324 protein-coding genes, 3 tRNA genes and 1 pseudogene (2 of these 328 cut by a window edge) are annotated in these 461,373 nt (G+C 42.2%); 82 read left to right on the top strand and 246 right to left on the bottom strand.

Annotated elements, in window-relative coordinates; translation table 11 throughout:
• The 3 genes from F1644_RS14300 to F1644_RS14290 form a co-directional block, all read left to right on the top strand.
• A protein-coding gene (locus tag F1644_RS14300; protein WP_118303366.1) for an ABC transporter ATP-binding protein crosses the window boundary here: on the top strand, positions 1 to 228 show its 3' end. Its footprint begins 528 nt before the window's first position; 228 of the gene's 756 nt are visible here — the last part of the coding sequence; the start codon falls outside the window, past its left edge; its stop codon occupies positions 226 to 228.
• 97 nt (positions 229 to 325) lie between these two features.
• Entirely contained in the window at positions 326 to 1,876 is a 1,551-nt protein-coding gene (locus tag F1644_RS14295; RefSeq protein WP_118303364.1) for an ATP-binding protein, read from the top strand.
• 91 nt (positions 1,877 to 1,967) lie between these two features.
• Positions 1,968 to 3,518, top strand: a complete 1,551-nt coding sequence (locus F1644_RS14290) for an ATP-binding protein (protein WP_118303362.1) — start codon at positions 1,968 to 1,970, stop codon at positions 3,516 to 3,518.
• Positions 3,519 to 3,598: 80 nt separating this feature from the next.
• Here F1644_RS14290 and F1644_RS14285 read toward each other — a convergent pair whose 3' ends face one another.
• From F1644_RS14285 to F1644_RS14275, 3 genes are all read right to left on the bottom strand, one after another.
• A complete protein-coding gene (locus F1644_RS14285; protein WP_087419573.1) occupies positions 3,599 to 4,267 on the bottom strand; it encodes a potassium channel family protein in 669 nt (222 codons plus the stop codon).
• Positions 4,268 to 4,335: 68 nt separating this feature from the next.
• Positions 4,336 to 6,150: a TrkH family potassium uptake protein gene (locus F1644_RS14280; RefSeq protein ID WP_118303360.1), complete on the bottom strand. Its 1,815-nt coding sequence runs from the start codon at positions 6,148 to 6,150 to the stop codon at positions 4,336 to 4,338.
• 210 nt (positions 6,151 to 6,360) lie between these two features.
• Positions 6,361 to 6,729, bottom strand: coding sequence for a DMT family protein (locus F1644_RS14275; RefSeq protein WP_118303358.1), 369 nt, complete (start codon positions 6,727 to 6,729; stop codon positions 6,361 to 6,363).
• 108 nt (positions 6,730 to 6,837) lie between these two features.
• Between F1644_RS14275 and F1644_RS14270 the strand changes: the two genes are divergently transcribed.
• Complete coding sequence (locus F1644_RS14270) at positions 6,838 to 7,674, top strand: AAA family ATPase (RefSeq protein WP_118303356.1); 837 nt, start codon at positions 6,838 to 6,840, stop codon at positions 7,672 to 7,674.
• A gap of 100 nt (positions 7,675 to 7,774) precedes the next feature.
• Positions 7,775 to 8,731, top strand: coding sequence for a DUF4435 domain-containing protein (locus F1644_RS14265; RefSeq protein ID WP_189021491.1), 957 nt, complete (start codon positions 7,775 to 7,777; stop codon positions 8,729 to 8,731).
• Here the strand turns inward: F1644_RS14265 and F1644_RS14260 are convergent.
• A complete protein-coding gene (locus tag F1644_RS14260) occupies positions 8,728 to 9,996 on the bottom strand; it encodes a carboxypeptidase-like regulatory domain-containing protein (RefSeq protein WP_118303354.1) in 1,269 nt (422 codons plus the stop codon). The two genes, F1644_RS14265 and F1644_RS14260, sit on opposite strands and share 4 nt — an antisense overlap.
• Positions 9,983 to 10,561 carry an RNA polymerase sigma factor gene (locus F1644_RS14255; protein WP_229782389.1) on the bottom strand — a complete coding sequence of 193 codons (579 nt, stop codon included), beginning with the start codon at positions 10,559 to 10,561 and terminating at the stop codon, positions 9,983 to 9,985. Before F1644_RS14255 ends, F1644_RS14260 begins: the two co-directional genes overlap by 14 nt.
• A gap of 114 nt (positions 10,562 to 10,675) precedes the next feature.
• Here F1644_RS14255 and F1644_RS14250 point away from each other — a divergent pair, with 114 nt between their 5' ends.
• Positions 10,676 to 12,517 carry a vWA domain-containing protein gene (locus F1644_RS14250; RefSeq protein WP_118303352.1) on the top strand — a complete coding sequence of 614 codons (1,842 nt, stop codon included), beginning with the start codon at positions 10,676 to 10,678 and terminating at the stop codon, positions 12,515 to 12,517.
• 56 nt (positions 12,518 to 12,573) lie between these two features.
• Here F1644_RS14250 and F1644_RS14245 read toward each other — a convergent pair whose 3' ends face one another.
• The 20 genes from F1644_RS14245 to aroB form a co-directional block, all read right to left on the bottom strand.
• Positions 12,574 to 13,263, bottom strand: coding sequence for a DUF4163 domain-containing protein (locus F1644_RS14245; RefSeq protein ID WP_118303350.1), 690 nt, complete (start codon positions 13,261 to 13,263; stop codon positions 12,574 to 12,576).
• A 71-nt stretch (positions 13,264 to 13,334) separates the two neighbouring features.
• Positions 13,335 to 14,633 carry a thioredoxin family protein gene (locus F1644_RS14240; protein WP_118303348.1) on the bottom strand — a complete coding sequence of 433 codons (1,299 nt, stop codon included), beginning with the start codon at positions 14,631 to 14,633 and terminating at the stop codon, positions 13,335 to 13,337.
• A complete protein-coding gene (locus F1644_RS14235; protein ID WP_087419566.1) occupies positions 14,633 to 15,064 on the bottom strand; it encodes a hypothetical protein in 432 nt (143 codons plus the stop codon). The genes F1644_RS14240 and F1644_RS14235 overlap by 1 nt, the downstream gene beginning before the upstream one ends.
• 27 nt (positions 15,065 to 15,091) lie before the next feature.
• Positions 15,092 to 15,715: a fasciclin domain-containing protein gene (locus tag F1644_RS14230; RefSeq protein WP_118303346.1), complete on the bottom strand. Its 624-nt coding sequence runs from the start codon at positions 15,713 to 15,715 to the stop codon at positions 15,092 to 15,094.
• A 6-nt stretch (positions 15,716 to 15,721) separates the two neighbouring features.
• Positions 15,722 to 17,251, bottom strand: a complete 1,530-nt coding sequence (locus F1644_RS14225; protein WP_118303344.1) for a RagB/SusD family nutrient uptake outer membrane protein — start codon at positions 17,249 to 17,251, stop codon at positions 15,722 to 15,724.
• A gap of 2 nt (positions 17,252 to 17,253) precedes the next feature.
• The gene (locus F1644_RS14220; protein WP_229782388.1) at positions 17,254 to 20,718 is read right to left on the bottom strand and encodes a SusC/RagA family TonB-linked outer membrane protein; all 3,465 of its coding nucleotides are present in this window, start codon (positions 20,716 to 20,718) and stop codon (positions 17,254 to 17,256) included.
• Between the two features lie 166 nt (positions 20,719 to 20,884).
• Positions 20,885 to 22,048 (bottom strand): FecR family protein, encoded by a 1,164-nt coding sequence (locus tag F1644_RS14215; protein ID WP_118303340.1) that lies wholly within the window; start codon positions 22,046 to 22,048, stop codon positions 20,885 to 20,887.
• Positions 22,049 to 22,166: 118 nt separating this feature from the next.
• Positions 22,167 to 22,703 (bottom strand): RNA polymerase sigma factor, encoded by a 537-nt coding sequence (locus F1644_RS14210; protein WP_087419561.1) that lies wholly within the window; start codon positions 22,701 to 22,703, stop codon positions 22,167 to 22,169.
• Positions 22,704 to 22,812: 109 nt separating this feature from the next.
• Positions 22,813 to 23,496, bottom strand: a complete 684-nt coding sequence (locus F1644_RS14205) for a DUF4163 domain-containing protein (protein WP_118303338.1) — start codon at positions 23,494 to 23,496, stop codon at positions 22,813 to 22,815.
• Between the two features lie 287 nt (positions 23,497 to 23,783).
• Complete coding sequence (locus tag F1644_RS14200) at positions 23,784 to 26,591, bottom strand: M16 family metallopeptidase (protein ID WP_118303336.1); 2,808 nt, start codon at positions 26,589 to 26,591, stop codon at positions 23,784 to 23,786.
• Between the two features lie 5 nt (positions 26,592 to 26,596).
• Positions 26,597 to 27,895 (bottom strand): thioredoxin family protein, encoded by a 1,299-nt coding sequence (locus F1644_RS14195; protein ID WP_158571802.1) that lies wholly within the window; start codon positions 27,893 to 27,895, stop codon positions 26,597 to 26,599.
• A gap of 5 nt (positions 27,896 to 27,900) precedes the next feature.
• On the bottom strand, positions 27,901 to 28,341 hold the full coding sequence (locus tag F1644_RS14190) for a hypothetical protein (protein ID WP_118303332.1): 441 nt from the start codon (positions 28,339 to 28,341) through the stop codon (positions 27,901 to 27,903).
• Positions 28,342 to 28,360: 19 nt separating this feature from the next.
• Positions 28,361 to 29,011 (bottom strand): fasciclin domain-containing protein, encoded by a 651-nt coding sequence (locus tag F1644_RS14185; RefSeq protein WP_118303330.1) that lies wholly within the window; start codon positions 29,009 to 29,011, stop codon positions 28,361 to 28,363.
• Between the two features lie 10 nt (positions 29,012 to 29,021).
• The gene (locus F1644_RS14180; RefSeq protein ID WP_118303328.1) at positions 29,022 to 30,653 is read right to left on the bottom strand and encodes a RagB/SusD family nutrient uptake outer membrane protein; all 1,632 of its coding nucleotides are present in this window, start codon (positions 30,651 to 30,653) and stop codon (positions 29,022 to 29,024) included.
• 2 nt (positions 30,654 to 30,655) lie between these two features.
• Positions 30,656 to 34,159, bottom strand: a complete 3,504-nt coding sequence (locus tag F1644_RS14175; protein ID WP_317147131.1) for a SusC/RagA family TonB-linked outer membrane protein — start codon at positions 34,157 to 34,159, stop codon at positions 30,656 to 30,658.
• A gap of 97 nt (positions 34,160 to 34,256) precedes the next feature.
• Entirely contained in the window at positions 34,257 to 35,408 is a 1,152-nt protein-coding gene (locus F1644_RS14170; protein ID WP_118303324.1) for a FecR domain-containing protein, read from the bottom strand.
• A 473-nt stretch (positions 35,409 to 35,881) separates the two neighbouring features.
• Complete coding sequence (locus F1644_RS14165; RefSeq protein WP_158571800.1) at positions 35,882 to 36,457, bottom strand: RNA polymerase sigma factor; 576 nt, start codon at positions 36,455 to 36,457, stop codon at positions 35,882 to 35,884.
• A gap of 81 nt (positions 36,458 to 36,538) precedes the next feature.
• Positions 36,539 to 38,131 carry an aspartate:alanine exchanger family transporter gene (locus tag F1644_RS14160; RefSeq protein ID WP_118303320.1) on the bottom strand — a complete coding sequence of 531 codons (1,593 nt, stop codon included), beginning with the start codon at positions 38,129 to 38,131 and terminating at the stop codon, positions 36,539 to 36,541.
• Positions 38,132 to 38,185: 54 nt separating this feature from the next.
• Positions 38,186 to 39,394, bottom strand: coding sequence for a 3-phosphoshikimate 1-carboxyvinyltransferase (locus tag F1644_RS14155; protein WP_118303318.1), 1,209 nt, complete (start codon positions 39,392 to 39,394; stop codon positions 38,186 to 38,188).
• Between the two features lie 15 nt (positions 39,395 to 39,409).
• Entirely contained in the window at positions 39,410 to 40,441 is a 1,032-nt protein-coding gene (gene aroB / locus F1644_RS14150) for a 3-dehydroquinate synthase (RefSeq protein WP_118303316.1), read from the bottom strand.
• 275 nt (positions 40,442 to 40,716) lie between these two features.
• Between aroB and dprA the strand changes: the two genes are divergently transcribed.
• The 3 genes from dprA (at position 40,717) to F1644_RS14135 (ending at position 44,901) form a co-directional block, all read left to right on the top strand.
• The gene (gene dprA / locus F1644_RS14145) at positions 40,717 to 41,829 is read left to right on the top strand and encodes a DNA-processing protein DprA (protein WP_118303314.1); all 1,113 of its coding nucleotides are present in this window, start codon (positions 40,717 to 40,719) and stop codon (positions 41,827 to 41,829) included.
• 193 nt (positions 41,830 to 42,022) lie between these two features.
• On the top strand, positions 42,023 to 43,357 hold the full coding sequence (gene gdhA, locus F1644_RS14140; protein ID WP_087419545.1) for an NADP-specific glutamate dehydrogenase: 1,335 nt from the start codon (positions 42,023 to 42,025) through the stop codon (positions 43,355 to 43,357).
• 158 nt (positions 43,358 to 43,515) lie between these two features.
• Positions 43,516 to 44,901 (top strand): MATE family efflux transporter, encoded by a 1,386-nt coding sequence (locus tag F1644_RS14135; protein ID WP_118303312.1) that lies wholly within the window; start codon positions 43,516 to 43,518, stop codon positions 44,899 to 44,901.
• A gap of 90 nt (positions 44,902 to 44,991) precedes the next feature.
• Here the strand turns inward: F1644_RS14135 and F1644_RS14130 are convergent, their stop codons facing one another.
• The 16 genes from F1644_RS14130 to F1644_RS14055 form a co-directional block, all read right to left on the bottom strand.
• Positions 44,992 to 46,167 carry a TlpA disulfide reductase family protein gene (locus tag F1644_RS14130; protein WP_158571799.1) on the bottom strand — a complete coding sequence of 392 codons (1,176 nt, stop codon included), beginning with the start codon at positions 46,165 to 46,167 and terminating at the stop codon, positions 44,992 to 44,994.
• Positions 46,154 to 48,166: a TlpA family protein disulfide reductase gene (locus tag F1644_RS14125; RefSeq protein WP_168044201.1), complete on the bottom strand. Its 2,013-nt coding sequence runs from the start codon at positions 48,164 to 48,166 to the stop codon at positions 46,154 to 46,156. The genes F1644_RS14130 and F1644_RS14125 overlap by 14 nt, the downstream gene beginning before the upstream one ends.
• Before the next feature lie 32 nt (positions 48,167 to 48,198).
• Positions 48,199 to 49,107: a hypothetical protein gene (locus F1644_RS14120; RefSeq protein ID WP_118303306.1), complete on the bottom strand. Its 909-nt coding sequence runs from the start codon at positions 49,105 to 49,107 to the stop codon at positions 48,199 to 48,201.
• 17 nt (positions 49,108 to 49,124) lie between these two features.
• Positions 49,125 to 50,594 carry a RagB/SusD family nutrient uptake outer membrane protein gene (locus F1644_RS14115; RefSeq protein ID WP_158571798.1) on the bottom strand — a complete coding sequence of 490 codons (1,470 nt, stop codon included), beginning with the start codon at positions 50,592 to 50,594 and terminating at the stop codon, positions 49,125 to 49,127.
• 23 nt (positions 50,595 to 50,617) lie between these two features.
• A complete protein-coding gene (locus F1644_RS14110) occupies positions 50,618 to 50,992 on the bottom strand; it encodes a hypothetical protein (protein WP_147344429.1) in 375 nt (124 codons plus the stop codon).
• Positions 50,911 to 54,150, bottom strand: a complete 3,240-nt coding sequence (locus F1644_RS14105; protein WP_158571797.1) for a SusC/RagA family TonB-linked outer membrane protein — start codon at positions 54,148 to 54,150, stop codon at positions 50,911 to 50,913. Before F1644_RS14105 ends, F1644_RS14110 begins: the two co-directional genes overlap by 82 nt.
• 167 nt (positions 54,151 to 54,317) lie before the next feature.
• Positions 54,318 to 55,499 carry a FecR family protein gene (locus tag F1644_RS14100; RefSeq protein ID WP_118303297.1) on the bottom strand — a complete coding sequence of 394 codons (1,182 nt, stop codon included), beginning with the start codon at positions 55,497 to 55,499 and terminating at the stop codon, positions 54,318 to 54,320.
• Between the two features lie 82 nt (positions 55,500 to 55,581).
• On the bottom strand, positions 55,582 to 56,154 hold the full coding sequence (locus tag F1644_RS14095) for an RNA polymerase sigma-70 factor (protein ID WP_118303295.1): 573 nt from the start codon (positions 56,152 to 56,154) through the stop codon (positions 55,582 to 55,584).
• Between the two features lie 128 nt (positions 56,155 to 56,282).
• Complete coding sequence (locus tag F1644_RS14090) at positions 56,283 to 58,643, bottom strand: Gldg family protein (RefSeq protein ID WP_118303293.1); 2,361 nt, start codon at positions 58,641 to 58,643, stop codon at positions 56,283 to 56,285.
• Between the two features lie 24 nt (positions 58,644 to 58,667).
• A complete protein-coding gene (locus F1644_RS14085) occupies positions 58,668 to 59,588 on the bottom strand; it encodes an ABC transporter ATP-binding protein (protein ID WP_118303291.1) in 921 nt (306 codons plus the stop codon).
• Between the two features lie 23 nt (positions 59,589 to 59,611).
• On the bottom strand, positions 59,612 to 61,270 hold the full coding sequence (locus tag F1644_RS14080) for a PKD-like family lipoprotein (RefSeq protein ID WP_118303289.1): 1,659 nt from the start codon (positions 61,268 to 61,270) through the stop codon (positions 59,612 to 59,614).
• A 19-nt stretch (positions 61,271 to 61,289) separates the two neighbouring features.
• Entirely contained in the window at positions 61,290 to 62,057 is a 768-nt protein-coding gene (locus tag F1644_RS14075) for a DUF4843 domain-containing protein (protein ID WP_158571796.1), read from the bottom strand.
• A 29-nt stretch (positions 62,058 to 62,086) separates the two neighbouring features.
• A complete protein-coding gene (locus tag F1644_RS14070; RefSeq protein WP_118303285.1) occupies positions 62,087 to 63,637 on the bottom strand; it encodes a RagB/SusD family nutrient uptake outer membrane protein in 1,551 nt (516 codons plus the stop codon).
• A gap of 13 nt (positions 63,638 to 63,650) precedes the next feature.
• The gene (locus F1644_RS14065) at positions 63,651 to 66,980 is read right to left on the bottom strand and encodes a SusC/RagA family TonB-linked outer membrane protein (protein ID WP_229782387.1); all 3,330 of its coding nucleotides are present in this window, start codon (positions 66,978 to 66,980) and stop codon (positions 63,651 to 63,653) included.
• A gap of 147 nt (positions 66,981 to 67,127) precedes the next feature.
• Positions 67,128 to 68,327 carry a FecR family protein gene (locus tag F1644_RS14060; protein WP_158571795.1) on the bottom strand — a complete coding sequence of 400 codons (1,200 nt, stop codon included), beginning with the start codon at positions 68,325 to 68,327 and terminating at the stop codon, positions 67,128 to 67,130.
• Positions 68,328 to 68,515: 188 nt separating this feature from the next.
• Positions 68,516 to 69,058 (bottom strand): RNA polymerase sigma factor, encoded by a 543-nt coding sequence (locus F1644_RS14055; protein ID WP_118303279.1) that lies wholly within the window; start codon positions 69,056 to 69,058, stop codon positions 68,516 to 68,518.
• A 517-nt stretch (positions 69,059 to 69,575) separates the two neighbouring features.
• On the opposite strand from F1644_RS14055, the gene F1644_RS14050 reads away from it, so the two are divergent.
• The 12 genes from F1644_RS14050 (at position 69,576) to F1644_RS13995 (ending at position 79,215) form a co-directional block, all read left to right on the top strand.
• On the top strand, positions 69,576 to 70,361 hold the full coding sequence (locus F1644_RS14050) for a TatD family hydrolase (protein ID WP_118303277.1): 786 nt from the start codon (positions 69,576 to 69,578) through the stop codon (positions 70,359 to 70,361).
• An 84-nt stretch (positions 70,362 to 70,445) separates the two neighbouring features.
• A complete protein-coding gene (locus F1644_RS14045; protein WP_118303275.1) occupies positions 70,446 to 71,486 on the top strand; it encodes an asparaginase in 1,041 nt (346 codons plus the stop codon).
• A 128-nt stretch (positions 71,487 to 71,614) separates the two neighbouring features.
• On the top strand, positions 71,615 to 72,424 hold the full coding sequence (locus tag F1644_RS14040) for a MotA/TolQ/ExbB proton channel family protein (RefSeq protein WP_027200550.1): 810 nt from the start codon (positions 71,615 to 71,617) through the stop codon (positions 72,422 to 72,424).
• Between the two features lie 3 nt (positions 72,425 to 72,427).
• Positions 72,428 to 72,874, top strand: a complete 447-nt coding sequence (locus tag F1644_RS14035) for a hypothetical protein (RefSeq protein ID WP_118303273.1) — start codon at positions 72,428 to 72,430, stop codon at positions 72,872 to 72,874.
• 26 nt (positions 72,875 to 72,900) lie between these two features.
• Positions 72,901 to 73,485 (top strand): ExbD/TolR family protein, encoded by a 585-nt coding sequence (locus F1644_RS14030; protein WP_118303271.1) that lies wholly within the window; start codon positions 72,901 to 72,903, stop codon positions 73,483 to 73,485.
• Entirely contained in the window at positions 73,485 to 73,952 is a 468-nt protein-coding gene (locus F1644_RS14025) for an ExbD/TolR family protein (RefSeq protein WP_118303269.1), read from the top strand. Before F1644_RS14030 ends, F1644_RS14025 begins: the two co-directional genes overlap by 1 nt.
• An 80-nt stretch (positions 73,953 to 74,032) precedes the next feature.
• Positions 74,033 to 74,107 (top strand) — tRNA-Arg (locus tag F1644_RS14020).
• Between the two features lie 130 nt (positions 74,108 to 74,237).
• A complete protein-coding gene (locus F1644_RS14015; RefSeq protein WP_118303266.1) occupies positions 74,238 to 74,825 on the top strand; it encodes an ORF6N domain-containing protein in 588 nt (195 codons plus the stop codon).
• Positions 74,826 to 74,842: 17 nt separating this feature from the next.
• Positions 74,843 to 75,439: an ORF6N domain-containing protein gene (locus tag F1644_RS14010; protein ID WP_087419528.1), complete on the top strand. Its 597-nt coding sequence runs from the start codon at positions 74,843 to 74,845 to the stop codon at positions 75,437 to 75,439.
• Positions 75,440 to 75,456: 17 nt separating this feature from the next.
• Positions 75,457 to 76,053, top strand: coding sequence for an ORF6N domain-containing protein (locus tag F1644_RS14005; RefSeq protein ID WP_118303264.1), 597 nt, complete (start codon positions 75,457 to 75,459; stop codon positions 76,051 to 76,053).
• A gap of 4 nt (positions 76,054 to 76,057) precedes the next feature.
• Positions 76,058 to 76,648: a type 1 glutamine amidotransferase family protein gene (locus F1644_RS14000; protein WP_118303676.1), complete on the top strand. Its 591-nt coding sequence runs from the start codon at positions 76,058 to 76,060 to the stop codon at positions 76,646 to 76,648.
• Positions 76,649 to 76,734: 86 nt separating this feature from the next.
• On the top strand, positions 76,735 to 79,215 hold the full coding sequence (locus F1644_RS13995; protein ID WP_118303262.1) for an ATP-binding protein: 2,481 nt from the start codon (positions 76,735 to 76,737) through the stop codon (positions 79,213 to 79,215).
• A gap of 14 nt (positions 79,216 to 79,229) precedes the next feature.
• Here F1644_RS13995 and F1644_RS13990 read toward each other — a convergent pair whose 3' ends face one another.
• The 8 genes from F1644_RS13990 to F1644_RS13955 form a co-directional block, all read right to left on the bottom strand.
• Positions 79,230 to 80,564 carry a sigma-54-dependent transcriptional regulator gene (locus F1644_RS13990; RefSeq protein ID WP_118303260.1) on the bottom strand — a complete coding sequence of 445 codons (1,335 nt, stop codon included), beginning with the start codon at positions 80,562 to 80,564 and terminating at the stop codon, positions 79,230 to 79,232.
• Between the two features lie 485 nt (positions 80,565 to 81,049).
• The gene (gene argH / locus F1644_RS13985; protein WP_118303258.1) at positions 81,050 to 82,393 is read right to left on the bottom strand and encodes an argininosuccinate lyase; all 1,344 of its coding nucleotides are present in this window, start codon (positions 82,391 to 82,393) and stop codon (positions 81,050 to 81,052) included.
• Between the two features lie 292 nt (positions 82,394 to 82,685).
• Positions 82,686 to 83,732, bottom strand: a complete 1,047-nt coding sequence (locus tag F1644_RS13980) for a M20 family metallo-hydrolase (RefSeq protein ID WP_118303256.1) — start codon at positions 83,730 to 83,732, stop codon at positions 82,686 to 82,688.
• Positions 83,711 to 84,508 (bottom strand): acetylglutamate kinase, encoded by a 798-nt coding sequence (gene argB, locus F1644_RS13975; protein ID WP_118303254.1) that lies wholly within the window; start codon positions 84,506 to 84,508, stop codon positions 83,711 to 83,713. Before argB ends, F1644_RS13980 begins: the two co-directional genes overlap by 22 nt.
• Positions 84,509 to 84,511: 3 nt before the next feature.
• Positions 84,512 to 85,630 carry an aspartate aminotransferase family protein gene (locus tag F1644_RS13970; RefSeq protein ID WP_118303252.1) on the bottom strand — a complete coding sequence of 373 codons (1,119 nt, stop codon included), beginning with the start codon at positions 85,628 to 85,630 and terminating at the stop codon, positions 84,512 to 84,514.
• An 11-nt stretch (positions 85,631 to 85,641) separates the two neighbouring features.
• A complete protein-coding gene (argC, locus tag F1644_RS13965) occupies positions 85,642 to 86,604 on the bottom strand; it encodes an N-acetyl-gamma-glutamyl-phosphate reductase (RefSeq protein ID WP_118303250.1) in 963 nt (320 codons plus the stop codon).
• A complete protein-coding gene (locus F1644_RS13960; protein ID WP_118303248.1) occupies positions 86,601 to 87,803 on the bottom strand; it encodes an argininosuccinate synthase in 1,203 nt (400 codons plus the stop codon). Before F1644_RS13960 ends, argC begins: the two co-directional genes overlap by 4 nt.
• A 16-nt stretch (positions 87,804 to 87,819) precedes the next feature.
• Positions 87,820 to 88,497, bottom strand: a complete 678-nt coding sequence (locus F1644_RS13955) for a GNAT family N-acetyltransferase (protein WP_308424597.1) — start codon at positions 88,495 to 88,497, stop codon at positions 87,820 to 87,822.
• A 405-nt stretch (positions 88,498 to 88,902) separates the two neighbouring features.
• Between F1644_RS13955 and F1644_RS13950 the strand changes: the two genes are divergently transcribed.
• A complete protein-coding gene (locus F1644_RS13950; RefSeq protein ID WP_118303244.1) occupies positions 88,903 to 90,267 on the top strand; it encodes a S41 family peptidase in 1,365 nt (454 codons plus the stop codon).
• A gap of 395 nt (positions 90,268 to 90,662) precedes the next feature.
• On the opposite strand, the gene lepB is transcribed toward F1644_RS13950, so the two are convergent.
• The 22 genes from lepB to F1644_RS13840 form a co-directional block, all read right to left on the bottom strand.
• Positions 90,663 to 91,709 carry a signal peptidase I gene (gene lepB / locus F1644_RS13945; protein WP_118303242.1) on the bottom strand — a complete coding sequence of 349 codons (1,047 nt, stop codon included), beginning with the start codon at positions 91,707 to 91,709 and terminating at the stop codon, positions 90,663 to 90,665.
• Positions 91,710 to 91,797: 88 nt separating this feature from the next.
• Positions 91,798 to 92,517 carry a head GIN domain-containing protein gene (locus tag F1644_RS13940; RefSeq protein ID WP_118303240.1) on the bottom strand — a complete coding sequence of 240 codons (720 nt, stop codon included), beginning with the start codon at positions 92,515 to 92,517 and terminating at the stop codon, positions 91,798 to 91,800.
• Positions 92,518 to 92,824: 307 nt separating this feature from the next.
• On the bottom strand, positions 92,825 to 94,237 hold the full coding sequence (locus F1644_RS13935) for a TolC family protein (RefSeq protein WP_118303238.1): 1,413 nt from the start codon (positions 94,235 to 94,237) through the stop codon (positions 92,825 to 92,827).
• A 118-nt stretch (positions 94,238 to 94,355) separates the two neighbouring features.
• The gene (locus F1644_RS13930; RefSeq protein WP_118303236.1) at positions 94,356 to 97,478 is read right to left on the bottom strand and encodes an efflux RND transporter permease subunit; all 3,123 of its coding nucleotides are present in this window, start codon (positions 97,476 to 97,478) and stop codon (positions 94,356 to 94,358) included.
• 70 nt (positions 97,479 to 97,548) lie between these two features.
• Positions 97,549 to 98,628, bottom strand: a complete 1,080-nt coding sequence (locus F1644_RS13925) for an efflux RND transporter periplasmic adaptor subunit (protein WP_118303234.1) — start codon at positions 98,626 to 98,628, stop codon at positions 97,549 to 97,551.
• 61 nt (positions 98,629 to 98,689) lie between these two features.
• The gene (locus tag F1644_RS13920) at positions 98,690 to 102,181 is read right to left on the bottom strand and encodes an ABC transporter permease/M1 family aminopeptidase (protein ID WP_118303232.1); all 3,492 of its coding nucleotides are present in this window, start codon (positions 102,179 to 102,181) and stop codon (positions 98,690 to 98,692) included.
• A gap of 315 nt (positions 102,182 to 102,496) precedes the next feature.
• A complete protein-coding gene (locus F1644_RS13915) occupies positions 102,497 to 104,056 on the bottom strand; it encodes a PKD-like family lipoprotein (RefSeq protein ID WP_118303230.1) in 1,560 nt (519 codons plus the stop codon).
• An 11-nt stretch (positions 104,057 to 104,067) separates the two neighbouring features.
• Complete coding sequence (locus tag F1644_RS13910) at positions 104,068 to 104,847, bottom strand: DUF4843 domain-containing protein (protein WP_158571794.1); 780 nt, start codon at positions 104,845 to 104,847, stop codon at positions 104,068 to 104,070.
• A 30-nt stretch (positions 104,848 to 104,877) separates the two neighbouring features.
• On the bottom strand, positions 104,878 to 106,284 hold the full coding sequence (locus F1644_RS13905) for a RagB/SusD family nutrient uptake outer membrane protein (RefSeq protein ID WP_158571793.1): 1,407 nt from the start codon (positions 106,282 to 106,284) through the stop codon (positions 104,878 to 104,880).
• Positions 106,285 to 106,303: 19 nt separating this feature from the next.
• Positions 106,304 to 109,702 (bottom strand): SusC/RagA family TonB-linked outer membrane protein, encoded by a 3,399-nt coding sequence (locus tag F1644_RS13900; protein WP_118303224.1) that lies wholly within the window; start codon positions 109,700 to 109,702, stop codon positions 106,304 to 106,306.
• 39 nt (positions 109,703 to 109,741) lie between these two features.
• Positions 109,742 to 110,941, bottom strand: a complete 1,200-nt coding sequence (locus F1644_RS13895) for a FecR family protein (protein WP_118303222.1) — start codon at positions 110,939 to 110,941, stop codon at positions 109,742 to 109,744.
• 71 nt (positions 110,942 to 111,012) lie between these two features.
• On the bottom strand, positions 111,013 to 111,600 hold the full coding sequence (locus F1644_RS13890) for an RNA polymerase sigma factor (RefSeq protein ID WP_118303674.1): 588 nt from the start codon (positions 111,598 to 111,600) through the stop codon (positions 111,013 to 111,015).
• A 137-nt stretch (positions 111,601 to 111,737) separates the two neighbouring features.
• On the bottom strand, positions 111,738 to 113,150 hold the full coding sequence (locus tag F1644_RS13885) for a TolC family protein (RefSeq protein WP_118303220.1): 1,413 nt from the start codon (positions 113,148 to 113,150) through the stop codon (positions 111,738 to 111,740).
• A gap of 9 nt (positions 113,151 to 113,159) precedes the next feature.
• Positions 113,160 to 116,288, bottom strand: a complete 3,129-nt coding sequence (locus tag F1644_RS13880; protein WP_118303672.1) for an efflux RND transporter permease subunit — start codon at positions 116,286 to 116,288, stop codon at positions 113,160 to 113,162.
• 86 nt (positions 116,289 to 116,374) lie between these two features.
• Positions 116,375 to 117,439 (bottom strand): efflux RND transporter periplasmic adaptor subunit, encoded by a 1,065-nt coding sequence (locus tag F1644_RS13875; protein ID WP_229782386.1) that lies wholly within the window; start codon positions 117,437 to 117,439, stop codon positions 116,375 to 116,377.
• Positions 117,440 to 117,457: 18 nt separating this feature from the next.
• On the bottom strand, positions 117,458 to 118,633 hold the full coding sequence (locus F1644_RS13870) for an ABC transporter permease (protein ID WP_118303216.1): 1,176 nt from the start codon (positions 118,631 to 118,633) through the stop codon (positions 117,458 to 117,460).
• Positions 118,634 to 118,872: 239 nt separating this feature from the next.
• Positions 118,873 to 120,045 carry an ABC transporter permease gene (locus tag F1644_RS13865; RefSeq protein ID WP_118303214.1) on the bottom strand — a complete coding sequence of 391 codons (1,173 nt, stop codon included), beginning with the start codon at positions 120,043 to 120,045 and terminating at the stop codon, positions 118,873 to 118,875.
• Between the two features lie 171 nt (positions 120,046 to 120,216).
• The gene (locus F1644_RS13860; protein WP_118303212.1) at positions 120,217 to 121,209 is read right to left on the bottom strand and encodes an HlyD family secretion protein; all 993 of its coding nucleotides are present in this window, start codon (positions 121,207 to 121,209) and stop codon (positions 120,217 to 120,219) included.
• Positions 121,210 to 121,395: 186 nt separating this feature from the next.
• Positions 121,396 to 122,847 carry a TolC family protein gene (locus F1644_RS13855; RefSeq protein WP_168044197.1) on the bottom strand — a complete coding sequence of 484 codons (1,452 nt, stop codon included), beginning with the start codon at positions 122,845 to 122,847 and terminating at the stop codon, positions 121,396 to 121,398.
• 75 nt (positions 122,848 to 122,922) lie between these two features.
• Positions 122,923 to 123,525 carry a TetR/AcrR family transcriptional regulator gene (locus F1644_RS13850; RefSeq protein ID WP_118303208.1) on the bottom strand — a complete coding sequence of 201 codons (603 nt, stop codon included), beginning with the start codon at positions 123,523 to 123,525 and terminating at the stop codon, positions 122,923 to 122,925.
• Entirely contained in the window at positions 123,522 to 124,121 is a 600-nt protein-coding gene (locus F1644_RS13845) for a TetR/AcrR family transcriptional regulator (RefSeq protein WP_118303206.1), read from the bottom strand. Before F1644_RS13845 ends, F1644_RS13850 begins: the two co-directional genes overlap by 4 nt.
• Positions 124,122 to 124,462: 341 nt before the next feature.
• Positions 124,463 to 125,674 (bottom strand): dicarboxylate/amino acid:cation symporter, encoded by a 1,212-nt coding sequence (locus tag F1644_RS13840; RefSeq protein WP_118303204.1) that lies wholly within the window; start codon positions 125,672 to 125,674, stop codon positions 124,463 to 124,465.
• 64 nt (positions 125,675 to 125,738) lie between these two features.
• On the opposite strand from F1644_RS13840, the gene F1644_RS13835 reads away from it, so the two are divergent.
• On the top strand, positions 125,739 to 126,659 hold the full coding sequence (locus F1644_RS13835; RefSeq protein ID WP_118303202.1) for a DMT family transporter: 921 nt from the start codon (positions 125,739 to 125,741) through the stop codon (positions 126,657 to 126,659).
• A gap of 17 nt (positions 126,660 to 126,676) precedes the next feature.
• Here F1644_RS13835 and F1644_RS13830 read toward each other — a convergent pair whose 3' ends face one another.
• The 15 genes from F1644_RS13830 to F1644_RS13760 form a co-directional block, all read right to left on the bottom strand.
• Complete coding sequence (locus F1644_RS13830) at positions 126,677 to 127,903, bottom strand: TonB family protein (RefSeq protein ID WP_118303200.1); 1,227 nt, start codon at positions 127,901 to 127,903, stop codon at positions 126,677 to 126,679.
• A 203-nt stretch (positions 127,904 to 128,106) separates the two neighbouring features.
• Positions 128,107 to 128,418: a chaperone modulator CbpM gene (locus F1644_RS13825; protein WP_087419485.1), complete on the bottom strand. Its 312-nt coding sequence runs from the start codon at positions 128,416 to 128,418 to the stop codon at positions 128,107 to 128,109.
• A gap of 11 nt (positions 128,419 to 128,429) precedes the next feature.
• Positions 128,430 to 129,341 carry a DnaJ C-terminal domain-containing protein gene (locus F1644_RS13820; protein ID WP_118303198.1) on the bottom strand — a complete coding sequence of 304 codons (912 nt, stop codon included), beginning with the start codon at positions 129,339 to 129,341 and terminating at the stop codon, positions 128,430 to 128,432.
• A 263-nt stretch (positions 129,342 to 129,604) separates the two neighbouring features.
• The gene (locus tag F1644_RS13815) at positions 129,605 to 130,882 is read right to left on the bottom strand and encodes a thioredoxin domain-containing protein (RefSeq protein WP_087419483.1); all 1,278 of its coding nucleotides are present in this window, start codon (positions 130,880 to 130,882) and stop codon (positions 129,605 to 129,607) included.
• A gap of 4 nt (positions 130,883 to 130,886) precedes the next feature.
• Positions 130,887 to 132,029 carry a pepsin/retropepsin-like aspartic protease family protein gene (locus F1644_RS13810; protein WP_209279508.1) on the bottom strand — a complete coding sequence of 381 codons (1,143 nt, stop codon included), beginning with the start codon at positions 132,027 to 132,029 and terminating at the stop codon, positions 130,887 to 130,889.
• A 17-nt stretch (positions 132,030 to 132,046) separates the two neighbouring features.
• Positions 132,047 to 133,750: a S8 family serine peptidase gene (locus tag F1644_RS13805; RefSeq protein ID WP_118303670.1), complete on the bottom strand. Its 1,704-nt coding sequence runs from the start codon at positions 133,748 to 133,750 to the stop codon at positions 132,047 to 132,049.
• Positions 133,751 to 133,777: 27 nt separating this feature from the next.
• Positions 133,778 to 134,548, bottom strand: a complete 771-nt coding sequence (locus tag F1644_RS13800) for a hypothetical protein (protein WP_168044195.1) — start codon at positions 134,546 to 134,548, stop codon at positions 133,778 to 133,780.
• Between the two features lie 149 nt (positions 134,549 to 134,697).
• Positions 134,698 to 135,987 carry an IS1380-like element IS612 family transposase gene (locus F1644_RS13795; protein WP_008766692.1) on the bottom strand — a complete coding sequence of 430 codons (1,290 nt, stop codon included), beginning with the start codon at positions 135,985 to 135,987 and terminating at the stop codon, positions 134,698 to 134,700.
• A gap of 68 nt (positions 135,988 to 136,055) precedes the next feature.
• Positions 136,056 to 137,234 carry an IS4 family transposase gene (locus F1644_RS13790; RefSeq protein WP_168044627.1) on the bottom strand — a complete coding sequence of 393 codons (1,179 nt, stop codon included), beginning with the start codon at positions 137,232 to 137,234 and terminating at the stop codon, positions 136,056 to 136,058.
• Between the two features lie 214 nt (positions 137,235 to 137,448).
• Complete coding sequence (locus F1644_RS13785) at positions 137,449 to 137,655, bottom strand: hypothetical protein (protein ID WP_168044466.1); 207 nt, start codon at positions 137,653 to 137,655, stop codon at positions 137,449 to 137,451.
• Positions 137,656 to 137,662: 7 nt separating this feature from the next.
• Positions 137,663 to 139,153, bottom strand: a complete 1,491-nt coding sequence (locus tag F1644_RS13780; protein ID WP_168044465.1) for a RagB/SusD family nutrient uptake outer membrane protein — start codon at positions 139,151 to 139,153, stop codon at positions 137,663 to 137,665.
• Positions 139,154 to 139,164: 11 nt separating this feature from the next.
• Complete coding sequence (locus tag F1644_RS13775) at positions 139,165 to 142,725, bottom strand: SusC/RagA family TonB-linked outer membrane protein (protein WP_229782367.1); 3,561 nt, start codon at positions 142,723 to 142,725, stop codon at positions 139,165 to 139,167.
• Positions 142,726 to 142,846: 121 nt separating this feature from the next.
• On the bottom strand, positions 142,847 to 144,025 hold the full coding sequence (locus F1644_RS13770; protein ID WP_087419479.1) for a FecR family protein: 1,179 nt from the start codon (positions 144,023 to 144,025) through the stop codon (positions 142,847 to 142,849).
• Between the two features lie 78 nt (positions 144,026 to 144,103).
• A complete protein-coding gene (locus F1644_RS13765) occupies positions 144,104 to 144,685 on the bottom strand; it encodes a sigma-70 family RNA polymerase sigma factor (protein WP_087419478.1) in 582 nt (193 codons plus the stop codon).
• 144 nt (positions 144,686 to 144,829) lie between these two features.
• Complete coding sequence (locus F1644_RS13760) at positions 144,830 to 145,708, bottom strand: energy transducer TonB (protein WP_158571792.1); 879 nt, start codon at positions 145,706 to 145,708, stop codon at positions 144,830 to 144,832.
• A 270-nt stretch (positions 145,709 to 145,978) separates the two neighbouring features.
• Between F1644_RS13760 and F1644_RS13755 the strand changes: the two genes are divergently transcribed.
• Complete coding sequence (locus F1644_RS13755; RefSeq protein ID WP_118303188.1) at positions 145,979 to 146,407, top strand: Hsp20/alpha crystallin family protein; 429 nt, start codon at positions 145,979 to 145,981, stop codon at positions 146,405 to 146,407.
• A gap of 57 nt (positions 146,408 to 146,464) precedes the next feature.
• On the opposite strand, the gene F1644_RS13750 is transcribed toward F1644_RS13755, so the two are convergent.
• The 47 genes from F1644_RS13750 to F1644_RS13520 all read right to left on the bottom strand — a co-directional run bounded on the left by F1644_RS13750 (position 146,465) and on the right by F1644_RS13520 (position 218,774).
• Entirely contained in the window at positions 146,465 to 147,766 is a 1,302-nt protein-coding gene (locus tag F1644_RS13750) for a thioredoxin family protein (protein WP_158571791.1), read from the bottom strand.
• Positions 147,767 to 147,790: 24 nt separating this feature from the next.
• On the bottom strand, positions 147,791 to 149,125 hold the full coding sequence (locus F1644_RS13745; RefSeq protein ID WP_118594241.1) for a thioredoxin family protein: 1,335 nt from the start codon (positions 149,123 to 149,125) through the stop codon (positions 147,791 to 147,793).
• Between the two features lie 66 nt (positions 149,126 to 149,191).
• Complete coding sequence (locus tag F1644_RS13740; RefSeq protein ID WP_147344428.1) at positions 149,192 to 150,592, bottom strand: hypothetical protein; 1,401 nt, start codon at positions 150,590 to 150,592, stop codon at positions 149,192 to 149,194.
• A gap of 7 nt (positions 150,593 to 150,599) precedes the next feature.
• Positions 150,600 to 151,622 (bottom strand): hypothetical protein, encoded by a 1,023-nt coding sequence (locus tag F1644_RS13735; protein ID WP_118303180.1) that lies wholly within the window; start codon positions 151,620 to 151,622, stop codon positions 150,600 to 150,602.
• Positions 151,623 to 151,633: 11 nt separating this feature from the next.
• Entirely contained in the window at positions 151,634 to 153,058 is a 1,425-nt protein-coding gene (locus F1644_RS13730; RefSeq protein WP_118303178.1) for a RagB/SusD family nutrient uptake outer membrane protein, read from the bottom strand.
• Positions 153,059 to 153,068: 10 nt separating this feature from the next.
• Entirely contained in the window at positions 153,069 to 156,647 is a 3,579-nt protein-coding gene (locus tag F1644_RS13725; protein ID WP_158571790.1) for a SusC/RagA family TonB-linked outer membrane protein, read from the bottom strand.
• A gap of 164 nt (positions 156,648 to 156,811) precedes the next feature.
• Entirely contained in the window at positions 156,812 to 157,993 is a 1,182-nt protein-coding gene (locus tag F1644_RS13720) for a FecR family protein (RefSeq protein WP_118303174.1), read from the bottom strand.
• 84 nt (positions 157,994 to 158,077) lie between these two features.
• Positions 158,078 to 158,602 (bottom strand): RNA polymerase sigma factor, encoded by a 525-nt coding sequence (locus F1644_RS13715; RefSeq protein WP_229782366.1) that lies wholly within the window; start codon positions 158,600 to 158,602, stop codon positions 158,078 to 158,080.
• A 162-nt stretch (positions 158,603 to 158,764) separates the two neighbouring features.
• Positions 158,765 to 160,414 carry a metallopeptidase TldD-related protein gene (locus tag F1644_RS13710; protein ID WP_118303668.1) on the bottom strand — a complete coding sequence of 550 codons (1,650 nt, stop codon included), beginning with the start codon at positions 160,412 to 160,414 and terminating at the stop codon, positions 158,765 to 158,767.
• 88 nt (positions 160,415 to 160,502) lie between these two features.
• On the bottom strand, positions 160,503 to 162,203 hold the full coding sequence (locus F1644_RS13705; RefSeq protein WP_118303170.1) for a TldD/PmbA family protein: 1,701 nt from the start codon (positions 162,201 to 162,203) through the stop codon (positions 160,503 to 160,505).
• A 353-nt stretch (positions 162,204 to 162,556) separates the two neighbouring features.
• Positions 162,557 to 164,854 (bottom strand): Gldg family protein, encoded by a 2,298-nt coding sequence (locus F1644_RS13700; RefSeq protein WP_118303168.1) that lies wholly within the window; start codon positions 164,852 to 164,854, stop codon positions 162,557 to 162,559.
• A 43-nt stretch (positions 164,855 to 164,897) separates the two neighbouring features.
• The gene (locus F1644_RS13695) at positions 164,898 to 165,824 is read right to left on the bottom strand and encodes an ABC transporter ATP-binding protein (protein WP_087419466.1); all 927 of its coding nucleotides are present in this window, start codon (positions 165,822 to 165,824) and stop codon (positions 164,898 to 164,900) included.
• A 37-nt stretch (positions 165,825 to 165,861) separates the two neighbouring features.
• Positions 165,862 to 168,177 carry a Gldg family protein gene (locus tag F1644_RS13690; protein ID WP_118303666.1) on the bottom strand — a complete coding sequence of 772 codons (2,316 nt, stop codon included), beginning with the start codon at positions 168,175 to 168,177 and terminating at the stop codon, positions 165,862 to 165,864.
• A 7-nt stretch (positions 168,178 to 168,184) separates the two neighbouring features.
• On the bottom strand, positions 168,185 to 169,114 hold the full coding sequence (locus F1644_RS13685; RefSeq protein WP_087419465.1) for an ABC transporter ATP-binding protein: 930 nt from the start codon (positions 169,112 to 169,114) through the stop codon (positions 168,185 to 168,187).
• Positions 169,115 to 169,252: 138 nt separating this feature from the next.
• On the bottom strand, positions 169,253 to 170,860 hold the full coding sequence (locus F1644_RS13680) for a PKD-like family lipoprotein (protein ID WP_118303166.1): 1,608 nt from the start codon (positions 170,858 to 170,860) through the stop codon (positions 169,253 to 169,255).
• An 18-nt stretch (positions 170,861 to 170,878) separates the two neighbouring features.
• Complete coding sequence (locus F1644_RS13675; protein WP_118303164.1) at positions 170,879 to 171,601, bottom strand: DUF4843 domain-containing protein; 723 nt, start codon at positions 171,599 to 171,601, stop codon at positions 170,879 to 170,881.
• Between the two features lie 13 nt (positions 171,602 to 171,614).
• Entirely contained in the window at positions 171,615 to 173,156 is a 1,542-nt protein-coding gene (locus F1644_RS13670; RefSeq protein ID WP_087419462.1) for a RagB/SusD family nutrient uptake outer membrane protein, read from the bottom strand.
• Positions 173,157 to 173,172: 16 nt separating this feature from the next.
• A complete protein-coding gene (locus tag F1644_RS13665) occupies positions 173,173 to 175,536 on the bottom strand; it encodes a SusC/RagA family TonB-linked outer membrane protein (RefSeq protein WP_317147130.1) in 2,364 nt (787 codons plus the stop codon).
• The gene (locus F1644_RS13660) at positions 175,533 to 176,561 is read right to left on the bottom strand and encodes a SusC/RagA family TonB-linked outer membrane protein (protein ID WP_317147129.1); all 1,029 of its coding nucleotides are present in this window, start codon (positions 176,559 to 176,561) and stop codon (positions 175,533 to 175,535) included. Before F1644_RS13660 ends, F1644_RS13665 begins: the two co-directional genes overlap by 4 nt.
• 165 nt (positions 176,562 to 176,726) lie before the next feature.
• Complete coding sequence (locus tag F1644_RS13655; protein WP_118303160.1) at positions 176,727 to 177,899, bottom strand: FecR family protein; 1,173 nt, start codon at positions 177,897 to 177,899, stop codon at positions 176,727 to 176,729.
• Positions 177,900 to 177,995: 96 nt separating this feature from the next.
• Positions 177,996 to 178,556, bottom strand: a complete 561-nt coding sequence (locus F1644_RS13650; protein WP_229782364.1) for an RNA polymerase sigma-70 factor — start codon at positions 178,554 to 178,556, stop codon at positions 177,996 to 177,998.
• Positions 178,557 to 178,727: 171 nt separating this feature from the next.
• On the bottom strand, positions 178,728 to 181,037 hold the full coding sequence (locus tag F1644_RS13645) for a Gldg family protein (RefSeq protein WP_118303156.1): 2,310 nt from the start codon (positions 181,035 to 181,037) through the stop codon (positions 178,728 to 178,730).
• A gap of 29 nt (positions 181,038 to 181,066) precedes the next feature.
• Complete coding sequence (locus tag F1644_RS13640; RefSeq protein ID WP_118303154.1) at positions 181,067 to 182,005, bottom strand: ABC transporter ATP-binding protein; 939 nt, start codon at positions 182,003 to 182,005, stop codon at positions 181,067 to 181,069.
• Positions 182,006 to 182,157: 152 nt separating this feature from the next.
• Complete coding sequence (locus F1644_RS13635) at positions 182,158 to 183,036, bottom strand: hypothetical protein (protein ID WP_118594240.1); 879 nt, start codon at positions 183,034 to 183,036, stop codon at positions 182,158 to 182,160.
• A 28-nt stretch (positions 183,037 to 183,064) separates the two neighbouring features.
• Positions 183,065 to 184,504: a RagB/SusD family nutrient uptake outer membrane protein gene (locus F1644_RS13630; protein ID WP_158571789.1), complete on the bottom strand. Its 1,440-nt coding sequence runs from the start codon at positions 184,502 to 184,504 to the stop codon at positions 183,065 to 183,067.
• Between the two features lie 27 nt (positions 184,505 to 184,531).
• Positions 184,532 to 188,116: a SusC/RagA family TonB-linked outer membrane protein gene (locus F1644_RS13625; protein ID WP_229782363.1), complete on the bottom strand. Its 3,585-nt coding sequence runs from the start codon at positions 188,114 to 188,116 to the stop codon at positions 184,532 to 184,534.
• Positions 188,117 to 188,201: 85 nt separating this feature from the next.
• Positions 188,202 to 189,371, bottom strand: a complete 1,170-nt coding sequence (locus tag F1644_RS13620; protein WP_168044464.1) for a FecR family protein — start codon at positions 189,369 to 189,371, stop codon at positions 188,202 to 188,204.
• A gap of 431 nt (positions 189,372 to 189,802) precedes the next feature.
• Complete coding sequence (locus tag F1644_RS13615) at positions 189,803 to 191,884, bottom strand: thioredoxin family protein (RefSeq protein WP_118303146.1); 2,082 nt, start codon at positions 191,882 to 191,884, stop codon at positions 189,803 to 189,805.
• Positions 191,885 to 191,908: 24 nt separating this feature from the next.
• Positions 191,909 to 193,009, bottom strand: a complete 1,101-nt coding sequence (locus F1644_RS13610) for a thioredoxin family protein (RefSeq protein WP_118303144.1) — start codon at positions 193,007 to 193,009, stop codon at positions 191,909 to 191,911.
• A gap of 127 nt (positions 193,010 to 193,136) precedes the next feature.
• Positions 193,137 to 194,033: a hypothetical protein gene (locus F1644_RS13605; RefSeq protein WP_118303142.1), complete on the bottom strand. Its 897-nt coding sequence runs from the start codon at positions 194,031 to 194,033 to the stop codon at positions 193,137 to 193,139.
• Between the two features lie 2 nt (positions 194,034 to 194,035).
• The gene (locus F1644_RS13600; RefSeq protein ID WP_118303140.1) at positions 194,036 to 195,619 is read right to left on the bottom strand and encodes a RagB/SusD family nutrient uptake outer membrane protein; all 1,584 of its coding nucleotides are present in this window, start codon (positions 195,617 to 195,619) and stop codon (positions 194,036 to 194,038) included.
• Positions 195,620 to 195,629: 10 nt separating this feature from the next.
• Complete coding sequence (locus F1644_RS13595; RefSeq protein WP_308424584.1) at positions 195,630 to 199,211, bottom strand: SusC/RagA family TonB-linked outer membrane protein; 3,582 nt, start codon at positions 199,209 to 199,211, stop codon at positions 195,630 to 195,632.
• Positions 199,212 to 199,360: 149 nt separating this feature from the next.
• A complete protein-coding gene (locus tag F1644_RS13590; protein ID WP_118303136.1) occupies positions 199,361 to 200,503 on the bottom strand; it encodes a FecR family protein in 1,143 nt (380 codons plus the stop codon).
• Positions 200,504 to 200,586: 83 nt separating this feature from the next.
• Complete coding sequence (locus F1644_RS13585; RefSeq protein WP_229782362.1) at positions 200,587 to 201,165, bottom strand: RNA polymerase sigma-70 factor; 579 nt, start codon at positions 201,163 to 201,165, stop codon at positions 200,587 to 200,589.
• Positions 201,166 to 201,211: 46 nt separating this feature from the next.
• Positions 201,212 to 201,778, bottom strand: coding sequence for an RNA polymerase sigma factor (locus tag F1644_RS13580; RefSeq protein WP_118303134.1), 567 nt, complete (start codon positions 201,776 to 201,778; stop codon positions 201,212 to 201,214).
• Between the two features lie 84 nt (positions 201,779 to 201,862).
• Positions 201,863 to 202,480: a class II aldolase/adducin family protein gene (locus F1644_RS13575; protein ID WP_118303662.1), complete on the bottom strand. Its 618-nt coding sequence runs from the start codon at positions 202,478 to 202,480 to the stop codon at positions 201,863 to 201,865.
• Between the two features lie 114 nt (positions 202,481 to 202,594).
• Positions 202,595 to 204,406 (bottom strand): TlpA family protein disulfide reductase, encoded by a 1,812-nt coding sequence (locus tag F1644_RS13570; RefSeq protein WP_229782361.1) that lies wholly within the window; start codon positions 204,404 to 204,406, stop codon positions 202,595 to 202,597.
• A gap of 19 nt (positions 204,407 to 204,425) precedes the next feature.
• Positions 204,426 to 205,334 (bottom strand): S1 family peptidase, encoded by a 909-nt coding sequence (locus tag F1644_RS13565; protein ID WP_118303132.1) that lies wholly within the window; start codon positions 205,332 to 205,334, stop codon positions 204,426 to 204,428.
• Between the two features lie 15 nt (positions 205,335 to 205,349).
• Complete coding sequence (locus F1644_RS13560) at positions 205,350 to 206,438, bottom strand: thioredoxin family protein (protein WP_118303130.1); 1,089 nt, start codon at positions 206,436 to 206,438, stop codon at positions 205,350 to 205,352.
• Positions 206,439 to 206,500: 62 nt separating this feature from the next.
• Positions 206,501 to 208,081, bottom strand: a complete 1,581-nt coding sequence (locus tag F1644_RS13555) for a hypothetical protein (RefSeq protein WP_147344427.1) — start codon at positions 208,079 to 208,081, stop codon at positions 206,501 to 206,503.
• Positions 208,082 to 208,098: 17 nt separating this feature from the next.
• Positions 208,099 to 208,920, bottom strand: a complete 822-nt coding sequence (locus tag F1644_RS13550; protein WP_087419442.1) for a DUF4843 domain-containing protein — start codon at positions 208,918 to 208,920, stop codon at positions 208,099 to 208,101.
• A gap of 12 nt (positions 208,921 to 208,932) precedes the next feature.
• Entirely contained in the window at positions 208,933 to 210,324 is a 1,392-nt protein-coding gene (locus F1644_RS13545; RefSeq protein WP_118303126.1) for a RagB/SusD family nutrient uptake outer membrane protein, read from the bottom strand.
• Between the two features lie 16 nt (positions 210,325 to 210,340).
• A complete protein-coding gene (locus F1644_RS13540; RefSeq protein WP_158581821.1) occupies positions 210,341 to 213,616 on the bottom strand; it encodes a SusC/RagA family TonB-linked outer membrane protein in 3,276 nt (1,091 codons plus the stop codon).
• A gap of 179 nt (positions 213,617 to 213,795) precedes the next feature.
• Entirely contained in the window at positions 213,796 to 214,965 is a 1,170-nt protein-coding gene (locus F1644_RS13535) for a FecR domain-containing protein (protein ID WP_118303124.1), read from the bottom strand.
• Positions 214,966 to 215,037: 72 nt separating this feature from the next.
• Positions 215,038 to 215,622 (bottom strand): RNA polymerase sigma factor, encoded by a 585-nt coding sequence (locus F1644_RS13530; RefSeq protein WP_087419438.1) that lies wholly within the window; start codon positions 215,620 to 215,622, stop codon positions 215,038 to 215,040.
• A 206-nt stretch (positions 215,623 to 215,828) separates the two neighbouring features.
• Positions 215,829 to 218,153: a PAS domain-containing sensor histidine kinase gene (locus F1644_RS13525; RefSeq protein WP_118303122.1), complete on the bottom strand. Its 2,325-nt coding sequence runs from the start codon at positions 218,151 to 218,153 to the stop codon at positions 215,829 to 215,831.
• Between the two features lie 144 nt (positions 218,154 to 218,297).
• On the bottom strand, positions 218,298 to 218,774 hold the full coding sequence (locus F1644_RS13520; RefSeq protein WP_087419436.1) for a Dps family protein: 477 nt from the start codon (positions 218,772 to 218,774) through the stop codon (positions 218,298 to 218,300).
• 281 nt (positions 218,775 to 219,055) lie between these two features.
• Between F1644_RS13520 and F1644_RS13515 the strand changes: the two genes are divergently transcribed.
• Positions 219,056 to 219,130, top strand: a tRNA-Val gene (locus tag F1644_RS13515).
• Between the two features lie 245 nt (positions 219,131 to 219,375).
• A pseudogene (locus F1644_RS22785) lies at positions 219,376 to 219,576 on the top strand (IS256 family transposase); the annotation flags it as partial.
• Positions 219,577 to 219,703: 127 nt separating this feature from the next.
• Here F1644_RS22785 and F1644_RS13505 read toward each other — a convergent pair.
• The 19 genes from F1644_RS13505 to F1644_RS13415 form a co-directional block, all read right to left on the bottom strand.
• The gene (locus F1644_RS13505; RefSeq protein WP_087419435.1) at positions 219,704 to 220,120 is read right to left on the bottom strand and encodes a lipocalin family protein; all 417 of its coding nucleotides are present in this window, start codon (positions 220,118 to 220,120) and stop codon (positions 219,704 to 219,706) included.
• 32 nt (positions 220,121 to 220,152) lie between these two features.
• Positions 220,153 to 222,843, bottom strand: a complete 2,691-nt coding sequence (locus tag F1644_RS13500; protein WP_118303120.1) for a S9 family peptidase — start codon at positions 222,841 to 222,843, stop codon at positions 220,153 to 220,155.
• A 185-nt stretch (positions 222,844 to 223,028) separates the two neighbouring features.
• Positions 223,029 to 225,347 (bottom strand): S9 family peptidase, encoded by a 2,319-nt coding sequence (locus F1644_RS13495; RefSeq protein ID WP_118303118.1) that lies wholly within the window; start codon positions 225,345 to 225,347, stop codon positions 223,029 to 223,031.
• A gap of 10 nt (positions 225,348 to 225,357) precedes the next feature.
• Positions 225,358 to 227,667, bottom strand: coding sequence for a S9 family peptidase (locus tag F1644_RS13490; RefSeq protein WP_118303116.1), 2,310 nt, complete (start codon positions 227,665 to 227,667; stop codon positions 225,358 to 225,360).
• A 1-nt stretch (position 227,668) separates the two neighbouring features.
• Positions 227,669 to 229,993, bottom strand: coding sequence for a S9 family peptidase (locus F1644_RS13485; protein ID WP_168044463.1), 2,325 nt, complete (start codon positions 229,991 to 229,993; stop codon positions 227,669 to 227,671).
• Between the two features lie 116 nt (positions 229,994 to 230,109).
• Entirely contained in the window at positions 230,110 to 231,738 is a 1,629-nt protein-coding gene (locus tag F1644_RS13480; RefSeq protein ID WP_087419430.1) for a PKD-like family lipoprotein, read from the bottom strand.
• 13 nt (positions 231,739 to 231,751) lie between these two features.
• Positions 231,752 to 232,513 carry a DUF4843 domain-containing protein gene (locus tag F1644_RS13475; protein ID WP_158572002.1) on the bottom strand — a complete coding sequence of 254 codons (762 nt, stop codon included), beginning with the start codon at positions 232,511 to 232,513 and terminating at the stop codon, positions 231,752 to 231,754.
• 5 nt (positions 232,514 to 232,518) lie between these two features.
• Positions 232,519 to 234,054 (bottom strand): RagB/SusD family nutrient uptake outer membrane protein, encoded by a 1,536-nt coding sequence (locus tag F1644_RS13470; RefSeq protein ID WP_118303112.1) that lies wholly within the window; start codon positions 234,052 to 234,054, stop codon positions 232,519 to 232,521.
• A gap of 12 nt (positions 234,055 to 234,066) precedes the next feature.
• The gene (locus tag F1644_RS13465) at positions 234,067 to 237,513 is read right to left on the bottom strand and encodes a SusC/RagA family TonB-linked outer membrane protein (RefSeq protein WP_373291421.1); all 3,447 of its coding nucleotides are present in this window, start codon (positions 237,511 to 237,513) and stop codon (positions 234,067 to 234,069) included.
• A gap of 107 nt (positions 237,514 to 237,620) precedes the next feature.
• Positions 237,621 to 238,805, bottom strand: coding sequence for a FecR family protein (locus tag F1644_RS13460; RefSeq protein WP_118303108.1), 1,185 nt, complete (start codon positions 238,803 to 238,805; stop codon positions 237,621 to 237,623).
• 75 nt (positions 238,806 to 238,880) lie between these two features.
• Complete coding sequence (locus F1644_RS13455) at positions 238,881 to 239,456, bottom strand: RNA polymerase sigma-70 factor (RefSeq protein WP_118303106.1); 576 nt, start codon at positions 239,454 to 239,456, stop codon at positions 238,881 to 238,883.
• 289 nt (positions 239,457 to 239,745) lie between these two features.
• Positions 239,746 to 240,129: a S46 family peptidase gene (locus F1644_RS13450; protein ID WP_118303104.1), complete on the bottom strand. Its 384-nt coding sequence runs from the start codon at positions 240,127 to 240,129 to the stop codon at positions 239,746 to 239,748.
• Between the two features lie 306 nt (positions 240,130 to 240,435).
• Complete coding sequence (locus tag F1644_RS13445) at positions 240,436 to 243,474, bottom strand: hypothetical protein (protein WP_118303102.1); 3,039 nt, start codon at positions 243,472 to 243,474, stop codon at positions 240,436 to 240,438.
• Between the two features lie 6 nt (positions 243,475 to 243,480).
• Complete coding sequence (gene fimD, locus F1644_RS13440; protein WP_118303100.1) at positions 243,481 to 245,766, bottom strand: fimbrial tip adhesin FimD; 2,286 nt, start codon at positions 245,764 to 245,766, stop codon at positions 243,481 to 243,483.
• 25 nt (positions 245,767 to 245,791) lie between these two features.
• Positions 245,792 to 247,276, bottom strand: coding sequence for a hypothetical protein (locus F1644_RS13435; RefSeq protein WP_118594337.1), 1,485 nt, complete (start codon positions 247,274 to 247,276; stop codon positions 245,792 to 245,794).
• 11 nt (positions 247,277 to 247,287) lie between these two features.
• A complete protein-coding gene (locus F1644_RS13430; RefSeq protein ID WP_118303096.1) occupies positions 247,288 to 248,160 on the bottom strand; it encodes a FimB/Mfa2 family fimbrial subunit in 873 nt (290 codons plus the stop codon).
• 102 nt (positions 248,161 to 248,262) lie between these two features.
• Positions 248,263 to 249,360: a hypothetical protein gene (locus tag F1644_RS13425; RefSeq protein ID WP_118303094.1), complete on the bottom strand. Its 1,098-nt coding sequence runs from the start codon at positions 249,358 to 249,360 to the stop codon at positions 248,263 to 248,265.
• Between the two features lie 55 nt (positions 249,361 to 249,415).
• Complete coding sequence (locus F1644_RS13420) at positions 249,416 to 250,693, bottom strand: OmpA family protein (protein ID WP_118303092.1); 1,278 nt, start codon at positions 250,691 to 250,693, stop codon at positions 249,416 to 249,418.
• An 11-nt stretch (positions 250,694 to 250,704) separates the two neighbouring features.
• Positions 250,705 to 251,289, bottom strand: a complete 585-nt coding sequence (locus F1644_RS13415) for a DUF3575 domain-containing protein (protein ID WP_118303090.1) — start codon at positions 251,287 to 251,289, stop codon at positions 250,705 to 250,707.
• A 383-nt stretch (positions 251,290 to 251,672) separates the two neighbouring features.
• Here F1644_RS13415 and F1644_RS13410 point away from each other — a divergent pair, with 383 nt between their 5' ends.
• Positions 251,673 to 252,338 (top strand): recombinase family protein, encoded by a 666-nt coding sequence (locus tag F1644_RS13410; RefSeq protein ID WP_118303088.1) that lies wholly within the window; start codon positions 251,673 to 251,675, stop codon positions 252,336 to 252,338.
• Between the two features lie 270 nt (positions 252,339 to 252,608).
• Here F1644_RS13410 and F1644_RS13405 read toward each other — a convergent pair whose 3' ends face one another.
• The 10 genes from F1644_RS13405 to F1644_RS13360 form a co-directional block, all read right to left on the bottom strand.
• Positions 252,609 to 253,700, bottom strand: a complete 1,092-nt coding sequence (locus tag F1644_RS13405) for a TlpA family protein disulfide reductase (RefSeq protein WP_118303086.1) — start codon at positions 253,698 to 253,700, stop codon at positions 252,609 to 252,611.
• 114 nt (positions 253,701 to 253,814) lie between these two features.
• Positions 253,815 to 256,229 (bottom strand): Gldg family protein, encoded by a 2,415-nt coding sequence (locus F1644_RS13400; RefSeq protein ID WP_118303084.1) that lies wholly within the window; start codon positions 256,227 to 256,229, stop codon positions 253,815 to 253,817.
• Positions 256,230 to 256,255: 26 nt separating this feature from the next.
• A complete protein-coding gene (locus tag F1644_RS13395) occupies positions 256,256 to 257,179 on the bottom strand; it encodes an ABC transporter ATP-binding protein (protein ID WP_118303082.1) in 924 nt (307 codons plus the stop codon).
• A 96-nt stretch (positions 257,180 to 257,275) separates the two neighbouring features.
• The gene (locus tag F1644_RS13390) at positions 257,276 to 258,265 is read right to left on the bottom strand and encodes a hypothetical protein (protein ID WP_147344491.1); all 990 of its coding nucleotides are present in this window, start codon (positions 258,263 to 258,265) and stop codon (positions 257,276 to 257,278) included.
• A 26-nt stretch (positions 258,266 to 258,291) separates the two neighbouring features.
• Positions 258,292 to 259,788: a RagB/SusD family nutrient uptake outer membrane protein gene (locus tag F1644_RS13385; protein WP_118303078.1), complete on the bottom strand. Its 1,497-nt coding sequence runs from the start codon at positions 259,786 to 259,788 to the stop codon at positions 258,292 to 258,294.
• 18 nt (positions 259,789 to 259,806) lie between these two features.
• Positions 259,807 to 263,328, bottom strand: coding sequence for a SusC/RagA family TonB-linked outer membrane protein (locus F1644_RS13380; RefSeq protein WP_229782360.1), 3,522 nt, complete (start codon positions 263,326 to 263,328; stop codon positions 259,807 to 259,809).
• A 133-nt stretch (positions 263,329 to 263,461) separates the two neighbouring features.
• Positions 263,462 to 264,640 carry a FecR family protein gene (locus F1644_RS13375; protein ID WP_118303074.1) on the bottom strand — a complete coding sequence of 393 codons (1,179 nt, stop codon included), beginning with the start codon at positions 264,638 to 264,640 and terminating at the stop codon, positions 263,462 to 263,464.
• Between the two features lie 71 nt (positions 264,641 to 264,711).
• Complete coding sequence (locus tag F1644_RS13370) at positions 264,712 to 265,281, bottom strand: RNA polymerase sigma factor (protein WP_087419409.1); 570 nt, start codon at positions 265,279 to 265,281, stop codon at positions 264,712 to 264,714.
• Positions 265,282 to 265,329: 48 nt separating this feature from the next.
• Entirely contained in the window at positions 265,330 to 265,605 is a 276-nt protein-coding gene (locus tag F1644_RS13365; RefSeq protein ID WP_118303072.1) for a hypothetical protein, read from the bottom strand.
• Positions 265,606 to 265,673: 68 nt separating this feature from the next.
• Positions 265,674 to 268,244, bottom strand: coding sequence for an RNA-binding domain-containing protein (locus F1644_RS13360; protein ID WP_168044462.1), 2,571 nt, complete (start codon positions 268,242 to 268,244; stop codon positions 265,674 to 265,676).
• A 277-nt stretch (positions 268,245 to 268,521) separates the two neighbouring features.
• Between F1644_RS13360 and F1644_RS13355 the strand changes: the two genes are divergently transcribed.
• Complete coding sequence (locus tag F1644_RS13355) at positions 268,522 to 268,959, top strand: N-acetyltransferase (RefSeq protein ID WP_118303068.1); 438 nt, start codon at positions 268,522 to 268,524, stop codon at positions 268,957 to 268,959.
• Here the strand turns inward: F1644_RS13355 and F1644_RS13350 are convergent.
• Positions 268,956 to 270,851: a TlpA family protein disulfide reductase gene (locus F1644_RS13350; RefSeq protein WP_158581817.1), complete on the bottom strand. Its 1,896-nt coding sequence runs from the start codon at positions 270,849 to 270,851 to the stop codon at positions 268,956 to 268,958. The genes F1644_RS13355 and F1644_RS13350 overlap by 4 nt on opposite strands.
• 103 nt (positions 270,852 to 270,954) lie before the next feature.
• Between F1644_RS13350 and rnhA the strand changes: the two genes are divergently transcribed.
• Together rnhA and F1644_RS13340 are read left to right on the top strand one after the other, a co-directional pair.
• Positions 270,955 to 271,443, top strand: a complete 489-nt coding sequence (gene rnhA / locus F1644_RS13345) for a ribonuclease HI (protein WP_118303064.1) — start codon at positions 270,955 to 270,957, stop codon at positions 271,441 to 271,443.
• A gap of 108 nt (positions 271,444 to 271,551) precedes the next feature.
• On the top strand, positions 271,552 to 272,520 hold the full coding sequence (locus F1644_RS13340; protein ID WP_118303062.1) for an NAD-dependent epimerase/dehydratase family protein: 969 nt from the start codon (positions 271,552 to 271,554) through the stop codon (positions 272,518 to 272,520).
• A gap of 52 nt (positions 272,521 to 272,572) precedes the next feature.
• Here the strand turns inward: F1644_RS13340 and F1644_RS13335 are convergent, their stop codons facing one another.
• Positions 272,573 to 273,568 (bottom strand): cyclophilin-like fold protein, encoded by a 996-nt coding sequence (locus tag F1644_RS13335; RefSeq protein ID WP_118303060.1) that lies wholly within the window; start codon positions 273,566 to 273,568, stop codon positions 272,573 to 272,575.
• A gap of 198 nt (positions 273,569 to 273,766) precedes the next feature.
• On the opposite strand from F1644_RS13335, the gene F1644_RS13330 reads away from it, so the two are divergent.
• Both F1644_RS13330 and rnr read left to right on the top strand, forming a co-directional pair.
• Positions 273,767 to 274,663, top strand: a complete 897-nt coding sequence (locus F1644_RS13330) for a helix-turn-helix domain-containing protein (RefSeq protein WP_118303058.1) — start codon at positions 273,767 to 273,769, stop codon at positions 274,661 to 274,663.
• Positions 274,664 to 275,186: 523 nt separating this feature from the next.
• Complete coding sequence (rnr, locus tag F1644_RS13325) at positions 275,187 to 277,505, top strand: ribonuclease R (protein WP_317147128.1); 2,319 nt, start codon at positions 275,187 to 275,189, stop codon at positions 277,503 to 277,505.
• Between the two features lie 13 nt (positions 277,506 to 277,518).
• On the opposite strand, the gene F1644_RS13320 is transcribed toward rnr, so the two are convergent.
• From F1644_RS13320 to F1644_RS13275, 10 genes are all read right to left on the bottom strand, one after another.
• Positions 277,519 to 278,763: an amidohydrolase family protein gene (locus F1644_RS13320; RefSeq protein ID WP_118303054.1), complete on the bottom strand. Its 1,245-nt coding sequence runs from the start codon at positions 278,761 to 278,763 to the stop codon at positions 277,519 to 277,521.
• On the bottom strand, positions 278,760 to 279,851 hold the full coding sequence (locus F1644_RS13315; protein ID WP_118303052.1) for a peroxiredoxin family protein: 1,092 nt from the start codon (positions 279,849 to 279,851) through the stop codon (positions 278,760 to 278,762). Before F1644_RS13315 ends, F1644_RS13320 begins: the two co-directional genes overlap by 4 nt.
• 96 nt (positions 279,852 to 279,947) lie before the next feature.
• Entirely contained in the window at positions 279,948 to 282,008 is a 2,061-nt protein-coding gene (locus tag F1644_RS13310; protein ID WP_158581816.1) for a leucine-rich repeat domain-containing protein, read from the bottom strand.
• 18 nt (positions 282,009 to 282,026) lie between these two features.
• Positions 282,027 to 283,526, bottom strand: coding sequence for a hypothetical protein (locus F1644_RS13305; protein WP_118303048.1), 1,500 nt, complete (start codon positions 283,524 to 283,526; stop codon positions 282,027 to 282,029).
• A gap of 17 nt (positions 283,527 to 283,543) precedes the next feature.
• Positions 283,544 to 284,308: a DUF4843 domain-containing protein gene (locus F1644_RS13300; protein ID WP_158581815.1), complete on the bottom strand. Its 765-nt coding sequence runs from the start codon at positions 284,306 to 284,308 to the stop codon at positions 283,544 to 283,546.
• Positions 284,309 to 284,321: 13 nt separating this feature from the next.
• On the bottom strand, positions 284,322 to 285,758 hold the full coding sequence (locus tag F1644_RS13295; protein ID WP_158581814.1) for a RagB/SusD family nutrient uptake outer membrane protein: 1,437 nt from the start codon (positions 285,756 to 285,758) through the stop codon (positions 284,322 to 284,324).
• Between the two features lie 12 nt (positions 285,759 to 285,770).
• A complete protein-coding gene (locus F1644_RS13290) occupies positions 285,771 to 289,058 on the bottom strand; it encodes a SusC/RagA family TonB-linked outer membrane protein (protein ID WP_158581813.1) in 3,288 nt (1,095 codons plus the stop codon).
• Positions 289,059 to 289,147: 89 nt separating this feature from the next.
• Complete coding sequence (locus F1644_RS13285; protein ID WP_118303040.1) at positions 289,148 to 290,284, bottom strand: FecR family protein; 1,137 nt, start codon at positions 290,282 to 290,284, stop codon at positions 289,148 to 289,150.
• 84 nt (positions 290,285 to 290,368) lie between these two features.
• On the bottom strand, positions 290,369 to 290,950 hold the full coding sequence (locus tag F1644_RS13280) for an RNA polymerase sigma-70 factor (RefSeq protein ID WP_118594325.1): 582 nt from the start codon (positions 290,948 to 290,950) through the stop codon (positions 290,369 to 290,371).
• A 268-nt stretch (positions 290,951 to 291,218) separates the two neighbouring features.
• Positions 291,219 to 291,491 carry a zinc ribbon domain-containing protein gene (locus tag F1644_RS13275; RefSeq protein ID WP_118303036.1) on the bottom strand — a complete coding sequence of 91 codons (273 nt, stop codon included), beginning with the start codon at positions 291,489 to 291,491 and terminating at the stop codon, positions 291,219 to 291,221.
• 117 nt (positions 291,492 to 291,608) lie between these two features.
• Between F1644_RS13275 and F1644_RS13270 the strand changes: the two genes are divergently transcribed.
• Positions 291,609 to 292,646, top strand: coding sequence for a linear amide C-N hydrolase (locus tag F1644_RS13270; protein ID WP_087419393.1), 1,038 nt, complete (start codon positions 291,609 to 291,611; stop codon positions 292,644 to 292,646).
• 57 nt (positions 292,647 to 292,703) lie between these two features.
• Here F1644_RS13270 and F1644_RS13265 read toward each other — a convergent pair whose 3' ends face one another.
• Positions 292,704 to 293,426 (bottom strand): MBL fold metallo-hydrolase, encoded by a 723-nt coding sequence (locus F1644_RS13265; protein WP_118303034.1) that lies wholly within the window; start codon positions 293,424 to 293,426, stop codon positions 292,704 to 292,706.
• Between the two features lie 87 nt (positions 293,427 to 293,513).
• A complete protein-coding gene (locus tag F1644_RS13260) occupies positions 293,514 to 294,476 on the bottom strand; it encodes a hypothetical protein (RefSeq protein ID WP_087419391.1) in 963 nt (320 codons plus the stop codon).
• Positions 294,477 to 295,224: 748 nt separating this feature from the next.
• Between F1644_RS13260 and F1644_RS13255 the strand changes: the two genes are divergently transcribed.
• On the top strand, positions 295,225 to 296,658 hold the full coding sequence (locus F1644_RS13255; RefSeq protein WP_087419390.1) for a carbon starvation CstA family protein: 1,434 nt from the start codon (positions 295,225 to 295,227) through the stop codon (positions 296,656 to 296,658).
• A 50-nt stretch (positions 296,659 to 296,708) separates the two neighbouring features.
• On the opposite strand, the gene F1644_RS13250 is transcribed toward F1644_RS13255, so the two are convergent.
• The 14 genes from F1644_RS13250 to F1644_RS13185 form a co-directional block, all read right to left on the bottom strand.
• Complete coding sequence (locus F1644_RS13250) at positions 296,709 to 297,932, bottom strand: thioredoxin family protein (RefSeq protein WP_118303032.1); 1,224 nt, start codon at positions 297,930 to 297,932, stop codon at positions 296,709 to 296,711.
• Positions 297,933 to 297,969: 37 nt separating this feature from the next.
• On the bottom strand, positions 297,970 to 298,464 hold the full coding sequence (locus tag F1644_RS13245) for an SRPBCC family protein (RefSeq protein WP_147344490.1): 495 nt from the start codon (positions 298,462 to 298,464) through the stop codon (positions 297,970 to 297,972).
• A 113-nt stretch (positions 298,465 to 298,577) separates the two neighbouring features.
• Positions 298,578 to 299,756, bottom strand: coding sequence for a TlpA disulfide reductase family protein (locus F1644_RS13240; RefSeq protein WP_158571999.1), 1,179 nt, complete (start codon positions 299,754 to 299,756; stop codon positions 298,578 to 298,580).
• Between the two features lie 33 nt (positions 299,757 to 299,789).
• Positions 299,790 to 301,673, bottom strand: a complete 1,884-nt coding sequence (locus F1644_RS13235) for a thioredoxin family protein (RefSeq protein ID WP_158581812.1) — start codon at positions 301,671 to 301,673, stop codon at positions 299,790 to 299,792.
• Between the two features lie 50 nt (positions 301,674 to 301,723).
• A complete protein-coding gene (locus F1644_RS13230; protein ID WP_118303026.1) occupies positions 301,724 to 303,271 on the bottom strand; it encodes a PKD-like family lipoprotein in 1,548 nt (515 codons plus the stop codon).
• A 52-nt stretch (positions 303,272 to 303,323) separates the two neighbouring features.
• Entirely contained in the window at positions 303,324 to 304,055 is a 732-nt protein-coding gene (locus tag F1644_RS13225; RefSeq protein ID WP_087419384.1) for a DUF4843 domain-containing protein, read from the bottom strand.
• Between the two features lie 17 nt (positions 304,056 to 304,072).
• A complete protein-coding gene (locus F1644_RS13220; protein ID WP_158571997.1) occupies positions 304,073 to 305,524 on the bottom strand; it encodes a RagB/SusD family nutrient uptake outer membrane protein in 1,452 nt (483 codons plus the stop codon).
• A gap of 26 nt (positions 305,525 to 305,550) precedes the next feature.
• Entirely contained in the window at positions 305,551 to 308,934 is a 3,384-nt protein-coding gene (locus tag F1644_RS13215) for a SusC/RagA family TonB-linked outer membrane protein (RefSeq protein WP_118303024.1), read from the bottom strand.
• Positions 308,935 to 309,113: 179 nt separating this feature from the next.
• Complete coding sequence (locus F1644_RS13210; RefSeq protein WP_158571995.1) at positions 309,114 to 310,241, bottom strand: FecR family protein; 1,128 nt, start codon at positions 310,239 to 310,241, stop codon at positions 309,114 to 309,116.
• Positions 310,242 to 310,698: 457 nt separating this feature from the next.
• Positions 310,699 to 311,250, bottom strand: a complete 552-nt coding sequence (locus tag F1644_RS13205; RefSeq protein ID WP_087419380.1) for an RNA polymerase sigma-70 factor — start codon at positions 311,248 to 311,250, stop codon at positions 310,699 to 310,701.
• Positions 311,251 to 311,402: 152 nt separating this feature from the next.
• Entirely contained in the window at positions 311,403 to 312,740 is a 1,338-nt protein-coding gene (locus F1644_RS13200) for a MutS-related protein (RefSeq protein WP_118303020.1), read from the bottom strand.
• Complete coding sequence (locus F1644_RS13195; protein WP_087419378.1) at positions 312,737 to 314,071, bottom strand: MutS-related protein; 1,335 nt, start codon at positions 314,069 to 314,071, stop codon at positions 312,737 to 312,739. Before F1644_RS13195 ends, F1644_RS13200 begins: the two co-directional genes overlap by 4 nt.
• Before the next feature lie 164 nt (positions 314,072 to 314,235).
• Positions 314,236 to 316,539 carry a Gldg family protein gene (locus F1644_RS13190; RefSeq protein WP_087419377.1) on the bottom strand — a complete coding sequence of 768 codons (2,304 nt, stop codon included), beginning with the start codon at positions 316,537 to 316,539 and terminating at the stop codon, positions 314,236 to 314,238.
• Positions 316,540 to 316,550: 11 nt separating this feature from the next.
• Positions 316,551 to 317,477 carry an ABC transporter ATP-binding protein gene (locus F1644_RS13185; protein WP_087419776.1) on the bottom strand — a complete coding sequence of 309 codons (927 nt, stop codon included), beginning with the start codon at positions 317,475 to 317,477 and terminating at the stop codon, positions 316,551 to 316,553.
• Positions 317,478 to 317,940: 463 nt separating this feature from the next.
• Between F1644_RS13185 and F1644_RS13180 the strand changes: the two genes are divergently transcribed.
• A complete protein-coding gene (locus F1644_RS13180) occupies positions 317,941 to 319,200 on the top strand; it encodes a M23 family metallopeptidase (protein ID WP_118303018.1) in 1,260 nt (419 codons plus the stop codon).
• Between the two features lie 133 nt (positions 319,201 to 319,333).
• Here the strand turns inward: F1644_RS13180 and F1644_RS13175 are convergent, their stop codons facing one another.
• Positions 319,334 to 321,460, bottom strand: a complete 2,127-nt coding sequence (locus F1644_RS13175; protein WP_118303016.1) for a toxin-antitoxin system YwqK family antitoxin — start codon at positions 321,458 to 321,460, stop codon at positions 319,334 to 319,336.
• Positions 321,461 to 321,629: 169 nt separating this feature from the next.
• Here F1644_RS13175 and F1644_RS13170 point away from each other — a divergent pair, with 169 nt between their 5' ends.
• A complete protein-coding gene (locus tag F1644_RS13170; protein WP_087419374.1) occupies positions 321,630 to 322,169 on the top strand; it encodes a chromate transporter in 540 nt (179 codons plus the stop codon).
• A gap of 56 nt (positions 322,170 to 322,225) precedes the next feature.
• The gene (locus F1644_RS13165; RefSeq protein ID WP_027200879.1) at positions 322,226 to 322,762 is read left to right on the top strand and encodes a chromate transporter; all 537 of its coding nucleotides are present in this window, start codon (positions 322,226 to 322,228) and stop codon (positions 322,760 to 322,762) included.
• Between the two features lie 94 nt (positions 322,763 to 322,856).
• On the opposite strand, the gene trxA is transcribed toward F1644_RS13165, so the two are convergent.
• From trxA to purN, 7 genes are all read right to left on the bottom strand, one after another.
• Positions 322,857 to 323,171, bottom strand: coding sequence for a thioredoxin (gene trxA / locus F1644_RS13160; protein WP_027200880.1), 315 nt, complete (start codon positions 323,169 to 323,171; stop codon positions 322,857 to 322,859).
• Positions 323,172 to 323,258: 87 nt separating this feature from the next.
• On the bottom strand, positions 323,259 to 326,924 hold the full coding sequence (gene dnaE, locus F1644_RS13155; protein WP_118303014.1) for a DNA polymerase III subunit alpha: 3,666 nt from the start codon (positions 326,922 to 326,924) through the stop codon (positions 323,259 to 323,261).
• Between the two features lie 141 nt (positions 326,925 to 327,065).
• On the bottom strand, positions 327,066 to 327,695 hold the full coding sequence (locus F1644_RS13150) for a PDDEXK nuclease domain-containing protein (protein ID WP_118303012.1): 630 nt from the start codon (positions 327,693 to 327,695) through the stop codon (positions 327,066 to 327,068).
• 128 nt (positions 327,696 to 327,823) lie between these two features.
• Positions 327,824 to 329,074 carry an acyloxyacyl hydrolase gene (locus tag F1644_RS13145; RefSeq protein ID WP_229782359.1) on the bottom strand — a complete coding sequence of 417 codons (1,251 nt, stop codon included), beginning with the start codon at positions 329,072 to 329,074 and terminating at the stop codon, positions 327,824 to 327,826.
• Between the two features lie 12 nt (positions 329,075 to 329,086).
• Positions 329,087 to 330,490 (bottom strand): MFS transporter, encoded by a 1,404-nt coding sequence (locus F1644_RS13140; protein WP_087419371.1) that lies wholly within the window; start codon positions 330,488 to 330,490, stop codon positions 329,087 to 329,089.
• 446 nt (positions 330,491 to 330,936) lie between these two features.
• A complete protein-coding gene (locus F1644_RS13135) occupies positions 330,937 to 334,161 on the bottom strand; it encodes a S41 family peptidase (RefSeq protein WP_168044461.1) in 3,225 nt (1,074 codons plus the stop codon).
• Between the two features lie 170 nt (positions 334,162 to 334,331).
• On the bottom strand, positions 334,332 to 334,904 hold the full coding sequence (purN, locus tag F1644_RS13130) for a phosphoribosylglycinamide formyltransferase (RefSeq protein WP_118303008.1): 573 nt from the start codon (positions 334,902 to 334,904) through the stop codon (positions 334,332 to 334,334).
• 171 nt (positions 334,905 to 335,075) lie between these two features.
• Between purN and F1644_RS13125 the strand changes: the two genes are divergently transcribed.
• Genes F1644_RS13125 through rnc form a run of 3 tightly spaced genes read left to right on the top strand, consistent with a single transcriptional unit; the run spans position 335,076 to position 337,336 of the window.
• The gene (locus F1644_RS13125) at positions 335,076 to 335,312 is read left to right on the top strand and encodes an acyl carrier protein (RefSeq protein ID WP_027200888.1); all 237 of its coding nucleotides are present in this window, start codon (positions 335,076 to 335,078) and stop codon (positions 335,310 to 335,312) included.
• Positions 335,313 to 335,327: 15 nt separating this feature from the next.
• Positions 335,328 to 336,572, top strand: coding sequence for a beta-ketoacyl-ACP synthase II (fabF, locus tag F1644_RS13120; RefSeq protein WP_087419369.1), 1,245 nt, complete (start codon positions 335,328 to 335,330; stop codon positions 336,570 to 336,572).
• A gap of 23 nt (positions 336,573 to 336,595) precedes the next feature.
• The gene (rnc, locus tag F1644_RS13115) at positions 336,596 to 337,336 is read left to right on the top strand and encodes a ribonuclease III (protein WP_027200890.1); all 741 of its coding nucleotides are present in this window, start codon (positions 336,596 to 336,598) and stop codon (positions 337,334 to 337,336) included.
• A 90-nt stretch (positions 337,337 to 337,426) separates the two neighbouring features.
• On the opposite strand, the gene efp is transcribed toward rnc, so the two are convergent.
• The 12 genes from efp to F1644_RS13055 all read right to left on the bottom strand — a co-directional run bounded on the left by efp (position 337,427) and on the right by F1644_RS13055 (position 352,220).
• Positions 337,427 to 337,996 (bottom strand): elongation factor P, encoded by a 570-nt coding sequence (efp, locus tag F1644_RS13110; protein ID WP_087419368.1) that lies wholly within the window; start codon positions 337,994 to 337,996, stop codon positions 337,427 to 337,429.
• A gap of 149 nt (positions 337,997 to 338,145) precedes the next feature.
• Positions 338,146 to 338,985 (bottom strand): BRO-N domain-containing protein, encoded by an 840-nt coding sequence (locus F1644_RS13105; RefSeq protein WP_118303006.1) that lies wholly within the window; start codon positions 338,983 to 338,985, stop codon positions 338,146 to 338,148.
• A 43-nt stretch (positions 338,986 to 339,028) separates the two neighbouring features.
• Positions 339,029 to 339,913, bottom strand: coding sequence for a class I SAM-dependent methyltransferase (locus F1644_RS13100; RefSeq protein ID WP_118303004.1), 885 nt, complete (start codon positions 339,911 to 339,913; stop codon positions 339,029 to 339,031).
• Between the two features lie 112 nt (positions 339,914 to 340,025).
• Positions 340,026 to 342,812 (bottom strand): M16 family metallopeptidase, encoded by a 2,787-nt coding sequence (locus F1644_RS13095; RefSeq protein ID WP_158571994.1) that lies wholly within the window; start codon positions 342,810 to 342,812, stop codon positions 340,026 to 340,028.
• A gap of 54 nt (positions 342,813 to 342,866) precedes the next feature.
• A complete protein-coding gene (locus F1644_RS13090; protein ID WP_118303000.1) occupies positions 342,867 to 343,283 on the bottom strand; it encodes a hypothetical protein in 417 nt (138 codons plus the stop codon).
• Positions 343,284 to 343,295: 12 nt separating this feature from the next.
• Entirely contained in the window at positions 343,296 to 343,895 is a 600-nt protein-coding gene (locus tag F1644_RS13085; RefSeq protein ID WP_118302998.1) for a fasciclin domain-containing protein, read from the bottom strand.
• A gap of 12 nt (positions 343,896 to 343,907) precedes the next feature.
• Positions 343,908 to 345,413, bottom strand: a complete 1,506-nt coding sequence (locus tag F1644_RS13080; protein ID WP_158571992.1) for a RagB/SusD family nutrient uptake outer membrane protein — start codon at positions 345,411 to 345,413, stop codon at positions 343,908 to 343,910.
• An 11-nt stretch (positions 345,414 to 345,424) separates the two neighbouring features.
• A complete protein-coding gene (locus F1644_RS13075; RefSeq protein ID WP_118302994.1) occupies positions 345,425 to 348,970 on the bottom strand; it encodes a TonB-dependent receptor in 3,546 nt (1,181 codons plus the stop codon).
• A gap of 75 nt (positions 348,971 to 349,045) precedes the next feature.
• Positions 349,046 to 350,212 (bottom strand): FecR family protein, encoded by a 1,167-nt coding sequence (locus F1644_RS13070; protein ID WP_118302992.1) that lies wholly within the window; start codon positions 350,210 to 350,212, stop codon positions 349,046 to 349,048.
• Positions 350,213 to 350,271: 59 nt separating this feature from the next.
• Positions 350,272 to 350,844 (bottom strand): RNA polymerase sigma-70 factor, encoded by a 573-nt coding sequence (locus F1644_RS13065; RefSeq protein ID WP_118302990.1) that lies wholly within the window; start codon positions 350,842 to 350,844, stop codon positions 350,272 to 350,274.
• Positions 350,845 to 350,881: 37 nt separating this feature from the next.
• Positions 350,882 to 351,568 carry a tRNA (adenosine(37)-N6)-threonylcarbamoyltransferase complex dimerization subunit type 1 TsaB gene (tsaB, locus tag F1644_RS13060; RefSeq protein ID WP_118303656.1) on the bottom strand — a complete coding sequence of 229 codons (687 nt, stop codon included), beginning with the start codon at positions 351,566 to 351,568 and terminating at the stop codon, positions 350,882 to 350,884.
• 76 nt (positions 351,569 to 351,644) lie between these two features.
• Positions 351,645 to 352,220, bottom strand: coding sequence for an L-threonylcarbamoyladenylate synthase (locus tag F1644_RS13055; RefSeq protein ID WP_087419358.1), 576 nt, complete (start codon positions 352,218 to 352,220; stop codon positions 351,645 to 351,647).
• A 179-nt stretch (positions 352,221 to 352,399) separates the two neighbouring features.
• On the opposite strand from F1644_RS13055, the gene F1644_RS13050 reads away from it, so the two are divergent.
• Both F1644_RS13050 and F1644_RS13045 read left to right on the top strand, forming a co-directional pair.
• Complete coding sequence (locus F1644_RS13050; RefSeq protein ID WP_118302988.1) at positions 352,400 to 353,641, top strand: AraC family transcriptional regulator; 1,242 nt, start codon at positions 352,400 to 352,402, stop codon at positions 353,639 to 353,641.
• Positions 353,642 to 353,777: 136 nt separating this feature from the next.
• Positions 353,778 to 354,656 carry a fimbrillin family protein gene (locus tag F1644_RS13045; RefSeq protein WP_118302986.1) on the top strand — a complete coding sequence of 293 codons (879 nt, stop codon included), beginning with the start codon at positions 353,778 to 353,780 and terminating at the stop codon, positions 354,654 to 354,656.
• Positions 354,657 to 354,770: 114 nt separating this feature from the next.
• Here F1644_RS13045 and F1644_RS13040 read toward each other — a convergent pair whose 3' ends face one another.
• Positions 354,771 to 355,667 (bottom strand): diaminopimelate dehydrogenase, encoded by an 897-nt coding sequence (locus F1644_RS13040; protein ID WP_118302984.1) that lies wholly within the window; start codon positions 355,665 to 355,667, stop codon positions 354,771 to 354,773.
• Between the two features lie 521 nt (positions 355,668 to 356,188).
• Between F1644_RS13040 and mutA the strand changes: the two genes are divergently transcribed.
• The 11 genes from mutA (at position 356,189) to F1644_RS12985 (ending at position 373,401) form a co-directional block, all read left to right on the top strand.
• Positions 356,189 to 358,069 (top strand): methylmalonyl-CoA mutase small subunit, encoded by a 1,881-nt coding sequence (mutA, locus tag F1644_RS13035; RefSeq protein WP_087419352.1) that lies wholly within the window; start codon positions 356,189 to 356,191, stop codon positions 358,067 to 358,069.
• 21 nt (positions 358,070 to 358,090) lie between these two features.
• Positions 358,091 to 360,247 (top strand): methylmalonyl-CoA mutase, encoded by a 2,157-nt coding sequence (scpA, locus tag F1644_RS13030; RefSeq protein WP_118302982.1) that lies wholly within the window; start codon positions 358,091 to 358,093, stop codon positions 360,245 to 360,247.
• A gap of 358 nt (positions 360,248 to 360,605) precedes the next feature.
• Positions 360,606 to 361,205 carry an RNA polymerase sigma-70 factor gene (locus F1644_RS13025; protein ID WP_118302980.1) on the top strand — a complete coding sequence of 200 codons (600 nt, stop codon included), beginning with the start codon at positions 360,606 to 360,608 and terminating at the stop codon, positions 361,203 to 361,205.
• 27 nt (positions 361,206 to 361,232) lie between these two features.
• Complete coding sequence (locus tag F1644_RS13020) at positions 361,233 to 362,393, top strand: FecR family protein (protein ID WP_118302978.1); 1,161 nt, start codon at positions 361,233 to 361,235, stop codon at positions 362,391 to 362,393.
• A gap of 115 nt (positions 362,394 to 362,508) precedes the next feature.
• Positions 362,509 to 365,955: a TonB-dependent receptor gene (locus F1644_RS13015; protein WP_118303654.1), complete on the top strand. Its 3,447-nt coding sequence runs from the start codon at positions 362,509 to 362,511 to the stop codon at positions 365,953 to 365,955.
• 18 nt (positions 365,956 to 365,973) lie between these two features.
• The gene (locus F1644_RS13010) at positions 365,974 to 367,932 is read left to right on the top strand and encodes a RagB/SusD family nutrient uptake outer membrane protein (RefSeq protein WP_087419348.1); all 1,959 of its coding nucleotides are present in this window, start codon (positions 365,974 to 365,976) and stop codon (positions 367,930 to 367,932) included.
• 29 nt (positions 367,933 to 367,961) lie between these two features.
• Positions 367,962 to 369,305 (top strand): DUF4959 domain-containing protein, encoded by a 1,344-nt coding sequence (locus F1644_RS13005; protein ID WP_087419347.1) that lies wholly within the window; start codon positions 367,962 to 367,964, stop codon positions 369,303 to 369,305.
• A 3-nt stretch (positions 369,306 to 369,308) separates the two neighbouring features.
• Positions 369,309 to 370,805, top strand: coding sequence for a DUF4998 domain-containing protein (locus F1644_RS13000; protein WP_168044460.1), 1,497 nt, complete (start codon positions 369,309 to 369,311; stop codon positions 370,803 to 370,805).
• Between the two features lie 118 nt (positions 370,806 to 370,923).
• On the top strand, positions 370,924 to 372,006 hold the full coding sequence (locus F1644_RS12995; protein WP_087419345.1) for a TlpA disulfide reductase family protein: 1,083 nt from the start codon (positions 370,924 to 370,926) through the stop codon (positions 372,004 to 372,006).
• 16 nt (positions 372,007 to 372,022) lie between these two features.
• The gene (locus F1644_RS12990; protein ID WP_118302974.1) at positions 372,023 to 372,748 is read left to right on the top strand and encodes a hypothetical protein; all 726 of its coding nucleotides are present in this window, start codon (positions 372,023 to 372,025) and stop codon (positions 372,746 to 372,748) included.
• Positions 372,745 to 373,401: a hypothetical protein gene (locus F1644_RS12985; protein ID WP_118594316.1), complete on the top strand. Its 657-nt coding sequence runs from the start codon at positions 372,745 to 372,747 to the stop codon at positions 373,399 to 373,401. The genes F1644_RS12990 and F1644_RS12985 overlap by 4 nt, the downstream gene beginning before the upstream one ends.
• Positions 373,402 to 373,505: 104 nt before the next feature.
• Here F1644_RS12985 and F1644_RS12980 read toward each other — a convergent pair whose 3' ends face one another.
• Positions 373,506 to 374,588, bottom strand: coding sequence for a glycosyltransferase family protein (locus tag F1644_RS12980; RefSeq protein ID WP_118302970.1), 1,083 nt, complete (start codon positions 374,586 to 374,588; stop codon positions 373,506 to 373,508).
• Positions 374,585 to 375,388, bottom strand: coding sequence for a UDP-2,3-diacylglucosamine diphosphatase (locus tag F1644_RS12975; protein WP_118302968.1), 804 nt, complete (start codon positions 375,386 to 375,388; stop codon positions 374,585 to 374,587). The genes F1644_RS12980 and F1644_RS12975 overlap by 4 nt, the downstream gene beginning before the upstream one ends.
• Positions 375,389 to 375,542: 154 nt before the next feature.
• On the opposite strand from F1644_RS12975, the gene F1644_RS12970 reads away from it, so the two are divergent.
• The 3 genes from F1644_RS12970 (at position 375,543) to F1644_RS12960 (ending at position 378,736) form a co-directional block, all read left to right on the top strand.
• Positions 375,543 to 376,706: a MalY/PatB family protein gene (locus F1644_RS12970; RefSeq protein ID WP_118302966.1), complete on the top strand. Its 1,164-nt coding sequence runs from the start codon at positions 375,543 to 375,545 to the stop codon at positions 376,704 to 376,706.
• A 469-nt stretch (positions 376,707 to 377,175) separates the two neighbouring features.
• A complete protein-coding gene (locus F1644_RS12965) occupies positions 377,176 to 378,012 on the top strand; it encodes an ATP-binding protein (protein WP_118302964.1) in 837 nt (278 codons plus the stop codon).
• A 103-nt stretch (positions 378,013 to 378,115) separates the two neighbouring features.
• Positions 378,116 to 378,736: a trimeric intracellular cation channel family protein gene (locus F1644_RS12960; RefSeq protein WP_118302962.1), complete on the top strand. Its 621-nt coding sequence runs from the start codon at positions 378,116 to 378,118 to the stop codon at positions 378,734 to 378,736.
• Positions 378,737 to 378,801: 65 nt separating this feature from the next.
• Here the strand turns inward: F1644_RS12960 and F1644_RS12955 are convergent, their stop codons facing one another.
• The 7 genes from F1644_RS12955 to F1644_RS12925 all read right to left on the bottom strand — a co-directional run bounded on the left by F1644_RS12955 (position 378,802) and on the right by F1644_RS12925 (position 389,358).
• The gene (locus tag F1644_RS12955) at positions 378,802 to 380,406 is read right to left on the bottom strand and encodes a PKD-like family lipoprotein (RefSeq protein WP_118302960.1); all 1,605 of its coding nucleotides are present in this window, start codon (positions 380,404 to 380,406) and stop codon (positions 378,802 to 378,804) included.
• A gap of 20 nt (positions 380,407 to 380,426) precedes the next feature.
• Entirely contained in the window at positions 380,427 to 381,182 is a 756-nt protein-coding gene (locus F1644_RS12950; protein ID WP_158571990.1) for a DUF4843 domain-containing protein, read from the bottom strand.
• Positions 381,183 to 381,195: 13 nt separating this feature from the next.
• A complete protein-coding gene (locus F1644_RS12945; RefSeq protein WP_158571988.1) occupies positions 381,196 to 382,614 on the bottom strand; it encodes a RagB/SusD family nutrient uptake outer membrane protein in 1,419 nt (472 codons plus the stop codon).
• Between the two features lie 18 nt (positions 382,615 to 382,632).
• Positions 382,633 to 385,920: a SusC/RagA family TonB-linked outer membrane protein gene (locus F1644_RS12940; protein WP_158571986.1), complete on the bottom strand. Its 3,288-nt coding sequence runs from the start codon at positions 385,918 to 385,920 to the stop codon at positions 382,633 to 382,635.
• 171 nt (positions 385,921 to 386,091) lie between these two features.
• Positions 386,092 to 387,249, bottom strand: coding sequence for a FecR family protein (locus tag F1644_RS12935; RefSeq protein ID WP_118302952.1), 1,158 nt, complete (start codon positions 387,247 to 387,249; stop codon positions 386,092 to 386,094).
• Between the two features lie 81 nt (positions 387,250 to 387,330).
• Positions 387,331 to 387,876 carry an RNA polymerase sigma-70 factor gene (locus tag F1644_RS12930; protein ID WP_158571984.1) on the bottom strand — a complete coding sequence of 182 codons (546 nt, stop codon included), beginning with the start codon at positions 387,874 to 387,876 and terminating at the stop codon, positions 387,331 to 387,333.
• Between the two features lie 117 nt (positions 387,877 to 387,993).
• Complete coding sequence (locus tag F1644_RS12925) at positions 387,994 to 389,358, bottom strand: MFS transporter (protein ID WP_118302948.1); 1,365 nt, start codon at positions 389,356 to 389,358, stop codon at positions 387,994 to 387,996.
• 142 nt (positions 389,359 to 389,500) lie between these two features.
• On the opposite strand from F1644_RS12925, the gene F1644_RS12920 reads away from it, so the two are divergent.
• From F1644_RS12920 to F1644_RS12830, 20 genes are all read left to right on the top strand, one after another.
• On the top strand, positions 389,501 to 390,643 hold the full coding sequence (locus tag F1644_RS12920; RefSeq protein WP_118302946.1) for a chorismate-binding protein: 1,143 nt from the start codon (positions 389,501 to 389,503) through the stop codon (positions 390,641 to 390,643).
• Positions 390,624 to 392,324: a 2-succinyl-5-enolpyruvyl-6-hydroxy-3-cyclohexene-1-carboxylic-acid synthase gene (gene menD / locus F1644_RS12915; protein ID WP_118302944.1), complete on the top strand. Its 1,701-nt coding sequence runs from the start codon at positions 390,624 to 390,626 to the stop codon at positions 392,322 to 392,324. Before F1644_RS12920 ends, menD begins: the two co-directional genes overlap by 20 nt.
• 403 nt (positions 392,325 to 392,727) lie before the next feature.
• Entirely contained in the window at positions 392,728 to 393,819 is a 1,092-nt protein-coding gene (locus F1644_RS12910) for a WG repeat-containing protein (protein WP_158571982.1), read from the top strand.
• Between the two features lie 11 nt (positions 393,820 to 393,830).
• Positions 393,831 to 394,322, top strand: a complete 492-nt coding sequence (locus F1644_RS12905; protein WP_118302938.1) for a CD225/dispanin family protein — start codon at positions 393,831 to 393,833, stop codon at positions 394,320 to 394,322.
• An 11-nt stretch (positions 394,323 to 394,333) separates the two neighbouring features.
• Entirely contained in the window at positions 394,334 to 394,744 is a 411-nt protein-coding gene (locus F1644_RS22745; RefSeq protein WP_118302936.1) for a DUF2752 domain-containing protein, read from the top strand.
• A 242-nt stretch (positions 394,745 to 394,986) separates the two neighbouring features.
• Positions 394,987 to 395,808, top strand: a complete 822-nt coding sequence (menB, locus tag F1644_RS12900) for a 1,4-dihydroxy-2-naphthoyl-CoA synthase (RefSeq protein ID WP_087419323.1) — start codon at positions 394,987 to 394,989, stop codon at positions 395,806 to 395,808.
• A 59-nt stretch (positions 395,809 to 395,867) separates the two neighbouring features.
• Complete coding sequence (locus tag F1644_RS12895) at positions 395,868 to 396,419, top strand: RNA polymerase sigma-70 factor (RefSeq protein ID WP_118302934.1); 552 nt, start codon at positions 395,868 to 395,870, stop codon at positions 396,417 to 396,419.
• 63 nt (positions 396,420 to 396,482) lie between these two features.
• The gene (locus F1644_RS12890) at positions 396,483 to 397,556 is read left to right on the top strand and encodes a FecR family protein (RefSeq protein ID WP_118302932.1); all 1,074 of its coding nucleotides are present in this window, start codon (positions 396,483 to 396,485) and stop codon (positions 397,554 to 397,556) included.
• Between the two features lie 316 nt (positions 397,557 to 397,872).
• On the top strand, positions 397,873 to 401,229 hold the full coding sequence (locus F1644_RS12885) for a SusC/RagA family TonB-linked outer membrane protein (protein ID WP_118302930.1): 3,357 nt from the start codon (positions 397,873 to 397,875) through the stop codon (positions 401,227 to 401,229).
• 11 nt (positions 401,230 to 401,240) lie between these two features.
• Complete coding sequence (locus F1644_RS12880; RefSeq protein WP_118302928.1) at positions 401,241 to 402,701, top strand: RagB/SusD family nutrient uptake outer membrane protein; 1,461 nt, start codon at positions 401,241 to 401,243, stop codon at positions 402,699 to 402,701.
• Positions 402,702 to 402,708: 7 nt separating this feature from the next.
• The gene (locus F1644_RS12875) at positions 402,709 to 403,458 is read left to right on the top strand and encodes a DUF4843 domain-containing protein (RefSeq protein ID WP_118302926.1); all 750 of its coding nucleotides are present in this window, start codon (positions 402,709 to 402,711) and stop codon (positions 403,456 to 403,458) included.
• Positions 403,459 to 403,478: 20 nt separating this feature from the next.
• On the top strand, positions 403,479 to 405,122 hold the full coding sequence (locus tag F1644_RS12870) for a PKD-like family lipoprotein (protein WP_087419317.1): 1,644 nt from the start codon (positions 403,479 to 403,481) through the stop codon (positions 405,120 to 405,122).
• A 2-nt stretch (positions 405,123 to 405,124) separates the two neighbouring features.
• The gene (locus F1644_RS12865) at positions 405,125 to 406,264 is read left to right on the top strand and encodes a TlpA disulfide reductase family protein (protein WP_168044459.1); all 1,140 of its coding nucleotides are present in this window, start codon (positions 405,125 to 405,127) and stop codon (positions 406,262 to 406,264) included.
• A gap of 17 nt (positions 406,265 to 406,281) precedes the next feature.
• Entirely contained in the window at positions 406,282 to 407,643 is a 1,362-nt protein-coding gene (locus F1644_RS12860) for a TlpA family protein disulfide reductase (protein ID WP_118302922.1), read from the top strand.
• Positions 407,644 to 407,726: 83 nt separating this feature from the next.
• A complete protein-coding gene (locus F1644_RS12855) occupies positions 407,727 to 408,785 on the top strand; it encodes an o-succinylbenzoate synthase (RefSeq protein WP_118302920.1) in 1,059 nt (352 codons plus the stop codon).
• A 5-nt stretch (positions 408,786 to 408,790) separates the two neighbouring features.
• Complete coding sequence (locus F1644_RS12850; RefSeq protein ID WP_118302918.1) at positions 408,791 to 409,816, top strand: AMP-binding protein; 1,026 nt, start codon at positions 408,791 to 408,793, stop codon at positions 409,814 to 409,816.
• Positions 409,817 to 409,873: 57 nt separating this feature from the next.
• Positions 409,874 to 410,788 (top strand): glutaminase, encoded by a 915-nt coding sequence (locus F1644_RS12845; protein ID WP_118302916.1) that lies wholly within the window; start codon positions 409,874 to 409,876, stop codon positions 410,786 to 410,788.
• Positions 410,789 to 410,851: 63 nt separating this feature from the next.
• Complete coding sequence (locus F1644_RS12840) at positions 410,852 to 412,114, top strand: FimB/Mfa2 family fimbrial subunit (protein ID WP_147344489.1); 1,263 nt, start codon at positions 410,852 to 410,854, stop codon at positions 412,112 to 412,114.
• 99 nt (positions 412,115 to 412,213) lie between these two features.
• A complete protein-coding gene (locus F1644_RS12835; RefSeq protein WP_087419310.1) occupies positions 412,214 to 412,930 on the top strand; it encodes a YebC/PmpR family DNA-binding transcriptional regulator in 717 nt (238 codons plus the stop codon).
• 73 nt (positions 412,931 to 413,003) lie between these two features.
• Positions 413,004 to 413,079: transfer RNA gene (locus F1644_RS12830), tRNA-Lys, on the top strand.
• Between the two features lie 375 nt (positions 413,080 to 413,454).
• Here F1644_RS12830 and F1644_RS12825 read toward each other — a convergent pair.
• Positions 413,455 to 414,600: an IS256 family transposase gene (locus F1644_RS12825; RefSeq protein ID WP_189021482.1), complete on the bottom strand. Its 1,146-nt coding sequence runs from the start codon at positions 414,598 to 414,600 to the stop codon at positions 413,455 to 413,457.
• A gap of 73 nt (positions 414,601 to 414,673) precedes the next feature.
• Between F1644_RS12825 and F1644_RS12820 the strand changes: the two genes are divergently transcribed.
• Complete coding sequence (locus F1644_RS12820; RefSeq protein ID WP_118302908.1) at positions 414,674 to 414,976, top strand: nucleotidyltransferase family protein; 303 nt, start codon at positions 414,674 to 414,676, stop codon at positions 414,974 to 414,976.
• Between the two features lie 512 nt (positions 414,977 to 415,488).
• Here F1644_RS12820 and F1644_RS12815 read toward each other — a convergent pair.
• Entirely contained in the window at positions 415,489 to 415,893 is a 405-nt protein-coding gene (locus F1644_RS12815) for an XRE family transcriptional regulator (RefSeq protein ID WP_118302906.1), read from the bottom strand.
• Positions 415,894 to 416,508: 615 nt separating this feature from the next.
• On the opposite strand from F1644_RS12815, the gene F1644_RS12810 reads away from it, so the two are divergent.
• From F1644_RS12810 to F1644_RS12795, 4 genes are read left to right on the top strand one after another with little or no spacing between them, the layout of a single operon-like run.
• Complete coding sequence (locus F1644_RS12810; protein WP_118302904.1) at positions 416,509 to 419,763, top strand: SusC/RagA family TonB-linked outer membrane protein; 3,255 nt, start codon at positions 416,509 to 416,511, stop codon at positions 419,761 to 419,763.
• Positions 419,764 to 419,770: 7 nt separating this feature from the next.
• On the top strand, positions 419,771 to 421,180 hold the full coding sequence (locus F1644_RS12805) for a RagB/SusD family nutrient uptake outer membrane protein (protein ID WP_118302902.1): 1,410 nt from the start codon (positions 419,771 to 419,773) through the stop codon (positions 421,178 to 421,180).
• An 11-nt stretch (positions 421,181 to 421,191) separates the two neighbouring features.
• Positions 421,192 to 422,133, top strand: a complete 942-nt coding sequence (locus tag F1644_RS12800; protein ID WP_118302900.1) for a hypothetical protein — start codon at positions 421,192 to 421,194, stop codon at positions 422,131 to 422,133.
• Between the two features lie 17 nt (positions 422,134 to 422,150).
• Positions 422,151 to 422,990 carry a TlpA family protein disulfide reductase gene (locus tag F1644_RS12795; RefSeq protein WP_118302898.1) on the top strand — a complete coding sequence of 280 codons (840 nt, stop codon included), beginning with the start codon at positions 422,151 to 422,153 and terminating at the stop codon, positions 422,988 to 422,990.
• Between the two features lie 50 nt (positions 422,991 to 423,040).
• Here F1644_RS12795 and F1644_RS12790 read toward each other — a convergent pair whose 3' ends face one another.
• A complete protein-coding gene (locus tag F1644_RS12790; protein WP_118302897.1) occupies positions 423,041 to 423,979 on the bottom strand; it encodes a DMT family transporter in 939 nt (312 codons plus the stop codon).
• Between the two features lie 180 nt (positions 423,980 to 424,159).
• On the opposite strand from F1644_RS12790, the gene F1644_RS12785 reads away from it, so the two are divergent.
• Entirely contained in the window at positions 424,160 to 427,390 is a 3,231-nt protein-coding gene (locus tag F1644_RS12785; protein ID WP_118302895.1) for a glycoside hydrolase family 2 TIM barrel-domain containing protein, read from the top strand.
• A 44-nt stretch (positions 427,391 to 427,434) separates the two neighbouring features.
• On the opposite strand, the gene F1644_RS12780 is transcribed toward F1644_RS12785, so the two are convergent.
• From F1644_RS12780 to carB, 23 genes are all read right to left on the bottom strand, one after another.
• Positions 427,435 to 427,665 (bottom strand): RNA polymerase sigma factor, encoded by a 231-nt coding sequence (locus F1644_RS12780; protein WP_087419294.1) that lies wholly within the window; start codon positions 427,663 to 427,665, stop codon positions 427,435 to 427,437.
• 269 nt (positions 427,666 to 427,934) lie between these two features.
• Positions 427,935 to 429,203 (bottom strand): thioredoxin family protein, encoded by a 1,269-nt coding sequence (locus F1644_RS12775; RefSeq protein WP_118302893.1) that lies wholly within the window; start codon positions 429,201 to 429,203, stop codon positions 427,935 to 427,937.
• A 20-nt stretch (positions 429,204 to 429,223) separates the two neighbouring features.
• On the bottom strand, positions 429,224 to 430,351 hold the full coding sequence (locus tag F1644_RS12770) for a retropepsin-like aspartic protease (protein ID WP_118303652.1): 1,128 nt from the start codon (positions 430,349 to 430,351) through the stop codon (positions 429,224 to 429,226).
• 31 nt (positions 430,352 to 430,382) lie between these two features.
• Positions 430,383 to 432,098 (bottom strand): S8 family serine peptidase, encoded by a 1,716-nt coding sequence (locus F1644_RS12765; protein WP_118302891.1) that lies wholly within the window; start codon positions 432,096 to 432,098, stop codon positions 430,383 to 430,385.
• A gap of 108 nt (positions 432,099 to 432,206) precedes the next feature.
• Positions 432,207 to 433,223, bottom strand: coding sequence for a peroxiredoxin family protein (locus F1644_RS12760; protein WP_118302889.1), 1,017 nt, complete (start codon positions 433,221 to 433,223; stop codon positions 432,207 to 432,209).
• 13 nt (positions 433,224 to 433,236) lie between these two features.
• Positions 433,237 to 434,214, bottom strand: coding sequence for a hypothetical protein (locus tag F1644_RS12755; protein ID WP_087419290.1), 978 nt, complete (start codon positions 434,212 to 434,214; stop codon positions 433,237 to 433,239).
• Between the two features lie 11 nt (positions 434,215 to 434,225).
• Positions 434,226 to 435,767 (bottom strand): RagB/SusD family nutrient uptake outer membrane protein, encoded by a 1,542-nt coding sequence (locus tag F1644_RS12750; protein ID WP_118594351.1) that lies wholly within the window; start codon positions 435,765 to 435,767, stop codon positions 434,226 to 434,228.
• A gap of 12 nt (positions 435,768 to 435,779) precedes the next feature.
• Positions 435,780 to 439,325 (bottom strand): SusC/RagA family TonB-linked outer membrane protein, encoded by a 3,546-nt coding sequence (locus F1644_RS12745; RefSeq protein WP_229782358.1) that lies wholly within the window; start codon positions 439,323 to 439,325, stop codon positions 435,780 to 435,782.
• Between the two features lie 149 nt (positions 439,326 to 439,474).
• Positions 439,475 to 440,644: a FecR family protein gene (locus F1644_RS12740; protein ID WP_118305196.1), complete on the bottom strand. Its 1,170-nt coding sequence runs from the start codon at positions 440,642 to 440,644 to the stop codon at positions 439,475 to 439,477.
• 85 nt (positions 440,645 to 440,729) lie between these two features.
• A complete protein-coding gene (locus F1644_RS12735; RefSeq protein ID WP_118305197.1) occupies positions 440,730 to 441,275 on the bottom strand; it encodes a sigma-70 family RNA polymerase sigma factor in 546 nt (181 codons plus the stop codon).
• 219 nt (positions 441,276 to 441,494) lie between these two features.
• Complete coding sequence (locus F1644_RS12730) at positions 441,495 to 443,834, bottom strand: Gldg family protein (RefSeq protein WP_118305198.1); 2,340 nt, start codon at positions 443,832 to 443,834, stop codon at positions 441,495 to 441,497.
• Positions 443,835 to 443,855: 21 nt separating this feature from the next.
• Complete coding sequence (locus F1644_RS12725; RefSeq protein WP_118305264.1) at positions 443,856 to 444,779, bottom strand: ABC transporter ATP-binding protein; 924 nt, start codon at positions 444,777 to 444,779, stop codon at positions 443,856 to 443,858.
• Positions 444,780 to 444,912: 133 nt separating this feature from the next.
• Positions 444,913 to 446,031 carry a hypothetical protein gene (locus F1644_RS12720; protein WP_118305199.1) on the bottom strand — a complete coding sequence of 373 codons (1,119 nt, stop codon included), beginning with the start codon at positions 446,029 to 446,031 and terminating at the stop codon, positions 444,913 to 444,915.
• Between the two features lie 22 nt (positions 446,032 to 446,053).
• On the bottom strand, positions 446,054 to 447,451 hold the full coding sequence (locus tag F1644_RS12715; protein ID WP_118305200.1) for a RagB/SusD family nutrient uptake outer membrane protein: 1,398 nt from the start codon (positions 447,449 to 447,451) through the stop codon (positions 446,054 to 446,056).
• Positions 447,452 to 447,467: 16 nt separating this feature from the next.
• Complete coding sequence (locus tag F1644_RS12710) at positions 447,468 to 450,944, bottom strand: SusC/RagA family TonB-linked outer membrane protein (protein ID WP_229782357.1); 3,477 nt, start codon at positions 450,942 to 450,944, stop codon at positions 447,468 to 447,470.
• 163 nt (positions 450,945 to 451,107) lie between these two features.
• Positions 451,108 to 452,274, bottom strand: a complete 1,167-nt coding sequence (locus F1644_RS12705) for a FecR family protein (protein ID WP_147344496.1) — start codon at positions 452,272 to 452,274, stop codon at positions 451,108 to 451,110.
• Positions 452,275 to 452,383: 109 nt separating this feature from the next.
• Positions 452,384 to 452,947: an RNA polymerase sigma-70 factor gene (locus F1644_RS12700; protein ID WP_118305202.1), complete on the bottom strand. Its 564-nt coding sequence runs from the start codon at positions 452,945 to 452,947 to the stop codon at positions 452,384 to 452,386.
• A gap of 108 nt (positions 452,948 to 453,055) precedes the next feature.
• Positions 453,056 to 454,186, bottom strand: a complete 1,131-nt coding sequence (locus F1644_RS12695) for an AAA family ATPase (RefSeq protein ID WP_118305203.1) — start codon at positions 454,184 to 454,186, stop codon at positions 453,056 to 453,058.
• 90 nt (positions 454,187 to 454,276) lie between these two features.
• On the bottom strand, positions 454,277 to 455,641 hold the full coding sequence (radA, locus tag F1644_RS12690; RefSeq protein ID WP_087419280.1) for a DNA repair protein RadA: 1,365 nt from the start codon (positions 455,639 to 455,641) through the stop codon (positions 454,277 to 454,279).
• Between the two features lie 198 nt (positions 455,642 to 455,839).
• Positions 455,840 to 458,173 (bottom strand): transglycosylase domain-containing protein, encoded by a 2,334-nt coding sequence (locus F1644_RS12685; protein WP_087419279.1) that lies wholly within the window; start codon positions 458,171 to 458,173, stop codon positions 455,840 to 455,842.
• A gap of 1,193 nt (positions 458,174 to 459,366) precedes the next feature.
• Positions 459,367 to 460,536, bottom strand: coding sequence for an ATP-binding protein (locus tag F1644_RS12680; protein ID WP_087419278.1), 1,170 nt, complete (start codon positions 460,534 to 460,536; stop codon positions 459,367 to 459,369).
• Between the two features lie 116 nt (positions 460,537 to 460,652).
• Positions 460,653 to 461,060, bottom strand: coding sequence for a hypothetical protein (locus tag F1644_RS12675; protein ID WP_118305205.1), 408 nt, complete (start codon positions 461,058 to 461,060; stop codon positions 460,653 to 460,655).
• Between the two features lie 216 nt (positions 461,061 to 461,276).
• Positions 461,277 to 461,373, bottom strand: partial view of a carbamoyl-phosphate synthase (glutamine-hydrolyzing) large subunit gene (carB, locus tag F1644_RS12670; RefSeq protein ID WP_118305206.1) — the final stretch only. It continues 3,119 nt past the right edge of the window; the window shows 97 of its 3,216 coding nt (coding positions 3,120–3,216); its start codon lies off the right edge, out of view — the gene reads right to left on this strand; its stop codon occupies positions 461,277 to 461,279.

The raw sequence follows: 461,373 nt of genomic DNA, 5'->3' as shown, positions 1-461,373 counted from the left end.
GGGGTTCTATTGCAAAGACTGGCTCACGAACAAAACAAATGCATTCTTTTTTCAACCCACGAACTGGATATTGCTCTCACGCTCTGCGATTCCATCGCCCTGATTGACCGTCCGCATTTGCATTACCTGCCCACGCGACAGATGATCAACAGCGGTCATATCGAACGCTTGTTCCGGAACGAAACCATCACGTTCGACCCGAAAGAATTACGTATTCGTGTCCGATGAAAGGCTGCTTAAGAGAGGCGTTAAACTTGTCGTTCATTTTCGATAATCATAGAAAATTGAGTATCTTTGTTCTATTATTATCCATAAACGAACGCATATGAGTGAGAAAATTTATCCCATAGGTATCCAGAATTTCGAGAAAATTCGAAAAGAAGGTTATTTCTATATTGACAAGACTGCCTTGATTTACCGACTGGTAAAAACGGGTAGTTATTACTTTCTCAGTCGCCCGCGTCGTTTTGGAAAGAGCTTGTTAATCTCCACGCTCGATGCCTATTTCCGGGGAGAAAAAGAATTGTTTAAAGGATTGGCAATAGAGAAACTGGAAAAAGATTGGGTGAAACGCCCGGTATTACATATAGACCTGAATATCGGGAAATACGATGCTCCCGACAGCCTGGACAAGATATTGAACGAGGCTCTAGTGAAGTGGGAAACGGTGTTTGGCACGGGTGCCGGGGAAAGCACTTTGGCGTTACGTTTCAAAGGTGTCGTGGAACGCGCCTACAAGCAATCCGGACAACGGGTTGCCATCCTTGTTGACGAGTACGACAAACCCCTGTTACAAGCTATTGGTGACGAGGATCTTCAACGGGAATACCGCAACACGCTGAAGCCTTTCTATGGTGTACTTAAAACCATGGACGGGTGTATCCAGTTTGCCATGCTCACGGGCGTGACTAAATTCGGGAAGGTAAGCGTGTTCAGTGACCTGAACAACCTGGAAGATCTTTCCATGTGGAACGAATATGTCACTCTTTGCGGTGTCAGCAATCAAGAAATACATGAAAATTTAGAAGAAGAATTACATGAATTTGCCAAGGCTCAAAGCATGACATACGATGAAGTCAACACGGAACTGGAAAAATGGTATGACGGGTATCACTTCACGCATAATTCTATCGGCATGTACAATCCGTTTAGTCTGCTAAGCGCATTCAAACGGAAAGATTTTAGCAATTACTGGTTCGAAACGGGCACACCTACCTATCTCGTGGAGTTGCTGAAACGCAATCATTATGACCTGGAACGCATGGCATCCGAAGAAACCAACTCAGACGTATTGAATAGCATTTACGGGGACGAACAGCCTATTCCCGTGATCTTCCAGAGTGGGTACCTCACGATAAAAGGCTATGATAAACGCTTTGGACTTTATCGCCTTGGATTCCCAAACAAAGAGGTGGAGGAAGGTTTTATCAATTTTCTGATGCCTTTTTACACCCGGTTCAACAAAATTGAGGCTCCATTTGAAATTCAAAAATTTGTCCACGAGATCGAGACAGGGCAACTGGATGCCTTTTTCAATAGATTGAAAAGTTTTCTGGCCGATACTCCTTACGAGCTGATCAGTGAACAAGAACGTCATTATCAAAACGTGCTTTTTATCATCTTCAAGCTGGTAGGTTTTTACACGGAAGTCGAGTATCACACTTCCGAGGGACGTGTGGATCTCGTGTTGAAAACTAACGATTACATTTACATCATGGAATTTAAACTGAATGGCAGTGCCGAAGAGGCCTTGCAACAAATCCATGACAAGCATTACGCTCAACCATTCCAATCAGATAAACGCAAGATATTTAAAATTGGCGTGAACTTCAGTTCGAAAACAAGGAATATCGAGAAATGGATCGTGGAGTCATAACCAGTATCTTTAATTTTTAAAACATAGCTATCTTCGATAATCATATAAAATTGAATATCTTTGTTCTATTATTATCCATAAACGAACGCACATGAGTGAGAAAATTTATCCTATAGGTATCCAGAATTTCGAGAAAATCCGGAAAGAAGGTTATGCTTACGTTGACAAAACCGCCTTGATTTACCGATTGGTGAAAAAAGGAAGTTATTACTTTCTCAGTCGCCCGCGTCGTTTTGGAAAGAGCCTGTTAATCTCCACGCTCGATGCCTATTTTCTCGGAAAAAAGGAGTTGTTTAACGGGTTGGCCATGGAAAAACTAGAGAAGGATTGGATTCGGCGGCCCGTGCTACACCTGGATCTCAATATTGGAAAATACGATGCCCCGGATAGCTTGGATAAAATACTCGAAGAGGCCATATCAAAATGGGAAGTACTTTACGGCACCGGAGTCGGAGAGTCTACCCTAGCCCTACGTTTCAAAGGAATCGTGGAACGAGCCTGCCAGCAATCCGGCCAACGAGTAGCCATTCTCGTTGACGAGTACGACAAACCCTTGTTACAAGCTATTGGAAACGAGAATCTTCAACGAGAATACCGTAACACGTTGAAACCTTTCTACGGAGTGCTCAAAACAATGGATGGTTGCATCCAATTCGCCATCTTAACCGGGGTAACCAAATTCGGGAAAGTCAGCGTGTTCAGTGATTTGAATAACCTGATAGACATTTCGATGGATGAACCTTTCATTTCCTTGTGCGGAATGACAGAGCAAGAAATTCATGACAATTTTGAAGAAGATTTGCACGAGTTAGCCGCTGCACAAAAGATGACCTACGAGGAAGTGGGAGCTGAATTGAAGAAGTATTACGATGGTTACCATTTTGTCGAAAATTCTGAAGGTATATACAATCCATTCAGCGTGCTGAATACATTTTTCAAGATGAAATTCGGTAGTTACTGGTTTGAAACGGGTACACCCACCTATCTCGTGGAGCTACTGAAACGCAATCATTACGATCTGGAACGGATGGCAACCGAAGAAACCAACTCAGACGTATTGAATAGTATTTACGGGGACGAACAGCCTATCCCCGTGATCTTCCAGAGCGGGTACCTCACGATAAAAGGCTATGACAAAGAATTCGGATTATATCGCCTAGGATTTCCAAACAAAGAAGTGGAGGAAGGTTTTATCAATTTCCTAATGCCTTTTTACACCCGGTTCAACAAGATAGAAGCTCCATTTGAAATACAAAAATTCGTTCGTGAAATACGTACAGGGCAACTGGATGCCTTTTTCAATAGATTGAAAAGTTTTCTGGCCGATACTCCTTACGAGCTGATCAGTGAACAGGAACGGCACTATCAAAACGTGCTTTTCATCATCTTCAAGCTGGTAGGTTTTTACACGGAAGTCGAGTATCACACTTCCGAGGGACGTGTGGATCTCGTGTTGAAAACCAACGATTACATTTACATCATGGAATTTAAACTGAATGGCAGTGCCGAAGAGGCCTTGCAACAAATCCATGACAAGCATTACGCTCAACCATTCCAATCAGATAAGCGCAAGATATTTAAAATTGGCGTGAACTTCAGTTCGAAAACAAGGAATATCGAGAAATGGATCGTGGAGTCATAACGCTCGGATTCATCCAGCCAAGAGACAATTCGAAGATAGATTTATTCCACAAATTGTCTCTTGACTATGACTCGCTTGAATCAAGCAATCTGGATTCCAAGTTTTCGGAAGCTCTTCGGGTGACCGAAAAGTACAAACACGTCCTTTTCGATAAAAACGGTATCATCGGATGGGTTATTCATCACCAATGATTTATCGATTTTGGCATCATAGCGTTTTAAGGCTATCAATTTTAACCCGAATTCTTCCTCGAATTTCGCATCACCTAATTTTCGCCCGATAAAACGAGGTGGAATTTCCCACTCGATAATCAAATGATCGTCATCAACAACATAGGAATCTATAGTTGTCCCCAACTCCACTTTTGTCGCGAAGAAATCGGCATACTCCCATTCCGGATTGATGGTCTCCGTGATTCCCATAGACTTTAGAATCACCTTATGCACTGGCGAAATGGCCCGGGCAACGATACGTTTCACACCAAATTGTTTCAATAGCGCAATCACGAACAGGGACGTTCCGAAATCTTTCCCGAACACCACAAACACCACGTCCACTTCGGTCAAAGGCAATGTTTGTAATGCCTGTTCATTTTTCACATCCAATGCCACGGTATTCGTGATGGAATCCTTGTATAAATTAATCTTACTGATGTCGGAATCCACTCCCAACACCTCGTTTCCCCGTTTAGTCAGACGTTGCGATAATGCAAGCCCAAAATTACCTAATCCAAATACGATACACTTCATAATAATTGAAAATTGAGAATTGAAAATTGAAAATGTGAGACGGAGCCTAATTTTCGATTTTCAATTGATTAAACGATTACAGTTTCATCCGGGTACGTGTAAAGTTTCACTTCCTGATGACGGATGAAACAAGCCAAAAGGGTGATTAAGCCTACACGCCCGACAAACATGGTGAGGGCAACGATCATTTTACTTGCCACACATAAATGAGGGGTCAAATCCAAAGTCAACCCCACCGTCCCCAAGGCTGAAACGATCTCAAAAACTGCTTGAGTCAGTGTTGCCTTCGGTTCCAGAATCACGATGACAAAAACTGCCAGGATGATCCACAGGATGGAGAGTATGATGATCGAATGCGCCCGGTTCACGTTCTCCCGAGTCAATTGACGATGTGCGATAACGACCCGATCGTTCCCCACGAGATTCGCCCATATATTTTTTAAAGCAATCACGAAGGTTGTCACCTTGATACCGCCCCCCGTGGACATCGGAGCCGCACCGATCCACATCAAGACAATCGTGAGAAAGATTGTCGGAACGTGCAACACGGACATATCCACGTTGTTAAAACCTGCCGTACGAGGGGTGACGGCCCCCATAAACGAAGTGGCAAATTTTCCAGTGAATGACATTCCGTCCAACACGTTATGATTTTCAAATATCCAGAACAAGGCTGTCCCCACGACAAGCAGGATTAAAGTGGTCGGTAACACGATTCGCGTTGTCGTACTCACGATACGAGGTTCGTGGATCACCTTGTAATTCATACCCAACAGACATTTGATCTTATTCCGAATACCATAATGCAGGAGTCGCCCGTAATTGAACAAAATCGGGAATCCAATGCCACCAAATATAATCAAAAAAGCCAAAATGACCTGCAAGCCATACAAATGCCTGATCAAAGGATCATAGAGATTGCCCGGCAACGTGGAGAACCCGGCATTACAGAAAGCCGAAACACCATGAAACAAGGCGAAAAAGAGTTTATTATCAATTCCCGCAACATCCTGCACTTGCATGTAGACGAGGTAAACACCAATTCCCTCGATGATAAACGTGGTCAGAATAATATACACGACCGTCCGGAAAATATCGCTCAAAGATGCCTCGTTCAACAGGTTTTTCATCATGAACTGATCGTGAAAGGAGGTCCCACTCAAAAATGACATGGCAAAAAAACTGGTAAAGGTCATCACCCCGATTCCCCCGACCTGAATCAGCATGAGCAGCACGACCTGCCCGGTCAACGTGAAAGTGGTACCGGTGTCAACGACCGTCAACCCGGTCACACACACGGCACTTGTCGAGGTAAACAAAGCGTCTGTGAAACTGATTCCCTCGTACGTGGCATTAGGCAAACCTAATAAGACAGCCCCGAATAAGATAATAAATAAAAAACTCGCGGCAAAAAGAACTTCCGCCTTTACCCGACTTCGCAAGACAACAAATATCTGTTTCGAGAGTTGTATGATACTCAATAGTAATACCACGCCATACATCAGAATCCGTTCGACTTTGAAAAGGAAGGGATTGGTTGCCTCGAAATCCAGCCGATCAAAATGTTTGGAAAACAAGGTCAAAGCAAACAGGAAAAGTAACACTAACACTTCTATCCAAAATCCTTTTTCCGCCCGCAGCAGCCTAAAATTAAACAAGAACCGTAACAAGCCAAGCACTACGAAAAGACGGACTATCGCTCGATAGGTGTAGTATATCTCATGAGAATAATCAGCCGGCATATCAAAGCCGAAACGATAAATGACTAAAATAATTGCGAGAAAAGAGGCTAGAAATAATAACACATTACTCACCAGTTCAACAATCTGTTTTACAGACTTATAAATCTTTCTCGCCCGATAGCGGAATTCCACTGAAAACATAACACCAACTTTTTTTAATAAATAACGTTAAGCGGTTACCGCAAGTTACATAAATCACAACAATTCTTCATTTCCCGATAATACCGGGAACTATTTTCAAGTTTAATTATTTTTTTGTTGTTTCCCGCCCAACCTCACTATTTATTTCAGACAATATTTCCAGCAACGAAAGATATGGGGCTGTCCCAAAAGACTATTTTTATAAATTTACTATTTCATAAATACAAAGTAAACTGCCAGCACCAAGCAAACACAAGCGGCCAAGTGATTCCACTGGAAGGTTACCCCTTTGAAGAACAGCATGGAGAAGATAATGAAAATAGTCAGCGTGATCACTTCCTGCACCACTTTTAACTGCATCAGGGAGAAAGGCCCCCCGTTTCCGATGAAACCCAAACGATTGGCCGGAACTTGGGCACAATATTCAAACAAGGCAATACCCCACGAAAACAGGATCACCCCGAAGAGAGGCCAGTTATCTATCCATTTCATTTCCTGCAATTTCAGATGGCCGTACCAGGCAAAAGTCATGAACACGTTTGAAACAATCAGTAATAATATCGCGTAAAGTCCTTGCATATTCTTTTATATTAATCCATGAAATGATTCGTAAAATCGACACAAAAGTATAAATTTTATTACCTTTGTTGATAACGATTTGGATAAACTTTATCAAGTAGCAGCAGTATGAAAGCGAACAAGATTCAGAAAATAGAGATCCGCAATATATGGGGAAAATATAATTTCCGGTGGGAAAATCTCAATCCCGACGTGAATATCCTAACAGGTATTAACGGTAGCGGGAAAACCACGTTCTTCAATATTATTGACGCCTTACTTTCGGCGGATATTAAACGCTTGAAATTGTACAACATCGAGGCAGAGGTCACTATTGACGACATCTTGATCAGTTTCCGGAAAGATAGTACCCTAGCATCTATAAGACAAAAGTTAGCCGGGGTGAACTATTTAAAGATAAGTACATTTGACGTACCTATCCGTGATCGTCGAAAAATGGGTAAAGAAGACAGTCCCTTGCTCAGCGAGTTAAAGGAAATCGTGTACAGCGTGGGCGAGAATAACAATTCGTTTTCTGATTACCGCCTTCGAGCCACGAATTTTCCGGATCAGGCGGAAAAGATCAACCGCAGGATTCGCAAATTTTACGACACGGTGAACCACCTGTTTGCCGGAACAGGGAAGACCATCGAGATTGACCCGATGACGAATCAATTGGTCTTCCGGGATGGCAATGAAATTATCCATCTTTACAAGCTATCGTCGGGGGAGAAACAATTATTAATTATTCTACTCCGCGTGTTCCTGATGGACGAGCAACCTTACATCCTGCTCATGGATGAACCGGAAATCTCGTTACATATCGAGTGGCAATACCGCCTTTTTGAAGAAATCCAAAAACTGAACCCGCATTGCCAAATCATTACCTCTACCCACTCCCCGAGCCTGTTCGGTGATGGCTGGGGGGACAAGTTGGTATTCATCGAAGACCTATTGATTCACTAACCTGATCAATTTTAAATTTATGATTTTAGATTCCAATCCAGCTTTTTTAATCGTAGATTGATGGTCTTTTTACATTTTCAATTCTCAATTCTCAATTGTTATGTTTTCTCCTCCCGTATCTAAAGAAAAATATTATTATCACGCAGCTAAACGTTTTATGATGGACGCCCAGCTCTTGCGTTGTAGGGCAGCTATTCACGTGGAAGATAAAGACGATATTGTTTTCTGGAGCAATATTTTCAAGCATTTCCGCCCGAATGACCGGTTTCATTTTATCGCGGGTTCCCGGAACGAACGAGGCCATGAAACCAGAGGCGTGACGCAATGCCTGAAATATGTCAAATATTTGAATCCGAAGTTTTTTATCTGCATAGACAGTGACTATCGCTATTTGTTGCAAGAACAAGGGATTGATGTAAAACATTACATTTTCCAGACCTATACCTACTCTTTCGAGAACCATCATTGCTATGACAAGGGGTTGAACGAGTTATGCTACCGGATCACAACCCTACCTAACAACGTGTTCGATTTTCACCAATTTCTGAAAGAGTATTCGAATATCGTGTACAAATTATTCCTGTGGCATCTATATTTCCTAGTGGCAGATACTAAACGATTCTCGATCGCCGATTTCAACGAACTGATTTCGTTTCAATGGCAACGTCGACCGGACATCCGCCAGAACGGACGCCACGAGTTAAACAAATTGAAAGGACGGATCGAACAAAAACTTGCCCAACTCCGGAAGAATTACCCAAAAGCGAACCTTTCCATTCTGGAGGAAAAATACCAAAAGATGGGGCTAACCCCGGACACCACGTATCTCTTTATCCGGGGGCATAATATTTATGATATGGTTTATATGCTAAACCGGGAAGTTTGTAAAAAGGTACTGAGGATCGCAAAAGATTCGTATTCCGGTTCACAACAACCGCCTCATGTCAACCTTTTCGGCTACCGGAACAGTATTGACGATCAATTGAAAAAGAATTTACATTTCGGGGCTTATCCCGCCATTCGCAAGATAGAGGAAGACGTTCATCTTCTATTCTAAGGTTTCCTCTCGGAAGGTAACACCTCCAAGATGGCTTTATGGGATTCGCCATTCTTTCCAATCGTGAAATGAATACTGGCTTGTATTCGCTTACCGGATGGCGTGTTCTCCCATTTAGGCCCCTCGGCCAACAATCGAATAACCTCTTTATTGCTCTCCTTCGAGAAACCATCCTCTATGCGGATTCGGCTGGGAACTTTCTTCTTGTTTAACTCGAACGAAAGTATTACAGACCCCATTTTATTCGAATCCAAGTCTGCTTTCGGATAGCGTAAAGCTTTTTCCATATATTGATTGAAATGGAGAATATCATCTTTAGATACCAACGTATCAAGTGCAACATTTTGTAGACTGGTTATAGCAGAAACTCCCCTTATCTTTATATTGGACATTTCCACCTCTTTCTTTTTTGCAACACCATAACCGGTAACAACAACCTCATTCATTTCTTCTGCGTCTTCTTCCATCTTCACTTGCAATTTGTCTCCCGCCTTAACCAAAATATGCTGAGATTTCATCCCGACAAAAGAAAAGGTAAGTAACCCCTCTGGTGTAGGAAGATCCAAACTAAAGTGGCCGTTGGCATCCGAGACTACCCCCATCGTCGAGCCGGAAAGGAGTACAGTCACTCCCGCTAAAGGATTACCCTTTCCATCCGTTATTATACCCGACACGTGATTATCGTTTACTTTCATTTTCCGGGTTGCCAGCCGGGAAGTATCTTCCATCTGAACACTTGCCAAAGAAATTTCCTGATCAGCAAGTTCCTCCATCACCATCTCCCGTACAGAATCCTTTTTTCTTACCGCCCTGTTATCCGAGCGTAACAACTGTTTTTTATCGCCCGGAGGCACTGTCAAAGAATCCGTTTTATCAAACAAATCTATTGTGCTTCCACTTTCAAGTGTCAGTATCGCTCTCTCTTTGGTTTTCACCGAATCAGATAATTGAGCAACTGCCATCACGGGTACATCAAAAGTTTTCTCTTGCCGGGTAAACCACCATGTCCCGCAAGCTAGCAAAATAGCAAACGAGGCTGCAATATACATCCATGTTCGTTTTTGTTTACGAGATGAACGGGAGCGCTCGTTCAACTGGCGTTCCAGACGAATCAGGCCATCAAGAGGATCACCGGGAGTCGAAGTCAACCCCTCCAATGCCTCGAACAAGAACGGATCGGACAAAGCCTCCCGCTCCATACGGTTAGCAGCCTTACCTTTCCGGTTGCCATGCAGGTATTCTTTTATGTCGTCAATCCGTTTCATTTGATGTTATTCCTTTACGTTCCAAACACAATTTCAAGTTCCGTTTCCCATTCTGGATAAAACTCTTTACCATTTTCGAAGAAAAACCCGTGCGTTCTTCCACTTCCTTGTACGAAAGTTCATTCAGGAAGAAATATTTCACGCTGACACGTTGTCTTTCAGGTAATCCCTCGATACATTCCCGCAACGATTTCTCTCGATTCTCCCTCTCGTTTACAACAGTAAGATGAAAATCATCGCAAAATTCCATAAAAGAATCGTCTAAAGAAACGGACAAATTTTTACTCCGTTTCCGAATTTCCATCAAGCAGTTATTGCGAATACAAGTATATAGCCAAGCTTTGAAGGATTGTATTTCCGTCTCTTTTACCTTCACAATCAATTCTTCGAATAGTTGCATAACGGCATCCTGCGCATCTTCCGGTCGCTTTAGATACTTTAAGGCTACCCCGTATACCAAGGGCATGTATCTTTTATAAGCCTCCACGAAATACGCCAAGTCACCGCTTTCACAATATCGTTTCAGCAGTTCCTCATCCGTTATATTTTCTTGACCCCGCTTCACTATTTATACATTGATTTTTACAAATATAAGAATTAAAAAAATTCTCTCTAAAGATTTATGGAATTTCTTTTCGTCTGTCATCTTAGGATAAAATTAATTTAAAAATAACAGCTTATGAAAACAAATAGCGTTTTAAAGAAATTAGCATGGGGATTAGTTATATTCATTGGATTCTCCAATGTCGTTTCAGCCCAAAAGATTCAAGTGAGTGGTAAGGTGATGCTTGCCGCAGATAGTTCAGTATTACCCGGGGTAACCGTCCTCATTAAAAACACAAATATAGGCGTAGTCACCAATTCACAGGGCAACTACACGATACAAGCAAATATAGGAGATACTTTACGTTTCAGTTTTATCGGGTTAGAAATTCTCTATATCCCGGTAAAAGAGACAAAATTAAACGTTTATCTGAATACAGATGACGAAACGGCAATCGTAGGCGAAACCATTGTTACCGGATACAGTGACACACATCGTGCAAGTGCCGTGCTTAAACTCCGTTCCGGGATGCCCGTAACGTTAGCTTCCGAGCAAAACACGGAAGAGTATAACGAATTCGCCACCAATCGCTTCCTGTTGGCATTGGATGAACCTCTTTCCACGTTCTCGATCGATGTGGACAACGCAGCTTATTCTAATGTACGACGTTTTATTAATCAAGGAACACTTCCTCCAGTCGATGCCATACGCACGGAAGAGTTCCTGAATTATTTCGCTTATGATTACCCCGCCCCACGAGGAAATGACCCGGTAAGTATCACCACCGAGGTTTCCTACGCCCCATGGAACACGCAGCACAAACTGGTACATATCGGGATCAAGGCAAAAGAAATTGCCACGGAAAACCTTCCGGCCTCGAATCTTGTATTCTTGATTGACGTATCCGGTTCCATGGATTTCTCCAACAAACTCCCGCTGTTGAAATCATCTTTGAAATTACTCGTGAAACAACTTCGTCCACAAGATCGAGTAGCGATTGTTACTTACGCAAACCAAACAAAAGAAGTACTTACCTCTACCCCGGGAAGTAATAAAGCCAAAATTCTGGCTGCCATCGATGGATTATATGCCAGTGGCGGTACTGCCGGTGGAGATGGAATCCAAAGAGCCTACCGGGTTGCCGAAAACAATTTCATTAAAGGGGGAAATAACCGCATTATCCTAGCCACAGACGGAGATTTTAACATCGGCATTTCTTCTCCCAAAGAACTAGAAAAAATGATTGAAACAAAACGGGCTACCGGTATATACCTGACGGTTTTAGGTTTCGGAATGGGAAATTATAAAGACAACCGGATGCAGGTTCTCGCAGAAAAAGGAAACGGGAATCATGCTTATATTGACAACCTGACGGAAGCGAAAAAAGTATTAGTAAACGAATTCGGAGGAACCCTTTTCACAGTTGCCAAAGACGTGAAGATTCAAGTGGAATTCAATCCGGCTAAAGTTCAAGCTTATCGTCTGATCGGTTACGAAAGCCGCCTGCTGGAAGCGAAAGACTTCAACGATGACACGAAAGATGCCGGAGAAATGGGAGCCGGACATAGCGTTACTGCCTTGTACGAAATCATCCCAGTCGGAGTTAAAAGCAATTTTGCTCCCACCATTGACCCGCTGAAATACCAGAAAACAGGAAAAGATGAAAAGAAAGCCTTAACGGATAGTCCGGAATTATTAACCGTGAAGCTTCGCTATAAACAACCGAACTCACATAAAAGTTCTAAAATGGAAGTAGCCGTTATCGACAAGGATACACCTATAAAAAAGAGTTCCGAAAATTTCCGTTTCTCTGCAGCTGTTGCCGGATTCGGGATGTTATTACAAAATTCGGATTATAAGAACGACTTTACATTCGATAACGTTATCGACCTCGCCAAACAAGCCACAAGCTATGATCCGGAAGGGTATCGAAAAGAATTTATCCGGCTGGTTGAAAGTGCTGCCTTACTAAAATGAACAAAACAAAATTGGCCGGAAAGCTTTCCGGCCAATTTTTATAAAGCAATATCACTTTATTTAATCAACAAATCGTTTTTCAATGCCGTCCGAGGAACAGCAACTTCAGCCACCCCACAAGCATAAGCACCCAGAACATATTGCCCATAAGTGAAACAAACCGAGGTTTTGTTAAAGTTAACGGCCGTCACATCTTTCAACGTGGGATCTGTCGTGAAACAACCTTCTGGATTCTTGAAATTCGCTTTCAACTGGGTATTAATCTGAGTCTCGTTAGTATAATTCAGAATCTCCTGATTCGTCAAGAATTTCTGATTCTGCACGTCATAATTGAAGGTATAGAAATTCGTTATTCCATGCGCACCGCCCGTGAAAGTGTAAACAATCAAGCGCACACTCACGTATTGGTCGTTTGCAATAAACACGCTATCCCCCACCTGCAACTCGTATATCCATGCAGGACGTTCTTCTCCCGATCCCTGCCATGCTTGGAAAAATTCATTCGCATCAGTCTTCAAGCTATCCTGCAAATCATTCACGAACTTCTCAATCTTCTTGTTCAAGACCTCGCAGCTCTTGTTCACGTTCGCATCAGCAGAGGAGAACATGGAACGATTTACCGTAATGTCCCAATTCTCAGAATTCGCCGTAACCTTTTCATTCTTCACGTTTAAATCCTGAACCTTCGGCTGGCATCCCATAAAAACGAATGCCATAAAAACAGCCATAATTAGTGTACTTTTCATTGTGTGTTTTGTTTTTTGTGTGTATTATACAAATGTATAAAATTTAAACACGACCTTGTACGAACTATTTATTATTTTTTCAACAAATCCAACTTCGCCAATTTTCTCTTCAAAGACATCTGAATACCCCTTTGAGTCATTTGATGTTCCAATTGCATAGACTCCATAAAAGCTTGATTATAACACTTTTTTGCCTCATCATATTTCCCTAACTCCCGCGAAGCATCTCCAAGCAAGACCATCAAATTTAGTTTATTCATCAACGGAACATTAGGAGTCTTCAACGCTTCAACAATCCATTGGGAAGCCTTCTCATGCCATTCATTCGAAATCTTACCTCCAGTAGCTTCATACAAAGTCTGTACGGCACTACCATAATCCACGTCATTAGCTTCTTTTCCTAATGCATGAATATATTCCTCTTGTAGATCCATATAGGCTTTAACATCTTTCTTATAATAAATCAAATATTCTCCCTCATACATATATCTGATTCGATCGTAAGGACTTACAGCACGCTCAGGCATCAAATCATAAGCCAACTTCAGATCACCATTCACGCGATCCAAGTATTTTTTATATTCCATTTTCCCCGCCCGAGCCAAACGTGACATTATTTTATTATTGTATTCCAACAAATAACCAGCCGGAGCATTGCCTACTTTCTCCTTATATTCTGCCAGATGATCGATCATCTTTTCCAAAAAAGGATCTTCCTGCCCGTCTATTTTGTGAAAAGTACGAATAATTCTAAAGTCATCCCTATTGACCATTTCTTCTATAGGCTTCTTATCAATATACTTCTTGTACAAATCCTCCACCCTAGTGATCCACTTTTGCTTATCCACGGCTTTCTCCTGTATCCCGACAAATCCCGGGGCTCTCTCCAACAACTTTTGTAATAAATTCAAATCTTTTGAATTAGATTTATATTTACTATACAACGCTTCAAAACTCATCTCTTCACCCGCAGCAACTCTACCGGCTACAATAAAATCGTCCACTCCCATTGTACCTGAAACAGAGGAAATTAATTTTCCATCAGCTTGCATAAATACCAATGTTGGCAATGAACTTACTTTGTATTTTCGAACATAAGTTTTATTGGTAGCGTCTTCCGTATTCACTTTAACACTAATGAATTTTTCATTATAGTACACGCCGACCTCATCTTTCGAAAATACTTCTTTTGCTAATTGTTTACATGGTCCACACCAGTCCGCATAGAAATCAACAAACACGAGTTTACCTTCTTTCTTAGCAACTTCCAAAGCCTGATCCAAAGAGCCTTCAAAAAAACGAATCCCTTGTCCAGACACGTTCCCTCCCAATAGGAAGAAACAAACGATACTAAAATATAACGCTTTCATTACTTTTCTTTCACAATAAATGTATACACATCTGTTAACACCGCACTATAATCTTCATTAGATAAATAAAGTGACACTACATATCTACCAACAGGTAGTTCCGTGTAAAGAGGCAATTCCATTCTTCCACCCCCACGCACTTTAAATTCTTTCAAGAAAATAGTTTCAGCCTCTACGGAAGGAGCTTTCACGCCCGACAATTTATAGCGTATAGGAGCCGTACCCAAAACGCCTTGTATGTTATCCGTCAACCACGGGATCTCCTTTTCAACCCGATTTTTATCATCAACATTTGTCATATCTAATTCTTTACGAATTATCAATGAATCAATTCCGTAACTCGCATTTTCTGTCTTTAAATACCCGATTTTAGTATCGTGACATCCAACAAAAAACAACACTCCGAATAAAAGTAAATATATCTGTTTCATCTTGGTAAAATTCACATATTACAACGATTAAAGCTCTCCTAAAGTATAATTCGGGTGCAGAGAATGTACTACCCCGGTTGTAGGCTCAATGTTACAAGAAGCAATGTCAATATCCACCAAAGTTCTCATCGAACGAATTTTGATGATTACGGCTCCCACATCAATTACTCCATTATAAGGTAATTGTTCCGTGTACACCCACATTTCATTCTTGTTATCTTCTCCGTACATTGTCATGCCTCCAGAAACACTCCCCATGTTAATCGTACCGCGAGGGATATCGTTTAGCATCGTTTTACCTTTTACCACATGAGCCATCACATATTTACGACACTCTTCCGGACTTAAATCTTTCAGACGTTTCGGAACTCCCGTTCCCCCTTCCAGCATCCACCGACGAATGGAATTATTCGTCGGTCCCCAAAAGGTAATCTCCTCGTATCCTTCCACTTCCCCGTTAAACAAATCCTGTAATCCAGCCCGGTCAATCATGATAATTAATGAATCCCAATTATAAGAATCCGAATGAAAATAATCATACATTGTCCCGTCAAATTTCCCGTTAGCTAATCCCGTATTATTCATATTGTAATCCGTTGTACAGGATACAATAGTTAACACTATACTAATTGCCAATAGTATCTTTTTCATATATCATTAATTTTCAAATTTAAACCAATACTGATTTTGTCTCAGAATATCATTCATTGTAAAAGCTTTCGTATGAATCGGTAGGTACAGTACTCCATCTTGAATATCTTGTTTCGTTAGCTCTGCATATACCGGATCTAACTCTATCAAGTAATTATTACGTACGACATCATAGTAACGATGTCCTTCATAGAGTAACTCTTTTTCACGCTCACGGAAAATCGCCATACGAATATCGCTTTCCCCTGCAGCCGGATATTCCGTTGCTTTAGCCCGACGACGGATCACATTTAAATCATCTTTAGCACGAGAATCATCCAGTTTAGCGTAACATTCTGCACGTAACAAATAAATGTCGGCCAAACGCCACATCACATAATCCGCTTTTACACTAATCATATTCACGGATCCCGTAACGGTTGTTTTATAATAACCTTCTCTCCATTTATACACGTAAGCATATCCGCCAGTAGTAGCCGTATTCACTCCTGCCATCGAATCCAATTTATAGAAAAAGCTATTACGACGTTCATCCTTTTCTTCGTACATTTCTTGGATACGGGAAGCTTTCACACAGTAAGAACGAGTTTTTACCGCCGCGGGGGTCGCTGTCGTGTTTACCGGCCAAGTGGTAAAAAAACGAGCCAACGATGTTGTCATCGGATAAGCAGAAGCGTACTCGTCAAATGCCAAAGAAAAAATATTTTCACTTCCATACCCACTCAAAGTATTAACACACAAACTTTCCACGGAAGTCTCCAAACTATATGCTCCAGCCCGCCCTTCAATCAACTCGGTAGCCCAATGAATAGACTCTTCATAAGCCTCCTTCGCATCATCATTCCAACCATATAAATCTATCATAGAACCTTTCCACGCATAGGCATGTGCAAGCAAAGCCGTGGCAGCCCCTTTACTCCCATATTGCTTTGTTGCTAAAGGCTTTCCACTTAAATCGACCAGATTCTCGTATTTCCCCAAAATTCCCTCAGCCAATTTCCCATTACGAATTGCCTCCGCCAAAACTTCTTCTGCCGTACTATTCCCCAGCATTGCTTGTGATTCACTATCCTTCGTAATCACGGCATTTCCCCAATCACGAGCTAAACAATAGTACATATATCCTTTAGCAAAATAGGCTTGCCCCAAATAGAAGTTCTTCCGATCCTCAGTCAAATCCCCTACTCGATGAATATTATCCAGAATTAAATTGGCAAAATGGATCACGTTATAATGTATATTCCAATTGGTTCCGACCCCATTAACCACAGCCGTCGGTAACAATTTTTTTACATCATTATTGGTAGCAGAAGACGTGTAATCATAAATTAATCCCATTTTTACATGCATATTCTCTGCCGCACCCAATGTTTTCATAAAACTATGCATCTGAGCATTTATAGCATTCAAATCTTCTTCACTTTTAAAGAAATTCGTAAAAGTGATTTCATTCTCCGGAGTAACATCTAACACACTATCACACGAGGAAAAAAACATTCCCCAAGCCATTATAACAAGTACGCATATCTTCTTCATGATTAAAAGTTTAAAGTTAAACCTAACGTGAATTTACGTGCCAAAGGATAATTTGAGAAATCATCAATTCCTCCCCTCGCCGGATTTACTGTTTCAGGATCCAAACCGGAATAGTTCGTCAACAAAAACAAGTTCTCTCCCGTCAGGAACAATCTAATCCCTTCTATATTCACCCTTTTCAGCCACTCTTTAGGTACATTATAACCTAACGTCAATTGTTTCAAGCGCAGATGATGAACATTCTCAATGTTTGAAGCATAACACCCATCGAACTGGCCCACGTACCCGTATGATCCCATAAGAGCGGGATAGTCAGCCTTATCTCCCGATTTTGTCCAAAACGTCGCATCTGCCACATTCGTAAACAAAGGTTTATCCTTATATCTCAAGGAAGTGTAACTAAGTGGTGTTGCGTACGCATTCATAATATGACGCCCGATACTATACGTGAACATCACATTCAAATCAAATCCTTTCCACGTAAGTTCACTCGCGATACCACCATGAGCAATGGGAAGAGCCGAATCCACGTACACCATATCGTCCTCATTGATCCTTCCGTTCCCATCCACGTCCTCGATCATTCTCAATCCCGGTACAAAAGGTTGGGTTGGTGATCCACTTGACAAGGGATTCTTATTTCCCCATCGGTCTACAAAAACCGGAATATCCTCTTCACTCTCGATAATTCCTAAGTCATTATAAGCGTATACACCATACACCGGACGTCCGATAACAACCGTACCCAAATCCATCCCCGTGTTAGATTTTTCAAAACGACTCCAGTTTCTGGAAATATTAAATCGAGCACGCCAAGTAAACGGACCATCTCGGAAAATATCAGCAAGAGCTTCTAATTCCAACCCCTCGTTAGAGATCTCTAGAACGTTTTGTAAAGCCTGCGTGTGGTAATAAACATTTCCGGGTAATTCTACTAACTGTAACAAAGAAGAAGAATATTTATAATAATAGTCCAATTTCAATTTTATCCGGTAATCAAACAAATCCACGTCCAAACCGATATCATATTGATCAGATTCCTCCCATGTCAGATCACTGGCTAACATGGTTGTCGGAACAACTCCCATCACACCCATAAAACTATTACTTGCCTTCAATGTTCCCTGAGCTAAATAAGGATCACGAAAAGCTTTTCCTTGTTTACCCCAAGAAGCCCGTATCTTTCCGTAACTCAACCACCAAAATCTATCCATAAAAGATTCTTCCGAGAAAGCCCATCCAACAGCGACAGAAGGAAATGTAGCCCAACGCACATTCTCTCCGAATACCGAAGAACCATCACGACGAATCGTAAATTCAGTCAAATATTTCTTGTTATAGTTATATGCCAAACGTCCAAAGTAACTCAACATAATAGATTCCTCGAAATCTGACTTATAATCTTTCATCGCGGTGGCAGTTCCGTTTATATCTATAATATCTTGAAAATCATCTGTCACGTAATGTAAGTCATCACTTGGAGCCCCTTTACCCGAACCACTCAAAGCATCAGAAGACTCCCGCGTATAGGCCAATCCCAACAAAACATCTATATTATGTATCTCATTAAAAGATTTATTATAACGAAGAAGATTCTCGTTCGTGAACATCGTGGAACTCCCGGTTTCTCCGGTTGACTTACTCAAATTATCTTGATTCAGATAACTCGGTTCAAACGCATTTTTCTTAGATTGAGAGAAGTCGATTCCTAAAGTTGTCGAGAAATCCAAGCCGGTAAGGATATTATAACTTAATCCCATATTCGCACGAACACGATAGGTATAATTCTTTTCTGACGTCTCGTTCAAACGTTTCAATACCTCATCCAACACAGAACCACTACCAGGAAGAAGGGAAGAATTTACTTTCGGGTCAACTGTCAATCCTTCGAAAGCTGTTGCTTGACTAAAAGAGGTATTGGCAGCACCCTTACTTCTATCCGTGTAAGCCAAATAAAGACGAGCATCCAATGTCAGTTTCTCTCTAGGAATAATTTTTAGGTTACTAATCATGTTCACACGAGAAAAATCACTACCCAACATAATTCCGCTCTCATCATACCATCCCAATCCAACCATATATTGGAAATTCTCGGTACCTCCAGATGCCTGCAAATTCGCATTCAGAATTTTACCTGTCCGGAAACTATGTTTCCACCAGTTCGTTGCATTATTATAAAATGGATTTAAACTATCATGCAAGATACGATCTCCATCAATAAACGAATCACTGATCTTTTTACCATTATTCCAAAAATAATCATACACGCCACCGGTTCCGTATACACTCTCGTAAGAATCAGGCAGGATATATCCGTAAGTTGCCCGATCCTGATAGCCAACCCGTCTTGCTCGTAATGCTTGAATATGAGCCAATCGCTCTCCATGCCCGATTACCTGATAAGGTGTTTTCGGAAGGATAGACCAAGATTGAGACACGTTAGCCGTAAACTTTCCTCGACCGGCACGTCCTTTTTTTGTTGTAATCAAAATAACTCCATTACTGGCACGGGAACCGTATAAAGCAGCAGAAGCAGCATCCTTCAACACTTCCACCGATTCAATCGTAGACGGGTCAATTTCGGCCAATGTATTCGTACCTGTTACCGGAGAGGTAAATGAATTTACCGGAACACCATCAATCACGTACAAAGGAGAATTATCCGTCATCCCGTTCATCAACGAGTTATAACCACGAATGGCAACCTGAGAACCACCACCACCAGGAGAACCGGAAATATTATTCACCTCAACTCCAGCCATATGCCCCTGTAATAAAGTCTCAAGACTGGCAGAAGGTAACTCGTCCAAATCCTCGGCTTTCACGGAAGAAACAGAACTGATTAATTCTCGTTTTTTACGCTCGCCATAAGCCACTACAGTCACCTCATCCAAATCGGAAACCTCTTCCTCCATAACCACATTTACCACATTCTCTTTGTCTAAGGCAACTTCTTTTGTCTTCATCCCGACGAACGAAAATACCAATACTTTCGTCGAAACAGGCACTTCCAACTTGTAAGAACCACTAACATCCGTCACAACTCCGATAGTCGTTCCCTTTATGTAGACAGAAACTCCCGGCAAGGTCATTTTCTGTTTATCAACGACCGTTCCAGATATGATTCTCTTTTTTTGTTCCGCTATTGACTGGGCAATCTCGTTAGCTGGTCTCTTTTTAATCACGACTACATTTTTCTCCAAAGAATAAGTATACTCGGTCTTCTGCAAGCAAACACTCATCACACTGTCAATCGACACATCTTTCACGTCTATCGTGATTTTCCCGATTTTATTCACCGCATCCATACTATATACGAACGTCATACCGCTTTGCTTCTCCACGGCAAGAATAATATCCAACATCGAAGCATTTTCCCGCTTCAATGTCAACTTCTCCCCCTGTGCAAACGTATTACTGAATACACCTCCACCTAAAACAAGGATCAGACACAAGCATAATTTCATGCACATTGTATTTTTTCCCCTTTTTTTATCGTGCAGGAGCCACGACCAAAAGTTTTTTTTCATAACTTTGAAGAATTAAATTGATTTTAATTTAAGCAAATGGGTTGCAGGAAATAATCACCACAAAATTTCCTCTACCCGTTTTTTATTTTACACACGCATAATATTAACTTCCACTCATTACAGTTAATATTCTTCCCTTAATGGAAAACTTCACTTCACCCGTCAATTCCAGTATCCTTAACAAAGAATCCACATGTTCGTATTTTTCCAATTTGAGACCGAACTGTTTATCTGCAATATCAGGATTCTGATAGAAAATATCGAAATCATACCAACGAGCCATTTCCTGTAAAATATCGTCCAAACGTTCGTTTTCAAAAACAAAAACCCGTTCCTTTCGCAAACGATAATTATCTCCATTAATTTTCCGGTAGGAAAAGTCTCCCGTATTCTTATGAAAAACAGCCTGCATATTCGGACGTAGTACATTATCTTTCACACTAACCACCCCTTCGACTAAGGAGGTTTCCACCACATCCATATCATCATAAGCTTTCACGTTAAAACTTGTCCCCAACACCTTTACATCAAGCGATGTCGTTTTCACGTAGAATGGACGAGAGGGATCATGATGCACTTCAAAATAAGCCTCCCCCGACAAGTATACCTCACGCTTATTTCCTTTAAAACGTGTTGGGAAACGAATCTCCGAATCTGCAAACATCCAGACGTCAGTCCCATCCGCCAATTTCAAATTATATTCTCCACCTCTCGGAACAATTATCCGATGATACTCAATTTTATCATCAATGATACTATCTATTCCGGAATAATTCAATCCTTGCCCTTCCTCCAAAGTTACCCCGAATTCATTTAATTTTTTTGCTATATTTCTAACCGTATCCAAATCCACAAACAGTCCTCCTGGCAATTCCAATATTGTTTTATGACTTTCGAAATAAGCATCCACGATATATTGCGGACGTTCTAACTCCTCCACACGACCAATATACCAAACAGAAGCAGCAACCATCAAAGGTAACATCAATATCGCAGCATACCAGAACACGTGGTAAATTTTCCCGTGTACCTTTCTTCCGGTTACTTTTCGAATTTTATCCCAACTTTTATTCGCATCAAATGATTCATAAATAGCCTGTTTATCTGCTATATTCTTTTGATCACTAATTTTTGTCAAAAGTTGAGTCCCGTCCGAAGATTCCTCCAAACTCTTTTCCAACTCCAACATCTCCGTATCCGAAAGATCTCCTTTCAAATACCGGGTAATTCTCTCCGCTAATTCTATTGACTTTCTATATTTTTCCATCTGTTTATTACCTTTCACATCTCTAATATGCAAAAAACAAACTTAGGGGTGACTCGAAAATCAATTATTTTTCAATTTTCACCATCATCCAACAACAAAACACTATAAATCAACGATATCAAAGATTCAATAGCATTAAGAACAGAACAAACAAATGTTGTAATTCTTCTCGCAAAAAAGCGTAGGCCTTCCTTTTTTGTGTTTTAACCGTGTTTACAGAAATATTTAATTTTTCAGCAATTTCTTCTTGCGAGTAACCCACCATACTCAATTCCACAACTCGCCTTCGTTCCGGAGGTAATTTATCAATTGCCGCTATGATTTCACGATGAACCTCTTCTTCTATAATTGCATTCAATGCCGACTCCGTATCATCTTCAATCCCGGGGTCCACGTCTTCACTTACCTTATGCTGCCGCAAATAAAAAAGAGCGTTATTGTACAATGATTTGTAAAGATAAGCTTTAAAATACACCATATCCGAATAAATTCCCCGCTTCTCCCAAAGATTTATAAATGTCTCCTGCACTACATCTTCCACCGCCCCATGATCCGAAATATAACGTTTAACAAAAGCACATGACGACTTAAAGAAACTGTCAAACAGCTTTTTAAATGCTCGCTCATCTCCCTTATTAAATTGGTACAATAACATATCACTCCATCAATTCAAGCCTGCAAGATATGACTTTTTTCAAAAATATCAATACAAAAAAAGAGCGATCCTTTCGGATCGCCCTCGTCTTCCCTACAATTCTCCCTATCTATTTCAACAATAAATCACCTTTCAATAACATACGGGGTACGGATATTTCCGCCGCTCCACAATAATGGGCCCCTAAAACCAGTGGATTATAAGTAAAGCAAATATCACCTCCCGAAAAGTTTATCGTGGTTATATTTGCCAACGTGGGAACTTCCGAGAAACAATTCTCCGGATTCTTGAAATTCCGTTGAATCTGCTTGTCAATCTCAGCGCTCTTGTCATAATTCAGAATACTCTCCGGACTCAAAAACTTCTTGTCCTTCAAGCTGTAATTGACCGCATAGTACTCCGTCAGCCCGTTAGCTCCTCCTGTCAACGTGTAAACCGCAAGGCGAACACTGATATAATGACGATCCGCCATGAACACGCTATCCTTAACATCCAATTCAAACGGGATCATCGGCTCTTCCTTCATCTCCCGTGCCTTTTGCAGGTACTCGTTCAATTGTGCCTTTAAATCATTTTGCAAGCTGTCAATCAACCGGGAAATCTCCCCGTTCACGGCCTTACATCCTTGTTCCACCTCGGCTTTTTGAGAGGTAAACACCGGATAGGCGATCGTAATATCAAACTCGTTGGTCTTGTGGGACAAAAAATCCTTCCCTATTTTTATCGTTGCCTCCTCACATCCCGTGAAAAACAACGCCAACAATGCCACGACAAAAGTATAATTCCTCATCATCTCCTTTTCTGTTTCAATTCTGAGGGTATATACGGAGGCTATATACAAAAGTTCGGGTTAAGACCTAAAAAAATAGGAGGGTGTGTCAAAAGTCATTTTATCCTCAAAAAACTCCTCCGTCACTTCGTGCCACCTCCTCTATAAACAGAGGAGGAGCTGGTGACTCTTCCCGAAGACAGGAAGTATTTCAACTCTCCCTCTGTTTATAGAGGGAGTACCCCGAAGGGGGGAGGGAGTTTGAAAAATGACTTTTGACACTCCTCCTTTCACAAGTCACACTCTCTACACTATTTTTCCCAATCGGATAGCGGGTTCGCCTCTTCCGACTTTATTACCCAGTCTCTTACTTTCACATTTTTCAAAAACTTCCGGGCTGCATTACGAACATCCTCGACCGTCATGCTTTCCAGCATCTTGTCAAAAGCCTTATGATTCGTGGCGTCCACCTTGCTTTCGGCATAAGTATTCAACACGTTCATCCAGTAGTCAATGCCGATATTCTCGCCCTGTTGATCCTGCATCCGCCGGATAGAGATCAGAATTGGCGACAATTCGCTCTCCAAGAAAAGCTCATCTTTACTTCTTTCCAACTCGTTATAAATGATCTCCTTCATCCGTTCCACCTTGTCCCGTTGCGTCTCGAAGCCCACCATTAAAGTGGCTTTACGATACGGGAAAGTCATGCAGTTAGCATCCACGTTAACACCATACGTCGCGCTCTCCTGCTCCCGAACGATCGCAAACAAGCGATTCCGTAACATCTGGCCCCAGATCGTCAAGGCCATTTGTTCCTTGTCGGAAAACTTGCCATCATTCTCCAGCATCAAGTTCACCATTCCCTTGTCTCCCGGCATAACCACCTTGAACTCGCGGGCAATCGTGTCGGTATCCACGTCGTAATTACGAATGATATATTCCTCCTTCTTCCCCTTGCGAGAAGGCAGCGAGCCGATATATTCACACGTCAGGCGGGCGGCCTCGTCCCGGTCAATATCACCCACGATGCAGAACGTAAACTCTTTCGCGTTCGAGAAACGTTCCCGATAAAGCGACTTCATCCGCTCGAAATTCATCTTGTCAAAATAAGCCGCTCCCCAATCTCGGTTACGATCGTCAATACGAGTCGTCAACTTCCGAATCGAATCCTGAACCAGATCCTGTGGGGTTTGACGACGATTCTCGTACATGTATTTAGCACGTTCCACGTACTTGTCAAACTGAGGTCTCTCGAAACGGGGTTCCTCGAACATCAGGTAATATAACTGGAACAACAACTCGGCATTGTCTGCTTTCGTACTACCAACAAAACCCTCCGTGTAATCACTCACCATCATGTTCAAACGAATCTGTTTACCCTGCACGAGATCCTTCAACGTGTTCAGGTCATACTTGTATAGTCCGGACTTCATTGCCAAAGCCTGCATCGCTGCCAGCGTCGGTAAATCCTCAGCATCCACCACGGAACGCCCGCCATGACTGCTACAAGCCATGGAGAAGAAACCATTCCCCTCTTCCACGTACTTGTAAAACACCCTAGCCCCGTTGGATAATGTCCATTCTTCCGCCTTGAACCGGTCCAGCTTTTTCACCTTCTTGATCGTTCCCCCTTGGAGTTTCAGGTCAAATCCTTCCGGGGTCTTCCGCTCGATCGTTTCCGGCTGAATGTCCTTTTCGGCCACCTTCGCCATGACATCAAGCGCCTGATCCTTGGTCAAATACTTGTAATCCTTGTCATTACCGGACACCACGATAATCCGGTTCGAATCCGTAGCCCACGAATGAATCCAAGTGTTCATATCTTCCGGCGTGATCTCCAGCAAAGCCTCTTTCAAAACGTCCAACTCCTCGCTCTGCTCCCGGAAAGGTAAACCACTCAAAAAATGCGACTGGAACACGCTCACGTAATACTGGTTACTCTCCTTCTCTGCGGCTCTCTCCATCTTTTGCAATTCCTGAAAAAGCGCTTCCTGTACCCGTTCCACTTCCATGTCCGAGAAACCGAACCGTCGAATCTCCTCCCATACCGTCCACACCTGTTCAAACGCCTCGGCATCTTTATCTTTATAAGGAACGATGTCTAGCGAGAAGCCATTGTAATTCCGCACGAAAGACCCGAACTCTGCCGATGCACTCAAAAACTTCTCTTGGTTGGCATTCACGATACGTGCCAGCCGTTGCCCCCAGATCGCATTAAAAATGCGAGCCTTAAACGAGTAAGATTTCCGTTCCAGTTCATCCAAACCATTCACCCGGCGCGCCCGTTGATGGAAAGAAATCATCTTCGAGCGGTTTTCCGGATCCAAAATCAACATGTAATCCAAATCCGCCCGGTCGGGGATCTCCACCTCGTACCGTTCCAGCGGGTTCACCCGTGCCGGGATCTGCCCGAACATCTCTTTCACCTTGCTCTCGTACTCCACCTCGTCAACATCCCCCACGATAATCACGCATTGCAAATCGGGACGATACCATTTGTGGTAAAATTCACGTAACACGTCGTACGGGAAACTTTTCAATAATTCCACCGTGCCAATCACGTTACGCCGGGCATACTTCGTGTGGTTATACACCACGGGAGCGCTCCCCTCTTGCAAACGTCGTCCCACGTTATAATGACTTCTCCACTCCTCGATAATCACGCCCCGCTCGTCATCAATATCCTTCTCTTTTAGTAAAATCTCGTTACACCAGTCCTTCACGATAAACATACACGTATCGACCAATCCCCCGTCAGCCGTGGGCACATCCTCGATATTATACACGGTTTGATTGATACCAGTCCGGGCGTTAAACGTGAAAATACCTTTTCCCCTCAAGTAAGGCATCACGCCTTCCGGGAAATGAGTCGTCCCATTAAAGGCCATGTGTTCCAGAAAATGCGCCAAACCGTTTTCATGATCCTCTTCCAGGATGGAACCCACGTTCTGCAACAGGTAAAAACTCACCCGTCCCGGCTCAGCCTTAGAATGTTTCACGTAATAAGTCAACCCGTTCTCCAACTTCCCGTAACGCAAACCCTCCATTCCTTCCTGCGCTGCCAAGGGGGCGAAAGTCGTGAAAAGAAATATCGTAATTGTAAATAATAATCCCCTCATACCTTTTATTTTGCTAATTCCAGCGCCTGCAACTTCCGCTTGATAATCATCTGGATTTGGGCCACCCGCATCTTGTTCTCAATCTGCAATGCCTCCATGTATCCTTGGTTATAAGCCTCTTTCGCTTTATCAAACTCTTTCAACGCCTTGTAAGTATCACCCAACATCGTCACGAAATTAATCCGGTCAATCAAACTCGTTCCCTCGTATTGCATCGCTTTCACCAGCCAATCCTTTACCTGTCCCAACTGCTCATTATTCAATTTTCCCTTACTCATGACGTACATATTCTGGGCAATCTCTCCGTAATCATTCGCCCCTACCTGATCTCCCAAAGCGGCAAGATACTTATTCATCAATTCCACGTAGGATGCCACATCTTTCTTGTAAGACAACAAATACATTCCGTCATAATAATATTTGAACTTCTCGTAAGGAGTCAATGCGCCCGTGGGCATGATGGCATAAGCAGCCTCCAGTTCCCCGTTAATTCTTTCCAAGTATTTTTTATACTCGTCCTTACCGGCTCTTGCCAATTCTCCAATAATATTATTATTGTACTCCACCAACAAAATCCCGGGAGCCTCGCCCAACTTGTTCATGTAAGTTTCCAAATTCTTCACCATGAATTCCATCACCGCATCATCCTTCACATTCTTCTTGTTAAACTTACTTACAATCTGGAAATCCTCTTTATTAATAAACTCCGGCCCCATCTTGGCTTTTGCGTACTCGTTGTACATCTTTTCAATTCGAACGATCCACTTTTGGGCTTCCATCCCTTGGAAACCACCCACGTACTCAGGTGCCTGTTTTAACACCAATTGCATATCGGCCAAATCTTTCTTGGATTTAGCCCGGTCATACAATTTCTCGAAGCTCAATTGTTCCCCGGTAGCCACCTTTGCAGAATTCAAAAAGTCAGCATTATCCCTAGCCCCGGCCAAACGAGATACCACGCTGGCATCCCCTTTGAAAAAGATCAAGGTCGGCAGAACCGTCACGCTAAACTTCTCAGCCGTTTCCTTTTGCCACCCCACTTTCTCCACGTCAATCTGCATACAGACAAAATGCTCGTTCATGTATTTTCCCACTTCCTCATCCGTGAAAATCTTTTCTGCCATCTGTTTACATGGCCCGCACCACGTGGCGTAGAAATCCACGAACACCAATTTCTTCTCCTGTTTGGCTTTTGCTAATGCTTCATCAAAAGTTCCTTCAAAAAACTTAATTCCTTGGCCTTGGCCAGATATACTCCACCCCATAAACAGGGTGAAGCATATCATCATCACATACTTTCTCATCACGATCATTCAATAATAAATGTAAATATATCAGGTAAAATAGCCGAGTGGCCTTCATTACTTACTTTAAGAGTTACCTTATAACGTCCTTTGGGTGCTGTCGGTCTCAATGGAACCTCCATCCGGCCATGCCCCCTCACAACAATCTCTTTCACAAATAAATCCGCATCTCCCCCCTCTGTAGCCTCCACACTTACGAACTCATACTGCAACGGTTCTGTTCCTAAAACGCCACTAATCGCATTAGTCACCCATGGAGAATTATTATCAATCCGGATCTGATCATTGGTTTTAGGATTCTCCTCTGCCGTCACTAATTTAGCCGGAATAGTCATCGTATTCGGAACATACTCTGCATCTTCAACCTTCAAAAAACCAATCTTGACATCATGACACCCCATCAATGCCAGCATGGATATAAATATAAATAGAATAAACTGTTTCATATCTTATCTTTATCAATGATTAAAACTGTCCCAAAGTAAACGCATACGCCAAGGAATGCACGATACCGTTTGTCGGCTCTATATCCGTTGAAGCCACGTCAATTTTATTATTCATGGACTTTCCACCTCTTACATACAGAACGACCGGTCCTGCCTTCGGAGTCTTCTCATAAGGTTCCTGAAAAGAATATACCCGAAACTTCGTCCCGCTGGCTGATGTAAATACCACTCCAGATTCTTCATCATCATCTGTGCCTCTTGGAATATCTTTCACCTCATACTTACCTTTCACGATATGACTCAATATCAACTGACGGCAATACTCCTCTCCTTCACCCTCAATAAACTCTTTCACGCTATGATACACATAAACCTTCTGCCAAGTAGGACTCCACGTGAATTTATCGTATATTTTCCGACGAATCGAGTGATTGGTCGGTCCGAAAAAGGTGATCTCTTCATATCCCGCTTTCTTCCCCGTGAAATACTCCTCTAACCCCAAGTAATCGATAAACATTAAAAGGGAATCCCAATTGTAAGAATCCGAATGTAAATACTCGTACATATTCCCCGGGAATTTTTTCTGAGCCAATCCTGTATCGACTGCATTATATTTCGTACAACCAACAAATGACGATACGAGTAATCCTAATAGTACTATTTGTTTCATATCTCTTTTTCTAATTTATATATTGTGCCCAATATGTATTTTGTCTTAACACACTATTATTCTTAAACGCGGAATCATGGATCGGGTAAAAAATAGCTCCCATTTTCACGTCTTCCAACGTCATCGATTTGAAAGTTGTCGGCTGCAAATACGTGTTGATATATTCCATCCCGTTTCGTACGACATCATAGAACCGATGTCCTTCCATCAGCAATTCACGTTCGCGCTCGTGGAAAATAGCATACTTCAACCCCTTCTCGTCCCCGCTACTGTTCGGGTAAGCCTTCGCATGATTATGACTTCTAATCTCGTTCAAATCAGCTTTTGCCAAACCTTCCTCACCCACTTTAGCGTAACACTCGGCACGTAACAGGTAGATTTCGGATAAACGCCAATAAGAATAATTGGACTTCATCGCTTTTAATTCCAATTGATTCGGGTTATAAGCATTTGCTTCATATACCCCTGTCCGCCATCTATACGGGAAAGCGTATCCCCCCGTGATCTCGTTGACTGCCTTCCGGACACTATCACGCTTATGCAGCCTTTGCTCCTCGGTATATTTATCTTCCGTGAACATCAGCTCTACCGTGTCCGTACTATAATAAGCATATCGATAAAAATAAGCTTGAGGACGTAAATCCGATTCATCGTACAATGATTTTATTGTTGAATAAGCAATCTTCTCATCCTTCAGATATTTATGATCACTCGCAGAATAGTCCAAACGCAAAGGATAACCGATATATCTCTTCCCGAACAAATAAACCGAGAAGATATACTCGTCCTGCATATCCAAGGTATATTCAAAGATCGACTCCGGGTTATTCGCCTCGTTATCAGAGAAAAGCTGACTTAACTTCTCCGGATCACGCACCAGCGTGTAACTTCCGGCCTCTCCATTTATCAGGTACCCGGCATACTCGATGGATTTATTATAACAATCCTTTGAATCGCCTTCAAGCTCGAGAAGATCGATCATACTCCCTTTCCACGCATAAGCATGAGCAAGCAGGGCACAAGCATTTCCTTTGCTACCAAATTGTTTGGAATTAATCACAGCACCCAGTCGATCCACCACAGCTTCTTGAACCGGCAACATTTTAAAAGCCCTCGTGGCATTAGCGATCACCGTATCCAAAACCTCCAACACCGGCTTCTTCCCGTAAGCTTCTGATGAAGAACTATTCCTAGTAATCGGCACCTCGCCATATTCACGACTCAAGTAAAAATAAGTCAACGCCTTTGCGAAATAAGCCTGAGCCCGGTAAAAATCCAACCGTTCCGGGGTAACATTCCCCTTGGCATTATGCATATTATCCAGTAGCACGTTGGCCAAGTATATTCCCCAGTAGCGTTCTGTCCAATCGGCGGAGCCGGTTCCATTACTTCCGACCACTTTTACTGGGTCCCATGCTTGCAGTAAAGAGGATGTCGTTTCCATAATGTCCCCCATACCGGCTTGTCCCCCGGCCCCTCCGACACGCCACACGTAACTTTGCATTTGATATAGAGTTATTTCCAGATCCTGTTCCGTCTTGTAAAAATTATCAAACGAAACTTCCGTTTCCGGCTCTACATCCAACAGGTTGTCACAAGAAGCAAACAACCCGATCAGTAAAATATAGAGTATTTTTTTCATAACTAAAATTTAAGCGTTAAACCTAATGTCACCTTCCTTGCGCTCGGGTAATTGTCCATTCGATCCAAACCGTCCAACACATCCACGTTCTCCGGATCCAAGCCGGAATAATTGCTCCACAAGAACAGGTTCTCTCCCGTGAAGAAAACACGCAATCCCTGCAAATGAATTCTTTTCGCCAAGGCCGCCGGAAGATTATATCCCAAAGTCAACTGTTTCAAACGCAGAAAATTCACTTTCTCAATATTGGAATCAATCAAACCATCGTATTGCCCGTAATTATCACTATAAACCGAGAATAATGCCGGATAATCCGCACTATCACCCGATTTTTCCCAGAAAGTAACATTCCGGTAATCCTCAAAAACAGCCTCCAATTTATTTGCCTTAAAATTCAATGCCCCTTTTCTAAAGATATTGATCATCTTTCGGCCTAAAGAATAATTAAACAACAGGTTCAAATCAAAACTTTTCCACTTGATTTCATGGGCGATACCTCCATAGGCTATAGGCAAGGTTGAACCGGCAAAATATCTATCATCGTCAGAAATAATTCCATCCCCATTCAAGTCATCAATCACGTTCATCCCTAACCGAGTAGGCTGCGCCATACCTCCGCAACCTAAGAATTTCGGGTTCCCTTTTGAATCATAATAAACCGGGACATCAGACTCGCTTTGAGCCATCCCTAGATTTCTATACACACATAACTCGTTGGCCGAACGTCCAATCACGAGTTTCTGGCTAACGTCCATTCCCGTATTTGTCTTTTCCAAACGATTCCTGTTCCGAGAAGCGTTAAAACGCATCCGCCATTTCACGGCCGTCTCGCGCAAGATGTCGAGTTGTGCCTCCAACTCGATTCCCTCGTTAGAAATCTCCAGTGCATTATCCCACAAATATTTGTGATAATAAACCGTTCCGGGCAGATCAACCTGCCACAACAAAGAACTCGTGTATTTATAATAGTAATCCATCTTCAATTTCAACCGGTAATCGAACAAGTCAACATCCAAACCAAGATCATATTGGTCGGATTTTTCCCAAGTCAAGTTCCGATTCTCCATTTGAGAAGGGACCAATCCGGCAACACCCAAGAAAGAATCCCCTTCACCGATGACTCCTTGCGCCAAATAAGGAGCTTTGAAAGTCTGTCCGGAAGTACCCCAAGAACCCCGAATCTTACCGTGACTCAACCACCAGAAATTCTTCATGAAAGCCTCATCCGAGAAATTCCATCCCAAAGCAACGGAAGGGAAGGTTGCCCAACGTACATCTTTACCGAAAACCGAAGAACCATCCCGACGTAAAGTAAATTCTATCAAATATTTTCGATCCAAGTTATAGGCCACTCGACCAAAATAACTGACCATCACTTTCTCCTCAAAATCTGAATTAAAAGCCTGCATCGCCTTCATCACCCCATTGATCTCTTTCAGGGTAGGCATCACCGAAGTCACGTAATGAATGTAGTCACTAGGAGCTCCCTTTCCGGAACCAACTAGACTATTCTTCGCTTCACGTGTGTAAGCAAAACCGAACAACCAATCAAAATTATGACGCTCCTTCAAACTAAAATTATAATGCAGCAACTCCTCTGTTTGAAGTAGCACGCTCCCTTGCATCTGCCCGTACGAAACGCTCAACCCATTATTAAAATCCATCGCACTGGGTTCAAAACGATTTGCCTGAGACTGGGAATAATCGATTCCTAACGAACCCGAAAAATCCAACCCCTCAAGAATTTTATAAGCCAAACGAATATTTGAACGGATATTAAAATTATACTTCTTTTCCGAAACATCATTCAAGTTCTGAAATATTTTATCATAAACCTCCCCTTCAGCACCCAGCAAAGTTGAGGTACTTTTAGGACTCACGGTCATTTGAGCAATATTGTGGCTTCCTAATCCCCCGGAAGCCATACTCATATCTGAATAAGAGAGAGCCAGACGAACGTCAAAAGTAAGATTCTTCCGCGGGATCAAATTCAAATTGGTAATCAAATTCGCACGAGAAAACTCAGAACCCACGTTGATACCTTTCTCGTTGTACCAACCAAGTCCGACCATGTATTTCACCCGTTCCGTTCCCCCGGAAGCCTGAAGGTTCGCATTCAATGTTTTCCCCGTATGGAAAGCATATTTCCACCAATTCGTGGAATTATTATAAAACGGGTTCAAACTATCTTGTAACGCCCTGTTTAACATAGGAGCATTAATCGCATTTGAAATACCATTTTTCCAGAAAAAATCATAATACCCTGTCGTTCCCATAGCCTCTTCCGGAGAATTAGGAACATGTGCTTGATTATTGGCATCAAAATAAGCCACCACCACGTGTTTGGCCGCCTCCAACCACCATTTCCGCTCCCCGTTTCCTTGAATTTGGAAAGGAGTTTCCGGGTACCACGTCCACGAATAGGAAGCATTTGCCTGGAAAGTAGCCTGCCCGGCCTTACCATGTTTCGTGGTAATCAAAATCACCCCGTTGCTAGCACGTGAACCGTATATTGCTGCCGACGCCGCATCCTTCAATACCTCCACCGACTCAATCGTCATCGGGTCAATTTCCGCCAACGTATTGGTACCTGTCAAGGGTGAGGTAAACGAATTAACCGGCACCCCATCCACCACGTACAACGGAGTATTATCACTGACACCATCTACCATTAAACTATTGTAACCGCGAATTGCAACTCGACTACCGCCACCACCGGGAGCACCGGACACGTTATTCACCTCGACTCCGGCCATGTGACCTTGCAGTAGGTTTTCCAAACTGGAAGAAGGAACTTCCTCCAAATCTTTTGCCTTCACGGATGACACGGAACTGATCAATTCCTTTTTATTACGTTCTCCATAAGCGATCACAGTAACTTCATCCAAGTCAGAGACCTCCTCCTTCAGCATCACGATCAGCTCATCGCCGGCCTTAAACGTTTTCACTTCTTGTTTGAAACCCACGAAAGAGAATATCAACTTACCTTTCGAAACAGGTAACGTCAAGGAAAACAACCCGGCTGCATCCGTGGAACATCCCACCGTGGTACTATCCAAACGAATGGTCACCCCGAGGAGCGGTTGTTTCTTTTCGTCGATCACCTTTCCCTTGATAACAAATTTCTTTACCTCCTTCTTTTCATCCTTAGCGACAGAGGGTTTTACAATAATAACATTCCCCTCAAACAAAAAATCCAAACCCGAAAAAGTACGTTTCAATAAAATTTCCACGGCCTCATCCTTGGCGGACACGGAAATGTTGTTAAACGAGACCAAATCGGCATCATTGTACACGAAAAACAAATTCGTCTCCTTCTGAATTTGTTTAAACAATTCCATCGCACCAACATTTTTCACGTCCAACGTCACCCGCTGTTCTTGCGAGAAACTACTGGCTGAAATCGTCATGCTGGTCATCGTCATCAAAATAAATAACAACCTCATGATTTTCAATAAATTCTTTTTACCATAGAAATAGTAAAAACTTTGTTTTTTTTCATACATTTGATTTTTGAATTAAAAAACTACTTGAGCAAACATTGTCGCATTTGTTCGCTCATATTGATTTAGATTCCGGGAAAGTAGCCGCTTTTCCGGAATTTTATTTTCGCACGATTATCACTCTACCTTTTATCTCGAACTGCACATGGGATGTCTTCTCGATCAGAGACAACAACCCATTGATTTCCTCGTAACGGGGCAAATACCCGCTAAACCGTTCGTTTCTTACCTCGTTATTCACAAAGAACACCTGAATATCATACCACAACGATAGTTCATCCAGTATCTCGCCTATACTCTTGTTCTCGAAATAATAATTTCCTCGCTGCCACGCCACGTAAGACATCACGTCAACATCCCGGACCGACACCCGCCCCGCGAGCTTGTTAAACACCGCTTGCTGGTTCGGTTTCAACATCACTTCCGCCAATCCCTTCGGTTTCACCGACACGGAACCTTCCACCAATGTCGTTTGAATCTGGTCATCCCGACGAGTGTTCACGTTAAACTGCGTTCCGTACACCTTCACCTCCATCCCGTTCGCCTCCACGATAAACGACCTAGTGGTATCCTTCGTCACCTCGAAATAAGCCTCTCCTTCCAACCGTACCCGTCTCTCCTTACCCGCAAACTTCACCGGGTAACGAATCTCCGTCGCCGCATTCACCCACACTTTCGTCCCATCGGCCAGCATGATCGTGTACTCTCCCCCTTTAGGAGTAATCAACCGATTCTGTAAATTAACACCCTTATTATCCAAAGAATCCACGTAAACCAACGCTTGATCATTCGTGTGAATCGTCACCCCGTCAATCTCTTTCAGTGTCATCCGGGAAGTATCAAGAGCAAGGACTTTCCCGTCATTCAACACCAACGTCGCTTTTCTCACGCCATGCTCGATAGGCCCGATACCGTAATCCACAACGTCCTCCACGGGCTGCCTTGTCCAAAGCAACATTCCCGCAATAATCGGTAATGTCAACATCGCCGCGTAACTCACCACCTTCAACCACACCCGTCGTCCCCGTCTCCGGTAGGCCTCGTCAACTCTCGTCTCGAAATCCCGTTTAAATTGCTTCTTTGCCTCCACGTCCAACTGGAAATTCTCCCGCCTCGCCACGAAACGTTTCATCTCCTCGTAGAGCTGCCGATGTCTTTCCGATTCATCCAGCCAAGCCTCCAAAACCAGCCTATCCTCCTCATCCAGTGAAGAAGTAAAGCTCCGTTTTATCAACCTCCAATCCATTTTCATAGTATTTTTCTAAAAATTTCGTCCCTATAACACGAAACCTTGAAAAATGTTTACAGGAGAAATGAAAAAATTTCAGAATTTTATCTTATCATTAAAATCAAACCTTCCATTCACGAGTGATACCGTTTTTTTTGAAACTCGATTATCCCCCGCAATTTCATAAATGTTGCGAACGAGATAAATCCAAACTAATGTAAAAAATCGTAATTATAATTTCATCATCCAGTTATCATATTGCGAGCCGCTCCCATTCCGCTCCCATTCCTCCCCTATCCCGCTCCTATAACAATAACAAATATTTGTATTACGATAGGATATATTAACATTCGGCTTGGTCTATAATAACAATTTAATTGTGACATGATAACCATACCCGGCAGAAGCTTCCCCCGAGATCTCGTTTTTCAAGGACAAAAACAGCTTACCCGGGTCACGCACATCACGACACGCGAATGGAGCCAATTTGAAACAGCCTATACATTTTCAAAACAAACCGTCAACATGAAAAGCACTAGCACGAAATCATAATCCGAGAAACAACGTTTCAACTTTTCCAACCCACGATGCAACTGTACCTTCACGGTATTCTCATTCATCCCCAACTGTTCGGAAATCTCGCTGTACTTGTACCCATGCACGAAACGAAGAAGGCACACTTCCCGACATTTTTCCGGTAACTCGTCCAGCACCTCCCGGATTTTCTCCAGAATCTCCTCCCGATCGATCATGTCCACGTTGTCCGAATAGACTGCCGCCTCGGCGTATAACGCCATGTTACGATCCTCGACTTTCGCGTCCCGCAGGTAATTGTAGCAACGATTACGCACGCTCGTGTAAAGATAGGCTTTCAGGGAACCTTGGTAATTTTTCAGAACCGATTTTTCATAGATCGCGATAAAGACCTCCTGCACAATATCATTGGCCACGTCTTCCCGAAAAACCATATTCAGGGCAAACGTAAACAACTTATCGAAATACCCGTCAAACAAATCTGAATAGGCTTTTCGATCATTCCGTCGTAATCTCTCTATTAATATTGATTCATCCAATTTTGCACTTATTTTGAACCATAGTGGGACAAAAATATTTTTTATTTTCCACTTATAAAAAGTATTCCTCGTAATTTATGTTCAAATTAACATACTTAATAGTTGAATACAGATAATTAGAAACACCATCGCTATCGGATAAACCGTTGCATAGGCCACGCTCGGGATGTTACTATCAGTCATGGAGTCAGCGGCTGCCAATCCCGGTGTACTCGTCATTCCTCCCGTGATCGTTCCCATCAGATCCAAAATATTGATCCGGAAACCATAGTACCCCACCAACAATGCCACGATCATCGGCAATAAGGTAATAGCAAAACCCACCCCGAACAGGGTTAACCCGCTATCCATGAAAGTTTGTACCAGATTTACGCCTGCCGAGGTCCCGACTTCCGCCAAAAATAGTAACAATCCTAATTGACGTAGCAATTGATTGGCCGGGCCGGACATAGACCACACGATAGGTCCAGTCTTACCAAGATAACCCAAAACCAAGGCCACGATCAGAATTCCTCCCGTCAATCCCGGAGAAAAGGTGAAACTATCGGAAAAAGAGATATTCACTTTTCCGAAAAGCACGCCCAACACGATACCCATTGCTATCGGGAAAAAATCGGTGTCCGACAAACGTTTCTTGTCATTCCCCAAAAGATTCAACACGTCCTTCATGCTCTCCTTCCGGGCTATTACCGTCAACTTATCACCAAAACGCAGAACCAAATCGGGACTCGGAGCCACATCAATACCGGAACGACGCACGCGGGTCACCGTGCAGTGATAATTCTGATGCAGGCTCAAACTACCCAAGCTCTTCCCGGCCACCTCTTTATTCGTCAACAGCACGTACTGCATATCAATGCTATCCCCCAATGGCAAATCCTGATTCATCTTTTCCCCGACCAGGATTTCTAACTGCCGCAACGCATTCGGGGAGCCTACCGCCTTGATCAAATCTCCCTCCCGCAACACGGATAGAGGAGTCGGGATCTCGGTCAGGTTATCGTGAACCAAACGGGAAATCACGGCCCCGGTCATGGTCCGGATTTGCAGATCCGCCAAGCTCTTGTCAAAAGCGTTTGGATTACTCACCCGGAAAACAGCCGTTTTGATCTCCGGGTATTGTTGTTGCTGCAAGGCTTCCAGTCGTTTCTCTTCCGCACGGATGTCCACGCGTAATATTTTAGGTAAAAGTTTCACGAACAGAATCACCCCGATCACCCCAAAAGGATAGGCAATCCCGTAAGCAATGGAAGAGGACGAGGAACCCGTGGCATCAATAGCGGCAGCCAAACCCGGTGTACTCGTCAACGCTCCCGCGATCAATCCCACGACACTCGGCGTATCAATGTCAAACAAATATTTAGAGGCGATTCCGGTCAGTGCTGCCGTGGCCACGATCAATAACGTGATAATTGCCAGCACTTTCCCTTTCGCTTTAAACGAGGTAAAAAATCCCGGTCCGGCCTGCATTCCGATCGTGAAAATAAATAGTACCAGCCCGAAATTTCCCAGTTCTTTCGGGATAATTACCCCGAAATGACCGAAAAGCAAGGCGATAAAAATGACCGCTGACACGTCCAGCGATATTCCTTTAAAATTAATTCGTCCCAGTATAAAACCTAGAGCAACAATTAAAAACAACGCGAAATAAGAAGATTGTAATAATGATTCCATAAATAAATAGATTCTGTGATTGCCGATTAAATGATTTCGTGATTAATCGGATGATTAAATCAATAATTTATCCAGCTGTTCCCAAAATGTAGGGAAAGACTTCGTCACCACCCCGGCATTGCGGATGACCAAACCGGGTAACTTCAACCCGACAGGAGCAAACGCCATTGCCATACGGTGATCTTGATAAGTATCTATTTCCAATGAAATCAACGTATTCCGTTCCCGATTCCATGACAACTCGCCATGCACGGGGACTTCCAGATCATACCCCAATTTATGTAACTCTCGAATCGAGGCGGCCACCCGGTCACACTCTTTAACATACAAAGTTTCCAAGCCGCGAATATGAAACGGAATATCTTTTAAACAACAAGTCACGATAAAAGTAAGAGCCAGATCGGGCATTTCCGTGAAATCCGCCTCGAATAAACCCGTGTTTTCACCGGCAACCCGCAAGAGAACACCCGATTCCCGCCATTCTGTTTGCACCCCTAATTGTTCCCACAATCTATATTGCAACGCATCCCCTTGCAAACTGTCTTTTTTCAAGTCCGAAATAAAGATTTCCCCCTGCCCGACAATAGAAAGCATCTCGTAGAAATAAGATGCTGCCGTCCAGTCGGATTCCACACGCAGGTTTACCGGGATGTACCCCTTCTCGGGAATAATAATCTTTTTCCCTTCAAAACGCACGTCTACCCCGAACAAGCGCATCATGCCGGCCGTCATCCGTATGTAAGCGGCAGAAACGATTCTTTCTTCCAAATCGAGCGTCAAGCCTCCCGGCAGCAAAGGGGTAATCATCATCAAGGCCGACACGTATTGACTACTCACGGACGCGTCTAACAACAGGGAACGCCCTCCTTGTAAAGGTGCGGAAGTAATCCATAAAGGCGGAAAACCCTCATCTCCCATGTAGGCGATACTCGCACCTAATTCCCGCAAAGCATCCACCAATACCTGCACGGGACGCTGTTTCATACGTTCCGAACCGGTTAATTCCCGGACCCCGCCTTTCAAGGCAAAATAAGCTGTCAAGAAACGCATGGCAGTTCCGGCATGTCCCACGTTGACCAACCTGTCGGAAGTGGACAGGGCCTCCCGCAACACCCGTGTATCATCGCTATCGGACAAGTTCTCCGGCACCGGGCATCCTGCCAAGGCACATAACACGAGCGCCCTGTTCGAGATACTCTTTGAAGCCGGTAAAACAGCCACACCTTCAATCTTCGTCTTGTCCCACGCGATAACTCGATCCATAATTCTACTCGTTATTTACACTTGGCTCAATGCCTCAACCACTAAATCTTTCGAACAATAATTATCCAATGAAAATTCCCCGATACCCGGGAGTAACGTGAAATTCACTCCCCGCCGTTCGTTTTTCTTATCATGCAACATCAATCCATACAAGGTATCAACATGCTCCATCAGAGGATAGTTCGGATAATATCGTTTGACAAAATTCCGGACTTCCAGGTAAATTTCTTCCGGAAAACCTTTTTCTTTGACGGACAGGTACAATTCGGCCACCAATCCCAATGCCACCGCCTCCCCGTGCAAGAGAGCCATTCCCCGCATGATAGACAAACTTTCAATGGCATGCCCGATCGTGTGCCCGAAATTCAACACTTTACGCAGTCCCTGTTCCCTGGGGTCCTGGGAAACGATTTCATCTTTTATCGTCACGGAACGCCGAATCAGCTCCAGAAAATCTTCCGGACTCGTTTCTTGATATTCCAAGCTCAACAACCGGGTCAAATACTCCCGGTCTGATAATAAACCATGCTTGATCATCTCCGCGAAACCGGACATTCGTTCCCGCACGGGTAAATGACTTAAAAAATGGACATCGATAATCACTTTTTCCGGGATAGAGAACGTGCCGATCTCGTTTTTCAAACCGTTGAAATTAAACCCAGTTTTACCGCCCAAAGATGCATCAACCTGCGCCAACAGTGTCGTGGGAACATTGATGCAACGCATCCCCCGCTTGAACGTGGAAGCCGCGAATCCTCCTAAATCCGTCACGACACCACCTCCCACGCACACGAGAATGGAAGATCGACGCGCCCCCCGTTTACTCAACATCATCCAAATCCGGCTGACGCTTTCAATCGACTTATACTCTTCCCCGCAATCCAGAACCGCCACGTGAGAGGGAATCCAATCCACCTTCTCAAACAAGCGATCACAAAAACCGACCGTGTGTTTATCCGCCACGATAAATAAATTCTCGTGCCTGATTCCGCCCAGCAATTCGGCAAGGACAATGCTGGCATCCGTGGTAAAAATGATACTTTCCATTCATCCTGTATTTCCGTACAAAATTAAACTATTTTAATCAGATGCCCAAAAGAGAAGAAGTTTATAAGGTTCGTAAGGTCTATAAAGTTCTTGGACTCCTGCGAGACCTTTGTCCACGGCAGCTTGAGTTGCCGATAGATTTTATCCGGAGGACTCCCGACACTTTATAAACCTTATAAACTTTACAAACCTTATGAACTCATTTTCTCCATTTCATTCGCTTTTTAAACTATAAAGGCGTATTTTTGTCACAAATCACATTTAAATATCGGCGTATGAATCATGAAAACTCGGTCCTGACAAGGGTTGCCATCACCATGGCACCCCGGCTTAACAATGCTCTTTTTGCCTCCTTGTTCCAACAATGTGGCGGAATTTCCGGCTTTTTCGAAGAAACAGATCAGAATATAGAGACTCTTTTCCGGGAAAATAACCTGACAAACATCCAACCCGAACGCTCCCGCTGGTTACAGATGGCAAAGCAGGAGTTGGACGTCATGGAAAAACATCATATCCGGGTATGCGGGATCGAAGATTCGAATTATCCCCGCCTTTTGAAGCATTGCGCGGATGCCCCACTCGTACTATTTTATAAGGGGATTCTGGATGACTCCGACTCGAAGAATATTGCCATTGTGGGAACCCGCAAAGCAACCGAAATGGGCAAGAAACGAGTAGACACGTTGCTCCATGAACTGGCCGAAACAGGTTACCACCCGAATATCATCAGTGGATTGGCTTACGGGATCGACATTACCGCCCACACGGCGTGCATACATTACGGTTTAAAAGCACAGGCCGTTCTCGGGCACGGCCTACACATGGTTTATCCCGCCTCACACAAAAATATGGCCGAAAAAATTCTGGAACAAGGAGGAGCTTTAATTTCAGAATTTCCGACTTGCGCACAGATTTTACCGACAAATTTCCTTCAACGCAATCGTATCGTGGCAGGCATGAGCGAGGCGATTCTTGTCGCCGAATCTCCCATAAAAGGAGGGGCCATGTCTACCGCCCGACAAGCCCTGTCATACAACCGGGAGGTGATGGCGATTCCTGGAAGACCGGAAGACCCGACCTTCGCCGGGTGTAACCTGTTGATCAAACAAAATATTGCCGCCTTGGTAGAAAACATCAAGGACCTGCTCCGGATTCTCAACTGGCCACCTCTCCCAACCGGCCCCTACCAGATGTCCCTGGATTTATTCCCCATAACAAATAATGAAGTATTACTCTTGGAGATTCTGTTAAAAAGGGGAGAACAAAATATCGATCAATTACATCAGCTTACACGCATACCCGTGCATGACCTCTCCGTACTTCTTTTAAAACTCGAACTGGAAGGTCACGTGATGCAACTCCCCGGTAATTGTTACACGCTCATTTAACAGGTTTTATTACAGATTCATAGCACTTCATGAATCGTGATTGAAATTTTAAACTATTATAACGTTTGCACCTACCAAAAAATAACTCGAAAAATTTTTGGAATCATAAACAAAAGCATACCTTTGAACCGAATTTTGATAATTCAAGTAAATGAAAATGTTTTTTTAAAGTTTTTACTTAAACAATATTCAAATGAAAGCAGAGATTAAAGAATTCATGGATGCCTTAAAGGCTAGAACCGTAGGTGAATCAGAATTCCACCAGGCAGTTCAAGAAGTGATTGAAACTGTATGGGATACCTATCAGGCAAACCCGAAATACAAGGCTAACAAGATCCTTGAGAAAATGGTAGAACCTGAGAGAGTAATCATGTTCAGAGTGCCCTGGATCGACGATAAAGGTGAAGTACAAATCAACCGTGGTTATAGAGTACAATTCAACAGTGCTATTGGACCGTACAAAGGAGGTTTGCGTTTCCACCCGTCAGTAACCCTTGGCGGTTTGAAATTCTTAGGTTTCGAACAAACTTTCAAAAACTCATTGACTACTCTTCCGATGGGTGGTGGTAAAGGAGGTTCTGACTTCAACCCGAAAGGAAAATCAGATAACGAAATCATGCGTTTCTGCCAAAGCTTCATGACTGAACTTTGCAAATATATCGGTGCTGATACTGACGTACCTGCTGGAGATATCGGTGTTGGTGGTCGTGAAATCGGTTTCTTGTTCGGACAATACAAGAGAATCCGCAACGAATTCGTTGGTGTATTAACTGGAAAGAACCGTGAATTCGGTGGTTCAAGAGTACGTCCGGAAGCTACTGGTTACGGTACCGTTTATTTCGCACAACACATGTTGGCTGAAAAAGGTGAGAAAATCGCTGGTAAAGTAGTTGCTCTTTCTGGTTTCGGTAACGTAGCTTGGGGTGCTGCTCAAAAATTAGTTCAATTAGGAGCTAAAGTTGTTACGATCTCTGGTCCTGACGGATACGTATATGACGAGAAAGGTCTTACTCAAGAAGGTGTAGACTACATGTTGGAATTGCGTGCTAGCAACAACGACGTTGTAGCTCCTTACGCAGAGAAATTCGGTGCTAAATTCTTCCCGAAAGCTAAACCTTGGGAAGTTAAATGTGACATCGCATTCCCTTGCGCTATCCAAAACGAGTTGAACGAAGACGACGCTAAGAAATTGGTTGCTAACGGTTGCCAAATGATCGTTGAAACGTCTAACATGGGTTGTACTGCAGAAGCAGTGAACTATGCTAACGCTCACATTACTTTCGCTCCGGGTAAAGCAGCTAACGCTGGTGGTGTTGCCGTTTCTGGTCTTGAAATGAGCCAAAACTCAATGAGATATAGCTGGACTGCTGAAGAAGTAGACGCTAAATTGTCTCAGATCATGAAAGACATCCACGATACTTGCGTTAAATTCGGTAAAGAAGGTAACAAGATCAACTATGTTAAGGGTGCTAACATCGGTGGCTTTATCAAAGTTGCTGAGGCTATGTGCGCTCAAGGACACTGCTAATAATATAGTAAGTCTATATAAAGAATCCGCCTCGTTTGGGGCGGATTTTTTTATTCCTCTCTATTACCCGATCAGTAAAATTGATAAAACAAAAAGTAATCCGTGTATGCTATTATCAGGTTGTTTCCTGTACTTTCGCGTCATGAAAATGTCAAAATATGCGTACTCATAATAAATCATCACAAGGTGCGGTCCGGATGGATATGCTGCATGGAAGTTTATTGAACAAGATTCTGTTGTTTTCTCTGCCATTAGCAGCAAGTAGCATCCTGCAGCAGTTATTCAACTCGGTAGATGTGGCCGTCGTGGGAAGATTTGCTAGCGATCAGGCTCTGGCAGCTGTGGGAAGCAACAGTTCGGTGATCAGCTTGATGATTAACCTGTTCGTGGGAATATCCGTCGGGGCAAATGTCGTGATCGCCAATTACATCGGACAAAAAGATGAACGGGGAATCAAAAATGCCATACACACGGTCTCCGTGATCGCACTGACAAGTGGGTGCCTACTACTCGTGGTAGGTTTACTCATAGCCCGCCCGATACTGGAAGCTATGGACACGCCCGATGATGTCATAGACCTGGCAGTTCTGTATCTTCGCATTTACTTCCTCGGAATGCCCTTCTTCATGGTATACAACTTCGGGGCAAGCATTCTCCGTAGCATGGGAGACACGAAACGCCCGCTTTATTGTCTTGTTGCTGCCGGGATCATCAATACCGTGCTAAACTTACTGCTGGTCATTGTCTTCAAGATGAGTGTTGCGGGCGTTGCTATTGGTACGGTCGTTGCCAATATGTTCAGCGCAGGCGTGATCATATACATCCTGCGACACGAACAAGGACCATTCAAGCTAGACTTCAAGCACCTCCGCATCAATCGTCCCGAATTACGAAAAGTTCTTCAGATCGGAGTCCCCGCAGGAATACAGGGGATGGTGTTTTCGATTGCCAACATTTTCATACAAGCAGCCGTCAACCGATTCGGCTCCGCAGCTATTGCCGGTTCTGCCGCCGCCCTCACGTACGAGTATTACTGTTATTTCGTGGTCAGTGCTTTCAGCCAAGCCGCGGTGACTTTCATCAGCCAAAATTACGGGGCTGGACAAATTGATCGCTGTAAAAGAATTTTCCGTCTGACGATGTTATTAAGTGTTGCCTGTTGCGGCTTGCTGAACGTGCTATTCGTCTGGCAAAAACACTTCGCCATCAGCTTTTTCACATCCAGTCCGGAAGTATTCCACTATGCAGCACTTCGCATGAATATCGTCTTATTGACACAGTGCCTTGCCTGCTCATACGAAATTGCCGGAGCTGCACTCCGGGGACTTGGCTATTCCATGCTACCGGCTATCCTCACCGTGTTCGGTACCTGTGTCTTACGATTACTATGGATATACCTTGTCTGTCCCTTATTGCCCAGTTTCGACGCTTTGATGGTCATCTATCCCATCTCGTGGATCGTGACGGGTGCTGCCGTTTTGGTCGCATACTACGTGGTACAGAAAAAGTTATTCCGGCCCAAGGAAATGCCAATTTTTACCTAACAAGGTAAATGTTTAGGGTTATAACCCGAAAAACTTTTCAAACAAAGATAGTTTTTCGGGGCATAACCCTAAATCATTTAAAAATGATTTCTATTTTTTAGAAAAATACTTCTCGATGATCTCTTCCAAAAGCGGACCATGCGGGTTGCGAGCAAGGATTTTACCGGATGCATCGATTAAAACCGTAAACGGTATCGCCTGTACCCCGTAATCAACACGGGAAACACTTTCCCAACCTTTCAATTCGGAAATCTGGATGCCTGCCGGCTGATGCTTATCCAAAGTTCCCTGCCATTTTTCCCGATCAGAATCAACGGACACGCCCACAATTTGTAATCCTTGATCTTTATACTTTTCCTGCAATCGCTTTAGCAGAGGAACCTCCTGGATGCAAGGGATACACCAAGATGCCCAGAAATCCAGTAAAATAAGTTGTTTCTTACCGACATAATCCGATAAACGAATCTCTTTCCCATCTATTGTTCGAGCCACAATCTCCCGATAGGGCATTCCCACGTTCGTGGCTTTCTGCGAATGCACAAAATAATCCTGTTTTTCCTGACGAGCCCGGATTAAAGCCTCGTATTGCTCCCGTATTTCCGGCCGAATAGTCGGATAAACCTCATCTACAAAAGCCTTGCTATACACATCTTTCCCGCAACAATGAAAGAAGAAGAACTCCCCGATTTCAGTACCCGCGTATTCTCGAATAAAGTTTTCTGATGCCGGAATGACATTCTCCTTGAAGATAGCACTACTTTTCAGATTATAGTAGTTATCTATCTCATTTTCCACACTTCCCGGCAAACGCTTCACGCTATCTCGTTCCTGCCATAAAAGTTGGCGTTGACGCACAGTTTCCCGCTTGGCCTCTCCTATCGTTGTCATGTACCGTTCATTTACAGGGGTTCCGGACACCATGATACCCAGCGTATCATATACCATCGTAATATCGCCGGGTTCAATCACCACGGCGATTGAGGCCATATCCGGGATCTTATAATCCACGCCATCAATTGTCAGCATATAGACGGTCGGTTCCTGCACCGTTCCGGCAAACTGAAATTTACCATCCTTGATTTTGACGCTATCCACTGGACTGGGTTTCTCCTCGGAGAAAAAGAACGTGGCAGGCGTAAGCTTAACCAGACATCCATCATAACGAGCCGGCAAACTCCCGGTAAGCGAATAGTGGTTCCCACTCCCGCAAGAAGAAAAAAGTCCTGCTGCTGCAAGCAACAGGACGATCAGATTATTTCTCAACATGATTTCCCTCCTCTTTAAGAATCTCGATAACATAAGAAATCTCATCCATCAAACCGCTGGGACTTCCACCGTACCCTTCCGCACGATAGCGGATATGCCCGTTTTTAAGGATGGCTTTTTGAGGAATACCCGATGTTCCGGGAAACATGGATTTATACACGACATTCCGGGAATTCTTTCCTTTCGGATTCGCATCATAAAGAACTTCCATGTTCCGGAAACCATTCTTCTTCCAAAGAGCATCTATTTTCTCACGGTTCGGTTCATCTTGCGTGATCACGAAATAGAACTTCACGGTCGGATCATTAGCATAAAGATCCACGGCCATCTGCATCCCATCTAAAGCAGCAATACAAGGCGCACACCACAAAGCCCAAAAATCAATCACCACGATTTCATCTTTTTTGAAACTAACAGATTTCACTTTCCCTCCCTGATGTGATTCCATGACAAAGGGCTCAAAAGGTATATCTATAATTTCTGCACGAAGTTTATTCTTGATTTTTTCAACCTCATGCCTCGGTTTCAGAGATGCAATCCATGCCTCGAATGTGGCAGGTTTCTCCTTCAAGGTAGCATAATGCTCTCTTAATTTGTCATAAATTACCGGGGTCATCTGTCCGGCACTTGCCGCACCTTTCATTGCTTCGAAAGCCTCAGTATGGTTTCCTAACTTTTCCAGACTCACGATGTATGCCTCATTTCCCGCCGGATAAGAGATATACCGTTGATCCTCATCAATCAAATTCATCACGTCCACAGCCTCTTGGTAACGACCGCATTTCTCGGCAACTTGAGCATGAACACAGATATAGTAATTCAACCACAAGCGGGCCAGTCCTTCAGCTTGCCGAGGAGAGGCTGCTACAGTTTGCGCATACGAACCGTCACCCACCTTAGCAATCATCTGATCGATGAATTTCTTTGAAATCTCGACATAGGTTTCCGGTGGCGTGGGAGTTTTCCGAATAGCAAACTCGACACCTTTTCGGAATACATCATTGATCATTACCATATCCATCTCGGGCAATATTTCTTCCAGTTTCTTGTAATTTCCCGATTTATAGTACCTCGTGGCCAGCTCACGATAAAAATTATTATACACGAATCCTCTAGGATTTGGATTTTTCCTCCACTCCTCTATCGGGAAATCTTTTCGAAACTGATCGGCAGCCGCAAAGTATTCCTCTTCAGGCAAAGTATTCAACTCGAAAGAGCGGTTAAAACGAGCCAAGCCCCCGTGCGGGAATAATTTGAGGATCACCTGATCGATACTATCCGCTTTCTCCTTATTTTTCAAATCAATTCGGTAAGTACTACTGATCTCCTCGTATTCATTCTCGGTCAAATCCGGTTGGCTTTCCATAACTTGCAACAAGTGCGCTATTCCGGGACGGCTGTTATCCCCATACATTTTTCGCAAAACTGATTTCATAGTCCCGAAAAAGTGGCGACCATATTGAGGATAATGTTTTGTCTCCTGATCCGTCCACATCATCGCGGCCTCGTTAGAAATCTCCTTGTAGTTCCCGGAAAAATAATTCCCGGTTTCCGATCCTAGCGAAGGCATCCGGAATACACCCCAAGCAAGGTATCTACCCGGCAAATAATCACCCGCACTATTCTGGGGGATAAACATAAACCCGTTATCGTTATTATTATCCGTTGAGTCCGGTTGCAAGGTAAACGTGGACTGGAATTTAAAAGCAATAAAAGCACAATTTTCCGGCATCTCGAAAGTTCCTTTCCAAATATCTCCTTCCTGCTTCAATTGCACATCGCCCATCTCCCAGTGATAAAAATTATACATATAAACAATCCCGACCAAATCGGATCTACCTTCTAATGGCCCTCCTTTCGGATTATATGTCAATTCCAAACTCTGACCGGCCACGGGTACTTCCGGATTTAAGGTCAAGCGGGACTCTTTTTGCTGGCCCAAAGCCATGTTAACCATGGCTAGGCAAGCAAAAAGAACATAAACAAATTTCTTTTTCATACTCTACAAACAATTATCTTTACAGTGATTTATTAAAAAGTCGTATTACCCATTTTCCGAAGATCAATACCAAATTCTTTCTTGTAGTAATCAATTAAAATATTCCATTTTTTCTGGATCAACTCGTATTCCGGGTTATTCAGGAACCAAGCTACTTCCTCATCCGTTTGGTTCCGTAAATGCAACATAAAAGATTTCAAATCGTTTTCTTTCGCTTGAGTCCACGGGTAATCCCCCCAATACCACTCTTCCTGCGCTCCGGAATAACTATTAAATGTCGGTAAAAATCCTCTCTTTCGATAAGCCTCCAAATTCTCACCATCTAACGGGAGAGCAGGTGCATTCTCGTAATCCGTATCTTCATAAAACTCATCCGGCACATTTAACAACCCCTGAGCAATATAATAATCCCACATCGCCCCCAATAGTTCGTTTTTCCTCGTCCTTTTAGTTACGGCATCCATAGTGGTCAGATCTTTATTCATCCCTCCAATAATGAGCGCATTACCATTTATGCGATAATTATAAAGAGTTTTACCCCAACCACGATCCCAATAAATTGAATCAGCCAGAAAGACCCGGTAGGGCATTCCTCCTTTTTTCAAAAATTCTTCCGGAAAAAACTGAAGCCAAATATCCTGAATATAATCAAGCATGGCATCCACATGACGGGGTTCACCCATGATAGCCCGATAGATTTGCGCTGCACCACCTGCTGCCGTCTGTGTCCAAAAAGCATCTTTCTCCGTGTAATTATAAAGCACGTAAGACGTATAGGTATCGAATATCTGCTGAATCCGATCGTTTGCCTCCTTCGAAGCGTCTCCCTGTGGTAGCACGTAATCCGGCAATATTTCGTCCGGCGCACCGATTTTCGTGTCTTCGCTACAAGAAATGCATGCAGCCCACAGGCAAGCTATAGCTAATAATATCTTTTTCATGATCTTCTATTTTACGTTTATTGAATCTCACCTTGTCTCGCTCCCATCTCCCGTGACGGATTCTGAACAAGAGCCCTGTTTTGCAATACGACACTGTTAGGAAACGGTAGTGTATACATGGGATCCCCCTGTTGCAGTACATATTCATACACCGCTCCTCCTTTTTCAGCCTTATACGTGTGTTTGATTTCCGGCATTCCTTGACGACGTAAATCAAACCAACGATGACCTTCAAAACAAAGTTCTTTTCGACGTTCCAACCGGATCTCATCCAGAAGTGCCTGACCACTCAGATTTACATCCGTGTAACCGATCACGCGGGTCTTCCGGAATGCATTCAATTCGGTCAACGCCAACCCTTCCTCTCCGGAAAGAGCGTAAGCTTCCATCCGGTTCAAAAACGCTTCTGCCGAACGGATAGATTGTCCTAACTCTGAACTACTCATTGGTTTTTTCAGGTATACCGTATTGTCATCACCCACAACTTGGAGCGCATAAGCCAAAAAACGTTGGTCATTCACCTGATCCCATAGAACCCGAAAAGCAGGTGCTGTCCCCGGTTGATATTCCCAATGATTCGCAACCGCACTCGGCCCGAAAAACCATTCAACCTCGGGATTATTGTAAGAAATCGGGGCATAACCATTATCTGTCAGGATAACATCCAAATTATTTACCATATTCAATAACCCGATTCCTTGCTTTTCTGCTTTCTCCACCTCGGCAATACACTCTTTATAATTCTCCATATACAGATAAACCCGGGAAAGCAGGATATGAATGGCAGGCTGATTGATCCGGAAATTCTTACGCATAATCGGAAGAGGATCCAGCAAACGGGCTGCCTCCAACAAATCTTTCAGAATCACCTCTTCATAAATATACCCCACGGTGGAACGTTCAATGTTCTTTTCCGTCAAATCGGAAATCAACCGAACCGGAACTCCTAAAGCGTCCTTATTATGGTTATAGGGTTCCCCATAAATATTAACCAATTGAAAATACAGTAACGCTCTTACAGCAAGAGCTTCAGCCTTCACCCGATCCCGATCGTCCTGTGTTCCTATGGCCTCATCAATATAATCCAACACGGCGTTACATCCCAATATTTTTGAATAGAACTGGGCGTACGTGGTAGAACTTGCCGTTTCATTGATCTCACTATCGTAACCATCATAATCAGCAAGAGTCGGTTGCCATGAATAGATCGGGAATTGGGTGATAGCATTTACCGTTTCCACAGTTCCCTCCGGACTCCACGGACTTGAATAAGTCAAAAAATGAGCACAATCATCATCCATCAAGGATAAGAAAGAAAAGTTCGGAGCCGACTCATCGGGATACCCCGTACCCAGCAATAGTTCTGAGAAGTCAGATGTTGTCTTCGGGATTACCTCACTTTGGGATTCTTCTTCTAAAAAATCTCCACAAGCCCCCAGCATAAACGATCCCATAATAGCTCCTAAAATAAATATCTTGTTTTTCATCATTCTAACAATTATCCGTTCAACTAAAAATTAAGAGTTAACGAGCAAGAAACTGTCCGACGTGCAGGCCAATTCGCTGTTTCAGGATCACGTCCTTCCCATGCCTTGTCAAAAGCAATAAAGAAAGGATTAGCAAGACTGGCGTTCACGGATGCCCGTCTAACCCCAATCTTATTTACCCAAGCGTCAGGTAAATCGTATTGTAAGGAAATTTGCCTGCACCGGATAAAATCGGTGTCTGCCACCCTCAAGTCAGATTGGTTATACATCGCATAAGGACTCATCGCAACATACCCTTCAACAGGCAACTGAATGTTTATTTCATTCGGATTTCCGGCAGGGATAGAAGGAATATTCGTGATTTTCTCGTCTCCCGGTTTACGCCAACGTTTAAACAAATAACGGGGTGCATTTTGTTCCGGTCTCGGAGCTCCCGCCGTGGCAAAGAAATCCGGAAGAAGGGCTTGACCCCAAATGACATAGCAAAACTAGCACGCAATACCAATCTCTTATACCGTAAAGAAGTATTGAGACCACCGGAAATGTCCGGCTCCATGCAACCAATTTTCACCAAATAATCCAAATCATTCTCCGTAACATCTATATCCATATTCTTGAATGTCGGTCTTCCATTAGCCGGATCCAGCCCGTTAAATGCAAACCCGTAAAAAGTTCCGTACTTTTCTCCACTAACAATCGCCGTCCCGTTAAGATAATCATCCCGGGTATTTTCCCGTTGATTATTCCGAACTGTATTTCTTACCTTACTCGTATTGAAAGAAAGAGACCAAGTGAAATCTTTCGTTCTAACCGGAGTAACACTGACAGCCAATTCATAACCGCTGTTTTTCATCGTCGTCCCATCAACATAAGCATTGGCAACACCATTTTCAATGGGCACTTCCCGGGAAGCCAACACGTGACTGATCTTATTATACCAGCTAAGCCCGGCACTCATTCTTCCTTGGAAGAAAGAAAAATCGACTCCCAAATTCCAGTCTTCGGTCTTCTCCCAACCGAGATCAGGATAAGGTAAGGATACCATCTTCAGCGTGTACTGTTGGAAATACTTATTCAATCCACCATCTTTCGCAATCAAATAAGGAGAAACTGACTCCACCGCATTTCCTCGCCAACCATAAGAAAACGAAATATCAAACATATCATACCACGAGGAAGCCCAAGCCATAAACGGTTCATTACCAATCCGCCATTTCACCCCGATTGATAAACTGGGATTAAATTTTTTATTTTCATCCTGACCGAAACGGTTAGAAGCATCCAAACGAGCATTGAAATTCATAATATAACGTTCTTTATAACCATACACGGCTGTAAAATACTCACTGACCGTGTTATTTTTCGTCGTCGTAATCGTTGTCCCAGCCCGCATTTCATCATGAAGATCCCTCGAATTTTTATGTAACCCGTTCGCAGCTGTTATTTCTGTCGGAACCGTGGCAAACTTCTCTCCCCGATAGTAAAGATAACCATACCGCAAACTCGCATTCCCCTCCTGAGTCACAGAATTGACTTGAAATCCCAAATTCAACGTGAGGCGATGATCCTCATTAAACATTTTATTATACACTAAACTACTTCTAAAAGAATAGTTTTTCGTCTGGGCATACTCCGATTGCAATAATCCCCCAAACGGCAGGACACTGGCATACTGTTCCGCCGAACTAGGCAAAATTTCTCCCACCTCGTAACCGCGAATCTGGGTTATGTAATGCGTGTTTTCCGTTGCCCATGACTTAATTTTATTCGTTGCAAGGGCATAAGATGCTGTTGTCTGAAATTCCAGATCTTTCAACAAATTCAACCGCAAATTCAAAGCTGCCTGCAAGTTCGTTCCATCTGTTTCCGTACCGGAATTATCTCGTTCATTCAATATGTTATAGTTATATGAAAACTTATTCGGGATAGAAAAACTCGTTGCCCCGGCTTTTTCGTGATAATACAGGGTTCCATCTTCATGATAAGCAGGAATATCCCGGGCTGTATTCATCGCATACTCGTAAGGACTTACCCCAAACGCAAAATCCTCCGTTTCCCGATAACTACCATTCAATTGCAAATCAATAATCAACCGCTTATCCAAACGGAAAGTGGTATTGGAACTAGCCGTCAACGTGGTCATGTCATTTCCTTTCGCTTCACCCCGAGTACTGTTGATTCCCACGGAAAAACGACTTGAAACTTTTTCCCCTTGAGCAGAGATACTGACATTATGGGCATGGCTGAAACTATTTCGGAACAAAATATCAAACCAATCGGTATTCATCCTCTCCATTTTCCGGTACTCTTGTTCAAATTGCAGCCGGGTAATCTCTTTCTTTTGTAGTTTCTGGATTAAACCAGCATAACCGATCGGTAAAACATTCTGATTGTAACTATCCCTATCTTCCCACAACTCTTGAGAGAATCTCATGTGTTCCTGAGAGTTCATCATATCATACATACGATAGCTGGGTTTCATTCCCACGCTGAAATTACCGCTATACGAAATGTTCAACCCATCGCCTTTAGCTTTCTTGGTCGTGATCACAATCACACCATTGGTTGCCCGTGTTCCATAAATCGCCGTGGCAGACGCATCCTTCAACACGGTAATCGTTTCTATATCCGCAGGATTAAGCCAAGAAATCGCATTGCTGGCCGTTTCCCGCAATCCATCCATTTCAGAAGAAAGAGGACTTGCATCATCCGGAATCGGGAGAGGATCGGATTGAATCACACCATCCACAACCCAAAGCGGCTCCTGATTTCCCAACAAGGTTGAGGTTCCACGGATACGGATCTTGGGAGAACCTCCCACTTTTCCGGTTTTGTTTATAACGGACATACCCGGAACCCATCCCTGCAACATCTGGTCAATAGTAGCCTCTCCGGCCACCTGTATGTCCTCTGCACGTATTTGTGTCACGGCCCCGACATAACTGCCGCGATCAATCGTGGCATAACCGGTAACAATCACATCCTCCAAAGTCTCCGCGTCTTCTTGCATAACCACGTTAATCGTATCTTTTCCGGTATATGCCACCTCCTGGGTTTTCATCCCGACAAAAGAGAAAAGCAACGCCAACTTCTCCGTCTTGGGAAGAGTCAAGGCGTATCGCCCGTTCCCGTCAGTCGCCGTACCGATAGTCAAACCTTTAACGATCACGGTTACACCCGGTAACGGAAGTTTCTTGTTATCTGTTACCTGACCGACAATCCGGATATCTTTCTTACTCTTATCATCTTCCACCTCATCCTTAGGTACGATCATGATAAGATCATTTTTAAATTTAAACGTTAAATCCGTATCCTTCAAAATACGATTCAACACCTCTTCCACGGTTTCATTCTCCACCCGTAACGACAACTTACCCAATTGTTTCGTTTGCTCCGGATTAAAGAGGAAACACCAATTCGTCTGTTTTTGAATTTCATCCAACAAAACTTTCACCGACACGTTCTTCAAATCAAGACTAACCCGCTCTTGTTGAGCAAACGAGCTAGCTGAAAGTGTCAACGTGAAAACACAGATAAACAAGAGACACAATTTCATAAGCATCAAAAGTTTTTTAACATACCCTCGATAAAATCGATGGCATAATTGTTTTTTTTCCATACATTTGTAAATTAGAACAGTTAAACTTTCAATACGTCACTCTCCAACAGCGACCTATTGATCTCATTAAAGTTCAACGGGAAGGCTCCAACCCTTTCCGTTTTTTATTTAGATACTATTATAGTTTTTCCGTTTATCGTAAAGTTTACTCCTACAACCTCCGTAATCGCATTCAGAATTTCAGATATATCATTATACCGTTTCATATACCCGGTAAATACCAGTTGTTTAGCGGATTCCGACTGAAAGAACACGTCAACATCATACCAAAGTGAAAGCGTGTTCAGAATCTGTTCCAAACTCTCGTTCTCAAAAGTAAAATACCCGTCTTTCCAAACCACGTACTGCCGCACATCCACTTCTTTCACCTCGAACGTTCCCGCATTCCGGTCAAAACTAGCCAATTCCCCCGGTTTCATCGTAATCTCCCCGGTCATTCCTCTTTTTTTGATCCCGACCTTACCGTCAACCAACACGGTATGAACTTTCCCCGGTTGATGCGTGTTCACGTTAAACTCCGTCCCATACACGCGGACCTGTACCTCCTCCGTCACCACGTAGAAAGGCCGATCCGAATCCTTCGTCACCTCAAAATAGGCCTCACCCGACAAACAAACCTTCCGCTCCTTTTCATCAAAGCGCACCGGATATTTCAGTTCCGAAGCAGAATTCAAGTAGACATTTGTCCCATCCGACAATTTTAACCGAAATTCTCCCCCGCGAGGAATCTTTAACGTGTTCATGGCTAACGTCACTTCTTGCACCGGAGCGCCTAAAGAATCATATTCCAAATTAGCTCCCCCTTGTTTGATCACCACCCCTTTCTCCACTTCTATCTCTCGCTGCCCCTGCACGCCATTTAACTCGTGAACGGTTTGATCGGCCGTGATCAATACCGCCCTCGGCCCCCCGGGAGTAATTCTGATCACACGTTCAGGTGCCATTGGAAGCATATCCTTTTCCCGATTCAAAAACAAAAAGCCCGCAACAACCGCCAACGGCAACACGATTACCGCCGCATATGTCAAAATTCTCCTGACATAGACACGCCTTTTCCTTTCCCGGGTAGTAGTTTTAAATTTTTGCCAAGCCACCTCGTCATTCAAGGAGCGAAAAAGAGAGCTTTCAGAAGAGATGCGAATTTCCTTCTTGATTTTTTCAAAAAGTACCTGATGCTCTTCCGAATCAAGCAACCATGCCTCCAGCTTCCCCCGTTCCTGTTCGGAGAGTTCTCCTGTCAAGGAATGTCGTATTAACTGGGCAATATTTTCATCGTATAGATCCATGATGTCTTCCTTATTTTACATCACATACAAGAAAAGGATCAAAAAGTAGCAAATAAAAACCTATTATTTTTCTTAAAAAAAATTACACCTCGTAGATATAGGTGTATAAAAGGAAGAGATTTCCCATTTTCTCTTTGAGAATATGAATCGCATTTTGCTTGTGAGACTTCACGGTCAACACGGAGATTCCCAGTATTTCAGCAATCTCATCATTCTTTTTCCCTTCCAAGTGCAATTCAAAAACCCTCTGACACTTTTCCGGCAACTCACGGACAGCCATATATAATTCCCGGTAAATTTCTTCCTGCATCAAGTTATAATCCCCTTCCGTTTCCTCCCCCGTGGTTTTCACGTAAGAAACATATCTATCCTCCACCTGTTTATGTTTCAAGTAATTGGTACACTTATTCTGTACCAACTCGTACAAATACGCTTTCAAACCTTGATAGGAATTATATATCTTTTTATTCTCCCACACGGTAATAAAAGTCTCCTGCACGATATCCTCCGCCGCATCCAACTGGTCGATTCGCCGCATGGCAAACAGCACGAGATAATTTCGAAATCTCGTGAATAAATCGTGAAAAGCCGCCTCTTCCTTTACATTTATACGATGAACAAAATCTTGCTCTGTACCATTCATTTTCACTACCATAGGATTTTTGACAAAGATAGGTTTTCGAAAATAAATAAACAAATCGATCCAATCATCCTATGATCATCTACAAAAAAATACCGACCGGAATATTATTTCCCGGTCGGTATATTCATACAATTTATTTCCTATCGTCCCCTTCTCCTTAACCAGATAAACAAGGAAAGGAAAAGCAGCAATCCCGGGAAACCGCCAAGTAAAGCATAATTAAGCACCTCAGCTCCCGTTTCCCCCACAAACAATTTACGGTCAATCGCATACGGGCGTCTCACGTCAATAGGCACCTCTCCATCCGAAAGCCAGAAGAAACCTCCTTGGATAAGCACGTAATTAGCTGTCCATAAGGGTGTACGAGTCCGGGTAAGCTCTCCATCACTCAAACAATCGGCATCCCCCAAAATCATAATTTTTTGTTCCCGCTCTCCCACCTTACGAGACAACGCCAAAGCTAACGGGTAAGATTTCTGAACCTCTCCGACTTCCGGGTTGAAGACAACTTCTTGATCAACAATCTCCGTGTTTTCCAACTCGTTCCAGCAAGTCGAATCCGACATAAATAACGGAATCACGTCAAACCCTTTATCCGTCGTGTATTCCAACCCAGTCGCAGTTGGCATTACAACCACGTAATTAGGTCTCATAAAACCAAAAGCATACGACAATTCTTCAGCCTCTTTCGTCGGTTGCGAAACAATTAAATCAATCGGATTCTTCGGGGCAACAAACCCGGCAAACGGTCCAAGATTGCGATTATCCTCTTTTTCTTGCTCCGGATCCTTCGGTTTTTCCGGCTGTATCAAAAATCCATCCACCAGTTTCACCCCGAACGGTTCCAACACCGGAGCCATCACACCTTGACGTCCGGGTTCCCCGATAATTACCAAATTACCTCCCCGGGCAACATATTTATCAAAATTCACTTTCTCCACATCCGTCATTGGCTCACGCATTTCGGCTATAACCAAAATATTAATCTCTGCCGGGATCTCTTTATCCAACGTGACATCTTTATAATCAAATCCCTGATTTACTAATGCCTGTCTCATCATCGGCAAATGAGTAAACATACAGTAATTGCGATCTCCCGGACGATCCGTTTCCCGTTCCCCGTGACCGGATAAGAAACCGATAGTAGGCAACGTCATCACCATTCGTTTCAAGGCAGCGGTAATTTCTGACTCTGACGGGAAAATCTGATAATCATCGTACAATCTCAAGAAAGTCTTTTCCCCGGATTCTCGTTCCAACAAACGTACACAGCGATTTCCTTCCGTGGTTCTCAAGTCTATTTTCGCACGAATTTGTTCTGGGGTCAAAATCTTTTTCGGGTTCAACTTCTCCATTTCTATCACCTTCTTCGCCTTTTCCTCATAGCTCATCCCCGGGAATGCCCGTTCCAGATAATCATTCTTAACCGTATCATAATAAAGCACGTACTTCATTTTGATCTCTGGCTTAAAACGGGTATATTGTTCAAAACGACGAATATCATCATTATAATTTTTCGGGAATCCCAGCCAGTTATATTGATCCAAAATATTCACATAAGTCGTGATCGTCAATCCCCCGTCCAATCGATTAATAATTTCTTGGCTGTTAGGAGTCAACGTGTTTGCTTCCGTGTGAGTCGCATCATAATAATATTTAAAAACAGGCCGGGAAGACATAAATGCCAAGACAACAGCCAATCCCCATACTCCGGCATATTTACCCAAAGACATCAACCAACCTACCTTTTGCCGTCTCCCTTGTAAACGAATAATCGTCATTAACAGGAAGAGCATCACGACAACCATGAAATAAAGCACATCTTCACTAGCAATCATTCCGAACATAAAGTTATCAGTACGTCCTGTCAGTCCAAACCAGTAAGTAATTTCCCGAACAAACGGTACTGATTGCCACATACCCTTCACGTAAGTCAATACAGCTAGCACGGCTAAGGTACCCACGGCCGCCACGATCTGGTAGGAAGTCAAACTAGACATAAACAGACCGATCGCCACGTAGGCACACAACAACAGGTAGACACCCAAAAGCCCAGCCAGAATAACCGGAATGTCCACATTCTCGATTGTGCATATTCCATAAATCGCATAAACCAATAACACCCCGACCAGAATCAACCCATACACCAGCATGGCACAATATTTACCCAGAATAATCTGTGCGTTCGTGATCGGTGAGGAATAAAGTAACTTGATCGAACCACTGCCCAACTCCCTACTCATCAATCCCATTGTCAACAAAGGAATATACAAATACAGATAAGACAGTACTGCCACAAACAATCCTCTTTGCCCGCCAAATATGGCCAAAGTCAGATTCATCCCTTTCCCGCCCATACTCTGCGACCGCACGATCTCCGAGATCGTTCCGGAAAACAACATTCCGGTTTGAAACGTGAATATAATCAAAATCAACCAAGCAATCGGGGAGTAAAATAAATCCCGCAATTCCGTTTTCGCTATCTTAAATATCGTTCTCATCTTTACTGCAAATAAAATTTAATACTATTTCTTGGACAACTCGGCAAAAATGGTATCCAACGAACTCTTTTCCTGTTGCAATTCTGTCAATTGCCATCCCCGGGTATAACTGGCTTCCACGATACTATTTATAGCCTCACGTGCATCCGAGAATTGAATCCGGAATCTAGGACCTCCCAATTCATCCACACGCACCACACCCGGAAGGGCCTGAATATCCGCCACCAAAGGAACGGTTCCCAAAGAAACAACCAGCGTGTTCGGTTGTATATAGTTATCAAATTCTTCTACAGTTCCGGAAAAAACCATACTCCCTTGTTCAATCATCCGGATATAGTCGCAAGTTGCCTGCACCTCCGTCAATATATGAGTAGAAAGAATTACGGTTCGTTCCTCCGCAATTTCCTTGATCAAGTGACGGATTTCCACGATCTGATTCGGGTCAAGACCATTCGTCGGCTCATCAAAAATCACCAATTCCGGATTATGAATAATCGCTTGGGCTATCCCCACACGTTGTTGGTAACCACCCGATAAATTATGAATCACCCGCTTGGCAAAATGACTAATGCCACAACGTACCATAACTTCCTGTACCGCTTTCTTCACTTCCCGATCCGGGATATGCCGTAATTCCGCACAATACTCCAGATATTCCTCCACGGTCAAATCCAGATGTAGCGGCGGCACTTGCGGCAAAAAGCCGATATGTCGTTTCGCTTCAACAGGATTCTTGCTGATACTGATTCCCTTTATATAAACATCCCCCTCTGTCTGTTTTAACACCCCGCACATGATATTCATGGTCGTGGATTTCCCGGCTCCATTGGAGCCGAGTAATCCATAAATACCATTCTTTGTAATTTCAAAATTAATATCCCGAATCGCCCATTGCACGCTGTAACGATGAGATAGATGCTCCACCTTAACAATTGATTCTTCCATACAATAATTTACTTTTCAATTTCTTAATAACGATCCCCTGAAGAATAACTACTTAATTCTTTCGCAGAAATGATTGTTTCACCCAGATCAAACTCCTCAAGTAATTCCGGATTCGCCTTCATCTCCTGCACATTATAGAACAGTAACTTCCCTTGCTCGGTTCCCACGATCAAATATTCGTAATCGAGATAAACAGTATAAGTCATATACGTTACCCGATCCGTGGCATCTTCCAGAGTAACAAAAGGATAATCTTGATTTTCCTGTTTATTTACATACCTGATTTCACTACCATTAGAATATAAGATATAATTCAACATGGTTCCGTTAACCTTGCCACTCGTCAGAATAACCGACTCTTTAGTCAACTTATTTCCTGGGAAAGCCACATCCTTATTTCCAGCATTATTGACAGTCTGTCCGGTTGTCTGATCAAGTGTATACACTCCCCAACGCGTATTTCCATCCTTATCGTTGTAAAAAACATTCATTTGATCATAGTAAGTAAACCAGCCTCCTCCCGAAACCGAACCCGCATAAGAAGCATGCAAGAACTCTATTCCTTCCGGGAAACTCCAAACCGGACACCACCCCTCGGTAGGCATACCCGCCGCAGGTTCCGTTGTCGCTAATTTAGATAACTGATATTCGGTTCCTCCCGGGAATCCGGGGAAAGGCCCCGGTTCTCCACTTCGATAAAAAAGGATTGTCAACATCCGATTATTGGCCTCATCGTAACAGGGAACATTACCAAACCCCCACCGAGGTTGACCAAATTTAGTAATCTTATATCCCTTTTCATCAGCGGCAAGCGGAATAGACATAAAATCTCCACCCAAATTATTCATTGACATTTGTCGCCTATACAAGGAGCCATCCTCCATTGCGATAAAACTATGTACCCCTGAAGTCGTCATGGACTCGTAACAATCCGTGCGATCAATCGGTTTAAAATTAGCGGGTAGCGAGGTAAAATCATCTTGTAATTCACTTACTTTCAACATATTCTCGCAATTAAACTCGTAACCAACTTGATCCGTGATTACCGTAACCGATCCTAAAGAACCGATATTCGTAGAGTAATTACTCATGGCCAATGCCAAAGGCGTTCCCGGAATATCCTGATTATAATTTTCGAAAAATAAATCTTCCAACAGCGTGAACTCAAGTTTTCTAGTTTCTTGATTTCTGGCACATTTCACGTAAGACAGCTTCGCATTCCCTCCTTTTTTAGACAATATTGCCCAATCTCCACTCGTGTTCGTGGGACTTATCGTGATATAAGCCCGAACCATATAAGCAATCCCGGATTCCTTTTCGATAATACTAAAAGTTCCATTTGTACCCGATTTAGAAAATTGGGTCATACCGATCTTTTCCATCAGTTCATAGGTATCAATATCGAAATCAGCTTCTTCACCTATGACCACACCATCCAATTTCCACTCGTAACGCACTTCTCCGGCTCGTTTCAAGGAATCTCCTTTCCAAGCAAAAAAGGGTGAGGCTCTGAATTTAGCCACTTCCCCGGCTCGACAGGTCACATTTATAACAGGTTCCCCATCACCTGTATTCCAGATCGGTTCATTCAAATCCTTATAATCATACGTCCCCTTGTCATCAAAACATCCTATCAAGGAAAAGATAACGAGACAACCGATAAACCAAATACTATATTTCATAATCCCAATTAATTAGCAATTAAACTTTCAATGTACTCAGAATTTCACGATACTCGTCTCCACGATCCGGATCATCCAGATGATCCAAAAGCCATTCTTTAAATTCCGTTACCAATTCGATCGCCCGAGCCGGATTTTCCTTGATCAATTCTCCGTTCAGTTCCCCGTTTGTATCCACCGTCTGCAAGAACAGCTTATACTTGGCATAAGAATAATCCCCCAACAAACTCCATTGTACCTCATAATCCCACCACTCAGGTTGCGCCTCGACCTCACTCCAAACGATCACCGCCCGACGACGTTCGTATTGTCCCAAATCCACCTCGGTTGACGGAACCAATTCCACAACCAACTGTACCCCTTCCGGTCCCAATTCTGCCAGTCGATCACTGTGAATTAATGTCAACTCTATCATATCCTTAATCTCTTTTGCCCCCTCTTCCACTGGTTTCCGATGAAAAACATAAGATTCTTCCAGTTTGTATTCTCCCGGCAATGCAGTTGTTCCCTCTTCAACCAATTTCAATCCAAAATTCAAGTCTGCATCCAACAATCGACCGGAAAGATTTACGACCAATTGAACCGTTATCGAAGACGTGTTCTCCGGGTAGAAAAAGAACGATGTTCTAGTGGTATCCGCCTCCTCCGTTCCCGGATAGAGAGCATTCATATAAAATTTATCAAAATAAATCTGATGTCTCCCGTGAAATGTTTCTATATCTTTCTCACTACAAGCGAAAAAAATACACGTCAAAGGAATCAATATAGCTAATAAACGAATTTTCATAACTTCCATTTTTCAACATTCTTAATTCTCTACTTCTGATCTACAGGTAAAGGCAAAGAAGCCTCTCCTCTTGACAATTTGTGCATCGTACCATTCAAGTTAAATGCCGCATCAAGACGCTTATACAAAAAGAATAATTGTCCTTCCGAGATCCACTCCCTGCGAGCATCACCGATTAGATCTGTCTGGAATTCCTCCCAACTACCTTGAACCGCCAATGGAGATAAATTACGGGCTCCCCGCACATCATTCAAAATACGATAAGCCTCTCCATAATTCCCCTCACGAGCATAACACTCGGCCATGATATATTGAATTTCCGTTAATCGAAGTACCGGAGAGATCTTCAAATGTTCGCTATCTTCCGGATTCCGGGAGTTCACAAACCACTTTCCGGAAATAGGCAAAACATCTTGTAGCATGAAAATCAAATTCTTTGAGCGAATATCCGTTTGCCACTCTTCCACTCCCCGGTTATTAAACAACTCCACTTGTTTGATCTTAAAATAATCAGGAGATACGGGCGAGCCATTATCATCAACCGTCGTCAATCTAAAATAACGTTGAATCTCGCTCTCCTTATAAGCTTTTTTATTGTAAGCGGCGAAGATCAAACTTGATTTCAATTTCAAATCCGTCCTTTGTTCAAAAGCCTCCACGTTCGTCCCGACATTTGTAATACCCGAGAAATCATCCTTGTAAAACAATGTTCCGGACGATTTTCCAAACTCCACAACTTCTTTGGCGCACGCTAACGCATCAGTCGTTTTCCCGGCATATTGATACACCCTAGCCAACAAAGCCGTAATCGAATAATAACTTAACCGATAACCTCTTCCCGCAAAAAAATCACCATACCCGAATTTAGCATCAAGATACTTAGCTTTAGACATACGTGCTGTTCCATTCTTACTAGCCATAATCCCCGCCGCAGTTGTATCGAAATCTGCAACCAAAGTTTTCGCCTTCACCAAATCGGCAATGACCTTATCCAAGAAAGGAGTGACCTGCATACTGGTAGCGTAAATATTGGGATAAGTATCCACGTAAGGCACATAGGTACCCTGATCATCGTTAATCAGAGCGGGAGCAAACAAACGTAACAAATCAAAATGCATCAATGCCCGGCAAGCATAAGCTTCACCCATAATCAAGGTCCGCTCTAACTCTCCTTCTTCAAACAGCTCAGGACTTGCCTTTTCTATATTTTGGATTAAATCATTCGCATTAGCAATCACCTTAAATCCTGAAGTCCATATATTATCAATGAAATCAACCAAACTGACATCATTGTACTTGAACTCGGATGCCTTGATATATAAATCAGTTGAAAACGATTCGTTTGCCAAATCGTATTGTTGAGACATACAATCCACCAATCCGAAAGAAAATTCACGCCCATACAACGCAGGACGCCCCATAGCTTGATACACGCCGTTCAACGCCGTTCGATACCCTTCGCCCGTACTGTACAACTGGTCAACAGTAACTTCCCCCTCTTGCTGAATATCCAGCCAGCTCTCGCAAGAGGTAAAAAACAACATGAAAATTGTCGCTAATACTATTGCATAATTTTTCATATAATTCCTTTTATCAGATTCCTATATTCAACGTGAAACTAAAACTGCGAGAGAAAGGATAACTTGTTCCTCTTTCCTCTTTTACCGTCGACCAACGACATATATCATTCATATTAAAGCGAAGGCCCAAACTTCTTAACCGCCATTTAGAGATTAACTCCCGACTAAAATCATACCCCAAAGAAAGACCGCTGAAATTAAAATAATCATAATCCTGCACGAACCGAGTAGTCACCTGCGTTTTAGTCTGATTTCCCATATCGTAGAAAGGAGCTATATCTCCCGGGTTCATCCAACGTTGAGTTAGCACTCTCCGGTCCACGTTACTTCCCCGAACATCCGCATTCTCAACTTTATTCAATAAAGTTTCATTATAAGATTGAGCCCCCCATTGATACATGAATGAAGCATTCAGATAGAACCCCTTATAAGCCACGTTCAACCCAACAGATCCTTGAGCATCCGGATTATTATCACCCACCACAACTTGGTCATTTGCATCCCAAGTATACGTCGGCAATCCGTTCTTCTTGATGAATCTTTCCCTACCATTTGCCGGATCAATGCCTTCTGAGCGTACCGCATACATCGCGGAAGTTGAGGCTCCTTCATAATAAAGGATAACGGGACTACTCAACACATCACTATATTGACCACCACCTTGATTCCATTCATTTAGAATTTTCTCGTTATACGCTTTTGTCTCTTCCCCTAATTTCGTGATCTTATTCTTATTCGCTCCCAAATTTGCATTCAATGTCACCATCCAGTCATTATTTCTAAATACCGTGGTATTCATGCTAATCTCAAATCCTTCATTTTTAATCGCACCGGAGTTTATATTATAAGTTTTAAAACCAGAGGAATGTCTCACGCTGATCTCATCAATCAAATCTTCCGTCTTTTTACAATAATAAGACGCATCCAGATAAATCAAATCATTCAACAAAGCAATCGTGAAACCGGCATCCACGGTATTCGTTTTCTCCCACGTCAACCGAGGATTTCCCAACGTGTTAAATTGCGCTCCCGCACCCGTGAAAAACCAACTATCCGTATTTATCTGGTAAGTCGTCGTGGCCATGCTAATCGGGAAATTAACATTACCCGTACTTCCATAAGTAGCTCTTATCTTCAAAGTACTAATCAACCAATTATCTTTCAAAAATTTGTAATTATGGAAATTTATTCCTCCCCCGACAGACCAGAACGGAGCCCAACGTTTATCCTTACCGAATTGTGACGAGGCATCAAAACGGAAAGAGGCATCAAACAGATAAATATCATCGTACGAATAATTTACAGATCCCAAGAAACCTATCAACCGGCTTTTGGAAGCGGACACCTGTGATTTATCGGGTTGATCCGCCGCAAATATCGGAGTATTCATCCCTCCAATACCGAATCCAACGAATTTTGCCTGTACTGTTTCACTTTCCGCCTCCTTCGCATTCATTCCCAATGTTGCATTAATAAAATGATGTTTTCCCACCGTTTTGTTATAATACAACATCGCATTCACATTCCAACTCCAACTGTCTCCGGTTGTCCGGTCAAGAGACCCTTTCTGTTCATCCGTTATGCCCGTTTGCTGAAAAATTGCATCTTTCGGGTCTTTAAATGTTTCCGTCTTACTTGTCGTTTTCGTGATACTGAATTGCCCCTTAAACTGGAAGTCATTCCAGAAATACATATTGATATTCAAATTATTCGTGATATCGTCAGACTTTCCTTTACCACTATAATTACCTAAATACTTAACAGCGTACAAGGGATTTACTGCCGTAAAACTTCCGGCCTTCAAATTTTGTAACAAATCCCCGTTCTCATCATGAATTGGGAGATAAGGTTTCATCGAGGCGTACGTACTGAAAGCTCCATAAGGAGAATCTTCCGTACTTGTCCGGTTATAGGTTATCGAGTTCATCATCTGCAACCAACGTTTCGGACGATAATCCAAAGTCAACCCCGCTCCCGTCCTTGAACGATAAGATCCCTTCATCACCCCGTTATTACTATCATAGTTCAAATCAAGACTATACCGGATGGTTTCCTCTCCCCCTTGCAAATTTAAACTATGTTTATGATTAAACACGTTACGCAAAGGCTTGCCTAGCCAATACGTATCAACCCCTCGCAGTATTTGCTGCATCCGTCCATTGTAGTCAATATCGGCCGTAGCCTGAGAATTTGGGTCGGTGTACAACCCGGCCCGCCGCTCAACCTCAAGCATCTCGGAGGCATTACACAAATTATAATCAGAAAGATCCGGGAAATCCCCACCCCCGGTAAAATTATAAGTAATCTGCATCTCACCCGGTTTCGGTGCGACAGTGGTCACTACCACGACCCCGTTCGCTGCCCGAGAGCCATATAATGCCGTGGCTGCCGCATCTTTAAGAATCGTCATACTCTCGATCCGGTTCATATCCATGTCATATATTTTCTCCACAGAAACCTCAAAACCATCCAAAATAAATACAGGCATATTGGGATTATCTTTCAGATTCGTTCTTTGATTGCGTCTCTGTTGTTCCACATCCAATCCCTTATTTACCGCAATACTTGACTCTCCCCGGATGTTAAATTCCGGCAAGGCATTCGGGTCCGATCCCCAAATATTATTTTCCTTAATCCGGAACGACGGATCGAAAGCCTGTAAAGCTGCAATTACATTTTTATTATTCACTTTCATCAACTGATCCCTCGTCACGGTTGTCGCATTTCCAGTAAAACTCTCCTTTCTCACATTCATATATCCCGTGACAACCACCTCATCCATTTTCACCTTGTCTTCTCTCATCACCACGTCAATGATATCCTTCCCGGTATACTTCACCTCCCGGGGTTCCATACCCACGAAAGAAAAAAGCAAGGTAATTCCTTTCATCTCCGGCAGTGTCAACGAGTAACGTCCCTCCGCATTCGTGGCAGTTCCAAGATTCGTTCCTTTTACCATAATTGTCACCCCCGGCAAAGGAGCTTTTTCCTCGTCCGTCACCTTACCGGCAATTCGAATTTCTTTCTTCTTCTCATCATCCAAAGGTTTCAGCACGATCACCTCATTTTGAAAAACATACGTCAAGCCAGTTCCTTTCAAACAGTCACTCAAAATCTTTTCCACCGTTGAGGCTTTTGCCTCAACATTCACTTTTCCCACCTTATCCAAATCTTCCTCGTGATACATGAAAACAAACGTGGTTTGTCGCTGAATCGCCCATAAAATATCCTTCAAATAGGCATTCTTCATAGAGATTGTAACCTGTTGCTCGTTCTGGGAATAAACCGTTCCGTGCGTGTTTATTATCCCTAGAAAAACAAATAAAAAAGTCCATTTCGACATAAGCCATAATTTTTGCAATTTCTCACGTTTGCACCTGAGAAACATTAGAAAATTTTCCATAAATTTGCTCTCCCAATTATTAGTTAATAATTATCTCAATGTTAACGAAGTAATTCCCGCAGGAAATGCTGGTACCATTTCCTGCCTTTATCTACCTCGTTGTATTTTCAGCACTTTCCCCTCTTTCGTTATTTTTATTTTACCGTTCAATTCAAAAATATTCAACAAGGGCTCTATCGTTTCGAGACGACTCATGTTAAAACCGAAATGCAAATCCTTGACACTCTCATCCTCGTACACGACAGTCATATCATACCATCGTTCCACCACTCGCATGATCTCTTCCAAACGAACATCCCGGAACCGGAACATACCATCCTTCCAAGCCGTATAATAATTCACGTCCACTTTCCTAACTTCCACGCCTCCGGATGTTTGATCCAACACCAACTGTTCATTAGGCCGTAATGTTCTTGCCTCTCCAATACACTTGCCAGAGATGGAAACTGCCCCTTCAACCAATGTTGTCGTGATCATATGTTCATCAGCATACGCCGTGACGTTAAACTTCGTTCCCAACACCGTAATCTCGTACGCCCCGGTCTTCACGATGAAAGGGACATCTTTGTTCTTAGTTACCTCGAAAAAAGCTTCTCCACACACCTCCACTTCCCGGCATTTTTCAGAAAAACGTTCCGGGAAACGCACCTTCGTCATGGAATTCAGATAAACAAGCGTTCCGTCACTCAACACTAATTGATACTCCCCTCCTTTCGGTACAATCACCTCGTTATATCTCAAAGAGTCCATCGGAGCCTGATTTCCTGTACTTTTATAAGAAAGAGTTTTTCCTTCGTTATTAATGACTGTATTTTCCCCACGCGATATCACCCCGGATTTCTCAACCAAATCAACTACCTCTCCCGAAGGTAATACCAGCTCCGCCCGGGTTCCTCCGGGTGTGATCGCATTCAGATCCGCCAAAGAGACGGTCTCCTCTCCCGAATGAAGAACGCCATAAACAGCAGCGCCCAAGGGGATCAACAAAACTGCCGCGTAACGTAAAAACACACGCCAGCGTATCGCTTTTTTCTCTGTTTTCTTTAATTTTTTCGAGTATCCCTGCCAACCGGAAACTTTATCAAAAGCCGTGAAATGTTTTTGTTTCGATTCCCACCCTTCCCGACTGACGATTCGGTCATACAACCGACGGTTTCGCCCTGAAGCCATTCGCCACTCATCCAATAATTGCAATTCTTCATCGGACAATTCTCCGGCCATCGATTTTGCGATCCAAGAAGCTAGCAAAAACGGGTCATCCATCAATTCCTTACTATTTTTGTCCATTCGTTCCATATAAATTTATTCGCCACGTAACTCAATATTCGTACATTATCAAGATTTAACACCATCGTATACCAAGTTTCTACGACACGTTATTTATCTTTCTACTATTACAACACGAAAAACAGAATTTATGGGGAACGAAAAATTCACTTTTTTGAAAGAAAAAAACGGAAAACAATAGAGATCAACTACTTATTTAGAAGAAAAATAAAAACCAGATAATAATATTCTCGCAAAATCTTACGCAATTTCTTGTACGCTATTTTCTTTAACGTATGCACGGAACTCTCGGCAATTCCCAGCTGTCCGGCAATCTCGCTATTTTTCAAGCCATCCATGGACAACAAAATCACTTGTCGGGTTTGGTGAGGTAAGGATTCCACGGCATTATAAAACATTCGATAGGCCTCTTCCTCCACCAGCGTCTCCGTGTAAAATTCAAGAGATTCAACCACGGAAAGATCCTCCCGCCTCAACTTGTTATCGCGTATATAATTCAAACAATCATTCCGCACCATGGTATAAAGGAAAGATTTCACCTTGAAATAATTATCAAACCCCTCCCGCTTGTTCCAGAATTTCACGAACCCTTCCTGAACAATATCGGCAGACAAGGCATCATCTTTCAAATAGGTGGACGCAAAAACGCACAAGGCTTGATAAAATTTATCAAACAAATTTTTAAATACTTGCTCGTCTATTCGCAACGAACTGTCGTTTTCCACGTCCATACAAATACTTTTGTTATTAAACACAAACCTAATGAAAAATATGACAAGCAGCAAACTCATGCCACAAAAAAAACTTGCCGTCTGCCTCTATACCCGTTCGTTCCCGGACATAAAACAATAAAGATAATATGATTATCATTAAGAAGCTTCGAAGAGATGGATGCCGCGACCCCGGAATAGGTGATGTATCCTTTATCCCAGGCCTTTACCGGGATATAATGGCCCCAAATTCTATTCTTGAGCGTGAATAGCCTCGTTATTAACCCCGTTGACGGGATATTCGAGTATGTTATTTTTGTTTTCCATCTGTTAAAATGGCGGCGATAATCGGGCGAGCATCGGGCGAGCATCGGGCGACAATCGGGCGATGGCGCCTAACAGCCTCCCAATAGTCGCCCTACCGCCATGTAACGGACATGAATAACCCCGAGAAAAAGGATGCTAAACACCCCTAGTTGCCAATCCATAAACAATTCACTACTTTCGCGACAAGAAGAATGACACTTATATCACAAATATGTTTATAGATACTCACTCACACATCTATGCCGAAGAGTTCGACAATGACAGGGAAGAAGTTATTCAACGGGCGTTAGCAGCCAACGTTCGACAGATTGTACTACCGGACATTGACAGCACAACCCGGCAAGCAATGTTATCACTGGCACAAGCCCACCCGGACATGATGTACCCCACGCTGGGAGTACACCCGACTTCCGTAAACGAATCCTACAAAACGGAAATGCAACTTTTCGAGAAATTATTAGGCCAAGAAACAATACACGGAATCGGAGAATGTGGAATTGATCTTTACTGGGATAAAACATTTTACAAGGAACAAATTATTGTCTTCGAACGACAATTAAACATCGCCAGGGAAATGGACTTGCCCGTCATCATCCATTCGAGAGACTCGCTAATAGAAATATTTACCGTGTTAAAAAGGCAACACTATAACATGAAAGGCATATTCCACTGTTTCCCCGGCACGGAAGAAGATGCCCGGCGGGCAATAGACTTAGGTTTTCTACTGGGGATCGGTGGTGTCGTTACCTTCAAAAAATCATCCATGGCAGAAGTCGTGGGGAGAATCGGGGCAGAACACCTTGTATTAGAAACGGATGCTCCCTATCTTGCCCCCGTTCCCTACCGGGGTAAACGCAATGAAAGTAGTTATATTCCGTGTATAGCCGCTAAAATTGCTGAAATTATAGGGATCGACATGAAAAAAGTCGAGGAAATAACAACGAATAATGCAATGAATTTATTTAATTTGCACGTCAGTAGTGCGAACTGTTCATAGAAAAGATACAGACAGGTAATTTACTGACGAAAAGTGCAGAGGGAGCTTAAAGCTTGTAATGTTTTAGTTTTTAACTTAGTGCGTATGACAAAACCCGTGTTAATTATATATACCGGAGGTACAATCGGGATGGTAAACGACCCTGAAACCGGGGCGTTATGCCCTTTCAATTTTGACCAGATCGCTTGCGAGGTTCCGGAAATCAAAGAATTTGGATTCACGATAGATAGTTACACCTTACCGGAAATCATAGATTCCTCGGATCTCCAACCACAATTGTGGAAAGACCTCTGTTCAATCATCCTGAAGAATTACGATGATTACCGGGGATTTGTTGTCCTGCATGGAACGGACACCATGGCCTACTCGGCCGCAGCCTTGAGTTTCATGTTAAATAACTTGACCAAACCCGTGATCTTTACCGGTTCCCAGCTACCTATCGGGAAAATCAGAACGGACGGGAAAGAAAACCTGATCGCGGCCATTGAAATAGCAGCCGCTTACGATCAAGAAAAGGCCATTGTTCCGGAAGTCTGCATCCTGTTCGGGGATAAACTATTCCGAGGAAACCGGACGACAAAAATAAATGCGGAAAGTTTTGATGCTTTCCAGTCATTCAACTACCCGGCATTGGCAAACATCGGGATACATATCCATTACGATTACAGTGCAATCGATTACACCCCGCGAACGGAACCCGTAAGTGCATTCTGTGACGTGGACACGAATATCGCCATATTGAAAATATTCCCGGGCATGAGACCGGAAGTGATTGATGCGGTAACAGGGATTCCCGGGTTAAAAGGAATCATACTGGAAACATACGGGTCAGGCAACGCTCCCACGAATAAAGTTTTTCTTAACAAGGTTAAGGAAGTACTATCAAAGGGAATTTTCGTGTATAACGTCACCCAATGTCAAGGCGGGAGTGTCGAGATGGGCAAGTATGAAACAAGTAGAGAGCTACTTAACGCTGGAGTCATCAGCGGTCACGACATTACCACGGAGGCCGCTGTATGTAAAATGATGTATGTACTGGGCAAATATAAAGACACTAACGAAATAAAAAAATATTTAAATAACGGCTTGAAGGGAGAAATATCCCCCAAATATATTGGATTTTAACATTTTTTTTATACCTTGGTGCCCGATTTTAACCGGTATGCGGTGTAAAACAAGAAAGAAACAGCTTAAACAGATATTATAGAGTTAAATTTTAATTATTAATAAACTAAAAATCAGTTAAATTGATCATGAGAAAATTATTTGCACTAATAGCAGTTTTAGGAATGCTTACTATTGGAGCATCATCTATGCTAATGGCTCAAGAGAATGAAACAACTCAAACAGAGACCACTGAAACTTATCAAGAAGAAGAGGAAACTACAGATCCTACCGTATTAGAAGACGAATCACAAATCGAAAGTACTTCTTTCCACGCTGCCTTGAAACAAAAATTCATCGAGGGAGGTGCCGCTTTCATGAGTTTCGTTATCTTGTGTTTGATCTTCGGTTTGGCTATCGCTATTGAAAGAGTTATCTATTTGAATTTGGCATCAACCAACACGAAAAAATTAATTGTAAGTGTTGAAGATGCATTAAACAACGGTGGAGTTGAAGCTGCAAAAGAAGTTTGCCGCAACACAAGAGGCCCCATTGCAAGTATTTTCTATCAAGGGTTATGCCGTTATGATCAAGGAATCGACATGGTTGAAAAATCAGTTGTATCATACGGTTCTGTTCAAATGGGACTTTTGGAAAAAGGAATGTCTTGGATTAGTTTGTTTATTGGATTGGCCCCGATGTTAGGATTCTTGGGAACTGTAATCGGTATGATCGACGCCTTCGATAAGATTCAAGCAGCAGGAGATATCCAACCGTCATTGGTGGCTGGAGGTATCAAGGTTGCATTGATCACGACCGTGGGTGGTTTGATCGTAGCCATGATTCTTCAAGTATTCTACAACTACTGTATTGCTAAGATTGAAAGTATTGTTAATGACATGGAAGACGCTTCCGTAACTTTATTAGACATTCTTGTCAAATACAATCAAAAACACTAAACCATGCAGAAAATAAACAAAATATTAAACATCATGACCATCGTAATGTTCGTCGTTACGATCGTGTTATTGGGGTTATTTTATTTTGGAGGCGAACTTCCAAACTCACAATATTCCACCCCGGTATACACGGAACAACTACTATGGTGGTCATATCTTTTATTTGGCGTTGCCATTGTTGCAGCGTTAATATTCCCGGTTGCTAGATTATTCACCAGACCAAAGGAAGCGATGAAGAGCTTTATTGCCCTTGCAGGGATCATTCTCCTCGTGTTAATCGCTTACTCGATGTCTGACGGAACTATCATGAATATTCCGGGATATAGCGGTGCGGACAACGTTCCGGGAACTTTAAAATTCACTGACACCATCCTAATCACGACTTATTTCTTGGGAATAGGAGCTATTGGTGCTATTGTTGTTACAGAAATTATTAGACGCGTTAGATAATTTTCCTGAAGGATAAAAAAGAGATTATGGCAAGAAAAAAAACACCAGAAATTAATGCCTCCTCCACCGCGGATATCGCATTTTTGCTGTTGACATTCTTCTTGATGACAACAACGATGGATGTGGATTCGGGATTATTCAGACGGTTACCACCGATGCCGCCACCAGATCAGGTGATTGCACCTCCTGTTGCCAAACGTAATATATTACAGGTATTGGTAAACAAGAACGATTTGTTGGCTGTGAACGGGGAACTGATGCAAATTGAGAACCTGAAGGAAAAGGCTAAAGAGTTTATTTTGAACCCGCAAAACAGAGAAGATTTACCGAGTAAAGTTGTTAAGGAAATTCCTTTCTTTGGACAAGCCGAAGTTTCAAGAGGAATTATCTCTCTTCAAAGTGACCGGGGAACTTCATACAAAATGTACATTGCCGTTCAAGATGAACTGACAGCAGCATATAATGAAATTAGGGATATGAAAGCCATGGAAAAATGGGGTAAGAAATATAGTGATCTTACAGAAGAACAAATGGATGCTGTGAGAAAACTTGTTCCTACCGCTATATCCGAGGCAGAACCTAAAAACATCGGGAAAGGAGGAAAGAGGTAATGGCTAAATTTAGAAAAGAAGGCGGAAAAGAGACCCCTGCAATTTCAACAGCGTCTCTACCGGACATTGTGTTCATGCTATTATTCTTCTTCATGGTTAGTACCACGATGCGAGAAGTTCTCGTGATGGTTGATAACGGTATGCCCGAAGCAAAAGAGATTAGCAAGCTAGAGAAAAAATCTTTGGTTAGTAATATCTTCATCGGAAAACCGAAAGACCAGTACGTGGCGACTTACGGAAGTGAACCTCGTATTCAGTTGAATGATAAGCTGGCAAACGTAAGTGAAATTAGTAGTTTCGTTGCCGCTGAACAAGAAACTCGTAAAGAGGAAGAACGAAACATGATCACGAATAACTTGAAAGTGGATCAGTTTACGAAAATGGGTATCGTAACCGACGTAAAACAAGAATTGCGTAAAGCGAATTCTTTACGTGTAAGCTACGCTACTCGTAAAAAAGTAAAATAGTTTATCTATTATACATTAAAAAAGGGAGCAATTTGCTCCCTTTTTTTAAAAATTTGATTAGCTTTGCACTCGGATAATATGGTCCCCTAGTTCAATGGATAGAATGAAGGATTCCGGTTCCTTTGATATGGGTTCGAGTCCCGTGGGGATCACCACTTTATCACATAACCCGCTAAAACACAAAACGTTATAGCGGGTTGTTTTTTATATAGCCAATATATAAGCCAAAACAACAAACTATTCTCGTTTTTCCCTACATTTGTATAGAACAACATAAGCGTAATTATGGCTAACTTGCAAATTATACAAAGTAAAATATATGAGATCAGGGGACAGAAAGTAATGTTAGATTTCGATCTGGCAGAGCTGTATAGTATTGAAACTAGGGTACTTAAACAAGCAGTCAGACGTAATTCAGCACGTTTTGAAGGAGAAGATTTCATGTTTGAACTTACCAAAGAAGAAATTTCAAGATCACAAATTGTGATCTTGAACAAAGGAAGAGGATCCAACATAAAATATACCCCTTTTGCTTTCACAGAATTAGGTGTAGCGATGCTTAGCAGTGTTCTTAATTCACCAACTGCCATCGAGATAAATAGGGGTATCATGCGAGCCTTTGTCGCAATGCGTCAATTAATACATATCTCTCCTGTTGATAATATCGGTGAACTAAAAAACGAATTAAAGGAACTAAAAGAATACATCGAAGATGTTTTTACCGACCAAAACGACATAAACGAAGACACTCGGATGCAACTCGAATTAATAAATCAAACCCTAGCGGAACTGCAGACAAAAGACCGGGGATTTAAGGAAAGAAAAAGAATCGGGTACAAACTACCGGGATGTGAAGAGGAGGAAAAGAAATAAACAACACGAGTGCAATTATGGACAATCTACAATTAATACAAAGCAAAATATACGAGATTAGGGGACAGAAGGTGATGTTAGACTTCGACCTAGCAGAAATGTACGGCGTCGAAACAAAACGCCTCAAAGAAGCCGTGAGGCGTAATATAGACAGGTTTGAAGGTGATGATTTTATGTTTGAGCTTACAAAAAAAGAAATAACCGAACTTTCAAGGACGCAATTTGCGACCTTGAACAAGGGACGTGGAAGCAATATAAAATATCTTCCTTTCGCTTTTACCGAACTCGGAGTAGCGATGCTTAGTAGCGTTTTGAACTCCAAGCCTGCGATAGAAATAAATAGGGGAATAATGCGGGCTTTCGTGGCAGTCCGGCAAATGCTGTCCAACCCCATAGAAAGCCGTGTTGAAAGGATCGAAACACAAGTAAAGGAACTCAAACAATACATGGAAGAGGTTCTAGTAGATCAAAATGACATCAATGATGATACCATGATGCAACTCGAATTAATAAATCAAACCTTAGCGGAACTGCAGACAAAAGACCGAGGATTTAAGGAAAGAAAAAGAATCGGGTACAAACTACCGGGATGTGAAGAGGAGGAAAAGAAATAAACGACACGAGTGCAATTATGGACAATCTGCAATTAATACAAAGCAAAATATACGAGATTAGGGGACAGAAGGTGATGTTGGATCGAGATTTGGCAGAGTTATACCAAGTCACAACAGGTAACTTGAACAAAGCTGTAAAGCGAAATCTCAAAAGATTTCCACCCGATTTCATGTTTCAGTTAACAGTAGAAGAGTGGGAAGCTTTAAGATTCCAAATTGGAATCTTAAAGAATGGTAGAGGGGAACACACGAAATATCTACCTTATGCATTCACGGAACAAGGGTTAGCGATGTTATCCGGAATTCTCAATAGTGATATAGCCATTAATGTAAATATCTCAATAATGCGAGCTTTTGTGGCTATTCGCCAAATGATCGCCAGCCCAAAAACAAATAAGATCGATGAACTCGAAAAACGAATGGATGCAATAGAAAACTATATCGAAGAAGTGTTTTCCGACTACAACGACATTAACGACGATACCCGGATGCAACTTGAATTAATAAACCAAACCTTGGCGGAATTACAAGGAAAAGACTGGGGAGGCAAGGAAAGAAAAAGAATCGGGTATAAGTTACCGGGATGCGAAGAAGATGATAAAACCAAATATTAAAAGAATGGATAAAAAAGAAGTAATTTTTGTACTACTAAACAATTTTGCAGACTGGGAAGGAGCTTATATCTCCACCTGCCTAAATATGGGTGTCAAACCGGGATGTCCGATTAAATACAAAGTGAAAACGTTGTCACTATCCAAAGAACCCATTACCTCGATAGGTGGATTCAGGGTTTTACCGGATTATGATATTAACGACCTGCCGGATGATCATGCAGGACTTATACTCATCGGCGGCATGAACTGGTTTTTGCCCGAGGCGAAACCCATCGCATCATTAGTGGAGAAGGCAATCGCAGAAAACAAACTGGTTGCCGGAATCTGTAATGCCTCCGTATATCTCGGAATGTATGGTTTCCTCAACCACGTAAAACATACAAGTAACACGCTGGATTACCTCAAGCAATATGCAGGTTCCCAGTACACGGGTGAAACTAATTATATAAACGATCAAGCCGTAAGAGACAATAACATAGTAACGGCTAACGGTAATGCCCCTTTGGAATTTTGCCGGGAGATTTTATATCAATTGGATGCCGCAACACCGGAAATTATAGAAGAGACTTATTCATTCTATAAAAACGAACTTTAAGGAGTAGCACACCAGCACGTCTAAAATAGTCAACCTTACTAATTGGTTGACTATTTTTTTATACATTTGCTATAAATCTGTTCGCTATGCAAAGACCTTTCAAATTTACCAAACTCAAACTCATCACGGGATATATCCTAATTCTCTTGTTAGGAGCAATTGCAATTGTCTTTATCTACAAACAGACCATTGCCTTAACCCAAAAAGGGAATGATGAAATCGTTATGCAACAAAAACTATTCATCATAAGTAACACACTCACCAAACTATACGAGGCAGAAAATACCGGAATCGCTTTTTCCCAAACGGGGACACAAAAGAATTTTGACACGTACATGAAATTGATAGAGGACATCAAGGACAACATGGATACCTTGAAAAATCTATCCATCAGCTCGGAACAAAACCTGCGAATAGACACGATAAACACACTTCTAGGTAAACGTATCGAGAATCTAAAAGACTTATATTATGTCAAAAAATATTATATACCCGAAGATTTCTACAACAAAACAATCGAAAAAATAGGTACGCTCAAAGATTCGGCAGATATCATCCCCGATCTCCGGGAAAAAATTATTACAGTCATTGACAGTAGCTATATCATCCGAGAAAGAAAAGGATTATTCCGAACAAAAAGAGATTCCATCCTAAAAGTCGACACGACCCTCCATCGCATCGTTGACACGCTCAGTATGGTCTCGACGAACAACAACACGGACACATTAATGAACGTGATTCGGGATTCATGGAGCCAGTACCAGCAGCAAAAGGAAGAGATCGACGCGGAAGTCTCCCGGCGAGAGGGAATCGTTATCCAGAGTGGTCAACACATCACGGAACGCCTCAAACGAGTACTGAAAGACCTTGAAAAAGAAGAACTCGAAAACACGATGATCCGCTTGGAACAACAGCAAATCACGACGCATCATCTCACCAGAACTATATCCTGGATCGCGATCATCGCTTGTGTGCTGGTGGTCTTCTTCGTCGTTCTTATTATCAATGACATCACGCAAAGTCAACGATACAGGCGGGAACTGGAAGCAGCAAAAACATACACGGAACGGTTACTACATAACCGGGAGAAACTCATGCTGACTGTCACTCACGACATAAAATCCCCTCTAAGCTCCATCATCGGGTACATTGAACTACTAAATAACACCCAACTGGAGGAGCGACAGCACTATTTTCTCAAAAACATGAAGGGGACAGCCGAACATATCCTGCATCTTGCCAACAACATGCTTGATTTCTCCAAATTGGAATCCAATAAAATGGAGATCAACACGGTCCCATATAACCCGGGACGCCTGTTACAGGAGACGGCGGATAGTTTCCTTCCCCTAGCGGCACAAAAGAGTCTGGAATTGAAAAGCGATATTAGCAATGCCCTGAACGGACTTTACCTCGGGGATTCCATGAAAGTTCGCCAAATCGTAGTGAATATCCTATCGAACGCCATAAAATACACCCGGGAAGGAAAGGTTTCTTTATCCGCCTTTATTTCCCCTACAAAAGACGACCAGTTTATCATTGTAATCAAAGACTCCGGGCCGGGAATGACGGAAGAGGAACAAGAACTGATATTTAAAGAATTCACCCGCCTAACCCCGCAACATAACAACGGGGCGGAAGGCACAGGTCTTGGCTTAACGATCACATTACAACTCGTTCATTTACTTGATGGGGAATTAACCCTCGAAAGTAAAAAAGGCGAGGGAAGTACCTTCACGGTTAAATTCCCGTTGATAAAGGCCACGGCACAGGAATCCCAACCGACAGAAACACCCTCTTCACCCCCGGTTAGGCATGAAGGGATGAAAGCCTTTATCGTCGATGATGACATTCTTCAATTGACCGTCACGACAGAATTACTCCGAAAAGCAGGCATCCAGTGTGACACGTGTACGCACCCTCAAGAGGCGCTATCCCGTTTGGAAAAAGGGAATTACAACATTGTTTTATCCGACATCCAGATGCCGGAAATGGACGGGTTCGAACTCGTGCAACAAATCCGTGAATCCCAAAACCAACAAATAAAAAGCCTTCCGGTAATTGCTCTGTCTGCCCGTGACGATATGCACGAAAAAGAGTATCAAGAAGCCGGCTTTTCAGCTTATCTAAATAAACCGTATACCCCGGAACAACTATATAGCAGGGTAAACGACCTGTTAGGATGTGCGATAGAAACCAAACAGCCGACAACACAAACCTCTGATAAAAACGCCCCTTACAATTTAGACATGATCATGGTCTTTGCCGACAATGACAAAGATGCCGCCAATCAAATTATCGGGTCTTTTATATCGGATTGCAAGACCAATTTCCAGCTATTAGCCCAACATCTGGAATCACACGAAACGGAACAGATTGCCAAGTTAGCACACAAAATGCTACCCATGTTCAAGCAACTAGCGATTAACGATGTCATTCCCTCGTTGCTTTTCCTGGAAAAAATGCCATTGGATACAGAGGAAAACAAAATAAGAGAGAGTATTGAAAAGATCCTGCAAGAAGGAAACAATGTTCTCCAATTACTGGAAAAAGAAACACGTCAATAATCTCTCAAAATATCTCATAAGTCCTCCAGACCGAAACTTTTCAATTTATTATACAATGTTTTCCTGTCTATCTGGAGCATACGGGCAGCCTCGCTCTTGTTGTTCCGGCATTTCTGCATGGCATCCTTGATCAGCTCGATTTCCATCTCCCGCCGTGTTGTAGATGTCTTTTCAGGCTCCACTGGTTTTTGCTCCAACTCCGGGGGCAAACAGGTCTTGGAGATCAAACTCCCCATACACAGCAACGTCGCCCGTTTCACGATATTACGCATTTCCCGCAAATTCCCCGGCCACGAGTAAGTTCTAAAAATACGCATCACCTCCTCATCAAACCCAGCCACTTGTTTCCCCAGCTCCTCGTTCGCCTTATCCAAGAAATGATTGGCAAAAATCAGAATATCCTCTTTTCTCTCCCGAAGGGGCAATGCCTGAATGGAAAATTCATTCAACCGATGATACAAATCCTCGCGGAAACGACCATTCGCAACGGCCTCTTTGAGATTCTCATTCGTGGCTGAAATAATACGAACATCAAAAGGAATATCAACATTCCCGCCCACGGGATGTACTTTACGCTCTTCAAGTGCGCGCAACAACTGGACTTGCACGTCATAAGGCAAATTACCAATCTCATCCAAGAAAATAGTCCCCCCCGATGCGGTCACGAAATACCCCTGTTTATCGGTAACGGCACCCGTGAAAGACCCCTTAATATGCCCGAAAAACTCACTCGCGGCAAGGTCTTTCGGTATTGCCCCGCAATCAACCGCCACGAAAGGCCCGTCCTTCCGGTTACTCATCGAGTGAATCAGGCGAGCGATATACTCTTTACCCGTACCACTCTCCCCGTTAATCAAGACCGTCATCGTGGTAGGTCCTACCAGATGAATATATTCATATTGCCGATCGGCACCTTCACTCACTCCTTTTATATAAGAAAAGCTCGTCGTTTTCGCTTTTGCAGGAACAGACTTGGCAACGGGCTCTGCCTCCAACTTCAAAGCTTCCTGCAACTTTTTAAGAATCTCATCCGGGATAACAGGCTTGGCCACGTAGTCAAAAGCCCCCAGTTTAATCGCCGTGACTGCGGTCTGTATATCGGCATACCCCGTCATCAGAAGCACCTGTGTTTCCGGTGTTTTCTCCTTGATCACCCGGAGCAAATCGATCCCATCCTTATCCGGCAAACGCAAATCCGTCAACACGAGATCAAACCCTGCTTTATCCAATTGCTTTACAGCGTCCTTGTAGGAAAAAGCAGTATCTACCTCAAATCCACGTTTTTCCAACCATTTTCTCAACATGATACAAAATGTTGTATCGTCATCCACGATTAAAATCTTTGCCATAAGTCGATTTATTTCTAACACGAAAATAGCCTTAATCGACTAAACAAAAAAGTTTTTAACGGAATTTAGGAAAAGAAAGCAGGTAACCCTCTAAAAAAGAGATACCTGCTAGAAACAAATGTAATAAATCTCCTCAAACCTCCAACTACACGAATAAAACTCCCGCTCTTACTAACGGATATTGACGTATATCCGTCGTGTTTATATTAATAATTGTCTATCATCAAGATGATTAGGTTCACTCTACTTCATTTCAGGTTCTGCTAAAAAATGCGGTAACAAAAGTCCCGAAATAGCCATTACGATAAAAAATATACAAATTCCCATAACCAATCAATTTTAATCATTCAACCATTTGCTTATAGTATAGAGAATTGTATGCCACCACAAAACAGAATATACAATTACAAAATAATCAACTACTTATACAGTAATCTTAATAAATAAGTATGTGGAAAGATGTGGAACAAGTGTGGAAAAAATCCCTATAATCTATTCCCCAACAGACCTTCTATCGCCTCACGAACCGTAGTAATGTCCCACTCAGATACTCTTTGCTCGAATTTATCTTTAATCTCCGTCAGGCAAAGATTACCCATACTTCCCTCGTGCGTATGATGAATTTCACGTACCCCATCTCGATAACTCCCCTCTTGAATTTGCATTCCGATTTCCCGGTAAGCCTCCCGAAACGGGATTCCGGCCATTACCCGTTCATTCACATCCTCCACGGAAAAAATATAAGTATAACGAGGATCGCGTAAAACATCCCGTTTCACTTCCATCTCCTGCAACACGAGATGAGCCATAAAAAGGGAATCGTTCAACTCTTGAAAAGCGGGTAAAAATAACTCCTTGGTCAATTGCATATCCCGAAAATACCCGGAAGTCAGGTTCGTACAGATCATGGCCATTTGCATGGGGAGCGATTGCAAGTGATTACATTTCGCCCGGATCAACTCGAATATATCCGGATTCTTCTTGTGTGGCATGATGCTGGACCCTGTCGTGTACTTATCCGGCAAACGTACAAAACCGAAATTACTACAAGCGAAAAGACAAACATCAGCAGCCAAACGTCCCAGAGTCGTCGCCACGGCAGCCAGCCCGAATAACACGTTCTTTTCCATCTTTCCTCTTTGCATCTGGGCATAAACCACGTTATAAGCCAAACTTGAAAATCCGAGCAAATCAGTCGTCATTTGCCGGTTCAAAGCAATCGACGAGCCATACCCCGCCCCAGAACCAAGAGGATTCGTGTTCACCATATCGTAAGCCGCCTTCAACGCCAACAAATCGTCTGCAAGCGATTCGGCATAAGCACCAAACCACAAGCCGAAAGAAGAAGGCATGGCCACCTGCAAATGCGTGTAACCGGGAATCAACACGTCTTTATTCTCCCCTGCCCGTCGTATCAACAAATCAAACAAACGTTCTATATGCTCCAACGTTTCGAATATCGCCTCCCGGGTAAATAACTTCAGATCAAGCAACACTTGATCATTCCGGGAACGTCCCGTGTGAATCTTTTTCCCCGCATCCCCACATTCCCGCACCAACAATAACTCGATTTGAGAATGCACGTCTTCAATTCCCTCTTCTATCACGAACTCGCCCCTTTCCACCATTCCGTGAATATCAACTAATGCCCGCTGCAAAGATTTATATTCCGCCTCGTTCACCAAGCCCACGGCATGCAACATTTTCAAATGAGCCAAATTCCCGATGACATCGGCCCCCGCCAGCATAACATCCAGTTCCCGGTCTTTCCCTATCGTAAATGATTCAGTAAAACCATCTATATCATATCCTTTATCCCAAAGCTTCATCCTATTTTAAATTTTAAATTCCAGCCGCACAAAGCCAACACCTTTTGATTTTCTACTTTTATCTTTTCAACTAGAGGGTGTGTCAAAAGGCATTTTATCCTCAAAAAACTCCTCCGTCACTTCGTGCCACCTCCTCTATAAACAGAGGAGGAGTTGGTGACTCTTACCAAAGAAAGGGAGTATTTCAACTCTCCCTCTGTTTATAGAGGGAGTACCCCGAAGGGGGGAGGGAGTTTGAAAAATGACTTTTGACACATTCTCTAGTTTTTAACTTTTAGCTTGTTTAAATCTATCATTCAACATATTGAATGATAGATTTAAACAATTCAATCCCCTCCCGTATCTCTTCCAAACGAATATATTCATTTGCCGTGTGCGACCGAGCGCTATCCCCGGGGCCTATTTTCAGTGAGGGGCATGGAATCACCGCCTGATTCGATGTCGTCGGGGAACCGTAAGGAGATAACCCCAACTCGATGCATCGTTTCACCATCGGGTGAGAAAGCGAGACGGAAGATGAGTTCAGTGAAAAAGAGCGAGGGATCATATCGCATTTCACGTGATCACGGATCGTATCAAATATTTCCTGGTTTGTGTAAAGTTCATTTACCCGTATATCCACTATGAAATGACAAGTTGCAGGAACCATGTTATGCAGGGTTCCCGCCTCGATCCCCGTTACGCTCATTTTCACCGGACCCAATAATTCCGAAATCTTTTCGAACCGATACGTACGAAACCAATGTATATCTTCCATTGCCTCATAAATGGCATTCACTCCTTCCTCCCTTGCGGCGTGTCCCGCTTTTCCCCGAGCGTAACCATCCAACACCATCAACCCCTTTTCCGCTATCGCCGGACACATTCCTGTAGGCTCTCCCACAAGGGCAAAATCAACCCGACCAAGCTCCGGAAACACGCTTTGAATCCCGCCACTCCCCGTGTTCTCCTCTTCCGCAGATGCCAAGAATATCAGATTACACGGTAAACTCCCGGATGCCAATTCAACAAAAACCGGCAGCATAGAGACAAGACTTCCCCCCGTGTCATTACTTCCCAAACCGAACAACTTTCCCTCCTTCACAACCGGCGTAAAAGGGTCACTGTCCCAAGTCCCGTTAGGACGCACGGTATCCAAGTGTGCATCGAGTAATAACGTGGGCTTCGCGTCATCGAAATTCTTTGAACGACTCCACACGTTATTACCTTTGCGATGCACGTCGAACCTATATCTTTTCAACACATCGGCAATCAAATCAGCCACCTTATCCTCTTCCTTACTGAAAGAAGGGATGGATATAATTTGTTTTAAAAGTTCTATTGCTCCACTCGCATCCATTGTTTTTCCAATATTATCCTAGTTCCCGCATCCGGTTGGCCCAAATCATCCGGATGAATCAACCGAACCGCCTGCACCCCGTTAGAAACAGATTTAAAAGCGTTATCCAACTTGGGGATCATGCCGGAATGAATCATCCCGCTTTGTTTATATTTTTCATACAAAGACGGAGTAAGACAAGGAATCACGGAACCTTCATCCCCGACATCCGTCAACACCCCCTTTTTATCAAAACAATAGATCAACTCCACGTCATAGCACATCCCCAGCGTCTCCGCCACCGCCGCCGCAATCCCGTCTGCATTCGAATTCAACAACACCCCTTTCCCGTCATGCGTGATCGGAGAAATAACAGGTACCACCCCGGCTTGTAACAATAATTCTAGCCCCCCCATACGCACCAGTCGGACATCCCCCACATATCCCCAATCAATACTCTGCCCTTCCCGCCGATCGGCTTGCACCAGATTCAGGTCGCACCCGGAAAGTCCACAAGCATTCACTCCCAAAGCCTGCAGACGAGCAACCAGCGTTTTGTTGATCCACCCGGCATAAACCATCACCGTGACTTCCAGAGTCTCCCGATCGGTCACCCGTCTCCCATCAATCATTTTGCGGGGAATCCCCAATCTTTCCGCGAACTGCCCGGCAAAAGTCCCACCACCATGCACAATAACGAAAGGGGAAGTCATCGATGCAAACTTCCGGCACAACCGATTCAACAGTCCCGCATCCTCGATCAAAGCACCCCCGATTTTTATGACTTTACATTTCATCTGTTAATTCATTACTTGTTTAAACCGAGCGACAAACTCATCAACTTCCTTTCGGGTAACACACAACGGGGGCAATAAACGCAAAGTATTCTTCCCGCTATTCCCCGTGATCACGTGTTGATTCGCCAGCAAACGACGACGGAAAATCGAATGAGGAATATCAATATCCACCCCAACCATCAATCCCTTTCCCCGAACTTCAATCACCCCGTTCAAAACTTTTAATCGCTCCATCAGATACCCACCGACACGATCGGCATTTTCCACCAGTTGCTCGTCCTTGATCACATCCAACACGGCAATCCCAGCCGCACAAGCCAAATGATTTCCCCCGAACGTCGTTCCCAACATCCCCTTCTCCGCCTTGATCGACCCGCAAATCAGCACTCCGGCAACCGGGAATCCGTTGCCCATTCCTTTCGCCACAGTGATCACGTCCGGCTCGATCCCCGCATGCTGATAGGCAAAGAATTTCCCGCTCCGCCCGTAGCCCGACTGGATTTCATCCAAAATCAATAACGTACCTGTCTGATCACAAACCTCACGAGCCACCCGCAGAAACTCTCCTGTCGGAATCCGGATTCCCCCAACACCTTGAATTCCCTCCACGATGACAGCCGCGTATTCCTCCCCGGACAACTCCCGTTTCAAAGCCTCCACGTCATTCAAATCGATAAATGTCACTTGATGTCCCCGGTTCCAAGGTGCCTGTATTGTCGGGTTATCCGTGATGGCAACGGCCCCGCTCGTACGCCCGTGAAAGGCAGCGTGCATGGCCAGTATTTTCGAACGCCCCGTAACAAAAGAAGACAGTTTCAAGGCATTCTCGTTAGCCTCAGCCCCACTGTTGCAAAGGAACAAATTATAATCCGTGCAACCGGAAAGCTCCCGTAATTTCCACTCCAACTCCTCCTGCAAATGATTCTTCACGGCATTTGAATAAAACCCGATACGATTCAATTGCCCCGTCACCAACTCCACGTAATGCGGATGCGAATGTCCGATTGAAATAACGGCGTGTCCCCCGTAAAAATCAAGGTATTTATTTCCATCACGGTCCCAGAAATAGGCTTTCTCCGCCTTGACCGGCTCTATATCCAATAAATTATAAACATCAAACATACTCGAATAAATTAAAAATAACTGGCTTTCAAACCCAAACCCATTGTTTCTTCCAGTCCGAACATCAGGTTCATATTCTGCACGGCCTGCCCGGATGCCCCCTTTAACAGGTTATCAATCACGGAAGTCACTAACACGTTACGATCCTGCCGTTCAATATGGACAAAACAATAATTCGTGTTCACCACCTGTTTCAAATAAATAGGTTCGTCACTCATCACCGTGAAAGGATGTCCCTCGTAACAAGCGGCATACATAGATCGGATTTCCGACAAATCCCGTTCACTCACGAAAACCACATTTACCATGATCCCCCGGGCATGACACCCACGCACCGGAACAAAAGCAATATCCGCCTGCACATCTTCATCCTGCCCGGACAACGTTTCCCGTATTTCAGCCAAATGCTGGTGAGAAAAAGCCTTGTAAACCGAAAGATTCTGCGCCCGATGGCTATAATGCGTCTCTTCCGTCGGTTTCTGTCCCGCACCCGTCGCCCCGGTAATCCCGAAGACCGACACGCGGGCAGGCAGCAAACCGTTCTTCGCCAACGGTAGCAACCCCAATTCTATTGCCGTCGCGAAACATCCCGGATTCGCCACGTGCCAAGCTCCTTGTATCCGCTCCCGATTCAGTTCCGGCAAACCATAAACAAAATCCCCGGCATTCGACTTTAACCGGAAATCATGACTCAAATCAATGATTCGCACGGATGCCGGAACTGGATGCCGTTCTAAAAATTGAGCCGACATCCCGTGTCCCATGCACAGGAAAAGAACATCAATACCCGTCAAATCCAAATCGGAAAACTTCAAATTCGTGTAAATCAAATCCCGATGAACTCGTCCGACAGGTTCTCCCCGGTGCGATTCACTTTGTAAATAACGTAATTCCACTTGCGGGTGAGAAATTAATACGCGGATCAATTCCCCCGCGGTGTAACCGGCAGCCCCGGCAATACCCACTCTGATCATAGCCCCTCCTCGCTCTTCTCGTTCACCGCGTGATAAACCCGCAAAGGCATCGACAACATCCGGGTAAAACCTTTCACATCCTCTGCCGTCCAAGCCTTGTTCTCCTCCCCGTAACAAGCAAACGTGGCATCCATCAGATCATGGTCTGACCGCACTCCCAACAATTCGAAACAATAGGGACGCATCCGAACCCGCACGTCACCCGAAACGTATCGTTGTGTATCTTTTAGGAAACTCTCGATATTCCGCATAACAGGTTCCCCGTACATGGCCTCGTGTAAAAACATCCCGTACCAGTTGGCCAGTTGTTCCTTCCAATACATCTGCCATTTCGTGAGTGTATGTTTTTCCAGTAATTCATGGGCTTTAATAATCATCAACGGAGCAGCCGCCTCGAAACCGACACGTCCTTTAATCCCCACAATCGTGTCCCCCACGTGGGTGTCACGCCCGATTGCCCAAGCAGAGGCCAAAGCCTCCACCCGGCGGATAGCCTCGATTTTATCCGTGTAACATTCACCGTTTACCCGGCACAACTCTCCCCGTTCAAACGACAAGATTAACTCCTCTTCGCCCTCCTTCTCCAAAGAAGAAGGATAAGCCTCTCCCGGAAGATATTCCCATGAATTCAATGTTTCTTTCCCTCCCACCGAGGTTCCCCAAAGTCCTTTGTTAATGGAATAAGCCATTTTGGACCAATCCCGCTCCACTCCTTTCGATTTCAAATAGGCAATTTCCTCTTCCCGGCTCAGTTTCAAATCACGAGTCGGGGTTATAATTTCCATTTCCGGGGCAAACACGGAAAAACAAAGATCAAAACGAACCTGGTCATTCCCGGCCCCCGTACTTCCATGAGCCAAGCCGTCCGCCCCGATCTCCTTCGCGTAACGAACGATAGCCAACGCTTGGAAAGTACGTTCGGAGCTGACCGACACCGGGTAAGTCTTGTTACGCAAAACATTCCCGAAAATCATGTATTTAATACATTTCTCGTAATATTCCCCCGTGACATCCAGCGTCACGTGTTTCTTCGCCCCCAAGGCATACGCCTTTTCCTCGATCCCGGCCAGCTCACCGGGGGTAAATCCCCCGGTATTCGCCAATGCCGTGTAAACCTCAAGCCCCATTTCCTCGCTCAGGTACTTGACACAGTAAGAGGTATCTAATCCCCCGCTATATGCTAAAACTACTTTTTTCATGAATATAAATTACAAGTTACAAATTTGCCGTATGCTTCATGGCAGAGCGAGAAACCGGTAACCCGCAAACCGCCAATGTGGACCCCACAACATGACGCAGATGCTTGAACAAAGGCAATGACCTCCCCCTAGCCACCTTTTTAGCCGCCGCCTGTTGTCTGGCCACGACCTCCGGATCATAAATCATCCCGGTACAAAGACACTTGGTCATGTTCGTCCGTTGCAATATGTCATAATTCACGCAAGACTTGCATCCGGCCCAAAACTCCTCGTCATCCGTGAGTTTGGCAAAAGTAACAGGCACGTAACCCAATGAAGTATTGATTCGCATCACCTGCTCACCAGTTGTCAAGCCGAAAAGCTTTGCTTGCGGGAATCGCCTTCGCGACAGATGAAAAGCAGCCTCCTTTATTTGTTTTGCTACTCCCAATCCCCGGTACGCCGGTACCACGATTAACCCGGAGTTTGCCACGAATTTCTGGTGACCCCATGATTCAATATAGCAGAAACCCACGAACTCCTCTCGATTCAGAGCGATAATTGCCTTTCCACTTCGGATTTTATCGGCAATATACTCGTTCGTTCTTCTGGCTATACCAGTACCTCTTGCTTTTGCAGCATGATCAATCGCATCGTTTATCGCTGTCACGTATGACAGGTGTTTCTCGGATGCAACTACAACTTCAATCTTCATCTTTTTACAATTTAATCTAAATCATTCAAATTCTTTTTGATTACTCATTGTGCATATTTATTTATTCACCGTGCAAATATATGCATTAATATGCGGCAAAAACAAATATTTTCTCATTTTTTTCACCGAAAGAAAAGAAAACGCCTTGACACCCACCACCAACAAACAATCAAACAATATATTACATGAAATAAAAACAACAAACAAAGTGCCACTCATTCCAAATACCACAAGCATTACACGAAGAAAACGTACTAATTTCACCATCTCTAAAACACGAAGAAAACGATCGAAACAGTCATATTGAATAAATATGCAATATCACCAAAAACTTTTTATTCAAAATCGCATACGGAAATCCATTAAAAATTCGTAATATTGTGGCTTACTATCAGACATAAACTTATGTATAGACTATTCTTCTTTTCGATTTTAGCAGGATTCCTATCAAGTTGTGAGGATTCACGCGGAGTAAGCCCTACTCCGGGCCCTTACTCGTATGTCCGGATTAACACGTTCACGAAAGACAAAATGACCGACCAATACTTTTGGGCGGATGAAGTCAAGGACAAAAACATTGATCCAGATAGTAACCCGGCGGAATATTTCGCTACCATGAAATACCCCGAGGACCAATGGTCACGTATCACGAGTTCTAAAGGTCTGGGAGAAATTGCCGACGCCTCCGGGTATGACGAAGGTTTTGGCTACAACTTGACTTTCTGGGAGAAAGAGGGCTACATATTCGCGGATGTCAATTTCGTTTACCCGAATTCTCCAGCAGCAAAAGCAGGACTAAAACGGGGAGACCTGATCACTCACATGGACGGGGAAAGGATCACGACGGAAAATTACACAAATTTGTACTACGCATCCCAGCTTTCCCTCGGTCTATCAAACGATGAAGTATCAGAACCGTACGAAACGAAAAAGCTGACCGCCCAAACATACACGATCGATCCGGTACTTGATTACGGGTTGATTCCCTTGGAGAACCAAACAATCGGGTACATGATCTACACGGATTTCGTGTTCCGCGGTAACACGTCGCTGGCACAACTGAACAACGTGTTCCAAACCTTAAAATCAGCCAATATTGACGAATTCATTCTAGATTTACGATATAATCAAGGCGGGTACATTTTTGCCGTGAAACAACTATGCTCACTCCTCGCCCCGGAAGAAGTCGTGGAAAACGAAGAACTGCTTATTCACAAAAGCTGGAATAAAGCATATCAGGAAAAATACGCCGATGATCCTGCCCGCTTAGAAGAACATTTTGACAAGACGGTACCCCTTGATTCCCGTCTAAACTTGAGACGCCTGTGGGTGATCACGAGTAAAGTGACGGCATCAGCCGCCGAAATGCTGATCAGTGCCTTATCCCCATACATGGAAGTAAACGTCGTTGGCGACATTACTATGGGGAAAAATATGGGTGGAATCATCTACACGCCTAACGACAAAGACTTACAGAACTGGAATATCATGTTGATCTCCACGGAATACAGAAACAGTCGGGGAGAATCCGTCAAAGGCGGCATACCCCCCATGTTCCCCATCTTGGAGCAATTTCACCATCAATACCAACTGGGAGATAAAGAAGAACCCTTGCTGGCTGCAACTCTTCAACTCATCACGCAGGATGCAATTGCCACCCCGGTCATGAATAGTCGGAGCAGCAGAAGTCTCGACACGGGAACCCCTCGCCGGATTATCCCAAAATTCGTGCAGGCAAAGTCCAGGCTATTACTAGGAATAGAAAACTAATTTACACGGGAGAGTCCTTAAAATTCAGTTCGCATTTGCAGGTAGCTCCCTATCCGCTTTTCACTTTTTACATTCAAAAATGCAGAGGTGAGATGAAAAATTTTTGTACCATCTAATGTAAAATAATGTTATCAATATATGATCAAATTGCCATTTCAGAGCGAGCCGCTCCCATTCCCCTCCCATTCCGCCCCTATTCCCCTCCTATCAAAATAACAAATAATTATACTTGTATAGTATATATTAACAAGAGGATAAGCGTATGATAACTATTTAATACCATTATTTTAACAGGATCAGGAAGGAACCCTATCCGGATACCGCTTTTGGGGGGACAAATCGTCACTTATCCACGCATTCCGGACGTGCGAAAAAACAGGACTCTCGCCCCCATACTAATCAACATGTAAAATCCTTGCCTCGATACAGCAAGAGGGAATCGGCCCAAGGAATCGGGAATCCAATGAATTGCCCCGGTTATCGCCCAACATGAAGTAATAATCCTTTTGAAAAACATAGGAAGTCAATTTATCCGGATCGGCAACACGTTCCGGTCCACGCAGCAAGGAACCGTATAACATCCGGTTCTCAGGGGTCAACTCGATTCTCATTCCCTTGTAAGGCAACTTGTAAGGCCCCCAATGCCGGAAACTCCATCCGCAGGAATCCGCGAGAAACACTTTCCGCCGGGCTTCCCCACGTTGACGGAACACAAGACTATCGACCACTCCTCCTTGACGAAGACGATCTAACATCGTTTTATCAAGCGACATATACACGGCATCTTCAGAAACCGAATAATCATCCGAATTCATCAACAATGACAACTCTTTACACGCCTCCCGGAATCTCATATAGTCCGAAAAATAAGCCATATAACGCAAACTCAACGTTTTGTCCTCCTCTCGCTCTTTCCCGTTAATGACTGCACGTCCCTCCTCCACGGAGACGACATCACCCGGCAAACCGATGCACCGCTCGATGTGAATCCGGGAGGAATCCACGGGAGCATAATACGCCAGAATATCATTTTTCTTGGGTTTCCAGAAACCAATCATTTTTATCCGGTCCTTCGCCGCGAACTTACCGGTACGGTATTTACTGGAACGCGTGAACATCGTGACCAAAGGCCATTCCTCCACAGCCGAAAGATAGATACCACCATACCGCCACTTCTCACCCCGCACGGTCACATTACTATTCAGTGCAGGTAACATCGATTTCGTGGGTACCAGATAGGTCTCGTAAAACATAAACTTTGCACTCAGGTACAAGAGTAGCACGAGAACCACCATGACTAAAGCGTAACGATCATACCGGGTATCAAAAATCAAAATACCCAGAATAACAAGCAACAGCACGGAAAGGAGCAGCCATAAATATTGAAAGAAAAGTACAGACAATATCAACAACACTCCTATCAATCGATCACGTTTATTCATTTGCTACAGTTTTTATCTTTACGGGCCGTACATGGCCAGCTACCCCTCGATGTAAAGGTATAAAAAACTGTACAAAATCGTATTTATCCTATCTCCTTTTTACCAAAGTTCCCCGCCCGGTCACGTTTTGTTTGGTAATCCGCGGGTTCCCGTCATAAATTAGAATGCCTGCCGAAGAAATCTCTGCCTCCAACTGCCCGGAAATGGAAACTTCTGCCTTGGCAGCCCCGCTAATCTCGGCATCACAATTTTTCACACGCAGCTCCCAACCCTTCAGCGTGGCAGCGGAAGACATTTCCAAATCAAACTGCTCCACCTCACCTTTAAGCTCTAGTCTCGCGGCACCGGATGCCTCCACGTCAACTTCACTTCCTTTCACCTCCAACTTCACGCTCCCCGCACCGGATGCCACGATTTCCAGTTTATTCACGGTAAAAGGCGAACTTCCTTCCAAACGCCCGGCAGCCGCCACGTTTATATCCGTGATAACAGGCATGGACACGGAAACATTCATTGCCGTATATCCTCGAATAATCACTTCCGGGTCAAGGAAGATATTCAATTGCCCGTTCTTTATCTCCGTTTTTATATAAGGAATAATATTATCATCCGCCTCCACGGTAATCCCTTCCGTTTTTCCTTGTGATATATACAAGGTGATCGACTGTTGAACGGAAACACGGGTAAACGGCTGATCCGCCTGACGATCATGCACCACAAGATACCCCGTTCCCTTGATTTTCTTCACCTCGGCAGAAACAGCCCCTGCCATCAACATCCCCAATAAAATCAAACCAATCCTTTTCATAATTAACAATTTACGATTTATAATTCATGATTAAAAAGCGTGGACCTCGCAGATGGAAATCTAAAATCTAAAATTTAAGGTAATTATATACAACTTTCCAGTCCATTAAGGTAATGCTTGTTTTCATTCTCAAACTCCTCCGTCACTTCGTGCCACCTCCTCTATAAACAGAGGAGGAGCTGGTGACTCTTCCCAAAAACAGGGAGTATTTCAACTCTCCCTCTGTTTATAGAGGGAGTACCCCGAAGGGGGGAGGGAGTTGGTTTACTGTAAATTCATATATAAGTTCCAAATTTAAAATCTAAAATTATTCGAGTTTTCCTATCGCCTTCAAGTATTCCGATTCACACAACTTCAAAGCGGCCTTCGCGTCCACCCATTCGCTCCAAGCCTGTTGCCATTGGGCCTGAGCCTCCAACAAGTTTGTCAGATTTTCCATTCCCACCTCATACTGATCCTCGGACACTCTCAGATTTTCCTTTGCCTGCTCCAAGGCGGATTCCGTCAAACGTATCCGGGTTTGGGCATCATTCAGTTTAAAGCGACTTCCGGCTATTTCCAGCCGCATCATCTCGCCCAATCGCTCTTTATTCAAGCGACTCATTTCTTCCTCGGCCTTCGCCACCCGAACTTTATTCCGTCCCTCTCCCCAGTTGAAAATAGGTATCGCCACGGACGCCATGGCACTAAAAGAACCGGAATTAGAATCATCACCGTTCAATTTCAAGCCACCGCCATAACCGTAACCCGCGGAAACACCCACTTGAGGCAGGAAATCGGCACGGGTCACGTTTATCTCCTTCCGTTTCATCTCCACCTGTTTCTCCAACATGTTATAATCCGGCCTTTGTTCCAGCCCGTCCGGCAACGCCAGCACACCGGGCGTTATCGTGGCCGATAGTGAATCGGTCAGTACCAATTCGGTATTCAAATCCAATCCCACCAAACGGCAAAGATTCATTTGAGCCAACTGCTTTCCATGTTCCGCTTGCTGTAGTTGTAACAAGGCATCATTATATTTCACCTGAGCTTTCAACACATCATTCAACGGGGCCATCCCCGCCTGCTGGGCATCTTCCAAGTTCTTCACCAACTCGTTCACCACCGACTTGTATTTCCGGGCAACCAACACCAATTCCTGTACCCGGACACATTGCCAGTAAGCCTGTTCCAACTCGACAAGCACTTCCGAACGATTCAACCGAATATTTTCCTCGGCAAGCTCTTCCCCAAATTTAGCCGCCTGATGTGCCGCCCGGATTTTTCCTCCCATAAACAAAGGTTGTTGCAATTGAACCGATGCCATATACACCCCTCTCAAAGAAAGCGTCAGAGGAATATCCGGTAGAAAAGCATATTCATGGAAGACCGGCTTCCCATCCGTCCCCATCACGGGTTTCCCGTCAGCACCGATGACAACATTGGGTTGCAATTTCCCGTCAGCATCAGGCACGTAAGTCGGTAAATATCCCCCGCTTAATTTGTATTCCTGCTTTTTCTGATGATACAGATAAAAGCCTGACGCAGAAAGTTTCGGCAAATAATTTGCCCCGTATTCTTTCTTGGTCCACACGGCCTTCTCTTTTTGCTTTTCCGCGATAGCCAATTGTTTGCTATATTCAAGAGCCATCTCCCTGCATTGCTTTAAATCCAACTGCCGCTGGGCTCGTAAAGGAGCAAAAGCCAATAACAACCCGATTGATAATATAATAAAACGCATAGTGTAAAAGTTTAAAGTTTAGAAAATTCTGTGATTGCTGATTCAATGATTCAATGATTTATGGAAATTCTGCCCCGTGAGTGGCAATCCATTAATCGGCAATCACGAAATCACAAAATCATTCGGCTTTGATTTTAAAGAACAGCGAATAGAACACCGGCAAGATCACCAAAGTAATCACCGTACCGATAAACAACCCGCCCATAATCGTCACGGCCAAGGCCCCGAACATATCGTCATTAATCAAGGGAATCATTCCCAGGATCGTGGTCATCGCTGCCAAGAAGACCGGACGCAAACGCGAGGAAGAAGCATCCAGAAGAGCCAGAAAACGATCTTTCCCCGATCGAATCTGTATATCCACTTCATCTACCAGTACCACCCCGTTTTTAATCATCATACCGACCAATCCCAAGGCCCCCACGATAGCCACGAACCCGAATTCTTTACCCGCCAGCAACATTCCCAAAACAACCCCGATAATCGCCAAGGGTAAACAAAGAATAATCATCAGCGGCTTTTTGAAGTCCTTGAACAAAGCGATCAGAATAGCCAGTACCAAAACAATTCCCAACGGAACGTTCTTAAACAAATACTGCTTGGATTGCGTGCTTGCCAGATACTCTCCCTGCCATTCCGTGGAATAACCGGGCGGGATGTTCAATTTCTCAATCTTGGGCAGCAAACTATTTCGCACGTCGTTTGCCGTGTAGCCGGGTGCGTTATTACACTGTGCCGATATAGAGCGTTGCCCGTTATATCGCCTGACCACCGGAACTTCCCACGAGGCGGTGATCCCGTTGGTCGCTTGGTTCAAAGGAGTAGAACCCACGACGGCCGTCATCACCTCATCCGTCGAAATCATTCCCATCATCAACTCCTTCACGGTTTCCAGACTCAACATATTCGTCGAAGGCACGAGGCTCCATACCGGAACATTATTCAAGCGCCCCGGACGTAACCCGTCTTTACCCATACTTTTAATATAAATCGGCAAATCATGCTCTCCCTCGTAATATGACCCGACAGGCAACCCGTCCGTGGTGGCCAGTAAAGCCAACCCGACATCCTCCCTGGAAAGGTTCGCCACGCGAGCTATCGGCTGATAATAATCCACGTTCAGCACGGGCGTCATCGGCCCCCAGTCATTCGTCACCAACATCGTCGTGGAATCCTCATTCATCAATTCCTCCACCTCCCCGCACAAACGTTTCAACACGGCCGGGTCCGGACCGGAAATCATAAATTGTACCGGATAATCCATATACATCAAATTATATTGTTTCATCCGAACGTATGCCTCCGGGTAATGCTCCGAAAGGTAAATCTGCAATGAATCAATATTCGCCTTTAAGGTCTCGGGAGAAGTGAAATCCACGATTAACTCCCCGTAACTTAAAGCGGGTTCTGCCACCGTTCGCACGAGATTATACCGGGAAGGAGTTCCTCCCAAACTGGTCGTAACGGCCGTAATTTCCGGACGGCTGGTTAAATATTCCTCGATAGAGGCCAGATCCCGTTTCACCGTCTGGGGATTCGTACCGTAAGGCATTTTATACTCTATATACAACTGATTATAGCTCAAATCAGGGAAAAATCCCTGTTGCACGAACCGGAACAGATAGATGCTGACAACCAGCAACAGGACGATCCCACCAATCACCCATACCCGGTGACGCACGGAAAACTGCAACGTATTCCGGAAAGCCTTGTACACCCGGGTATCGTACATTTTCGTCTCATCTTCCACCTCTCCCGGCTTTACCTTTAAGCCCCGGTCCGCCTGTATCGGGACATACGCCAGGGCAAGAATCCAGCTCAACCACAAGGACACGGCCAGAACGATAAACAAATCCCGAACATACTCTCCCGTGGTATCGGGAGATAAAAATATCGGCAAAAAAGTAAGAATCCCGATCGTGGTCGCTCCCAGCAAAGGCCAAGCCGTCTTCTTCGTGATATTCACCAAGGCTGCCGGCTTGGGAATCCCCTTCTTCAGGTCCACGAGAATCCCATCCGTGATCACGATCGCGTTATCCACCAGCATCCCCATCGCCACGATAAACGAGGCCAGCGAAACCCGTTGCAATGTTCCGTGCATCATGTACAGCACGAGTAACGAGCCCAACACGACGATCACCAGACCGGCCCCTATGATATACCCGCTCCGGAATCCCATGAAAAGCATGACCACCAAGATCACGATAACTACCGATTCGATCAGGTTCACCATGAAGACGTTAATGGCACTTTTCACCCGTGCCGGTTGAAAGAATACCTTTTGAAAATCAATCCCCGCCGGAATAATATCTTCTTTCAACTCGGCCAGTTTGGCATCCACCTTTTTCCCCAATTGAAGAATATTCCCTCCTTCCTCCATGGCAATCGAAATCGCTATTGCCGGCAAAGTATCATATAACAAACCTTCCCGTTCCGGTTTCACGTAACCCCTCGTGACACGAGCTACATCCGACAAGCGGATCTGATCCTGTTCGTGTCCCTTAATCAAAAGATTACGAATATCATCGATCTCCTTGTAAGCCCCGTTCACGTTCACCCGCACCCGTTTCTCCCCGCTATCGAAATAACCGGAGTAAACCGTTTTATTCTGCCCGTTCAGGGTCATGATTATTTCTGCCGGATGCACGCCCATGTTGGCCATCTTATCTTCCAGGAACTCGACGTTTATACAAGACTGACGTTCTCCATACACGTCCACACTGCTCACCCCGTCAATATCCAACACGGAACGACGAACTAGTTCCGCGTAATCCGACATTTCCTGATAGTCAAAACCATCGGACGTCATGGCATAAAACATCCCGTACACGTCCCCGAAGTCATCCATCACGATGGAAGGTTGGGCCCCATCCGGTAGCTGAGCTTGCGCTCCCATGACTTTCCGGCGTAAAATATCCCACTTCTGCTGCAACTCCGCCAAAGGAACCGTACTACTCAATTCTACCATAATCTCCGACACGTCATCCATCGAACGAGAGGAAACATGATCCAAGTCCCCCATCGAACGAATCGCCTTCTCCAATACATCCGTCACTTCCAACTCCACCTGATAGGCAGAAGCTCCCGGATAGGCCGTCACCACCATAGCCTGCTTCACGGTTATCGCCGGATCCTCCAACTTACTCATCGTGAAAAACGAGTATATCCCCCCAACAACCAAAACGAAAACAAAGAAGTAGACAAAAGCTCTATTCTTTAAAGCATATTCCGTAAAATTCATTGTATTTTGTTGCTTTGCAACGTTGCAAGTTGACCGGTTGCAAGTTGCAGGTTAATTTAGTTTTCAATATCTATAATAACTTGCCGACATTAGAAGAGGACACGGGAGGTAGTAAACGGACTTTTTGCCCTTCCTTCAAACCGTTCACCCCGGCAGAAACAATCCTTGTACCCGAGGCCAGATCCGATTCCACGATGACTTGCCCGTCTTTATCCAGTTCGATAACTTTCACGGGATTCATCCTCACGGTTGTTTGGGTTGTATCATACACCCACACGTATGATTGGTCCTCTTTTTGAAATAAAGAAGAGACCGGGATAATAGATAGTCCCTCCTGGCCCGGCTCGAAACGAATGGTCACGCTGACACTCATGCCTGCCGCCAGATTCAATTTCTCATCCGGTTTCATCCGGAAGCGCACCCGGAAAAGTTGATTATAATTTGCTTGTTGTGTTATATCCAGCAACTCCAAGGGAATCTTTACACCTGGAAAGACATCTGCCTCGCAATAAAACTCCTTAAAGCTCTCCCGGCGAATAAAATCACTGGACGGAATATCAATATTTACCTCGTAGTAATCATTATTAATCATCGACAACACGGGAGTCCCGGTATTCACGATCTCGTGAGCGTCAAAAAACTTCTTCTGGACATACCCGTCGAAAGGAGCCTTCAACTTCGTATCGTTCAACGCATTCAGATTCGCGTGATACAAAGAGGCAATCCGCTGCTTTGCCGCCACGGCCTTGTCGTAATCATTCACGGGAACACTTTTCCGGTGATACAACTCGATCACCCGATCCGATTCCTCCGTCACCTGCGTGTACTCCGCTTTTGTCGCCTCGTACTGCAATCTGTAATCTCTCGGATCAATCTCCGCCAACACTTTCCCTTTCTTCACGAACTCCCCCACTTCAGCGTTGAAACGTAGAATAGGTCCCGCCACCCGGAACGCCAACTGCACATCTGAAGCCGCCTTGATCTTCCCGGGATAGGTCGTACTACACTCCCCATCATACTTCTGCACCTCTGCCGTCTTCACCAATTGCGAAATCTCCAAGCCCGGAGTAGCCCTCCGACAAGACATCGCAACAAGCAAAACTCCCGAAACAGAAGTCCACTTCAATACCGAAAACACTGTCTTATTCATATATATAAACTTTTAAATCGAGTATATATACTCAAAAGGCCGTGTTAAAGTTTCTATAAAATCATTTATCCTCCATATAAACCCACTTGATCGCATCACCAAGAAGAACCTGATCCTTGTTTCCCCGATCCGTCAGCACGATTTTACATTCCCCGACAGGCAACTGGAATAACCCCAGAGAAACCCATCCCACATGCTCTTTAATATCAACAGAAACCTCCTGCTTTTCCCCACCGACATCCACGATATAATATTGCTTTACCTCTTCCGGTTCTGTTTCTGTAACAGAAACAGCCGAAACAGTAAAGATTCCACTTCCCCGGACACCTTTCTCCTGCTCTTCAATCCGATGGGCAAAAACCTTCGGGGGAATATACGCCAGAATCTCGTACTCGCCCTCACGTTCAACCCGGGCAGTCCATTCCATCTTCGCTTTACTCCCCTGTAACATGAAAGCATGAGTAAGCTTATTCAACCCGTATGCCTCAGAACTAATCATGTGCCTCGGAACAACTTCAACCCCTTCTCTTATCATGAGAGTTGAACCCATCTCGTATTTCGACTCACTCAAAGGAGAAATCAGATTTCGTAGCCGTTTCCGAGAAGAGGGCGAGATCAATTTAAAATTTTCATCCTCGTTATCCACGATAATCTCCCCGGGGGCCGGCATGAAATAAGAACGATCCAGATCTTTCACGTACTCGGTCGAATCCGTTGTTCTCGATATATTCGTCATCCCACGAACAAAAAACTTGATTGGAAGATTACTTGATACATTGGTAGTGAACGTCGATGTTATCCCTTTCATCACCACAGCTATCTGTTTGCCGGTTCCCGCTTCAATTAAAAAATTCCGGGTAACAACCTTCTCGCCTCGTTCGCTTTGTCTACGAGAACTTGTTCCTGAAAATATCATATCACGAGCCTCAAAAGAAACGACCCCATCAACATCGCTGTCATTGAAGACACTCACCGACACGAGAGACCGCCTGTTAGCCTGATCGCGTATAATGAAATCCCCCGAGAAAGAAAATTCAGAAAGACTACTCCCTTCATCTTCTGGGGAAGCGATATTTTCCACCTTAAAATCCCGTACAAAAAATACAGGGACCTTACGATTCTCGTACCATTTTGGCAAAACGTCCATCCAATCAACCCCGAACTCCTGAATAAACTCCCGGTTCATGTCATCAAACTCAACTTGCCGGAAACGATTTTCTCGAATGAACTTCGCCAAAAACGCCACAATCTGTTCCATGGGAACATCCTTCACACTCAACAAACGCAATAACTCACTCGTTCTCTCGTGTAAAAAAGTCGCCGTCTCATAAGGATTATCCAATCGATCACGAAAAAGATCACCCACGCTACGACCTGCAAAGCGTTCCACTTGATCCGTCTCCGAATAAGAGATAAAAAACATATTCGATTTCTTTAACGCATCTGTCAGTATGGAATTAATTGCCGGATATTCAGCAGAATGTAATGCCATAGTCTGTTCATAAAACATGGGACTAATCGTGTACAAATTACCTACACTAGTACTGGCAACCCCGCTACGCCACAAGAGAGAAGGCGAAACAACCGAATATAATAACAAACTTGCTTGGTTTACATTATAACGATATTCATTCAAAAACATCGAAGATAACGATCTAGTCAAATCACTACTGAGCATATCCTCCGTAGAACTATAAAAAGACGATATCTCGGGCATCATTCGCTTTCTAAAAGCGACCTCCGCCTTATAATCATTCCACATCCCGATCCCCCGTTCCGGCAGAAATAACATTCCGGGCTGGGCCATTTCACTTCCCCCTTTATTAGGACGGGCAAAACCGGAAAAAGAGACCGGAGTCTCCACCAAAGTCAATTGAGAATAAGGATACGTGATCCCCATCTGTTCCTCCACGTTATAACGGGCATCACGAATGATGGCTGGAATGGAATCACGAATTTCCTCGAATCCTCGCAAAAGCTTACCATGCCCCGCAAAAAGATAAAGTTCATATAATGTCGAATCAACTACAAGATCATACTTTTCAAAATTTCCGATACAAAGCCCCATCCCAGGCAAAGGAATATCTCCCGTAAAACAGACACGCCCTTCTTTCGTCTCCCGCTTTCCGGGAGCAATAACCGTTCGCCCATCTGTCGATGACACCTGTAACGAGTAGGAAGTAAAATCGGGCAAAACATCATACGGGGATGCCGGATTCACCGACGGTCGGGCTACCGGATACCAAAGACATTCCGGGGTAAGCACCGTGAAATCATCCCCGACAAAAGCAAACCGCTTTCCCGCGGTAGAACTATGCCCGGGAATGGGCTGCAATTGAAATAATTTATCAAAATCCACGTCCAAATAACACACCCGCTCATCAATTCCACCACTATACTCCACGGTTAATTCCACCTCCTCACCGGGTAGCAATTTCCGGGCAACCCGAATCACTTGATTCTCCCGTTCAAACGCCACGCCAGTCTCACCTTCTTTTATCGCAGACACCACCAAAGCAGGGTTCAGGTAAAGAATAATTTCCGATAATTCCTGATCCCCCTGATTTTTAACAAGAAGGGTACTCTTCCCGGACAGCACATTTCCCTTTTGCTCCACCTCCAAGGTATTCGAAACCACGTTTCCTTTCGGGAATTTTTGATATTTATTATAAGTTTCGGCATAAAGTTCCCGAATATTCTTCACGTTCTCCCGTGCCATGTAAACAACTCCCCCGAATAGAACCCCCAGCACCAAACAACCGACCGCCACGATCATCACCCGCTTTCGGTTCACCGGACGATTCGGCAAACGTTGAAACATCAACACGGCCAATCCAGCAAACCCCATTCCCACAAATAACCAGCAAACCCGCTGCATGAGATAAAGGGGCATTCCCGGATGTCCCGTCACTTCAGAAAAAGCATTCGGTAAAGACAACCCGAAGGGATCAAAAAGCCCTTCCCGCACCTTACCCAACTGAAACAGAAACACCCCGAATACCACCAAAAGAATCAATATACTAAGTCCCCGGTGACGAACCCATGTATGAATGAAGAAAGAGAAACCCAAGGCAAATACCAAAGCCGGAAAAATCATCGTGAACCAGTAAAAAGGATAGAGCCAGAAATTAAAAGGAGACTCACTCGCAAAAATATGCAACAACATCCCAATAACAAGAGAAATTCCCGCCATCGTCATAAAAGTCTTCGTGAATCCCAACATCATTCCCACCACGTAATCCGCATTACTCTCCGGACGATAGTAAACCGTGTCCATCGAATCCATCTTCCTCTCTTTCCCAAGAAAAGACCCTGCCAAAAAGATCAAGGGCACAATTTGTAAGATCGTGAACAGATAAGCATTTTCATGAGGAAGATAAGATGACAACGTCACCAATCCACTATTTACCCCATAAAAAATATTGGTCTGCGCCAAGACCTGATAAAGTATAACAATCAGAAAAAGTAATAACAAAAACAGCCGGAACATCCAACTTCTCAACAACAATCTCGAATTATAACAAGCAACGGTTTTTAAGTTATGAATGTCCATAGCACTGTATATTAAGTTATCAATAAAACGCCACACACGACTATACAATGATACGAATAATAAGAAAGAAATGCAAACAATGTTGAAAAAACAAAGAATAAAAAGGGGGCTGTCCAAAAAGCCACTTTAAAACTCCCTCCCCCCTTCGGGGTACTCCTTCTATAAACAGAGGGAGAGTTAAAATACTCCCTGTCTTCGGGATGAGTCACCAGCACCTCCTCTGTTTATAGAGGAGGTGGCACGAAGTGACGGAGGAGTTTTTCGAAATAAAATGACTTTTGGGACAGCCCCCTCCCTATACAACACTAACACGAACTATTGCATCGGTAATGCAAATCGAGCATATCCTTTACCAGCAGCAATGACAACAGGTTGTTTATTCGGCACCAATGTAGGAGAAAGACCGTCTCCCTCCAAAGGACAACTATACAATTTCCAACCGGAAGCGCTATTCGTTAATACGATCAAATTCGAAAAATCGCTTTCCTCTTCACCACTCTCTTCATTCTTCTTTAGTAATTCCGTTTGCTGTATAAAAGCAATTGTTTCCCCTACCGGGAACTCGTAAAAAAGTTCTTCCAACGATTCCCGATCCGACGCATTCTTCTGGTAATAAGACAATACATTACCTTTCGCAAAATAAATCGAATTATTCTGATGCGCACCATATACATCAGCATGGCAAATGCCTCGTTCTGAAGAAATCTCATCAAAATCCACGAAAGGATAGGATTGTCCATTAAAAGCAATATCCGCAAGATAGAATTTTTCCGGATCATTAATTCCCTTCATTAACGCCCAACCTTTTGTAACAGAACTAGCCCAAGTACGTTGTAACATACAAATTAAATCCTTATCCATATTGGAAGTCGATTCACCAACTTTACCACCATCTTCCGGCAAGAATTCCTCGACTTTGTCACTTTCAGAGCTTGATCCACCCATCACAAAACTTTTAGTTTCCCGACTAAAAAGCATTACATAAGTGTATGCATAAGCATGAAATAACATATCGGACGCCAACTCTCCAGGTCCTGTTTTACCGACACCAAATTTTCCTACATTACTAGACATTCCATAAAGTGAATGTAAACGCCCCGCATTTATCAGAACCATATCCCCGCCAGAGGCATCCATATTTTGAGGAGCCGCAACCGAAGGAACATTATAAAACTCCTCGTCAAAATTTTTGAACACAGACAAATTTCCCGGATTTAATGTTTTCATATCTTGTGTTGTCAAAATATGAAGAGCTTGCAAACTTTCTAAAACTGTAACGGTCCCATCCTCTGCCACCTCTTCATCCGTGTATCTACCATTCATGTACACTAATTTCACAGCCTCTCCCTTCATTCTTTCCCCTAATCTTTCTGTTAAAAGATTCTCCTGTACCGTACCATCCTCTTGAATAAAATCCATATCTGTCATTCCATTCTCATCCTCTAAAATAAACCATCCTTTGCTATACTCTGAGGTAACACGCATGAGGATTTTCTTTTGTACGGCAAGCCCCGTTTTTTTCTCCTTTGCCTCAAAAACCAATTGATATTGATTCCCCGCAGGATATTCCATCGTGAAAGATAAATCTTTAGTTGTTGCTAATGTATCCCTTTGAGGTATGAATCCGGAAGCATACAATTGATAAGTGTACCATGTAAACTGAAAATCATCCTCATTTTCAATTCCCGAAATTTTCGGCGTCAGCTCAATTTCCGAGAACAACATAAAAGAAGTATCTTTCGGTAATCCGTCAATTTCAAGCGGCAACACGCTGTTCGGATCTTGATAAGAATAATTTCCCTTATCATCATAACATGAAGTAGTGATCATCAAAATCAATACTCCTAATATCCATAGTTTATTTCTCATTCTCATAACATCAAACTTTATTTATCCAAAAATTTCACTAAAGTACCATCAGCCTCTCTCAATGGACGATCCTCATTCCGCTCGTCCGCATTATATTCCGCTAAAGCCTCGGCAGCCCGGCCCCGTAAATAGGTTTGATAAGCATAATCACTAATTCGATTCTCGAAATCAGTGAATCCGACATACCGCATAATAAACCACATTTTTTTTGCCCCCCAATCACCAAATATATATGAAAAAACACTATTCCATAATCTTGGTTTCGACGGCTTAGCAGTCATTTCCACCATAAAATGCGACAACGTATCCATTCCCACACTAAAATACTCGTTCGACTGAATCTCAATTTCCAAGCGCACACTATCTTTTTCTAACGATGGATCACGATAGAAAATCACGGGTAACATTCTCTTCACTTGCCCGGCAGCTATCGACACTTGTTCCTTCACCCGCTCATCATCAAAACCAATATAGTGCTTTCCCTCAACAGCTGCAAAAGGCTCCCCGACGTTCGTTTGCACGATCTTCATCGGACGCTCGTAGTCTGTTGGGAATCCCATAGTTCGGATATCAACCCAAACGGTATCCCACATTTGTGTATCCGGTAACACGAAAAAAGACCGTTTTACACTATCCGACTGCGTGTAAGAAGTTCTGGCCACGTTATCATACACGATCCCCTTGTAAAAATAGATTCGCGGATCATTTTCGTAACGTATTACATCCTGTTCGTCACAACTACCTAAAAACGAACTCAAAACCACAACCAACAATATAAATAACCTATATCTTTTCATCACATTCATTTTTTCAATTCAACCAATAATTTAATCAAACATCGTTTGACTCTGTGGAATCGGAATCAAATAACCGTCTTGTGGCACAGTAAACGATGAAGGCCAAGTAAATTTCTCATAATTCCAACGTTTGTACCAAAACCACATCTGCCCCTCTCCCCAAAACTCTTTCCTATACTCCTTCTCTAAGCGTGCTTTCAACTTTTCAGAATCTGCCACATCATCCACCCACGAAAGAGTCACGTTACGCGCAATCAAATACTGATAAAAATAAGGCTTTGCCACATCCTGACTGGCACTCTCTGTCAAGATCAAATACATCTCGGCTAATCTCAATACGGGTATCGTATTAGGTGACTCAAAATCACTCCCATCCATATATTTCAAAAAATAGTTAACCGTAATCCACCAGTAATCCGGACTCTGTTTACTCTGCCAATAACGATTGGTAACATTACGAATATCTCCCGTAATATTCTCGTAAGCCGTTTGTATATAATTAGTTGATTGAGTTAACAAAGGATCTGATCCACTAAAATAAGGTTCTATGATACTCTGGTGATTCTGGCTATGTACTCCAAAGAGATGCTCTTTCAACATCACCAACCCTCCTGAAGAAGAATAATCATTCTCGGTAGCTAACGCAAATTTTTTACTATCAATGACCTCTTGAGCATATTGGGCTGCTTTCGGAGCGTTTCCAATCCACCGATAGTAACGAGCTTTCGCTGCTTTCACCGCATAATAATTAAATCGATAACCTCTGTTTTTCTGCCATTCGTCAGTCGGATCTTCTTCTGCCATAATCGGATCTTCCTTCAAATATTGTTCTGCCTCATCCAAATCCTTAATAATCTTGGTAATCACCTCGCTATATGTCAGCGTCAGCAATTTATTCGGGTCCTTGGTCAACTCTTCCACGTAAGGGATGGCCAACTGATTAGCTGCCGTCTCTCCCGGGATGGGACCAAACATACGTAACAATTCCAAATGCAAGAAACCGCGTAATCCCAAAGCTTCCCCTTTGATCAATTCATAATTACCATTTTGAAAGAGATTCTGATCCTTATCCACCGTTTTCAAAATTTCATTCAAATGCGCAATACAAGTATAATAACCTTTCCATATCTTCTCAATTAAAGACTCCACATCCTTCTGTTTATAATCCCATCTTCCCAAATAATAGTCAACCAACGACCTACTACTCGAAGGAATCGTCCACGTACGAGCCAACATCTCCGGAAAATAAAAACTTGTATTACATCCATACAACGGAGCTAAAGACAATTGGATATAAACACCGGTTAAGGCGCTCTTATACCCATCCTCACTACTCAGCAACTCATCCTCTTTCATTTCCGTGCGAGGATTCACATCCAACCAGTTATTGCATCCCATAAGGGCAAACAAAAACACGCTCAAAATTATATTTCTCATGGTTATTCTCATTTATAAATTAAAAACGGGCTGTCAAAGACAACGAAAACTTCCGTGCAAAAGGATAAGCCAATCCGCGTTCTTGCTTCATCGAAGACAAGCGGAAGACATCCTCCATATATCCGGCAACAGACAAATATTTAAGTCCTAAATGACGCTTACACCATGCCTCGTCCATATCGTAGGTCAAAGAAATTGAACGACACTCCAATGTATTCTCATCCATCACAAAACGTGAAGAGGCCTTCGTTGATGAAAAATCCTGTACACCTTTAAACAATGCCGATTCTCCCGGAGTTTTCCAACGGTCATATAAAGCCCGACGATCCGTGTTATAATAAGGATAAATATTCTCCACCTTACTCACCAACGTGCTATTATACTGTTGCCCCCCGTAACGATAACCCAAAATTACATTCAATGTAAAATCTTTATACCGTACCATGGTATTCAAATTCCCCCAAATCTTCGGCTCTGCAACACCACAAGCAACCTTATCCTTTGCATCCCAATCATATGTTAACTGCCCATCCTGTTTCACAAAAATTTCCTGACCATTACTAGGATCGATACCCAAAGAACGAACAGCGAAAATTGTATTCATCGACTGTCCCTCCTTGTACAAGAAACTCGGATTAGCCTTTTCCTCTTTCATCAATTCGCTATTCAAAAAGTCCAATGAATTGGAAATCTTCTTTATCACATTCTTATTATGCGCCAGTGTACCACCAACAGACCACAAAATCTCTCGTTGTGTGTTCCGAATCAAATAAGCATTTAACACCAACTCCACCCCCTTATTCACCACCTTACCAACATTTGCCTTATACGTGTCAAAACCGGCAGAAGAAGGTAACGTAATGTCCGACAACAAATCATCTGTTTGCTTATGATAAACATCTGCATTCACGCGCACTCGTCCACCGAACAATTCCGTCTCAACACCAACATTCAACTGCTTTGTTGTCTGCCATCCCAAATCCGGATTTCCCAACGCCATCATATACACGCCATTCCATCCTTTATAGTAAATATTACCATAATCCTTAAACGTCGTCAACGCCTGATACGGATTGAATGCCTGCGACCCCGAACTACCATATGACAAACGTAACCGAGCAACATTTAGAATATTATTATTCCTCATAAATGCCTCGTTATGAATATTCCATCCCATACCGGCCGACCAAAATAAAGCATAACGCTTATCCGCACCAAATCGAGAAGAACCATCTATTTTTCCTGATAAATCTATAAAATACCGACGATCATATGTATAGTTGGCATTCAAAATACCTCCTAATCGACGGGCAAAGCTCTCGTTTCCATAAGGGGCTCCATCCTTTTCATAAGCACTCGCCATCCCTAAAAAATCCATCGTCGGGTTAGCAATCCCCTCCGCCTTAAAACGATACTCTTCTGACTTATCCTCTGCCACATTGTAGGACAACCCTACATACAACTGATGAACATCCTGAAATAATTTCGTGTAATTTAATGTTAATTCCGCATCATAATTTAATGACTCCACCGTACCATAAGTATATTCTCCTTTCCGGGAAGCATCCTTTTCCTCATATTCCAAATATTTCGTATGTTTAGCTGAGATATATTTATCTGATCGGTCATGTTGTTTAGACACACTGAATCGCCCCCGGAAAACAAAACCCGGCATGATTGTCCACTCCATGGCAAAATTATTACGTATCTGCGTGTACTTCTCCTCATCAATACTCGGCAAGTACGCATTCCACAGCGGATTATAAACTAAATTGGCAGAATTCAACGTTCCCATTGAACTATACACGTAATCCTCCAAAACCATCAACAAATTTCCCTCATCATCATAAGGCTTAAAATAAGAATTCACTTGCCCATACTCCGAAAAGTTACCATAAGGTGAATTTTTAGCCGTATTAAACGTCACCTGTAAATCATTTTGGAATCGGAATTGTTTATATTGATATGAAAAAAACATATTACCATTCAATGTATTACGTTCTGATCCTTTCATCGCTCCAGCAACATTATTGTATCCTAATCCCACGGAATAACGAAAATCCTCGGAGCCACCCTCCAATGATAAACTATGCCGATGCCCCACACCCGTCCGCACCGGATATTTCAGCCAATACGTATCCACCCCTCTCTCAACCTCCTTCAAACGCTTATTATATAAGTCAATAAGATCTTGTTCACTACTAGCATTTTCCGTTGAATACAATCCGGCAACTTTTTCAAACATCAACTTTTCCTGTGCATTCATCAAATTATAGGAAGTCAAATCCGGAGCCTCAATATTCAAACTTCCACGATAATATACAGTCAAACGCCCAGCTTCCGGCCGCTTTGTTGTGATCACAACCACGCCATTTGCACCGCGTGTTCCATACATCGCTGTTGCACTCGCATCTTTCAATAACGTGATACTCTCCACCCGGCTCTCGTCCAAATCCATCATCTGCTGTAACGAAATCTCAAAGCCATCCATGATAAACAACGGCAAATTCGGAGATATTTTATCATCTTGATTTTCTGATTGTAATTCTCGCATACTCACATCCATACTCGCCGTACCACGCACTGTAATATTAGGCAACCGATTCGGGTCTGATCCCATATTAATATCATCCACGATGTTAAAACTCGGATCAATATTCCGGATAGAAGTCAACACATTTCGATTCCCTACCATAGCTAAATCCTTTGCCGTAATCGTTGTCACGGCACCCGTGTAACTCTCTTTAGCCTTCTTGAAGATTCCCGTTACCACCACTTCGTCCACTTCCGTCACGTCATCTTTCATGACAACCTGCAAATCGGCCTCTCCTTTGTAAATAATCTCTTGAGTCTTCATACCCACAAAAGAGAAAACTACCACAATGTCATCCATAGCAGGGACTTCCATTTTAAAGACACCATCTGCATCCGAAAGCACACCGATCATTGTTCCTTTAAACAAGATATTCACACCCGGTATCGGTAAACCGTCTTCACCAACAACCTTTCCCTTTATAACACAGGTTTTCTGATTTTCTTGATTCACATTCTTCAGCGATGTAGGTTTTACAACCACAATATCACCCTGAATCTCAAACGTGTAAGGTTGATCTTTAAAGATTCTCTCCAAAGCCGTTTTTAACGGTAAATTCTCGAACTTGAGCGTCACGTTAGAACCTTTCTGAATTTCAATCTCACTGTAAATAAAATTTGTCCCGGTCTGTGTCTTGACCAATTTAAAAATTTCACGTAAAGGCATATCCTTCACGTCCAACGTTACGCTCTTGGTCTGCGCCGAAGCAAAATTCCACAAACCAAACAACATAAACACCCCCAATAGCAACACGTTTTTGTTAATTTCATGTCGCAAAACTGCTATTTTCAAGAAATGCAGTTTTTTTAATCGATTTTTTTTCATAAAATTGTACTTTAATTGTTTCGCTAAAAAGCAATGAAATTAATTACTTGAGCGGGAGATGTTCGCTGCATCTACCGCTCGTTTTATAATAATTGTTCGCCCTGATATTTTAAACCTGATATTTGTCGTTTTCTCGATAATCGACAACACTTCTTCCAACGACTGGTCACGCTTCACAACTCCCGTGAACGGGTGATTACTGAATTCCGTAGATTCATAAATAAACTGCACGTCATACCACCGGGATAATTGCCGGGTAATATCCGACAATGGACTCCGCTCATATTCGTATGTACCGGAAACCCAAGACGTGTAAATAGATACATCAACCTTTTGCTTTTCGAGTTTATTAGTAGCCCGATTCAACACGGACTGTTCCCCGGGTTTCAAGCGAACGCTCGATTGATCATTCCGAAACTCGACACTTCCCTCCACCAATGTAGTGATCACCTTCTGCTCATCCGGATAAGCGGTCAGGTTAAATCTCGTCCCTAACACCCGCACCTCATTTTCTCCAGTATACACGATAAACGGGTGTTTCTCGTCACGAGCCACCTCCAAATAGACCTCTCCTTTGACATAAATTTCTCTTTTTCCTCCGGAGAAATAATTCGGGAAACGCACCTCAGAGGCAGAATTTACCCACACCCGGGTTCCATCCGCTAACGTGAAATGATACTCTCCGCCAACAGGCACCGCAAGCGTATGATATTTCATCGGTTGATTCTCCGACTTACTCTGATCAAACCTTAATCCCTTCAAAGAATCGTTCACTAACACCAAACCATCCGACGTCACAATACGAGAGGAAGTGGAAGAAGTCAAATCTATCATCTTTCCATCCTCACTCTGTAAAATAGCCTTTACTCCACCGGGAGTAATACCCACCTGTGATACCAACGTCTCCGGCTGTTCCACTTGTCGGGTAAACGGAAAAACAAACATCAGCAATAACGCCACGGAAGCAGCAATCACGGAACCCACTGTCCAGAACAGCCACCGTCCTTTTCGAGATCGTCCAACCAAAGAACTGTCAAGACGTTGCCACGACTTCTGAAGGTCAATTTTTTCTTGCGCCTGCACGGATTTCAATATCTTCTCGGTCTCTCGAATCTCCCGGAACAAACGCATAGCCTCCGCATCGCTCTCCAATCTCTCACGAAGTAATTCGGCATCGGCAGAAGAAATCGTCCCGGCACTATATTCTGCAATTAATTCAAATATCGACTTATCTTTCATGTGTCATAAATTTCATACATATTCCCAAAATTTAAAAATGGGTGACACAAATCAGGAAGAAAAATTAAAATTTATTTTTTAGAAGAAAAGAAAGAAAGGAAAAGAAGACAAAATGTCTTACCATCAAGAGATTTACGCAACGCCTGAAGCGCTCTAGCGTAATATGTTTTCACCGTATTCACCGAAATCCCCATCTCCTCGGCAACCATCTTATAAGGTGTATTATTAAAAACAATTGCGGTAAGAACCTTCTTCGGATTAGCGGGTAAATCTTCAATGGCAGCATATAAATACTCCTTCATTTTCTCCAACTCCACCTCATTATCACGGGACATTTCCTCTAGAAAATCATCAACGTGTAACTCTATATCTACGAAATATGCTTTCCCCCGATCCCTCATAAACTGTAAAGATGCTTTACTCGCCGCCCCAAACAAATAAGCCCTCAAAGACCCCGAAAATTCCTGTCCCCGCTTATTATTCCACAAGGATATAAACACCGTCTGAACAATATCCTCCGCATCTTCCATCGAAATCAAATAACGCATAACATACGTACATAATGCTTGATAATAAGTATCAAACATCATCTTCATACATCTCTCGTCACCTGTTTCTAACAGTCGAATTATCGTTGACTCTTTTACATCGGGCACCATTAACATACCTTTACATGACACGGTAAAGTTAAAGCTATTCCCGTTATTTACAAAAACAAATCCCTCTTTCCGATTTTTAATTTCTGCCTTTAACCTTTGATTTATAAAATTTTACCTTCTATGCTCAAAATCAAAAATCAATTCAGCCGTCCAGTCGCCTTCAAGTATCTCGTCTCGCTCAATCGTAATTCCGCCTTCGCATCAATCCAATCACTCCACGCCTTTTGCCATTGTGCCTGAGCCTCCATGTAGTTCGTAATCGTCTCCATACCCACCTCGTACTGATTCTTGCTCACCCCCAGATTTTCTTCTGCCTGGCTCAACGATTTACGGGTCAGAATAACCCGTGTGTGACAATCCTCGATATTATAGCGAGCCCGTGCAATCTCCAAAAGCATCATTTGTGACATCTCCTCTTTTTTCAATCGACTCATCTCCTGCTCGGCCTTCATCGCTTTAATCTTTCCCCGGCCCTCACCCCAGTGATAAATAGGAATCTTCACGGAAGCCATGGCCGTAAAAGATGCCACGTCCTCCGTCTGCCCGTTCAGAGATATTCCCCCCGAAAATCCATAAGAGGCGGAAACTCCCACCTCCGGCAAAAAATCAGAACGGGTCAACGCCACCTGTTTCTCCTTCAATTCCACATCCTTCTCCAACAAATTATATTCGGGACGCTGTTGTAATCCCTCCCCAGCATTCAACACGCCTGGAGTCACCTCATCATACAAAGAATCACTCACCTGTATCGTCGAATAAAGATCAATCCCGATTACCCGGCAAAGATTCATCCCTGCCAAAGCCTTCCCGTTCTCCGCCTTTTGTAACATCAACTCGGCCTCGTTCAACTTTACCTGCGCCTTCAGCAAATCATTTCGAGAAGCCATCCCTGTTTCGTAAGCATCCGTCAAATTCCGCACTAACTCATTAACTACCGCCTTATACTTCTGGGCAGAAGTCACCAATTCCACCACCCGCAAGTATTGCCAATAAGCCTCGTCCGCCTCGGTAATCACCTCCGCACGGGTATACTGCTTATTCAATTCGGACATTTCCTTCCCAATCGTGGCCATACGATAAGCTGAACGAATCTTCCCACCCATATAAATCGGTTGTTCCAGCATCGCTCCCGCCGAATAAACCCCTCGCAACCCTAACTCCAGCTCAATATCAGGCATAAAAGCATATTGCGCCGAAAGAGGCCGACCATCCTTTCCCATTACTGGAAGTTTCGTCGCCGGATCAATATAAAGATTGTAAACCAACTCCCCGTTTGCATCCGGTACGAACGTCGGTAAATACCCCCCATCAATCGTGAACGAACTCTTCTTCTGCATATAAGCATACAACCCGGTAGCCGAAAGCTTGGGCAAAAAATTCGCACGATAAGCCTTTCGCTCAAATTCAGCCTTCTCCCCTTGTTTCGTGGCAATCGACATCTTCTTGCTACTTTCTAAAGCCATTTCCCGACATTTCTCCAAGTTCAAAGAAACCTGCGCTTTTACCGGAGAAATACCTAAAACCAATAATATTGTCAACAGACCTTTCATAATAATCCTCTAACTTATGCTATCACTTTTTTTCTCTTTAAAGAATATCGCGTACAACACGGGAATAAACACCAACGTGATCACCGTACCTACCAACAAGCCCCCCATAATCGTAACGGCCATCGAACCAAACATATCGTCACCCAGCAACGGAATCATCCCCAATATCGTCGTCAATGACGCCATCATCACCGGACGGAAACGAGAAGAAGAAGAATCCAGCAGAGCCTGCGTCTGATCTTTCCCGGAAGCAATCTGTAACCCGATCTCATCCAGTAGTACCACTCCGTTCTTAATCATCATCCCGACTAATCCCAACGCACCGACAATCGCCACGAAACCAAACTCTTTACCACTGATTAACATTCCCAGCACGATCCCGATTGCAGCCAAAGGTAAACAACAGAAAATAATAATCGGCTTGCGGAAATCCTTGAACAACATGATCAGTATCGCAATCATCAGAATAACCGCTAACGGAATATTCCCGAACAAATATTTCATGGACTCCCCGCTGGCCTTATGCTCTCCCAACCACTGCTTAGCGTAGCCCTCGGGCAAAGTAATCGTATCCACCTTCTCTACGATCAACGCACGGGCACTCTCCGCCGTGTACCCCAAAGCATTATTACATTGCGCCCGCATAGCCCTCTGCCCGTTATAACGTCGCACAACAGGATCTTCCCATTTCAAAGAAATACCTTTCGTGGCTTGATTCAACGGGATAGAACCTATACTTTGGGCCAGCAAATCCTCCCCGGACATCGTCCCCATCAACAACCCCTTCAACGACTCCTCGTTCAGAGCCGCCGTCGAAGGCAGCACACTCCAAACGGGAATATTATCCAGTGCTTCCACCTTCTCCCCCTCACTATTCACGCTCTTCATGTACAAAGGCTTTGCATGAACTCCCTCGTAGAAAGATCCCACAGGCATTCCATCCGTGGCTGCAAGCATTGACAAACCGACATCCGAACGGGAAAGTCCCACGGAACGGGCAATCGGCTGGTAGTAATCCACCATCAACGTGGGAGTCATCGGCTCCCAGTCATTCGTCACCAAAGTAATTGCGGGTTCGTCACGCATAATCTGTTCCGCTTTCTCCGTCAACTCTCTCAACACGGCCGGGTCCGGTCCCGTGAACATCAACTCAATCGGGTACTTCTTGTACATCAAATTATAACGTTTCATCCGCACGTAAGCATCCGGGTAATGAGCCGTCAAGTAATCCTGAATCTCGGTCATCGACGCCTTCAACTCTTCCGGGGTCGTGTAATCCACGATCAACTCCCCGTAACTCATCGTGGGCTCCGCGATAGAACGCACCAGATTATAACGGGCAGGAGTCCCGCCGACACTCGTCGTTACATGAGTCACTTCCGGACGACTCAACAAATAATCCTCTATACTTGCCAAATCCGACTCGACCCGTTCCACCCGGGTACCCTCCGGCATTTTAAATTCAATATACAACTGTGTGTAACTCAAATCCGGGAAGAAACCTTGCGGAATATAGCGGTACAAGAATGCAGTAACTGCCAATAAAACCACGACCACCCCGATTGCCATGGACTTGTGCCACAACATAAAAGAAAGAAATTGCCGGAACAACCGGTATATCTTACTATCATACAAATTCTCGTTCGCCTTCTTCGGTTTCACTTTCAACGAGTGATCCGCATGAATCGGGATATGCGTCAACGCCAACACCCAACTCAACAACAGGGATACCGCCAGCACGATAAACAAATCCCGCACGTACTCGCCCGTCGTATCCGGGGAAATAAAGATCGGGAAAAACGCCAAGATAGCAATCAATGTAGCCCCCAATAAAGGCATCGCCGTCTTCTTCGCTATATTCGTCAGTGCGGCCGGACGTTTCACGCCCCGCTCCAAATCAACCAGTATCCCGTCGACAATCACGATCGCATTATCCACCAGCATCCCCATGGCAACAATCAGCGACCCCAGCGAAACCCGTTGTAACGTTCCGTCAAAAAGATAAAGCACCACGAATGAGCCCAGTACGATAATCACCAGTCCGGTTCCGATAATCACCCCGCTCCGGAATCCCATGGTAAGCATCAGCACAAGAATCACGATTACCACCGATTCCAACAAGTTAACCATGAAAACATTAATGGCATCCCTCACCCGGTCTGGCTGAAAAAATACTTTCTGAAAATCCACGCCCACCGGAATCCGGGACTCTTTCAACTGCTGTAACTCCTGATCTACCTTCTCTCCCAAAGTAATGATATTCCCACCTTTTTCCATGGAAATTGCCAACCCGAAAGCCTGCTTGCCATCATACTTCATCCCGTTGCGGGCCGGGTCCTCATACCCTTCCGTGATGGACGCAATGTCCCGCAAACGTAACTGATCATCCTCGTGTCCCTGTATAATTAGATTCTTAATATCCTCGATCGACTTATAGCTATCATTAATAGCCACCCGCAAACGCTGATCCCCACTATTGAAATAACCAGGATACACGGTTTTATTCTGACTGTTCAACGTGGACAACACTTCCATCGGGTGAACCCCCAGATTTGCCATCTTATCCTGCATCATCTCGATATTGATACACGGGGTTCGGTTCCCATAGATCTCAACACGACGCACCCCCTCAATATCTTGCAACTCCCGTTTCACCAACTGGGCATAATCCAACAACTGCTCGTCACCCACCCCGTCGGTCGTTATGGCATAAAACATTCCATACACGTCCCCGAAATCATCCATCACCACGGAAGGACGCGCTCCATCCGGCATTTGGGCCTGTGCATTCGTCACCTTTCGACGCAGAATATCCCATTTCTGCTCCAACTCGTCCGGGCTCACAGTACTCTCCAACTCCACCGTGATCAATGACATATCCGCCATGGACTTGGATTCAATACTACCGATTGCCCCCATTGAACGAATCGACTTCTCCAATACATCCGTTACTTCCAACTCCACCTGATGAGCAGAAGCTCCGGGATACACCGTAACCACCATCGCCTGTTTTACCTTGATTTCCGGGTCTTCCAACTTGCTCATCGAATTAAAGGCAAAAATACCTCCAATCACCAGCACTGCAATAAAAAACTTTACCAGCGCCCTATTATTTAATGCATAATCCGCTAAATTCATCATATCAAATCCTTCGTAAGGTTACAGGTTCTAAATTCTCTCCGCGTAGCCTCGTGCGGCCGGAATCTAAAATTTAAAATCTAAAATTAAAGCAGTTTCCCTACATTTGTTTTAGAAACCGGTTTCAATAATTCCACGGACATACCTTCCTTCAAACTATGCACACCAGCAGATACAACGATCTCCCCGGCTGCCAATCCTTCGGAAACAATCAACTCACCTGTTTTCAACAACTTTTTCAACTGGATAACACGCCTGGTCACATTTTGAGCTTTCGGGTTATATACCCACACAGCAGATTCCCCGTTTTCTTCGAACATCGCAGACAACGGCACCACCGTCAACGCCTCCTCGTTCGGGTTATACTCGATCGTCACGTTTACGCTCATCCCTGCTGCAATATCCACTCCCGGCACGGGTTTCAGACGTAGACGCATCCGGTACAACTGATTCAAGTTCGCCTTCCGAGTAATTTCAATCAACTCTAACGGGAAAACTTGTCCCGGGAACACGTCAATCGTACAAGAAAACGACTTAAACAAATCTTGTCGTACAAAATCACTGGACGGAATATCAATATCCACGTCAAAATAATTACTATTAATCATAGACACCACGGGGTAACCGGCAGCTACCGTCTCGTGAGAATCATAATATTTTTTCTGAATATACCCGTCGAAAGGTGCTGTCAGACGAGTATCAGCCAAGGCGTTCTTATGGGCATCATACTTTGCCGTAATTTGCTTAACCCCAGCCACGGCCTTATCGTAGTCATTCACCGGAACGCTCCCCCGGTTATATAACTCGATGACCCTTCCGGCTTCCTCCTTCACTTGATTGTACTCCGCCTCTGTCGCTGAAAGTTGAATCTCGTAATCTCTCGGATCAATCTCGGCAATCAACTCTCCCTTCTTCACGAACGCCCCCACTTCCGGCAACACCGCCCGAATAGGTCCGGCCACTCGAAATGACAGCTTTACCTCTGAAGCCGCCTTGATCTTTCCCGGATAAATAATCGACAATTCCCCTTGGTAACTTTTCACCGTATCGGCCTGCACCGTAGCCTTACCGCGTTCCTGCTTTGTTTTAGAACTTCCACAGGCACACATCAATAAAATCAACCCAAGCAAAGAAAATACAACACCTTTCATCATTTTCCAATTTTATCACTAAACCATGTTAAATTTTAACTTTTTACACTCTCTTTTATACAACAAACATGCCACAATAAAATAAAACACCATCAATATACACAACCCCCAAAATTCAGGTAACACCTCTGACAACGTGGCACCTGTATTATTAATTTTCACGAAACCGTCAATCCCGAACGAGGAAGGAAACAACTTTCCAAACCACACCCAATATTCCGGTATTGCTGACTTCGGCCAAGAAATTCCGGAAATAAACATCAACGGCACAGACGTGAACACGAATATCAAGAAAGGCATTTCCCGTTCGCGACTAAAAAACGACATAGCAATAGCAAAAAAGGTACACGCCAGCAAAAACGGGAACAAAAACAACATCAGTTCCCCCCGTTCCCCCACCTGGGTCATCCCGAACAAACGAGGCACGATGAAAAACACCCAATAACTCATCACGAAATAAATAGGCAAATAAGCAAAAGCCTTCCCTAAAACTACCCGTGCCGGACGACGAAAATGCTTATTCGCAGGTAACAACAACCCTTTCCGACGTCGATCCCGCTCTGTCCCTGTAATCGTTCCCACTCCCAACAATAACGACTGCTGCACCACCAAAATCAACACCGCCGGGATCAAAAAAGAAGTGAAACCTCCTTGCGGATTAAACAACTTCACGTCTTGAATCCGTACGGGAGAAGACGCAATCTGTTCAGTGATCTCCGTGGCATACTCCATCCCCTGTACCTGTATATCCTTCCCCATCGCCAAAGAAACGTCCGTCCCGGCCGTCAACAAAGCCTTGTAATTCAGCAAAGCTCCCATATCGCAATAAAGAGATACGTGAGCCTGTTCCCCCCGGGCCACGTTCTTACTAAAATCAGAGGGGACCTCAAGAATCCCGTAAATATCTTTCTTATACATCAGCAACTTCGCCGCCTCCATATCCTCACAACGGGCCACCACGTCCACACTCGCCGTGGCATCCCAATTCCGGATAAACTCCCGGCTCAACGCTGACTTCGAATGATCCACCACCGCCACAGGCACTTCCCTCGCCACCTCATTACTATATATAAACGTGTAAACCACCGGGTACCCCAACATCAACGCCACGAAAAAAGTCAGCACGGCATGATCCCGAAACACCGCGTAAAACTCTCGTTTAAAAACATAATATATATCCGTCCAAAAACCCATTTCAATTTTAGATTTAATGATTTTTGATTTTAGATTAACCCCCTCTAATTCCCCCTTGAAAAGGAGGAGGACACGCTACATTGAAAACATTGTAGCAATTTCTTGCGTCCGTTTCTCCCCTTGTGTAAGGGGGAGTTAGAGGGGGTAGTCTTTTTCATTCTAAATTCTAAACTCTAAATTTCAAACTCATTCCAACCTGCAACCTGCCAACCTGTAACCCATAAATCGTTTTCAACGATTTATGGCAAATACTTAAACTCCAACAAATCCAACTTCAACTTCGGCAGGATAAAAATCGGCAAGAACAGATATACCATCAATGCCGCATAACTCTGCCAGGAAAATATCATCGGAATACCATTCAAAGCCTGATCCACGTATATCAAAAAATAGTGACGCATCTGGAACAAATTCGACCCGATCTGAGCCAGCTCCGGCATGGAACGCACCGGATAAGTAAAACCGCATATCGAAAATGACAACACGCCCCACAAAGCACACGCACTCAATGCGATCCTACTCCGACGAGTTATTCCCGTAACAAACAGGGCAAAACACTGAGAGGCAAGAATCATCAGTACCATAGCCAAAAACATCGGGAAAAATCCACTATTTAACGGGAAATGAGCATAACCATACAACATGGAAAGAGCAAGCATCCCCATCGCCGTGAAAATCAACGCCTGCGGAACAAGTTTCCCCATTAATGCCACGATAATAGAACCATTTCCTGCCTCCAACCACTCTCTTGAAGTCCTCCGCTTAATCTCCTCACTAATACTGTACACCGTGGTAAACATCACGAACATACACAAGAATGCAGGTAAAAGGAAATTCGCCAAATAGACAGCGTAACTCAACCACGGGTTATTCAACGGGTGCGTATCTAGTACGATCGGCATCAGCTTAGCGGCGAGCAACGGCCCGCCCTCTCCCTTCGCCAGCAATAACGTTTGTTGAACCGCTCCATTCGCTAAATTTGATTGCATCCGCATATCTTTATACAACAAAGAACCCGCCAGAAAATAAGTATCATTCGTGTAAAACGATAACACGGGCTCTCCCCCTGTCGATGCATCCCGCCGGAAGTCCGCCGGGATATAAAAAATCCCGTAAACATCCCCCCGCTGCAAAGCCTCTCGTGCCTCGCTAAAATTCGCCGTGCGCATCACCACGTCCGTCTGGGCAAACGTGTTCAACGAACGTACCAAAGAACGGGAAGTCGTGGTATTATCCTCATCCACCACGGCCACAGGCAACTTTTTCGGCAACCCGTCTTTCAACAAATCCATGAAAAACAGGAAACAGAACAAAGGTGCGAAGATCATCACAAACCAGTAGATCCGACGTTCTGCCAACATCCGGACCTCCCGTTTCATCAACACCCCCAAAGCCCTTATATTCTCACGCATAGATTAATTTTAGATTTATGATTCTAGATTTTAGATTGAACTCCCTCCCCCTTCGGGTACTCCCTCTATAAACAGAGGGAGAGCTAAGTTACTCACCGTCTTCGGGAAACACTTCATTCTAAATTTTAAACTCTACATTACTTTAAATTCTAAACTTTTAATTTTTAGCTTTTAGTTTTTAGCTCTTTTCAGCACGCTCATCCCCGGTCTCAACCCCTCCACCTTTTCCGTGGGAACAGCCTTCACCTCGAAAGTCTTCGTATCATACTGCCCGGTTGTCTTCGTTGCTCTCCAAGCAGCATAAGTACCCATATTCTTCATGTGAGTCACTTTCAACTGCACCTCCTTATTGTTCAAAGCGGGAATATACCCCGTGAACACGGTTCCCATCTTCAAGTCGCCCAATAAATCCTCTCGCACGTTAAAAACCACCCACATATCCTCCAAGTCCAGCACGTTCATCACGGGGGACCCCGTCCCCACCAACTCTCCCACCTTCGGATAACGTTCGGAAATCTCTCCCGAAATCGGTGAAATCAAAAATGTCTCCTTAATATAAGAACTAACTTCTTCCACGGCCCCCCTTGCCCGGTTCACCTGAGCCTCGGCCGCCAATTTATCTTCCTTCTCCGCCCCGTTCTTCGCCATCTCATACTGAGCCTTCGCTGCCTGCTCCGTGGCTAGCATCGCTTTATAATTGGCCTCGGCCTCATCACGTTTCTGTGCGGAAACCACATCATTTTCAAACAACTTCTGCACCCGGTCAAAAGACTTCTTTGCCACATCAAGAGCCGCCTGTGCTTTTTTCCACGTTTGGAAGGCCATCGCTTTCTGTTCCTCACGGGCTCCCTTCTGGGCCTTATCGCTCAATGCTTGGGCAGCCTCTTCCGCTGCCTGTGCCTGATTAAATTTTGCCATCACCTCCGGACTATCCAAAATCGCCACCGTATCTCCTTTCATCACCTGATCCCCCTCGTCCACTAAAAAACGCTCAATCCTCCCCGGAACCTTCCCGGAAATCCGTACTTCCGTGACCTCCGCCTCACCTTGAATCATCTCCGGCACCGGTTCCCAAAAAATAAACCCGAATATAGCAACCAAAAATACGATGATCACGATCCCTGTAAACATCAATACCTTCCCGCTTACTTTCTTTTCACTCATAACAATTAATTTAAAATTTAGAATTTAGAGTTTAAAACTTAAAATGGAAAACTACCCCCTCTAACTCCCCCTTACACAGGGGGAGGACACGCTACGTTGTTACATTGTGGCGGTTTCTCGCATCCGTTTCTCCCCCTTGGAAAGGGGGAGCTAGAGGGAATTAATCTTAAATCTAGTATCATAAATCTAAAATTCCAGTGTTCCATAAGCTCTCTCCAAATAAACCTTACACAACCGGGCCTCGATCTGCGTATCGATCAGCTCCGAATTCGCCGTCAACCAAGCCGTTTGCGCCTCTAGCACGTTCAGCACGGGTATCGTACCCTCCTTGAAACCCAAATTCGCGAACTTCAGATTTTCCTCCGCCCGTTCCAGATTCTTACGGGCCATCGCCAACTTCTTCGTCACCTCCTTCATCTTGAATTCCGACTGGCTCACCTGTAACTCGATCTGCTCCTTTGCCTCCTGCAACTTGTAATTCATCGCGTTAGTCTGGGCTTTCGCGTTACGCAAACTCTTGCGTGACGCTCCCCAATGGAATATCGGAGCTTTAATCCCGACACCCACACTCCACATGCCTTCGAACTTCGTGCTTACCCCGTCAAAGAAAGAAGGCGTGCTGCTCAAATAATTCGCCGTTAAAGCAATCGTCGGCAAATACTCGGATAAAGCTATCTTCTCCTTCTTTTTATATATATCCGTGGCCAGCTGTAAACTCGCCACCTCCGGACGTCGGCTATACACCCGTTCCAAACTCTCCGTCGGCACCTCCTCCACGTCCGTGTCTGCCACCTCCTCTTTCAACATCACGATCGTGTCTGTCGGTAAACCGCAAATCTGGTTCAACAACATCCGGGACAAACTCAACCCGTTGTCCACCTTCGTTTGGACCATCTCCCCCTCGTTCAGTTTCACCCGCACGGAAAGCACGTCCGCTTTGGTTGCTACCCCCGTCGTGTGCATCAACTCGACATCATGCACGAACTTCGTCAACGTCTCCACGTACTTATCCGCCAATTTCTTCCGGTTTACCAAGGAAACGATCTGCCAGTAAGCCTCGTCCGTCGAGAGAATCACGTTCTGCAACTCCTGCGACCGCTTGCTCTTTGCCAACTGCTCCGACAACCCGGCAATCTGATTATAAGCCCTGATCTTCCCTCCCATGTAAATCGGCTGGGTCAACCCGACCTGCACAATTCCTAAGTTTCGTTCGTCCACGGTCATCGCCTCCTTTGGCAACAGGGCGTAATCCTTCGGGACATACTGCCCGTTCACCATCACCGGCTTCCCATCCGCCCCCATCATCAACTGATCGGGACGAAACGTGAACTTCCCGTCCGAGCCAATCGACCCGACAGGTAAATGGGCATCATCCGACAACAAATTAATCTCTTTCTGGTTGCGCAAATACACGCCCACAGCGTCAATACTAGGCAAATACCTCGTGAAAGCCTCGGCTCTTTGCGCCTCACTTGCCTTCACGTCCTCATCTGCAATTTTCAGTTTCTTGTTGTTCTCTATCGCCAACCGCCGACAATCCTCCAAACTTAACACCCCCTGCGCATTCGACTGCAAGATAAAGCACAGTAGTACAACAATTAAACTTAATCCAGATTTACATTCCGTAATCCTCTTCATCACTTTCTCGTTTTTATATTCTAACTTCAAGTCTCTTCAAATTTATACTTTCCGGTATGTACTCCCGTAAAAACTTTATCGAGCTTTTACTAACGAATAAAGTTGTTCATACTGGTAACGCACCGATGATAAAGCATAAGAAATATCTTGATGCATAACAATGTAATTTATCAACCCAATGCTTATGTTCAGCAAATTCTTTGCCAAAATCGACGTGTCCACGTCATCTCTTATCTCCCTCTCTCGTTTTGCCTCTAAGATAACACCTTCCAACTTCGACATCCACGAGATTTTCGTGTCACTCACCATCTGTTTAAACTCCGGATACAGGGAAATCACCTCCACCATCAGCGATAGACACAAAATTTCGGGAATATCACTATCCAAACGTTTCGCCCCGTAATGACCGATACTTTCCAAGTTATGGATCGTCAGGTCAACAAACTCCCGCAACGAATGTACCCGGCTCATCTCCTCGGCCCGTCGGTTATTCAACATACGGTAATACCTCGTCACCCCCTCTTTCAAAACCTCCTCCTTGTTCAAGAAATGATAATAAAACGTCCCTTTCGTCATCCCCACGGCCTTCTCCAAGTCGGTAAGCGTAACCGCCTTGAATCCTTTTTTCAGGAACAACAAAAAAGCTGTCTCGATAATCGTGTCTCTCGTTCCGTTCATTTCTTTATCAACATATAATATTGTTCAAACTGCATCCGGGTATCTGAAAACATATATTGGAAATTCGCCTGTTCCAACTCGATATTCAACATACTACTCGACACGGACATCAAGTTACGCGCCAAAACCGAAGTATCCAATGTCGCCCGAATTTCCCCGCTTTGCTTAGCCTTCAAGATAGCACGCTCCCAGTTCGCCAACCGCCTCTTGGAAATCGTGTATATCCGCTCCCGGAACTCCGGAAAGATCGGGGCCACTTCCAGCACCAGCTGGAAAAACAAGACTTCCAGTATAAAACATCCGAAAACTCTCTGGGAAGCATCGGCACTCTCCTCTTTATTCTTGATCACGAGATCAATGTACTCCCGCAGAGAAGCCACTCGCTCCACATCCTCCCCACTCTCCTCCTTCATCACGCTGAAATACCGTTCCATCCCCGCCTCCAAAATCTCCTTCTTATCCTTGAAGTAATAATAAAAAGCGCCCTTGGTCAAGCCCGTGGCTTGCTCCAATGTTTTCAACGAACAGGCCTTATATCCCCTGTTCAAGAATTGCAGAAACGCCTTTTTTACTATTTCTTCCCGAGGTTCTGTCATAATAGCTCGCTTTGTGTCAGACAAAGATAAAGATAAAAACTGAATATCTTAAATTTAACATTTAGATTCACGCTACCACGTGAAACTATTGTCTTCAAACAACAGTTAATAACATGTAATCCCCACGATATAAATATATTTAGCAACAAATCATGATTACTAACGGATCAATTCTGCATATAATCATTTTAAAAAGCAATAAAAGAACTTATAAAACGCTATATATAACAGCGTTTTAATAGGGATTTAATAGCGTTCTAATAGCGCTTTACACGATAGTGATCCGGAAGTAATCATATATTCATTTTCATTTTATGTATTAAATCGAACTGAATACCAGATCATTCCACCACGACCACCTCTTCTAGTTCTTCCAGAGTCCCCGTGTGATTACTTTCCTTGTTGATCCGGTCCATAATCACGGCAATCGCACCATCTCCCGTCACGTTACAAGCCGTACCGAAACTATCCATCGCAATGTACAAGGCGATCATCAATCCCTGGGCCGTCTCGTCAAATCCCAGCATGGACTGCAATAACCCCAAAGCCGCCATGATCGCACCGCCCGGTACCCCCGGGGCCGCTACCATCGCAATTCCCAGCATGAAAATAAACCCGGCCATCACCCCGAAAGAAATCGGCATCCCCGACATCAACATGATCGCCATGGCACAAGCCACGATTTTCATCGTGCTACCCGACAAGTGTATCGTGGCACAAAGTGGAATCACGAAAGCTGCCAGTTCCCGATTAACACCATTTTTTATCGATTGCTCTAGTGTCACGGGAATCGTTGCCGCAGAAGACTGTGTTCCCAAAGCCGTCATATAAGCCGGTAACATATTCCGGAACAACCGGAACGGATTCTTCTTCGATACAATCCCGGCAATAAAGAATTGGATAAACAACAGAACTATCGTCAAGAAAAATATCATCACGATAATTTTCACAAACACGCCCAACACACCCGAAACCTGGCCGGAATTCGAGATATTCAGGAAAATACCGAAAATGTAAAGCGGTAACAAAGGAATAATCACCCCCGTGATCACCTTGTTGATAATATCCTTGAAATCCTCCATCGCTCCTTTCAACGTGGCCCCGTTGATAACCGACATACCCAAACCTAGCGTGAAAGCCAAAACCAAAGAAGTCATCACGTCCATCAAAGGGGGCATCATCACCGTGAAATAGGGAGCCAAAGGTTCCACCGCCGCTGTTTCCAGCGGTTGCAACTCGGCATCTTTCAATAGCCACGGATAACTCAAGTCACTGGCAAAGTAAGTGAAGAACCCCGAAAACAAGGTAAATCCATACGCCAGCAAAGCAGTTATCAACAACAACTTCCCGGCACCTTTACCCAAATCGGCAATGCCCGGGGCCACCAATCCAAGGATCAGCAGCGGGATGATAAAACCGAGGAAATTACTAAACAAACCATTTATCGTTAAGAAAATTCTTACCAGCCAACCGGGGAAGAAAAGTCCGCACGCTATACCCAAAGCAATCGCGATCACGATCTTTGGTAATAATCCTATCTTCTTTTTTTTCATACGCCCATCTATTTATATTAAAAATAACCTTACATTCGCATAACAATATAAGAATCATGAGCCTATGACAAAAGATAAATGGCATGGCCACATAGCCATCTTCGCCGCAAACATCCTCTTTGGAATAAATATTCCTATCGCCAAAACCTTAATGCCGGAGTGGATTGATCCTGTAGGCCTCACGTTCCTACGTATGTCATTCGGGGCACTCGCCTTTTGGGTGGTTTCCCTATTTACCTTAAACGAGAAAGTAAGTAAAAAAGATTTACTAATCCTGTTTTTTTGTGCTATTCTAGGTACAACTGTTAATCAACTCACATTCATTGAAGGACTTGGAATGACCTCCCCGATCGATGCCGGGTTGATCGTCACGATGAATCCCGTGATGGTGATGCTTATTTCAGCCCTGGTGCTAAAAGAACCCATTACTTCCAAGAAGGCAGGCGGGGTGCTGATCGGGGCGTGTGGGGCTCTGCTAATCATCTGGCAATCCTACACGATAAACCAGGGACACGGGGGGTCGTTGATGGGCAACCTGCTTTGTTTTATTAGCGTGGTGAGTTACGCAACCTATCTCGTGATTTCAAAACCGATCGCCCAGCGCTATTCCCCGGTAACCCTAATGAAATGGATGTTCCTGTTCTCAACGATCCTCATGCTCCCGTTCAGCATGAACGACGTGGTAAACGCGAAACTATTCTCGGCAGAAACTTCTCTAAGCGCTCTGGCCAGCCTTTTCTACGTGGTATTTTTCGCCACGTTCCTCGCTTACCTGTTCATCCCGATTGCCTTGAAACGCATCCGTCCCACGACAATCAGCATGTACAATTACGCTCAACCCCTGGTTGCAGCTACCCTAGCCATTCTCATGGGGCAGGATAAATTAACTTGGGATAAACCCGTCGCCGCCCTGTTGGTGTTCACGGGAGTCTATCTCGTGACGCAAAGTAAAGCCCGGGCAGACCTAGAGAAAGGAAATGAATAAATCCGATCATATATAAACTATTGAAGTTGGAAATTTATCGGAGCTGTATAATAAACAGCTACTTTCCGTTTATGGATAGGACATATCACCGGAGCGAAAGGCTGCAATCGGCGCATGACCCGCACAGATTCCGCATCCAAGCTCGGGTCCACGCTTTGGACCACGTGAACATCGGAGATACTCCCATCCGTGTTAATCAGAAAACCCACGATCACCTTCCCCTGAATGTTACGTTCCTGAGCAATTATCGGGTATTTCACTTCTCTCGCTATCCAGTTCTGTATTCCCCCGATTCCATGCAGAGAAACATTCAGATGATAAAAGCATTTACAGGAACAAGACTCATGACCATCAGGCTCATGGGAAATCATCTTCCCTTCCATCAAATCATGAAAATATAACAAGTGTTGTTCGGGATTCATGCATTCCCTTATTTTCGCCTCTTCCAAGATATTCAAATGAGCAAATAAGGGAGACAATTCCGCATATCTTTTAATCAAGTCTTTCTTCCCCATTCTTTTTATCAGTTTTTCTTGCTCAAGACGTTTCCATTTATACACGGCATCCAATTTTTTCTGCTGTTCTTTATCCAACTTGTATTCCCGGACAAAACTCGCAGGCACTCTCACGTTGTATGACGGGCTTATCCTATCAAGAGCCTGCTTGAAAGCACTTTCCCCACCCTTCAGGAATTGTTGTTTCTGTGCCACGTACATCTGTATGATTACCGGATCCGTCTCTTCCTGAATATTTTCCAAAGGGATCTTTCCTTCCCGATCCAACATAGTAATAAATTCATCATACGAATAAGATTCTGCCTCCGCACGTTCGATATTAAATGTCAAAGGACAAGTAAAACGGTAACGCACATTCTCCTCCTTGATTTTTGCCGGTTTCCAAGCAGGCATTTTGTTAAACACCCTTAACGCTTCCTCATTTAAAGACTCATGTATACCCCGTACAACCTGTACATTAGAAACTTTTCCATCCTTTTCCACAATAAAAGCGACAATCACTTTTCCCATGATACCGTTATCCCAAGCCACTTGAGGATATTGAACATTTTCACCTATCCACTGTATTATATCTCCTTTAAATTCAGGACCTTCATCCGCCACGACATAAACCGTCGTGTCGACATCCAACCGACCGGATGCGTTTAATACTCCTGCATTCAGGATACAACAAAATAGTATCACGTACAATTTATACCACGCCTTAGAGGCAATCTTAATTATTTCCATTTCTAGCACAATTTTAACATACAACCTGTATAAAAGTACGAATAAAATGGAATAATCACAATAATTTCTCCAAATAATAAAAACACAGCATTTTCACCCGCATACAATCATCTTGAAAAATATCGCTTATTTTCTTGTTTTTTCTTATTGGGGACAGACACAAAAGTAGTAAACTAAAAAATACTGTAATGCTTCATGAAGCATTACAGTATTTCTTCCAAATAGTTCGTTCGAAGTAATCGGACTTCTCGTCGCAGTTGCTTCAGTTCCTGTTGCATTTCGTGCATACGTCCCATCAACTCGTGGATAACACCGATTCCTTCCGTGTTGACAGATAAATCTTCATGCCACCGGACAAATCGTTCCAAGTCCTGTAATTGCGAACCAAGCAAGTAGCGTTCACCATCGACAACCTGAATATCAATTAGTCCATCTTCTTCCAGAGACACGATAAACAACGGATCCACGTGACTTTTCTGACAGTATTCCCTAACTATAATTAAATCTGTTTCCATAACTCTTCCCTTTAGCTAAGTTTTTGTAATTCCTGGAATAACTCTTTCTGTTTTTCCGTCAAATTTGTCGGAATCTCCACAGAATAAGTCACGATCAGATCACCGAACTTTCCTTCTTCCTTATAGACAGGAAAACCTTTTCCCTTCAACCTTACTTTCGCCCCGTTCTGTGTTCCGGGTTTTACCTTTAATTTCACTTTACCATTCATCGTATCCACCACCTGTTCTCCTCCTAAAACAGCCGAGTACAGGTTTAAAGGAGCCGTCACGTACAGATCGTTTCCTAAACGCTTGAATACGGGGTCTTCCGCAATCACGAATGTGATATACAAGTCTCCTGCGGGTCCCCCGTTTACACCGGGTCCGCCTTGTCCTTTCAATTTGATCGTTTGCCCATCAGCCACCCCGGCCGGAACAGTAATACGTATATTTTTACCATTTACAGACAACACCTGTTTGTGTGTCCGTGCGGCATCATGGAATGACAAATGCAATTCAGCATTATAATCCTGTCCTCGGAATGCGGCAGAACGTCCTCCACCCCGACGGGAACCGAATAACGACTCGAAGAAGTCCGAAAACTCGCCATCCCCACCCATTCCGGAGAACCCGCCTTCCGACGACCAATGAGCTCCACTCCCGAAACCTCCACCGCCTTGTTGTTGGTAACGCTGTTTCTGGGCCTCGAACTCGTCGGCATGTTTCCAGTTCTCTCCATATTGGTCATATTTCTTCCGTTTCTCCGGATCACCCAATACCTCGTTTGCCTCGTTAATCTCTTGAAAACGTTGCTTAGCATTCGGGTCGTCCGGATTCAAGTCCGGATGATACTTTCTGGCCAGTTTCTTAAAAGCCTTCTTGATATCATCCTGTGAAGCACTTTTATCAATCCCTAAAATCTTATAGTAATCTATATAGGCCATACTTTTACAATTTATACATTCTATAATATGTCAATACAAACTACGTACCAACCTGTGATATACGTTCAGAACTGACGCATTGTTACGACCGCACTGACAAAGTGACAAACAAAAAAGAGAACTTTTCCTAAGTCCCATTCGAGACGACTACCACTCCTCAACATCCCTTACAATCATCTAATCTCTCCCTCTACACAAGAGAGCAGTCTACACATACAAACAGGATTTTAGGACATTCAGTCCTCTTTTTATGATTTTCAATATCAATTTTTCTTTAATAACTGCTCTTGAATTATACTTTCAAAATTCTCTGGTCTAGCACCAACTTCAACTATCGGTTTTCCTCCAACCGGAATAAAAAAGAACGTAGGCAAAGCCTCTATATTATAGATCCGGCATAATTCTCTTTCTACATCTGCATTTACTTTATAAAAAATCACCTGATCCTTATATTGGGCTGCTAACTTTTCCATGAAAGGAACCATCTTCATACAAGGTCCACACCAAGATGCCCAGAAATCAATAACAACAGGCTTATCTCCTTTTAAAACAAAATCTCCCCCTTTTTTATAATCAAAAACATGCTCCAAAAAATATTCTCCTGTAATCGGATTCAACTTTCCGGATTCAACTTTCACATTCAAATCTTTGGGAATCAATTCATCTTCAATTTTCACCAGATCATAAGGTTGGAAGTACATTCTCGAACGACGTACATCAATTGATAATATTCCTTCCTTTAATAATCCTATCCCTAAAACGGAACGTTGCAAACTCTCATTTTCTGGAATAAGAACATTTTTCATCATATTCTTAACAAATAGACATTCATCTGCAACTTTTACTTGCTCAGTCTTTATCGGAGCCTCATATCCCAAATTAATATTCAACTCCTGCCCAGCCTTTTCCCCTGTAAATAAAGCAAAATCTTCCGAAGACATGGCAATGACATCTTCACACCATGAATCAAAGACAAAAGAATAATTTTTCCCATTAATCGTAACCGGACAAAGTAATGTTTCATCTGTTTCTAACACACAATCAGCACGATAATCCAACCTCATGTAAGGAGGGCGATAGGGGATTGAAGTTGTAATTTTCTGTCGTTTGCCATCTAACGTTATCGTTGTACCGCGAAACAAACGAGCGTTGATAGTGCCTGCTACTCCTAATTTTCTAAGATAAGGAGCATCTTTCAATACAAGTACAGGAAAACCATTCCTGAAAATATTATTTCCAAAAGAAATTTTATTTATTTTCATCGTTTTAATAACCTCTATTCCTCTAGTTTTTGTCACGTTAGATAATGATTTTTGTACCTCTTGATCGATTTTCAATTTTTCCACGTATTCGGGCAGAACGGCATTAGCCCCGTTAATATCTAAAACGAAATCTGCCTTTATGTCATTAACTAACAATTCCAATACAATTTTACCATCAACGGTACGATAATCAAGAACCTCTACCGATGTATTCTTAGACTGAGAAAACACGCTAAAGAACAAAAAAATACAACATATTAATACAAATATCTTCTTCATATCATTATTTCTTTTTATAACGAACTACTTTTTCACCTTGTTCAGTCTGTATGGTCATTTTTACAGATTTTTTTCCTTTTAATTCCGGAATCCCTTGTGTTATACTTTCACAGAAATCATAATTCCCTGTCTGTTTCCCATCGATTTTCAACACCTTATCTCCAATTGAAAGAATATCCCTCATCTTTCCCCATACGGCTGATACAACAAGATTTCCATCTTTTACACGCACTCTAAAATCCGGGAACCTCTGCCCCAAGTCATTCTCCTGTGTATACGCTTCAAAATAAAAACGATGACGAGAATAATCTATAGTAAGCTTCCCATAATCTAATAATTTCATCCCCAATAATGTATAAGGGGCATCTGAGGTTTCAGCAAACACATGACAGAAACGAGTTCCCGCAAATGAGACAAGAGGGAAATGAATTCGATGAATCACATTAGCTTTTGCAACACCTGCAACTCCAAGCCCTCCCTCTCCATAACCTTCTATAACATTCTCAAATGCACAAGAAGTAGATAAGCGTTCATAATCACTTGTTTTCAAACTGATGAACCCAGAACTTCCGGTATCAAATAATACCTTTATCCCATTTCCCAATCCTGCTTGCAATTCAATAATCGGCATCACTCCCTCCTCAACAAAAGAGACTGATTTACGTAAAGAAACATTTGTCTGTTTTTCTGCCGTCGTGATAGTAATTCTCTGTTGCTTAGAATCTATTTCCAAAATCATATTTGCCAACAGATCACTCCCAATCAATCCAACCACCCCAAAACAGTCAAAAGAAAAATGTCCCATTTGTAAAACAGGAATATCCTTAAAATTTATACCTTTATCAGAGGTTTCTAGACACCCTAATTCTACAACAGGATAAGTCACTGGCTGATTATTGGCGTCCTTTACTTGAATCTTTGTTACAATCTTCAATCCTAACTCTTGACATAAATCAGGAGACAGGGAAGTTTGTCCTCCCGTATCAAAAATAAAATTTTGTAACTTCCCATTCACGAACATTTCAATAATCATTTTCCCCCCAACAATTCGATAAGGGATAACAGATTTACCCTGTTGGCCCCAAGAAGCGTGAAGTCCAAAAGCTACAATTAAAAACAATATAAGCAATAATTTACGTTTCATCATCCTTATTTTCACATATTTTACTTGGCTATTCTTTCTGCCTCAACAAGAGCTTGATAGGCATTCACGATTCCTCCGCTCTGACATAGTTGCTCAAATAAGAAAAGATCTTCTGACATTTGACCATTTAATCGACAATTCTTTTGAACTTCCACACCTTTACGAGAAGAAACTGTTTTCAACAACACATCTCGAATTTGATTACCAGTTAATCGTGGATAATATGTTTTGATTAAAGCTGCAATGCCTGCAACCGTTGCCGCCGCTAAACAAGGTCCAGATGCAGACTTGTAAGTATCCCCTACATTAGGAGCAAAAACTTCCATTCCCGGAGCAAAAAGATCAATGCCTTGAACCCCATAATTTGATGCTATAGATGGATTACCAGCCTTATCCGACGAGGCAACAACCAGTAAATTAGTTAAATCCTTCCCTCCATCCATCCAACGATTCGGATAAAAAACGAGTTGAGACACATCAAAGGACAGATCCCACGTAGGAACAACAACTAATACCCCTTTACTTTCAGCATAACGTATCGCCTCAATCATCCATTGTTTCTGCTCTTTGGGATAAACTGTATTTTGTTCGCCTAACAATATGATATCCGCTTGATGATCGACAGCATAACGTATTGCCAATGCCATATCTTTCAAATAAGGTTCTCCACTCTCTGCCGAAACTACCAGATTCATAATTTGAGCATTTTCTGCTATCGGACTATTATGCCCCTCTACTCCACGTTTCCCAGCTATAATTCCCGCTACCATAGTATTAATTTCCGAATTCAAAGTTAATAAAACATTATTACCATATATTCTGTCGTTAATATCCATATAATTATCCCCGACAATCTCTTTACGCAAATCAGTTCCATTCTCTTTCAAAACTCGTTCATACCTTTCTTTCATTCTATTCTCAACCTTGTCGCTAAAGTAATAATTATATGTTCCCTCCCAAGCTTTCTCATCTCCTCTCTTCTGATTCATACTCCATGCCATCAGATATAACGCAATATCTCTTAGACTATCTCTCGGACTATTTTTATCAACACAAGCAACAAGATCTTCTACAGTAAATGATGTCTTTCCCGGATTCCTATCTTTCATTTGTTTGTCAAAGATCTGGACATATTCTCTAAGTACGTTAGCAAATAATAAACTCCCGTACTCAGAACATAATCGAGATGACGGCATCACGATATATTGATAATATTTGTACTCATCCATATCTGCCGGAGGATCTAACGCAACCCTTTTACCATCAACATATTTGAAATAATTTTTCCCATCAAAAAAATAAGAATCATATTTATCTTTCAAACGTAAAAATTCTCTATCGCCCTCTACCATCAACTTTTCCATCACCTGTCCATCTGCCGCCCCTAAAAAATTCCAACCATGCAAATCATCCACATACCCGTTTCTATCATTATCTTTTCCATCAGGTTTTTCTTTAGGATTCGTCCATATATTATTTTTCAAAGCTTCATGTTCCCAATCAATCCCCCCACCAATCAAAGCAACAATCGGCTTAGATTTTCCTTTCTTATCTTTCAAAAACTGATACGCTTTATTGATAGCTGCTCCGTATACTTGATCTGCCTCGAATGAACAATTATACCAATCTAAATCCTTTTGTTCTTTAACAGCACTTTTCTCTTCTGACTGGGCATAAACTACCCTTATCGTCAGCAATAAGCTAACGAAAAATAACCATTTCATTTTCATACTTGTGATATTTTTACAATACTAATTTAGCACCGGAAGGACAGCAATTTTTGTTATGTCCCACTCATAATTCTTTTTTAAATAGTTTACTACAAAATCATAATACTTGATAATTTTGGGATACTTATCTTCCGGATAAAGATTCAAAATTACATCTCGTTCATACCGGATAGCTAAGTACATGTAGTCTATAAAATTCCTTTGCATTGACGTATTACTAATACTTTTTAATGGAGCAATCGTGAAATTTTTGGGGCCCATTTGTCCGGGGAAACCTCTTGTTTTATAATAATTTATATCACTTTCAGACCCTGCCAAGTAAACAATTTGAGTCTCATAATCAAAATCATTCTCAAATTCTGAAGGAATAGCAATATTCCCTTTAGCAACAATCCTCTGCAAAATTTCCTTTAAAATAATTCCTCTTCTTTCCATATACTCTTCCGGAGTCTGTGGACGAACAATGCGGGTATAAAGTAGTCCCGGTACATCTCCTTCCAAGCAGAATGCCCAAAAATCCATACCATCATATTTCGTCGTACTTGGACTAGCTCCCAAAGGAGAATCAAGATACATATGATAAGCCAAGTAAATATATATTGGTAATACCCGATCTGTCAACTCCGGAATCAAAAAAGCAAACACATGATTCTTCATGAAATCCACGTAAAAAGCAGCTTGTTCATCATTCAAAGGAGAACCATGGACCGCTCCTCCACTAGATCCAACCCAAGAACGATCAAAATCTTCTTCTTCCAAATTTTTATATATCCTAAAATCCGCAACTATCATCCAATACACGATTAAGGGTAGATTTATGAGTCGTTAGTAGTAGCTTTCAGTAAAAAGCAACAGCACAACATCAATATGTAGCCAACATCCCCTTACCCCACGATGCGACTTGAGGTAATACGCAGATTCTAACCGGAAAGAAAGGATTCTTATCCGAATTCTGTTTTGAAGGGTTTTGCATAAGCGCGGTTCTCTGTGTAGATATTCAGCACGTATTGCCTTGCAGTCATGATCCACTTGGCAGGTACGGAGATGAATCTGAAGACAAAAGCCTTTATGCGACTCGTTTTCTTGAGCCCAAAAGCCTTGGTGTCAAGCCTGCTCATGATGGTCTTGTAGAAATTGTGTATCAATGCAGTAAGCAGAAGAAAGACAGTATTCTCCGCCATGAATGACTTGGGGAGCCTGCTCCAACCGAATCCGTTGTTCATGTCGTCAAAGATACGTTCCTTGCCGCCACGCAGATTGTAGAATTCAACAATGTCCCTTGTCGATGACTTGTAATCGTTGGTCAGAATACAACGGTAAGTGTATTCGCCTTCCCACAGGTCAAGGTCGCCACTGTTGCGTCTTTGTCTCTGGATGACAAGACGATAGCACTTGCCTTCCCATTTCTCAACGAGAATGGAATTGAGTTCGAACTGGATGCCGTTAATCTCCTCCGTCTTCCATCCTCTCAGAGCAAAGATGTCATTGTAGAGCGAACTGCATCGGTTGGCACGGATGTAGAAATGTTTGCAATGCTTCTCTATCTCACTGACGATTTCCTTCGAGCAGGAACCGCAGTCTGCCCTGAAGCGATTTACACGGATGTTCTGGGATTCCAGAAGAGCGAAGAATCTCTTATGGGTGTCTGCCTGATGAAAACGCACATTCGTGTTGCCATCGCTGTTCTCGATATAGACTATCTTGTCACCGATAACATATACGCCAGGCCTGTAGCCGAGGAACTTTTTGTAGGTCGGTTTTGCATCATACTTCTCCGTTTCAAGAAACTGATGGTCAAAGTCAACATCGTATTCCTCAATTTCCTTCAACTCGCCTGTAGAAACCAAAGCGTTTATAAGCAATGTGTTGAGTTTGTCTGCAGTATTGAAATCATAGGTCTTGCCTTGGTCGGAAGTATAGGAGATGTTTTCCTTTGTCAGTTCCTTGATGGCTCTGAGGATGGTATCAGAGCTGCATGTACGAAGGGTAGGATGATACGAGAGATGGCGCATCAGTTGTGACGTTACGTCTTCCACGCATGAGCCGCCACAGAAATAAACGCTCATCAGCGAACGGACTATCTCGCTGAACTGATATCCGATGATACTGCGGCATCTCTGACCCAGTGTTGAGTCGATAACGGGTGAAAGCATGGAGTCAAATTTCTCCATGATTGAAAAAATTCCTCCAAAAGGTGTGAGTTTCTCAGATTTTATTTGTACCTTTGCCATGCCTTGTTACGATTTTCGCTTGTTTTCTAATTGCAACATACTACTGGTGCGATAAAATCGCATTAGTTTTAAATATCATCAAATAACGAGAGTTCTTTGACATTTTGGTTTGAAATGATTGATGAGTCTAGCTTGGTTATCAACGACCGCAGGTCAGTCCTTTCCAACGCGGATATTCTAATCAGGGTAGCCACCTCGGTGATTGAATAAGGGCTGTTGCTGGCAACCTTTATTCTTACTACTGTCAGATACGATATGATGGCAGCCCAAAGATGGATTTTGACAGCATTTTCCGAATATCCCCACAGAGTTTTTACGGTAATGTTCTGTTTAATCCACTTGAAGAATACCTCTATATCCCATCGATGGCGGTACAAGTTGGATATTTCCAAGGCACTGACTTCAAAGTTATTGGATATAAAGTCCACAATAGTATCATTATCAGGGTCATAAACGCGGACAAATCTCATGGCTTCGGGATACAGCTTGCTTGAGTTATACCCCGTTACCCTTATACGGGAGTCTTCCAGTACGCCAGACTTGACATCGGAAATATCCATCTGCTCGACAGTCTCGAATTTCATGTTCTCTTTTGGACGTGATACCCAAAATGCCTGAGCCTGATGAAATCTGAAAAGTGCTTTAAAGTCAACATAGGCCTTATCCATCACGTAGAAAGCATAAGGCTCCGGTGCCAGTGCATCAAGCTCGTTGCTGTCATGCCACTTGCCGTCCGTGATATGGATATTGGCAGGTATGCTGCCTCTCAAATCCAACAGGGCGTGCATCTTGACAGCTCCTTTGCTGTATTTCCCCAAAGCCCACGTTGCAAGCCTTATACTGGTTGATATGGTCGTGGAATCAAGCGCATATATCACGTTATCAATGGTAATTTGAGACAGTTGGATATTTGAGAACATCGGTCTGACCGTGGCAATCAAATAAAGGCCCAGCCCCTCAAAAATGCGATAATCCCTGCTTTCGTTTGCACGAGACAATGAGGTATGGTTCACGGCCTTACGAAAACCGAGATGATAAAGCATCTTGTTATGGGCTTCGAGGCATAGACAAATATCCCTCAGAGAATCACATCCTGTCAACTGTCCGAAAAGCAGATGAAGGAGGTGATTGTAACTGCTGAGATTTTTGGTATGCCAATCTCCTTTATATTGCTTTACGAGTTTATCAAACTGATAACGCGGTATATACTCGACAACTTGGGAAAATACAAACTTGCCTTGATTCATAATCCTGATGTGTTGAAACTACAGGACTAATAAATCATTTTCAAATCAAAAAATCAATGAACGCTTATATTTGACTAAAAATTAATCGTTTAACTACAGTGGTGTGGTTTTTATCGCACCACTAATAATTGCAACACTAAGATAAGTGAAAAATCTGACACAGCAAAATCCTGGGCAACTTTTTGTTGCTCAGGAACTTATAAATTAATTTAAATCAAAGTGTTGCGGAATTAAGGTATATCAGATAAGTTTTAAACTTATCGGCTATTTCAACTAAATCTTGATCCCATGCATTATTACCTTCAGGAAATTCATAACGTAATTCCATTTCTAAAGGACGAGGAGTCAATGTTTCATCCTCATGACAAGAACTTAACAAAAACAACGCAAGTCCCACGAATATTGTACTTATAATTTTCATCTTACTATTAATATTTAGGATTACCTAATCGATTTTGAACTAACCCCGGATTACGATCCATTACTTCTTTAGAAATAGGTAATGTATAAGCAGCATCCTCTTTCTCCATTGTAAACCATTTTGCTGCCACACCTCCTTCTTTCCACACACGAGTAAAACTAGGCATTCCATAACGCCTCAAATCAAACCAACGATGCCCCTCGAAACAAAGTTCCCGACGACGTTCATTCCTTACAAACTCGAGTAATTCATCCCCGGATAATCCTGATTTATCTTTATACTTCTCTTCTGATATTCTTTTTTTCCGCAATTCATTTACCGCATTCAACGCAATCGTCGGATCTGTTTTAGCAGTTGCCTCTGCCAAAATCAAATAAGCTTCAGATAATCTCAGAGCCAACATAAATTTATCATCAGAAGGAATACTCTCTCCCAAGAACACGCATTTACTTACAGCCAAATAACACACGGGAGTATAACCGTATTCCGGTACGAGATAAAATTGTTTACGTAAATCACCTTCATCTTCATAATTATCAACTAATTCATCTGAAGCATTTATAAGTACCCAATGATCCTTCACACCATAATCACCCATCAAATCATGAGTAAACTTGAGAAGATCATTTCTTTTTCCAAACGCCCAAATTGTCTCCGGATTATCATAAGTTACGTAATTAGGGAACGTAACCCCATCATAAGAAATTGAGCGCAAATCATATAATACAAAATCCCAATCTTCAATCACGTTTTTAGCATATTTTGCTGCCTCTTCAAGATTGTTCATATAAAGATTCACCCGAGCTTTCAAAAGTTGAACAGCAGGTAATGTGATTCGGTAATTAGGCAAAAATTGTTTTTCATTGGGAAGCATCAAAAAATATTTTTCAGCCTCATCCAAATCCCTTACAATCTGGTCATATACCTCTCCGACAGTTTTCCGCTTATCATAACTGATACTCAAAGCACTGGTTAATTTTAGAGGGACCCCCAAAGCTTCTTTATTATAAGTATAAGGCTCTCCAAACAAGTTCACCAATTGCAGATAGTAAAAAGCTCTTAATGCCAACGCCTGAGCCTGTACGTGAGCTTTATCCTCTTCTGTTCCGGAAACTTCTTTAATATAATCCAATGCTGCATTCGCACCTAAGATCAAATTATAATAAGTCTCCCAAACCTTTTGATAATTACCAGCATCTTTCATCGTCATCTGTAAATCCGGATGCCATGAAAAAAGTTGCATAAAAGCCTCTCTCTGATTAACATTAACCTCTCCCCAAGTAACATTCTCATCTGTTATTTTCACATCATCATCTAAAATATTGTGAAAAACAAACAATGGATCGCTTGTAGAAGAAGGATAAGCTGATCCTAACAACATCTCGTCTAATGCAGATGCGTGTTTCGGAATATATTCATTCGGTGATTTAGGCTCTAAGAACTCCGAACAAGAGGATAACAGAAGAACAATTGCAAATATGAATATCTTTATTTTCATATCTTCTAAATTTAAAATCCAATATTAATACTAAAAGAATAATTCCGGGGCATAATACTATCCCCTAATTCAGGATCAAAACCATTGAAACGCTTGGAAGCAATTACGAAAAGGTTACTAACCGATGCATTTAAAGATAGATTTGACACCCCGAATTTCTTTGATATTTCCGGATTCATTCTCCATCCTAAGCTCAAATTACAACATCTCAAGAAAGAAGACTTCACGACCATTACATCCGAATTTTCCCACATCTCTATCATATTTTCCTGACCAGTTGGAACCTCCATCATATAATCTTTCCGAATTAAAGCAGGAATGTTAGTATATTCTTCATCTCCCGGTTTCATCCAACGTTTTACTAAATCTTTGGAAACATTCTTGGTTTCATTAGGTAAAAAGATCTTATTCTTAAAATCTTCATAAGGAGAGGGAAGGCGTTTGCGTCCTCCTAAAAGCAACGAGAACATTGTAGACAACGTAAAAGATTTATACCTAGCATTCAAATTCACCCCTCCAGTAAAATAAGGCTCTGTCGTCCCGGAATACACAAGGAAACTCGTCGGATCTCCATTATAAGGCTTATCTTCAGACACCTCTAACAAATTGAATTGAGGAGTACCGTTTTCATGGTTCAATCCAGCAAAACTATAGGACCAGAAAGCCCCTACAGGATAACCTTTTTTCATCACTTTTTCTGCATTACCCGACAGATATTCATACAAACCAGGTTCTCTAGAAGGACCGACTCCCGTTGTGTTCCAGTTCTTGGAAGAATTCACACTTACATTTAGTGCAAAATCCTTTGTTTTTACCGGAACAAAATTTACTGTAACTTCAGCACCTTTATTATAAATAATCCCTCCATTTATTTCCATTGAACTCAATCCGTTCTCGTAAGGTATCTCTTGGCCAATAATTGCATTGGAACGCCGGGTATAATATTCAAATACGACAGATACTTTTTGAAATAATTCCAAATCTACCCCAAAATTCCATGTCCGTGTTCGTTCCCATGACAAGTTTGGATTAGGGATTCGGGCAATCGAAGAAGAATATTCATTAAATACTCCAGCCACTCCTCCTTGATATAAAACCAAATCCGGACCAATATTTTGCAAAACATTTCCCTGAATACCATAAGTAGCTTTCAAATTCAATTGGGATAACCACCCAATCTGACTCTGCATAAACGGTTCCTCACTCACTCGCCAAGAAACACCAAAAGAATATTCAGGATCAAACCGATGATTCACATCCTGGCCGAAACGATTGGATGCTTCATGTCGAAAATTAGCATTCAACACGTAGCGATCCGAAAATGAATAGGCTAACGTTGCGAATAACGAAAAGAAATTATCAGTTTTTCCATAAATCTTGGCACTATTATTATATAAACGGTTAAATAATTCTCCCACGCCACTTTGCGTTTTTCCCCCAATAGGCTTAAAATCACTCCAAGCCGTAGGTGCAATTAATTTATTTCCACGACTCTTCACATATCCCCATAATGTATTGGAATGCTCCTCATTAATCGTTGAACGAACTTCTGTAGCAAGCATCATATTCAAGCGATGCCTTTCTGCAAATGTTTTTGAAATAAGTAATTGATTTTGGATATTATAAGTTTGCTGTATTGCATCTGACGTAAATACATCTCCACCGAAAGGCAAAAGTGCTGCTTTAAACCAAGGATCATCTGGTTCAACGCTATCAAAATCATATCCTCGATATTCATTTGCTACCGCATAAGTTTCCTCCTCTCGGAATGATTGTCGATTTTGATTAGAATAAGTATACCCTCCTGTAAACTGATACTTCAGCCAATCCAAAAGTTGCCATGACAAAATCAGATTTAAAGACAAACGATGATTCTTTACTTCCGAACCACTATGATCTAATTCATTTAAAATATTATAACTTAATGTTTCCGACTCGTTATTAAAACCATATGAACTCCGTCTTTTATAAAACAAACGTTCTCCATTCTCATCAAAAGCAGGTAATGCACGACTTGTTGACAACGCATAACTTAATGGATTAACACCAGAAGCATATCCCGCATTTTTCGAGATTGTCCCATTCATCCCGACATCAATTTTAATTCGATGCGGAAGTTGCATTCCGACAGAAATACTAGATGTTAAACGTTCCCCATCATTCTTCAATTCTTGACCATGATTATTATTATAACCCAAAGACACCCGATAACTCACTTTATCCGTTCCTCCAGATATACTAAGACTATGAGTTTGATTCAATGTCACCCGGGTTAACAAATCCAACCAATCTGTATTTACCATTTCTAATGCACTCTTACGACTCAAATATTCATCTTGATTAATGTCTCCATCAATATACATTTTCATCAAACCTTCGTAAGTATAAGGTTGTTTCAGAGGCTCTTCACCATATCGAGCTCCATAATTATATGCTTCTTCAGCGAACTGAATCCTTTCCTGTGAATTCATATAGTTGAACCGATCGTACGTGGGAGCCGGAGCATACGAGAAACTTCCGGAATAATTAATAGACATTCTTCCTGTTTTGCCTTTTTTCGTTGTTACCACAATAACCCCGTTTGAGGCCCTGGACCCATAAACAGCAGTTGCAGAAGCATCCTTTAATACTGTAATTGTTTCGATATCATTTGGGTTTAGCCAAGAGATTTGATTCCCTAAAATATTTTTTAAGTCATCTGCCATATTCGTCATCAAATCAATCGGAATCGGATCATCTTGAATAATACCGTCTACAACCCAAAGAGGATCCTGATTACCCAATAATGTTGCGGTTCCCCGAATTTTAATTTTAGGGCTTGCCCCAACCCGAGAACTCGTATTCATAATCATCATTCCTGCGACTTGACCTTGTAACATCTGGTCAATTGTTGAATAACTAGGAATCATCACATCATCAGCTTTTACCACAGTATAAGAACCGACCATATCTTTTCTATTTACCGTTTGGTAACCAGTACTCACGACGGTCACCTCTTCCATTTCATTTACCGCCTCTTTCATCACCACGTTAATCATAGCCTGACCGCTATATTTTACTTCAACAGTCTGCATCCCTACAAAAGAAAAAACAAGTACTAACTTATCTGGATTTGTTGTTGCAATCTCAAATTTCCCTTCAATATCAGTAGCAACTCCAACCTGAGTACCTTTTATCAAAACAGTTACCCCCGGCATAAAACTACCTCCCTCATCCTTCACAATTCCTTTTATCGTGTACTCTTTCAGCTGATTTAAAGAATCGGTTACATTTACTTTTAAGGGAAGAATTAAGATATAATCTTTCATCAACTTATAGGTCATTCCACTTCCCTCTAAGATTTTTGCCAGAAACGATTCCATCTCAACATCTTTAAAATTAGCAACAATTTCTTGAGATGTACTAAAGTTATTATCACTATAAATCACGATTTTATCTGTTTGGCGTTGAAATTCTGTTAACGCCTTTTTAATTGTCGTGTTTCCCAACTGCATTGTAATTCTCTGTTGAGAAAAACCATTTCCCAATGTCGAGACCACGAGAAATACACACATAAACAATGTCAATTTCATAATCATACAAATTTTCCACCACCTGTCTTTTTCAGACACAGGTTTGTGCTCTTGACTTTTTTTCATACATTTGTGTTATTAAGTTTTACTTTATTCACCTCTTCCCAAAAGGAGATGAATATCATCGGATGATGTTGGTCGCATTATCCGATTTTTTATTTATTCTAATTATATCATTTGTTACTGTAAAAGAAATATTTGTGACTTCCCCAATCATATTCAGGATATCTTGTACATTATCATATTTTCGAAATCCACCGGAATAAAGTACCTCCTTCAATATATCATCCCCAAATTCGTACTGGATATCGAACCAACGACTTAACTTTTTCATCAACAAGTCCAAAGGCAAAGCATCAAATCGGAATATACCATTCGTCCAAGCAATATAACTTTCAGCATTAACCTCTCGTACCAAAGTTTTCCCAGTTCGCCGGTCAAATACAAACTGTTCGTTAGGCACTAACCGATCATTAGAACCATCAACAGAAACCTTTACAGCGCCATTTACTAAAGTTACTTCTACCCGTTCTTCATCCTCATAGGCAGACACGTCAAATAACGTTCCCAACACCCGAACATCCGCTTCATTTGCATGTACAATAAACGGTTTCAATGAATCTTTTGCAACCTCAAAACAAGCACCTCCTGATAAAAAAACTTCCCGACTTTCTCCATTAAAATTAACTGGGAAGCGTAATCTTGATCCAGAATTTATAATCACCAGACTTCCATCTACCAGCCGCAAACGATACTCCCCGCCTTTAGGCACAATCAATTCATTATATACTTGTTCTTCTTGAGATTTTTCCAAACCTTCATCCCGGTACTCCAAATAAGCAGAATCAGAACAAATAATAGCACCTTTTTCCTCTATCATGTTCATTTTCGTGACACCTAATTCCTTCATCTCTCCCGTCGAAAGCACAAGCGTCGCCTGGCGGGGTTGCCACTTCGGCAAGGAAGCAACAGGAATAATTTCATCTTTCGAAGTAAAGAGCCATATCAATCCAATTACACATATTAAAGAAGCTGCAACAGAAGCACTTCTAACAATCCAACGTATCCTTCGTCTATTTCTTCGCCGCCCTTGAATTTGTTCCCAAGCGATCTGTTTCTTTATTCCTACTCGGGAATTAGCCCATTTTCCACTATACCACAAAGAGCAAAATTTCCGGCATATCTCCTTATTCTCCCCATTCTCCTCTAACCATGCTTCAAGTTTTTCCTGACCTAAGACGTCTAATTTAGACGCTAAGTCTTCCAAAATTAATTCATGTATATCTCCCGGTAACTTCATAATTACTTACTTTTACCAGTAAGACCTAAAAAAACAAAAAACGGGTAGGGTAAAATCGATTTTTTTGAAAAAATAATTCTAATGATTAGAAAACTTTCGTAGAAAATAAAATAAAACTTCTGGTCCCATTGAAGCCAAGCGTTCCCGTAAACGTTTTGTTCCCTCTTTTAAAGCAAACTTCACCGTGTTTATAGAAATTTTTAATTCCTCAGCAGCTTCTTTATACTTCAAACCCCGTAACATCACACGTTCCACTACTTGCCGGGTTCTTTCTGGCAGTAATTCTACCTCTTTCATTACAATATCCATTCGTTCCTCGTCAATATCCTCTACCACATCTACAGAGATATCTATCACTCCCAGTTCTTGAGAATTGCGTAATACATCTTTTTTCTGAAGAAAAGAAATTGCCCGATTCCTAACCGCTGAATAAAGATAAGAACCGAGAGTACTCGCTGTTACCTTCAACAAATAATCATCCTCCCACAGTTTGACAAAAAAATCTTGCACCAAATCCTCTGCTGCAGATCTATCTTTCAGAAATTCATCAGCAAATAACACCAATGGACGGTAATACCGGTCAAACAAACGCTGAATACCGATAGTCTTATCCTTCCTCATGGAAGCTAAAATATCCTGATCTGAAAAATACATCGTCATACCGACTACAAATATATTAATTCTCACTCATTATAATGTGATTTCTACTGAAATTTACCTTATAATCAACTAGAACAAATATCTCTAATAAAAAATGCCGGAACAATAAATGCCGGCATCTTTTATCAATTCTGCAATAATATACTATTGTTGCAAGATATAATTCTCAAAATACAATTTGAACCGATCTTTCAAAAGGTCTTTAATCTTTAGCATCTTGTCCATCTCGATCTTTCTCATCTCAAGCTCGGATTCAACGAAATGGCTGATGAACTGATCTGTTCCCAAACTTTCAATCAGTTGAATCTTCGTGTTAATCTCGTCCTCGTAGATTTTTGTCAACTCCTTCACGTCATTCTTTTTCAGCTTCAACACTTTCGTTTGAGCCTTCACGGTACTATCGATTTCACCCTTAATCGTCTGACTTTTCTCCAGCAACAATTTACGCAACGTGGCATCATCCCCCAATTGCTCCTTGAAAGCATTCACCCGGCGAGCCATATCTTCCAAACTCATCTTTTCCCCTTTCTTCAGTATTTCCTGCTCTTCCTCCAAATTTTTCAAATATTGCTCATAAGTCAACTCGGTCTCTTGTGGCGTATATTTAAACGTGATCGGTAACGTCTTCTCAAAACGCACAGCCTTTCCTCCCGACATAGCCGGTTTCCATTTCGGCATTCCGGAGATTACCCGAAGTGCTTCTGCATCCAAAAGCGGGTGAGCAGAACGAACTACTCGTACGTGAGACACGGCTCCATCTTTCTCTATCACAAAAGTCACGAACACCCGTCCATCAATTTGGTTGGCATACGCCTCTTCCGGATATTGCACGTTTTCCCCGATCCATTGATTCAAATTCCCGTTAAATTCCGGCTGAACTTCGGCAACTACCATTATTGTCGTATCTTCATCCATTAACCGCACGTCCATATCCCGTGCCATTACCGGGGTAGCCAGCCACCCCAAACCAAGCATACAACCCATAACAAGCGTTGCCTTAGCCCAATTGTAGTTTTTCTTCATACGATGTTTATTTGTCATTAAGTTACTCTATCCTCTTGCTAAAATAAGGTATAAAGCTACAATTATTATTAGAAATTTGAATATTTAATCTTGCTTTTTTCTCGTCATTAATTGACAGAAATACTGAAAATTTGACATAATATCAGTGACAAAAAGTCCTCAAAATCCATTGGCATGCGCTTTGCATTAACTATAATCGAATGCAGGTTCACAAAGAACTTGAATCCAATTAAATGATAATGTTGAATTTAAAGATAGGAGACTAAAATTATGATGCCTGTAAGAAGAACTCAAAATTGGTTACCAAGTATCTTTAATGATTTCTTTGATAACGAGTGGATGACAAGAGCAAACGCAACCGCACCCGCAATTAACGTGATCGAATCCGAAAAAGATTATAAAGTTGAAGTTGCAGCTCCGGGTATGACAAAAGAAGATTTCAACGTTCGCATAGACGAGGATAACAATCTAGTGATCTCCATGGAGAAAAAGAGCGAGAGTAAAGAGGAGCAAAAAGAACATCGCTACTTACGCCGGGAGTTCTCATACTCGAAATTCCAACAAACCATGATCTTACCAGATGACGTGGATAAAGAGAAAATCGCTGCCGGGGTTGAACACGGAGTTCTAACCATTGACTTGCCGAAACTATCTCTGGAAGAGATTAAAAAAGCAGAGAGAACCATTGAAATTAAATAAAGACAGGTAACCAATGAAAAAGGCGATCGAAGTTCGATCGCCTTTTTTATCATATTACTATTTCTTCTCCAATTTCATTTTATCTAATTCATTTCTAATCTTTTGGCCGAATTCATCATCAACAGCCAACTGACAAGCCTTTTCTTTTAATGCGATAGCTTCTTGTTTATCGCCATATAGATAAAGAATATCAGCATAAAAATTCATATTTTCCAATCGGTTAGGAAGAATGTCATAAGTTTGCTTAGCCCATCTTAAAACATCCTTTTTCTCAGCATCTTTATTTACATATTTCACATAATTCATAATAGTAGTAGCCATACTCCGACTATAACTCTCTGCAGAAGATATAATTTTACGATGTGGTTCAGCCTCTCTAATTTTCACCGCCTCAATATGACCATTTTGTATTTTTTTTAAATCTAAATTTTTAAAAAACAAATCAATTTTATTCCCCATGATTTCTTTATATTCCTCTCCCATTCTAGTCTCATCATAGAAACGAATCAAATAATCTTCTTTTTCCCCTTCACTCACACTTAAACCATCCTCTCGCGCTCTAGCAACAGCATTTTCAATAATCCGTATATCTTTTTTCTGAACAGCATAAGGATAAGAATGCATAAGCATCAAACGAGGGAAAAATTGAAAAACCTCTCGTATATCTTTACGCACATATAGTCTCCATTCTTCTGATTTCTCATTCTCTTGAATAATACGTTCTGCCTCTCCCCCATAAACAAGGAAATCTTTATAATCTTTTAAAAATTCGGCCATCTCTTTACTTGAAGGACGGATACTTTTCTGAATCTTCAAATACTGCTCAAAAACCTCATAAGAATCTCTAGAACCAACCTCTATCAACTTTTCTAAATACAATTTTAAAAACGCTTCATCATTTTTTTCTTGCTCATAACGCATAGCTAAACGAACAACATTATTCTCATCGTGTGACGTTTCTATCGCATATTTAGCTCCCTCCATAAATTTATCCAATGACATTGCACCCCCGAAGCGATATACTAATTTTCCATCTCCATCTAAAAAAAGATAATCCGGAATACCCTCTATACCATATTTTTCCTTTAAAATAGGCCCCTCTCCCTTTTCTATATCAATTTTAATCGAAATAAAATACTCCCCGAAATAATCTCCAACTACAGGTTGGTTCAAAACGGTTTCTGCCATTTTCTTACACGGCCCACACCAAGTAGCAAAAGCATCCACAAACACTAATTTATTCCCAGTTTTTGCTTGCTGCAAAGCTTCTTGAAAAGAGCCTTTTTGAAAATCAATTCCTTGTCCCCATGTCCAAAGAGACAGGCAAACTATACATCCTAATAAAAATACTTTTTTCATATCGATCATTTACATCATTCAACATCAAAATGTTCCTTGTTCCATGCTCTTCAATTCCTCCTCGATAATATACTTCAAGCGACGATTGTCCAAATCTTTAGAAACTAGAATGCCCTTTTTCAGCGCTATCGCCTCCTCTTTTTTTCCTTGGCGATAGAGCACCGTTGCTTCAAAATTCCGGATAGCACAATTTGTCGGCAAAAGTTTTTTCCCGTAATCGATCCAACGCCAAATATTTTTGTAGTCTTTCTTTTTCGCCCCATTCAATAAACGATTTCCCTCCTTAATAATGGCATTAATTTGACGATTTGCCTCAAAATCACGATAAACTTCTTTATACATCTCTTTATACATTCCTCCCTCTCCCGTGGAGTCAATCTCATGACACCGTCGAGCATGAAATGCTTTATCACATTCATGTACCTCATCAATGGTCTTACAAAGAATCATACTATCGATATAATTCACAGCCTCTTTTCGATATTCTTTTATATTGTCCTCTACTATAAGTAAATCCAAACGCAAATCTTCGAAGTTGACCATATATTCCTCCGGAAGGTTATGTGCAAACTGTATTACCCGCTTGAACAATTCTACATTTTTAGTATTTGTTGCAATTCCTCGGGTTGCAGAATACATCCGATACATCATGTCAACCAACACACCTTCCTCAAGTCTCGTAGCAATATCCATATACTCATCGTAATTCTCCGTAAAGACCTCTTCCACCTTGCCACCTAATAATAGATCCTTTTTATACTTCATAAGAAATTCCATCATTTCCACACTGGATTCTTCCATTTCCGTCTGCACTCTCAAATAATTTTCAACAGCTTCATATAAACGTTTCCCCATTTTTGACATTTGCTCTATGTAATGTTTCAAAAACTCCGGATCATGTTTTCTTTGTTGATACTCTTTTTCTAAATTAGAGTAATTATATGTCTTATCACCACTAATTGCCGTTTTTCCGGATTCGATTAACTGTAAAGGTTCTAATTTACCGATAGCTTTACTTATCACTTCGCCTTTTGAATCCAAAAAAAGTAGTGTCGGATAAGCTTGAACCTTGTATTTTATCGCCAATTCTTTTCCTTCTTTTTCTGCATCAATTTTACAACACACGAAGTTCTTATTGAAAAAATCTCCGACATCCGAACGATTAAAAACATTCATGGACATCCATTTACATGGACCACACCATTCCGTATAAAAATCAATGAAAATTAATTTCTTCTCCTGCTTGGCCCGCACTAGCGCCTCATCAAAACTCCCTTCGTGAAAACGAATACCCTGGGCATACGCTTCTCCAATCACTCCCGCAAACAGGAGTGTCAATAACAAAATAATTTTTCTCATACAATTTAACGATTTACTCTACAATACATTTTAGGAGTTGAGTCAAAACTGACTCAACTCATTTATTTATTCATAAGAAAAAACATACTCCGTATAACTCTCCCGTCCAAAGATATCCGGCTCTACACGACGTAATCTCACCACTTGGCCTATGTTATCCGTAAAACAAGCCAACTGTGTCTTTTCTTTCTCCGTTTCAGTCTCTATTGTTTTGGCAAATACATATTTATACAGGAACAATTCCGCCCAATAATTTTTCGTTCCGCATAGAACTGGAGGTAATTCCGGAAAATAAGTAGGTACTTGAATAGAGGTCATATCCACACAATGTTGTCTAGCTCCCCTAGAAACCCAATACTCAGCAAAGATTTTATTATCTCCTTTAAGATCATCCGCATAATAAATATCATCAACAGGAATAGCATTCGTCCCCTTGTAATAGGATTTCACGTTTCCGTCATTATACCATTCAGCTACTGTTATATCCGAACTTGGGTATCCCGGATCACAGATCCCACTTAATTGTTTGGTTCCGGACAAATAGGAGTATTCATTTATGCTTTCCCCATCATCACTTACATAAACAATACGGCTTACCATTCCCTCCTCTGTATATTCGAAATCATAACGAGCATAATATCCAACATCTACCAACTGTCCATTCACCATCTGTTTCCGATAGTTCGTACAAACCAAGCTATCCAACCTGTTCAGTTTATTATAATAGAATTCAATATCTGCTGCTAACCCTTTCTCCGAAGTTGATACGGTCACTTTGTGTGGCCGTTTTGCCTCTATCAATCGCAATTTCAAATCTTTAACACCAACTGTCCCTTTGTCATCTGTCAGTTCTATCCGCAAAGAATATTCTTCTCCCATTATCATATCGACATCGAATATATTTTTATATTTATACTCGTGTAAGGGTTCATCAAAAGTAGCTTCATCTACCACATTCCCCTCAAATAGCACTCGATAAGATCGAATCGTATTCAATCCTGTCTCAAACAACATTTTTATTTCAAACACAGGACTCACTAATCCTAAAACCTCTGATGTACCCACTAACTTTATTTCAGGAGCTGAATGCTTTAATACATTTAATGTAAATCCTTTATTATACGAACGCATATCTTTATCGACTACTTTTACGATATACAAGAGTGTTGTATCCACCTGAAGTCCTGTTAAATCTACTGGATATTCAAAAATGAAATTTTTCATTCCTCGATATTCTTCCGTAAACTCCTCCAACACTTCATAATTTCGTCCATTCAGCAATTGTATCCTTTCAATTCCATTCGGGGCCTCGACGTTCATTGAAATCGTATAAGTATCTATCGTATCCAAGCGAACCGTATCACGTGATGTTCTTGTGGTATCCAAACCCGGATCCGGGAATTCAGGTTCATCGCTACAAGCACAGAAAAGACTTAATGCCAATAATATATATAACAGACTTTTCATGATCTTACTATTTTTCATTATTCATAAACATTTCCAAATTCGGATTAATCCGTAATATATCTATACCCCATTTCTCGAATGTTTCAATAGCAATTAATAAACGTTCTTTAAATGTCTCAGAAGGTAAATAATAGGTTCGTAAATTGGCCTCTGTTTCAAAAAGCATTAGATTTAAGAAATTTCTAAAGTCTCGTTCTTTTGTTGGAAATAAATAATTACGACCAACCATTAAACGTGTAGTCAAAGCACCAGAACCATAAGCGGACGGAGATTTTTTCGTTAAAACCATCCCTAAATTAATATACCATTCTGGTTTATAATAATTTCGGTAACTACCTATTCCCACTGGCAATTCATCTTCCAACTCTGCTATAGAATCTATACTCACTCCATGCAAATGAGATACAGAAGAATAGAACGTTGCAGGTATTTCATCATACAAATTCCGTAAATTAATTACATAACAAATAAAATTATACAATTTTACATTTCGAGAATTCATCCAGTTTGTTTCACTATACCGCTCCATAGACTCTTTATTGAAAGCAAACATATAAGTTGCGAAAGGATTGCCAAAAGCCGTATAAGTTCCCGTTTCTGTATAATCAGACTCTCCAATAAAGGAATCTGGGGGCGCTGCAGAAAGGCTACTTACAATATCTGCAAGCAAGATTTTATGAGGCAATATTTTCCTAAAATCGTCATTCATGTAAGTCAACACCATCTCGTCCAATTTCTCCAATGCGTAATCTACGACCTCCATGGAATCCAGATGAATAATTTTAATATTCCCCCATTGAGATGTTGTTCCGGAAGGAGTCATTCCAAATTTAAAATCCAATGTATCATCGTAAGAATACAAAATATTTACATCATATTTCTCCTTAAATTCCTTTACCAAAGGTTTAGAAAGGTCCAATAGCTCCGGCAACCGATCTTCATCTGCCATGGAGGGAGTAAGGTCATCTTCTTCACAAGCCGTTATGCCCAAAATAATTGCTAATAAATATATAAATGTCCAATTTTTCATCTCAATCAAAATTAAGGTATTATAATGTCACTATCCGTTTCCGGTAATTTCTCATAACGCTCGTTATTGCGAATTAACGGGTTATTCTCCCTTTCTCTCATCGGGATGGGCAACGTATAATTCGGTTCATGAGGTAATAATGTATAAGTTTGTCGACCCAAAACATTTCCTGTCGCATCCGTCAGAGAAAATACATGTTTAATCGTGGGGCAATCAACCATTCGTCTCAAATCAAACCATCGATGATGTTCTTCAAAACACAATTCCTTACGACGCTCTACTAGAATAAAATTTAACAATTCAGTTTCTTCCGTTGGGATAATATACGAATTAGCCTTTTGATAACGAGTATTCAGTAATACTTTCATATCCTCTCTAGCTTTTTCTATCTCCCCGGATTGCACGTAAGCCTCTGCTCGATTTAAATAAGCTTCAGCCACCCTAAAATTACAAAAACCGATATTAGAAAAAGTACTCTCGTTTTTTCTCGAATAATATACGGTACCCACTTTACCATCAACACTAGTAAAGAAACTCTTCAAACGAGCATCCCCCGCATCATACAATTCTATCAATTCGGGATTTACTTGCCATCCCTTATCAAAGTTACTAGCATTTAATCCTCCATAAATACAGCCCGTATAAAGAATTTCGGGATTCTCCGTATGTATGTATAACCCCTCAATCGGACGGCTCAAAGCACCCTGAGCAATAGCATTTGTTGATGCCGTGATTGCTTTCTCCCACTTCTCTTGATAAAGATAAATCCGAGAAAATAGAAACTCACAAGCTCCTAGCGAGGGATGGAATTTACTTTTCGTAATACCACTTTCTTTCAGCAAACGAGATGCCTCGGTCAAATCTTTTTCAATTTGTTCATAACATTCGTACACAGTATTTCGACCGTATGTTTGCTCCACACCAATATTCAAACGCAAAGGAACTCCCAAATCTCCACGCATTGTAGCTTCATTATAAGGCACACCATACAGATTCAACAGATTAAAATAATGTAAAGCCCGTACAAAATAAGCTTCCCCTTTGATAAACATTTTTTCTACATCCGTTCCCTCAGCCTCCTCTATTAACTCTAGAACATAGTTAGCAATCGCTATATTCTTATACATTTTCTGCCACGCATCATTGTTCGTGGTTATTTCATTACCATTTTCATTTAATTCGACCTCCAATTGCCAAGTATACAAAGGTTTTATATCTTTTTTATCATCCTCTGGCACATAAGCATATTCTGTCAAATTATCTGTCATGTACTCCACGCCATTAAATAAAGGATAATCATAACGATGACAATTCAGCAAAACAGCTGCATAATGATCTGTTGTCGTCGGGATTAATTTATCTTTATCCACTTCGTCAAGAAAATCACTACATCCAAAGCATAAACACGATATAAAGAATAAAAGTATAGTTCTCATAATAGCATTTTTAAAAACTTACATTCAAACTAAAATTATAAGTCGGTAACGTAGGCATCCCGATTCCTTGAACTTGTTCTGGATCTTGTCCTTTCAACTTCTCATCGAAAGCCCAAACCCCAAGATTCGAAACTTGGAAATTAAGACGTAAATAGGAAGCTCCTATTGCCTTAACTATATTCTGCGGGAATGTATATCCTAAAGTCAGGGATTGCCAACGAATATGGTCTCCTTTCACCACTCGCTCGTCACTCATATCATACATATACCAACCATTCGCACTTCCGGAAGGAACAATTTCTTTATAAGGAACAAGATAAGCTACTGTCGCTCCCGAGCTCTCGCTCACGGTTAAAGCCTCACTGCTCAATCCCGGAATAACACAATGAGCTTCATCACCCGGCTGTCGCCAACGATCGTTAAATTCTGCACTCATATTTTCATGAGGCATCGGCATATTCTGCGAACCATTATAAAGTCTTAAAAGACGAACTTTTTGTCCAAACTTGTAAGAAAAGTTGGCACTCAATGTCAAATTTTTATAGCGGAATTCTGTTCCAAATCCCCCATATACCTGTGGAGTACGACGCCCCGAATAAGTTAAGACATTATTAAAGTACTGGGTAACACTACCCGGATCTTTCTCTAGGTTTTTATATTGAGGTAATCCTTTTTCATTCAACCCATCAAATTGATACGAGTAAAATGCATCCACCGGGAATCCAGTTTGATAAATGCTACCATCTAAATAACTATTTACTTGTAACGTCTCTACTTCCTGCCCCTTCAACACTTTTTCTTTCGAATGAGTAACATTCCCATTCATACTCCAGCCAAAATCCTTCCCTTTGACAATTATCCCCCGCAAACTCATTTCATAACTATAATCCTCCTTACTGCCTCCATTATACAACTGCGACCCTTGTCCATTAACTAACGATACAGGACGGGAAAGCAACAGATCTTCCCCTTTCGAATAAGCAAAATCAAAAGCTCCACTCAAACGTCCCTCAAACCACGCATGATTTAAACCGACATTTAAAGTAGAAGTCCGTTCCCATGTTAAATTTGCATTCGGGAATGAGGCCAATTGAGCTAAATTTTCTTGGAAAGTCGGATCATACTGATAATTCTGGATTACCATATAAGGAAGCGCAGAAGGAACTGTTCCCCGGAAACCGTAAGAAAGTCTTAAAGCAAGTTCTTCCACTTTCCCTTTAGGCATGAATTTTTCATTTTGAATATTCCAACGTGCAGACACAGACCAAGTCGGACGGAATTTATAACGTTCATATTGTCCAAAAGCATTAGACCCATCGCTACGCATATTAAAATTCAGAATATAACGATTATCATAAGAATAAGTAAATATTCCAAACCAAGATAAACTATTCTTCAACTGATCTGTTATCGTCGGGTAAATATCCATCGAACCAGATGTTGATAACCAACTCAACATATTATTATAACCGTATCCTTCAATAATTCCAGTAGAAGGAACAGAAAATCTAGGCAATTCTATGAAACTGCGTCCTTGGCTATGATTGTACCCTGGAGACATCCAACCATCCGAACCTTCATACTTTACAGAATTTACTTCATACCCGAGATTCAAATTAAACACGTGTTTATCCCAAAGAACTTTAGACATATTCAATTGCAATCTACCGGAATATGATTGCTGACTAGTCATTCCCCCAGAATAAAGACCTCCGAAAGGAGCCAAGCTATATCGATTTACAATTTCATCAATCTTGTCTTCAACCCCATCATATTTCCTCAGATCCGCAACATAAAAAGTATTCTCTGTAATCCACTCTTCTGTAAGATTTGTTGTTGAACGATAAGAGATATTTCCCATTAATTTAATTCCTTTTGCCAAATCCCAATTTAGTGTTGCGGCAAGATTAAAATCTTTATTATCAACATTTCTTTCAGAATTATTCATCTCATTCTGAATATTATACTTTCCACTCAAGACAACAGCACCTAAACCACTTAATTGCTTGTCAATATAAAATAAACTTCCATCTGCATTCTTAAAGGGTACAGCACGACTCGTATAATAAGCTTGATTAAAAACATTTACAGACGAATGATTATAACGAGCCTCTTGTACAGATCCACTCATATTCAGAGAGATCAGTATATTTTTACGCAAATTAAAATCTACATTACTTCTTGCCGTTAAGCGATTGACTTCGACACCTTTCTCTGCACCTTTCTCGTTATTATACCCCACCGAAAAATAATATCTCACATTATCCGTTCCCCCTGATAAACTCAAACTATGAGAAGTGGTTATTGCCGGTTGATACAGTTCTCCAAACCAATCCGTGTTCATCGTTTCCAGACGGGAAACCTCATTTTGAAATTCTGAAAAATTTGTATTTCCCGACATATATTCCCGTAAAGCCCCCTCATATCCTACAAATGTGAATATATTAGAAGGATAAGATAAATTCTTTTTACGTATCTCTCGCGAAACATCTATTCGCTCCTTAGAGTCCATCACATTAAAATTACGGTAACGAGGTCGATCTACAACACCGATATTACCAGAATAACTAAGTGACACGTTTCCCTTCTTTCCTCTTTTAGTCGTAATCACGATCACACCATTAGCAGCACGTGTTCCATAAATAGCTGTTGCAGAAGCATCCTTCAAAATATTGATACTGGCAATATCCTGAGGATTAATTCCTGTCAACGCATTACCGATCAAGTTTACTTGATCAAAACTATTGATTTGATCTGCCGTTAAAGGTACCGGATCTTCATAAATCACACCATCAATAACCCAAAGAGGTTCTCTCGATCCTGTAAAAGTTCCTCCCGTACGTACACGAATCTTAGAAGCAGCTCCAGGAGTAGAGCTTAATGTTGTAACCATTAATCCAGCAGCCTTTCCTTCCAACATCTTGTCTACAGTCAATGCTCCTACTTTTTCTAACTCGGAAGCATCAATAGAAGATACGGAACTCGTCAATTGACGTTTGTCAATTACCTGATAACCAGTAACAACGACTTCATCCATCTCTTGATAATCTTCTTCCATGACCACGTTAATCGAATCCTTTCCCGTATACTTCACCTCTTGTGTTTTCATCCCGACAAAAGAAAATAACAATGAAATATGTTCGGCTTTCGGAATTTGTAATTGATAACGTCCATCCGTATCCGTCGCCGTTCCCACAGCCGTTCCCTTCAGGATAACGGTCACTCCCGGTAAAGGATACTTATCCTTATCTGTCACTATTCCGGTTATTTTCAGCATCTTTTTCTCTTCTTTTGGAGCCACTTTCAAGATGACAAACTCATCCATCAACTCGTAACACAACCCAGTACCCTCAAGAATCTTATCCAGCACATCCTTCAAATTCGCCCCAATAAAGCCAGCTTCAACCAATTTATTCTTATCCAGTTCATTATTACTGTACACGACAGTAAATCCGGTCTGCTCCTTGATTTGATTAAACAAATCCAAGTACGTTATTTGCTTCTGTTCAACAGTTATCTTTGCTTGAGCTTCCACTTTCGCCGAAGCTAACTGTAACCCGCAAAAAAATAAAATTAAACTCAGTCTCATAACTCTAAAAATTTTCCTCCATTTACAATTTTGCATGAAGAGCCTCTTCATTCGCTTTTTTTTCATACATTTGTACAATTAGTTAATTATAACGGTTAACAAATTTGACTCTCGGATAGTGCGTCACCACTATTCGAGATCTTTATTTACAATCATTTTAAAATTTACTTATTTTTCATTCGCACAACAATCTTTCCATTTTCTTCTGTGAATACGACATTCGTCGTTTTAGATATCATATTCAACACATAATCCAAACTTCTATATTTAGTCACTGCTCCTGAAAAACGGAACTCTTTCGTAGGCTCATCCACAAAACTAAAATCCACGCCATACCATCGGGCTAGTTTCACTGTTAGTTCTTTTAAAGGCATATCTTCAAAATTGAAACGCCCGACTTTCCAATCTATAATCGCCTCCACATCCCCTTTTCGAACTGTAGTTTTTTGATTACCACGCTCCCATGAAGCAATTTCTCCCGGCTTCAATAAATAAGTTTCCTCTGATACATCAAAACTAACTTTCCCTCTTAACAAAGCAACCTCCACCTGTCCATCATCTTTGTAAGACATCACATTAAAAGCTGTTCCTAACACATGAACTTGAACTTCATCTGCTTGCACATAAAACGGTTTAGTTTTATCCTCCGATACTTCAAAATAGGCTTCACCTTGTAAAGAAACTTCCCGCTTATCCTCACAAAAACGTACAGGGAAAGTTAATTGCGAACCAGAATTCATCCAAACTTTAGTCCCATCACTCAACACTACAAAATACTCTCCTGTCCTAGGAACAACAATCGTTGTATATTCTATTTCTCCTCCCTCTATTGAATCTTTTTGTTCAAATCGGACACCCCCTGTTGAATCTTGAATAACACTAATTCCCGATAAATCCGCTACTTGACGAGTTTCATCCCCCTTCAATTCAATTTCCCCTCCTCCCCGAGTCAATAAAACAGCTTTAGGAGTCCCCGATTCAACATGTAACATACTTACAACATTTCCCAATTTTTCCTCAGCCCCTTGATGATCTTGCCACATCCAAAATATTCCGATCGTAACAATAATCACAGCAGCAACCCGCACACCCCACATATATAATCTTTTCGTGCGATTCTCCAAGACCGGATAAATTCGTTTCCAAGTTCTCTCTTGCATTTTATCCAACTCTCGCCATGCTCCAACCGCAGATACTTTCATTTCAGTCCGAAGCATTTCTTTAAACAGAGTGATATGCTCTGGAGATTTTTCTAACCAGATTATCAACGCAGCCCGGTCTTTCTCGGATAAAGTTCCTTGCCGATAAGCATTGACCCATTCATCTATTTGATTCCATGATTCCATAATTCGTTGTCTTTCCCGTATAGACAACAAAAAACAAAAACGGGTGAATTAAAATGCATATTTTTATCAAAAAAATGATAATGCCTATTTAACCAAGACCATAAGAAGAAATAAATCACCTCGGCCGGAGAATCGTTCCCGCAAATATTTCATTCCATGTTTCAACAATGTCTTTACTGTATTTATAGATACCCCCAACTGATCCGCAACTTCTTGATATTTCAAATCCCGAAAAAAAACAGCTTGAATAATTTCCCGTGTTTGTTCCGGCATATTCGCTATTTCGTTTTCTACTTCTTGTATTAATTCATCATTCCAATTCATCATCTCTTCCTCGACAATATCCTCTCGCAACAAGTCCAAACGATCCCTTAATACATCTTTTTTCTTCAAACGGTTCAAGCAATTATTTTTTACAGAACGGAATAAATAAGTCTTAGTAACCTCATTCTTTATTTTCTGATAGGTATTATCTTTCCAAAAGTTTACGAACACTTCTTGAATCACATCTTCCGCTTCTTCCTCTGAAATCAAAAAACTAAGGGCATACAAAAACATAGGCTTTGAGTATGCTTTATAAATCTGCTCAAACCTATCTTTTATATCCATTGTATCCCGAGACTTTTCCATTTCAATAAAGTACATCGCAGACAAAAATACGAATTTATTCCAAATGAACTAAAGTATACTACTTAAAATAGACGAATAAAGAAAAACCCTTGATCCATCTCTGAATCAAGGGCCCCTGTGTTCTAATATCTTAAAATAATCTTACCGTTGTAACGGGAAAGTCAATACTTGCTCTTTGTCTTTCTTCACGTCTGATTTATTAATCTCGATGTTCTCAACCAAGATTGAAGACGGGTATATTAAAGAAGATAGTAATTGACCGTTCAAAATATAATTGCTTACATTTTCCTTGCTGGAAATATTCAACATACGTTTCAGGTTTATCAATGTCAATCCACTCACATCACCGAAACGGACTTGAGTTTCCTTACCATCCAAATCTACCCGATAGATACGAGAAGCTTTACCCGCTAAACTCCGCACGATATAAGCATATTTCAAACCTTCTTCTTTAGCAGCTTTAATCAATGCGCTCTTCATCTTTTCCGGTTTCGTTCCTTTCTCCACTTCAATATGAATGGTACCCGGAGCCGTGGAAAACATTCCATTTCTACTGGACAACAAGAAACGAGAACTACCCGTTGACTGTGGAGCATACAAAGTCGGGGTACACCCATTCAACATACTTTTGAAAATACCATTTTCAACCAATGTCATCTCTTTGGCAGGCACGATACCTTCAGCATCAATATTATAAGCTCCTAACAAAGAAACTCCATTATACTTATCCAAAGAGCTATAATTCTTGATTGACACTCGATTGTCCACAATTTTCATTCCCAAACGAGCATCCAATGTTTTCACCGGTTGAGCCCGGTCAGTATCGGGTTTACGATAAGCGAAGAGAGCTCCGCGTTTCAAGAAGTTACTTATAAAAACAGATGAACAAGCACCATCCTCAAGCAACACCGGACCTGCATAATATTCTGTAATTGCAGGCGCATTCTTCAACTTGATCAAGTTATCGGCAAAAGCCTTAACCCCTTTCTTTAATTCATCCAAAGAAGGCAAATCATCCGGACGAGCAACAAGCACGGAATATGCATCATCAATCCGAACGCCATCTTCTGTCATCACGTAAGCAGAGGCAACCAAGCTTGCATAACGCAACGGTTCTTTCAACACGACCCCATCCGTGGTAGACTTGTACACTTCCATTTCCTGTCCAGTAATAGCCACGGATGAATCATAAATATCCTTATAGTCCTTGAAAATAGCAGATAATTCTTCTACAATATTCTCTAATTTTGCTCTATCAATCGTGTAAGCATTTTTCGGTTCCTCGATCCGGGTAACGGCATCCACCTTCTGTTGATCCTTCACGGCAGCTTCTTCGGCAGTCTTCGGGTTCGCCTTCAAATAAGCGTCCTTCATCGCTCCTGCCTGCAATGACCATTTATACATGGCATCTGATCCTAACCAGAAATTTCTCCGGATTACATCATAATCAGCCTGTTCCGGCATTCCGGCCTGAACAGAAGCACATACATAATTAATATCATTATTATGATCGTAATCTCCCAAAAACATCTGCACCCCACCAACGGCACTCCAAGGAGACTCGTAAAAATTAGTAACACCACCTAACGCACCCACAACCTCAAACTGATGCGTGCGCCCTAAAGTATAAGACAAATAATACGGTTTCTGCATACCCGGCAACATCAATTGCTCCTTACTACGTTGCATCTCATCCTGCATAGCCTTAAAGATCACCTGATCCTGCTCATTCTGTGCGGATAATGATCCTGCCAACAGGAAAAACAATATAATCGATAATATATATTTCATTTTCATTCTAGATTTAAAATTTACGACCGAAGAACTCCAAGCCTCAATGATTTCGATCTATTCATTTTCAGTTTTCAATTCTCCATTTTCAATTGTTTTGCGGAGCCGGTAAGATCGGAGGTAAATCTCTTGACTTCTGTCTACGTTGAGTCTCGATCTTATTTACCAGAATCATTGGGGAACTAGCCGTTACAGGCACCCAACCGGATTCCGCACCACACTCTCCCGTGAACACGCTGGGAGCATCACCTCCACATACAATATTAGAGAACATGGATAACGGGGTTCCAATCAAATCCACCCCGCGAACCAACTCGTCCGGACGTCCGTCTACATAGATTCGATACACTTCCAAGGGAGTCACGTTAAATGAATTCAAACTACCACCTTCCCCGGTCAACGTGAAACCACTGGTTACTTCTTTAAAATAGTACCCGTATTCTTTTCCTTGTTTTTTAGCCTCTTCAATCAACATGGAACGCAATTCAGCCTCCGTGTGAGGTGCTGTTGTCTCCACCACCAAATTAGATTGACGGGATACAGGATCACCACCTCCGGCAGTACGTCCATGCCCATTACTATGCGGGAATCCATCCAGCGGCACACGGCTCATCAAGAACTCTCTCAAAATACCGTCTTTCACGACATCAACCCGGCGAGCTTTCACTCCCTGATCATCATACAAATAAAAACCATTCAACTCTTCCCCAGCGTAACTACGTAAAGTCGGATCGCAATATACTTGGAAGTCTGCAGGCAAAACCAACTCTCCTACTTTCTTCTTAAAAGTTTCACCACCACCTTTCAAACGGTGACCTTCAATACGATGACCGAAAATCTCGTGGAAGAACACCCCACTAGCCGGACCGGACAAAATAGCGGGTCCCGTGTAAGGATCAACAACCGGAGCATCACGCAACACGGTCAATCTTTTTACCATATCCTTAGCGTCAGCAATCATCCGGTCATTAGACGGAAGGTCCTTCGGATCGTATGCAAAGTATGACATATTCAACGGTAACTCCATACCGTCTTCTGCCTTCATGGAAGCACTGATCATGATTCGTGCATACGTTCTATTCTGCACAACTTCAGTTCCTTCCGTATTTACAAAATAATTCCGAAGCACTCGGAACGTCAAACTAACATCACCCGATTGTAATAACGGATATGCTTTAAACACCGCAGAAACTTCATTCAAACGCTTTTCCCAAGCAGCTTGGTCAACCGTCAACTTCTCAGCAGGAAGAGGTGCCTCGTAATATTTCTCCACCGGAGCAGCAGAGAATGAAGGAGCTTTATCCTCATCAGCAACACTCACCTGACTTTGAGTTTTCGCTCTCTGGTAAGCCTCCACGGCAAAATCATAACGTTTCATTACTTCAGCCCAGATTGCCTGACGAGTTGCATCAGCACCTTTTTCATCATCCAATCCCAAATAAGCCACCCGTACATTACCACGTTGATCTGCCGGGGCACCCATTGCATTATATTTAAAATTATCTAAAATAGTATCTCCCACCCGAATTTGTGGAACCATTGAACGAGAATGTTGTTCCACTGACATCATCGTGGCCCCGAAAGAACTCGAAATATTCACCGTTCGATCATCCATCACCCTAAAGTTCATGTGATAGGGAGGATTCTCCTGTTTCTGCAGCTCTTGCATATCAGCTGCCAACTCTTGTTTCAATAGTTGTAACAACTTATCCTGTTCCTGCGCATACGTTGTATGCACCGATAACAGCGAGAAGATACAACTAACAATAATCAATCCTAATTTTTTCATCTCTAATTGTTTTAATCATTTAATTTTTGATCTCTGAAGATCACGCACTATTTCCATCAACAAAATTATAGTTCTCATTTTGTTATTCAAAATGAATCTACATTAATTCTTTGTTAATTCTTCATCTTTTTAACCCAAACTTGACACTTCCATTTTTAACATTTCCACTTAATTTTTCCCAAAAACATTTTTTCCAAATGTTAAAACGAGATCATTCATCAACAAAAGTTTTCTTAATTCATCACACGAGATCTTAATTTTAGATGTAAAATAAATTACGAATAATAGAAAATGGTCTGTCGAAAAATCAACAGACCATTTTTCAAAAAGCACACTTACTAATAAATATAAAACTACCTTCTCTTTCTCCTAATCAGTAATGTTATACAACCGGTCACAAATAACAGCGGAATAATCCACATCAACACCACCCTGATGCCAAATATCACGTTCCGTGTAACTAATACCCGATCATCCGGAGGGTTCACCCGACTTGCCTCTACAGGAAATTCGCCATAAGACAAATTACGGAAAGTCTCCGTGATCAACGTAAAATTCGAACTTCTAAACCCAGGTCTATTCTGAGACAATTCCAACGTACTGATACAATCCGCATCTCCTATAACAAAGATACGTTGCTCTTTATTATTCACGGGACGAGTCAAATACAACATAATAGAGTTAGATTTCTCCACTTCTCCCACAGCCGGATTCAACACTGATTTTTCATTAATAAAATCCGTTGTTTCTTTTTCAACCCACGAACCCTTACCGGCACTAGCTAACACCTCTGTGATTTCAAATCCCTTAGTCGAATCGATAACTTCTACCGCACAAGCAGAAGGAGTCATGATCGAATATCCACTTCTAAAATACCGTATATAATTCTCAGATACTTTTGCAGCACCCTCTTTTATATTTGCCGCAACAAGATCATCCAAGTTCACCTCTGAAGGTGACACAATAATTCCATCAGCGAAACGTAACCCCAATCTCTCGATCACCGGATTCATAAACTGCTGACGCTTGGGTTCACCCAAGATAAACAAGTTTCCTCCACGCTCCAGATAGGCATCAAAATTCCGGAATTCTTCCTCCGTGAAATCACTTCTCATGTCAGCCAGCACGATAATATTAATATCTTCTGCCACAGGATGCTCCAAGGATATTTCTCGAACACCGTATCCACTATTCTCTAACGAATAACGGAAAGTTTTATTGGAGGCAAAAGTTCCATACCCTTTCTCTCCCATATCCATCCCACTCCTTTCCTTGTGCCCGGTAACGAAACCCACCATCGGAGCCTCTTGAAGCAACGTTTTCAACGCCGTAGAAATCTGCGACTCGTATGGATAAACATGATTATCCTTGTAAATACGCAAGAAAGCCTTTTTCCCATTAGCAGCTGTTATCACTCGAACAAAACGACCATTCTCTCCGGATATATCATCCATCTTTAAAACCTCGTCCAACGACAAGAAACTCTTAGGATCTCGTCCTGAATATTTACATTTATCCTCCACGACCTGTTCCAATGTCATCGTATCATAGGCAGCTTTGGCGTAAGGAAGATAACCTTTGCCATAATAATAGACGTATTCAAGTTCTATCTCTGGTTTGAAACGCAGGTACTGTTCAAACTCTGCAAGATCATAAATCCTATTCCGCGGAGCCCCCCGATCATAGGTCTCATCCAAATAATTAACGTAAGTCGTAATCTTCAAATCACCCTTCAACTTTTTAAGAATCTCCTGGCTTTCTTCTGTAAGCGTGTTCGCCTTAGTTGCCGTGGAATCATAGTAGGCAATAAAGCCCGGTAATGACGAGATATAACCCAATGACAACACGATCAACAACACTATACCATATTTCAATGATGTATTCCATTTAGACAACCTCAACCGTTCACCTTGAAGTTTAATCACGGAAAGTCCCAAGAACATAAAAATCACCAAAACAAAATAGAGCGAATCTTTCGTACTAATCATTCCATTGGTAAACACCTTTGCCCTCCCCGAGATAGAAAGCCAATAAGTAATATCGCGCACGAAATCGTACTCCTGTCCAACACCCCCGATAAAATTCAATATTGCGAGAATTGCCAGTGTCCCGACAACAGCCACCACCTGATATTTCGTTATGGTAGACATGAACAAGCCGATAGCACCATACGCCAATATCGTCAAAAACACCCCTAAAATACCCGTAAACATCATGGGTACATCCGGAGCCTTAATCGAAAAACAGGTACTTATCACCGGCCCCAGCAGTATCGCACACAGCAACAAAGCGTAAACGACAACTGCTAAATATTTACCCAATATAATTTGAAGATTGGACACGGGTGACGAATAGAGTAATTTAATAGATCCACTACTCAATTCCCGGCTCATCAATCCCATGGTAAACAAAGGAATGTAAAGATATAAATTATCCAATAACCCTGAAAATATTCCCGTGTAACCGGCAAACAAAGAAGATGTAACCGCAGGTGTCCGGTAACCTAATTCCATAGATTGAAGTTGCTGTGCAAGTACATCACAATAAGCCATACCCACTTGAAAACTAAAAACGATCAGTATAAGCCATGCAATAGGAGAGAAAAACAGCACCCGAAGTTCTGATTTTGTAATCCGTATAATTGTTCTCATTCTTGTAATCTTTTTAAATAACGTATAATCATATCAACTCCCGTCACACCTCTTTGCCAGACAGTTTTGCAAATACCTTATCCAAGGATTCCTTCTCCAAAGAGATTTCCCTCAAGTGCCACTGATTCTCAACAGCTTGTTTCACCACACGTCCCACAATGGCATTATCCCCTTTAAAATGCAACCGGATACGGGTTTTCGTCAACCGTTCCACCCGAACAATACCCTCAATCTTCAACAATTCCTCCGTCGTCGGTGCATTGTGCATAATTGTCATCAAGGCACTCGGTGACATATAGGTATTAAAAGCGTTTATCGTTCCCTCGAAAACTTTCTGTCCATGCTCGATCATCATGATATAATCACAAACAGCCTGCACCTCCGGCAAAATATGAGTGGAAATCAACACGGCTCTATCTTCTGCAATACCCTTGATCAAATGCCGGACCTCTGTAATCTGATTCGGGTCAAGTCCATTCGTCGGTTCATCAAGAATAACAAATAAAGGATCATGTATAATAGCCTGTGCTATACCCACCCGTTGTTGGTATCCCCCGGAAAGGTTACATATCTGACGCTTACTGAAATGCGTGATTCCACACTTCTCTTTTGCACGATCAATAGCCGCAGGGATCTCCTTCTTAGGCATCAACCGAATATCTGCACAATGATATAAATACTCGTCTACCGTCATCTCCGTGTGAAGAGGGGCCTTCTGGGGTAAAAAACCGATATACTTCTTTGCCTCTATTGGATTCTTCCGCAAGTTTATTCCATTAATAAAGACATCTCCTTCCGTCTGGGTCAACACGTTACAGATAATATTCATCGTCGTAGACTTACCGGCACCATTCGAACCAAGTAAACCGAACACGCCTTTCTCCTTTATCTCGAAATTTATATCACGAATAGCCCAATCCACACTATATCTATGAGACAGATGCCGAACTTCCACTATTTTATTTGACATACTTTTAAATTTTAATGTAACAACATACAAAATCACCCTATTTACGTTGTCTGCGATATATAATCATGACTCCCGTCCCTACAAGAAATGCCGGGAAAAGAATCATAAAGAACAACTTGATCCAAACTCGCCAATCTCCGGACAAATTGATCCCGTTATCTATGGCCCCGATCCGATCAGTATAAATAGGATAAGCATCATACGAGAGCCAACGGAATGAACCCGTAATAACTTCAAAATTATTCACTTCCATTCCCGGACGTGTAAGTCCAAACTCTTCATTCGTGATAAAATCACTATCACCGGAAATAATAATTCGCTGCTCTTTATCACCAATCTTACGACTTAAATTAATCAAGACTGCATAGTTTCCTTCTTCCTCTCCCGCAGCAGGATTACAAACAAACTCTCCGTCAACCATATCTTTCGTTTCATGCTCGATCCAGGCACTATCACCGGTCACCAATACAGGATACACCTCAAAATCCTTTACCTGCGAATAGTCCAACGCAACAGCAGTAGGTACAGACACACCGTATCCCCAAGCTTGCATACGATTAAAAGCCGAATGTTTTTCGACAGCCTCATCCGTGTACGAGGCACACAGGACCACGGGAGATCCCAACTTATTCGGATGAGCCAAAACCCCATCTGAGAAATGAACACCGAACAAAGCACCCAAAGAATTCATATTCTCACTTCTCTCATACTCTCCTAAAATAACCATATTACCACCGTGATCCACAAAATCTTTCACATTCGCCAAGGCCTTCTCCGAAAGAGCCTCCTTCAAATCTGAAATCACAAGCACGGAAATATCATCCGTCAGTTTCTCCTCGTCCAAATTAATTTCTCGTGTATCGAACCCTTGATTCAACAACGAATGTCGGAACCACAAATCTCGGGCAAACAAATAATAACCCCGTCCTCCGTAATTATTAATACTACGTGATCCATATCCCGTAGAAAATGCGACCATGGGAGCCTTCGCAACAAAACGTTTCAATGTCGCCGTAATCTCGCCCTCTCTTGGGTGACGTTCATTGTCATTAAACAATCGTAAAACCTCCTTACGCCCATTTTCTTGCTCTACAATCCGGACAAATTGATACCCTTCTCCGCTCAGATCAATCATCTTATCAATCTCTTCCGGAGATTTAAACATCTTAAAATTTAAGTGACTAATATCACAAAGAGCTCTAGCTCTCTCCTCGTCATTCAAATCCGGATAACGAGCATCCAGTTCCGCATTATTCGCATTATGATAGTAATACACGTATTTCATCTTAATCTCCGGCTTGAAACGCATATAACGTTCGAAACGTGCCAGATCATAATTCCGGTTAAAAGGCAGGCCAGAAAAATAATCCGGGGCCAAAATATTCACATACGTCGTTATCGTGAGCGGTCCCTTCAAATTCTGAATCACCTTCTGACTCTCCGGAGCTAAAGTATTCGTCTTCGTGTAAGTTCCGTCATAATACAACTTCATCTGTGGAAGAGAGGTCAAATACCCCAATAATAAAGCAGACACAACAATCATGCTATATTTCAACACCTTCGTCCGCATAGACATGATTTTCTTCTCCGTGTTTAACTTAAAAATTGAAAGAGCTAGGAACAAACCAATGACAATCAAGAAATACATGACATCTGCGCTAGGCAATAACCCATCAATAAAAGAAGTCGAACGTCCGTAAATAGATAACCAGAAAGTAATATCCCGTACAAAGTCAATCCCCTGACCGACATCCCCAATAAAATTCAATACCGCCAAAACGGCCAGCGTTCCAATGGCAGCAACGACTTGATAAGCTGTAAGCGTTGACATGAATAAACCTATCGCAGAATAAGCCAATATCAGCAGATAAATACCCAACATAGCTACTAAGAGCATAGATATTTGAAAGTTTTCCACAGTCAACCAAGAAAAAAGCACATTCAACCCGATAATAGACATCAATGCAGCACCATAACACATCATGGCGAGATACTTGCCGAGTATAATCGAAGAATTCTTGATCGGCGAAGAATACAACAACTTTACAGATCCCGATTGATATTCCCGACTCATCAGTCCCATCGTGATCAAAGGAATGTACAAGTAAAGATTCCTCAATATCGGTTTCAAAATTCCCGTCATCCAACTATTATAAATCGCCGACGACACATTCCACAAATTATTACCTAAAGACTGCGAATGTAGTTGACCATCAAAAACATTTGCATAATCATATCCGATCAACAAGGCAAAAATAACCAAAATTAACCATGCTACCGGAGAATAAAACATAGAACTAAGTTCTATTTTAGCTATTCTCAATGTTTGTCTTATATTCTTATTTAGTCTCATATCCACACTATTCTTTTATTTTACCGGATAATTGTGCGAAAATCCGATCCAAACTACATCTCTCAACCAAAAGTTCTTTCAAATCCCAATTCTCTGTCACACTTCTTTCTATATATTGCTCCGTGATACTATTATCCCCGCTGAAGAATATTCTAAAACGATTTTCGGACAACTCCTCGATCCCCTTATTAGAAGTCAACCCGGCAAGCACCTCCTTACCCGGACTATTATTCAACTCGATAATAAAACTATCCGGAGCTATATAATTATCAAAATCTTCCATCGAACCGGAGAACACCAAATGCCCGTTATCAATCATCTTGATGTCATTACAGATCGCCTGTACTTCCGACAAAATATGAGTGGACAACAACACGGAATGTTCCTCCGCAATTTCCCGAATCAAATTCCGAATATCCACAATCTGATTGGGATCCAAACCATTCGTCGGTTCATCCAACACCACGAAACTAGGGTTATGCACGATAGCCTGTGCAATCCCGACCCGTTGTTGGTACCCCCCGGATAAATTTTTGATCAACCGATTCCGGAAATGAGAAATAGAACAACGCGCTAAAGCCACATCCACGGCTTTATTAACTTCCGACTTTTCCATCAACCGCAAATGTGCGGCATTCCGCAAATACTCCTCCACGGTCAAATCCGTGTACAAGGGCGGTTGCTGAGGTAAGAATCCGATGTACCGCTTCGCCTCCACCGGATTCTCTCGCAAATTGATGCCATTAATAAACACTTCCCCCTCCGTCTGATTCAATACCCCGCAAATAATATTCATCGTGGTTGACTTACCGGCTCCATTAGATCCCAGCAAGCCCATGACCCCTTTCTTAGTAATATCAAAACTAATATCTTTTATCGCCCACTGCACACTGTAGCGATGTGACAGATTTTTTACTGATACAATCGAACTTCCCATATAATTTTTCATTTGTGATTCACTTACTCTCGATACTCGTCCAAACGACAGTTTCAACACACGGATTGCTATTCCTTGCAGGCATTCGGTATGCCTGCAAGGTTTGCAAAAAACGTCAAACCAGTCATTTAGAAACGATCAATAGTTCCAATGATCCAACTGTTTATATTTAATATCCACGATTCGTCCCATGCGTTCCTCTGCAGGATAAGCCGCCCCATGTTTCGGATAAATCACTTTTTCCTCTTCACTAAGATTCTTAGCACCGTAAATCATTAATATATAAAACTCTCCATTTTCCAACCCAACCGCCATGTGAGCACACGAGTATGTTTCCGATTCGGCATTCATGGCCACAACATTGGCATCAAAACTCTTGTAAAGGGTTACCGGTTTCGTTATATTATTCAAATCCAAGCAATAAACATTCTTATCAACAGCAAAAAACATATACTCCGGTCCATTTAATGGTAATGCGGAAACCGTTGGAATTCCAGGCAAACCTATCACCTCATCTTTAAAAATTTCCAAAATTCTAGGCTTAGCATTACTTCCCGTAATTTTAACACGTTGCAAAAATATTTTTCCCGTTGCCTCCTCTTTTAATAACAAAGCGACACCATAATTCGGGTATCCAAATCCAAACATAGTTGCTTTCAGCAATTCATACCCCTTCATATCGTTCAAAGGAATGATTTTATCGATATCATCATTCTCTCCACAAGCCGGTAAGGCAGTCACTCTACCGGCTCCTTGTAAATCGGATTCCCAATTAGTTCCTCCATTCGTCACATAAAGCAATCGCTTATTCTCTCCATCATAGACAAAGTTATACCCCGTACGATTCGATCTGTAATATCCGGGAATCACCGTGCAATTTCTCAATGGCTCCGTTTCCCCCGTACAAGATAACGGTATATGCAAAAAATAGTCCGTATTATAGACTGTACTCACCGATTTTAATCGGGAATACAATCGTCCTTCTTGATCTGTCACAATATCTACCCAATCCATGAAAGTCCCGGGTCCAAGAATAACTCCTGCCGGATATGTACCTCCGTCAAAAGCCTCAGCCATATCAATTTCCTTTGTAAAATCCACGCCACTTAGATCCACCGCACCACTCTCTTGAAAAACACAGACATTGCCAATAATATTTTCATTCCAATCAACACCTTCTCTAAAATGTTCTTGCAAGGCGATCGGCCCTGATCCTAATTCAGCTCCATCATTACTCATCCCATAAACATCCAAAGTAATTCTTGATGAAATAATGGTATCAACCTCAGAATCATACTCCAACATATTAAAGTAAGACAATTGCGATTTTCCTCCTACTTCCGACAAAATCATCCAAGAGCGAGCATTTTCATAAATTCCGACCACAGACAAAGTTGCATATCCCAAATAAGAAACTCCATATTTATGGTCTGTTATTTCCAAAGAAATTTTTCCACGGTCTACAACCTCATCAATTTCCCATTTTAACGTTGGCTGATCCCACCCCTCCCTTGTTTCATCATTCAACTTCCACAAGTAAGTGTATCGATCACCTTCTTGACTCAAATCAAAGTTCAAGATAGGATTCAACTCCAACACTTCACCAAATGTTTTTGTATAAAAAGCATCATCTTCAAACGATATCTCGATTTCGTTGATATCCTTATAATTGTAATTTCCTTTATCATCATAACACGCATTCAAGATGAAAGCTGTAAACAATAAAATACAATATATATTTTTCATAATTAATCAAATTACACGTTAATAGACAGGAATCTCCATGGGATCACCGTTCTTTTCCGTGATTCCATGCTCACTAATATACTCCTTGGTATTCAAAGCTATTTTACGTTTTTCAGTAAGCGACAAACCTTCAAATGTTGTAAATCCTTCGTTCGCCGCGACAATCGTTTCCAACTTTTCATAAGAATAGGGACCTAGAAATGCCAATTCCACCTCTTTCGTCCACCAAGTCGGTTGCGTTGGCATATCATTAAAACGAATACGTACATCCGTATAGCCCATATATCCTAATCCGAAGTTTTCATTTTCCACCAAACGCAAGGTCAGATGCACTGATTTATCCTTCAATACCGGAGTTTTATGTACCACCACTGTCAACGAATCGGAAGAACGTCCTTTTCGGAAAACAGGATTCTTGATCGTATATTGGTCTTCCGTGGCCGTGGTCAACGAATCCACCACTATTACTTTATATTCCGCATCTTCTTCCAATAAATTACCAATCAGATTTATTTTAAACTGATGCTCTATATCCTCTACCCCCACATAGTGAGAAAAGGAATAATTCACCGTATCCAAACGATATCTCTCCGACAAACTCACCTGTTTCCAGCGCTCAAAAAACAATGCATGCTCCGACTCGTAAGAAAATACCTCCTGTTTATCGCAACTTTGCAGTAGAGTCAGCATCATCAGACTCCATCCCCCCAACAACAATGTTCCTATAATATGTTTTTTCATAGTCACCTCTTCTTTAATTAATATTTTCACTATCCGGTTTCGGCAAAACAAAAGATTCGGGTATCATCCCTTTTCTTAAATTTTCTCCATACTTTTTGTAATAAAAGAACGTCTGTCCCTCTTGGAAAAATTCACGTCTAACCTCTCCTAAAAGTCGAGCCTTAAAAGTTTCCATATCAACAATTCCCAAATCCACATCTCCCAAACAATTTCTTCCTACACGCACTTCCTTCAAGTAATTCGCAGCTTGCCCGAAATCACCGATCGAAGCATAATACTCGGCCAAGATAAAATGCATTTCACTCAAACGCATCATCGGAACCATATCCTCAATGACAGAAACCAAGTCTTTATCCGAATTCGGACGAATATTCTTCAAGGGCATGTGATCAGTATACCAATCATCTATCGTTTTAATGAATTTTAAACGGAAATCACCGCCATCGGCAAGGTCGTAATTCCAAACCTCATCATATTTCGCCAGTGCCAAACAAGCATTACCTGTTGACAGGGCATACTCATTATAACCTTCTTGCAGTAAAGGATATGACAAACAGAAAATTAAATCCTGCGAACATTTCCGATCATAATCCAAGCGATTATCCCAACCATTTTCCGTATAAAAAAGAGCTTTCTTTCCATCTGTCCATTCAAAATCTATCACTTCCTGCGCATTTTTAGCCGCTTCCACTAACTTCTCTCCCCCCCAATAGCTGTACAAACGAGCTAACATACCGGTCACCGCCATCGCGTTAATCCGATAACCGCGATACTGATAGAACGGCAAAGGAATAATATCAGAATCATCATCCGTGTTAGAAACGAATGAATGTATCCTAAAACGATACTGGTCTCCTAATATTCGCCGATTAGCATCATTTAAAGTATCATAAGCCATGATCATATCTTTCGCTAACAAAAGATCGGCTTCTATTTTTTCCAATGTCTCCAATACGCTCAATGCACTCTGTCCTCCATAATAAGGGAAATCCGTCACGTAAGGAATATAAATTCCGGCAGGGTTAGCCACCAATGCCGGGGCAAATAAACGTAATAAATCAAAATGCATCCAAGCTCGAGCCGCCAAAGCCTCTCCCTTGATCATTTGCCGTTCTGCCTCTCCCCCACGAAAATCTCCCGTTTTTAAAGCATCAATATTACGAATAATGTTGTTACAATTGGCTATCGTGTTATAACCCTTCGACCAAATACTTTCAATAGCACGCTTTATATCGTCATTGGCATCATAAGCAAACCGGGTTCCCTGGTAATAGTAGTGATAACTCTTGATTCCGGCACCATAATGATAATTTTCGCCATAAAGCTGATACACCTGTCCCATGGCATCAAGCAACCCGTAAGTCAATTCCCGACCATACAAAGAAGTGCTCGCCATTTGCTGATACACTCCATTTAAAGCATTGTGAAATCCGGTAGATTCCTTAAACAAGTCCTCCTCTTCGACCGTATCCTCCGGAGTAACATCCAACCAACTGGTACATGCTGATAATAACACTCCTCCTATCAACAAGATTAATATATTTACTTTTTTCATATCTCTAATTTTTTCATTATAATGAAGCTTTTATCGAGAACGTCACGGTACGAGCGAAAGGATAACTGGTTCCTCTCTCTTGTTTCACCGTGGAAAGATGCAAAATATCATTCATACTAAAGCTAAAACGCAACATTCCTAAATTTAACTTACTTGTAATACCGGAAGGCAAATCATATCCCAACTCAAACGAATTCCACGACAACATATTATAGTCTTGCACGAAACGAGAAGTCGGTTTCGTATCTTCTACCCCATCTCGTCCTACCACCAAACTTTTATATTTAGCCTTATCCCCCGGTTTCGTCCATCGATTGGTCAATACACGCTCATCCACGTTGTCCGTGTAGACATTCACGTTTTCCACCTTGTCTACCAAAGTCTGGTTATAACGCTGTCCTCCACCCTCGTACATAAAACTCGTGTACAAACTGAATTGTTTATAAGCTACATTGAAACCGAAAGTACCTTGAGCTTTGGGTTCTGTTGTACCCACTGCAACTTGATCGGAAGCATTCCATACCTTTGTCAATTGTCCATTACGACTCACGAATACCTCTTGACCATCGGCAGGATTAATACCCAACGAACGGACACAAAAAATAGAATTCATCGAACCTCCTTCCACGTATTGCAAGAAAGGTTGAGTTTGCAAAGCTCTATCCGGATCATTATACATCAAATTTTCCTCAAACATCTTTTGCACTCGTTCATTATAAGCACGCAGGCTTTCAGAAATTTTCTCTATCCGATTTTTATTGTGAGCCAAATTAAAGTTAAAGATCACAGACCAATCTTTCGTTTGGCAAGCAGCCACGCGTACATCAAATTCATATCCCTTGTTTGAAATTTCACCCACGTTATCGCGATAAGAACTAAATCCCGTGGAAGTCGGTACCGTCACATCATTCACCAAATCGATCGTGCGTTTGTCATAATAAGCCCCTTTCACGTACAACAAATCATTGAACAATGACAATTCCGCCCCGATATCGAACGTGTTCGTCGTTTCCCAAGTCAAATTCTTATTACCCAAGGCTTTCAAACGAGTACTGATACCGGTTTTATACCACTCATCGGTCACGATATCATACGTGGAGCGAGCTGCGTACGCGGGGAAATTCGCCTTACCAATCTGCCCGTAAGAAGCACGCACTTTCAACTGATTGACAAATCCCAACGATTGGATGAAGTCGTACTTGTGTAAATTAACCCCCAATCCGAATGACCAGAAAGGAGCAAAACGTTGATCCGATCCGAAGGTAGAAGAACCGTCAAATCGAACAGAAGCATCCAAAAGATAGATGTCTTGATATGAATAGTTCACAGAAAGCAAGAATCCCACCAAACGTTTCGTACTTTCACTGAAACCGGTCTTTTGAAGCATCTCTTTAGCGTATTGCGGAGATGATAAAGTTCCGGAAGGGAAACCGATATAGGTAGCATTATTCGCCTTGGATTTATCTTCTTTCACGGAAACACCGGCTAACGCATTGATCATGTGACCGTTCAAAGCCTTATTATAAGACAAGGTGGCATTCATATCCAAACTAAAACTATCGTCATTATTCAAATACAATGTACCTAAACTCAAATTATTACTACTATTCTTATCATCTAAAGTCAATTGATTTAAATTAGCTCGTTGTTTCGACAACGGGTCATAAAAACGTTTCGAATGATTCATCGTCTTCGTCAAACTCAATTGCCCTTTCAACAACAACCCGTCAATAATATTCCAATTAATGGACAAATTATTAATAAACTCCTCTGAAGCACCTTTATCAAAATTATGCAAACTCGGTTCGTACATCGGATTCACGCGATTACTTTCAGAACCTCGTCCCCAAGATTTCATCGTCGGATAATACACGCCATTCTCATCTTTATAGGTATCGTATGGCAATTGTTTCGCGAAATCGGCAAAATTACCGAATGGAGACTCTTTCGTACGCACACGTTGATAAGTCACCGTATTTTTCACCAAAAATGTTTTGTAATTATATGACAAGGAAACGCCAGCTCCCATACGATCACGCAACGACCCCTTCATCACACCATCTTGATTGGCATATTGCAATTCAATACCAAAACGCACGCTCTCGTTACCTCCGTCCACGTACAAACTATGAGTATGATTGAACACCGTCTGCAACGGCTTGGACAACCAATAGGTATCCACACCTTTGGTAACATTTGCCAATTTTTCATTATACTCTTTATCCAAAGTATACTGATCCGTATAACCGTCATCAGCTACGGCCAAATCATAACATCCCGCCAAACGCTCCGTTTCCAATTTTCCCTTGGCATCCAACAGATGATAATCCGACAGGTCCGGGAAAGTAATATCCCCCACGAAGCTGTAATCAATATTCAATTTACCGGCCTTGGGGGGACCGTGGTAATCACTACCACCCCGTTAGCCGCACGCGAACCGTACAAAGCGGTTGCCGTCGCGTCTTTCAAAATGGTAATCGATTCGATCCGGTTCGGATCCATATCATACAATTTGGAAACACTCACCTCGAAACCATCCATAATAAAAGTCGGTAGATTCGGGTTGTCCTTCAAATTTGATTTCGACAATGCATCAGCATCCAATTGTCTCACTCCCAAACCGGATTCTCCCCGGATATACACCTCGGGTAAGGCATTAGGGTCTGATCCCCAACGATTGTTTTCCTTAATACGGAAAGAAGGGTCAAACGCTTGTAACGCCTTAATAACATTCGTTTTCGAAACTTTCAACAAATCCTCCTTCTTCACGGTTACTGCGTTACCCGTAAAACTTGAATTACGAATATTCATATAACCGGTCACCACCACATCCTCCAACGTCGCCACGTCCTCCTTCATCACCACGTTAATCGTGTCCTTTCCGGCGTAAATAACTTCTTGAGTAACCATACCCACGAAAGAATACACCAACGTGAACTTTTTCGGGGCATTCGGGATCGTCAACGAGTATTTCCCGTCGTGGTCCGTTGCCGTTCCGATAGCAACGCCCTTCATCTGCACCGTTACCCCGGGAAGAGGCTGTTTTTTCTCGTCAGAAACCTTTCCCGTTATAACGATCTTCTTTATTTCCTTATTCTCTTGAGTATCCCTAGGTCGTACGACAATCATATTCCCGTTAAAAACGTACGTCAAATCTGAATTCTTGAAAACAGACATCAACACCGATTCCACGGTTTCATTGTTCACGTCCAAAGAAATCTTTCCCAATTGCTTTACTTGTTCTATATTAAACAAGAAATAAAGTTTCGTCTGACGTTGAACTTCATCGAACAACTTTTCCACACCCACGTTCTTCATTTTCAAGCTCACACGTTCCTGTTGAGCCAAACTATTGGCTGACAACGAAAGTGTAAAGCAACAAGTGAGTAAAAAAAACAATTTCATAATTACTAAAATTTTACGCCATGGTCTTTTAAAAAAAGAATGGCACAATCGGTTTTTTTTCATACATTTGTACTTAAAGTTATTAATACCTCAACAAGAAACTACGCCAAATAGTTTTTGTTGTACTTAATTACAAACGGGAAGTACGCCAAATACTTTCCGTTTTTATTTTGATACAATAATCGTCTTTCCTTGAACAGAAAACGTTACCCCTGTTGATAAGGTAATCGCTTCCAAAATCACACTGACATCTTTATACCGTTCCATATACCCCGAAAAATGTAGCTCTTTCACAGAAACAGTTTGATAAAAAACATCCACATCATACCAATTTGACAAAACAGTAAGAATATCTTCCAACCTCTGATTTTCAAAACGGAAAATGCCATCCTTCCAATCCGTGTAAACAGCTACATTTACATCCTTCACATCAACCTTTGCATTTCCTTGTTTAAACTCGGCCATCTGCCCGGGTGTAATCACGCTCTCCATTCCTGATGCCAAAACCTTGACCCCAATACTTCCCTTGACCAATACGGTTTGAATATTCCCCTTCTGATGAGTATTAATGTTAAAAGAAGTCCCATACACCCGAACCTCCACGCCTTCCATTTCTACCAAAAATGGACGTTTGGGATCTTTGGTAACCTCAAAATAAGCCTCTCCCGACAAATACACTTTACGTTCTTTTTCATCAAATTTAACAGGATATTTCATTCGAGTTGCCGAATTCAAATACACCAATGTTCCATCTGCCAATCTTACTTTATACTCCCCACCACGAGGAACCTCAAGTTCATTGAAACGGATCTCGTCTACATTTTTTCCCTCGGAAGAAGTATATACTAAACGATCTTTTTCCCCTGTAACCGTTATCCCCTTATCTTCCGAAATCACCCTCTCGTCCTCTTCCTTCAAGAACACTTTCCGTCCGTCATCCAAGACAAGTACTGCCCGTGAACATCCCGGTTGAATCTGTGAAACAGAAGTGGTTACAACAGGAACTTGCTCTACTTCATATATCAATTTCCACGATCCGACAACTAAAATAGGAAATAGCAACACGGCCGCATATTTCCACCAACGGCCAATACCTCTCGCAGAAACTTTTCTTACGTGTTTTTCAAAAGTACGTAATGCCTTTGTATCATCTATCTTTTCATAAACAAATCGTTCTTTTGAAAACAAATCCTCTTGGCAAATTTGTTCAAACAATTGCCTATTCCGTACCTTCTCTTCACACCATACCTCTAATTCCTGCCGTTCCTCCTTGGTAATATCTCCAAGCAAGTATAGTTGCAGCAAGTGAACAATTCTATCGGGATATTGATTCTCCATCTGATAATTTTTGCATCATATACAACCATGATACAAAAACGGGGTATCCTAATTCATCTTTTTTTTCAAAAAAAATCAGACAAAACACACAAAATACTATAAATCAATAATATTCAGAATCATTAACAAATAATACAACCTACCTAATCGCTCACGCAAAAAATACATCGCCTTCTTTTTCTGTGTTTTCACTGTTTCCACAGAAAGTTCCAGCATTTGAGCAATTTCCTCATTTTTCTTGCCCTGCAAATGCAATTTGAACACCTGACGACAACGCTCCGGCAATTCATCCACGGCCCGATGCAATGCCCGGTACATCTCCTCACGCATTAACCGATGATCTTCGTCCTCTTCATCCTGCTCCTGCAATAAAATCTCTGCATGCCGCCGTTCAACCTCTTGGTGCTTTAAATAATTCAAGCAACGATTTTTGACCGAATCATACAAAAATGCCCGGAATCCATGATATGAATTATACTTTTTATCACTCTCCCAAATAGCAATAAAAACCTCCTGCACAATATCTTCCGACACTTCCTGCTGTCTCACATAACGCATAGCATATAACACCAGATAGCGATAGAACGAACCAAACAACTCACGGAAAGCCGGCATTTGCTTTCTATTTATCTGGTCTATAAACTCTTCTGGTTGCATACCCATGTATCTCTAATAATTGTTTGCCCACATTACTTTATGACAAAGCTATGATTTTTCATTCAAAAAAAACAAAAAATATATCATAAATTCAAAGAAACACAAAACACCCCCAAAAGCTCTTATCGAACCTTGGGGGGGGCACACAACATCTTGACAATTCCGTACTACTTATTTTCGCTTTCTCCTCATCCACAACACCACGCCCCAAATCAGCAATATAGCGGGTACAATTCCCATACACGCTGTCTTCAAATAAGGCATCGCTTTCCGGCTCAAGTGTATCTTATTATCCGTTCCCATAGGGCGACGGACATCAATAGGCGCCTCTTCATCAGAGAGCCAATAGAACGTACCTGTAACCAAAGTATAATTGGCCGTCATCACCCGCAAATTCCTCCGGATAGAAAACTCTTCATTACTGATACAATCCGCATCCCCAAGAATCATAATCCTTTGCTCACGATCTCCCACCTTCCGGGAAAGAGCCAGAGCCACCGGGTACATCGCCTCCACCTCTCCGGCCGCCGTATTAAGAATCACGCTATCATTCACGAAATCCCTCGTCTCCATCTCGTTCCAGCATCCGGTCGTATCTGTCCGCAAAATCTCCGTCACCTTAAATCCCCGATCTTCCGTGTAGGCCAATCCCGCGGCCCCGTTCATCACGATCTTCGCATTCCGGCCGATCAACATATCCTGAAAGAAATAAGACATCTCTCCCGCCTCCGGCGTGGCATTCACGATCATCAAATCCGGTTGAACATCCTGCTTCACCTGTACCAAAACCCCCGGCAAAAAACGAACCCCGAACTGCTCCACGAGAGGATTCATAACATCCTGTTTGCCTACCTCTCCGGCAATCACCAAATTCCCTCCACGGGCGATATACCTATCTAACTTTTCCTGTTCCCCCGGCTCCAAAGGCTTTGTCAGATCGGCAATCACCACGATCTCAATATCATCCGGAATATCCGAACTTCCGGCAAGAGAAACATTCTCCACGTCAAACCCTTGATTAATCAAAGAATAACGGAAATTCTTCAATTGCGAAAAGAAAAGATAATCCTTCGCCCGGTCCGAATCAATCGAACGTTCCCCATGTCCGGCCAAGAACCCGACTTTCGGTAATTTCATGGTAAACCGTTTAAACGTCACGGCCATCTCCGCCTCGCTGGGGAACTTCATCATGTCATCGAACAGACGCAGGAAAGCCTTTTGCCCGTTCTCCCGTTCCACGATCCGTACAAAACGATTCCCCTCATCCGACAAATCCACTTTCTTCTTCAACTCTTCGGGCGCCATGAACATCTTGAAATTCAAATCACGCATATCAGCCAACTGCTCCGCCTTCTCCTTCGTCGTCGTATTCGGGAATCGCACGTCCAACCAAGGATTATTAGAAACCGAATCGTAATAATACACGTACTTCATCTTGATCTCCGGCTTAAACCGCAAATACTGCTTAAACCTCTCCAAATCCGAATTTACCATATTAGGCATCCCGATATAATAATCCCGATCCAAGAAATTGACATACGTGGTAATCGTCATTCCTCCTTCCAACTTACTCATGACCTCCTGACTGTTAGGTGTCAAGGTATTCCGTTTCGTCTCCGTCGCATCATAATAGCACATCATCACGGGACGAGACGTCACGAATCCCAACAACATCGCAACCACCACCACGCCAAGATATTTTCCCCAAACCATGGAAAAAGAAACCCGCTGTCTCGTGGACTGCAATTTCAAAATACTCAACAACAAGAACATGGAAATCACGATCACGAAATACAAAATATCTTCACTACACAACAAACCGCTGATCATCTCGTTCGTACGCCCGGAAAGACATAACCAATACGTGATATCCCGAATAAATGCGATATCCTGCCACACTTGATTCATGTAATTCAGCACGGCCAGAATAATCAACGTCCCGATAGCCGCAACCACTTGATAGGAGGTCAGACACGAAACAAAAAGCCCGATAGCCGCGTAAGCACACAACAACAAATACAACCCCAGCAAACCGGACAACGCCTCGGCAAAAGCAAAATTATCCACCACGCAAGCCGCGTAACCGATATACAGGATTAACGTTCCCAACAATACCAACCCGTAAGCCATCATCGCCAAGAACTTACCCATGACAATCTGAGACGATGTCACTGGCGAAGAATATAGCAACTTGATCGACCCGCTACTAAACTCCCGGCTCATCAACCCCATGGTCAATAGAGGCATATAAAGGTATAAATACTGCTGCACCGTGTTATACATCCCGAATATACCCCCCAGCAAATTCGCCGTCAAAAATCCATTCCCGAACCCAATATCTTCCCGGTAAACGAAATCCGCCATCAACCCAGTGAACTTCAACCCGACTTGAACGGTAAAGGCCACAAGGATCAGCCAAGCCACCGGGGAATAAAACAAAGTAAACAACTCTGCTTTCGCTATTTTCAATATTCTTCTCATAATATATTTAATTTCTTTTGACCAACATCTTATCTTTTCCCTTCATCATTCGCCTTGCCGGATAATTTAGCAAACACCTCGTCCATAGAGCTTTTCTCCACCACCAACTCTTCCAATCCCCAGCACCGATTCACGCTCTGCTCCGCCACCCGTCTCGCCGTCTCCCGGCATCCGTCATAACGCAAACGGAACCGGTGATCCGTAACCCTCTCCACGTTACTCACTCCCTCCCAGACAAGACTTCCCTCCGCGGGGGGATTTGCCAACGTCACCATAATCGTGTTCGGCTGTATATAATTATCAAACTGATCCAACGTCCCCGAAAAGACCAGCTGCCCCTGTTCAATCATCTTAATTTCTTCACAAGTAGCCTGTACCTCTGAAAGGATATGCGTGGACAAAAGCACGGAACGCTCCTCAGCGATTTCTTTAATCAGATGCCGCACCTCCACGATCTGGTTCGGGTCCAGCCCATTCGTCGGCTCGTCCAACACCACGAACTTCGGGTTATGCACGATCGCCTGTGCGATTCCCACACGCTGTTGATACCCACCCGATAAATTCCGAACCAAGCGACTACTGAAATGAGTAATCCCACACCGAGCCTTCGCCTCGTCAACCGCCTTTTTCACATCCCTCTTATCCACCATTCGCAAATCCGCACAATACGTGAGATACTCGTCCACGGTAAAATCCATATATAAAGGAGGCTTCTGGGGCAAAAAACCGATATTCCTTTTAGCCTCCACCGGATTCTCCCGGAAATTGATACCGTCAATGTAAACTTCTCCCTGCGTTTGTTTCAACACCCCGCAAATAATATTCATCGTGGTGGACTTCCCGGCCCCGTTCGATCCCAGCAATCCCACAACCCCTCGCTGATCTATCTCGAAATTAATATCCCGAATAGCCCACTGCACATTGTAACGATGAGACAGATTTTCTACTCTTACAACTGATTTTTCCATACAATAATTTTATAATTCAAACATCTATTCCCTTAATGTAAAGCCAACACGTCCCCCGTTTATAAAGTTTACAAGCTCCAAGAACCTCGTTTCCAGGGTTCCCGTCACTTGATAAACTTTACAAACTTTATGGACTTTATAAACTCTTGATACTAGTAAGTCTTGTTACCTATCTTCACCAAATCAATATTATATTCCTTCTTGAAATGGCTTACCAAAATATCGTACTTCTCCTTCACCAACGGGTAAGTTAAATCACTGGCCCACTGGGTGGAGGTCCGGCAAAGAATATTTGCCAAAAAATACGTCAAATCATCCGACTGTAACAAGGTCTTTGTCTGCCAATTAACGTAGGTACACCATTCATTCCCGTATTGGGGGTTTGCCACGAATCCCCGTTTACGTGCGTAATCATCATCATTGGGATCAGAGCTTGCTTTCGTTGAATAATCGCTGATTTTGTAAAACTCCTCCGGTATCGATACAGCCTTCCGCACCTGCAACAAATCAAAAAACAACATCTGCACCGTGTTCTTCAACGCCAACTTCTCGGCAGCCGTCTTCTTCTTCGTGTCCGCATTCATATAACCGAAAGCTAACGAATTATCTCCTGTTTTCGCACATTCTATCGGTCTGTCCATATAACTCAAGACCTGATAAATCGTGTCTGCCATAAAAACCCGGTACGGTAAATTCTTCACCAAAAATTCCTCCGGATAGAACTGCAACCACACCTCATCCAGTAAATCCAGCATATCTCCGGCATAAGTCGGATCACCCAAAGCCAACTTATAACTAGTTGAATTAGCCACCTGATTCCAATTCAAATCCAACAAAGTAAAATCATACAAGAAATAAGAACCATACTTCTCGTACAAATCCACAATCCGACCATCCGCCTGCGGGGATTTCCCTTGAGGTAGCACGTAATCCCGTTCAAGTGAAACATCCGGTCCCAATGCCGCATCCTTAGCACACGAGCAAAAGAGAACACTCCCGATAAACATTCCTATTATATATCTTTTTTTCATCATGAATTCTTTTAATCGTTCATACACATCATTCCGCTTTACGTTCCGGGGTATTGGCCGAAGCATTCTGACTCAAAGCCGGGTTAACACCCAATACGGCTTCGGGCAATGGTAACGTGTACATCGGGTCCTTTGCCTTCAGCACAAAAGTCTGTAAAGTCAACCCCACTCCCGGCAACCACGTATGTTTAATGGAAGGCATCCCGTAACGACGCAAATCCAACCAGCGATGTCCTTCTCTAGCTAATTCCAAACGACGCTCCTTGCGAATCTCTTCCAATAACAAAGTAGGATCACTGATAGACACATCCGAATACCCCTCGATACGATTCCGACGTAACTCGTTCAAATCCGCTAAAGCCTCCGTCACCTTATTATCCCACAACACGTAAGCCTCTGCCCGATTCAAATAAGCCTCCGAGATCCGTATCGCCTGTTTCGGAGCATACCCAAGATCTCCGTATGCCGGGGTTCCCTCTTTTTGAAGATAATAGGAACCTCTGAGTGCATCATGTGAATAATAAAGATCCATCCGTCGGTCGTTAGCACTGTATCTTTCTTCCAGTTCTTTTGCCATATTCAACCCACTCTCGATATAGAAACCCATACCCGCACCACCATACATCCAAGTCACTTCCGGTGAAGAATATCTGACACAAGCAAACGCACCGCTTTTCTCAATCTTTGTCAAATCGGCTAACTTCCCGCCAATCCGGATAGCCTCCGTGGCCGCCTCCACCGCCTCTTTCCATTTCCCCATATAAAGATTTACCCGTGAAAGAAGGATTTCCACCGTCGGCCGATTTATTCTAAAATTCGTGGTCACCCGGCTCTCTTCACCAAACAACTCCGCCGCTTTCGTCAAATCTTCCAGAATCCGATTATACACCCGTCCCACCGTCGCACGAGCCACGCTAACCTCTTCCACCGAAGAAGAAAGTTTCAAGGGAACACCTGCCGCCTGCGGATTCTCCGTATAAGGCTCTCCATAAAGATTCACCAACCAAAAATAAAACAACGCCCTCACGGACAAAGCCTCTGCTTTTATATGATTTATCTCTTGCGGTGTTCCGATAGCCTCATCAATATAATCCAACACGGCATTACACCCCTTAATTCGCTCGTACATCGCATAATAAGGCGTGGACGCCAACTCCGGGCTCATAATCGTTCCCTCGTACTTTTCCGCATCAGCCTGCCACGTAAAAACCGAAAAAATCCCCTTAACAAGATCACTACCGGCCATACTATTTCCCAAATCCGTATCGACATCATCATCCATATATCCCGTCAGAGACAAAGGATGAGCATTAGCAGGAGCGGGATAGCCCGATCCCAGCAGCAACTCACGAAAATCTTTCGTTGTTTTAGGTATTACCTCATCCTGAGATTTGGAATCTAGGAAATCTGAACAAGACGTAGTCAGAATTCCCAACGTAAATATTATCAATAAAATTCTTTCTTTCATTTTCATATTGTTTATCGGTTCCATTCGTTAAAAAGTCACGTTTAAAGAAAGAGACGTTGTCCGCCGCGCAGGCCAATTCTTCGTCTCCGGATCCAACCCCTTCCATGCCTTGTCAAAAGCAATCATAAACGGGTTACTCATGCTCCAACTGATACTCGCGTACTTCAAGTGAAGAGCCTTCAAAATACTTTCACCCACACTATACGTAAGCGCTATTTGACGGCAACGGATCAAATCCGTGTCGGCTACCCGAAGATCTGACTGGCTGTACATGGCATAAGGAGTCATCGAACTCGTTCCAGACAACACCGGCAATGAAACATAACCAAACGAACTGGCACTGTTATAATTCGGCACTGCCGGAATATCAGTCTGGTCACCCGCTTTCCGCCAACGTTTCTTCAATTGGCGTGAAACATTTTCCTGCGGTCCCGGAACACCTTTCAATGTACCGGTATACAATTCCGGCAAACGATCCTGCCCACCAAACTGCATGGCGAACTGCATGGTAAACGACAATCTCTTATATCTCACCTGCGTGTTGAAACCTCCCGTGAAATCGGAATCAAAATTCCCGCTACGCACCAAAAACTCCGTGAAATCATTCGTCTTCTCAATATCCAAATTATGGAACAAAGGTTCACCATTCTCTTGACTCAACTCCTTATACTGGAAAGAGTAAAACGTGTTATACGACTTCCCGTTTATAACAGCCGAACCGTCCAAGAAATCTTCCAACTTATTCACTCGTTCATTATCCGAGATCTTATTCGTCACCTTTCCCGTATTCACGGAGAATGACCAAGTCCAGTCTTGCGTGCGAACAGAAATAAAATTAACGGTCAACTCGTAGCCCTTATTATCCATTTCCGTTCCGAAAATTCTGGAATTCAACATCCCGTTCTCTCCCGGAACCTGTCGGGAAGCAATAACGTCACTCTTTTTCCCATAAGCATTGAACACCACGTTCATCCGTCCCTTCAAGAAAGAAAGATCCACGCTTGCATTCCATGATTTCGTCTTCTCCCATCCCAGTTTCTCGTAAGGCAAATACTTTATATTCAACGTGTACTGGTTATAAAATTGACTCAATCCCCCATCACTGGCGATCAAATAAGGAGACACCTCTTCCACCGAATTCCCCTGGTAACCGTAAGACCCGGATATATCCAAAGATTCCATCCAGTTCCAATTACGGGTAAACGGCTCACTACCCACTCTCCATTTTGCCCCGATAGACCAAGTCGGTTCGAACCGATCATTTTTGTCCTGTCCGAAACGATTGGACGCATCCAAACGGGCATTAAAATTCACAACATACCGATTATCAAAAGAATATACCGCAGTCAAAAACTCACTGACATAATTATTCTCACGGTTCGTTACAGACGACGCTGTTCTCATCGTCTCCAAAAGAGGGTTTTGTTGAGCCACAGCATTATTCACCGTGGTATAGGTCGTCGGTATGGAAGCGAAAGCCTCTCCCCGGTAACGCAAATAACCATAGCGCGTATTTCTCGAACCGGTAGACGTGTTGGAAGAAACTTCAAATCCCACCTGCAACGTCACGCTATGCACATCTTTGTATAATTTATTAAATACCAAACTATTCCGAACTGACCAAGTATTTGTCGTGGCATTTTCCATCACCAGCAACCCGCCAAAAGGCAATCGTGTCATCTTCTCCTCCTTACTATTCGCTGTCACCTCACCTACCTCGTATCCCCGAAGAGAACTGATATAATGGGAATATTCCGTGGCATACGACTTGACTTCCGACGAACTCACCGTGTAAGAAACCAACCCCTGGTACTCCAGATAAGGCAAAATCTTCCACGAAACATCAATACTTGAAGACACCATCTTGGTCCGGTTCTCGTTACCCGTGTTATTTATTTCATTCAAAATATTATATCCATACCAGCTTTTCCCGGAAATAGCCGTACTGGAATTTCCCCATTTTTCATGATAATACAACGTGCCGTCCTCGTTATACAACGGGATAGTCCGCGCCGTGTTATATGCATAATTAAACGGACTGACCTCATAGGCAAAACCAAACATTTCCCGGTAACTACCATTCAGATTCAAGCTAATCCTCAAGTTCGGGATCAACTGCAATACCGTGTTCGAGCTACCGGTAAACGTCTTGCCTTCATTCCCCCGTGCCTCTCCTTTTTCCTCGGTAATACCGATGGACGCACGACTGGCAATCTTCTCCGATCCCCCGGTAATACTCAAATTATGCTTGTGATTAAAAGAATTACGGAACAAAAGATCAAACCAATCCGTGTTATTGTTTGCCATCTTGTTATACTCCTCTTCCAACTGTTCATGAGTAATCTCCTTGTTCGTCAATTTCTTCACCAACCCGGCATACCCGATAGGTAATATAGCACTGGGGTAGCGCACCCGGTCTTCGTACATTTCTCTGGAAAAATCCATCAATTCCCTAGAATTCATTTGATTGTACAAACCGTAACGGGGACGCTGACCAATACTGAAACTTCCCGAATAGGAAAGAGATGCGGAACCCGCCTGAGCCTTTTTAGTACTGATCACGATCACCCCGTTTGCCGCCTTCGAACCGTAGATGGCAGTTGCCGACGCATCCTTCAACACGGTCAACGACTCTATATCCGAGGGATTCAACCAAGAAATCGCATTAGCGGCAATATCCCGTAGATTCTCCAAATCACTGGAAAGAGAAGCATCCGTTTCACTGATCGGAAGCGGGTCTCGCTGAATGACCCCATCAACCACCCACACCGGATCTTGACTACCCAACAATGTCGATGTTCCACGAATCCTAATTTTAGGCGTCGATCCAACCATTCCGGAAGTAATCCGCACGGACATTCCCGGGATTACTCCCTGCAACATCTGGTCAATTGTACTTTCCCCCGGGATCATAATATCTCTCGCATACACCTTGTTAATCGCCCCCACGTACTTACTCTTGTCCAAGGTCATGTAACCGGTGACCACCACGTCATCCAACGTCTCCACGTCCTCTTTCATTACTACATTAATAGTATCCTTTCCCGCATAGACCACCTCTTGAGAAATCATCCCCACAAAAGAAAAAATCAAAGAAAACTTCTCCGGGGCATTCGGAATGGATAATTGGTACATCCCTGCCCCGTTTGTCGCTGTTCCAACTGAAAATCCTTTCAACTGAACAGTCACCCCCGGTAACGGTTGTTTCTTCTCGTCCGTCACCATCCCCACAAGGCGAATCACTTTCGCCTGTTGCGACAAAGCCTCTCGCACGATAAACACCCCACCTTCCTCGAAAAACTCAAAACGGGTATCTTTCAAAATTTGCCTCAATGCCTCCGCAACCTCTAAATCGGCAATTTTCATCTCCCGACATGATACACGTTTCATCTTCCCGGCATCGTACAAAATTCGAACACCCGTTTGATCCTTCACTTGTTTTAGCACCTCGTTCAACGTCGTTTCCGCTTTCACCGAAAGGCTCACCCGTTGGGTAAACGCACTCGCTGAGGTGAAAAACAACACCACAAAAAGTAAAGCTAGTTTCATGACTTGTAACATTTTTTTGACACAATGTGGTCGTACCCACACGTTAGGTGGATTTTTTTTCATAACTTTGTTTCAGTTTAAAGGGTTTATAAACTCTAAATACAAAGGATTTGATTCTATAGTTTGGTCGCTGGCGAATCGAATCCTTTTATTTTACTTTCCGCACATAAATAACTTTATTTTGAATTTCAAATTTCACATCCGTACCCAATTCGAATAACCGCAATAAAGGCTGTATATCCGAATATTTATCCAATGTTCCCGATAACTCCAATTTTTTCAATTCCTCGGATTCAAATTTCACTTGGAAATCGTACCAACGAGCCAACGTCAACATGATCTGATCTAAATACTGTTCTTCGAAACAGAAAAGATTATCTTTCCAAGCCGTGTACAACCGGGTATTCACTTTCCGAACCACAGGTAAATCGGAATCTTCCGTACAAACCAACTGTTCTCCCGGTTTGATCAGCACCCCCTTTCGGGAATCTTTCAAATAACATATACTCCCCTTCTCCAGCGTCGCCGCCATCGTTCGCTCATCATAAACCGAAACGTTAAACGCCGTTCCCAACACTTTTATATCGCCCATCGAAGTCTCCACCACGAAAGGACGAGCGGCATCCTCGGTCACATCAAAATATGCCTCCCCTTTCAAATACACTTTCCGCTCTCCCCCTGCAAAATGAACCGGGAAACGTAATTCCGTCTCTGAATTCAGCCACACCTGAGTTCCATCGGCCAATGTCAAATGAAATTCACCCCCGCGTGGTATCGTCATAACGTGATATTCCTGCACCTTTTCCGTTGCCACGGAATCCACTTTTATTCCATAAACTACCCCCATCGAATCCACTTCCACCACGCCCTCTTTTGTCTCGATTTTCGCCCGCAAAGCATCATTCAAAATGAGCTCCCGGCCATCCGCCAAATGCAAAATCGCCTTGTTTGTTCCCGGCAGAAGAGCTGGAATTACCCCTTGTGTCAATTTCAACACGTTTTTCTCTTGAGAAAAATCTCCCTTATATAAAACAACTATCCCCACGATCAATACCAAAACAGCGGCAACACTTCCCACTCGAATCATAACCCGACGTGAATTTCTCCGTCGTAATTTCCTAAAAGCCGTCTCCGCATCGAAACGCCCTTGTTCCTGTCCTTTCCCCCGCAGATAATCCGGATCAGACAATCGTTCCGTAACACGGCGAACGATAATATCTTCCTCGTCAAGAGACGAAGAGGAAAAATCTTCCTCCAAATAAGTCCTGACTCTTTTGGACCATTCATATATTTGACTCCATTTTTTCATCTTTTCCATGTGTCTTTCATAAATAGAACACATGATCCGAAAAAACGGGTGACAGATATTTTCGAAAAAAATAAATAAATATTTATTCCCACCCCGTTTGTCCTTTATAAAGGCTCTCTAGGATGAGAATAAATATTTACATTCCATTTTTTACCCGGATCAATCGTAATTGATTCTATAATAAGTCATAAGTTATTGCCGATTCTATCCCGAAAAGATAATTATAACATGATCACTACCTGAACACTACCGTCATGAACCTTATAGATACCTTATAGAAACCTTATATGAACCTTATATATAATAAGGTTCATAAAGTATATTAATAGTTTAACGAGAATGTTACTTCCGGTTGTAATCAGGTAGTGATCACGTAATAATACAAAATTCTTTATAGAACTCCCGATAAAATCCGCTTGACATACAACTACACACATTCTTTAGAGTTGAAGAAATTGCTTATACCATTGTATATATCCGGGATCTGTAAGAGACTCTACAATCTCTTTTCCCCATGCGTTCCACTCATCCGTTCTTTCCGGCTCCACGGCAAGAATATTCGCGTATAAATCAGCAAACGGAATATTTTCCGGTTTCAACCCTTTGCATGCTTTCTTATAATCCTTAACACTACGCACCTTACTCTTAAATAGCTTAGTAATATTTGCAATACAGAGTAATTGCTGCGAATCCTGTATATCATGACGTTTAATAAATTGTATGATATTATTAATATCATCAACAGTATATCTTGATTCCTGAGTATAAAGAACACTGGAAAGATCAGAATAGATTTGATTGACAACAGTTTGATCCACCTTTTCTGTACCTATTTTCTCTCTGAATTCTTGAAGATGAGAAAATAAATAATTTTTCATTTCAGAACTTATCCTAGAAAATTGAGGATTATACAACATCCAAAATTCAGGAGAGGTTCTCTGTTCGTCATTTAACGAGGCAAATAACTCTACGGCAACAAGGGCCATCTTAGAACTATTAGTCACCTTACTCAATGCCGTTAAATATTGGACCATAAATTCCGGAGAACGATCTCCCCTAACATACCTAGCCTCAAGAACACCAAAAGCTTTATTATCATCGAAAGTCTCTTTCACTCGTTCAATAAAATTACCATCCATGACATTAGATATCATGTGTCGAACATTCCCTTCCTTATCAAGTACAAGCATTACATTAGGAATATTTATACCATACCTTCTGATAACCTTGGCCCCTTCTTCTTCCCCAAGATTCACCCTGTAATTTATAAAAAATTTATTCAGTAAATCCTCTACCTCTTTCCGCGTAAAGAGTTGATTATCGATTGTCTTCGTGGTCTGCCCATTGTTATGACAATCCAAAAATACATATTTGCCTTCCACGTCAGCTTGTGCCAGCACCTCTCTTAATGTCTTCAAATTCTCCCAGTACACACCATCATTTCCCGCACGTCTAAAGTTAAAAGCTATTTTAGTAACCTTGTTTTTAGCGACCTCGTCTCTGATCAATTCTTTTTCACGAATAGCGATCTCTCCCAATCTCTTCAGTTGTGCTTTATCTTTGAACATCGAAATAAACAGATTTCCACCTTCAAATACCCAACTTTTTTCAGAATCATTCAATACATCCAAATTTGTATCAAGAGCATCCATAAAGCCGGTTGCATCATATTTTCCCCGGGCTTCCGCCAAGTCTATCATTTTAAAAAGTGCATCCTTACGAGGTACATCGTTATTCTCAAGTAAATCTCGAATACCCGGAATCTTATCATATTTCTTCGCGGGCAATTGGTACACGATCATCAAATTTAATTCTGACATGAAAGAATTATAGATCAAATCTCCAACCTCTTCTTTTCCTATCTCCTTTTCAAAATGTCCCCGGTTGGCACAAACAAATTTCAGTTCCTCACTCTCCAAAGAGGTTGCTCTTGATTGTAACAAAGGCCAATAAGCGGCACTCAATTTATCTTTCTCCGTAAGCTTTCCCCAAAGATTATCACCTACACTTTGAGCCTTGGCAACATCTCCTGAAACAGAAAGCAATTTCCAGTACGCCATTTGCTCTGTCAAATCAAGCTTTCCCGCCTGGTACGACGCCTCGTATTCAGCGAGACTACTGGCTTTTAAACCAATCTCTACACTCTCTATTAACTTTTCAAGAGGCATCGCTCCAACCACTTTATGCATTAACTTACCATCCGCATTGATAACCAAAAAGGTCGGATACGCATCAACCCCGTATTGCTTACCAATAGCCGGTCCGCCTCCTTTTTCCATGTCCGTTTTCACACAGACAAAATTCTTATTAAAATAATCACCAGCCTCTTTCAGCGTGAAGACCTCATTTGCCATCATTTTACACGGGCCACACCAAGAGGTGTAACAATCCAAGAATATAGGTTTATTTTCCGTTTTTGCCTTCTTGCAAGCTTCCTCTAAAGACAACTCTTGAAAATCTGTTTGAGCAAAAACAGCAACGGAGCACAATAGCCCCACAAACACCGATAATAATTTTTTCATTTCCTTCTTTCTATAAAATTAATCTTATTTGTTTTTCTTCGTCCCAGAAAGCATATTTCCCAAGCCTATCCTCAAAGGATTATGCTCGGTATGTTCATACACGTACTCGTGAAGTTTACATACCCGTTTATACTGCGCCTCCGTCCCAACATTGGCAATGTAAATTGTCACGGGAAAATAAAAATACACCAGATGTTCCCCATCAATCTTGGGAAATTCATTCTCGCATAATTCCAGTAATTTCTCCACCCCTTTTTCGCTATTATCCTTTCTGGCCTCACGCAAAGCTTTCCCCAAAGCGACATACGTATCCATTCGCTCCCGTGAATTAAAATGATGCGGGGCCATCTGTTTGGCTACCTTATCCAGATCATCCATAGGTTCACGTCCACGAATAATATCACGTAATTTAATCTCAAAAGCTTCAGCGATCCGGTTCAACACTTTTTCTTCTCCCATGCTCCGGGTAAATTGCTCAAAATGGGAAAATAGGAAATCCATGAACGGAGAACCCACCGGAGATAAAGCCTGATCTTTAAAAATAAACCAATACTCCCGATTCGATTTTTCTGTATCAGGCAATACCTTGAATAATGCCACACACACCTCTTGAGCTTTCTCGTTCATGGAGGCCGTTAACAACGCTTTCAAATAATCGGTAAGGAACGAGACGTCTCTATTCCCGTTCGCGTATTGCTGTCCCAAACTGGCAAGCGAAGCTTTCAGCGCCGCCTCGACTTGGTTCATGAAATCCAACGGTTCAAGGGTTGCCCCAACAATTTGGTTTTCCAATCCCTTATCCACGTTCAAGATCAAAAACGTGGGATAGGCCTGAACATTAAACATCTTTGCCAATTCCGAACCATCCTTATCGGCCCCCGTGTCATATTTCACACACACGAAACGTTCGTTCATGAACGCTCCTAGTTTTACATCCGGGAACACCTTGTCTGCCATCATCTTACACGGGGCACACCAAGAGGTGTAAAGATCCACGAAAACCAGCTTTTTCTCCGCTTTTGCCTTCGTACAAGCCTCATCTAATGTCAATTTCTGGAAATTTGTCTGTCCGAAAACCAGTACAGAGCAAAAAATCCCGACATAAATCAATAACAATTTTTTCATTTCAGTTCATTCTAAATTATACAATACAAAACATCCATTTCCTGCCAATAAGGCGATACGTCCCTCTATGGAAGAGAGTTTTACACTCTTCCATAGGGTAGTAATATTCTATAAATAAATTAATAGCCTATATAGAAACCCCGATATCCCGCAATACCGTTTTCATAATTTCATATTTCGTCATCACGACACTAAACGTCCCGTACAACGCTTCAAATTCTTCCGGCGTGTGAGTAAACATCGCCTTGATATACATACCCACATCTTGAATTTCCGTGGGCATATTACCATAATCATAAGGATTCGGATCCTTCAAGAAGCCAACGGCTCTCGGGTCAGAGAATCCATACCTATTGTAAAAATACCAACCGGCACAACCGTATAAATTCTCCGTATAACAACTGCGGGTCATCTGATAAAACGCAGTTAATTCTTCCGTGTAACCGGAAACAGGCGTGGCAAGAACGGCATTAAGAACAGTACCCTTCATATTCAGGCGTTCCGCATCACTCATATTCTTTAACTCGGAAACACGGGAAATAAGTACCGTGTTCAACCCTTTAAAAGCTTCATTACTCACCACTGCCGAATTATAAGGAGTCAAAGATTTCAGCAACAGGAAACTAGTAATCTTGATACTCTCAGGTAAAACAGGTACGATCTCCTCACGTAAAAATTCTAGCCCATCGACAACGTCTTCTTTCGGACACAACTCATAAGAACTGAAAGGATTTGGTGTTTCTGTTCCCCCGAGAGAAGAACTTCCAAATTGCAGGATTTCATAATGTGTATAAGAATTCCCCCAATTGTCAACACGGGTTTCTTCTCCAATCGTATCGTTATAAAACACAGGAATACCTGTCTCCGTGTAAAATTGATAAATCGCATGATCTACCGGATCATTTGAATCCTCTATCGTGAACCAATCTCGACCAACATTTGACGGTGTCAAATGATCTTCCTTATCACAAGCCGTGAACAAGAAGGACAAAAATAATATATAAAGGAAATTATTCTTTTTCATACTCAATTTCTTATAAGTTCTCTATTCGGACGAATCTCATTCTGAAGTTCTCCCCTATTAAATTCAATTGCATAATTTGGAATTGGCACTATCCAAGCGGCATGATCCTGGGTGTAAGCATTTAATTCATAGTAACCGTTTTCATACCAAGTCATTGAATTCGCCTCGTAATCATTATTCTGGTGACGAATACGGAAATTCTCCGGAAGAGGACGAATACTATTTACAGCATAACGGCGCAGGTCAAACCAGCGATGCCCCTCGAAACACAATTCTCTACGGCGTTCATCACGAATAAAATCAATCAATGCCTCCCCCGTTTCTGTCACCGACGGTGCAACAGCAAATCGTTTAGAAAGAAGTTTTTCCAACTCGGTTTTCGCTTCCCCATCCCGATTTAACATCGCCAACGCCTCCGCCTTATTTAAAATCACCTCAGGCAAACGAATCAGAAAATCCATACCAACCTCATCCGTATCATTGTAGTCTACCCAAGTCTTATATTTATCGGGTATCGCCGCATGTAAAGAACTCTTAAAGAATGCCGTTCTACGCAAATCTCCTGCTGCATAACATTGCAGTAAATCCTCTGACGCTTGAAACGAAAGCGCTTGAGATATCGGAGTAGAACCACTCCAACCAGATGAATAACTCAAGAATGTCAAAATAACAGAATTTCCCCCTTGAGTAAAAATTGTTTCGGGCGATGTCCAAGAGACCACATTTTGCCCGCTTGTCCAATTATTTAAATCCATCACCGAGTAAGTCCCAGCCATGGCTTCATTGGCTGCCGCAATACAAGCCTCATAGTTTTCCATATACAAATACACTCTAGACAGCAACGCATTAGCGGCAGTTGCTCCTACCCGTAATGTTGAAGAAGGGGTGATCCCTTTCAAACAAACGGCAGCTCTTTGAAGGTCTGCGACAATTTGCAAATATACCGCCTCTACCGAGCTACGGTTAAAATATTTATCTTCTATATGCTCTGTAACTTTCAAAGGGACTCCGGCATCTTTTGATGCAGTAGTCTTGCAATAAGGCATACCATAAATATTCACCAATAAAAAGTAGTAACCTGCCCGGAGAAAACGTGCTTCTCCTTCCACCCTGTTCAATAACTCAATATCCTCCTCTTTCGAACGGAAATCATCCGCCATATAAATGATTGAGTTTAGTACTCCTATATGCTTATAAAACTTTTCCCAATCATTATCCTTGTACTGAGCATTCTCCAACGTTAAAAACGGATCGGCCCCCCAATGATAAAAAGCACCAAGCACGTTACGCGGGTAATTGGCCGTGTACGTTAATCCTCCAGATACAAATTCTTCTGCATCATCATCCATAACATGCAGCCAGGGATAATTCATCGTAAGCCCGCTACTGTAACTCATCGTCTCCTGGGTATTTGAAGAGTAACTACTCTGAAATGCCATAAAACACTCCCCTCTAAGTAACTCGTCCAAATCCTGTGCAGTCTCGGCGTAACGTTGATTCTGCGAATACTCATCCAAAAAATCACCGCAAGAAACGCAACCAAGGGAGAATACACTTAAAATATAGATTAAAACTCTTTTTTTCATCGCTCAAATTTTAGAAAGTGATACTAAGATTACATGAGTAAGTAGGACGTACCGAAAGATTGACATTCGGTGACGAACCTGACTGAGTAGGATCTTGTCCCCGTAACTTCTTATGGGCAATGGTAAACAGGTTCGTTCCGGTCAGGTTGATATAAGCCGACTTAAGACCTAACTTCTTACAAAATCGTTCATCAACATTGTAGCGGAAGGAGAGAGAAGACAACCGCAGGTAATTTCCACTCACCACCCGGATATCCGAATTGTCATACATCTCATAAATATTGTTTGCAATTCGATGTGTCACATTCGTACCACTAGTCCACCACGGGTTGGAGTGAGTTCCTGCAACGGTATTCAACCCGGGAATATTGGTATGTTCCTCATCACCCGGTTTTCTCCAACGATTCACAAATTCCCGTCGCAAGTTACTATGCGGGTTAGGATTGGTTGTTCCGTATTCAGTACACAATTTCAGTAACCGGATTTTATTACCCAAGCTATAAGTCAAATTAAACGATAAACTAAAATTACGATACCCTAAATAGTTCGAAATTCCTCCTTGAAGATAAGGTTCACGTCGTCCCGATCTTTCCATTATTTCCAAAAAGACATCTTCGCGTTCCATTCCGTTGTATTTTTCGGCCAGCTCCTCTTGCAATTCATCCTCTGCCCCGTAAAAAATGGGAGAACCGTCCACAGGACTCAATCCTTTAAAGCGGTATGAATAAAACGTATTCAAAGGTTCTCCGGCAATCTCCACGTCCCCGGTCAACATATCGTCATATTCGATCTCATCCCGCAGAACATTATTCCGGTTATTTATCGCACTGTTCACCAACTCGTTCAACACTTGTCCCAATTGGGGGTCAATCCGCCAAACAAATCCTCTCTTCCCGCCATCAAGACCGACACGATTGATCGGTGTGAAATTTAAACTCACCTCGATTCCCTTGTTTACAAGTGTCCCGCTATTAACAACATATTGCTTGATCCCGTTAATCTCGGAAATAGTCTTTGTCAGAAATGCATCCCGAGTCTTTTTATAATACCAAGAAAACGAGCCGTTAATTTTATTCTTTAAAAACGAGAAATCCAAGGTCACATTCGTGGATGCCGTCTTTTCCCACCTTAAGTCAGGATTCGGGTAATGAGCAACTTTCGAATTAAATTCACCATATTTCCCGGTGTAATCAACCCCTTGCGTGATAATCATATTAGGAGTCTGGTTGCTCAGCATATTCCCCTGATAACCAAAAGATCCCCTTAATGCCAAATCATCCACCCAATCAACAGATTCCAAAATATCCCGCTTTACATTCCAACGACCGGACAAAGCCCAAATCGGCATCATTCGATCATTCGCCCGTGATCCGAACAAGTTGGAAGCCTCCCCTCGAATATGCAGATTCAACATATAGCGATTGTCATAATCGTACCCGGCCATCGCATACCATGCCACTGAATTAGTCAAATTTTCCGTTATAGTCCCCAACGCATTTGCCGTTGCCATAAACCGATCATAATATCCCGTATATTTTTGTGGAATAGAAGTAAACAATTTACCTCGATCCCGATAATACCCCCGACGCGTAATACTAAAACCATCGTATTTTTGAGAATTCAATTCCAACCCCGCCGAACCATTCACATTGTGCTTTCCCTCGCTTCCCAAACTCTTCATATAATTTGCTTGCACACGTGCCATCCAATTGGTATTGCGCACATTACTCTCCCGTAATTCTCCCCCGATAGGACACAAGTCATTACGCTCCGATTGATCAGCACGCAACTGATGTACGTAATAGGTATCTTCCGTAAAATAAATCTCTTGATTCGTGTTGCTCACCGCATAAGATAACGTCCCTTCCAATTTCAAATCATCTATGACATTGTAACTAACATGCGCCTGCATATTAATTGCGCTTCCGTTGGTTTCATCCCCGGAATTATCCATTTCGTTCAACACGTTAAAAGCATACATCGGCATCGAACCACTTGACGCCCGTTGATAGAGGTAACGAGATCCATCAGGATTAAAAGCCGGAATGGCACGGTTCATATTATAGGCATAATCCAACACGCCTAATTCCGAGGGATTGTAATCGCGATTCGATACATTCCCCTGAAGCTGGAAACGTGCAGCAAAACGTTCATAATTCGCTGATAAATTCAAAGTTGTCGAATATCGCCTGTTGCTCTCACCTTTTATCGCACCTTTCTCATCACTCATTCCGAGAGAGGCATAATAGCGGATATTGGCAGAACCTCCAGACAAGCTCAACGTATGATTATGTGAAAACACATCCTGACAAACAATATCAAACCAGTCCGTGTTCAATGTTTCGTAATATCCGACCAAACGATTGAACTCTTTATAGTCGATAGCCCCATTGTAATAATCCTGTATTGCTGCCTCGTATCCGGTCCAACTATCAACATTATTGTAATAAACTCCCCGTTCTACTAACTCCCGGGAAACATCCACCCGCTCTTTCGAATTCATCAAGTAAATGGCTCGATCGCTGTAACGAGGCCTTCTCGTGTAGGAAGCTGTCCCAGAATAAGTGACACTAGGCGGACCGGCCTTCCCTTTTTTCGTCGTGATCACGATAACTCCATTACCCGCTTTTGCCCCATAAAGAGCTGTTGCAGAAGCATCTTTCAACACGTCAATCTGTTCGATGTCATCCGGATTCAAACCCGAAATCGCATTACCCAGCAAGTTCACGAAGTCTAAATCGTTAATCTGGGCAGGGTCAACATTCACCGGATCGGTCAAAACCACCCCATCTAACACCCATAGCGGTTCACGATTACCCAAAACGGTTGAAGTTCCTCGTATTCTTAATTTCGGAGCGGCACCAACCTGTCCGGAGTTCTGCATAAAAATCATACCGGGTATACGTCCTTCCAACATCTGGTCAATCGTGTTTACTCCCGACACCTTTATATCATCCATTCTAATCGTTTGCACGGCACTTGTCAATTTCCGCTTATCAATATTTTGATATCCGGTTCTCACGATCACTTCTTCCAATTGTTCTGCAGACTCTTTCAGAACCACGTGAATCGAATCCTGCCCGGTGTACCGCACCTCTTGCGTTTCCATTCCTATAAATGAGAAAAGTAACGACACATTCTGCATCTTAGGCAGTGTCAACGAAAACCTTCCCTTTACATCTGTTGACGTACCCAAGGTTAAGCCTTTCACGATAACCGTTACCCCGGGCAGAGGATGTTTCTTCTCATCCGTCACGCTCCCAACAATGCGAACCTCTTTTTCCCCCTCTTTCACCTCTCCCGGAACAATAATAATAACTCCTTGTTCTATCCGGTAAGATAAATTCACCTTGCCCAAAACCGCATCCAACACCCGTTCCAAATCTTCATCAACAAATTTCGCAGACACGTCTTTCACTTTTTTCAATTCATTGTGATTGAAAAAAAACTTGTAACCCGTTTGTTGTCTCAATTCTTGAATAATCTCCAACATGCTCACCCGCTCAAGATCCAAGTTTATCTTCTTTTGGGAGAACCCATTCCCGGAAACCTTCAGCAATAGAAACAGCGTAAAAACACATATTAATCTCATAACCAGAAACCATTTTTTTACACACGCCTCCCTAACAGGGATGCCATCATCTCGTTTTTTTTTCATACATTTGTCTTGTTAATGTAAAGATTACTAAATTTAATTGACACAGCAACCGGATAGGTGGTACCAACACCTACCGGTTTTTCTTATTTCATTTTCACAATAATCACTCTATCCTTTAATTCAAATTCAACATTCGTAGTCATAGATATAATATCCAGAATAACATTACAATTACTATACTTCTCCAAATCCCCGGTGAACACAAGATCTTTAGCCTCCGCATTTTGATAAAATACAGTAACATCATACCATCGAGCCAACTGTTTCATGATTTCCTCCAAACACTCACCCTCTATTATCCACTTTCCTTCGGTCCACGCCGTGTATACCCTAGTATCCACTTTTTCCACGTTCACGCTATTTGTCTGGACATCATAGGTAATCTGTTCGCCAGGAGCTATTGTCCTGGCATCAGTCATCCCTTTTCCCTGAAAAGCGACCCTCCCTTCAACCAAGGTGGTTTGTACATAATCTTCACCCGAATAAGCATTTACATTAAATACGGTTCCCAAAACCGTAACATCACCGCCATCCGTTTCAACAATAAAAGGATGTTCCACATCTTGAGCCACGTGAAACAATGCCTCTCCTTCCAAACGGACACGTCGTTCTTTCCCCTCGAAACGATCCGGAACACTTAATTTTGAATCGGAGTTTATCATCACACTCGTACCATCCGCCAAAACCAAATTATACTCACCACCTCTAGGTACGATAATTTTGTTATATTCTATCGCTTGTTCAACCTGACCACTAGGTTTAAATTTTTCTATCGCTTGTTCAAAGGCAATAGAATCCGTTAATCTTACTTGTTGACCGGAATTAAAGACCAACACGGCCTTTGTCGTTCCCGGCTCAATGGATATGCCCCCCGAGACGAAGGTCGTTTGGGGGGTATCATTTCCCAGAAACCAGTAACCAAGTCCCACGCATAGAGGCAACAACAGAATTGCCGCATATTTGACAATCATTCTCCAGATATGTGCTTTCCGGGATTTATCTGCATAAACAACAAATTCATCCCATGCCCCTCTGGTATCCACCACACGAGTTTCTTCCCCCGTGTAATAGGTCTCAAAATATCGTTTTGCCTTACGGTAATATTCCCGGTTACCCTCATCTTCTGCCAGCCATCTCTCGACCTCTTCCCTTTCTTCGTCTGTAGCAACATCCATGAGATGCCTCACGATCATATCCCAATTTATGTGCCTTCTTTCATCTGTCATGATACTTTCAATTAATCATTCATGTATAAGACACATCCATTTGAAAAACGGAGTACAAGAAATATGATTTTCTTTAAAAATCTTTAGAAACCCTGTTGTAAATATTCAATAAGTAGGAAAATGGGAACCAACCTCTCACGCAACATGCGATACGCTCGCTGAACCTGAGTTTTCACCGTTGTCTCGGCGATATTTAATTGTTCGGCAATCTCTTTATTTTTCTTTCCCTCCACCACTTTTAACAAAATAATCTCCCGGCATTTATCAGGTAGCGAGTCCAATGCTTCTTGAAGGCGTCGATGCACTTCCTCATCAATAACCATATCCTCTGTTCCGGAGAAAAGCTGAGCCTCAAACAATTTATTATTATGCTCATCCCTGATCTTCCGATCCCGAATCGCATTCAAACAACGATTTCGTACCGAAGTGAACAAATAAGCTTTCACGGAGGTTGCCACTTGTAATGTCCCGGCATGATTCCATAAGTGGAAAAATAGATCCTGCACTAAATCCCTTGCCTCTTCTTCATCATATAAATAACTCTCGGCAAATAGAACCATTTTGGCAAAATAATACTCATAGAGGTATCGAAACGCCTCTTTATCGCGTTTTTTTATACGAGCTAAAATCAAATCCTCTTCTGCATCCATGAGTACATTCAAATTGTATGGACAAATTTATGTAAGAAAATCGAATAATCACGTTCACTCACGAGAATAAAATGAAAATCAACATCGCCAAACTCTCTCCTAATTCATTGCGAACAAACGCATAGGCCCGTTTCTTCTGGGTTTTCACGGAATTCTCGCTAATCCCAAGTTGCTCCGCAATATCCTTTACTTTCGCCCCCTCCATGCTCATAAACAATACTTGCCGTTGCTGTTCCGACAATTTATCTATCGCCTCGTAGAATTTATTCACAACATCCTCTTCAACGGCAAGTTCCAGAATCACTTCGTCATCTTGCCCATCTAAAACGGCATCTCCCCATTTTTCATATAAAGCTTGTGCAATTCCCTTATCCCGAATGGAATTCAATGCTCGTGTGTAAATTGTCCGGTACAGATAACCGACCAGCGAAGGCACATCAGGAAATTGTGTCCCGGAATCCCATATCTTAATAAAACAATCTTGAACAATATCTTCGGCGGAAGCATCATCTTTCACAATTTTCGACGCATAATTACACATCGCAGGATAGTATTTCCGGTACATTTCCCGCCATGCACTTTCACGCTTTTTGTTAACACTTTCGATGAATCGGTCTGTATCCATAAAGTTATGCACCTCCCGTTTTGAACATCACTCAATACAAAGATGCAAATAAAACTTTATAACTACAAATTCATCAACCTTTCTCTAAAGATGTTTCCTTAAATCTTTCACATCTTTCGCACTAAGCACAGTATAATCCATCCGACTTTGGACGATAATCCGACAAGCCATCTCGAAGAAAAGAGCCCGTGCAAGCACTTCATCAAAGTCACGACCGCATACCACTTGCCCGTGATTACTTAACAAAACAGCATCGTGCCCCTTCATCGCCTCTATCACGGCATTCGCCAATTCAAGAGAACCGGGACGATAATAGGGGACAACTGCCACTTCACCAACATAATAAGGAACTTCCAACGTCACGTTAAAATCTGACGGCTTATTTTTCATACAAGCCACCACAGTGGCGTATTCCGATTGGAAATGTAACACCACGTTCACTTCCGGACGCTCCCGCAATATACCCAAATGAAAAACACTTTCCATAGAAGGACGCACCCCGTTTTCCACTTGCCCTGACATAATATCACACACGGCGACTTTCTCCGGAGTCAAAACTGGTAACCACGAACCTGTTCCGGAAACCAGCATCTTGTCTCCCACTCGCCAAGATAAATTACCACTACTGCAAAGCATCAATTTGGCATCCCCATACCGATGGGATTGAGCCACAAAAATATCAATCTGTTCCTTCGTAACCATAACCATGTTATAAGACTTTATTCAAAAGTATAAGAAAAAGAGTTCCCGTGCAAACAAAACCCGGAATTCCTACTCGCAAGGAAGTCCGGGTTCACAAAGCACACGCTACTATTTTTACAATCCGGGTAAAACATTCAAGATCTCCCATGTTTTCTGGTCAGAAGGTCTCGGCATATTTGCATTTAAAAATTTGCCATCCCGGTCAATTAACATGAACCGAGGAATCCCCTTACAACGGATCGCCTCCATAAAACTCTTATCTCCCCCCATGTGTACCTGGATTCCTCCCAATTGTTTCGCCTGAACAAATTTTTCCCATGCTTTCCGACTATCATCACAAGAAATACTGACAAAACAGATGTTTCGCCCCTCAAATTCCTCTTCCAACTTTTTCAAATGAGGTATTTCCGCATTACACGGCCCGCACCACGTGGCCCATACATCAATATACACGTATTTTCCTTTCAAATCCGATAAACTTACCTCTTTTCCGGCTATATCCTTAAAAGTAAATGGCACGGCAGGTTGTCCCTTGAACAAGACCTTATTTGCATCATACACACGCTGATATTCCGCAACATAATCTGCCCGACGAACCCTCTTCCGAAAAATTCGATCCATCTCTTCCATATTCTCCATACCGTATATTCTCACATATTCCATGACACTCTTCACCACTAAATTTTCCACCAACCGCTTATCCCTGTACTTTTCCGCCTCTTTCAACACCTCCATTAGCAAGATATAAGCATCCCCCGTTTGTCCATCCAGATTGTGGAAAGCAAATAAAGCTCTTCTAATGGATTCCGGATACTCGAAGATTCCCCAAGCTTCTTTTTTCTCAACGACCACACGCCTTAATTCCGAGCGGGATTTTTCCGACACCTGTTTCCCACCATGCCCCATAATTACCCAAAAAGCCAACTGGTAATTTCGCTCATGGAGAATACGTTCTCTCTCTCGTTTTGTGAAATTCACATCTAACCCGGCTGCCAATAATGCATTCTCCCGTTCTTCCGTCATCTCTTGCAATCTAACCCGGAAAGGTTCTTCCTCCAGTTCGTATTCCCGCCATTGAATATCCCGATAAAGTTTTCTATTCAAATAATTATTAATGCTCGCACCCTCTCCTTCAAAATGCAATTCATTAAATACAGATTTAGCTTGCCAAGATTTACCGGGTTCCACCCATACCGTATACTTCTTATCCCCTACCCAAAGGCGCCCGTATTCACCTTCCGACAGGGCCATTTTCCAAACGGCCTTATTTGAACCATCAAATTCCAATTTCATTCTCCCCCCATCGCAAGTTTCCAACGCGACTTCCCGGGTGTCATTCTCTGGCATTTGAAACTCGAAGGCGGTCTCCCGCAAGTCAACCGTCTTCTTTGCTTTTCGTGGGGCAGACGGACCATTTTTTATTCCTTTCAATTGTCGTAACATTGTTTCCGTTCGAGGATCAGAAGGACGTGTCATCTCTAAACGCAACACTCGCCCTTTTCGATCCAACAAGATAAAACGAGGAATCCGGTCTACTCGAAAAGCCGTTATGAAAGAAGTATCATTTCCAACCCACCACTGCTCTCCCGACATTTTCCCGTTTTCCACGGCCCCTTTCCATCGCCACACGACATGATCACTGGAAATGCCCACAAACACGACATTTTGTCCTTCAAATTTCTTTTCCAATTCTTGCAAGTAAGGATATTCCTTTCGACAAGGATAACACCACGATGCCCACACGTCAATAAAAACATATTTCCCTTTAAATTCATCCAAAGATCTGGACTGTCCCTCCATATCTTCAAAAGTAAAAGCAGGGCATCTATCCCCGATTTTCAGTTCCATCGTATCCACCGGAATCCCGTGGACAAATAAAGACATCAGCAGGAAACATACTATCCATAAAAATTCTTGAATTCTCATTTTTTGAAATTATATATAGTCATTTCTCCAATTTTCTCATCAATCGTACGATTGAACTTACCGGTATACACTCCTTTATTCCCATTTGCCGATCAGAAGGAGGCTGATCGACATAATATATCGGGTGCAGACAAGACACCATTGCAACCATATTTCCCCGGTCGTCCATAATCGGCCCCCCACTAGACCCCTTGGCAAAATCAGCCGTGATTTCCACCCGGTTACCAAAAGGATTACCGGATTCTTTGATAAATGTACGAGATACCACCCCACTTGTGTAAACATAAGGGTAGCCTGCCGGATGGGTCAAAGCGTGAACATTTGATCCAACAGCAAGGTCCTCCCCGAGTGGCATCGGAACCAGACGTTCGCCCCGAGTATCTATTTTAAAAAAAGCCAAATCACCACTCCGGTTATAACTGAGTACCGAAGAAATTGAATATATTTTTCCTGCCTCCGTTGCCACGAAAAGAAGACTATCCCGTAAATCCAACCGTGCCGACGTATCGATCAATTGCCACAACACATGGCTGTTTGTCACGCATACCCCGTCTTCTGATAGAACGACAGCCGTTGCCCAAGGCATGATGTACTCCGGGTGAACTGTTGCCCGCATATATTTAAAAACCATTAACACGCTCTCCCGCCTCTGTTCAATTATTGCCCTTGGTTTTAATTCCCGTTTCCCGGCAGGACGAGGTTCCACATCCACGGGCGTATTCTCTTCCAACATACGAGTAGCCAGTTTTAACGTGTTCATTCCCTTGAATAAAGAGGCTGCACCCGGACGTTTCAATGAATCGAGAATAGTCCAACCTAAACGGTCATAATCCCGATAAACAACTTTTTCTTGCGCACGGCAACTTGCCGTTCCGAGCAGAACAGCAAGTAAACCGACACACAATCCTTTCAAACAACATTTTCTCATATGGAATTTATAAAATTACTTCTCTAAAGCATAAGGGATGAATTGCCCTAACGAGAATTTAAACTTATCATTTGTGGTCTCAGCCAGCAAAGTTTTCGCTAATTTCAATATTCTTTGTTGTTGGTCTTCATTCCCATTACGCTTAATCGTCAAAGACAACGGGAAGAACATTGCCAATAAATGCTCGTGCTCAATCTGGGGTATATTCTTCTCACAAACCTGTAAAAGTTTTTCCACGTCCCCACTTCTTTGGGCACGGGCAATCTCAACAAACAATTTTAAACGAGATTTACTCGGAAACTCGTATTTCTCCATCTCTTTCTCGACCTTATCTATTGCCTCCATGCCACTCTGGCGGTCACGACCGGTAATCATGTTGGTCAATTGAAGATCAAAAGCTGTCGCAATTTTCTCGTTCACTCGCTCAGCCCCAATACTTTTCTGAAAACGTTCCGCATTCGCCAGTAAATACTCCATATTAGGAGATCCGACTTGTGTCAGAACAGGATGTTCGTAGATAAACCAGTAAGCCGAATCTACCCGTTGTGAATCATTTAATTTAGATATTAACTCGTTCGCAACTTGTACGGTAAAAGGATCATCCACAGCCAACAAGGCACGGGCATATTTCACTAATAATTTCACGTCCCGATCACCTTTTTCATATTTCGCCGCAAGAATCCCGATCGCCTTATCCTCATCTAATCCCTCGGCAACCCGTTTGATAAAATCCTCCGCAGTCTCACTCCCTCCTACAATCCTATGCTGAACCTCCCCCTTTGTATTCAAAATCAAAAATGTCGGAAAAGCTGAAATCTCATACCGTTTCATAATTTCAGCACCTTCCCCTTCTTCCGTGTTAAACTTCACGCAAACAAAACGAGGATTCAAATACTCTCCCATCTCCGATTTCGGAAATATCGTGTTCGCCATGTACTTGCACGGCATACACCACGATGTATACGTGTCTATAAACACTAATTTATTTTCAGCCTTTGCTTTCTCCAACGCCTTAGCCAACGTCAATTCCTCGAAATTCGTTTGAGCAAAAGCTCCCACTTGCAGCATAAAAAATGCTACAAAAACATACAATACCTTATTCATCCCTGTAGAAATTTTAATGAAACGGTTCCCGCACGCACCAAAGGGAACCGTCTCGATTATGATTAACTATATCTATAAATACTATTAAAGAAATTCGATGTATTTCGTGGGAACCATAACATAAAATGTACTTTTCCTTCCCCCTTCACTTCCTCATTAGGTAAAAGAGTCAATCCTTCATTTATCGACCAATCAAAAACATGCACAGTATAATTCGTTCCGGAAGATGTTGCTACAACAAGCCTCTCAAACCTATTTTCATACAACTCTCCTAACCACGTAGCTGTATTGTAATCATAATCATTACCTATATACTTACAATAAGTTACCTCTCCTTCAAAAGTATGAATATTTTCCACGAACTCATCATTATCAATATCATAATAAGATAGTTGATTATCTTTTATAAAATAAATCAAATTATTAGTCTGATGCATCGTATAAAAGTCTGCAGTAGCAAAAGCTTCACAACGAGAAACCGGAATTGTCCGAGCAAAACGAATCGGACCGTAAGTAGCATTATACCACTCTGCCACAGTCAACCCATATAATAATAAATTATTCGCATCACCATTTTTTTTCATTAAAGCATATGCCGTTCCATATCCTTGTTTATTAGGATCTGAAAGAATACTTTTATCTGTTTGACCGAGATAAATCAATTCTGCATCCATTCTATTAGGAGAAATTCTCAAATCATCATCAGGTTGATAATCATCAGCAAAATATTTAATTTCCATCGTCGTGCTGAAGTTACTTGACCCAACAAGCAGGCCAAAAGATGTATTTAACTCATCATACACCAACATCGGATTATTATATTTCCAACAAACAACATTAGGAGCCAAATGGTAATTACCCAAAAGTGCCGGCATAAACGCAACATTGGATCTCAAGTATGCTTTTCCATCACATATCAATCCTCCTGATTGCGCTAATTGCATAAATGAACTTATGTTACTAGATCCAAAATCTGGCATTTCAAAAAATAACTCTTCATTTCTCGCCAACACCTTCTCATCTGCCACTCGATACATTAAAATATCTTTCTGACTCACCGGGATTAAACACTTTTGCTTCGTTTCTGTTGTTCCGGTTTCTGGATCATACCATTGGTACGATTCTGTATAAAGTAACGATACAGGCTTTCCTTTCATCGGTTCTCCTAAAGCTAAAGATAACTGATCTGCCGCAAACTCAATACCATTAGCTTGAATTAAAGAAACATCCATATCCGTGTTTCCATCCATAGTCTCTTTCAATATTAGCCAGCCTCCATTAATACGTGGGGTGATGGAGTAATAAAATGTAAGAACCGCCTGAATACCACTTTCAACATGAGTTGCTTCTACTTCTAATGTAACGGAGCCTACAGTATCTACCCGCCATTCTAAATGAGAATCTTCAGAGATTAATTCCAACACAGTATCACGATAACGATACCAATTATAAGTACACTCGACTTCCTCTCCACCCATTACACATTTAGGGGTAATTTCAATTACTTCTCCTGTCTTCACAGAACCTCCAGTAACATTCTCTATTACTAAATCCGGGATACGATGAATAGTATTATCTTTATCGTAACAAGATACGAATATCAATCCTGCCATAAAGATCATCATAATTATATATCTTTTCATATTTACTTTTTTGTTGGTTACATAAATGCGACTGTTGGGAAAGTAATATCCGTATTCGGATCATTAGGATCATCTCTCAAAGGAGGTAATCCTTCTTCAGCTCGTGCAGCATTCTCCTTCTTTAGTTCTCGGTTGAACACATACAAATAATAGTTCTTTTGATCCAGGTCAAGTGTATTTATAAATTCATCATCCCAGTCCTCTCCTGTTACTCTAATCATGAACTCATGACGAGTTTGACTCCAAGTACCCGCAAAAAACCAATTATTCCAAGCAGCCGGCCGGGTCAAACAATCGGCTATCCCCAACTGGATATTACAATACTTTTCATCTCCCGCTTTCAAATCTTCCGAATCCACGATATGAAAGAAAAGAGTAAACGTCGTGTCTTGCAAAGATCTATCCCGCATAACAATTACCGGAATCTTAGCTTCCAACTCTCCAGGCTCCAAAGTCAAATACTCTGCCATTCGTTCATCATCAAAAGCTACATAATGTACTCCCGCTTCTGCCTGATAGGGAAAAACTCGTAATACAGAATCTACAATCGCACCATCCTCTCCATAAATATATTTCCACTCCTTCCCTTCATATTGCTCCAACCTAATCCGACTACTCCTTTCCGGTAACAATCCTTGCGGCCGTACGGTAAACCAAATCGTATCCATCATCCTCGTCTCTTCTTTCCCAATAAAAGAATAACTAAATCGTTCTGGATTTAGGGTTTCACCTAAAACAAACTGAACTCCACTCCAAGTTGTATTATAATCGGGTAACGCCTCCTCGCAGGCCAAACAACAAAAGCCCACACATAAAGACAATATCAATTTACGTATCATAATTCTTCTCTTTTAATAATTTTCAGTCGTACTCAATTCCCGCAACGGTAGTGGCAACACATAAACGTCCTCTCCACACATTCTGGAAGACCAACGCATATTCACCGTTCCCAAGCGTTTATACACGAAAAACATTTGTCCTTCCGCATAAAACTCCTTTAAATACTCCTGTAGAATAATTTCCTGTCTATTACTTTCCGTCAATTCGGTTGTTGTCAATCCCCGAGATGCTAAAAATTCAGTATATACCGTATTCGCTTCCGCCAAAGCGGCACACTCCGCAATAATCAAATACATCTCTGACAAACGGATCAAAGGAACACTTTTAGTCGGTGCCGGGTTCTCGGTGTCAAATGACGCCATATTACCATATTTATTTGAAGAACGAAGGCCCCCACCATCATCAGTATACCATAAATACCGGAAACGAATATCTTCCGCCGCATACAATTCGCTCAGATTAGTACTTTTTTGTTCAAAAGCAGCATAAGAACCGTCTGCAATCATATTATCATTAAATTCTTCAAGACTTATTCCAAACAATTGCTCACTACTATACAACACCCTATCATAGCGCAGAAAATCATTTTCAACCCCCAAAGCAAATTGTTTTTTCTCTCCTGCAACTGTAGCTTCCTTTACTAACCGGGCATAACGCAAAGCCTCATCATGTTCGCCCAACCACAAATGTACTCGTGCCTGCAGACCAAGTACTGCATAATAATTCATCCGATTCTGACGATATGATACAGACTTATCATTTGCTACAATCAGGTCTACTCGTTGTAATAGCAATTCAGCCGAATCCAAATCTGCACAAAGTTTTGCCATATACTCTTGATAATTAGAATACGGATAATTCTCCAATTGAACCGTAGTCACGTAGGGCAAATAATCCCGATTTCCATCAATCCCAGTTGGCATGGGCCCCCACAAACGAATCAAATCAAAATGAATAAAAGCCCGTAATCCCAAAGCTTCCCCTTTATACAGGTCTTCTTCATCTTCCGTCAATACGTTATTCTGAATATCAATATACTCCAACAAAGTATTCACGTTTGCAATAATCTCGTATTGTTTCAAAAATAGCTGGGACAAATTCATCTCAACCAAGTCTGCCCGATAATCATGAGACGCAAAATCATAAGCCGTTCCCCCATCCGTAGCCGTTATCCAAAGATTGGCCATATACTCCACTCCCCCGACAACCATACTCGCATCCGGAGAATAGTTGTCCCGCATCAAAGTATAACAACCGATCAAGGCATCATAAAATCCCCCCTGTGTCTTGAACATATCTTCTTTTGTCACTTGTGTTTCCGGCTGAATCGTCAACCAATCCTGACAACCCGACAAGCAGAATATCAAGCAAGACATCAATAATAAATTCTTCATATTTTTCATAACACGTTCAAATTAATTAGAAAGTACATGATATTGAAAACGACGGTTTCACGGAAAATGGATAATCAGTTCCTCTCTCTTGCTCTATCGTGGACATATACAACAAATCCATCATGCTAGCTGACAAACTCAATCTCTCCATTCTCATATATTTACAAATCCGACGCGGGAAATCATACTGGATATTAATATTTCTCCAGATAAAAGTTGATTCATCTGCCACGAAACGGTTATTAGCAACCGTATTCTTATCATTATTCAATCCTTTATATCGAGTCACGTCACCCGGCTTCTCCCAACGCTCACTCAACACACGTTTGTCAACATTCACCTTCGGATAAGCATTTTCTACCTTGTTCAATAAAGTCTGATTCAATTTCTGTCCTCCCAACCGTAACTCGAAACCAGTATTCAAAGAGAAAGATTTATAACGGAACATCGTGCTGAAACGTCCGTTTACCTTCGGAACCTCATTCCCGACCTTAACCTTTGCATACATATCAATATCAGAAGAAACCCGTCCGTTTCGATCCATATAAAGCACCTCTCCCGTGGCTGCATCCACACCCGGAGAAATGAACGTGTAAATAGCGTCCATGGATTCTCCCTCTTTATATTGCAAATAAACAAACGCCCCGGTCTGATTATTCACGGTTTCCTCGTTCTGCCGTTTCATTTCATCCGAAAGGGTCACGATCGTATTCTTGTTCCAAGACATCGCACCCCTCACCGACCACATAATATTCTGGTTCCGCAACAAATTTACAGATACATTCAACTCTCCTCCCACGTTCCGAAGAGTCCCGATATTCTCCATATATTTTGGGAATCCATGAGAATAGGATAATCCCAATGAAGAAATATAATTTTTCGTTTCTTTACGGTAATAGTTACCTTGAACCGATAATATCTCATTAAACAATGTCAGATCGACCCCTATATTATGCTGATAGGTATCCTGCCAGCGCAATTTATCATTACCAAGTCCCATCAGATAAGCTCCCATATCCCCGTTATAACGTTGATCACGGTCATATTCGTAGGTTGTCAAAGCTTGATATGGATTACTCGGCAAAGCACTGTTCACCCCGTAAGAGTAACGTAGACGAAGTAAATTCATCCAAGGAAGATTTTCCAGTACAAAATTTTCCTGACTAACCGTATACCCAAAACCGATAGACCAGAATGGAGCAAAACGATTCTGAGAACCAAAGGATGAAGATCCATCCAACCGATAAGAAAAATCAAAGAAATAACGACTATCGTAATTGTAATTCCCGGTCACAGTGAATCCCGCTTGTCTGGAATGTGTATCCGTAGAACTGGGACGTTCATTAGCAAAACCGGCAGCGTTAGAAATATCTGTCAAATTATCATTAGCAAACCCTCGTAACCATAGTATATACCCTAGATTTTTCGTTTCATACAAGCTCCCATCTACCCCTGCAAACACGCTGTGCCGACCGAAAGTGTTCCCGTAACTAGCATTAAAACTCCATTGCCAGGAACGCATTTCACGATATTCCCACGTGTAACTACCCATAGCATCCGGATCTGATGTGTTATTAAAATCATTACTGGATTTGGGAGAGAAACGATCACTTCTATCTGTTTGAGTGGTATAACCGACATTCGTGGATAACTTTAACCCTTTCACGACATCCCACTCGATCCTGAATGTATTTCGGATATTCGTGTATTTACTTTTATCAAATTTATTGATAGAAGCCTCCCACAAAGGATTTGCAATCACATCTACCCCCGTGGTTGAACCAAACGTATTAAAAGATTTCACAATTCGCCCATTCTCATCATAAGGATACCAATACGGATTCATGGTTACATACTCACCAAAAGACCCGTATGGACTATCTTCCGAATTATTCAATCCTAAAGAGAACGTATTCATGAAACGAATCTGTTTAAGTAAATAACTGATTCCCAATGTTCCATTAAAATTATTCCGAAAAGAGCCTTTCATGGCACCAGCCACGCAATTGTAAGATAAATTCATCGAGTAACGAAATTGTTCGTCGCCACCACCTAAATCCAGCATATAGTTCTGCCCTACACCTGTACGTACCGGTTCACCAATCCAGTAAGTATCCACCCCCTCTGCTATGGATTTCACATTTTGCCGATACAGAACCATACGTGCTGGACTATTGTATAATCCTGCACGCTCCTCCAAGTCTAATTTTTCCTTAGCATCCAACAAATCATAACTAGACAAATCGGGAATCTCCAAATTTATCCCACCGGAGAAAGAGACTCGTAACTTTCCTTGACGAGGTTTTGAAGAAGTAATCACGACTACGCCATTCGCACCCCGCGATCCGTAAAGAGCCGTGGAACTCGCATCTTTCAAAATCGTTACAGACTCCACGTCCGATGGATTCAAGTCCATCACCCGTTCCAACGTCACCTCGAAACCATCCAACACGAATAATGGTTGGTTCAACTCTGCCCGAGCATACGTCTGTAAGTTTGTAATATCCGGCAATCCGGAAATACCACGAATCTGAATCTCCGGCAACACGTTCGGGTTGGAACCATACGTGTTATTTTCCCGAATCACAAAAGCCGGGTCAATATTATTCAGCGTTTGTAACAGATTTCGGTTACCGTATGCCATAATATCCTCTTTCGTGATATGCGTTACCGCTCCCGTGAAACTCTCCTTCGGCTTGTTGAAAATACCAGTCACGACCACCTCATCAATCTCCGCCATATCGTTTTTCATCACGATATTCAAAGGTTTATTATCTCTTTTCAATCGCACCTCCTGTTTCTGGTACCCCACGAATGAAAAAATCAACACGAGAGTATCCCGCTTCGGCAAATCAAAATCAAATTTACCCTCTTCATTTGTCGTAAAACCGATAGTTGTTCCTTTCACTTGAATCGTCACTCCGGGTAACGTCATCCCGTCCACATCTTTCACGGTTCCCCTCACGGTAATCTTTTTCAACGAATCTGTTACTGCCAACGCTCTCACATAATGGATTACCACGAAGTTATCGTTAATCTCGAACTTCACGTCATACCCTTTGAAGATCAATTGTAACGCCTGTTCAATCGTGGCATCCAGAAAATCCACGTTCACCCGTTTTGACACGTCGATCTTAGAGTTGCTGTAAAAGAAGTCCAACTGCGTGGATTCTGAAATCTTATTCAGCACCTGTTCGATCGTGGCATCTTTCATTTTCAAGTTGATACGAGCCGTTTGCGAATGTACCGCAGCCGACAAATGCATCACGCACACCAAACATAAAATCCCTGTTATTCGCATAACCTTAAGAAAATTTTTTAGCCATCTGGGGGGATAAAGCCCCAAATCACAATTTTTTTTCATACATTTGTTTTTTAAAGGTTTACAATGAGTCTTGTCCTCTATCGCCAAATGTCGGGCAAGACTGCTAACTTTTATAAATGCCGGGGAAGTCGCTATACTTTTCCGGTATTTTTAATTTATTCTGAAATTACAATTGTTTTCCCTTTCACGCTAAACCGGACTTGACTTGTACTCTCGATCATCCGAACCAAATCATCCAGAGGTTTAAACTTCACGATCGCCCCCGTGAACCGCACCTTTTTCACGTTTTCACTACTAAAGAATATTTCCACGTCATACCAGCGGGAAATCTGCTGGGCAATCTCTTCCAGTTCTGTGTTATTAAACAAGAACTTCCCATCGATCCAAGACGTGTAAAGACGAACATTGACTTCCCGTTTCTCTAACTTGTTTTCTTTCCCATAAGCCTGTTCCCCCGGAACCAGTCGAAACACTTGCTGATCACCTGAAACAATTTCCACGCTACCATTTACCAGCGTGGTCGAAACCTCCTCATTATCATCGTAATCATTCACGTTAAAACGAGTACCCAACACTTTCACGTTCATCCGGGATGTTTCCACGATAAAAGGTCTTTCTGCATCATGTGCCACATCAAAAAAAGCCTCCCCGGACAAAACAACCCGTCTCTCTTTTCCCATGAAAGATTGAGGATATATTAATCGTGACGCCGAATTCAACCAAACCTTTGTCCCATCGGCTAACACAACTTGGTACTCTCCACCCTTAGGAATAATTAATTCATTATTTTTATTGGCATCGGTAATCCCAATAGAATCACATGAAGAATAGCGTAACAGATGATTAGAATCCATCTCTATCCGGACACTTGCCTCGTGAGCGATCAATGAACTCTTCATCGTACTATCCAGCATAACCGTTTTTCCATCATACAATTTCAATATTGCCCGTTCTCCCCCCGGACGAGAAACTGCACTAAATTGACGATGTTCCTCCACCGGTTCATTCTTCATTCCCTGCCACAAAACCAAAACCACTCCTAACGGCAAAATAAAGAGAGCTGCATATTTCCACCAATAACGGAAACCTATTTGCCTTCCTCTTCCCCGCTTCACTCGTTTTAATACATTCTCCGTATCAGGAGCAAAATCCCGATGTAAAAGTTTTACCTGATCACGTATTTTCTTTATCTCGGCATACACTTCCTCATGTCCCACATCTTCCGCCAACCAACTTGAAAGCTCGGCATTCTCCATTGGTGACAAGCGATCATCCAACTTCCCGGAAATCAACTCATATATTCGATCATCTATTTTCATCTTCATATTTTTACATAGAGTACTTCAAAAATGAAAAACAGGGTGAAGAAAAAACAGATTTTTTTGGAAAAAAAGATTTTAATCTTCTTTTATCCCAAAAAGAAATAGTAATAAAGAGAATTGTTCCTGTTTCAATTTTTCCCGCAAGGTCTTGTAAGCGATTTTCATTTGTGTTTTTACCGTGTTGACCGAAATTCCTAACGAGTCAGCCACGTCCTTGTATTTCATATCTTCCAGAATCACCAGTTTAAAAACAACTTTACATTGCAAAGGTAAATTCTCAATCTCTCCCCACAAACGGTTCAATTCCGGCGTTTCAAATTCTACGACTTCTTCCGAAACCTTTAAATTTTGTTTCACATCCTCCAGATCAACACGTTCCCGTTTATTCTTCAAAAATGTAAAACAAGCATTACGCACGGCAACAAACAAATAACTATCAATAGACTCCCTCTCGTCTATCTGAGTACTTTTTTTCCAGATCTTTTCAAAAACTTCCTGCACAATGTCTTCCGCCACGTCAAACTGCACGACAAACGTGGCTGCAAAACGACACAGGTTTTTGTAGCGAGTTCTGAAAAGGTAATCAAAGGCAGCTTCTTTTCCTTCTTTTAGCTCTCTAGTCAATATTTCTATTTCATAATATTTCTGACTATTTTCCATCGTATTAGCTTAACAATACAAAATACTCCCTACTTAAAAACCACCTATCGCATCCATTAAATTGATTTTTCAAAAATAATAAAATCTAAAACAAAACTTCCTTTTTAACCTCACTTTTGTCTCTGATAATTTTTATTTATATGCGGGATAAAAGAGAAAAACGATCACGCAGAGAAAGCACGTAGGATATTTTGGGAACGTCGCTATTAACTGTTTCCCGGCCTAACAGGTAAAGTAAACCAGAAAGTACTTCCTTTGCCTTCCTCGGAAAGAACCCCGATCTCACCCCCCAGCTTACGGACAATTGTTTGGCAAATAGCCAACCCCAACCCCGTTCCGTTGGTAAAACTATCCAATTTGACAAAACGTTTAAAGATTTCAGCCTGCTTTTCTGACGGAATCCCTTTTCCCGTGTCTGAAACAAAGAAACGCAATCCATTCGCTTGCTCTTCATAACCAAAATGGATGTGTCCCTCGCTGGTAAATTTAAGTGCGTTATTCAGAAAATTCGAAATCACCTGCATCACCCGGTTCTTTTCCGTGTAAACAACACATTCATTCACATGGGAAGTGAAAGAAATATCAATACCGGGATGTTTCGCAATCTTCTGGCGATAACTCATTTCCAATCCCCGCAGCATCTCGTTTATATCGACCATATCATAAATAAATTCCAACGTTCCCGCCTCAATCTTTGACAAATCCAGAATATCACTAATCAACTGTAACAGTAACTCATTATTTCGATTAATAATAGCCATGTACTCCTCTTTATCCTTCGGATCATCCGTGTTAACCAGTAATTCACTGAATCCCACGATGGCATTCAACGGAGTACGAATCTCATGACTCATGTTAGAGAGGAACATTGACTTCAATCGATCGGACATCTCTGCCGCTTCCTTCGCCCGTTTCCATTCATTAGCAACCCGGGTGCGTTCGGAAACATCCTCGTATTTCAACACAACTCCCCGAATCTGCCTCTCGTTCTTTATATCATAAACAGGCGTGGCCGTGATCTCCACCGTAAACCCGTCATCAAAAGTAACTTCCTTCATTTCCCGTTTTCCCGTCTCCAACGCCTTCTGCATCACACAACCCGGACAAGGAGCATCCCGATGCATTACACTTTTGTAGCAACACAACCCGGCTTTATACCTACCGGCTAACGGATGCTCGGAATACTGGGCCAAGTTCTCCCACTCGATCATGTAATCTGGATGAAGATATACTAATCCATTATTTGAATGATCAAGAATAAGCTGGTTGATCTCCTGAATCTTCTCCACATTTTGTTTCGCTTCCATCAAGGTTTTCTCGTATAGCTTACTCTCGGTTATATTTCGTAACGTCCCAACAACCCGCAGAGGCTTTCCTATAATATCCTTTTTCTCAACCGTCAAATACAAATCATAGTAATCTTCATATAGCCCCAAAACATCATAACGAATCTCCCGATGCAAATTATCTATCTTCCCGGCCTTTATATCAGCAAAAAGCTGAGACATGACTTCCCGGTCATCCGGATGCATATTACCGACAGCCTCTAACGAGGACTGACCATCCCGTTCTTTACAAAAACCTTTATTTCCAACCTTAAATTCAGGATATTTAAACCGGATTAAGTCTTCTTCCAAGTCCCAAACCATCGGAACCGTGTTCGTAACCGAGAAAGCCATCCGCAATTGCTGATTCACCTCTTGAAGTTGCTCTTGTATACGAATAAGATCTGTTATATCCCAGCGAGTAGCCAGCAACCAATGATGCACATCATTGGATACCACATTTTTATTCACGATAGAAACGTGTCTCCCGCCGTCAGGAGTCTCGTACACTTCTTGCACTTGATAAGAATTTCCTTCTTCAATAATTTTAAAATCAACATCCCGGTAATGCTCGCCTCGTTCCTTTCCATATACCTCTATATCAGTCTTACCAATAATTTCTTCCCGAGAGTATCCACCTTGTAACTCACACTGCTTATTCCAGAAAACATACTTCAAATCATCATCTATATCCTTTATGATCAGAGGCATTGGCATATTGTCCAGCACCGCATTCAACAATCGCTGATTCTGTTTTATCGCGACCTCGTTCTTTTTTCGTCCCGTAATATCCCGTTCAAAACAAGCCACCAAATTTTCCTGTACACGCTTGAACCGCCCCTCGTAATAGGTTATCTTACCATGAACCGACACGGTATACTCCACCTCGTACACTTTATCCGAAATCAACGCTTCCCGCAAATTGGATATCACGATGTCGACAAACGGGGGATCAACACAATCCTTCAAATTCCGACCAATCAATGCCTCCACCGGTAAAGAAAGTTTCACAGGATCCGCATTATAAATTTTTTGTATATTAAACTGGTTATCTACCATGAAAATCATGTCGGGGACAGAGGCAATAACCTTTTCTGCCATAATATTTTCCATATTCTCTCGTGGAATAGAGATTTTTCTCCTACGAGAAAAAAAGAACACAAGGTTTCCTAGAATCACTACTCCGGCAATAATATATCCCCACATGACAATATGATTTAATTTTTACGCAATATATCGCAAATATAACAATAATAAATCACCAAACAATCCCTTCATCGGGCTATAGCCGAAATAAAAAAACCGTGCTGATAACAGCACGGCTCCCTAGGTACAAATTAAAACTTAAACTTATTCACTTAAATATGCACGTAGCATCCATAAATTCTTTTCTTGCTCGGAAATGTAAGGATTAATCATATCTTGAGTTCCATCATCACCGATTTCTGCGGCCAAAGCCAATATTTCACGTTCTTTCCTGATCAATATCCCCAAATTCCCCACAATCTCCTTCACACAACGATTCCCGTCGGAAACCCCCGTTACCTCTTTAATCTCAGCCTGTTTCATGTAAGCGGAATACGAATGTAACGGGGTACCCTCCAACGTAAGCACGCGTTCAGCAATCTCGTCCACCTTCTCGATAGCATCATTATAGTACTCTTCAAACTTAGCATGTAACTCGAAGAAGTTACTTCCTTTCACGTTCCAGTGGAATCCTCTCAAATTCTGGTAAAATATTTGGTAATTTGCCAACAAATCATTCAAATGGTTTACTAACTCTTTTGATTTCTCTTTGTCTAATCCGATTAAATTTAGTGTTTTCATATTATTTGATTTTTATTTATTACTATTCTCCTTATTTTTCTGATACAAATATAGAATATATAATAATATAAATCAAATTGATTGTTTTTATAAATAGATTTGATAAATTTATAAACGATGATTTACAGCATATTACAATTCCAAAATACCACAATTTCATTAAAAAAAATATCTCTTCGTCTTCAAATTTACCAGTAACTTCATTTTTTTCGAAAAAAATCTGTCAATCCTTTGCAGAGTTCAAAAATTGCACTACATTTGCATCCGCAATCAAGCAACACGGGCGCTTAGCTCAGCTGGTTCAGAGCATCTGGTTTACACCCAGAGGGTCGGGGGTTCGAATCCCTCAGCGCCCACGGAACAAACGCCAAAAGGCGACAAAAAAATGCCAAAGTCTTGTAAATCATCGGGTTTACAAGACTTTTTTCTTTTATCCCCGCCAATTTTTGACTGAATAATGCCCATTTGCACGTGGAGAAAGTAACTTAAAAGTAACCCCGGCATTTTTTGCTAGAATGAGGTTACTCTTGATAGTGTTTCAAAAAGTGTGTAAATTCCGAATTGATTATTTTTGTAATGCAATTTTCAAAAATGAATTATTATGGAATTTACACGTGAACAAATCTCGGAAATAATTTCCGAAATCACAAACGGTGAACTAGGTTTACAAGGCTTGGTCAAACAAGGTTTAGAGAGTTTAATGTTATCGGAACGTGATCTTCATAACGAGACACGTGGTGACGTGAGTAACGGTTTTCGTGGTCGTCGAGTATGTCATGACGGTAAGGTCTTCGAACTCCAAACCGGGTGTAATTTCTCCCACGTTTCTATACGACTCCACGAGAGGGATTGTACCCCCAAAAGTCGAACACGAACTTTTCAAGGGTACAACATTTTGAACTTCTTTTCTATTGTTAATACAAGAAATACTATTCCCAAGACATCGTATCTACAGCAACTCGTTCTTTAATAATCTTCGTATTCAAATAAAGAAAGATAAGGCGAGGATTGGATTCACGTGCCACGAGACTCAACGTATCGGGACTTAAAAGATCGATCTTTTCCTTCGTCTCGTAAACCTCTTTTTTCCCATCTTCCTCAAGGCTAAAACCTTTTATCAATAAATAACCATCTTGAATACTCCATGTTTTCAGATCCAACGAAGGAATATTAATCGCTTCACATACTCCCCCTTTTTTGAAATGAAAACCTTTCAGCTCTCCTGTCGACTCGTAAGTATAAGGATTACACCATTCCCCAACAATTTTCTTTTCCATCTCTTTTTGCGGATCACTGCCACAAGCTAAACATAACAAGATTAAACCTATACAAAACAAATTTTTCATACTATTCTAAATTAAAATTACTATTTCAAAAATCATTTTACCAAATCATACTTTTGATCTATTCCACGCTCGTTAGCGTGAATCCCTTCCCTCATCCATCGGGGTTCGGGATCTCCTTTTAAATAATGATCAAAGAATTGTTGTAAACGAATTGTCCAATCCACCTCTGCAGCTTTGTTGAATAAGAAATGGCGTTCTCCCTTATAATTTAGCAACCAAGCAGGCTTCTGTAAACGTCGCATGGCAAGGAATAAATTCAATCCTTCAGCATAGGGGACAGCCTCATCCCCGTCACAATGAAAAATCAATAATGGAGTCTGTATCTTATCCGCATTCAAAATGGGCGAGTGACGAAGATACATTTCTTTGTCCTCCCACAAAGATTTACCCAAACGGCTTTGCGTTTCCTCATACATGAACATTCGAGGCATCCCGCTTCCCGTACGAATTCCTGTATAGGCAGAAACCATGCTGGACACGGCTGCCCCCGGACTGGCACAGGCAAACATATTTGTACGAGTCACCAAGTAAGCCACTTGATAACCGGACCAACTATGCCCTTGTATCCCGATTCTATCCTTATCAGCTATTCCCCGGTCAATAAGCATTTCAGTGCCACTAACGACAGCATTATAGCTACTCTCACCCGGAGCGCCCACTGTAAAATGGATATCCGGCATGAATACCACATAACCATTGCTCACGTAAGAAATCACGTTAAGCATACCACTACACCAAAACGGTACGATATAGTTATGCAAAGTCTCCGTGTGTGTTTCGTAAAAATTCACGATAACCGGATAACGTTTCGATGGGTCGTAATCCTCCGGCAAATATAGTAGTCCCCGATTTCTTTTTCCTTCGAAGTTTGTCCATTCGACCAACTTCACCGATCCCCAAAAATAATTCTCCTGTTGCGGATTAGTATTTGTTATCTTTACCGGGCGAGTAAATGCCAAATCACTCCACCACAAATCCCGAAATTCCGTGTACCCCTGCCGAGTAAATATACAGTATTTCTGATTTTCTGATTTTTGATTCACCGTGACTGAATAAGGACCTTCCATCAATTTTTTCAATTTCCCATTAGACTGGAAGTGATAAATTCCTTCATCCCGATTTTCTAAATTCACGGAAGTCATCAGAAATCCATTTTCGAAATCAATAATTTTATCCCCATAATCATCTTTTAACCAACGGAATTGCCGATTTGTAGCCCTTCCATAACCGCCTGTCAACGAATAAACAGGCTTTTCCCCCGCCAAATCTATTACCCACATATCATAGCGGTCATACAGCACAACCCGATTACCATCTTTCGACCATCCCGCAATGCCGTATGCTTCCGCTGGTTTCGGCAAATCATGTAATTCATTGTGGACAGGATAGCCTATCTCTTTCGAGAGATCTACCCGTTGACAGGTCCTCGGATCAATTTTATACCAGACTTTTTCCAAAGCATTATACCATAATGCATATTTACCGTTCGGACTCCATTCCGGTTCCGTGTAGGAATTTCGCTCAAAGAGAATAGTTTTTCCCGTATTTAGGTCAATCAGATAAATATCCGCATTAATATCATTTTTCCAGTCCGAAAAACGTCTGTAAGGAGTTTTGTCCAATGCAAAAGCATAGTCGTACTTATTTCCTTCCGGCAAAATCAATTTTTCCATATTCTGACTCGTCACCCGGCAACAAATTTTTGTATCCAAATTATAGGCGAGTCTCACGTTACTGGACCTATAATTTCCTTCTCTTTGCTGCAAAGATGAAATCTCATCATTCCAAGTCCATAATTCTAGCTCGAAACGAGTATCTTTTTTTTCCCGTTTTTTCTCCGGTACCGGCAAAATCGTATCCCCATCCAAGATAACACGCTTTCCGTCATTGGATAAACGATAAGCCCTACTTCGCCAAACATAATTTTTCGGGAATTGCACATCATCCCAATCCACCAAAAGCCGACACTCTCCCTTAGGGATAGAAAAAGAATAAAAAAGATCGGGATTATTCATTTTTGATGTATCCGAGGCCACCGTGAACGTTCCTCCCAATTGATCATGTGCTAATGAATAATCTTTTAATAAAAGTTTCTTATCAGAAAAAATAACAACGGATTTTCCTTTCAAGGGACGATAGCACAAAGATTTGTACTCTCCATGATTTTTGATATAAACCATTGCTTTATGCCCCCTCAACAGCGTGCAATTTTCCACACTATCCATCACGATAGAGTCGCAGTTCCCAATATTCCTAATGACAAATCGCCTGTATTTCGGGAATTTTTTATCTATCGGGTAAGAATACGTGATCAACTCCGAAGTATTATATTCGTTAAAATCATATTCCCGGTCCCAATATATCTTTTTCATATCCCGCAAACGCAACAAAAAGGTCGAATCGCAAGCACAGGAATCCGCCTCTGGAGCCGTTACCGTATAGCGCAACCATTTCCCGTTTGCGAAAAATGAAGGTCTAACCACGTGTTGCAGTTCCACCTTGATATTTTTTTCCGGGTTATACAGATAAGTCACCCGAGGTAATGTATCATATTTTGAGTCAATATGTACGAAATGATAAGTCACCCATTTCCCATCTTCCGAAATATTAGGAGCATCTACCCTTCGCCATAACTTATATGCCGCTGTATCCAAAGCTCTTTTTTGAGACCATCCTACATTACCGGAGAATACCAACAAAAAAATTATTACAAATTTCATCATATACTATTTCATTAAAAAGATTATTAACTCCTTGACCGATTCATGTTTTTCCCTTTTCCAGATTATTGCCATAGAAGAAGGAGCAAAAACTTCCTGCACGAGCAAAAAGCTCATGAAAACAATGACTAAATTTTAGCCTCACAATAAAATATCTTGTGTTTTACATTTAAATATACAATACGAATTTATCTCTTCATAAAATAATCCAAATCTGTCTGATAATCGGCAGACGAATCCCCTAAAAGAAACCGGGCAAAATGATGCCATAATTTCCGTTCATAAAAATATTCCGCCATACCCCGGTATCCATGTCTATTACCGGGTAATACCAGCATATCAAAATCCTTTCCCGCTTTAATAAGGGCATCTGCCATTTTCATCGTATGTGCAGGATGAACCGTATTATCCATATCTCCTGTCACAAGCAACAAACCTCCTTTATAATTCTTAGCCAAATCCATATTTGTTTTGCTGGACGTGTAATATGTAATTTCCTCATGCTCATTACCAAGAGAATCTTTCACCATTTTTTTACGTTCCTGCACGCCATAATGAATCTCGACCCATCCTTTATTATACATGTTATTATCATGATTACCAGCAGACGCAACAGCTGCCGAATAAAAATCAGGATACGTACAAATGGCTGCAGCTGCCATAAAACCTCCCCCGGAGTGACCATAAATACCAACTTTCTTCCGGTTAATAAAAGAATAACGATCAGCCAACTGCTCTATCACGTACTTATCGTCAGCCAAAGGATAATCCCGTTGATTGCCATACCCGAAAGTATGATAATATTTGCCTCGCATGGGAGAACATCCCCGGTGTCCCACGGTGATAACAATAAAACCAAGTTGTGCCAATCGGGTATTCAACTCGTCATTGATGGTAAAACGTGTCGGGACATACTCGAAAAATGGTCCGGGATACACGCAGGAAATAATCGGATACAATTTTGTAGAATCAAAATCCGCAGGTTTCCACATCACCCCGTACAAATCGGTAACCCCATCAGTAGCTTTCACCGAAAAACGCTCCGGAGCCCGCCATCCCATCTCGTACAAGCGATCCAAATCCGGGTCCTCCAGCGTCATGATAATTTTCCCTTTCCGATTTCGAACAACGTTTTTCGGTTCCATATCCACCCGTGAATATCCATCCACGTAATAATCGCAAGAAGGAGATAACGTTATATTATGAGTCGCATTTTCCGGAGTTAAACAAGTCAATGCATTCTCCTTATCCAAATCTGCCCGATACAAGATATAGTAATAAGGATCCACCCCCTCCTTCCGTCCATACGCATAGAAATATATCTGACGGCGAACCGTATCCACTTGTAGCAAAGGACTAGCAACCCAAGCTCCCGAGGTAACCTGATTTTTCAAATTTCCATCCTTGTCGTACAAATAATAGTGCCCCCAACCACTACGTTCCGAACGGAATAATATCTCATTTCCGTCATTCAAGAAAGTAATACTCCTCATCTGATAATCCAAATAAGGTTTATTTTTCTCATGGATAAGCGATTTTACCTCCCCGGTCTCCACGTTCACCATACAAATATCTGCTTCATCCCACGTGCGCTTATACCTCTGAAGATAAAGACGTTTCCCGTCATTACTGCTATAAACAACATCTACATATTGATCCGGCCAGCGATTAATATCAATCTCCCGCACTTGCCGTGTATCGGCATCCCCGATAATCAGGCTATATTGAATAACATGTTTATCACCTGCCATCTCGTATTTATAGGTCTCCAGCTTAGGACGAGGTTCTGCAAGTACATCCACCACCCACATATCGTTCACTTTACGAGAATCCTCTCGCAAGGCATAAAATTTATTCCCCCTTTTAAACCACTTAGCTTCACAAAGGAAACGCCCATCCAATTCCCCTTCGTCTTCCCGGTTCAATGAATAATTCTTCTCGCCATCAAACGTAAGCTGCACTTCTGTCGTATCCCTACCTTTCGCCGGATTACCCACCAAATACAAATTATGACGTTTGGCAAACAACATATAAGCACTATCCGCAGAATAATACATCCAATAAGGATCTGACGTAAATTGTTTTTTTGCTTTCCAAAGCTTCAACTCTTTCGTCCGAATATTATAAGTATAATCCTGACGATCAAGATAAAATTTAAACGTTTCCTCATCCAAGAACTTCACCTCGATGTCAAAATTTCTATGATTGTAAGGCTTTCTCGTCATCTCACTCACCTTAGACACCAGCTCAGCATTATCGAACAACAACCTCTTCTCTTTCCGTTTCGGATCCACCCAATAATATTTCTTCCCTTCTTCTGTTTGAAAAGAGTAGTAAAAACAATCACTCCCTTTTATAAAAGTTGGTCTTATAAGCAATGTATTCTTTGAGATCGGAGCTTGCGTAATTTCCCGCATACGTTCCGCCAATTCGTAATTTGCCTTTTGTTGTGCAAAACTCGTAACATGAAAGGCGATGAATCCCAATAAAATAATTATCCTATTCATTTTCTATGTCCTAATTTCCAATTGAACTTTTGTAATCCGCAGAAGAATCTCCCAACAAATATTTTGCAAAATGAGCCCACAACTTCCGTTCAAAGAATAGCTCTGCGGCCCCGGAAAATCCATGATCCTGTCCCGGCAAAACCAACATATCGAAATTCTTCCCAGCTTTTATCAAAGCATCTGCCATACGGTAAGTATGCGCCGGATGTACATTGTCATCCATATCACCTGTGACAAGCAACAAACCGCCTTTATAATTCTTTGCCAAATCAATATTGGTATTCACCCGGAACTTATACGTGTACTCCGTACGATCTCCATTCACGCTATCCTTGATCACCTTCTTTTCCTCTGTCGCACCATTATGTGTTTCGGTAAACCATTTATTATAAATGTAGTTATCATGATTACCGGCAGCTGCAACAGCTGCTTTATAAAAGTCAGGATACGTGCAGATGGCTGCCGTCGACATAAAACCACCTCCCGAATGTCCAAAAATCCCCACTCGCGTAGCATCAATATAAGAATAGCGATCGGCCAATTGCTCGATAGCATATTTATCATCCGCCAAAGGATAATCTCGCAAGTTTCCAAAACCATAGGTATGGTAATATTTTCCCCGCATTGGTGAACCTCCCCGGTGTCCTACGGCAATAACAATGAATCCAAGTTGTGCCAATTGAGTATTACGACCATGAATAAAATCAAACTGAGTTGGCACATACTCGTAAAAAGGACCCGGATAAACGGAAGATATTATGGGATAATGTTTCGTGGAATCAAAATCAAATGGCTTCCACATCACGCCGTACAAATCCGTAACGCCATCTGCCGCTTTTACTTTAAAACGTTCCGGAGCTTTCCACCCCATCTCTTGCATTCGGGAAATATCGGCCTTCTCCAAATCCATGATCTTTTTCCCATGCTTGTTACGCAGAACTACGTGAGGTTCCAAATCTACCCGTTGATAAGTATCAATAAAATAATTAAACGTTTTAGACCAATCCACAGTATGAGTTACATTATCAAATGTCAGTTGCTCGACAGAATTCGGTTTATCCAAACTGGCTCTGCACAATGTATAGTAATACGGATCTATATTCTCATCCTTACCCAAGGCGTAAAAATAGAGTGCACGTCCCACCGTGTCAATCTCGCATATCGGACCGGCCACCCAATCCCCGGAAGTGATTTCATTTTTCAAATTCCCCTCCCCGTCATATAAATAATAATGTCCCCAGCCGCTACGTTCAGAGCGGTACACGATATCCTTACCATCGTTTAGGAAGGAGATACTCACCATCTTAAAATCCATAAACGGCTTGTCAACCTCATGAACCAACACCTTTACTTCCCCGGTAAGCACGTTTACAACACATAGTTCTTTTTCATTATACGCCCGGTTTGTCCGTTCAAAATAAATTCTTTCCGAATCTTTACTTGCATACAGCACTTCAAAATACTGATCCTGCCATCTGTCAATATTAAACTTGGTAATCTTCTTCGTTTCCAGGTCTATCACCAACAACTCACTCTGCGATATTTCCTTATCGCCCGGCATATCATACTTGTAAGTTTTCAACGTGGGACGAGGTTGTGACAGGCTATTAATCAGATACAAGTCTTTCACCTTTCGAGCATCCTCTCTCACCGCATAGATTTTCTTTGAATCTTTAAACCATTCAGCAACAGCTTCCACTTCTTCATCGGATTCATCCATCTCTTTAGCAAAAGTAAAATTCTTTTCTGCATCAAAAGTTAATTGTACTTCCGTGGAATCCTGTCCCTTATTCTTGTTGCCCATCACGTACAAATTGTGATTTTTACAATACAAAATATATAAACTATCCGGAGAATACTTCATCCACGAAGCCCAACCAGACCATGGTTTCAAGGAATCAATCTTTTCCACTTTCCCGGTTTTGATCGTGTATTGATACTTCGCCTCATCAAACTCAAAAGTAAATGAACGTTCCTTCTTATCGAACTCGATAGAATGTAAGGATAAATCCTTTGAATTGTATGCCTTACGAGTTTCTCTACTTATCTGGGCCAATAAATCGTCGTTATCAAACAACAATCGTTTTAGTTTCTTCGCCGGGTCCACGTAATAATATCTTTTCCCGTTACTATCCGAGAAAGAATACCAAAAACGATCGGAATTATTGATAAATTCAGGATGGATCGCCATACTATTACCTGAAATTCCCACGATTTCATGTTTCTTATATCGTTCCGCCAACTTATAATTTGCCTTTTGTTGTCCGTTCGCCAACAAGGAACAGACAATCAACACCACGCATATTATTATCTTGTTCATCTTAATTCTCTATTTGCAATTCCACATCTTCCATCGTACTCTCGTCCCCTAACAAATATTTCGCAAAATGATACCACAATTTACGCTCAAAGAAAGCATCTGCCTTTCCCCCGAAACCATGCCCGTTACCCGGCAACACGATCATTTCGAAATTCTTCTTTGCCTTAATCAAAGCATCCACCATACGCAATGTATTGGCAGGATGCACATTTTTATCCATATCTCCTGTCACCAACAACAAATGTCCTTTCAGACGTTTTGCCAATTCCATATTCGTCGGGACCTTACATGAATAGGTGTACACCGTACTATCCTGCCCGTCTTTCCCTTTCACTGTCTTGACCGCTTCCTTCACCCCGTGATATATTTCAGACCATCCCCGGTTAAAAATATTATTATCATGATTTCCCGCGGAAGACACGGCTGCCGTGTAGAAATCCGGATACGTACAGAGTGCCGCAGTTGACATGAATCCACCCCCGGAATGACCGAAAATACCCACCTTGGAAAGATCAATATAAGCATATCGATCAGCTAACTGTTCGATGGCATACTTATCGTCTGCCAAAGGATAATCCCGTAATTTTCCATACCCGTAACGATGATAGAATTTACCCCGCATCGGGCTTCCTCCCCGATGTCCCATAGATACCACGATAAAACCGAGTTGAGCCAGCCTCATGTTATAACTATCATCCACACGGAAAGAAGTGTTCACGTACTCGAAAAACGGACCGGGATACACGGAAGAAATAATCGGGTATTTCTTGTTCGGGTCAAAATCAGCAGGTTTCCACATAATCCCATATATATCCGTCAAACCGTCAGCTGCCTTCACGGTAAAACGTTCGGGGGCTCTCCATCCCAATTCCTTCAAACGTCGGGTATCGGGTTTTGCCAATTCCATGATCACCTTTCCCTGATTATTCTTCAAAACAATTTTCGGTTCCATATCCACCCGTGAATAAGTATCCACAAAATAACGTTTAGAAGATAAGAATGAAGCCCCATGTTGAGCATTCTCCGGTGTCAGCAAGGTAACCCCTTCTTTATCGATACTTGCCTTATAAAGCATATAATAGTAAGGATCAACCCCCTTCTCCCGTCCGAAACCATACAAATAAATAGCACGTCCCACGGTGTCGATAGCAGCCACCTGTCCGGCCACCCAAGGTCCTGAAGTTATAACATTCTTCAGACGTCCTTCCCCGTCATAATGATAATAATGTCCCCAGCCCGTGCGCTCCGAACGGAACAAAATATCTTTCCCGTCGTTCAATATTACCGTATTCTGCATATGATAATCCCGGTAAGGTTTGTCTACCTCGTGAATCAACTCCTTCACCTCCAATGTCTCCGTGTTTACCACGCAAATATCAACTTCATCCCATGTACGTTTAAAACGCTGAAAGAAAAGCTTGTCTCCTTTTTCTCCGGGTTGGAGAACCTGAATATACTGATCTGTCCATTTATCAGCCGAAACCCGATTGGCAGTTTTTTTCTCGATATCAATAATCCATAATTCGTACTGGCATAAATCCTTCTCTCCCGGCATCTCATACCGATACGTTTCCAACGTCGGACGCTTAGTCAAAGAATTAATAACAAACATATCTTTCAACTTTCGGCTATCTTCACGTACCACGTAAATATGTCTGGAATCCTTAAACCAACGAGCATTTGTTTCCGCTTCATCTTTTTGATCATCTTCCGGATCCCGGGCAAAGGAATAATATTTTTCCCCGTCAGTTGTTAACTGAACTTCCGTGGTATCCACGCCTTTAGCTTTATTACCCCGTATATACAAGTTATGACCTTTCGCGTACAATATATATTTCCGATCCGGGGAAAAGGTCATCCAAGAATAAATCACTTCGTCATCCTCCTCTGAATGATCTTTTTTCTCCAAGGCCTGTACTTTCTTTGTCTTAAAGTCAAATTCATAACGACCATCCATAGAAAAGGTCATTTTGGTCAAATCTTTGGAAAATTCCATATTGGAGATTCTCAAATCCTTCTCATTATAGCCTTTCCGGGTAATCAGACTAACCCCCTGTGCAATATCCGTATTATTAAAAAGCAAACGTTTCTCCCCTTTTGCCGGATCGACAAAATAGAAATTCTTTCCCTCTTCCGTGGTGAACTCGAACCAGAACTTATCCGTATCGTTAATCTGTTTGGGAAACACGCTCATACTATACTTCCCGATTAAACTACCAAATGAAACATTCCGTAACTTTTCTGCCAATTTATAATTTGCTTTCTGCTGAGCTTCTCCCCCAAAAGTAAACAATAATAATGACAACAAAACCAATATCTTATTCATACAATTAAATGATTTACATACGATTAACTAGCAACACACCCGCTTTTACAAACAACAAAAGAGAACTCAAAGGGAGCATAGCTCCCTTTGAAATTCTATCGACTAAAACAACATGCTTAATACATACTAGATGCGCCCGGCTTATTTCCTTGACCAAACTTATATTCGATATCTACAATCTCCCCGAAGCCGTCTTTATGATACAACTCCACTAATTCCATTACCTCTAGTTCGCTATCATACTTTACTTCAAAAACATAAACCTCCCCGGATTTCAATGCTACCGCCAAATGAGCATTCACCGTACCATAGTATGAATCATAATCCTTCACGGCAAGACCTACAATTTCCGAATTGAAGTGCGGAAAAGAAGACAAATTAATTATTCTATTTTCCCAATAATCATAAAAGTGTAAGCGATCACTGGAAGCCACAAGCAACCATTCATGCCAAGGGAATAGAGCCATACATTTATAATCAACCATGATAGAAGCAGGTATTTGACCAGATTCACTACCTTCCTCCATCAAACGGAATTTATCATTTTCCTCCCGATAATCCAATTCATAATAATGCCATAAATACACACCATCTTGATCAAGAATTGAAAAATAGGCTGGCGGAGTATAATAATTTGCCTCGTTAGCCCAAGCATGAAAAATAAAATCTCCTTTTACCTCTTTTAAAAGATCATTCTCGTAATCCTCCCTAAACTCCGCACAAGCTCCCACATTATTCAAGGGACCTATCACATAATCGGTTGTATTATAAATACATTCTCCATCATTCACTATCCCGAAATACGTATTATTTTCGTCGATACCAACAATCAGATAATTATCTTCACCTTTATAATATGGCAATAACGTCTTCACCTTTTTCCCATTTAACGACGGATCTTTCAAATAGAATCCTGAATGCAGATCAATCGCAACGGAAAGATTAGCCATATAAATGTAATTATCAGAATTCAGAAGCCACTTCCCGTCAAATGTCAACACGGCATCCACTGGATCAAAACGATCCGGAATCCCATCAAAAAATTCATTTCTTGCATATCCCACCGGGGTCAATTCATTTCCGTCCAACTCCACCGGTCCGCTTTCCTGCAACACCATGACCTCATCTTCAACCTGCATCCCGATTGCTGTCGGATAGATGAAATTCTCAACCAACTTACGAGGCCCCCGCCCCAAACTCGGTACCACATTTATATTTTCTCCCACATAAACAACAGTATCTCGGGATACTTCCTTACCATCAACAATCTCGCTTATACTCTGCTTTTTTGACAGGATCATGGATAACTGGGATTCATTACCGGCAGACCTAGACAATATCATCCAACCGTTTTTCCATGAAGCAACCACACTTACGGTAAGCTCTTTCGTAAATGTAACATTCGTTTTATTATCAGTAGCACAAAACAACAAAGTAAATTTCCCGATCTGATCTGCCTTATAAGTATAGTTTAACTGATCTGACAATAAGGTCATTTCCTCTTCTTCACCCAAATACCAAGCATACGATGCATCTGGATTTAAAGTATCAATAGAAAATCGAACCTTCGGCTCAAGCAATATCTCTTCACCGGGATATAACGTGTAACTACCAGCGACATTACTTACTCCATTACGATCCCAATTTTCAAAGTCATTCAAATCCTTGTAGTCATAGTTGCTCTTATCATCCAAGCAAGCCATGACTGACAACAGAATAAAAATATATATCAAACTTTTTTTCATACTCTATCCATTTTTACCCAACTGCGGGAATAACTATTTTATTACCATTCTCGTCTTTTAATGGAACTTTGCCATTAGCGATATTCTCGGGATCATTATTAAATTCCTCTACTCGACGTTTCAATCGTAAGGAATACTTTTTCAACACCAATTTATTTTGGCCGTCAAACTCCACCCCATCCTTTGCTAATTCCTCCAAAAACATCGTGTATTTTGTTTCCGAATATTCACCTAAATAAATCTGTTCCGCAATGTTATAAAAATTCTCCGGTCCACCGTAACCGCCATCCCACACGGTCCACCAAACAGGACGAACTAACTTCGAAGAAACCAAGAATATGGCACGACTGTAATTAACCTCTCCCTCTTTCACAAATTCCGTTTCGTCCACTTTCAACATCAACCGACACGTTTTCTCTTTCAGTATATCACCATCCAACAACACGATTTCAATCGTGTCCTGCAATTGCCCTGCCGGAAAAACACATTTCTCCGGCAATATATATAAATCGGAAGGTAGCGTAGTAAAATTTTCGTCTGCAGACACCGTGTATTCTTGATCCTCTCTCGCCCAAACACCGTCGCATTTCATCGGTATCTTCACGTGAATCTCTCCACTAGGGTAAGCTTTAAATGAATACGTTGTACTATCTTTCGTTGCATCTGTAGCAAAATATACATAAAGTGTATTATCGGAATATTCCATGATTCCTTTCTCACTACAAGCAACCAACATGCACATCCATGCAAATAAAAACAATATATTTTTTTTCATAATCATCACAAATTAGTTTCAACATCCGGAAGTGGTACCACAAATACATTCTCAGAAGCAACAACAAAACCTCCGTTTTCCTTCGGAATATTCTTATTCAAACGTTTATAAAGAAAATACGTCTGTCCTTCTCCTATCCATTCCCGACGCATATCATTAATCAACAAATCCATAAATTCATCAGATTGGGCATTCGTAATTTCTTGTACGGTCACATCCGTCTTTTTCAATCCACGTTGCCCTTTTATATACGATAAGTAAGATTTAGCCTTCGTCAATCCTTCCGCTCCCCGCTTACACAATATCTCTGCAGCAATATAGTACACCTCACTCATCCGAATAAAAGGTACGATATGCTCAGAAACCTCTATTACCCCAGCCGTTGCTCCTGAAGTCGATGCATCGTATTTCATAAATCGATAATAGCTATGTTCATTGTCCATATCTTCGATCCAATACTTGAAACGATAATCATTGCTTGTCATTATAGTCCCGTTATCCCCTTTGGAAGTTGTCAGATCTTTACCAAAATAATTCTTTTCTACTTCCAAGATTGATAAATACTTGGCATTTTTTTTATTTTCCATAGTATTGATCTCCTTATTATAATCCAACAGATCAATAACATGTAACCCGAATATCACGTCGGAATAACACTTCCGATCTCCGTAATAAAATCTATCTGCTAAAGCAAAGGCTCCTTTTTGGGCAGCAAAAGTCATCACCTCCTCTGCCTGTTTCAGAGCCTCTTCTTCTTTCTGCGCATACAGATACACACGGGCTAACAAAGCGGTAGTCGCCCAGTAATTAAGATGAAATCCCCGACGTATTAAAAACATAGTCTCACCAGATCCTGCAGTCTCAAAATTGTCCGACCGACTAAAGGATTTCGCTGTATCGAATTTCCATAATAATTGCTTTGCATCGATCAGATCCTTGGCAATCAATTCCAAACACTCATTCACCGTTTGGGGATTAGAAATATAGGACGGGTAAGTATTTACATAAGGGATAAACTTACGGTCACCCGGATTCGTAGAGGGAGCCGGAGCAAATAAACGCAGCATATCGAATTGTATAAATGCCCGCAATGCCAAGGCCTCACCCCAGATCATAGCTTTCTCCTTTTCTTTCCAACTAAATATTTCGGGATCGGCATGTTCTATCTGTTGTATTATATTATTACAATTGGCCACTACATTATAAGCCTCTGTCCAAATGGAAGATAGCACAGGTTTAAAGGCATAATGGTCCCATGCATATTCATCGGCACCAAACTGCATCTCGTTTACACCAGCGGCTTTTCCATAATTATACACCTGCCCCAATGCATCCACGATTCCCCAAGTCAAATGTTTTCCGTATAAATTCCTTGACTCCATGGTAAAGTAAACACCATTTAAAGCATGCCGGAAACCTGTACCCGTGGAAAACAACTTCTCTTCACTAATCTCATCTTCCGGTTCCACATTCAACCATTCATTACATGATGACATAAAGAACGGTAAAACAAAAATTAAATACAATAATTTATTTCTCATATTCTTGACTTACTAAAAAGTTGCACGTAAAGAAAAGTTCACCGTTCTGGCGAATGGATAGCTCGTTCCTCGCTCCTGCTTGATGGAAGACAAACGGAACAACTCGCTCGTACTTACTTCCAAGCGCAGTGTCTTCAAGTATATTTTCCGAAGCCATAGCGGATCAAAATCATAGCTCAATGTCAATGCATCCAGAGACAAAACATTCTCGTCCTGCACGAATCGGGAAGTAGGCAAGGTAACACTGTTCATGTCTTTTATATCCTTCAGGGGAGCGATATCGCCCGGTTTTTCCCAACGCTGTGTCAGCACGCGCTTATCAACATTACTTCCTTGAATATCCGCATTCTCGACATTCATGATCAAGGTCTCATTGTACGTCTGTTTTCCCCATTCATAACCAAAAGAAGCAAACAACGAGAAATTCTTGTAAGTAACATTTAAACCAAAAGATCCACTGGCCTCAGGCTCCGAATCCCCAAGCACGATTTCTTCAGTTGCTTTCCATTTGTGACTGGCCTGCCCATTGCGATAGAGATATAATTCTTTACCGTTTGAGGGATCAATTCCCAATGAACGCACGCCATAGATTGCTGTTAACGAAGCTCCTTCCTCGTATTTCATGATCGGTTTGATAAAATCCGAGTATGTTTTATTGGCCTTAACCCATGACGAATTTAATGTTTGATCCTCTTCCGCAAGTTCATAATAATCATCTACTTGAGAATTATAAGCTTTCAACGCATCTGAAATTTTCAGAATTTCATTTCTATTATGATTCAGATTACCCCATAAGGCAACATTCCAATCCTTATTTTTCATTACATCAAAACGAAACTGGATATCGAATCCCTTGTTCAACGTTTCACCCAAATTACTCTTGTAAGAAGAGAAACCGGCAGATCCCGGCAAAGTTACATCCGTGATCAAATCTACCGTTTTATTGTAATAGTAATCAAAAATCAAAGAAATCCGGCTATTCCAAAATTCCATATCCGTACCGACATTCAATTTATTCGTTGTCTCCCACTTAAGATCTCTATTCCCCAATGCCTTCAAACCAACCCCAAACCCGGCAATATACCAACGATCAAACGTCCGATAAACCGTTCTGGCACTATAAGACGGAAAATTCACCTTACCGGTTTGCCCGTAAGAAGCTCGAAATTTCATGCGATTGATCACCTTACTACCATGCAAAAAAGCATAGTTATGCAAATTGACTCCCGCTCCAAACGACCAGAATGGAGCCCACTTTTGATCCAGACCGAACTCGGATGAACCGTCAAAACGCACGGACACATCTGCCAAATAAATGTCATTCCAAGTATAATTCGCTAAAAACAAAAAACCGGCCAGTCGACTAGTACTCTGAGATTTTGAGGGTTTATCCTTGATCTCCGCTGCATAATTAGGAGAATGATACTCCCCGGAAGGAAATCCCCGGTAATGACTAGAAGTACTTTCAGATTCACGAGATGTAGCATTAACTACCGCTGAAGCATTTAGAGCGTGCGCACCAAATGATTTTGATACATATACACCCACTTGAGCGTCCCAATTCGTGGATTCTCCCTTCGTCAAATAGAGATCCCCCTCCAATTCTTTTTCTTTCTGAATTTTCGCCGTCGTGTTGGAAGAAAGAGGATCAATAAAACGTTCTTTTTTAGTAAATTCTTTCGTTATGGCAATCTGACCTTTTAAATGCAAATAATTCGTGAGGAACCATTGAGCCATCAATCGGTCGATAAACACATCCCCTTTCTCGTATTCAAAATTATTTAAACGAGCTTCATACAAAGGATTATTTACACGATAATCAGTATGAGTTCTTTTTGAAAATTCCAATTCTCCTGAAATCAACGTCCCATTCTTGTCATAAGGACGATCGTAAGGTTGCAAATGAGCATAATCGGAGAAATCACCATAAGGAGATTCTTGAGCCTTGGTATAATTATACTCGATATAATTCACTACCTGCAAATTCTTAAGTCGATAATCCACGTGAAACCCCACGTTCATGACATCTCGGTAAGAATCTTTCATCACACCATTATTCTTGTTATAAGAAAGATCAAGGCCATAACGCAGATCCGCATTACCCCCCTCTATCGAAAAACTATGCTTATGATTAACGGCATTACGTAAAGGAATAGATAGCCAGTCCGTGTTCACTCCTTCCTTTACACGCAATAGCCGCTCGTTATAAGCATCCAAAGCCTGTTTCCAAGTCATATAATATTGCGGAGTGTAAATCCCGGCTTTTTGCTCTATTTCCAATTTCTCTTTTGCATCAGCCAAATTATAATCCGAAAGATCAGGCATAGAAACCGAACCTGTCAGACTGTACGAAATAGTCACTTCTCCCGGTTTCGGAGCGACAGTAGTAATCACTACAACCCCATTGGCAGCCCGGGAACCATACATCGCCGTGGCTGAAGCATCTTTCAATATCTGGATATTTTCAATCCTCATCGGGTCCATATCATACACTTTCTGCACGCTCACCTCGAAACCGTCCATGATAAAAACAGGAAGATTCGGGTTATTCTTCAAAGAAGATTTGGATAACGCATCTTTATCCAATTCTTTCACCCCGATACCGGAACGTCCGCGTATATATATTTCAGGGATAGCATTCGGATCCGATCCCCATTTATTGTTTTGTTGTATACGGAATGACGGATCAAACGTCGATAGAGCTTGAATCACGTTCGTGGCAGAAGCCTTCAATAAATCCTCCCGTTTCACGGAAATAGAACTACCGGTAAAACTTTCCTTTCTGATATTGCTATACCCTGTCACGACCACCTCGTCCATCTCTTTCACGTCATCCTTCATCGTGATCACCAGCTCTTTTTCATCATTTTTTCGATCATTACTCAATTGGTGATAAACAGTTTCCATTCCAATAAACGAAAATACCAGAATTGTACTATCCAGCTTCGGGATCTCAATTTTAAACTTTCCGTCTATATCCGTTATCACGCCCAATTTAGTTCCCTTGATTAATATGGTAACTCCCGGTAACGGCATTCCCTTCGTGTCAATTACCTTACCTTTAATTTGGCGGGATTGTTCTTGTTTTTTCTCGTCTTTCATTTGAGTAATGATAATCACATCATTCTGAATCACGTAGGATAAACGTGTATCTTTAAACAAAACTTTCAATACTTCGTCCAAAGTCGCATCCTTCACGTTCACATCACGTCTCCCATACTTCAATACCTCCTCCATCTGATACAAAAAACGATACCCTGTCTTCTGACTCATGTCCGTGATAGCCTCGTCAATAGTAACATCTTTCAAATTTAACGTCAATCTTACCACTTGAGAGGCCGCCTCGGCCTGTAAAAAAAAGACTGACACAAACAGAAAAAGAAGGCTGCGTTTTAAAATAAATCGCATCTTTTTTAATCTTTGAACTCCTTCAAAGACTTCGATTCCGTTTTTTTTCATACTTTTACATGCTTAATGATTAATAATTCTGTTTTTAATCGTTATTTAGACTCACTCACGAGCAGAAAATAGTGCCAATGTTTTCTGCTCTTTTTTATTTAAATTCATCATTCTTCAATTTTACGCACGAATACCGTCCGATCCTTTACCTCGAAATGTACCCGGGTTGCCAACTCCAACATTCTCAATATCTCCGTGAAATCCTCATACCGGGCCAACTCTCCAGAAAAATGATACTCTTTCACTTCCGGATTCTCCCAAAATATATCAATATTGTACCAACGCGCCAAACGGGTCATGATATTCTCCAGCGAATGATTCAACAACATGAATCTCCCCTCTTTCCATGCAGAATAACTACTGGCATCAACTTTACGAACGGTGAATTTTCCCTCATCATAAACAGCTTGCTCATCCGGACGAAGTCTTACACCCTGCTTGCCATTAAATACCCGTACTGCTCCCTCGTTCAAAGTCGTTTCCACGAAAGCATCATCCGGATAAGCCTGCAAATTAAATTGTGTTCCCAAAACTTCCACCGACATCTTATCGTTTGCATTCACAACAAAAGGACGTGAAGCATCTTTAGTAACTACGAAAAAAGCTTCTCCTCGTAAAAAGACATCACGTTTCCCCTTACCAAATTTCACCGGGAAACGAATTTCTGAATCAGAATTCAGAAAGACCTCCGTGTTATCGGACAAAAACAATTTATACTCCCCACCCCGAGGTACTCGAATCGTATTGTATTCTAACACATCTTCTTTCCCTGCACCTTCATTCTCCTTGTAAGACACTTGAACTCCATCGTTCTTGGCAACCATTCCCCCTCCCAACGTGATCAACTGTACAGAACTATCCTGCAGAACAATCTCATCCCCCCGGGAAGTCACTAAAATAGCTTTAGCTCCCCCCATCTCCACATGAGCCGCCACCTCTACTTGTTTCACCTTCGGCTTTTTATTGAAACCCCAGTACAATCCTATTCCTACAAGCAATATCACAGAAGCTGCCACACCAATCTGCCAAGAAGAGAATAAAGATCTACGCTTTCTTTGTCCGGCTAATTGTTCTTTCAAGGCATCCCATGTATGTTCTACATCTAAACGCTTCGCATACATATCCCTGGTAGAAAAATTTTCTACCTCAAGAATGCGCCGATATAAATCCTTATTTCTTGCATCCTCCTCCAGCCAAGCATTCAGTTTTTCCTCATCCTCGGGCAGGATAACTCCCATTAACTTTTTAGCTATTAAACGGGATATTTTATAATCTTTAGGACACTCTACCATACAAACGTTTTATTACATTTCTATACATAGAACGACAAATTCATCTTAAAGGATGAGTGAGCTTCCCGCTTTTTTTTAATTATTTTCCGCTAAAAACACCAAAAGAAGATAGAAGTAATCCTTTAAAACCTCACGAAGAGTATCCATTGCCTTATATTTCAACGACTTGACTGTATTTACAGAAATACCCAAATTTTCGGAAATTTCTTTATTCTGTTTTCCTTCCAAACTTAATTTTATAATTCGTCCACTCTGGGCAGGCAAGGTGTCAATAGCTTCCATCACGATCCTGTAGGTTTCCTCCTCTATTAAAATATCGTGAAAAAAGTACTCGTTACCGGCAGCACTCAATCCTTCCTGAAGTGGTAAATTTTTCCGGCTCCTCAAATAATCAAAGCATTTGTTCCTGACAGACACGTATAAAAATATATCTGCCGTCTCCCGAAAATCATAAGTTTCCCTTTTCTCCCACAAGCGAATAAATATTTCTTGAACAAGATCCTTCGCCACATCCTCATCCTCAACAATACGACGAGCAATCATGCACATGGACAAGTAATATTTTTTGAAAAGCATTTCGTAGGCATCAATATTACCTTGACGAATGGATTCAAATAATTTATCATCGTTATTTTGATCACTATCAGACATGATTATTCCATTTACCCCAAAAACTCTCTTGAGGTAACAAAAATAGAGAAAAAAATGAGAATAACAATCACAACACAAATTCCTAGCATTCTTATCTCCATGAATTTTAACTCATAATCATATAGATTACGTTTTATTGGGATAATATGACTTTTTATGAAAATGATTCGTACTGTCTTCTCCATATAAAAAAAATAAGTCTATAAATAGAGAAAATCTGGGTGCAATATTAAAATTCACACCCAGACTTTCTATTTTAACCTACACTACAGCACTACCGGAATTTCCACTAGTAGTAGTGATCCGTCAAGAAACAAACTCTCAATCGTCCATCTTTATCACCATAACGCCCATAATCTTGTTTTTGATACAAATCCCGCATTTTCTTTGGAAGATAGTACTCCGAATCACTGGGATTATTCAAATACTTATTATACATACCATCCATAGTTGTGTAATAACGATATGATAATTCATTCATCTCACACCCTCTCACTGCTCCGAAAGTAACATTTTCATCTGTCACGCTCCCCGTTGACATGAAATTCGCTCTACAAAAACACGATAATAATTTATCGTTTATTGATACAAAATCAGCAAAATCTCGTAAAAAAATAATCTTCAATTCTTTGGAAAATCTATCTCGTACATTCTCCTCGATTTTACTATCCAAAGATTTAAAGCGCTCTGTTAAAATAGTAGTGATAATCGGGAGATAGCACCTAAACGTCGCCTAATAACCGCCCTACAACCAGACAATTTCCGGAATCACCCCCTGAAAAATCTCCTTAGACGGGTTAATTGAGAAAAATCATTTTCTACCAACTTTGTAAATTAAAAAGAGGTGCCTAAACTCGTTAGACACCCCCAACTGGTTGCATTTATTGAATATGAAAAGTAGGTTTGTATTTCATCTCGCCTCAGATATATTCCTACTTTGTTCTTTGAATAATTACTTTCGTATGAAAGAAACTCCCTTCTATTGTTCTAAGTTCATTTTAATAGTACTATTCTCAAACAATTCCTTCAAGCTATTCACATCTGCATGATAAATCTTATCATCTACACGATAATGAACCCAAATTTTCGTTCTTTCCCAATCGTAACGGTATTCTTTACGCAAACGTAACGTGTATTTGCCATCTTCAGTAATCGTCATACTACCGATACGGGGAGATCCTCCTTCCACCTCAAAAGTGACAAAACCATCCTTGGGTACAGGAGAATATGACTTACCATCTTCACTGAATTCTATCGTTCCTGTAATCGGCGTATTAGCAATTGTAAATGATTCATCACTAAAAATCACGACATTTTCATCCGCAGATATGGTGATTTCTCCTGCACTCACGATAGACTTCGTTTTAAATGGTAACACTTTATGTTCTCCCGTTTGATCTGCAGGTCCCATTCCCGGATTCACCTGTACATTACCATTATCAACATCTTTAATGGCTACATCATCTGTACCATTCCGATTTTCATCCCGTTTAGCCTTTACAACATATATAAATCGTCCCTCAACATTAGGATCCTCCTTAAATATCTCTTCCGGATAGGCGCTTCCCCTTCTATTATCATCAATCTCCAGCATCGGAGCATCAATATAAACCTTAAATTCTGTTCCAAAAGGATCTGCAGACTTGTTATCAGTACCACGGAAACTCGTAATGTCAAATTCCAAATCAACCTCCTGCCCAACTTCGTAACTCCACTCTCCCGATTCATTCGCATTTATCGTTAAGTTTCCATTCTTCAACTTTCCTGAGAACTTAAATGGATCATTATTTGCCAATTCGAAAGTAATCGAACGATAATGATTTCCTTTATATTCATAACCAGCTTCTGGATTCGACTCACTTGACGCGATACGAATTACTTCTGCACTATTAGGTCTATCTGTTTTTAAATAAATCTTATAATCGCTCTTTCCTTTTTGAACCGGAGTAAATGAAAATACTCGTCCACCAGTCCCCCACGTTCCCTCATCAATAGGTTCAAAATGACACTCCTTATTACCCGCACCGCCAGGAATATCCTCATCATCATAGCGAGTTAAGTACTGAGAATAAAGCAAAAATACATCATTCTCGCTAGAAACAACAAGATCATTACCTCCTCCTTCTTTCTCTTCTCTCAATTGCACATCAAAAGTTACCGGAGCGCTCACCTTTTGTGGCACCAAACAATAATACACGGTTTCCCCATCCGGCATTTCATCTCCTAGGTTCGAACCATTCACGCCAATCAATCCTCCAACTGAAATATAATAATTATAGTCACTAAACGGGAATACCTTCTCTAAAGTAATAAAATGCTCCGCTTCAATAGTTAATGTTCCATTTTTATAAGCATCACCCTCCTTTTCAGGTTTCAACACGGTATTAAAATAAACACGTTGTACCCCTGTATGTGTTGCCTCGTAAACAAATTTAAATTTCCAAGGATCGTTTTCACTAAATTCATCAGGATTACTAATAGATGTAATTGTTGCCAACTGTTGTCCTGTTGATTGCCGAATATTCAACCAATCGGCACCAATTTTCACCCGTAAAGGTAACAACTCTTCAGGAAAATCCTCCGGAATAGTGAACATCAATGTCACCGGCTGTCCCTCCACGTTACCATAAATTTGAGCCGAAGTCCATGTGGGTTCAAATTTAAATTCTCGTACAGTAATTACCTTAATTGTACGCCGTAATTTACCGGCCTTTACCTGAATTATTCCTTCACGTTTCGTTTCGTTCTGTCCCAACTGATTCAATGTAATTGTCAAAGTACCTATTCCGGTATTATTATCATATACATTTTTAATCTCAGAGGTTGCCACGGTCGTACCTCCGCCAACCCAAGTAGCAAGCACTTGACCAGTTGTCTCTGGTCCATACTCCCCATCCCCATTTTTCACCTCATATCTATATGTCAAATCCACGCTACGAGTAGTCGTACCTAAATAAACTACAAAAGTTTCATCTACAATCAATCGATGAGTCCCATCACTTACCTCGTTAATATCATCCGGAACAGAGATCCACACGTTATTGGTGGGTGTTCCATCCAATGCTTCTGCAAAAGAATCATAACCATAAGACAAGGGACCTACGATCTCAATATTATACGAATGATTCCGCCGGATCGGTAAAGGCTCCGACTCTTCATCCAACAACAATACCCGATAATATTTTCCATTCTCACCATGCAATATGACACTCACAGGATCCGAAAGCTCGTTCTCACACTCCAGGATATACTTTTCATCCAAATTAAACGAACCATCCTCAGTACCCTCTAGATGAATCTGTTCGTCATTAGCTGGCAAAGACAGGTAACCTTTTACACCCGGCGTCCATTCAAAATCATGTGTTTCTGAATTATAAGGAGCTACCGTACCGAAAGCATGCGTGTTATGCGTTGTGAAAGCATCTATATTAACATAGCTATTCTGAGGATTTTTCACCGTAACTCGTGCTTGATTACGGACCATAACAATCTTTTTTCCTTCTCGTTCCAAAGCCACGGCCATATTATCCTCTCCCTCCTCACATGCCACTCGTTGCCAATAAATCATTCGTCCCGAGGAAGCAATCAAGGTCGCCATCAAATCCGACTCGTGCTTTCCACCCATTTCAGATTCATTAAAATCCGTCAAGTTCTGGTTCGCCACAAAGTGTATAATTTTCGTGTAATCCGGCACGATTGCACTAAAAGACCCACTTAACGAGGCATTAACATTAGGATCAATAGGATCTGTTACAATTTTCGCCTCAACGGTTGTAATAAAAGACCCTGATGCCGAGAAACAATACAACACCATATCTTGAATTCCACGCCCATCAGAATCCACACTACGTGTTGATACCTGTTGCATATCAGGAACGTTTGTTCCAAACTGAATCGCCAAATATCCTTCTGGTACTTGTTGTTCTCCCGTACCACCCTCCAATTCATCCCGAGAACACGCCGCTGTTACTATTACTAGTAAACAAACAGCAAATTTCCATATTATTCGCTTTATCATAGTCTTCTATTTATTTATTTCTTTATTCACGTAATGATCCCGAACACAACGGATAGCATTGCCTGTAGACGTAGAGTGAGGATTTACAACAAAACCTCCCGCACTCATATATTCTGGAGCATTTAATAAATATTCCATTGCTTCTGTTCCTTGATCTGAAGTTCCTTGATAACGCATGATAATTAACAATTCAGCTTTAGTCGGTAATCTCCAATCGTCTAAAACCACTGGTTCTAATTCGCGGCCACTCGCATCTTTCAAACGACGTCCTTTTTCATCTCGGGGATAATAAACCTCTACATAATTCGCACAATGACTCGCTGCTTGTTTATAAGCTACTTCATCATCATCCTCTGGTAAATCTCCCGAAATAAAACCTAAACGAGATGCAATCATAAATGATGGAGAAACTAAATTATTATTAGCCTCATCCCTTTCTGTCCGTCCCAAAGCATCCTTACGAGGGATACCCAATTGATAGGTCACATTCGGATGGATCCTATCAAATTCCTCATCTTCTGGAAACTTCGGCAAAGCCGATGAAGTTATTTGAACATGATACATCCGCGGATTTTTTTCGCTCCGAATAGTAGCTTCTCTTATTTCCCCCCACCCCCAATAATACCATGAAATATCATAATTAGATTGGTTTCCATAACCTTCTGCAGAAGGTTGTTCAGCAACTTTAGAACCAAAATACTTACTTCTAAGATTATAATCATCATCATATCCCCAAGTATCATTATTACTATTGTATGTTGTTGCTGTCACATATCCATTCCCTTTATTTTCACTTTCATAATTAAAACCAAAATCTTTTCTATAAGAGTACCATCCAAAATAATATGTAATATATTCCTGTGGATATTGCTTAACCATCACGGTAATCGGCTCACATTCTTCATCCCCATTCCATACCTTAAATTCAATATAACGAATTAAATTATTCGTCGGTATAGGACTCTTTATATTCAGATTGCCATTAAGACCTTCATCCGGGGTAATCTTAATTTCATTGAGAACTTGTCGATCCGTCACTCTCGTTTCTGTTCCATACTTATTATAATAATAAACTTTAAGGGATCCATCAACTATTTTCACTTCACTTGATGATGAAAAAGCAATAGAAGTATTATCATCCGCCATATTATGCAATTCCAACTCGTCTCGATTCAATGTAAGATAATGCGGTAAAGCATCAGCACCAATCTGAATATCTAAATCCTCCCATGACACAACCTCGTATTCAATATCTTCCAAATTCGTATCCTCACCCTCATTCTCCGCTCCTGTTCCTTTCAGTGTTACCCGCACCCGGTAAAGATGATTAGGCTTCAACATATTTGTCTTAGAAACAGGTACCGTATAATAATTCTTGTCCACGACCTCATCAACTCCACCATCCGCAGACGTCTTCATATAAGGAACTCGCACAACCAAGTGTGTCATTTTTTCATATACACTTCCACCTGTTGACCAATCATTCGAGTACGAATAAGTTGTCATCGTAATTGTCTGAACCTCTTTCCCATCAACAGTTTCTTTTCCAAATTTCACATTTCCCGCATAAGGATCAGCTTTTTTCAAATCCGCACTAGGCAATACACCCATATCAACATCCGGCAACACGTAAGAAACCCCTTGCCAATTATTCAAACGAAAAGTATTTGAATTACTTGGCGGTGCAAACTGGAACCAATCGCCATCCTCGTTAGCCCCCTCGATCAACACGACCTCAATTTTAGCAGCCGCACGTGCCAAATTAATATTAATTTCCGTGTTAACATCTGCATTTCCATCATTCAATTCCACATTATCCACATTCCCGCTCATCAAGAAACTTCCATTTTCTTCTGTTGGATCTATCTCATTTAACGGATTCTCTGTTGTTGAAGTTTCCGTTACCTGTCGTAACTCCGTGAGATTTTTTATCTCACTTAATGGTTTACTCGGATTTGTACTATTTGCAACCAAATAGATAGAATAAGTAGGTTTGACAAAAGCAGATTTCGGTTTTTCTAATGTCACGGTAGCACCATGGGGTTCCACTGATTCATAATAAAAAAGTTCTCCCTCATCAAAAATAAATACATCCAATTTCTCTACTTTACTTTCGACACTAGTTCCATCTTCGGATGCTCTAGATTCTATTGCCTTATCTGAAGCAAATCTTAAAATAATACGATCACTTCCATCGTTCGAAACAGTTAACTGTTCCCCGCTCTTGTCGCAGCCGACGAGAAACACGACTGCCAACAATATACTGATAATATGATTACTGATTCTATTCATACAATCTTGCCTTATTCATAATACATTACTTCGTCGATTGTTGCTCAACACGCACAATCTTAATCAACGTTTGAGAATCCGATCCCCACTTCTTATCAGTATTAATCAACAAAGGTTCAAATTCTCCGGTTAAAGAACGGGAAGTAATTTCTAAATATGTCACGTCGCCCACCTTGGAATCCTCCGTCGGCCATATCGTAATAATATACTCCCCCTCATCAATAGCACTATCGGGCATCAACATTTCATCGGCTACCCGCATTACAGCCATCTTGAATCCCACGGCATTTCTTAAAGTTGGTGTCCACTGTTGCTTACTATTCATCTTGAATCGAAAATTCACCGCCCCTTCTCGATCACGAGGCAAAACGGGATCTGTTACAGAAACCCATACATCCGTATTATCCTTATCACCATCAAGAGTACAATTATATGACGGATGTCCCCCCCCATCTAACTCATAAATATTTTCAGTTTCCCAAGGTAACACCTTATACGTAACAATTACTGTCCCTCGGTAATCCACCCAACATAATACCTGGTAACACTTTCCTCGCTCGATTGCCGGCAAATACACTTCCTTTGTCCTCTCGTTTCCACCATTCACCGTGTACACGATCTCTATCACGTTTCCATCATTATCACCCGGTTGATCAACATTGTTATCCTTGCTCCCATAAGGATTTTCAAACAGAAAAACATTACCCTCCATGAGTAACTCGTAATCATCCGCATTAGTTGTTTTGTTCTCCAAAGTTTTAGCTACAACACCATTATTTTTCAAATTAATCGGTTTATCTGCCGGATAACTACCCACAGCCTGTAACTTATCAAGTGACACCGGAAAAACATAATTCTTTTCTCGCATACCATTTCGCAATACTTTGGCACTCTTCACCACCAATCCATCGGAATTCACGTTCGGTCCTTTCGCAAAATAAAGCTCCAATTTTCCCGCAGGATAAGACAATTTTAATTCTACTGGCTTATCTTTATTAACAATCAAATGCCCCTCATGACCTTCTGCTTCATTTTCTACACCACCGCTCACGGCAATCTCTACCTCTTCTCTACACGTCAACGGAAGTTTTTCATCATTAATGACAGAAGTAAACGCTATCTGCTCCAAATCTGCCCGAGACATATTCTTACTAAAATCTTGCCCACGTTCATACTCCACAACTTTATCATCCGCAATAGCGTAAAACGCTATTTCCTGTTCACTCATCGTTTTCTGGACTACATCCATCATAAAGCTACCCTTTTCCTGCTCAGAAGAGGTTAATTCATGATACCCGACCTGCTCCTCTCCCCAAAACGCATACACTTTCAGTGAGGAAATTTCTATGTCGCTCCCGTCTAGTTTGGCCCGCGAACCAAGATTCACACGCACCCCAAGTGTATCCTCTGTTGTTTTTCCGGACATATCCTCATCAGTACAACCCGAGAACAAACCACCGAGACAACCGCCAAGCAATACGGTTAAAAATATTTGTTTCATATTTTGCATAATCATCTCTTTTAAAATTCAGGTTTAACATCCGGAACGACAAACCAATCCGGCACTCCAATTTCCACACCTACTGACTTGAATTCGAAATGAATTGGAATCAACACCTCATGTTTACTGCAATCAATTTCCGGATTTGCTCTTAGAAATTCCGCCAAATTTATTTTAGCAATCTCATTTCCATTAACATCCCGCACACACACGTCAACAGCCGAATGATCCGAATGACGCATTATATTGGATAGGGCATTAAATTGCCCGTCACTATATTCTGTATCAAGTTTATAATCCACAGGATTACCACCTGCCTTATTCTCGAAGTTCGTATAGGGTAAAACACCGCACACTTCTAGCGACAGGTTGGACTCAGCCGGAACTCCAGCCACTTCCACAAGCACTTTATAATGCGAACTCGCAAAAAGAAGTTCTCTATTTTGATCCTCTTCCGTCACCGTCAATTCCAACGATGAATAGTAAAGCGGATCATTACTGGATATTGTCTCTTTCTTAAAATATCCTGGGGCTGCACAATAAATCTTGTCACAATCCCCGCAATACAGGTCATTCACCTGATCTTTTATCAAGTTTCCAAAACAGGTAACCCGGTATGTTCCCGGTTCCAACTCTGGTAAACAAACACTACGTTGTGCCAACTCATCTTTAGTTAGCTCTCTCGTTGTTACAAGTTGTTCGTTCTTGTCGAAAACATACATCACAACGCGCTCGATCTTCTCGTTAAAAATCTCGGCAGTACCGTCGCCCTTGTAACTCAACGACAAGGTGTTCACGCTGTATTTCGGGCAATCATCCATATCCTCCTTGATACAACTACTAAACATCCCTACCGCCAGCAGCATGAATAATAATTTATTGAATATCTTCATATCTGTATGTTTTACATCATATTTTATAGTTTGAAGAAGAAGGGAGGAGTCCGAAACCTCCCACCTCTTCTGTTTTCATTCGTCTAGCCCTTTTACTGTATATTAAAACTCAGGAGTTACAGCAACAACAGACCAATTTACCGGGGTAACAGTAACATCAATACATTTTTCAGTTTGATCCGGATCGTTTTCATTAAACACGAAATTGATTTTGTAAATCGTACCTGCTACAAACTCTGCGATAGGTGTATTATTAGCATCCTTCAAATTTAATGTAGCAAGAAAAGTCGGAGCTGGCTGTGCATTTACCTCATTTTTTGTTCCTGTCATTCTCACCACAATCTGAGGTTTTACTTCCGGGAAGAAGTTATAAGCCAAAACTTCACCAGCAGCACCCACGGCTTTTGTGTTTGCATCCCATGTTAATCCTAAAGGAGTAGTAAATTTATCATTATTCCATCCATTTCCCAATCCTTCAAAGAAAGGTTCAACAGAACCACTATTAATTTCTGTATTCGCTAATGCTTCTACATCAGTTGTAGACAAAGTTGCCTTCATGTAATAATTATTCAAAGCGACATGATCAATTGTAAATGCCTTATATTGACGATCCGCCTCTGCCTCTGCAAAATTACAAGTAAAGTTTGCGATTTCAATACGAGCGATACGAGGAGCAACTTCAACCTCTGCGGTATAAAGTGCATGGCCTTCCCCATCTGTATCTTGTTTTGTCAAACCTTTTTCTCCGTAAAGGCTCAACGCTTCAATTTGTTCTTCTTGTTGAGTCTCAATGGCAAGCTCTTTTTCTAATACTTCAACTTTTGTCTCGCCACTTGTTACATCTATCTCATCTATATTACCTACAACAATAACCTTATTTACATTTGCAGGTAAAAAATGAAAAGTTTCCGGATTAATATTTCCTTGTGCTGTAGCAAAATAGTGGTCAGCTTCATCTCCATTCGCCTTCTTACCCAAGTACAAAGTTGTACCATCAGTAAAAAAAACTTGAAAACGAGTAAGAACAACTTGATCATTCGTCGTAAGGGGTTTCCCCTCCGAACGAGAACCAGCCTGTACATTGGCTAAATTAATTGTCACACTCTTGGGACTTTGATCATCAATTCCCTTATCACTTTTTTCACAGGCTACTGCTCCTAGAGCAACTAGCGCAACCATAACTAACTTGTTTAATTTCATAAACTTCAACATTTTAATTGCGGACTAAAAATTATTCAAACTATATTTATATCTACTATTTCAACTGTTTCAAGTTCTTCTCAGCCTCAGCGTGTCCCGCCTTAATTGCCTTCTCGAACCATTCGATAGCGATCTCTTCCTCCTCCATCATCATGTAACAAACACCGATGGAATTGAATACCCGGTCATCGTTTTGGTAAGCCTCCAAGGACTTCAACGCCTCCGCGTACTTCCCGGCACGAATCAACTCGTTCGCGGCGTTCACGGCATCGGCCACCTTGTCCGCCAGTACATCGTAGAAGACAGAAACGTAACACGCGTTACGCAATCCCGGGTAAAACTCCTTCAACATGTAGCGATAAGGTTTACCATTTTTCAAGTTCATCAACGCGGCTTTACGCCCCGAACCCAGCGTGCGATCATCAAGAATGGCCAACACTTCATCTTTATACTCCATGCTTGAAGCCGCGACCAACGCGCGCAAACCATCCCAGTTTTCCACCCCGTTCACCAGGACAAAATCCTCGTCACGTAATTCAGGCATCTCGCCTCGAATATACTCTTTCAAAGCGGCGGCACGTCCCGCGCCTAAACGAGTGTTCAAGGACAACCCTCCTTCAGGAGAGGCAAATCCTGTAATCTCGACTCCTTGCAGACGCAATTTTTCCATGTCCCCGATCTTGCGGATTCCCGCCATGATCTCGTCAAGAGTTACCTTGTTGTTATAGGCATCGGGATTCAACACCGTTTTCGACACCGGGAAGAATACTTTCATGTCCTTTTCCTTGAACACCCAACGCTTGCGTGCCTCGACCACCTCGAAATTCTTCGCGGACGGTTCTACCGGGGTCACTTCTGGCACGGGCGCCACGTAAACAGGACCCACTGGGACACCCTGATCACCACCACAACACTCGCAGCCACAACCTTCCGTGTGATAAGCGATCCCCAAGCCGGCCTCTTTCATCCAGCGCTCGTAAGGAACTCGCTCGGAGTATTCAAGCGTCCCCCCTTTCAAGAAAACGTTATAGCCTGTTAAAGTCCATTCCTTGTTGCCCGCCAAAAAATGTTCTTGGCGTTCCCTGCGGAAACGGTTTTTACCGTATAATTGCGCCGGTTCCAGCCATAACGTGTCTGTCCCCGAGTGAAGGTAAGGACGAAGAACCACCTTCTGACGACTACGGGCATACTCTGGCATATCACGAATGTCAAAACGCACCTCCACCTCCCGACGGTCCTTCTTCACCGACGGGTTTTCCACCTGTACCTGGGCTCCTAACTCGCCCGACAAGAACGCCACCGAGCAAGCCAGCAATATATTTCTCGCTTTCATAATAATCTATCCTATTTTATCAAGTAAACTAAAGTCAAGCCGGCCTTCGTGATCCCGAAACGGCTCTTCTTGTTCGAACCCCGGAAATCACCGCACTTCACGCAATCGTAAACGTCGTATTTACCGTAGAGGTAACCGCCACCGATCGTGGCCTCCAGGTTCCAACGTCGCCCCAGTATCCAGGAGTAACCGTAAGAGACACCGAACAGCATCCCCCAGCCCTCGTAACGGTGATCCTTCATCCGTTTGGGGAACTGCGGCAGGGGCAAGCGCACACCGCTCACGTTGTATTCAGAGAACCCGGCATGGAGCCCGAAAAAATGCCCTTGAAAACGTTCGCATAACCAGTAACGAAATTCCGGCTGGATTAAATAATGTTTCATCTTTTTGTTCTCACCCTTGTCCAGGTTCCACGGGTTGTACCCGCCGAAAAGTTCTAACGAGGTTTTCTTACCCAAGCCAAACTCGAAACCAAGATTTGGAGTTGTTGTTGCCCAGTATAACACATTGGTCTTAACCGCGACTTTCTGTGCAAAAACACGGCCCCCACCGAACAATAAAAGTATCAGCAAGGCCAGTACACACGATTTCTTCATGTCACCTTCTTTTTAATTATAGTATAATTATCCTTCTACTACACCGAAAACCCAATCTGACACGCCGAGAGATTGACAACATCATATTTTTATCTGATATTGAAACGATTAACACCAAAAATGGCCGATTTAATCGTTCGTTTAAAACAGATACTTAAAAGGCTAAAAAACAACAATCCAGTTATCCACAACATTGCAAACGTTTTCTATTAAGTATCATTATTTTACAATAATATTTTGTTTTTTAATATATCATCCATACCTTTGTATCAGAAAACCAACGTTTTAACCAACAATTTTACTTACGAAATATTCATATAATTTGTATAAAACGATACCTAAATAGTTGTACTTTTGGTTGCCATTATTTAATACAAATTATTATGATTATTGCCTATCTGAGAGTCAGTACAGAAAAACAGAATTTACTCAATCAAAGATCTGAGATTGAACGCTTTGCACTACAAAAGAACATCAATATTGATCGTTTTATCATGGAAATTGCGAGCGGAAAAAAAGCAGGCAAAGAGCGTCAATTAGGAAGTCTGCTGAAGAAACTCAAAAAAGGAGACACCCTAATCGTTACCGAAATTTCACGTTTAAGTCGAACCCTGACAGACATCATGAGCATCATGGGTAAATGCCTGGAAAAAGGAATTGTTCTCCACAGCGTCAAGGACGGCTATACTTTCGATGACTCCATCAACAGTAAAGTGTTATGCTTCGCTTTCGGACTTGTGGCTGAAATAGAACGTAACCTGATCTCCATGCGGACCAAAGAAGCCCTAGCTTTAAGGCGAGCAGAAGGAGTTACACTCGGACGTAAAAAGGGAAGTTATACAAAATTGAAGATATTGATGGACAATCGTCACACGATCATCAAAATGCTAAAAGAAGGAAAATCAATTATCACGATATGCCGTCACTACGAGCTTTCCCGTGACACGTTCGAAAAATTCAAAAAGAAATGCCCGGATATTTCCGGTATTTTAGCAGAAAAAGCAAAAGATAGAAAAACGGTGACACTCAATCATAAAACTAATACATAAAACACCTCAACAACTAATTACCGAACTTTACATACGTGAACAAATCCCGAACATTCGCCATTTGTCCACCCATGGGTATCCCTTTGTCTGCCGATGGGCTAGGACAAGAAGACAGCATCTTCATAGCATAAACATAGCAAGAACAATCTCCCGTGTTCTTGCCATGTTTATGCTGTGTAATTATTTGGTACTTGTCCTAACCCATCCCTAGCTCTACCCCAGAGCAATCATGGACGAACGTTGTGATTTACTCACATCTATCGACTACAATTAATCCAATTTCTCCCGATAAATCTTCACCTGCTCTTCCAGATGCTTGATAACATCATCCCCTGCACAATTCATCTTGGCTGCCGGAATACTATTTTCCAAAGCCTGAACACCTTTACGTTTGAAACTTTCGCCATACCTGTAACACAAAATCCCCATCGTTTCATGAACACGGTAGTCCCCGTTTCTTCCACTTCGCAATAACCTCTCGGCCGCATCTAAACCATTCTTGATAACGGCATCCGTTCTCGAATCAGAGACCAGCACCCAATGCATAATACTCTCCATAACAGCAGGATATTGCTCGTCTCCCCTGTACTTTTCCTGTATTACATCAAAATACCGAATAGCACTGTTTTCGGAAACCTCCAGTTTACACTGGTATTTCAAAGCAGCGCTCTCTATATTTTCCGGCATAATTTCGAGTAAATAGAGCGCTTTAAGATACTCCTTTTCTTCTACAAGCCCCTTGACTGTTGCCAGATCAGCCTGAATTCCCTGTTCCGGGACAATTTTAAGTGCCCAGATAGCCATTCGAATGATTTCTGCTAACCTCGGACTCCAACCATCCCAACGTCCTCGAATGATCCCTTGATCATCAATAATTATAGCCGACGGATGATTGCCATGAAACGCCTCCGCACAAGCATCTGCTCCTTTCCCGTAACCGCAAGGATAATGAAGCCCGCGATCTTCCCACCATTTTTGGGCTTCACGCTCCGAAACCGTCTCGTGTGAATCCACTCCGATAAACTGCACTCCCCCGTAAGGCTGCATATTCCGGAATAGCACGGTGTCCAAATCGTGAACCAGATTAATACAACTACCACACCACGTGGACCAGAAATTTATCACGATAAACTTCCCTTTTAACGCCTTGCTATTTAACTTTTTATCAAAATAAAATTCCGGAGCAGGCTCTCCCACTTGTTTAATCATCTCCATCGTGTTGCCTGCCGGTTTCCTGTAATCTGTCATCCAACCTTTGGAATAATCTCTCATAAACTTATTAAAAGCCTCGTAATCCTGAGCCTTAACAGCAATAACTGCAAACAATAATACAGCCATGTAAATCAATTTCTTCATCATCATTCTCAAATTAGTTAAATCACAGAGCCGTGTCAAAAGAGACACCCCCGCCACGGCCCTGTGACACGAAAATTATTGCACAAAACACTGTATTAAAACAGCACCAAAATACATTCTCTATTTTCCCTTTCTCCTGAACAGCAATAACACACCACCCAGCAGGATCAACACCGGTAGAATCCATTGCAACATCGTCTTCACGTTTCCGGCGGCCTCTGCACCAATCGTCAGGTTATTGTCAACCGGATCGGGACGGGAAGTATCCACCGGGAGTTCCCCGTAAGACAACCATTCAAACATCGACATGATCAGCCCCCCGTTTATAGAAAGTATCCCCCTACGATTCGCCATCACCTCTCCCATACTGAAAGCATCCGCATCCCCGATAACCACAATTCGCTGTTCCTTTCCTGCCTGTTGACGCTCCAAAGCCATCATCGTGGTCTTCGTCCCGGCTTGCTCCCCGGCATTAAGATTCAACAGGGGTGTTTCATTCACAAAATCAATCGTCTCCAACTCGTTCCAGCTCGAAGGATCACGCCCAACCAGTAACGGGGTCACCCTAAAACCTTTATCTTCCACTTGCAAAACCGCTGAAGCCTCCGGCATCACGATCGAGTAAGGCCATTCAGGATGATTGGTTTTTATGTACAAATCGTCCCAAAGTTTAGATAATCCTTTGGTTTCATCGGTAGCTCTACAAAGAAACAGGCTAACCGGATATTCTCTTTCCTCGGCCTGCCCCAAAGCTCCGGGGCCACCACCCGCACCTCTGGCAGAAGGCATACTGGCAGCATTTTTATCCGCTATCTGATCCTGTTTCTGCACCAGAATCCCCGGTTCAAAACGCAATCCCAGTTTCTCCATCAACGGAGCCAAATAACTGTTCGTCCTCGGTTTTCCCGCAATAATCAAGTTCTTCCCGCTTTCCACGTAACGATATAATTTATCCAACTCCTCTTCCGAGAAGGGTTCCCTCGGTTCAGAAACGACCAGCACATCCAAACTATCAAGCAATTGAGAATTACGGCTCAATTTCACGTCCACCACATCAAAACCTTGATTAATCAAGGCCGAACGATAGAGCTTTTCCGACACCATATAGGAATAATCCCGGTTCCGATCTCCGGTAATCGTGCGGGCATAGTGATCCGAGAGGAAACCCACACTTGGTAATTTCATGCCAATCCGTTTTAACGCGGCGGAAATCTCCGTCTCAAAAGGAACCCTTTGAGCATCGTTAAACACCCGTAGAAAAGTCTTTTCCCCGTTTTCACGTTCCAGCAATACCACGAAACGATACCCCTCATCTCTCAAATCCACGTCCGGGTCAACTTTAGACAAAGGAACATATTTTTTAGCATTAACACCTTGAAACTTTGCCATCTCTTTCGCGGCCTCGCTCAACGTTTTCCCGGCAAAACGATGTGCAAAGAACCCATCCGTCGTGTCCGTATAGTAATAAAACACGTAATCCATCTTCGTCTCCGGTTTGAACCGAATATAAGAATTATAGCGTGCTATATCGGCCATCACCTTGGCAGGAGTAATATTGTAAATACTACCGAACAGATTCACGTAAGTTGTCATCTTCAATCCCCCGTCCAGCTTGGACACAATCTCCTGGCTGGCCTCGGTCAACGTGTTTGTCTTGGTATGTGTCGAATCGTGATACAATCGTAGCATGGGCCGGGAAGTCACGTACCCCAGTAACATCGCCACGATAAACACACCCAAGAATCGCCCGACTTTACTCAACATGGAACGGCGCTCCCGGATAAACTGCAATTTCAAAATCGCAAACCCGAGGAACATGGCCGTCATGATAACGAAATAAAGGAAATCCTCGCTGCAAATCATCCCGTTAATAAACGTACCGGCCCGTCGGTCCAAGGCCAGCCAATACGTGATGTCCCGGACAAAAGTATATTCCTGCCACAGCCCGGACACGAAACGCAGGAAAGTCAACAAAGCCAGCATATAAATAGCCGCCACGATCGGGTAAGTCGTCAGCGTGGACATGAACAGACCGATTGCCGCGTAAGTTCCGAAAAGAAGGTACAACCCCAACAACCCGGTCAACACGGCCGCCCAGTCAAAGGATTCAATCCAACATCCGCCAAGGATAACGTACACCAGCAACACGCTAAACATTAACAACCCGTACATCATCATCCCCAGAAACTTTCCCAGCACGATATGACGACTGGTAATCGGAGCCACGAATAACAATTTGATAGATCCCCGGCTGAACTCTTGGCTGATTAATCCCATCGTCAACAAAGGCATGATCATGTACAACAAATTACTAATCTTGGGCCACAACCCCCGTCCCGTGACATCGAAAAACAACGCCCGGGACAAATCAGACAAGCCCCCGCCCCGGAATTCCTGACTTCTGGCATACGCCCAAAGCACATCCGTAAAGTTCATCGCAGTCATAAAGACAAAAAGGATCAGGATCAACCACGCAATCGGCGAGTAAAAAAGATTTGATAACTCTAAACGAGCTATTCTGTATATTGCTCTCATAACATTTACTTCTTAGAATTAATTGATTATTTACCGGACAATTTAGCGAACACAGCCTCCATGGAACTCTTCTCCTTTCGCAATTCTGTCATATCCCATCCCCGAGAAACCGCCTCCCGCATCACTTGCTTGATCGTTCCCCGCTCCCCGTCATACCACAAGCGAACACCATGATTGTCCAATACTTCCGCCCGTTTAATACCGGGTAACTTCATCAACTCATCCACGACCGGAAGCTGATCAAATTCCAAATAAAGCGTGTTCGGTTCGATATAATTATCAAAATCTTCCGTGCTACCGGAAAAAACCACTCTCCCGTGTTCAATCATTTTGATAGAAGAACAGGTGGCCTGCACTTCCGACAAGATATGCGTCGAAAGCATCACGGTCCGATCTACGGCAATATCCTTGATTAACTGGCGAACTTCCAGTATCTGGTTCGGATCCAACCCGTTCGTCGGTTCATCGAGAACCACGAACTTCGGATCATGTAGGATGGCCTGAGCCAGCCCGACGCGTTGCTGGTATCCACCCGAAAGATTACGCAATAACCGATCTTTCATGTGAGTAATGCCGCAACGTTCCTCGGCAACAGCGATCGCCGATTTAATCTTTTTCTTATCCATCCACTGTATTTCGGCACAAAAACGTAAATACTCGTCGATCGTCAGATCCGGGTACAAAGGCGGTTTCTGTGGCAAGAAACCAATTAACTTACGAGCCTTCACGGGTTCTTTCAACGTGTTTATCCCGTCGATATACACCTCTCCCGTGGTCTGTCTCATCACACCACAAATAATGTTCATCGTGGTTGACTTACCCGCCCCGTTCGATCCTAAAAGACCGACTACCCCGGCTTCATCGATCTGGAAATTAATATCCTCTATCGCCCAGCGACTGGAAGTGTACCGATGATACAAATGTTCAACTTTTACAATTGGATTTTCCATACAAACGATTTATTATTATAAAATTCTAGACATAGTTCTCCCATGACAGCAAGTTGCCATCATTTTTTATTCCCCAAAAACAAATACAACAGGAGACTACTCGTAATACAACTCACCAATAACCGGTAAATCCACCCCCCAGTCTTTAAACGCGGCAACAATAAGATCGTATTTCTTCTTAATGTTCCCCGCCACGTCCATCGACGGATGTAAAAAACCGGCATAATCATAATCCCTGATTACCCAAAACAACGGGTCAGGATACGAGATTGAATTCACATCTATTTCCAGCATCTCCCTCGGTGTCGTAATGATCATCTCCACGTAAGTCCGAATGTCCTCACTCTTTGCCGCTTCCTCGGAGTTCGCCAACCGTCCCAACCAACCTTCAGCCATCCACTCCTCGTAATAATCCGCGGACAAGGTTTTAGAATAATCCGTCACGGAAAGGAAATCCTCCAACTCCGCCACCGGGTAATCATCCACCAACTTCTCCGTCAACATCCATTTATGCAAATCATTCTTTATCTCAAACAAATCTTCATTCGTCAAATCTTCCACGGACGCATCCCCATGACTAAATATCAACGTATTGGCGATATTACTGAAATAATCCCGTTCCCGTTCTGCAAGGTCGTTACTCCCCAAACGATAACAATAAGTCACATTCTTGGCAAGAATCACCTTTTTCACCATCTTCTTCTTCAGAAGTTCCTTGGAATAATGATTCAAAAACAACTTCTCGATCCACTCCAATTGCTTACCGACATATTCCTCGTCCGGCAACTCCACACGCAAACCGGCATTATAAAACGCTAGCTCACCATCATTAATTTGCATCGTATCATCCACAAACCCCGCCCATCGGTCATTCTCGTTATAATACACATCCTTATCCTCGAACTTATACAGAAAATAAATCCCGCAGTCTTCATACCAGCTCACGATCTTCGTGTCGTAATCGTGATTCCCTTGCGGAAGGACATAACGAAACTCCGGTTCTGTCGAAGGTGTCAACTTTTCGTCATCATCATTACATCCCGTCCACAAAAACAATCCTAATATTATTATCAAAAAATATCTCATAATACCCTTAGTTTTAAATTCCATGACTATTTATTCTGTTCCAATCTGGGATTCAAACGGATCACCTCTTCCGCGATCGGCAACACGTACCTGTTCTTCTGCAAAGTCGCCTCGGTCTTGTTGCCGGAAGCCGTCTCGAAAAGAGTATGACTAATTTCCGGCATACCGTACCTTCTCAAATCACACCAACGATGCATCCAGTCCCCGGCTAACTCCCGACGGCGTTCCTCCTGATAAAATTCAAACAAATCATCCGGATCCGTGATATCCACTTCCTCGTATGTGTACTTATTATTAAAACGGTGACGACGTAATTCATTCAAATCGTTCAAAGCCTTCCGGCAATAAGACGCATCCCCTCCGGCCATATATTTACGGATATATCCCTCAGCTCGATTCAAATACATTTCAGCCGTGCGAATCCCTTGATACACGCCATTATCACTTCCCCCGATAGACAAAAAACTCCGGTAATACGTCACAGACGGGAATCCCATTTTAAAATTCCACGCGAAATACAAGCAACCCCGTATATCCCGGATCGTCTTTTGTTGCACCATCGTCTGGTTACAGGAACCGTACAAGTCCAACAGTTCATCGGAAACCATATAACAAGGATCGGAAGCCTGCATATCCCCCAACTCCCGGTAACCTTCACGCATCCAGATCACCTCGTCCGGCGTTCCGGTAGCGTACACGGATAACGATTCCGGGGATCTAGGCGTTCCCCATCCCACCGTGTTCAAATCCAACAGATTCGGTTTCACCTGCAACACGCTGTCCGCGTAAGCAATCGCCCGGTCCCAATCCTCCATGTACAGATACACCCTCGACAAAAGAGCCTTGGCTGCCAAATGACCTATCCTCAAAAAGTTACGGTTATAATCATTCTCTGTCAACAGCCGATTACCCCTCAACAAATCCTGTTCGATCTGCCCGTACACCTCGGCCACGGAATTACGAGGAAATCGTTCATCCCGCACCTCCATCGTCAACTTCAAAGGTACTCCCGGATTCAGGCTCGGATCACCCTCATTATAAGGCATTCCATACATATTCACCAACATCAGGTAATACATGGAACGTAACGTCAACGCCTCCCCCCGAAGATTCTCCCTCAAAGATGCCTCCCCGGTCATGTCATCCAGACAATCCAGCACGATATTACATCCCAAGATCTTGTTGTAAGGCAACTCCCAAAAGGCAGCATCATACCCACCCCCGGCATTGTTGAACATATCCGCATCCCACAAAAAACGCCACCTCATACTCTCGAAATAAGTCCGGAAACCTTCATTTCCCAACCCGTTACACTTTATATCATCCGTAAAAATATCCATGATATTATACTGCACCTCTTTCTGTCCGGCATCCAGATAAGCATCTCCCAGTAACAACTGTTCTATATCGGTAAGTTCTGTCGGCCGAACTTCAGTTATACTATATTCGTCAAGGAAACCGTCACAACCGACAAGCATCCACAACATGAACGAACCAACGAGTGTTAATACGATCGACTTCATGCTCTTTATCTATTTTAATTAAAAACTCACGTTCAAACTAAGGGTAAAATTCCTCGTCAATGGCTGGCTTCCCTTCGCCACCTCCGGATCCCGGCTATCAAAATCGCTACTCACGATCTGGAAGGGATTGGATAACGTCATGGTAAAACCCACGTTCTGGGCAAACCGACGAATCAATCTCTCCGGGAACACGTAAGAAAGACTTATACTGTTGCAACGCAAATACCACGCATCCACGACCCGGACATCCGAATTTGCCCACGCCTCGTAAGGATAAAGGCTCACGCTGGAATCTTTAAACGGGTACATCGGCAAACAATTCTCGCCCACCGGAATAGAAGGAATATTCGTGTACTTCTCGTCACCCGACTCCCGCCAGCGTTTCAACAATTGAGTCGATGCATTCCTATACTCGCTCGGCATTCCGTACGTGTTATTCATCTCTCCATACGGTGAACTCAAAAAACACTGGTTACCGGTTGATAAATAGAAAGAAGTCGCCAGCGTCCAATTCTTGTAGCGGAAGTTCATATTCAATCCAGCCGTTAAATCCGGGTCCAGCTTCCCGACATGAACCATGTACTGTGTCACGTCCAGTTCCCCCGCATTCGTGGCCGCCCCGGACATATCGAATAAAGGCCCGCCATTTTTCGGGTTCAACCCGGCAAAACGGAATGCCCAGAAACTGGAAACAGGATACCCTTTCTTGTTATATTTCCCGCCTGTAACCTCTTTCCAATCTCCTGTCGGTTCAAATTCCGAACTCACCTCGTTATACACTTTCGAGGTATTGAATCCCAAGCTCCACACGAAATCTCGTGTCCGAACAGGTACCAAACTGAACGACAACTCCCAACCCGAATTTTTCATATTACCACCATTCACGTACATGGAATGCTCCCCGTTCTCGTAAGGAATCTCCCGTTGGGTAACCAAATCCTCCGTTTTCTTGTAATAATACTCGAACGAACCGTTTACCTTACTATGCAAAACGCTGAAATTAATTCCTAAATTAATCGACTTTGTCTTTTCCCATTTCAAGTCGGGATTCGGTAATTTCGTGTAAGTCATCTTGAACTCTCCCGTCTCCGGGTCTAAAGGCAGGATCTTAGCAATCAGATTCGCACTCACATTCTCCACCACGTTCCCTTGATAACCGAAGGTTGCCGACAAAGACAAATAATTCAACAAATCCTGCCCCTGCAACCAATGTTCATCCGTCACGTTCCAACGGGTACCGATAGACCACACCGGCAGATATTTCTCCTTCTCATCCTGCCCGAAACGGTTGGAACCATCACCTCTCACGGAAAAATTCAAGGCATACCGATTGTCATACATATAAGAACCTGAAACATAGTAAGACAACGTGTTATTCAACGATTTCGTCAAAGAGGGAGCCGTACGCGCATACCCGTTCAGCGTGTAATTAGCATCCGTACTCGGTCTCGTACCCAGAGGCACATCCACGAACGACAAGCCCCGCTCCGGCATATAACCATAATTCGTTTGCGCGTAAGATTTATGCTTATTACTACTCAACTCACCCCCAACCATCACATTCACGGCGTGACGGCCAAAATTCTTTATATATTCAAACTGTCCTCGCCAGCTATAATTGAATCCTTCATTCTCATCCACGTTCAGCTCGCCTCCATAGGGCAAAGGCGAAACTTTGAAATCCGTGTCAAACACATCGTATTCGCCATAATTATACCCACGGATTCCGGCAATGTAATGAGTCCGTTCCGTAAACCACGACTCCCCGAACGTAGAAATAGAACCTCCCCCCAAAGTGGTAGAGAAAACAAAACCATCCAGAATAGTCCAGCGTGCATCAACACTCAGATTCAGGCTTCTACTCCTATTTTCATTCCCGGAATATTTCAATTCATTCAAAATATTATAATCATACCCATTGTCCCCGCTAGCATAATAAAACAGGCTCCCGTCCTCCTCGTAACAAGCAATAGCTCGGTTAGCATTAATAGCATAATTGAACGGGTCCACACCATTGGCAAAAGCTTTTGTCTCCGTGTGCGAGCCGGATAAAGAGACATTCAGCCGTAGTTTATTCCAAAACGTCGAACTCAGATTCAACCGCCCGGTATAAGAAGTCTGTGAATTTCCCTTTGCCGTATTTTGGTTACTTGAATAACCCAGAGAGGCATAATAAGTCGAGTTTTCATTACCTCCCGAAAAACTCAACGAATGAGAATGAGAAAACGGGGTTTGGTAAAGCACGTCAAACCAGTTCGTGTTCACGGATTCCAACGCCTTAGCCCCCCGATCAAACTCGTCGTAAGAAATCTCTCCCCGCTGGTAAGCTAACGCCAAACCGATATAACCGATTTTATCATTCGGCACTTGAGCCCCCCTCTCGTAAGCCTCCCGGGAAAGGTCAACCCGCTGTTTGGAATTCATGATCTCCAGCTTGTCATAATTCAACTTCTCACCCACCGAAAAATTACCGGAATAGTTTAACGACAAACGTCCCCGCTCTCCTTTCTTCGTCGTGATCACGATCACCCCGTTAGCGGCCTTTACCCCATAAATGGCCGTGGCCGAAGCATCCTTCAACACGGTTATATCCTGAATATCATTGGGATTCAACCAAGCAATGGCCCCTCCGACAAAGTTCTTGATCATATCCATATTATCATCACCAATATTGGTCAATTCACTGGTGCTGAAAGGCAACGGGTCCTGTTGGATAATCCCGTCAACCACCCACACCGGATCGGCATTCCCGACCAGCGTGGAAGTACCCCGAACACGCACTTTCTGACGGGTACCGGTCAAACCGCTCTGGTTAATCACCATCACACCCGGCAGTTTCCCCTGCAACATCTGTTCGAGTGTCTGCGATCCGGTCATCACCAATTCATCGGCATCCACTTTCGAGTATGAACCGGCCATCGCTTTCTTTTTCACGGCCTGATAGCCCGTGACAACCACTTCATCCATTTTAATCAGATCCTCTTTCAAAACAACTCGCATCGTGTCTCTCGCCGTGCGGACCGAGAAGTCAACGATCTGGGTGGCAAACCCCACGAAAGAAAACTCCAGCCTACCCTCGGGAACGGGTAATTGCAACGAAAACCACCCCTTCGCATCCGTGGCAGTCCCGAGAGAAGTTCCCGATAATTTTACCGTAACCCCCGGCATCGCCCGCTTTTTCTCATCTACAACCCATCCTTTCAACCGGATGAAAATCCTCACGGGATCTTGATTGACCACCAAATCCTTGATCACGATCACATCATCCAGCAAGGTGTACGTGAGCCCCGTCCCCTCCAACAAGCGACTCAACACATCCTTCAACACCTCGTTCTTGACATCGATAGAAAGGTGCTCAATCGCTTTTATCTTATCGATACTATAAAAAAAGCGAATCCCCGTCTGTTCCCGTAACTCCAGAATAATCGTTTCCAAGGAAACATCTTTCATCTGCAAAGACACCCTGTTCTCCTGGGAGAACCCCGTTGCCCAAGTACTGACCTGCAACACAACGGTTAATAAGAAAGTCAGTTTCATCATCAAAAAAACTTTTTTTAAGACATGGATAGGCACACCACGCCTATTAATCCAATTTTTTTTCATACATTTGAATGTTTAATTATAGATAATTATAACAACTTAGACGGGGTTGCCGGACCAGGGCAACCCTGTCTTATTTTTTATACACAGTAATCGTACGCTCCTTCACCACAAAGCGAACATCCCCGCCCGTCTCTATAAATCTCAAAAAATGCTCGACCGTCTCGTACTTCTGTAAATCTCCCGAAAAAACCAGTCGCTTACACTCTTCGTTCGCGAAGAAGACCGTCACGTCATAATTCCGCTCGATCACCCTCATCAATTCCTCCAGCGTCAAATGACTAAACACGTAAAGCCCGTTACGCCATCCCACGTACTCTTTCAGATTCACTTCCCGCACATCCCACGTCCCAGTCAAAGAATCAGCGATAACCTGAAACCCCGGTTCCAGTACAACCTTCTTTTTATCCTTCCCCGTGAACTGCACGGAACCATTTACCAGCGTGGTCACCACCCGATGCTCTTCCGGGTAATCACGCACATTAAATTCCGTCCCCAACACCGTCACGCATCCCCGGGATGTATGCACTAGAAAAGGTTTCGATGCATCTCTCTCCACCTCAAAATAAGCCTCCCCCGACAACAGATACACCTCCCGGCGATCCTCTCGAAAACGTACCGGGAACTTCAACCGGGAATCAGCATTCACCCACACTTTCGTTCCATCCGTCAGCACCAACATATACTCCCCTCCCCGCGGGACATTCAACTCGTTATAAGCAATTCTATCCGTTGGCGTTACATTTTCCGAGGCATACACCACCTTCACGGAATCCCGGGTAATCTTTATCCCATCCGCCTCCCGAACCTCTCCTTTATCCTCTCCCAAATCAATCCGGGTCCCATCGTCCAGCATAATATATCCCTTTGACATGATGGGCTGTATCTCTTCAACTAACTCCACGTGATTCCGTTTTTCCCAATGTACATTCAACCAGTAAGCTGTCCCTCCTAGAACAAGAGCCAGTAAAAATGAGGCAGCAATCCCCACCTTCCGTATCACCCGGACTTTCCGTCCCCGTCTCACGTATGTCTGAAATTTCTTGTACCCATCCTTCGAAGAAAAACGAGAAGGCTCCTTCAGCCAAGACACAAGCTGTTTTTTGTCTTCCAGCCCGGAAGCATTATTCAACAAGCCCGGTTCTCGCATCAATTGCTGAAACTCCTTTTTCGTCTCTTCATCTTCCTCGTTGAAAAAGTTTCGAACCACTTGTTGAACAACCTCAAATATAGTATGACCGTGACGTTTCATTACACTTTTTATATTGGATTCATTTATCAAATCCAAAAAAACGAAAAAGTATAAAAAGAAAAATGATTTTTTTACAGAAAAAATAACATGGCCACGATCCAGTACTTGCCAAGTTCCTGTTTTATAAATTTATAGGCTAGATATTTTTGTTGTTTAACCGTATGAATCGTCACGCCCAACTTCGCCGCAATCTCCTCCCCGCTCATCCCATCCATGCTCATCAAGATCACTTTCCGACGTTCTCCCGGTAATAAATCGATCAACTCCCTCAACTTGCGCAACACCTCTTCCCGCACCACGCTCGAAAAATCCTCTTCGGACATCTCCCGTTCCACCTCACTCCACAACCTCAACCGGGCCTCTTCCGTGTTCCGGTCCCGCAAATATTTCAACGCGTTGTTCGTCACCGAACGATACAAATAAACCGTCAAAGCCTTCTCGTTCTCGAAAACAGCTGTTCCGTTCCACAAGTTCACGAACACCTCCTGCACGACATCCTCCGCCACGTGATCATCCAATAAAATTCGAGCCGCATGATGACACAAACTTTCATAGTAAGAGTCGAACAACTCTTGCCACGCTTTTTCGTCTTTACGATTTACCCCGTAAACTAATTTCGTATATCCATCACCAAGCTCCATATAAATGTGCTACTTAAAAACAAATATATGAAAAATATTTAGTATTGGTTATAATTTCTTCTTCGAACCACCTTTTCTTTTTTTCTTCTTCTTTTTCTTAATCTGATTCTTATAGCTCAAATAACAAACAAGAGCAGTTGCAAGCATTCCTCCTCCCACGAACAACACCCCGTACCCATCCATCGTGCCATACTGGACATTCCCCATTGACCCGGAAGTATATCCCCCAGACGTCTGTCCCGTCAAGATCATATAAACCCCACCAAAAACAAGTATGATTCCACCTAACAGGCATATCACGCTACCCACTCGATTCCATTCCATAATCCCAATTATTCATGTTACAATCCCCTCCAAAACTCTTGAAACCGACTTTCACCTCTAACGGCCTTTCAATTCTCCGAATGATACTCCACCACCCGGTCGAAATGCGGAACCACGAGAGCCTCCACCACCTTATCTCCGAATTGTTTCCTTTCAATCTGAATTGTCCGGTCCACTTCTTCCCCGAAAGCCTCCTTTATCCTTTGATGAAGGAACAACTCATACTTATCCAAATTACAACACAAGTAATCCAAATCCGCCTGAATCCCCACAGGCACCCCTTTATCACTCATCCCGATATACACGGTTCCCCCCTGTCCATTCAAAAAACTGCACATATCCTGCATGATCGAATCCAGCTGAGCCTCCACGTCCACATGTCTCGCCCCCACCGGATAGACCAGTGAATTCTTAAACGTTTGCTTTTCTTTCATGTTCCCGACTATGGTATCCTCCTTCCCCTTCAAAGACAACAATTCCAATAACTCATCTTCCCTCCAACGGGATTCTTCCGTAAGATTTCCCTGCCCCTCCTTAGCCAATATAGATTCGGCCACTTTAGCCACGTAATCATCCTCAGAATGAGAAAGACGTTCCAAATCCCCCGCGAAAGAACGATCCCCGTAGGATGCCAGCATCCGGATCACCGCCCACAAAGGTTCCAACGCCGGGTAAGCCCGGAAGTCCTTCTCCAGTGCGCCCAGATCCAGTGTTTCTAAACGTCCCTCTATAAATTCATACTTCACGATCAAATGATTGATCAGGCAATCATAATACCCTTTCAAGCGATAATCTCCTAACACGTGAGCCAATAAGCGAATAAAATAAAGTAAATTCAGATTCTCCAAACAAACCTCTTGCGTCAGGTAAAGCTGCAACAGCCGGATCAACTCCTTCACGTACTTACCTGAAACCCCGATAGAACGCTCGATCTTCCCCGTGTTAAACTTCCCCTGTCCATCCCCGTTTTTATATTTCTTGCACTCTTCTATATAACTGTAAACCAGATTAGCAACCGCCTCGTGCCGGTCAAATCGTTCCTTTGTGGCACCTAGAATCTTTCCTTTGATCCTCCCTACCGGGGGAACATCGGTAACCTCCAAAAGATAATACCCCCCTCTCTCCTCACTCACCCCTTCAGCAAGAGGAGTCGAAACCAAGAAACCACTTTCAGACAACCATGTCAGGAAACCATTCTTCTCACTCAGGAGTAAGGCGTTGCACTGATCCCCTACCCGCAAATGCTCCACGGCCACTTGATTCAGTTCCTCCCAGATCGAGAACTGCAAGCGATCATCCTCCGACTCCACCACCGTCGCTGTCATAATATCCCCGGGATGAAGAATATCTTTTAAACTATCCAACCTTGCCCGTGTCACTTGGCTGACATGCAAAATGCCCTGTCCATCATACCGCAGGTCCACGATCGTAACGAAAGCCAACGTGGGTTTAAAATTATGCACCAGCTTTACCCGTATATTCACGACAGCCCCCACGGGCGGCCGCTTTTTATGAATCACGCTCTTTCTCAACTCATCCGAAAAGTCAGCGAGGATACTTCTCCACGCTTGGGTTGTCCCCACCAACCCTTCTTCAAAACTCAACTTTTTCTTACTGTACCCGAGTTTCAAAGCGACACCGTCAATCTCCATCAGCGTGTCAAACTTTAAAGAAACCGGAGCGGCAAGCGTGATTGCTTTCGTTTCCACTAATAATTGCCCGTGTCCCTCGTACAGACGCCCCTGACAATTTCTAATCGCATCAACCGTCTTTTCTGTAATAGATTCCATCAGGACAGGAATGGAGAACTTTAACAACTCCTCCCACGTGAACACGGCATTCTTCTGGTTAAACAATAAAGAATTAAACGCATTCTTCCGAATCACTTCATCTTCCTTATCCTGTAACACATACAAGTATCTGAAAAACATGGAACGCAAGCTTGCCAGTTCTTCCTGCACGGGATCCCCCAACAAAATCCGGGCCCCAAGAATCCAAACAGCCTCCTGAATCTGATCCCGGGAATGTCCCTCAAAACACAGCGCATCATCCTGTTCTCTCACAAGAGCTACCCGTTCGTTAAAACGTTCCATCACCCTTGGATTAGGTTTATTCAACGTGTTATACACCAGTAAAACGAGTCCCCGTGCCGGCAATAAATGCAACCTCGGACTAAACCGAACGATCGTCAGTAGCGTTATCCACACGAGCGATTTCTTGTACAGGTAACCCGACACCATCAATTTCTCTAACTTCGAAGTAATATACTCCCCTTCTTCCTCTGCATCAATCAACCGGATCGCCTCTCTACTGGCAATAGCCTCATCCAGATAACGTTCCACTTGCATTCGGGCATCATTCAACTTGACCCCTTCAAAACATTTCAAATAATCGGACCCCTCAAGCATCCATTCCAATATACGAATAAAAATATCATTCAGAAGATCATAATCTTCCAAGATCATTTCCTCTCCCCCTAACTCCGCACGAACAACACCCAAGAAAGAAAATATCCACTCCGGCCCTTGTTTTCCAACAACCGTGAAATCATAATCGCAAATATACTCGTCAAGAATACTCGCCTCTTCTTTCGTGAGAGGAAGTTCCTCGAACAAGTGTTCAGGAGATACAAAATCCATTATTCTTATTTTTATTTAATGCAAAAAATATTTAAACATACACTTTTTGGTAAAGCGCCGCACCTCATGACAAAAAATCAATGTCTCCATCCCTTCTCCAATGAATCGCAACCATACAAAAGTAACAACTTTTTTCTGAAAATCAGCACTTCAGGCTATTACAATTTTATCACCCTCTCTTCCAACATTTATTCCTCTTCATAAAAAACATTTTCAATCTCGCCTATTTTTTGCTACATTCGCCCACATCAACATAAACACAAAAACATACAAAACCATGATCCGCTACTTCCAACAACAAGACGAAGACTCTGTCATCCGGATATGGCTGGAAGCATCCGCCATCGCCCACTCCTTCATTCCCCGTTCCTACTGGGAAAACAAAGTTCCGGATATGCATAACAAGTACCTGCCACAAAGCCAAACCCTCGTCAATGAAGACGAACACACAAACGAGATCACGGGATTTATCTCCTTAATCGGCAACTACATCGCCGCCCTTTTCGTCTCTCCTGACCGACAAGGCCAAGGAATCGGACATTCCCTTATGACTCGTATCAAGTTACAACACCCCGAATTGGAATTAAATGTTTACGCGGAAAACACGCAAGCCTTGACATTCTACAAACGCCAAGGCTTTACGATCACACGTGAACAAACCGACGAACAAACCGGCCGGCAAGAGTTCACGATGAAATATCAACAAGACGCTTAAAGCATCCCCGACAATTCCTGTTCCAACATCCCCGATCCCCTCAAATCATTTCTCAACCGGGCATTCCCGTCCCGATCGACAATAACATACGAGGGAATCCCGTCCACGCCGAAATAATCACATATATAATCCCATTGTTTACGATTCAAACGATAATGCTCCCCCTCGATTCCTGCCACCATCTCCAACCATTTGGATTCCGGGGAAGATTCGTTCGTGATATACACGAAAACAACATCCTTATCCTTGAACTTATTCTTCCTGGGTTCAAAAGAGGCAATCGCCCCCCGGCAAGGTCCGCACCACGTGGCCCACAAGTCCACCATCACCACTTTCCCCTTATACCGGGCCATAATAGCATCGAATAGCTTTTTCTCGGATACCGACGGAACCTCCCGGATTCGTTTTCCCGCTTTCACCTTACTTTCCGCAACTTTCGCGTCAATCTGCAGCTTCATCTGTTCAAAAGCCTTCGCGTAATAGGGGTTGATAGATGCCAAGTTCCGCTGTTGCTCTTTCGTTAAGGATTTCATATTTTCCAATTGCTCGTAAATACCCTGCAATTTGAAATAATCAATTAAAAATCCTTCTTGGTTCCCCAGTATCTTTTCCAACCGATTCAACGAGGGAATCCGGTAACCAACAATATCAAAACAATACGGAAAATCACGAGCGTACAACATATCCAACCGGTTCACATCCAAATCCTTCAACACCGCAAAATGCTTATCCGTGAACTCCGGGGCCTTGAAATCGATCTCCCGTTGATCCCACCCGATATGATTCGCCTCCCGGTAAGCCGTTTCCAAATTAGACTCCCCGGAACAAACCAGCCTCATCACAAAACCTTTCACCCCGATCTCCCGGTATTTCCGTACCCCGTCCGGCAGCGCCTTGTCATTCGCCAAACGCTCCATCTCGGCCCGGTAAAGCTTCATCACGTACGCGATATACTCGTCGGCATTCATCCCGTTTATATCCTCATAGAAAGAATACATGGAAAATCCATCCTCGTACTCATCCTGTAACGCGTAATTCAAGGGGATAAATCGACTTTCCCCGACCACGTAAGCCAAACGATGCGCCTTCATCCGGTCTTTCTGATAGCGGGAAGCCCTTCGGGTAGCCTCTTCCAAATCGACATACACCTCCACGTCATCCCCCGGATCAAGCACGATCATCGTGTGGAAGAGCGTGTTACTCAAATAGACCCACGTCGTGGAATATTGATCAAACTCAAACGTACAGCTATGATCTTTATCAATCCTCTTCGACAACTCCTTCCCGGGGCTAAACATATCGCTCACGAAAAGCTCGACATCTCGCCCGTCCATCAAATCACGATAACCGCATAAACGCACCTTCACCCTCGTTTTCCCCGTCTTCAACTCAGCCGGTGGTAACGTGGTAGCTTCCTTCCAGTCCCGGGCAGACACGTCCGACGGGACAGCCATGGCAGCCACTTCAACATCAGGATTCAAATTCAATCCCCAAACATGCCAGCCCCCCAGATTCATCCGGCTCTCGATCAAATCGATCGAATTCACCCCTCTCGGGAGCGGCGGGAAAAACAACTTGAACGAGAGCAACCCGGTATCACGCATCTCGAATTTCTCGCTCAACTTCAATCCTTCCGACTTCAAGGCAAGATACTTTTGCCCGTTCGCCAAAATATAGATCCCGGAATCCACCCGGGCCCAGCCACCGGGAAATTGCTCGACATCGGCATAAATAATAGTAGCCGTGTCATTCAAAACAATACGGGAGATCTCAAGTGATGCAGAATTTTTAGCCTGAAAGGCCGGGTAATCAATCACCCGTTCCCTCGGTTGGCAAGCGACGAGAATGCCCACGAACAGGAACATCAAGACAATTCGACTTAATTTTATCATATTTGCTATTTTATCAGGTCCACACAAAGGCCTGTTGTTTCCTCGACATAAATATACAAATATTTTAACAAAATGCTTACTTTTACGGCATAAAAACGAATACATGTCACATAATATCACGATATACACAGACGGAGCCGCCAGCGGTAACCCCGGACCGGGAGGCTACGGGGTCGTACTTATGGCCGGACCGCATCGTAAAGAGCTGTCGGAAGGTTTCCGCCGGACCACGAACAACCGTATGGAATTGCTCGCCGTCATCATCGGGCTTGCCGCCCTGCGCTTCGAAGGGAGCAACGTGACCATCTACTCCGACTCGAAATACGTGGTCGATGCCGTTGAAAAAGGTTGGGTATTCGGTTGGGAAAAGACCGGGTTCAAGAAAAAAAAGAACCCAGACCTCTGGCGACAATTCCTCGCCCTTTATCGCAAACACCGCGTGAAATTCATCTGGGTAAAAGGACACGCCAATGTCCCGGAAAACGAACGTTGTGACCAGCTCGCCGTGGCCGCCTATAAAGCCCCGAACCTGCAAATCGATGAATATTATGAAGCAGAACAGAGTTCTGACGAACAACTTTTTAGTGAATAGGCAAAAAAAATTGTCAATTGTTAGTCAAGGAGATTCTAAAATAACTATTTTCGCGCTACAATCTAAAACTAGAAAAAGTAACATCATTCATCACAAAAACTTATAGAGATGAAAAAAATATTAATCGTTGGTGCAGGGGGACAAATCGGTTCCGAACTGGTACCCCATTTGAGATCCATTTATGGAAACAGCAATGTAGTGGCAGCTGATATTAGTGCTGAAAAATGTAAAGCATTGGCAGAAGCAGGTCCATTCGAAGAATTGAACGCTCTTGACGGGGAAGGTTTCAGTGCCATCGTGAAAAAATACAATATTGACACCATTTTCAACCTGGTTGCCTTGTTGTCAGCCACGGGAGAAAAGAACCCCAAATTAGCCTGGGATATCAATATTGGTGCTTTAACCAACTCTCTGTACATTGCCAAGGATAACAATTGTGCCGTGTTCACGCCAAGTTCTATCGGGGCTTTCGGGAACGATACCCCAAAAGACAAAACTCCCCAAGACACGCTGCAACGTTCCAACACCACGATTTACGGGGTTTGCAAGGTAACAGGCGAGCTTTTAAGCGACTACTACTTCAACCGTTTTGGTGTTGACACCCGTAGCGTGCGTTTCCCGGGATTGATTTCATACGTGACTCTCCCCGGTGGCGGAACCACGGATTATGCCGTAGAGATCTACTACGACGCCATCCGCAAAGGTTCATTCACCTGTAACGTGAAAGAGGGAACCTACATGGACATGATGTACATGCCGGATGCCTTGAACGCCGTTGTACAATTAATGGAAGCTGATCCCAGTAAATTAAAACACCGGAATAGTTTCAACATTGCGTCCATGAGTTTCGAGCCGGAACAAATCGCTGCCGAAATTCGCAAACACCTCCCCGACTTCAAGATGGATTACCAGATTGATCCGGTGAAACAAGCCATCGCCAACAGCTGGCCAAACAGCATGGACGACACTTGCGCCCGCGAAGAATGGGGCTGGGCTCCGAAATTCGACCTTACCAGCATGACAAACGATATGTTGATCAAGGTGAAAGAAAAATTCGACAAAGGATTGATCAAATAAAAGTATTAAAAAAGCAGCCCAATAAAGGCTGCTTTTTTAATACTTTTATTCATCACCTTTCAAATTTCACCCTTAGGGAACCAGACTCCCGGAAGACCTCGATCCCATCCCCGTCAACCCGTCCCATCGGGATGAGACTATTACTAGCCGAGCCACTCTTATAGAAAATCGCCACGTTCCCCCACGGTTCGTAGAGCATAATACTTCCCGCCGTGGGATTACCTCCCCGGGGAGCCCCCTCGGTAGACAACTTCGGTGAAGGATAGAAAATTTTCTCCGCCCCGGCGTAATCGCTCAACTCCACCTCCAACGGCAAGCGAGCCAGAAATGCCTTCGCCGTCACGTTATCCTCCATTGTCGCCGTCACCGTCCGTTCCCCAACCGTAATTTTCACTTTCAGCGAACTCACCTCATCCTCCTCTTCTTCCCGGTTAGCACCCAACCCTTCAAGCCACGTTGCCACCCGGCTCTCCATCTGGGCAAGCCCGCTTGACGTCAGCAACAAAGTCTCTGTAAAAGTTGCTTGCGGGCAAAACCCCCGGGCCTCATTCGCGGAAGTCGATATTCCGCTACTCCCACTCGTGGCAAACAGGGCAACCCGTTTCCCCTCCAACTTGGAAGCGTGTTCATGCAGGAAAGCCTGCATCGGCGTGGCCATACGACCATACCAGATTGGGTAACCGATAAAAATAAGATCATACTTGTCAAAGCCATCCACGGACGTCGCGATAGCCGGGTAATTCCCCCTATCGATAGCCGCCAGCTCTTCGCTTGCCCGGTCAAGCATGGCATTATAATCCTCCTCGTAAGCCGTCACGGGTTCCACTTCCAATATATCACAATGAAGTATCGTGCTAATCTGACGGGCCACTTTTTCCGTGTTCCCGGAACGGGAACTATAAAGAACCAAATATCGACCATTACCGACCGAATCCACGGACATACCGGGTTCCTCGTCCGGTACAAACGAATCATCCCCCGAACTGCCACACGCTGCCATGGACACCAGGACCAACAATATGAACGGAATAAATAATAACTTTTTCATATCTCCACTTTTTATTCAAATTAATAATCGTAGTCTTTTCAATCATACGTTTTACATTGATACAAATGTAGATCGGGAAAAGCGGCCCGCCTGTATACGATTTACAGAAGTTTATACCTGAATTACGGAACTTGAAAACACACCGATTATTTTTCCGATAAAATATCTTATTTTTGTGAGTAGCTAATAACGAACAACATGGAAGAGATACTGAAAATAAACAACGTGGACGACTACAACAAACTCTTCGGATTGGAAACTCGCCACCCGTTAGTCAGCGTCGTCGATTTATCACAATCCACCCAATGGCCCACACAGGCAATTTTTAACTACGGCATCTACGCCCTTTTCCTAAAAGACATCAAATGTGGCGACATTCGCTACGGACGGCAGTTCTATGACTATCAAGACGGCACCATCGTCAGTTTCGGCCCGGGACAGATCACCGGGATTGACATGGCTCCCGGAGTTCGCCCCATGGCCCACGGGCTACTGTTTCATCCGGACCTCATCCGGGGTACGGCACTCGGACAAGAGATTCGTAACTACACGTTTTTCTCCTACGAGGTAAATGAAGCCCTACACCTCTCCGAGGAAGAACGCCAAACGATCATGGATTGCCTGAATAAAATACAGGCAGAATTGGAACACGCCATTGATAAACACAGCCGACGGCTGATCACGGCAAATATTGGAGTACTATTGGACTACTGCCTCCGTTTCTATGACCGACAATTCATTACCCGCAACCAGCAAAATAACGACATCATCGTCCGGTTCGAACGTTTGCTGGATGAGTATTTCGATGGCTCGATGCCGCAACAAGAAGGCTTACCCTCGGTCAAATACTTCGCAGACAAGGTCTTTCTTTCCCCGAATTATTTTGGCGACATGATCCGCAAACAAACCGGGAAAACAGCCTCGGAATACATCCAGACCAAGGTCATCGAACGTGCCAAGGAAAACCTACTCTCCTCGGACAAAACGATGAGCGAAATCGCCTACGATCTGGGATTCCAATATCCCCAGCATTTAAGCCGGATGTTCAAACGGGTGGCCGGATGCACCCCCAACGAATTCCGAGCCCAGAATTGATAAAAAAAATGGGTATCCCGTAAATACAAAACGGGTACCCATCGAGTCGTTCTCCCCACGACAAACCTTTTAAGTCCCTTATTTCATAATCATTACATCAAGTATAATAGATCACTTGATGATCACTTCCGGATAAAAAATTATAATCACACTATTAAAATTCTATTAAAACGCTATTTAATATAGCGCTTTAATAGCGTTTTAATAGCGTTCTAATAGCGCTTTACACGAAAGTGATCAGCTATTGCTCATGTATAATTTCACAAATCGTTATTAACAAGGGCATAAATAACCACTTAAAAATCATACAACTAACAACATCAAAAACGATTATTTGGAAGAAAGCTAAAACATTCTCCCCGACAAGCAATTCAAGTTGTCTAAACATCTCTCAAGAAAGAAAAACGGAGATTTTGAAACTTTATATATAAAAATACGAAAATAAAACAGTACATTAGTAACTTTATTTAAGAGGGACAGGCGTTCTTTTATCGCCCATACCCGATATTTTACGATTTAGATTATGCCAAAGAAAGAGAAAAAAAGCAAGAGAGACATCGGTAAAAAAGAATTACACCGATTATTATACGATATATTTTCCGGTAACCCCGATCAAAACTTCAATTACAAGCAACTAGCCCAAAGACTAGGCATCAAGAACATGAATGCCAAGCAATTGATCATGACCGTTCTTTACGAGATGAAAAATGACAATATGCTCACGGAAGAATCAACCGGGGTATTCAAATTCAAGGTAAATACCATTTACGTTACCGGAATTATTGACTTGACGGCCAAAGGTACCGCCTACTTGATCTCGGATGATTGCCAGGAAGACGTTTTCATCCCCCAGGTTGGCTTGAACCACGCCTTAAACGGCGACAAGGTAAAAGTGTTGCTCTACGCCCGGAGTTCCAAAAGACGCCCCGAAGGGGAAGTGGTGGAAATCCTCGAACGCAAGAAAGAGACATTCGTGGGCATCATACAATGCTCCAAACAATACGCCTTTCTCGTTCCCACGGGCAAACAGTTACCCTACGATATATTTATCCCCTTGAACGACTTGAACGGGGCCAAGGATGGAGAAAAAGCCATCGTCAAGATCACCGAGTGGCCGGAGAACCAGAAGAACCCCGTGGGTAAAGTGCTGGAAGTTCTCGGAACACCGGGAGATAACGACACGGAAATGAATGCCATCATGGCGGAATACGAACTGCCCGTGCAATTCCCGACAAACGTGGAAAAAGCCGCAAAGAGAATAAAGGATGCCATCCCGGCAGAGGAGATCAAGAACCGGAGAGACTTCCGGGAAGTCACGACGTTCACGATCGACCCGAAAGACGCCAAGGACTTTGACGATGCCCTCTCGCTCCAAAAAATGAAAAACGGGAATTACGAGGTCGGCGTGCATATCGCGGATGTCAGTTTCTACGTAACCCCGGATTCGGTGCTGGACAAGGAAGCTTACTCCCGTGCAACATCCGTGTATCTCGTGGACCGCACGATCCCGATGCTACCGGAACACCTGTCCAACGGGTTGTGTTCGCTGCGTCCCGACGAGGAGAAACTTTGTTTCTCGGCGGTTTTCGAGTTGAACGATAAAGCCGAGGTAGTGAAACAATGGTTCGGACGGACTATCATCAAGTCAAACCGCCGTTTCACTTACGAGGAAGCCCAAGCCATGATCGAGGGCGGCGAGGGTGACTATAAAGAAGAGATATTAACCCTTAACGATCTGGCACAGAAATTACGGGCCGCCCGTTTCCAGAACGGTGCCATCGCTTTTGACCGGATCGAGGTTCGTTTCGATATTGACGAGAACGGGAAACCCACGGGCGTGTATTTCAAACGCTCGAAAGAGGCCAACAAACTGATCGAAGAATTTATGCTTCTCGCCAACAAAAAGGTTGCGGAAAGAATCGGAAAAGTCAAGGAAGACCAAAAAGCCAAAACATTCGTGTATCGTATTCACGAACAACCGAACACCGAGAAACTGGAAGATTTCGGCCGCTTTATCGCCAAGTTCGGTTATCGCATCCGGACAGGTACTCCTCGCCAAATCTCCTCTTCCATGAACAAATTGATGGAAGACGTGCAGGACCGCCCGGAACAAAACATGATCGAAACGCTGGCTATTCGCACGATGGCAAAAGCCGTCTACTCGACGGTGAACGTGGGACACTACGGACTGGCTTTCGACTACTATTCGCACTTCACGTCACCGATCCGTCGGTACCCGGACGTGATGACCCACCGCTTACTGCAACGTTACCTTGACGGCGGACGCTCTGCCAATGCCGAGAAGTACGAGGAGATGTGTAAACATTGCTCCGACATGGAACAAATCGCCGCCAATGCAGAGAGAGCTTCCATCAAGTATAAGCAAGTCGAGTTCATGAGCGACAAACTGGGCGAGAATTTCATAGGAACGATCTCCGGTGTAACGCAATGGGGTTTCTACGTGGAACTGAATGACACCAAATGCGAAGGACTTGTTTCTATCAACGAGCTGGAAGGAGACTATTACGAGTTCGACGAAGAAAACTACTGCATCGTGGGGCGTCACCACCGAAAAGTGTACCAACTAGGTGATCAGGTACTCGTGAAAGTAGCAAAAGCTAATCTGGTTGCCCGTCAACTGGATTTCGCTCTCGTGGAAAGTACGAGTACCACAACTGCCGCCCCGGCAAAAGTGGTTCCTCCCAAAGCCAGTGGCAGCCGCCAGCGCCCGGAACGTAAACTCCGACGGGGAAGGCGAGGAGATGCTCCAGCAAGAAGAAACGAGAAAAAAGGAAAGAAAAGAAATAAAAAAGTTGAGTTTCAAAACTCAACTTTTTCATAGTCTTATTTCCATATCACAAAATCTGTCCGCGTTTGATTATCATCCGAATTTTCCGCAACTCCTTAATATCATCATACGGGTTACCGGGGAGGACTAACAAATCAGCTTGTTTCTCGATTTCTACGGAACCCACTTTATCGGCTACTCCCAATGCCTCGGCTGCAACTTTTGTCACCGTGAAAATCGCCTCCATTGGATAAAAACCACATTTCTCTACGTACAAGTCAAGTTCGTCGAAAATAAAAGGAAAGGGACGGTTTAAATCATTGATGTAATCGGTACCCGCACAGATTTTCACACCGATCTGGTTTGCCCTTCCCACAAAACGAGCAGACCAATCCATCTTATTTTCCATACACAAGAAAAGAGTAGGATCAAAAATAAGTCCTTTTGATTTTACGGTTTGTAGAAACCGTTCTACCGATATTTTATTATGATCAATCTTGTCGTAAAATTTCTCGTAATTCTCAAAGATATTCCCGCTCAACTCTTCCGATACCCCTTCCCACTCCAACATATAAGCATGAGAGATCACCTGTACCCCGGCATCCGCAACATCCCACGGTTTGGCGGGGAAAAGCGTGGCATGTCCCCATACCTGTAACCCGTGTTCCTTGGCTTTCCGAACGACCGGTAACAATGTTTCCCGGTCAAACCCGCCATAAATCTTTACTCCCGTGCATCCCCATTCTTTCGCATCCTCCATCGCCTTATCCAAATCGGAATCAGGACGAATACACTGCATCCAAGGAGCATAAGGTTCAGGCCAGCCTTCCACCATACTTTTCTCCCGGTCATTCCCTTCAAAATAAGCCGGTCCGGCCATGAAGGCCGCATAATAGATGTCCGGCCCCAAGTATTTCCCCTGTTGTACTCCCTCCTTCAATTCTCGCAATACCCGGGCATCTCCCGCCGCATCCCGGATAGAGGTTACCCCGTGGCGTAAGAAATATTCTAAATGCTTCGCCCGATCCGCCTGTGATTCCTTCGGGTCATTCGCGATATGCACGTGTGCATCGATCAATCCCGGCATCACGTACATTCCCGTCAGATCTTTCACCTCTCCAGAAACGCCAGTCCCGGCACCTTTACCAACCGCTTGAATTATTCCCTTTTTTATCACGACATCCTGTCCCTTGCGGATGCTTCCTTCCACGACATCCACGACATTCACATTCTTCAGGATGATCGCCTTCTCCTGCGCATTTCCATGGAAACAACACAGGAGAGATATTATAACACAACCTATTAATCTCATGATCTCTTCTGTCTTATGATTTCATGTATCTCTTCAACCCCCGGATTCTTCAACAAGATATTCCCGTCCGGACCTATCAGATAAACCGTGGGAACTTGTTCCACCTTGTAAGCCTTCCGCACTTCACTCTGTTCAAAACCAGTCTCGTCAATCAACTGCACCCACGCTACCCGGTCTTCCTTCAATGCCTGTAGCCAAGGAGCCTTTTTACTATCCAGAGAAACAGAAATTACTTCTAATCCCGCATCCCGTAATTCCGGATACTGTTGGTTCAATTCCTTGTTCTTTTTTCGACAAGGAGCGCACCAAGATGCCCAAAAATCCAAAAGCACATGTTTCCCCCGGAAATCAGCCAATCGGATCTTCTGCCCTTCTACGTCCGGTAATTCAAAATCCGGAGCTTGTCCGATCAATTGTTTTGCTTTCAACTTATTGTAAGCATCAAAAATCCTCGTCTTCATCCCGCTATTCGGAATGCTATCTCCCAAAGCTTCGATTGCTTGAGTAAAAAATTTAAAATCAACCTCACAATAAAAAAGGATTTCGTGTATCAGGTTTTGTGCAATTTCCGTTCCGGCAAATTCACGAATACCTTCTAACACAAGCTCATTCTTTCTCGTGAACTTTTGATCCAGCATTTCCGAACGGGTGGCTTTCTGATGAATGTCCGTGATGGTATCGTAACCCTGACACTCCTTCTCGTAATCCTGATTCAATTTATCGAGTTCTTTCAGGAATTCCACGTATCGATTTTGCAATGACGATTCTTCGGAAAGAAGGTAATACTTATCCCCAGACTCAACAAGCGTATAATGCTTTTGCTCAATATATACCGGTATCCGGACATAATCTTTCGAGAAATTGACAAACACAAGCTTACCCGGTGCAATATTACCCGAAAGATGAAAAGTCCCATCTTTCTGAATCGAAGCAACCATCAACCGTTCTCTTCGTCGGGCATTAGGAAGCGTGACTTCCACGCTATCACTTTTCCATTGCTTTTCAACTTCTCCCGCAATCTGGACTGTAGTTTGCTTGCAGCCGAACAGAACAAGTAAAAATAACCCGACAATAATTATTTTCTTCATGCTATTTTCATTATATGATTATCCCCCCCCCCCGAAGAGCAAGTTTATAAATCAAGAGGGCTTAAAAAAGCCCCTTGATAAAAACAACACACTATATTATTTTACATTCGAGAATCCATATCCCTCTTGTTGAGGATAGATATTCGTTTCCGGATATAACTTCTTCCACACAGCTGATGATAATACTTCTGCCGGAATTTCTCCTGACATCCTGTTCCCATTCAGCTTCAATCCACTGTAACCCAAGTTCATTTTGGCCACCTCTACAGGAATTGTTCCGGTAATATTATTATTACTTAAATAGAAATAACTCAAGGTCGAACAATTTCCTAATTCGGCAGGTAATTCACCTGATAACAAGTTGTGTTCCAAGTACAGGTTCCGAACCTTCGTCAGAGTTGAAATCCCGTTCAAGTTACCTTCTAACTTATTATTTGAAAGATAGACATCGGTCAAATTCGGACTGAACTGGCTCAAATCAAGCTGCCCGGATAATTGGTTACCATCCAATCTCAATGTCTGCAATGCCGATAGGTCTTTCAGCCAAGAAAGATCACCCGAGAATGAATTGTTACTTGCATTCAATTTTTTCAATTTCGTCAAACCAGAGAAGACATCGGCTGCAACTCCACGGATTCCCGGCGTACCCTCTTTCCCGGTAACATCCAGCTCTTCCAAGGCGGACAAAGAAGAAATTGCGGCGGGTAGTGTCGTTAAACCAGTTCTCGGCATGGTCAATTTCTTCAGACCAGTCAACTGTCCCAAGCTAGCCGGAAGAGAAGTCAGAGCCGTACATTGACTTAAATCTATTTCTGTTACTTTTGTCAGGTTACCAATGCTCTCGGGTAATGATTCCAAAGCAGCACAATCGTAAAAATTCAATTTCGTCAGTTTATCCAGTTTACCAAAACTTTCCGGGACGACTTTCAGTAGCTTACATCCTCTTAAAGTCAAAGTGCTTACTTGCAAATTTCCTATATCACTTGACAAACGCTCCAACCTCTCACAATCAGATAAATCTAATGCCGTCAACTGGATCAAGTTTCCAAAACCTTCGGGAAGTTCTTTCAACACTTTACAACCGGATAAGATCAAAGTTTTCAAATTCACTAATTTCCCGATATTCTCACCCAAAGAGGCCAAAGCCTGACATCCACGTAAATTCAATGTTGTTAAATTCTCCGCTAACTCCCCAATATCATTCGGTAAACTATAAATATTCGTTCCTGCAAGATCTAACGATTTCAAGTGTTTCAACTTGGATATTCCTTCCGGCAAGTCCCCGATCAGGTATATCGTTGATAACGACAAGGATTCCAGCGCAGGCAAAGTATAGAATGCCGCAAAAGATTCCATCGGGATTTTCAATTGTCCCGGCTTGAATTCCTTTAATGAAAGCATGGAAGACATATCATTCGGCAAGAACCACTCCGTCCCATCCGAGAAGTTCACGTTCAAGGATTCCAACTTCCTCAAGTTAATCAAGCTATTCGGACATTTGTAAACTTTCCCGGTAATCCGCAGAGAGGTCAATTCCCGTAAATTACCCACTTCATTAGGCAGGTTACCAGACAAACTGAAGTCAGACAATAGCAACGCTGTCACTCGCAATTCTCCATTTATCTCTTCTAAGGTAACTCCGGACCACTCTGTCATCGGTTTTCTAGGATTCCACGGGTTACGCCATCCTTCTCCATTAAGTGATTCGTGAAGAACAAGTAATGCCAAACTATCACTTCTGCGAGTATATTTGGATTCATACGTGTACTGACCAACGAACACGGTGTCGGTCACGCCGGTATTCTCCTGGCGAACAATCATTCTCGTGTAACGTTCCTGCATCCCCTCGTTTACCCTCAAAGTAATCCCGACAACAGCATTACCCTCGTCTCCGGATTTCGGTTCATAATCAAAAATCCAATTGGTTTCCTCGATCGGCTCAATGCTCCACCCGCCACCAATGGAACGTAGCTCGAATCCCTGGGCATTTCCCATTGCATCGATCATAATCTCATCCCGTGATAACTTCAAACCCGGGGTCATATCTTCCGGAATCACCGGATCAGGAATATCCTTGAAGTCATAATCCTCGCAAGATGAAAATATCCAAAGCGACACGATGCTATAAAACACTAGATTTACAATATATCGTTTCATAATCTTCATTATTAATTTCTATTTAATCTTGTAGAACATATCAACAGGTTCATAAGAAATCCCTTCATATTTATTTATCAGTTTTCCTGTATCCGCATTATAAACCCATAACGATCCCTTGAATTCCCCTTCTCGATTCGGATTATATGAAGCTATATAAATTTCTTTTTGCACAGAATAATCTTGATAATTTGAATCATTACGACTTTTTTGATAATGATTCAAACAACGAATTTCCTCTCCTTCAGGTAACTTGATGAATGGCATTGCGTCCAAATCTAATTGAGTATAGAACCATTTATACACTTCATTTTTATGAGATACAAATGCACAAGTATAGTAATCATTAGGTAGAATTTGCGATTCTTCTGTAATAATTCCTTCTCTTACAGGACGTTCAAATAAGACCCATAATCCTTTTCCCGTGGATAAATTTAACATAGCAGAATGAATACCAACAACTTTAGTCTGGCCACCATCACGATACACAACAAAAACATCATTACCATCACTTTTCTCATTCTGGAAAATCTTCAATACATACTTTCCTTTAAAATAATCGAAACAATTTTGAAATGAAAAGAATGGATCATAACCATTAGCACCACTCCAACATACAGCATCCCGATCTTTACTAATAAAGACCTCTGTTGAACTACTAAAATAACTAGGACGATCATACCCATCCGTGTAAACTGTACCTTGTGGAAGTCCCGGGAATGGGAAAATCGCTTGTTGTTGCACTTGTACCATTGCAACCCCTCCATTTTTAGAAGTTACAGTAAACTCTGTACAATAACGGTAATCACAAGTCATCATCGTGGTTGGAACAAAATCCAGTTGATAGAATTTGAAATCATATTCATATATTTCTTCAAAAGTTTTAGCGTCTATCTGCACTAATTTCTGACTTTCCCCATGCAAAATGTATAAATAATTCCCCACTTTATCTATATCCACTGGATCTAGATATAATTCTTTACCTCCATTCGCATACGCAAAAGCATTCTGCATGAATGATGGTTCCATTCCTGCCTCTATCTCTTCCGGAGTTAACGTTTTCAAGAAAGAAATACCACCTTTTCCATCGGGACGACGCTCTAGGATTGTAAAACCTTCCTCAAACTGAGAATTAACAAAAACATGATAATATTTAATTGTACTTCCATCCTCACTTGTCACTATCTGCCGTAAGTGGTAATGCCCCAACTCTCGAACAACGTAACTCAAATCTTTTTCTTGAGAAATGTTTTTAAAAACCGTTGTAGATTCCCCAGTTTTTGGATCTTCGGCATAAAGTCCCATATCCCATTGATAGGTTAATGCATCTGTCTCACTTTCAATATCAGCCTTAATTTCCAGCGTGTTATTGAAATAAATATTGATCGAATCTTTTGCTGTAGGTAAAATATTTACCTCTATAATAGGCTGATCTGCCAATTTAGAATTATCATCATAGCATGCTTGCAAACAACATAAAACGATCAATATACCCCATATATATTTTATTCTATTCATAAAAGCCTAATTTTCAATTATTCATACTCTGTTGTTGCCGGATTGGGCAATTTATAATGTTCATCTCCTGTCTGTAGATAATACTCATACATCGGAGTATAAATATGCTGTTTAAAATAACCTAAATAAACATAGGTCGTCAGTAAATACGGATATCGGCTATGTGATTCGTTATCCAGATATTCTCCCCATTTGGATTCAATATCGTCATACAAGACGGGCAATTTTTCTTTAGTTTCATGGAAATACTTGATAAATAATATCAACTTATCCTGATTATAGGTTCCTAATCGATCAGGACGCCACCATTCGGGTTGCTCGATACTAATATCACCAAAAAACACGAGGCATTTTGTCCTATTGGTTGGTATATATTCATCGTTTGCTTCCAAATTCAAGTATAATTTATACTGAATATCTTTTACTAGGTTATCTCGTTTAAAATCTAATTTGATAGCTGCTGTCACAGAGTCTTTCATAAACACTTGAATTTCATCCATGTTATAATGAACTCCTAATTTCGCTGTTGAATTACGCACATCCGCACTCACCTTAAATTCAACATCTCGATCAAAATTAGCTAAACCAATCAAACTAATCGGGACTTCCAGATCAACTTCTTTATCTTCACGGGGACCATATTCAAAAAAGAACGTGTCCTTGTCAAAATAAATCTTATTTGTTAAAGAGGTATTATACAATTTATAATCTTCATCCGTACATGAAAACAATGCCCCTAATAACAATAGCGCAGTAATACTCGTGTATAATAATTTTCTCATAACAACATTCATATTAATTTCTATATTCATACTCATTATCAGGTACCGGGAACACATAAATATCTTTTGAGGCCTGGAATGTTTGATCGGTTATTGATTCATAAATTGACATATTATAGTGTTTCATAATCTGGAACCATTGCCCTTCACAAACCAATTCTTTACGGCGGTCATTATTAATATTCATTCGCGACACAACAACAATGCCATCCCCTTTGTTAAAGCCACTTAAACCGCGAGCTTTCACAACTTTATCTAAATAAGTCGCTGCCATTTCCATATTATCTGATACAAGATAATATTCTGACACGATATAATACAACTCTGGTAATCGAATCATGTTAATCCCACTTAATTTAGTCACGGGACGAGTATTTAATCGTACTTTAAAACGATCTACCACTTTCATACACCGCAAACCTTCCGCACCATGATCAGACAAAGTCTGGAACCACTTATCCAAGCGATAATCAAACCCGTCTTGGTCAACCTCGTAAATCTCCCTATAATCCGGTTTCGGATCATAGTAATTGTTTCCACCACTAGAATACATTACATCCCGCGTATAATTAGGAAATTCTTCAGAATATAATCCCCAAATCGTTTCTTTATCAGAAATAATACCGTTCATAATATCCTCCACATTTGTCTTATCCTCCATCGAGAAGAAAGGACAATCAATCACTTTCATGGCATAGTTCTTTGCTGTTTCTAAATCTCCTTTTTCCCAATAAACACGAGCAAGTAAAGCTTGTACTGCATAAAGATTCATATGAATCACACGATCCTTCACGAATCCCCCAGCATTTTCATCCACCCGATCAAAATACTCTCCATGAGTAGCTAATAATCTTTCTGCTTCTTTAAAATCACGAATGATCTTATTATAAGACTCATTGATCGGATCGAATGGGGTTACTTGGTAAGTATAATTCTCACGATATGGGATTCCCGTTGCATTCGGATTCTGTATTATACTCTCTGAGAACAAACGTAAAAGTTCAAAATGCATGAAAGCTCGTAATCCCAATCCCTCAGCTTTATAAACATTATACAAGGCAAATTTTGTAGAATCATGTTTGGCAAGATTTTCCAGCATATTATTCACGTAAGAGATCCCTTTATACATGGATTCCCATATCGCATCGATTTCCGGACGCACTTCCATATGTTTGTAATTGTAAAGCCGCAACTGATTAGACCAGTGCTGATCCCATCCTCCGGAAAAATACTGTCCGACAACATCCACCAAACCATACGTCATATTTTTCCCATACAGAGGTTCTCTCGCTAAATAAGAATAGACACCATAGATTGCCTCTTCAAATCCTTCGGCAGTTTCAAACAATTCATTATTCACAATTTCTCCTGTCGGTCTAACATCCAAGAAACTATCACAAGAATAACAGATTGTCAATAAGATAAATAATGTGTATATCAATCTTTTCATAATCATATCATTTTAGAAGGTCGGACTAATTGAGAAAGTAAATCCCCGGCTAAATGGATATTCCGTACCCCGTTCAAATTTCACGGTTGACATACGGAATGGGTCTTTCATTCCCACACTCAGTCTTAAACGCTTGAAACCAATTTTTTTCAATAGATTTTGATTAAAATCATAAGCTAACTCTATACTTCTACATATCACGTTATTATCATCTTCTACAAATCGACTAGTATGATAACTTGTGCGGGAATCTGCATTTGCAATATCCAAATAAGCGGGAACATCATTCACATTTTTCCAACGTTCCTCAAAAGCTCTCCGATCCACATTATTTCTCGGATTCACGTTCTCCACGTTATCTGCACGAGTCGTATTATATATTTGTCCTCCGAAATTATACTCGAAGGCCATATTCAATTGCCATCCCTTATATGATAACATTGGGAAAAACGCACCTTTTAACCAAGCAGACTCATCACCCACTACCACTTTGTCATTAGGATCATACTCCAAGGTCCAAGCACCATTTCGCTTGATAAATACCTCTTCTCCCGTTGCGGGGTTAATTCCTGCAGAACGTACAGCATAAATGGCAGAAGTTGACTCTCCTTCTTTATACAAGATTTTTGGAGCCGAGGATCCATCAGCATTAGCCTCCTCGTTATATTTTGCCAAGCTATTACTAATTCCCAAAATTTCATTTTTATTATGGTCCCCGTTTACTTTCAAGCTAAACCGCCAATCTTCCAAAGCTACCAACAAGGCCGTTACTTCAAACTCGAATCCCTTGTTACGCATCTGTCCCAAATTATTTCGAACCGTAATCTCTCCTACTGAAGGCGGAACCGACATATCAATCAACACGTCGTCTGTTGTCTTCACGTAATAATCAAACGTCGCACTGATTCGGTCATCCCAAAGATCAAGGTTTAACCCGAAATTATGAGCTTTCGTCAACTCCCATTTCAAATCCCGATTACCCATCGTTTTGGGCACCGCACCAATACCATGCAAATAGAAATTTTCTCCATTATAAAAATAAGTTGTCACAGCTTGATAAGGAGCAAAACTAACATTACCGGTTACACCATAAGAATAGCGAAGACGGAACGTGTTCAACCAACCAAAACGAGTCGCAAATTCCTCGTTATGAATGTTCCATCCAGCACCTACAGACCAGAAAGGAGCGAAACGATTCTTATCTCCAAATTTAGAAGAACCGGAACGACGGAAAGACCCGTCCACGAAATAACGATTTTTCACGATAAAGTTTGCATTTACAAAAGGTCCTATACTCGTACTTATTTCTTCCGATCCGGTAGGACGCTTTCCTTCACCAAAGCCTGCCGCAAAATTTGGTGCATGTAAGGAAGATTTGTAGAAACCATAAGCCGTATATCCATCTGTTGTAGTAGTCTCCTTCATTATGTCCGCACCACCATGCAAGGTTAACAAGAAGTCCTCTCCAAAATTTTGAGCATAATTCACAACAACCCGTCCCTCATATTTCAGATACTGCTCATTTTCAATAAGCAAAGAACCTTGCTCCGAACGACTCGTTGCATCCTTAAACACATTAGATTCAGGAGAATAGAAAACTTCCGTTCTATCTTTAGAAGTTACAATCGTCCCCGTCCCATTCACAAAAAGACCGGGTCTCACATCCCAACGGAAGGACAATGAATTCGTAAAGGAACGACTTGACCCTTTATCATAATTACCACATTCAGCCTCATACAGAGGATTTGCCATTTCCCATGAAAGAGTCTTGTTCAAACGCCCGTATTCATCATAAGGAGAATCATAAGGATTCATAACCACGTAATCCGAAAACTTTCCATAAGGACTCTCTTTCCATTTCAAATCAGAAAAGCTGGATTGAAAGGACACGGTCAATTTATTATCGACATGATAGGAAAGGAACATATTCAGACCTATCGTATTACGATAGTCTTTTTGCATAACTCCTTTCACCGTTCGCACATTAGCATTCAACCGATAGGTCATCCCGTTACCTCGGCCACTAGCCCCGATAGAATTATTAATCGTGTAACCCGAACGTAAAGGCTTGGACATCCAGTCAGTATCCATTCCCTTAGAAATTAATATTTTCTTCCTATTATATTCTTCAAAATCATTCAACAAAGAAAAATTATATAACCCCGCCAAACGTTCAAACTCTAATTTGTCTTTTGCATTCAGATAATCGTATGATCTCAAATCAGGAACCTCCAATGCTCCATCCAAATTATAGGACAATCGTAATTTATCATTCAGCACTCTTTTTCGCTCAATAACAATAACACCATTAGCAGCCTTTTCTCCATAAAGTGCCGTAGCAGAAGCATCTTTTAAAACATCCACACGTTCGATATCATTAATATCAATATCATACAAATCTCGCATCGTGATCTCTACACCATCCAACATAATAACTGGCTGGTTAGCACTTTGGTCCGCTTCCGTGGACAGAGATGAAGTCCCTCGAATGACGATTTCAGGCATCCGGTTCGGGTTCGACCCGAAAGCGTTATTCTCCACCATTCGCATACCGGGAGTTAACATCGAAATGGCACTAACCAAATTTGTATTAGATACCGCCTTAATTTCCTCAACGGTCATTGTCTTTACAGACCCCGTGAAACTTTCTTTCTTCTTGGTGAAAAATCCGGTAACCACAACATCATCTAATGCCTTGGTATCAGACTTCATCACGACATTATACTCTGTTTTCTTCTTGGAGATCTTTAATTCATAATTCTGCATTCCCACGAAGGAGAAAATCAATTTTGTCGTATCCGATTGAGGCACTTCCAAGTTAAACTTTCCATCAATATCCGTTGCCGTTCCTATTGATGTCCATTTTATCATTACCGTAACACCCGGTAACGGAATACCCTCCTCGTCTGTAACCGTACCTTTTACCTTTACTCCAGTAACTTTCTTCTCATCATCTTGTCGTTGAACATAAAAAATCACAACATGATCACTCGTAATCTCGTATCGTAAAGGTTTATCCGCAAAAACAAGATCAAGAATCTCCGATACTGTCTTGTAATGTACTTTTCCACTAACGGTATATTTTTGAACATCCTCATGGTTAAATACGAATTTTAGATTGGTCTTTTGCTGAATCTGTTCAAAAAGCTGAACCATATTCATGTTCTCAAATACCAGATCAATCCGATCCTGTTGCGACCACACTTTCGCATTCAAACTAGAGAAGCCCAAAATCAATACCAGGAATACTAGCTTGATTTTAATCATAATCCAGATTAGGTTTCTACATAAAAATTTCATAACTTTGTTTTTCAAGTTTAACATTAAAATTCCTTTGGCGAGGAGTTTTCATCCAGGAAGCATGTTGGCGCAAGCTTCCTGTTTTATTTTCAATTTCTACTTATATCTTTTACCGTGAGAATTCGTCCCTTTAAATCTAAACTTATTTTCTTTGTTTTTTCTAATATATTAATCACCTCGTTTATCGAAGAACTTCGTTTAAACCAAGCGGAGAAGTGATAATCTTTTACCTGTTGATTCATATAAAACACGTCAACATCATACCAACGGGCAAGCTCTTCCATGATATTTTCCAAACGGCATTGCGTGAAACCAAACGCACCATGTCTCCAAGCCACTTGCTCTTCAACATTTACAACCCGTATCCGTATTTCATTATTTTCCAAAACAGCTTGTTGTCCCGGTCGTAACCTGTCTACCTTTCCCTTTCTCTCGATCTGTACTCCCCCTTCAACTAGCGTTGTCGCCAGACTCTCATTCAAATAATTCCGAACGTTAAATTGAGTACCTGTCACTCTCACATTATACTCGTTCATACGCACGATGAAAGGTTTTTCCACATCTTTAGCCACCTCAAAATAGGCTTCCCCCTCTAATTCAACCTGCCGTGTATTACCGGAAAATGTCACCGGATAACGAATGTGGCTATCGGAGTTTAACCAAACAATGGTACCATCAGCCAACACCAGCTTATATTCTCCCCCACGAGGGACAGTGACCGTGTTGTAAATAGTTTCTGTCTTCATGGTATCATTCATGATTTTATAAACCAATTCTTTATCCGGAAAATTTGAAATCACCATTCCTTTCTCGTTCACGTGAACGATCGTGTCCGCAAGCATTACTTGCTGACCAGAAGATAAGGTCAACACGGCTTGCTTTCTACCCGGTTGCACGGGCACTTCAGCATAAACCACTTTTTCCTGTTTATTTTCACGGATGAGAAGGAAAACCCCGAGACTCAAAGGTAATATCATAATAGCTGCGAATTTCAACAAAGTCCGTATCAGGGATATTTTACGTGCTGGATGAACTTGATTCCACGCCTTTCTCTTGTCAATTCTCTCCTTAACCTGAGAAGCGATGATGCCCGAACGAATCTTCAGTAAATCATTATAATATTCCCGGTTGGAAGAATTTTGATACCACTTGTCAAAAAAAACACTTTCTTCTTTTGACAAATGTTCTTCCGAAAGCCGTTTTATTATTATTTCTTCTATATTCATTTTCTTTATTTCTGGCTGTTATACCCTAAAGACAGGAGAAGAAATAAAACGAGTGGCTCAAAAAATAAAAAAATTAAAGATTATTTATTCAGATGCACTTTTCCCCTTGAAATAAAGGGCAAAAAATAATATCGGATAAGAAACTTCTTTGCGCAATTCTTCTCGCAGGAAAGCGTAGGCTTTCTTCACATGATCTTTTACCGTATTCAAAGAGATTCCTAATAGATCTGCAATTTCAGCGTAGGATTTAGATTCTATCACGCATAGTTCCAATACCATTTTACGTTTTTCCGGTAACTTATCCAACAATTTACCTACATCTTCTATGAATTGTTCTGGATCTTCATCATCATCTTGTATTTCCTGCGACAAATAATATTGTTTATATTTATCCACCACTTGTTGATGTTCCAGATAATTTAAACAACGATTTTTTACGGATAACAACAAATACCCCTCAAGATTTTGAACACTTTTCAACTCCCCCCGTTTTTCCCACAAACGAACAAAAACTTCCTGCACAACATCCTCCGCGACAGCAAAATCATTTGTATAAAACGTCGCTTGCTGCACCATTCCAACATACAACAAATCAAACAAGGACTTAAATTCTTTCTCATCCCCATTTATTAAACGATCTTGATTTATTGGAACTTTTGATGTCATAAAATGAACGTTTAATAATAAAAAACTCTCGAATAAAATCGCAAAACGAATATTATTCAAATTTTTGGCAACTAGTTATTTATAATTTGCACAAATTCCTACATAAGTGAACGCCGTAGCTAAAATAGGCTATTATTAAACGTTCATTTAATGATACAAATATAAAATTTATTCTTAGAATCTTTAGCCCGATACAATAATAAGATTACCACTCCATCCAGAATAGAATGTAACTAATTATACCTATCCAACTTTGACTATAAAACGATCAACTTTTCCAACGTTTCAGCATTGGAAAGAATTGTTGCATCTCGGCACGAGCCTCTTCTTTCGTGTAAGGATGCTCCATGTCTTTATTGAATTCGTCGAGAAATTGCAGACAGTGGTCAATCATCTCGTTCATCGTACAATCCTCTGTAAAAACCCCGTCACGATAGCAGTAAGAACAATACTCTTCATTTCGGGAACCATCCACGTTACGACCAAATTGTTCGTCTGCCGTCATCGGCATCCCGCAACTCTGACAAAATTTGTTTCCCATAATCTAGGTTTTAGGTTTTAAATTATGGCAAATATATGAATTTTATCATCTTGTATATCTTTTGGGGAACTTATTACGCCTACTATTCGTTCAATATAAAGATTAAAAAGGATAGAAATGAAAACATTATTTATTACAACATTATTGGTAGCAGGAATGCTGACAACATACACTCAAGCTTGTACTCGTGTGGTATATCTCGGTAAAAACGGGATGGTTGTAACAGGTCGAACCATGGACTGGAAAGAAGATTTAAAATCCAATATTTACGTGTTCCCCAGAGGAATCGAGAGAGCGGGGGCGGACAAGGGGAACACGATTCATTGGAAATCCAAATATGGAAGTGTCATCACGGCGGGATACGACATCGGTACTTCTGACGGGATGAATGAAAAAGGTTTGGTGGCCAATCTCCTATACCTGACAGAATCCGATTATTACCGTCCAAACGACACTCGTCCGGTCATGGGAATCAGCATCTGGACCCAGTACGTGCTTGACAATTTTGCAACCGTGGATGAGGCCGTAAAGGAGCTAAGCAAAGAGACATTTCGGATAGACGCACCGGATATGCCGAACGGGGCGAAATCAACTTTACACTTGGCCATTTCTGACGCATCAGGGAATAGCGCCATATTTGAATACATCAAGGGAAAACTCATCATACACGAAGGGAAAGAATATCAAGTCATGACAAACTCCCCTTCTTACGAACAACAAATCACGCTAAATAATTACTGGCAACAAATCGGTGGCCTAGTAATGTTACCGGGAACCAACCGGGCTGCAGACCGTTTTGTCAGGGCATCATTTTACATCAATGTTATCCCGCAAACAGACAATCAACGAGAAGCAGTAGCCGGAGTTTTTAGCGTTATACGCAATGTATCGGTTCCTCTTGGGATTTCTACCCCGGCACAGCCTAATATCTCTTCCACCCGATGGAGAACGGTCGCCGACCAAAAGAATAAAGTATATTTCTTCGAATCCACGATGACTCCCAATGTATTCTGGATTAACATGAAAGACCTAGACTTTTCAGAAGGTGCATCTGTCAAGAAATTAAACCTTGCAAACGGAGAAACTTACGCGGGGAATGCGGCCAAGGACATGGTAAACAGTCCCTCGTTCAAATTCTTGTTCGAAGTGATATAAAAGGAATGATTTGATTAAGTCCATGAGGTTTGAGAACTTCATGGATTTTATACTTTATCATTGCAGTTGCCGGATTCGTACCTCAATTCCCGGAATATCTTTCAAAGAAGATTTCAATTCTTCCACGTTCGTCTCCCCGTAATGATAAGGGTAAAGGACTTTAGGTTTTATCACTCGTGCCGCACGATCCGCTTGGAGAAGGGTCATCGTGTAAGGCTGATTCACGGGTAAAAAGGCAATATCAATATCTTTCAAATTTTGCATTTCCGGAATATCTTCAGTATCTCCTGCCACATATACTTTTGTTCCCCCGAACGTCAATACATATCCGTTATCCCGGTCTTTCGGGTGATAAATTTCCCTTCCCGGAGTCGTGTTATAGGCCGGAACCGCATCCAATTCAAACCAAGAATCAGGTTTGAGGCTATCCCCGTTTTTCATGATTTGCCCTTTGCCCAATTTCTCCCGGGAAGAGGCATTCGTGATCAGGAGCGTCCCTTCTTTCTCTACCGCCGAAATGGCTTTCGAATCCAAATGATCGCCATGTTCGTGGGTAATCAAGATAACATCTGCTTTAGGTAATTTACTATAATCAGCATAATCAGAAACCGGATCAACATACATGATCTTACCATCGTACTCAAACATCAAGCTACCATGCTTGATAAAAGTAATTCTCAACTCCTTCCCGTCTTTCGTTTTGAAAAAATCCGTCTCGAACTTTCCAGTCTTAGTTAACATACCTAGCGTAATCAATAATATCACTACTGTCGTTTTCATGATAACTTCAATTTTAATGGTAACAATCACCAGATCGTAAACTTACTTCCGATCTACACCCAAAGTTATGAATTATTTCCCAATAATTTATAACGTCGAAACCAATTCTCGTTGTTTTCGAAAGAAATGAATACGCTGCAAATCACCACTTTCCGATATTAAAGTAGAAAAACGTTTCAACGACGAAATCCAATTCTTCACGCTATCAAACGTCTTGTCATCTAAAGAGGCCACGGAATTCAGGGTAAAAGCTTTGATCAATGAAAGTTTACATTTCTGAGTTAAAATATACGAGTAGGTCGTGTCAAAATTAATATTGGATATGTAGAAATTTATCCTGTGCCCATTATCAAATTTTCCCCGGGCTGCAAGCCGTTCCGTGTAATCCAAAAGACGATACAATTCCTCTTTTAGCTCATGCACATCATTATCAGAAATCAAGTTCACGCTCGAAAAATATTTAATGTCATTGATTAAATACATGAAGATCATGTTATCAAAGATAAAACAGGAATCTTTTACCCTCTGGGTTTCCGTGATAAAATTTCTTTGAATCTGTACCATACGCTCCGGAATAACAATCTCATGTAACGGCTGCACGGAATCCAGACCATCATGTTGTGCTTTCCACTTGAACAAATAAAACCGGGTTAGGTATTTATATTTTAAATAGAGTGCCTGTGGGAGAATATTGGTAGACGAAGCTGCCTCCGAATACGTGTTCGGTTCTATCGAACGGAAAACATCTACAAAATTATCCATCATGTCAAGATCTATTTCCAACGGATTGATAAATTCTGTCAATTTCAACTGGAAAGGCCGACTTTTAGGCGAAACCGACTCCAATATTCCGTCAATCGAGATATTCATCTCTTTAGAAATTTGGGCTGTCTCCAACAAGGTAAACGGGACATCCCCTCGCAAACGTCGATAAATAGCCTCTTTACCGATACACAACAAATTCCCCAATACACTTGCTAGATTTTCTTCATAAGGGAGTTTCTCCCGGATTGCTTTCAATAAATTATCATGTAAAACTTCCTGTTTCATTTCATGTCGCTCTTTAATCATCATTATAATCGTAAAGCAATCAAATCTCCACCATGTTATCAAAAAACGTTCAGGATTTTTGCCGATTAGTATACACTCCTCTCTGGATAGACATTTCGGACGAAAACGTATAGAAATGTTTTCTTATTGCCCCGACTAAGATATATTTTTTTCTAAATAAATGCAAATACATTTTCTCTCCCTAGAAATAAAAAAAATGATTTTATACAAAATAACCTTCAAAGTAATTTTACAAAAACAAGATGTTTTTTCACTTAACAAAGCTCTCATCGCATTTTGTTTCAAAAATTGAATTAACGCAAACCCATAGAATTCAATATTTTCAAAATTAGATACAAAAACATCCCGACCATATCTATTTAGAAACGTTACAGATAAAAATCAACCCGAATTTCTATCTGAATTCACAATCCTCTATCTAATTTTGTTACAAACAAACGTCTAATGAAAAACACATTAATTTACATAACAATGATTTGTTATATCATCTACGGCCACATCCAATTCCACATCCAGAAATAATCCGGAATGTCAGACAGGGAATCTGTTCCTATTTTTCCTGTAAAACGGATTATACCAATATCGTGTCCCTGGCCGGGCGATCAGCTCCAGAGCAACCTCAACACCTACACACAGCCTGACTGATCGCCATTTCTTTTTTCATTTTCAGGAATTATAATATACTACATTTTTTATAACTTTGTGATCATGCAAAAATTCCAAGCAAATGCTAACATTTATTATCTCTATCGGTCTATTAATCGTCGCTTATTTTACCTACGGTAAATTTGTTGAACGATTTTTCGGAGCCTCATCCACAATTGCGACTCCGGTGAAACGCCTGGCAGACGGGGTGGATTACCACGAGCTTAAACCTTGGCGTATTTTCGTTATCCAGTTTTTAAACATCGCTGGCCTAGGACCTATTTTCGGAGCTATACTAGGAGCGGCTTACGGTCCGATGGCTTACGTATGGATCGTGATCGGCTGTATTTTCATGGGAGCGACTCACGATTATTTTTCCGGTATGCTTTCTATCCGCCACGACGGAACAAGTCTACCTGATATTGTCGGGAAATACCTCGGGAACAATGTGCGTAAATTCATGACGTTTTTCACGGGATTTTTATTACTGGCCGTGGGAGTCTCTTTCGTGAACGGACCGGCAGATTTACTCGGTAACCTGACAAACATGAGTATGACACCCTGGTTATATGTTATCTTTGCCTACTATATTCTAGCCACGTTACTTCCCATTGATAAAATTATCGGTAAAATCTACCCGTTCATGGGATTGGCCTTAATATTCATGGCCGTGGCCGTGGGCAGTTATCTACTTTACGGGGGATTTTCCGGGAAACTTTATCTTGAAGAATTAACCTTCGACACGATGAAAAATATGCACGCAGACCCGACAAACAATATTCTTTTCCCGATGTTATTTATCGTGATCTCCTGCGGTGCCATTTCCGGGTTCCATGCCACGCAATCCCCCATGATGGCACGTTGTATGACAGATGAAAAATACGGACGCCCTATCTTTTACGGAGCCATGATTTCAGAAGGAATCGTGGCCATGATCTGGGCTACCGCTGCCATGGCATACTTTGGGGGTGCGGAAGGCCTGAATGCCGCTGCCACGGCAGGAAAAACACCCGCTATTATCGTGGATGCAATCTGCAATTCGTGGTTAGGACGTTTTGGCGCGATTATCGCTATTATCGGGGTTGTTGTTTGCCCGATTACATCCGGAGACACGGCATTCCGTAGTATGCGATTGATCATTGCTGACGCTTTAAAATTCAACCAGAAACCGATCAAGAATCGTCTTATCGTTTCTATCCCGATATTCATCATCGCCTATTTACTTTGTAACGTGGATTTCTCCACGATATGGAAATACGTGGGTATCGGGAACCAAGTGTTAGCCACCATCACGCTATGGACCGCAGCCACCTATTTGGCTAAAAAAGGAAAAGCTCATTGGATGATGTCTATCCCTGCCACGTTTTTAAGTATCGTATGTACGACCTATTTCCTGATAGCCCCTTATAAAGTGGGTGGTTTGTATCTTTCCCCTTCTATCAGTTACCCGATAGGAGCGATCGTGGGAATCGGTCTTTTCGTTCTGTTTTTCACGAAAATTACTAGGAATAAATAAAAAAAGGCCGCCCACGCTCGGGCGGCCTTCATCACACAAAGAAAACATTATTAATTCATTCGAATAGCTCTAACTGCTTTTCCCCCACTTCTTTTCTCTCCCTCTGCATTATATTTCTCTTCTTCCATTTTCGCCTTATCCGCTCCAAGCGTATCCCCGTTTTTGGTTAACAAGCGAGCTTTAGAATTCATCAAATTAGCTTTGGCAAAATAATCTTTTGTCTGGGCACATCTGGCATCGATCCAATCGATTCCCTCCTGCACGAGAGTCTTGTCATCACAACCGGTTAACGCCTCAATATTATTTTGGAAATACATTTGCTCTTCACCATTCCTGAACACGTTGTACTTGAATGCCTCACGCATACTATTCAACATTCCTTTATAATCACCTTTCCGAACATACTCGGCGGTGTATAAACTAGCCAAAGCTCCCGGGATAAAAGCATAATCCAAAGACTGAAGTAATTTAATCAACTCGGCATTTCTAGCCTCGTTAAACTCCCCGTTTCCCGGACGCCAATACGTGATTTCAGCCACGGCTCCCTTAATCGAATTTTCCAATTTATAATCTACCACTTCTTTACCGGCTACTTCATAGAAACGCCCGATATTTTCAATCACTTGACGTATAGGCTTTGATAACGGATCGCTCACGTTCTTTTTGATCAACTCCCAATTATCCTTGGTTACAATCTCGTCATCCGACAAGGCGTTCAAATATTCAGCGGCAACAGCCCCTTGTTTTTCCTGCATATAAGCAGAGGATAGAGCATTCAAATAACGACTTAACAGATCCGTACTCCGCTCCCCAGCCTCGTATCGCTTCGTCAATCCACTCAAATTGTTTTGTGGATCTTTTGCCATCTTTCCACCTTCCATTAACCATTCGGCGGAACCGGCCCCAACCATCTTATGAACCACCTGCTGCGTATTCGGGTCCACGAAAACCAAAGTTGGGAAAGCCTTCACTTCAAATTTATCTTTCAACATCACGCCATCCGCATCCTTTTCCATATCATACTTCACGTTCACGAAATCCGCATTAAACTGATTCCCCACGTCCTCACGGGTAAACACCTGTGAGGATAACATCTTACAAGGCCCGCACCAAGAAGTGTAACAATCGATAAATATCAACTTCTTCTCTTTCTTAGCCTTTTTCAAAACTTTCTTCCATTCTTTCGTCTGTTCGAAAGTAATCCCCTTGCTTTGAGCCTCTGCGCCCCAAACAATCCCGGCCATCAAAACGATTAATACAAATAATTTCTTCATTACATAAACTTTAATTGAACATCCTCTCGTAATATCACTATTTAAATTTTTTCTGCAAACTGGCAATAATAGTGTCGAACTCTTCGGTCATTCCTTTCTTGAATTCTGGCGAAAGTTCGTCAAACCCATTGTAAACAGACAACACGACCTCACATTTTTTGTCTCCTTTGGGATGAACTTCAAAAGCATAAACCCACTGTTTATCGCCCGCGTAATCCGATCGGGTAACAAAATAACAAATCTTGAAGATATCATAATCAATCACGCTGATATATTGACTCCTTTTTTTGCCATCTTTCCCGGTCAACTCGATTTTAGCATTCAAAGCCTTCTCCTCGCAAGTAAATTCCTTCACGCCCGAAAACTTCTTGTAACTTGCCGGTTCCGAGATGTAATCCCACACTTTTTGAGCAGATGCTTTCAACACGATCTTTTTCTCGATAGCAGGCGGTATTTTCTTCGCTGCAGTCATTTGTGCCGAAACCAATCCGGACATGCAACACATCAATACAAAACAAAGTAATATTCTCATTTCCTTTACCATTATATATTCTAAAAGAAGTAGGGAGATGCATGCAAAGAACTGTGTGATAAGAAGAAGCATTTACTCCCGACCTTACACGCCATCCCCCTGCCCCTTTTTTACTACATCCCCATCGCAGGCATCGCCACGCTCTTCTTTTTACCACTAAGCAATTCCTCTAGCTTATCCGTCAATGCCTTTCCCCGCAAATTCTTTGCCACGATTTTCCCCTCCTTGTCCAAAACCAAAATATAAGGGATTCCCGAGAACTGGTATTGTTTCATCACGTCTTTTCCAGCCTTCGGAGCCTGCGCTTGCGCCCAAGGCATATTCTCTTCCTTCATGGCTTTTCTCCAAGCAGCATCATCTTTATCAATCGAAACACTAAAGAATGCCACACCCTTGTTGCTATACTCTTTATAAGCCTCCTTCAAGTGAGGAATTTCAGCCCGGCAAGGTCCGCACCAAGAAGCCCAAAAATCAAGTACAAGAATCTTTCCTTTAAAATCCTGAGGTCCTAACTTTTTCTTTCCATCAGGGGTAGGGAATGAAAATTCCGGGGCAACTTTCCCCTCGGCCAAACGTTCTTTTTGAGCTTTCGCCTCAGCCATTTCTGCCTTGTATTTCAACAAGGGAGCATAATTCGGATTCTTACTTTCCAGACGAGATAGAACCTGTTTTACTAATTCCTCGTTTTCTTCTCCTCTCAAAGCCGGTAATATTGCCAACACACTATTCCGATCAGCATAATTTTCTGCTAAAAATTTAGCTCTCGCTCTCGATTCATTTCCCAACATATCATAAAATTTACCGGAAACTTCTTGTTTTGCCTGATCATCAATCCCTGGAATACGATACACGCCTTGAGAAATACCAATCATTAATTGATACCCCCGGTATCCATCCCAATTCATTAAATTCATTAACTCATTGTTCGGTCCACCTTTAATATACACGTAAGGCGGGTTCTTTATTTTTATCTTAGCCGTGTCCTCTCCCCTGAAATTAATCTCCAAATCCTCGTCCTCTGCCCAGAATTGTACAGATTGCCACTTTTGACAGTCCAACGTGTAAACACCCGGTTTATCCACCTTCATTTTGAATTCGTATGTCCCATCATCTTTTACCTTGCACGAATCGATAATTGTCTTGTCGAATCCTTGCCGTTCAATAATTTCCATGTTGAACCGGTTATAAGGGAATTTCACTTTCCCTTTGATTGTGATCGTTTTCTGGGCGAAAACACTACTTGTACTAACCATCATACAAGTGAATAACAATAATCTTAAAATCTTTCTCATAAATATCATTTTAGTCCATTAAAATCCCTTCGTTTACTGCACATCAGCCTTCAAATCTTTTGCCAGTTTTTCAAAATATGTCCGGTAAGACATCATATTACTTTTTCCTTCTGCCTCATTTTTAGCAGCTTTAGCTGCCGCCTCATCAAACCACTTAGCCGCCAATAATCTTAACTCCTTATCTTTACATTGCTTATTTACCCGTAATCCCCAATTATAAAGTAGCAGATCGGAAACTTTATTTTGCTTGATACGCTCTGTACCTAAAGCAATATAAGTCTTCCAATCGCCAATCTTCTCCGCATTCATCATTTCCGCACCGGAAGCAATATCCTCCCAGCCATCCACTTTTGCTTTTTCCATGCGTTTTACGTAACGTTTAAAACCTTTTTTGTCCAACACCATCTGATCTCCTTCTTTATGCACAAACTGGTTAGCACCACTACCCCACACATTTTGAATTTTCCGTTTTACATCTTGTTCTCCATAAATAGAATAAAATTCATCCCGATGTTCATACACGTATTGAAATAAATCTGAATCAACATCATTCACATACTTGGCAAATATATCCCAATACTTTCTCTCCTTTAAATTATTCTTGTCTAACGTGGCAAAATAATCCAGACTTACTTTCTCTGCCTCTTTATCTAAGGAGGCATTTCCTAAATAAGTAAGATATGCTTGAATCAATTCCGGTTCCCGGTTACCCTTTTGGTATTCATCATCCGCATAGGCTAACCCTTTCCCATCAAAAGCGAGCTGAGCTTGTTCCATCAATTCCTTCAATCCTGGCGCCCCAACAAGGCAATGTACAACTTCCCCCTGCCCGTTAATAAAAAGTAATGTAGGATATGCTTTCACTTCAAAACGATCTTTCAAATTTATCCCTTCCCCTTTTTCCATATCCATTTTCAGGTTCACGAAATGTTCGTTGAAAAAGTTGGCCGCATCCGGATCAGTAAACACGGTTTTCGCCAGTTGTTTACAAGGTCCGCACCAAGAAGTATAACAATCCATGAAAATAAGTTTATTCTCTTGTCGCGCTTGCTCCAATGCCCGATTCCAGTCCCCTTCGATAAATTCAATTCCTTTGGCCTTCTCTAAAGCCATTTTCCCATAACCTATAAACTCATCTTCTTCCGTGTATCCGCTCTCCATATAGACCAATTTCCCGTCACCATTAATAAACAGGAATGCCGGATAACCACTCGTGCCATATTTTTCCGCAAGTTCTTTCTCCTTTCCGAAATGCATTTTCAAGTTTATAAAATTCTGATTGTAAAAATCAGCCACCTTATTCAACGAGAATACATTTTTCACCATTAACATACAAGGTTGACAATAATCCGTATAAGCATCAATAAAAATCAATCGATTCTCTTTTTTCGCTTTCGCCATTGCATCCTTCAAACTAATCTCTTCAAATTGAATCGAACGGTTGTTATTTCTTTTCACCTCTGCGTCTTTCAAAGCCTTATTTCCAACTTCCTCGAACTTTTCCGGTTTTTGAGCCAAAAGATAAGGACTCACCACCCCAAGAATATCCCCATTAGGCATAAAGAAACCATAGGTCGGGTACATATTCATCATTAGTTTAGGAGCAAATGCTTGACCTGCCTCAGACCCCATATCAATATGAATAGCAATCACGTGCTGATCACAAAAATTCATAATTTCCGGAATAGAAAACAATTTTCGCTCTGTAGCATCTTGTTTTTTCTGATCCTCCGGGGTTCTAGCTTTTCGCATAGCGTCCACCAACACGATCTTTCCTTCTTTCTGCGCCAGCTCTGCCGCCTGTTCCCAAGTCAGGTTTTTAAACACTGATTTATACTTCTGGGCACTCACCGATACAGTCAACACTAGCAATAAACAAGCAAAACCTATAATTCTAAATAATTTATTTATTTTCATTAATAACCATTTTAGAAGTTCCCCCTCATGCATTCATGAGAGGGATATTTTTATTCTTTATTCATCATATCAATAATTTTTCCGAAACCGGTATACTCCTCAACTTCACCATCCAACTGTCCATTCAACTCATTGAATTTAATTTTGTACACTTTTCCGGCCGCCCCATCATAAGTTGCCACGAACAACATACGCCCACTGTAATCTTCATTGGCTGAATGCGTGTACAATTTCATGGAAACAATCTCCTCTCCTGATGTTGAAAGCAATTCAGTTACAGCCCCGTTGAACACGTAACTATAAACCTTAGAAGTTGTCGCATAAAACAATACATCACCCCGAGTTCCGAAAGTAAAGTATTTTGCATCATCAATATTTTGTAAATCACTTAAATCGTAAATCTCCAATGCTAAAGGCTTAGAAACATCCCGAAGATCTGCAGTATAAAGCGAAAGCTTCCCAGCATTTAATTCATCTTTAAATAATGCACAAGTAATACCATCTCGACCTTGTCCCAAATACTCCAATTTAAGTTTCATGGTCTCATTAGTATTAATCGCTCCAGTATTAAATTTCCCTTCTGGAGTCATCGGAAAACCAGCAGCGCCACTACTATTTATAGTAATAAACTGACCTCTAGCATTACTAATATCATTATACAAAACAGCACGAACAGTATTGCCTGTCACAGGAACCGGAGCTATAAACGGATTAACTTTATAAGCAGTCCCCCAAGCTCCTATAGGTGTAGTGTATTTATCCTCCTGTCCCAGCATATTCCATCTGATCGTATACATCTCATTATTATTCACGAATACTTCGACTTGTCCATACATCGGGCTAGGATAATAAAGAGCCATCGGAGCATTTTTCGCTGGTTGAGTGGAAAACAAAGTAGAATAATCTTCAGTAATAACTTCATAAGTTCCAGCTTTCATTTTGTACATCCCGTCCTCTTTGAAAAGATATAAATGATCATATTGATTGTTCATATTCCTTCTTCCCAAGAACTTTCCATCCCGTAATTTCTTTCCTCCATTAGCCGTAGCAAAATAATTCCGAACAATACCTGTCTGAATCGAAGACAAGTCCGGAACAATTTCACGATCACGAATAATCTGAAAATCTCCATCTCCACTAGCGGCTTCGTCATAAATAAGCCACCCAGCCATAGAATTAACATTCAATTCAAATTTATAATCTGTACACGAGCCCATTTCTTTATGCGTCACCTTCAAAACTACATAATATTTATCCGGCTCATCAATTAGCTTGTACGACAATTGCGGTTTATCTCCAATAATTTTCTTCGGGATATAAGCATCATCATCATCTTTTTGTGGTTGTTGAGTGTACAAACCCCATTCAAAATTATAGTCATCCGCAGAAGAACCGGCTTGATACTGTATCTCAGGATTTAAACTTAATTCGTCATAGCGATCACGACTAATCTTACCTCCATTCTCTTTTACTTCCGGTATCTCAACTATTGCATCTTCAATTTCCGTATAATCATAATTTCCTTTATCATCAATACATGAAGCAACAGAAAATAGTATTACCGAAAGAAATAATAAATGTCTTATCTTATTTTTCATAAACTCTAAATTTTAATTCATCAATATACCAATACTCCAATAGACTTAAATATCAGGTACCAGCAGAGAACCACATTTTACTTCCATCGTCATCCGGTAACCATTCCCCGTCATGATCTGCAGCATATTTTTCTAATTTAGCATTCAACTCATTCTGCATTGCTATAATCGGAGTATAATTCCATCCCGCATAATCTTTCAAATCAATAGTACCTAAATGTTCAAAAACGAATTGGTATTTATTTTTCGTACATTTACCCCAGAAATAAGGTATTGCTCCTACATCTGAAGTCGTACTTGCATACCAATTTTTTGGGAAATCACCGGCAAAAGAAAGTTTCATTTTCCCATAGACCCCCGGAATGAAATCATCGGATGTTCCAATAACAAGCTCAACAACCAATCCACCTTCAATATCGGCCAACCCTTTTTTATAAACTTTCACCGGTACTATAACGGAAGTCTCCCCAGCGGGAATAGTAACATTTTCAGCGACTTCGAAATTTTCTCCGGCAACAGCCGTTGTCAATTCACCCAAGTTAATTTTCACATCTCGATCTTCATTCCTTAATACGGATTGAATTCGAAGTTCCACGTTAAAGTCATATTCGGTCAATGTTGGTTCCAGTGCCAAAAAGGACATCTCGGCACTATCTCTCGTCGTACCAATCCACATGTTGACCGCATCTGGACCGGAATAAGTTTCAATCTTATCTTCGCTACATGATATCATAAAGAATGACACCAATCCCGCAAGTAACCATATTTTAAATATATTTCTCATAATCAACAAATTTAAAATTATTCACGTTCTCCAAGATCGATCTCCAGATCAGGCATCGGGAGTTTATAAACAGCATTTGCAGTTGCGATATTCTTCGTTCCCTGTCTCTTATGGTAGAAAAATAACTGTCCTTCTCCTAAAAATTCCCTCTCGTACTCTTTCTGTATTTCCTGTTGAATCGCATCAGGATTCAGGTCAGTAAGAGGCTCTGTCAATCCACGCATTTTACGCACCAAATTCAATTTATCCAATGCTCCTTGAGGATCAGACATCTTCATCGACTCTGCCACGATATAATACATCTCTGAAATCCGAATCACTGGCATTCTATCCCTCTTCGGTAAAACAACCCCATCTACCGTTTTCTTATCGCTTTGCCAGAATTTTGAAAACACATTTACCAACCCATTCTCATTATCAAACCACTTCAAACGATAATCAGCCACATCATACAAATAATTCGAACCACCCGTGATTGCCTGCCGAGGAAGCATCGGTGACGTCGTCTCTTTAAAATATCCTTTGATATTTTCGTCCAATTTGATCGTATTCAAGGCAAAAAGATGCTCGGTAGAAAAAGTACGATCTTTCAATGTTACATCACTAGGATTTATATCATTCTTTTTCACCCAAGGAAAAATATTTTTACTTTCCTGCGCACCAATCACGATCAAAGCTGCCTCTGCCGCTTTATCCATTTGTTTTGCATAAGCTAATACCCTGGCTTTCAAACCTTGCACAGCATAATAATTCAAGTGGAAATTCCGATTGGCTAAATAACCGTTATCCTCACCAGAGACATCCTGCCCCGTATAAATGGGATCTTTCTCCAATAAATCAAGAGCATCTTTTACATCTCCCAGAATTAATTCCACCACGTCTGCCGGAGTATATTGTGGAGCAATCGCTGGTTTAGCTTCTTTCACATAAGGGATTGAAACCTCTGCAGCCTCAGAAAAATCAGCTTCCGCATATAACCGTAAAAGATCAAAATGAATAAAAGCTCTTAAAGCCAAAGCCTCTCCGCGAATAATTTCATAATTATTCCCTTTCAACACATCCCGTTTTTTATCCGTGTACTCAATCAATGTATTCACATTAGCAATCGTCTTATACATTTCTCCCCACACTTTCTCCACAATTGCTTTTGACACCGTCTCATCATATCTATATCGCAAGAAAAAAGAATATGCCGAGCTGGTTTGATCCAAGGTTCCTCCCTTTTCCCATTCTTGTCCTAAAACACCTACCATTCCGAAGGTTAACTCTCTACCGTACAACTCGGGCTGACTCAGAGAAATATAAGTACCTGCCAAAGCAGACTTAAATCCTTCTTCTGTACTAAACATACGTTCAGCTTCTTCTTCCGTCTTAGGTTTCACATCTAACCAGCTCTCACAGGAAGTTGTAACAAACAAAACCAGAAGAACCCAAACGGATAACTTTATTCTATGTACTATATTCTTCATAATTTCCTTTTTTATCATTCAAAAATCTAAAACGTTGCCTGTAAAGTAAATGAATACGTTCTAGCATACGGATACTCAGTACCTCGTTCCGTTTTCACCGTTGATAATCTGAACAAATCATTCGCATAGAATTGCAATTTTAACCGTTCAATTGCTCCCCCCTTCATGAAACCGCAATTGCGGAAATCATATCCTATATTTAACGATGTCATCTGCAATTCATTTAAATCTTGAACAAAACGAGATGTCGGTCGGGTAAAGGGTTCACTACTATTAAAGGCTTTATATTTAGCCGCAACTCCCGGAGTTGTCCAACGATCCGTGTACATTCTACGATCCACATTATATTGTATATCGGCATTCTCCACTTTATTTACCAAAGTCTGGTTATAATATTGTCCACCCAATCTGTAATAAAACGACGTGTTCACAGAAAAGCCTTTATATTCAAAATTAAAACCGAAAGTTCCGGAAACCTTGGGTAAATCATCACCGACAACCACTTGATCTTTCGGATCCCATTTATAAACCATCTTACCGTCCGCTGATAAAAAGATTTCATCACCATTCATTGGATCTATTCCCAATGATCTCACCGCCCATATTGCATTCATAGATTGCCCTTCCGCATAACGGGTTGAAGGCTTGGTCACACCCTTTCCATTTTCGTGATCCGGTATATTACTCTCTATCTTCTCCTCATCCCGAGTATTATTTAATGTATTCAATGCATCTGAAATCTTGGTTATTTTGTTCTTATTATGCATAAGGGAGCCAAACACGCTTAAATACATTTCACGCTTCGTATCTCTTATCGCACGCAGATTAACTTTTGCCTCGATACCTCGATTTTGCGTCTCGCCTAAATTCTCCATATAACTATCAAAACCAGCTGAAGGAGGAAGTGAAACAGGAGTCAACAAATTTTCCGTGTTCTTTATGTAATAGTCAAAAGTAACATCCAACATATTCAACACCGAAAACTCTATACCAAAATTATTATCCTGAGTCTTTTGCCATTGTAATTCCGGATTCGCCAGACTAATCAAGTACGATCCCATAATATTATCATAGCTCTCGTTATAATACTTATAAGTGGCTATCGCTTGATAAGAATTAAAGTTCTGCGAACCGGAATACCCCGTTGAAGCTCTTAATCTCAATTTCTCCAAAAAACTGACTCCTTCGAAGAACCTTTCTTTATGAATATTCCAACCAATACCTGTAGACCAGAAACTTCCCCAACGTTTGTCTGCACCAAATAGAGAAGAAGCATTCGCCCGATAAGTTGCATCTAATAAATAGCGGTCATCATAAGAATAGTTAACAGAGGCCAAAACACTAGTCTCCCTCACGACTGATTCATCTCCATAAGGACTACCGGAAACATACTCTTTCGCATTCGTGATATAATCCATCTTGTTATTAGCAAATCCTTGAGCTTGGAAGTATACCATCTCACTCTTTTTTTGACTTATACTCCACTGGGCATTAGCAAATAACAAATGCTTACCAAACAATTTTGAATAATTCGCAGAAAGATCCACATTATAATCTAAACGCGTGCCATTACCTTTCGTGTACTTCCCTCTATTAAAATAATCCTCGCTATCAGGCGATATATCCCGGAAAGACGTATGATCACGCGGTAAAAACACCTCACTATCATTTTTGCTGCTAACTAACCCGAAACGTCCTTTTACCTTCATTCCTTCGAAAGCATCCCACTCTGCATAAAAATTATTCGTGACATCAGTATAAGATGTCGAGGTTTTCGTGTTTAATGAAGCATTTACCATCGGATTATATATAGGATGACTTCCCTGCATATTTGCGATCTGGTAATCTCCCATAACCTCCCTAATACTACCATCATCATTGTAAGCTCTCCAGTAAGGATTCAATTTTGCATACTCGGAGAATGCCCCATAAGGAGACTCGTCAGCCTTATTAAAAGTGACAGACAATTGATCTCTAAAAAGGAATTTACCGTAACGATATTGAAAATTAAAACCACCAGAAATCACTTCACGATCAGACCCCTTCATTACCCCGGCGACTTTATTATACGAAAAATCAATACTATACCGGATAATGTCATCCCCTCCTTCAAAATTCAACGAGTGTTTGTGTCCCACTCCCACACGTAAAGGTTTTTCCAACCAATATGTATCCACTCCCCGCAAGATTTCTTTGTAATACTCGTTATATTTCTCATCATATTGTTGTTGCACATTGGGACGTCCCGATTTATCCGTGTAAACACCTGCTCTTTTCTCGATCTCTAGTTTTTCTGCCGCATTTGCCAAATCATAACTCCCTAAATCTGGAGCCTGAATACTAAGATTGCCCGAATAAGAAACTCTCATTTTTCCGGCTTCCGGGGTCACAGTCTCGATCACGACAACCCCGTTAGCACCTTTAGAACCATAAAGAGCCTTGGCTGTTGCATCTTTCAATAAGGTGATCGAAGCCACCCGGTTCATATCCATATCCATTACTTTCTCTATCGACTGCTCGAATCCGTCAACAATGAAAAGCGGTTGATTCGGGTTTGTCTGGTATTTATCTTTCATATCTGAAAAATTAGACGCTCCACGCATCTGAATATCCGGAACCTTATTCGGATCAGAACCGAATTCATTATTCTCCAATACTTGGAAAGAAGGATCGATATTTTTCAGTGATTGCAACACGTTCTGGTTACCAACCTTTTGCAAATCCTCCTTTTTAATCGTCGTCACGGCACCGGTATAGCTATCCGCTTTACGGGTAAAAATACCTGTCACGACAACCTCGGCCATTTCTGTTACATCAGGATCCAAGGTCACATCCAAAGTCGATTCTCCATTATATACCACCTCCTTGGTCTCCATCCCCACGAAAGAAAATACCAATACCATATCCTTCGCCAAAGGAACCGTGAATCGATATTTTCCATCAATATCTGTTGCCCCTCCTAAAGAAGTTCCTTTAATTACAACGGACACTCCCGGTAAAGTCTGGCCATCTTTATCTCGCACAGTACCAGTTAATGTTACTTGTTGTGCTTTTTCAATTTTTGCAGCAGCTTTACGAATAACAACCACGTTATTCGTCAGCTCGTATTCCAAGCCTGTCCCTTCCAAGCATTTCTTCATTGCCTCATCTACCGTGACATTTTTAATCTGGACATCCTTTCTCGGAACATTCTTCAAATCGTCGTTACTAAACATGAAACTCAAATTCGTCTGTCGTTTAATCTCGTTAAACACCTCTGATAAAGAAGCATTCTTCATGTCAATCGTAACCCGATTCGTGTTCTGTTGAGCAAATGAAAACGATACCGTCACCAGCACAACATTCACAAATAATAGTAGCCGGCACAGCCAACGGGGAAAACCCCGCAAACTCTCATGATGTTTTTTCATAAAAATAATTTGTTTGATTTTACATTCGTCTGTTATCTATCCTTAGTCTCAATTCTATTTGCGGTAGAAATGAGTTCCCTTTTTTTTCTTGTTCTAATTATTTTCCATAACTTTGTATTGATTTTACATTTGTCTGTTATCAGGCATTTAAGAGAGTGGTATTTGCGGTACTACTCTCTTTATTTTAAGATCACATTATTCCCATTTACCTCAAAAGAGACTCTTCGAATCTTCTCCATCAGGTCAAATATCTCCGAAACCTCCTTGTATTTCACAATATCCATCGAGAAACGCAATTCTTTGAGTTCCGAACTTGCGTAAAACACGTTGAAATCATACCACCTTTGCAACTCGTTCATGATATCCTCCAAACGAGCGTCCGTGAACACGATCCGCCCCACTTTCCAAGCGACAAATTCATCCGTATTCACCTTCGTAACCGCTATATTTCCAGTATTATCAACTTTCGCTTGTTCTCCCGGCACAATACGATGCACGTTATTTTCACTCTTCACCTCAACTCTACCCTTCACCAAAGTCGTCAAGAACTCTTTCTCGCCAGAGTATGCCCTTACTCCAAACTCTGTTCCTAACACCGAGACATCAGCCCTATCCGTTCTCACAATAAACCGACGCTTGTTCTCGTGCTTAACACTGAAATAAGCTTCGCCTTTTAACCAAACCAGTCTCTCTTCTGATCCGAAATGAACGGGCATTCGCAATTCCGACTCAGAATTCAAATAAACCACGGTTCCGTCTTCTAATCGAACAATATATTCTCCACCTCTCGGAATCTCAATAACCGTGTAACTATTTTCCGCTACAACCACGTCGTTATTTTTCATGAAATTCAACGTATCCTGCTGATTAATCATCGTGGACAACCCGTCATTCACACATACCGTAGTGTCACCGAAAAGTGCAACCCGCTCTCCCGTTGATAATGTAACCACTGCTTTAGATCCTCCCACCTTTATCTCTTGATGTGCTAAAGGTAATCCTGACCGTTTCTCCACAGAACCCATCATATACCAAATAAACCCTCCTAACATTAAAGGGAAAATAATCGCCGCCGCAACACGATACACCTGCAAACGAATCTTACGAGACCTCACTTCCACCGTTTTTCTCTTTATTTGTTTCCATCCCGCATCCCGCAATAGCCGATTATGATCTCCCACCGCCTTCTTTAAATACATCTCCGAATGCAAACTCTCGAAAAAATTCCTGTTTTGTTCAGAAGCATTCAACCACCCATCCAACTCACACCGCTCCCCTTCAGAAATCTCTTTCAAAAGTGCTTTCATTATTAATTTTTCTATTCTCTTACTATCCATATTCATGCTATCAGATGTATCTTATTTCCTATTTGAAAATCCATTTTTAATTATTTCTATATTAAGAACTCCAAAATGCATGAAAGGTAGTATTCCGAATCTGATTTTTTTCAATAAAAATCATGTTATGATAAAAATCAAGACAAAATTACAACTAGGATCATAAAAATCAATCACTTAAATCTTTAAATATACATATATTGCGTGAAAAAAAATCAGATCGCCAAGGCATACGGCCCGACACCCACTCTTCCGCTCATAATCAACCACATCATACTCTCTACCAGATAACAGTACCGGTTTCCTCACAGTAAATCAGCGCTCTCCCATGAAATTTTGTTACCAAAATTTCATCAAAAAGTTTTCAAAATTGCACAAAAGTCTCTTGGCAAATAGTCTATCCATAATAAATACAACGCACAAATAATTAAACTCCACAGAATATGGCAGAAAGTAGCAAATCCTTCAACCGTCCTCTTAAATAATTATTTGCGTTCGTCTTGTGCTTTTTAATTGTAGTGATTGCGATATGCAATTCTTCCGCAATTTCCTTGTGGCTCTTACCTTCCAGACTTTTCATATAAACATTCCTGCAAGCATCCGGGAGTTCCTCGAAAATATCATTTATCAAAGCGTAAATCTCAGCCTCGATCATCTGGTGTACGAACGATTCCTCTGTCTCTTCCACCTCGAAACCCTCCATACGTTTCTCTTTCCTTTGGGTATCCCGAATATAAGTCAGGCAATGATTCCGAACAACCCGGTACAGATAAGTCTTCAATTGCATCTCGTTCTCGAACCGATCCCCCTTCTCCCACAATTTGACAAAAACATCCTGCAACAGATCACAAGCCACCTCCTCATCCTTCACGTAACGCATGGCGAAATACTTCAAAGCGGTAAAATACTCTTCGTACACCTCTTTAAACTTCTTTCTCTCTGATAAACAGATCAAGCCAACCTCAATTTCATTCAACATCTATCTTGCATTACGTTTTGACGAACACAAATATAATCACATTAAAAGTAAAAAAGCGAATAGAAATCAATTTATAATTGCGAACAAAAAAAATATCCCGAGAACAATTACTATTCCCGGGATCAATATATTATTCTGAAATCTTTATCAGACTAAGAGGCAACCTCTCCTTTAATAATCTCGATAATCTTCTCGTTATTAATAATAATCATACCATGCTTATCACTCGTGATACCCGGCTCCAACTTGTAAGTATATGTTGGCAACTTACCTTTCATCACGGTCGGAAGATACTCGAACGTCACGTTATCACAACGTTTCCCGAGTTCCTGTCCCACCTCGATAATGTGGGTAGAAACCATAAACGCGCAATTCTTTCTCTCGGCAATCGCCTCCGTGACAGCCAGTGTCGCGTCGAAAGCATCTTTCACGTTCGTACCCTTGAACAACTCGTCGAAAATCACGATCAAGCGTTTGTCACGACTCACCTCGATAGCGACCTTCTTCACGCGAAGAACCTCCGCGTAGAAATGACTGTAACCCAGGTTAATATTATCCGGCACGTTAATAGACGTGTACATTCCATCTTGAATACGGAACTGCATGGAAGTTGCCGCCACGGGGAAACCCATGTGAGCCAAGTACACCGCGATACCGAATGACTTCATCAACGTGGACTTTCCAGCCATGTTAGCACCCGTCAGGAAGAACACGTTCTTCGTGGCCGTCACCTCCAGGTCATTAGAGATCGCCCCGTCAATACGAGGATGGTGCAACCCCTTCATGGCAACCAGGATCTCCCCGTCATCAGCTGCCTCTGCAAAACAGAAGTTTCTCTCCCTGGCCACGCTACCTATAACCACGTTCACGTCAATCTCCTGCAATAACTCGATCACTTCCTTAAAATTCTTGTGAGAAACACACCGCAAATTCCGGTCAAAACAAATCATATCCATCAAACCGGGATTCTCCCGACGAGAATTCTCCAACAACTTCGTCACCCGGCTATCGCTCAACAAAGCTTTTCCACGCTCCGCAATCTTTTGGAAAGGATTCCCGGCAACGTCACGTCCCAACTCGTCAAAATAAGTCCGGGCCTTCCGGAAAAATTCAATCGATGTCACGATACGATCCCGGATAATCCCGAATTCCGGGTCATGGCTGATGTAAAACATGGCTTTTGCCCGCGCAATTTGCAGCATGTTCATAAAAGCACGCTTTCCACTAGCCCCGGCAATATATTGTTCCACGACATCAAACTCGTCCTTCCCGAAAGGAAAACCGAAATCATGATCTCTAAAATAACGGAACACGGCTGAACGCTCGTTGATTGACTTCGCGTCTGTCAACGGGTGCAGGAACATGTCCTCCATCTTGCGCTCACCTCCCCGGGTGATCGTCCCGACATACAAACTGTAAACGGAATTATTCTTGTATTTCCCCAGAAGATTCAGGTCATCCAGGGTCTGTTTATCTGTCTCAAAACTCATGCTTCTCCATTTTTAATGATTTCGATAATATGTTCGTTATTCACGATCATCATACCATGACGATCATCCGTGATACCGGGAGCTAGCGTGTAGGTATAAACAGGCTTACTTCCCTCCATCTTGGTCGGCAAGTAAACGAAATTTATGTTATCACACCTTTCTTTCAGTACCTCTCCCGCTTCTATAATATGAGTCGAAATGATAAACGTGCAATTACGGATTCCGGCAAAAGCCTCTGTCACCGCCACTGTCGCGTCGTAAGCATCTTTCACGTTCGTACCGCGGAACAACTCGTCAAACACCACGATCAGGTGTTGCGTTTGCCGAACTTGTTGTGCCACCTTCTTCACCCGCAAAACCTCGGCATAAAAATGGCTATATCCCATACTTAAGTTATCCGGTAAGTTAATCGTCGTGAACATCCCGTTTTGAACTGAAAATTCCATTTCCTTTGCGGGGACAGGGAATCCCACGTGAGCCAAGAAAACCGTGATGCCAAAACTCTTCATGAAAGTCGACTTCCCGGCCATGTTCGCTCCCGTCAAGAAAATCACGTTACTATTCTCGTCCACCGTGATCGTGTTACCGACAGGGTTCGTGAGGAAAGGATGAAACGCCCCTTTCATAACCAACGTGTTCTTGTCATTCGGGTGAGCTTTCGCGAAAACAAAACCACGTTCTTTCGCCACGTTGGCCACCGCCATGTAAACATCCAGCAAATAAACGTAATACAAAATTTTCATCAGCTTATCCCGTTCCTCGAAACGCAACACCCGGTCGTAAACTACCGCCTGCTCGTAACCCAGTTTCTTCTTTCCCTTCTCGGAAACATACCAGGACCACTTCTCGTTACCCAGTAACCCCCGTAAACTAGCCGTCAACTCCGCGATGGTCTTGTTACCGGCATCCGCCTTCGAATTCTTCAAGAAGGCATCCAGCGTGTTCAACAACTCTATACAACAAACAATCCCGTTGTGGATTTGGGTATACTCTGTATCCGTCCCAACGAGATTCTTGAATTTCCGTCCTAACGTGTTATCCTGCGTCATCAACTGTGTACGCCTGTCCGTGTTACCCAAGTAGAATTCCATCGTGTCAAAAATCTCTCCACGGAACGGGAATTCGGCCTCGATATCACGATAATAACGAATCACGTCACTTCTTTCGTTTATCTGGTCTGCATCCGATAGGGGATACAAGAACATCTCTTCAAGAATTTTCGCACCTCCTCGTGTACGGGTTCGGTTGAAAATATCATAAACAGATTTCGTCCGGTTATTACCGAAAATGGCCAGATCGTCCAACGTCTGTTTGTCTATTTTAAAGCTCATCCTATATGAATTAAAAATTGAAATTGAAAATTAAAAATGCACATCCTTACAAATATACATATTTTAATTCTCTTAACTCTCTAAATTATAGAATCTTTTTTAATACCATTACAATTTATGATCGGGTGATTTTGCGATCACCCGATCATAAACTTCAGTATCTTTTATCTTCCTTTTCTACGAATCCACAAGAAGATACCTATTCCCGCTAACAATAGAGGCAATATGATCATGAACGACCATTTAATCACCTTACTTCCGGTTTTTTCCACGTACACCTTATTATCCGGAAGTGCAGGACGTCTCACATCAATAGGCACTTCGTTATCCGACATCCAGAAGAAACTTCCGGTAATTAACGAGAAGTTTGCAGTCCGGACTCCTGGAACTCTTCGTCCGAATTCCCCGTTGCTGATACAATCCGCATCACCGGTCAAAATAATTTTCTGTTCCTTATTACCCACTTTTCTGGACAACGCAACCACGGTATTATAGATCTTCTCGACCTCACCGATAGCCGGGTTCAGACGCACGGTATCATCAATAAAATCTGTCGTTTCCAATTCATTCCAAACACCGATCGTGTCAGTTTTGAACATATTCGTCACCGTGTAACCCTTATCGGCAATTTGCTCCAATCCGGCGGTACTAGGTGTCGTGATAACCATACGACGACTACGCATTGCCCCAAAATCATAAGCAATACTATCAGCCTCTTTCGTCGGGTAGGAAAGAATCACGTCAGCTTGCAGGTTCGTGTCTCTCTTTACCAGCACACCTGTTGTCATCTCGTAACCGAACTTGGCAAACAAATTATTCATCACGTCTCTACGTTTTGGTTCTCCCAAGATGAACAAATTACCTCCCCGATCAATATACTGTTGTAAATTAGCCTCCTGCTCCGGAGTAAACCACTCCCGCATATCAGAAATCACGATAATATTAATATCCTCAGGCACTTGCTGATCCATCGTAACTTTTGCGACATCAAACCCTTGATTTTCCAAAGCGTAACGGAAACCCTTATCATTAGCAAACGCACTATAATCACGGTCTTTACCACCAGAATAACTACGTTCTCCGTGGCCTTCCACGAATCCGACCTTCGGGAGATCCATCACCATCCGTTTGAAAGCGGCTGAAATCTCTTTTTCACTCGGGAAACGTTGCATATCATTGTATATTCTCAACCATGCTTTTTCACCATTTTCACGAACAATCTGACGCACGAACGTGTTATTTTCTCCCGACAAATCAATAATTTTTCGAATTTCCTCCGGAGCCATAAACTTGTTGGAATCCAAACCGTAGATCTTACAAACCTCCACCATTTTCTCGCGAAGTGTTGCGTTCGGGAATCTTCTGTCCAGCATGGGGTTCGCCGTGGTATCATAATAGTACACGTATTTCAACTTCATATCCGGTTTGAAACGTAAATATTGCTCGAAACGCTCCATATCCGGTTTCAGGAAATAAGGAGCAGCATACCAAGATGCACCCGGATCAAGAGCATTAATGTAAGTAGTTATTGTCATACCACCATCCAACTTCGCCACGATATCCTGGCTATTCGGGGTCAACGTGTTCATTTTCGTTGACGTCGCATCATGGTAAAGTTTCATCTGCGGAAGTGCAGACAAATATCCCAAGAAACAAGCTAAGAAAATAACACCGATATTTCTTCCTAAAGTAATCACGAAGCGAATTTTCTGACGAACCGAGTTCAAACGAATAATCGTTAATGCCAAGAAAAGGCAAACCACGATAACGAAATAAAGAACATCCTCGCTACAAATCAAACCGGCAATAAACTTTCCGCTTCGCCCGGGCATGGACAACCAGTAAGTCACGTCACGAATAAAATCGTAATCCTGCCACCATCCACCAATCATGCTTAATACCATTAACACGGCAAACGTACCGATAGCTGCCACGATTTGATAAGAAGTCAGACTGGACATGAAAATACCGATAGCCGCGTAAGCACAGATCAACAAGTATAATCCCAACAACCCCGTTAAAACCATGGATAATTCAAAATCCTTAACGACTGCCCAGCTACAAAGCGTGATCAAGAATAAAATACCAATCATGATAAGACCGTAAATCATCATGGAGAAGAATTTTCCCACGATAATCTGGGTATTCGTAATCGGAGAAGAATACAACAAACGAATAGACCCGCTACTCAACTCCTTACTTACCAAACTCATGGTCAACAGAGGAATATAGAAATACAGGTAATTCTGCATCGTGGTGAAAACTCCCCCCCATCTGCTGGCAAAGATACTAATCGTGGAACCTTGAATATCATATCCCATTTCTTGAGAACTCACAAGCCCGGCCAATTGGTCGGCAAAAAGCATTCCCGATTGTACTCCAAATACAACTAAAATTAGCCACGCCACAGGAGAATAGAACAACATCTGCAATTCCGTCCTCGCTATATTATATATCATTTTAAACATAACCCGATTTTTTAATGTGCTTTCTTAGATAATTCTGCGAATATATTATCGAGGGAACTCTTCTCCACCCGAACCTCAGACAAACGCCAATCGTTAGCGGCGCTTAGTTTCACGATCTGGTCAATAACCTCCTGTGCTTCTGTGAAACGAATACGGAAATTCCGGTTTCCTAACTCTTCCACACCAAGAACGCCCTCGATCTTTGCCAACTCGTCGGCAACGGGGGGATCTATCATTGAAACATAGAGAGAATTCGGGATAATATAATTATCAAATTCATCCACCGTTCCCATAAACACGAGCTTACCTTCCTCGATCATCAAAATATGATCACAAACGGCTTGAACCTCAGTCAAAATATGAGTGGAAAGAATCACTGTACGATCCTTGGCAATATCACGGATCAAGTGACGGATCTCCATAATCTGGTTCGGGTCCAACCCGTTTGTCGGCTCGTCAAAGATAACCAGATCAGGTTTATGAACGATAGCCTGTGCGATACCAACCCGTTGCTGATAACCACCGGATAAATTCTTGATCAAACGTTTACGGAAATGAGTTATACCACATTTTGCCAGCACCTCATCCACCGCCGGGATAATATCCTTATCAGCTACCCAACGCAATCTTGCACAATGAATCAAATACTCTTCCACCGTCAAATCACCATACAAAGGTGGTTTCTGCGGTAAAAAACCGATATGACGTTTCGCATCAACCGGTCTCTTACGGGCATCAATGCCCTTGATAAAAACCTGCCCTTCGGTTTGCTTGATAACTCCACTAATAATATTCATCGTGGTTGACTTTCCGGCCCCGTTAGACCCTAGCAACCCGTATATTCCCCTCCGGGGAATCTCGAAACTAATGTCTCTTACGGCCCATTGAATGCTGTAACGATGTGACAAATGTTCGACTTTTACAATTGGCTCTTCCATAAACTTGTTATTAAAATTAATATTGTCTACAACAACAGGTATAAACTTTATAAAAAGACGTTCCAAAAACAATTTAGTGTTATTCAAAAATCAACTTTATGAAATCTTTAAGATATTCAAATTCATCAACAAGTTGTTTTACATCAAATTACATTAATCACCATTTTGTATTTTCAGAAGAAAATAACATTTTCAACTTTTACATCATCACTTCAAAAACAAATACACACCAAAAAATCAGGAACATTTTTTTATATTGTGTTTTGTCAAAAATAGTAAAATCCTAATAGGAGTAATATTAAAAAAATGACTTTAACTTTTTATTAATAACAACATTAAGAATCTTTTCACACATTGAAAATCATGTGGATAAAAAAACATTCCTCCCTTGTTGCAGTTTCAAGAGGAATCCCCTAACTTGCATCCCGGATTTTGAGTGAACATTAGGAATCAAACGGAAAAGATGAAAAAAACGAAATGGATTTGGATTTGGGCTGCCATAGGGCTTATATTAGGTATTATTATTTTTTGGCCCAGCAACAGAGGAAACAAGGAGGCGATATTAGAAGCCAGTGCGGTAGAGGAAGTTGTTGACACGACCGAACAACAACAAATTCATTACAAATACGGTATCCCTGATGAAAACTTTATTATAGAAGAGGGTACCGTGGGGAAAAATGAGAATCTCTCTCTAATCCTTTCCAAATACAAGGTATCACCAGCCAAGATCCATGAAATCTCCCAACGCTGCAAGGACGTCTTTGACGTACGAAGTATCAGAAGAGGTCAAAACTACACTCTTTTCTTGGCACAAGACAGTCTTCGCACCCCGGAATTTTTCATTTACGAAAAAAATGCCTTGGAATACGTCGTCATAGATTTCAAGGAAACCGCAGATGTTTACGTGGGTAAAAAAGACATCGTGACCAAAGAAAAGACAGTTAATATAATTATAAACTCCAATCTATGGAATGCCATGGTTGATGCCCAGACAGACCCCATGCTCGCTGTCACGCTATCCGATATCTACGCGTGGAGCATCGACTTCTACGGCATAGCCAAAGGTGATTCCGTACGTGTCCTTTACGAACAATCATACGTGGAAGACAAACCTTTGCAGGACTTCAACGTGAAAGCTGCCATTTTCACCAATTCCGGTAAAGACTTCTATGCCATTCCTTTTGAACAAAACGAAAAATTGGCCTATTTTGATGAAGAAGGAAACAGCCTGCAAAAAACCTTTTTAAAAGCTCCCTTAAAATACTCCCGTATTTCTTCGGGATTCTCCAATAACCGGTTCCATCCTGTACTAAAAAGATACAGGGCACATCATGGCGTAGACTATGCAGCCCCGACAGGCACAGAAGTACATACCATCGGGGACGGCGTTGTCGTGAAAAAAGCCTTTCAAGCCAACGGTGGTGGAAACTACGTAACCATCAAACACAACAGCGTCTATACCACAACCTACATGCACCTTTCCAAATTTGCCAAAGGTATCCAACCGGGCAAACGGGTGAAACAAGGTGATGTTATCGGCTATGTCGGTAGTACAGGATTGGCAACAGGCCCTCATTTGGATTTCCGGGTATATAAAAATGGAACTCCCATCAATCCGTTAAAAATGAGTTCACCTCCCAAAGAACCGATCTCACCGGAAAATATGCCTCGTTTCATTCAAACGAGAGACTCGCTCGTGAAGATCTTAAAACAAACCCTATAATTCTAGATTTTAAATTTTAGATTTTAAATTGAGGAACTCACTAAATTTATGATTCCATAGTTCAGTGACCTCACCTACGATTTCTTAACCACGAAATCATTAAATTTTTCAATCTAAAATTTAAAATCTAAAATTAATAAAGTTTTTCCCCCGTTACTTTATAATACCGCCATTTTCCGGTCTGTCGCCCGTTCTTGTAACGTCCTTCACAGAACAAATGCCCGGTATTATAATAAAACTTTGCCGTGCCGTGTCGTACACCTTTCCGATATACGATCTCCGTACGAAGTGTCCCGTCCGGAAAAAACTCCTTATAGCCCGCAATCACCCCGTTCTTATAAGTCACCTGAGCCAACAAATCCCCGTTCTCGTAAAAAAACGGAGCAACCCCGTCTATCTTTCCGTCGCCATACGGAAATTGTCCGAGCAACTTTCCCGCGACATTAAACACGCACCACACGCCATCCGGCTCTCCATCCTTCAGAGCCCCTTTGAAAATGGCCTGTTCTGACTTGTACTCGTAATACTCTTGATTACTCACCGCAATACTATCGGGAATCACGGGATAATAAAAACCTGCCTCGATCTTGTTTACCTGATTCTCAAATTGACGATTTAACTCTCGCATTTTGTACTCCTCGGGAGCCTTATCATTATAATTCGCTATAATCTGAGTCTCAAAAATTCCTCCCTCCTTGGATAACGAGAAACCGATCGTTTCAAAACTCAGAAATGCCCCTCTGTTCTTCTCCAGACTCTCTTGGGAACCCGCCTTGAAAGAATCATATAAATACTCGTATGTATTGGGCGTCTGCACGTAACCGAACACGTTCTTCCGACTTCCCAACTGCCCTTTTAAACGCGTATGCTTCTCGTCATTCTCCAATGTGTTTCCCAGCACGTACTCTTTAATCATCTCGGCGAGTGTGGCAGGAGAATTACTAAAAACGACATAATCACCCAAAAATGTATAATAAGGGCGTTCAAATCGTTCGAACATCCCCCCGAAGAAAAGCTGGAAAAAACCTTTTAATCGGAAATAATGAATCGTGTGACCGTTAAACTCCATCGCTCTCTCCCGGATAGGAGTCTTCCATTGAATCTGTTCGGCCAGATAAGCCATTTGATCCTTGGCCAGATGAATCTCTTTTGCTCGTATCGCCAGCACGATATGGTCCGTCTTCTGATCGTTCTCCAAACGGGGTTTGATAATTGCCACCTCCCCACCAATCCAAGATGTAAACACCTCCAACACGTCCATATTCAGAAATTTATTCAACCGATCCAGTGATTTCTTCATTTCCGTGTAAGATTGCAGGCTATTCACCTTGTAATTCTCCAACAGCAAATTTTCCGCATCCTTGAAAGAAGGAAAACAAAAAGAAACATAAGCTGCCGTATTCTCACCCGCGATCGTCTCCAGGTTAGAAGAACCTCCTTCCAAGAAACTAACTACATCCAACAAAGAATACTTATTAGGATCGGGTCTCGTTTCCCCGACAAAACGAAGAGATTTGTCATTCAACTGCATCATTAAACGGGTATTTTTCAACAATGAAAATTCATCTGCCACCGCCGATGCCTCCATGACCGAAGTAACCCATTTTCCCAACTGCCGATGATCAAGATCAAGCATTATATCCCCTGAAACCACCACTTCCTGCACCTCCTTCTTCGTCTTACACCGAGCCAGAGAACGAGCCACCAGAGCATGAGACGATGAACCGATCAGCAGATTATCCTTGATCGTGAAAAAGAATCGCCAGTCAGCCCAGCGAATCTCCCGGATCTCCCCGTTCGGGTCCTTGATCGTCTTTATTTTTATCTCGTCATCCTGCACCAATTTCAGCAGTAACGTTTCAAACACCTGAATCACGTTCAATTTCCCCAAATCACAAACGTACAGGAAATCGTATTTGTTCAACCCCACCTGATGACATGAAATTGTTACCGGACGATCAGTTAATATCCTTTTTAATTTAGGATAGGTATTCGCCAAGGAATCCACGTATTGCAAATTCGAATGATACTCTTCGAAATAGGGATAATTTTTCAACGATTTCCAGATAAAATTCCGGTGCAACCGTTCATGCACGCTATTTACAGACACAATATTCACCTTAAAGACCGCATCCACGGGTACCGCCTGCAAAGTATCAAACCTCCCCACCTTGCGGAAAATCCCGAACCACACGATCAGGCCGACTACCACAAACAGGCCCAAAACAACAATTATCTTTCTTTTCGTACTTTTTTTCATACATGAATCATCAAGTTCGTATATTCTTCACCAGAGCCTGTACAAAGGCCTGAACTCTCATCCCAAAAATCAACAAGGTTTTAACGCATCTGCACTGTTTTCAACACTACAATATTAAGAATTTTAGTCGGGAAATCGTATCTTTGCCACTGATATATAACGCAAAATTATGGCTTCATACTGGCAAATATTTATCTCGTTTTTCAAGATCGGTTCTTTCACGCTAGGAGGTGGTTATGCGATGATACCACTCATCCAGCAAGAAGTCGTGGATAAAAAAGGTTGGCTAAAAGAGAGCGAATTCGTGGAGATGATGGCAATAGCCCAATCCGCCCCTGGACCGATTGCACTGAACACGGCCATTTTCGTGGGTTACAAGGCACGAGGAATTAAAGGGGTCATTTTTTCCAGCCTCGGAACCATCCTCCCCTCTTTCATCGTAATCCTGTTAATCGCCATCATTTTCACAGATTTCAAAAACAACCCCGGAGTAGAACGAGTATTCAAAGGCATCCGCCCGGCAGTCGTGGCCCTCATCGCTGCCCCTTTATACAAAATGGGTAAGTCGGCAGGAGTCACCCGTAAAACCATCATTTTCCCGGTCATTGCCGCCCTACTCGTCTGGTTACTCAACCTCTCGCCGATATATATCATCATCGCCGCCATCCTAGGTGGCCTCCTTTACGGCAAAATCACCCACAAACTCTAAAAATGTCATGAAACAAAGTCCGTTTTTCAATTTCCAATTCTCAATTTTCAATTAACATGTCAGAACTCGATCTCTATATCAGCCTCTTTATCACCTTCTTCAAAATCGGCCTATTCGGTTTTGGGGGCGGTTACGCCATGCTCTCGTTAATACAACATGATGTCGTGGAAACCCACAACTGGATCAGCGTGGCCGACTTCACGGACATCGTGGCTATTTCACAAAGCACGCCCGGCCCTATTGCCTTCAACACCGCCACTTACATCGGCTACACGGCAACAGGCAGCATCTGGGGATCAGCCATCTGCACGATAGCCGTCAGTCTTCCCTCCCTGATCATCATGATCACGATCTCCAAGTTCTTTTTCATGTTCCGGGACAACAAATACGTGGAAATGGCCATGCAAGGTTTAAAAATCACTGTTTTAGGACTTATCGGGGCAGCAGCGTTGTTATTGATGAACAAACAAAACTTCGTGGACTACAAAAGCTATATTATCTTCGCCATAGCCTTCATTGCCACCTTCAAATTCAAAATGGACCCGATTCTCATGATTATAGCAGCAGGAGTGGCCGGATATCTTCTCTATTAGGTCGTCGCTTACGGCAACCGTTACAAGTTGAGATTACGCTCTACAAGTTACAGGGAATACAAACAAAAAAACCGCCGATCGGCGGTTTTATATTTTAAAGCAGTGCATTGATTTTAGAAACCAAAGTCGTCTTAGGTACTGCACCTACTTGTTTGTCAGCAACCTCGCCATTCTTAAAGAAAAGAATTGTCGGGATGTTACGAATACCATACTTAGCGGCAGCAGAACCTTCATCCACGTTCACTTTAGCAACCACTAACTTACCTTCGAACTCTTTAGAGATCTCTTCCACGATGGGTAACATCATTTTACATGGTCCACACCATTCTGCCCAGAAATCTACAAGAACAGGAACTTCTGCTTTTAGCACAACTTCCTCGAAATTTGAATCATTAACTGCAATAGCCATACTTCTATCTTTAAAGTTTATAATAATATTCATGCTAAAAGCGTTGGATTAAGTTCCGCCATGATCCAACGCTTTGACATGGCGAAATTAATTAATTTTCATTTTAATAGCATCATTATTTTCAAAATATTCATATAATTCTCTCGAACGCCCTATCTTACAGGTTCTTGAAAACATCTTTACCCGGTGTCCCGTCCCGTCATACAAAATAAAATTCAACGGGAGATCACCCTTCTCGTTCACGAACTGGTTATGTATCTCTAACACAAGCTCGTGTGTCAGCTTTTCCACGTCTACCTGCAACGTGATCGAGCGAATCAGGTTCTCACTGATAACGCTTAGCAAATCCATGCTCTGTACGTTAAAAGTCAGCTCTCCGGCCCCTCCCCACTTCTTTTCCTGCACTCTACCCTTGATGTAGATCGACGTCTCCAAAATAAAATAATTCCGGAACTTGATATAGTCCTCTCCGAAGAAAGGTAACTCGTAAGAACCGGTGAAATCCTCGATCGTCAAAATACCAAAATCATTCCCTTTCTTCGTTTTTCCCTCTCGCATGGCGACAATAATTCCCGCAATCGTCACGTCCCGGTCTTTGTAAGAACTCAAATCACTGCTCAGACTCTCCAAAGGAGTACAAATCGCCTTGATCTCTAGTTTATACGAATCCAAAGGGTGAGAAGTTAGGTATATACCGATCAATTCCTTCTCTTTACGTGCCTTCTCCACGTCCGTCCAAGGTTCACACAAAGGAACAGTAGGCTTTTTCACGTCATATTCATCCATTCCCCCGAACAGCGTCGCCTGCATCATTAAACTATCCTGTTGCTTTTTCTGCCCGTAATTCACCAGATTTTCTAGAAATGTCGTGTGGCCGTCAGGCATATAGAAATACTGCGACCGATCCAAACCGAAACTATCCAACCCTCCCGCGGTAATCAGATTTTCCAACGTCTTCTTGTTCACCGTCTTGTAATCCAAACGCTCGAAGAAATCGAAAAGATCCTTGTAAACCCCGTTAGTATTCCGTTCCCGAATAATCGAATGTACGGCAGCCTCGCCAACCCCCTTGATTCCAGCCATCCCGAAACGAATATCTCCCTTGTGGTTCACCGTGAAATCATCATCCGACTCGTTCACATCCGGAGCCAGCACGCTCAAGCCCATTCGCTTACACTCGTCCATAAAAACCGTAACCTTCTCAATCTGTGATAAGTTACAACTCAAGTTGGCCGCCATAAACTCGGCAGGATAATGAGCTTTCAAAAATCCCGTCTGGTAAGCAATATAAGCGTAGCAAACCGAATGTGATTTATTGAACGCGTACGATGCAAATGCCTCCCAGTCACCCCAAATCTTATCAACCAACGGGTTGACCTCCTTCCCCATCTCCTTGCATCCTTTCACGAACTCCTCATTTTTATTACACCCCTCGATGAACTGCGTTTTCAACTGGTTCATCGTGTCTATCTGTTTCTTACCCATCGCCTTACGAAGAGTATCAGACATACCCCGGGTAAAATTACCCAATGCGCGGGACTGCAACATCACCTGCTCTTGGTAAACGGTAATACCATACGTGTCCTTCAAGTAAGGCTCCATCATCGGGTGATCGTACTCGATAGGAGCCTCCCCGTGCTTACGCTTGATAAAATCCGGGATATACTCCATAGGCCCGGGACGATACAAGGCATTCATGGCCACCAAATCCTCAAAACGGTTCGGCTTCAACGCCCTCAAATGCTTTTTCATTCCCGGCGACTCAAACTGGAACAGACCGGTAGTCTCCCCTCTTGAAAACAATTCGAATGTCTCTTTATCCTCCAACGAAATCGCATCCACATCCAGCGTCTCGTGGCGGGATTTCTTTATATTATCCAAACAGGTTTTTATAATCGAAAGCGTCCTCAACCCCAGAAAGTCCATCTTGATCAATCCGATCGGCTCCACGAAGTGACCGTCATATTGAGTCGTCATCAAACTTTCCCCTTCCGTTGGCATAATTGGGATATGTTCCGTCAACGGGTCACGACTGATCAAAATACCACAAGCATGTACCCCCGTCTGCCGCACGGAACCTTCCAAAATTTCCGCCAAATGGAGCGTTTTTGCTACCAGCGGGTTCGAGGACTCCCGTTCTTTTTCCAAATCAGGATTCTCCTTGTAAGCCTTCTTCAACGTGATTTTCGGGGTTTCCGGCACCATCTTTGCCAACCGGTTTGCCTCCGACAAATCCAACTTCAGCACCCGTGCCACGTCCTTAATCGCCATCTTGGCAGCCATACTACCGAAAGTCACGATGTGCGACACCTTATCCGCCCCGTATTTCTGTGTAACCCACTCCAACACCCGCTGACGCCCGTCATCATCAAAGTCAACGTCAATATCCGGCAGTGAGATACGATCGGGATTCAAAAAACGCTCGAACAGCAAATCATACTTCACCGGGTCAATATTTGTGATACCCAGACTATACGCCACGGCACTTCCCGCAGCAGAACCACGCCCCGGTCCCACGATCACCCCCATATCACGAGCCGCTTGGATAAAATCCTGCACGATCAAAAAGTACCCCGGGAAACCCATCGTCTTCATGATATGCAACTCGAAAATCAAACGCTCCATAATATCCGGTGGAATATTCTCACCATATCGCCGCACGGCTCCCTTCATCGCCAACTCCTTCAAATAATCCGCCTCCAACTTGATACGGTAAAGTCGATCATATCCCCCCAACTTCTTCACTTTCTTTTGGGCATCCTCCTCGCTCATAACGACCTCACCTTTCTCGTTACGGGTAAACTCGTTGAACAAATCCTCTTCCGTGTATTTCTTCCGGTACTCTTCCTCCGTACCGATCTCCGGCGGGATCGGGAAAACCGGCATCAACGGATCAGAATCCAGTTTATAATCTTCAACTTTATCAACAATCTCCTGCGTATTCTCGATTACCTGCGGAATATCCTTGAACAACTCTTCCATCTCGGCCGTTGTCTTGAACCACTCCTGCCGCGTGTACCGCATCCGGTTAGGATCATCCAAATCCTTACGAGTATTCAGACAGATCAACAGGTCATGCGCCTCCGCATCCTCCGCGTTCAAGAAATGCACGTCGTTCGTGGCAATCACCTTGATTCCTAACTTCTCACCCATACGCAGAATCTCCGCATTACATCTCACTTGGTTATCGTAAACCTCCGCTCTCTCTTTAGCCGATTCTGCCGGATGCCTCATCACCTCCAGGTAATAATCCTCCCCCACCAAATTCTTGTACCACAAGGCAGCCGCCTCCGCCCCCTCGATATCCCCGGCCATAATCTTCTGGCAAATCTCACCTCCCAAACAAGCCGACGAAATAATCAACCCCTCGTGATGCTTCTCCAGCAAAGCCTTATCAATACGCGGACGATAATAATACCCATCTACAAACGCCGCCGAACAAAGCTTGATCAAATTCAAATACCCTTTCAGATTCTTGGCCAGGATAATCAAATGCTCTCCCGAACGATCCACCGGTTTCTCCTTGTTATACAAAGACACCCGGGCCACGTAGGCCTCCACCCCCAAAATAGGTTTTATCCCCTTTTTGCGACAAGTATCGTAGAATAATTTTATCCCGAACATATTCCCGTGATCCGTCAACGAAATTGCCTTCATCCCGTCGGCAATCGCCTTCTCCACCAAACCGGGCACACTCGCCGCCCCGTCGAGAATAGAATACTGAGAATGTACATGAAAATGCGTAAATGCCATATATACACTTAATTAAATATTAACACACCCCTAAAAGGCATATCACAAATTTAGCCAAAAATCCCGACACTACCACTCCGTATAATACAAACAATTCTAAAAAGCGGTATATTTCCCGTTAAACCGGAAACTAATCCCCAACTACAACAATTTTTTCAATTCTTCCATGTCAGGTAACGCCTGTTTCAACCTTTCAGGCATATCATCAGAAGTTTTATAGGTGACCACACCCATCGGTTTATCATAATCTTGAATCACATATTCTACATACTTCTTATCTGCACTTTTACAAAGTACTATCCCAATAGATGGATTTTCGTGTGGTTTACGCATTTGATCATCAACAAGGCGTAAATAGGTACATAGTTGCCCTAAATACGAAGACTTAAACGCCCCTTTTTTCAGTTCTATCACGACCAATGCATTGAGTTCCCGATTAAAAAATATCAAATCAGGATTTTCCACTTCGCTAACCGCGGTAAGCGATTTCAACTGCCCGCTCCAACTTTCATAAAACTGGCGCATAAATTTGATATTAGCAGCAGAAAAATCTCGCAACCCCGGTAATTCCTTCTGTAATTGCTGACTAATCGTCTCAATAGCACCCGTTCCCCAAAATCCATCACGAGAATTTTCTGAGACATATTGTCCTACACCATAATACAAAGAAAGTTGCTCTTTATTCACAGAAGAAATAGCACGATACTGACTACGCAATATCGCTCCTTTTATAGCTTTTACCGCCTCCGCATAATTATGACTTATATCCATTCGGCTCTCATTTTATTTACAAAAGTACAAAATAATGCCAGCCAAAAGGAAATCGGGCTGAAAAGATAATTATTTTCGCCGTAATACATTTTCAACAACTTCTCAGTAATATTCTGGGAATAACAATTCTAAAAAGCGGTATATTTCCCGTTAAACCGGAAACCAATCCCCAGCATCAAGAAATTAGGTTCGTTGAAATTTTGTAGACGATACCCCACGTGCAAAAACACGGCACGGGACAAGGCTATTTTCAACGTCAACAATTGGTAGAACATATTCAGATCATTCTTCCCGATTACGTTCGCCCCGATCCCGACTCCCACGACAAAAAAAGGCATCACGTACTCCGCCCGCCCGGAAAGTCCCAAAGCAAACTGATCACCCAGAGGAGGGCGGACAATGTCCGACTTATCCACACTCCCGTACACGTTCCCATCCGTGTATAAATTGGCTCCCCCGTCAAACGTCCCATCTAGAGATACGCCTAACCGGAGTTTATAATTCAAATTATACATCGGGGTAAAATTAAACCCGAACACGGGGTAAGCCTCAGGAGAAGGGGAAAACCCGTCGGAAGTCTTCACCAGCCGATCGTGCCACGAGCCGAAGAAAACAAAATCATACGTGAAATGTCGCCGAAAAGGTTGTGTGGTCAAAGTTACTTTCCTCTCCAACGACTTCAAATCATCCTTCCGGTAAAAATTACACTCTAACCCGATATTTCCCCCGATCGTGTTCAACCCGGCATTAGGAATCTTCGTGTTCCCGTTGGAAAAATGTGATACCGTCAATCCCGAAAGCAGGCTAACCCTCGGGGACAACCTCCAGCGCAAATAAAAATTAGCATTAATATAAGCGTTCACCTTCGAACCGATCATCGTATTGTACGAATTATAATACGAGTCATAAGGTTTCCACCCCGCAGACAACCCAAAATTCCACTCGTAATGTAAAGACAACCAGGGAGCCAAACTAGAGATACGAGCCCCTTGGAACAAATAAAATGCAACCGGGTTTCCCAACTGCCGGGATTCCCCAAAATCATAAAACCCGAGCCCAACCCCTTGATAAACATCGCCGTAAATTTGCTCATCAACACTCCCCGGGCGATAACGGAACAAATATTTCACATGCGTGGAAAAAGCTCCCCGGATAATCCTCCCCTCGGCATTCGCCCCTTTCAAAAAAGAACTTGTCGGGAAAATATACTCCGGCCGTCCCTCCACACGCAACCCATGCACGAACTTTCGCAGAGACACGTCCACCAAACTATCATTCCCCTGCCCAGCCACGCACAACACACTCCCGACGAATATAATCCCCAGAAAAACGACAACTCTCAAAATCCTTTTTATACCATCCATACAAACTCCATTCATAAAATAATCCGGTTAACCACTCTTTGCCTTTCCCCTCAATAATTCCGGTTCCGGCAAGGAAACCCGGGTGAAACTCACGATAGCGGCAAGCGTGGCAAACCCTCCTGCAAAATAGAGGGAAGCATACGTCCCGTCCACCGGAAAAACAACAAACATTAATGCCACCAACGAGGCTCCCGTGGTCTGTCCGGTCAAACGGGCCATACCCAGCATACCGCTAGCCCCGCCACTCCTGTTCTGTGGCGCGGAAGAAATTAATATACTATTATTCGGTGTCTGGAATAACCCAAACCCGAATCCACACATAGCCATAAACAAAGCAATCCCAGCGTTGGAAACCTGATCCGCGAAGACAGCTAATAAAAATAATCCCGCGGAAAATATCGACAATCCCACGCCCCCCAACAACCCGGCATGAACCCGTTCGATCAACCTCCCGGCCAAAGGAGCCGCAATCATCGTCGCCAACGGCCAAGGGGTCAGCAACAATCCTGTCGCCACTTCATCCAGTCCCAACGTGTGCTGCAAAAAGAAGGGCAAAGAAACCATGGCCAGCATCTGTGCCACGAAAGAACACACGGACGTCCCGACAGACAACGAAAAAATCGGTATCTTCAACAAATCAACAGGCAACAGGGGATATTCCTGCGACAACTGGCGACGCACGAAAAAGTAACCAACCAACAGAACCACTCCAATCCCCGGGAGCAACACGGACAAACTCACCCCGTGAGTGAATCCCTCGATCGAGAAAATCAATAATCCAAATGTAAAAGCGTTCATCAACCCGCTAATCCAATCAAACTTCCGCCCACTTCTTTTTACCGGATTCACGGGCAAAAAACGGAAAGATAAAATCAAAGCCACGATAACAATGGGAACATTTATCGCGAATAACCACTGCCAAGAGGCGACAGACAAAATTCCTGCCGCAATCGTCGGCCCCCCTGCCGCCGACACGGCAACCACTAGCGCATTGATACCCATTCCCCGCCCCAAATGTCGTTTGGGATAAATAATCCGGATCAAAGAAGTATTCACGCTTGCCAAAGCAGCCGCACCAAAACCTTGAAATACACGGGCTACCGTCAACGTCAGCAAAGAATTGGAAAGCGCACAAGCCAATGAAGTCACGCTAAATATGAGTAATCCCCCGATATACACCCGTCGATAGCCCAAAATATCACCCAACGAAGACAAGGACAACAAGGAAACCACGATCGCCAACTGGTAGGCATTCACGATCCAGATCGACATAGACGGTGTCGCTTGCAAATCCTCCGCAATAGACGGTAACGCCACGTTGGCAATCGTGCCGTCCAACACGGAAACCGTAATTCCCATGGCAATGGCAAGAATCGCCCAGTATCGTTTCGGGACAGGCAACCCGTCCCACTCTACCTCTTTCGTACTCATTTTCCCAGTCCAATTTTATCGTGCAAAAATACGAAATATAAAATTCCCATTTCACCCACCGTACGAAAATTTTAAAAACTACCTTATCGGTTGTCTGTCGGTATATAAATGGTAAACAAACTGATAATCATACATATTTTATGATCACATCTTGAAATCTAGCGGATCACTATCGTGTAAAGCGCTATTAGAACGCTATTAAATCCCTATTAAAACGCTATATATAATAGCGTTCTATTAGAATTTTAATAGGATGTTTAAAATAGTTCATCCGGTAGTGATCTAGAAGTGATCATGAAACATTCATTTTATATTCACACACAAGGTATTAATAAGGATTTATTCAAGGTTAATCCCCCTTGTTAGATCACAAAAACACACTAAAAAAAAGAAGAGTGCCTAGCATCACAGCCAAACACTCTTTATCTTCTCACGTATGATCGGTACTATTTCTTCTTTGCCGCTTTATTCGGGAAAGCGGGAATAGATGGAATCTCCTTCTTCTCGGTCTTTAACTTCTCCAGAATCACTTGAATCGCTCTATTTAACTGTTGATCCTCACCATTATACTCTAAATAAGGATCATTTTCAATATCAATGTGAGGAGTAACTCCCGTTCCCTCGATAATAAACTCGCTGCCATCTGCCGCGAACGGCGCATATGACGGCGTCACGATGGAACCGCCATCAACCACCCGGATCGAACCGCTATATCCAACAACACCGCCCCACGTGCGACGACCTATAATTGTTCCCAAATGATTATACTTGAATCGATACGGGAAAAGATCCCCGTCAGAGGCGGAATACTCGTTTACCAGCAACACCTTCGGCCCCAAGAACGTACCGACCGGACTTACCGACCCGGAAGTTTGGTTCGTGTGCATCGTGTAGAAAGTCGGCGTACGCATCAAACGTTCGGTAATCATCGGGGACACGTTTCCCCCACCATTTCCCCGATCATCAATGATCAAGGCTTTCTTATTCAACTGCGGATAATAATGTTTCACAAACTCGTTCAAACCGTCAACACCCATATCCGGGATATGAATATACCCGACCTCTCCGTTCGTGGCCTCGTTTACCTTACGGATATTATTCTGTACCCAATTATAATAATACAATTTCGATTCGTCAGCCAACGGAACAACCAACACGTTACGGGCCTCCTTCTCGGTCGGGGTCGTGTTCACGGTCAATTCAACCGTCTTGCCAGCCATATCGATCAACTCGGAGAACAGGTTATCTACCTCTTTCAACGATTTCCCGTTAATGGCCAGAATATAGTCACCCTCTTTCACCTCCACGCCCGGCATGGTCAAAGGCGAGCGGGTGGAGGCATCCCAGTTGGCTCCCTCGATTACCTCGGTTACTTTAAAATAACCGGATTTATCTTTCACGAATTTAGCACCCAGCAACCCCATATCAATTCTCTCGGGCATCGGAACCCGCCCGTTAATGGAGTATGCGTGCCCGACACTCAATTCCGCGATCATCTCCCCGATAATATAAGTCAAGTCCGTACGATGATTCACGTAAGGCACCAGCACTTTATATTTTTCGTACACGTGATCCCAGTCCACGCCGTGCATATTCTTGGCATAGAAGAAATCACGCATCTGCCGCCAGCTCTCGTTATAGATCTGCATCCATTCCTGATGGTAGTCAATCACCCGTTTCACCCCTTTCGTGGGAACGGGAGAAGTCACGTTAGCGGAAAGTACCGGAAGGTCCTCCACCTGGAATGCGGAACCCGAAGAAACGATAGCCTTTTTGTAACCGGGAGAAAATTCGACGTCCCCACCCGTGTCGGTTTCTTTCTTCCCGTTCAGGTCATAAATCAGCGTGCGGCCTCCCCGGTTATAATATACCCGGTTTCCCAGCATATGCACGTTACCATAGTAATTCGATGCCAACACGGGCAATTCTACAAGACGACTTTCCAAATTCGTGAAATCATACACGACACCTTTGTCTTCACTCTCTTTCTTCTTATCCTTTTCTTTCACGATTGTCTCCACCCGGACAACATCATTTTTAGGGGCGAACAATACCGGGGCATCTTTCGCCAAAGGCAGGATGTACACCTTATTCATATCATTATACACGTGATTCCATTCCGTCCGTCCATACGTCGGGGAGAATGTGCGGGCAGAAACAAACACCAGGTATTTCCCGTCCTCGCTGAAATTCGGTGAACTGGAACCGAACCACCCGTCGGTAACTTGGTGTTTCTCGCCACTTTCAACATGATACACGATGATGTTATCCATCGTCGCTTCCGGACGAACGTAAGTGATATATTTGCTATCAGGAGACCAGTTGTAGGACGTCATGGAACGGATACCCGATTTTTCCACGATCTTCCGGTTCCCGCTTTCCACGTCAGATATATTCAACGTGTTCCCCTTCTCGCTCCAGAGAATTTTCTTGGAATCCGGGGACCATTTATAATTGAAGATATAACTTTTCAGATTCTTGATCAGCTTCCGTTCTTTTCCCGTCACCACGTCCCGGAGATAAATATTGAATTCCCCGTCCTTGTCGGAAACGTAACTGATGTATTTCCCGTCCGGAGACCAACCTGCCTGCATATCGTTAGCATCGGAAGAATTGGTTAAGTTATAGGTAATACCCTCTTTCACGGGCAGCGAGAAAATATCCCCACGAGCAGCCACAACTACCCTCTCCCCACCGGGAGCAACCGCAATACTCGAAATCTGGCCGCTTACATCAGTCAACGTCGGACGAGAATAAACCTGATCGTTATCAATGTTTATCGTGATCTTGGATTCCTTGCCACTCTGCAAATCGTACCCGTAAATATATCCCCCTTGCTCGTACACGATTAGCTTGTCACCAATCGCGGGAAATTTTATATCGTATTCTTTGTAAGAAGTCAATTGTTTATCCTCTTTCGTGTTCACGTCATAGGCGTAAAGATTCATGATGTCACCCCGATCGGATATATAATATATAGTATTCCCGTCCGGGGACCACATCGGGAACACATCTTGCCGCACGTTGTCGGTAATCCGCTCTGATTTCTTCGTGTTGAAATCAAACACCCGGATGTCATCCGCCATACCACCTTGATAACGTTTCCACGCCCGGAATTCCCGGAAAATATAATTGTAAGCTAATTTCTTTCCATCCGGAGAATAAGAGGCAAAGCCGCCATTCTTTAAAGGTACTTCCTCGGACATCCCTCCCTCCACCGGGACCGTGAACAGTTGCCCGGTAAAATCGTTAAAAGTATATCTCCGGGAACGATAAAGAATCCGTTTACTATCCGGGGTCCAACCGATCACCACGTTGTTCGGCCCCATGCGATCCCCTAGATCATCCCGTTTCAGCGTGGCCGTGTAAGTCAAGCGACGAGGTTCGCCCCCCTCCACGGGGATGACAAATACTTCCGTGTTACCATCATATTGCCCGGTGAAAGCGATGTATTTTCCATCCGGGGAAATACGAGGAAACATCTCGTACCCCACGTGCGAGGTCAACCGACGGGCCGTTCCTCCCCCGGCTGAAACCAGGTAAAGATCCCCGGCATACGAGAATACCAACTTGTCCCCCACGCTATGCGGGAACCTTAATAACCTTGCCTCCCCGGCCTGTACCCACAAACCGGCTAACAACACACCTAGTAAAAGAATAAACCTCCTCATAACAAATTAGTTCATAAAGTTTATAAAGTTCATAAGGTCTATAAAGTTTACAAAACCGTAAAGTTCACAAAGTTGATTCAGGCATAAAAACGAACCAATGACATTGACGTCGCAAAATCGCAAATCCACAGAATCTATTCACCTTATGAACTTTATGGACTTTATGAACTTTATAAACCCTTTTCTAATAATTCCTTGATCACACGAGGAAAATACTCGTATTCCAAGGCATGGACTTTCGTTGCCAAAGATTCCGGAGTGTCTCCCGGCACGATTTCACATTTAGCCTGAAAGATGATTGCCCCCTCGTCGTAATGATTATTCACGTGATGAATCGTAATACCACTTTCCTTTTCCCCGGCAGCGATCACCGCCTCGTGTACTTTCATGCCGTACATACCCTTGCCCCCGTAAGAGGGTAACAGGGCCGGATGGATGTTAATTACCCGGTCCGGATAAGCGTCGATGATAGCATCCGGCACCTTCCAGAGAAAGCCCGCCAACACGATCAGATCAATATCCAATCGTTTCAATTCATTCAAAACCAGGTCAGAATGAGAGAACTCTTCCCGTCCGAAAACAAACGTCGGCACGCTTAAACGTTTTGCCCGTTCCAAAACATAGGCATCGGGTTTGTTACAAAACACGATTTTCACGACATTTTCGGTGTCATTTTTAAAATAATTAATGATATTTTCAGCGTTAGAACCTGAACCAGAGGCAAATATTGTTATTTTTTTCATCCTGTAATCTATTAAAAATCAAACGCATAAAGATAAGAAAACTTTATTCATGCCAAAAAATTTTCTAGGAAAAATAAATTCTCTAACTTTGCCCCCGAACTTAGAGAGTTATGCGCGTCTCTTGTAGACGCAAGTGTGAATTTAAAAAATGTCTAATTAAAATTTAAAGTTATGTCTGACATTCAAAACAGAGTTAAAGCTATCATTGTTGATAAATTAGGAGTTGACGAAAGTGAAGTTAAACCTGAAGCAACGTTTACTAACGACTTAGGAGCTGACTCTTTGGATACGGTAGAGTTGATCATGGAATTGGAAAAAGAATTCAACATCACTATTCCGGACGATCAAGCAGAGAAAATCGCTACCGTGGGCGATGCTATTGCATACGTTGAAGCTAACGCTCAATAATTTAATATTTTATCTATGAATTTCAAACGAGTAGTAATAACTGGTCTTGGAACTATTAATCCCTTGGGTCATAACGTGGCCGAATTTTGGGAGAACTTGAAAGGTGGCGTCAGCGGCGCCGGTCCTATTACTCGTTTTGATGCATCTAAATTTCGCACGCAATTTGCTTGCGAAGTTAAAAACTACGAGCCCACGGAATATTTCGACAAGAAAGAAGTCCGTAAAATGGATCTTTACAGCCAATTTGCCCTGATTTGTTCCAGGGAGGCCGTAAAAGATGCCGGACTCGATTTCTCGCAAGAGGACAGAAAGAGAATCGGTGTAATCTGGGGTGCAGGTATCGGTGGTTTGGATACGTTCTACGAAGAATGCAAAACTTTTGCATTAGGAGACGGAACTCCCAGATTCAACCCGTTCTTTATACCCAAGATGATTGCCAACATGGGTGGAGCCATGATCGCCATAGAAGAAGGCCTAAAGGGTCCGAACTACACGACGGTTTCAGCCTGTGCATCATCCGCACACTCGTTAGTAGATGCATTAAATCTGATCCGATTAGGAAAAGCAGACGTGATACTTGCCGGTGGATCTGAAGCAGCCATCACCCCCCCGGGTGTAGGTGGTTTCAATTCCATGAAAGCTTTATCCACTCGTAATGATGACCCGAAAACAGCCTCGCGTCCTTTCGACGTTGACCGTGACGGATTCGTTATCGGCGAGGGCGGTGCTTGCTTAGTCGTAGAAGAGTACGAACATGCAGTAAAAAGAGGTGCTCACATCTACGCGGAACTCGCGGGAGGCGGAGCCAATTGCGATGCTTACCACATGACAGCCCCGGACCCGGAAGGAGAAGGTGCAGCCGATGTTATGTTACTCGCGTTGGAAGACGCCGGACTGACCCCGAAAGACGTTGATTATATCAATGTTCACGGAACGTCTACCGGACTCGGAGATGTGGCAGAACCTAAGGCCATTCAGAGAGCATTTGGTGAACACGCTTATGATCTGAACATCAGTTCCACCAAATCAATGACAGGACATTTACTAGGTGCCGCCGGTGCCTTAGAAGCGATCGCTTGTGTTCTGGCTGTGAAAAACAACATTGTACCCCCTACCATTAATTTCAGCAACCTTGATCCGGAACTGGATCCCAAGCTGAATTTCACGTTCAATAAGGCTCAAGAGAAAGAAATCAATGTAGCCATCAGTAACACTTTCGGTTTCGGAGGACACAATGCTTGCGTTGTATTCAAAAAGTAATCACTAACTAAAATTTTGGGGAAGTGATTAGTAAAATAATTCAATCCATAAAACTTTACCTTCACAGGAAGGAAAAGTTTTATGGATTGTCTATTTCGGAATGGGGATTTGTTCCCGGTAACAAAGGTTTATACACCTTGGCATTGTTACATAAATCGGCGTCCAGATACACGAAAAGCGGAACCGTCTTGAATTACGAGCGTCTCGAATTCTTGGGCGATGCCGTGTTGGGAGCTATTGTCGCTGAAATCCTGTACAAATTTTTCCCCAACAAGGACGAGGGATTCATGACCCGCTTACGCTCCAAGATCGTGAGCCGCGAATCATTGAATATCATTGCCATCAAAATGGGGTTGAGCGAGGAAGTAATTGCCAAATCGGATATTTCCAAAAACAAACATATCTACGGTGATGTATTCGAGGCTTTTACAGGAGCCATCTACCTGGATCAAGGATACGACAAAACCAAAGCGTTTATCGAGAATTACATCTTCCCCCACTACGTGAACCTGGAAGACCTCGTGTACGTTGACAAAAACTACAAGAGCCGCCTGATTGAATGGGCCCAAAAACAAAAGATTGACCTGAATATCGAAACGATTGAAAGTAATGCCCGTCGCTCTAAATTCGTCTGTACAATCTCTATCGGCGAGGACATCATGGCCCAAGGCATAGGTGCATCAAAAAAAGAAGCGGAGCAAAACTCCGCTGAAAAAGTTATTCAAAAACTCCAGGTCGAGGCCCAAGGAGAAATTGAAATCTAATATTATTCCATGATTCCACGATTGCCGATTCCGTGATTTCTTTCAGTGAATATAATCACAGAATCGCCAATCATAAATCACTCAATCTTTTTATTCTTTCACACGTTCTACGTAAGTACCGTCTTCCGTTTTGATACGAATTTTCTCACCGGTATTGATAAAAAGAGGAACCATCACTCTTGCACCGGTTTCTACTTCTGCCGGTTTCAAAGCCGTAGAAGAAGCGGTATCACCTTTCAATCCCGGTTCCGTGTAAGTTACTTCCAAAACAACAGTCGGCAACAATTCAACATATAACGGGGTTTCCGTGTCGGCATGTACAACCATTTCAACAGCATCACCCTCTTTCAAGAACTGGGGAGCATTGATCAAATCTTTCGCGATAGGAATTTGCTCGAAAGATTCCGTGTGCATCATGATATAGTCCTCTCCTTCCATATACAGGAATTGATACGGACGTCTCTCGATACGCACCACATCAATCTTCACTCCTGAAGTAAAGGTATTTTCCAAGGTACGACCGGTTTTGATGTTCTGCATCTTCGTTCTCACGAAAGCGGGACCTTTACCGGGTTTCACGTGTTGAAACTGTACAATTCTGTATAAATCGTCTTTGAAAACGATACATAATCCATTCCTAAAATCAGCCGTTGTTGCCATTTATTTTATTTTTTAGATTTAATATTTTTCATTGAGGGTGCAAAGATAAGGAAATCAGCACAAATCACCAAATGAGGATTTTATTTTCTTATATGATCCGTCTATTATCACACAAGTAAGCCGATTTTTAATCCAGTCCAAATAATAAACTAATCATCCTTCTCCGAATTTCCAAGTTGCAAATAATCTTTTGCATTTAATGGAGAAATTATACTTTTACCTGTCTGAATTTCAATTTCTTTCCGAGTATTACCTGCGATTTGACCTCCTTGATTCGCAATATGTCGATTTTCTTCAAATGTTTTCGGTTCACGTTCTTTCGATATTTCGGTTGTCGTCGCTTCTGCAAGCATATTCAAAATCAACTCCATATTGGTCATGTTATCTCGAAGATTTTCTTTCTTTAAACCCTTTAATTGTTTATATTCTCGAGTCGTCAGTCCAGCCCAAGCTTGCGTTATTATATCTGTCAATGCAGCAAATTGTACACCTTCCTTCACTCCCCGACATTTCCATTCATCAGTAAGCTCCTTTCGCACTTCTATACTTTTTAGACGTTGGTTTATCCAATTATCCGAATAACCCAATCGTTTATAGTCTAACAAGGCTTGCTCGATCGACAACTCAGGATCCTCCAGTTGATCCAGACGCTCTTTAGCTACTTGTGCCATCCACAATTTAAAAGGTTCCGCTTTAGGAGAGGGGATCGACTGAATAATTCGAAAAAGGGATTCCGTATCTGCAGCAAGTGTTTTACGCCTCTTACCCGTTTCGGTCATCATCATTACCTGGGGACAATTTGTCCCCATGAACAATCCCAATTCGGAATCACGTTTTCTTACTTTTTTCAAGTAATCAGTCGGATTAGCACTATCTGTCAATACAGAAACAATATCTACAACTGAAAAATACCACTTTTCTTGGTCTTCATCCCAAACTGTACGAATCTTTCTTTCTTCAAATAGCTTTATTGCATCCTTTTGTGTCATATTATTGCTTTTATAAATACAAAAGTAATAATATAAAACCACACTACTTACGCCACAACCGATAATAAACTCCTAACGGTAACGATTTCCCGTATGAATCGGTAAAATACAACTCTCCGAATTGTTCCCCGGTACAATCACCGACTAGCTGTCGCACGATACTCCGGGCTAACAGTGCGGAGAGTCCCATGGAATACAGGTTAAGCACGAGGAAACTATTGGAACCTTCCAACAATTGCCCACACAAGGTGATCAACTCGTTAATATTTTCCTCCAATACCCATTTCTCGCCATTCGCACCGCGCCCGTAAGCCGGTGGGTCCAGAATGATCCCGTTATATTTTTTACCCCGACGTACTTCCCTTTGCACAAATTTTAAAGCATCATCCACGATCCAGCGAACACCATCCAATTTCGATGCTTCCATGTTTTCCCTAGCCCAAGAAACAACCGGCTTTACCGAATCCACGTGGGTAACATCCGCTCCGGCACTCTTCGCCGCAAGAGTAGCTCCCCCCGTGTAAGCAAACAGGTTTAGCACTTTTGCCTCTGAACCTATTCGTTTCACCTGATCGAATATAAAATTCCAATTCTCCGCCTGCTCCGGGAATATCCCCACGTGCTTGAAAGAAGTCAATCCCAAACGCATCCGAATATTCATCTCCCCGTACCGATAATTCACGAACCATTGCTGTGGCATTTTAGGTTTGCAAATCCATTCTCCACGATCCTCGCTCTTCTTATCCTTCTTGAAATAAGCATCCGCCCGTTGCTGCCACTCCACGTCGGGAAGCGATTTATTCCATATCGCCTGCGGCTCCGGCCGGGCAATCACATAACGCCCGAAACGTTCCAATTTCTCGAAAGCACCACTATCAATTAGCTCGTAATCAGTCCAGCATGAGGGACTTAGTAATTTTATATCCATAAGATGCGTTTTATGCTTAATTTTAGAAAGACAAAGGTAACACAGTATCCGTTTTAAACAAAAAGGACGGGGCCAAAAAGTCCCGTCCCCCACACTCAACTAACAGCCGATTTCACTTCACTCTCGTCACGAAAGATATATCCATCAAATTGGCATTTTCGAATAAACGTCGTGCAAATTCTTGAATATCCCCGGGAGTAACATAATCAAGTATATCGTTCTGATTCTTAGGATCAGTAATATCCAAATCATAGAGCGCTTGCATCATCAGGGCATTCATCCAAAAAGGATTGTGTTGCATCGTCTCGTTGTAAGCGTCCCGGATAGCAATCACAAGCTGCACGAGTTCATCCTGCCGGGGTCCCTCTTTCACCATTTTCTCTATCACGTTGAAAAGGATGGACCTCAATTCATCCAAACGAGCCGGGTCACAATCAAAACTGATACTTAGATTGTACACGTTATACGGTTCCCGCTCCGCCGAGCCTTGCACATCAATATTATAGGTTCCCCCGGCATCTTCCCGAATACTTTGCAGGCAACGTGCATTGAGGATTGATTTCAAAATCCCCAAATAAATATTATCCTTCACGGTATAGGGCATTTCCTTGGAATAAATGGCAATTTCCGTCGCTTTTGCTTTCTCTCCATCCAACTCGATTACTTTCCGGGTAACACCTTGCGGACAACGAACCCCGTTATCCTTCCAGTTTTCCTTCCGGTAAGTCGATTTAATCGAACCGATATATTTTTCTACCAACGGTTGAACTTGTTCCGCCTCCACGTCTCCCACGATGAAGAAAGTAAAATCACTGGCATCTTGTATACGATCCCGGTAAATCCGTTCTATTTTCTCCAACGAAACCTGATCCAGAAAGTCCTGATTATACAAGACGATTCTCGGATTATAATTATTCATGATCATCTGCAAGGAATCATTCACCCGTGATGTTTGCAACGAGGCTCTCGCTTGTTGCATCATCAGTTCGTGTGTTACTTTATCGAACCGTGGCTTTTCAAAACCGAGATAAATCAACTGCATCAATATCTCCAAGGTTTGAGGAGTGGCTGATCCCAGAACAGACTCCGACAAAGGGTCCACGCTTACCCGGAATCTCACGTTTTTACCTTCAAGATATTGTTGTAACTCTTTCATGCTAAGGTTGCCAATTCCATAAGTCGGCATGAAAGAACCTAACATCATGGCAGACGGAAGCATATCTTTACTATACAAAGAGGCTCCCCCTTTACTATAGGCCATTACCTCCACTTGATTTTTCTCGTAATTTGCTTTCCGGAACAAGACACGGGCACCATTATCCAACACCCACTCCCTCGCATTCAATGTTGGTAATTCTTTCTCTTCTATGATCTTTCCCCCTGCCAGTTTTCCGATCATTAATTCCCCGGCAGTCGTTTCCTCCTTCTCGTAAGGTTCTAAATTCATTTTCTCGACTCGTTTCAACACATTCAGTACCTCTCCCTTGGTAAGATGAATTGCATTTTTAGGCCCAGCAATCGAAATGACCATGTTATCACGGGTGATCCACTCTTTCGCCTTGGCAGAAACTTCCTCCACCGTGATCTGGGGAATAACGGTTTGGACAAAACGATAATAGTACTCCAAACCCGGGGCCGGTTCGTTCTCCAGGAAATAAGATTGAAGTTCCGCGGCAATCTGACCGCTTGAAAGTTTACCTTTATCCTTGTAAAGATTGTCAAAACTGGCCAGTAACAACTTTTTTGCATCCGTTAATTCCGTTTCCGTGAAACCGAATTTTTTTAAGCGTTCGTTTTCTTTATACACTAACTCTAACGCCTTATCTTCTTGGTTTAGAGCGGCTGTCGTGGAAATAGCGTAAACCCGGTAACCCCGTACTAAAGCATTCATCCGGCTATCGGCAGCCAGACAAGGCGTATTCTTCTGTTGTGTCAGTTTAGCCATCCGGCTTTGGAACATCAAACTATACAAAGCTTCCACCAAAGCCTCCTTCATATACCCGTGATTTTTCAACTCCGGTTTTGTCGTCTCCAAAAGAATATTCAAAGAAACAAAAGAGTAAGGGACATCTTTATCAAGAACTAACGAATAAGAAACATCCCCTTTCAATGGTACAGGATAGAAAGGTCGTGGAGTAGGATTTTTCACGGCAGGAATCTGGGAAAATAAGTCAATCACTTTCTTTTCCATTCTTTCCATGTCAAAATCTCCCACCACGACAATGGCCTGCAAATCCGGACGATACCACTCGTTGTAATAATCGATCAGCATCTGCGGTTTAAAATTCCGAATCACATCCATATCCCCGATGATGTTGTGTTTCACGTATTTTGAACCTTTCAGCATCACAGGCATAGTCTTGGCTCTCAATCGCTCACCCACATCCATTCTTGTCCGCTCCTCTTCGATAATAACTTTCCGTTCCTTGTCGATCGTCTTTTCATCAAAAGCAATATAACGTGACCAGTCATGAAGTACTAACAAGCAAGTATCAATTAATCCCTCTTCTTTGGTGGGAATTCCTGCCAAGTAATACACAGTTTCATTATGCCCGGTCTGTGCATTAACGTGTGCATTCATGCTCACACCGTACTTTTTCAGGATTTCAGAAATCGAGTTACCGGGAAAGTTCTCCGTCCCGTTGAAAGCCATGTGTTCCAAAAAATGGGCCAACCCGTTCTGGGCATCATTTTCCATGAGCGCACCCACGTTCTGGATGATGTAAAAGTTAGCTTGCCCTGCCGGTTCGTTATTTTTACAAATAAAATAGGTCAACCCATTATTCAATTTCCCATGTTTCACGTCCGGGTTCAAGGGAACCGGAGTGTCCATTTTATATTGAGCATTAGAGTAAAGTTGGGCAAATCCCAACAACAATAATAAAACTATTTTTCTCATATATTCTCTTAGAAATAAGGTTGTACCAGAGACATCCGGTACAACCATGTTACCTTATTCCACCACTATAATAAAGAGCGAATCCCTCACGAGGGAATACCCTCGATTATAAATATTCACGTCAATATAATAGGTTCCTTCCTTTATTGAATTCTCAAAAGGTACTTCAAAACAACTATCTCCTCTCAGTTGCACTTCATTATAAAAAGACTCAACATCGCCATCACTGGTATGTACTCCTGCAATTTTATAATGAATCGGATAAGTTCCCAATATCCCCTGTATTGGCGAAGACACCCAAGGGTATTTCCGTTCAATCCGGTCTGCCTCTTCTTCCTCATCCGGGTTCTTTTGAACGATCATCGTGTTGGGATCATAACTGGCCTCATCCACTTCCAAGTAGCCGACCTTTGTTTCATCACAGGCTATGAAAGCGAAAAACATGAATAGAATGTATATGATCTGTTTCATAATGCTTTTGTTTTAAAATTTTCCAAATGTAAAGCCATACACTAATGAATGCACGGCCCCGTTATCAGGCTCAATGTCCGCAGATGCAATCATCACGATAGAATATTCCGTATCAATGGATTGTATGTGCAAGGTAGCAGCACCGACATCCGGGGTTTCCTTGTAAGGGTTCAATTTTCGATAAACCCGGATGCGATTCCCCGCTATTGCAGTAAACTCGTCACCCCCGCCATCAACATCGCCAACAGCAAAACTATCTTTCATGTGTTTCCCCGAAATCACGTATCTAAGCATCATCTCTTTCCACACTTGCGGCTCAACATCTTTTATCCGCTCGATTCCATTATTCAACATATAGCGCAGGATGGAAAGTCTGGTCGGCCCAAAGAAAGTTATTTCAGGATATTGCGCATCCTTTCCTTCAAACAAGGAAGTCAATCCCGCCCATTCAATAACGACCACGGTTGAATCCCAGTTATACGGATCATTCTTCATGTATTCCAGTATATTCCCGTCAAAAATTCCGGAAGCCTTTCCCGTGTCTATAAAATTTTCTTTCGTACAAGCTGACCCGATAAAAACCATCAGCAGTATTATAAATATCTTATTCATAGCTTTCACATTTTATTGTCTCTTTAACCAATATCTAGTTTGACGCATCAATTTATTGGAATTAAACGCGAGGTAATGAACAGGTAGATACAAAGCCCCGTCCTCAACATCTTGATCCGTTAGTCTTGCATATTCCTCGGTCATATCCGTTTTCCAATATCCCGTCCGTACCATATCATACCAACGATGACGCTCAAGAAGTAATTCTTTCTCCCTTTCTTCAAAAACGGCTCTATAAATAGATCCTTCTGCTGCAGTATATCTTGCTGCCCCGGCCCGGTCTCTTACCCGATCCAAGTCAGATTTTGCCAGATCATCTTTTCCTAACTTGGCGTAACATTCCGCCCGCAGCAAAAGAATATCGGCCAAACGGGTACGTATAACGTTTCCTGCAAAATTCTGGAACCACATGGAAGGAGATGACCATGTTTTATCTTCAACTATATCTCTTCTACGTTGCATAAGAGCCCATCCCTCGGTTTCTTCAACATCAATCATTTCAGCCGGTTTGTAGAAATAAGCATCTCTTCGTTTATCCCCCTCTTTGTACATTTTCAACACTCTCTCCGCTTTAATTTTCATATCTTTCCAAGCAATATCTCCCGGCGTCGAATTAGGCTCTATCGGGTAACTCTGGTAATACAATTCCTCGTCAATGTAAACATCCATCCACAACAAGTCCGTGTACACCACTTCCAGTTCAAAAATAGATTCGGGATGCTTACCTAATAGCAACTTCGTGCATACCTCTTCCGGATCGGCTGCCAACGTGAATCCTCCTTTCTCGATAACCCAAGTTGCCGCATCTATCGCCTTTTGCAAGGTGTCGTTATTATTTAACAGACTCCCTTCCCATGCGTACATGTGTGCTAACATGGCGTAAGCCGCTTCTTTCCCGGGGATTTGTTTCGTTGTTACCTTATTCCCGCTGGCATCTGTCAAGTTATTCCAAACATCCAGCAAAGTAGTAGCTTGTTTCATGTCAGAAATAGCAATATCCAAAATCTCATTCCACGGCTTACGAGCTAAAGGCTCAACCTTGTAAGAAGTCGCAACGTATGGACAATCCCCCCAATCCCGAACAATCTCGAAATAGCATAAAGCTTTATAAAATAGCGCTTGTCCCAACCAGTAGTCATGTCTCTCCTTGGGTAAATCAGCTTTATCAATGTTCTCGATCACCATCATTGCCTGCGTAATTGCCTGATAGTAACTATACCAAGAACAGGCTGTCACGTCACTATTAATTGTCGTTGCATCCAGTATTCTTAATGCCTTTGTCAGATAATGATCACACTCGTCCATAATTTCCCCGGAAATAGCACGAGGCGTAGAATACTCGTAAGCACCGCGATAAGTTTCATAAGCACCCCGCATAATCCCCTCAAAATCTTGTTCTGTCTTGAAAAAATTATAGTAGGTCATTGAATTCTCCGGCTCTATATCCATTAACCCGTTACACGAGGAATGTAACATCATGATCACCGGCAGAAATAGTATAATTGTAAACCTCTTCATCATAGCTTCTATTAAAAGTTAATTGACAAACCTAAAGTAAACTTCCGATTCAACGGATATTTTCGAACATTATCAAATCCTGTCATCAAGTCAACGGCCTCGGGGTCCATTCCAGAATAATTGGTCCAAGTAAACAAATTCTCCCCGCTGATATAGGCTCGAACTTTTTGTAAACGCATTCGATCCGTAACTTTCTTCGGTAGAGTATAACCCAGAACAAAACTCTTCATCCGAAGATAATTCACATCCTCCACGAACTGATCACTGTAAATTCCCGTGTTATTTTTTCCAACATCATAAGATAATCTAGGGAAGTCCGCTTTATCCCCGGCTTTTTCCCAGAATGTATATTTACGAATATCCTCTAAAATAGGACCGTCTAACGTGGAGCTATTCACCGCAATAGCCTCTGCCTTCCCGGCATTGATGATCGTACGCCCCAAGGAATAAGTGAAATTCATAGATAAATCAAACCCTTTCCATTGCAATTCTGTCATAATACCCCCTTGGGCCTCCGGGAGAGGACTCCCCACATAGATAGCATCAGAAGCGGGATCAATCAAACCATCTCCATTCGCATCATAATAATACATATCTCCTACCGTGTAAAACTGGCGTTCCCCTTCATACATATCCGGATGTAAATATTGTTTTTCACCGTAAGCATTATATTTATACGGAATCTGATCCTCGGACTCGATAACGCCTTGCGTCTTCAATCTCCGAATAATATTTAATGGCTCACCAATGATATAGGTCCCTAAATCCCGGCCATTATGGCTTTTCTTGAATTTATTCCAGTTCCGGGCAATATTGAAATTCAATCTCCAACGGAAATTATCTCTTCTAAAAATGTCATATCGCAACGATAATTCCACCCCTTTATTAGAAATAGCCCCCGCATTCTGGTATTGCGTTGTCATGGGAGAATAGTTTCCCGGCAGCGGGACCGCGTACATCATATCATCGGTATAACGATTGTAATAATCGAATACCACATTCAGCCGGTAATTCAAGAAATCCAGATCCACTCCAATATTATACTGTCCGGTTGTTTCCCAAGACAAGTCGGGATTCAACAAACCATTGGCCGATTCCGGTACGATCGTGGAACTCCCCATAAACGTCCAACCTGTTGTCAAAGAGCCGTAAGCTAAATAACGAGTTGTAAATTGAGTTCCGGTCTCTCCCCAGCTACCACGAATCTTTCCAAAATCCAGCCAATCACACCAATCCATAAATGATTCGTCAGAGAACACCCAAGCCGCACTAACTGCCGGGAAAGTCCCCCAAGGTTTTCCTTTACCGAACTTTGAACTACCATCCCGCCGAACAGAGGCTCCAAAAATATATTTCTGCTTGTAACTATAAGTCAATCTTCCCAGAAAGCTCACCATCACGTCTTTTTCATAATTAGAGCTATATGCTTGCAAAGCTTGAGGCGTTGAGCCACTATTGTCAATCGACGGCCATTTGTTTTTAGCATAATGTACCTGATTATTAGGCCCTCCTTTAGCGATTCCTCCAACGGCGTGTTCCTCATCCATCTGCGTGGAAATACCTGCCAAAGCTTCTATCTTATGATCCTTAAATTGCTTGTTAAATACCAATAGATTTTCCGTTAATAAAGTACGATTTTCTAAAAATGATCCTTGAGTGGCCGTCTTGCCATCCGTGGTCAATTCCATGGGAGTAAACGTATTCTGTTTACTTAATGTATATCCAATAGAATTCGTTGACGAAATTCGAAGCCAGTCGGTAATATTATAAGTTAAAGCAACACCCAAACGACCAAATAAATCTTCATTCTTCTCCTTCACTCCTTCTTGATTTTTCAGCACGTATTCCTCAACCACAGAATTCGCGGGCAAAAATGGAGACGTTTCAAAAGGCACCTTCGGAATATTTACTAAATTTTGACCGTCACCCATGATCAAGTTACTACTCTCTCCTTGATTTCTTCTACGACGGGCGTATGCCAAAGACAAATGAACTTCTATATTAAAACGTTCGATGGGTTTAAATCCTAAATTCGTCATGAAGTTAAACCGGGTAAACCCACTATTTCTCAAAATTCCCGTTTCATCATAAAAACCAGCTCCCACGCTACTATTAAAACGATCCGTTCCATACAATGACTGCACGTTGGCCGTTATGACTTTTCCTGTCTGGAAGAAACGCTTGAACCAGTTTGTCGAGTTATTATAAAACGAATTCAAACTATCCTGCAATTGATCTATATATTTTGCATTATATTCACTACCATTTCCCCAGAAATAATCATAAGCTCCTCCATACTTCCCGAAAACATCCTGATAACTTTTAGGATACACCGCCTCATAATCATCATTCATATAAGCCTGACGATAATTTTGCAAGGCTTTCAATTTATATCTCCGAGATTCTTTACCGGCAAAAACTGTCGGGTATTCAGGGATATAAGACCATGAATAAGACACGTTAGCCCGTATGGAACGTTCCCCGTTTTTACCCCGTTTCGTGGTAACCAAGATGACGCCATTAGCTGCACGTGATCCGTACATGGAAGTAGCCGCCGCATCCTTCAACACTTCAATAGATTCTATCGATTCCGGATCAATCTCGGCCAAAGCATTCGTCCCCGTTAAAGAAGAAGTCATGTTCGTGATGGGCACACCATCAATCACCCACAAGGGAGAACTAAAATCACGTTGCTCCGCGCTCAAAGTATTATATCCACGCAGAATGGTTGCCGTCCCGCCACTACCTGGAGCCCCACTCATGTTAGAAACATCTAACCCGGCAACACGCCCCTGCAATAAACTGGAAAGATTTGAAGTCGGAACGCTGATAAGATCCTCGCCCTTGATCGAAGTCATAGCACCCGTCATTTCCCGTTTCGTGGTCTTCCCGTACGCAATAACCCTTACCTCGTCCAAATCCGACACGTCATCCTCCAAAACGACATTTACCACTCCCGGCTTACTTACCGGCACCTCTTTCATTTTCATTCCCACGAATGAGTACATCAATACCAAATTTTTCTGGGGAGCCAGAACCAATTTATATTCTCCTTTTGAATCAGTGGCCATCCCTTTCGTGGTTCCTTTTATGTACACGGATACACCGGGTAAAGGCCCATTCTTCTTGTCTGTCACCCGTCCTCGAATTACCCATTCTTCCATCGGTTTTACCGTATCACCCACTACACGTTCCCTCGTCGAGATCAGAATTGTTTCCTGTTCAATGGAATACACCAACGAACTACCTTTCAACACCAAGTCCAACACCTTTACCACATCCATATCCTTCACGCTCAAAGACAAGTTTTTTACTTGTCTCACCTCGTTCTCATTATAAAGGAAACCGAACTTTGTCTGTTGCTCGATAGCCTCGATTACCGCTTTCAGATTAACGTTATTCACCTTAATCGAAATCTTTTGAGCCATGGTCACCTGATTAGCATACAGGGACATAGAGCTCATCAAAAAAATAATCAGAAAATTTCGCATAAACAATAACCATTTTTCCACACATCCTCCCCGCGGAAGATAGCGCGTTTCTCCATTTTTTTTCATAACTTTGTTTTTGACTAAATAATAATTATTTATTGATTATTAATGATAACCGGGAATGGGTCCAATCATCCCCGGTTATTTCTTTTTATCCACCTTTACTATTCTATTCTTCAACATTAATTCCGTTCCGGTTGTTCTTTCCAACATCTTCAATATCACGCTCAGATTCTCGAAACGTTTCAATTTCCCCGTCACGGCAATCCCTTTCAGGTTCTCCTTCGCGAAAACGAAATCGACATCATACCAACGACCGATCATCGTCAACACCTGTTCCAGGGACTCGTCGTTAAAATAAAACCATCCCTCGTGCCAAGCCGTGTAGTAACTTGTGTTTACCACTCGTACCTCGTGACGCCCGTCTTTCCCGATCACCATCTGTTCCGAAGGTTCCAACGTGATCTTTGTTTTATTCCCTTGAAAAACCTGCACTTTTCCCTCGACCAAGGTCGTTTCATAAGAATCATCCGTGTCGTATGCCTTTATATTGAAATGCGTTCCCAATACCTTCACTTCAAATCCCCGGTCAACTTCCACGATAAAGGGACGAACCGAATCCTTGGTCACCTCAAAATAAGCCTCTCCCGATAAACGTACCCGACGTACGTTCTCCCCGAAAGCTACCGGATAACTTAATTCTGATTTCGAGTTCATCCACACCCGTGTCCCGTCATTCAAGATCAGCATGTATTCATGCCCACGCCCCACGAGTAATTTATTATAAATCAATTCCCGCACGGATTCCGGCCTGTTATCCTGATAATTCAGGCGAGCCGAATCGACCATTATCTTACTTCCATCCTTTTCGTTAATATGGTTCCCGGCTGTCTGTAATTCCCGCAATGTCCCGTCACTCGTAACTAGCACGGCCTCCAAGGTTCCCGGCTCCACATCGTGCAAACTAATTACATTTTTCAAGGATGCATTATTTTTTGAATACATAACATAAATGGCCGTTCCCCCTAAAAGAAGAGGCAATAACACAGCTGCTACTCTCCCCAACAGAACTGGTAATCGCCGCCTACGGGGCCTCATCACTCGTTCCAACTCTCTATCCACATCTATATCTTCTATCATTTGCCGCCGCCGCAAATAATCCTCCCCCGAAGACATTTCGTCAAGTAATAATTTTTCTTTAGAATCAGGCACGACAATCTCGTCCAATTGATGCCGTTCCTGCTTGGTTTCCATTCCAAGCAACCGGGCAAACACGAGCCATACCTTATGATTTGATTTCTGATTCATACATCCGTCTATTATCCTTAATACATCCCATAGACGAACTCATGAAAAAAACTAGTGAATCAAAAACAGACTTTTTTCAAAAAAAATAACAATGAAAGGAAATATTGATCATGCAATTGATCTCTTAATACCTTGTAAGCATTTGCCTTTAACGTGTTTACCGAATTCACGGAAATATGCAATTGATCTGCTATCTCCTGATTCTTTAGGCCTTGTAACTTCAACAACAAAATCTCCCGAGTACGTTCCGGCAATAATTGTATGGCCTGATCCAGTAACCGGTAAACATCTTCACGTAGAGTTTCTATCTCGAAAAACTCTTCACGTTCTTTTTCATTTTCTTGTTCCCACTCCACGTAACGATGATGGATATTCTCCCGACGCAACACGTCAAGACAACGATTCTTCACGCTAGTATAAAGATAGTTTTTCACGTTGGCAACATCCACCAGTTCCGATGGATTTTCCCATAGTCCACAAAACACATCATGAACTACGTCTCGGGCCATCTCTCCATCCTCCAAGTAACGATTAGCAAAGACACACATGGAAACAAAGTAATCCCGAAAAAGAATTTTAAAATTCTCTTCTTCTTGCTTACCTCTTTTTTTTATTACATGCGGACCGCCCATCTCTCTTTTTTAGTAGAGCAAAGATAAAGCTTTTAATTTATAAAACTTTCCGTTTAGGCACGGTAGCCACGAAATCTTTCAGATAAAACGGTTCAAAATAGGCTACATCTTCAAATTTATCGGCTTCAAAGTATCGTTCAGCAAGCCCAATCATGTTTGCTGCAGAAGTCGAGACCCCGTTAATGAACACGGCATTCGGATGTTTCAAGACTTCTTTCACCTTATCACTCCCATTTCCAAAGAACAAAACTTTCCGGGTAGACAATAAATCGGCAAAAGAATTTTTTTCAATCACTTCTGCATGAATATCCCGTACAACATTTCCCTCCCGATCATATATTGCTGTATAGACTTCCATGCGACGGGCATCAATCATCGGGCAATAAAAAGCTTCTTCGCCTTCTCTCCGGGCCACGGCATTTGCCAATGCTGCCAATGTACTAACAGCAATCAAAGGTTTCCCGGCACCAAAGCATATTCCTTTGGCTAAAGATACCCCGATACGCAAGCCCGTGTAGGAGCCAGGGCCCATACTCACGGCCACGGCATCCAAATCATTCGCCGTCAAGTTATTCTCTTTTAATAAATCATCCACGTACACACCCAGTAAAGTAGAATGATTAAATCCCTCGTCATTCTCTTTTAAAGCAATCACATTTCCATCCCGGGCTATCGCCACGGAACATACATCTGTTGAAGTATCTATATTTAAAATAAGAGCCATAATACAATTGAAAATTGAAAATTGAAAATTGAAAATTGAAAATGTGGGGACACTCTCGACTTCAATTTTCGGGTTATTACTTTCTGATGATTTGAATTTCGCCGCCAACACCTAGTTTGATAATACTGGAGGGTGCGGGATTCGTTGTTTCTTCCTGACGGAAATCGACCACGTAATCGACAGCAGTTTTCACAGCATCACTGATTTCGGCAAAACACCGGGGAGAAGGTTCTCCACTGATGTTGGCAGAGGTAGAGACAATGGGTTTACGGAAACGGTAAAGCAAGGATTTCGTGAAAATCTCAGAGGTAATCCGAATGCCGATAGTCCGATCTTGTGCTATCAGATTCTTCGCCAGATTCTTCGCATTCGGATAAATGATTGTCATGGGTTTATCGTTCACTTCCAGCAGCTCGTAAGCCACGTCCGGAACCTCCACGTAGGATGCAAGCTTACCCACGTCGTCCAGTAATACCAACATGGCCTTACTATCTTCCCGGTGTTTCAGCTCGTACACCCGTTTCACGGCAGCCTCGTTCGTGGCGTCACACCCGATGCCCCATATCGTGTCCGTGGGATAAAGAATTATCCCCCCATTTTTAAGAATTTCGCAAGCCTTGCGAACTTCTTCCTTTAGCTTTTCATCATTCATTATAAGTCATCTATAGTGGGGACGAAAGTACAAAGTTTATGGCAGGATGTCAATTTTTAAGGTATCTATTTTTATTCTTCCAAACTTTTATTCAAAATATCAAGATCGTATCCATATAGTTATAATTTCATTATATTTGTCCCGTGAAATAAAAGGACGGCATTTCAAATTCTAGGAATATGATGAATGACAGTATATCTTCTCCAATATTTTGGATGTATTTTTCGTACGTCCTTTCTTTTATCATTCCCCTATTTTGCGGCCTCACGCTATTAACGGTCAAAGGGGCCGTCCCTAGCGAACAAGCTGGAATGCATCCGCGGCGGCTACTGGGAATTATTTTCACATTCTCGGGGTTGATCTTCATCCCGAACATGATACAAGATATCCATAAATATATCACGGGTGAACTGGGCTTACCGATCTTTGATATTGCCATTAATTTGTTCCTGGTTCCCCTGTATTTTTTCTATTTCCGTAAGCTCACGAAACCGGAAAAACTGACATCTCGAAGAATCTGGCCACACTTGATGCCGGGAATTTCGGTGCTGATCACCAGTTTCTTTCTGTCCCCTCTGCAAGAAAAAGTTGCAGGAAACGGCGTGTTCTTAAACGCCAACTTACCTTTAATTATTTTCCGTTGCGCCAGCCTGATCCTTCAAGCCATCATGATCACGATATACACGCTTCGCATTCTGCATTTGAAACGAGAACACATGCAACGACTGGAAGAGAATTATTCATTCATGGAAGACATCGATTTACACTGGCTAAACCAAGCCATCCCTCTAGCTGCATTTTTCGCATTTGTAGCTCTTTTCGCATCTTGTTTTCAAGCCATCTGGAGCGATTATCTATTCCACATCAGTTCCATATTATTCACTTTTTACTTGTTTATCCACGCTCTCAACGAACCTTATATCTGTTACACGGAGCAACACGCGGAGATTCATGAAGAGGAAATCATTTCCCCTAATTCCTGCCCGGAACCACCCATTACCGCTCCCACAAGCGAAACGGAATTATCCCCTGTTTTTCCCGCCCTACCCGAGAAGTATTTGAAAAATCTCGGGATCAAAAGAGAAAAGATGAAAGATGAACTCGTCCACCTTTTCGATGAAAAAGAAATATACACCAACGGGAACCTGACCATAGCCGACGTCGCCGCCTTGCTGGGAACAAACCGCACGTACGTCTCGAACGTTATCAACAACGAGTTTGGTTTCAGTTTCTACCAGTTCGTCAACAAATATCGGATTCAAAAAGCCACCATTTTATTAATTCAACACCCGGATATGCAAATCCAGGAAGTAGCCAGCCTTTCCGGTTTCAACTCCCTTTCCTCGTTCATCTCCTCCTTCAAGCTCAACGAGGGCATCACCCCAAAACAATGGAAACAACGTTACGTGGACATCCTTTAACAATTTCGAATACGTAAAAACTTTGGAATTCGTACAAGTCACGACCGAAAAGGTAAAATTCTGTTACAATTTTACTTTTTACTCATCTCTTTCGTGACAAGTCCCTCACATTTGCAAAAACTTAAATGCTCACGATATGAAAAAATTTATTCTATCAATTCTTGCCATAGCAGCTATGACAAGTTGTACTAAAACATCCGAAGATGACGTTGATCCTAATGCTCCGGTGGAGATTAAACTAGGAGGAAGTATAACGGCACTTTCAAAAGCGGCAGTTACAGATAATACATTTACCGCTCAAGTTGCATCTTCCGAAACAACAGGCAACTATGCGACACCCCTATGGAGCGGAACAAACGCTGGGAAAATAACGGTGAGTGATGGTTCTGTAACCTTCACCCAAACGGAATATTATCCTAACGATGGAGGAACCGTTTACATGAAAGGTTTTGCCCCACAAGCAGCAATTAATACAGGACAAGTTGCATACACTATTTCAGGGAAAGAGGACATTATGGTTACATCAGAAATTTCAGGAAGTAGAACAGACAACACCAATAAAGAGCTTACTTTTAACCACTTATTAACACAACTCAAATTCAAGTTAGTCGCAGAAAATGCCGACGCTATTACTTATTGGGGTTCCATCACATCAATAACCGTGAAAGACGTCGAAAAAGACCTAGTTCTTAATTTAAATACAGGAGAATTAACTGTAGCCCCAACTCCCAATAAAGGAGATTTAGAGGTAAGCGAAGGATTCACGTCAAAGGAACTAACAACAACACCTGCAGAAAATGGCTACATCATGGTTCTACCATCAACAACCGCATATGTCCTAAATATTAAAACGGCAGAAAACACACAAGGAGTTGATGTCACTATCTCACCAGTTGTTACGGTAAAAGGTACCGCACACGAAATCACTCTGACATTTAAAAGATCTGAAATCGCCAGTAGTGCAAAAACGACTCCATGGACAACAGGAGACCCGGGAAGTGGAGAAGTAAAATAATAAGCATTCGGCAAATTAAAAACTACCAATATTATAATGCTAAAATAAAATTACGACTTTACCGCCTACAAATCTACGATAAAGTCGTAATTATTATTTAATCTTGTCTCTAGATTATACCAGATGCCTAATCAACTCTTCCCGATCTCCGTACAGCATATCGATCACCGGGATCTCGATCAACGTGTAGCATCCCGGTTGTTGTTTCATGGATGCACGGGCCGTTGCCACGAGGATTTGTCCCGTTAAAGCCGGGTTATTGATTTTCATGTCAAATTCGAACAACTGGTTCTGCGTTTTGCCGGAAACACCCTTGCGCACAAGATTCACGCCATGGCCCATATCTTTCAGGTTATCGACACACTCCACCTGCATCACGTGCGTCTCATCATGCACGAAATAAGGATCAGTCTTGATTGCCTCGGCTACTTGTTTGAAATCATACCCCTCTTTTAGCTCCACGTACACCATTCGGCGATGGATTCCCGTTCCCACCGGGATCGTCATGGATAACGCGGCTTTCACGCCTTCAACGGCTTTCACGGCAACCGTGTGTCCCATGCTCATGCCGGGGCCAAAATTTGTATAAGTAATCCCTTTCGGGGCGCAAGCCTCTAGCAAGGCACGAACGACAGAATCACTTCCCGGATCCCATCCGGCGGAAATAACAGATACTTTCCCATGCTTTTTGGCAACCTCTCCCAGACGTTTATGCAAACCGGAAATCTCCGTGTGAATATCGAAACTATCCACCGTGTTAATCCCCATAGCCAGTATTTTCGAGGCATACGACTCCACACTACGGGTTGGGGTACACAAAATTGCCACGTCTACATCCTTGATTTGAGCAATATCCGACACGACAACATAGTCCTTCAATTCGGCCGGCACGTTCGTCGCATCCCGGCGTACTACTCCTGCTACTTCAAAGTCGGGGGCAGCTTGCAATGCCTCAAGCACGTAACTACCTATATTTCCATACCCGACGATGGCTGCTCTAATTTTCTTCATCTGTTTTTGCTTTTTAAATTAACATCGCAAATTACGAAATAAATTTTTTTCTTACAAAACGCAAGCGTAACGTTTTCACCTATTTGTTAAACTTTCAACATCTATTTTTTCCTTGCCATTAAAATACAACATACACCACTGCATCTTTTTACCTTCTCTTACATCGATCCTACCCAACCCGTTTTATCCCTCCGTTATCTCTTCGTTCCCTGGAATAAACATATATCGAAACCATAACGAAAGGACAACAGCCGGATGTAAAACTATCTATTGAATATCAATTCATTATCTATTTTTCTATGCAAGACAACATTCCTGCAATATTTCTTTAAATATCTGTCATTCCATCATCCCCCGATAACCCATAGAACATTCTATTCACAAAATCCTTAAAAAGACTTATATTCCGATTCACGAGGCGAAATAAAGAAGAATTTCTTTTTTTTATTGTCAAAAACGGCTAATTTTGCCTTTCGTTTTTAATAACAAACAGTTACAGAATAAATACATAAAAATCTATTATGGCAGAGAATGTAAACGAAAAGCTTTTCAGTGAATTTGCTCCCAACACCACCCAAGAGTGGAAGGACAAAGTCATTGCAGACCTAAAAGGGGCTGACTTCGATAAAAAGCTGGTTTGGAGAACAAACGAGGGATTCAACGTACAACCGATGTACCGGTTGGAAGATATGAAAGACCTCAAGAACTTAGAATGCTTCCCGGGAGAATATCCTTTCGTGAGAGGTAACAAGAAAAATAACAACGAATGGTTCGTTCGTCAGGACATCGTGGTAGAGGATGTGGCTGAGGCGAACAAGAAAGCGTTGGATGTTCTGAACAAGGGTGTTGACTCACTCGGATTCGTGCTTACAAATTGCAAGAACTTCACGAAAGCCGACATGGCCACCTTGTTGAAAGATATTTGCTTGGAATGTATCGAGATTAACTTCGTTGTATGCTGCAACAAGGTTGCCATCTTGAATATGTTCAAAGAGTACGTTGCAGAGAAAGGATTCAACCCTGAAAAAATACAGGGAGGTATCAATATCGATCCGATCAGCAAACTCGTTTTAGAAGGAAAATTCTGTGACCCGAACCCGTTCAGCGTGGTAAAGGCTACCACGGAGAGTACTGCCGAACTGAAAAACTTCAAAACCATTGAAGTGGGTGGATATGTTTTCAATAACTCAGGAGCATCCATCGTTCAGGAATTAGGTTTCAGCTTGGCTGCCGGAGTTGAATATCTTGACAAATTAACCGATGCAGGAATGGACGTGAAGGACATCGCTCCTCGTATGCGTTTCCACTTCGCTACCGGTTCTAAATATTTCATGGAAATTGCTAAATTAAGAGCAGCTCGTTACTTGTGGGCTCACATCGTGAAAGCTTATAATCCTTGCTGTGACTGCGTTTGCAAGATGAACATCCATGCAGAAACATCAGAATGGAACAAGACGGTATACGACCCGAACGTGAACATGCTCCGTACTCAAACGGAAACCATGTCCGCAACAATCGGTGGTGTTGACTCGTTCACGGTTCACCCGTACGACTATATCTACGAGTGCCATCCTTCAGAACTGGGAGAACGCGTGGCTCGTAACCAACAATTGTTATTGAAAGAAGAATCACACTTCAGCAAGATCGTTGACCCTGCCGGTGGTTCATATTATATCGAGGAATTAACCCAATTCATCGCCGAGGCTGCTTGGAAACTCTTCTTAGAAGTACAAGAACAAGGCGGTATGGTGAAAGCTCTTGAATCAGGATTCGTACAGGCTGCTGTGAAGGCTACCGCACAGAAGAGAGATCAAGACATCGCTAACCGGAAAGAAAACTTCTTGGGTACGAACCAATTCCCGAACTTCAACGAAAAAATGGATAAAGAGCTTTGTGCTTGCATCCTAGAGCCGGAAGACAAAACTGCTCCCGACGCTGTTGTTGAAACGTTGAAACCTTACCGTGGAACTCAAGCTTTCGAAGCTATGCGTATCAGAACTGACTTGTTTGCAAAAGAACAAGGTCGTCGCCCGGTAGTTTACATGTTCCCGATGGGTAATTTGGCTATGCGTAAAGCAAGAGCTCAATTCGCTTGTAACTTCTTCGCTTGTGCCGGATTCCAAGTAATGGATAACAACGGATTCAAGACTGTTGAAGAAGGTGCTAAAGCATGCATGGACAACAAGGCTGATATCGTGGTAATCTGTAGCTCGGATGACGAGTACGCTACCATTGCACCGGAAGTATATGCAGCAATGAAGGACAAAGCTATCATCGTTGTTGCCGGTAACCCGGAATGCAGACCCCAACTAGAAGAAATTGGCATCAAGAACTATGTTCACGTGAAATGTAACGTGCTGGAAGACTTGAAAGCATACCAACAAAAATTGGGAATTAAGTAATTGACGATCAAAAATTGAAAGATGAAACCAAATTTCAAAGATATAAATATCAAGTCAACAGAGAAAGCTACCACTGCCGCTGCAGAATGGGAAAAAGCTAATCACATTGAGAAAAACTGGTTGACACCCGAGCTGATACCGGTAAAACCCGTGTACACGGCTGAAGATTTAAAAGGGATGGAACACTTGGATTATGTTGCCGGTATCCCTCCATATTTACGTGGTCCCTACTCCATGATGTACCCGATGCGTCCTTGGACAATCCGTCAGTATGCCGGATTCTCTACCGCAGAGGAATCAAATGCATTCTATCGTCGTAACTTGGCTGCCGGACAAAAAGGTTTGTCTGTAGCATTCGACTTGGCTACTCACCGTGGATATGACTCAGACCACCCGCGTGTAATCGGTGACGTGGGTAAAGCCGGTGTTGCCGTAGACTCTATCATGGACATGAAGATCTTGTTCGATCAAATTCCATTGGACAAAATGTCTGTATCCATGACGATGAACGGTGCCGTACTTCCTATCTTGGCATTCTATATCGTTGCCGGGTTGGAACAAGGTGCTACTCTTGACCAATTACAAGGAACAATCCAGAATGATATCTTGAAAGAGTTCATGGTGCGTAACACTTATATTTACCCGCCGAAGTTCTCTATGAAGATTATCGCTGACATCTTCGAATACACTTCCAAGAATATGCCGAAGTTCAACTCGATCTCTATCTCCGGATACCACATGCAAGAAGCAGGTGCTACCGCAGATATCGAGTTGGCATACACCTTGGCTGACGGTTTGGAATACTTACGTGCCGGAGTTAATGCCGGAATGGACATCGACGCATTCGCTCCTCGTTTGTCATTCTTCTGGGCTATCGGTATGAACCACTTCATGGAAATTGCCAAGATGAGAGCCGGACGTTTGTTGTGGGCTAAGATCGTTAAACAATTCAACCCGAAAAACCCGAAATCTTTGGCATTGCGTACACACAGCCAGACTTCAGGTTGGTCATTGACCGAGCAAGACCCGTTCAACAACGTGGGTCGTACTTGCATCGAGGCCATGGGAGCTGCTTTGGGACACACGCAATCTTTGCACACCAACGCATTGGATGAGGCTATCGCTCTTCCAACTGACTTCTCTGCTCGTATCGCTCGTAATACCCAGATCTATATTCAAGATGAAACCACCATATGTAAATCAATCGACCCGTGGGGAGGTTCTTACTATGTTGAGAGCTTGACTCAAGAATTGGTTGAAAAAGCATGGGCTCACATCCAAGAAGTTGAGAAATTGGGTGGTATGGCTGCCGCTATCGAATCCGGTATTCCAAAACTCCGTATCGAAGAGGCTGCTGCCCGTACACAAGCACGTATCGACAGTGGAGCTCAAACGATCGTGGGAACCAACAAATACCGTTTGGAAAAAGAAGACCCGATCGATATTCTTGAGGTTGACAACACCGCTGTACGTGAAGCCCAAATCCGTCGTTTGCAAGAATTGAAAGCTAACCGTAACCAAGCTGAGGTTGACGCTGCATTGGCTGCAATCACCAAATGTGCAGAAACAGGAGAAGGAAACTTACTTGAATTAGCTGTTGATGCAGCTAAGAAGAGAGCATCTCTAGGTGAAATTTCAGATGCATGTGAAAAAGTTGCCGGACGTTATAAAGCAGTTATCAGAACCGTGAGTGGAGTATATTCAAGTGTAGCTAAAGAAGACGAAGACTTCAAGAAAGCGAAAGAACTGGCAGACCAGTTTGCAGAAATGACAGGACGTCGTCCGCGTATTATGATCGCTAAAATGGGTCAGGACGGACACGACCGTGGTGCTAAAGTTGTTGCTACGGGTTACGCAGACCTTGGCTTCGACGTGGATATGGGACCGTTGTTCCAAACCCCGGAAGAAACCGCTAAACAAGCCGTTGAGAACGACGTTCATGTTGTCGGAGTATCTTCTCTGGCAGCCGGTCATAAAACGCTTGTACCTGCCGTTATCGCAGAATTGAAGAAATTGGGACGTGAAGACATCCTCGTTTACGTGGGTGGTGTTATTCCTCATCAAGACTACCAATTCTTGTTCGACGCAGGTGCTATCGCCGTATTCGGTCCCGGTACCAAAGTGCCGACAAGTGCTATCCAAGTTCTTGAAATTTTGATCGACTTGGCTAAGAAATAATAAAACGCCATCAGGCAGAAGAAGGGAGTCCACGGGGCTCCCTTTCTTTTTGACCATACTTCTCCCCTGTTTATTACCAAATCCTACCGTGATAAAGAAGTGATCTAACCCAAATAATCCCCCACCTTCAGAGATCATTCGAAGATCACTCGTGACTCATCCAACACGGGATGAATAAGCTCCGTGGAATCATCGAGAAAGTTTCGAACAAGGAGGATTATCTCCTCTAATTCTCTTTAGGTTTTCCTCTAATCTCCTTTAATTATATTCACGGAAACAAACATTTCAAACAATAATTTCTTTTAAAATTTGCATCCGTCTTGGAGTTCATTATATTTGTAAGTACAAAAAAGTGTGCATGAATCCGTCAGAATCCATATTAGATTTACTCAAAAAAGACGAAAGCGGTGCATTCCGACTTCTTTTTGACCGGTACTATGATAATCTATTATTATATTGTTATCATATATTGGATGATTTGGAAACAGCCGAAGACATTGTACAGGATTGTTTCGTCAACCTGTGGAATAGCAAGCGCCTTCATTCATTCTCGGGCGATCTGGACCGATTCATTTTCAAAATGGTTAAAAATCAAGCTTTCCTTTTTCTCCGGGAATACAAGAAAAGATACAATATACAAGTTTCATTCTCCCAAGAAAGTGAAATCTCTCATTATGACACGCTTGACGAGTCCTCCAAAGAGATCGAATTATTATACCAAACAATAGACAAGCTCCCCGAAAAATGCCGGAAAGTCTTCCTCATGGCCTGTCTGAATGACAAAACCTACCAAGAAGTGGCCGATGAACTAGGCACAAGCATTAATACCGTGAAGACTCAAATGAAGACAGCACTCAAATTTTTACGGGAAAACTTACAAGAAGAATTGTTTTTTACGCTTTTACTTTTTTTTAACAGAAAAAGATTAATTTCTTATCACCCTTTTTCTTCCTTTTAGCAATATATAAAAAACAAAGGGAGAGATATGAAAAAAGACATTGATGACATCCTAGCTGCCTACCTAAATAAAGCTCCATTGACCGAGGAGGAAAGACAGGAATTCGAGGCATGGAAGAATTCTTCCGTCCATAACAAGAAAGTAGGAAAACTGATAGTGAAATTAGAGAAACAAAAACAGATATTAGCCCGGCATCAATCACATCAAGTCGTATTTAACAAAGTTCAACACCAAGTCCGACAAAGCAAAAGAAAACGTCAATTGATCTTTTGGTCATCCTGTGCAGCAGGAATTATCCTATTTATCGGTTTTTTCTTCCTTCTCCGGACGGAGAACACCGTCACGAGAACACAAACGATCAATCAAACGTATATCTCCGGTTTAGCACTTAAAAGACCCGCGGCAGAATTGATTTTACCTGATGGCAGAAAGCGATTACTTAGCCAAGAGAAAAAAGCGGTTATTGTCTCTGACAGTAACAGGGAAATGCGCACTGACCAACAAACTCTAATTGTTGAATCCAATACCATTAAAACGAGAGAGACCGAGTATTACACTATAAACATACCCTACGGGGCAGAATACAATCTAGTACTTTCGGACGGATCGAAGATATATCTCAACGCTGGTAGCACGTTGCGCTATCCGGATCAATTTATCGGGGATAAGAGAGAAGTATTTTTAACCGGAGAGGCCTATTTCGAGGTTAAATCTGATTCCCTCCACCCATTTATCGTTCATGCATCGGATGTTGCAATTCGGGTATTGGGAACTTCTTTCAATGTAAACGCTTATGCTGAAGGGACGTGGGTAAAAACGACCTTGGTAGAAGGGCGGGTGGAGGCCCATTGTGGAAATAAAAATATCATCATGGCTCCCGGTACGCAAGTTGCTTACAATAAAACTACACAAGAATCGGACTATTTTCCGGTAAATGTACAACAATTCATCTCTTGGAAGGAGGGTTACTATGAATTTGAGGATATGTCCTTGGAGGAATTAATGCAAATTTTTACCCGATGGTACAATCTTAATATCGAGTTCGCAGACCCAAAAGTCAAAGAGATAAAATTCAGTGGACGATTGAAACGTTACGAGGATCTCCGTCCATTATTCGAGATGCTGGAATACACTCGTGACGTCAATTTCATCATTGCTGAAGACAAGATTATAATACAAAGAAAATAAAAATATAACAGGTTGAAGACTTGATCAATCCTCAACCTGTTCCTATTCTCAATACTTTCCGGAGTCCTTGCAAGAATCGGAAGTATAGATGTTTAATAAATTAATTTACAAATTTATGAAAAAAAAGCGAGACTATGCATTGCCAAGATGCTGGAATTCATGGCAGAAGATGTTAATCTTTAAAAAAAATCTAGTAATCTTGTTGCTAGGTGTGTGCTTTTCCCTCCCGACAAATGCACAGGCCCAAAAGAAAACAAAGGTTACTTTAGATTTGAAAGATGTCACGTTAAACGAAGTCATCGAGGAATTAAAAAAGCAAACCGACTATGACTTTTTCTACAACAGTGAGTTGGCCAAATCCAAAGGAAAAATTTCAGTAGAGGCTAAAAACAAGGAGGTAAAACAACTTTTAGACGAGATTCTTCCCAAGCTGGGATTAGAATACGCCATTTCACAAAGCTTGATCTCCATTCGAGAGAAAAAGATCGTAGAATTAATCAGACTTAGTGGTAAAGTTACAGATGATAAAGGAAATCCTATTCCCGGAGCCACAGTAATTATCCACGGGACAACCCAAGGAGTTGCCACAGATGCCAATGGACGGTACACGATTCCTGTTAGACCTGACGATGTTTTACGAGTTTCTTTCATCGGTTACAAACCGGAAATCGTTGCTATCAAAGGAAAAAAGACCGTGAATGTAACATTAAATCCAACAGCCGAAAACATTGAAGAAGTTGCCGTTGTTGCCTTTGGTACACAGAAGAAAGAAAGTGTAGTATCTGCAATCTCCACGGTACGCCCCATGGATTTAAAATCCTCTAACAGTGACTTAACAACAAGCCTAGCGGGACGTGTCCCCGGTATTATCGGTTGGCAAACGGGAGGAATTCCGGGAGCGTTGACCGAAGAAGAGATGAATACGAAGTTCTATATTCGCGGGATCACGTCTTTCCAGACAGGAGCAAATATTGACCCATTAATCTTGATCGACGGGGTAGAATCGTCAAAATTGGAACTAGCCAGAATTGCACCCGAAGACATCGAGACTTTTTCGGTATTAAAAGACGCCTCGGCAACAGCGATGTACGGGGCTCGCGGGGCAAATGGAGTAATCATGATTACCACGAAAAAGGGGGAAGAAGGCAGCGTGTATGCATCTTTACGTTATGAATCCATATTCTCCATGCCCACCAAAGAAATTGACGTGGTAGATCCCATCACTTATATGCGAATGTACAACCAAGCATTAATGGGACGCTCACAAGCTTCAACACCCAAATACAGCGAGGAAACAATCAACAGAACCCTCTCGGGAAAATATCCTTCTTGGCTATACCCTCAAAACGACTGGTACGATGTTTTATTTAAACGTTTTAACGTAAACCACCATGCCGGGATCAGTATTAGGGGTGGTTCAAAGGTTGTACAATATTACGCTTCTGTAAATTACAACCGAGATCAAGGTATGCTAAAAACAGATAAATTAAATGATTATGATTGTAACATCATAAACAATCAAACCTCTTTCCGGGCAAACCTGAACATTGATTTAAAGGCGGGTATCAAATTATTAATCAACTCGTCCACCACTTTAGATAAATATAATGGACCGTTGTATGATGTAACCCAAGCGTACCAATTAGCCTTTAATGCTTCCCCTGTCGATTTTGCACCTACCTATCCGGGAGATGATACATACAACTGGCCCCATCTTCGTTTTGGAGCAGTAGATGAATACACGACAAATCCATACATGGAGATTCAAAAAGGATACATGAAACGTACCCGGTATTCTACCACAAACAAAGCAGAATACATCCATAATCTTTCCTCTCTAATCAAAGGTCTTGAGATTAGAGCCAGCGTATCCATTGTTCAATCCGGATACTACACAACTGGTTTTAAAACTGCACCTTTTTTATATTCTCTTGAAAACTACAATTTCGAAACAGGTAAGCATACCCTACATGCTATAAACCCGGTATCTGCCCGTAGAACACTAGAAGTCGCATCTAACAGTTCTACAACCAACACGCAAGTGACTTACGAAGGGCGGGCATTACATACCGCAGCATGGGGAGATCACCAGACTTCATTAACAGGAGTCTTTCAAATGCAAGAACGAACCTACACTCCCATCCAATCCGTCCTAGACGGTATGCCCCGACGCAACATGACATTCTCCATGCGCGGAAGTTATGGATTCAAAGATCGGTACTTCATAGAAGGTAGTTTCGGGTACAATGGCTCCGAACGTTTCGCGGACAAGAACCGAATGGGCTTTTTTCCAGCCGGAGGAATTGCCTGGGTTATATCCAGCGAACCATTCATGCAATCCACTTCAGAGTGGCTACCCTTTTTAAAATTCAGAGCTTCATATGGGAAGGTTGGAAACGACGGAATCATTTCAACCCCTCGTTTTGTTTTTCTGCCACTCATCGAAAAACCTAATAGCCTTCAATATAAAGATCCAATGCCCTATGGACAAAATATTAATCGTTTCCGAGTTTCTTCCTATGCTAATGAAAATATAAAATGGGAGATTGCAGAACAAGTAAATTTGGGACTAGAGGCTAAGTTATTCAAAGGTGTTGTTGAATTTACTTTAGATGCTTTTCAAGAAGTACGCCATAACATTTTGGCCAATCGTACCACAATCCCCTCTTCCATGGGTGTAGAGCTTGCCCCCTTAGATAACATTGGTAAAGCACGAACGCGCGGGTTAGACTTTTCTGGCAAAATCCAACACGCTTTCACAAATGACTTGTGGGTCATCTTAAACGCCACGGCCACTTATTCCGAATCAAAATATTTGGAAATTGAAGAGGCAACGGATAAACCAGTATGGCAACGTAAGGTTGGTCATGAAATCTCTCAACAAGTAGGATATATTGCAGAAGGTTTGTTCCGCGACCAGGCAGAAATAGACAACTCTCCGGTTCAAGGTGGGGATGTAATGCCCGGAGATATCCGTTATCGCGACCTGAATGGTGATGGAGTGATTGACGTGGAAGATGCGACTTACATCGGATTCCCAGAAACTCCTCGATTAATTTATGGTTTCCAAGGCTTTATCAACTACAAGAGTTTCGAATTCAGTTTTGCATTCCAAGGTTCCGGGAAACGAGGATTCTTTATGGATCCTAAAAAAATATCTCCATTTGATAATGACCACGCCATGCTAAAGGCTATTTACAACGACCATTGGTCAGAAGACAATATGTCAAACAAACCGTTCTGGCCACGATTATCAACTTACAACTTAACACAACACAATCCACAAGAAGATTGGTATAATGAAAATAATGCAGAAATTCGTAAAAGTACCTACTTTATGCGAGAATGTAGTTTTTTACGTTGTACCTCGTTGGAATTAGCTTACAATATGCCTCGAAAATTGATGGATAAATGGAAATTGCAGAATGTCAAACTCTTCGTCCGGGCAAATAATCCATTCTTAATCACCAACTTTAAAGTATGGGATGTAGAATTAGGTGAAGACGGTTTTAATTATCCCATACAAAAGACATATGCTATCGGTTTAAATTTCAGTTTCTAATTCTAATAAATTACTATTATGAAGCATTTAATTATATATAGCACGATTGTCACATCAATATTCTTTTCTAGTTGTAGTAACTATCTGGATATAGTACCCGAGAATGATATTGAGACAATCGAGACCATTTTTGAAAAACGAGAACAAGCCGAACTATGGTTAAAAAGCTGTTATGTTCTCATGACCGATCCGGTTTCTTCCGTCATCGTAAATCCCGCTTTTACCGGGACAGACGAAGTCGTTGCCGGAGAATATACGCGACAACTTCTCACAACTCAACATAGATGGCAATGGTACGGTTTATTTATCGGCGACGGTCTACAAATGGTTCAAGAACCATATGCCAATATTTGGAAAAAAGACTTATTTTATGCTGCCATTCGTTATTGTAATATCTTTTTCGAAAAGATCGGTGGAGTTTACAATATGCCTGACAACGAAAAAGCTTTATGGGTAGCCGAATTAAAAGCCTTAAAAGCACAACTGTATTTCGAACTCATGCGCCGGTATGGACCAATCATTTTAGTTCCTGAAAATATTGAAGTAAATTCAGATATTGAGATTATGCAACAACCACGTTCTCCTATTGACACTTGTGTAAACACAATTGTCAGGCTATTGGATGAAGCGATGAAAGTATTACCTCCTTTCATGCAAAAAGATCAATCTCGTTGGACATATCATAGTTTAGAATCCGCAGCAACATTAAAAGCACAAGTTCTGCTATATGCCGCATCACCCCTTTTTAACGGGAATCCTGCATATACCAATTTCAAAAATAAAAAGGGAGAACAACTGTTTAACACAACATATGATCATGAAAAGTGGAAACGTGCAGCAGAAGCGACAGACGAGGCGATACAACTTTGTTTAGATGGAGGAAGACAACTTGTCACGGGAAATATGTCTAAAAGTACAGAATTGCTCAATACCATGATGGATATTGAAAACTCAGTGGTAGCGCCAGGTTATGCCAACAACGAGGCTATATACATGATTCGCCCACAAGGTCAGAGCTTACACTTCTGGTATTCTTGGACGTTACCCTATTTCAAAAGTACTGATTATGCTAATTATAATGCATCAATGAAAGGTTGTATCTCTCCAAGCATAAAAATGGTCGAAATGTATTACACGGAACATGGATTACCAATTGATGCTGACAAAGAATGGGATTATTCTTCCCGCTACCAAATGGGAAAAGAAAGTAGTCCTCTATATCGAGATGTCATTCCGTTAAACTCTGATGTACTGGGACTACATCTTCGCAGAGAACCTCGTTTCTATGCAAGTATCGCCGCCGACCGCTGTTACTGGCAAAGAGGAAAAGATGCAGCGCAGAATCTTATCGTGAAAGCTTATCGGGGAGAACAATTCGGTACGCACACCCCCATCATCAATAACTCCTATCCGCAAAACTTAAGTGGTTACTGGTTGAAAAAGGGAAGCTACTCTAATGTCTCAACACGTGATTATTCTTCAGCTATCGATAATCGTGAAGAAGGTGCTATTATTTTCCGTTTAGCAGAACTATACCTGATGAAAGCAGAAGCTTGGAATGAATATTTAGAAACACCTGATGCCGAACACGTCTATAATCCTCTAAATGCAGTACGAGAACGCGCAGGAATTCCAGACGTAGAATCCGCATGGACTAATTACTCAAAAACCCCAGACAAGGTAAAAACGAAAACAGGAATGCGAGAGATCATTCGTCAAGAATGGAACATTGAATTTGCATTTGAAGGGCGTCGTTTCTGGAATTTACGCCGTTGGTTAACCGCTGCTGATGAATTAAATACAGATCTTTATGGATGGAATATTTTAGGAGAAACAGCACATCAATTCTATAATAACTTTGATGGACCTGTCGTTGTATGGTCAAAACGGGAATTCGTCGCTCCTAGAGATTATCTTTTCCCCATTCGTAGCGAGGAAGTTATGGTTGCCGGTTGTGTTCAAAATCCAGGTTGGTAACAAATAGTCTAATACATAAATATAGAATTATGAAAAAACTTATTTATATACTATTGACATTAAGCATATTTTATGGCTGTCAAGAAGACAAAGAAGTCGGTTTTGACATTACCATACCACAAGAAAATATTTCTTTTCAACCCACGGCCGGGGGGGCTATTATGCGTTATCGATTACCAGCAGATCCGGACATTCTATCCATCAGAGTCCGTTATCAAGATGCGTTCGGTAAAGAAATACTACGAACGGGTAGTTATGCTTGTGATTCTTTATTTCTAGTCGGATTCAACGAAGCCCGGCAAGGAGTTCTGGCGTCGATCACTCTTTGCAATCGAAATAACGTGGAATCGGCCCCGTTGGAGATCGCTTTTGACACGAAAGATTCTGGCCCTGTTGCCTTTTTTGAACAACTGGAAGTAAAACCAAGTTGGAACGGATTCATGCTCACATACGATGTCCCCCAAAATGCAAACGGTATGGCTCACGTATTTTATATCGGTAAAGATCCAAAAACACAAGAACCGGACACATTATTGATAAATAGTTTTCAAATCACGGCCGGAGCAGACACCTTAGCATTCCCCCTTGAACAATCCGCCGCCACGAACACGGTTGTAATTCGTACGGAAGATTTTCGAGGTTACATGGTAAAACAGCAAGTTTGGGAAAATATCGAAGCCTACAATACAGCTTTATTATCTCCTTCAAAATTTGACTTTTTAGATCCAGAAGGACTAGCCATAGAAGACGCAGAGGCAAAATTGAGTAAATCATATTTATTCGATGGGGACACGAAAGGGGAAACATCTTTCGGGACAGACAAGAATACCTATGGAACTTATCTAGCCGGACCAGATTGTTTCGGTAAGCCACTATTTATTCTTGACCTTCAAGAGGACAAACTAATATCGGAAGTTCGACTATACAGCATGCTATACACGAAGAAAAGTTTCCCATCAGCACCTTCAGCATGGGACCCTAATCCGGGAAAGTACGGTTACGTGTGGGCAGGAAGAATTTTCAACAAGCTTCCTTGTAATGTCACCATTTACGCATCTAATAATAAAGATGACGAAAACTCGTGGAAAGAACTTGGCCATTTTGAACAATACAGGGAACTTGTTAACAATCTCCGCTGGTGTTCCAAGTGTCCTTTGTTGAACACAGTAGATGAACTCAATAGCTTGGAAGAAATCAAAGCGGCCAAACCGCAATACATTTCAATCCCATTTGCCGCAACCGGAAGTTCCTATCGTTTCATTAAGGTTGTGATAAACGATACCTTCGGACTATTTTCCGGCTGGGCTGGAGATATTAACGCAAGCCAATATGTAACATTTCATGAATTCGAGGTTTATACCAAAAAAGACTAAGTTATGGCAATAAAAAAATATTTATGGATACTTATATCTCTCGTCCTTGTCGCTGGTTGCGAGAGTTTGGAAGATACATATAGTGATTATGCAGGTGATGGAGCCATTCGTTATCTAGGGAAATGTACCAAAGTATCGGTAGCTCCGGGATGGAAAAGATTAATCGTGAAATGGGTAAATAATGTGGATCCCGTTATCGATAAAATTAAAGTCCGCTGGCAAGTAAATGATATGAAAGATTCTATTCTTCTAGCCCCAAATACAACAGAGTATAGTATTCCCGATTTAGAAGATGGAAATTACGAGGTTACAGTATGTGCTATTGACAAAAATGGCAATGAGTCTTTAGCCAACCCAATTTTTGGACGTCCTTATACACCCACGCATGAAACAATAATATCCTTTACTCGATTGATTTCCAAACATTACTTTGTAAAGAAACGTTTAGTGCTTTTCTTTTCAACTTGGCAAGAGAACATTTCTTCCGCCCAATTGAATTATTATACTGCAGACGGGAATGTCAAAACCCTGGAATTAACATCCGAATTAATGCAAAAAAAGTATTACTTGTTACCAGAAGAAATTGACCCCGACAAGCCGGTAATTCTAAATCGGGAAGGTCAAGTCGAAGGATGTGATGACCTAATTGTTTTTGACCCGTATCAACTTTCCCGGGATAAATTGTACACCAGTGATTTCAAGCATTGGCTTAAAGCAAAATACGGACAAAGTGAGATCTCGGAAGAGTTCATTGAATCTTTAAGAGAACTTGAATATGATTATTCGCTCTCTTCTTTTGAAGACATCCTGAATCTCCCTAATCTAGAAAAATTAGTTCTAGGAAAAAATCGTTACTTGCGAACAGACATGGCAGACCAAGTTCCTCAATCCGAATTATATGATCTGGAACGTAGTCTTTTTGTTCTGGATGTAGCCAACACGGTCTGTGGACTAGCTGTCGATCGCTATAACAAGCATTATATTCCGGATGAAAATTTACCTGCTTATGTAACGAAAAAAAGTAATCCCACGCAACCAGCATTAACGTGTTTGGATGCCAGCACTTGGGAATATACTTGTTCGGAAGAGGATAAATATCCCTACAACTCAAATCTTGAAAATCTATTTGACGGACAACTCGATAACTGGTGGCAACCAGAATTAATTTCAACTTTAGCTCGTACTTACGAAATCACGGTAGACATGAAACAAGTTCAAACCATACACGGCATTAAAATTGTGCAAAAAGCTTTTGACAAAGCAGATTCTCAAAGTGCGAGCCTAATGCCTGGCATGATAAAAGTTAAAGTCTCAACAAACAAGATCTCTTGGGAGGATGCTACATACGTGGAAGAAAACACGATCGGGGCAACGAATGGAGAAACAACTATTCTCTATTTCCCCAATTCGCCCGATGTCCGATACTTCAAATTCATTGTTAATGACCAAGTTTACGGACAAAATTTCTCGGTATCCCTAGCAGAAATCGGGGTATTTTAACTTTATCAAGTAAAAAACACGCACTATTTTCATTAGAAAAGGATTATCCGGTTTAGCCCGGATATTCCTTTTCCATGTACATTTACAAATCAAAGAAATCCCATAAAACACAGAAAAGATGAAACTTTTATTACTAATTGTATTGGTAATAGGGACTTCTATTACCACCATAGCTCAAGAAAATTACAAAATAAGCGGAAAAATCGAGGGGATGGCCGACGGAACCCTTTTATTAATAAGTGAAGAACGAGGGATGGTAGATACACTAGGAATAACTCCAATAATAAACGAGGCTTTCGAATTCACCGGTACGACCGACAAACCGATCGGGGCTTACATCACAACAACCGATCAACAAGGAATCATTCCTCTCATCCTTGAAAATGCAAATTTCACCATATTTGCAGGGACCTCAGGAGTAATAATACAAGGAGGTTTTCAACAAGAAATCTATAATCGGTTCTGTAAAATCAATACAGAGATCATACAACAGCAAACACAAACAGAACTTCAACTTACAGAACAAAAAGGGAATAACTCGAAAGTACAAACATTAATCAATCAATTCAATCAGTTTTTGGAAAATGCACAAGCAAAAGAAAAAAAACTATTACAAGAATATGCCGATACTTATGTCGCTGCCTATGTGATATTTTCCAGTATGCAACAAATGGAATTAGAAACACTGAAAGGTAGGTATTCTTTGCTAGGAGAGAATGCTAAATCAACAATCCCCGGACAAGCAATAGCAAATCTTATTGCTCAACAGGAAAAACTCACGGAAGGAAATGTTGCCCCCGATTTTACAATAAAAAAAACCGATGGAAACTCTATTGTTCTCAGAAATACTAAAGGAAAAGTAAAATTAATTCATTTCTGGGCATCATGGAGTATTCCTTGCCGCCAAGAAAATATAAGCCTGTTAAAAATCTATCAGAAATATCATACAAAAGGTCTGGAAATTATTAGTATTTCTCTAGACAACAATAGGATGGAATGGCTTAAAGCCGTAGGAGAGGATGGAATGATATGGGAAAACGGCTCGGACTTGAAAGGCCAACAGTCTGAAATCGCTCGCCTGTTTTTCGTGAAAAACCTCCCTCATTCTCTCTTGCTAGACGAAAATAATGTAATTGTCGCCAAGAATCTCCGAGATGATGCCTTACGAGAGAAAATCGCAGAACAACTGAAAGGCAAGTAAATGAATAAAATTATTTATGAATACGAAATATATATTATTTTGCCTGATCTGTTTACTTTGGGGATGTCAATATTCGGAAGAAATAATTCCAGATAAAGACCTCCATTGGGGAATAAAGGATGAAAATATTATTCTCTATTCTGTTATTGCAGATATTCCTATTAAAATCGAATACCAAAATGGTCTTGAGAGCTACACTCCCAAGCTCAATGAAATATTAAATAATATTTACAACAATCATTTAGGTAAAAAACTATTTGATAAATTAAAGGGTTTCAATAAAACATTCTATATTAGTGTTGATGTCGACCTTCAAAACTACGATTTCGAGACAGATGGAACGACAATATATGTAAGCCGCAACTGCGCTCTATTACTTGAAAATGATATTAACAATATTAGTTTAACTTGGGCTGGTATTCTAATGCATGAATTTGTCCATATATTTCAACATTCCACGGACACGTCTCCAATAAATCATGAAATTGACGCTTTTATGGCACAATTAAGTCTTGGAAGTTTTGTTGGTGATTCAGAAACACAACCTTTTTTTAAGGTTATATATCGCATGTTAGACCTGCTTGATTCAAATTTCAACTTAAAGAATCCCCAAAATACAGAAAAACTGGAACGACGTTATTTAGATGCAGTTGAGCTATTAAAGAAAATACCTAAATACGGCGGAAAAACCGAAGAATGGACATTGCGTGGATTCAAAACATTAAAAGATATATTACAATGAAAGCTTTACTTTTATCATTACTATTTTTCCTCTCTGTAGGAAAACTCTTGGGCCAACAACCCTATTACAAATATGGTGAAACTACACACGGGAAAAAAACAAGTTATCACGTCTCTCAAGATTCATTATTCGTCATAATGGAAAAAATTGAAGGGCACCCCATTATGAAGCCAGTTCGATTACAAAATATAAACAACAAACATGATTTATTTGACAACAAAAAATTCCAACGAAAAAATGGACGAATGTTACTCGAATATCCAATGACTACCGCAGAAATTGTATATCGACATTTAAAACAAGAAATGGAAGCATTACTTGATGCTAAATTAGGTATATCTATTCATATGCTTGCAAACAGACAAGGCGACATTGTAGAAATTAGTTTTTTAATCTGGGATCATCCTGCTTGGCAAGCTATTCCTCCTGACACGTTCTACATGATAGAGCAAGAGATTAAAAAGAAGATAAAATTAGCTGATCCTGAAAGTTTCAATGAAGACTATATATATGCTGTGACGGACATTTCATTCTTCGGCACCCAAAAGGAACTATTAGAAGAGGAGAAAAAAATGAAAGAATTAAGTAAAGAATTTTACATCTATGAACAAAACCGAAGAAAAATGAGAGAAAAAAGAGAATCAAGAAAATAACTTGGGACACATTAAAAAAGTAATTTTTTAAAAGAACAACAAAGAAAAAATCTACAGAAAAGGACAAACAGAAAGCAAGAGAATAATTTCTCCCTTGTAACTTTTCACACCAGCGTCATCAAATGCCGAATAAACAACTCTTCAGCAGATTGTACCCAATCTCGAAAAGCCCCAGAATCTGTATTATGGCTCGGAATATATTCCACTAGACGGGAAACATCGAAAGTCGTACTCTCGATTCCCGCCCCGGCTCCAACTGCATCGGCAGCATTAATTTCCTGCTCCACGTGGGTAGGAATCATCATGACCGGCTTTCCCAAATACATCGCCTCACAGACGGATTCAAACCCGGCAGTCGTGACATATCCCGAACAGCCTTGCATATACTCCAAAAACTTGACATCATTAATCCGGTGGAAAGTTAAACGATCGTTTACCCGAAAAACCGGAGGAGCAGTTTTCTTGTCCCAAAAGAAGTGAGCCTCCTGATCGGGATGGGATTTATGCCACTCTTTTACCTCATCGGCATACCCGGGATTCAGCATATACCCTAAAATATATCCCTTATCCTCCGGAGTAGTTTGTAACACCTCTTCCCGTAAAAGCGGGGGGACGACAGCCATTCTCTCCCGGTAAAAATCTTTCAAAGGGTAGAACGAAAGAGCCAATGTCTTCGTCGCCCCGATACTACACAACGTGTTATTCAGACGCAATAACATTTCTTCTCTTCCGGTCCCGTTCCCGTACTGGAAGTCGGGATGTTTCATCAGAAACTGGTGAGCGATACAGACAAAAGGAACATGTTCCCGGAAACGCAGGTTCATCAGCCCGGCCAAAATCTCGTAAAAGTTAATTACCACATCCGGCTCCGTCTTTTGAATGTGACGATGGATCAAATTCACGCTCTTCCTATATTCCCGCAATTTCTTCACCGTGATATTAAGTAATATACTTTTTGTCAGTTTCACCTTCTTGTGATCTTTCCCGTAACAAAAACTCGGGCTGGCAAAAGTCTTTACCTTTGCCCCAATTTTCTCCAAAAAGAAAGCGGGAATCTCCCGGTTACTACTTTTCCCAACCAGCACTTCCACGACCTCATGACCATGACGACGTAACATTTGCGAAAGCGAAATGGCCTGCGTCAGATGGCCCCTTCCCTCTCCTTGAACGATAAATAAATACTTCATACCGCTAATCCCGTGTGTAATACAGTTTCAGATTCCGAATCTCGTACCTCCGTCAAAGCCTTTTCTTCGATATACACATTCCAGTTTCCATCGTAATCCTCGGTCAAGGCAGAGAGAGATTCCATCCAGTCTCCCGAATTCAAGTAAAGCACGTTCCCGATCATCTTCTTCTCCGGATAGTGGATATGCCCGCAAATCACCCCTTGACAACCTTTCTTCCCGGCAATATCCACGATGTGTTTTTCGAAATCACTGATATATGAAACCGAAGCTTTCACTTTTAACTTGATTTCCCGGGCAATCGAATAATAGGGCAAACCTTTCTTCAATCGACGGCGATTGTAAATCTTGTTCACCCACAACAAGAAAGAATATCCCACATCCCCGACTTTCGCCAACCAACTCATAGAGGAAGTCACTTTATCAAACACGTCCCCATGTAGCACGTAATAACGTTTATCCCCACTCGTGTGGATGTAATCCTTCACCACTGAAATATTCGAGAAGGTCAAGGGGATCACTCGATCCAGGAAATCATCATGATTTCCCCGCACGTAAATAATCTTCGTCTCATGAGAGATGTCTAGTAACACCTTGATAAAATTCGTGTGGCGCCGCCGCCATTTACTGTTTTTCCCTCGCATAAGCGACCACCCGTCGATAATATCACCACATAAGATAAGGGTATCGCAAGAGTGTTGTTTTAAAAAACGGGTAACCTCTTTCGTCTTCGACCATTTAGAACCGAGGTGAATGTCCGAAAGAACGATTGTTTTGTAATGTTGCTGTTTCTTAGGCATATATTCATTCCTAAATTACTTATACAAAGGAAGAATTGTATTGTTAAGAAACGATTACCAAAATATGAAATAAATGTTTCGACATTTCCCGTCCATTCCCGCATAAATATTTAAAAGAGTTTTATAACTTGCTACTCGATTAAATAAAAAAAGTATGTACAATTTTGATCAGATAATAGACCGTCGGAACACGAGTTGCGTGAAGTACGACAATCTTGCAAACGTGTTTGGTAACACGGATATTCTACCCATGTGGGTAGCGGATATGGATTTTCAGGTAGCCCCCGAAATTCTCGATGCCGCTCGTGAATGTTGTGAAAAAGGAGTTTTCGGATACACGTTCCGAAGTGATAAAGCCAAACAGGCATTCGCCGATTGGGTGGCACGTCGCCACGGTTGGCAAATGGACACCCGCTGGCTGTTAAGTAGTCCCGGTATCGTCACGGCCCTGGCATTAGGGGTTCGAGTTTACACGGAAGAACATGATAAGGTCATGATTTTTACTCCTGTCTATCCTCCATTCTATGCCGTGGTGAAAGATAACAACCGGGAACTCGTATGCAGTACCTTGAAAGTAGAAAACGGACATTACCAGATTGACTGGGAAGATGTTGAAAAGAAACTGAAAGACGGAGTAAAATTACTGATAATAAGCAATTCTCACAACCCTGTAGGAAGAGTATGGACCAAGGAAGAGCTTACTCGAATCGGAGCGCTATGCCTGCAATACGGGGTCACAATCCTCTCTGACGAAATCCATTCCGACCTTGCCCTCTTCGGACACAAGCACGTGGTAATGGCCTCCCTGTCACCGGAGATTGCCGCGATCACCGTGACCATGATGGCTCCGAGTAAAACATTCAATATCGCCGGGATGATGAATTCCGTTGTCGTGATCTCGAACCCAGAATTACGTCGTCCCTTCGAGAAAGAACTTTTATGTCTGCACTTGGATTTGGGTAATATCTTCGGACACGTCACTCTAGAGGCTGCCTACAAGCACGGGGACGCCTGGTTGGACGAAATGGTTCGTTACCTCGAAAAGAACATCCTGTTTACCGATCAATTTCTCCGGGAAGAGTTACCCTCGGTAAAAATGATACTCCCGGAAGGCTCTTTTTTACTCTGGCTTGATTTCCGGGCGACAGGGCTATCCCACGAGCAAATTCAGGAAAAACTACTCCACGAGGCGAAACTCGGCTTAAATAGCGGCACGGATTTCGGCCCCGAGGGAGAAGGCTTTTTCCGCATGAACATCGGTTGCCCGCTCGAAACGGTAAAAGAAGGACTGGAACGCTTGAAAAAAGCATTCAAGTAAATTTCCAAAATTGAAGGTTAACACTTCCCCAGTGTCTCCTCGTATGAAAGGAAAAAGTTCCTAGTTTCGTGTACAAGGAGATACTGGAGAATACCATAAATACCCGCAGGAAATTCGAAGAAGATTCGATGAACTTAGGGATCAAAGACGTTTCACTTTCGAATCAAAGACGTTTCAAAGACGTTCAGTGAGTGTCTTTGATTCGAATTTGTTCCGATATTGAACAAACTCTATCCTCATTCCTCCACGAATACCTCCCAGAAGCTCTACGAATGATGTCCAAAGAGAGTGTATATCATACTAAAAAGAAAAAAACGATATTAATTAGAACTTATACATTCTCTCTATTTTTTACAATTTAAAATTCATAAACAATTATTCTTGTTTTTTGAGCCCCATCTGTAATATTCATTACAAAACTCCCCTGTTTTCACGTGTATCTTTGTCCTAGAATCAAAAACGACTGACTATGAAACGGACAATTATAAAAATAGACGAGGAAAAATGTAACGGCTGCGGGCTATGCGTGAAAGGTTGCCACGAAGGGGCTTTACAATTAATAGACGGGAAAGCCGTCATGATAAGTGATTTGTACTGCGACGGGCTGGGTGCTTGTATCGGAGAATGTCCCGTCGGTGCCATCGAGCTAGAAGAACGGGAAGCGGAACCATATAGTGAAGAAGCTGTTATGGAGCGTATAGCGCCCAAAGGAGAACACGTAATCCTGGCTCATTTACGTCACCTGAAAGAACACGGTGAAAAAGAGCTGGTAAAACAGGGATTGGAATATTTGAAACGCCATAACATCCCCATAAACCTGCAAGAATTACATCCCACACCGAAATTGGGATGTGGATGTCCCGGTTCCATGGCAAGAGAATTAAAACCCGTCATGAAACCCGCTATAACTCCATGTTCCGGTAGCTCCGAACTCCGGCAATGGCCCGTACAGTTACACCTATTAAACCCGCAAGCCGGGTATTTCCAAAGGGCAAACGTGTTACTGGCCTCCGACTGTTCAGCCTTTGCCTCCGGGAATTTTCACGAACGTTTCCTGAAAGGTAAGATCCTGGCTATTGCCTGCCCGAAACTGGATCATAATACCGATTCTTACGTGGACAAACTTCGTAGCATGATTGACGATGCCCAGATCGACACGCTCACGGTTCTCATCATGGAAGTACCTTGTTGCGGTGGCCTCCTGCAAATGGCTTTAAAAGCGAGAGAAATGGCCTCCCGTAACATCCCGATCAAAAAGATCGTACTTTCCGTGGAAGGGGAAATGAAAAGCGAAGAGTGGGTATAAAAATAGGTTTATAAACCCTATTATCATGCTGTAAAACATCAAAATACGTGGCGAATGATATTCCTTTATTATTAGCTTTGCAGGCTCAAAAAATAACAGGAATATGAATATTGATTTTACTACAATCATTGATTACATCGGTACATTCGCATTCGCTATCAGTGGAATACGTTTGGCATCAGCCAAGCGATTCGACTGGTTCGGGGCATACGTGGTTGGAGCCGCAACAGCCATCGGGGGCGGAACGACACGAGATTTGATGCTGGGGTTAACTCCTTTTTGGATGCACCAACCCTCCTATCTGATTGTTACAGGGCTGGCCTTGTTATTCGTGATTATGTTCGGGAAATATGTCATCCGATTGAATAACACGTTTTTCATCTTTGATGCCATTGGATTGGGACTGTTTACCGTGGTAGGTATCGAGAAGAGTTTGGTTGCAGGATTCCCAATGTGGGTTGCCATTATCATGGGTATGACAACCGGAGCTGTCGGGGGAGTCATCCGGGATATATTTATCAACGAGGTTCCCCTTATCTTCCGTAAGGACATATATGCTATCGCCTGTATTCTAGGCGGATTAATTTACTTCGCCTGTGACTTCTTTGCCGTGGGACACATCACCACCCAGATCATCACGGCCGGAAGTGTCATTTTAACCCGGGTCGTTGCAGTGAAATACCACATCAGTCTTCCGGTATTGAAAGGAAATGAAAATCAATAAGTAAAAAATAGCGATAGAAAGGCATGAAACTTTCTATCGCTAAATCTCTAAAATCTAGAAAATATCTAGAAATAAAGCATATCTACAATATTCCCCCCCTCTTTACCATCTCGAAGCCATTTTTGATACTTAATTTTCACATCTACAGGAACACCCGCCACTCCTTCATATTTTTTCACCAACTCTCCTGTTTTCAAATCTAAAACCAGTACATCTCCTTTCAACTCTTCCGACATACCTTCCGTATCATCCCCATAACGCGAAACACCTAAAAGTATTTCCCGCTCTGTTCTTGAAACACTCATACAAGTGATTTTAGCCTCCGCACTATACCCCCATTTCGACAACTCCACGAACACGTTCGAATTTCCCGGAGCTACATTGTTTTCTAACTCGCGTAAATTATAACGATATAATTTATCATTCGTGGCAAACAACATATAAGCTTCATTTTTCATCGGATAATAAGATGTTGTTTCGTTAATAATATTACCAGACACGGACAAATCCGCAAGCACGGATTGTCCTCCACTTGGAAGATTCAAATACAACATCCGGTAATCCGCTCCATCACTCAACACGGCCACCGCATGATCTTTCGTTGCTGTATGCGTTCCAAACAACAAAGAATAACCATCATAAGTACCAAGTGCAGGAACACCAATATTACCTGATCCAGCCAAATTATTATAACAGAATTGACCAACTGTTTCATCAAACATATACATCGCCGAAGGTGTAACATAATTCTGCAACTCTTTTTCAACCAAAGCAGACAAAAACATTGCCGGAGACAATCTTCCCTTCCATGGACTTTTCATTTGCATAAATGTAAGACACATCGTTTGTGACATCCCTCCAAAAGAAATAAGCATCGCCTGATCCAACCAAAACTCATCTCCTGCAATAGTAAATATATAAGTTGACTTACCAAATCCTCCTTCCATCGTTACGGGTAAATGAGCAAAAGCCTTTACATCAAAATCAACTATATCTCCAGAAGGTAAATTACTTGCGCGTCTAATAAAAAAATTGTGATCCAAAATAGTATTCTCCCCGATCTCCTGCAAAGTTTCCTCGCTCAAACATTTTATTTGATGATCCGTTTCTATTTTTAATCCGGAATTTTCATTATCTGCCTCCGGGACATAATTCCGGTGAATCTTCCGTGGATTAGTCCCCAAATAATTTCCTGTTAAAGCTTCATAAAAATTAGGCGTGAAAACACTTCCTTCTTTATCCAAACGCTTAAAAGATAACTCTGCGTGTCCTTTATATTTGCTTAAAACCAAGATACCGTCACTAGCTGTAGAACTAGATACGTTAATCTTAAAATATTTAAATGCTTTCGTACCCAGTTCTTTATCCGTTACCACAAAGCGCGCCTCATTTTCTCCCAACGGGAAATTAACATACACGTTCAAATCTTTAGCTGTAGACACCGTTTTACGATTAATTTCCCAAAAATAAGTGAACCGGTTAGTATCTGCGTATTGTGTTCCCTCCAATGTGACCGGAATATACAACAAATCCATCTGATCACAGCGAATCAAACTATCAATTCCCTGAATAGTAATTTGATTAATCTCGTTGTAATCATAGTTACCCTTATCGTCATAACAAGCAAATAACAAGCCTGTCAAACACACAAAAAATATTATTGTTCTCATACAAATTACTTTTCCTTATATTAAATTTCGACAAGCCCGGTTTTCGTTATGCGCATTCCGGTTTCATCATCGATAATAATATTCTTATTCAACCAATCATTCAACATTCCACTCTTTTTCTGCATATCGACCCCAGTACCGATAAACGCATCCTCAACCGCAAAAATCGGATCCCATTCAATCAATTTTCGCCATTTTTTAGGATGATAAAAACCTAATTGTGTTTCATTTTTCTCCCACCAAGCCGGAGGAAATAAAATATTATTTACAGACAACTTCATCTCATGGCCGACATTAATCCCTAACTGAAAATCACCTCCTTCCTCAAGAGTTAACATCAAAGTTTTAGATTCAGGATTTCGTAAACTAGTACTCAAATTACTACGATAAACCAAAATTCGAAGAGTATCTTGAAAACGATTGGCACCAAACACCTGTTCTTCAGCAATAGGAGCATAATCTTCACCTTCAACCATGGTTGTCACACCACTCAACTGTTTCCCTTTTTCCAATACTTTCACCCGATATTTCCGCGGTTGCTCAGAAACATTTCCCATTAGCTGTATAACAATCTTGGCCGTGTCAGCAACTACTGCCTCCGGCAATTTCCCGAACGAGAAAACAACCGAATCAATACTTACCTTATTTCCCAGACTATTCTGCACCTCGTATTGAAAATAAATACGATTAACCTCATCATATTCATATTCCGGATCTTGCTCACATCCTTGCAAACCAATACAGAACGCCCAAATTATATATATAAACTTCTTCATAAAACAAGTCTTTTTAATTCCTATGTCCATATTCAATTTCCTCCTCCGGTATCGGCAACACGAAAACACCATTATTCGCTTTTACTGCATCTTCCGAAGTATTACCTATAATATCGTGATTCAATCGTTTATACACGTAAAAAAGCTGTCCTTCCCCAACAAATTCTTTACGCATTTCCAATAAAAGAATCTCTTCTGTCACCGCTTGTTTACCCACAAGTTGTTTGGTTCTAGCTTGCTTTAACGTTTGTAACAACTCTGCCGCATGATCCGGATCATCTTTCATCCATCCTTCTGCAGCGATCAAATACATTTCAGACAAACGCACCATCGGCATCTTGGGAAAGAAACGCTTACTATTATCCGAAGTATATTTAATAATATAAAAACCTTTATACCAATTCAAACGGTAATCTTCTAAATCACTTGCATACAAAGAAGCTTGATAACCACTAGCCATTTGCAAGTTTCCATCTGAGCCCGTTATCTGTTTATGAACACCTTCTGCATCAGTTTTTACATTTTGCCCTCGCAAAGAAAAAATATGCTCATCAGAAAAGAGTAAATCTTTATTCGCCTCTTCCGTGTTCAAACTCCTTTCATAATCCACTAAAGCAAATTTACCACAATCAATCACCTCCTCTGCCAAACGACGAGCCTCTTTCACTTTCTCACCTCCCATGTTCAAATAAACTCGGGCCAACAAGGCTTTAGCCGCATAATAATTCATCCGGGCAACATAAAGGTCGGACTGATCTTTATTCTCACCATCTCCATTTCCCAGTTCGTAAGGAGTGATCTTCATTATCGGATCATTTTCTAAATACTTTATCGCATCCTCCAAATCACGAACCACTAGATCCAAATAATCTCCCGTGGCATAAACAGGTGGTGTTTTTACTCCAAAATCCGTCTGGTAAGGTAAAATACGAGATGTTTTATCCAATTTAATATCAGCGGCAAACAATCGATAAATATCAAAATGTAACATGCCCCGTAAAGCTAATGCTTCTCCTCGCACTTGATCTCGACGTTCGTCAGATAAAACGGATGCATTTCTCTCACTCCATTCCAAAATATTATTTAATGATGCTATATTAGCATAAAATGAACACCACAATGCATAAATATAAGCTTTCATATCTTTATCCTCGTAATTATAATCCCGAAAGATCTTCATCTTATTCGGAATCTGAGAGTAATCATAAATACGAGACATAATATCAAGCATTCCGAAAGATAATGTCTGCCCATACATATTGGAAGCTGCAATGTCACAATAGACCCCGGCCAAAGCCTCTGAAAAACCACGCTCAGTGCTGAAAAGATCACTTTCTTCACTCTGATTGATTAAATCTATATCCAACCAGGAATTACAAGAACATAACATGAGCGTCAACAATAAACTTCCGATACAACTTTTTAACCTCATAACTCTTTCCATTAACAATTAAAACGTAACATTCAAACTCATATTAAAAGTTCGGGCAAAAGGATAAGTCGTCCCTCGCTCTTGCTTTATTGTCGACAAACGAAATACATCTGTCGTACTCAGCATCAATCGAACTCTATCCGCGTAAAATTTCTGGCTGATATCTCGGGGCAATTCATAAGATAGAGATACACTTGACAGAGTAAACAAATCATTATCAAAAACTAAACGTGTTGTCTGATAGGGAGAAGTCCGATCATCAATTCGTCTGAATTTGGCATGATCCCCAGGTTCTTTCCAACGGTCATACAGGACCCGTTTATCTGCATTCCGGTAAGGATTAGCCCCCTCGACCTTAGAAGCCAACGTTCCATTATAAGCCTTGGCTCCGAACTGATATTTAAAAAGCATATACAACGTAAACCCTTTCCATGTCAAATTAGTATTCACATTTCCTTCAATTGTAGGTTTCAAATCCCCACATTTCACTTTATCATTAGCATCATATTCAAACGTCAATTCCCCGTTACGTTTAATATAAATCTCGTTTCCTGTTGCCGGATCAATTCCACCTGACTGAACCACCATCAAAGCTGTTTGCGAACGCCCGGCCTCATATTGCCGATACACAACAGTTCCTTTATTATAAAAATCATTATTCGCATACTTATTAATCTCTTCCAACTGGTTAGACAACTTCGTGATTTTACTCTTGTTATGGAAAGCGGATAGCGTAACATTCCACCTCAAGTCTCTCTGTGAATCTTTGATCAAATTCAATCGCAAACGCCCCTCCAATCCGGTATTCCTCAATTTCCCAATATTTTCCACATAACTATTAAAACCGGTCGATGGAGCAACCGTTAAAGGTAACAATAGATTTTCCGTATCTTTCACATAAAAATCACCATTAAACACAACCAATCCCTTTAATAATGTCATATCCACACCCACATTATAAGAAATCGTATTCTGCCATTTCAACTCCGGATTACCGTATCCCGCTAAACTTACTCCAAACACACCATTATACTCCTTAGAAAAAGAGTAATTATACGTTGTTAAAGCTTGAGTTGAAGAAAAATTAGTTGTACCCGTACTTCCCACGGAAACCCTTAATTTCAACGAATTCTTTTCATCTCCTGACCAGAACGCTTCCTTATGTACGTTCCAAGCAACTCCTAATGACCAAAATGGAGCAAAACGTGAGTTTCTCCCGAACTTACTAGAACCATCTGTACGAAAAGATAAATCTAAGAAATAACGATTATCATATCCATAATTCACATTACCAAAAAATCCAACCAATCTAGACTTATCATAAGTTCCATTAGGACTGGAATTTTCCTGAAAATCACTAGCCGCACCGATAAAAACCATATCCGGATTAACAAAACCGACACCCGTATAGGATTCTCCCTCTGATCGATACTCCATCATATTACTTCCCACTCCCACATTCAACGAATGTACGCCTATCATTTTATTATATTGTAAGGTTAGATTCCCATCAAATCGATCACTTTGTGAATTGGAACGGAAATAAGATCCCTTCTTTTTAGGATCCGTTTCCGTACTATAATCTAAAGATTCCGGAGATTTAAACAAATCTCTTTTATTAAATTGTCTCGTGTAACTAATGCGTCCTTGTAAACGTAACGCCGGAATAATTCTCCAATCAATATTAAAATTATCTTGAATAGAAGTGTATGTATCCATGTCCTTTTTCGGCAAATGAGCATTGTACAAAGGATTCCAATCTCCCGAAGAAAGTTTCTCAACAAATTTACCATTCTCGTCATAAACACGATCGTACGGATTCTGATTGGCGTACAAATAAAATTCATTGTAAGGAGAATTTTTGGCTTTCACATTATCCACAGACAAATCATTCCGAATAAAAAAATTGGTTCCAATATTATAGTTAAACGTCAGATTAACACCCAATCTATCTCTACCGGATTGCTTCATAACTCCTTTATCCGTATCATACCGCAAATCTATTCCATAACGAAAATATTCATCCCCCCCCTCAAAGTTAAGAGAATAACGTTGATTCAATGATGTTGTCAAGGGCTTTGACAACCAATATGTATCCACACCCTTTCTTACTTCTTCCAAACGAGAATTATAAAGTTCATCCAATTTACATTGCTCCAAATAATCGGGATCCTCATACAAGCCAGCCAAGCGTTCATATTCTAACTTCTCTTTTGCGTTCATCAAATTATAATCCCGCAAATCCGGAATTGAAATATTATAATTAGCATTCAAACTCACTCGAATCTGTCCAGATTTCGGTCGAATAGTTGTAAGCACAATAACTCCATTGGATCCTCTAGAACCGTACAAAGCCGTAGCACTGGCATCCTTCAATATGGTTATAGACTCAACCCTGTTTATATCCATATCATAAATACGCTCCGCTGAAACTTCTACTCCATCCAAAATATACAAGGGTGCATTCGGATTCGTGGTCGCATCATCTGCATTTGCCCGTAAATCAAACCCGTTTTCACCCCGAATTGTAATATCGGGAAGCACGTTGGGATTAGAACCGTTTGTCAAACTTTCTGCCAAGCGAATGGAAGGATCAAAAGCACTTAGTGCTTGCGTTATACTTAACGCCCCAACTTTTTTTAACTCTTCCGTTTCAATTGTTACTTCCGAACCGGTAAAACTCTCTTTTGCTTTAGTAAAATAACCTGTTACAACAACTTCTTCCACATTTTTAACCTCTTCTTCCATAACAATTTTTAATGTATCAGAAGGAAGTTTAAACTCGACCTCTTTCGTTTTATACCCCACAAAACTCAAGATCAACTTCCCATTCACAACAGGCAAACGAAACGAGAAAACACCGTCAAAATTTGTCGCCGTTCCCATATTTGTACTCTCTAGCCTAACCGTCACACCCGGTAGCGGTTCTTTATTCATGTCAATCACCCGACCGACAAGCACATGATTTCTTCCCAAAGAATCATTTACAACAACAGAATTTCGGGCATTCAAAATAACTACATCATTCACGATAGTATAAGTTAAATTTGTACCTTTCAAAATCTGTGACAAAACATCCTCCAATGCCATATTTTTAACATCGAGCGAAATGCTTGTCATTTTTTTGATATCTTTACTATCAATGTTATAGAAAAAGCCATAATCCGTTTGGAGTTTTAATGATTGAATTACCTCTTCCAAACTTACCCTTTCTAAATGAAGGGTCACCATCTTGTTTTGAGAGTGAAGAGCCGCCGATACATGTAGCGTGGCAACAAAAACAAAAACAAATAGAAACCTTGTCATAATCCACAATTTTCGTAAACTATTCCACCATATAGGAATAGAACACCGATTTTTTTTCATATATTTGTAATTATAAGTGAAACATATGGGAGCAACACCTGCTAAATGCTTGTTCCCTATTTATTTTACTAAAGGCAGAAATTGCTGGAAACAATTTCTGCTTTCATTTTTTTAATCCCGAACTAACACGACTCGCCCATTCACCTCAAAATGCACGTCCCCAGCTTTTGCAATCACGTCCAACACCTCCTGCAAACAAGCCCGCCGTTTCATAATACCGAAAAATCGTTTTTGTTTTAACTCCGGATTCTGGTAAAAAATCTCCACATCAAACCAACGTGCCATCTTCCTTAATATTGTCTCAAGATTATCATTTTGAGAAACAAAAAGACCGTCTTTCCAAGCCACATAAGGAAAAACATCTACCGGAACAATTTCTATTTTCCCCGTTTTTCGGTTTAAAAGGAATTGTTCTCCCGGAACAATTTTTTGAAAACCAATGAACTCCATCCCTTTCGCCAGTACCCCAACCGAACCTTTTACCAAGGTCGTTTGTAATTCTTCCTCATCCTCGTATGCCATCACGTTAAACTCTGTCCCGAACACCTTCACCTCTTCCAAAGGGGTATCCACAATAAAAGGACGCTCGCCTTTAGCCACCACGAAATAAGCTTCTCCTGACAACTTCACCCTTCGTTCTCCAGGTGGAAACACCGTGGGATAACACAAACTAGAAGCTGAATTCAAATAAACCTTTGTCCCATCCGATAAGACAATCATATATTCCCCAGAAGGAGGAACATCTACCTGATTATAAACCAATTCCCCGATTGCAACAGAATCCCGATCATACTCCAACACGCCAATACCAACACGCATAGCCACGCAATCTTGCCTAATCGTCTGTGCCACTAGAGTCGAATCCAACACAATTCGCTTTCCCTGTCCTGAACGAAGAGTCACACTTGCCTTTTCTAGCCCCGCATCAACAACCACCGGACAAGAAACATCATTTTTAGTCCAATACATCCAACCAATGGAAAACAAAATCAACATGGTAGCAGCAACACCACACAATTTCCACCAATTAGAACGATATTTTACACGTCTTTTGAATTTTATCTCCATCAATCGACGCTCAACATCCACAACAGAACAATCACGAGCCATGATCTTTTCTTGTTGCACACAAAAACGTTTATAATATAAACGATGTTTTTCCGATTCGTTGTACCACGCATCAAACTTCTGCTGATCTATGCCAGAAATCGGTTTACCTACTGATTTCCGATAAAGAATAGATACAGATATTGACCTAGATTTTCGCATTTTTTCATAATTTTAGACCTATGACGTAAAAAAGTGAAAACAGGGTGAACGAAAAAAAACAAAAAAATAACGTTGATAAAACTACAACGAATGTTTATTTCTTATTTCTAACAAGATTAAAGGTAAAAGTAAATTCAAATGTTGCATATAAAGTCTTTCCCTCAGATCTTGATATGCCTTCTTCATATGTGTTTTAATCGTATTTACTGACAAACCTGTCACTTCTGCTATTGACGGATAACTCATTCCCTTGTAAACACTCATTTTCAGTATTTCCCGACGTTGTTCCGGCAACTTCTCTATCTCTTCTTCCACCTTCCGAATTAACTCCTCTTGTTCCAAAAGATTAAAATCCCCCGCATAATAAACCGCATCAAATAACTTTATATCTAATGGATCTATTACTTTCAATTTTCGTAAATAATCTACACATCCGTTCCTCACACAACTATATAGATAAGAACGTGAATATTCGACTTCATTAAAATCCGACCGTGACAAAAGAGATAAGAAAACATCCTGTACCATATCCTCTGCTGTTTCCAAATCTCCCACATAACTCTCAGCAAACAGTACTAAACGTTCGTAATACTGATTAAATAATACATCGAATTTCCCCTGTTCCATCACATTATAGACATTTATTACTTCCGCTAATGACAAAAATACACAAAAAAATAATGGTTCAAAATATTTTAGAAGGAACATCATTTTTCATAACAATAAACACCGAAGAAATATTAATCAGAACCGTTGTTCCTCCGTGGAATCAATCCCAATGGCAATCTCCTTGATAATCCCCTTTTCAATATAAACGGGACGAGCATGCCTACGCACCAAGGGGCGATAATACTCGAAAACCAAAGCGGCGACAAAACAACAAATCCCGGATAGTAGGATAATCATTTGCAAACCGATCCATTTTTCAATCGCCCCCAGCACCATACTCCCCACGGGAGCCATACCCGTGAAAGACATTGCCATATATCCCATCACCCGGCCTCGTTTATCCTCACCGGAAAGGGTCTGCAACAGCGTGTTGATGGAAGCCACGGCTGCAATAATCGTGAAACCCACCGGTAGACATAACACGGCAGCCACCCAAGGAATCGTGACAAACGACATCACCGACAAACCGATCCCCAGCAATGCCCCGGAAAGCATCACCACTTTTCCCAGTCCCAGCACGCTCTTCCGGGCTGCCAGATACAAGGCCGCAATGAAGGAACCGACACCGATACATGAAAGTAGTAGCCCCAGCATCTCGCTCTCCCCGTGCAGGATCGTTTTCACGTAAGCCGGGATAAACGTCATCAAGGGTAACCCGAAGAAACTGATCGCGCTCATCAAAAGCAATAGCGTACGGATCGGTATATTACCCGCCACGTATCGGAAACCATCCCGCATATCTTCCCACACCTTTTGTTTCGCAGTTCTCTCCTGCTTGGGCGCTACCCGCATCATCAACAAGGCAATAATCACGGCAATATAGCTGATACCATTCAACAGGAAACAAATACCCTCTCCTAACAAACCGATCAACACTCCACCCACCGCAGGTCCGATCAAACGAGAACCATTAATCACGGCAGAATTCAGCGCAATAGCGTTACTCAACTTATCCTTCGGAACCAAACTCGGGTAAAATGACTGTCGAGTGGGATTATCCAAAGCATTAATCAAACCGATCAATAAACTCAGAATCATGATATGCCACACCTGTATCAACCCGGTCAACGTGAGCAAGGCTATCAACAACGCCTGTACCATAGACAGTGATTGCGTCAGCACCAGCAACTTACGTCGATCAAACCGGTCAACAAAAACGCTCATGTAAGGAGTCGCCACGAGAATCGGGATTTGTGCCATGAAAGTAACCGTCGCCAGTAAAAGCACCGACCCGGTCAACCGAAATACCAGCCAACTCATGGCAATCTGTTGCATCCACGTCCCAATCAGCGAGATACATTGTCCCCCGAAATAAAGACGGAAATTATAACTTTTCAAGGAAGCAAATACCTGCGTGAAGGCCCCTAAATTATTCGGCAATAACTCCCGAAGCCCTCGCCAACCACCCAAAAACTTATACCCGCTCCTATCTTTATTCATTTCATTCAAACAAAATAACTTTATTAACTTGCAACCTGCAACGTGGCGTAGCTACTTCCCCCACAAAAATACTTACATTTTGCATCAATTGAATCACCAGCGAATAATTTTGCCTATTTTTGCGGTAAGAATAGGTTATGCCATGATAGAACAAACAGAAAACAGACTCTCGGTTGCAGAAGCGCAGAACATCTGCCTGCGAAATAACATCCCGTTTTACACGTACCGTTTACCCGGTTCGCGTGAAGTTGTTTTCGGGGCTCAACTCTCCAACGATACCCGAATATTCAAGGGATTCGAAAAACATCGGGGAGAGAAAGGGTTTGTTATCACGCCCTTCAATCACTCCTCTTGGAGTTTCCCCTTCTTCATCAAGGCCGATCTTTCATTCACGGACTACCTGACTGACGGTGAAACGATTCGAAATTTACAGAACACGGTTTTCAATACCCCGGAACGTATTTTCACCAAGCAAGACTGCGAGCATTTCGAGTACTTGGATGAACTGCGCACGATGATCGACACGTTGAAACGGGAAGGGATGAAAAAAGCCGTTCTATCAAGAACTATCACGATACCCTGCGATTCACTCCGACTATCGCCAGCGATCTTCGAACAGATGAAACAATACCACCACGCCTTCCTGTTCTTTGCCGCCATTCCGGGTAAATGCGCTTGGATGGGTGCCTCACCGGAAACTTTCCTCAAATACGACAGAAACGGATTCTTCACCATGTCACTAGCAGGAACTCAACCCGTGGCAACAGCAAAAAATCCACCTGAATGGGGAGACAAGGACATCGAGGAACAACAAATCGTGACCGACTACATCCAAGACACGCTAAGACATTTCTTTACCCGCCATCTCGAAATCGAGGGACCAATCACGTTACAAGCCGGGAATGTCTTTCACCTCTGTACCTTTTTCAGAAGTGACGAACAACTCCCTGCCGACCAGATTGACGAACTGGTAGGACAACTTCACCCGACTCCGGCCGTCTGCGGCCTACCCAAAAAGAGAGCCATGCAAATCATCACGGAGATCGAGAAACGGGATCGGGGATATTATGCCGGATTCCTAGGACCATTGCAAGCCTCCGGGGCATTTGACCTGTTTGTCAACCTGCGTACCATGGAAGTATTCGATGACGCCCTGCGGTTGTATGTCGGAGGCGGCATTACCCCTCTTTCCGACCCGGAAACCGAGTGGCAGGAAACTTGTCAGAAAGCCGATACTTTACTAAACCTCATACGTCAAATGAATTATGGAAAAATCACATTCTGATATTGAAAACGTTCGAATTCTTATCAGTCTACTCGTTCAAAAAGGGATCAAGGAAGTCGTTCTGTCACCCGGTTCCCGGAATGCACCTTTACTCGTGTCTGTTGCCCGGGAAAAAAGATTGAAACATCATGTCATCGTGGACGAACGTTCGGCCGCCTTCTTCGCCCTAGGAATAGCACAACAAACCGGACAAACGGTTGCCCTTATCTGCACGTCGGGAACCGCCTTATTGAATTACTCCCCTGCCGTGGCGGAAGCCTATTACCAGGGTATTCCCCTTCTCGTTATCTCGGCAGACCGTCCCTCCGAATGGATAGATCAAGACGATAGCCAAACGATACAACAGCAAGGGGCATTATGTAACTTCGTGAAAAAGAGCTTTCAGCTCCCGACAGCCATCACGTGCAACGAGGATCACTGGCATACCAATCGTCTGGTAAACGAGGCCATCAATCTATCCCAACACGGCCGGAAAGGCCCCGTGCATATCAATGTTCCCCTGAGAGAACCCTTGTACGGCTTTCAACATGAATCCATAACTTCAGAACGGGTGATCAAGACTCTGAAAGAAACCCCTTCTTTAACCGCAGAAATCTCTCAAAACCTGCGGGAGGAATTTTTCCTTTGTCCCAAGGTCATGATCATCGCCGGATTCCATGAACCCGATCCGGTTTTGCAACAACATATCAAGTTACTAGCAAGCCTTCCCAACGTGGTGGTTTTAACGGAAAGTGTAACAAATCTATCCATTCCCCTCGTGATCTCCACGATAGACAGGGTAATCTCCACTATTCAACCGGAAGAAGCAGAGACTTACGTCCCTGAACTACTCATCACGTTCGGGGGAGCGATTGTTTCCCGTATGATAAAGGCTTTCATCCGAGAACATACCCCACATTCTCATTGGCATATTGACGAACGTTCGACACCGCCTGACACGTACAAGTCCATGACCCTCCACGTCCCCATGGACACCCGAACATTCTTTGATCAACTCCAACCCGCAGAAATAAAAGCCAACAGTTTACCGTCCAGTTATGCCCACCAATGGCATCAACGGGAAGAAAAAGCAACACAAATACACGATAACTACCTGAAACGTATCCCATGGTGTGATCTGAAAGCCTTCTCCATGCTCATTCCCGCACTTCCTGCCGGGAGCCGTTTACAACTAGGCAACAGCACCCCGATACGTTACGCCCAACTCTTCCGGTACACGCAGGTGGACCGTACCGATGCCAACCGGGGAACAAGTGGTATTGATGGTTGTACCTCGACAGCCATGGGTGCCGCCTCAACATTCGACGGGATCACCACGCTGATCGTGGGAGACAACAGCTTTTTGTACGACTCCAATGCTTTATGGATCAAAAACTGTCCCCCGTCATTACGAATCATCGTTATCCAAAACGGAGGAGGAGGCATATTCCGCTTTTTGGCCGGTCCTTCCGGTCTGGAAGAAGTTGAAGAATTATTTGAAACCCCTCACGACGTGGATATAGAACGGCTTGCCGAAGTTCATCGTTTCAAGATGTACCGAGCAACAGATGCACCCTCGTTAGAATCAGCACTATCCGAATTCTACCAACCGGGACAACAACCGGCCATTCTCGTTGTTCACACACCCGGAAAAATAAACGGGGAAATATTAAAAGGATATTTTCAAGCGTTGAGGGGTTAATTAAGGGAAACTAGAATTTCTCAGAAGAGCTATTTTTAACTCTCTCTATAAACAGAAGAGGAGTTAGAGACTCATTCCGAAGATAGAGAGTATTTCAACTCTACCTCTGCAAGAGAAAGATAAAGGTTAAAAGATAAAAACTAAAAGTTGAAAGTAGGAAATTTAAAAGCGTCGGCTTTGTGTGGCGGAAATCTAAAATCTACAATCATTAAATCTAAAATTAGTAAAGGGAGTACCCCGAAGGGGGGAGGGAATTTGAAAAATAACTTTTTGGACAGCCCCGCCCAAAGTCCTACCTCATTTTTTCTTCCCCCAACAGCACACTTATCCATTTATTTACTACTTTTGGGATAGCGTTTGTTTATTCTTTTTATCTTAATTTATGGGGATAAATTATTATTTCATGGACAAGACCCACAAACAGGTCGGGCCGCTTTCGCTAGATGAACTTAAACAACAAGGAATCACACGAGAAACACCCGTGTGGCGTGAAGGTATGCCAAACTGGGTACAGGCAAAAGATATTCCCGAATTACATGAATGTATCACATCTCCTAAACCACAAATCAGCGTGGTACAGATTGTCCTGATTTTATACGCAACCTTAGGCACGATTCTCTTCTTACTCGCTGGCAGATTTGTTTCGGCGTTTGTCGCCTCGTGGTTTGACATTTACCCATACGTTCCGGGAATTGTCATCCTCATCATCGGGGTACTAGGCATCATCTTTTCCCTGTTTTACAAAAAAAGAAAATACTTACTGAATACAACACTGATAGTTCTACCCTTCTTACTATCTTCCTTATTTTCCATTTTCTATTATGGAGTACTAAATCATGCCTATTGTTTCCGATACGATCGCTGCATCATAGAGAAAAGATCCGGAGTAGGAGTCATGGATAAATTCGGATTGGAAATCATTCCCTACGTATACGATAATATCGCACCCAATAGTTACTGGTCACCCGCTTACTACCGGGCCACGTATAACAACCAAAAAGGGATACTCGCCCTCGATGGAACTGAAATTATCCCATGTATATACGATGATGTTGACACTTGGCTCACGACCGACAATTTCATGGTTAAATCAGGGAAACTAAAAGGACTATATACCCCAAGAGGAAAAGTAATCGTTCCTTGCGAGTACACGAAAATTTCCCGCTGGCGGGAAACCTCGCTCCTCCACGTGAAAATAGATGACCAAGAAGGCCTCTATACCCTGGAGGGAGAAGAGATATTACCCTGTCAATTTATCATCTGTAAAGAATTAAACGGTATATCACTGATCAACCGCGGCGGATTCTCGAAAGACGGTAAAGTGCAGAATGGAGTCTGGGGTGCAATCAATAAAAAAGGAAAAATCATTATCCCCTGCAAATACAATGACATCATACCCTACGCCGGTTCTGAACGCATCGAGGCCGACGGGGGATATATCAAAGATATTTACGACTTTAACGGAAATTATTTACGAAGCGAATATAAATGGTAAATTATTAAACTATGGAAAACTATTTTTACCTGAACGAAAAGAATGAACAAAAAGGCCCGGTTTCTCCCGAAGAATTAATTCGCAACGGGGTAACGAAAAACTCCCTCGTGTGGAAAAACGGTATGGCCCAATGGCTCCCGGCAGGAGAAGTTCCCGAACTTGCGAAATTGTTCACGAACGAAACCTCCACGCCTTTATCACCCCCGCCATTCCCTCCCACACCACCTCAACCACCGGTAAACAATAATTCCAAACCGGACAACTGGCTAGTATGGGCAATCCTATCAACCATTTTGTGCTGTTTGCCGCTAGGGATTGTCTCCATCATCTATGCCACGAAAGTGGACAACCTCTGGAATTCCGGTCAGCAAGAGGAAGCGATAAAAGCTTCTAACATGGCAAGATTATTTTTCTTCTTGGCATTAGGTGGAGGTGTACTCGCCGTCATCATCGGGTTCGTCAGCGGATTAACAAGTGTACTGATGGGAGGAGGTTATTATTAATATTCGAATGAATGTATTCGTTCGGACATTTTAAGAAAATAGGCCTCATTCTAATTATACTACTCGGGATCATCCTGTTCTTCATTGATCCCGAGTATTCGGCATTTATACCCAAATGTCCCTTTCGTTGGTTCACGGGACTTGATTGTCCGGCATGTGGTAGCCAAAGGGCAATTCATCAATTATTACACCTGAATATCAAAGGAGCTTTCGGGTATAACCCGTTCCTTATTCTTTCTATTCCTTATCTAATTGCTCTTGTAATCACGCAATGGTTTGACCCCCGAAATAAATTAGCCCGGCTAAAAAGGATCTGCCATCACCGGATAGTCGTCAACACGTACTTAATATTAATCATAGTATGGTGGATCGCCCGGAATATCCTACCTTTCCTCCAGGGTTCCTTACCACCAACCATATAGCACCTTGACATCAGTTTCACATCAAAAACACTGGCGAGTATTCTTGCTATGAAGATGCTATGTTCATGCTATGTTCATGATCCCGCCCAACGTCGAAGAAGACATAGACCTTCCACGAACAAAGCCATGACTTTCTTCCCTGTACCATCACGCGAATTCTTTATATCGAACCTCGTTAAAATAAAAATTATCATGTACATTTGTCGTTACACTTTGTAAAAACTAAAAATAACATACCGGATATGTCAAAAAGAGAATGGACTACAATCAAAGAATATGAAGACATTCGATTTGAATTCTTCGAAGGAATAGCTAAAATAACCATTGACCGCCAGGAAGTTTATAATGCTTTCCGTCCGCAAACCAATTTCGAAATGCTGGATGCCATAAATATCTGTCGGGAACGGAGTGACATTGGTGTTGTTGTACTCACGGGGGCCGGGGACAAAGCGTTTTGTTCCGGAGGTGACCAGAAAGTGAAAGGAATAGGAGGCTACATTGATGAAAACGGGGTCCCCCGCCTCAACGTACTCGACCTGCACAAAGCCATCCGTTCTCTTCCGAAACCCGTCATCGCCATGGTAAACGGGTACGCCATCGGCGGAGGCCACGTGCTTCATGTCGTGTGTGACCTCACGATCGCTTCCGAGAATGCCCGTTTCGGACAAACAGGACCTAAAGTCGGTAGCTTCGACGGGGGATTCGGTTCCTCGTATCTCGCCCGCCACGTGGGCCAGAAGAAAGCTCGTGAAATCTGGTTCCTTTGCCGCCAATACACCGCCAAAGAAGCCGAAGAGATGGGGATGGTGAACAAGGTGGTTCCCTTCGATCAACTGGAAGATGAAACCGTGGACTGGTGCAAGACCATCATGCAACGCAGCCCGATGGCCATCCGCATGATCAAACGGGCATTAAATGCCGAATTGGACGGTCAACACGGATTAATGGAATTCGCCGGGGATGCCACCCTGATGTACTATCTCATGGAAGAGGCACAAGAGGGTAAAAATGCCTTCCTGGAGAAACGAGACCCGGACTTCAAAAAATTCCCCAAATTCCCATGACAAGGAAATTCGCATCTTTTTAGTATCTTTGTTATCACAAGGGTTTTTCATAAAACACGATGCAACATAATTTCGACATAACAAACAACGGGGAAATCGTTGATGCACTTATAAAAGGAGATGAAGCAACTTTTGCCATGGTCTACAAAAGCTACTTCACCTCCTTAAGAAATTATGCCACCACCATCCTCTCGGATCAAGAAGCCGCTTATGAAATTGTTCAGAATCTTTTTGTCACCTTATGGGAAAACCGGAAAAAACTAGACCGGGAAAAATCTCTCCGCAACTATCTTCTTCGGGGAACTCACAATAATTCACTACGCTACCTCAAAACCCACTCCCTTCATCAACTGCATCACGAACAGATAAAACAGGAGACAAGCGAAGAAGAAGAAAATACCATCAACCATGATCCCCCGACAGATCCCGAAACCCTACTGGCTAACATCCTTAACGAGCTACCGGAAAGAAGTAAACAAGTGGTCATCATGAGCCATATCGAGAATAAAAAAAGTACTCAAATCGCCAAAGAACTGGGCATTTCTGCCCGGACCGTAGAAACGATTCTCTACCAGGCCATGAAAAAACTTCGGGCAAAAGCAAAAAAATAACATTTTCGAATACGTAGTTTCGAAAAGTCAAGTATTATATAAACAGATTAGAGAGAAACACGCATGAAAACAAATGCAGGGAAATATTTGAAACGCCCCATCGGGGAGAACGAGGAAGAGTTACTGGAGGAAATATGGAACTCACTTCCCCCCGTGGAAAACGATGATCAAATGTTGGACGAAAACTATCGGAACGTGAAACAAAGAATACATAAACATACCTTCAGACGCCGTATCATCTACATTTCAAGTAGTGCAGCTGCGGTATGCTTATTTATACTTTTGCTATTCAGCCCCGAATCATCCGAAAAATCTCCTGTATTTGCACAATTAAATGATATGGGCATATCTATCAGCGAACAAAAAGTTCAATTCATGATAGGAGATTCCATCGTGGCCAACCTGAACACATCAGCCAGAATGAATGTCAACCCAAACGCGAAGACGACCTTACAATCCGCCACGGGTGAGGAAATCACCCTGCAAGAGGAGACCCCACTCAAGATATACGTCCCCGCGGGAAAGCGTTTCGATCTAGAACTGACGGACGGCACTCACGTGTGGTTAAATTCGGACACATGGCTCGAATACCCGGCAACATTCGCCTCTGCCAAAGAGAGACGGGTAAAAATAGAGGGAGAAGGCTTCTTCGACGTCAAACCGGATGCCACAAAACCTTTTCACGTGGAAATCCCCGGAGGAGAATCCATTCGGGTATTGGGGACCAGTTTCAACGTTTCAGCTTACTCGGATAACGAAGAGAATATCACGACATTGGTTACCGGGAAAATTGAATACTCACTCCCCACACGAACTGAAGCCATCGCCCTCTTACCCAATGAACAAGTACGGGTAAACAAAACGACGAAAGGAGTCACGAAAAACGAGGTAAACACCTCCGAATTCGCCATGTGGAAAGAAGGAATCCTCTATTTCAACAATGAGAAATTACCCGCACTGGCAAAACAGCTTGCCCGAATGTACGGCATTGAAATAAAAGTAGCAGAAAAATACAACGATACTTGCTTCTCCGGTATGATCCGGTATGAAAGAGGTATTGATTACATCACGAAATTATTAACAACAACAAGTAATATAACGTGTAGCATTGAAAACGGTATCATTCATCTGAAGTAAAAACAAAGGAATAACATATTGAATATCTGACCGAGGACATTATCAAAACGTAATGCCGGGGGAATTGTATACTCAAAAAAATAACACCAAATACAAAACCTAACGATCAAATAAAATGAAAGAGAGAACATTACCGGACAAAAGTACCTAGAAAACAGTAGCAACATATTAGCGAAAAAATATCGAATGTAGATAATAACTCAAAAAAGGAAAGACTTTATCACGGATAAAGCCCTGGGATTTGTAACCCTAAAAAAAAAGGTTTATCAAGCAAATAAACAACTAACAATCAATTAATAACAGTAACATAAATATCATGAAAGAAGACACTTCATCCAATCTTAGACAAGTAATTCCCTGGACCCAGTTCACGGGAAAAATGATCTTGCCTCTTTTCCTGATCATCGTATTTTGCAGCATGACCTACAATTCACATGCGCAGGAAACGCGTCTCAATCTTAAACTGGAAAATACGACCCTTCTGGATGCTATCAAACAAATCAGCACCACCACGGGAATGGAATTCTTTTATAATGCAGGACAGGTCAAAGCTTATGACAAACGCATCTCTAAGGAATTCACAAACGCCCCACTAACACAAGTACTGGAATTTTTGTTGGACAAAACACCTTTCACGTACAAACTGGAAGATAAAACGATCGTTATCGTACAACGTCCGGTACAAGCTAATACCCCCAAGATAAAACTTATCGAGCTAAAAGGTGTCGTGTTTGATAAAGATACCCGTGAACCCCTTCCCGGCGTAACCGTCATGATCGAAGGAAGTCAGCAGGGTACTGCAACCAACGCCAACGGAGAATTTATTTTCCCTATCGATTCGGGGAACTACAACATCATATTTTCTTTTATCGGTTACGAAAGATTAGTAAAAAAATTCGATGGTAACAACAGTGCGGAATTTCAGGAAATACAACTTACCCCCGCCGTGGAAACCATCGAGGACGTCGTGGTGACCGGAATATACCGAAGAAAAAAAGAGAGTTTCACGGGATCGGCAAGCACGTACAAGGTGGAAGATTTGAAAGCCGCCGGTACACAAAATGTACTTCAGAGTATCAGAACGCTAGACCCCTCTTTCAAGATTAACGTCAATAACCAATTCGGCTCAGACCCGAACCGGTTGCCGGACGTGGAGATTAGAGGTAAGAGTAGTGTCATGGGATTAAAAGAAGAATACGGAACCGATCCAAACCAACCGTTATTTATATTGGACGGATTCGAAACGGATCTACAGACCGTCATGGATTTGAACATGAACCGGGTAGCCTCCGTAACACTTTTAAAGGACGCCGCCTCCACAGCGATTTACGGTTCAAGAGCCGCCAACGGTGTATTGGTTATTGAAACGAAAGTTCCGGAAAAAGGAGTTCTTTCACTCTCGTACAAAGGAGATTTCAGCATAACCATGGCTGACCTATCGGACTATAACCTCATGAACGCACGGGAGAAACTGGAGTTTGAAACCAGAGCGGGAAGATACACCAGCACCACAAACGACCCGATGGACCAAATCACGCTGGACAATCTCAGAAACCAACGTTTACAAGACATCGAACGAGGCGTTAACACCTACTGGCTCAGCGAACCGATTCGCACGGGTTTCGTTCAGAAACACAACCTCTACGCCGAAGGAGGCGAGGAACGCATCAGATATGGTCTAGGTTTAAGTTACGGCAACACGCAAGGCGTCATGAAAGGCTCAGATCGTCAAACGATAAGCGGAAATATCGACTTGGTCTACCGCACAGGTAAATTCCAATTCAGCAATAAATTTATACTGGATTACATGAAAACGAATGACCCGGCCGTTCCTTTCTCGGAATACGCTCAAGCTAATCCTTATTTCAGGAAATACAATAGCGAAGGCGGCATCGACAAATATTTATACTACACGGAAGATCCGGAAGAATATTCCGTACCCAATCCCTTGTGGAACGCTCACTTGAATAATTACGACGTGCAAGATCAATTCGGATTCACGAATAATTTCATCCTCGAATGGTTTGCCACGGATGACCTGCGTGCAAGGGCCAAGTTCGGGATTACCAAGAACAATTCGACAGCCGAAGTACGTCTTTCCCCGCAACACAGTGATTTTGACGAGGTAAGCGACACAGAAAAAGGACTTTACACAAACGCCCAAACGAAAAACCTGAATTACGAAGGGGACATTTCTGTCACCTATGGGCACTTGTTTGCGGGGAAACACATGGTGAACGCCGTGGCCGGATTCAATTTCAGTACCAAGGAAAATTCCCAAAACGGGTATAAGGCAATCGGATTTACAGAAGATGAATTTGACGCCCCGTCTTTTACCAACAGTTACCCGGCAGGGTCTAAACCGACTTACACGGAAAGCAAAACACGTGCTGCCAGTTTCTATATCAACGGGGGCTACGCTTATGACAATCGCTATCTATTCGATTTCAACTACCGCAGTGACGGAACTTCCGTGTTCGGAACAAACAACCGTTTCAGAAACACGTGGTCTGTCGGTTTAGGTTGGAATATCCACTCTGAAAAATTCATGGAGAATTGCGATTTCTTCCAACTATTAAAACTCAGAGGCTCGGTCGGAAACCCGGGAAACCAGAATTTCGCCTCTTATCAGGCATTCTCTACCTATGCTTTCACGCACTGGATGAGTAATATTTTCGGAACCGGAGTTATTCTTGAAGGATTGGGCAATCCCGATCTGGCATGGCAGGAAACCATCAATTATAGCTTGGGAGCCGACATCACAATGTTCAACGAACGAGTGAATGTCACCTTGGATTTATACCGGAAAAAGACCGATCCACTAGTAGCAGCCATCACGACACCGAGTTCTATCGGGGTGAAAAGTGTCATGATGAACATGGGGCAATTAAAAACAGACGGTATTGAAGTTACGTTAAAAGTTTCTCCCATTTATCGCCCGCAAGATCGTTTCGTATGGAATATCAGTCTCAACGGAACACATGCCAAGTCAAAATATTCCAAAATCGGGAACAGCTTGCAATCCATGAACGAACAGAATCAGGCAAACCTGAACACTACTAGGTACTACGACGGTGGTAGCCCCACCGATATTTGGGCGGTAAGATCGGCAGGTATTGATCCGGCGACAGGTCAGGATTTGTTTATCAAGAAAGACGGTACTTACACTTTCACGTATGACAAAAATGATGAAGTCGTGGTCGGAAACACGGAACCGAAACTGGAAGGAGTACTCGGTACAACCCTTTACTACAAAGGTTTCTCGTTCGGATGTTACCTGCGTTATCAGCTAGGAGGTCAGGTTTTCAATAGCGCTCTTTACGAGAAGGTAGAAAATATCGACAGGGAAAGCATTAATTATAACCAAGATAAACGGGCTTTATACGACCGTTGGAGTACTCCGGGACAAGAGGCAAAATTCAAAAGAATTTCTCTTTTCCAAACAACTGAAACCTCTTCCCGTTTCGTGATGGACGAAAACACGCTAAGCGGAGAATCTTTCAACATCGGTTACGAGTTTACCCAACCTTTCATCAAGCATGTCGGTTTGTCTACATTGACCGTGCAAGCTAACATGAACGATATTTTCAGAGTTTCATCGGTAAAGAGCGAGCGAGGTATTGACTATCCTTTTGCACGCACGATGTCATTCTCTATATCTGCAACCTTTTAAACGGAAGAATTATGAAAAGAAAAATACAATTAATCACGCTTATATGTTGCACCCTTGTTTTCGGGGCTTGCGACAGTTGGTTGGACGTGAAACCTTACGACCAGATAGCGGAAGAAGACCTGTTGAACTCGGAAACCGGTTTCCAGAAATTACTGAACGGCGTGTATATCGAGTTGAACGACGAGAACCTTTACGGAAGTACCCTCATGGTGGAAATGCTAGAACTCATGGGCGGAGCCTACAAGATCGGCGACGACCAAGGGAAATGGGGGAATTATATTGATTTAAACAGCTATAAATACAGCACTGAATACTGGCGGGGACGCTTGGATAAAGTTTGGGAAAAAGCTTACGCCCTGATCATGAACTGTAACAAGATTCTTGATAACATAGAAAACCGGGAATCACTCTTCACGGGTATCAACTATGACATTATCCGGGGAGAAGCCTTGGCTTTGCGTGCCATGTTGCACTTCGATATGTTACGCCTGTTCGGCCCGGTTTACATGAACAACCCGGAAAACGAGTGTATTCCTTACTATTTACACCAATCACCGAATGTAAACGATTTATTACCCGCGAACAAAATCATGGAATATGTCATTCATGACTTGCAAGAAGCGGAGAAAGCGTTGGCAAATGACCCGATCATCACAAAAGGTACTTTAATGGAATCAGCCGGGAATGAATCCAATTTCCTGCGTTACCGGGCATTACGTATGAACCATTATGCGGTACAAGGGCTCATGGCACGAGTTTATCTCTATGCCGGGGATAAAACCAATGCATCCATCTACGCCAAAAAAGTGATCACGGCGGCAGAAGCGGGCACATTCCCATTCACGGAAAGAACGGAAGCCAAGAGTGACCGGATTTTCTCGTCAGAGGTCTTATTTGCCTTAACAAACACAAATCGGGTTCTATTATTCAAAAATTACCATGATCCCTCTCGTAATCCGGCGTTTATATTTACCATGGATGAAAAATTATTGAATTTCTTGTACTCGGCACCGGGTTCCTCTACCACAAGCGACATTCGTTTCGAGGCAAACTGGGAACAGGCCACACTTCCCGGATTGACAAGCGGCGCCCGGTATTTCTATAAATACAATGACATGAGTACCACCGGGCTAATCCAGAACACGATGATCCCCATGTTAAGATTGGGAGAGATGTATCTGATCGCCGCGGAAAGCGAATCGGAAACTCTGAATGACGGACTTCCATATATCAACACCTTAAGAAATAAACGAGGTATTTCGAACCTCGGTTCCCTAACGACAACCGAGCTTACTTACGAATACATGCGCGAATTATATGGAGAAGGACAATTGTTCTATTTCTATAAACGGACGTTTACAAACATCTTAAATAGAACGAACAATAGTGGAAGTAAACCTGCAGGTCAAGCGGCATCCACCCAAGTTTTCGTGGTGCCTTTACCCGACACAGAAATTAATAATCGACAATAACACGCGAATGATGAAAACAAGCAATATATTTATATGGATTATGCTCATTATAGGATTAACCGCTTGTTCGGAAGAAGAGGTTAATAACTATAGTGCAAATGAAGGAATCTATTTCAACCAACGCATAAGAGTAGGAAATATCCTGACAGACAGCACGAACTTCACGTTCGTGTACATCGAGGAATCGCAGAACGAGGCCATTGTATCGATCCCGGTTCAGCTGGTCGGTAGGGCAACCGACGAAGCTCGCCCTGTAAACATCAAAGTTGTTGGGGGAAGTGCAAAAGAAGGGGATGATTTCGTGTTACCCGCCAATCCGGTATTACCTGCGGGAGCCAGTTCGTTCAACTATGAAATCACGCTGAAACGGACGACCGCATTGCAAGAAGAAGCGAAAACAATCGAGATCGCTATTGAAGAAAACGAACATTTCAAACCGATCATCACACACGAGATCACGGATATCCAAAGCGGCACGGATGTCTCTACTATGCGTCATAAGATCGAGTTCTCGGAACTATTCACCGAAGCTCCCGCCGCTTGGTACACGTATATATATCCATTTACCCCTCAACGTTTCTTCCTGACCTGCCGGGTGATGGACATCCCGCGCTCGGACTTTAACGATTCATCAAAAATAACAAGTGCCCGATTCCAATATTTAATATCAGAAATGAGAAAATATGTAGCGGAACAATTGTTATTGGAGACTCCTGACCCGGAAATCTTTGACGAGAATGGAAATACCATCTTTTAATTACAATAAGAAGATAGACTATGAAACAGATATTATATAGAATAAAATCACTTTTTTTACTTGTTGCAATAGCAGGTGGAATCAGTGCTTGTGCGGACGATAAAGGTAATTATAATTACCACGATATTCCGGAAGTAAAAATTGAAGGTATCGGTAGTTCGATCCAAGCTTTGGCATACCAAAATTTGTCTATCCCCGTGCAACTAGATGGCTTGGAAGCCGATGAGGATCGATATGAATACGAATGGCTGGCCATCCGGCAATTCGAGGCGGAAGACGCAAATGATTCCGCAAGTGAAGTGTTGGCTACCACAAAAGAATTTAATGATATTATATCTTTACGTCCAGGTCCTTATAAATTGATTTACACGGTAAAGGACAAACACCTGAACGTGTTTTATCAACAACAAGCGAATCTTTCCGTCGTTACAACCACTTCCGAGGGCTGGGTCCTTCTGTGTTCCGAGAATGGTAATGTTCGCCTGGATATGATCTCAACTGTATTGGGAGAAGAGGTACATTCGAAGGATATGCTTGCCGATTCGGATATGCCTTTCAAGAAAGGGCCGTTGGCTCTCATTGCTCTTAGTCCCGAAAACACGGAAGATATGAGTTCTGTACAACAAGTAGATCCTACCTCCCCATTCTATTTGCTCACAGAAGAAGGAACTACCCGGCTACATAAAGATGCTTTCGAATGGAAAGAAGAATATCTCATGAAATACGAAATGGGAGATATGAATGATGCCAAACCTATGCATATCACATCAGCAGGCTATTACCGCATGATGGTAACACCAGAGGGGGTATTTAGCAGTAATTATAGTATGGGAGCAGGAGCATTATGGGAATCAAGATTAAATTATCTTCGTAATGACGATAACACGAAAGAATATATACAAATCGCACCATACGTGGGATGTAACATCACAAATCCGATGCAATTTGCCCCGGTATTTATGTTCTATGATTTAGACCACAAACAATTTGTTTATCATCCGGGAGGAATGTATGGGGGATTAACCGGAGATCAAACTGTAGGTTGCTTGAGCATGAACGACGATGAAGCCGGAGGCAATGCTTTTTCATTCCCGATGGGTTACAACTACGTTTACATGGAGAATAGTGGACGTAACTACTCCGAATCCGCCATGATGCCCGGTTTCTTCAATAATATCACGTTCACGATCTTGGAGAACAACGGAATTTATCACCTTTACGGAATTACATTAGACGACTATTATATGGCATTGATGGGAATGCCGGCATACACGAAAACCCATTACGCAAACCTCTCTAATTGCACTGATATAACACAAGCGGAACATTTTGCATTCAGCCCCTTAAACGATCAAATGTTTTATGCCGTAGATGGAAAAGTCTACCGGGTAAATCTGGACACGAGTACCCCTTCTTCCGAATTTCAGTTTGAAGTTCCGGGAGAAATCACTTGCCTGAAATTTTATCTATACAGGAATGCAGAAAATGCCAGACGTTCTTACGACCTGATCGTGGGCAGTGACAAGGGGGGTACTGACGGAGGTGAACTCAGAGTGTACGAGGCGGTTGATAACCTGGCACAAATAACCGATTATAAAGAATACCATTCCGGTTTCGGCAGAATCGTGGATATTATCTATAAAGAACCTCTAACTCAAGAATAAAAATGAAACACATTTTATTTATCATGTTCCTTCTATCCATCTTCAGTTGTACAAAACACAACGGGTACTCCCTCTCGGGGGAGGTACCCGAAGCTTGGGAAGGTAAACCCGTGTTCTTGATGCTTAATGACATAAATCAACCTTATGCCATTGACAGTACCCAAATATCAAACGGGAAATTCCTCTTGGAAGGAAAATTTGATATTCCCCGTTATTGCAGCGTACTCATTTACCTGGATCCCAATAACCGTTCGGATCGGAGTAAACTGGTCAATTTTTCGCTCTTTCTTGACAGTACGGCCGTGAAAGCGGTTTGCGACAATTCAGGAAAGGCTCCCGTGTTCAGCATTTCGGGAAGCAACACACAAGATGCTTTCCAAAATTATACAGATCAGATACAACCTCTTCAAGCCGATCGCAAAAAAACGTTCACTGCCTACACCCAAGCCTATTACTATGGTAACGACTTGACCAAAGCGATAGATCTGGCCAAACAAACGACAGCAAAGGCACGAAAAATACAAGATGCCCAAATAAAATATATCAAAGATCATCCCGAATCCGTGATTAGCTTACACGTCGCACAAGAACTCTGTAAAGGCAACTCATCACTTTCTCGGCAAGAGACGGAGCAACTGTTCACGGCACTCTCTCCCCGTTTACAAGAATCCGAAATGGGGAAATCACTGCGGGAAACAATACAACGTAAACAAATATTCATCGGACAACCTTTTCTGGATAAAGAACTTATCGTCCCCGATGGCAGCAGTAAAAAGATCTCCGATTTCGTAGAACCCGGACATATTACCCTGATCGAATTCTGGGCTTCATGGTGTCAGCCCTGCCGGGCAGAATTCCCCCACATCCGGAAAACATACGACAAATATCATCCGAAAGGATTTAATATCGTGAGTATCTCCATCGACTCGAAACGGGAAAACTGGCTCACGGCCTTAAAGGAGGAAAACTTATCCTGGGGCCAACTACTCGACCGGAGAACACCCCCGGGAGAATCTGCATTCAAAGCATATAACTTGACGGGCGTTCCTTCCTCCATTCTCGTGGATGCTCAAGGAAATATTCTTAGCATAAACGCACGAGGCGGGTGGCTTGATGCCGCAATGCAAGAAATATATGATTAATAATTAATATCATCGAAATGAGAAATCTTATATTTATCATCTTATTCTTTATCGCTAACGCTTGTTCGAATTCACAAAAAAACAAGGACGATATTGTTGTCAATTTCAACGTTCAGAACCCGACTTACTCCAAAGTCGCCATTGTTCAAAGCCCGGAATTAATCGACGAAATCGAACTGGACAAGAACGGTAAGGCCACCTGTACCTTACAAGGCGATTTAATATATGCCCGCTTGTTCTATGGCGAAGAGTCCAAGAATGTCTTTTTTCAAAAAGGGGACCAACTTACTATCTCCTTCGATGCCGGTAAATTCAAGGACGAGATTCGATTCGAAGGCAAAAACGCCCCGGTCAATGACTACCTCAACGCGATCACATACACGGAAATCGCTCCGGATGAATACGGTCGCCCGCTAGACGAGCTAATCACACTTGTTCAACAAAAAACAGACGAGGCAATCAAATTATTACAAGCCAGGAAACTAGAAACCGTAAATCCCGATTTCGTTACCTGGGAAAAAGGACGTATAAAATACATGTATGCCTTCAATATACTCATGCATCCCATGGGATATGCCTACTTGACACAAGACACAAGCTATCAGCCGGGACCGGAATATTACAATATGTTAAGCCAACTCATACAAGGAGACGAACAGCTTGTTCATCTCCCGTTATACAGGGAATTTGTTGCGGAAGCGGCAATCCTCCTTGCCTCTCCGGGAAAACGGATACCGAACCTTTACGACAGATGCGTGAGTCAAATGAAATATCTTGCCGAAAACATCCAGAACGAAAAGGTAAAACAGGTCATTCTGAACGATATTGCCATGAAATACGTGAAGAAAAATGGAATTCGCAACATTACCGATCTGGAAAATATCTATAACGCTTACGTCACCGATCCCGATCTACGAGCCGCATATAAAGAGATTCGTGATCAATGGGATCTCACATCGGTCGGACGCCCATCTCCTGACTTTAAAGGACAGGATATTAACGGGAAAACTTTATCCTTGAAAGACTTCAACGGGAAATACCTGTACATCGACGTTTGGGCAACCTGGTGCGGTCCCTGCAAAAAAGAAATCCCGTTCCTGAAAGAACTGGAGAAGAAATTCGAAGGAAAAAACATCACGTTCCTAAGTCTTTCCACCGATCAGAACAAAACAGACTGGGAAAACATGGTTAAATCCGGAGAACTCTCCGGCACCCAACTTCTAATCGGGCGAGGCAGTCAATTCCAGAAAGATTATAATATAAATGGAATTCCTCATTTTATACTACTCGCCCCGGAAGGAAAAATCGTTAACGCCAGTATGATCCGTCCTTCCTCACCGGACATCGAAAAAGTTTTAAATGCCTTACCCGGCATTTAATATACAAATCAAGGAGTTTTAAATAAAACTCCTTGATTTCATTTATAGAATACCTTACTTTTGCTTGTACTAAAAAATAAACTATGCTACAAGCAACATATTCAAAATATAACCTACACTTCAAGCAACCGGCAGGAACTTCCCGAGGGATTCTCACGGAAAAAGAAACTTGGTTTATCAAAGTCTGGGAGTCGGAACAACCCGAAATATACGGATTGGGAGAGTGTGCTTTGTTTCGGGGATTAAGTGCAGACGACCGCCCGGAATTCGAGAAAATATTAAAAGAAACCTGCGAAGGTTTCAGCAACCTACGTGACATCCGCTACTTGCAAGATTGGAGTTCTATCCAATTCGGCTTGGATACCGCTCTCGCGGATTTAAAGCATGGTGGTAAACGCATCATTTACCCCACCCCTTTCACCGAAGGACAAACAGATGTCGAAATCAACGGTTTGATCTGGATGGGTTCCAAAGATTCCATGCGCCAACAGATTATCAAAAAGTTGGATGCAGGCTTCCATTGTATTAAATTGAAGATAGGAGCTATTGATTTCGAGGCAGAGCTAGACTTGTTACGCATGATTCGGTCACAATTCAGCAAAGAGCTAATAGAACTCCGGGTTGATGCCAACGGAGCTTTCTCCCCGAAAGATGCACCCCGCAAACTGGAACAATTGGCTAAATATGATATTCACTCTATCGAACAGCCCATCCGTCAAGGACAATGGGAAGAAATGTCTCGTCTATGCCGAAATACCCCGATCCCGATTGCCCTAGATGAAGAATTGATCGGAATCGAAGGATTCAACAAAGACAAGCTACTTGATACTATTCGCCCCCAATACGTCGTAATAAAACCATCTCTTTTAGGCAGTTTTTCGGGTTCATGGGAATGGATTTCCCGCTCCCGAGAACGTAACATCGGCTGGTGGATTACTTCCGCGCTGGAATCCAATATCGGGTTGAATGCCATTGCACAATGGACGGCTTATATTTTGGAGTGTCACCCCACGGGTATGCCTCAAGGATTGGGAACGGGGCAACTCTACACGAATAATATCCCTTCACCCTTGGAACAAACCGGCTCGACCATCCGGTACAACCCACAGGCAAGCTGGAATTTATCCCCCATTTCGTTTTAAAAGCCATGAACATCAGACTAAACGGTAAACGGTACACGGATTTAAATATGCTCACGGGAAATATCGACCCGGAAGTCATCGCCTTTTTACAGGAATGGTATAACGAAAAAGAAGAAGTTATCGGGCATACTTCCGGTTCCACGGGGAAACCGAAGGAAATCCGGTTACTAAAAAAAGACATGATCGCATCCGCCAGCTTAACAAACGAATATTTCCACATCGGTCCTCAATCCCGCTTGTTACTTTGCCTTTCCCCGACTTATATCGCAGGGAAAATGATGATCGTCCGCACCATCCTCTCGGGAGCCGACCTGATCACGATAAAACCGACCTCTTCTCCCCTGCAAAACATCGAGAACGACATTGACTTCGCCGCCATGGTTCCCATGCAGGTTGAAACCACCTTGACCAACCCGGAAACTCGTTCCCGATTCGCTCGCATCAAGCAAGTGATCATTGGCGGGGCAGCTGTTTCCCCCACGTTAGAACAAGGTCTTCAAGAACTGCCGACAAGATGTTACGGCACCTATGGCATGACTGAAACCGTTTCGCATATTGCCCTGCGGGAAATCAATGGCGAAAGAAAATCTCCCGCCTATTTTGCCTTGGGAAAAGTGTCCTTCTCCACGGACGAAAGAGGATGCCTGGTCATCAACACCCCGCATCTCCAACAACAGAGATTCATCACGAACGATATTGTCCGGCTTGTTGACACCACTCATTTCGAATGGTTGGGACGCCATGATAACGTGATCAATTCCGGTGGAATAAAACTATTCCCGGAAAGCATAGAAGCCCGTATCGCCTCTTTTCTAAGCCAACGTTTCTTTATCACGGCTGAAGACGACAGTCGGCTAGGACAAAAAGCCGTGCTTGTCATAGAATCGCTCCCCTGGGACGAGGCCAAATGTCTGCAATTGCTATCCCGACTTAAATCCTGTTTATCTCCTTACGAAGTTCCCAAGAACATATATTTTCAAGAACATCTCACGGAAACCTATTCTGGCAAAATTGTACGAAAAATAAAATAAACACGTACCGATGAATCATTTACTTTCTTATCTTTGCCCCCGTTTAAAACGTTTGCAATGGATTACAAGGAAGTTATTGACAACATATATAACGAGGTAAAACCCCTCTTCGGACAAGGTAAAGTAGCTGATTATATCCCTGCCTTGGCAAATGTCAACCCGTGCCAATACGGGATTGCCATAGCCACTCTCGACGGTCAGATCGTCGGCACGGGAGACTACCAAACCAAATTCTCCATCCAAAGTATTTCGAAAGTCTTTACTCTCGCCATGGTCGTTCGCCATATGGGGGGAGACCTGTGGCAATACGTGGGCCGGGAACCTTCCGGAACCCCGTTTAACTCGCTGGTTCAGTTGGAACACGAACAGGGAATCCCGCGTAATCCGTTTATCAACGCCGGGGCTCTCGTGGTTACGGATAAAGTGATGAACCTTTACCACCGGCCGAAAGAAGCCATCCTGCAATTCGTGAGAAGCGTGGCCGGAAACGACGACATTTACTATGATAAAACGGTGGCCCAGTCCGAATTTGAACACGCTAGCCGGAATCAAGCCCTGGGACATTTCATGAAAAGTTTCGGTAACATCGATAACGACGTGGATTCGCTGATCGACGTGTACTGCAATCAATGCAGTATTGCCATGACGTGCGAGGATCTTGCAAAATCATTTCTGTTCCTGGCCAACCACGGGATCAACCCGCACAATAACGAGAATATCCTCACCGTGAGCCGCTCGAAACGCCTCAGCGCACTCATGCTGACCTGCGGTTTCTACGACGAATCCGGAGAGTTTGCTTTCCGTGTAGGAATGCCGGGCAAAAGCGGTGTCGGAGGAGGCGTGGTAGCCATCATCCCGGGCAAGCTCAGTATCGCCGTGTGGAGTCCCGAACTGAATGAACACGGGAACTCGTACATGGGAATCGAAACGCTCGAACGGTTTACCACGAACATCGGGATCTCTATTTTTTAACAAGACTTCACCTTGCTAAAAGTTACAAGTTGCAGGTTTACCAGTTACAAGTTCAAAAACACAATGAGAAAAATAATATTTTTACTGGTAACGCAGTTTGTACTTTTTTCATGTCAGAAAAGCAAAGTCATGGAAGGGCAGGAGATACGAATCCCGCTTGAATGTAACACTTCCGAGGAATTTTCCATACACCACTTGCACCTGTTTGCCATTGACCGGGATAATCGTATCGCCCGTCATGAAACGTTTACATCATCGGACATTCATGAAAACACACTTCATGCTACTCTCCCTCTAGGCAGATACAGATTAGCCCTCGTGGCCAACGCTCCCAAGGGAAACATGGTTATTCCGGAAACCGGAGAAACACTTGAAAACTTGTTCCTTTGCCTACCACATGAAGAAAACACTTACCAAGAGGCCAGTGACATCTCCACGGCTCTACAAAGTGTCAGTATCACGGAAAATAAAAATGCCCTTCCCCCAATTCGACTCTTCCGGAGAACGGGAACATTACAGGTTTCTCTCCATGCGATTCCAAAGGAAATATCCAACCTAAATCTGGAATTGTCTTTCATCCCGTCCTCGGTCAGTTTTTCCGGATCAACCACTAACACCTTCGGCACGATCACGAAACCCGTGGATAATCAAGGAAAAGTAATGATTCGGACCTTCCCCGCCAAAAAGGGGGAAACCACGCTTTCTGTTACCTATGATGAAGACAACACACCAAAGCGAAAAATTATCCCCTTCTCGATAGCTATTGACACGAATCAAACCATTCACGTGGAATGTAATTTCCCGGAATTAACCGAAGGCGGGATACAAGGAAACGGGGAAAGCTTATTACGGAACGGAGATTTCGAGGAATGGAGTAACCCGGAAAAAGAACCCGACCATTGGCACTTTTATAAAGACGGGAAAGACAGTATCGCCCTCAAGATCACGGGCTCCCAAGCCCGTTCCGGACAAGCGGCCTACCTACAAGGTAAAACTTACCTGTACCAAGATGTAGAAATTGAAGCCGGCAAACGCTACGAGATAAAAATGCACGTGAATGCCCCTTCTCCCTCTTTTCCGTGGAAATATTACTGTTACTGGCGTAAAACCAAAAACTCGGCACTCCCGGCAGAACACAACAAACCCATACAAGCCCAAAGTTACCTGAAACAAACGAACGGCTGGATCAACGTGTTCAACGGCAAATCATTCATCGCCCCAGAAGGAGCCAAACTTTTACGGGTAGAAATCCGTACCTATGGCAAAGAGATCATACCCGAAGAGGGAATATATATTGATGATTTCAGTGTAGAACTCGTGGAATGAAACTCATTCTCAACACAAAATCGCTGAATTCCTTTTTTGTTTTAAGTAGAAAAACTAAATTCGCGTTTCAAATTGTTATATAAATAAGATTCACATCATATGGGAAGAGCGTTCGAATACCGTAAAGCACGGAAGCTAAAGAGATGGGGCAATATGGCCCGTACGTTTACCAGAATAGGAAAAGAAATTGATATTGCCGTAAAAGCCGGCGGTCCGGACCCAGCGAATAACACGCGTTTACGTATACTTATCCAAAACGCCAAGGCTGAAAATATGCCGAAGGAGAACGTCGAAAGAGCTATCAAACGCGCCGTTTCAAAAGATACTTCTGATTACAAGGAGATCGTTTACGAGGGATACGGTCCTTTCGGTATCGCCATCGTGGTAGAAACCGCAACCGACAATAACACCCGTACCGTTGCTAACGTACGTCATTGCTTCAATAAATACGGCGGTTCTTTAGGAACAACCGGTAGCCTCGATTTCTTGTTCGATCGGAAATGCGTGTTCAAAATTACCCGCCCAGAGAACTTCGACCTAGAAGAATTCGAATTGGAAATGATTGACTACGGTGCCGACGAAATCTTCGAGGACGAAGAAAATCACGTGATCATCTACGGTTCATTCGAAGCGTTCGGGGCTATTCAAAAATATTTGGAAGATAACCACTACGAAATGGTCAGCGGAGAATTCGAGCGTATCCCTCTTGATACAAAAGAATTAACCGACGAACAAAGAGAAACCGTGGACAAATTGCTGGAGAAATTAGAAGAAGATGATGATGTAACTAACGTTTATCACAACATTAAAGAATAATTTTCTTGCAGATTAAAAAATATTGTTGCATATTTGCACCCGCAAAACGGTTAAAAGCCCTTGCAACAAGGAAGACTTCGTAGCTCAGCTGGTAGAGCAATTGACTCTTAATCAATGGGCCGTGGGTTCGAGTCCCACCGAGGTCACCAACTTGAAAATCAAGCTAATAGAGCGACTAGAAACAACATTCTAGTCGCTCGTTTTTTCATCAAAGGACAAACAAATAGACAAACATTTGAAAAAATACCATTTTCCAAACACAAAATATTAAATCACACAACAAACTACAAAATCATAATTTATAGCGTTCATAAACCTTACTTCTTACAAACATATACTTTGAACCTTTTCCACCTTGCAACATTAAAGCATCAATATTATTTCTTTCCCTATAAGAAGGTTGATATATAGAATTCTTAGGTATACCTGTAAAATCACGATAGTGTCTCAAAAAGTGTAAATGATAGTGTTTCAAAAAGTGTGTAAATTCCTTCTTTTCTCATGCATGCAAAATTATAAATAGTTCAATAAAATAATCTTGATTCTAAAAAATTATAAATAGGATATTTATAAATATCTGCATTTTGGGCTACCGTTCCCATGAGTAGTATGACGGCTTGGGGGTTTGGCATGGCGCCCCTCATGTTGATCACCCTCTTGTAATCCCTGTTCAGCCTTTCGATCCAGTTGGTGGTGTAAATCATCCCCCTGATTTCCCTCTCGTACTTGAAGTAGGTGAAATAGAACCTGTACCTGTCGTGGCAATATCTTTTCAAGACGGGATAACTTTTCTGCCACCTGGCAATAAACTCTTTAAATTTTTGGAATGCCTGTTCCGGGGAGATCTCCCACTGGTCGGGAGTACAGATCTGTTTAAGTTCTTCCATGACCTGTTTCTTGTCCCTGGGCTTGACTTTCCCAGCTATATTCCTCTTCAGGTGCACGGTACATAATTGTAAATCTGCTTTTGGAAAGGTTTCTGCCAGCACGTTTTCAATGCCGGGCAGTCCATCACACACCAGGAGATCAATCACGCCCACGCCTCTTTCCTTGAGGTCTTCAAACACGTCCTTCCAGTTCGTGGCACTTTCCGTGGGGAAGTTCACCACGGCCAGCACCTCGCGGGTTCGGTCTTCTTTCACCCCCAAAACCGTGTAGTAAGCCTCGTTGGAAACGGAATCATCACGACGGGTGAGGACATAGGTGGCATCAATGTAAATTATCGGGTAACGATGATCCAGTTCACGACCTAGCCAGGCATTTACATCCTCGCGGGCCGTGTTCAACAAGCGGCTAACCTGGCTTTTACTGTAATGTTTCCCGTAAAATTGCTCGTAAATTTTACCCACTTGTTCCGTGGTTAAACCGCTGCAATAAAGGCTACTCGCTAGCTTTTGAGCCTCTTCTTCCTGGTCTTTTAGCACCCCCAGTAACATCGGGTAAAAATGGTTGTTACGACTACGCGGGACCCGAAGCTCGAAGACCTTACCGCCATGACATACTCGACGACCACGAAAACCGTTACTCACGTCACCACGTGTCTCGTTATGAAGAGCACGTTCCGATAACATTAAACTCTCTAAGCCTTGTTTGACCAAGCCTTGTAAACCTAGTTCACCGTTTGTGATTTCGGAAATTATTTCCGAGATTTGTTCACATGTAAATTCCATAATAATTCATTTTTGAAAATTGCATTACAAAAATAATCAATTCGGAATTTACACACTTTTTGAAACACTATCTATGAAACAGACTATTATCGATAAACTAAGAGAATTTTTCACACTACAACCCGTGGAAAAGGTATGGATTTTTGGCTCTTACTCTCGTGGGGAAGAATCAAAAGAAAGTGATATTGATATACTTGTCCGTTTTGACAAGAGTGCGAATGTTACTCTTTTCAAATATATTAGCATCGTGAACGCCCTACAATCCCTTCTCCGCAAGAAAATTGATCTCGTGGAAGAGGGACAATTAAAAGATTTTGCGAAAGATTCGGCAGAACAAGATAAAATATTAATCTATGAGAGAAATATCTTATCCTAAAAAAGTTTATTCCTAATCATCTTTTTATTTCAGTCACCCCAACCCCTCATCACAAAATTACAGATCAAGAATAGACGCATCTCAACAAATACTCTAATACACAATACTTTCTCTTGTATATCTCCGTTATTTATTCGTTATCCTATCGTTAAAGCATAGCTCTATAGGAACGAAGAAATAACGAAAAGACAAGGGAGACATAATAACAGGATGTAAGCTTTGGTAGGGCGAAAAAAAGTAACAGCAAGAGAGTAAATCACGATCTTAAATCTCGAATCACAAAAACGGCATGATCACCATCAAACCAAAATCAAGGGAAATCCCACGGAGAACCTAGGGAAATAATCCCCCTTATTCGAAGTTTATTCGATGCTTACTCTGAGCTTAGTCATCCCGTAATGTTTGAGCCACGAGTAAGCATCGAATGATCTCTGAGGAAGTGAGATTATTTGGGTTAAATTACTGCTTTATTTGGGGTGGATTAGGGTAATGATACGAACAGTTCAAATAAATTATTGCTTTTTCCTTTTCGCTTTGCCTTTCTTTTCCTTTGCCTCTCTCTTTTCCCGTCCTTTTTCCTCTGCATCCTTTATCATCTTTTCATTCCTTATTCTTACTTTGGGATGCAAATCCATGTATTCTTCAATAGTATCCGTTTCCACGTAAGGAGAAGGCATAAAATCAGCAATCGAGCATTTGAAAATCTTAGCAAGTTCATTAAGTTGATTTAAATTGTATTTTGCAGTATATTTTGGACTCTCTGCATAAAACACGTAAGTAGGACTTAATCTCAATTCCATGCAGAGTTTTCTTTGGCTCATTTTCGCCGCAATTCTATATTCTTTAACCTTATTGATGACATAAAGTTCTATTTCCGTGTTCTTGATCTTTCCTTTATTTTCCTGTTTTGTTGCCATTTCGAAAAAATTTAATTGATAAAGGAAAGATTTTTGTTAAGAATATTTGCTAATATATAATTTAGCACTATATTTGTGCATAGAACCTCTCAGAGGGTTATTCAGAATGCTAATGCATGAAGGCAGAAATGCAAGAAGGGAAGTTACACCTTTAATAAAAGGTTGCAGTATTGTTAGTATATTGAATAAGTGTGGAGTAAAATGCATATTTTTTAACCATTTAACGAAACAATTATGAAACAGAAAGTATTGCCCTTATCAAGAAACAAGCCTTATCAAATCAGCACGGACATCTTAGAACTTGTTCCCAAATAGAGCATCCCAATAGACTTGTATTCATGTGACCATAACTAATACGTAGAATTGAGTTTCAAGTTCTCAATTTTATGTACAGGATTTTGTACCACTTTAATTTTCTCTTATGCGACATTTAATCGGCTCTATATCTATTGATTTTCTGGACAATACAAAATAACAACCAGATTCCATGTTACAAAATAGGGATCTCAACAAATCCAATATAAAACAGGAGTGTATTCTGGCTTCAGACACTAAGAACACACTCCATCACGTTAATTAATTCACATTCCTATTAATTAATCAACAATCAAAATTATGAAAAAAAATCCACAAACAAAAGCGAGGCAAAAAAGAGTACTCGCACCCGTGAAAACAAAATTTCCCCGAAGACGAAAGGGATGGGGACTTGTCGTATTACCATTTTTGTGCTGTTTACCCTTATTGTCGAACGCAAATTACACAAGGCATCACACGGGAATGAACGAGCTTTCCACGTCAGGAAGTCCAACAAATGACACGAAAAAAGAGACCATCGTCATCCGGGGAATCGTGAAAGACAAAGAGGGAACCCCTCTACCGGGGGTGACGATCTTGATAAAGGGTTCAACCGTCGGTGTGTCCACGGACGTGAAAGGTGAATACGTGATGAACGTGGAAAAACGAGATTCTCTAGTTCTATTATTCTCGTTCGTGGGGATGAAGACGAAAGAGGTAAAGTGGACCGGACAACAAACGTTGAATGTCGTGTTGGAAGAGGATGTAAGCGAGGTAGAAGAAGTTGTCGTTATTGGTTACGGAACAACAACCAAAAAAGATTTGACCGGATCGGTGGCAAGTTTTGACTCCCGGATTATCGAAGAATCAACAGCGACAAGCGTGGCCCACATGATGCAAGGCCAGATTCCCGGCCTGAGCATTCTGGCAGGAGACGGGGCACCCGGTAGCCCCGCCCGGTTAGAGATTCGGGGAGTCCCGTCATTAAGCGGGGCAACCTCTCCTTTAATCGTAGTGGATAATGTCCCGATGACAAGTGATTTTGACATCAACGAACTAAACCCGGATGATATTCAGAGCATCGACATACTGAAAGGAGCCTCTTCTGCCGCCATTTATGGTTCAAGAGCCGCAGCCGGAGTCATCATGATCATGACGAAAGGCGGTAGACGAGACCAGAAACCGGTAATCAATTACAGCTATGATTACAGCATAACGAGCCTCGTTTCCGACGTAAACACGTTGACCACGGACGAGTTCAAAATGCTAGTCATGGAAGCCGTCCGCAATGGAGCAAAAGCGGAAGGATATGACGATATTACCAAATACTCCAAATACGCAACGTTTGCCGCATCGGATTTCTTCGGGGAGGCCAATACCCCGTGGATGAAATACATCATGCGAGACGGTTCCAAACAGCAACATAAAGTCTCCATCCGGGGAGGCGGCAGTTCCTTCGGGTATAACGCCTCTTTGGGCTACACGGATGAGCTGGGACAAGTGAAAGGAACGAATTACGAGAGATACACGTATGACATCGGTTTCAACGCCGATATTAATAAATGGATTCGGGCTACCGTGAAAGTTTCCGGGACTCTATCCGACAGGTTAAGTAATAATGCTGGTCTATCCACTGCGGCGAAAGCCCGTCCCGATATAAAGGCTTACAATGACGACGGTTCCTTGTATCTACATTCATATCTCTATTCGGGACGCACCTATTATGTCGTGAACCCGATTATCGAAATGGAAGAAAACACCACGGAGAGCGAAGACCACAACGTACGGCTCACGGGAAATCTGGAATTCCGAATTTTGCCCGAACTGAACCTGATCACCCAATACACGTACCAAACACGGAAGGGGGAACGTTACGCCTATCAGTCCAGCCGCACGCAGGCAGGTAGCGGTTACTGGGGAGACCAAAAAGGTTTCGGGAGAAAAACACATAGCAAAACCGATAGTAAAGAACTCGAAATACGCTTGTCTTACATGAAGGATTTTGGTGAGAATCACAAATTAACTGCCATGCTGGCAAGTAATTATAACGACGAGGAACAGGAATATTACACGCTATCCATGACCGATTTCCCGGATGACTACGTGCAGAATGCGATATGGCAAGGAGCTAATCCTTACAAATACGGGGCGGTAAACGGTAGTGCCAGCGGGTCCGTGTTGTTGTCTTTCGTAGGAAGAATCGAGTATAAATTCATGGATCGTTACCTCGTGACCGGGACAATACGTTCGGACGGTTCATCCAAGTTCTCCCCGAAATACAGATGGGGTACCTTCCCGTCATTTGCGGCGGCGTGGATCGTTTCCGAGGAGAACTTCTTGAAAGATTCCCCATGGCTATCTTTTTTGAAAATCCGTGCCGGATGGGGAAAAACGGGTAATGGTTGGGTCGGAGAATACGGATGGAGAACCTTGTATTCCTCTACCGATTATCAGAATATGCCGGCAACAATACCGAGCCAGATCGGGAATAACAAATTGAAATGGGAGTCAACCAAACAATATGATTTAGGGTTAGACTTCGGCTTTTTGAAGAACCAGAGAATAAGAGGTTCCTTAGGTTTCTACAAGAAGACCACGAAAGGCCTGTTATACCCTTTCACCATGGCATTGAGTACCGGGATGGAATCAACCAGCGTGAATTTTGCCAACATCGAGAACAAGGGAGTGGAATTTGACATCTCGGCCACGATCATCCAAAACAAGGATTGGAATTGGTCTTTCGGTTTCAATATCGGGAAGAACAAAAACAAAATTACCGGACTTGATGCGGAATACATCTCTGCCCCTGGACAAACCTACCTAAGTAACACGGTTATCCGGGAAGGAGAATCACTGGGATTAATCTATGGATTTGAAACTGACGGGGTATTCCGTTCTCAAGCTGAAATTGACTACTACGAATCACTGAACCCGGACTATCAATACCAAGAGCAATATTCTTACCGGAAAACCATTCCCGGAGATTTGAAATTTGTCGATCAGGACGGTGACGGCCGGGTAAATAAAGTGTACGGGAACCACGAGGATAAAATCGTGTTAGGATGTTCCCGCCCGGATTTCGAAGGAGGGTTCAACACCCGTTTAAGCTGGAAAGGCCTCACCCTTAGCGTGCAGGGAACATTCAGTTACGGGGCGCAAAAGGCATGGACGGCAGAGGCCAATCAATTCTGTTTTGCCTCCACGGGGACAGCGAACGTGCTGGACGTTGCGCTGAAACGCTGGACCCCGGAAAACCCGGATAGCAATTACCCGTGCGTGCGGCTAGATTTCTACAACAATGATTTTACAGACTTCTCCGTCTATAACGCCTCGTATCTTAAAATACAAAATGTCAATTTGGAATACAGGTTCCCCAAGTACATCGTGGACAAGACAAAGATATTCGGGAACATCAGTGTTTTCGCCTCTGCGAATAACGTGTATACCTTCACGTCCTATCCCGGCCCCTCTCCCGAATCGTGGAGCAGTGATGCCATCCAAGGAGCCTCGGTCGACACGGAGGCTTACCCAAAAACCAGAACGTTCAATTTCGGAGTGAAAGTAACCATTAAATGATTTGATTATGAACAAGATATTTTTATGTAGTTTATTGTTTCTCTTTGCAATAACAGGATGTGACAGCATGTTCGATGATGAACTCCCCCCACATGATTTAGTCGGGGAAAACGCCATCACGAACGAGACTTCCGCAGAAACGGCGTTAAACGGCATCTTCTCGAATTTACAGGGTTACGGGACAATGAGCGCGAATTACATTTGCGACAACGAATATCGCACGGGATTATTAACCGGGACCTACCGGGGAACATTCGAGACGGACGGCCTGCTAGGTTTCAAATTGACTGAAGAATACTCGTACGTTGCCGATCCTTGGGAATTAGCTTACAAGATGGTAAACGCGGCAAATAATTTCATCTATTACGTGGAAAAATTATCCGAGAACCTATTTGGTGAAAACCGGAAAACGGAAATGCTGGCAGAGGCCAAATTTGCCCGTGCATTCGGCCATGCGTTCCTACTAAGAAGATACGGGTATTTCTGGGATATAAACAGCCCTCTCGGGCCGATCATCCGTCTGGAACCTTCATCCATCTCAAATAATAGCATGGGACGCAGTTCCGTGAAAGAGAGTTACGAGAAAATATTCGAGGACCTAGACTACGCGATACAGCACGGTCCCCGATTTTATTCCAAATACCGCTCCTGCGCGACAACGGCCAAAGCTTTTAAAGCGGATATTCTAATGAATCGCGGAGAAGAGGGTGACTACGCGGAGGCGATTCGGTTGGCAAATGAAGTGATTGCCAGTGATGAGTTCGGATTGGAAGACAAATACGAAGACATTTTTGCCAACGGGTACTCTTCAAAAGAGTTGATGTTCACGAGACATATCAAGACTCCACCTAGCATGGATGATAACGTGGGCAGCCTGTTCAAAATGTTCGGTGGTGCAACCTATAAACCGACAGAGATGTATTTCGAGATTCTGACCCAAGACGATAAGCGTTACGAGGCTACTTTCGACTCCGTGATGCTCGGCAACGGGACGGCTACACGAAAGACGCAGGTGTGGAAGAAACATTACGTCACGTCCGGCGATTGCCCGATGTACTACATGCGGGTGGCCCAGATGTACTTGATCAAGGCCGAGGCTATGGCTCGCACGAATGCCTCCATAAAGGATTGTCTGGACGTGCTAAATGTCCTGCGTCTTCGCTCCGGTAACACGACTTTTGAGGCGGCCGATTACAGTTCCCTGTCAGACGTGCTGGAAGAGGTGTTCCGGGAGAATGTACGGGAAATCGGGATGGAAAACGGGGCTATATTCTATCTCGCCGTGAGATATACCGAGGGCGGTCGTCGGAAGTTGAAAGACATGAACCCGAACTTCGAGCATGACGATCAATTATGCTTCCCTATTCCGAAGGCCGAATTGGAACACAATTTCGTAGTAGAGCAAAAACCTTTATAATACCAAACAATATGATGAAAATGAATATATTGAAAAACGGATTCCAAGCATTAATTATTATGTCATTGATGGTTGCCTGCTCACTCGGCGACGTATTGGAACCCTCCGATGGAGTGAGTATGGCATTAATGGAAACGGTTGACACGGTGGTAGCCCTGCCGGGAGACACGATAAGTTTCAAGTTTATAGCGTCGACTAACGGGGCTACTTTACGTCGCATTGAAATCGTGGAAAAGAGCCATGATTTCAATGAATTGAAGGATTCTATCCGGTTCGCTCTAGTGGATGAAACACTGGAACTGACGGTAGACGAAGAGGGATATTTATCCCGTCCCGTTTCCACCGTGATGATGATTTATCCCGTTATCGTACCCAATGACAAAGCAATCGTGGGCGAAGTGCTCAGCATGACCTTCAAAGCGTATAACGACAAGGGAAAATCTGGAAGTATAAAATCCTCGTTCAAGATCGTGAACTATGTTCGAAACACGAGTTGGTTATGGTTGTATAAACTTGCTGGCAAAACTCAAGGAAGTATGTTTTTTAATCCGGCAAAATACAAGGCCTATTCGAATAACACTTACGGGACTCACAAGGACGAGATCGACGTGGCGGCCTACACGGCAAACGACGGGAAACACTATTTCCTGAATCCGGCCGACAAGGAAACGCAAGCCCTGTTCGTGGTAGATGGGATGAATTACGATGCGTCATCCATGAGGACAACAAAGTTTATTCCACTGGATGATGTTAATTTTGACCTTGCCGGAGACGCGGAACTGGAACAGATGGACTTCTCGAAAGCCGTGAATAAAGTCGAAGTGACAACCGGAAGTGTCATCGGCTTCGAGAACCAAGACGGGCAACGGGGAATTCTAAACGTGAAAATATCATCTTCCATCTACCCGACCATCCAGTGTAAATTCCAAGCGGTGGCTAAAAAACAAGAATGATTTAATCCCGAAATATCATGAAGAACATATTTATAATCATTATTTTAACGTTCTGCCCTCTCGTCAGTTTACTTGCGCAGGACAAATACGAAGTATTCAGAAAGGAGATGTCCCTCATCGAGAAACAAGAGAATGAATATCGAAAAGTAATTTGGGGTGAAAACGATTTTTCCCAAGATTACAAAGACAGCATTTATAAAAAACATCAAGTACTGGTGAAAGAAAAGGTCGAGTTTGCCAAGAATGCCATTCGAGAGAATAGAGATGACGAACGATTCCTGAAAGTGTTGGATATTTATGTACGTAATTTCTTATCCTTGGATGAATTTGAAACCGAACTGAAAAGTTTTTCACCCAAGGTACAGAAGATGGAAAACTGTCAACGTTACTTCGAGTTTATCAAGTATGCAAGGATCAATGTCCCCGGTAAACCATGTATTGATTTCGAGATGAAAGGCCATAACGGGGAAACCATAAAATTCTCGGACGTGTATAAAAAACATAAACTTGTTCTTGTGGACTTTTGGGCATCCTGGTGTGGTGCGTGTCGAGCAACCATACCTTCAATTAAAAAAATGTACGCAGACTATCACGAGAAAGGCGTTGAAGTGGTCAGCGTGTCATTAGATGACAATAAAAAAGCGTGGGAGAAAGCATTCGAAGAGGAAAAAATACCTTGGATAGACGGGAGCAACCTGTTAGGATGGAAAGATCCCGTCGTTCTTTGGTATGCTATCCGAGGAATACCTCACAAGGTATTGGTGGATCAAAACGGGATTATCGTCGCCAGCGGTTTTCATCAACTAGGTAGCTTAGAATATCAAATCAATAAATATCTTAATTCCCACAAAGACTAATTATGAAAAGAGAGGACCATATCATTACGGTCCTCTCTCTTATTTGTCAGTTAACACGTCGGCTTTCTCTTTATCGGGAGTTTCGGGAAAAGTTTCCTAAAACGTACTAAATAAGTCGTAACATTACTTCCCGCAACAATAATCGTCACGGCAAAAACGATCATCATGATCCCGCACCCCACTCTTACGGTTAAAGGCTCCCCGAAAACCGTCACCCCGAAGAACACGGCTGTTAAAGGCTCCAACGCCCCTAAAATAGCAGTTGGGGTCGAACCGATATACTGGATGGCCTGAGTGGTACAAAGAAACGATATAGCAGTCGGGAACACGGCCAAGGCAACCAGATTACCCCACAAATACCATGTGTCTACTACACGCAGACTAGCCCCGAAATCGACACGAACCAAAAACAGAGACAACCCGAAAACTAAAACATAGAATGTCAGCTTTAGTGTCGCAATCTCTCGCAACAAGGGTCTATTCACAGCGACAATGTAAATGGCATATGACAAGGCCGAGGCGATAACAAGAATCACTCCCGTCAGACTCAACACCGAACCATCCTCCCCCTTGTAAAGCAAGGCAATACCACCCAATGCCAACATGATACACAAAATTGTTTGTAACGTCAGTTTCTCTTTAAAGAGAAAAGCCATGATCAAGGCCACCATGATCGGGTAAACGAACAACAAGGTCGATGCAATACCGGCTGCCATGTAATTATAACTCTGGAACAAAGTAAGTGACGAGAGAGCCACCAGCAACCCCATGATAATTAACGGCAGAATCTCCTTCCGCTTCAATTTGAAATCTCTTCCCCGCAACTTAATCATCGCTCCCAACACCGGAATAGCAAACAAATACCTGAAAAAAAGAACTGAATCCGGATTCATCCCCGCCTCGTACAGGGGAAGGGCAAACAAGGGATTCATCCCGTAAGTTGCTGCCGCAATGACCCCTAACACGTATCCTTTAGCTTTTACATTCATAACTGTAAATGATTACATTAAATTGGCAGCAAAGATATAGTTTTGTTTGTCATCATGAATGATCATTCTGTTCAAATTATTTTCTTGACACACACTATATTGAAGGTTTGAAGAAACAGGATACCACTTTTAACAAAAAAACACTATCTTTAGACTTCAAAACCTCAAACTACATACAAAATGAAAAAACTATTCTCCACGATTATCTGTTGTTTAATCTGTTCCATGGCTTTCATGCAAGTGAAACCGGAATGGCAAGACGAGACCATACCCTTTATCGGGAAAGAATATCCCCGGACGGCATTCATGACCTACAGTAATGTGGATAAAGCCCGGAGTAATGATTTCAACACATCCCCTGATTACAAATCGCTCAACGGGAAATGGAAATTCAACTGGGTTCCCTCCTACAAAAAACGCCCCATGAACTTCTATAAAACAGATTTCGACGATTCTGCATGGGGAGAAATTGACGTCCCGGCAAACTGGGAAGTAAACGGTTACGGAACTGCACTTTACACGAATCACCCTTACGAATTCTGTCCTCGTAACCCACAACCACCTCTTTTGCCGGAGGAAAATCCAGTGGGATCTTACCGGAAATACATCGAGATACCCGAACAATGGAACGGGAAAGAGATATTCCTACATATCGGTGCGGTAAAATCGGGATGCTACCTGTACGTGAACGGCACAAAAGTCGGGTATAGCGAGGATTCCAAGACAGCCGTGGAATATAACATTACCCGCTACTTGAAACCGGGGCGTAACCTTATCGCCCTTGAAGTATACAGATGGTCGACGGGAAGCTACCTGGAATGTCAGGACTTTTGGAGAATCAGCGGGATCGAACGGGACGTTTACTTGTTCGCACAATCCCCCGTACATCTTCGAGATTTCTCGATCCAACAAGATCTGGACAGCACATACAAAAACGGACTTTTCGGGCTGGATTTATTCCTAGAAAACGCCAATCCCCGGCAAACGGGCCAAGTCACCGTCTCCTACCAACTGGAAAGCACCTCGGGAACACGAGTGGCAGAAGGGACACAAACCATTAAAATAGATTCCATCGCAACAGTCCATTTCGACACGAAGATAGCCCAAGTCGCCCCATGGACGGCCGAAACCCCAAACCTGTACCAGCTGTTTATCCGGATCGAACAACCGGGGAAAAAACCGGAAATCATTCCTTTCCGGGTCGGTTTCCGAAAACTGGAAATCCGGGGGAACCAATTCCTAGTAAACGGTCGTGCCGTACTGATTAAAGGCGTGAATTATCATGAACACAACGAGCACACGGGTCACGTTCTCAGCAAGGCGGATATGCGCAAGGATTTCGAGAACATGAAACGCCACAATATTAATGCCGTACGATGCTGCCATTACCCCCAGCAAAGACGCTTTTACGAGCTTTGTGATGAATTCGGATTCTACGTTTGTAACGAAGCGAATATAGAATCCCACGGCATGGGCTACGATCTTCGCAAAGGAAGAACACTAGGAAATAACCCGAACTGGCTGAACGCCCATATAGATCGGACCATAAACATGTACGAAACCGGGAAGAATTATCCCTGTGTCACGTTCTGGTCTCTAGGGAATGAAGCCGGGAACGGGTATAACTTCTACATGACTTACAACTGGCTAAAATCCAAGGACACGACACGTCCCGTACAGTACGAGAGAGCCCTTCTCGAATGGAACACGGACATCTACTGCCCGCAATACCCGGGCGCAACCACGCTGGAGAAATGGGGCAACACGCAAACGGATCGCCCTTATATCATGTCGGAATATGCCCATGCCATGGGAAACAGCACCGGAAACCTCATGGACCTCTGGGATGTGATCTACCGTTATCCCAATCTACAAGGCGGGTTCATCTGGGATTGGATTGACCAAGGAATCCTCGTGCAAGATGAAGAAGGAACCCCGTTCTGGGCATACGGCGGAGATTTCGGGGAAAACTCCCCGTCTGACGGAAACTTTTTGTGTAACGGAGTGGTCGGCCCTGATCGAGAACCGCACCCCGGTTTAACCGAAGTGAAAAAGGCCTACCAGTACGTGTGGTTCCAACCCGTTGATCTGAGAAAAGGAATCATCCGGGTAGAAAATCGATACGATTTCACGAACTTGAATCAATACACGATCGAGTACACAATACAGGCAAACACGGAAACCGTACAGTCCGGAACCCTGCCCACGCAACATCTCGCCCCCGGGGCAAACAAACAGCTCACGATTCCACTCAGGAACGTGAAGAATAAACCCGGAACGGAGTATTTCCTGAACCTTTACGTGAAATCCAAACAAGCAACGTCCGCCGTTCCTGCCGGCTACATCGTGGCCTCAGAACAATTCAGATTACCGGATTACACCCCGGCACCCGTGTTCCGCCCCACCCCTGAAAAAACACTAACCATGGAAGAGAACGGACCAGAAATCCATATATCCGGCACGAATATCGACTTCGTGTTTAACAAACAGAAAGGATACGTGACTTCCTACCGCGCCAATGGCATTCAATATATTGCCGAAGATTTCGGGTTCCAACCTAACTTCTGGCGGGGCCCCACGGACAACGATTATGGCAATGGAATGCCGAATCGTCAGCAAGGCTGGAAACAAGCAAGCAAGAATTTCAAGATTGCCGGGATCAGAACCTCTACTTCCGCAACAAACACGAACCTAACCATCACGTACAGGCTTCAAGAAACCAACAGCAAGTACCACGTGTCTTACACGCTATACCCGTCAGGCATGATCCACGTGGCCTGCCATCTGGAAACACAACCGGATGTACCTGAACTTCCCCGAATCGGAGTACGTTTCAGAATCCCCACGGACATGAATCAACTGGAATATCTCGGACGAGGCCCCGAGGAAAACTATTGTGACCGGAATAACGGAACGCTTATCGGCCATTACAAAAGTACGGCCGAGCAACAATACGTTCCATACGTACGGCCACAAGAAAACGGCCACAAGACGGAAACCCGCTGGCTGGCACTCACGGATAAAACCGGGAAAGGCCTCCTGTTCATTGCCGACTCGAACTTCATGGAGTTTAACGTTTCACGTAACCGAATTGAAGACTTCGACGGGGAAGAATCCAATCGCCCGTACCAATGGCAAAACTTCACGAAAGATGAATCCCATGACCCGCTCATGGCGAAAAACCGGAAACCTAAACAAACGCATATCAACGACATCTTCCCCCGCAATTTCGTGGAAGTATGCCTAGATCACCGCATGATGGGTGTTGCCGGGGACGATGCCTGGGGATCTCAACCTTACCCCAAATACAAGCTCCCGACAAACAAGGATTACCACTGGAATTTCACCATTCTACCGATCAAAAATAACATGGAAATCAGCGAGAAGCTAAGTTATCAGTACTTACCCTAGAAAATAAATGAAGTCGTACCGATGAAAGTACGACTTCATTCATCTCACACGATTCTCATGATCTGCAACCAGAAAAATAAACCACCCAAGCGGCTTTTTAATCGATAAATAGCCTCCCTTTTACAAGCTCGCACGTCTTTTTCCGGAAGAGAAAGAATTTCTGCAATTTCCTTGTTATTCCTACCTTGAAGGTATAACCAAAATATCTCCCTGCAATCTTCAGGTAATTCCGTAATAGCTAAATACAACTCTTGATAAATATCTTCCCGTACCAAATTAAAACCCTTTCGTCCAAATGATCACGGGCAAATATAAAACATTCTTTCCAACAAACAAAACCCTATCTAGTGGATAAAGTTTATAGACTGATAAAGAATGTAAAGTTAATCCTAAAACGGGAAAGTTGAAATTCACCTAATATCTCCAAGTTTAATAACAGACTAATCCTAATTATCTCTATAAAGATGGAAAATCATACCCTTATAAAAATAAGGGAGATTATCAGTTTTGACAATCCCCCCGAATCAATAATCCTTATTGAAAACTATTTCAGTAATTGCTCCATGATGATCTTCTCCACTTTTCCCGGTTCCGCCCCAATCTCTTGTATAGGCTTTCCTCCCATCGGTAAAAACATAAACGTGGGCAGTGCATTTATACCAAACTTATTACACAATTCCTTTTCTTTATCTGCATTCACTTTCAAGAAAATCACCTTATCCTTGTACTTAGCGGCCAGCTGCTCCATAAATGGCATCATTTTCATACAAGGGCCACACCAAGATGCCCAAAAATCAATCACAACAGGCTTATCTCCTTTAAACGTGAAATCAGTCTCTTTCAGGTAATCGTGAATATTCTCACGGAAATAAACCCCGGTAATCTCGTTCACCTTGCCACTTTCCACGGTAACATGATTCTCGATGACATCATCTTTTACCGTAACCTCATCAAATGGCTGGAAATAAATAGTCTGACGCAAAAAATCCACAGAAAGTAAACCATGCTTTAATATTTCGGTACCAATCACAGAACGAATTAACGATTTATTTTCAGCAATCGAAACATCTTTAAAAGCCATCCGTACGAAATCACATTGTCCTACAACCTTAGCCGGAACCATGACCAAAGTTTTACCGTAACCGGCATAAACCTGTACATTCTTTCCTGCAGTCCCTGTCAACCGGGCAAAATCCGTCGCATTCAATTCCACAAGCCCTTTATTCCAAGTATCCAACATACAGGAAAAGGTGACTCCATCAATAGTTATCGGACATTCCATGCCAACCCCTTGAAGCAATTGTGCATTCGCCCGGTTTGTTAATTTCATATAAGAGGGACGATAAGGTTGGGACATGGTCAATTTCTTACGCTGGGAATCAATCGTCAGAACCACCCGCTGGAAAATTGCTCCTCCCACAATCCCGGCAACACCCAGTTCCCGCAAATAAGGTTCGTCCTTTAAAACAAAAGCACCAAGCCCGTTAGCAAAAGCGTTATTCCCAAAAGAAATTGAATTCAAAGAAACTGAACGAAAGGTCGGGATATTCTTGTATTGGAAACAATCATACGGGATTTTCGCCTTCTCGGTCGTATCTATATTAAATTTTTCCACGTATTCAGGCAAAATAGCCGTCTGCCCGGCCAAATCCAACACGAAATCAGCCTCCACGCTATTTACCAAACAAGTAATGATAATCTTACCATCAACTTCTTTATACTCTCTTACCTCGGATACGGTATTTTTCATCTGTGCCCGTGATACCAAAGGCAATAATATCATGAAACAACAAACCCACAATATATTTTTCATACTCTAATTTATTTTCTCAATTAATAAACAATTACTTTCTCTCCTTGACGAGTAAGCACCGTCACCTTTGTTTTCTTTTTTGCTTTCAATTCCGGAATCCCGTTAATAATACTCTCGCAAAAATCATATTTACCCACTGGTTTCCCGTTAATTTTAATTACCTTATCCCCCATCTCTATCTCTCGTTGTATTTCTCCCCAAACAGCTCCCACCACGAGATCTCCATCCTTTACCAGAAAACCCACATCATGACTTTTATTCAAATATTTGCTCTCCGTCTCGTACGCATCAAAATAGAAACGCCCCCGGGGATAATCTATAATCACTTTCCCGTAATTCAATAATTCCATCCCCAACAAAGTATAAGGAGGAGTACTTGTCTCCGCAATCACCTCCCGAAACTTAGCCACTCCTACGGACAGCAAGGGAAATTTCACTCGATGAACAGTATCTGATGCCGCTTGTCCCCCCACGCTAATGGCTCCTGTCGTGTATCCTTCAGCAACAAGTTCGACGACGGCATTAGCTTGTAGAGAGTTGAAATCTGTCTTTTTCAAGGAGAAGAACTTAGGGCACCCCGTGTCAAACAAACAAGTTAGGTTATACCCACCATTCACGACAAGGGAGATTATCGGCATCCCTGCCGTCACAAAAGGACGCATCGTCCGAAAAGATGTAATTGATTCCTTTTCCGCTGTTTGAAGCGTGATCATCTTTTTCTTCCCGTCAATCTCCAGTATAAGTTTAGCAAGTAGATCACTACCTATCAGTCCATCAACTTGAAAGCACGCAAAAGGAGAGGGTTCCGCAATCGTCATGGCAGAGGTCTCTCTAAATTCGAATACATTATCAGGAGTTTTGATACTTTGAACTAACACCAAAGGATAGAAAGACTTTTTCCCATTCGCATCTGTTACGGACAAAGAATCCGTCACTGTCAATCCCAGTTCCCGGCAAAACTCCCCGGTCAAAGTTGTCCGGGATGCTCCCGTGTCGAAAATAAATGACCGTAACATTCCATTCACGTTCATATCCACAACCATCTTTCCCCCAACTAACCGGTAGGGGAATTCCGATTTATAACGTTGAGCTACCACCGAAGAAACCCAGATACAAAGGAAGCACAAAATAAGAATCGGATATTTCATAATTTTACCCTTTACTCTCATTATATTCCAATTATTTACTCCATTCATCGGCAACTTTCACGGCTTCCAAGGCATTCACGATTCCGGCAGAGAGACACAATTGATCGAAAAGATATAAATCCACGTATTTCTTTCCTTCTCTCTGCACGTTTTTCTCCAACTCAATTCCTTTCCGTGAAGTAACGGTCTTCAACAATATATCACGAATCTGTCCTCCCGTCAACTTCGGGTAGTAAGTTTTGATTAAAGCTGCCACACCCGCAACGGTCGCTGCGGCCATCGGGACTCCATTCCCGAATTGGTAAGTATCTCCCGTACAAGTAGAAAAGAGTTTCATTCCCGGTGCAAAGATATCCAATTCCTTAGACCCGAAATTCGAGTTGGCAGACGGCATTCCATCCTTACCCGACATTCCTACCGTCATCAGGTTCGTGAACTCCTTGCCGCCATCCATCCAACGATTGGGGAAGAAAATATTTTCATTCAAATCCCGAGAAAGTTCATGTACCGGAACAATGACCAATGCACCTTTTCCCTCTGCATAACGAATGGCCTCGCTCATCCATTGTTTCTGTTCTTCCGGATATAAAGAATTCTGTTGCGGAAGCATAATCACGGAAGCCCCATGATCCACGGCATAACGAATAGCCAATGCCATATCTTTCAAATAAGGTTCACCCTCACCAGCTTGCACAACCAAGGTCATAATCTCCGCTTGATCGGCAATTGGGTTATTTCTTCCTTCCACCCCGCGCTGACCGACAATCACCCCTGCAATCATGGTTCCTATTGCGGCATCCGCCGTTAAAAGTACATTATTTCCATATACCCGATCATTTATATCGAGATAGTTGTCTCCAACAATCGCCTGACGACCGTCATTCCCATATTTCGCATAAGTCCGATCATATTTTTGTTGTCCATCAGTAAAACGACTCTCGGCAACAAAAATTTTGTAGATTGATTCCCAATCATCCGTTCTTCTCGTATTAGCAACAATTTGAATCCCATATAATATCATCCCTCGAATTGAGGTATCGTCCTTGCTTGGAGCACAAACCTCAATCACATCCGCAACCGTAATCTTTTCCTTGTTCGGATATTTAGCCCGAACCTCTTTGTCAAATAATCGGGTATAATCGGCTGAAACATGATCCATCCATTTTGTACTCATAGCCTGTGCCAAACGAGATTCTTTATAAACACATTGCCGATAATAATTAAATTCTTCGGCATTCTCAGGTGTGAATATTTCTTTCTTCCCGGTAGCAAAAGAATAATAAATATCCCCATCACGAACCACATCCCCATACTTATCCTTGAAACGTAAAAACTCACGTTCCCCTTCACGCATCACGAAAGGCATCACCTGACCGTCTTTCCCTCCAATAAAATTCCAACCATTCACGTCATCCACATACCCGTTCTTATCATTATCTTTTCCATCCGCTTTTTCTTTCTTATTTTTCCAGATATTAGCCTTCAATCCCTCATGCTCCGTGTCTATCCCCGTACCGATAAGAGCTACAATTGGCCGGGCCTTCACCTTTTTCCCTTTCAAGAATTCATAGGCCTCGTTCACACAAGCTCCGTACACTCCATCCTTCTCGAAAGAACAATTGTACCAGTCTCTATCCACCTGATTCTTTTCTTCCACTTTTGTTTTTTGTTTTACCAATTGTGCATTCACCGCTCCACTTATGGCAACAAAAACACTTACAATCAGAGTAATAACATACTTTTTCATCTTTACAGTCTTTTATTTTTTATACAATACAAACCCTTTTTCAATTGAAAATTGAAAATGCAGAATTGAAAATTAGAATGAACTTACAAAATGATTATAATCACTAAATCATAACTTACCTTCTCTCGCTTTCTCGATAGCTTCTTTTACTTTTTCACCTCGCAGATCCCGGGCTACAATTTTACCCTCCTTATCAATCAAAACAAGAAAAGGAATCTGGTAGAAACCGTAAGCCGTTTGAACCTTATTGGGTTTATTTCCTTTCGTGAATCCCTCACTATCCCACAAAGTAACCCAAGGCAATTGATCCTCTTTCACCATTCGCCGCCAATCTTTCTCCCAGTTATCCAACGATATACTGATGAACACCAAATCATCCCCTTTCAGTTTATCATAAATCGGGATTAACTTTTTTGCCTCCAACCGACACCCACCACACCAAGATGCCGAAAAATCAAGCAACACGAATTTTCCCCGGAAGTCACTCAAACTTACCTCGTTTCCATCAACATCCACAAAGGTAAAATCGTAAGCCTGAGTTCCGACAGCAATACTCTGTCGCTTTGTAACTTCATCCACCAAGTATTTCACCACTTGAGCCTCTCGTCCATCCTCCGGGATCAAATCCAATACTCGTTTGTAGGATTCGTAATCGTGCCCGAGATAAATCTTGTTCAGATACATCAAAGCCCCACGTATCACAGGCTCCAGACTCTCGTCTTTCTCCACGAAGTTCTTAAATACTTCCTTTTTGAAAACCTGCTCTTTACACTGCCCCATGATCTCTAACAACTTCATGTGTAAATCAATCCCCTCGAATTCCAATGTACTCTCTTCTGGTTTTTGGTCATTCAGGAAACCATTCATACTCACCACGTTGTTTGTGAGAATAATTTGTTCCGTGTAATCACCGATATGGAAAATATACAAGTCTTCCCGGATATTCACGGGTTTAGTCTTGAATTCTTTATCGCTTTTCACTGGGTATTCGACAATCGTCTTCCCGACTAAATCAGTTACCTTGATCGTCAGTGGACGTAGTGTCCTCAGTTTTCCCTGTAGGGAAAACTGAGCAGACACGCTTAACGTCACGCAAATAAATAATATTGATATCAATAATCTCATAACTTATCACCTATTATTCATTCTTTCCAATTATAGCTGGTAACTCTGCCATCTGAGTAATATCCCAACTATATTTATCTTTCATATATTTTACCGTTGAATCATAATACCGGATAATTAACGGATATTTCTCTTGTGGATACTTTATCAACACGGAATCCCGAGTATAACGTAAACCTAATTTCAAATAATTCGCAAAATTGGTTTTAGCGTCAATCGTACCCGAAGGATTCGTAAAATTATAAGCAGTAGGAACCATATTTCCAGGATATCCCAACTTCATGTAATAATTCTCCGCACTAACAGTTGTACTATATTTTTGCGAATAATCAAAATCCCCTCCTGACTGAAATTCCGATGGAATTGCAATCTTCCCTTTATTTACCATCTTAGCCAGAATATTTTGCAAAATAACAGTTCGCCGTGCTTTATATTCCCATGATGTCTTCGGTAAATCGTAAGGCTTATAAGGCTTAATAATTAAACCGTTAGGATATTCAATATAAGCGAGGTTCTCTTCCTTTGCCCGAAAAGAAAATCCCCAATAATCCAATCCATCCCAATAACAAGCTAAAGGAGCAAATCCCCCGGAAAACCCTCCGGTCATTCGCAGATCGTCCACTAAATAAATATAATTCGGTAACACCCCTTTACATAGCTCCGGTTTCAAAAAGACAAATACCTGACTTTTCATGAAATTCGAATAAAACGCTGCATAATCATCACTTAATGGTTCCCCACGATATTTTATCGTGTACGTTCCGGACCATGCCTGATTCAAATCCAAAGAATCAAAAGCCGTGTAAATCGGAATTGTCCCGAAAGTATTTGCAATCTCTTCTAAATCCTGATCCCAAGTACTGTTTCCTTGTGGAAACTCAAAACGACTAATACTGGAAGCATCTTCACTCCGGGGATATAACTTATCCTCATCGTTGCAGGCAACAACTGTCACGAGCAAAAGCAAATTAAAAATATACTTGAATTTCATGGTTCCTCGTTTTATTGTAATATTTTCTTTGTTGTCAATCTATTCTGTTTCAATGCCGGATTACGTTCTATTACATCAGAAGAAATCGGTAGCGTATAGGCTGCATCTTCTTTTTCAATCACGTAATTTCCCAAGTAATCACCATATTCAATCCAACGCCGTTTAAAACTTGGCATACCGTAACGGCGTAAATCAAACCACCGTTGACCCTCGAAACAGAGTTCCCGACGACGCTCTTCCCGAATAAAATTCAATAACTCCTCCCCGGAATAATTGACTTCATAATTCTTCCCTTCCGCATACCGTTTTTCTCGTAGTTCATTAATCATTCTCAGAGCCAATTCTTCATCTGTATTATACACAGCCTCCGCCAATATCAGATAAGCCTCGGATAAACGCAAAGACATACCGAACACCGTATTGTATTTCACGCTATTATTATAATTCATGATACATTTACTCCACGGAAGATAATGGCCCTCAGCTGGTTTAAGATCCTTCGGTTGTGCATTATCTGCACCCCTCAACTCTTGTACGAGATACAATGTCTTTCGTAAATCTTCCTCTTCAAAACAATCAATTAATCCTTGTGAAGCATTAACCATATAAGCCAATGTTTTTCCGTCCTCCATATAATCTGCCAACCCAATTGTCGAAACAAAATCCGAAGCACTTCCATAAGCCCAGATTGTCTCCGGATTCTCTAACGACACATAATTGGGATAAGAAGCATCAACCCCGGCCACAATCTCATCAACCTTGATAAATGACTTCAAGTCATATAAACTATAGTCCCAGTCTTCTATAACTTTCCGAGCATACTTAGCCGCCCCTTCCATATCCTCCATGTGTAAACATACACGAGCATGAAGTAACTCCACAGCAGGCAAATTAATTCGATAACTCGCTTTATTCTGTGATGCTTCCGGTAAAGTCAGAAAATTTTTCTCAGCCTCATTCAGATCCTTAATAATTTGCTCGTACACTTCTCCCACAGTCGCACGTTTTTCGTAATTATCGGATAAACCACTAGCTAGTTTCAAAGGCACTCCATCAGCAGCTTTGTTATAATTGTAAGGTTCTCCAAAAAGATTTACTAAGTTGAAGTAAAAAAATGCACGCAAAGCATACGCTTGAGCCGCAACATATGCCTTATCCTCTACAGAACCAGTAACATCACTTAAATAATCCAAGGCTGCATTCGTACCCAGAATAAACTGATAATACGTTTTCCATTGTTTCATGGCATTAGTACCACTTTCGTACAAATCATACATTTCAGGATCCCAAGAATAAACCAGCCGAAGGTTCTCTATCGCAGATGTTGTTCTCTGTGCAATATACACGTCACTCATCTCAATATCATCATCTAAAGCACCGTGAAGACTAAACAATCCAGTAGTAGTGGCTTTCGGATAAGCCTCACCAAGTAACATCTCATTCAATGCATCCGCAGTTTCCGGAACATATTCGCTAGGTGAATCCGGTTCTAGAAAATCTGAACATCCACTCAATCCCACAACTAAAATTATACTGAATAATATTTTTTTCATACTTCAATCCATTTAAAAACCAACATTAATTCCTAAAGAATAGGTTTTCGGCATTACCCGATCTTGCGCCTCCGGATCAAAACCATTATAACGTTTAGAGGCAATAACAAACAGATTATTCACAGATGCGGTAACAGCTAGATTGTTCAGCCCGAACTTCTGAATCATCTTATTATTTAATCTCCAACTCAAATTTATACCCCGGCAACGCAAAAATGATCTCGGAACAGTCAATGCATCCGAATACGAATATGCTTGCAGAACATCGTAATTACCGCCTGTCGGCAACTTCATCATTTTATCTGAATTCCCAATCATAAAACCTGGAATATTAGTATGGGCTTCATCACCCGGCTTTTTCCATCGTTTTAATAAATCCTTGTTAAGATTCTTATCAGGGTCTGGCATATAACTTCCATTCTGCATATCACGATACGGAGACTTCAATCGAGTTACTCCACCCAATAACAGGGAGAATGTGGTTCCCAAAGTAAAAGAATGATACCGAATATTTAAATTCAATCCACCTGTGAAATAAGGATCTTTCTGACCAGAATATACCAAAAAACTAGTCCGATCCCCGTTATATTCCTCTTCCGACATGATTCGATTAAACGTAGGGCGACCATTTTCCGGATTCAATCCGGCAAAATCAAATGACCATATACTTCCTAAAGGATATCCTTTTTTCAGAATCATTACGCTACTTCCAACAAGATATGTACTTACATCAACAACTTTTTTATCCGTCTGTCCTCCGGAATTCCAATTCTTAGAAGAGTTCACACTCATATTGATACCAAAATTATCTGTATTCACCGGAGTAAAAGAAACTGTAAATTCAATTCCTTTATTATAAATAATACCACCATTAACAGACATCGTACTCTGCCCATTCTCATAAGGAATATCCATGCTAATAATTGCATTAGAACGTCGAATATAATAATCGATATTTGCATTCACCTTTCCAAAAAACTGTAGATCTAAACCAAAATTCCATGAATGAGTACGCTCCCATGACAGATTCGGGTTAGGAATAGATTTAATCGCCGAGTAATACTCATTATAAATCCCCATCACACCCTTTTGATTTAAGATCAAGTCTGGGCTGAGGTTAGTCAAGGCATTTCCCTGAATACCCCACGTGGCTTTTACATTTACATTCGTTAAAACCCTTTGATTTTGCATGAATGGTTCCCCACTCATTCTCCAAGAGGCTCCCAAAGAATAGGTCGGGTCAAAACGTTTATTCGTATTCTGCCCGAAACGATTGGATGCATCATTACGAACGTTAAAATTAAAAACATACTTATTTTTCAACGAATAAGCCAATGTCGCAAAGACTGAAAAGAAATTATTCGTTTGCTCACTCAAAGTACTTTTACCGTTATACAATTCTTCAAATATACCGTATCCATCCAGTGCTGATCCTCCTCCAACCGGTGAAAAATCATTCGGAAGAGTCGGAAGAACAGTTAAATTACCTCGATCTGGGATATATCCGTAACGTGTATACTGATCATTTTTATTTTTGGTAGAACGAGCTTCAACGGCTATCATGGCATTCAACCGATGGATCTCATTAAAAGTTTTCGAAAATAACACCTTATTTTGAATATTATACGAACTCACTGTAGCTGCAGAACTGAACAAGACTCCACCGAATGGCAAAATAGCCGCTTTAAACCACGGATCCTCGGCATCAATCGAGCCATAATCATATCCTCGGTAGCTTTCTGCAATTGCAGATGAACGTTCTAACTGCCATGCTTGACTGTTCGTAGTATTATATGAATAGCCTCCAGTAAACTGATAAGTTAACCAATTCAATATCTTCCATTGAAAATCAAAATTCAAATTCAAATTACTTGTATTCACCTCTGAACCCGTATTCTCCAATTCATTTAACACGTTAAAACCGATAGACTCTGCCTCTTTATTATATTTATAATCAAGCTTCTTACGATAATAAGAATAGCTTCCATCTTCATTAAAGGCTGCAATAGAACGGCTTGTGGTCAAAGCATAATTCAAAGGATCCACCCCATTAAATCCCTTATTCGTTCCAGTTGTTCCATTCATTGTTAAATTTATACGAACATTTTCACGTAAGTTTACTGTAACAGCTGCCCTACCAGTCAAACGTTCAGAACTATTTCCCTTTTCCTGCCCATCATTCTGGTTATATCCCACCGAAAGAGCATAATTTACTTTTTCCGATGCACCAGTTACACTCACGTTATGATTATGCCCGAAACTCGTTCGAGTCAACAAGTCCAACCAGTCTGTATTAACCGTTTCCAAATTATTACGAACCTTTATAAATTCATCAGACGTAAGTTCCCCATCCTGAAACATTCTCAATGCTCCCTCATAAGTATACATTTGTTTTACCGGTTCTCTGAAATACCTTAATCCATCCGCAAAAGCATCCTCACTGAACTCTATACGTTCCTGTGAGTTCATCAAGTTAAAGTTTTTATACTTCGGACGAGGTGCAACCGAAAAGTTACCGGAATAATTAATCGACATACGCCCCACTTTACCTTTCTTTGTTGTGATAACAATAACCCCATTAGAAGCCTTGGAACCATATATAGCAGTGGCAGAAGCATCTTTCAATACAGTAATTGTTTCAATATCATTCGGATTCAGCCAAGAAACCTGATTACCAATAATCTCTCTCATGTCCTCAGCCATATTAGAACTAGCATTAATAGAGATAGGATCATCCTGAATGATTCCATCCACCACCCAAATTGGATCTTGGTTACCTAACAGGGTTGAAGTCCCCCGAATCTGGATTTTAGGAGAAGCCCCTGCACGAGTACTGGAACTCAACACCATCATTCCCGGTACTTGTCCCTGTAACATCTGATCGATATTAGCATAAGCCGGCATCATAATATCCTCAGCTTTCACTGTCGTGTACGATCCCACCATATCTTTCCGGTTCACATTCTGATAACCAGTACTCACCACGGTCACCTCGTCCATCTCGTTCACGGTCTCTTTCAGCACAACGTTAATCGTATCCTGGCCCGTGTATTTCACCTCCTTCGTTTCCATTCCTACGAAAGAAAACAGTAATGAAAGATTTTCCACCTGCGGTAGCCTCAACATATACTTACCATTCGCATCCGTAGCCGTACCGACTGTTAACCCCTTCACAATAATTGTTACTCCCGGTATCGGTTGCTTTTTATCATCCGTCACCCGACCGGTAATCTTTATTTCCTTTTTTTGTTGGGGGTGGGCTAATTTACGAACAATCACGATCCGATCCACGATCTCGTAATCAAAGCCATTCTGACGTAATACCTGATCTAAAATCTGTTTCAGTGTTACATCTTTCAATTCCATACTTTGTACTTTGCAATCCCCCAAACTTTCTCTACGATACACAAACTCATAATCCGTGTTCGCCTTCAAATATTCCAGCACGTCTTCAAGCATCTCGTCATGGAATACCACATCCATTTTCTGTTCTTGCGAGTAACTCATGGCACTTACAGAACCAAATGCAACAAGCAAAATAAAAACTTTCAATGTCATAACTAACAGAATTTTTCGCAATCTTCTCCCAAGAAGACTACACGTCATACTCTTTTTTTTCATACATTTGTAAAGTATTACATTAAACATTCATCTGCGACCAACAGATGTTTGGCAAAGGGGGAATCGACCAAATTCCCCTTTTTTATTTATTGATAAACAGTTACAGTTTGATTTTTCACGTTAAACTTCACTTCACCCGTTTTCTCCAATATATTCAAAACCGACTCGAAAGAGGTATAACGAGGAATTTTACCCTTAAACGTAGCCTCCTTTAAAGACGTATTCTGATAGAAAACCGTAAAATCATACCAACGAGCCAGTTTTGACATAATCTCTTCCAAGGTATGATTCTCCAACACGAACATCCCGTTTCGCCAGCTTATCACCTCCGCCACATTCACTTTCCGGGTGTACATCTTTTCATCATTCACCACGGATTGCATCCCCGGATCAAGAATCACGGTCTGTCCATCGGCATCCACCTTCACTTTCCCACTGACCAAAGTGGTATACGTATTCTTCTCTTCCGGATAGGCATCCACGTTAAACTCAGTTCCTAACACTTCCACAGTCTGTTTTTTCACGACAACACGGAAAGGCTTTCTCTCATCCTTCATCACTTTAAAATACCCCTCTCCCTCTAATTCCACCTCTCGTTTATCATTTCCAAAAGTAACCGGATATTTCAGTTTAGAATCGGCATTCAACCAAACCCGGGTACCATCGGACAAAATCAAGTCAAACTCGGCTCCCTTTGGGACTTCAATCGTATTATAGGCCAATTGCGCTTGCTGTGGTAAATTCTCTGCCGAGTAAGACAATGTTGATTCTCCGGTCTTCTTTACTAAAATTCCAGCCTCTTCAAAATCCCCTTTCAAACTATCCAACAACATCGTAGTCCCGTCATCTAACCTTAACACAGGACGCTGCGATTTCATCAAAGCGATCGAAACCTGTTCCTTTACAGGTTCTTCTGTTTCCCTCTCGAACAAATATAAGCTACCGAACACGGCCACGACAAATACTGCCGCCACGGTTCCCCAACGTAAAACCCGTAATCTTACCTCTTTCTTACGTTGGAGCTGCACTCGCTTTTCCATATCCAGCAATGCTTTCCGACGACCAATTCTTTGGTAGTTCTTAAAACCGACCTCTAGGAATTCTCCATCTTGCCAACGATCATACAACAGCTTATTTTCCGGAGAAACTTCTCTCCATTCTTCCAACTCCCGAAGTTCTTCTTCAGAAAGCTGTCCAACCCGCTGTCGGGCAAGTAATCCAGCTATTCGAAACCATTTTTCATTCCCACACGTCATAATACGGTTATTTTTTTAATCCCCCCTATAACGCAACACCCCTCAAAAGGGGCAATAAAAAATTGAAGTTTTTTCAAAATAATTTCTATAACCCTGAAAATAAGAATAGAAACAAAGAAGGTTCTAACTTTTTACGCAAGAAATCCAAGGCCGTCGCCTTGTATTTTTTCACGGAACTATCGGATAAACCTAATTTTTCTGCAATTTCCACGTTCTTTAACCCTTCCATGAAACTCATTTCAAAAACGATCCTCGCCTTCTCCGGCAATTCTTCGATGGCGCTATACAACAATGTCTGAGCCTCTTGATCAATCACTGAATTGGCAAAACAAGATACATCCTCCAACTCCCGGACATACCGCTCCCGGGCTGAATTTTTTCGGTGAATACTAATGATGTCATTTTTGATCGCCATATAAAGAAAAGCCTTAAACGTGTACACGGAATCGAATTTATTTCTTCTTTCCCAAGCACTGAAAATAGCATTCTGTACGCAATCCTCTGCCAAAAACTCGCTCTCTTCCCCCAAATACTTGATGGCATACAAGATTAATCCCGGATAAACATTCCGATACAACAAATCTAACTTTCCTTGCTGAAAATCAATTAATATTTGGGTATTCCAATTCACTTATCAAGTTTTATCATGCAAGTATAAGGAAAAAATCAGACTCAAGAAACTCACGGTCCAAAAAGATACTCACTCTCTTAACAAGTTTATTCATAAAGAGAGGTTGAGACTAAAAATCCCAACCTACATCCATTATTCAATCCTGATCTAAAATCTACACGAACAAGCTAACACTTTCTCTATAAACATAGAAATGTTCTCTCACACTCATATTTTAATTTACTTCCCCTTCCTCCGAATCAGCACGAACATCCCCATCAAAAGAAGTAATGCCGGAAGAATCCACTGTAATATTACTTTAAGTGAAGCTCCGGTTTCCATGCCAATATTCAGTTTATTATCAACATATGACGAACGTGAAGTATTCACGGGTAATTCCTCATAAGAGAACCAGTTAAACATCGCCATCAGTAAAGCACCATTAGCAGAGATTATCCCCCTGCGGGAAACGGATAATTCACCCATACTAAAACAATCGGCATCGCCCAATACGATGATCCGTTGTAAACGCCCCGCCTGTTCTCTCTCCAAACCCACCATCGTACTCTTCACTCCAGCCCGTTCACCAACCTTGGGATTCAAACGAGCCGTATCGTTCACGAAGTCAATAGTCTCTAACTCGTTCCAAGCCATAGAATCTCTGGATTCCAGCAACGGAATGATTCGAAAACCTTTATCCGTTTTTTGCTGGATAGCCAAAGCACCCGGCATGACTAACGAGGGAGTCGAACTTCTCCGATGTGTCACGTAATACAAATTATCCCAATGGCTAGATATCCCCCGGGCACTATCGGTAACCGTGCAAAGAAGTAAATGTGCGGGATAGTCAGTCACAGCCTTTTGCACCAAAATTCCGGGTTCAAATTGCAACCCTAATTGTTCCACCAAGGGCGTCAGATAAGAATATGTTTTCGGTTTACCCGCCACGAGTAAATTTTTACCATTTTCCACGTAACTGTATAGAATATCCAGTTCATCACTCGTAAACGGTTCCAATGGTTCGGACACGATCAGAATATCCAAACTATCCAAATCCCGGCATCCCCGTCTTAAACTGACATCCAACACGTCAAAACCCTGATTAATCATTGCCCGACGATAAGTTTTTTCCGACACCGAATAAGAATAATCCCGATTACGATCTCCCACGCTAGAACGTGCTCCCCGATCTGACAGGATTCCAACCCGGGGTAATCTCATAGCAACCCGTTTCAATGCAGCAGAAATTTCAGTCTCTCCCGGTAAAGGATTCATGAAATCACGATAAACACGCAGAAACGTTCGCTGTCCATTCTCTCGCTCAATCAAAGTCACAAAATCATACCTCTCGTCACTCAAGTTGATACCTTTTTCAGTTTCCACCTTCGCTATTTCCTCTGGAGTCAGGTAACGTCCCGAACGGGTATCTTGTAACTTTACCGCATCTTTTACCGCCCCCAATAACGTTTTACCGGGATAGCGCTTTTTAAAGTTTTCGCTTGTTGTATCCACATGATAATAAAAAACGTAATTCAATTCCATATCAGGTTTATACCGGATGTAGCGTTCGTAGCGATCAATATCCCTTTTTATATTTTTCGCCGTTATACCGTAAAGCTCCCCGAACAAATTCACGTAAGTTGTCAATTTCACTTTTCCATCGAGTTTTGCCACTATATCCTGACTCGCTTTCGTTAACGAATTTTCCTTTGTATAAGTCGTGTCATAATAACACTTTAACATAGGACGAGATGTCAAATATCCCACCAACATCGTTATAATGAATATCCCCAGGTAACGGGAAATTCTCCCCGCAAGGGAACAACTTTCACGTAACAGTTCTAATTTTAACACGGCAAAACTAAGGAACATCCCACTCATGATAACAAAATAGACGATGTCCTCACTGCAAATTAACCCTCTGATAAACGTATTTGCCCTTCCTCCCAAAGACAACCAGTAGGTGATTTCACGTACAAACGAGTATTCCTGCCAAATCCCGGAAACCAAGCCCAACAAGGTCAGTAAAGACAACATCCCGATTGCCGCCACGATTGGATAATTGGTCAACGTTGACATGAAAAGACCAATCGCCGCGTAAAGCCCGAACAAAAAATACAAACCTAATAAACCTGTGAACACGGTTGCCCATCCAAACGATTCCACGACACTCCCGGCAATCACGACAAAAACCAATAATATAGCCATCATGATCAACCCGTACAACATTATTCCCAAGTATTTTCCCAGCACGATATGCCGTCCCGTGATCGGGGCCGAGAATAATAATTTTATAGAACCTCGACTAAACTCCTGGCTGATTAGCCCCATTGTCAACAAAGGCATAATCAAATAAAACCACTGGCTCACGCTTCCCCAAAGTCCCCTGGAATTATAGAAAATATCTTTGGAAATAGCATACAGACCTCTACCCAACTCCTGTCTTCGGGATAAACTTTCCATCATCTCACCAAACGTCATCCCCGTCATAAACACAAAAAGGACAAGTAAAAGCCATGCCACAGGTGAATAAAAAAGATTTGATAACTCCAAACGAGCTATCCTGTATATTGCTCTCATAATAGTTTACTTTTAATATGATTATTTTCCTGACAACTTAGCAAACACTGCCTCCATAGAACTCTTTTCGGTCCGGATCTCTGTCATTTCCCACCCTCTGGCAACACTTTCACGAATCACTTGTTTGACCGTGTCCCGATCTCCGTCATACAACAAACGGGCACCTCGACCACTCACACTTTCCACCTGCTTGATACCGGGAAGCGCCATTAACTCATCGGGCAGCGGAGGCACATCAAATTCGGCATAAAGCGTATTCGGTTTGATATAATTATCAAACTCCTCCACGCTACCGGAAAATACCACTCGCCCATGTTCAATCATTTTGATTGTTGAACAAGTAGCTTGAACTTCCGACAATATATGTGTTGAAAGCATTACCGTATGCTCTTCCGCTATATTTCGAATTAATTGACGAACTTCCAGAATTTGGTTTGGATCCAATCCATTCGTAGGCTCATCAAGAACCACGAATTTAGGATCATGCAAAATAGCTTGGGCAATACCCACCCGCTGCTGGTATCCCCCGGACAGGTTACGTAACAACCGTTCTTTCACGTGCGTGATCCCACAGCGTTCCTCTGCCAGGCTAATGGCGGTATTGATTTTCTTCCGAGCCATCCAGTGTATCTCGGCGCAAAAACGCAAATACTCATCCACGGTTAAATCCGGGTATAATGGAGGCTTTTGAGGTAAAAAACCGATATATTTTCGGGCAGCCACGGGATCCTTCAATGTATCGATTCCATCAATATACACCTTACCTTGAGTCTGTTTTAACACACCACAAATAATATTCATTGTCGTTGATTTTCCCGCACCATTTGACCCCAGTAAACCAACTACCCCCGAACCATTAATCTCAAAATCAATATCCTCGATTGCCCACCGGGTTGTGGTATAACGATGATATAAATGTTCTACTTTTACAATTGGATTTTCCATACATACGATTTTATTCATAATTATAGCCAGGTATCAAAACAACGACACCTTATTTCATGTTCCATAAAAGAGACACCATCCCCATCCCGCACCAGGATAAGAGCGGTGTCTCTATATATTCAATATCTAATTTTTATTTACCCAAATAACTTCCAATAGTTTCTATATCTACCCCCTGTCGTTTAAACTCGTTAATTAGAATGTCATACTTTCTCCGAATCAAACCATTCCGGTCTTTTAACGGGTGAAGTATCCCTGTGAGATCATTTGCATTATAATTTCCATTCACCGGAGTAGCAACCAAAGTTTCATAAGTATAATCAAAAATCATATTGACATAATTTTTAAGATCATCATCCTGTATCAAAGAAAGCTGAGACGTTGCATACGGGCGTTTTACAAATCCCAAACGATAACTCATGCTATCAACGGGCCGGGATGAAGCCGAAACTCCTGCCCAATAATAATCGGAAACATCATAAAAATCATCATAAGAAAAACGATCTTTCATCTTGTCATAAGTCTGAAGGAACCATTTATTCAAATCATTTTTCAACGTCTTTTTACTCGCGTCCGTCATTGTCCCGGCAGTCTCATCCCCATGACTGAAGATGAAATTATTGAATGAAAGTAGATAGGATTTATTCAACAACGTCTGTTGATTTCCAGAAACCGTTTTCAGACCTTGACCCAAGATAATTTTCAACGGCATCACGGAACGCAATAGCGAATCAGGATAAAAATTCAAAAAAAGCTGTTCCAGCAAATCCAGTTGCTTGTCAACATACGCCTCGTCGGCTTTTTCCACCGAGAAAGTACCCTCGTACTGGGTTTTATAGTTCACGACCAACAACGTCTTGCCATCCAAAGACACCTCTTGCCATGAAGTACTTGAATTTTTTGTCGCCCCTAATTTATACTCTACCCCGGCAAGATTCGCAACGCTATCTTTCACGAAATCACCCTCTTTCATCTCATAATAATTTACAGTCCTTATCGTGTCCAGATACATCTCTTGCCAGCTCGCTTGTACTTTAAGATAAACATCAACCGGATCGAACTTATAAAGGATATACACGCCTGTCCGATCAAACCAATCCACGATACGCGCATCGTATTCATGATTCCCTTGAGGAATCACCAGCTCGTATTCCTCAACTCCCGAAGGAGTCAACGTTTTATTATCATCATTACACCCGATCCATCCAATGAATCCAACAATTAATATCCATAATATATTCTTTGTTTTCATACGATTTCATTTTAAAATTAATCTACTGATTTTGTTCCAAGGCAGGATTTTGTTCTGTGATCAACTTGGGAATAGGCAAAACATAATGCCCCATATCCTGCTGATACTCGATACTACTATCATACAAAAGATGAGTAACCGTCACACCAAGGCGACGCACGTCACACCAACGATGACATGTTTCCCCGCATAACTCCCGACGACGTTCCAACAAACAGAAATCCAGCAATTCCTGACCATCGGTCAAGTTTACCTCAATATACTTACTTTTATTAATACGATATTTTCTCAATTCATTCAAATCAGCCAAAGCCTTCACTCTAAATTCGTCCTGACCTCCCGCCAGATATTTCCGAGAATAGACTTCTGCTCGATTCAAATACAATTCCGCCGTGCGGATTCCCTGTATCGCCGCATAATCATAATATCCTTTATTCACACCAGCATATCCTCTTGTGATGGAACCATCATAATACAAATAGATCTTTTGCCGAAGATCAACATTATCCGTATATATTCCTACCAAATCATCTGATGCAATAAACGGGGGAGATAACCGAGGTTGAAAACTCACCTCGTATCCAGAATTATACTCCCGAGCCCAAATAATCTCATCCGGGGTTGAAGAGGTGTGATATACCCGTCCTCCATCATTCAAGTCTAATAAGTTAGACTTTTCCATCAAAACAGAATCCGCATAAGCCAACGCTTTATCCCAATTTTCCATGTACAGATATACCCGCGACAATATTGCTTTCGCAGCGAGATGATTTATCCTAAAAAAATTACGGTCATACTTATTCTCCGACAACAACCTAATCCCATGTAAAAGATCCCGCTCTATCTGCAAATAAACCTCTTCCACTGTGTTTCTAGTAAAAAACTGACCTGTCACCGTGGGATCCAATTTCAAAGGAACACCCAAATCTGTTGCCGGATTCCCTTGATTATATGCAATCCCGAAAAAATTCACCAAGTGGAAATAATACCAAGAACGTAATATCAAGGCCTCTCCCCGTAAACTCTCCCGGATATAGTCCTCTCCCTTCATATCATCCAAATACTCCAAAACCAGATTACATCCTAAAATACCTTTATAAGGAATTTCCCAACATTCGCCATTATAACCACCTCCATCATCGTCAAACATCTTCGCATCCCATAAAAATCTCCATTTCTTCTGTTCATATTCATCCTCAACATTCGACAAAGGTTCTACAGATTTTTGATTATCCGTGAAAATCTCCGACATATAAAAGAAATTATGACCATCCCGGTAACCATCTCCTAACAAAATTTGCTCTAAATCCGACACCATGGCGGGCCTAACCTCATCTTGGCTGGATTCTTCCAGAAAATCACTACACCCTATCAAACAAAAGACAGGCATTAGCAAATATATATTTCTTATTTTCATCATGTATCTTTTATTAAAATTAGAAACTCAGGTTAACTCCCAGCGAGAAATTTTGAGATCGAGGTTGTTCTCCCAATGCAACTTCCGGATCACGTCCCTTGAAATCCTTACTCTTAATCTGCAAAGGATTAGTTGCCGTGAAAGAAACAGTCACATTCTTTGCAAACCCCTTGATCCACTCATCCGGCAAACTATAAGAAAATTTGAAATCATTAAAACGAATATACCACGCATTCACCACCCGCGCATCCGATTTCGCCCAAGCTTCCAGCGGGTAAAGCGTCGTACTATTCCCAAATGGACGAAGTGGACGACAATTCTCGCCAACCGGGATAGAGGGAATATTCGTATGAGCCTCGTCTCCTGGCTCCCGCCAACGTTTTTTTAATTGAGTCGAGGCATTCTGGTACTCGCTCATCATCCGGAAGCCATAGCTGTAAGGAGAGGATAAAAACGTGTAATTACCCCTGCTTACGTAGAAATTCAATGGGAAAGAAAAACGTTTCCATCGGAAAACCATGTTAATTCCCACAGTGAAAGTTGGTTCAAGAGTTCCCATATACTTCATATATTCGGTAGCGTCCTCTGCTGCCTGCCTCGTGTCTGCCCGTGAAAAATCAAACGTGGGACCACCATGATTCGGATCTAATCCAGTGAAACGGAAAGCCCAGAAACTCCCGACAGGATACCCTTTTTTATTCAATGTCCCATCTGAAGCGACTTTCCAATCTTTTGTTGACTCAAGTTTCGAATTTACCGTGTTGTCATTCCCTGAAAAACTTGTCCCAAAACTCCACATAAAATTCTTCGTCCGAACCGGAACGATACTAAAAGAAAGATCCCATCCCTTATTCTTCACGTCACCATCATTTATTGCCATACTTGTCGTCCCGTTCTCGTAAGGAATTTTTGCCGTAGTGATCACATCGGTCGTCTTTTTATAATACCAGTTAAATGTCCCGCCTAACTTATTTTCAAAAAAAGCAAAATTAATCCCTAGATTCACCGACAACGTTTTTTCCGGTTTCAGATCAGGATTAGGAAGCTGACTCCACGTCATTCGCCATTCCCCTGTCTTGGAATCTACCGCTCCTATTTTAGCTATAAAATCCGGGCTAACATTCTCGGCAACATTTCCCTGGTAACCGAAAGTACCCGAGAAAGACAAATTACTCACAATATTCTGATTTTTCATCCAATGTTCGTCTGTCACGTTCCAACGCAAACCTCCGGACCAAACTGTTTGGAACTTCGTGGATCCGCCAAAACGATTGGAAGCATCCCCCCGTACTGAAAAATTAATAGAATAACGATTATCATACATGTACCCTCCCGATATGTAGTAAGAGATATAATTAGACAAACGGTCCGTAACTGTCGGGATTGTCCGCGCATATAGCTTGTTTTCCTCGGAATTAGAACCATAATGCAAAGGTACATTTGTAAAACTCTTTCCACGGTCGGGCATATACCCCCAGTTCGTTTGTGAATATCCCTCATATTGATTGCTACGGGTCTCAAAACCGGCCATCAAGTTCACGGCATGCACTGCATTCCACACTTTCACGAACTCCGCTTGTATTCTTGCCGTGTAATTAAAATTCCGACTCTCTGAAACAGTCAGCATACCGCCATAAGGCAGTTTCGACACCTTGTATGCATTATCCAACACGGAATATTGCCCGTATTCATACCCCCGTATCCCGGTAATATTATGGGATCGTTCCGAGAACCACGTTTCTGCAAAAGAAGAACTTGACATTCCCCCGATTGTCGCCGAAATCGTTAAATCTTCGTAAACCCTCCAACGGGCATTCAAATTCAGGTTTAGACTCTTCGCAGTATTCCTGTTTCCCGAATTATCCAATTCATTCAATATATTATAATTAGCCGTACCTTTTTCATAATAATACAATTTACCCTCATCATAACAAGGAATAGTCCGGCTCGTGGTAATAGCATAATTGTAAGGGTCTACTCCTGAAGCAAAAGCCTTTGTCTCCGTGTGGGTACCAGACAACGAAGCCGTCAGCGTCAATCGTTTCCAAAAAATAGACGTCATGTTCAAATTACCCGTGTAAGTCTCCTGCTCGTTACCTTTCGCTGTATTCTGTTGGTTCCGATACCCGAAAGAAGCCCGGTAAGTTGCGTTCTCATTACCCCCGGAAAAACTCAACGAGTGCGATTGAGAAAAAGGTGTTCTATACAAAATATCAAACCAATCCGTATTCACGGTTTCTAACTTTTTCACTCCATTCTGAAACTCTTCCAGGCTAATTTCACGTCGAGAATAAGCCAATGCCAATCCGACATAACCGATATTCTCATCGCCCACCTGCGCTCCCCGCTCAAAAGCCTCACGGGAAAGGGCAATCCGGTCTTTTGAATTCATAATTTCCATCCGGTTATAATTTAACCTTTGGCTCATAGAAAAATTCCCGGAATAATTTACTGACATACGACCGCGTTCTCCTTTCTTTGTCGTGATCAAAATCACCCCGTTTGCAGCCTTCACTCCATAAATTGCCGTTGCCGAAGCATCCTTCAACACGGTAATATCATCAATGTCATTCGGATTCAACCACGAAACTGCTCCCCCGATAAAATCTTTCATCATATCAAGGTTATCGTCACTGATAGCCGCTAATGACTCGGCCTCAAACGGCAAATTATCCTCCTGAATGATACCGTCAACCACCCATACCGGATCAGCATTACCCACTAACGTGGACGTTCCTCTCACTCTCACTTTCTGCCGTGTTCCCGTCAAACCGCTCGTGTGAGTCACCACCATACCCGGAATTTTTCCCTGCAACATAGACTCGATGGTCTCATTTCCCGTCATGATCAAATCTTCCGATTTCACCTTCGCATAAGCTCCTGCCATCGCTTTCTCTCGAATCACTTGATAACCGGTAACAACCACTTCTTCAATTTCTTTCAAATCTTCCACCAACACGACATGGAGTGTATCACTTTTCTCTGTAAACCGAACTTTCTTACTCTTAAAACCTACAAAAGAGAATTCCAGAAAGCCCTCTCTAACTGGTAACATTAGCGAAAAGACCCCCATTGTATTAGTTGCCGTCCCGACAGTTGTTCCTTCTAATTTTACTGTTACACCTGGCAAGACCTGTTTTTTCTCGTCTACAACTTTCCCTGTAACTTTCAACATCTCCTGTTGTCCTACGACATCAACCCGACGCTTCACCACGATAATATTCCCTCGAAAACTATACGTTAAATCCGTCCCCTCAAAAAGACGCACTAGTACAGCTTCCACGGTCTCATCCCTCGCCTCAACAGACACCTTTCCCAAGCTATTCGTTTGTTCGGTATTAAAAATAAAATGCAAATCTGTCTGTCGCTGAATCTCATCCAGCAACATTTTCACAGTAACCTCTTTCATATTCAAACTAACTCGTTCCTGCTGAGCATAAGTACTCGCTGAAAGAGAAAACGTGAAACAAGACAGTAAAACGAGACACATTCTCATAATTTTCCAAAATTTACGCCAACAACCCAAATAAGATCGAAGGCAAATTCGATTTTTTTCCATACTTTTGTAATTGATAGTTAGATTATTTACCAATAGACTCACACGATAAAGTCTATCGGAGATTAAACTAGCGGAAGGTGCTTCCAACGCCTTCCGTTTTTTATTTAGTAACAATAATTATCCTTTCCTTTATCGTAAATTTTACTCCCGTAGCTTCCGTAATTGCTCCTAGGATATCTTGGATTTCCTTATAACGTCCCAAGTGTCCGGAAAAATGAAGTTGTTTAACACTTTCTGTTTGGTAAAACACATCCACATCATACCACAATGAAAGCGTATTCATAATCTGTTCCAAGCTCTCCTCTTCAAACGTGAAAATACCCTTTGTCCAAGCCACATATTGTTGTACATTCACACTTTTAATCTGAACTTTTCCGGTTCCCCGATCAAAGTGGGCCAACTTTCCAGGACTCAACATGTACTCTTTCTGTGAATTCGGCAATTTAATACCCACTTCTCCCTCTACCAAAACGGTTTGTACATCTTCTCCTTTACGTGCATTCACATTAAATGATGTCCCATAAACCTGTACCTGCATTCCTTCTATTTCCACACAAAAAGGACGAGTACTATCTTTCTTCACTTCAAAATAAGCTTCACCCTCCAAATAAACTCTACGCTCTTCCCTTCCAAATCTCACCGGATACTTCAGATTTGTCGCAGAATTCAATATGATGTTCGTTCCGTCGGATAAGGTCAGATTAAACTCTCCTCCCCGGGGAATCTTCAACATACTATATTGCAGTTTTTCCTCTTTTTCGTCAATACCAGTATCATACACTAAACCTGCACTTGTTTGTGTCGCTTTCAACCCTTCACCAACCTCAATTTCTTTCTGTTTCATATCTTTCAATGCTAGCGTTGTCCCTCCCGGAAGTACTAGCATAGCCTTAACCTGCCCCGGTTCAATCGCCTCGCAGACCACAGGACTCCCCTTTTTCTCTCCCTGATTCAACAACCAGACGGAAAGTCCTATTGCTACCGGTACGGCTATCACCGCCGCATATCTCAACACTTGCTTCCATAAACTCCATCGATTCGGCAAAATTTGTTGTTCAAAACGTCTCCATCCCTTTTCCATATCAATCCGGCAAAACTCAGGAAACTCCTCCGCAAACCGTCCCTCTTCCTTCATTTCTTCAAAAAAACGAAGGTTCCTCTCGCTTTCCTTTATCCAGCGTTCCAGTTCCTGTCGTTCCTCTTCAGAAATGGCACCAGACAAATAAAGCCGAATCATTCGAACTATTTTCTCATTAAAGATTTCCATATCCGTTCTCCAATTTTGCACCACATACGACAAGCACCCCGAAAAGGGGTAAGTAGAATACAACTTTTTTCAAGAAAAATTTATAACCTAAACGAGAAGTAGGCTAAAATCAGAGTACTCGGAACATAACCAATAAGGTAAATAAATTCCCCATCCGCTCTTTCAAGAAACGAACAGCATTCTTTTTATGAGTTTTAACCGTTTCTACGGAAAGAGATAATAATTCGGCAATCTCCTCATTCTTTTTACCCTTCAGATGCAATTCGAACACCTCCCGACAACGATCAGGCAACTCCCGAACGGACAAATACAACTCCCGGTAAACCTCCTCCCGCATCAAATTATATTCCCGTTCCCGTTCATCATCATGATTGGCTAGCTGGTAAGCAAGATACCGATTTTCTACCGCTTTATGCTTTAAATAATCTAAACACCTGTTCTGAATAGCATCATACAAAAATGCCTTGAATCCACGAAAAGAATTGTATTCCTTCGGACTTTCCCAGATTGCCACGAATACCTCCTGCACCACATCCTCTGCAACTTCCCGCTGGCGGACACGTTTCATGGCATACAACACAAGATAATTGTAGAAGTGTTCGAATAAAACCCGAAACGCTCCTACTTCTTTGGTATTAATTTGCTGAATAAATTTATCTTCTGAAATATCCATTCACTCCTTAACTTGGATTCTTGACAAATATAAAATATTCCAACCAAGAAACAAAATTCAATAGAACTGATTATTTTGTAAGTTACAAAATAATCAGTTCTATTATTTTCACTTAAACCAATCCCGTTTCAACCACGCCTCGAACAAGGGATCTTGAAACGTAATTTCATTTCCTCTCACATCAATCACCTCCCGTTCCATAAGAGCTTGCTTTATTCTAACCACATTTCCGGAGGTTCCAATCCGATAAGCCTGTAATGTTTGTTTTGAACTTAATTGCTTTTCTCCCGCTATTAATGCCTTCAAAAAACCGAGCTGGGCATTACTAAACGTTTCCATGCTATTCAGAAAAAGTAGGCTCAACTGGTCAATCAACCCATTATACGCTTCCTTAACAACAGATGGCACTACTAACTTTTCTGTCCTAAGCCACACCTGTTGAGCCAATTGCTGCACATAATACGGGTGCCTGTCTACCAATTCCACCAATAACTGAATTTCATCTCGTTCAATAACCTTATTAGTCGTTTGGAATTTTTGTCGAATAAACGGAACCCATTCTTCCGTTTCTATTTTTTGAAGAAACATTAAGTCTCCAAACTTATAAAAGGGCATTGAAACATTCGCAAATACATCCATCAACATGTGCCGCTTGCTACCAAACAAGCAATAAGCAACGTGAGTATGTCGCTGCCAATGGGCCCTCAACTTCTTTTGAAACGCCAAAGAATCCCCGAAATTAGCCACGTTCTGAAATTCATCAATACAAATAATTAAACGAATATTTTTAGATACAGCCAAAGCCTCTGCCAAATCCAGAATATCATCCGGATTACGTTTCAATTCCTCCAACCCAATCCCAAAAGACAGCTCACTCTCCACATCAGCCGTAAAAGAAATCCGGGGGATCAAGCGGGCAAGGAAGTTTTTGGCATTCATCGCTATTTCTTCCCACTTGGAAGATACAGATGTTAAAACCTCTTTCGCCAATAATGTATAAAACTCCTCTTCTTCCCTCACGTTAAAAAGGTCAATCATGCATAATTTCACATCTCCTTCAGACGCTAGGAGTTGTTTGGCAACATGCGTTACTAACGATGATTTTCCCCAACGACGAGGAGAAATAATAATCGTATTTGTCAAACTTCTGAAATTCTGCAATAAACGTTCTGTTTCCACTCGTCGATCCGTGAAATTTTGATCCGTAGCTATTTTCCCAAAAACAAAAGGCGTTTCCATATTTATTCGTTTTATTCTAGAACAAATATAACTGATTATTTTGTAACTTACAAAATAGTCAGTTTACAAAATACAATATGGATAAACGATTTAGCTAAATAACTCCCGGCAAATATCTCCCACCCGAGAAACAAATCTCACTTTTATATGTGCAGGAACTTTTGTCAGCGCTTTCTTATTTCCCGCCGGAACAAATATTTGTTGGAATCCGAGTTTTTCAGCCTCCAGTATTCGTTGTTCGATACGACTCACGGCACGAATCTCTCCCGACAAGCCAACTTCCCCGGCAAACACGGTATTTGTGGGAATCGGAGCATCTATATTTGAAGAAAGAACCGCCATCACGACTCCTAAATCCAAAGCCGGGTCACTCACCCGTATTCCTCCGGCAATATTCAAGAACACATCCTTCGCCGCCAACCGGAACCCCACCCGCTTTTCCAACACGGCAAGCAACATGTTCAATCGTCGCGTATCAAAGCCCGTTGCAGACCGCTGAGGCGTCCCGTAAGCCGCCGTGCTAACCAAGGCCTGCACTTCCAACAAAATCGTTCTAACGCCTTCCATGGTGGCTGAAACGGCGACTCCACTCAAATCTTGGTCATGATTGGATAGCAACAACTCGGAAGGATTAGCCACCTGTCGCAAACCGGATTGCAACATCTCGTAGATACCTATCTCGGAAGTCGAACCAAAACGGTTCTTCATAGAGCGCAAAATACGATACATGTGTTGCTGATCACCCTCAAATTGCAGGACGGTATCTACCATGTGTTCCAAGATCTTCGGACCGGCCAACTGACCGTCTTTCGTGATATGCCCGATCAAAATAGTCGTGATCGTATTTTCTTTCGAGTAACGCAGCAACACGTTAGTACACTCCCGGATTTGCGACAAACTCCCCGGAATGGCATCCACACTCTCTGTTGCCAGCGTTTGTATAGAGTCAATAATCAATAATTTCGGTTCAAGCGCACGGGAATGTTCCAATACCGTCTCCAACGAGTTCCCCGAAAGGAACAGGCAATCGTCATTCTCCGCCCCCAATCGTTGCGCCCGCATCTTGATCTGCGACACACTCTCCTCCCCGGAAACATACAGCACTTTCCCACAACGATTATGCAAGGCAAATTGCAGTACCAACGTCGATTTACCGATACCCGGCTCTCCCCCCAGTAGAATCATAGAACCCGGTACGATTCCACCTCCCAACACTCGGTTCAGTTCTCCATCTCCGGTATCCATACGCTCATCAGCATTCGCCTTCACCTCCGACAACTTCAAAGGCCGTGAAGAACTTGCCCCCACGATAGAAGCCACCCGGTTTCCTTTGGTAGAAACTTCCACCTCTTCCACAAAACTATTCCACTCCCCGCAAGTAGAGCATTTCCCAACCCATTTGGATTCCTTTGCTCCACAATTCTGACAAACGTACACGGTTTTTGTTTTAGCCATACAATTGAAAATTGAAGATTGAAATAAACCATCTAAATAATAACCTCTCCTCTCCTAATAGGGAAAACCACTTGGTAATCAACTCTCCCCCTGTGTAAGGGGGAGTCGGTGGGGGTCGTTCTCAAATAAAACTTTTTCAATCTCGTTATTCTTACAATACTTTCTATAAATCAGATCATCAACAAAATGAATTTTCAATTAATCAAAGATTTCATCTGAAGAATCGTAATCCGTCATTCCCTCTCGATCCGCATCCCCACAATCAAGCACATGGTTCACCCCATTCGGTTTTTGGAAATCACTTTGCGGCACGGCAAGAGATTTATCCGCATATACTTTCTGCATAAACAAAGCCCAAATCGGAAGTGCCATACTAGCTCCCTGTCCATTCGCCAAATTCTGGAAATGGATAGAACGATCTTCCGCACCAACCCAAACCCCTCCGGCAAGATCAGGTGTAATTCCGATAAACCAACCATCAGAGTGATTCTGTGTCGTTCCGGTCTTTCCCCCGATCTGGTTCTTAAAACCATACCGAAAACGCAAACGGCGACCCGTTCCTTCATCCACAACCCCCTGCAACAAATTCGCCATCAAGAATGCAGTGTTTTCAGTAATCACTTCTCTGGATTCCGGGTAGAAATTCGCCAGCACGTTACCATACTTATCCTCAATTTTAGTCACCATCATCGGTGCATTATATACCCCTTTATTCGCATATATCGAGAATGCCCCGACCATCTCTTTCACGGAAACCTCGGAAGAGCCCAAGAAAATTGCGGGAACCGGGTCTATAAAACTCGTGATTCCCATCCGGTGAGCCATCTGCACGACGGCCTCCGGGGTAAATTGTTTCAATACCCAACCGGAAATATTATTCACCGAATTTGCCAATCCCCATTTCAAAGTCACCATCTCACCTTCCCGCTTATCCGTGGAATTACGAGGCGTCCAAGTCGTCCCGTCCGGCAAGACAAACGTCTGTTGCACGTTCAGCACCTGATCACAAGGTCCCAGCCCCTCCTGCATCGCCAACGTGTAAAGAATCGGCTTGATCGTTGAACCGATCTGCCGTTTTCCGGTACTTACCATATCATACTGGAAATAACGATAATCCGGTCCCCCCACGTACGCCTTGATTCGGCCTGAAGAAGGTTCCATCGCCATGAATCCGGCCCGGAAGAATGATTTGTAATGTTTCAATGAATCCAACGGACTCATCACGGTATCCCGTACACCTTTCCACGTGAAAACAGACATCGGAATCGCTTTATCAAAGGATTTCTTTATCTCTTGAAAACTCTTACCTGCCTTATTCATTGACCGATAGCGCTCGGTACGACGGATAGAAGTATTCAAAATATCATTGATCTCGGAAACCGTCAAATCATTCGAAAAAGGCGGATGAGCTTTTCTACTTCTCTCGGCCATAAATGCCGGCTGCAACGTTCCTCCCAGATGTTCCGTCACGGCCTCTTCCGCATATTTCTGCATCCGGGAATCCAATGTTGTATAAATCTTTAACCCATCCGTGTAGATATTATAATGCGAACCGTCTGATTTCAGATTCTTGTTGCACCACCCATAAAGCGGATTCGTTTCCCAAGCCAAAGAATCTACCGCATACTGGTCTTTACTCCACTTGCTGTAATTCTTTTTATCCGGTTTAGATGCTGTCATGTATAACCGTAAATATTCCCGGAAATAGGTCGCAATACCCTCTTTATGATCCTCTTTGTGGAAGTCCAATCCCAAAGGCAGAACCTTCAAAGAATCAAATTCAGCTCGTGAAATCTTGTCATATTTCAACATCTGTCCCAACACCACATTCCGGCGTCCCAACGTTTTCTCTTCTCTGCGTACCGGGTTAAAAAGCGACGGATTTTTAGCCATCCCCACCAACATAGCGGCTTGTTCCACCTTCAAAGAATCGGGTGTTGTCGAAAAATATATGTTTGCGGCAGAGTTAATACCAACGGCCAAGTTCAAAAAGTCAAACTTATTGAGATACATTGTGATAATCTCTTCCTTCGTGTAGCTTTTCTCCAATTTCACCGCAATCACCCACTCCCGGAATTTACGTACAGCCAACTCCATGAAGTTCTGATTCGCCTCCCGAGGGAACAACATCTTTGCCAACTGTTGCGTGATCGTACTACCACCTCCGGCAGAAGAATTCCCGGTCAACATACCCTGTGCCACCCGGAACAATCCTCGCACATCAATACCACTATGATCATAGAAACGTACATCCTCCGTGGCAATTAACGCATCGATAACACTCTGAGGAATATCCTTGTAATCCATATACCGACGGTTCTCACTCCCCTCGAAATACTTTCCTAAAATCTTCCCGTCCTCGGAATAAATCTCCGTGGCAAATTTATTCTTGGGGTTCTCCAACTCCTCGAACGTGGGCATAAAACCTAATTTACCCGCCGAAACAAGGTAGAAAAAGAAAAACACACCCGCAACAAAAACAATAAATAGCCCCCAGAAAATGGCAAAGTCTTTCCAATATCTTTTAAACATCACTTCTCGTTTTTATTTTAGCATACAAAGTTAGAAAATTAAATTTATATCTCTACCGATCAAGAAGAATCTCTCCTTGCTCTTCCATAAAAACGATTAAAACTTCTTGAAATCTTAAGAGTTTTATTCCACAATCCACTTCTCGATATTTCGTGTCTTGTTGTCGAAGTTAATGCCGATTTTAAACAATTGACGGGAAAAAGATAGCACATGTTTCACGAAATACAAAGCCTGAAGAATAAATGAAATACCCTATCACACAATAACCATATTCCCTTCACCCCCATATCAAAGACACCCGCTGAACGTCTTTGAAACGTCTTTGATTCGAAAGTGATACGTCTTTGATCCCTAACTACACCCTGTCTTCAACGGATAATGTACGGATTCTACACGGATAACGAACCAATTTACATTCCATTAATAAGTTTTCAAAACATCTATCCATTAAAAATTCTTTAGGACCAATACTTTATTTTTTAAAGAATAGTTTCCAGTGCAGATGGAAACTATTTTTCATTCACACTGGAAACTAATCTTTTTAAAAATCACGTCTGATCTTACACTGAATTTAAGATACTTCGAAACATTATCGTTTCATACCATTTCCGAATATGACATTATAAATTAAAATCACTTTTTTGGAAAAAAAATTTTCATTGATCTAATCTGTTAATAATGATATTTAACAACTATATATTCGTTAACTATCTTTTTGTCAATTGTAGTTTACTAAAATTGGTTTACTAAGTTTACTGTAAACTTTTTTCAGGACAATACATAATACTTGGCTCATGGTTAGGCTATTCTTTCCCTATACCATAAACATAGCATGAACATAGTAACAACATAACAACAACATAGATTTGTGTTCATGTTCTGTATGCGGTATGTTCGAGATTACTTTATGTGGTAGAGGAACCATAGAAAAAGGATAGAGAAAAGATAGGGAAAGGCAAGATCAAAAAATAAAACGATTTTTAATACTTGTAATAAAAATTTTATCTTATATATTTGTGAGGTGTATCTTTAATCCTTACTATGCAAGAGAAAGAATTTGAACATATTTTCAAATACCATTATATTGATATATATAATTTTATCTATCACTATATCATGAATGGAGATTATTCAGAAGATCTAGCACAGGATGTTTTTATTTGTTTTTTTGAAAAAAGAATCAAGTAAGTAAACTAGTAATTAAAACCAAAATGCCACAGTGGAATAATATTTTTATATCCATATTCAATGTTATCCTTTACGATATATGCATTTTCTATCCCTTCTATCTGCTTTTGCTGTTTTCCTTGGCCTCCAACCTCAAAAGTAAAATTTTCAATCCGGAAATCAGACTTTTCAGATGAAAAGACATCATTGTACACTTTCATCTGGGAAAGAAAAAACGTTTCTCGAATATTTCCTATATCTGATTTATTTTCAGCTAAAGCATAAATCAAATTTGTGTTATCTAAATACACTTTTTCCACTTTACCCAATAATCTAATACCTCCAGTTTCACCACGTAATTGAGCAATTATACCAGCTCTTTCCAGATAATACAAGAAATCTGTTACTTGATTACGATGCACATCTATCATTTGACCTATTTTCGTAAAATTAGGCTTGAATGGTACACTTTGAGAAATAATATAAAGTAATTGCCGAATTTTTTTTGTAGAAGCAATATTCATACTAGCATAGATAGGAATATCATTCTCTACCGTAAGACCTATCACATTCCGCAAGCGTTGTTCATAACCAGGATCCCGAAAGAATGGATAATATCCTTTCATCATGTACTCTTTAAATAAAGGTAATGGTAACCTTGTTTCAGGAAATTCAATTTTGTGCGAAAGAATATCCTCTAAAGAATAGGCTGGCAACTGCATTCCATACGATAAATTCAAATATTCACGAAAAGAGAGTCCCGGCAAATAGTAACTCAATGCCCGACGACTTAAATCTGCATTTCCCTTATAAATATCCAAAATAGAAGAACCCGTGAATATAATCTGAAAATCAGGATAATAATCATATATCATTTTCAGTTCCTTAGACCACTCCGAATATTTATGCACTTCATCAATAAAAAGATGTCTTCCCCCGTTTTTATAAAAATCCGAAGCTAAATCAAAAAGTCTATGTTCTGCAAAATACAGGTCATCCGCATTAATAAAAAGCGTATCATCCAGCGAATGATTTAATTTTATACGCTGTAACAACATAGTGGTTTTCCCCACTCCCCGAGGTCCCACAATTCCAATCATACGTGCCGACCAATCAATTTTATCATACAAATATCGGATATATGATGTATCTGTCAATAACAATAAACGCCGGAAAAGTTCAATTAATTGTTCCATAACTGTAATAAAATCAATGTTATTGATGCAAATATACAAAAATGCTGATTTAAATCAGCAAATTTTCGAAAAATTGCTAGTTTAAATCAGCAAATCAATATATCGTTATGAATCATTTACTCTATCACCTCAATCTTAACCTTCACATCATTAACGGTACATCCATCTGTCTTGAATTCTATGATAATCCCGGTATGAGTCCACATGGTCTGGAAATCCCGATCTTTCAGTTCTCCTGCTTTTAAAGGAAACGAGCGACGGGAACGAACTCCACTAGTCTCTCCGTCTTCTCTTATAGTTAAAATAGCATCACAATCCAAGGAACCTTTCACCGTGATATGTAGCCTTTGGGGAGTTTCTGTTTCGGTGTTATAGACAAAAGTGGCCAATTGCTTATTATTAATAGTAAACGTCTGTTCCTCAACAACTCCACCAGATGATTGCATCCACACGACGATTCCCAGTATCAACATGATTAAAACTGCAAAAACATATAGAATTCTTTTCAATTTCTTACTCGTCATAAGTATCTATTTTTATTATCAATGATTATTACAAAGCTAGCAATTTAAGGTCAAATACCCAAAAAATTATTATCACCCCGTAAAACTGCAAGATGTATCTTGCAGTTTTATTAAATTATTGCTGGTTACATCCTGCAAAATATAAAAAAGGGGCTGTCCAAAAAAAATGAACAGCCCCTTTCAACTTTTATCTTTTAGTTTTTATCTTTTACCTTTCTAGTATTCGTCCCAACTCTTAATCGCAATCTCGGAAGGATCTACCTTACAAATAGCATAGATGAAGGCACTGGCCAAACGGGCATTCGTGATCAAC

Source organism: Butyricimonas paravirosa (assembly GCF_032878955.1).
Taxonomy (GTDB): Bacteria; Bacteroidota; Bacteroidia; order Bacteroidales; family Marinifilaceae; genus Butyricimonas; species Butyricimonas paravirosa.
Note: the sequence above shows the minus strand (reverse complement) of the source record. Positions and strands in the feature narration are given on the sequence as shown.

Bases quoted from the DNA above. Each gene is read 5' to 3' on its own strand.
- F1644_RS12805 (WP_118302902.1), top strand. From the start codon at position 419,771: ATGAACAAGATATTTTTATGTAGTTTATTGTTTCTCTTTGCAATAACA.
- F1644_RS13255 (WP_087419390.1), top strand. From the start codon at position 295,225: ATGCTAACATTTATTATCTCTATCGGTCTATTAATCGTCGCTTATTTT.
- F1644_RS13660 (WP_317147129.1), bottom strand. From the start codon at position 176,561: ATGAAATTGTTTTTTTTACTCACTTGTTGCTTTACACTTTCGTTGTCA.
- F1644_RS12710 (WP_229782357.1), bottom strand. From the start codon at position 450,944: ATGAGAATGTGTCTCGTTTTACTGTCTTGTTTCACGTTTTCTCTTTCA.
- F1644_RS13390 (WP_147344491.1), bottom strand. From the start codon at position 258,265: ATGAGATATTTTTTGATAATAATATTAGGATTGTTTTTGTGGACGGGA.
- F1644_RS13095 (WP_158571994.1), bottom strand. From the start codon at position 342,812: ATGAGAAAAATAGTTTTATTATTGTTGTTGGGATTTGCCCAACTTTAC.
- F1644_RS13765 (WP_087419478.1), bottom strand. From the start codon at position 144,685: ATGACGATGTATTTTTCAGATCAGGATATTTTAGCTTCCATGAGGAAG.
- F1644_RS13295 (WP_158581814.1), bottom strand. From the start codon at position 285,758: ATGAAAAGATTGATATACACATTATTTATCTTATTGACAATCTGTTAT.
- F1644_RS14075 (WP_158571796.1), bottom strand. From the start codon at position 62,057: ATGAAAATTCGTTTATTAGCTATATTGATTCCTTTGACGTGTATTTTT.
- F1644_RS13220 (WP_158571997.1), bottom strand. From the start codon at position 305,524: ATGAAGAATATAGTACATAGAATAAAGTTATCCGTTTGGGTTCTTCTG.
- F1644_RS13845 (WP_118303206.1), bottom strand. From the start codon at position 124,121: ATGACAGAACCTCGGGAAGAAATAGTAAAAAAGGCGTTTCTGCAATTC.
- F1644_RS13715 (WP_229782366.1), bottom strand. From the start codon at position 158,602: ATGGATATAAAAGATAGGTTTGAGCAGATTTATAAAGCATACTCAAAG.
- F1644_RS13410 (WP_118303088.1), top strand. From the start codon at position 251,673: ATGATTATTGCCTATCTGAGAGTCAGTACAGAAAAACAGAATTTACTC.
- F1644_RS13260 (WP_087419391.1), bottom strand. From the start codon at position 294,476: ATGAAACAGGAAGTTTTACATGATAATTTATTGAAAGCAATCCGGGAG.
- F1644_RS12965 (WP_118302964.1), top strand. From the start codon at position 377,176: ATGAAACGGACAATTATAAAAATAGACGAGGAAAAATGTAACGGCTGC.
- F1644_RS13595 (WP_308424584.1), bottom strand. From the start codon at position 199,211: ATGAGATTAATATGTGTTTTTACGCTGTTTCTATTGCTGAAGGTTTCC.
- F1644_RS13915 (WP_118303230.1), bottom strand. From the start codon at position 104,056: ATGAGAATGAGAAATAAACTATGGATATTAGGAGTATTGATTTTGATG.
- F1644_RS13000 (WP_168044460.1), top strand. From the start codon at position 369,309: ATGGCAATAAAAAAATATTTATGGATACTTATATCTCTCGTCCTTGTC.
- F1644_RS13865 (WP_118303214.1), bottom strand. From the start codon at position 120,045: ATGCGTGAGAATATAAGGGCTTTGGGGGTGTTGATGAAACGGGAGGTC.
- F1644_RS13650 (WP_229782364.1), bottom strand. From the start codon at position 178,556: ATGCAACCAGAAGAGTTTATAGACCAGATAAATAGAAAGCAAATGCCG.
- F1644_RS13170 (WP_087419374.1), top strand. From the start codon at position 321,630: ATGGCTTCATACTGGCAAATATTTATCTCGTTTTTCAAGATCGGTTCT.
- F1644_RS14200 (WP_118303336.1), bottom strand. From the start codon at position 26,591: ATGAGGGGATTATTATTTACAATTACGATATTTCTTTTCACGACTTTC.
- F1644_RS13500 (WP_118303120.1), bottom strand. From the start codon at position 222,843: ATGATGAAATTTGTAATAATTTTTTTGTTGGTATTCTCCGGTAATGTA.
- F1644_RS13420 (WP_118303092.1), bottom strand. From the start codon at position 250,693: ATGAAAGCGAGAAATATATTGCTGGCTTGCTCGGTGGCGTTCTTGTCG.
- F1644_RS13485 (WP_168044463.1), bottom strand. From the start codon at position 229,993: ATGAATAAGATATTGGTTTTGTTGTCATTATTATTGTTTACTTTTGGG.
- F1644_RS14275 (WP_118303358.1), bottom strand. From the start codon at position 6,729: ATGCAAGGACTTTACGCGATATTATTACTGATTGTTTCAAACGTGTTC.
- F1644_RS13405 (WP_118303086.1), bottom strand. From the start codon at position 253,700: ATGATGATGAAGAAATTGATTTACATGGCTGTATTATTGTTTGCAGTT.
- F1644_RS13735 (WP_118303180.1), bottom strand. From the start codon at position 151,622: ATGAAAAATTGGACATTTATATATTTATTAGCAATTATTTTGGGCATA.
- F1644_RS13810 (WP_209279508.1), bottom strand. From the start codon at position 132,029: ATGATGAAACGTAAATTATTGCTTATATTGTTTTTAATTGTAGCTTTT.
- F1644_RS12775 (WP_118302893.1), bottom strand. From the start codon at position 429,203: ATGAAAAATATATTGTGGGTTTGTTGTTTCATGATATTATTGCCTTTG.
- F1644_RS12675 (WP_118305205.1), bottom strand. From the start codon at position 461,060: ATGACGAGTAAGAAATTGAAAAGAATTCTATATGTTTTTGCAGTTTTA.
- F1644_RS12705 (WP_147344496.1), bottom strand. From the start codon at position 452,274: ATGGAAATCTTTAATGAGAAAATAGTTCGAATGATTCGGCTTTATTTG.
- F1644_RS12685 (WP_087419279.1), bottom strand. From the start codon at position 458,173: ATGTTTAAAAGATATTGGAAAGACTTTGCCATTTTCTGGGGGCTATTT.
- F1644_RS13355 (WP_118303068.1), top strand. From the start codon at position 268,522: ATGATCCGCTACTTCCAACAACAAGACGAAGACTCTGTCATCCGGATA.
- F1644_RS12835 (WP_087419310.1), top strand. From the start codon at position 412,214: ATGGGAAGAGCGTTCGAATACCGTAAAGCACGGAAGCTAAAGAGATGG.
- F1644_RS13770 (WP_087419479.1), bottom strand. From the start codon at position 144,025: ATGAAGTTACCGGGAGATATACATGAATTAATTTTGGAAGACTTAGCG.
- F1644_RS12760 (WP_118302889.1), bottom strand. From the start codon at position 433,223: ATGAGATTATTGATATCAATATTATTTATTTGCGTGACGTTAAGCGTG.
- F1644_RS13250 (WP_118303032.1), bottom strand. From the start codon at position 297,932: ATGAAGAAATTATTTGTATTAATCGTTTTGATGGCCGGGATTGTTTGG.
- F1644_RS13925 (WP_118303234.1), bottom strand. From the start codon at position 98,628: ATGAATAAGACAGTGTTTTCGGTATTGAAGTGGACTTCTGTTTCGGGA.
- F1644_RS12925 (WP_118302948.1), bottom strand. From the start codon at position 389,358: ATGAATAAAGATAGGAGCGGGTATAAGTTTTTGGGTGGTTGGCGAGGG.
- F1644_RS13055 (WP_087419358.1), bottom strand. From the start codon at position 352,220: ATGAATGATGAAAAGCTAAAGGAAGAAGTTCGCAAGGCTTGCGAAATT.
- F1644_RS13240 (WP_158571999.1), bottom strand. From the start codon at position 299,756: ATGAGAAAGATTTTAAGATTATTGTTATTCACTTGTATGATGGTTAGT.
- F1644_RS13805 (WP_118303670.1), bottom strand. From the start codon at position 133,750: ATGAAATGGTTATTTTTCGTTAGCTTATTGCTGACGATAAGGGTAGTT.
- F1644_RS13555 (WP_147344427.1), bottom strand. From the start codon at position 208,081: ATGAAAAGATATATAATTATGATGATCTTTATGGCAGGATTGATATTC.
- F1644_RS22745 (WP_118302936.1), top strand. From the start codon at position 394,334: ATGTATTCGTTCGGACATTTTAAGAAAATAGGCCTCATTCTAATTATA.
- F1644_RS14155 (WP_118303318.1), bottom strand. From the start codon at position 39,394: ATGGATCGAGTTATCGCGTGGGACAAGACGAAGATTGAAGGTGTGGCT.
- F1644_RS12840 (WP_147344489.1), top strand. From the start codon at position 410,852: ATGAGAAAAATAATATTTTTACTGGTAACGCAGTTTGTACTTTTTTCA.
- F1644_RS13310 (WP_158581816.1), bottom strand. From the start codon at position 282,008: ATGAAACGATATATTGTAAATCTAGTGTTTTATAGCATCGTGTCGCTT.
- F1644_RS13725 (WP_158571790.1), bottom strand. From the start codon at position 156,647: ATGAGACTGAGTTTAATTTTATTTTTTTGCGGGTTACAGTTAGCTTCG.
- F1644_RS13075 (WP_118302994.1), bottom strand. From the start codon at position 348,970: ATGAAAAAAAATGGAGAAACGCGCTATCTTCCGCGGGGAGGATGTGTG.
- F1644_RS12980 (WP_118302970.1), bottom strand. From the start codon at position 374,588: ATGAAGTATTTATTTATCGTTCAAGGAGAGGGAAGGGGCCATCTGACG.
- F1644_RS13225 (WP_087419384.1), bottom strand. From the start codon at position 304,055: ATGAGAAATATATTTAAAATATGGTTACTTGCGGGATTGGTGTCATTC.
- F1644_RS12825 (WP_189021482.1), bottom strand. From the start codon at position 414,600: ATGGAATTTACATGTGAACAAATCTCGGAAATAATTTCCGAAATCACA.
- F1644_RS14180 (WP_118303328.1), bottom strand. From the start codon at position 30,653: ATGAAAAAAATACTCTATATTTTACTGATCGGGTTGTTTGCTTCTTGT.
- F1644_RS13830 (WP_118303200.1), bottom strand. From the start codon at position 127,903: ATGGAAATAATTAAGATTGCCTCTAAGGCGTGGTATAAATTGTACGTG.
- F1644_RS12885 (WP_118302930.1), top strand. From the start codon at position 397,873: ATGAAAGAAGACACTTCATCCAATCTTAGACAAGTAATTCCCTGGACC.
- F1644_RS12845 (WP_118302916.1), top strand. From the start codon at position 409,874: ATGGATTACAAGGAAGTTATTGACAACATATATAACGAGGTAAAACCC.
- F1644_RS13580 (WP_118303134.1), bottom strand. From the start codon at position 201,778: ATGGATACAGACCGATTCATCGAAAGTGTTAACAAAAAGCGTGAAAGT.
- F1644_RS13980 (WP_118303256.1), bottom strand. From the start codon at position 83,732: ATGGATGCGAGTGGAGCAATAGAACTTTTAAAACAAATTATATCCATC.
- F1644_RS13350 (WP_158581817.1), bottom strand. From the start codon at position 270,851: ATGATAAAATTAAGTCGAATTGTCTTGATGTTCCTGTTCGTGGGCATT.
- F1644_RS12725 (WP_118305264.1), bottom strand. From the start codon at position 444,779: ATGGAAAATCCAATTGTAAAAGTAGAACATTTATATCATCGTTATACC.
- F1644_RS13600 (WP_118303140.1), bottom strand. From the start codon at position 195,619: ATGAAAAAAAGAGTTTTAATCTATATTTTAAGTGTATTCTCCCTTGGT.
- F1644_RS13970 (WP_118303252.1), bottom strand. From the start codon at position 85,630: ATGTTTGATGTTTATAATTTATTGGATATAGAGCCGGTCAAGGCGGAG.
- F1644_RS13940 (WP_118303240.1), bottom strand. From the start codon at position 92,517: ATGAAAAGGATTGGTTTGATTTTATTGGGGATGTTGATGGCAGGGGCT.
- F1644_RS12875 (WP_118302926.1), top strand. From the start codon at position 402,709: ATGATGAAAACAAGCAATATATTTATATGGATTATGCTCATTATAGGA.
- F1644_RS13560 (WP_118303130.1), bottom strand. From the start codon at position 206,438: ATGAATAAGGTATTGTATGTTTTTGTAGCATTTTTTATGCTGCAAGTG.
- F1644_RS13750 (WP_158571791.1), bottom strand. From the start codon at position 147,766: ATGAAAAAAGTATTTTTATTAGGATGTATAGTTTGCCTGTCTCTTTGG.
- F1644_RS13745 (WP_118594241.1), bottom strand. From the start codon at position 149,125: ATGAGAAAAATTATTTTGTTATTGACACTCCTGTTTGCGGGAGTGATT.
- F1644_RS12795 (WP_118302898.1), top strand. From the start codon at position 422,151: ATGAAGAACATATTTATAATCATTATTTTAACGTTCTGCCCTCTCGTC.
- F1644_RS13880 (WP_118303672.1), bottom strand. From the start codon at position 116,288: ATGAATTTAGCGGATTATGCATTAAATAATAGGGCGCTGGTAAAGTTT.
- F1644_RS12975 (WP_118302968.1), bottom strand. From the start codon at position 375,388: ATGCCTAAGAAACAGCAACATTACAAAACAATCGTTCTTTCGGACATT.
- F1644_RS13840 (WP_118303204.1), bottom strand. From the start codon at position 125,674: ATGAAAAAAAAGAAGATAGGATTATTACCAAAGATCGTGATCGCGATT.
- F1644_RS13565 (WP_118303132.1), bottom strand. From the start codon at position 205,334: ATGAGAAAATGTTGTTTGAAAGGATTGTGTGTCGGTTTACTTGCTGTT.
- dprA (WP_118303314.1), top strand. From the start codon at position 40,717: ATGAATCATGAAAACTCGGTCCTGACAAGGGTTGCCATCACCATGGCA.
- F1644_RS14015 (WP_118303266.1), top strand. From the start codon at position 74,238: ATGGCTAACTTGCAAATTATACAAAGTAAAATATATGAGATCAGGGGA.
- F1644_RS13690 (WP_118303666.1), bottom strand. From the start codon at position 168,177: ATGAGACTAAATAAGAATATAAGACAAACATTGAGAATAGCTAAAATA.
- radA (WP_087419280.1), bottom strand. From the start codon at position 455,641: ATGGCTAAAACAAAAACCGTGTACGTTTGTCAGAATTGTGGAGCAAAG.
- F1644_RS13370 (WP_087419409.1), bottom strand. From the start codon at position 265,281: ATGGAGCTTGGTGATGGATATACGAAATTAGTTTACGGGGTAAATCGT.
- F1644_RS13820 (WP_118303198.1), bottom strand. From the start codon at position 129,341: ATGGCCTATATAGATTACTATAAGATTTTAGGGATTGATAAAAGTGCT.
- F1644_RS12945 (WP_158571988.1), bottom strand. From the start codon at position 382,614: ATGAGGTTAAAAAGTTGTATCGGAAGTTTATTGTTGACGCTCATGTTA.
- F1644_RS12940 (WP_158571986.1), bottom strand. From the start codon at position 385,920: ATGACAAGGTTTCTATTTGTTTTTGTTTTTGTTGCCACGCTACATGTA.
- F1644_RS14235 (WP_087419566.1), bottom strand. From the start codon at position 15,064: ATGAAACAGATATATTTACTTTTATTCGGAGTGTTGTTTTTTGTTGGA.
- F1644_RS13960 (WP_118303248.1), bottom strand. From the start codon at position 87,803: ATGAAAAAAGTAGTTTTAGCATATAGCGGGGGATTAGATACCTCTTAC.
- F1644_RS13470 (WP_118303112.1), bottom strand. From the start codon at position 234,054: ATGAGAAATAAATTATTGTATTTAATTTTTGTTTTACCGTTCTTTATG.
- F1644_RS12810 (WP_118302904.1), top strand. From the start codon at position 416,509: ATGAAAAAAAATCCACAAACAAAAGCGAGGCAAAAAAGAGTACTCGCA.
- F1644_RS13195 (WP_087419378.1), bottom strand. From the start codon at position 314,071: ATGAGCTTTAAAATAGACAAACAGACGTTGGACGATCTGGCCATTTTC.
- F1644_RS13125 (WP_027200888.1), top strand. From the start codon at position 335,076: ATGTCTGACATTCAAAACAGAGTTAAAGCTATCATTGTTGATAAATTA.
- F1644_RS13825 (WP_087419485.1), bottom strand. From the start codon at position 128,418: ATGGAAACAGATTTAATTATAGTTAGGGAATACTGTCAGAAAAGTCAC.
- F1644_RS13645 (WP_118303156.1), bottom strand. From the start codon at position 181,037: ATGAGAAGAATATTGAAAATAGCGAAAGCAGAGTTGTTTACTTTGTTT.
- argH (WP_118303258.1), bottom strand. From the start codon at position 82,393: ATGAAGCTTTGGGATAAAGGATATGATATAGATGGTTTTACTGAATCA.
- F1644_RS14080 (WP_118303289.1), bottom strand. From the start codon at position 61,270: ATGAAATATAGTATTTGGTTTATCGGTTGTCTCGTTATCTTTTCCTTG.
- F1644_RS13545 (WP_118303126.1), bottom strand. From the start codon at position 210,324: ATGAAAAATATGAAGAATTTATTATTGATGTCTTGCTTGATATTCTGC.
- F1644_RS13395 (WP_118303082.1), bottom strand. From the start codon at position 257,179: ATGGAAAATCCAATTGTAAAAGTTGAACATTTGTATCATCGGTACACT.
- F1644_RS13670 (WP_087419462.1), bottom strand. From the start codon at position 173,156: ATGAAAAAAGTAAATATATTAATCTTGTTGATAGGAGGAGTGTTATTA.
- F1644_RS12920 (WP_118302946.1), top strand. From the start codon at position 389,501: ATGATAGAACAAACAGAAAACAGACTCTCGGTTGCAGAAGCGCAGAAC.
- F1644_RS14135 (WP_118303312.1), top strand. From the start codon at position 43,516: ATGCGTACTCATAATAAATCATCACAAGGTGCGGTCCGGATGGATATG.
- F1644_RS13145 (WP_229782359.1), bottom strand. From the start codon at position 329,074: ATGAATGGAGTTTGTATGGATGGTATAAAAAGGATTTTGAGAGTTGTC.
- argC (WP_118303250.1), bottom strand. From the start codon at position 86,604: ATGATCAGAGTGGGTATTGCCGGGGCTGCCGGTTACACCGCGGGGGAA.
- F1644_RS13285 (WP_118303040.1), bottom strand. From the start codon at position 290,284: ATGAATATAGAAGAAATAATAATAAAACGGCTTTCGGAAGAACATTTG.
- scpA (WP_118302982.1), top strand. From the start codon at position 358,091: ATGAAACCAAATTTCAAAGATATAAATATCAAGTCAACAGAGAAAGCT.
- F1644_RS14220 (WP_229782388.1), bottom strand. From the start codon at position 20,718: ATGAAATTATGCTTGTGTCTGATCCTTGTTTTAGGTGGAGGTGTATTC.
- F1644_RS13920 (WP_118303232.1), bottom strand. From the start codon at position 102,181: ATGGACATTCATAACTTAAAAACCGTTGCTTGTTATAATTCGAGATTG.
- F1644_RS13175 (WP_118303016.1), bottom strand. From the start codon at position 321,460: ATGAAAAAAAGTACGAAAAGAAAGATAATTGTTGTTTTGGGCCTGTTT.
- F1644_RS13870 (WP_118303216.1), bottom strand. From the start codon at position 118,633: ATGGGTTTTTGGACGGATATATATTATGTTTTTAAACGAGAGTTTTAC.
- F1644_RS13200 (WP_118303020.1), bottom strand. From the start codon at position 312,740: ATGAGTTTTGAGACAGATAAACAGACCCTGGATGACCTGAATCTTCTG.
- F1644_RS13020 (WP_118302978.1), top strand. From the start codon at position 361,233: ATGAAAAAAGACATTGATGACATCCTAGCTGCCTACCTAAATAAAGCT.
- F1644_RS14195 (WP_158571802.1), bottom strand. From the start codon at position 27,895: ATGAGAAAGTATGTGATGATGATATGCTTCACCCTGTTTATGGGGTGG.
- F1644_RS14205 (WP_118303338.1), bottom strand. From the start codon at position 23,496: ATGATGAGGAATTATACTTTTGTCGTGGCATTGTTGGCGTTGTTTTTC.
- F1644_RS14050 (WP_118303277.1), top strand. From the start codon at position 69,576: ATGTTTATAGATACTCACTCACACATCTATGCCGAAGAGTTCGACAAT.
- F1644_RS13675 (WP_118303164.1), bottom strand. From the start codon at position 171,601: ATGAAAAAACATATTATAGGAACATTGTTGTTGGGGGGATGGAGTCTG.
- F1644_RS13610 (WP_118303144.1), bottom strand. From the start codon at position 193,009: ATGAAAAAATTGTTATTGATTTATGTCGGGATTTTTTGCTCTGTACTG.
- F1644_RS13185 (WP_087419776.1), bottom strand. From the start codon at position 317,477: ATGGAAGAGCCAATTGTAAAAGTCGAACATTTGTCACATCGTTACAGC.
- F1644_RS14130 (WP_158571799.1), bottom strand. From the start codon at position 46,167: ATGTTGAGAAATAATCTGATCGTCCTGTTGCTTGCAGCAGCAGGACTT.
- F1644_RS13860 (WP_118303212.1), bottom strand. From the start codon at position 121,209: ATGAGTGAAAAGAAAGTAAGCGGGAAGGTATTGATGTTTACAGGGATC.
- F1644_RS12970 (WP_118302966.1), top strand. From the start codon at position 375,543: ATGTACAATTTTGATCAGATAATAGACCGTCGGAACACGAGTTGCGTG.
- F1644_RS13785 (WP_168044466.1), bottom strand. From the start codon at position 137,655: ATGAAAATTATAAGTACAATATTCGTGGGACTTGCGTTGTTTTTGTTA.
- F1644_RS13045 (WP_118302986.1), top strand. From the start codon at position 353,778: ATGAAAAAATTTATTCTATCAATTCTTGCCATAGCAGCTATGACAAGT.
- F1644_RS13855 (WP_168044197.1), bottom strand. From the start codon at position 122,847: ATGAAGAGGATTACGGAATGTAAATCTGGATTAAGTTTAATTGTTGTA.
- F1644_RS13615 (WP_118303146.1), bottom strand. From the start codon at position 191,884: ATGAAAAAATTATTATCGGTGTTTGTGGGGCTATTGTGCTCCGTTGCT.
- F1644_RS14100 (WP_118303297.1), bottom strand. From the start codon at position 55,499: ATGGATCTATACGATGAAAATATTGCCCAGTTAATACGACATTCCTTG.
- F1644_RS13525 (WP_118303122.1), bottom strand. From the start codon at position 218,153: ATGTGGGGATATATTATTGCCGGAGTAGTGATTCTAGGAAACCTTGTG.
- F1644_RS12755 (WP_087419290.1), bottom strand. From the start codon at position 434,214: ATGAAATTCAAGTATATTTTTAATTTGCTTTTGCTCGTGACAGTTGTT.
- F1644_RS13010 (WP_087419348.1), top strand. From the start codon at position 365,974: ATGAAGCATTTAATTATATATAGCACGATTGTCACATCAATATTCTTT.
- F1644_RS13085 (WP_118302998.1), bottom strand. From the start codon at position 343,895: ATGAATAAGATATTTATAATACTGCTGATGGTTTTTATCGGGTCAGCT.
- F1644_RS13070 (WP_118302992.1), bottom strand. From the start codon at position 350,212: ATGAATCAGAAATCAAATCATAAGGTATGGCTCGTGTTTGCCCGGTTG.
- F1644_RS13550 (WP_087419442.1), bottom strand. From the start codon at position 208,920: ATGATACGTAAATTGATATTGTCTTTATGTGTGGGCTTTTGTTGTTTG.
- F1644_RS13935 (WP_118303238.1), bottom strand. From the start codon at position 94,237: ATGCGTTTTATTATATTATCAATCGGGTTGTTATTGGCTTTTGCTCCT.
- F1644_RS13905 (WP_158571793.1), bottom strand. From the start codon at position 106,284: ATGAGAAATATAATTTTGAGCGTGTTTTTGTTTGCCCTTATGGGATGC.
- F1644_RS13730 (WP_118303178.1), bottom strand. From the start codon at position 153,058: ATGAGAACTATACTTTTATTCTTTATATCGTGTTTATGCTTTGGATGT.
- F1644_RS14005 (WP_118303264.1), top strand. From the start codon at position 75,457: ATGGACAATCTGCAATTAATACAAAGCAAAATATACGAGATTAGGGGA.
- F1644_RS13640 (WP_118303154.1), bottom strand. From the start codon at position 182,005: ATGGAAAAATCAGTTGTAAGAGTAGAAAATCTGTCTCATCGTTACAAT.
- gdhA (WP_087419545.1), top strand. From the start codon at position 42,023: ATGAAAGCAGAGATTAAAGAATTCATGGATGCCTTAAAGGCTAGAACC.
- F1644_RS13635 (WP_118594240.1), bottom strand. From the start codon at position 183,036: ATGAAAAAAAGATATATAATAGGAATGTTTATCGGGAGTGTTCTCTTT.
- F1644_RS14055 (WP_118303279.1), bottom strand. From the start codon at position 69,058: ATGGACGTGGAAAACGACAGTTCGTTGCGAATAGACGAGCAAGTATTT.
- F1644_RS12715 (WP_118305200.1), bottom strand. From the start codon at position 447,451: ATGATGAAAATAAGAAATATATATTTGCTAATGCCTGTCTTTTGTTTG.
- F1644_RS14105 (WP_158571797.1), bottom strand. From the start codon at position 54,150: ATGAAATTGTGTCTCTTGTTTATCTGTGTTTTCACGTTGACACTTTCA.
- F1644_RS13245 (WP_147344490.1), bottom strand. From the start codon at position 298,464: ATGAGAATATTACTTTGTTTTGTATTGATGTGTTGCATGTCCGGATTG.
- F1644_RS13655 (WP_118303160.1), bottom strand. From the start codon at position 177,899: ATGGAGAATCAATATCCCGATAGAATTGTTCACTTGCTGCAACTATAC.
- F1644_RS13135 (WP_168044461.1), bottom strand. From the start codon at position 334,161: ATGAGGAGGTTTATTCTTTTACTAGGTGTGTTGTTAGCCGGTTTGTGG.
- F1644_RS12740 (WP_118305196.1), bottom strand. From the start codon at position 440,644: ATGACGTGTGGGAATGAAAAATGGTTTCGAATAGCTGGATTACTTGCC.
- F1644_RS13755 (WP_118303188.1), top strand. From the start codon at position 145,979: ATGATGCCTGTAAGAAGAACTCAAAATTGGTTACCAAGTATCTTTAAT.
- F1644_RS12990 (WP_118302974.1), top strand. From the start codon at position 372,023: ATGAATACGAAATATATATTATTTTGCCTGATCTGTTTACTTTGGGGA.
- F1644_RS13875 (WP_229782386.1), bottom strand. From the start codon at position 117,439: ATGAAAGGTGTTGTATTTTCTTTGCTTGGGTTGATTTTATTGATGTGT.
- F1644_RS13740 (WP_147344428.1), bottom strand. From the start codon at position 150,592: ATGAAAAGTCTGTTATATATATTATTGGCATTAAGTCTTTTCTGTGCT.
- F1644_RS12995 (WP_087419345.1), top strand. From the start codon at position 370,924: ATGAAACTTTTATTACTAATTGTATTGGTAATAGGGACTTCTATTACC.
- F1644_RS13050 (WP_118302988.1), top strand. From the start codon at position 352,400: ATGATGAATGACAGTATATCTTCTCCAATATTTTGGATGTATTTTTCG.
- F1644_RS14060 (WP_158571795.1), bottom strand. From the start codon at position 68,327: ATGGACAAAAATAGTAAGGAATTGATGGATGACCCGTTTTTGCTAGCT.
- F1644_RS13475 (WP_158572002.1), bottom strand. From the start codon at position 232,513: ATGAAAAAAAATATATTGTTTTTATTTGCATGGATGTGCATGTTGGTT.
- F1644_RS13435 (WP_118594337.1), bottom strand. From the start codon at position 247,276: ATGCAAAATATGAAACAAATATTTTTAACCGTATTGCTTGGCGGTTGT.
- F1644_RS12890 (WP_118302932.1), top strand. From the start codon at position 396,483: ATGAAAACAAATGCAGGGAAATATTTGAAACGCCCCATCGGGGAGAAC.
- F1644_RS13215 (WP_118303024.1), bottom strand. From the start codon at position 308,934: ATGAAAAAACATCATGAGAGTTTGCGGGGTTTTCCCCGTTGGCTGTGC.
- F1644_RS13040 (WP_118302984.1), bottom strand. From the start codon at position 355,667: ATGAAGAAAATTAGAGCAGCCATCGTCGGGTATGGAAATATAGGTAGT.
- F1644_RS12870 (WP_087419317.1), top strand. From the start codon at position 403,479: ATGAAACAGATATTATATAGAATAAAATCACTTTTTTTACTTGTTGCA.
- F1644_RS13360 (WP_168044462.1), bottom strand. From the start codon at position 268,244: ATGGATTTTGTATCTCCTGAACACTTGTTCGAGGAACTTCCTCTCACG.
- F1644_RS13835 (WP_118303202.1), top strand. From the start codon at position 125,739: ATGACAAAAGATAAATGGCATGGCCACATAGCCATCTTCGCCGCAAAC.
- F1644_RS12880 (WP_118302928.1), top strand. From the start codon at position 401,241: ATGAAAAGAAAAATACAATTAATCACGCTTATATGTTGCACCCTTGTT.
- F1644_RS12930 (WP_158571984.1), bottom strand. From the start codon at position 387,876: ATGGAACAGGGGAAATTCGATGTATTATTTAATCAGTATTACGAACGT.
- F1644_RS13695 (WP_087419466.1), bottom strand. From the start codon at position 165,824: ATGTCAAATAAAATAGTGGAAGTTCGGCATCTGTCTCATAGATATAGT.
- F1644_RS12865 (WP_168044459.1), top strand. From the start codon at position 405,125: ATGAAACACATTTTATTTATCATGTTCCTTCTATCCATCTTCAGTTGT.
- F1644_RS13495 (WP_118303118.1), bottom strand. From the start codon at position 225,347: ATGAATAGGATAATTATTTTATTGGGATTCATCGCCTTTCATGTTACG.
- F1644_RS13520 (WP_087419436.1), bottom strand. From the start codon at position 218,774: ATGAAAACACTAAATTTAATCGGATTAGACAAAGAGAAATCAAAAGAG.
- F1644_RS14125 (WP_168044201.1), bottom strand. From the start codon at position 48,166: ATGAAAAAGAAATTTGTTTATGTTCTTTTTGCTTGCCTAGCCATGGTT.
- fabF (WP_087419369.1), top strand. From the start codon at position 335,328: ATGAATTTCAAACGAGTAGTAATAACTGGTCTTGGAACTATTAATCCC.
- F1644_RS13210 (WP_158571995.1), bottom strand. From the start codon at position 310,241: ATGAAAGCACTTTTGAAAGAGATTTCTGAAGGGGAGCGGTGTGAGTTG.
- F1644_RS14215 (WP_118303340.1), bottom strand. From the start codon at position 22,048: ATGGAAAAATATAGAAAGTCAATAGAATTAGCGGAGAGAATTACCCGG.
- F1644_RS13400 (WP_118303084.1), bottom strand. From the start codon at position 256,229: ATGAGAGCAATATACAGAATAGCTCGTTTAGAGTTATCAAATCTTTTT.
- F1644_RS14090 (WP_118303293.1), bottom strand. From the start codon at position 58,643: ATGAGAACGATATTTAAGATAGCGAAAACGGAATTGCGGGATTTATTT.
- F1644_RS14285 (WP_087419573.1), bottom strand. From the start codon at position 4,267: ATGAAGTGTATCGTATTTGGATTAGGTAATTTTGGGCTTGCATTATCG.
- F1644_RS14025 (WP_118303269.1), top strand. From the start codon at position 73,485: ATGGCTAAATTTAGAAAAGAAGGCGGAAAAGAGACCCCTGCAATTTCA.
- F1644_RS13465 (WP_373291421.1), bottom strand. From the start codon at position 237,513: ATGAAAAAAAACGGAATCGAAGTCTTTGAAGGAGTTCAAAGATTAAAA.
- F1644_RS14095 (WP_118303295.1), bottom strand. From the start codon at position 56,154: ATGGTAGTGAAAATGAATGGTACAGAGCAAGATTTTGTTCATCGTATA.
- F1644_RS13590 (WP_118303136.1), bottom strand. From the start codon at position 200,503: ATGACAGATGAAAGAAGGCACATAAATTGGGATATGATCGTGAGGCAT.
- F1644_RS13105 (WP_118303006.1), bottom strand. From the start codon at position 338,985: ATGACACAAAAGGATGCAATAAAGCTATTTGAAGAAAGAAAGATTCGT.
- F1644_RS14000 (WP_118303676.1), top strand. From the start codon at position 76,058: ATGGATAAAAAAGAAGTAATTTTTGTACTACTAAACAATTTTGCAGAC.
- F1644_RS14265 (WP_189021491.1), top strand. From the start codon at position 7,775: ATGTTTTCTCCTCCCGTATCTAAAGAAAAATATTATTATCACGCAGCT.
- F1644_RS13955 (WP_308424597.1), bottom strand. From the start codon at position 88,497: ATGAAGATTGAAGTTGTAGTTGCATCCGAGAAACACCTGTCATACGTG.
- F1644_RS13140 (WP_087419371.1), bottom strand. From the start codon at position 330,490: ATGAGTACGAAAGAGGTAGAGTGGGACGGGTTGCCTGTCCCGAAACGA.
- F1644_RS14225 (WP_118303344.1), bottom strand. From the start codon at position 17,251: ATGAAGAAGATATGCGTACTTGTTATAATGGCTTGGGGAATGTTTTTT.
- F1644_RS14115 (WP_158571798.1), bottom strand. From the start codon at position 50,594: ATGAAAAACAAGATATTTATTTTAGGAGCTATTATGGGATCGTTTATG.
- F1644_RS13380 (WP_229782360.1), bottom strand. From the start codon at position 263,328: ATGATGAAACTGACTTTCTTATTAACCGTTGTGTTGCAGGTCAGTACT.
- F1644_RS13480 (WP_087419430.1), bottom strand. From the start codon at position 231,738: ATGAAAAAAAGTTTGATATATATTTTTATTCTGTTGTCAGTCATGGCT.
- F1644_RS13425 (WP_118303094.1), bottom strand. From the start codon at position 249,360: ATGAAATTAAACAAGTTAGTTATGGTTGCGCTAGTTGCTCTAGGAGCA.
- F1644_RS13335 (WP_118303060.1), bottom strand. From the start codon at position 273,568: ATGAAAAAGTTATTATTTATTCCGTTCATATTGTTGGTCCTGGTGTCC.
- F1644_RS13455 (WP_118303106.1), bottom strand. From the start codon at position 239,456: ATGTCTGATAGTGATCAAAATAACGATGATAAATTATTTGAATCCATT.
- efp (WP_087419368.1), bottom strand. From the start codon at position 337,996: ATGGCAACAACGGCTGATTTTAGGAATGGATTATGTATCGTTTTCAAA.
- F1644_RS13235 (WP_158581812.1), bottom strand. From the start codon at position 301,673: ATGAAAATAAATAAATTATTTAGAATTATAGGTTTTGCTTGTTTATTG.
- F1644_RS13620 (WP_168044464.1), bottom strand. From the start codon at position 189,371: ATGGAAAAGATGAAAAAATGGAGTCAAATATATGAATGGTCCAAAAGA.
- F1644_RS14270 (WP_118303356.1), top strand. From the start codon at position 6,838: ATGAAAGCGAACAAGATTCAGAAAATAGAGATCCGCAATATATGGGGA.
- F1644_RS13205 (WP_087419380.1), bottom strand. From the start codon at position 311,250: ATGTTGAATGAAATTGAGGTTGGCTTGATCTGTTTATCAGAGAGAAAG.
- F1644_RS12770 (WP_118303652.1), bottom strand. From the start codon at position 430,351: ATGAAATATCCGATTCTTATTTTGTGCTTCCTTTGTATCTGGGTTTCT.
- F1644_RS13800 (WP_168044195.1), bottom strand. From the start codon at position 134,548: ATGATAGTTGCGGATTTTAGGATATATAAAAATTTGGAAGAAGAAGAT.
- F1644_RS13305 (WP_118303048.1), bottom strand. From the start codon at position 283,526: ATGAATAGAATAAAATATATATGGGGTATATTGATCGTTTTATGTTGT.
- F1644_RS13300 (WP_158581815.1), bottom strand. From the start codon at position 284,308: ATGAGAAAATTATTATACACGAGTATTACTGCGCTATTGTTATTAGGG.
- F1644_RS13065 (WP_118302990.1), bottom strand. From the start codon at position 350,844: ATGGGCGGTCCGCATGTAATAAAAAAAAGAGGTAAGCAAGAAGAAGAG.
- F1644_RS14250 (WP_118303352.1), top strand. From the start codon at position 10,676: ATGAAAACAAATAGCGTTTTAAAGAAATTAGCATGGGGATTAGTTATA.
- F1644_RS14030 (WP_118303271.1), top strand. From the start codon at position 72,901: ATGGCAAGAAAAAAAACACCAGAAATTAATGCCTCCTCCACCGCGGAT.
- F1644_RS12955 (WP_118302960.1), bottom strand. From the start codon at position 380,406: ATGAGAACAATAATATTTTTTGTGTGTTTGACAGGCTTGTTATTTGCT.
- aroB (WP_118303316.1), bottom strand. From the start codon at position 40,441: ATGGAAAGTATCATTTTTACCACGGATGCCAGCATTGTCCTTGCCGAA.
- F1644_RS13990 (WP_118303260.1), bottom strand. From the start codon at position 80,564: ATGGCAAAGATTTTAATCGTGGATGACGATACAACATTTTGTATCATG.
- F1644_RS13685 (WP_087419465.1), bottom strand. From the start codon at position 169,114: ATGGGAAGTTCGATTGTATCAGTAAAAAATCTGTCACATCGCTACAGT.
- F1644_RS13890 (WP_118303674.1), bottom strand. From the start codon at position 111,600: ATGGTGCCCGATGTAAAAGAGTCAACGATAATTCGACTGTTAGAAACA.
- F1644_RS13340 (WP_118303062.1), top strand. From the start codon at position 271,552: ATGAAAAAAATATTAATCGTTGGTGCAGGGGGACAAATCGGTTCCGAA.
- F1644_RS12765 (WP_118302891.1), bottom strand. From the start codon at position 432,098: ATGAAAAAGTATGTTATTACTCTGATTGTAAGTGTTTTTGTTGCCATA.
- F1644_RS13710 (WP_118303668.1), bottom strand. From the start codon at position 160,414: ATGAAATATATATTATCGATTATATTGTTTTTCCTGTTGGCAGGATCA.
- F1644_RS13015 (WP_118303654.1), top strand. From the start codon at position 362,509: ATGAAAAAAAAGCGAGACTATGCATTGCCAAGATGCTGGAATTCATGG.
- F1644_RS13460 (WP_118303108.1), bottom strand. From the start codon at position 238,805: ATGGTAGAGTGTCCTAAAGATTATAAAATATCCCGTTTAATAGCTAAA.
- F1644_RS13230 (WP_118303026.1), bottom strand. From the start codon at position 303,271: ATGAAAAATAAGATAAGACATTTATTATTTCTTTCGGTAATACTATTT.
- F1644_RS14260 (WP_118303354.1), bottom strand. From the start codon at position 9,996: ATGAAACGGATTGACGACATAAAAGAATACCTGCATGGCAACCGGAAA.
- F1644_RS13320 (WP_118303054.1), bottom strand. From the start codon at position 278,763: ATGAGATTAATAGGTTGTGTTATAATATCTCTCCTGTGTTGTTTCCAT.
- F1644_RS14290 (WP_118303362.1), top strand. From the start codon at position 1,968: ATGAGTGAGAAAATTTATCCTATAGGTATCCAGAATTTCGAGAAAATC.
- rnr (WP_317147128.1), top strand. From the start codon at position 275,187: ATGCCAAAGAAAGAGAAAAAAAGCAAGAGAGACATCGGTAAAAAAGAA.
- F1644_RS12905 (WP_118302938.1), top strand. From the start codon at position 393,831: ATGGAAAACTATTTTTACCTGAACGAAAAGAATGAACAAAAAGGCCCG.
- F1644_RS13815 (WP_087419483.1), bottom strand. From the start codon at position 130,882: ATGAAGAAGATATTTGTATTAATATGTTGTATTTTTTTGTTCTTTAGC.
- F1644_RS13910 (WP_158571794.1), bottom strand. From the start codon at position 104,847: ATGAAAAGATATAGGTTATTTATATTGTTGGTTGTGGTTTTGAGTTCG.
- F1644_RS13850 (WP_118303208.1), bottom strand. From the start codon at position 123,525: ATGAACGGAACGAGAGACACGATTATCGAGACAGCTTTTTTGTTGTTC.
- F1644_RS13270 (WP_087419393.1), top strand. From the start codon at position 291,609: ATGAAAACATTATTTATTACAACATTATTGGTAGCAGGAATGCTGACA.
- F1644_RS14070 (WP_118303285.1), bottom strand. From the start codon at position 63,637: ATGAAAAATTATGCAATAGTATTAGCGACAATTTTCATGTTGTTTTTT.
- F1644_RS14245 (WP_118303350.1), bottom strand. From the start codon at position 13,263: ATGAAAAGTACACTAATTATGGCTGTTTTTATGGCATTCGTTTTTATG.
- F1644_RS13275 (WP_118303036.1), bottom strand. From the start codon at position 291,491: ATGGGAAACAAATTTTGTCAGAGTTGCGGGATGCCGATGACGGCAGAC.
- F1644_RS12700 (WP_118305202.1), bottom strand. From the start codon at position 452,947: ATGGATATTTCAGAAGATAAATTTATTCAGCAAATTAATACCAAAGAA.
- F1644_RS13535 (WP_118303124.1), bottom strand. From the start codon at position 214,965: ATGAAGATGAAAATAGATGATCGAATATATGAGTTGATTTCCGGGAAG.
- menB (WP_087419323.1), top strand. From the start codon at position 394,987: ATGTCAAAAAGAGAATGGACTACAATCAAAGAATATGAAGACATTCGA.
- F1644_RS14045 (WP_118303275.1), top strand. From the start codon at position 70,446: ATGACAAAACCCGTGTTAATTATATATACCGGAGGTACAATCGGGATG.
- F1644_RS14210 (WP_087419561.1), bottom strand. From the start codon at position 22,703: ATGTTATTGTACCAATTTAATAAGGGAGATGAGCGAGCATTTAAAAAG.
- F1644_RS14035 (WP_118303273.1), top strand. From the start codon at position 72,428: ATGCAGAAAATAAACAAAATATTAAACATCATGACCATCGTAATGTTC.
- F1644_RS13150 (WP_118303012.1), bottom strand. From the start codon at position 327,695: ATGGATATAAGTCATAATTATGCGGAGGCGGTAAAAGCTATAAAAGGA.
- F1644_RS12730 (WP_118305198.1), bottom strand. From the start codon at position 443,834: ATGAGAGCAATATACAGGATAGCTCGTTTGGAGTTATCAAATCTTTTT.
- F1644_RS13315 (WP_118303052.1), bottom strand. From the start codon at position 279,851: ATGAAGAAAATAATTATTGTCGGGTTATTTTTACTTGTTCTGTTCGGC.
- F1644_RS13895 (WP_118303222.1), bottom strand. From the start codon at position 110,941: ATGAAAGATAAGTCGATATTTGAATTAATTGCAGAATATAGTGCCGGG.
- F1644_RS13025 (WP_118302980.1), top strand. From the start codon at position 360,606: ATGAATCCGTCAGAATCCATATTAGATTTACTCAAAAAAGACGAAAGC.
- F1644_RS13775 (WP_229782367.1), bottom strand. From the start codon at position 142,725: ATGAAATTGACATTGTTTATGTGTGTATTTCTCGTGGTCTCGACATTG.
- F1644_RS13625 (WP_229782363.1), bottom strand. From the start codon at position 188,116: ATGAAAAAAAATCCACCTAACGTGTGGGTACGACCACATTGTGTCAAA.
- F1644_RS14185 (WP_118303330.1), bottom strand. From the start codon at position 29,011: ATGAAACAAATAGTACTATTAGGATTACTCGTATCGTCATTTGTTGGT.
- F1644_RS13165 (WP_027200879.1), top strand. From the start codon at position 322,226: ATGTCAGAACTCGATCTCTATATCAGCCTCTTTATCACCTTCTTCAAA.
- F1644_RS12745 (WP_229782358.1), bottom strand. From the start codon at position 439,325: ATGACATTGAAAGTTTTTATTTTGCTTGTTGCATTTGGTTCTGTAAGT.
- F1644_RS12680 (WP_087419278.1), bottom strand. From the start codon at position 460,536: ATGGAACAATTAATTGAACTTTTCCGGCGTTTATTGTTATTGACAGAT.
- trxA (WP_027200880.1), bottom strand. From the start codon at position 323,171: ATGGCTATTGCAGTTAATGATTCAAATTTCGAGGAAGTTGTGCTAAAA.
- F1644_RS13100 (WP_118303004.1), bottom strand. From the start codon at position 339,913: ATGGATATAAAATTACTAAGTCCCTCATGCTGGACTGATTACGAGCTA.
- F1644_RS14280 (WP_118303360.1), bottom strand. From the start codon at position 6,150: ATGTTTTCAGTGGAATTCCGCTATCGGGCGAGAAAGATTTATAAGTCT.
- F1644_RS13950 (WP_118303244.1), top strand. From the start codon at position 88,903: ATGTATAGACTATTCTTCTTTTCGATTTTAGCAGGATTCCTATCAAGT.
- F1644_RS13540 (WP_158581821.1), bottom strand. From the start codon at position 213,616: ATGCGAATAACAGGGATTTTATGTTTGGTGTGCGTGATGCATTTGTCG.
- F1644_RS12855 (WP_118302920.1), top strand. From the start codon at position 407,727: ATGCTACAAGCAACATATTCAAAATATAACCTACACTTCAAGCAACCG.
- F1644_RS12860 (WP_118302922.1), top strand. From the start codon at position 406,282: ATGAGAAATCTTATATTTATCATCTTATTCTTTATCGCTAACGCTTGT.
- F1644_RS13530 (WP_087419438.1), bottom strand. From the start codon at position 215,622: ATGGAAAATAGTCAGAAATATTATGAAATAGAAATATTGACTAGAGAG.
- F1644_RS13290 (WP_158581813.1), bottom strand. From the start codon at position 289,058: ATGAAATTTTTATGTAGAAACCTAATCTGGATTATGATTAAAATCAAG.
- F1644_RS13385 (WP_118303078.1), bottom strand. From the start codon at position 259,788: ATGAAGTCGATCGTATTAACACTCGTTGGTTCGTTCATGTTGTGGATG.
- dnaE (WP_118303014.1), bottom strand. From the start codon at position 326,924: ATGGCATTTACGCATTTTCATGTACATTCTCAGTATTCTATTCTCGAC.
- F1644_RS13080 (WP_158571992.1), bottom strand. From the start codon at position 345,413: ATGAAGAGGTTTACAATTATACTATTTCTGCCGGTGATCATGATGTTA.
- F1644_RS14120 (WP_118303306.1), bottom strand. From the start codon at position 49,107: ATGAAAAAGATATTATTAGCTATAGCTTGCCTGTGGGCTGCATGCATT.
- F1644_RS13090 (WP_118303000.1), bottom strand. From the start codon at position 343,283: ATGAAACAGATCATATACATTCTATTCATGTTTTTCGCTTTCATAGCC.
- F1644_RS14175 (WP_317147131.1), bottom strand. From the start codon at position 34,159: ATGTATGAAAAAAAACAAAGTTTTTACTATTTCTATGGTAAAAAGAAT.
- F1644_RS14230 (WP_118303346.1), bottom strand. From the start codon at position 15,715: ATGAAAAAGATACTATTGGCAATTAGTATAGTGTTAACTATTGTATCC.
- F1644_RS12695 (WP_118305203.1), bottom strand. From the start codon at position 454,186: ATGGAAACGCCTTTTGTTTTTGGGAAAATAGCTACGGATCAAAATTTC.
- F1644_RS13365 (WP_118303072.1), bottom strand. From the start codon at position 265,605: ATGGAATGGAATCGAGTGGGTAGCGTGATATGCCTGTTAGGTGGAATC.
- F1644_RS13005 (WP_087419347.1), top strand. From the start codon at position 367,962: ATGAAAAAACTTATTTATATACTATTGACATTAAGCATATTTTATGGC.
- F1644_RS13700 (WP_118303168.1), bottom strand. From the start codon at position 164,854: ATGAGAACAATTATACGGATTACAAAATCAGAACTTCGGGTGCTGTTT.
- F1644_RS13885 (WP_118303220.1), bottom strand. From the start codon at position 113,150: ATGAAAGGTCTGTTGACAATATTATTGGTTTTAGGTATTTCTCCGGTA.
- F1644_RS14295 (WP_118303364.1), top strand. From the start codon at position 326: ATGAGTGAGAAAATTTATCCCATAGGTATCCAGAATTTCGAGAAAATT.
- F1644_RS13180 (WP_118303018.1), top strand. From the start codon at position 317,941: ATGAAAAAAACGAAATGGATTTGGATTTGGGCTGCCATAGGGCTTATA.
- F1644_RS14010 (WP_087419528.1), top strand. From the start codon at position 74,843: ATGGACAATCTACAATTAATACAAAGCAAAATATACGAGATTAGGGGA.
- F1644_RS13375 (WP_118303074.1), bottom strand. From the start codon at position 264,640: ATGAAACGTCACGGTCATACTATATTTGAGGTTGTTCAACAAGTGGTT.
- F1644_RS13680 (WP_118303166.1), bottom strand. From the start codon at position 170,860: ATGAAAAATATATATTGTATTTTATTGTTTACAGCTTTCATCTTGAAT.
- F1644_RS14160 (WP_118303320.1), bottom strand. From the start codon at position 38,131: ATGGAATCATTATTACAATCTTCTTATTTCGCGTTGTTTTTAATTGTT.
- F1644_RS13790 (WP_168044627.1), bottom strand. From the start codon at position 137,234: ATGAATCAAGGCAAGTTTGTATTTTCCCAAGTTGTCGAGTATATACCG.
- F1644_RS12950 (WP_158571990.1), bottom strand. From the start codon at position 381,182: ATGAAGAAGTTTATATATATAATTTGGGCGTTCTGTATTGGTTTGCAA.
- menD (WP_118302944.1), top strand. From the start codon at position 390,624: ATGGAAAAATCACATTCTGATATTGAAAACGTTCGAATTCTTATCAGT.
- F1644_RS12785 (WP_118302895.1), top strand. From the start codon at position 424,160: ATGAAAAAACTATTCTCCACGATTATCTGTTGTTTAATCTGTTCCATG.
- F1644_RS13760 (WP_158571792.1), bottom strand. From the start codon at position 145,708: ATGAAGAAAAACTACAATTGGGCTAAGGCAACGCTTGTTATGGGTTGT.
- F1644_RS12895 (WP_118302934.1), top strand. From the start codon at position 395,868: ATGCAACATAATTTCGACATAACAAACAACGGGGAAATCGTTGATGCA.
- F1644_RS12750 (WP_118594351.1), bottom strand. From the start codon at position 435,767: ATGAAAAAAATATTATTCAGTATAATTTTAGTTGTGGGATTGAGTGGA.
- F1644_RS12985 (WP_118594316.1), top strand. From the start codon at position 372,745: ATGAAAGCTTTACTTTTATCATTACTATTTTTCCTCTCTGTAGGAAAA.
- F1644_RS13930 (WP_118303236.1), bottom strand. From the start codon at position 97,478: ATGAATTTTACGGAATATGCTTTAAAGAATAGAGCTTTTGTCTACTTC.
- F1644_RS12910 (WP_158571982.1), top strand. From the start codon at position 392,728: ATGGACAAGACCCACAAACAGGTCGGGCCGCTTTCGCTAGATGAACTT.
- F1644_RS12790 (WP_118302897.1), bottom strand. From the start codon at position 423,979: ATGAATGTAAAAGCTAAAGGATACGTGTTAGGGGTCATTGCGGCAGCA.
- F1644_RS12720 (WP_118305199.1), bottom strand. From the start codon at position 446,031: ATGAAAACAAAGAATATATTATGGATATTAATTGTTGGATTCATTGGA.
- F1644_RS13570 (WP_229782361.1), bottom strand. From the start codon at position 204,406: ATGAGAATTCAAGAATTTTTATGGATAGTATGTTTCCTGCTGATGTCT.
- F1644_RS14240 (WP_118303348.1), bottom strand. From the start codon at position 14,633: ATGAAAGCGTTATATTTTAGTATCGTTTGTTTCTTCCTATTGGGAGGG.
- F1644_RS13280 (WP_118594325.1), bottom strand. From the start codon at position 290,950: ATGACATCAAAAGTTCCAATAAATCAAGATCGTTTAATAAATGGGGAT.
- F1644_RS13415 (WP_118303090.1), bottom strand. From the start codon at position 251,289: ATGAAGAAATCGTGTGTACTGGCCTTGCTGATACTTTTATTGTTCGGT.
- F1644_RS13705 (WP_118303170.1), bottom strand. From the start codon at position 162,203: ATGAAAAAATTAGGATTGATTATTGTTAGTTGTATCTTCTCGCTGTTA.
- rnhA (WP_118303064.1), top strand. From the start codon at position 270,955: ATGTCACATAATATCACGATATACACAGACGGAGCCGCCAGCGGTAAC.
- argB (WP_118303254.1), bottom strand. From the start codon at position 84,508: ATGAAATGTAAAGTCATAAAAATCGGGGGTGCTTTGATCGAGGATGCG.
- F1644_RS13190 (WP_087419377.1), bottom strand. From the start codon at position 316,539: ATGTTTAAAATGATATATAATATAGCGAGGACGGAATTGCAGATGTTG.
- F1644_RS13995 (WP_118303262.1), top strand. From the start codon at position 76,735: ATGCAAAGACCTTTCAAATTTACCAAACTCAAACTCATCACGGGATAT.
- F1644_RS13900 (WP_118303224.1), bottom strand. From the start codon at position 109,702: ATGAAAAAAAATCGATTAAAAAAACTGCATTTCTTGAAAATAGCAGTT.
- F1644_RS13430 (WP_118303096.1), bottom strand. From the start codon at position 248,160: ATGAAGATATTCAATAAATTATTATTCATGCTGCTGGCGGTAGGGATG.
- F1644_RS13780 (WP_168044465.1), bottom strand. From the start codon at position 139,153: ATGAAAATAAAGATATTCATATTTGCAATTGTTCTTCTGTTATCCTCT.
- lepB (WP_118303242.1), bottom strand. From the start codon at position 91,709: ATGAATAAACGTGATCGATTGATAGGAGTGTTGTTGATATTGTCTGTA.
- F1644_RS13445 (WP_118303102.1), bottom strand. From the start codon at position 243,474: ATGATAAAGCGAATAATATGGAAATTTGCTGTTTGTTTACTAGTAATA.
- F1644_RS13505 (WP_087419435.1), bottom strand. From the start codon at position 220,120: ATGAAAAATTTGTTTTGTATAGGTTTAATCTTGTTATGTTTAGCTTGT.
- F1644_RS12935 (WP_118302952.1), bottom strand. From the start codon at position 387,249: ATGCGAAAATCTAGGTCAATATCTGTATCTATTCTTTATCGGAAATCA.
- F1644_RS13575 (WP_118303662.1), bottom strand. From the start codon at position 202,480: ATGGTTACGAAGGAACAGATTGATATTTTTGTGGCTCAATCCCATCGG.
- tsaB (WP_118303656.1), bottom strand. From the start codon at position 351,568: ATGGCTCTTATTTTAAATATAGATACTTCAACAGATGTATGTTCCGTG.
- F1644_RS12820 (WP_118302908.1), top strand. From the start codon at position 414,674: ATGAAACAGACTATTATCGATAAACTAAGAGAATTTTTCACACTACAA.
- F1644_RS14190 (WP_118303332.1), bottom strand. From the start codon at position 28,341: ATGAAACAGTTTATTCTATTTATATTTATATCCATGCTGGCATTGATG.
- F1644_RS13605 (WP_118303142.1), bottom strand. From the start codon at position 194,033: ATGAAAAAGAATAATTTCCTTTATATATTATTTTTGTCCTTCTTGTTC.
- mutA (WP_087419352.1), top strand. From the start codon at position 356,189: ATGGCAGAGAATGTAAACGAAAAGCTTTTCAGTGAATTTGCTCCCAAC.
- F1644_RS12850 (WP_118302918.1), top strand. From the start codon at position 408,791: ATGAACATCAGACTAAACGGTAAACGGTACACGGATTTAAATATGCTC.
- F1644_RS12815 (WP_118302906.1), bottom strand. From the start codon at position 415,893: ATGGCAACAAAACAGGAAAATAAAGGAAAGATCAAGAACACGGAAATA.
- F1644_RS14170 (WP_118303324.1), bottom strand. From the start codon at position 35,408: ATGAAAATGGATTGGAGGTTGATAAAACGGAGCTTTACTTCTTCACTG.
- F1644_RS14065 (WP_229782387.1), bottom strand. From the start codon at position 66,980: ATGTCGAAATGGACTTTTTTATTTGTTTTTCTAGGGATAATAAACACG.
- F1644_RS13720 (WP_118303174.1), bottom strand. From the start codon at position 157,993: ATGGAATCATGGAATCAAATAGATGAATGGGTCAATGCTTATCGGCAA.
- F1644_RS12800 (WP_118302900.1), top strand. From the start codon at position 421,192: ATGATGAAAATGAATATATTGAAAAACGGATTCCAAGCATTAATTATT.
- F1644_RS13490 (WP_118303116.1), bottom strand. From the start codon at position 227,667: ATGAACAAGATAATAATATGCGTGGTGTTGATTGTCTGTTCCTTGTTG.
- fimD (WP_118303100.1), bottom strand. From the start codon at position 245,766: ATGAATAGAATCAGTAATCATATTATCAGTATATTGTTGGCAGTCGTG.
- F1644_RS12960 (WP_118302962.1), top strand. From the start codon at position 378,116: ATGAATATTGATTTTACTACAATCATTGATTACATCGGTACATTCGCA.
- F1644_RS13330 (WP_118303058.1), top strand. From the start codon at position 273,767: ATGGAAGAGATACTGAAAATAAACAACGTGGACGACTACAACAAACTC.
- F1644_RS14040 (WP_027200550.1), top strand. From the start codon at position 71,615: ATGAGAAAATTATTTGCACTAATAGCAGTTTTAGGAATGCTTACTATT.
- F1644_RS14085 (WP_118303291.1), bottom strand. From the start codon at position 59,588: ATGGAAGAATCAATTGTTAAGGTGGAGCATCTATCTCATCGTTACAGC.
- F1644_RS13265 (WP_118303034.1), bottom strand. From the start codon at position 293,426: ATGAAAACGACAGTAGTGATATTATTGATTACGCTAGGTATGTTAACT.
- F1644_RS13795 (WP_008766692.1), bottom strand. From the start codon at position 135,987: ATGGCAAAGGTACAAATAAAATCTGAGAAACTCACACCTTTTGGAGGA.
- purN (WP_118303008.1), bottom strand. From the start codon at position 334,904: ATGAAAAAAATAACAATATTTGCCTCTGGTTCAGGTTCTAACGCTGAA.
- F1644_RS13630 (WP_158571789.1), bottom strand. From the start codon at position 184,504: ATGAAAGAAAGAATTTTATTGATAATATTTACGTTGGGAATTCTGACT.